Annotated in this window: 414 protein-coding genes, 5 tRNA genes, 1 pseudogene and 1 riboswitch (2 of these 421 running past the window's edge); of the genes and pseudogenes, 197 read left to right on the plus strand and 223 right to left on the minus strand. The window is 56.6% G+C overall.

Annotation, left to right across the window (positions count from 1 at the left end):
* Both ACVDG4_RS07165 and ACVDG4_RS07170 read right to left on the minus strand, forming a co-directional pair.
* A protein-coding gene (locus ACVDG4_RS07165; protein ID WP_447234516.1) for a DNA-packaging protein crosses the window boundary here: on the minus strand, nt 1–1,060 show its 5' portion. It extends 245 nt beyond the left edge of the window; only the first 1,060 of its 1,305 coding nucleotides appear in the window; the start codon lies at nt 1,058–1,060; the stop codon falls past the left edge of the window.
* Nucleotides 1,029–1,613 (minus strand): hypothetical protein, encoded by a 585-nt coding sequence (locus ACVDG4_RS07170; RefSeq protein WP_447234517.1) that lies wholly within the window; start codon nt 1,611–1,613, stop codon nt 1,029–1,031. Before ACVDG4_RS07170 ends, ACVDG4_RS07165 begins: the two co-directional genes overlap by 32 nt.
* Before the next feature lie 564 nt (nt 1,614–2,177).
* Here ACVDG4_RS07170 and ACVDG4_RS07175 point away from each other — a divergent pair.
* On the plus strand, nt 2,178–2,930 hold the full coding sequence (locus ACVDG4_RS07175) for an SDR family NAD(P)-dependent oxidoreductase (RefSeq protein ID WP_447234518.1): 753 nt from the start codon (nt 2,178–2,180) through the stop codon (nt 2,928–2,930).
* 9 nt (nt 2,931–2,939) lie between these two features.
* Here ACVDG4_RS07175 and ACVDG4_RS07180 read toward each other — a convergent pair whose 3' ends face one another.
* On the minus strand, nt 2,940–3,365 hold the full coding sequence (locus ACVDG4_RS07180; RefSeq protein WP_447234519.1) for a secondary thiamine-phosphate synthase enzyme YjbQ: 426 nt from the start codon (nt 3,363–3,365) through the stop codon (nt 2,940–2,942).
* A gap of 220 nt (nt 3,366–3,585) precedes the next feature.
* On the opposite strand from ACVDG4_RS07180, the gene ACVDG4_RS07185 reads away from it, so the two are divergent.
* A complete protein-coding gene (locus tag ACVDG4_RS07185; RefSeq protein WP_447234520.1) occupies nt 3,586–4,674 on the plus strand; it encodes a TolB-like translocation protein in 1,089 nt (362 codons plus the stop codon).
* 27 nt (nt 4,675–4,701) lie between these two features.
* On the opposite strand, the gene ACVDG4_RS07190 is transcribed toward ACVDG4_RS07185, so the two are convergent.
* Complete coding sequence (locus ACVDG4_RS07190) at nt 4,702–5,478, minus strand: substrate-binding periplasmic protein (RefSeq protein ID WP_447234521.1); 777 nt, start codon at nt 5,476–5,478, stop codon at nt 4,702–4,704.
* 211 nt (nt 5,479–5,689) lie between these two features.
* On the opposite strand from ACVDG4_RS07190, the gene ACVDG4_RS07195 reads away from it, so the two are divergent.
* Entirely contained in the window at nt 5,690–6,997 is a 1,308-nt protein-coding gene (locus tag ACVDG4_RS07195) for a glycosyltransferase (RefSeq protein ID WP_447234522.1), read from the plus strand.
* 17 nt (nt 6,998–7,014) lie between these two features.
* Here ACVDG4_RS07195 and ACVDG4_RS07200 read toward each other — a convergent pair whose 3' ends face one another.
* A complete protein-coding gene (locus ACVDG4_RS07200) occupies nt 7,015–7,827 on the minus strand; it encodes a substrate-binding periplasmic protein (protein WP_447234523.1) in 813 nt (270 codons plus the stop codon).
* A gap of 332 nt (nt 7,828–8,159) precedes the next feature.
* Between ACVDG4_RS07200 and ACVDG4_RS07205 the strand changes: the two genes are divergently transcribed.
* The gene (locus ACVDG4_RS07205; protein ID WP_447235092.1) at nt 8,160–9,761 is read left to right on the plus strand and encodes an FMN-binding glutamate synthase family protein; all 1,602 of its coding nucleotides are present in this window, start codon (nt 8,160–8,162) and stop codon (nt 9,759–9,761) included.
* A gap of 36 nt (nt 9,762–9,797) precedes the next feature.
* On the opposite strand, the gene ACVDG4_RS07210 is transcribed toward ACVDG4_RS07205, so the two are convergent.
* The 7 genes from ACVDG4_RS07210 to cyoA all read right to left on the minus strand — a co-directional run bounded on the left by ACVDG4_RS07210 (nt 9,798) and on the right by cyoA (nt 16,306).
* A complete protein-coding gene (locus ACVDG4_RS07210; RefSeq protein ID WP_447234524.1) occupies nt 9,798–10,610 on the minus strand; it encodes a substrate-binding periplasmic protein in 813 nt (270 codons plus the stop codon).
* Nucleotides 10,611–10,733: 123 nt separating this feature from the next.
* Complete coding sequence (locus tag ACVDG4_RS07215; RefSeq protein ID WP_447234525.1) at nt 10,734–11,375, minus strand: 2-hydroxychromene-2-carboxylate isomerase; 642 nt, start codon at nt 11,373–11,375, stop codon at nt 10,734–10,736.
* Between the two features lie 69 nt (nt 11,376–11,444).
* Complete coding sequence (locus ACVDG4_RS07220; protein WP_428526990.1) at nt 11,445–12,290, minus strand: helix-turn-helix domain-containing protein; 846 nt, start codon at nt 12,288–12,290, stop codon at nt 11,445–11,447.
* Nucleotides 12,291–12,390: 100 nt separating this feature from the next.
* On the minus strand, nt 12,391–12,705 hold the full coding sequence (gene cyoD / locus ACVDG4_RS07225; RefSeq protein WP_008189660.1) for a cytochrome o ubiquinol oxidase subunit IV: 315 nt from the start codon (nt 12,703–12,705) through the stop codon (nt 12,391–12,393).
* 9 nt (nt 12,706–12,714) lie between these two features.
* Nucleotides 12,715–13,329 (minus strand): cytochrome o ubiquinol oxidase subunit III, encoded by a 615-nt coding sequence (gene cyoC, locus ACVDG4_RS07230; RefSeq protein WP_447234526.1) that lies wholly within the window; start codon nt 13,327–13,329, stop codon nt 12,715–12,717.
* The gene (locus ACVDG4_RS07235) at nt 13,326–15,368 is read right to left on the minus strand and encodes a cbb3-type cytochrome c oxidase subunit I (RefSeq protein WP_447234527.1); all 2,043 of its coding nucleotides are present in this window, start codon (nt 15,366–15,368) and stop codon (nt 13,326–13,328) included. The genes cyoC and ACVDG4_RS07235 overlap by 4 nt, the downstream gene beginning before the upstream one ends.
* Nucleotides 15,368–16,306: a ubiquinol oxidase subunit II gene (gene cyoA / locus ACVDG4_RS07240; RefSeq protein WP_447234528.1), complete on the minus strand. Its 939-nt coding sequence runs from the start codon at nt 16,304–16,306 to the stop codon at nt 15,368–15,370. Before cyoA ends, ACVDG4_RS07235 begins: the two co-directional genes overlap by 1 nt.
* A gap of 328 nt (nt 16,307–16,634) precedes the next feature.
* Here cyoA and ACVDG4_RS07245 point away from each other — a divergent pair, with 328 nt between their 5' ends.
* Nucleotides 16,635–18,701 carry a putative bifunctional diguanylate cyclase/phosphodiesterase gene (locus ACVDG4_RS07245; protein WP_447234529.1) on the plus strand — a complete coding sequence of 689 codons (2,067 nt, stop codon included), beginning with the start codon at nt 16,635–16,637 and terminating at the stop codon, nt 18,699–18,701.
* A 13-nt stretch (nt 18,702–18,714) separates the two neighbouring features.
* On the opposite strand, the gene ACVDG4_RS07250 is transcribed toward ACVDG4_RS07245, so the two are convergent.
* Nucleotides 18,715–19,341 (minus strand): helix-turn-helix transcriptional regulator, encoded by a 627-nt coding sequence (locus ACVDG4_RS07250; RefSeq protein WP_447234530.1) that lies wholly within the window; start codon nt 19,339–19,341, stop codon nt 18,715–18,717.
* Nucleotides 19,342–19,448: 107 nt separating this feature from the next.
* On the opposite strand from ACVDG4_RS07250, the gene ACVDG4_RS07255 reads away from it, so the two are divergent.
* A complete protein-coding gene (locus ACVDG4_RS07255) occupies nt 19,449–19,766 on the plus strand; it encodes a DUF2293 domain-containing protein (RefSeq protein ID WP_133951052.1) in 318 nt (105 codons plus the stop codon).
* Nucleotides 19,767–19,769: 3 nt separating this feature from the next.
* Here the strand turns inward: ACVDG4_RS07255 and ACVDG4_RS07260 are convergent, their stop codons facing one another.
* Nucleotides 19,770–20,012, minus strand: a complete 243-nt coding sequence (locus tag ACVDG4_RS07260) for a hypothetical protein (RefSeq protein ID WP_447234531.1) — start codon at nt 20,010–20,012, stop codon at nt 19,770–19,772.
* A gap of 304 nt (nt 20,013–20,316) precedes the next feature.
* Between ACVDG4_RS07260 and ACVDG4_RS07265 the strand changes: the two genes are divergently transcribed.
* Both ACVDG4_RS07265 and ACVDG4_RS07270 read left to right on the plus strand, forming a co-directional pair.
* Nucleotides 20,317–21,567 carry an alpha/beta hydrolase family protein gene (locus ACVDG4_RS07265; RefSeq protein WP_447234532.1) on the plus strand — a complete coding sequence of 417 codons (1,251 nt, stop codon included), beginning with the start codon at nt 20,317–20,319 and terminating at the stop codon, nt 21,565–21,567.
* 227 nt (nt 21,568–21,794) lie between these two features.
* Nucleotides 21,795–22,484, plus strand: coding sequence for a substrate-binding periplasmic protein (locus ACVDG4_RS07270; RefSeq protein ID WP_447234533.1), 690 nt, complete (start codon nt 21,795–21,797; stop codon nt 22,482–22,484).
* Nucleotides 22,485–22,490: 6 nt separating this feature from the next.
* Here ACVDG4_RS07270 and ACVDG4_RS07275 read toward each other — a convergent pair whose 3' ends face one another.
* The gene (locus ACVDG4_RS07275; RefSeq protein WP_447235093.1) at nt 22,491–22,865 is read right to left on the minus strand and encodes a RidA family protein; all 375 of its coding nucleotides are present in this window, start codon (nt 22,863–22,865) and stop codon (nt 22,491–22,493) included.
* A 77-nt stretch (nt 22,866–22,942) separates the two neighbouring features.
* Nucleotides 22,943–23,560, minus strand: a complete 618-nt coding sequence (locus ACVDG4_RS07280; RefSeq protein ID WP_409690452.1) for an MOSC domain-containing protein — start codon at nt 23,558–23,560, stop codon at nt 22,943–22,945.
* Between the two features lie 205 nt (nt 23,561–23,765).
* Here ACVDG4_RS07280 and ACVDG4_RS07285 point away from each other — a divergent pair, with 205 nt between their 5' ends.
* From ACVDG4_RS07285 to ACVDG4_RS07295, 3 genes are all read left to right on the plus strand, one after another.
* On the plus strand, nt 23,766–24,566 hold the full coding sequence (locus ACVDG4_RS07285) for a substrate-binding periplasmic protein (RefSeq protein ID WP_447234534.1): 801 nt from the start codon (nt 23,766–23,768) through the stop codon (nt 24,564–24,566).
* A 224-nt stretch (nt 24,567–24,790) separates the two neighbouring features.
* Nucleotides 24,791–25,585 (plus strand): substrate-binding periplasmic protein, encoded by a 795-nt coding sequence (locus ACVDG4_RS07290; protein ID WP_447234535.1) that lies wholly within the window; start codon nt 24,791–24,793, stop codon nt 25,583–25,585.
* A 230-nt stretch (nt 25,586–25,815) separates the two neighbouring features.
* Nucleotides 25,816–26,526 (plus strand): type IV pili methyl-accepting chemotaxis transducer N-terminal domain-containing protein, encoded by a 711-nt coding sequence (locus ACVDG4_RS07295; protein WP_447234536.1) that lies wholly within the window; start codon nt 25,816–25,818, stop codon nt 26,524–26,526.
* 29 nt (nt 26,527–26,555) lie between these two features.
* Here the strand turns inward: ACVDG4_RS07295 and ACVDG4_RS07300 are convergent, their stop codons facing one another.
* The 5 genes from ACVDG4_RS07300 to ACVDG4_RS07320 form a co-directional block, all read right to left on the minus strand.
* Nucleotides 26,556–27,278 carry an alpha/beta hydrolase family protein gene (locus tag ACVDG4_RS07300; RefSeq protein WP_447234537.1) on the minus strand — a complete coding sequence of 241 codons (723 nt, stop codon included), beginning with the start codon at nt 27,276–27,278 and terminating at the stop codon, nt 26,556–26,558.
* A gap of 81 nt (nt 27,279–27,359) precedes the next feature.
* Nucleotides 27,360–27,752, minus strand: coding sequence for a hypothetical protein (locus ACVDG4_RS07305; protein WP_447234538.1), 393 nt, complete (start codon nt 27,750–27,752; stop codon nt 27,360–27,362).
* Between the two features lie 152 nt (nt 27,753–27,904).
* The gene (locus ACVDG4_RS07310) at nt 27,905–28,732 is read right to left on the minus strand and encodes a hypothetical protein (RefSeq protein WP_447234539.1); all 828 of its coding nucleotides are present in this window, start codon (nt 28,730–28,732) and stop codon (nt 27,905–27,907) included.
* A 224-nt stretch (nt 28,733–28,956) separates the two neighbouring features.
* Nucleotides 28,957–29,172 (minus strand): hypothetical protein, encoded by a 216-nt coding sequence (locus tag ACVDG4_RS07315; protein ID WP_447234540.1) that lies wholly within the window; start codon nt 29,170–29,172, stop codon nt 28,957–28,959.
* 3 nt (nt 29,173–29,175) lie between these two features.
* Entirely contained in the window at nt 29,176–29,733 is a 558-nt protein-coding gene (locus tag ACVDG4_RS07320; RefSeq protein ID WP_447234541.1) for a DUF6338 family protein, read from the minus strand.
* A gap of 223 nt (nt 29,734–29,956) precedes the next feature.
* Here ACVDG4_RS07320 and ACVDG4_RS07325 point away from each other — a divergent pair, with 223 nt between their 5' ends.
* A complete protein-coding gene (locus tag ACVDG4_RS07325; protein ID WP_447234542.1) occupies nt 29,957–30,523 on the plus strand; it encodes a hypothetical protein in 567 nt (188 codons plus the stop codon).
* A gap of 88 nt (nt 30,524–30,611) precedes the next feature.
* Here ACVDG4_RS07325 and ettA read toward each other — a convergent pair whose 3' ends face one another.
* From ettA to ACVDG4_RS07340, 3 genes are all read right to left on the minus strand, one after another.
* Nucleotides 30,612–32,261 (minus strand): energy-dependent translational throttle protein EttA, encoded by a 1,650-nt coding sequence (gene ettA, locus ACVDG4_RS07330; RefSeq protein WP_428527034.1) that lies wholly within the window; start codon nt 32,259–32,261, stop codon nt 30,612–30,614.
* Between the two features lie 484 nt (nt 32,262–32,745).
* Nucleotides 32,746–33,459, minus strand: a complete 714-nt coding sequence (locus ACVDG4_RS07335; RefSeq protein ID WP_447234543.1) for a hypothetical protein — start codon at nt 33,457–33,459, stop codon at nt 32,746–32,748.
* A gap of 312 nt (nt 33,460–33,771) precedes the next feature.
* Entirely contained in the window at nt 33,772–34,962 is a 1,191-nt protein-coding gene (locus ACVDG4_RS07340) for a sirohydrochlorin chelatase (RefSeq protein ID WP_447234544.1), read from the minus strand.
* 225 nt (nt 34,963–35,187) lie between these two features.
* Between ACVDG4_RS07340 and ACVDG4_RS07345 the strand changes: the two genes are divergently transcribed.
* Nucleotides 35,188–36,144: a 2-hydroxyacid dehydrogenase gene (locus ACVDG4_RS07345; protein ID WP_447234545.1), complete on the plus strand. Its 957-nt coding sequence runs from the start codon at nt 35,188–35,190 to the stop codon at nt 36,142–36,144.
* 7 nt (nt 36,145–36,151) lie between these two features.
* On the opposite strand, the gene ACVDG4_RS07350 is transcribed toward ACVDG4_RS07345, so the two are convergent.
* Nucleotides 36,152–36,460: an EthD family reductase gene (locus ACVDG4_RS07350; protein WP_447234546.1), complete on the minus strand. Its 309-nt coding sequence runs from the start codon at nt 36,458–36,460 to the stop codon at nt 36,152–36,154.
* Between the two features lie 370 nt (nt 36,461–36,830).
* Between ACVDG4_RS07350 and ACVDG4_RS07355 the strand changes: the two genes are divergently transcribed.
* Nucleotides 36,831–39,899, plus strand: a complete 3,069-nt coding sequence (locus ACVDG4_RS07355; RefSeq protein ID WP_447234547.1) for an EAL domain-containing protein — start codon at nt 36,831–36,833, stop codon at nt 39,897–39,899.
* A 6-nt stretch (nt 39,900–39,905) separates the two neighbouring features.
* Here ACVDG4_RS07355 and mnmC2 read toward each other — a convergent pair whose 3' ends face one another.
* Nucleotides 39,906–40,670, minus strand: a complete 765-nt coding sequence (mnmC2, locus tag ACVDG4_RS07360) for a tRNA (5-methylaminomethyl-2-thiouridine)(34)-methyltransferase MnmC2 (protein WP_447234548.1) — start codon at nt 40,668–40,670, stop codon at nt 39,906–39,908.
* 74 nt (nt 40,671–40,744) lie between these two features.
* Here mnmC2 and ACVDG4_RS07365 point away from each other — a divergent pair, with 74 nt between their 5' ends.
* Nucleotides 40,745–41,911 carry an NAD(P)/FAD-dependent oxidoreductase gene (locus tag ACVDG4_RS07365; protein WP_447234549.1) on the plus strand — a complete coding sequence of 389 codons (1,167 nt, stop codon included), beginning with the start codon at nt 40,745–40,747 and terminating at the stop codon, nt 41,909–41,911.
* Nucleotides 41,912–42,435: 524 nt separating this feature from the next.
* A complete protein-coding gene (locus ACVDG4_RS07370) occupies nt 42,436–42,912 on the plus strand; it encodes a YbaK/EbsC family protein (RefSeq protein ID WP_447234550.1) in 477 nt (158 codons plus the stop codon).
* A 219-nt stretch (nt 42,913–43,131) separates the two neighbouring features.
* Here the strand turns inward: ACVDG4_RS07370 and cysN are convergent, their stop codons facing one another.
* Entirely contained in the window at nt 43,132–45,066 is a 1,935-nt protein-coding gene (gene cysN / locus ACVDG4_RS07375; protein ID WP_447234551.1) for a sulfate adenylyltransferase subunit CysN, read from the minus strand.
* On the minus strand, nt 45,066–45,986 hold the full coding sequence (gene cysD, locus ACVDG4_RS07380; RefSeq protein WP_209177807.1) for a sulfate adenylyltransferase subunit CysD: 921 nt from the start codon (nt 45,984–45,986) through the stop codon (nt 45,066–45,068). Before cysD ends, cysN begins: the two co-directional genes overlap by 1 nt.
* 381 nt (nt 45,987–46,367) lie before the next feature.
* Here cysD and ACVDG4_RS07385 point away from each other — a divergent pair, with 381 nt between their 5' ends.
* Nucleotides 46,368–46,919, plus strand: coding sequence for a PilZ domain-containing protein (locus ACVDG4_RS07385; RefSeq protein WP_286182942.1), 552 nt, complete (start codon nt 46,368–46,370; stop codon nt 46,917–46,919).
* A 39-nt stretch (nt 46,920–46,958) separates the two neighbouring features.
* Here the strand turns inward: ACVDG4_RS07385 and ACVDG4_RS07390 are convergent, their stop codons facing one another.
* On the minus strand, nt 46,959–48,314 hold the full coding sequence (locus tag ACVDG4_RS07390; protein WP_447234552.1) for a PP2C family protein-serine/threonine phosphatase: 1,356 nt from the start codon (nt 48,312–48,314) through the stop codon (nt 46,959–46,961).
* Nucleotides 48,315–48,437: 123 nt separating this feature from the next.
* Nucleotides 48,438–48,923, minus strand: coding sequence for a GNAT family N-acetyltransferase (locus ACVDG4_RS07395; protein ID WP_447234553.1), 486 nt, complete (start codon nt 48,921–48,923; stop codon nt 48,438–48,440).
* Nucleotides 48,924–49,142: 219 nt separating this feature from the next.
* Here ACVDG4_RS07395 and ACVDG4_RS07400 point away from each other — a divergent pair, with 219 nt between their 5' ends.
* Nucleotides 49,143–49,265 (plus strand): hypothetical protein, encoded by a 123-nt coding sequence (locus ACVDG4_RS07400; RefSeq protein ID WP_447234554.1) that lies wholly within the window; start codon nt 49,143–49,145, stop codon nt 49,263–49,265.
* Here ACVDG4_RS07400 and ACVDG4_RS07405 read toward each other — a convergent pair whose 3' ends face one another.
* The 3 genes from ACVDG4_RS07405 to ACVDG4_RS07415 form a co-directional block, all read right to left on the minus strand.
* A complete protein-coding gene (locus ACVDG4_RS07405) occupies nt 49,266–50,306 on the minus strand; it encodes a pentapeptide repeat-containing protein (protein WP_447234555.1) in 1,041 nt (346 codons plus the stop codon).
* A gap of 309 nt (nt 50,307–50,615) precedes the next feature.
* Nucleotides 50,616–51,419 carry an SDR family NAD(P)-dependent oxidoreductase gene (locus ACVDG4_RS07410; protein ID WP_447234556.1) on the minus strand — a complete coding sequence of 268 codons (804 nt, stop codon included), beginning with the start codon at nt 51,417–51,419 and terminating at the stop codon, nt 50,616–50,618.
* The gene (locus ACVDG4_RS07415) at nt 51,412–52,947 is read right to left on the minus strand and encodes a class I adenylate-forming enzyme family protein (protein ID WP_447234557.1); all 1,536 of its coding nucleotides are present in this window, start codon (nt 52,945–52,947) and stop codon (nt 51,412–51,414) included. Before ACVDG4_RS07415 ends, ACVDG4_RS07410 begins: the two co-directional genes overlap by 8 nt.
* Before the next feature lie 83 nt (nt 52,948–53,030).
* Between ACVDG4_RS07415 and ACVDG4_RS07420 the strand changes: the two genes are divergently transcribed.
* Both ACVDG4_RS07420 and ACVDG4_RS07425 read left to right on the plus strand, forming a co-directional pair.
* On the plus strand, nt 53,031–53,576 hold the full coding sequence (locus ACVDG4_RS07420; RefSeq protein WP_447234558.1) for a LuxR C-terminal-related transcriptional regulator: 546 nt from the start codon (nt 53,031–53,033) through the stop codon (nt 53,574–53,576).
* A gap of 353 nt (nt 53,577–53,929) precedes the next feature.
* On the plus strand, nt 53,930–56,176 hold the full coding sequence (locus ACVDG4_RS07425) for an EAL domain-containing protein (RefSeq protein WP_447234559.1): 2,247 nt from the start codon (nt 53,930–53,932) through the stop codon (nt 56,174–56,176).
* A 180-nt stretch (nt 56,177–56,356) separates the two neighbouring features.
* On the opposite strand, the gene ACVDG4_RS07430 is transcribed toward ACVDG4_RS07425, so the two are convergent.
* Nucleotides 56,357–56,431, minus strand: a tRNA-Gln gene (locus tag ACVDG4_RS07430).
* A 337-nt stretch (nt 56,432–56,768) separates the two neighbouring features.
* Here ACVDG4_RS07430 and ACVDG4_RS07435 point away from each other — a divergent pair.
* Nucleotides 56,769–56,845, plus strand: a tRNA-Pro gene (locus ACVDG4_RS07435).
* A gap of 101 nt (nt 56,846–56,946) precedes the next feature.
* Here ACVDG4_RS07435 and ACVDG4_RS07440 read toward each other — a convergent pair.
* Complete coding sequence (locus tag ACVDG4_RS07440) at nt 56,947–58,017, minus strand: CNNM domain-containing protein (RefSeq protein ID WP_447234560.1); 1,071 nt, start codon at nt 58,015–58,017, stop codon at nt 56,947–56,949.
* Between the two features lie 166 nt (nt 58,018–58,183).
* Nucleotides 58,184–58,846, minus strand: a complete 663-nt coding sequence (locus ACVDG4_RS07445) for a TetR/AcrR family transcriptional regulator (RefSeq protein WP_447234561.1) — start codon at nt 58,844–58,846, stop codon at nt 58,184–58,186.
* A 75-nt stretch (nt 58,847–58,921) separates the two neighbouring features.
* Between ACVDG4_RS07445 and ACVDG4_RS07450 the strand changes: the two genes are divergently transcribed.
* From ACVDG4_RS07450 to ACVDG4_RS07470, 5 genes are all read left to right on the plus strand, one after another.
* Nucleotides 58,922–60,268: a flavin-containing monooxygenase gene (locus ACVDG4_RS07450; protein WP_447234562.1), complete on the plus strand. Its 1,347-nt coding sequence runs from the start codon at nt 58,922–58,924 to the stop codon at nt 60,266–60,268.
* Nucleotides 60,265–61,167: a bile acid:sodium symporter family protein gene (locus ACVDG4_RS07455; RefSeq protein WP_447234563.1), complete on the plus strand. Its 903-nt coding sequence runs from the start codon at nt 60,265–60,267 to the stop codon at nt 61,165–61,167. The genes ACVDG4_RS07450 and ACVDG4_RS07455 overlap by 4 nt, the downstream gene beginning before the upstream one ends.
* Nucleotides 61,164–62,093 carry an SDR family oxidoreductase gene (locus tag ACVDG4_RS07460; protein ID WP_447234564.1) on the plus strand — a complete coding sequence of 310 codons (930 nt, stop codon included), beginning with the start codon at nt 61,164–61,166 and terminating at the stop codon, nt 62,091–62,093. The genes ACVDG4_RS07455 and ACVDG4_RS07460 overlap by 4 nt, the downstream gene beginning before the upstream one ends.
* Entirely contained in the window at nt 62,090–62,890 is an 801-nt protein-coding gene (locus ACVDG4_RS07465; protein ID WP_447234565.1) for an SDR family NAD(P)-dependent oxidoreductase, read from the plus strand. Before ACVDG4_RS07460 ends, ACVDG4_RS07465 begins: the two co-directional genes overlap by 4 nt.
* A gap of 108 nt (nt 62,891–62,998) precedes the next feature.
* Nucleotides 62,999–64,195 carry an OmpP1/FadL family transporter gene (locus tag ACVDG4_RS07470; protein ID WP_447234566.1) on the plus strand — a complete coding sequence of 399 codons (1,197 nt, stop codon included), beginning with the start codon at nt 62,999–63,001 and terminating at the stop codon, nt 64,193–64,195.
* Between the two features lie 460 nt (nt 64,196–64,655).
* Here ACVDG4_RS07470 and ACVDG4_RS07475 read toward each other — a convergent pair whose 3' ends face one another.
* A complete protein-coding gene (locus ACVDG4_RS07475) occupies nt 64,656–64,979 on the minus strand; it encodes a helix-turn-helix domain-containing protein (protein WP_133952884.1) in 324 nt (107 codons plus the stop codon).
* 123 nt (nt 64,980–65,102) lie between these two features.
* On the opposite strand from ACVDG4_RS07475, the gene ACVDG4_RS07480 reads away from it, so the two are divergent.
* Nucleotides 65,103–66,542 (plus strand): helix-turn-helix domain-containing protein, encoded by a 1,440-nt coding sequence (locus tag ACVDG4_RS07480; RefSeq protein WP_447234567.1) that lies wholly within the window; start codon nt 65,103–65,105, stop codon nt 66,540–66,542.
* Nucleotides 66,543–66,672: 130 nt separating this feature from the next.
* On the opposite strand, the gene ACVDG4_RS07485 is transcribed toward ACVDG4_RS07480, so the two are convergent.
* The 6 genes from ACVDG4_RS07485 to hmgA all read right to left on the minus strand — a co-directional run bounded on the left by ACVDG4_RS07485 (nt 66,673) and on the right by hmgA (nt 73,090).
* Nucleotides 66,673–66,876 carry a DUF2783 domain-containing protein gene (locus ACVDG4_RS07485; protein ID WP_447234568.1) on the minus strand — a complete coding sequence of 68 codons (204 nt, stop codon included), beginning with the start codon at nt 66,874–66,876 and terminating at the stop codon, nt 66,673–66,675.
* Nucleotides 66,876–68,492 carry an FAD-dependent oxidoreductase gene (locus ACVDG4_RS07490; RefSeq protein WP_447234569.1) on the minus strand — a complete coding sequence of 539 codons (1,617 nt, stop codon included), beginning with the start codon at nt 68,490–68,492 and terminating at the stop codon, nt 66,876–66,878. Before ACVDG4_RS07490 ends, ACVDG4_RS07485 begins: the two co-directional genes overlap by 1 nt.
* Nucleotides 68,493–68,667: 175 nt before the next feature.
* Entirely contained in the window at nt 68,668–69,627 is a 960-nt protein-coding gene (locus ACVDG4_RS07495; protein WP_447234570.1) for an MBL fold metallo-hydrolase, read from the minus strand.
* A 69-nt stretch (nt 69,628–69,696) separates the two neighbouring features.
* The gene (locus ACVDG4_RS07500) at nt 69,697–70,707 is read right to left on the minus strand and encodes a fumarylacetoacetate hydrolase family protein (protein ID WP_447234571.1); all 1,011 of its coding nucleotides are present in this window, start codon (nt 70,705–70,707) and stop codon (nt 69,697–69,699) included.
* An 18-nt stretch (nt 70,708–70,725) separates the two neighbouring features.
* A complete protein-coding gene (locus ACVDG4_RS07505; RefSeq protein ID WP_447235094.1) occupies nt 70,726–71,577 on the minus strand; it encodes an MBL fold metallo-hydrolase in 852 nt (283 codons plus the stop codon).
* Between the two features lie 136 nt (nt 71,578–71,713).
* Nucleotides 71,714–73,090, minus strand: a complete 1,377-nt coding sequence (gene hmgA, locus ACVDG4_RS07510; protein WP_447235095.1) for a homogentisate 1,2-dioxygenase — start codon at nt 73,088–73,090, stop codon at nt 71,714–71,716.
* 242 nt (nt 73,091–73,332) lie between these two features.
* Here hmgA and ACVDG4_RS07515 point away from each other — a divergent pair, with 242 nt between their 5' ends.
* Together ACVDG4_RS07515 and ACVDG4_RS07520 are read left to right on the plus strand one after the other, a co-directional pair.
* Nucleotides 73,333–73,674 carry a hypothetical protein gene (locus ACVDG4_RS07515; protein ID WP_447234572.1) on the plus strand — a complete coding sequence of 114 codons (342 nt, stop codon included), beginning with the start codon at nt 73,333–73,335 and terminating at the stop codon, nt 73,672–73,674.
* A gap of 169 nt (nt 73,675–73,843) precedes the next feature.
* Complete coding sequence (locus tag ACVDG4_RS07520) at nt 73,844–74,038, plus strand: hypothetical protein (RefSeq protein WP_133952892.1); 195 nt, start codon at nt 73,844–73,846, stop codon at nt 74,036–74,038.
* Between the two features lie 51 nt (nt 74,039–74,089).
* On the opposite strand, the gene ACVDG4_RS07525 is transcribed toward ACVDG4_RS07520, so the two are convergent.
* Nucleotides 74,090–74,560 carry a DM13 domain-containing protein gene (locus ACVDG4_RS07525; protein ID WP_447234573.1) on the minus strand — a complete coding sequence of 157 codons (471 nt, stop codon included), beginning with the start codon at nt 74,558–74,560 and terminating at the stop codon, nt 74,090–74,092.
* Nucleotides 74,561–74,658: 98 nt separating this feature from the next.
* The gene (locus ACVDG4_RS07530) at nt 74,659–76,131 is read right to left on the minus strand and encodes a helicase HerA domain-containing protein (RefSeq protein ID WP_447235096.1); all 1,473 of its coding nucleotides are present in this window, start codon (nt 76,129–76,131) and stop codon (nt 74,659–74,661) included.
* Nucleotides 76,132–76,566: 435 nt separating this feature from the next.
* On the opposite strand from ACVDG4_RS07530, the gene ACVDG4_RS07535 reads away from it, so the two are divergent.
* The 3 genes from ACVDG4_RS07535 (at nt 76,567) to ACVDG4_RS07545 (ending at nt 79,084) form a co-directional block, all read left to right on the plus strand.
* Nucleotides 76,567–77,415 carry a substrate-binding periplasmic protein gene (locus ACVDG4_RS07535; protein ID WP_447234574.1) on the plus strand — a complete coding sequence of 283 codons (849 nt, stop codon included), beginning with the start codon at nt 76,567–76,569 and terminating at the stop codon, nt 77,413–77,415.
* 156 nt (nt 77,416–77,571) lie between these two features.
* Nucleotides 77,572–78,357 carry a substrate-binding periplasmic protein gene (locus ACVDG4_RS07540; RefSeq protein WP_447234575.1) on the plus strand — a complete coding sequence of 262 codons (786 nt, stop codon included), beginning with the start codon at nt 77,572–77,574 and terminating at the stop codon, nt 78,355–78,357.
* A 67-nt stretch (nt 78,358–78,424) separates the two neighbouring features.
* Complete coding sequence (locus tag ACVDG4_RS07545) at nt 78,425–79,084, plus strand: cupin domain-containing protein (RefSeq protein ID WP_209173155.1); 660 nt, start codon at nt 78,425–78,427, stop codon at nt 79,082–79,084.
* Here ACVDG4_RS07545 and ACVDG4_RS07550 read toward each other — a convergent pair.
* Complete coding sequence (locus ACVDG4_RS07550; RefSeq protein ID WP_447234576.1) at nt 79,081–79,683, minus strand: nitroreductase family protein; 603 nt, start codon at nt 79,681–79,683, stop codon at nt 79,081–79,083. The two genes, ACVDG4_RS07545 and ACVDG4_RS07550, sit on opposite strands and share 4 nt — an antisense overlap.
* A 214-nt stretch (nt 79,684–79,897) precedes the next feature.
* Here ACVDG4_RS07550 and ACVDG4_RS07555 point away from each other — a divergent pair, with 214 nt between their 5' ends.
* Together ACVDG4_RS07555 and trhA are read left to right on the plus strand one after the other, a co-directional pair.
* Nucleotides 79,898–81,259, plus strand: a complete 1,362-nt coding sequence (locus tag ACVDG4_RS07555) for a DHA2 family efflux MFS transporter permease subunit (protein WP_447234577.1) — start codon at nt 79,898–79,900, stop codon at nt 81,257–81,259.
* A 93-nt stretch (nt 81,260–81,352) separates the two neighbouring features.
* A complete protein-coding gene (trhA, locus tag ACVDG4_RS07560) occupies nt 81,353–82,021 on the plus strand; it encodes a PAQR family membrane homeostasis protein TrhA (RefSeq protein WP_447234578.1) in 669 nt (222 codons plus the stop codon).
* A 29-nt stretch (nt 82,022–82,050) separates the two neighbouring features.
* Here trhA and ACVDG4_RS07565 read toward each other — a convergent pair whose 3' ends face one another.
* On the minus strand, nt 82,051–82,791 hold the full coding sequence (locus ACVDG4_RS07565) for a L,D-transpeptidase (protein WP_447234579.1): 741 nt from the start codon (nt 82,789–82,791) through the stop codon (nt 82,051–82,053).
* A 173-nt stretch (nt 82,792–82,964) separates the two neighbouring features.
* Here ACVDG4_RS07565 and ACVDG4_RS07570 point away from each other — a divergent pair, with 173 nt between their 5' ends.
* Complete coding sequence (locus ACVDG4_RS07570) at nt 82,965–84,017, plus strand: dipeptidase (RefSeq protein ID WP_447234580.1); 1,053 nt, start codon at nt 82,965–82,967, stop codon at nt 84,015–84,017.
* A gap of 363 nt (nt 84,018–84,380) precedes the next feature.
* Nucleotides 84,381–85,094 (plus strand): GntR family transcriptional regulator, encoded by a 714-nt coding sequence (locus ACVDG4_RS07575; protein WP_420338305.1) that lies wholly within the window; start codon nt 84,381–84,383, stop codon nt 85,092–85,094.
* Between the two features lie 79 nt (nt 85,095–85,173).
* On the opposite strand, the gene ACVDG4_RS07580 is transcribed toward ACVDG4_RS07575, so the two are convergent.
* The 6 genes from ACVDG4_RS07580 to ACVDG4_RS07605 form a co-directional block, all read right to left on the minus strand.
* On the minus strand, nt 85,174–86,796 hold the full coding sequence (locus tag ACVDG4_RS07580) for an ABC transporter ATP-binding protein (RefSeq protein ID WP_447234581.1): 1,623 nt from the start codon (nt 86,794–86,796) through the stop codon (nt 85,174–85,176).
* An 11-nt stretch (nt 86,797–86,807) separates the two neighbouring features.
* Nucleotides 86,808–87,935 (minus strand): ABC transporter permease subunit, encoded by a 1,128-nt coding sequence (locus ACVDG4_RS07585; protein WP_447234582.1) that lies wholly within the window; start codon nt 87,933–87,935, stop codon nt 86,808–86,810.
* An 11-nt stretch (nt 87,936–87,946) separates the two neighbouring features.
* Entirely contained in the window at nt 87,947–88,870 is a 924-nt protein-coding gene (gene oppB / locus ACVDG4_RS07590; protein WP_447234583.1) for an oligopeptide ABC transporter permease OppB, read from the minus strand.
* 370 nt (nt 88,871–89,240) lie between these two features.
* Nucleotides 89,241–90,827, minus strand: a complete 1,587-nt coding sequence (locus ACVDG4_RS07595) for a peptide ABC transporter substrate-binding protein (protein WP_409690243.1) — start codon at nt 90,825–90,827, stop codon at nt 89,241–89,243.
* 386 nt (nt 90,828–91,213) lie between these two features.
* Entirely contained in the window at nt 91,214–91,987 is a 774-nt protein-coding gene (locus tag ACVDG4_RS07600) for a substrate-binding periplasmic protein (RefSeq protein WP_209173143.1), read from the minus strand.
* A gap of 284 nt (nt 91,988–92,271) precedes the next feature.
* Nucleotides 92,272–92,745, minus strand: a complete 474-nt coding sequence (locus tag ACVDG4_RS07605; protein ID WP_209173142.1) for a BA14K family protein — start codon at nt 92,743–92,745, stop codon at nt 92,272–92,274.
* A 247-nt stretch (nt 92,746–92,992) separates the two neighbouring features.
* On the opposite strand from ACVDG4_RS07605, the gene ACVDG4_RS07610 reads away from it, so the two are divergent.
* Nucleotides 92,993–94,804 (plus strand): ABC-F family ATP-binding cassette domain-containing protein, encoded by a 1,812-nt coding sequence (locus tag ACVDG4_RS07610; protein WP_447234584.1) that lies wholly within the window; start codon nt 92,993–92,995, stop codon nt 94,802–94,804.
* A gap of 392 nt (nt 94,805–95,196) precedes the next feature.
* Here ACVDG4_RS07610 and ACVDG4_RS07615 read toward each other — a convergent pair whose 3' ends face one another.
* From ACVDG4_RS07615 to ACVDG4_RS07625, 3 genes are all read right to left on the minus strand, one after another.
* Nucleotides 95,197–95,961, minus strand: a complete 765-nt coding sequence (locus ACVDG4_RS07615; RefSeq protein ID WP_133952908.1) for an ABC transporter permease — start codon at nt 95,959–95,961, stop codon at nt 95,197–95,199.
* Nucleotides 95,958–96,749, minus strand: a complete 792-nt coding sequence (locus ACVDG4_RS07620; protein WP_447234585.1) for an ABC transporter ATP-binding protein — start codon at nt 96,747–96,749, stop codon at nt 95,958–95,960. Before ACVDG4_RS07620 ends, ACVDG4_RS07615 begins: the two co-directional genes overlap by 4 nt.
* 73 nt (nt 96,750–96,822) lie before the next feature.
* Complete coding sequence (locus ACVDG4_RS07625; protein WP_166672866.1) at nt 96,823–97,833, minus strand: ABC transporter substrate-binding protein; 1,011 nt, start codon at nt 97,831–97,833, stop codon at nt 96,823–96,825.
* A gap of 355 nt (nt 97,834–98,188) precedes the next feature.
* Between ACVDG4_RS07625 and ACVDG4_RS07630 the strand changes: the two genes are divergently transcribed.
* The 4 genes from ACVDG4_RS07630 to ACVDG4_RS07645 are packed head-to-tail and all read left to right on the plus strand — an operon-like array spanning nt 98,189 to nt 101,913.
* Complete coding sequence (locus ACVDG4_RS07630; RefSeq protein ID WP_447234586.1) at nt 98,189–99,538, plus strand: DUF2157 domain-containing protein; 1,350 nt, start codon at nt 98,189–98,191, stop codon at nt 99,536–99,538.
* Nucleotides 99,535–100,113, plus strand: coding sequence for a GDYXXLXY domain-containing protein (locus ACVDG4_RS07635; RefSeq protein WP_447234587.1), 579 nt, complete (start codon nt 99,535–99,537; stop codon nt 100,111–100,113). The genes ACVDG4_RS07630 and ACVDG4_RS07635 overlap by 4 nt, the downstream gene beginning before the upstream one ends.
* Before the next feature lie 56 nt (nt 100,114–100,169).
* Complete coding sequence (locus ACVDG4_RS07640; protein ID WP_447234588.1) at nt 100,170–101,213, plus strand: class I SAM-dependent methyltransferase; 1,044 nt, start codon at nt 100,170–100,172, stop codon at nt 101,211–101,213.
* Nucleotide 101,214: 1 nt separating this feature from the next.
* Nucleotides 101,215–101,913 (plus strand): pseudouridine synthase, encoded by a 699-nt coding sequence (locus ACVDG4_RS07645; RefSeq protein WP_447234589.1) that lies wholly within the window; start codon nt 101,215–101,217, stop codon nt 101,911–101,913.
* A gap of 82 nt (nt 101,914–101,995) precedes the next feature.
* Here ACVDG4_RS07645 and ACVDG4_RS07650 read toward each other — a convergent pair whose 3' ends face one another.
* Together ACVDG4_RS07650 and ACVDG4_RS07655 are read right to left on the minus strand one after the other, a co-directional pair.
* Nucleotides 101,996–103,105, minus strand: coding sequence for a TauD/TfdA family dioxygenase (locus tag ACVDG4_RS07650; protein ID WP_447234590.1), 1,110 nt, complete (start codon nt 103,103–103,105; stop codon nt 101,996–101,998).
* Nucleotides 103,106–103,369: 264 nt separating this feature from the next.
* Nucleotides 103,370–103,933, minus strand: coding sequence for an HdeD family acid-resistance protein (locus ACVDG4_RS07655; RefSeq protein ID WP_447234591.1), 564 nt, complete (start codon nt 103,931–103,933; stop codon nt 103,370–103,372).
* Nucleotides 103,934–104,070: 137 nt separating this feature from the next.
* Between ACVDG4_RS07655 and ACVDG4_RS07660 the strand changes: the two genes are divergently transcribed.
* The 5 genes from ACVDG4_RS07660 (at nt 104,071) to ACVDG4_RS07680 (ending at nt 107,830) form a co-directional block, all read left to right on the plus strand.
* Complete coding sequence (locus tag ACVDG4_RS07660) at nt 104,071–104,490, plus strand: MarR family winged helix-turn-helix transcriptional regulator (RefSeq protein ID WP_008196952.1); 420 nt, start codon at nt 104,071–104,073, stop codon at nt 104,488–104,490.
* Nucleotides 104,491–104,579: 89 nt separating this feature from the next.
* Complete coding sequence (gene fabF / locus ACVDG4_RS07665; protein ID WP_447234592.1) at nt 104,580–105,842, plus strand: beta-ketoacyl-ACP synthase II; 1,263 nt, start codon at nt 104,580–104,582, stop codon at nt 105,840–105,842.
* Between the two features lie 137 nt (nt 105,843–105,979).
* A complete protein-coding gene (locus ACVDG4_RS07670; protein WP_447234593.1) occupies nt 105,980–106,555 on the plus strand; it encodes a rhodanese-like domain-containing protein in 576 nt (191 codons plus the stop codon).
* Between the two features lie 136 nt (nt 106,556–106,691).
* Nucleotides 106,692–107,243 (plus strand): type II toxin-antitoxin system RelB family anti-toxin, encoded by a 552-nt coding sequence (relB, locus tag ACVDG4_RS07675; RefSeq protein ID WP_447234594.1) that lies wholly within the window; start codon nt 106,692–106,694, stop codon nt 107,241–107,243.
* A 32-nt stretch (nt 107,244–107,275) separates the two neighbouring features.
* Complete coding sequence (locus ACVDG4_RS07680; RefSeq protein ID WP_447234595.1) at nt 107,276–107,830, plus strand: GNAT family N-acetyltransferase; 555 nt, start codon at nt 107,276–107,278, stop codon at nt 107,828–107,830.
* 53 nt (nt 107,831–107,883) lie between these two features.
* Here the strand turns inward: ACVDG4_RS07680 and ACVDG4_RS07685 are convergent, their stop codons facing one another.
* The 3 genes from ACVDG4_RS07685 to katG all read right to left on the minus strand — a co-directional run bounded on the left by ACVDG4_RS07685 (nt 107,884) and on the right by katG (nt 113,667).
* The gene (locus tag ACVDG4_RS07685) at nt 107,884–110,481 is read right to left on the minus strand and encodes a DUF3141 domain-containing protein (protein ID WP_447234596.1); all 2,598 of its coding nucleotides are present in this window, start codon (nt 110,479–110,481) and stop codon (nt 107,884–107,886) included.
* Between the two features lie 9 nt (nt 110,482–110,490).
* Nucleotides 110,491–111,255: an enoyl-ACP reductase FabI gene (gene fabI, locus ACVDG4_RS07690; RefSeq protein WP_447234597.1), complete on the minus strand. Its 765-nt coding sequence runs from the start codon at nt 111,253–111,255 to the stop codon at nt 110,491–110,493.
* 240 nt (nt 111,256–111,495) lie between these two features.
* Nucleotides 111,496–113,667 carry a catalase/peroxidase HPI gene (gene katG, locus ACVDG4_RS07695; RefSeq protein ID WP_447234598.1) on the minus strand — a complete coding sequence of 724 codons (2,172 nt, stop codon included), beginning with the start codon at nt 113,665–113,667 and terminating at the stop codon, nt 111,496–111,498.
* Between the two features lie 193 nt (nt 113,668–113,860).
* On the opposite strand from katG, the gene ACVDG4_RS07700 reads away from it, so the two are divergent.
* Nucleotides 113,861–114,757, plus strand: coding sequence for a hydrogen peroxide-inducible genes activator (locus ACVDG4_RS07700; RefSeq protein ID WP_447234599.1), 897 nt, complete (start codon nt 113,861–113,863; stop codon nt 114,755–114,757).
* Here ACVDG4_RS07700 and ACVDG4_RS07705 read toward each other — a convergent pair.
* From ACVDG4_RS07705 to ACVDG4_RS07720, 4 genes are all read right to left on the minus strand, one after another.
* Nucleotides 114,742–116,019 carry a serine hydrolase domain-containing protein gene (locus ACVDG4_RS07705; protein WP_447234600.1) on the minus strand — a complete coding sequence of 426 codons (1,278 nt, stop codon included), beginning with the start codon at nt 116,017–116,019 and terminating at the stop codon, nt 114,742–114,744. The genes ACVDG4_RS07700 and ACVDG4_RS07705 overlap by 16 nt on opposite strands.
* Before the next feature lie 126 nt (nt 116,020–116,145).
* Nucleotides 116,146–116,817 carry a class I SAM-dependent methyltransferase gene (locus ACVDG4_RS07710; RefSeq protein WP_447234601.1) on the minus strand — a complete coding sequence of 224 codons (672 nt, stop codon included), beginning with the start codon at nt 116,815–116,817 and terminating at the stop codon, nt 116,146–116,148.
* A gap of 66 nt (nt 116,818–116,883) precedes the next feature.
* Nucleotides 116,884–117,609 carry a class I SAM-dependent methyltransferase gene (locus ACVDG4_RS07715; protein WP_447234602.1) on the minus strand — a complete coding sequence of 242 codons (726 nt, stop codon included), beginning with the start codon at nt 117,607–117,609 and terminating at the stop codon, nt 116,884–116,886.
* A complete protein-coding gene (locus ACVDG4_RS07720; RefSeq protein ID WP_166672869.1) occupies nt 117,606–117,752 on the minus strand; it encodes a hypothetical protein in 147 nt (48 codons plus the stop codon). Before ACVDG4_RS07720 ends, ACVDG4_RS07715 begins: the two co-directional genes overlap by 4 nt.
* A gap of 85 nt (nt 117,753–117,837) precedes the next feature.
* On the opposite strand from ACVDG4_RS07720, the gene ACVDG4_RS07725 reads away from it, so the two are divergent.
* Together ACVDG4_RS07725 and ACVDG4_RS07730 are read left to right on the plus strand one after the other, a co-directional pair.
* Complete coding sequence (locus ACVDG4_RS07725; protein ID WP_447234603.1) at nt 117,838–118,752, plus strand: LysR family transcriptional regulator; 915 nt, start codon at nt 117,838–117,840, stop codon at nt 118,750–118,752.
* Between the two features lie 121 nt (nt 118,753–118,873).
* Entirely contained in the window at nt 118,874–121,627 is a 2,754-nt protein-coding gene (locus tag ACVDG4_RS07730) for a putative bifunctional diguanylate cyclase/phosphodiesterase (protein ID WP_447234604.1), read from the plus strand.
* Nucleotides 121,628–121,644: 17 nt separating this feature from the next.
* Here ACVDG4_RS07730 and ACVDG4_RS07735 read toward each other — a convergent pair whose 3' ends face one another.
* On the minus strand, nt 121,645–122,553 hold the full coding sequence (locus tag ACVDG4_RS07735) for an alpha/beta hydrolase (RefSeq protein ID WP_447234605.1): 909 nt from the start codon (nt 122,551–122,553) through the stop codon (nt 121,645–121,647).
* A 381-nt stretch (nt 122,554–122,934) separates the two neighbouring features.
* On the opposite strand from ACVDG4_RS07735, the gene ACVDG4_RS07740 reads away from it, so the two are divergent.
* The 4 genes from ACVDG4_RS07740 to ACVDG4_RS07755 all read left to right on the plus strand — a co-directional run bounded on the left by ACVDG4_RS07740 (nt 122,935) and on the right by ACVDG4_RS07755 (nt 126,819).
* Nucleotides 122,935–123,639 carry an AAA family ATPase gene (locus ACVDG4_RS07740; RefSeq protein ID WP_133952930.1) on the plus strand — a complete coding sequence of 235 codons (705 nt, stop codon included), beginning with the start codon at nt 122,935–122,937 and terminating at the stop codon, nt 123,637–123,639.
* Nucleotides 123,640–123,785: 146 nt separating this feature from the next.
* Nucleotides 123,786–124,742: an HlyD family secretion protein gene (locus tag ACVDG4_RS07745; RefSeq protein ID WP_447234606.1), complete on the plus strand. Its 957-nt coding sequence runs from the start codon at nt 123,786–123,788 to the stop codon at nt 124,740–124,742.
* Between the two features lie 8 nt (nt 124,743–124,750).
* A complete protein-coding gene (locus ACVDG4_RS07750; RefSeq protein WP_447234607.1) occupies nt 124,751–125,677 on the plus strand; it encodes an ABC transporter ATP-binding protein in 927 nt (308 codons plus the stop codon).
* Nucleotides 125,674–126,819, plus strand: coding sequence for an ABC transporter permease (locus ACVDG4_RS07755; protein ID WP_447234608.1), 1,146 nt, complete (start codon nt 125,674–125,676; stop codon nt 126,817–126,819). The genes ACVDG4_RS07750 and ACVDG4_RS07755 overlap by 4 nt, the downstream gene beginning before the upstream one ends.
* Nucleotides 126,820–126,827: 8 nt before the next feature.
* On the opposite strand, the gene ACVDG4_RS07760 is transcribed toward ACVDG4_RS07755, so the two are convergent.
* Together ACVDG4_RS07760 and ACVDG4_RS07765 are read right to left on the minus strand one after the other, a co-directional pair.
* Nucleotides 126,828–127,691 carry a c-type cytochrome gene (locus ACVDG4_RS07760; RefSeq protein WP_447234609.1) on the minus strand — a complete coding sequence of 288 codons (864 nt, stop codon included), beginning with the start codon at nt 127,689–127,691 and terminating at the stop codon, nt 126,828–126,830.
* 113 nt (nt 127,692–127,804) lie between these two features.
* On the minus strand, nt 127,805–128,389 hold the full coding sequence (locus tag ACVDG4_RS07765) for a TetR/AcrR family transcriptional regulator (RefSeq protein WP_409690170.1): 585 nt from the start codon (nt 128,387–128,389) through the stop codon (nt 127,805–127,807).
* Between the two features lie 98 nt (nt 128,390–128,487).
* On the opposite strand from ACVDG4_RS07765, the gene ACVDG4_RS07770 reads away from it, so the two are divergent.
* Both ACVDG4_RS07770 and ACVDG4_RS07775 read left to right on the plus strand, forming a co-directional pair.
* Nucleotides 128,488–129,636 carry an aromatic ring-hydroxylating oxygenase subunit alpha gene (locus tag ACVDG4_RS07770; protein WP_447234610.1) on the plus strand — a complete coding sequence of 383 codons (1,149 nt, stop codon included), beginning with the start codon at nt 128,488–128,490 and terminating at the stop codon, nt 129,634–129,636.
* A gap of 251 nt (nt 129,637–129,887) precedes the next feature.
* Nucleotides 129,888–131,516: a di-heme oxidoredictase family protein gene (locus ACVDG4_RS07775; protein ID WP_447234611.1), complete on the plus strand. Its 1,629-nt coding sequence runs from the start codon at nt 129,888–129,890 to the stop codon at nt 131,514–131,516.
* Between the two features lie 147 nt (nt 131,517–131,663).
* Here the strand turns inward: ACVDG4_RS07775 and ACVDG4_RS07780 are convergent, their stop codons facing one another.
* Nucleotides 131,664–132,788 carry an oxidoreductase gene (locus ACVDG4_RS07780; protein WP_447234612.1) on the minus strand — a complete coding sequence of 375 codons (1,125 nt, stop codon included), beginning with the start codon at nt 132,786–132,788 and terminating at the stop codon, nt 131,664–131,666.
* Nucleotides 132,789–132,900: 112 nt separating this feature from the next.
* Here ACVDG4_RS07780 and ACVDG4_RS07785 point away from each other — a divergent pair, with 112 nt between their 5' ends.
* On the plus strand, nt 132,901–133,242 hold the full coding sequence (locus ACVDG4_RS07785) for a winged helix-turn-helix transcriptional regulator (protein WP_133952939.1): 342 nt from the start codon (nt 132,901–132,903) through the stop codon (nt 133,240–133,242).
* Between the two features lie 15 nt (nt 133,243–133,257).
* On the opposite strand, the gene ACVDG4_RS07790 is transcribed toward ACVDG4_RS07785, so the two are convergent.
* Nucleotides 133,258–133,812 (minus strand): DUF2585 family protein, encoded by a 555-nt coding sequence (locus ACVDG4_RS07790; protein WP_447234613.1) that lies wholly within the window; start codon nt 133,810–133,812, stop codon nt 133,258–133,260.
* 428 nt (nt 133,813–134,240) lie between these two features.
* Between ACVDG4_RS07790 and ACVDG4_RS07795 the strand changes: the two genes are divergently transcribed.
* Together ACVDG4_RS07795 and ACVDG4_RS07800 are read left to right on the plus strand one after the other, a co-directional pair.
* Nucleotides 134,241–135,839, plus strand: a complete 1,599-nt coding sequence (locus tag ACVDG4_RS07795) for a peptide chain release factor 3 (RefSeq protein WP_306146395.1) — start codon at nt 134,241–134,243, stop codon at nt 135,837–135,839.
* Nucleotides 135,840–135,860: 21 nt separating this feature from the next.
* On the plus strand, nt 135,861–136,322 hold the full coding sequence (locus tag ACVDG4_RS07800) for a GNAT family N-acetyltransferase (protein WP_447234614.1): 462 nt from the start codon (nt 135,861–135,863) through the stop codon (nt 136,320–136,322).
* A gap of 27 nt (nt 136,323–136,349) precedes the next feature.
* On the opposite strand, the gene ACVDG4_RS07805 is transcribed toward ACVDG4_RS07800, so the two are convergent.
* Nucleotides 136,350–136,916, minus strand: a complete 567-nt coding sequence (locus tag ACVDG4_RS07805) for a hypothetical protein (RefSeq protein WP_447234615.1) — start codon at nt 136,914–136,916, stop codon at nt 136,350–136,352.
* 339 nt (nt 136,917–137,255) lie between these two features.
* Here ACVDG4_RS07805 and ACVDG4_RS07810 point away from each other — a divergent pair, with 339 nt between their 5' ends.
* Nucleotides 137,256–138,752, plus strand: a complete 1,497-nt coding sequence (locus ACVDG4_RS07810; protein WP_447234616.1) for a sensor domain-containing diguanylate cyclase — start codon at nt 137,256–137,258, stop codon at nt 138,750–138,752.
* Between the two features lie 4 nt (nt 138,753–138,756).
* Here ACVDG4_RS07810 and ACVDG4_RS07815 read toward each other — a convergent pair whose 3' ends face one another.
* Nucleotides 138,757–139,671: a DMT family transporter gene (locus ACVDG4_RS07815; protein WP_447234617.1), complete on the minus strand. Its 915-nt coding sequence runs from the start codon at nt 139,669–139,671 to the stop codon at nt 138,757–138,759.
* A gap of 66 nt (nt 139,672–139,737) precedes the next feature.
* Here ACVDG4_RS07815 and ACVDG4_RS07820 point away from each other — a divergent pair, with 66 nt between their 5' ends.
* A complete protein-coding gene (locus tag ACVDG4_RS07820; protein WP_447234618.1) occupies nt 139,738–140,094 on the plus strand; it encodes a winged helix-turn-helix transcriptional regulator in 357 nt (118 codons plus the stop codon).
* A gap of 8 nt (nt 140,095–140,102) precedes the next feature.
* Here ACVDG4_RS07820 and ACVDG4_RS07825 read toward each other — a convergent pair whose 3' ends face one another.
* Both ACVDG4_RS07825 and ACVDG4_RS07830 read right to left on the minus strand, forming a co-directional pair.
* Nucleotides 140,103–140,504 carry a DUF4149 domain-containing protein gene (locus tag ACVDG4_RS07825; protein ID WP_447234619.1) on the minus strand — a complete coding sequence of 134 codons (402 nt, stop codon included), beginning with the start codon at nt 140,502–140,504 and terminating at the stop codon, nt 140,103–140,105.
* Complete coding sequence (locus tag ACVDG4_RS07830) at nt 140,501–141,262, minus strand: methyltransferase family protein (protein ID WP_447234620.1); 762 nt, start codon at nt 141,260–141,262, stop codon at nt 140,501–140,503. The genes ACVDG4_RS07825 and ACVDG4_RS07830 overlap by 4 nt, the downstream gene beginning before the upstream one ends.
* 227 nt (nt 141,263–141,489) lie before the next feature.
* On the opposite strand from ACVDG4_RS07830, the gene ACVDG4_RS07835 reads away from it, so the two are divergent.
* On the plus strand, nt 141,490–141,729 hold the full coding sequence (locus ACVDG4_RS07835) for a CDGSH iron-sulfur domain-containing protein (protein WP_008191849.1): 240 nt from the start codon (nt 141,490–141,492) through the stop codon (nt 141,727–141,729).
* A gap of 56 nt (nt 141,730–141,785) precedes the next feature.
* On the opposite strand, the gene minE is transcribed toward ACVDG4_RS07835, so the two are convergent.
* From minE to minC, 3 genes are read right to left on the minus strand one after another with little or no spacing between them, the layout of a single operon-like run.
* Nucleotides 141,786–142,052: a cell division topological specificity factor MinE gene (minE, locus tag ACVDG4_RS07840; protein ID WP_008195613.1), complete on the minus strand. Its 267-nt coding sequence runs from the start codon at nt 142,050–142,052 to the stop codon at nt 141,786–141,788.
* Nucleotides 142,049–142,870, minus strand: a complete 822-nt coding sequence (gene minD, locus ACVDG4_RS07845) for a septum site-determining protein MinD (RefSeq protein WP_008195504.1) — start codon at nt 142,868–142,870, stop codon at nt 142,049–142,051. Before minD ends, minE begins: the two co-directional genes overlap by 4 nt.
* A gap of 54 nt (nt 142,871–142,924) precedes the next feature.
* Nucleotides 142,925–143,740 carry a septum site-determining protein MinC gene (gene minC, locus ACVDG4_RS07850; protein ID WP_447234621.1) on the minus strand — a complete coding sequence of 272 codons (816 nt, stop codon included), beginning with the start codon at nt 143,738–143,740 and terminating at the stop codon, nt 142,925–142,927.
* Nucleotides 143,741–144,083: 343 nt separating this feature from the next.
* Here minC and ACVDG4_RS07855 point away from each other — a divergent pair, with 343 nt between their 5' ends.
* Both ACVDG4_RS07855 and ACVDG4_RS07860 read left to right on the plus strand, forming a co-directional pair.
* Nucleotides 144,084–144,416 carry a hypothetical protein gene (locus tag ACVDG4_RS07855; protein WP_447234622.1) on the plus strand — a complete coding sequence of 111 codons (333 nt, stop codon included), beginning with the start codon at nt 144,084–144,086 and terminating at the stop codon, nt 144,414–144,416.
* A 202-nt stretch (nt 144,417–144,618) separates the two neighbouring features.
* Nucleotides 144,619–145,581: a DMT family transporter gene (locus ACVDG4_RS07860; protein ID WP_447234623.1), complete on the plus strand. Its 963-nt coding sequence runs from the start codon at nt 144,619–144,621 to the stop codon at nt 145,579–145,581.
* Nucleotides 145,582–146,098: 517 nt separating this feature from the next.
* Here the strand turns inward: ACVDG4_RS07860 and ACVDG4_RS07865 are convergent.
* From ACVDG4_RS07865 to ACVDG4_RS07875, 3 genes are all read right to left on the minus strand, one after another.
* Nucleotides 146,099–146,767 carry a hypothetical protein gene (locus ACVDG4_RS07865; protein ID WP_447234624.1) on the minus strand — a complete coding sequence of 223 codons (669 nt, stop codon included), beginning with the start codon at nt 146,765–146,767 and terminating at the stop codon, nt 146,099–146,101.
* Nucleotides 146,768–146,771: 4 nt separating this feature from the next.
* Complete coding sequence (locus ACVDG4_RS07870) at nt 146,772–148,049, minus strand: amidase family protein (RefSeq protein WP_447234625.1); 1,278 nt, start codon at nt 148,047–148,049, stop codon at nt 146,772–146,774.
* Between the two features lie 73 nt (nt 148,050–148,122).
* Nucleotides 148,123–148,719, minus strand: coding sequence for a TetR/AcrR family transcriptional regulator (locus tag ACVDG4_RS07875; RefSeq protein WP_447234626.1), 597 nt, complete (start codon nt 148,717–148,719; stop codon nt 148,123–148,125).
* A gap of 89 nt (nt 148,720–148,808) precedes the next feature.
* Here ACVDG4_RS07875 and ACVDG4_RS07880 point away from each other — a divergent pair, with 89 nt between their 5' ends.
* Together ACVDG4_RS07880 and ACVDG4_RS07885 are read left to right on the plus strand one after the other, a co-directional pair.
* On the plus strand, nt 148,809–149,915 hold the full coding sequence (locus tag ACVDG4_RS07880) for an NmrA family NAD(P)-binding protein (protein WP_447234627.1): 1,107 nt from the start codon (nt 148,809–148,811) through the stop codon (nt 149,913–149,915).
* Between the two features lie 30 nt (nt 149,916–149,945).
* Nucleotides 149,946–150,524, plus strand: coding sequence for a carbonic anhydrase (locus ACVDG4_RS07885; protein WP_447234628.1), 579 nt, complete (start codon nt 149,946–149,948; stop codon nt 150,522–150,524).
* Nucleotides 150,525–150,618: 94 nt separating this feature from the next.
* Here ACVDG4_RS07885 and ACVDG4_RS07890 read toward each other — a convergent pair whose 3' ends face one another.
* Both ACVDG4_RS07890 and ACVDG4_RS07895 read right to left on the minus strand, forming a co-directional pair.
* Nucleotides 150,619–151,026 carry a DUF4332 domain-containing protein gene (locus ACVDG4_RS07890; protein WP_209173100.1) on the minus strand — a complete coding sequence of 136 codons (408 nt, stop codon included), beginning with the start codon at nt 151,024–151,026 and terminating at the stop codon, nt 150,619–150,621.
* 44 nt (nt 151,027–151,070) lie between these two features.
* Nucleotides 151,071–151,520 (minus strand): DUF2780 domain-containing protein, encoded by a 450-nt coding sequence (locus ACVDG4_RS07895; RefSeq protein WP_447235097.1) that lies wholly within the window; start codon nt 151,518–151,520, stop codon nt 151,071–151,073.
* A 104-nt stretch (nt 151,521–151,624) separates the two neighbouring features.
* Between ACVDG4_RS07895 and ACVDG4_RS07900 the strand changes: the two genes are divergently transcribed.
* From ACVDG4_RS07900 to ACVDG4_RS07930, 7 genes are all read left to right on the plus strand, one after another.
* On the plus strand, nt 151,625–153,184 hold the full coding sequence (locus ACVDG4_RS07900; protein ID WP_447234629.1) for a helicase HerA-like domain-containing protein: 1,560 nt from the start codon (nt 151,625–151,627) through the stop codon (nt 153,182–153,184).
* 19 nt (nt 153,185–153,203) lie between these two features.
* Nucleotides 153,204–154,154 (plus strand): cation transporter, encoded by a 951-nt coding sequence (locus ACVDG4_RS07905; RefSeq protein ID WP_209173098.1) that lies wholly within the window; start codon nt 153,204–153,206, stop codon nt 154,152–154,154.
* 105 nt (nt 154,155–154,259) lie between these two features.
* Nucleotides 154,260–155,648 carry a dipeptidase gene (locus tag ACVDG4_RS07910; protein WP_447234630.1) on the plus strand — a complete coding sequence of 463 codons (1,389 nt, stop codon included), beginning with the start codon at nt 154,260–154,262 and terminating at the stop codon, nt 155,646–155,648.
* A gap of 60 nt (nt 155,649–155,708) precedes the next feature.
* Nucleotides 155,709–156,290: an LOG family protein gene (locus ACVDG4_RS07915; RefSeq protein WP_447234631.1), complete on the plus strand. Its 582-nt coding sequence runs from the start codon at nt 155,709–155,711 to the stop codon at nt 156,288–156,290.
* Nucleotides 156,291–156,446: 156 nt separating this feature from the next.
* Nucleotides 156,447–157,034 carry a DUF1131 family protein gene (locus tag ACVDG4_RS07920; protein ID WP_306150368.1) on the plus strand — a complete coding sequence of 196 codons (588 nt, stop codon included), beginning with the start codon at nt 156,447–156,449 and terminating at the stop codon, nt 157,032–157,034.
* A gap of 113 nt (nt 157,035–157,147) precedes the next feature.
* On the plus strand, nt 157,148–158,143 hold the full coding sequence (meaB, locus tag ACVDG4_RS07925) for a methylmalonyl Co-A mutase-associated GTPase MeaB (RefSeq protein ID WP_447234632.1): 996 nt from the start codon (nt 157,148–157,150) through the stop codon (nt 158,141–158,143).
* Nucleotides 158,144–158,151: 8 nt separating this feature from the next.
* Nucleotides 158,152–158,760, plus strand: a complete 609-nt coding sequence (locus ACVDG4_RS07930; protein ID WP_447234633.1) for a pyroglutamyl-peptidase I — start codon at nt 158,152–158,154, stop codon at nt 158,758–158,760.
* Here the strand turns inward: ACVDG4_RS07930 and ACVDG4_RS07935 are convergent.
* Nucleotides 158,723–159,346, minus strand: a complete 624-nt coding sequence (locus ACVDG4_RS07935; RefSeq protein WP_447234634.1) for a TetR/AcrR family transcriptional regulator — start codon at nt 159,344–159,346, stop codon at nt 158,723–158,725. The two genes, ACVDG4_RS07930 and ACVDG4_RS07935, sit on opposite strands and share 38 nt — an antisense overlap.
* A gap of 288 nt (nt 159,347–159,634) precedes the next feature.
* Between ACVDG4_RS07935 and ACVDG4_RS07940 the strand changes: the two genes are divergently transcribed.
* Nucleotides 159,635–160,108 carry a YHS domain-containing (seleno)protein gene (locus ACVDG4_RS07940; protein ID WP_133952966.1) on the plus strand — a complete coding sequence of 158 codons (474 nt, stop codon included), beginning with the start codon at nt 159,635–159,637 and terminating at the stop codon, nt 160,106–160,108.
* 90 nt (nt 160,109–160,198) lie between these two features.
* On the opposite strand, the gene ACVDG4_RS07945 is transcribed toward ACVDG4_RS07940, so the two are convergent.
* Nucleotides 160,199–160,486 (minus strand): hypothetical protein, encoded by a 288-nt coding sequence (locus ACVDG4_RS07945; RefSeq protein ID WP_133952967.1) that lies wholly within the window; start codon nt 160,484–160,486, stop codon nt 160,199–160,201.
* A gap of 175 nt (nt 160,487–160,661) precedes the next feature.
* On the opposite strand from ACVDG4_RS07945, the gene ACVDG4_RS07950 reads away from it, so the two are divergent.
* The gene (locus ACVDG4_RS07950; protein ID WP_447235098.1) at nt 160,662–162,014 is read left to right on the plus strand and encodes a TIGR03808 family TAT-translocated repetitive protein; all 1,353 of its coding nucleotides are present in this window, start codon (nt 160,662–160,664) and stop codon (nt 162,012–162,014) included.
* A gap of 21 nt (nt 162,015–162,035) precedes the next feature.
* Here ACVDG4_RS07950 and ACVDG4_RS07955 read toward each other — a convergent pair whose 3' ends face one another.
* Both ACVDG4_RS07955 and ACVDG4_RS07960 read right to left on the minus strand, forming a co-directional pair.
* Nucleotides 162,036–163,568 carry a sensor domain-containing diguanylate cyclase gene (locus ACVDG4_RS07955; protein WP_447234635.1) on the minus strand — a complete coding sequence of 511 codons (1,533 nt, stop codon included), beginning with the start codon at nt 163,566–163,568 and terminating at the stop codon, nt 162,036–162,038.
* Nucleotides 163,569–163,792: 224 nt separating this feature from the next.
* Nucleotides 163,793–164,599, minus strand: coding sequence for a dimethylarginine dimethylaminohydrolase family protein (locus ACVDG4_RS07960; protein ID WP_447234636.1), 807 nt, complete (start codon nt 164,597–164,599; stop codon nt 163,793–163,795).
* 12 nt (nt 164,600–164,611) lie between these two features.
* Here ACVDG4_RS07960 and ACVDG4_RS07965 point away from each other — a divergent pair, with 12 nt between their 5' ends.
* Complete coding sequence (locus ACVDG4_RS07965; RefSeq protein ID WP_447234637.1) at nt 164,612–165,061, plus strand: GNAT family N-acetyltransferase; 450 nt, start codon at nt 164,612–164,614, stop codon at nt 165,059–165,061.
* 17 nt (nt 165,062–165,078) lie between these two features.
* Here ACVDG4_RS07965 and ACVDG4_RS07970 read toward each other — a convergent pair whose 3' ends face one another.
* On the minus strand, nt 165,079–166,113 hold the full coding sequence (locus tag ACVDG4_RS07970) for an asparaginase (RefSeq protein ID WP_447234638.1): 1,035 nt from the start codon (nt 166,111–166,113) through the stop codon (nt 165,079–165,081).
* 38 nt (nt 166,114–166,151) lie between these two features.
* Complete coding sequence (locus ACVDG4_RS07975; RefSeq protein ID WP_447234639.1) at nt 166,152–167,330, minus strand: aminotransferase; 1,179 nt, start codon at nt 167,328–167,330, stop codon at nt 166,152–166,154.
* Between the two features lie 200 nt (nt 167,331–167,530).
* Between ACVDG4_RS07975 and ACVDG4_RS07980 the strand changes: the two genes are divergently transcribed.
* Nucleotides 167,531–169,003: an alpha/beta hydrolase gene (locus ACVDG4_RS07980; protein WP_447234640.1), complete on the plus strand. Its 1,473-nt coding sequence runs from the start codon at nt 167,531–167,533 to the stop codon at nt 169,001–169,003.
* Between the two features lie 12 nt (nt 169,004–169,015).
* Here the strand turns inward: ACVDG4_RS07980 and ACVDG4_RS07985 are convergent, their stop codons facing one another.
* Complete coding sequence (locus ACVDG4_RS07985; protein WP_447234641.1) at nt 169,016–169,735, minus strand: transporter substrate-binding domain-containing protein; 720 nt, start codon at nt 169,733–169,735, stop codon at nt 169,016–169,018.
* A 236-nt stretch (nt 169,736–169,971) separates the two neighbouring features.
* On the opposite strand from ACVDG4_RS07985, the gene ACVDG4_RS07990 reads away from it, so the two are divergent.
* Together ACVDG4_RS07990 and ACVDG4_RS07995 are read left to right on the plus strand one after the other, a co-directional pair.
* Nucleotides 169,972–171,759 (plus strand): SPFH domain-containing protein, encoded by a 1,788-nt coding sequence (locus tag ACVDG4_RS07990; RefSeq protein ID WP_447234642.1) that lies wholly within the window; start codon nt 169,972–169,974, stop codon nt 171,757–171,759.
* A gap of 239 nt (nt 171,760–171,998) precedes the next feature.
* On the plus strand, nt 171,999–173,291 hold the full coding sequence (locus ACVDG4_RS07995) for an adenylate/guanylate cyclase domain-containing protein (RefSeq protein WP_447234643.1): 1,293 nt from the start codon (nt 171,999–172,001) through the stop codon (nt 173,289–173,291).
* A gap of 25 nt (nt 173,292–173,316) precedes the next feature.
* Here the strand turns inward: ACVDG4_RS07995 and ACVDG4_RS08000 are convergent, their stop codons facing one another.
* The gene (locus tag ACVDG4_RS08000; RefSeq protein WP_447234644.1) at nt 173,317–173,976 is read right to left on the minus strand and encodes a substrate-binding periplasmic protein; all 660 of its coding nucleotides are present in this window, start codon (nt 173,974–173,976) and stop codon (nt 173,317–173,319) included.
* Nucleotides 173,977–174,346: 370 nt separating this feature from the next.
* Between ACVDG4_RS08000 and ACVDG4_RS08005 the strand changes: the two genes are divergently transcribed.
* The 5 genes from ACVDG4_RS08005 to ACVDG4_RS08025 all read left to right on the plus strand — a co-directional run bounded on the left by ACVDG4_RS08005 (nt 174,347) and on the right by ACVDG4_RS08025 (nt 181,210).
* The gene (locus ACVDG4_RS08005; protein WP_447234645.1) at nt 174,347–175,945 is read left to right on the plus strand and encodes a SulP family inorganic anion transporter; all 1,599 of its coding nucleotides are present in this window, start codon (nt 174,347–174,349) and stop codon (nt 175,943–175,945) included.
* 138 nt (nt 175,946–176,083) lie between these two features.
* Nucleotides 176,084–177,898: an adenylate/guanylate cyclase domain-containing protein gene (locus ACVDG4_RS08010; protein WP_447234646.1), complete on the plus strand. Its 1,815-nt coding sequence runs from the start codon at nt 176,084–176,086 to the stop codon at nt 177,896–177,898.
* Nucleotides 177,899–177,928: 30 nt separating this feature from the next.
* Nucleotides 177,929–178,693 (plus strand): Stf0 family sulfotransferase, encoded by a 765-nt coding sequence (locus ACVDG4_RS08015; protein WP_447234647.1) that lies wholly within the window; start codon nt 177,929–177,931, stop codon nt 178,691–178,693.
* Between the two features lie 179 nt (nt 178,694–178,872).
* Nucleotides 178,873–180,273 carry a selenium-binding protein SBP56-related protein gene (locus ACVDG4_RS08020; protein ID WP_447234648.1) on the plus strand — a complete coding sequence of 467 codons (1,401 nt, stop codon included), beginning with the start codon at nt 178,873–178,875 and terminating at the stop codon, nt 180,271–180,273.
* Nucleotides 180,274–180,547: 274 nt separating this feature from the next.
* Complete coding sequence (locus ACVDG4_RS08025) at nt 180,548–181,210, plus strand: hypothetical protein (protein ID WP_447234649.1); 663 nt, start codon at nt 180,548–180,550, stop codon at nt 181,208–181,210.
* 36 nt (nt 181,211–181,246) lie between these two features.
* Here the strand turns inward: ACVDG4_RS08025 and ACVDG4_RS08030 are convergent, their stop codons facing one another.
* From ACVDG4_RS08030 to ACVDG4_RS08050, 5 genes are all read right to left on the minus strand, one after another.
* Nucleotides 181,247–182,632, minus strand: a complete 1,386-nt coding sequence (locus tag ACVDG4_RS08030; RefSeq protein WP_447235099.1) for a homospermidine synthase — start codon at nt 182,630–182,632, stop codon at nt 181,247–181,249.
* Between the two features lie 821 nt (nt 182,633–183,453).
* The gene (locus ACVDG4_RS08035) at nt 183,454–184,005 is read right to left on the minus strand and encodes a GNAT family N-acetyltransferase (RefSeq protein ID WP_447234650.1); all 552 of its coding nucleotides are present in this window, start codon (nt 184,003–184,005) and stop codon (nt 183,454–183,456) included.
* Nucleotides 184,006–184,014: 9 nt separating this feature from the next.
* Nucleotides 184,015–185,145: a type III PLP-dependent enzyme gene (locus tag ACVDG4_RS08040; RefSeq protein ID WP_447234651.1), complete on the minus strand. Its 1,131-nt coding sequence runs from the start codon at nt 185,143–185,145 to the stop codon at nt 184,015–184,017.
* A gap of 510 nt (nt 185,146–185,655) precedes the next feature.
* The gene (locus ACVDG4_RS08045; RefSeq protein ID WP_447234652.1) at nt 185,656–186,552 is read right to left on the minus strand and encodes a GGDEF domain-containing protein; all 897 of its coding nucleotides are present in this window, start codon (nt 186,550–186,552) and stop codon (nt 185,656–185,658) included.
* Complete coding sequence (locus tag ACVDG4_RS08050; RefSeq protein WP_447234653.1) at nt 186,536–187,348, minus strand: alpha/beta fold hydrolase; 813 nt, start codon at nt 187,346–187,348, stop codon at nt 186,536–186,538. The genes ACVDG4_RS08045 and ACVDG4_RS08050 overlap by 17 nt, the downstream gene beginning before the upstream one ends.
* 325 nt (nt 187,349–187,673) lie before the next feature.
* Between ACVDG4_RS08050 and ACVDG4_RS08055 the strand changes: the two genes are divergently transcribed.
* Complete coding sequence (locus tag ACVDG4_RS08055; protein WP_447234654.1) at nt 187,674–188,282, plus strand: YceI family protein; 609 nt, start codon at nt 187,674–187,676, stop codon at nt 188,280–188,282.
* A gap of 112 nt (nt 188,283–188,394) precedes the next feature.
* On the opposite strand, the gene ACVDG4_RS08060 is transcribed toward ACVDG4_RS08055, so the two are convergent.
* Together ACVDG4_RS08060 and ACVDG4_RS08065 are read right to left on the minus strand one after the other, a co-directional pair.
* Nucleotides 188,395–189,396, minus strand: a complete 1,002-nt coding sequence (locus ACVDG4_RS08060; RefSeq protein WP_447234655.1) for a hypothetical protein — start codon at nt 189,394–189,396, stop codon at nt 188,395–188,397.
* 190 nt (nt 189,397–189,586) lie between these two features.
* Nucleotides 189,587–190,549 carry an EF-hand domain-containing protein gene (locus tag ACVDG4_RS08065; protein WP_447234656.1) on the minus strand — a complete coding sequence of 321 codons (963 nt, stop codon included), beginning with the start codon at nt 190,547–190,549 and terminating at the stop codon, nt 189,587–189,589.
* A gap of 236 nt (nt 190,550–190,785) precedes the next feature.
* Here ACVDG4_RS08065 and ACVDG4_RS08070 point away from each other — a divergent pair, with 236 nt between their 5' ends.
* The 6 genes from ACVDG4_RS08070 to ACVDG4_RS08095 all read left to right on the plus strand — a co-directional run bounded on the left by ACVDG4_RS08070 (nt 190,786) and on the right by ACVDG4_RS08095 (nt 196,426).
* Nucleotides 190,786–191,514 carry a response regulator gene (locus tag ACVDG4_RS08070; RefSeq protein ID WP_447234657.1) on the plus strand — a complete coding sequence of 243 codons (729 nt, stop codon included), beginning with the start codon at nt 190,786–190,788 and terminating at the stop codon, nt 191,512–191,514.
* Nucleotides 191,511–192,950 (plus strand): ATP-binding protein, encoded by a 1,440-nt coding sequence (locus ACVDG4_RS08075; RefSeq protein ID WP_447234658.1) that lies wholly within the window; start codon nt 191,511–191,513, stop codon nt 192,948–192,950. Before ACVDG4_RS08070 ends, ACVDG4_RS08075 begins: the two co-directional genes overlap by 4 nt.
* A gap of 152 nt (nt 192,951–193,102) precedes the next feature.
* Nucleotides 193,103–194,125 carry an ABC transporter substrate-binding protein gene (locus tag ACVDG4_RS08080; protein WP_209173071.1) on the plus strand — a complete coding sequence of 341 codons (1,023 nt, stop codon included), beginning with the start codon at nt 193,103–193,105 and terminating at the stop codon, nt 194,123–194,125.
* 50 nt (nt 194,126–194,175) lie between these two features.
* Complete coding sequence (locus ACVDG4_RS08085; protein WP_447234659.1) at nt 194,176–194,943, plus strand: ABC transporter ATP-binding protein; 768 nt, start codon at nt 194,176–194,178, stop codon at nt 194,941–194,943.
* On the plus strand, nt 194,936–195,757 hold the full coding sequence (locus tag ACVDG4_RS08090; RefSeq protein ID WP_447234660.1) for an ABC transporter permease: 822 nt from the start codon (nt 194,936–194,938) through the stop codon (nt 195,755–195,757). Before ACVDG4_RS08085 ends, ACVDG4_RS08090 begins: the two co-directional genes overlap by 8 nt.
* 102 nt (nt 195,758–195,859) lie before the next feature.
* Nucleotides 195,860–196,426 carry a DedA family protein gene (locus tag ACVDG4_RS08095; protein WP_447234661.1) on the plus strand — a complete coding sequence of 189 codons (567 nt, stop codon included), beginning with the start codon at nt 195,860–195,862 and terminating at the stop codon, nt 196,424–196,426.
* A gap of 171 nt (nt 196,427–196,597) precedes the next feature.
* Here ACVDG4_RS08095 and ACVDG4_RS08100 read toward each other — a convergent pair whose 3' ends face one another.
* From ACVDG4_RS08100 to ACVDG4_RS08120, 5 genes are read right to left on the minus strand one after another with little or no spacing between them, the layout of a single operon-like run.
* Nucleotides 196,598–197,110, minus strand: coding sequence for a GNAT family N-acetyltransferase (locus ACVDG4_RS08100; protein ID WP_447234662.1), 513 nt, complete (start codon nt 197,108–197,110; stop codon nt 196,598–196,600).
* A 9-nt stretch (nt 197,111–197,119) separates the two neighbouring features.
* A complete protein-coding gene (locus tag ACVDG4_RS08105) occupies nt 197,120–197,542 on the minus strand; it encodes a (R)-mandelonitrile lyase (RefSeq protein WP_133952994.1) in 423 nt (140 codons plus the stop codon).
* A complete protein-coding gene (locus ACVDG4_RS08110; RefSeq protein WP_447234663.1) occupies nt 197,539–198,459 on the minus strand; it encodes a DMT family transporter in 921 nt (306 codons plus the stop codon). The genes ACVDG4_RS08105 and ACVDG4_RS08110 overlap by 4 nt, the downstream gene beginning before the upstream one ends.
* Nucleotides 198,456–198,812, minus strand: coding sequence for an antibiotic biosynthesis monooxygenase family protein (locus ACVDG4_RS08115; protein WP_447234664.1), 357 nt, complete (start codon nt 198,810–198,812; stop codon nt 198,456–198,458). The genes ACVDG4_RS08110 and ACVDG4_RS08115 overlap by 4 nt, the downstream gene beginning before the upstream one ends.
* Nucleotides 198,809–199,153, minus strand: a complete 345-nt coding sequence (locus tag ACVDG4_RS08120; protein ID WP_447234665.1) for an NIPSNAP family protein — start codon at nt 199,151–199,153, stop codon at nt 198,809–198,811. Before ACVDG4_RS08120 ends, ACVDG4_RS08115 begins: the two co-directional genes overlap by 4 nt.
* A 144-nt stretch (nt 199,154–199,297) precedes the next feature.
* Here ACVDG4_RS08120 and ACVDG4_RS08125 point away from each other — a divergent pair, with 144 nt between their 5' ends.
* On the plus strand, nt 199,298–199,984 hold the full coding sequence (locus tag ACVDG4_RS08125) for an ArsR/SmtB family transcription factor (RefSeq protein WP_447234666.1): 687 nt from the start codon (nt 199,298–199,300) through the stop codon (nt 199,982–199,984).
* A gap of 151 nt (nt 199,985–200,135) precedes the next feature.
* Here the strand turns inward: ACVDG4_RS08125 and ACVDG4_RS08130 are convergent, their stop codons facing one another.
* From ACVDG4_RS08130 to ACVDG4_RS08150, 5 genes are all read right to left on the minus strand, one after another.
* Nucleotides 200,136–200,267 (minus strand): hypothetical protein, encoded by a 132-nt coding sequence (locus tag ACVDG4_RS08130; protein WP_286182913.1) that lies wholly within the window; start codon nt 200,265–200,267, stop codon nt 200,136–200,138.
* A gap of 246 nt (nt 200,268–200,513) precedes the next feature.
* Nucleotides 200,514–204,242, minus strand: a complete 3,729-nt coding sequence (gene metH / locus ACVDG4_RS08135) for a methionine synthase (RefSeq protein ID WP_447234667.1) — start codon at nt 204,240–204,242, stop codon at nt 200,514–200,516.
* Nucleotides 204,243–204,473: 231 nt separating this feature from the next.
* Nucleotides 204,474–205,385 carry a methylenetetrahydrofolate reductase [NAD(P)H] gene (gene metF, locus ACVDG4_RS08140; protein ID WP_209173062.1) on the minus strand — a complete coding sequence of 304 codons (912 nt, stop codon included), beginning with the start codon at nt 205,383–205,385 and terminating at the stop codon, nt 204,474–204,476.
* Between the two features lies 1 nt (nt 205,386).
* Nucleotides 205,387–206,397, minus strand: coding sequence for an ArsR/SmtB family transcription factor (locus tag ACVDG4_RS08145; RefSeq protein WP_447234668.1), 1,011 nt, complete (start codon nt 206,395–206,397; stop codon nt 205,387–205,389).
* Between the two features lie 132 nt (nt 206,398–206,529).
* Complete coding sequence (locus ACVDG4_RS08150; protein WP_447234669.1) at nt 206,530–207,411, minus strand: LysR substrate-binding domain-containing protein; 882 nt, start codon at nt 207,409–207,411, stop codon at nt 206,530–206,532.
* Between the two features lie 768 nt (nt 207,412–208,179).
* Between ACVDG4_RS08150 and ACVDG4_RS08155 the strand changes: the two genes are divergently transcribed.
* Nucleotides 208,180–210,288: a PQQ-dependent dehydrogenase, methanol/ethanol family gene (locus tag ACVDG4_RS08155; RefSeq protein WP_447234670.1), complete on the plus strand. Its 2,109-nt coding sequence runs from the start codon at nt 208,180–208,182 to the stop codon at nt 210,286–210,288.
* A 94-nt stretch (nt 210,289–210,382) separates the two neighbouring features.
* On the opposite strand, the gene ACVDG4_RS08160 is transcribed toward ACVDG4_RS08155, so the two are convergent.
* The 3 genes from ACVDG4_RS08160 to ACVDG4_RS08170 form a co-directional block, all read right to left on the minus strand.
* On the minus strand, nt 210,383–212,737 hold the full coding sequence (locus tag ACVDG4_RS08160) for a mechanosensitive ion channel domain-containing protein (protein WP_447234671.1): 2,355 nt from the start codon (nt 212,735–212,737) through the stop codon (nt 210,383–210,385).
* A 197-nt stretch (nt 212,738–212,934) separates the two neighbouring features.
* Nucleotides 212,935–214,020: a DUF2336 domain-containing protein gene (locus ACVDG4_RS08165; protein WP_447234672.1), complete on the minus strand. Its 1,086-nt coding sequence runs from the start codon at nt 214,018–214,020 to the stop codon at nt 212,935–212,937.
* Between the two features lie 511 nt (nt 214,021–214,531).
* The gene (locus tag ACVDG4_RS08170; protein WP_447234673.1) at nt 214,532–218,053 is read right to left on the minus strand and encodes an indolepyruvate ferredoxin oxidoreductase family protein; all 3,522 of its coding nucleotides are present in this window, start codon (nt 218,051–218,053) and stop codon (nt 214,532–214,534) included.
* A gap of 145 nt (nt 218,054–218,198) precedes the next feature.
* Between ACVDG4_RS08170 and ACVDG4_RS08175 the strand changes: the two genes are divergently transcribed.
* On the plus strand, nt 218,199–218,678 hold the full coding sequence (locus tag ACVDG4_RS08175) for an Lrp/AsnC family transcriptional regulator (protein ID WP_008196258.1): 480 nt from the start codon (nt 218,199–218,201) through the stop codon (nt 218,676–218,678).
* A 151-nt stretch (nt 218,679–218,829) separates the two neighbouring features.
* Entirely contained in the window at nt 218,830–219,555 is a 726-nt protein-coding gene (locus tag ACVDG4_RS08180; RefSeq protein ID WP_447234674.1) for a substrate-binding periplasmic protein, read from the plus strand.
* Between the two features lie 5 nt (nt 219,556–219,560).
* On the opposite strand, the gene ACVDG4_RS08185 is transcribed toward ACVDG4_RS08180, so the two are convergent.
* The 3 genes from ACVDG4_RS08185 to ACVDG4_RS08195 all read right to left on the minus strand — a co-directional run bounded on the left by ACVDG4_RS08185 (nt 219,561) and on the right by ACVDG4_RS08195 (nt 222,027).
* A complete protein-coding gene (locus tag ACVDG4_RS08185) occupies nt 219,561–220,079 on the minus strand; it encodes a helix-turn-helix transcriptional regulator (RefSeq protein WP_447234675.1) in 519 nt (172 codons plus the stop codon).
* Between the two features lie 186 nt (nt 220,080–220,265).
* Nucleotides 220,266–220,484 carry a PepSY domain-containing protein gene (locus tag ACVDG4_RS08190; protein WP_447234676.1) on the minus strand — a complete coding sequence of 73 codons (219 nt, stop codon included), beginning with the start codon at nt 220,482–220,484 and terminating at the stop codon, nt 220,266–220,268.
* A gap of 277 nt (nt 220,485–220,761) precedes the next feature.
* Nucleotides 220,762–222,027 carry an NAD(P)/FAD-dependent oxidoreductase gene (locus ACVDG4_RS08195; protein WP_447234677.1) on the minus strand — a complete coding sequence of 422 codons (1,266 nt, stop codon included), beginning with the start codon at nt 222,025–222,027 and terminating at the stop codon, nt 220,762–220,764.
* A 109-nt stretch (nt 222,028–222,136) separates the two neighbouring features.
* Between ACVDG4_RS08195 and ACVDG4_RS08200 the strand changes: the two genes are divergently transcribed.
* The 4 genes from ACVDG4_RS08200 (at nt 222,137) to ACVDG4_RS08215 (ending at nt 226,398) form a co-directional block, all read left to right on the plus strand.
* Nucleotides 222,137–223,111 (plus strand): bile acid:sodium symporter family protein, encoded by a 975-nt coding sequence (locus tag ACVDG4_RS08200; protein WP_447234678.1) that lies wholly within the window; start codon nt 222,137–222,139, stop codon nt 223,109–223,111.
* Between the two features lie 52 nt (nt 223,112–223,163).
* Nucleotides 223,164–223,901, plus strand: a complete 738-nt coding sequence (locus ACVDG4_RS08205) for a DUF2259 domain-containing protein (RefSeq protein ID WP_447234679.1) — start codon at nt 223,164–223,166, stop codon at nt 223,899–223,901.
* 113 nt (nt 223,902–224,014) lie between these two features.
* Nucleotides 224,015–224,686, plus strand: a complete 672-nt coding sequence (gene rpe, locus ACVDG4_RS08210; protein ID WP_447234680.1) for a ribulose-phosphate 3-epimerase — start codon at nt 224,015–224,017, stop codon at nt 224,684–224,686.
* A gap of 92 nt (nt 224,687–224,778) precedes the next feature.
* Nucleotides 224,779–226,398 carry an APC family permease gene (locus ACVDG4_RS08215; RefSeq protein WP_447235100.1) on the plus strand — a complete coding sequence of 540 codons (1,620 nt, stop codon included), beginning with the start codon at nt 224,779–224,781 and terminating at the stop codon, nt 226,396–226,398.
* Between the two features lie 20 nt (nt 226,399–226,418).
* Here the strand turns inward: ACVDG4_RS08215 and ACVDG4_RS08220 are convergent, their stop codons facing one another.
* Nucleotides 226,419–228,044, minus strand: coding sequence for a L,D-transpeptidase scaffold domain-containing protein (locus ACVDG4_RS08220; protein WP_447234681.1), 1,626 nt, complete (start codon nt 228,042–228,044; stop codon nt 226,419–226,421).
* Nucleotides 228,045–228,133: 89 nt separating this feature from the next.
* Nucleotides 228,134–228,616: an NUDIX hydrolase gene (locus ACVDG4_RS08225; RefSeq protein ID WP_447234682.1), complete on the minus strand. Its 483-nt coding sequence runs from the start codon at nt 228,614–228,616 to the stop codon at nt 228,134–228,136.
* A 153-nt stretch (nt 228,617–228,769) separates the two neighbouring features.
* Here ACVDG4_RS08225 and purB point away from each other — a divergent pair, with 153 nt between their 5' ends.
* Nucleotides 228,770–230,098, plus strand: coding sequence for an adenylosuccinate lyase (purB, locus tag ACVDG4_RS08230; protein WP_447234683.1), 1,329 nt, complete (start codon nt 228,770–228,772; stop codon nt 230,096–230,098).
* Nucleotides 230,099–230,235: 137 nt separating this feature from the next.
* The gene (locus ACVDG4_RS08235; RefSeq protein ID WP_447234684.1) at nt 230,236–230,985 is read left to right on the plus strand and encodes a metallophosphoesterase family protein; all 750 of its coding nucleotides are present in this window, start codon (nt 230,236–230,238) and stop codon (nt 230,983–230,985) included.
* A 42-nt stretch (nt 230,986–231,027) separates the two neighbouring features.
* Here the strand turns inward: ACVDG4_RS08235 and ACVDG4_RS08240 are convergent, their stop codons facing one another.
* The 3 genes from ACVDG4_RS08240 to cysQ form a co-directional block, all read right to left on the minus strand.
* Nucleotides 231,028–231,324: an Imm53 family immunity protein gene (locus tag ACVDG4_RS08240; RefSeq protein WP_447234685.1), complete on the minus strand. Its 297-nt coding sequence runs from the start codon at nt 231,322–231,324 to the stop codon at nt 231,028–231,030.
* A gap of 94 nt (nt 231,325–231,418) precedes the next feature.
* Nucleotides 231,419–232,450, minus strand: a complete 1,032-nt coding sequence (gene galE, locus ACVDG4_RS08245; RefSeq protein WP_447234686.1) for a UDP-glucose 4-epimerase GalE — start codon at nt 232,448–232,450, stop codon at nt 231,419–231,421.
* Between the two features lie 95 nt (nt 232,451–232,545).
* Nucleotides 232,546–233,391: a 3'(2'),5'-bisphosphate nucleotidase CysQ gene (gene cysQ, locus ACVDG4_RS08250; protein WP_447234687.1), complete on the minus strand. Its 846-nt coding sequence runs from the start codon at nt 233,389–233,391 to the stop codon at nt 232,546–232,548.
* 351 nt (nt 233,392–233,742) lie between these two features.
* Between cysQ and hypA the strand changes: the two genes are divergently transcribed.
* The 6 genes from hypA to hypF are packed head-to-tail and all read left to right on the plus strand — an operon-like array spanning nt 233,743 to nt 239,708.
* Nucleotides 233,743–234,084, plus strand: a complete 342-nt coding sequence (gene hypA / locus ACVDG4_RS08255) for a hydrogenase maturation nickel metallochaperone HypA (protein WP_447234688.1) — start codon at nt 233,743–233,745, stop codon at nt 234,082–234,084.
* The gene (hypB, locus tag ACVDG4_RS08260) at nt 234,084–234,926 is read left to right on the plus strand and encodes a hydrogenase nickel incorporation protein HypB (RefSeq protein ID WP_447234689.1); all 843 of its coding nucleotides are present in this window, start codon (nt 234,084–234,086) and stop codon (nt 234,924–234,926) included. Before hypA ends, hypB begins: the two co-directional genes overlap by 1 nt.
* Nucleotides 234,927–234,935: 9 nt before the next feature.
* Entirely contained in the window at nt 234,936–235,190 is a 255-nt protein-coding gene (locus ACVDG4_RS08265) for a HypC/HybG/HupF family hydrogenase formation chaperone (protein ID WP_447234690.1), read from the plus strand.
* The gene (hypD, locus tag ACVDG4_RS08270) at nt 235,187–236,341 is read left to right on the plus strand and encodes a hydrogenase formation protein HypD (protein WP_447234691.1); all 1,155 of its coding nucleotides are present in this window, start codon (nt 235,187–235,189) and stop codon (nt 236,339–236,341) included. The genes ACVDG4_RS08265 and hypD overlap by 4 nt, the downstream gene beginning before the upstream one ends.
* A complete protein-coding gene (hypE, locus tag ACVDG4_RS08275; protein ID WP_447234692.1) occupies nt 236,338–237,375 on the plus strand; it encodes a hydrogenase expression/formation protein HypE in 1,038 nt (345 codons plus the stop codon). Before hypD ends, hypE begins: the two co-directional genes overlap by 4 nt.
* 11 nt (nt 237,376–237,386) lie before the next feature.
* Nucleotides 237,387–239,708, plus strand: coding sequence for a carbamoyltransferase HypF (gene hypF, locus ACVDG4_RS08280; RefSeq protein WP_447234693.1), 2,322 nt, complete (start codon nt 237,387–237,389; stop codon nt 239,706–239,708).
* Between the two features lie 22 nt (nt 239,709–239,730).
* Here hypF and ACVDG4_RS08285 read toward each other — a convergent pair whose 3' ends face one another.
* The 3 genes from ACVDG4_RS08285 to ACVDG4_RS08295 all read right to left on the minus strand — a co-directional run bounded on the left by ACVDG4_RS08285 (nt 239,731) and on the right by ACVDG4_RS08295 (nt 241,768).
* Nucleotides 239,731–240,615, minus strand: coding sequence for a homocysteine S-methyltransferase family protein (locus tag ACVDG4_RS08285; RefSeq protein WP_447234694.1), 885 nt, complete (start codon nt 240,613–240,615; stop codon nt 239,731–239,733).
* A gap of 325 nt (nt 240,616–240,940) precedes the next feature.
* Nucleotides 240,941–241,432 carry a phage holin family protein gene (locus ACVDG4_RS08290; protein ID WP_447234695.1) on the minus strand — a complete coding sequence of 164 codons (492 nt, stop codon included), beginning with the start codon at nt 241,430–241,432 and terminating at the stop codon, nt 240,941–240,943.
* 9 nt (nt 241,433–241,441) lie between these two features.
* Nucleotides 241,442–241,768, minus strand: a complete 327-nt coding sequence (locus ACVDG4_RS08295; protein WP_306150303.1) for a hypothetical protein — start codon at nt 241,766–241,768, stop codon at nt 241,442–241,444.
* Between the two features lie 144 nt (nt 241,769–241,912).
* On the opposite strand from ACVDG4_RS08295, the gene ACVDG4_RS08300 reads away from it, so the two are divergent.
* The 7 genes from ACVDG4_RS08300 to ACVDG4_RS08330 are packed head-to-tail and all read left to right on the plus strand — an operon-like array spanning nt 241,913 to nt 249,471.
* Entirely contained in the window at nt 241,913–243,115 is a 1,203-nt protein-coding gene (locus ACVDG4_RS08300; protein WP_447234696.1) for an AI-2E family transporter, read from the plus strand.
* 37 nt (nt 243,116–243,152) lie between these two features.
* On the plus strand, nt 243,153–244,166 hold the full coding sequence (locus ACVDG4_RS08305; protein ID WP_447234697.1) for an AAA family ATPase: 1,014 nt from the start codon (nt 243,153–243,155) through the stop codon (nt 244,164–244,166).
* A gap of 23 nt (nt 244,167–244,189) precedes the next feature.
* A complete protein-coding gene (locus ACVDG4_RS08310; protein WP_447234698.1) occupies nt 244,190–245,194 on the plus strand; it encodes a DUF58 domain-containing protein in 1,005 nt (334 codons plus the stop codon).
* On the plus strand, nt 245,191–245,661 hold the full coding sequence (locus ACVDG4_RS08315) for a DUF4381 domain-containing protein (RefSeq protein WP_447234699.1): 471 nt from the start codon (nt 245,191–245,193) through the stop codon (nt 245,659–245,661). Before ACVDG4_RS08310 ends, ACVDG4_RS08315 begins: the two co-directional genes overlap by 4 nt.
* Nucleotides 245,658–246,641, plus strand: coding sequence for a VWA domain-containing protein (locus ACVDG4_RS08320; protein WP_447234700.1), 984 nt, complete (start codon nt 245,658–245,660; stop codon nt 246,639–246,641). Before ACVDG4_RS08315 ends, ACVDG4_RS08320 begins: the two co-directional genes overlap by 4 nt.
* The gene (locus ACVDG4_RS08325) at nt 246,638–248,179 is read left to right on the plus strand and encodes a VWA domain-containing protein (protein WP_447234701.1); all 1,542 of its coding nucleotides are present in this window, start codon (nt 246,638–246,640) and stop codon (nt 248,177–248,179) included. The genes ACVDG4_RS08320 and ACVDG4_RS08325 overlap by 4 nt, the downstream gene beginning before the upstream one ends.
* Nucleotides 248,176–249,471, plus strand: coding sequence for a BatD family protein (locus tag ACVDG4_RS08330; protein ID WP_447234702.1), 1,296 nt, complete (start codon nt 248,176–248,178; stop codon nt 249,469–249,471). The genes ACVDG4_RS08325 and ACVDG4_RS08330 overlap by 4 nt, the downstream gene beginning before the upstream one ends.
* Nucleotides 249,472–249,852: 381 nt before the next feature.
* Here ACVDG4_RS08330 and ACVDG4_RS08335 read toward each other — a convergent pair.
* From ACVDG4_RS08335 to ACVDG4_RS08385, 11 genes are all read right to left on the minus strand, one after another.
* Nucleotides 249,853–249,928 (minus strand) — tRNA-Phe (locus ACVDG4_RS08335).
* Between the two features lie 301 nt (nt 249,929–250,229).
* On the minus strand, nt 250,230–253,409 hold the full coding sequence (locus ACVDG4_RS08340; RefSeq protein ID WP_447234703.1) for a FecR domain-containing protein: 3,180 nt from the start codon (nt 253,407–253,409) through the stop codon (nt 250,230–250,232).
* A gap of 15 nt (nt 253,410–253,424) precedes the next feature.
* Nucleotides 253,425–254,792: a tetratricopeptide repeat protein gene (locus ACVDG4_RS08345; RefSeq protein ID WP_447234704.1), complete on the minus strand. Its 1,368-nt coding sequence runs from the start codon at nt 254,790–254,792 to the stop codon at nt 253,425–253,427.
* Nucleotides 254,793–254,990: 198 nt separating this feature from the next.
* A complete protein-coding gene (locus tag ACVDG4_RS08350; protein ID WP_447234705.1) occupies nt 254,991–256,598 on the minus strand; it encodes a bifunctional metallophosphatase/5'-nucleotidase in 1,608 nt (535 codons plus the stop codon).
* Nucleotides 256,599–256,876: 278 nt separating this feature from the next.
* A complete protein-coding gene (yacG, locus tag ACVDG4_RS08355; RefSeq protein ID WP_447234706.1) occupies nt 256,877–257,131 on the minus strand; it encodes a DNA gyrase inhibitor YacG in 255 nt (84 codons plus the stop codon).
* A complete protein-coding gene (locus ACVDG4_RS08360) occupies nt 257,131–257,757 on the minus strand; it encodes a Maf-like protein (protein ID WP_447234707.1) in 627 nt (208 codons plus the stop codon). Before ACVDG4_RS08360 ends, yacG begins: the two co-directional genes overlap by 1 nt.
* Nucleotides 257,758–257,798: 41 nt before the next feature.
* Complete coding sequence (gene infA / locus ACVDG4_RS08365; RefSeq protein WP_006939340.1) at nt 257,799–258,017, minus strand: translation initiation factor IF-1; 219 nt, start codon at nt 258,015–258,017, stop codon at nt 257,799–257,801.
* Nucleotides 258,018–258,134: 117 nt separating this feature from the next.
* Nucleotides 258,135–258,587, minus strand: a complete 453-nt coding sequence (locus tag ACVDG4_RS08370; protein ID WP_447234708.1) for an arsenate reductase ArsC — start codon at nt 258,585–258,587, stop codon at nt 258,135–258,137.
* A gap of 5 nt (nt 258,588–258,592) precedes the next feature.
* Nucleotides 258,593–259,096, minus strand: coding sequence for a UPF0262 family protein (locus ACVDG4_RS08375; RefSeq protein WP_133953037.1), 504 nt, complete (start codon nt 259,094–259,096; stop codon nt 258,593–258,595).
* 30 nt (nt 259,097–259,126) lie between these two features.
* Complete coding sequence (gene hisD, locus ACVDG4_RS08380; protein ID WP_447234709.1) at nt 259,127–260,422, minus strand: histidinol dehydrogenase; 1,296 nt, start codon at nt 260,420–260,422, stop codon at nt 259,127–259,129.
* 50 nt (nt 260,423–260,472) lie between these two features.
* Nucleotides 260,473–260,913, minus strand: a complete 441-nt coding sequence (locus ACVDG4_RS08385; RefSeq protein WP_447234710.1) for a DUF2948 family protein — start codon at nt 260,911–260,913, stop codon at nt 260,473–260,475.
* Nucleotides 260,914–261,173: 260 nt separating this feature from the next.
* Here ACVDG4_RS08385 and ACVDG4_RS08390 point away from each other — a divergent pair, with 260 nt between their 5' ends.
* Entirely contained in the window at nt 261,174–261,653 is a 480-nt protein-coding gene (locus ACVDG4_RS08390; RefSeq protein ID WP_447234711.1) for a DUF3124 domain-containing protein, read from the plus strand.
* A gap of 12 nt (nt 261,654–261,665) precedes the next feature.
* Here the strand turns inward: ACVDG4_RS08390 and murA are convergent, their stop codons facing one another.
* Nucleotides 261,666–262,955: a UDP-N-acetylglucosamine 1-carboxyvinyltransferase gene (gene murA / locus ACVDG4_RS08395; protein ID WP_447234712.1), complete on the minus strand. Its 1,290-nt coding sequence runs from the start codon at nt 262,953–262,955 to the stop codon at nt 261,666–261,668.
* A gap of 150 nt (nt 262,956–263,105) precedes the next feature.
* Nucleotides 263,106–263,285 carry a hypothetical protein gene (locus ACVDG4_RS08400; RefSeq protein WP_447234713.1) on the minus strand — a complete coding sequence of 60 codons (180 nt, stop codon included), beginning with the start codon at nt 263,283–263,285 and terminating at the stop codon, nt 263,106–263,108.
* Nucleotides 263,286–263,679: 394 nt separating this feature from the next.
* Here ACVDG4_RS08400 and ACVDG4_RS08405 point away from each other — a divergent pair.
* Nucleotides 263,680–263,754 (plus strand) — tRNA-Thr (locus tag ACVDG4_RS08405).
* A gap of 490 nt (nt 263,755–264,244) precedes the next feature.
* On the opposite strand, the pseudogene ACVDG4_RS08410 reads toward ACVDG4_RS08405, so the two are convergent.
* From ACVDG4_RS08410 to ACVDG4_RS08420, 3 genes and pseudogenes are all read right to left on the minus strand, one after another.
* Nucleotides 264,245–265,273, minus strand: a pseudogene (locus ACVDG4_RS08410) (recombinase family protein); the annotation flags it as partial.
* Nucleotides 265,274–265,277: 4 nt separating this feature from the next.
* A complete protein-coding gene (locus tag ACVDG4_RS08415) occupies nt 265,278–265,634 on the minus strand; it encodes a hypothetical protein (RefSeq protein ID WP_447234714.1) in 357 nt (118 codons plus the stop codon).
* 137 nt (nt 265,635–265,771) lie between these two features.
* A complete protein-coding gene (locus ACVDG4_RS08420; RefSeq protein ID WP_447234715.1) occupies nt 265,772–266,275 on the minus strand; it encodes a hypothetical protein in 504 nt (167 codons plus the stop codon).
* Between the two features lie 62 nt (nt 266,276–266,337).
* Between ACVDG4_RS08420 and ACVDG4_RS08425 the strand changes: the two genes are divergently transcribed.
* Nucleotides 266,338–266,592, plus strand: coding sequence for a hypothetical protein (locus tag ACVDG4_RS08425; protein WP_447234716.1), 255 nt, complete (start codon nt 266,338–266,340; stop codon nt 266,590–266,592).
* Between the two features lie 8 nt (nt 266,593–266,600).
* Here ACVDG4_RS08425 and ACVDG4_RS08430 read toward each other — a convergent pair whose 3' ends face one another.
* The 6 genes from ACVDG4_RS08430 to ACVDG4_RS08455 are packed head-to-tail and all read right to left on the minus strand — an operon-like array spanning nt 266,601 to nt 270,695.
* Nucleotides 266,601–266,861, minus strand: coding sequence for a hypothetical protein (locus ACVDG4_RS08430; protein WP_447234717.1), 261 nt, complete (start codon nt 266,859–266,861; stop codon nt 266,601–266,603).
* Entirely contained in the window at nt 266,858–268,225 is a 1,368-nt protein-coding gene (locus ACVDG4_RS08435) for a type IV secretory system conjugative DNA transfer family protein (protein WP_447234718.1), read from the minus strand. The genes ACVDG4_RS08430 and ACVDG4_RS08435 overlap by 4 nt, the downstream gene beginning before the upstream one ends.
* Entirely contained in the window at nt 268,225–268,527 is a 303-nt protein-coding gene (locus tag ACVDG4_RS08440) for a hypothetical protein (RefSeq protein WP_447234719.1), read from the minus strand. The genes ACVDG4_RS08435 and ACVDG4_RS08440 overlap by 1 nt, the downstream gene beginning before the upstream one ends.
* Nucleotides 268,517–268,891: a hypothetical protein gene (locus ACVDG4_RS08445; protein ID WP_447234720.1), complete on the minus strand. Its 375-nt coding sequence runs from the start codon at nt 268,889–268,891 to the stop codon at nt 268,517–268,519. Before ACVDG4_RS08445 ends, ACVDG4_RS08440 begins: the two co-directional genes overlap by 11 nt.
* Nucleotides 268,892–268,895: 4 nt before the next feature.
* A complete protein-coding gene (locus tag ACVDG4_RS08450) occupies nt 268,896–269,423 on the minus strand; it encodes a hypothetical protein (protein WP_447234721.1) in 528 nt (175 codons plus the stop codon).
* Between the two features lie 15 nt (nt 269,424–269,438).
* Complete coding sequence (locus ACVDG4_RS08455; protein ID WP_447234722.1) at nt 269,439–270,695, minus strand: hypothetical protein; 1,257 nt, start codon at nt 270,693–270,695, stop codon at nt 269,439–269,441.
* Nucleotides 270,696–270,791: 96 nt separating this feature from the next.
* Between ACVDG4_RS08455 and ACVDG4_RS08460 the strand changes: the two genes are divergently transcribed.
* From ACVDG4_RS08460 to ACVDG4_RS08475, 4 genes are all read left to right on the plus strand, one after another.
* Complete coding sequence (locus ACVDG4_RS08460; RefSeq protein WP_447234723.1) at nt 270,792–271,679, plus strand: hypothetical protein; 888 nt, start codon at nt 270,792–270,794, stop codon at nt 271,677–271,679.
* Between the two features lie 2 nt (nt 271,680–271,681).
* Nucleotides 271,682–272,080 (plus strand): ankyrin repeat domain-containing protein, encoded by a 399-nt coding sequence (locus tag ACVDG4_RS08465; protein WP_447234724.1) that lies wholly within the window; start codon nt 271,682–271,684, stop codon nt 272,078–272,080.
* A 178-nt stretch (nt 272,081–272,258) separates the two neighbouring features.
* Nucleotides 272,259–272,663: a lipoprotein gene (locus ACVDG4_RS08470; protein ID WP_447234725.1), complete on the plus strand. Its 405-nt coding sequence runs from the start codon at nt 272,259–272,261 to the stop codon at nt 272,661–272,663.
* A gap of 16 nt (nt 272,664–272,679) precedes the next feature.
* On the plus strand, nt 272,680–277,878 hold the full coding sequence (locus ACVDG4_RS08475; protein ID WP_447234726.1) for a type I secretion C-terminal target domain-containing protein: 5,199 nt from the start codon (nt 272,680–272,682) through the stop codon (nt 277,876–277,878).
* Between the two features lie 84 nt (nt 277,879–277,962).
* Here the strand turns inward: ACVDG4_RS08475 and ACVDG4_RS08480 are convergent, their stop codons facing one another.
* From ACVDG4_RS08480 to ACVDG4_RS08495, 4 genes are read right to left on the minus strand one after another with little or no spacing between them, the layout of a single operon-like run.
* Nucleotides 277,963–278,451 carry a type II CBASS E2 protein gene (locus ACVDG4_RS08480; RefSeq protein ID WP_447234727.1) on the minus strand — a complete coding sequence of 163 codons (489 nt, stop codon included), beginning with the start codon at nt 278,449–278,451 and terminating at the stop codon, nt 277,963–277,965.
* Nucleotides 278,432–279,634 carry a nucleotidyltransferase domain-containing protein gene (locus ACVDG4_RS08485; protein ID WP_447234728.1) on the minus strand — a complete coding sequence of 401 codons (1,203 nt, stop codon included), beginning with the start codon at nt 279,632–279,634 and terminating at the stop codon, nt 278,432–278,434. The genes ACVDG4_RS08480 and ACVDG4_RS08485 overlap by 20 nt, the downstream gene beginning before the upstream one ends.
* Nucleotides 279,631–280,617, minus strand: coding sequence for a CBASS cGAMP-activated phospholipase (locus tag ACVDG4_RS08490; protein WP_447234729.1), 987 nt, complete (start codon nt 280,615–280,617; stop codon nt 279,631–279,633). The genes ACVDG4_RS08485 and ACVDG4_RS08490 overlap by 4 nt, the downstream gene beginning before the upstream one ends.
* 12 nt (nt 280,618–280,629) lie before the next feature.
* Nucleotides 280,630–280,863: a DUF2188 domain-containing protein gene (locus ACVDG4_RS08495; RefSeq protein ID WP_447234730.1), complete on the minus strand. Its 234-nt coding sequence runs from the start codon at nt 280,861–280,863 to the stop codon at nt 280,630–280,632.
* A gap of 136 nt (nt 280,864–280,999) precedes the next feature.
* On the opposite strand from ACVDG4_RS08495, the gene ACVDG4_RS08500 reads away from it, so the two are divergent.
* The 3 genes from ACVDG4_RS08500 to ACVDG4_RS08510 all read left to right on the plus strand — a co-directional run bounded on the left by ACVDG4_RS08500 (nt 281,000) and on the right by ACVDG4_RS08510 (nt 282,984).
* Nucleotides 281,000–281,323 (plus strand): helix-turn-helix domain-containing protein, encoded by a 324-nt coding sequence (locus ACVDG4_RS08500; RefSeq protein WP_447234731.1) that lies wholly within the window; start codon nt 281,000–281,002, stop codon nt 281,321–281,323.
* Nucleotides 281,320–282,231 (plus strand): ImmA/IrrE family metallo-endopeptidase, encoded by a 912-nt coding sequence (locus ACVDG4_RS08505; protein WP_447234732.1) that lies wholly within the window; start codon nt 281,320–281,322, stop codon nt 282,229–282,231. The genes ACVDG4_RS08500 and ACVDG4_RS08505 overlap by 4 nt, the downstream gene beginning before the upstream one ends.
* Before the next feature lie 234 nt (nt 282,232–282,465).
* Nucleotides 282,466–282,984 (plus strand): antirestriction protein ArdA, encoded by a 519-nt coding sequence (locus ACVDG4_RS08510; protein ID WP_447234733.1) that lies wholly within the window; start codon nt 282,466–282,468, stop codon nt 282,982–282,984.
* 74 nt (nt 282,985–283,058) lie between these two features.
* Here the strand turns inward: ACVDG4_RS08510 and ACVDG4_RS08515 are convergent, their stop codons facing one another.
* The 3 genes from ACVDG4_RS08515 to ACVDG4_RS08525 form a co-directional block, all read right to left on the minus strand.
* Complete coding sequence (locus ACVDG4_RS08515) at nt 283,059–283,547, minus strand: hypothetical protein (protein WP_447234734.1); 489 nt, start codon at nt 283,545–283,547, stop codon at nt 283,059–283,061.
* A 108-nt stretch (nt 283,548–283,655) separates the two neighbouring features.
* Nucleotides 283,656–286,043: an AAA family ATPase gene (locus ACVDG4_RS08520; protein WP_447234735.1), complete on the minus strand. Its 2,388-nt coding sequence runs from the start codon at nt 286,041–286,043 to the stop codon at nt 283,656–283,658.
* A complete protein-coding gene (locus tag ACVDG4_RS08525; RefSeq protein ID WP_447234736.1) occupies nt 286,040–286,489 on the minus strand; it encodes a plasmid mobilization protein in 450 nt (149 codons plus the stop codon). Before ACVDG4_RS08525 ends, ACVDG4_RS08520 begins: the two co-directional genes overlap by 4 nt.
* A 378-nt stretch (nt 286,490–286,867) precedes the next feature.
* On the opposite strand from ACVDG4_RS08525, the gene ACVDG4_RS08530 reads away from it, so the two are divergent.
* Both ACVDG4_RS08530 and ACVDG4_RS08535 read left to right on the plus strand, forming a co-directional pair.
* A complete protein-coding gene (locus ACVDG4_RS08530) occupies nt 286,868–287,842 on the plus strand; it encodes a hypothetical protein (RefSeq protein ID WP_447234737.1) in 975 nt (324 codons plus the stop codon).
* 355 nt (nt 287,843–288,197) lie between these two features.
* Nucleotides 288,198–289,370, plus strand: a complete 1,173-nt coding sequence (locus ACVDG4_RS08535) for a trypsin-like peptidase domain-containing protein (protein ID WP_447234738.1) — start codon at nt 288,198–288,200, stop codon at nt 289,368–289,370.
* A gap of 60 nt (nt 289,371–289,430) precedes the next feature.
* Here ACVDG4_RS08535 and ACVDG4_RS08540 read toward each other — a convergent pair whose 3' ends face one another.
* On the minus strand, nt 289,431–289,979 hold the full coding sequence (locus ACVDG4_RS08540) for a helix-turn-helix domain-containing protein (protein WP_447234739.1): 549 nt from the start codon (nt 289,977–289,979) through the stop codon (nt 289,431–289,433).
* Between the two features lie 132 nt (nt 289,980–290,111).
* Here ACVDG4_RS08540 and ACVDG4_RS08545 point away from each other — a divergent pair, with 132 nt between their 5' ends.
* Entirely contained in the window at nt 290,112–290,855 is a 744-nt protein-coding gene (locus ACVDG4_RS08545; protein ID WP_447235101.1) for an AzlC family ABC transporter permease, read from the plus strand.
* Nucleotides 290,848–291,144 carry a branched-chain amino acid transport AzlD family protein gene (locus tag ACVDG4_RS08550; protein ID WP_447234740.1) on the plus strand — a complete coding sequence of 99 codons (297 nt, stop codon included), beginning with the start codon at nt 290,848–290,850 and terminating at the stop codon, nt 291,142–291,144. The genes ACVDG4_RS08545 and ACVDG4_RS08550 overlap by 8 nt, the downstream gene beginning before the upstream one ends.
* Nucleotides 291,145–291,215: 71 nt before the next feature.
* Here ACVDG4_RS08550 and ACVDG4_RS08555 read toward each other — a convergent pair whose 3' ends face one another.
* The 4 genes from ACVDG4_RS08555 to ACVDG4_RS08570 all read right to left on the minus strand — a co-directional run bounded on the left by ACVDG4_RS08555 (nt 291,216) and on the right by ACVDG4_RS08570 (nt 297,882).
* On the minus strand, nt 291,216–292,325 hold the full coding sequence (locus ACVDG4_RS08555; protein ID WP_209173705.1) for an acyl-CoA dehydrogenase family protein: 1,110 nt from the start codon (nt 292,323–292,325) through the stop codon (nt 291,216–291,218).
* Nucleotides 292,326–292,442: 117 nt separating this feature from the next.
* Nucleotides 292,443–293,471, minus strand: coding sequence for an AraC family transcriptional regulator (locus ACVDG4_RS08560; RefSeq protein WP_447234741.1), 1,029 nt, complete (start codon nt 293,469–293,471; stop codon nt 292,443–292,445).
* Between the two features lie 117 nt (nt 293,472–293,588).
* On the minus strand, nt 293,589–294,497 hold the full coding sequence (locus ACVDG4_RS08565; protein ID WP_447234742.1) for a response regulator: 909 nt from the start codon (nt 294,495–294,497) through the stop codon (nt 293,589–293,591).
* Entirely contained in the window at nt 294,490–297,882 is a 3,393-nt protein-coding gene (locus ACVDG4_RS08570; RefSeq protein ID WP_447234743.1) for a hybrid sensor histidine kinase/response regulator, read from the minus strand. Before ACVDG4_RS08570 ends, ACVDG4_RS08565 begins: the two co-directional genes overlap by 8 nt.
* Nucleotides 297,883–298,272: 390 nt before the next feature.
* Between ACVDG4_RS08570 and urtA the strand changes: the two genes are divergently transcribed.
* The 7 genes from urtA (at nt 298,273) to ACVDG4_RS08605 (ending at nt 306,673) form a co-directional block, all read left to right on the plus strand.
* Nucleotides 298,273–299,556 (plus strand): urea ABC transporter substrate-binding protein, encoded by a 1,284-nt coding sequence (gene urtA / locus ACVDG4_RS08575; protein WP_209002270.1) that lies wholly within the window; start codon nt 298,273–298,275, stop codon nt 299,554–299,556.
* Between the two features lie 175 nt (nt 299,557–299,731).
* Nucleotides 299,732–301,351: an urea ABC transporter permease subunit UrtB gene (urtB, locus tag ACVDG4_RS08580; RefSeq protein WP_447234744.1), complete on the plus strand. Its 1,620-nt coding sequence runs from the start codon at nt 299,732–299,734 to the stop codon at nt 301,349–301,351.
* Complete coding sequence (urtC, locus tag ACVDG4_RS08585; protein WP_409689870.1) at nt 301,348–302,580, plus strand: urea ABC transporter permease subunit UrtC; 1,233 nt, start codon at nt 301,348–301,350, stop codon at nt 302,578–302,580. The genes urtB and urtC overlap by 4 nt, the downstream gene beginning before the upstream one ends.
* 3 nt (nt 302,581–302,583) lie before the next feature.
* Entirely contained in the window at nt 302,584–303,330 is a 747-nt protein-coding gene (gene urtD, locus ACVDG4_RS08590; RefSeq protein ID WP_447234745.1) for an urea ABC transporter ATP-binding protein UrtD, read from the plus strand.
* Nucleotides 303,331–303,333: 3 nt separating this feature from the next.
* Nucleotides 303,334–304,029, plus strand: coding sequence for an urea ABC transporter ATP-binding subunit UrtE (urtE, locus tag ACVDG4_RS08595; protein ID WP_409689863.1), 696 nt, complete (start codon nt 303,334–303,336; stop codon nt 304,027–304,029).
* Nucleotides 304,030–304,271: 242 nt separating this feature from the next.
* The gene (locus tag ACVDG4_RS08600; RefSeq protein WP_447234746.1) at nt 304,272–305,579 is read left to right on the plus strand and encodes a UDP-glucose dehydrogenase family protein; all 1,308 of its coding nucleotides are present in this window, start codon (nt 304,272–304,274) and stop codon (nt 305,577–305,579) included.
* A gap of 272 nt (nt 305,580–305,851) precedes the next feature.
* The gene (locus ACVDG4_RS08605) at nt 305,852–306,673 is read left to right on the plus strand and encodes a sugar transferase (RefSeq protein WP_447234747.1); all 822 of its coding nucleotides are present in this window, start codon (nt 305,852–305,854) and stop codon (nt 306,671–306,673) included.
* A gap of 33 nt (nt 306,674–306,706) precedes the next feature.
* Here ACVDG4_RS08605 and aroQ read toward each other — a convergent pair whose 3' ends face one another.
* A complete protein-coding gene (aroQ, locus tag ACVDG4_RS08610; RefSeq protein ID WP_133947841.1) occupies nt 306,707–307,150 on the minus strand; it encodes a type II 3-dehydroquinate dehydratase in 444 nt (147 codons plus the stop codon).
* 180 nt (nt 307,151–307,330) lie between these two features.
* Between aroQ and ACVDG4_RS08615 the strand changes: the two genes are divergently transcribed.
* Complete coding sequence (locus ACVDG4_RS08615) at nt 307,331–307,567, plus strand: hypothetical protein (protein WP_447234748.1); 237 nt, start codon at nt 307,331–307,333, stop codon at nt 307,565–307,567.
* A 16-nt stretch (nt 307,568–307,583) separates the two neighbouring features.
* Here ACVDG4_RS08615 and ACVDG4_RS08620 read toward each other — a convergent pair whose 3' ends face one another.
* The 10 genes from ACVDG4_RS08620 to ACVDG4_RS08665 all read right to left on the minus strand — a co-directional run bounded on the left by ACVDG4_RS08620 (nt 307,584) and on the right by ACVDG4_RS08665 (nt 318,179).
* A complete protein-coding gene (locus ACVDG4_RS08620) occupies nt 307,584–308,120 on the minus strand; it encodes a response regulator (RefSeq protein ID WP_133947843.1) in 537 nt (178 codons plus the stop codon).
* 494 nt (nt 308,121–308,614) lie between these two features.
* Nucleotides 308,615–308,779, minus strand: a complete 165-nt coding sequence (ccoS, locus tag ACVDG4_RS08625; RefSeq protein ID WP_409689852.1) for a cbb3-type cytochrome oxidase assembly protein CcoS — start codon at nt 308,777–308,779, stop codon at nt 308,615–308,617.
* A 1-nt stretch (nt 308,780) separates the two neighbouring features.
* On the minus strand, nt 308,781–311,033 hold the full coding sequence (locus tag ACVDG4_RS08630; protein ID WP_447234749.1) for a heavy metal translocating P-type ATPase: 2,253 nt from the start codon (nt 311,031–311,033) through the stop codon (nt 308,781–308,783).
* Nucleotides 311,034–311,043: 10 nt separating this feature from the next.
* Nucleotides 311,044–311,556 (minus strand): FixH family protein, encoded by a 513-nt coding sequence (locus ACVDG4_RS08635; RefSeq protein ID WP_306149403.1) that lies wholly within the window; start codon nt 311,554–311,556, stop codon nt 311,044–311,046.
* Nucleotides 311,557–311,695: 139 nt separating this feature from the next.
* The gene (gene ccoG / locus ACVDG4_RS08640) at nt 311,696–313,159 is read right to left on the minus strand and encodes a cytochrome c oxidase accessory protein CcoG (protein ID WP_209002271.1); all 1,464 of its coding nucleotides are present in this window, start codon (nt 313,157–313,159) and stop codon (nt 311,696–311,698) included.
* A gap of 264 nt (nt 313,160–313,423) precedes the next feature.
* Nucleotides 313,424–314,302, minus strand: a complete 879-nt coding sequence (ccoP, locus tag ACVDG4_RS08645; protein ID WP_447234750.1) for a cytochrome-c oxidase, cbb3-type subunit III — start codon at nt 314,300–314,302, stop codon at nt 313,424–313,426.
* Between the two features lie 3 nt (nt 314,303–314,305).
* Nucleotides 314,306–314,461: a cbb3-type cytochrome c oxidase subunit 3 gene (locus tag ACVDG4_RS08650; protein WP_447234751.1), complete on the minus strand. Its 156-nt coding sequence runs from the start codon at nt 314,459–314,461 to the stop codon at nt 314,306–314,308.
* A gap of 5 nt (nt 314,462–314,466) precedes the next feature.
* Entirely contained in the window at nt 314,467–315,201 is a 735-nt protein-coding gene (gene ccoO, locus ACVDG4_RS08655; RefSeq protein WP_133947855.1) for a cytochrome-c oxidase, cbb3-type subunit II, read from the minus strand.
* Between the two features lie 14 nt (nt 315,202–315,215).
* Nucleotides 315,216–316,871, minus strand: a complete 1,656-nt coding sequence (gene ccoN / locus ACVDG4_RS08660) for a cytochrome-c oxidase, cbb3-type subunit I (protein WP_306149404.1) — start codon at nt 316,869–316,871, stop codon at nt 315,216–315,218.
* Between the two features lie 204 nt (nt 316,872–317,075).
* Nucleotides 317,076–318,179, minus strand: coding sequence for an AbrB family protein (locus tag ACVDG4_RS08665; protein ID WP_306149405.1), 1,104 nt, complete (start codon nt 318,177–318,179; stop codon nt 317,076–317,078).
* Nucleotides 318,180–318,390: 211 nt separating this feature from the next.
* On the opposite strand from ACVDG4_RS08665, the gene hemN reads away from it, so the two are divergent.
* Nucleotides 318,391–319,815 carry an oxygen-independent coproporphyrinogen III oxidase gene (gene hemN, locus ACVDG4_RS08670; RefSeq protein ID WP_447234752.1) on the plus strand — a complete coding sequence of 475 codons (1,425 nt, stop codon included), beginning with the start codon at nt 318,391–318,393 and terminating at the stop codon, nt 319,813–319,815.
* Between the two features lie 58 nt (nt 319,816–319,873).
* Here hemN and ACVDG4_RS08675 read toward each other — a convergent pair whose 3' ends face one another.
* From ACVDG4_RS08675 to ACVDG4_RS08700, 6 genes are all read right to left on the minus strand, one after another.
* Nucleotides 319,874–320,962 carry a MerR family transcriptional regulator gene (locus ACVDG4_RS08675; RefSeq protein ID WP_447234753.1) on the minus strand — a complete coding sequence of 363 codons (1,089 nt, stop codon included), beginning with the start codon at nt 320,960–320,962 and terminating at the stop codon, nt 319,874–319,876.
* A 135-nt stretch (nt 320,963–321,097) separates the two neighbouring features.
* Nucleotides 321,098–321,811, minus strand: a complete 714-nt coding sequence (locus tag ACVDG4_RS08680) for a Crp/Fnr family transcriptional regulator (RefSeq protein WP_209002273.1) — start codon at nt 321,809–321,811, stop codon at nt 321,098–321,100.
* 222 nt (nt 321,812–322,033) lie between these two features.
* Complete coding sequence (locus ACVDG4_RS08685) at nt 322,034–322,375, minus strand: response regulator (RefSeq protein WP_447234754.1); 342 nt, start codon at nt 322,373–322,375, stop codon at nt 322,034–322,036.
* 133 nt (nt 322,376–322,508) lie between these two features.
* Nucleotides 322,509–323,120, minus strand: coding sequence for a response regulator transcription factor (locus ACVDG4_RS08690; RefSeq protein WP_133947866.1), 612 nt, complete (start codon nt 323,118–323,120; stop codon nt 322,509–322,511).
* Nucleotides 323,121–323,158: 38 nt separating this feature from the next.
* Complete coding sequence (locus ACVDG4_RS08695) at nt 323,159–324,313, minus strand: two-component system sensor histidine kinase NtrB (RefSeq protein ID WP_447234755.1); 1,155 nt, start codon at nt 324,311–324,313, stop codon at nt 323,159–323,161.
* Between the two features lie 74 nt (nt 324,314–324,387).
* Nucleotides 324,388–325,560 (minus strand): pyridoxal phosphate-dependent aminotransferase, encoded by a 1,173-nt coding sequence (locus tag ACVDG4_RS08700; RefSeq protein WP_306149410.1) that lies wholly within the window; start codon nt 325,558–325,560, stop codon nt 324,388–324,390.
* Nucleotides 325,561–325,839: 279 nt separating this feature from the next.
* Between ACVDG4_RS08700 and ACVDG4_RS08705 the strand changes: the two genes are divergently transcribed.
* On the plus strand, nt 325,840–329,367 hold the full coding sequence (locus ACVDG4_RS08705; protein ID WP_447234756.1) for a PAS domain-containing hybrid sensor histidine kinase/response regulator: 3,528 nt from the start codon (nt 325,840–325,842) through the stop codon (nt 329,365–329,367).
* A 71-nt stretch (nt 329,368–329,438) separates the two neighbouring features.
* On the opposite strand, the gene ACVDG4_RS08710 is transcribed toward ACVDG4_RS08705, so the two are convergent.
* Nucleotides 329,439–331,934 carry a putative bifunctional diguanylate cyclase/phosphodiesterase gene (locus ACVDG4_RS08710; RefSeq protein ID WP_447234757.1) on the minus strand — a complete coding sequence of 832 codons (2,496 nt, stop codon included), beginning with the start codon at nt 331,932–331,934 and terminating at the stop codon, nt 329,439–329,441.
* Nucleotides 331,935–332,150: 216 nt separating this feature from the next.
* Nucleotides 332,151–332,831 (minus strand): response regulator, encoded by a 681-nt coding sequence (locus tag ACVDG4_RS08715; protein ID WP_133947876.1) that lies wholly within the window; start codon nt 332,829–332,831, stop codon nt 332,151–332,153.
* Nucleotides 332,832–333,297: 466 nt separating this feature from the next.
* Between ACVDG4_RS08715 and ACVDG4_RS08720 the strand changes: the two genes are divergently transcribed.
* Nucleotides 333,298–334,167, plus strand: a complete 870-nt coding sequence (locus ACVDG4_RS08720) for an acyl-CoA thioesterase (protein ID WP_447234758.1) — start codon at nt 333,298–333,300, stop codon at nt 334,165–334,167.
* Between the two features lie 37 nt (nt 334,168–334,204).
* On the opposite strand, the gene ACVDG4_RS08725 is transcribed toward ACVDG4_RS08720, so the two are convergent.
* The 3 genes from ACVDG4_RS08725 to ACVDG4_RS08735 form a co-directional block, all read right to left on the minus strand.
* The gene (locus tag ACVDG4_RS08725) at nt 334,205–334,744 is read right to left on the minus strand and encodes a hypothetical protein (RefSeq protein WP_447234759.1); all 540 of its coding nucleotides are present in this window, start codon (nt 334,742–334,744) and stop codon (nt 334,205–334,207) included.
* Between the two features lie 120 nt (nt 334,745–334,864).
* The gene (locus ACVDG4_RS08730) at nt 334,865–336,529 is read right to left on the minus strand and encodes a cisplatin damage response ATP-dependent DNA ligase (protein ID WP_447234760.1); all 1,665 of its coding nucleotides are present in this window, start codon (nt 336,527–336,529) and stop codon (nt 334,865–334,867) included.
* Between the two features lie 85 nt (nt 336,530–336,614).
* Nucleotides 336,615–338,936, minus strand: coding sequence for a methyl-accepting chemotaxis protein (locus ACVDG4_RS08735; RefSeq protein WP_447234761.1), 2,322 nt, complete (start codon nt 338,934–338,936; stop codon nt 336,615–336,617).
* A 308-nt stretch (nt 338,937–339,244) separates the two neighbouring features.
* Here ACVDG4_RS08735 and ACVDG4_RS08740 point away from each other — a divergent pair, with 308 nt between their 5' ends.
* Nucleotides 339,245–341,362, plus strand: a complete 2,118-nt coding sequence (locus ACVDG4_RS08740; RefSeq protein WP_447234762.1) for a DEAD/DEAH box helicase — start codon at nt 339,245–339,247, stop codon at nt 341,360–341,362.
* Nucleotides 341,363–341,420: 58 nt separating this feature from the next.
* Here the strand turns inward: ACVDG4_RS08740 and ACVDG4_RS08745 are convergent, their stop codons facing one another.
* Nucleotides 341,421–342,266, minus strand: coding sequence for a MipA/OmpV family protein (locus tag ACVDG4_RS08745; protein ID WP_447234763.1), 846 nt, complete (start codon nt 342,264–342,266; stop codon nt 341,421–341,423).
* A 265-nt stretch (nt 342,267–342,531) separates the two neighbouring features.
* Here ACVDG4_RS08745 and ACVDG4_RS08750 point away from each other — a divergent pair, with 265 nt between their 5' ends.
* Complete coding sequence (locus tag ACVDG4_RS08750; protein WP_447234764.1) at nt 342,532–343,182, plus strand: TetR/AcrR family transcriptional regulator; 651 nt, start codon at nt 342,532–342,534, stop codon at nt 343,180–343,182.
* An 80-nt stretch (nt 343,183–343,262) separates the two neighbouring features.
* Here the strand turns inward: ACVDG4_RS08750 and ACVDG4_RS08755 are convergent, their stop codons facing one another.
* The 6 genes from ACVDG4_RS08755 to ACVDG4_RS08780 form a co-directional block, all read right to left on the minus strand.
* A complete protein-coding gene (locus ACVDG4_RS08755) occupies nt 343,263–343,802 on the minus strand; it encodes a tail fiber domain-containing protein (protein WP_447234765.1) in 540 nt (179 codons plus the stop codon).
* Between the two features lie 120 nt (nt 343,803–343,922).
* Nucleotides 343,923–346,040 (minus strand): peptidase domain-containing ABC transporter, encoded by a 2,118-nt coding sequence (locus tag ACVDG4_RS08760; RefSeq protein WP_447234766.1) that lies wholly within the window; start codon nt 346,038–346,040, stop codon nt 343,923–343,925.
* On the minus strand, nt 346,040–347,278 hold the full coding sequence (locus ACVDG4_RS08765; protein WP_447234767.1) for an HlyD family secretion protein: 1,239 nt from the start codon (nt 347,276–347,278) through the stop codon (nt 346,040–346,042). The genes ACVDG4_RS08760 and ACVDG4_RS08765 overlap by 1 nt, the downstream gene beginning before the upstream one ends.
* Nucleotides 347,279–347,487: 209 nt before the next feature.
* On the minus strand, nt 347,488–347,883 hold the full coding sequence (locus tag ACVDG4_RS08770; RefSeq protein WP_447234768.1) for a VOC family protein: 396 nt from the start codon (nt 347,881–347,883) through the stop codon (nt 347,488–347,490).
* Nucleotides 347,884–348,041: 158 nt separating this feature from the next.
* The gene (locus ACVDG4_RS08775) at nt 348,042–348,479 is read right to left on the minus strand and encodes a DUF6841 family protein (protein WP_209002274.1); all 438 of its coding nucleotides are present in this window, start codon (nt 348,477–348,479) and stop codon (nt 348,042–348,044) included.
* Between the two features lie 31 nt (nt 348,480–348,510).
* Nucleotides 348,511–349,545 (minus strand): ligase-associated DNA damage response exonuclease, encoded by a 1,035-nt coding sequence (locus ACVDG4_RS08780; RefSeq protein WP_447234769.1) that lies wholly within the window; start codon nt 349,543–349,545, stop codon nt 348,511–348,513.
* Nucleotides 349,546–349,622: 77 nt separating this feature from the next.
* Between ACVDG4_RS08780 and ACVDG4_RS08785 the strand changes: the two genes are divergently transcribed.
* Nucleotides 349,623–352,124, plus strand: a complete 2,502-nt coding sequence (locus ACVDG4_RS08785; protein WP_447234770.1) for a ligase-associated DNA damage response DEXH box helicase — start codon at nt 349,623–349,625, stop codon at nt 352,122–352,124.
* On the plus strand, nt 352,121–352,858 hold the full coding sequence (gene pdeM, locus ACVDG4_RS08790; RefSeq protein WP_447234771.1) for a ligase-associated DNA damage response endonuclease PdeM: 738 nt from the start codon (nt 352,121–352,123) through the stop codon (nt 352,856–352,858). The genes ACVDG4_RS08785 and pdeM overlap by 4 nt, the downstream gene beginning before the upstream one ends.
* Here pdeM and ACVDG4_RS08795 read toward each other — a convergent pair.
* Nucleotides 352,855–353,955: an AI-2E family transporter gene (locus ACVDG4_RS08795; protein ID WP_447234772.1), complete on the minus strand. Its 1,101-nt coding sequence runs from the start codon at nt 353,953–353,955 to the stop codon at nt 352,855–352,857. The genes pdeM and ACVDG4_RS08795 overlap by 4 nt on opposite strands.
* Nucleotides 353,956–354,013: 58 nt before the next feature.
* On the opposite strand from ACVDG4_RS08795, the gene ACVDG4_RS08800 reads away from it, so the two are divergent.
* A complete protein-coding gene (locus ACVDG4_RS08800) occupies nt 354,014–354,604 on the plus strand; it encodes a histidine phosphatase family protein (protein ID WP_447234773.1) in 591 nt (196 codons plus the stop codon).
* Nucleotides 354,605–354,625: 21 nt separating this feature from the next.
* Here the strand turns inward: ACVDG4_RS08800 and ACVDG4_RS08805 are convergent, their stop codons facing one another.
* From ACVDG4_RS08805 to ACVDG4_RS08815, 3 genes are all read right to left on the minus strand, one after another.
* A complete protein-coding gene (locus ACVDG4_RS08805; RefSeq protein ID WP_447234774.1) occupies nt 354,626–355,405 on the minus strand; it encodes a TIGR02186 family protein in 780 nt (259 codons plus the stop codon).
* Nucleotides 355,402–356,331, minus strand: a complete 930-nt coding sequence (locus ACVDG4_RS08810; RefSeq protein WP_447234775.1) for a sulfite exporter TauE/SafE family protein — start codon at nt 356,329–356,331, stop codon at nt 355,402–355,404. The genes ACVDG4_RS08805 and ACVDG4_RS08810 overlap by 4 nt, the downstream gene beginning before the upstream one ends.
* 232 nt (nt 356,332–356,563) lie before the next feature.
* Nucleotides 356,564–360,469: a peptidoglycan-binding protein gene (locus ACVDG4_RS08815; RefSeq protein WP_447234776.1), complete on the minus strand. Its 3,906-nt coding sequence runs from the start codon at nt 360,467–360,469 to the stop codon at nt 356,564–356,566.
* 571 nt (nt 360,470–361,040) lie between these two features.
* Between ACVDG4_RS08815 and ACVDG4_RS08820 the strand changes: the two genes are divergently transcribed.
* From ACVDG4_RS08820 to ACVDG4_RS08835, 4 genes are all read left to right on the plus strand, one after another.
* Nucleotides 361,041–361,505: a MerR family transcriptional regulator gene (locus tag ACVDG4_RS08820; protein WP_008192637.1), complete on the plus strand. Its 465-nt coding sequence runs from the start codon at nt 361,041–361,043 to the stop codon at nt 361,503–361,505.
* Nucleotides 361,506–361,847: 342 nt separating this feature from the next.
* On the plus strand, nt 361,848–363,644 hold the full coding sequence (locus ACVDG4_RS08825) for an acyl-CoA dehydrogenase C-terminal domain-containing protein (protein ID WP_447234777.1): 1,797 nt from the start codon (nt 361,848–361,850) through the stop codon (nt 363,642–363,644).
* 105 nt (nt 363,645–363,749) lie between these two features.
* Nucleotides 363,750–364,388: a glutathione S-transferase family protein gene (locus ACVDG4_RS08830; RefSeq protein ID WP_447234778.1), complete on the plus strand. Its 639-nt coding sequence runs from the start codon at nt 363,750–363,752 to the stop codon at nt 364,386–364,388.
* A 27-nt stretch (nt 364,389–364,415) separates the two neighbouring features.
* A complete protein-coding gene (locus ACVDG4_RS08835) occupies nt 364,416–365,624 on the plus strand; it encodes an acetyl-CoA C-acetyltransferase (protein ID WP_209172948.1) in 1,209 nt (402 codons plus the stop codon).
* A 100-nt stretch (nt 365,625–365,724) separates the two neighbouring features.
* Here the strand turns inward: ACVDG4_RS08835 and ACVDG4_RS08840 are convergent, their stop codons facing one another.
* Nucleotides 365,725–366,480: an EAL domain-containing protein gene (locus ACVDG4_RS08840; protein ID WP_447234779.1), complete on the minus strand. Its 756-nt coding sequence runs from the start codon at nt 366,478–366,480 to the stop codon at nt 365,725–365,727.
* A 161-nt stretch (nt 366,481–366,641) separates the two neighbouring features.
* Here ACVDG4_RS08840 and ACVDG4_RS08845 point away from each other — a divergent pair, with 161 nt between their 5' ends.
* The 4 genes from ACVDG4_RS08845 to ACVDG4_RS08860 all read left to right on the plus strand — a co-directional run bounded on the left by ACVDG4_RS08845 (nt 366,642) and on the right by ACVDG4_RS08860 (nt 372,214).
* A complete protein-coding gene (locus ACVDG4_RS08845) occupies nt 366,642–368,852 on the plus strand; it encodes a 3-hydroxyacyl-CoA dehydrogenase NAD-binding domain-containing protein (protein ID WP_447234780.1) in 2,211 nt (736 codons plus the stop codon).
* A gap of 164 nt (nt 368,853–369,016) precedes the next feature.
* Entirely contained in the window at nt 369,017–370,117 is a 1,101-nt protein-coding gene (locus ACVDG4_RS08850; protein WP_409689754.1) for an AraC family transcriptional regulator, read from the plus strand.
* A 683-nt stretch (nt 370,118–370,800) separates the two neighbouring features.
* Complete coding sequence (locus ACVDG4_RS08855) at nt 370,801–371,076, plus strand: DUF6460 domain-containing protein (protein WP_209172945.1); 276 nt, start codon at nt 370,801–370,803, stop codon at nt 371,074–371,076.
* 88 nt (nt 371,077–371,164) lie between these two features.
* The gene (locus tag ACVDG4_RS08860) at nt 371,165–372,214 is read left to right on the plus strand and encodes a coiled-coil domain-containing protein (RefSeq protein ID WP_447234781.1); all 1,050 of its coding nucleotides are present in this window, start codon (nt 371,165–371,167) and stop codon (nt 372,212–372,214) included.
* A 2-nt stretch (nt 372,215–372,216) separates the two neighbouring features.
* Here ACVDG4_RS08860 and ACVDG4_RS08865 read toward each other — a convergent pair whose 3' ends face one another.
* Complete coding sequence (locus ACVDG4_RS08865; RefSeq protein ID WP_447235102.1) at nt 372,217–373,158, minus strand: histone deacetylase family protein; 942 nt, start codon at nt 373,156–373,158, stop codon at nt 372,217–372,219.
* Nucleotides 373,159–373,277: 119 nt separating this feature from the next.
* Here ACVDG4_RS08865 and ACVDG4_RS08870 point away from each other — a divergent pair, with 119 nt between their 5' ends.
* Nucleotides 373,278–374,627, plus strand: a complete 1,350-nt coding sequence (locus ACVDG4_RS08870) for an MATE family efflux transporter (RefSeq protein ID WP_447234782.1) — start codon at nt 373,278–373,280, stop codon at nt 374,625–374,627.
* Nucleotides 374,628–374,639: 12 nt separating this feature from the next.
* Here the strand turns inward: ACVDG4_RS08870 and ACVDG4_RS08875 are convergent, their stop codons facing one another.
* Together ACVDG4_RS08875 and ACVDG4_RS08880 are read right to left on the minus strand one after the other, a co-directional pair.
* Nucleotides 374,640–375,734: a quinone-dependent dihydroorotate dehydrogenase gene (locus ACVDG4_RS08875; RefSeq protein ID WP_447234783.1), complete on the minus strand. Its 1,095-nt coding sequence runs from the start codon at nt 375,732–375,734 to the stop codon at nt 374,640–374,642.
* Complete coding sequence (locus ACVDG4_RS08880; RefSeq protein ID WP_447234784.1) at nt 375,731–376,075, minus strand: DUF952 domain-containing protein; 345 nt, start codon at nt 376,073–376,075, stop codon at nt 375,731–375,733. Before ACVDG4_RS08880 ends, ACVDG4_RS08875 begins: the two co-directional genes overlap by 4 nt.
* 219 nt (nt 376,076–376,294) lie before the next feature.
* Here ACVDG4_RS08880 and ACVDG4_RS08885 point away from each other — a divergent pair, with 219 nt between their 5' ends.
* The 3 genes from ACVDG4_RS08885 to ACVDG4_RS08895 all read left to right on the plus strand — a co-directional run bounded on the left by ACVDG4_RS08885 (nt 376,295) and on the right by ACVDG4_RS08895 (nt 378,501).
* Nucleotides 376,295–376,933 (plus strand): S24 family peptidase, encoded by a 639-nt coding sequence (locus tag ACVDG4_RS08885; RefSeq protein WP_447234785.1) that lies wholly within the window; start codon nt 376,295–376,297, stop codon nt 376,931–376,933.
* A gap of 18 nt (nt 376,934–376,951) precedes the next feature.
* Nucleotides 376,952–377,836 (plus strand): thermonuclease family protein, encoded by an 885-nt coding sequence (locus ACVDG4_RS08890; RefSeq protein ID WP_447234786.1) that lies wholly within the window; start codon nt 376,952–376,954, stop codon nt 377,834–377,836.
* A 161-nt stretch (nt 377,837–377,997) separates the two neighbouring features.
* Nucleotides 377,998–378,501, plus strand: coding sequence for an aggregation factor core (locus ACVDG4_RS08895; protein WP_447234787.1), 504 nt, complete (start codon nt 377,998–378,000; stop codon nt 378,499–378,501).
* A 60-nt stretch (nt 378,502–378,561) separates the two neighbouring features.
* Here ACVDG4_RS08895 and ACVDG4_RS08900 read toward each other — a convergent pair whose 3' ends face one another.
* Nucleotides 378,562–380,220 carry a lysine--tRNA ligase gene (locus tag ACVDG4_RS08900; RefSeq protein ID WP_409689730.1) on the minus strand — a complete coding sequence of 553 codons (1,659 nt, stop codon included), beginning with the start codon at nt 380,218–380,220 and terminating at the stop codon, nt 378,562–378,564.
* Between the two features lie 256 nt (nt 380,221–380,476).
* On the opposite strand from ACVDG4_RS08900, the gene ACVDG4_RS08905 reads away from it, so the two are divergent.
* From ACVDG4_RS08905 to ACVDG4_RS08915, 3 genes are all read left to right on the plus strand, one after another.
* Nucleotides 380,477–380,848, plus strand: a complete 372-nt coding sequence (locus ACVDG4_RS08905) for a tellurite resistance TerB family protein (RefSeq protein ID WP_209177786.1) — start codon at nt 380,477–380,479, stop codon at nt 380,846–380,848.
* A gap of 26 nt (nt 380,849–380,874) precedes the next feature.
* Entirely contained in the window at nt 380,875–381,945 is a 1,071-nt protein-coding gene (locus tag ACVDG4_RS08910; RefSeq protein WP_447235103.1) for an alpha/beta hydrolase family protein, read from the plus strand.
* Between the two features lie 152 nt (nt 381,946–382,097).
* Complete coding sequence (locus tag ACVDG4_RS08915) at nt 382,098–382,508, plus strand: hypothetical protein (RefSeq protein WP_306149447.1); 411 nt, start codon at nt 382,098–382,100, stop codon at nt 382,506–382,508.
* A 17-nt stretch (nt 382,509–382,525) separates the two neighbouring features.
* Here ACVDG4_RS08915 and apaG read toward each other — a convergent pair whose 3' ends face one another.
* Entirely contained in the window at nt 382,526–382,945 is a 420-nt protein-coding gene (apaG, locus tag ACVDG4_RS08920; RefSeq protein WP_209172933.1) for a Co2+/Mg2+ efflux facilitator ApaG/CorD, read from the minus strand.
* Between the two features lie 128 nt (nt 382,946–383,073).
* Between apaG and ACVDG4_RS08925 the strand changes: the two genes are divergently transcribed.
* The gene (locus ACVDG4_RS08925; protein WP_306149448.1) at nt 383,074–383,685 is read left to right on the plus strand and encodes a CDP-alcohol phosphatidyltransferase family protein; all 612 of its coding nucleotides are present in this window, start codon (nt 383,074–383,076) and stop codon (nt 383,683–383,685) included.
* 31 nt (nt 383,686–383,716) lie between these two features.
* Here the strand turns inward: ACVDG4_RS08925 and ACVDG4_RS08930 are convergent, their stop codons facing one another.
* Nucleotides 383,717–384,574, minus strand: a complete 858-nt coding sequence (locus ACVDG4_RS08930) for a LysR family transcriptional regulator (RefSeq protein ID WP_447234788.1) — start codon at nt 384,572–384,574, stop codon at nt 383,717–383,719.
* A gap of 113 nt (nt 384,575–384,687) precedes the next feature.
* Here ACVDG4_RS08930 and ACVDG4_RS08935 point away from each other — a divergent pair, with 113 nt between their 5' ends.
* Nucleotides 384,688–385,299 carry a LysE family translocator gene (locus ACVDG4_RS08935; protein ID WP_447234789.1) on the plus strand — a complete coding sequence of 204 codons (612 nt, stop codon included), beginning with the start codon at nt 384,688–384,690 and terminating at the stop codon, nt 385,297–385,299.
* Between the two features lie 9 nt (nt 385,300–385,308).
* Here ACVDG4_RS08935 and ACVDG4_RS08940 read toward each other — a convergent pair whose 3' ends face one another.
* Nucleotides 385,309–385,626 carry an ArsR/SmtB family transcription factor gene (locus tag ACVDG4_RS08940; protein ID WP_447234790.1) on the minus strand — a complete coding sequence of 106 codons (318 nt, stop codon included), beginning with the start codon at nt 385,624–385,626 and terminating at the stop codon, nt 385,309–385,311.
* A gap of 91 nt (nt 385,627–385,717) precedes the next feature.
* Between ACVDG4_RS08940 and ACVDG4_RS08945 the strand changes: the two genes are divergently transcribed.
* Complete coding sequence (locus tag ACVDG4_RS08945; protein WP_447234791.1) at nt 385,718–386,071, plus strand: putative quinol monooxygenase; 354 nt, start codon at nt 385,718–385,720, stop codon at nt 386,069–386,071.
* A 54-nt stretch (nt 386,072–386,125) separates the two neighbouring features.
* On the opposite strand, the gene ACVDG4_RS08950 is transcribed toward ACVDG4_RS08945, so the two are convergent.
* Both ACVDG4_RS08950 and ACVDG4_RS08955 read right to left on the minus strand, forming a co-directional pair.
* On the minus strand, nt 386,126–386,734 hold the full coding sequence (locus ACVDG4_RS08950) for a DUF3885 domain-containing protein (protein WP_447234792.1): 609 nt from the start codon (nt 386,732–386,734) through the stop codon (nt 386,126–386,128).
* Between the two features lie 45 nt (nt 386,735–386,779).
* Nucleotides 386,780–387,979 (minus strand): O-succinylhomoserine sulfhydrylase, encoded by a 1,200-nt coding sequence (locus ACVDG4_RS08955; RefSeq protein WP_447234793.1) that lies wholly within the window; start codon nt 387,977–387,979, stop codon nt 386,780–386,782.
* 43 nt (nt 387,980–388,022) lie between these two features.
* Nucleotides 388,023–388,102: riboswitch (SAM riboswitch) on the minus strand.
* A 128-nt stretch (nt 388,103–388,230) separates the two neighbouring features.
* Here ACVDG4_RS08955 and ACVDG4_RS08960 point away from each other — a divergent pair.
* The 3 genes from ACVDG4_RS08960 to ACVDG4_RS08970 all read left to right on the plus strand — a co-directional run bounded on the left by ACVDG4_RS08960 (nt 388,231) and on the right by ACVDG4_RS08970 (nt 391,353).
* Complete coding sequence (locus tag ACVDG4_RS08960) at nt 388,231–389,367, plus strand: 2'-deoxycytidine 5'-triphosphate deaminase (protein WP_447234794.1); 1,137 nt, start codon at nt 388,231–388,233, stop codon at nt 389,365–389,367.
* 7 nt (nt 389,368–389,374) lie between these two features.
* Complete coding sequence (locus ACVDG4_RS08965; protein ID WP_447234795.1) at nt 389,375–389,941, plus strand: IMPACT family protein; 567 nt, start codon at nt 389,375–389,377, stop codon at nt 389,939–389,941.
* 137 nt (nt 389,942–390,078) lie between these two features.
* Nucleotides 390,079–391,353: a glycoside hydrolase family 3 N-terminal domain-containing protein gene (locus ACVDG4_RS08970; protein ID WP_447234796.1), complete on the plus strand. Its 1,275-nt coding sequence runs from the start codon at nt 390,079–390,081 to the stop codon at nt 391,351–391,353.
* Here ACVDG4_RS08970 and ACVDG4_RS08975 read toward each other — a convergent pair.
* Nucleotides 391,319–392,113, minus strand: a complete 795-nt coding sequence (locus ACVDG4_RS08975) for an ion transporter (protein WP_447234797.1) — start codon at nt 392,111–392,113, stop codon at nt 391,319–391,321. The genes ACVDG4_RS08970 and ACVDG4_RS08975 overlap by 35 nt on opposite strands.
* Before the next feature lie 151 nt (nt 392,114–392,264).
* Between ACVDG4_RS08975 and ACVDG4_RS08980 the strand changes: the two genes are divergently transcribed.
* Together ACVDG4_RS08980 and ACVDG4_RS08985 are read left to right on the plus strand one after the other, a co-directional pair.
* A tRNA-Gly gene (locus tag ACVDG4_RS08980) sits at nt 392,265–392,338 on the plus strand.
* A gap of 234 nt (nt 392,339–392,572) precedes the next feature.
* On the plus strand, nt 392,573–394,180 hold the full coding sequence (locus ACVDG4_RS08985) for a BCCT family transporter (RefSeq protein ID WP_447234798.1): 1,608 nt from the start codon (nt 392,573–392,575) through the stop codon (nt 394,178–394,180).
* A gap of 81 nt (nt 394,181–394,261) precedes the next feature.
* On the opposite strand, the gene ACVDG4_RS08990 is transcribed toward ACVDG4_RS08985, so the two are convergent.
* Entirely contained in the window at nt 394,262–394,675 is a 414-nt protein-coding gene (locus ACVDG4_RS08990; RefSeq protein WP_209177070.1) for a universal stress protein, read from the minus strand.
* 1,174 nt (nt 394,676–395,849) lie between these two features.
* On the opposite strand from ACVDG4_RS08990, the gene bchI reads away from it, so the two are divergent.
* Genes bchI through ACVDG4_RS09010 form a run of 4 tightly spaced genes read left to right on the plus strand, consistent with a single transcriptional unit; the run spans nt 395,850 to nt 400,976 of the window.
* Nucleotides 395,850–396,905 (plus strand): magnesium chelatase ATPase subunit I, encoded by a 1,056-nt coding sequence (gene bchI, locus ACVDG4_RS08995; RefSeq protein ID WP_447234799.1) that lies wholly within the window; start codon nt 395,850–395,852, stop codon nt 396,903–396,905.
* The gene (locus ACVDG4_RS09000) at nt 396,898–398,772 is read left to right on the plus strand and encodes a VWA domain-containing protein (protein ID WP_447234800.1); all 1,875 of its coding nucleotides are present in this window, start codon (nt 396,898–396,900) and stop codon (nt 398,770–398,772) included. The genes bchI and ACVDG4_RS09000 overlap by 8 nt, the downstream gene beginning before the upstream one ends.
* Entirely contained in the window at nt 398,772–399,692 is a 921-nt protein-coding gene (gene bchO, locus ACVDG4_RS09005; protein ID WP_447234801.1) for an alpha/beta fold hydrolase BchO, read from the plus strand. Before ACVDG4_RS09000 ends, bchO begins: the two co-directional genes overlap by 1 nt.
* A gap of 33 nt (nt 399,693–399,725) precedes the next feature.
* On the plus strand, nt 399,726–400,976 hold the full coding sequence (locus ACVDG4_RS09010) for an ATP-grasp domain-containing protein (protein ID WP_447234802.1): 1,251 nt from the start codon (nt 399,726–399,728) through the stop codon (nt 400,974–400,976).
* Here the strand turns inward: ACVDG4_RS09010 and ACVDG4_RS09015 are convergent.
* Complete coding sequence (locus ACVDG4_RS09015; protein WP_447234803.1) at nt 400,957–402,339, minus strand: cytochrome P450; 1,383 nt, start codon at nt 402,337–402,339, stop codon at nt 400,957–400,959. The two genes, ACVDG4_RS09010 and ACVDG4_RS09015, sit on opposite strands and share 20 nt — an antisense overlap.
* Before the next feature lie 52 nt (nt 402,340–402,391).
* On the opposite strand from ACVDG4_RS09015, the gene ACVDG4_RS09020 reads away from it, so the two are divergent.
* The 3 genes from ACVDG4_RS09020 (at nt 402,392) to ACVDG4_RS09030 (ending at nt 406,090) form a co-directional block, all read left to right on the plus strand.
* Complete coding sequence (locus tag ACVDG4_RS09020; protein ID WP_447234804.1) at nt 402,392–403,171, plus strand: hypothetical protein; 780 nt, start codon at nt 402,392–402,394, stop codon at nt 403,169–403,171.
* Nucleotides 403,172–403,343: 172 nt separating this feature from the next.
* Nucleotides 403,344–404,909 (plus strand): phytoene desaturase family protein, encoded by a 1,566-nt coding sequence (gene crtI / locus ACVDG4_RS09025; RefSeq protein WP_306149464.1) that lies wholly within the window; start codon nt 403,344–403,346, stop codon nt 404,907–404,909.
* Complete coding sequence (locus ACVDG4_RS09030) at nt 404,906–406,090, plus strand: phytoene/squalene synthase family protein (RefSeq protein WP_447234805.1); 1,185 nt, start codon at nt 404,906–404,908, stop codon at nt 406,088–406,090. Before crtI ends, ACVDG4_RS09030 begins: the two co-directional genes overlap by 4 nt.
* A 15-nt stretch (nt 406,091–406,105) precedes the next feature.
* Here ACVDG4_RS09030 and ACVDG4_RS09035 read toward each other — a convergent pair whose 3' ends face one another.
* Nucleotides 406,106–407,002, minus strand: a complete 897-nt coding sequence (locus ACVDG4_RS09035) for a carotenoid 1,2-hydratase family protein (RefSeq protein ID WP_522731723.1) — start codon at nt 407,000–407,002, stop codon at nt 406,106–406,108.
* Nucleotides 406,960–408,555, minus strand: a complete 1,596-nt coding sequence (gene crtD, locus ACVDG4_RS09040; RefSeq protein WP_447234807.1) for a 1-hydroxycarotenoid 3,4-desaturase CrtD — start codon at nt 408,553–408,555, stop codon at nt 406,960–406,962. The genes ACVDG4_RS09035 and crtD overlap by 43 nt, the downstream gene beginning before the upstream one ends.
* Before the next feature lie 102 nt (nt 408,556–408,657).
* Here crtD and ACVDG4_RS09045 point away from each other — a divergent pair, with 102 nt between their 5' ends.
* From ACVDG4_RS09045 to pufC, 12 genes are all read left to right on the plus strand, one after another.
* Entirely contained in the window at nt 408,658–409,527 is an 870-nt protein-coding gene (locus ACVDG4_RS09045) for a polyprenyl synthetase family protein (protein WP_133947977.1), read from the plus strand.
* A 71-nt stretch (nt 409,528–409,598) separates the two neighbouring features.
* Complete coding sequence (locus ACVDG4_RS09050) at nt 409,599–410,720, plus strand: methyltransferase (protein ID WP_447234808.1); 1,122 nt, start codon at nt 409,599–409,601, stop codon at nt 410,718–410,720.
* A gap of 134 nt (nt 410,721–410,854) precedes the next feature.
* Nucleotides 410,855–411,796 (plus strand): chlorophyll synthesis pathway protein BchC, encoded by a 942-nt coding sequence (bchC, locus tag ACVDG4_RS09055; RefSeq protein ID WP_447234809.1) that lies wholly within the window; start codon nt 410,855–410,857, stop codon nt 411,794–411,796.
* Nucleotides 411,793–412,800 carry a chlorophyllide a reductase iron protein subunit X gene (locus tag ACVDG4_RS09060; RefSeq protein WP_208326692.1) on the plus strand — a complete coding sequence of 336 codons (1,008 nt, stop codon included), beginning with the start codon at nt 411,793–411,795 and terminating at the stop codon, nt 412,798–412,800. Before bchC ends, ACVDG4_RS09060 begins: the two co-directional genes overlap by 4 nt.
* Before the next feature lie 84 nt (nt 412,801–412,884).
* A complete protein-coding gene (gene bchY / locus ACVDG4_RS09065; RefSeq protein ID WP_409692072.1) occupies nt 412,885–414,393 on the plus strand; it encodes a chlorophyllide a reductase subunit Y in 1,509 nt (502 codons plus the stop codon).
* Nucleotides 414,387–415,832 carry a chlorophyllide a reductase subunit Z gene (bchZ, locus tag ACVDG4_RS09070; protein ID WP_447234810.1) on the plus strand — a complete coding sequence of 482 codons (1,446 nt, stop codon included), beginning with the start codon at nt 414,387–414,389 and terminating at the stop codon, nt 415,830–415,832. The genes bchY and bchZ overlap by 7 nt, the downstream gene beginning before the upstream one ends.
* 46 nt (nt 415,833–415,878) lie before the next feature.
* The gene (locus ACVDG4_RS09075; protein WP_209172908.1) at nt 415,879–416,112 is read left to right on the plus strand and encodes a hypothetical protein; all 234 of its coding nucleotides are present in this window, start codon (nt 415,879–415,881) and stop codon (nt 416,110–416,112) included.
* A gap of 131 nt (nt 416,113–416,243) precedes the next feature.
* Nucleotides 416,244–416,390: a light-harvesting protein gene (locus ACVDG4_RS09080; RefSeq protein ID WP_008196822.1), complete on the plus strand. Its 147-nt coding sequence runs from the start codon at nt 416,244–416,246 to the stop codon at nt 416,388–416,390.
* 30 nt (nt 416,391–416,420) lie between these two features.
* Nucleotides 416,421–416,621, plus strand: coding sequence for a light-harvesting antenna LH1, alpha subunit (gene pufA, locus ACVDG4_RS09085; protein WP_133947988.1), 201 nt, complete (start codon nt 416,421–416,423; stop codon nt 416,619–416,621).
* A gap of 147 nt (nt 416,622–416,768) precedes the next feature.
* On the plus strand, nt 416,769–417,614 hold the full coding sequence (pufL, locus tag ACVDG4_RS09090; protein WP_447234811.1) for a photosynthetic reaction center subunit L: 846 nt from the start codon (nt 416,769–416,771) through the stop codon (nt 417,612–417,614).
* A 10-nt stretch (nt 417,615–417,624) separates the two neighbouring features.
* Nucleotides 417,625–418,587, plus strand: a complete 963-nt coding sequence (gene pufM / locus ACVDG4_RS09095; RefSeq protein WP_209172906.1) for a photosynthetic reaction center subunit M — start codon at nt 417,625–417,627, stop codon at nt 418,585–418,587.
* Between the two features lie 11 nt (nt 418,588–418,598).
* The gene (gene pufC, locus ACVDG4_RS09100; RefSeq protein WP_447234812.1) at nt 418,599–419,741 is read left to right on the plus strand and encodes a photosynthetic reaction center cytochrome PufC; all 1,143 of its coding nucleotides are present in this window, start codon (nt 418,599–418,601) and stop codon (nt 419,739–419,741) included.
* A gap of 405 nt (nt 419,742–420,146) precedes the next feature.
* On the opposite strand, the gene idi is transcribed toward pufC, so the two are convergent.
* From idi to bchF, 15 genes are all read right to left on the minus strand, one after another.
* Nucleotides 420,147–420,680, minus strand: coding sequence for an isopentenyl-diphosphate delta-isomerase (gene idi, locus ACVDG4_RS09105; protein ID WP_447234813.1), 534 nt, complete (start codon nt 420,678–420,680; stop codon nt 420,147–420,149).
* Nucleotides 420,681–420,741: 61 nt separating this feature from the next.
* Complete coding sequence (gene hemA / locus ACVDG4_RS09110) at nt 420,742–421,959, minus strand: 5-aminolevulinate synthase (RefSeq protein WP_447234814.1); 1,218 nt, start codon at nt 421,957–421,959, stop codon at nt 420,742–420,744.
* A 29-nt stretch (nt 421,960–421,988) separates the two neighbouring features.
* Nucleotides 421,989–422,840, minus strand: coding sequence for a putative photosynthetic complex assembly protein PuhE (gene puhE, locus ACVDG4_RS09115; protein ID WP_447234815.1), 852 nt, complete (start codon nt 422,838–422,840; stop codon nt 421,989–421,991).
* Nucleotides 422,841–422,850: 10 nt separating this feature from the next.
* Nucleotides 422,851–423,960: a magnesium-protoporphyrin IX monomethyl ester (oxidative) cyclase gene (gene acsF / locus ACVDG4_RS09120; RefSeq protein WP_409689633.1), complete on the minus strand. Its 1,110-nt coding sequence runs from the start codon at nt 423,958–423,960 to the stop codon at nt 422,851–422,853.
* Nucleotides 423,957–424,262 carry an O2-dependent cyclase accessory protein gene (locus ACVDG4_RS09125; protein ID WP_409689629.1) on the minus strand — a complete coding sequence of 102 codons (306 nt, stop codon included), beginning with the start codon at nt 424,260–424,262 and terminating at the stop codon, nt 423,957–423,959. Before ACVDG4_RS09125 ends, acsF begins: the two co-directional genes overlap by 4 nt.
* A complete protein-coding gene (gene puhC, locus ACVDG4_RS09130; protein WP_409689626.1) occupies nt 424,259–424,753 on the minus strand; it encodes a photosynthetic complex assembly protein PuhC in 495 nt (164 codons plus the stop codon). Before puhC ends, ACVDG4_RS09125 begins: the two co-directional genes overlap by 4 nt.
* Nucleotides 424,754–424,762: 9 nt before the next feature.
* On the minus strand, nt 424,763–425,440 hold the full coding sequence (gene puhB, locus ACVDG4_RS09135) for a photosynthetic complex putative assembly protein PuhB (protein ID WP_447234816.1): 678 nt from the start codon (nt 425,438–425,440) through the stop codon (nt 424,763–424,765).
* Nucleotides 425,437–426,216, minus strand: a complete 780-nt coding sequence (gene puhA / locus ACVDG4_RS09140) for a photosynthetic reaction center subunit H (RefSeq protein ID WP_447234817.1) — start codon at nt 426,214–426,216, stop codon at nt 425,437–425,439. Before puhA ends, puhB begins: the two co-directional genes overlap by 4 nt.
* A 34-nt stretch (nt 426,217–426,250) precedes the next feature.
* A complete protein-coding gene (locus tag ACVDG4_RS09145) occupies nt 426,251–427,687 on the minus strand; it encodes a BCD family MFS transporter (protein ID WP_409692069.1) in 1,437 nt (478 codons plus the stop codon).
* Nucleotides 427,687–428,406 carry a magnesium protoporphyrin IX methyltransferase gene (bchM, locus tag ACVDG4_RS09150; RefSeq protein WP_447234818.1) on the minus strand — a complete coding sequence of 240 codons (720 nt, stop codon included), beginning with the start codon at nt 428,404–428,406 and terminating at the stop codon, nt 427,687–427,689. Before bchM ends, ACVDG4_RS09145 begins: the two co-directional genes overlap by 1 nt.
* Nucleotides 428,407–428,423: 17 nt before the next feature.
* Nucleotides 428,424–429,353: a ferredoxin:protochlorophyllide reductase (ATP-dependent) iron-sulfur ATP-binding protein gene (gene bchL, locus ACVDG4_RS09155; protein WP_447234819.1), complete on the minus strand. Its 930-nt coding sequence runs from the start codon at nt 429,351–429,353 to the stop codon at nt 428,424–428,426.
* On the minus strand, nt 429,350–433,120 hold the full coding sequence (locus tag ACVDG4_RS09160; protein WP_447234820.1) for a magnesium chelatase subunit H: 3,771 nt from the start codon (nt 433,118–433,120) through the stop codon (nt 429,350–429,352). Before ACVDG4_RS09160 ends, bchL begins: the two co-directional genes overlap by 4 nt.
* Entirely contained in the window at nt 433,095–434,657 is a 1,563-nt protein-coding gene (bchB, locus tag ACVDG4_RS09165; RefSeq protein ID WP_409689609.1) for a ferredoxin:protochlorophyllide reductase (ATP-dependent) subunit B, read from the minus strand. The genes ACVDG4_RS09160 and bchB overlap by 26 nt, the downstream gene beginning before the upstream one ends.
* Nucleotides 434,648–435,952 carry a ferredoxin:protochlorophyllide reductase (ATP-dependent) subunit N gene (locus tag ACVDG4_RS09170; RefSeq protein ID WP_447234821.1) on the minus strand — a complete coding sequence of 435 codons (1,305 nt, stop codon included), beginning with the start codon at nt 435,950–435,952 and terminating at the stop codon, nt 434,648–434,650. The genes bchB and ACVDG4_RS09170 overlap by 10 nt, the downstream gene beginning before the upstream one ends.
* Entirely contained in the window at nt 435,949–436,506 is a 558-nt protein-coding gene (gene bchF / locus ACVDG4_RS09175) for a 2-vinyl bacteriochlorophyllide hydratase (RefSeq protein ID WP_209177044.1), read from the minus strand. Before bchF ends, ACVDG4_RS09170 begins: the two co-directional genes overlap by 4 nt.
* Nucleotides 436,507–436,724: 218 nt before the next feature.
* Here bchF and ACVDG4_RS09180 point away from each other — a divergent pair, with 218 nt between their 5' ends.
* From ACVDG4_RS09180 to ACVDG4_RS09205, 6 genes are all read left to right on the plus strand, one after another.
* Nucleotides 436,725–437,705: a cobalamin-binding protein gene (locus ACVDG4_RS09180; RefSeq protein ID WP_447234822.1), complete on the plus strand. Its 981-nt coding sequence runs from the start codon at nt 436,725–436,727 to the stop codon at nt 437,703–437,705.
* The gene (gene ppsR / locus ACVDG4_RS09185; protein ID WP_447234823.1) at nt 437,702–439,138 is read left to right on the plus strand and encodes a transcriptional regulator PpsR; all 1,437 of its coding nucleotides are present in this window, start codon (nt 437,702–437,704) and stop codon (nt 439,136–439,138) included. The genes ACVDG4_RS09180 and ppsR overlap by 4 nt, the downstream gene beginning before the upstream one ends.
* Nucleotides 439,139–439,233: 95 nt before the next feature.
* Nucleotides 439,234–440,154: a chlorophyll synthase ChlG gene (gene chlG / locus ACVDG4_RS09190; RefSeq protein ID WP_447234824.1), complete on the plus strand. Its 921-nt coding sequence runs from the start codon at nt 439,234–439,236 to the stop codon at nt 440,152–440,154.
* A 22-nt stretch (nt 440,155–440,176) separates the two neighbouring features.
* Nucleotides 440,177–441,547 carry a BCD family MFS transporter gene (locus ACVDG4_RS09195; RefSeq protein ID WP_447234825.1) on the plus strand — a complete coding sequence of 457 codons (1,371 nt, stop codon included), beginning with the start codon at nt 440,177–440,179 and terminating at the stop codon, nt 441,545–441,547.
* Between the two features lie 29 nt (nt 441,548–441,576).
* On the plus strand, nt 441,577–442,782 hold the full coding sequence (locus ACVDG4_RS09200; RefSeq protein WP_447234826.1) for a geranylgeranyl diphosphate reductase: 1,206 nt from the start codon (nt 441,577–441,579) through the stop codon (nt 442,780–442,782).
* Complete coding sequence (locus tag ACVDG4_RS09205; RefSeq protein WP_447234827.1) at nt 442,779–443,048, plus strand: hypothetical protein; 270 nt, start codon at nt 442,779–442,781, stop codon at nt 443,046–443,048. Before ACVDG4_RS09200 ends, ACVDG4_RS09205 begins: the two co-directional genes overlap by 4 nt.
* Here the strand turns inward: ACVDG4_RS09205 and ACVDG4_RS09210 are convergent.
* Nucleotides 443,045–443,491 (minus strand): TspO/MBR family protein, encoded by a 447-nt coding sequence (locus tag ACVDG4_RS09210; RefSeq protein ID WP_447234828.1) that lies wholly within the window; start codon nt 443,489–443,491, stop codon nt 443,045–443,047. The two genes, ACVDG4_RS09205 and ACVDG4_RS09210, sit on opposite strands and share 4 nt — an antisense overlap.
* Nucleotides 443,492–443,836: 345 nt before the next feature.
* Here ACVDG4_RS09210 and ACVDG4_RS09215 point away from each other — a divergent pair, with 345 nt between their 5' ends.
* From ACVDG4_RS09215 to ACVDG4_RS09225, 3 genes are all read left to right on the plus strand, one after another.
* Nucleotides 443,837–445,726, plus strand: a complete 1,890-nt coding sequence (locus tag ACVDG4_RS09215; RefSeq protein ID WP_447234829.1) for a 1-deoxy-D-xylulose-5-phosphate synthase — start codon at nt 443,837–443,839, stop codon at nt 445,724–445,726.
* 122 nt (nt 445,727–445,848) lie between these two features.
* Nucleotides 445,849–446,778 carry a cobalamin B12-binding domain-containing protein gene (locus ACVDG4_RS09220; RefSeq protein ID WP_447234830.1) on the plus strand — a complete coding sequence of 310 codons (930 nt, stop codon included), beginning with the start codon at nt 445,849–445,851 and terminating at the stop codon, nt 446,776–446,778.
* A gap of 199 nt (nt 446,779–446,977) precedes the next feature.
* Nucleotides 446,978–447,364 carry a hypothetical protein gene (locus ACVDG4_RS09225; protein ID WP_409689579.1) on the plus strand — a complete coding sequence of 129 codons (387 nt, stop codon included), beginning with the start codon at nt 446,978–446,980 and terminating at the stop codon, nt 447,362–447,364.
* A gap of 82 nt (nt 447,365–447,446) precedes the next feature.
* On the opposite strand, the gene ACVDG4_RS09230 is transcribed toward ACVDG4_RS09225, so the two are convergent.
* Entirely contained in the window at nt 447,447–450,239 is a 2,793-nt protein-coding gene (locus ACVDG4_RS09230; protein ID WP_447234831.1) for a bifunctional aconitate hydratase 2/2-methylisocitrate dehydratase, read from the minus strand.
* A gap of 625 nt (nt 450,240–450,864) precedes the next feature.
* Between ACVDG4_RS09230 and ACVDG4_RS09235 the strand changes: the two genes are divergently transcribed.
* Nucleotides 450,865–452,934, plus strand: coding sequence for a peroxidase family protein (locus ACVDG4_RS09235; RefSeq protein ID WP_447234832.1), 2,070 nt, complete (start codon nt 450,865–450,867; stop codon nt 452,932–452,934).
* Nucleotides 452,935–453,096: 162 nt separating this feature from the next.
* Here ACVDG4_RS09235 and ACVDG4_RS09240 read toward each other — a convergent pair whose 3' ends face one another.
* From ACVDG4_RS09240 to ACVDG4_RS09250, 3 genes are all read right to left on the minus strand, one after another.
* A complete protein-coding gene (locus tag ACVDG4_RS09240) occupies nt 453,097–453,978 on the minus strand; it encodes a bile acid:sodium symporter family protein (RefSeq protein WP_447234833.1) in 882 nt (293 codons plus the stop codon).
* 6 nt (nt 453,979–453,984) lie between these two features.
* Nucleotides 453,985–455,700: an AMP-binding protein gene (locus ACVDG4_RS09245; RefSeq protein WP_447234834.1), complete on the minus strand. Its 1,716-nt coding sequence runs from the start codon at nt 455,698–455,700 to the stop codon at nt 453,985–453,987.
* A gap of 290 nt (nt 455,701–455,990) precedes the next feature.
* Nucleotides 455,991–457,250 carry a urate hydroxylase PuuD gene (locus tag ACVDG4_RS09250; protein ID WP_209172881.1) on the minus strand — a complete coding sequence of 420 codons (1,260 nt, stop codon included), beginning with the start codon at nt 457,248–457,250 and terminating at the stop codon, nt 455,991–455,993.
* 103 nt (nt 457,251–457,353) lie between these two features.
* Between ACVDG4_RS09250 and ACVDG4_RS09255 the strand changes: the two genes are divergently transcribed.
* Both ACVDG4_RS09255 and puuE read left to right on the plus strand, forming a co-directional pair.
* On the plus strand, nt 457,354–458,271 hold the full coding sequence (locus ACVDG4_RS09255; RefSeq protein WP_306149500.1) for a LysR family transcriptional regulator: 918 nt from the start codon (nt 457,354–457,356) through the stop codon (nt 458,269–458,271).
* An 88-nt stretch (nt 458,272–458,359) separates the two neighbouring features.
* Nucleotides 458,360–459,403: the 5' portion of an allantoinase PuuE gene (gene puuE / locus ACVDG4_RS09260; protein WP_447234835.1), read on the plus strand. Its footprint extends 372 nt past the window's final position; only the first 1,044 of its 1,416 coding nucleotides appear in the window; its start codon is at nt 458,360–458,362; the stop codon falls past the right edge of the window.

Raw genomic sequence — 459,403 nt, forward strand, 5'->3', positions numbered from 1 at the left:
CCGATGGATCCGCGCTCGCAATCACTTGCGCGACCATGTCGCCGCCCTGATTGACCTCGGCGATCAGGCAATCGGCCTTCAATCCGTGCCAAAGGCCAATGGCGGCTTCTGCCCAGTCGGCGGGTTTGGCCGGACAGCGGCTGCGGTCGGCCAGAACATAGGCTTTGCCGTCACTGCCGAGCCCCGCGGCGACAATGCCGCAAGCGTCCGACTTGGCTGTTGCCGTCACCGGCGGGTCGATCGCAATGACAATGCGCGTCAGATCCTCCGGTGCTGCTGCGGCCCTTGCGGCCTCCAGTCCATCCCGCGACCAGAGTGCGTCCGGCCGGTCCTCGATCAGCTCGCCATCCAACTCCTGCCGGCCAAGGCGCGTGCCGCCATATCTGCCAACCACGGCCTCCAAAAATCCGGGCGCCAGAAACAGTGCATTGGCCTTGGTCGGGGCATGGGTGATGGCGGTGCCCGCCTGTTTCATCAGGCGTTTCAGGAGCGGCACCGGCCGCGGCGTTGTCGTGATCAACTGGCGGGGTTTGCGGCCCAGCCTCAGCCCGAACTGCAACATGTCGAAGGTCTCCTCGGCATAGGTCCATTTGGCAAGTTCATCGCACCAGGCGATGTCGAATTGCGGCCCCCTCAAGGCTTCCGGGTCTTCGGCGGAAAAAGCCTGCGCCACCGCGCCGTTCGGCCATTCCAGCCTGCGGCGGCTCGGGGTCCATTGCGGCCGCTCCGCACCGGGGTGCACGGCCAGAAGTCCGGAGACCCCTTCCACCATCACCTCACGGACATCCGCATAGGTTTCGCCAACCAGCGCGATCCGCCCGGCAAAGCCCGGTTCGCACCAGCCGTGCCCGAGCGCCCGCGCCCGGATCCATTCGGCCCCGGCCCGTGTCTTTCCGGCCCCGCGCCCGCCCATCAACAGCCAGACCGCCCAGTCCGGTTCCGGCGGCAGCTGGTGGGAATGCGCAAAGACCGGCCAGTCGAAGGTCAGGAATTTCAGATCCTCCGGGCTCAAGGCGGCAAGGACCGCCTCAATCCGCCCCAGCCTCGCACAATCGCTCAAGACGGCGCGCAAGTGCCGCGCGCAACTCCTCCCGGTCGTCAAGGTTGTCGCCCTCCCCGTCCGGTTTCACATCCGTTTTCAGGTCCATCAGGGCGGTCAAGGTCTTGGCAAGGCTCGCCAGTGTCTTGACCGTCTTGTCAATTTCCTGGATCCCGCCAGTTGGCGGCCCCGCGCCAGCCTCGTCAAACAGGTCCGCGAGCCGCGCTTCCAGCTGGTCCATCTGCCCGGCAAACGCCCGGTAGAGCCGCGCAGCCATGTCCTGCGGGCTTTCCGGCGTTTTCTGCAGCCCCACATCTCCGTCCGCCACCGCCCCGTTCCCATCGCCCTCCCGGACGGAAGAGCGTGGAGATCCGGGATCGGGGCCCGCAAGCGTTTCCATCCCCTCAGGACCTGCGGGCCGCCCCCCTGCTTCGGAGACTGCCGAGACGGTGCACACCGGCTGCATCGACTGCCTCTTGCGTTTCCGGTTCAAAACCTTTTCGCGCTTCAGCGTGTCGGCGAGGCCTTGCCCCGAGAACCGCGCCTTCACCTTCGATCCCCCACGCTCGCTCACTCCGGGTCCCTCCAGGCACAAAAATACCGGCGGCTGCCGGTTGATAGAGACACAGATCGGTTTGCTGTCTGGGCACCTGTCTCGCTGCGATCACTATCGCCGCCCCGGACTTGATCCGGGGCCTGCCGTCAATGCTCCGGTCCCGGCACAGGTCCCGGCTCGGGGGCCGGGACGGCAGCGAGCAGGACCTCTGTCAAAAAACTTATCCACGCCCAACAAGCCCGTGAGATATTGAGGCCCATACGACTGAAACCGGCCTTGCGGCAGCGGGACCTGGAAAATCATCCATCCTCTGACCCTCTCCGCTCGTTTGGCCCCGTCAACCCATTCGGCCGATGCGCCCAACAAAAAAGGCCTCCACGCAATCGCCGGAAGCCTCAATCGATCCGCAACTTTGGGATCATGACAAAACCATGCCACATCACCGTTACGGTGTCAAGGAATATTTTCCTATTTTTCTCTCAGCTTTCAAACATCTGGATTGGCGATCTCCCGATTGCCCGGGTCGCCCCTGCCTGCTAGCGTCCCATGAGACACACTCTCACCCGAATTCAGAGCCCAAAAATGACCGAAAAGATTGCCCTTGTGACCGGCGCGGCGCGCGGGATTGGTTTGGCGACCACGAAGCTCCTGATCGAAAAGGGCTGGAAGGTGGCGATGGTCGACCGCGACGGGACGGAGCTGAAAACGGCGTTCGCCGGGATCAACGCGGGCTCGGCCTTCATCTATGATGTTTCTATCCCCGATGACGTCGATGAGATGATGACCAAGATCATCGAACATTTCGGGCGGCTGGATGCGGTGGTCAACAATGCGGGTGTCGCCAATTTCGGGCCGATCGAAGAGGCGGATTTGAGCCTGTGGCGCACGGTGATGGCGACCAATTTGGACGGGGTCTTCATGGTCTCGCAGGCCGCCGTTCCGCACCTGAAAAAAACGCGCGGGGCGATCGTCAACATCGGCTCGATTTCTGGCCTCCGCGCCTCCACCTTGCGGGTGGCCTATGGGACGTCGAAGGCGGCGGTCATTCATCTGACCAAGCAGCAGGCGGCCGAGCTCGGCGAATACGGCATCCGCGCCAATTGCGTCTGCCCAGGCCCGGTCCGCACCAAGCTCGCCATGGCCGTGCACACCCAGGAGATCATCGACGCCTATCACGATGCGATCCCGCTCAACCGGTACGGCTCAGAGGCCGAAATCGCGTCCGTCATCGCCTTTTTGTGCTCTGACGAGGCGAGCTATGTCACCGGACAGGTGATTGCCTCCGACGGCGGGTTTGACAGCACCGGCGTCGGCCTGCCCGCGCTTCGGACATAGGGCATCCGGTTACCGGTCACTCAGAAAATGCGCCGCCACTTGGCGTTGGTGCGGCCGGTCGCGGTGTTCAAAGAGATATATCCCCTGCCAGGTGCCAAGCAGCATTTCGCCGCCCGAGACCGGGATCGACAGGCTGACGGGCAAAACGGCGGCCTTGATATGCGCCGGCATGTCGTCCGGGCCCTCCAGCGTGTGCGTGAGGTAGCGCATCGCAGGATCGCTCGCCGGCGGGACAAGACGGCTGAAATAGGCTTTCAGATCCACCTGCACATCCGGATCAGCGTTCTCCTGAATGAGGAGCGAGCAGGACGTATGCCGAACGAACAGGGTCAGCAATCCGTCGCCTGCGCCGTCCTCCATAAGCCAGCTGCTGACGGACCGGGTGAACTCATAAAGCCCCTGGCCGGAGGTTTTCAGGGAGAACAGGGTCTGCATTGAGAAAGTCCCGCCGATGGCCGCAAATGGATTTGCTGCATTTCTGACATGAATTTCAGAAGCGGACAATTTGCGCCGGTACCACTAAATAGACACAGCGTAACCTTTACATCCAAGGCGTCACTCCGTCACCCGCCTGAACGCTGACTTGACACAATACTCGCGTTGATTTCAATTCATAGCGCAATCAACTAATACAAGAATATATTTCGGATCAAAAATGAACCCAAAACCTATACTCCTCATAGTCTGGACTTCACTTATTTCTTTGGGATTATTTTATTATTATTTTATCAGAGAAAAAACAAATCCAATCAATCTCAATGCTTATACTACACAGTTGGATGTTTATTCCAAATATCATGCCTTTGCGCATCAATTTGGAATTTATGATTACGGTATCGTTCTGTTCGATACAAGCGCTGGGTCTATCAGCATTTTCCGTGCTGAAGGCAAAGTTGCTCAGGCGCCTCACTTCTCAAGAGATGGACAGTTTCTCTACTACGCCGAGACACCCCTTAGCTACCGGATTGAACGACTCAGCGAGCTCAAACAAGAGCAGATGACCTCAACGCTGAAAAAATGCTCCGTTCATAACGGTCAATGTGAATCACTCCTTAGATTTACCGGTGAAATATCAAGCATTGCCGAGCTTTCCGATGGTCCAATCCTGTTCGCTGGAGGAGAGCCGGAGGTGCGGGCGGATCCCTTTTCCCCGGATGCAACCTTTCTAGGCTTCCGCAGGTATGACTTTTATCTGGCCGCAGATCCAACAAACATCGAAAGGCTCAGCAGTTTTGAAGCCCACACGCTTGTTTCCGCAAGTGCTGCCGGCAACACACTCGTGTTCGAGGTTTTCCTAAACAGAGATTTTGAGAAGAAATATGGGAGGCATGACAGCGAGATTTACCATGCGGAACTGATGAATGACAAAACCAGGCCTCAACTTGTCTTTTACCCGCAAGAGCCGTTCTTAACCTACGGCGACAGAATTGACTCGAAGCCGGATATGGCTCCGGATGGCAAACACCTCGTTTTCAAATCAGCGCGTTCGGTAAAAGGTGGATACATTTACGATTTTGTAGTGGCTGAGTTGCCGGGCAAAGCCGTTACGAATGTGATTGTGACTTCACAGAAAGCGAATGCAAATGCTGTCTCGCGGGCTGTCTTTAGCGACAATCAAACGCTGAACTACATGTCACATGGCAAACAATCCTACCAGTTCTGGAGCAGAAAAATTGATAGTGAAACCACTGATCTGGTTGCAGAATTGAGTTTTGGAGACCTGAAGCAAGCTTTCGAGGAATAAGCCTGTCATAATTGGCAAAAAAATCGGCTACCGATACTTATCGTGGATGGCGTCATAGGTGCCATCTGCGCGCATTTCTGCCAAGGCGTTATTGAAGGGGCCGATCAGGTCCTCAACGCTCTCATAACTCTTTGAAAAACAAAAGTGGAAATCCCGGGTGGTCAGCGCGATGAATTCAAACTGACCGCTCATCTCCTCGCGGCGGATGATGTACTCCGTCGGTTCCCGCGCGCCCATCAGATAATCAAACCGACCGGCCGCCAGCATCTTGAGGCCAAGCTCGGTTGTTTGCGCTTCGATCGGGTTGGCCCCCAGGTTCTGCAAAACCGCCAGGCTTTCATATCCCGCCATGGACGCCACCGGCTGACCAACCACATCCTCAACGGTCTGAATGTCCGGCCCCTCATGCGCTTTTCGGACGAAAAAACCGTTGGTGAAGACACTGATCGGGTCCGAGAAAAGAATGAACCGCTCCCGGTCAGGATGATGGGCGCAAGTCAGTATACCGGCCGCCCGGCCCGTCTCCGCTTCGTTCAACGCCCGCTTCCAGGGCAGGAACAGGATGTTGGCTTCATAGCCCATGCGGCGAAAGGCTTCGGTGGCGACTTCATAGTCGAACCCGCGCAGACCGTCCTGCTCAACAGCCATTTCGTAGGGCGGATAATCTTCGGTGACAATGTCGATGCGCGGCGTTGCCAGTGCCGGGCCGGACACCGCAAAAGCAAGACCGCTCACGACCGCAACGGCAGTCACTGCGCGCCGGGCCAAGCGCAGCGCTGTCATCGAACTCAGTTCCAGGGCCATGCATTGCCTTTTCTGCTTGTCCTTCAGAGAATCCCTAAATCCCCTGCCCTTAACAAAACCGGAAATTCATTCCTCAACATGTCATTGATTTGATAATGCCCCAACGGTAGCTGACACTTTCCAGATATTTTGAAGATTTTACACCTCTTCCTGATTGCAGAGTGGCCAAAAAACATCCAAAAGAGGCACCTTCCTATTGGGAATTTCACCAATGAACGCTTCAAAGCCGAAAATCCTGATTGCCACGCTCGGAACTCGCGGCGACGTTCAGCCCTATGTGGCGCTTGCCGGTGAACTGGTGCGTCTCGGTGCCGAGGTCGTCGTAGCGACGGGGCGCGGCTTTGACACGATGATCGGCAAGGTGGGGGCGCAACCGCGCGCGGTTCCGATCGATTTTGAAGCCCTTTTGGGTGACCCGGTGACGCGCGAGGCGATGTTCACCTTCCGCGGCAAGATCAAGGTTGCCCGCACCACCATGGAAGATCAGAAGAAGGTCGTCCGGTGTTTGTGGAGAATCGGTCTGGAAGAAAAGCCGGATCTGATCCTCTTCAATCTCAAGGCCACGGTGATGACGCTGGTGGCCCGGCGGCTGAATGTCCCGGCTTTGCCGACCGCGCTTCAACCGGTCGTGACGCCCACAGGCGATTTTCCGGTCTCCCTGTTTGGATTGCCCGCACTCGGCAAACTGGGAAACCGTCTCAGTTATCTGGCTGCCCGCAAACTCATGGCCCTGGGTCTGTCTCCCATGTTGAAACCGCTGCGCGCCGAAGCAACCGCGGAATTCGAATACCCGGGCGAAATGATCGACGGGCATATGCCGGATGGCTCCAAAGCGCTGTGCCTGCAAGGGTTTTCATCTGCGCTGGTGCCGAGACCGAAAGACTGGCCGGAAACGTCCTGGCTGAGCGGCTACTGGTTCATGCGGCCCGCAAACACCTACATGCCCGACCGCGAGCTGATGCAGTTTTTGGAGGACGGCCCGGCGCCGGTCTATATCGGCTTTGGCTCCATGCCGAGCCAGAACCCGGAAGATCTGACCCGGCTGATCATGCGCTCACTCACCCAGACCGGACTGAGGGCCATTTTGGCGCGCGGCTGGGGCGGCCTCACCGGGCACACCCTGCCGGAGGTCTTGAAGGACAAGGTGTTTTTGATCGACAAGGCCCCGCACAGCTGGCTGTTTCCAAAATGCAGCAGCATCATCCACCATGGCGGTGCCGGAACAACCCATGAAGCCTTGCGCTGGGGCAAGCCCTCCCTTGTCTGCCCGGTCTTTGCCGATCAGCCTTTCTGGGGGCAACGCGTTCATGCAGCTGGCGCTGGTCCGGCCCCGATCAGCCAAAAGAAACTCACGACAGATTTGCTGGTGAAGGCGCTCTATGCGCTGGATGCTCCGGCCTATGCGATGGGTGCCAAGACCGCCGCCGGCATCATGGCGCTCGAGCCCGGCGCAGAGGGCGCGGCTGAGGAAATCATGTCCCGTGTTCCAGCTGTTCGTGCACGAGCAAAAAGCGCCTGACTTCGTCTGATCTCTGCTTAAAGCCCGCCGGGAGGGTCGTAATTCAAAGTGTGCGGCTCAACATGCGTGCGCCGGATATGCTCATAGTTTTCCCGATATTCAGGGGATTTCCGAACCCGTTTGATCTCATCATAAAGGGCTGAAACGACCTCAGGGTTGTTCTTGGCAAAACCATGTGAAAACAACAGGTAGTAATGCTTTTCTTCCAAGGGCGGCCCGACTTTTCGAACCCGTCCGTTCAGCTCCGGCGTTTGTTCGATCAAGTGATCGGCATGTGCGGTTAGCGCCGCGACACCATCCAGACGGTCGCGCAAAAGGAGCTGGAACAGTTGACCGAGCCGGTCGGCCATGAAAACCCCGACGCCCTGATTTTGGAGCATTGTCACAATCGAATAGCCATAGATGGCACCAATATCGCCGGACAGATTGTCAAACTCTGATCCAGTCCAGCGAACATCCGATTCTGTTGGAACGTAAAGCGAGTAACTGTCAGCGTGCAGAGCTTTTGAGGTATCCGGACGGTTGTCCACCATCGGATAGACCCCAAGGTCCATCCGGCTCACCTCGAAGCTGGCCGAAAAACAACCGTCGATGGCGTTCGAACCGGCCTCGTTGAGGCAGCGCCTCCAAGGCACTGGCCGGAGATCAACTGCATATCCCAGATTTCGGGCCGCCGTCTCTATGAGGAAAATGTCGGCCCCGGTCCCATCCGGCAGTTGCCAGGGAAAGTACTCTACGTTTTCCAGGCCCAGAACAAGTGTTTGCGCCGAAGCTTGCCACGCACTGACGGTCAACATGGCTGCGGTTATCGCGCCCAACACTCGTTTCATGTCACCTCATCGCAAACGTTGCCCGAACCGGTATTCGGAGTGCCGGACCGCCAATGAATGGGTCAGCGCTTCCGGGCTCAAATCTGTCCCGTGATTATTCGGGACACGGCCGAGGGCCTGCAATCGACATATTTCTCAATGGCATTAAATACATAAGCCTCGGCGCGCCGCACGTGTTCTGAATCGTGCGGCCAAGCTCATCAAAGATGAGATGCCCCCTTTCCTTTTGACAAGGAGACTGACTAGACTGCCCCTCAGGATTGCCAGAGGGAGAATGTCTCTTGTTTCCAGCCCGCTATACGGTGTTTGCGCTTTGTAGTGCCGCCGCAGTTATGACCTTCATCCTCAGCTTCGCAGTCGACCCTCATATCCTTTTGGTTTTTGCGGTTTTTGCCTTCTTGACTATTGTCGGCATACTGGACGTCACCCAGACGAAACATGCGATTTTGAGGAACTATCCGGTCGCCGGCCATTTCCGTTTCATGTTCGAAGCCATCCGCCCTGAGCTCCGGCAGTACTTCTTTGAAAGCAATCAGGATGGTCGGCCGTTCTCCCGCGAGCGCCGCACCATGGTCTATGACCGGGCAAAGGACATCGAAGGCGTGCTCCCCTTCGGCACCGAGCTTGACGTCTATGACATCAACTACGGCTGGGTGAACCATTCGGTCTGTCCGCATTCTCATGGGAAGGTCGAAGAACTGCGCGTCGAGATCGGCGGTCCTGAGTGCAAACAGCCTTACTCCGCGTCGATTTTCAACATCTCCGCCATGAGCTTTGGGTCACTTTCCGGCAACGCCATCCTGGCGTTGAACAAAGGTGCCAAGGCGGGCGGCTTCTACCATGACACCGGCGAGGGCAGCGTTTCCCGCTACCACCGCGAAGGCGGTGGCGATCTGGTTTGGGAGCTGGGCAGCGGCTATTTTGGTTGCCGCGCCGAAGATGGCGGCTTTGATCCGGAAAAGTTCAAGAAACAGGCGGCCGACCCACAGATCAAGATGATCGAAGTCAAGATGAGTCAGGGCGCAAAACCCGGCCACGGTGGCGTTCTGCCCGGCGCCAAGGTGACCGAGGAAATCGCGGAAGCTCGCGGCATTCCGGTCGGCAAGGAATGCATTTCACCAGCGAGCCATTCTGCGTTTTCAACGCCGATGGAATTGCTGGACTTCATCAAGACCCTGCGCGAGCTTTCAGGCGGCAAACCTGTCGGCTTCAAACTATGCATCGGCCACCGGTGGGAATTCATGGCGGTCGTCAAGGCAATGCTCAAGTCCGGGATCAAACCGGATTTCATCGTTGTGGACGGTGCGGAAGGTGGCACGGGGGCAGCCCCCGTCGAGTTCGCCAACAGGCTCGGCACGCCGCTGCGCCAAGGGTTGGCGTTCGTTCACAACAGCCTTGTCGGTGCAGGATTGCGGGATGACATCCGCATTGGTGCGAGTGGCAAACTGATCAGCGCTTTTGACATCGCCGGAACCATGGCACTTGGTGCGGACTGGGTGAACTCGGCCCGCGGCTTCATGTTCGCGGTTGGCTGCATCCAATCTCAAAGCTGCCATACCAACAAATGTCCGACAGGCGTCGCAACCCAGGACCCGAAACGCCAGCAAGCATTGGATGTTCCGGACAAGGCCACCCGCGTTGCGAACTTTCACCGCAATACCATCAAGTCGCTCGTTGAGTTCACAGCTGCAGCCGGGCTGTCTCATCCGCGGGATTTCAAGCCGGAGCATTTCTATCTTCGAGCTGGTTTGCGGGAAATCCTGCCGGCAAGCGCTGCGCTGACTTGGCTGAAACCGGGCGCTTTGCTCGACCCAACCCATGATATTGCGGGGTATTCCACCTATTGGGCGATGGCCGATGCCGGCAGTTTCGAGCCTGCCAAATCCCTTGAAGTTGCCAAGGCGCAGTATCACCATCACCTCGGTCATCACTAAAGAAAAGTGGGACCGACACATGGCTTGCCGGATGTTTTAGTCGATATCGACGACTTTCTTTCGCAGCTCGTAATTCCGGCTTCGGAGAATCCATCGGCCGATGTTTTCAGAGATGATCCGGTCCGCTGTCCCGTCGGCCAGCAGTTCGCCATACCGCTCGCTCACCTTGTCCTTCAGATTCCGGCAAGGAGAACTTAGCGTGAAACCACTGTGCACAAAGCCATTCATCACGTTCCAGTCCAGCGGCACAATGTCCTCGCCGCCCTGGATGGCGCCAAATTGCGCCTGGCCGACGTAGCGGCCATGGATAATGTAATCGATCCGACCGACCAGCAGCTGGTTCACGTTATCCTGGAAAGAGAAATTGTCGGACAACTCCAGAACATTGGCGACATAGGAATCGAAAGGCTCTCCATAGCGGTCTCCGGCGTTTTTCGCGCCATACCTGCCCTTCAGATCCTCCCATACCGTGAGTGGGAAGCTCCGGTCGCGCAACGTGAACACAGTAAACGGGTTCTCGAACGCGGGGGTGTCGGTAAAGTCCAAAAACGTTGATCGCTCATCCGTTTTTTTCAGCGACATCAAGAAGTCGATGTCGCCGTTTTCAGCTGTTTTCAAAACGCGTTTCCAGGGCCCGGTGAAGACCGCATCAAACGACACACCGAGTTCCTGAAAGATCATTTTGTTGAGGTCAACGCTTGCCCCAACGATCCGCCCGCCCTCCCGCCAATGATAAGGCGGATAATCGGGGTGTGCGGACGCGGTTATGCGCGTGCAGTTTGGATCTGATGCCAATGCACTGGAGATGCTTGCGAAGAATAAAACCAGCCCAAGGCGGACCGATACCATGACAGTCTCCGACGTGAGGGACGCCTGTACAAACGCACAACAGACGACCTGAAACAATTCACGTAACGGCAAAACACTTAACACGGCGCAAATTTACGAAAGAGTTTTCGTCTGACCAGCGCCCTACCCATCAACAGGCGGATTGACCCAGTCCGATGGCGCGAAGGGTTTTTCAAGAGCACGCTCCACCAGTGAGAGATGATCCTGACCGTAAAATGGATCGCCATCTACGATGTATGTTGGGGACCCAAAAACCTGCTTTTCCTTGGCCCACTCCGAATTTTCCATGAGCTTGTTCTGAACGCTCGGGTTTGCAGCTTCTTCCAGCAATTCCTTGGCGGCGAACCCCAGTTTCACCGCCACAGCCTCAAGAGCGGTAGGGTCTGAAAGGTCCAAATCCTCATTCCAATGCGCCTCCAAAAGTCCGTGAGCCATCCGGTCGGTGTCTGGGCCCGTTTCGCCCAGCGCGATGATCATGCCCGAGGCCAGGCTGTAGTCTGCATCGTGAAAAGTCGGGCGCTTGCGGATAATCGGCACGGACCGGTACTCGGCCCAACGTTCGATTTCGCGACCGAAGAAATAGTCGACATGCGCCTGTGTCCGCTGGCGGAAGGCCGGGCTTCTTTGAGCCTCGACGACAGGCGACAAAAGCACCGGCCGATGGACCAAAACCGCGTTGTGATCAGCGCAAATCCGCATGATCTCCGAGGAGCCGAGATACGCAAATGCGGAATGCGCGGAATAGACATATTCGATGGTTGCCATGCCGTAGGGTCTTTCTTTCGCGAAAGGCGGTTCAAAATCTGGATTTACTTTTGGTGCCTAAAATCCGGTTCAAATCCCGAGAGACAGTTTCGTTGCAAAGTCACTGGCCTCGTGGGAGCGCACGAGAGCGTGGCGGACCAGATCATCGAAATGCCGGGAAAACAGCTGCACGTGACGTGTGTTGGAAAAGGTGAGATAGCGCTGCCCCAAATACAGCGCAGCCCATTTTTGGCCAAACACCGTAAACGGGGCGGAAAACCGGTCGCTGGCACCAAAAAGATGCAACCTGAGAGAGGGGTAATATCTGTCCAGGGTTTCGCCCATGACCTGCAGCTGCTCCCGGCGCACAGCATCCGGCAAATCCGACCACATGCCCTCGCCCCGGGCAAATGCCTCCAAGGCCTCTTTCGAAACACAGATTTCCATGTCTGATTCTGCGCGGTTCAACAACGCCTGCTGATCGCGTGTACCGGTGATGGCCTGTCCGGGTGTCCGAAAGGTTTCGCCAGCATATTCGTGAGCTAAAACGGCTTCTGTCTTCAAGACATCCGGAAGGTTCGCCGGAACATGACGGATCTTGGCGCCAACCGCGTCCCGGTACCAGGCGAGCAAATGCACATCGACCGGGTGACGTTCGGTTTCGGCCACTTGAACGGCTTGATCGAGGATTTCCGCGGCTGCGCCCTTGTGCGCCGACAAGCCCAGAAGCCAATCGGCGGACACACTTAGGGCGGATGCGATAGCCGCAAGCGCCTGACCGTTGGGCAGGCGTGGGCTCTCTTCGGACAAAAGCTGGGAAACCGTGGACCGGTCGAGCTCAGCCGCCCGCGCGAGGTCTGAGCGGTTGAGTTCCCGCTCTCTGAGCGCCGCGCTCAAACGCTCGCGAAACAGTTCGGCCCGGTCTCTTTTATCCATGTGGTGTGGGTACCACAGCTGTTGAGGCAAAACCACATCGGTTGCAAAAAACCAACAAAATGTCGTCCCAACTCAGGCGTCAAACACGTAATTCAGACCGTCACATCATCCGGTGATGCAGGTCGAACATGATCCAGAGACTGCCACCGACCATGATGCAAATCAGAACGGCTGCGAAGGCCAAAAAGAAGAGGTTCTCACCCGGGGTCGACTTGAAATTGAGGTGCAGGAAAAACACCAGGTGCACCAGCACCTGGATGACAGCGGCCGCTGCAATCACACCGTAGACCGCCGGTCCGGTGAGCGCGCCCGTCCAGACCAGACCGAAAGGGATCGCAGTCAGCACAATCGCGAGTGCAAAGCCTGTCAGGTAGGTGCCAAGGCTGCGATGTTCTGTGTGGTCCGTGTGGTCCATGTCAGCCTCCTACATCACACCGGGCAAATAGACGACCGAGAAGATCCCGATCCAGACGATATCAAGAAAATGCCAGAACAGCCCCAACCGGTTAAGCCGGGAGCGGACCGGCAACGTCAGTCCCTTGGTCATAACCTGTCCGATCATCACAAGGATGCCGATCGATCCCATGGCAACATGCGCGCCGTGCATCCCGACGAGCGTGAAAAATGCCGAGAGGAACCCGCTGACATCCGGTCCCGCTCCTTGCAGGATCATGCCGCGGAATTCCAGAAACTCCATGGCGAGGAAGCCCAGACCAAGCCCAAGTGTAATCAGAAGCCAGAGAATGACGGCCCGCCCATGCCCCTTGTCCATGGCCAGACTGGCAATGCCGAAGGTCAGGCTGGAGACCAAGAGCAACGCGGTCTCGATGGCCGTGTGGCTGAGGTCGAAGACCTGTTGCGAGGTCGGGCCGGCCGCCGAGTTGCCGGACAAGACCACATAGGTCGCAAACAGCAGCGCGAAAATGACGGCATCGCCCATCAGGAACAGCCAGAAGCCGAACTCCCGTCCGCGAAGCGAATGATGCTCTTCTTCCTCCAAGAGGTCAGCGTCGTTTCGGATGGTCAGCATCTCGCTCATGACGCTCTCCCCGAAAGCGCCATTCCGGACGCAGCCCCGCGTGGTTCAAAGTCGCGCATGTCATGCATGTCAGCCGGAGTGATCCCGGAGAGCCAGGCGGTCTCAATTGCCTCAACCTCGGCCGCTGACATCACATACTCGCTGGTGTCGTCGCAGGCCCGGATCCCGATGCACACCAGACACAAGACCAGCATCAGCGCCGCCAGCCACCAGATGTACCAGACAGCAGCAAATCCCATTACGAAGGAGAGCCCGCCCAAAATAACGCCGAGGCCTGTGCTTTTCGGCATGACAATAGGCTCGTAGCGCTCCGGCCTCTGATAGGCGGTGCCGCGCATCTTCATTTCATGGAATGCATCGATATCGGTGACCGTTGGAACGACCGCGAAATTGTAAGGCGCGGCCGGAGACGACGTCGCCCATTCCAAGGTCCGGCCGTTCCACGGATCCCCGGTGATGTCGCGGGACGATCCCCATTGGCGCGCGGAAACATAGAGCTGGATGCCGATACAGATGATGCCGCAAAGCACGAAGACCGCGCCCAGTGCGGCAACCACGAGGAAGGGTTGCCAGGTTGGATCCGCGTAATGCTCCATCCGCCGGGACATGCCCATGAACCCAAGGGCATAAAGCGGCATGAAGGCGAGATAAAACCCGATAAACCAGAACCAGAAGGACCGGATGCCCCACTTGGCGTCCAGCTTGAAGCCGAAGGCCTTCGGGAACCAGTAGTTCAGCCCAGCGAAATAGCCGAACAGAGCGCCGGGAATGAGCATGTTATGAAAATGCGCCACCAGGAACGTGGAATTGTGCATCAGGTAATCGGCGGGCGGCAATGCCAGCAACACGCCTGTCACACCGCCGATGACGAAGGTCACCATGAAACCGATGGTGAACACCATTGCGGGATGGAATTCGATCCGCCCCCGGTACATCGTGAACATCCAGTCGAAGATCTTCACGCCTGTGGGCACGGCAATGATCATTGTGGCTATACCGAAGATGGCATTCACATTGGCCGACGCCCCCATCGTGAAGAAGTGGTGCAGCCAGACCGTGAAGGAGAGCAAGGCGATACAGGCAGTCGCATAGACCAGCGATGTGTAGCCGAAGAGCCTTTTTCTGGAGAAGGTCGCCACCACTTCGGAGAAAATTCCAAAGGCCGGCAGGATCAGGATGTAGACTTCCGGGTGCCCCCAGATCCAAAGTAGGTTGGCGAACATCATCATGTTGCCGCCATCGCCGTTGGTGAAGAAATGAAAGCCCAGTGTGCGGTCCAGCCAGAGCTGCAGGGCAACCACGGTCAGGGCCGGGAAAGCAAACACAATCAGGATCGAGATGCAAAGTGCCGTCCAGGTGAACATGGGCATGCGCATATAGGTCATGCCAGGACAGCGGTTCTTTACGATTGTGACGATGAAGTTGATCCCGGACATGGTGGTGCCGGCACCACTTAAAGTCAGCGCCCAGATCCAATAGTCGACGCCAACACCGGGACTGTATTCAATGCCGGAATACGGTGGATACCCCGTCCAGCCAGCCTGGGAAAATTTGCCCACCACAAGGGAGATCAGGACCAACGCCGCTCCAGCCGCTGTTAGCCAGAGACTGACAGAATTCAGGAAGGGAAAGGACACATCCCGGGCGCCAATCTGCTGCGGAACGATCAGATTGATCAAACCGGTCAGAAACGGCATTGCCACGAAGAAGATCATGATGGTGCCGTGCGAGGAGAAGATCTGCTCAAAATGCTCGGGCGGCAGATAGCCTTCGTTGTTGAGCGAGATCGCCTGCTGGGCGCGCATCATCAGCGCATCGACAAAACCGCGCACCAGCATGATCAATGCGAGCACGACGTACATGATGCCGATCTTCTTGTGATCGACACTTGTCAGCCAGTCGGTCCACAGAACCTTCCAGGCGCGCAGGTACGTGATCAGCAGAAAGGCTGCGATCCCGCCGCCAACGGTCACGGCCGCCCCGCCCATGGCCACCCAGCTGTAAAAGGGCAGCGCGTCAATCGTCAAACGTCCCAGCATCAGGCAGCCCCCCGGCAAATCAGTTCCGCAGCTTCGCTTTCCAGCGGGCCGACAATCGGCGCGTATTTGCGCAGGATCAGGCCAAATAGGTTCGGCTCAACACTTGAATAATAGGCAACCGGGTTTGCAACGCTCTGTTTGGCGACTTCCAAATAGGTCTTGGCATCCAGGGCATCCGGCGAACCGGTCACCTTGTCTTTCCAGGCCGTGAAGTCCGCCTCTGTCAGGGCATGCGCCAGAAAGTGCTGGTCTGAGAAACCGTCGCCGGAATACATCGTGTTGCGGCCCTTGAATGTGCCCGGACCATCGGCAAGCAGGTTCATTTCCGTCCGCATGCCCGCCATTGCATAGATCTGACCGCCGAGCGCCGGGATCATCAGCGAGTTCATCACGGTGTCGGAGGTGATTTTGATGGACAGGGGCCGATCGGCCGGAAAGGCCAGCTCATTGACACTGGCAACACCCAACTCCGGATAGACAAAGAGCCATTTCCAATCGAGAGCGATTGCCTGAACTTCAAAGGGCGGCTTGTCCGAAGCAAGCTCCTTGTAAGGATCAAGCTTGTGCGTGTCGCGCCAGACCAGTGTGCCCAGAACAATGATGATGGCGGCCGGAACAAGCCAGACAACGGCCTCGATTTTCCAAGATCCCTCCCACTCCGGCGTATAGGTCGCGGTGCTGTGATGCCGCGACCGGTAGCGGTAGACAAACAAGAGCGTGAGGAGGATGGCCGGGATGGCAACGATCATCATCAGCCAAAAGGCCGTGAATAAAAGATCTCGCTGCGCAAGAGCGATCGGTCCTTGCGGGTAAAGGATCGGGGCCTCAGAGAGCGCACAACCGGAAACAAGGAAAGCAATGGCGGTCGCGGCTGCCAAATGCCGGGCCCAATGCAGAGGCGTTCCAGATCCACTCACACCAACATCCCCCGCAGGCATTGCCGGGTCCTTGGGCGGGTTGATGAATGAATGCCGCACCAACGACTTAAGGCAAAGCGATTTGATTTAAAAAGACTATGCCGCAGATTTTTTCTGCGCAAGGCGTTGACGCAAGCGAAGGTTCCTTTTCGGTATTTGGGAAACACCATGCCGACAAGGTCAACAAAATCTTAAGAACCTGACAAACTCAAATCTGTGTCATTATAAGTACTTTTTACAGTTTTTCTTCCCAAACGAACCTTTGACGTTGAACTTCCAGTTTCATCAAGCATAATCGAATCAATACCGTTACGTTATATCAATCATTTCTGAATAACGGTGGTCCTCTGTGTTTTTACTAAGAGACCGTTTTGAGCTGTTTTTCAGGCACAAGGATTTCGATGCATTGCGGGCGATAGCGAAAAAACTTCAAGACTTTGCCCGTTGGATGATCATTGATCCCAGGGACACCGAACTTGCGCAGGCCCAGTGCCGGGAACTGAACTCCCAAATCCCGCTTCTCTATCTTTTGCTCATGGTCAACGCGATCGCCGTTGCGTACACGCACCGCGACGTTGCACCTGGTTATATGACCATCGGTGTCCTTGCGCCGATGCTGATCTTCACGACGATCCGGCTGGTTTCCTGGGTCCGGTCCCGCGGTCTTGAGCTCGGGCCGCAACAGGCGGTGCGCAAGTTGCGTCAAACCGTCCTTCTCGGCAGTTTGGTCGCCGTCGTCTACATCACCTGGTCGTTGAGCCTTGAAAGCTATGGCACTGCGATCGAGCAGGGTCACGTAGCCCTTTTCATCGCGATCACTGTGATCGGCTGCATTTTCTGTCTGATGCATTTGCCGCAAGCGGCCATCATGGTGATGCTCATCGTGACGGCGCCTTATCTGGTCTATTACCTGAGCAAAGGCCAAGATGTTTATTCGGCGATTGCCATGAACATTTTTCTGGTGTGCCTGGTTATTCTAAAGGTGCTGCTTAACGGTTACGAGGCCTTTTCAAACCTGATCAAGTCCCGCTCCGAACTGGCGGCCAAACATCAGGAAACGGAACGTCTCAATGCGGAGAACGAGCGGCTCTCGCAGACCGACTTCCTGACCAACTTGCCCAACCGCCGGTATTTCTTCAACCGGCTCGACCGCCAGATCGAGAGCGTTGCTGGAACCGATGCCGTCTTTGCCGTCGGCGTGATTGACCTGGATCAATTCAAGCCGGTCAACGACACTTACGGACACCAGGTCGGCGACCAGCTGCTCATGGCTGTCGGCGACCGCATGGAAGCGCTTGGGGTACAGGATCTGGAGATCAGCCGGCTGGGCGGGGATGAATTCGGTCTTCTATATCTCGGACCGCCGGAAACCGCCGCAGATGTTGCAAAAGCGCTCTGTGAGAGCCTGCAACAGCCGTTCAAGATTGGCGAGATTTCCGTTGCAATTGGCGCCTCTTGCGGCATCGCGTTTTATCCGGATGCTGGCACAACGACCCATATGCTGTTCGACCGCTCCGACTACGCACTTTACAATTCCAAAACAACGGCCCGCGGTTCGGTCACCGTCTATTCTGCTGATCACGAAGCCCGCATCCGGTCGGAACGGGCCATCGAAAGTGCCCTGCAATGTGCCGATATTGCAGCCGAGTTTGAGGTCCACTTCCAGCCCTTCGTCGCGCTTTCGAAACAGACCATCATCGGCTTTGAGGCCCTGGCACGCTGGAACAGCCCCGAACTTGGCCGCATTCCGCCGGACGTCTTCATTCAGGTGGCCGAGCGAACCGGTCAGATCCAAAGGCTGACCATACAGCTGTTTTGCATGGCGATCAGGCAGATCGAAGCGCTGCCTGATTCGCTGCGAATGTCCTTCAACCTGTCAGCGCATGACATCACGTCCCATGAAACGGTATCTAAATTGCTGGATATCATCGCGGAGCGCAAAGTCGACCCGACACGGATCACGTTCGAGATCACCGAGACATCGGTCATTGGAAGTTACGAGGCGGCGGAAGCGTGTTTGAAGCGTTTGCGGGATGCCGGGTGCCGGTTGGCTTTGGACGACTTCGGCACTGGATATTCAAGCCTTGGATATCTGCACCGCCTGCCGATCGATTGTGTCAAGATCGATCGGAGCTTCGTCGCGTGTCTTGATGATCCAATGACAGGCGGTGTCGTGGCATCCATCCTGAACCTCTGCCGGTCCATGCAGATCACCTGCGTTGCCGAGGGTGTTGAGGATGCGGGACAGGCCGAAGCGCTTCAACAGCTACAGTGCCGGTTCGCTCAAGGCTATCATTTCTGCCCGCCGAAGCCCTTTGCCGACATCAAGCAAAGCATTGACGAGACTGGCACAATCGCCGGCCTTCCAATAATCAGCGCCGAACACAACGACCTGCTGCGCTCCAGCGCAAATTAGCCTTGGCAAAACCTCAGGACGCAGCCGCAATCCGGTAGACGCAGCGGCGATCGCCGGAGAGAAGATGTTCTTGGCGCTCAACCAGTACGCTCTCTCCAAGGAGCGATTGGAACAGGTTGAGCTCCGAACGGCAGAATTCCTGGCAGGCTGTGGCCGCTGCACAGATCGAGCAATGGTTCTCAATCAACAGAAACGCATCGCCATCCCGCTGCACCTCGGCCATGTAGCCTTCCTTGCTCCGCAAATCGGCAAGTGCGGCAACTTTTCCCCGAAGCTCCTGTTCCTGGCCGAGAACCTCGGAATAGAGTTTGCGGCTTTGATCTTCGCGGTGTGCGATGAGCTTTTCTAGACCATCCGGGCCATATATGTCGGTCACCCCGGACAGAAGCCCCGAAACTAGGGCTGCGTGATTGTCGGGGAACTGGCCGTGGCCTTTTGCGCTCAAGGACCAAACCCGTTTCGGGCGGCCGACCGAGCCTTTCAGGTCCTCAAATTCAACAAACTCCGCCTCCAGCAAGCCGTCTAGATGCTGGCGGACTGCAACGGATGTGACGTTGAGTTCCTCGGCTAGCTCTGCTGCCGTTTGGGGTCCGGCAGCTTTCAATGCATTCAGCAGTCTTATGCGGGTGCGGTCTGACATGATGGCATGAATATAGTCAGCACTCAGATAAAGAAAAGGATCTCTTATCTAACTTTCAGACCGGACCGCACGTTTTCGTATTTGGCCAAACGTGCTACCGGACATGCATGGTGGCCGGGACAAAACGACAGAAAGACATGCGCAAGGCACTGCGCTTATTGCTGCCACGTGTGCCGATGGCGGATGCGGAAGCGATTCTAGAGGGCGCCCTTGCCGGTCACTTGCGTCACCTGCCGCCGTCCATTGCCGTGTGGCAAGCGGCCACCAGCCGCATTCGGCATGAGCACACGGACTATGATGCCCTGCTCGATGACGGATATGACCGGGACTCCGCCCGGTTTTTCGTACTGGATGCCATGAACGACATGCTTGAGACTTGGGGGAGTCAGAAGCGGGTCTCTGCGGAAGCGGACGACGAGGCGTAGCTCCTACCGGCAAACGTCGAGGATCCAGAGGAACGCCATTGGAACCATCGCCAGTGCCGGGAGAATGATCGCGGGATAGCCGAACAGAAAGATAGATACGGCCCAAACCATCGCCAGGTTTCCGATGAACCAGTATTTGGCATCGTCCTCACCATACATCGCGTCCTTCACAAACCAGTTCAGCACCGGAATGATCAGCAGCAGGCGGATGATGAGCAGTTCTTGTTCGGCAGTTTTTGCAGACACGCGATCAGGCCCTTCCCTGGCTTTATGTACGTGGTTTTACGTAAGCTCGGCAGGCCGATCTCGCACTGTGACAAAACGCCCGTTCGCTGCGGCATTCTGGCAGGTTCGACGTTGCTCTTTGCCTTGAACCCTTGTCGCCTGCGAACTATCAGCACGCTGATAACCCTTGCCATTCATAGGTTGGGCTTTAAGTTGCAGATTGTAAGTTATTACGATGCTTCGGAGACCCAACACCGTGCCCCGATTGTCCCCAAAATCCCTTTTGGTTGCCGCCACTTTCACAAGTCTTGTTTCGGCTGAAGCCATGTCTGAAAACAGAATCGACCTTATCCGCCCTGATGCGCCGGAGCTTGCAGCTCACGGCGCGTATGAGGTTGGGCGGATGACGCTGCAACTCACCAATCCCGACCAGTATGACATCGTCCGGATTGCGGCAGATGAAACGCCGGAGCGGTATGACCGCCCTTTGACGGTGGAGGTCTTTTATCCGGCTGAAGCGCATGATGCCCCCGAACCAATGCGGGTCATCTTGCGGGACGGACAGCGCGAGGCCGACATTCACGGGCTCTCCAAACCGGATGCTACACCTGCCAAAACCTCTGCCCCCTACCCGCTTGTACTGATTTCACACGGCTATCCGGGCAACCGGTTCCTGATGAGCCATATGGCGGAAAATCTGGCCACCAAGGGGTATGTCGCGGTCTCCATCGACCACACCGACAGCCTTTATCATGACAAGGCAGCCTTCGGATCCACGCTGGTGAACCGGCCGCTTGATCAGATGTTCGTGCTGAATGAGATGGACCGGCTTGCCAAGGACAATAACTCGCCACTGGCAGGTCTGATCGATACCAACCGCACCGGTCTCATCGGTTACTCCATGGGCGGCTATGGCGCGATCATCTCTGCCGGCGGCGGTGTAACCGATAAATCCATCGGTTATGAGTGGGGCGCGCCGGACGGGCTTTTGGGCATGCACAAGGCTGGCAACGCGGAGCACGAAGCGCTGATCGATCCGCGTCTCAAGGCGATTGTCGCCATCGGTCCATGGGGGAGAAACCGGGATTTTTGGGACGCTGAGGGCCTTTCCGGTGTGCGCGTCCCCGCGCTTTATGTGGCCGGCAGCGTCGACGATGTTTCCCAGTATGAAACCGGCATCCGCAAGATCTGGGAGGAAAGCAGTGGAACCGACCGGCATCTTCTGACCTTCATCAGCGCCAATCATAATGCGGCAGCTCCCATGCCCGCGCCGATGGAATCCTATCCCTTCAGCGACGAACTCGGCTGGGCGCCGTTTGAACACTATGCAGATGCGGTTTGGGACACGGTGCGGATGAACAACATCATGCAGCACTTCGCGACGGCCTTCATGGATCTCCACCTGAAGAACGACACGGACAAGGCCGCCTATCTGGACCTGATCGAGACGGCGGAAGATGGCGTTTTTGCCCGCAATGACGATGGCACAGACAAACCGGAGCACACCTATTGGCAGGGCTTCCCGGACAGGTCCGCAAAGGGCCTGATGTTCGAAACCCGCTCAAAAGGTGAATAACATCGGCATTTCGCAGGCGGCGCGCGGAACAGGCCGCCGCTTGTTAACCTGACATGCAAGAGCCCCTTTTACTCTGACGTTCAATCAGGATAAAAATCCCTTGGTTTTTGAAGATTCGAACGTTGGGGAACTTTGTGTTCCGATCTTACCGGACTCGAGCTAGGATCTGCTGGACTTGCCTTTCGGCCTTTGTGCTTTCACTCACCAGCGCGGTGGCTTTCTGTGTTATGCCGCGACCATTGGCAGCCGAAACCGGACCGGTCATTTTAACGACGCACGACCTTCCGCCTTACGGATCAGTTCAGCCCGATGGGAGCTTTGACGGGATTGCGGTTCGTGTCGTTTCCTGCACACTCGATGCAATTGATCGCGCGTTTGAAATCCATGTGCTGCCTTGGAAACGCGCGCAGCTGGAGGTTCAAAACGGGTATGCGGACGGCTTTTTTGCTGCGTCCCAAAATGCTCGGCGCGATGCCTATGCAACGGCCAGCGCGATCATCGCCCGGCAGACATGGACTTGGTATCTCCTCAAAGATCAAATCCTCAGTCCGAAAGATCCAGCCAATCGCTTGTCCATGCTGACGTCGAGCTTTCTCGGCGCGAACATGCAAACGTGGCTCCGCCGGAACGGGTATCGCACAACGGATTTTCCGCCCAGAAACACGAATGCCCTTCTGGAAATGTTGCTGGCCGGCCGTGTGGACGCTGTGCTCGCCAACAACCTGGTTATGGAGAGCATTTTGGACACCCGTGGAGTTTTGAGCGAAATCCGCTCAGAGATTCAGCAGGACAAACCGCTTTCGGTCTATTTTTCGAATGACTTTCTTCAACTCAACCCGGGTTTCCTGACCAAGTTCGATGCGGCGGTGCCGGACTGCCGCGATGCTGAAGCGGCCTCCGGCGACATCAACTCCTGACAAGACTCACGGACGACGCACGACCAGGTCGATCTCCACCAACGCGCCGACAGCAAGCGCGGTCACACCGATGCAGGTCCGTCCCGGCAGCTTCCCCTCCTCGAAGTAGGAGCGGTAGGTTTCGTTCATCTGTGCATAATCGCGTTCGAATTCGGTCAGATAGACCCGGGCGAAGGTCACATTTTCCAATCCAAGTCCGAGCCCCTCCAACACGATCTTCAGATTGTCCATCACGCGCGCGGTCTGCGCTTTAATGCCAGCCGGCAAGGGCGCATCCGGGGCATCTGGATCGGTTGGCATCTGACCAGTCACAAAGACCCAGCCGTCGGCTTCCACGGCATGCGAGAACGGCGCAACAGGGCGCGGGCCTTGGTCGATCATGTGATGAATTGGCAGCACGGCTTATCTTCCCTGATTGGTGGCTGGAGTGAGAAGACAAGCGGATTGCCGACCGAGACTCAAGCCTTTGGATAAATCCACTGCTCCGGAATGTGCGCGGTTACTGTCGCTCCCGCAGCAATCGTACCCGGCTTTTCTACAAAACCGACCAAGCCACGCAGCCTTCGGGCCTTTTGCGGGAACAGAAGATCAAGACCGCTGCGCTCAGGGAACTGGCGATCGATTGCCGATCCGGCAAAGCGGCACGGGGCGTTGTCACCATCGATCCGGATCACCACACCGCCCTCAAATTCGAGACGTGTGCGCGGCGGGATCAGCGAGAGATTGGGAATGCCGGAGAGCGTGATGTTGCCGCCAATCCATTCGGACTTGAGTTCGGGAATTTCCATGCGCTCAGCGATGATTGCCAGTTCTTCCAAAGACAGGATGGAGATCTGCCGTTCGTTGCACATTTCGGTTCCGCGCGGGTACCATGGCTCGCGCCCCCCGGACTTGCGGGTAAACCCGGCATGACGATCCCCCGGCACCCCTTCGAATGTGAGGGCCAGACGCTCGACCGGTTCGGTCTGAAAGTCTTCCGTCACCGGGGTACCGAAAACGCCTTCCACGTGCCCGGCAATCTTGAACTTGCGGGTAACGTCCAGTGTATCGGCAAGGCAGGTATCTCGGTCGGCCATGGTGTCAGTCCTTCGATCATGTGTTGCCAGCTACGTACTGGAATGGAACGTTGACCGCCAGCAAAAGCCTGTGATGAGTTCATGCAAATGATTGATGGAAGCCGGCGGTCAGCCTTGCGCAGGGACAATTTTTTGATCTACTTGCGAAAGTAACGAACAAATAAGACCGCCGTGGTTTTCTGGGACGAACAGAAAGGAACAGCTGTTGTTGCTCGTCTTGCAGTGCCGCCGATCCGGCAGATATCTCTTCCGCAATCTCATTGCTGGGTTGGGCTTCTTGTTGGCCGCTTTTCCGCCGGCAGTCGCCGCCGATCAGGTGCTTTTTTTGCAGGACAATGCCTACGCGCCTTATATGACCGTCGAAAACGGTATGCCGGCGGGGCTCTATGCCGAGATCCTTTTCGAAGCGCAACGCCGGATGGACGCGAGCAACCTCTCGGTTCAGGCAGTCCCCTGGACGCGCGCGACGGTTCTGGTGGAAAACGGGTATGCGCAAGGTCTTGTCGGCAGCTATTACAAGCCGACGGACAGACCGTGGATCCGTCATTGGTCCGTGCCCATCTTTTTCGAAGAAGTCAGCATCTTTTGCCGTTCTGGGATCGCGCAGCCCGGCTGGATCTATCCGGACGATTATAAAGGCCTCCTATTCGGCAATGTCGCCGGCTACAAGGCGCCCGGAGACCGGTTCTTTGAGCTCGTCGAGCAGGGCGTAATCAAGCTGGAAGAAGCCCAAACGACAGAGCAGAACCTAGACAAACTCGCCCTCGGGCGGATTGATTGCTACGTTGTTGAGCGCATCGCAACGGAAGTCCTGATCCGGGAAAAGAACATCAAAAATGTTCAGATTGCGGGGACGGCTTCCTTGGAAGCTGCCTATATCGGGTATTCCGACAAGTGGACCGGGCCGAACGCAGATGCCTTTATCAAGGCCATGGATGATACGCTGACGGGTATGAAGGCTGACGGTACGATTGAGCGGATCATTGCGAAATTCATTGGAAGTTGAAACCACCGGCCTCACCGCAATGTCATCACATCTAGACGGTCGCGTTTATGGAGAATTGACACTTTCGATGTTTCGTAATTTCTTGAAATAAAAACTATCGCTACGTAATCACACTGATCGACATACGAGACAGGCTCGGCGATTTTGCAACGTCAAAACAACAAAAAGCCAGTGAGAACCTCCAGAATGACACCTGCGTACGCACCACAGGTCATTCAAGTCCTATGAAAACCGTACGACAAAGCCTTCTGACCATTTGTATCGCTGTCGCGACGATGTGCGCAGGCACAGTGAATGCTGATGCAGATGAAGACGTGCGGCTCGTCACGCTCGTTCAAGACGCGGACTATGCCCCCTTCATGACGGCCGAAGAGGCCGGGCCCGCCGGGATCTATGCGGAAATTATCAAAGAGGCAGACAAACGGCTGCCGGGTTACACGATCGAGCTTACATCTGCGCCTTGGACACGGGCCAAGTTCCTCGTGCAAAGCGGCAAGGTGAACGGCCTGGTCGGCACCTATCGCAAGCCAATCCGCAGGCCGTGGATCCGCCATTTTTCAACGCCCATGGCGACAGAAACGATTTATGTTTATTGCCGGGAAGGCGTTGCCCAGGACCACTGGGAATACCCCAAGGACTACGCCGGGCTGCTGTTTAGCAACAATGCCGGTTTCTCAACTCCGGGCACGGAGTTTTTTGAGATGGTATTGAAAGGTAAAATCCAGCTCATTGAAGAACAGACGACTGATGCCAATTTGCGTCTTTTGCAATTAGGCCGCGCCGATTGTTATGTGCAACAACAAGAGGCAGTCGAAATCTCCATCCAGTCCAACAACTTCGACAAGATCAAACCGATCCGGGAAGTCCACACGGAAACCGCCCATATCGGCTACAGCCAGCATTGGAGCGCGGAGGACGGCGATACCTTCATTGCCGACATGGACAATGTCCTGAAACAAATGACCGCCGATGGCACGATCCGGAAGATCATCATGAACTGGACTGACGGCACAATATAGCGCCGCCGTACTTTTCCCGATCTCGCTCGACCGCCAGTTTCTTCAGAAAACCGGACTGCCGCAGAAACCTTGTCCTTATAAACTTGAATATAAGTGGTTTTGACAACGCCATTGGATTGATACCCTTGGCTGATAGTCAACATTTATGCAACCTGCACAAGATTTCCTCTTCGCGCTGCACAAGTCAGGACGGTACGCTTTGTCAACGTATACAAAGCTGAGCATTCTTCATGGCACAGGCGGATTTCAACGAGAACACCTTCGCACGACTGATCAACATAGCTGGACGCCAACGGATGTTGTCACAGCGGGTTGGTTTCCTGTCTGTCGTTTTGAACGCACGGTCCACGGATGGCCCATCGGACAAGCTCACCACCTCTGATCATCACCTGGATATGCTGAAGGCCGCCGCCGATGACTTTGAAACCGGTTTCAAGATCCTGTGCGAGGGCGACAAAGACCTCGGTTTGCCCCATTGGGACTGCGCGGAGGTTGCCGCGATACTGAATGGCCGTGACGGAATTGAAGGGCACGCGGTCATCAACCGGTTTGTCAGTGAGACCCGGCACACCATAGCCACTTTGGCAGCTGGCAAAACACGGCGGCAGAAGGAGCTTGAAGACTTTTCCACTTTTGTCCTGACCGACACCCTCGCGGTCTTGCAAAAGATCGTCGGGGCGCTCGAAGCGGATTTCCAGGCAGCCACAGCCACACGCGATGAACAACGTACACTTGAGATTGACCGGGTCCGCACTGCGGTTGAGGACATCCAACGCGCCTCAAAGATATCCCGCATGATCGCGCTGAACGCAAAGATTTCAGCCACGAGGGCCGGATCTCATGGCTCAGAATTCCGGGCATTGACGGACGAAATCAAGAAGATCTCGGACGACATCACACAAAGCTCGGAAGACATCATCCGGTTTCTCAACATCGCCTGACAGCAATCGCGAACAAAACGGTTGCTTCGTCAATTGAGCGGTGAGGTTTCGGCAATCGGCGCGCCAAGTGCCTCCGCCATCTTTGCGATTGCGGCCATTTGCGGAGCGTCCTTGGTCAAGAAATCAGAACTGCTGTAGCCCCACCAATCCCAGCATCCCTTTGGGTTGCCGCCCGCAAGACCGTACCCGTTGAAAAAATTGCCCGGAATGACCTCTGCCTGCGGATAAAGCACAACAATGCGGTTACTTTCCGCCCATCGGTTGAACTGTGTGAGCCGGGCGTATTTCTCACCGATCTGGCCTCTGGTCTGCTCACAGCCATGCAGCGCGATATGCAGCCGGCAGCTTTCTCCCTCAGAACAGGCCGTTGGAATATAGGCAAATCCGATGTCCCCCATTCCGGTCGCGCCGTTTGTGTAAAGCGTTTGATCAAATGTCTTGAAATTGGCGTCGACGGGCGCGGTTGCCGGGGCGAGCGGGCCGTATAGCCAGTTGAGAATATCCCGTGCCTGCTCGATCTTCTCTGTTGCTCCCTGGGGCGCGTCGCAACTGTTTAGATAGTCGGGCGCGGTCGTGGAACAGGCCACCACACCACAGGTCAGGTCCGCCTTTGCGGCGTCAGGGTCGGCCGGACAGGTGTTTTCGGCATCGGCAGCTGTCAGAAAGCCATGCCCTGCATTGATGTCATCGACGTAGCGAATGCTTTCTGTCGGCACATTGAGATCCGCGTAGACCTGTCTCAAGGCATCCATCGTCGGGCCATGTACCGTGTCGTCAGCGTCGCCGTGAAACAGATAAATGCGGTCATCGGCAATTCCGGCAATCGGATCAATTTACCCGGAATTGTCGCGCATCACCTGCAGAGCTTCGGTCGGGTCGGGTGCTGACGGGGCATTGTCCATGCAAACGCCAACCGCCTTCAACGCGCGATAATAGACAAACGCATTCCACCAGGACTGGACAACAGCGCAGCCATAAGGTCCGCCCGCGACAACGCCTGCACCGGAGATGTTGCTGGAAAAGGCCGTTTGCAGCTGCACACTCATGAACGCGCCACTGGACAGCCCTGAAACTGTCGTCTCCTGCACAGCCAGGGTCAGTTTGGGAAGTGGGTCTGCAGTTGCCGCCGAACTCATGAACGGCGTTACAAACGCCGCCGACCCGAGGGCGAGAACGATCGGCAAAGACAGTGCAGGGAATTTGGACCGGCAGACGGACTTCCGCATTGTATCCTCCTGACATGCTCAATCAGGAATTGAACGCTAGCAGGAAGGGCGCCCTCACGCAACGGCAGCGCACAATATATTTGTGCAGCGCATAAGATGATCGCCCCACGGCATCTGCCGCGGGGCGATCTGCTCCAACTGTTTTGTTTCAACTACTGGATCGGAACCGCGCACACCATTTGCGTGTGCTGCGAGTTGATCCAGCAGTTCGGCGGCAACGCGCCTGTCGGGATCGGGTAATAGTAGTAGGTCGGCTGCTTGTTGGCATTCGCGATCGCTGCCCCTGTTGCAACACCCGCTGCATAAGCTGCGCCCGGATGATAGTACGGGCCGTAAGGCGGATAATACGGATGGTAGGGGTGAACCGGGTGGTGCCAGGCCCGGCAGCGCGGATCTTGCGGTGCGTGATAGCAATAAGGGCCATAGGGCTCAAAACCAACGCCGCCCGGCGCAGCGCCAGGGGCCGCTGCGGTTGCGCCATGGTGATGCGGCCGAGGTCCGTGGTCGATAAAGAGCGCCACACCGGTCGCACTTTCCGGCAAATCACCGCGCAGGACCTTTACGTCATAGACAACGCTCGAGCCTTCGGTCTTCGCCGATGTCAGTTCAACAAGCGCCGGTGCCGTGCTGGTCTCACTCAAAACGCTGACCACAGCATTCGGTGGCACGTCGGCAAACGTGTTGCCCGCGTTCCAGTATTCGGAAAAATCTGCGTTGCTGACCTGGCCGCCAAGACGATACGGGCGCTCGGAAAAGAACAGGACACCTGTGTTCGCATCGTTCAGGGTTAGCGTCGACCCGTCAAAGGTCATGGCGCCGGCCTGCTGGACATAGTCATAAGCTGGCGGCGGCGCCGGATCGCCTTGAACCGGCACTGCGGTCTGGGGCTGTGTTTGGGCCAAATTCTGGGATTGGGCAAAAGCCACACCGCAAATGAGACTTCCCGCCACCATGGCAGATACGGGTAAAGCAAATTTCATGAAACCCTCCTATCGAAACACCTTTGGTTCCTGCCAGCAGAGTGGCAAATGTCCTTTGGCGTACATGTGATGGAGAACACTCTTTGCGCAAATTGCACCGAAAAGACGGCGCTGCGATGAAGATTTCGTAAGGTCGGCCAAATGCACCACACAGCAGGAGACACAGGAGAGCGTGCTCCCTATTCACGTCTTGGCAGGTCCTCAGCAGAGAGAATTCTCACGCCTTATTCGGTCGATGTTCCGGATGGCGGCGTATAGGGCGTCCCGCCGCCAGGTACCTTTCTGGGTCCCTTTGGCGCATCTCCCTGACTGACACTCAAGGGCGCCACATCGTCATGCGACGGCCCATGCCCGCCACCGAGCCCAGGTAAAACACCACCCGGAAATGGCGCGTTCACGACCCTCTTTTGATCATCCTTCGGTTTCTTGCGATCCACCATGGCTTAGTCCTCCTCCAACTCGATCGCGACGACATTCGACATGTCCGGCAACAGAACTTCACCAGCCGGAACTTGCTGAACTTGCGTGCCGGCTGAGGGGACGAAGGTCTTGCTTTCGCCCACCGGCACAAACCAGACGGCTTGCTTCAAATAGAGCTGCTGTGTCTCCCCGCCCTGGTCATCGGCGTAATAATGCGGCCAGCCGGAGAGCGCCGTGCCGTCCTTGAAGCGCACCACAACCCAAATACCTCGCCTTTCGTGAAACACCTCATTCCAAGGCTGCCGGCTGCTGATCCGCTTTGAGAATTTCAAGGTTTTGAGGATGCGGTGGCTGAAGGAGTAGTTTTTCAAGAACCCGAACAGAATGCCGTAAGCAGCTGCAACGACCAGGGGCGTTGCCGAGATGTCGCCGAGATAGGCCGTAATCTTCTGCTGTGCGCCCGGTTTGGTTTCAGAGGCAAGATCGGGAAAGAAGCTCTGGCCGAACAACCCGATGGATGTGATCTGCGTTGCCAGCAAAAAGAAGATCACCCAGGACACCGACGGCAATGTGTCCTTCACCTTGAAATCCGACACCTAATTGTAGACGAAAAAGCCCAGAATGCCCGGAAGGATCAGGAGCAGAACGGAAAACGTCTCGAAACTGTCAATCATGCCAACCGCGCAACCCAGGGGATATATGAAATGACATTAACAATTTTAAGGATTTTTGGACACTGTAAATCGACGCTTCGCTTTTGAGTTTTGCGGATTAGACTTGTGCAGCCTCAATCGGAGAGACACCATGGCCAAGCTATCAGCGATCATCCTTTCGACGTTTCTCCTCACCTTCGGGGCTTCTGCAGACGAGCCAAAAGTGAGCGTTGCGAGCGTCCTGTCCGCGGTCAGCGGGTATCAAGACAGCAACTACTACAAGGCTGTGCTGGTGACGGGAGAAGAAGATGCAGATCTGTATCTCTTCAGCCGGGATGGCTGGGATCTTACTCTTGAAGCGTATGCCCCCGGGATTGCAGTGACCGGTATTGGGGGCACTGACGCGTCCTTATCCACGGCGGAAAATGGAGCGCTCCGACTCCAATCCGAAAACATTGCCATAGGCCGCCACCGGTGGCAGCAGAGGCTCACCATTGTTCACCGCGACGGCCGGTTTGTGGTCGGTGGCTACACCTACTCCTTCTATGACACGCTGGCTGTTGACGCGAATGGCGATGTCTTGACCGGAGAGTGCGACGTCAATCTTCTCACCGGCAAGGGTTTCAAGGACGGCAAGCCGTTCCGCACCAGTTTCAGGTCAGTCCCCGTCGACAATTGGCGCGCAGACATGGGGCCACCGGAATGTGAATGGGAGTAAAAAAACCCTTGATCCAGCAACAAAGAAGGCGGAGCAAAGCCCCGCCTTCTTCAACAAGCTCTACAAGCTTTAAAATTACCGCGCCTACTTAACGCGTCAGAGGCTTATACTTGATGCGGCGCGGGTCGGCGGCGTGGGCACCGAGGCGGCGGACCTTGTCCTTCTCGTAGTCTTCGAAGTTGCCTTCGAACCACTCCACATGGCTGTCGCCTTCAAAGGCGAGCATGTGCGTTGCCAGACGGTCAAGGAACATACGATCGTGCGAGATCACGACGGCGCAGCCGGCGTAGTTTTCCAGCGCGTCTTCCAGAGCTGCCAGCGTCTCGGTGTCGAGATCGTTGGTCGGCTCATCGAGCAGGAGAACGTTGGCGCCCTGTTTCAGGACCTTGGCAAGGTGCACGCGGTTGCGCTGACCACCGGAGAGATCGCCGACCTTCGCCTGCTGAGCCGGGCCCTTGAAGTTGAAGGACGAGCAGTAAGCGCGCGAGTTGATCTCCTTGCCGTCGAGATAAATGATCTCGTTGCCGTCGGAAATCTCTTCCCAAACCGTCTTGTTCGGGTCCAGCTTGTCGCGGGACTGATCGACATAGCCGAGATGCACACTCTCACCGACGGTGATTTTGCCGTTGTCCGGGGTTTCCTGACCGGTCAGCATCTTGAAAAGGGTCGACTTGCCGGCACCGTTCGGACCGATCACGCCCACAATGCCGCCGCGCGGCAGCTTGAAGGACAGATCGTCGATCAGAAGGCGGTCTTCAAAACCCTTGGAGACGCCGTCCAGCTCGATGACGTTGGCGCCAAGGCGCTCGCCGACCGGAATGAGGATCTGCTCGATGGTCGGCAAACGCTCTTCCTGCATCGCGACCAGGTCTTCATAGGCCTTGATACGGGCTTTTGATTTGGTCTGGCGGCCTTTCGGGGACATGCCCATCCACTCGCGCTCGCGGTCGATCGCCTTGGAGCGGGCCATGTTTTCACGCCCCTCCTGCTGCATGCGCTTGGCCTTCTTCTCCAGATAAACGGAGTAGTTGCCCTCGTACGGGATGCCCTGACCGCGGTCGAGCTCCAGGATCCAGCCGGTGACGTTGTCGAGGAAGTAGCGGTCGTGGGTGATGATCAGGACGGAACCTTTGAACTCGCGCAAGTGCCGCTCCAGCCAGTGAACGGTTTCCGCGTCCAAGTGGTTGGTTGGCTCGTCGAGCAGCAGAAGATCAGGCTCGGACAAGAGCAGCTTGCAGAGCGCCACCCGGCGGCGCTCACCACCGGAGAGATTTTCAACGGAAGCGTCGGACGGCGGGCAGCGCAGCGCTTCCATCGCCATTTCCACCTGGCTTTCCAGGTTCCACAGGTCCTGCGCGTCGATCTCGTCCTGAAGAGCTGCGCCCTCGTCGGCGGTCTCCTCGGAGTAATTCATCATCAGCTCGTTGTAGCGGTCGAGCTTGGCCTGCTTGTGGGCAACGCCTTCCATGACGTTTTCCAGAACCGTCTTGGTCTCGTCGAGCTTCGGCTCCTGCGGCAGGTAACCGACCTTGGCGCCTTCCGCGGCCCAAGCCTCACCGGAGTATTCGGTATCGAGCCCGGCCATGATCTTCAAAAGCGTCGACTTACCGGCCCCGTTGGGCCCTAAGATACCGATCTTGGCGTCCGGGTAGAACGACAGGTGGATGTTGTCGAGGACTTTCTTGTCGTTGTAGGCCTTGGACAGGCCATGCATGTGATAGATGAACTGGCGCGCCATGGGGCTCGTCGTCTCCGCAGGTTGGAATGTCGGGATTCTTTTATAAAATCTGGCGCCCTTTTACGCGAAAGGGCTTTCAGGGGCAATGGGGGAGATGCTGGCAATGTGATGCCCGTCGTCGCGCAGTTTTCCGCTTGCAACTTCGGCACCCCATCATTGCCAGGCTTGAAACGCCTGCGCCATTCTCGGTCGGACGGCAATCCATGCCGTGACCTTGCCCCAAAGCACGGCTGATCGAGTGGAAGCAGAACAGTATGCCACGGATCGGATCCGATGCAGGCTCCTCAAGTCCTAGATGTTGCCAGCACGGAGGGGAGGTGACAAATGATCCACTTTTTTGTGCCTTCCCGGACGAAGCGGAGCCCATGTCTGGATTACATTCGCCCTGAGAGAGTTCGCACAAGACGCAGAGTGGCTGCAGCCGATCGCCATGCGATTACGTCCCGCCTCAAGTGCGGTTGGCTGAAGAACTCGCTAAACAGCGTCAGTTCTGCGCTATTCTTTCGACTTCGATCAACTTAAGCCAGGCGCGGGTTTTGACGTCCCAGTCATAAAGTTCGAAATCGTGGCACTTTGGAGGATTGGAGAAGTAATCGAGCGGCACTGTGCCCATGGAAACATCGCAGGCCTCGAATTGCTGACGTGGGACTATATTGGCGTATTTCGCCAACCCCACTGCCTGCCAAGTTCCGCCGTCCTCCGTCAGCACCTTATTGACCATACATACCTTTTGCCCGAGACGGATCTTCTCAGCCATCTTGCAGTCGCATGTTGACGGAAGCCCGGCATCCGTTGGCGGCCTTAGTTTCCGGACGCTGCCCTTAAATGCGATTCCGTAAACCTCGTCCCCACTCTCGCCGCCCCTGTACAGATCAGAGAGCGTCTCGACCTGCCCCGCCACACTCGCAATGAGCTGATCGAAGGGCGGCAGAATATTCCCCAGACTGTTGAAATAAACCCGGGCTTCCGCCGCCGGGTCCACCAAACGGTCTGCGTCTTCAAGATTGCACAGTACTTCAGGCGCATCATTGTCATGCGATATGGAGAGAATATCGCCAGGCTTTATCGCATCGAGATGAATAGGCCGCGTCAACTGATTGTAGGCAACGATGTCACCACGGGAAACGTTTGTTGCCGTGTGATAGAAAATGCCCCCAACCACAAGGAATACAAGTCCCAACAACCATTTTGCCCGCACAGAAACCCCTCCTAATGAGAGCAACAGCTGTTTCCACACTTGTAATGCGTGGACGGACAACTGTGGGAATGGGCGTTTCCGATTCCTGCGAAAATCAGAAGCATAAACGCGAGAGTAAATCGAACTATCATCACACCCCTCAACACAACCATAAGAGCAACACCTTAGATGTATCATCTATGAGTTTAGCAAATTTGGTTTTGCTTGTTAAGGTAATCTGCTTTCGCAGGAGATCACGATTTTTATTCTCAACAGGATCCAGAACCACGATAAATGTGGTTCTGGATCCGTGGTCTTTTCATTGTTCTGAGATCAGCGCTTCGGGGCGCAGGCGGGGAGTTTTTCGGGGACGGTCGGCGCGATGCCAAGTCCCTTGCGCAACTCGCGCTCCTCGTCGATCACCTCTTGCGGGAACTGGCCCATGAAGCAGCAGCAGACGCCCTGATCGATCATGGTGCGGGGGCCGTTCGGGTGGGCAATGTGCTTGTAGACGCCGTGGCTGTGGCCATGGCCGTGATCATGTCCATGCCCATGATGATGATGATGATGGCCATGGCCGTGACTGTGATCATGGTGGTGGTGGTGCCCGTGATCATGGCTATGGCCGTGATCGTGATCGCTGGCACCGGCCTCGTCATCCATAGGATCACGGTATTCGGCGTGGTGGTGATGGACCTCGACCTCTCCGCGCGCAAGACGCTCCTTGAAGGACGCCATGAGGTCGGTGGTTTCAACGAGGGAGCCTTCGGCAGCTTCGGTGATCCGCTCTACAAAGGTGTCGATCACATGGGCCTGATCTGCAAGGTAATGCGCCTTATAGAAGGTGACGTCCGGCTCGGTTTCCGCGACCTTGTCCACATAGTTGTAGATCCGGTCGATCAGGCGGCCTGAGAACAGGAAATACGGCGCAACCACGATCTTCTTGTAGCCGAGCTTCAGGGCCATCTCGAGCCCGCGGCCGACCGACGGGAAGGTGACGCCGGAATAGACGGTCTCCGACCAGCCGAAGCCGAGGTTTTCAGTGACGATCCGGGTCAGACGGGCCGCTTCCGCATTGGCCAGCGTATCGGAGGTGCCGCGGCCGACGACCACCAGCATGGTGTCGTAGAGATCGCCATCATGGACATGGGTCAGGCCCAGCGCTTCAAGGATCCGCGCTTCGAAGGCCGCGATCATCTGCGGGTGCAGGCCGAGCTCGCGGCCATAGCTGACGGTGAGGCCCGGGTTCTTTTCCTGATAGGTGGTAAGCACCGACGGGATGTCGTTCTTGGCGTGGGTCGCGGCAAACAGCATGCCCGGCACGGCCAGAATATGCGTCACGCCCTGATCCCGCAGGGAATCAAGGCCCATATGAATGTTCGGCGCGGAGTATTCCAGAAAGCCGTATTCCACCGGCATATTCGGATAGCGGTCCCGCAAGCCCTTGGCGAGGAGTGCGAATTCTTCTTCGGCAATTTTGGCGCGGCTGCCGTGCCCGCAAATCATGATGCCCGTCTTTGACATATGCGGCCTCTCCTTATTGCGCTGTAGATAGCGCCTAAACCCGGCCGGGTGAATGCAGAAAATGGTTTGGCGGCAATTTGCCCAAAGCTGTGTCGAAATGCCGAAGTTTTCCGGTCAAAAAACGAAAGCCAAGGGGCGGCGTCCGGCCTGAACCGGGCTCGACGGCGGAGAAGAATTCTTCTAACAAAGACCGCTTAATGCCCCTGCCCCAGTCCGGATTCCATCATGACCAAGCCCGACATCCTGATGCCTTACCGCCTGCTGCCGATCGCAGAAGAAGAGCTTCAAAAGCGCTTTACCGTGCACAAGCTCCATGAAGCGGAGGACCGGGAGAAGGTTCTAGCCGAGGTCGGTTCGAAAGTGCGCGGGGTTGCGCTCGGTTTCGGGCCGTTCAATCAGGCGCTTCTGGATCAGCTGCCGAACCTTGAAATCGTTGCGGGCTTTGGCGTTGGCTATGATCACATCGATGTGCCCGCCTGCCTTGCGGCCAAGGTTATGGTCACACACACGCCGGATGTCTTGAACGAAGAAGTGGCGGATACCGCCATCGGCCTGATGATCATGGCAATCCGCGAACTCGGTCAGGCCGAACAGTGGGTGCGCGACGGACATTGGGCGGCAAAAAAGCCGTATCCGACCACCGCAGCGACCTTGCGCGGCCGCACGCTCGGCATCTTCGGGCTCGGCCGGATCGGCAAGGCGATCGCCAAACGGGCCGAAGCCTTCGGTCTGGACGTCCATTATCACGGCCGCACAAAACAGGACGGCGTCACTTATCCGTACCACGCCACTTTGACGGGCCTTGCAGAGGCCTGCGACACGCTGATGGTGGTCGCCCCGGGTGGCCCGTCGACCCATCACGCGGTCAATGCCGAAGTGCTGAACGCCCTTGGTTCGGATGGGGTCGTGATCAATGTCGGCCGCGGGTCGGTGATTGACGAGGCGGCCCTGATAAAGGCGCTGAAAGACAGCACGATTTACGGCGCCGGGCTTGATGTGTTTGAAGACGAGCCGAACGTGCCGGAAGCCTTGCTGGCGCTGCCGAAAGTCACCGTGTTGCCGCATGTGGGCTCGGCCAGTCAGGCCACCCGCAATGCAATGGCGATGCTGGTGGCCGACAATATCAAGAGCTGGTTCGAAACCGGTGCGGCAATCACACCGGTTCCGGAAATGGGCAAATAGTCGGCAATCAGCCGATCACTTCACCGATCAGCAATTGCGGCCGGGTGTTCGTGTAGTTCGGGATGTCCGCCGTCACCGGCCCTGCCGCTGCGAGGGCGGCCTCCAGTTGACCTTTGGTCTCAAACACCATGGTCGCGATCGCATAGAACTCTGGCGGCGCATCCGGTCCGCCTGCCATGCCTTTTGTCGCCTGAACCTGGCTGGCATGCGGCCCCATATGCTCGGCCACAAGCGCCATATGCTTTTCTGCGTAATACGCAAAATCAAAGGTCGTGTCCGGACGGATCGGATAAAGAACCTGAAGTGAAAACGCCATAAACATCTCCCTGGCTGCTGTGCCGTTCAGACCTATCATTGGCAGTGACACCTGCCAAACTCGGGAGTGTTCAGAAAGGCAACGAACAATCCGCGAGCAAGCCTACCGGCCGCATCGGCAGCGGACAATCCCAAATACTGACAAAAATACGGATCAAGCAAAGCAATTCAACAAAGTATTTCGATCGTATTTCTACATATATGTGAGTATTTTATCCGAATATTCACTTGTTCAAATATAGCCTTTGCAGAAGTCGGAACATGGACCACTCGTTTGCTTCAAACATGCTGACCCATGTGACAGAACGCCCGCTATATCTTTCTAGCGGCGGCCTTCGGGCGACGGGTGCAACGGTGGGGCAATCGAACATATGAGAGTGCTGTTCCTTCTTTTGGCTTTTGCCGGCGCTCTGGTGTTTTCAACCGTTACGGAAGCCGCGCCTCCGGGTAAAGGCCATCTCGGCGCGCAGACAACCAGCACCGAAATTATTGCAGCCGTCCCGGCCAACTGGCCGCCGCAATACAGTCTGGACGAGGATGGCAATCCAACCGGATTTGCAATCGACGTTTTGAACCATCTTGCCAAAGAGCTAAATCTGACAGTTCGATACAAGGTTGCTCCAAACTTCGTCGAAGCCATCCAACTGCTCGAAGCGGGCGAAGCCGATCTCATCCCGAACAGTGGCATTGTGTCCGAGCGCAAGTCCAACAACCTGTTCACCCCTCCCGTCGAAACCTTCCGGATCGTGGCCTTTATCCGCGAGGGGGATGTTGTTCCAACCCTGATCAGTGCATTGCACCAGAAGAAGGTTGGCGTGGTGGAGCGGAATGTTGGATTGTTTCTTCTGCGCGACCGCAGGGACGTAGAGCTTGAGATCTACCCGACCGGTGAGAAAGCTCTCCTGGGCCTGCTCTCCGGCGCTGTGGATGCCGTTGTCTACCCTGACACAGTGTTTCAAGCCCTTGCGCGGAACATCGGCGTCGAAGACCAAATCCGCATCACCGGGACGGCGTTGAAAGAGATTCCACGCGGGCTGCGCTTTCGAAACGACCGCTCTGATCTGCATGTCTTGTTCAGTGCTGCAGTCGCATCCTTTGTGAATTCGCCTGACTACAAAAAAATCTACAAAAGATGGTACGGCGCGCCTGATCCCTTTTGGACAACGAAGCGGGTATTCGGCGGAATGCTGGCCATTCTGGTCATATTGACCGTTGCTTTCCTTGTGTGGCGCTATTTCACCTTGAGCAGTTTCAACAACCAGCTTCGCCTTTCAAAACTCCAGCTCATCAATCTGAACGAAACTCTTGAAACCAGGGTCCGCAACCGGACGCGCGAACTGTCAGAAGAAGTCGAAGAGCGCAAACGCAGCCAACGGGACCTAGAGACGTTCTTCAACCAGTCACAGTCCCTCAATCTGATTGTGGATTTCAAAGGTAGAATACTGCGCCTCAATGATTCCTGGGAAGACTTTCTGGGTTACGAGCTAAAGGAATTTGCTGAACGCTCCTTTATCGAATTTGTGCATCCCGAGGACCGGGCAATGACCGAAGCCGCGTTTTCAGCACTTCTGGTGGGAGACGGCATTGACGGGTTTGAAAACAGATATGTCTGTGTGGGCGGTGGCGCGAAACACTTGCGTTGGTCCGCGCGGTCAGATGTCGACCGGCAGCTGATCTATGCCGTTGCGCAGAACATCACCGAGCAAAAGAAGGCCGAGAATGCCCTGAAGCTGGCGGCGAACGTCTTCACGCACTCAGATGAAGGCATCATCATCACCGACATCAATGGCGCGATTGTCGACGTCAACGAGGCCTTTACTGACATTACCGGCTATGAACGGGACGAAATCCTGGGCAACAACCCGAGCATTCTCAGTTCTGGCAAGCATGACGCGGACTTCTATCAGACGATGTGGTCCAAGCTCCGGAAAGACGGCGTTTGGCAGGGCGAGATCTGGAACAAACGGAAAGACGGCGACGTCTTTGCAGAACGCCTGACCATCAGCGCAATCGAAGATGAAAGCGGCAAGACCACCAATTACATCGGCCTGTTCGTCGACATTACAAAAATGAAGGCCCACGAACGCCAGTTGGAACACCTGGCGCGCTATGACCGCTTGACCGGCCTCCCAAACCGTGTCCTTCTGGCAGACAATATGCAACAGGCCATGGCGCGCGCGCGCCGGCATGGGCATACCCTTGCCATCGCCTTTATTGATCTCGACGGCTTCAAGGCCGTCAACGACACTTATGGCCACGCTGCCGGCGACGAGTTGCTGGTCTCGGTCGCCCACCGTCTCACCAAAGTGTTGCGGACGGAGGATACGCTGGCGCGCATTGGGGGCGATGAATTTGTTGCCATCATCACCGATCTGCCGGATGAGAAGAGCTGCGTCAGCACGCTGAACCGGATCCTTGATGCTGCGTCCAAGGAGTTCAAGCTCGGCGCGGCAACAGCATCCGTTTCCGCCAGCATCGGCGTCACCTTCTACCCGCAAACGGAAGAGATTGACGGCGACCAGCTGGAGCGGCAAGCCGATCAGGCAATGTATGAAGCGAAAATCTCCGGCAGGAACCAGTATAAGTTCTTCGATCCGGAACAGGACCGCAGGCTCACCGAGTATTATGCTCAGGTGGCGGATGCCAAAAAGGCCCTTAAAACCGATGCTTTCCGCCTGCACTATCAACCAAAAATCCGGCTCGCCACGAAGGAAGTCATTGGCTACGAAGCGCTGATACGCTGGCAACATCCCGAAAAGGGTCTTTTGATGCCAGGCGCGTTCCTGCCGCCAATCGAACGGCACCCTGATGTGGCCATCGAGCTTGGCAACTGGGTGTTGGACAATGCCCTTGAACAGATTGAGCGGTGGAATGAAGTCGGTCTCGACACGACCGTCAGTGTCAATGTGAGCGCCCTCCAGCTCACCTCGAGCGATTTCGAAGAAACACTGAACAAACATCTTCAGAAGCATCCGGCTGCCGAACCGTGTCAGCTCGAAATCGAACTTTTGGAAACTGATGCCCTCAGTGACATTGAGCGTGTTTCAAAGATCATCCGAAATTGCCGCCTCTCGTCAGTCCGCTTTGCGCTGGACGACTTTGGGACCGGCTACTCTTCACTCGCTTACCTGAAACAGTTGCCTATTGATACCTTGAAGATCGATCAGGGCTTTGTGCATGACAGCCTGAACAATGCCCAGGATCAGGAATTGCTCAAACTCATTATTTCCCTGGGCCGGGTGTACAACATCGACGTTTTGGCAGAGGGCGTCGAGACGCCTGCACATGCAGAATTGTTGCACAGCTATGGCTGCCGGTATGCACAAGGGTATGCTTTTGCCCGTCCAATGCCCGCAGACGACGTTTTGGATTGGCACAGCAATTGGATCGAGCACCGATTGACCCAGTCAGCCATGCCGCGGGCGCTCACCGGCAGTTAATCGGATTCAGGTGCGCAACGCCGCCTTTTTGCCGATCACCATTTCGCGCTTACCGGCGTAACCTTTGACCTTTTCAATCTCGAAACCCGCTGCTTGCAGGTTCCGGCGCACCCATCCCGCAGACGTGTAGGTCGCGAGCGTCCCATCTTGGGCGGTGAGGTTTGCCGCAGCCTCAAGAAGCGTTTTGTCCCAGAGCTCCGGGTTTTTAGCCGGACTGAACCCATCCAAAAACCAGGCATCGATTTGCAAGGCATCGAAGCCAGCTTGTTTGACCGCTTGGGGCACGTTTTGAAGCTCCGCGATCAACACGCGGGCATCCCCCACGCCAAGCACCAACCTCGCTCGCCCCAGCTGCAGGATGTTCCAGCCCGGCTGCGGAGACCAAATCGCTGTCAGTTTTTCTGCCCAATCGGTCAACTCGGGAAATGCGGCCAGCGCCCTGCGGAGTTGTTCGCTGGTCATGGGATGAAGTTCAAACGAGATGAACGTCAGTTCCGGCGGATTTGCAACCCTTTCCAGCGCTTGAACCGCCGCAAGGAAGTTGAGACCGGTGCCAAAACCGAACTCGGCAATGGTGAAGCTCTCGCGCCCCTCAAAACGTTCAGGCAGGCCGTTGCCGGACAAGAAAACATGCCGGGTCTCGTCAAGCCCGCCAGCTTTTGAGAAATAGGTATCCCCAAACCCCTCGGCGCGCGGCACATCCCCGTCCAGCCACTCTAGATCCGGCGGGCCAAACGCCGCAGCGATTTTTCTTTGCTCTTCGTCCGTCACGCCACTAAACCAAGCCTCTAATTCTCAGCTCCTCATACGGGAGCCCAGAGAGCCGATCAAGCGCGGGGACCAACGTGGCAAGCACTTCTGAGCGATATGACCTGGCAATTGCCGGTGCCGGTATTTTCGGCCTGTCGATAGCCTATGCAGGGCTCAGGGCTGGCTTGAAGGTTGCTGTCGTGGAAGCCCGCCATGTTGGCGCGGGGGCCAGCGGCGGATTGCTTGGCGCATTGATGCCGCACATGCCAGCCCGCTGGAACCCGAAGAAAGAGTTCCAGTTTCAGGCGCTCTCAAGCCTTTCCGGCCATATCGCAGAACTGGAACAGCTCTCTGGCGTCACCTGCGGCTACAAGCGCCTGGGCCGGATCCTGCCGCTGACAACACAGGACAAACTGGACCACCATCTGGAGCGTGCCGAGGAGAGCAAGCAGCGCTGGCATCCGGAGGAAACCGGTTTTTCCTATGTTGTTGAACCGCAGGGCAGCCGTTCGGATTGGCTGAGCGCGGACGCCGCCCCTTACGGCATTGTCTTTGAAACGCTGGCAGCCCGGGTTGCTCCACGGCTTTACTTACAAGCATTGGCAAGTCTCGTGTCAAAACAGGGCCTCTTATTGCAAGAAACAGGGGTCTCCGGGTTCGATGAGGCAAAGGATACGGTCCAATTGAGCGATGGGCAGACGATCAATGCTAGGAATTTCATCATTGCGGGAGGGCATGGTGCTTTTGATCTCATCGAAACCCTCACAGGTGAGGCAATCGGCCGGGGGGAAAAGGGACAGGCCCTCTTGATGGACGGTCGCGGTCTTGAAAACCGGCCGGCGATCTATTGCGACGGGCTCTATGTGGTTCCGCATGACGATGGCACCGTCGCAATTGGCAGCACGTCAGACCGGACTACGCAGGATACCGAGGTCGACCCGGACCGCTCGGCAGATCTGATCCGGCGAGCCACTGCCTTCTGTCCGTCTTTAAACGGGCGTGAGGTGCTGACCGAATGGGCCGGCATCCGGCCACGATGCAACAAGCGCGACCCGTTGGTCGGCGCCCTGCCCGGCCGGGCGCGGACCTTTGCGGCCACAGGTGGCTTCAAGATTTCCTATGGAATAGCGCACTTGATCGCCGAAGCGCTGATCACCGAGATCACCAGGGGCACGCCGCGCATCTCCCTGCCGGAGACGTTCTGCCCGGATCATCATTTTGGGTTGAACCGGCTCGATGCGGACCTGACTGTCCGCCGATAAAAAAGCTCGGAAAATCGGGATTACACTGGCGACACGCCACACAGCAGACCGTTGTCTGTCCAAAAATATTTAGCGATGCCGCCGTCCAGCGCTGCGGTTAGAAAAAAATCGAGGCTGCACCGTAAAGAACGGCACCAGAGAGGGCGATCGAGCCCCAAAAGAGACCGTTCTTGACAATAAGAAAGCCTACGCCATCCGGCGCGCTGGCTGAATTAGGCCCGCGTGCGGCGCCAGGACCTTGTCGGCGGCTACGCTCTTCAGTTGCAGCAGGCATGGCTTTTGCCATTTGCTTATCCTATTTGTTCAGAGTCATCCGGCACTTAATAGCCACGGGATAACAACCACCAGTCACGATAACCTTCTTCCCACAGGACGCTGTCCAAATTATGGAAACATAGTGAACGTTTTGTTTACAATCTCCACAAGATTGGAAGCTTTACACACAGACAATGTAGGACAGATGTCAACATTGGAAAGTTTTGATCTTCGTTTGTATTTTCGCATCTTCTTGAGAAAGGCTTCGCATGTCACTTGAATCTGTCCGTGCCCATTTGGCTGAGGCCGCCACGGATCTTGAGGTTTTGGTCACGGAGGACAGCAGTGCGACAGTTGATCTGGCGGCAGCTGCGCATGGCGTAGAGCCGGGTCAGATCGCAAAAACGCTCTCGTTCAGGGTCAAGGATGAGGTGTTCTTGCTGGTTGCCCGCGGCGATGCGCGGCTGGACAACAAAAAGGCCAAGGCGGCCTTCGGCGGCAAAGCGAAGATGCTGAGCGCCGAGGAAGTGGTCGAGATCACAAGCCATCCAGTCGGCGGCGTCTGCCCGTTCGGCCTGCCCTCACCGCTGAAGGTTTACTGCGATGTCTCGCTGAAAGCGTTTGACGTTGTCATTCCAGCCGCAGGCGCGACCAATGCAGCTGTCCGCATTGCGCCAGACCGGATGGCCGAGATCACGAGCGCCGAGTGGGTGGACGTGTGTCAGCCACCCGTGGCCATCGGCTAATTTCAATTAAGATGCTGGTCCCGGCTTGATGGTCGTCGGCAGTTTTTAAATGAATTGAAGGTCCCGGCTCGGTGGCCGGGACAGCGGAGTTTTTTTTGTGGGGAGGCCGGTCCCGGATCAAGTCCGGGACGGCATTAAATAAAGCGCTGTATTTCTCCGCGCCGCCCCGGACGTGATCCGGGGCCTATGGTGATTGACAGAGCGGTGAGTAACGCCGCTCTAAATCCCGTCACCATCCATCCCAAGAACACTCAGGAACCCGCGCGCCCTCAAATACGCAACGATCTCATCCGCCACCTCTTCCGCCGGGCGTCCGACGTTGTGGATGCGGATTTCCGGGTTCTCCGGGGCTTCATAGGGGCTGTCGATGCCGGTGAAGTTCTTGATCTCTCCCGCTTCCGCCTTGGCATAAAGCCCCTTCGGATCGCGTTTTTTGCACTCCTCGATCGGCGTGTCGACAAACACCTCGATGAACTCGCCCTCGCCCATCAGATCTCGTGCCATCCGCCGCTCGGAACGGAACGGCGATATGAAGGAGACCAGCGTGATCAGCCCGGCGTCGGCCATGAGCTTGGCAACCTCGCCCACCCGGCGGATGTTCTCCACCCGGTCGGCATCGGTAAAGCCGAGATCCCGGTTGAGCCCGTGGCGCACGTTGTCGCCGTCAAGCGTGTAGGTGTGCCGGCCTTCCGCATGCAGGCGCTTTTCAACCAGCGAGGCAATGGTCGACTTGCCGGAGCCCGAGAGCCCAGTGAACCACAACACCGCCGGCTGCTGACCCAACGTGCTGGCCCGCGCCTTGCGGTCGACGTCGAGCGCCTGCCAGTGGATGTTGGTTGCCCGGCGCAGCGCGAACCACACCATGCCCGCTCCAACCGTCTGGTTGGTCATCCGGTCGATCAGGATGAACGACCCCGTGGTCCGGTTGGCCTCGTACGGGTCAAAGGCAACGTCAGAGGAAAGGCTTAAGTTGCAGAAAGCGATCTCATTCAGATCCAGCGTCTTGCCGGCCACATGCTCGAACGTGTTGACGTTGATCTTGTGCTTGATCTCCGTAACCGTCGCATTGACCGTCTTCGCGCCGATCTTCAGGAGATACGAGCGGCCTGGCAGAAGCGCGTCTTCCGACATCCAGATTAGGTGCGCGGCCATTTGATCCGCTACATCCGGACGGGCCGACGGTGTTGCCAAAAGATCGCCGCGCGAGATGTCGATCTCGTCCTGAAGGGTCAGTGTGACGGCTTCGCCCGCGCGGGCCTCATCCACCTCGCCGGTCGGCGCGATGATCTGCTTGATGGTGCTGGTTTTGGCAGGGCCTGCCACAACGATCTCGTCCCCGACGGCCACCCGGCCGCTGGCGATCGTTCCCGAATAGCCGCGGAAGTCGAGGTTCGGCCGGTTGACCCATTGCACGGGGAAGCGGAACGGGGCTTCCAGCTCATGCTCGCCCACCTCGATCGTCTCCAGATGCTCCAGGAGCGTTGGACCGGTGAACCAGTCCATGTTCCCGCCCTTGGCCGTAACATTGTCGCCAAAGCGGGCGGACATCGGGATCGCCACCAGGCTTTCAAAGTCAAAGCCGCTGGCGAAGGTTTCAAAGTCCTTCCGGATTTCGTCAAAACGCTCTTGCGAATAGCCCACCAAGTCGATCTTGTTGACCGCCAGCACCACGTGGCGGATGCCGAGCAGCGAGGCAATGAAGGCATGGCGGCGGGTCTGAACCTGCAGGCCATGGCGGGCGTCGACCAGCAGCACAGCCAGATCGGCGGTCGAGGCGCCGGTCGCCATATTGCGGGTGTATTGCTCGTGACCCGGTGTGTCGGCGACGATGAACTTGCGCTTGTCGGTGGCAAAGAAGCGGTAGGCCACATCAATCGTGATGCCCTGCTCGCGTTCTGCTTCCAGTCCGTCGACCAGAAGCGCCAGATCAATGTCCTCGCCGACCGTGCCGTGTTTCTTCGAATCCCGCTCAAGAGCTGCCAGCTGATCCTCGAAGATCAGCTTGGTGTCATAGAGCAGACGGCCAATCAGGGTCGACTTGCCGTCATCCACAGAGCCGCAGGTCAGGAACCGCAGCTGGTCCTTTTGCTCCTGGGCAGCCACATAGGCGGCAACAGCTTCGGAACTGGTCAGGGTGTCTTCAAGAACGCTCATCAGAAATACCCCTCACGCTTTTTCTTTTCCATCGAGGCGCTTTCGTCCTTGTCGATCAGGCGGCCCTGGCGCTCGGACGTGCGGGCAATCAGCATTTCCTTGACGATGTCGGGCAAGGTCGTAGCATCCGATTCAATGGCGCCCGTCAGCGGGTAACAGCCGAGGGTGCGGAAGCGGATCATCTTTTCCTGAACAACCTCGCCGGGCTGCAAGGTCATCCGCTCATCGTCGACCATGATCAGCATGCCGTCGCGTTCAACGACGGGGCGCTTGGCGGCCAGGTAGAGCGGCACCATCGGGATGTTTTCCGTCAGGATGTACTGCCAGATGTCGAGCTCGGTCCAGTTGGAGAGTGGAAACGCCCGAATGCTCTCGCCCTTGGCAACCCGGGCATTGTACAAGTTCCAGAGCTCGGGTCGCTGGTTCTTCGGATCCCAGCCGTGGGAGGAATTGCGGAAGGAGAACACCCGTTCCTTGGCACGGGACTTTTCCTCATCGCGCCGCGCACCGCCAAAGGCTGCGTCGAACCCATATTTGTCGAGCGCCTGTTTGAGCGCCTCGGTCTTCATGATGTGCGTGTGTACCGAAGAGCCGTGATCGAACGGGTTGATGCCCTTCTCCACGCCTTCCTGGTTCGTGTGCACCAGAAGCTCCAGACCCAGCTGCTTGGCCGTCTCGTCCCGGAAAGTGATCATGTCGCGGAACTTCCAGGTGGTGTCCACGTGAAGCAGCGGAAACGGCGGTTTCGACGGATAAAACGCCTTCATCGCCAGGTGCAGCATCACGCCACTGTCCTTGCCGATGGAATAGAGCATCACCGGGTTGGAAAACTCCGCCGCAACCTCCCGGATGATGTGGATGCTCTCAGCCTCCAACCGCCGCAAATTGCTCAGGCGTTCTGGCGTCAGATCTGCCGACATTATGTTCATAACCGTTGTTTTCCCAAAAACCGGTTTACCGTGACTCTGTCTGATGGCTCAGTCCAGACGATTTTCCGGAAATGCCATTAAACTGGCCGACACACGAAATGGAGTGGATCAATCCTCCATTTCGGACGTGCTCAACCTTGCAAGCCGCGCCGGACAACTCATTGAAACTTTTCAATTCATGCCCGTTTGTGATGCGTTAGAGATAGAGAACGGGCGGTAATCAATTCAAGGAATGGCATTCCACGATTCCGGCCAATAATAAAATCTGTCTCTTTTTTCAGCGGTGGGGCTCCAGGGGATTTCCGCGGCTTCAGTGCAATCCTCTTGGCAGCATTCGGCTGATTCACCGATTGGAAAGCATTCATTAATAGTATGATCGGCGATGTGCATGTGATCCTTGAAGTACCGGTTCAAACAGTCATGTCCGAAGACAAACAGGAACAGGCGCCAGTGAGCGGCCAGGAAACCCGGACGGCAGACGACCGCCCGCGGCGGACGCGTGTCTTGAAAAAAGGCAAGATCATTTTCCAAGGCGGCCTGAGATCCTTCCCCTGCATCGTGCGCAATCTCTCCGATGGCGGGGCGATGTTGCAGTTCGAGACCGCCTTTATGGCGCCGCCACAATTCGAGCTGCAGATTGACCTGGAGAACTTCGAGGTCACTTGCGAAAAGCGCTGGGAAGACGGACTTAAGATGGGTGTTCAGTTCATCAGCGAAAAACGCATCGTCGGCGCACAGCGGGCCCAATCTCTCAAAACGTCAGAAGAAGCGCTAAAGTCCGAAATTGATCTCCTGCACGACAGCCCGGACAATTTCTTCACCCGTCAGCATATGATGGATGATGCCAAACGCGCCCAGCAGCAGCCCGTCCGGCGCGCGCGTCCGGCTGGCTCCGGCAAACCGGCCTTCGGCAAGCGGCGCTGACCGGAGCGCAAGCAGTCGCACGCGCTCCCCACTTAACGATCACCCAGATTCAGATCCTTGAAAGATCATCGCGAGACAGGTGATGTCGTCCGACTGCGCTGCTTCCGCGGCAAAACCTGAGACTTCGGCATTCAACATCTCGATCCACTCGGTTGCGTTGGCACTCTTGGAGGTTTCGAGAAAGCGTTTCAGCCGGTCATGGCCATATAGATTTCCGTTCGGATCTAGGGCTTCGGTCACTCCATCGGTCACGAGCAGTACACCGTCTCCGGGCGCGATCTGGCGCGTTCGGGTTGGATAGTCCGTGTTTTCAAAAACACCCGCAATCGGTCCGAGGCTTTCGACCCGCTCACAGTTCCCGCAATAGCCGAGCCAATAAACGTCTTCGTGTCCGGCACTGGAATAGGACAACATGCCGGTTTCCAGATCAAGGCATCCGTAAAACAGCGTCACGAACATGCATTCCGGATTGTCGTCGGCAAGCACATCGTTCAAGCGGCTGATCACGGTGCCTGGTGGATGCCCTTCCCGGGCAAGCGTTTTCAGGATCATCCGCGAGACGCTCATGAACATGGCAGCCGGCATGCCCTTCCCGCAGACATCGCCAATGGCAAAGCCAAGCTTGCCGTCTCCGACCATGAAGTAGTCATAAAAATCCCCGCCAACGTCTTTTGCCGGGATCATGGATGCGGCGATGTCGAATGTTTCTCCAAATGCGCCCGGGTCGATGCCAGACGGCAGAAAGGAGCCCTGCACCTTGGCCGCCATGCGCATTTCTTCGCGTTGCGCGCTTTTTTCCCGGATCTCGCCCGCCATCTTGTCGAAGACATGGGCGAACTGCCCGAACCGGCCAGCCTCCGCCTTCAAGGTTTCCAGCATGCCGGGTTGAAACGCGTCGTTGCTGAGCGCTTCTGCGGCCTGGGTCAAGGTCGCTATCGCACCGTTCATCCCCTGAAGGCGGCTTCCAAGAGCGCCGATGATGGTCAAGATGGCGTCCGGATGATCAATCAGCAGCCCCCGGACGACGTCCCTGTCCAATCTCAAAAGCTGCGCCGCACTGCGTGTACGGACAGTCGCGGTCCGGGGTTTGCGGGCGAAGACGGAAATCTCACCAACCATGTCCGGTGCATTCAGCACCGCCAGGGTGACGTCGCCATGCGGCGTGTCGACATCCACCGACAATTCACCGGACACCAGAAGATAGGCAAAAGACCCGGGGTCGCCCTGGCGAAACAGAACCGTCCCGGCGGCGGCTTCTTCAATCGGACAGGCAGCTGCAATGTTACGCAGGTGCTGCTGCTCCATGGAGGCAAAAATGTCGTGCGTCTTTAAAAGCGCGACCAACGTTTCAAGGTCAGCACTTGCGCTTGAGAACCGTTCGCCGGACGGATCCATAGATGCCTTTCAGGTTGTTGCTTAAGCCCACGTTGCTTTTGAGTTGAACCATTCTGAAGGCAAGAGCACAAGGGGCAACTCACATCCCGCCCGGCATCCGGAAACAGGCCACCAGCGCAAAAGTCAGGCGCTTAAGTCTGTCGCCAATTGGTATTTGCCGAAGATCTCGCCGCCATAGTCGACATCGCCGATGAAACGTGCCCCCATTCGCTTGAGAGCCCCAAGTTTCTTTCGGGACGGCGGCAAAAGAAAGGTCACGAACGGGATCCGGTCATCGGCCCGGGCGAAGGCAAGTGCCTTTCGGGTAATGGCGATCCCGAGGCCGAAGCAGTCGGGCTTCAGAACAAGACCGAAGTCCCATTCGTCTCCCTCTTTCTGAAAGCCGCCCCAGCCGGCATACCGGCCATGATTGAGAAATGCCCAATGCCCCAGGCCATCGCGCTGCCAGCAGGCTTCTTTGGCTGCGATGAACTGAGCAGCCGTTTCGTCATCCCAAGCCTTTGTCAGAAGCGGCATATGCGCTGCAAGACGCGGGTCGTTCATATGCGCGGTCAACTCCACAAGGGAAATTGATGTCAGGCGCACAAAGCTGATGTTGGCGGGAGACATGGTAACCCGGGATCCATAAGTCTGTTGGTCGTTCGTGGGGGATAGATCGAGATAACCTCATGCCAGGTCAAGGCCGGCGGGCTCCAAAGCGATCAACTGTGCGTGTGCCTGCTGTGTGCGTTTTTCGCGTAAGCTCGAAGGACCAGGAACTTCTGCGCCGAACGCCGCTTTGATTTCTCCTGCAAGTGCGGCGATCCGGATGTCTTGGAGCAGGTGGTGATGAGCTTTCCGGAGGTGTCACCAGAGCTGGCCGGGTCTTGGATCATCACGCACGCTGTCCACGCGTTCGACGCCGACGCGGAGGCTTACAACACCAGCGGGACTGCGGAAATGAAGGGGTGATTAGCCGCGTGCTACGCAATAGGTGTTTGCCCAAAAATGATCTCGGCCTTCAACCTGATCTTGTTGCTCTTCATCTAGCTCGATGAAACGTGGCTCTTGGCCTTCGCTATACCAACAATTGCCCTGGGCAATTTCCATTTGACTGAGGTTTGCGGCGCGAATAGTTGCACCCGAAAAATCGCAACCAAGGAAGTGGCATTTTCTTAGATATCCGTCGACTTCAACGATATTACAGTTTCGGAGATAACAATCGTAATACCGGTGCAGAATTCTAAGTTTGTCTTCGGTCCGCTCACTTCCCAGACCCGTTCCTATTAGGCACTTTTCAAAGCCCAGATTGAGGTCTATTTCATCGTACTCTTTCATGTGCGCGACGACACTACGCCAGTAGATCTTGCAATTTTTGATAAACGAAGGCGGGAAGCCCGGCGGTATCGAGAGATAGTGGTCTTCAAATATCTTTCCCTCGGAATCGGAAAAATCGAACTCTTGGCCAGCCGTACCTGAGCGTCCAAGCAGGGCCGCTGCGGTGATAATTCGATCTGCGACCCGCCTGAGGCGGCTGTCTGTCCTTACCAAAAGCACGTAATGGCTTAACAGGATGTCCAACGCGGGAACCGCGTATTTTGAGTTTTCAGCCATGATCACGGTTTCGATCATTGCCAAACCAACATCTCTGCGCCCGGCCTTGTCATCGGCTAGATACTCAGACGCTTTGTCTAAGAGCAAACCTAGTTCGACTTGGTCTTGGCTATCATTCTGCCGTTTCTGTTCGGCCGCTTGTCGATTGATAATAGCACCACGCCAGATAACGGTCATAAACGTCACGGCCGCACCCGCCCCCACAAACAGCGGGCCGAAGGTGCGGATAAGCTCGGCCGCTTTGGATGTATCTTCATTCGTTAAGTACACCCATAGGGTTAGGCCTATGGTCCCCAGTCCGGCAAAAACCGCGACCGCGATTAGCCAAGGCCAAATCGCCTCTGGTTTCAGCTCCGGTGTATCCGGTACCGCCCCGCTTTTGTCACCGTCATTGACCATCTCACAACTACCCATACTGCACACTGCTAACGAACGGACAGACCGAAATCCAAACGGCAGCTTTCAGAGCCATCAAGACACCCGCCCGGCAGCAATCGACAACCGCCGCGCCCGGTGCATTGTGCCCTAAACGCAACGCTTGAGTGTTATGGATGAGTCGCCATAAGGTTGTCACCTATGAAAGAAACCCGTTGAGGTCAGTGCCGCAAGCGGCCGTTCAAGGCACTGCCGCAGACTCTCAACAGCACAAACAACTTCAACAGCGCAGGACCAAATCGCAAAAGATTTGAGACTGCCTGAGGTCCCCGTCTATTGCGCCGTCCAGCCGCCGTCGACCGGGATGGTCGTGCCGGTGACATTGTGGGCAACCGGATGACACAGCCACAGCGCCAAGGCACCGATTTCCGATGGATCGGAGGTGCGCCGGGTCGGTTGTTTTTCGGCCAGAAGATCGGCAATCCCCAGATCCCGGTCGCCGCCATGAAGGGCGGCGCGGGCGGCAACCTGCGGCTCGATGATCGCCGTTTCGGTCCAGCCTGGCGCGATGCAGTTGACGGTGACACCGCCTTTAGCCTTGGTGCCGGCGGCGGCATATTCCAGCGCGGCGACCTTGCTCATGCCGACCAGGCCGAACTTCGAGGCGACATAGGGCGCCTTGTTCACCGATGCGACGAGGCCATGGACCGAGGCAATGTTGATCACCCGGCCATACCCCTTCTCAGCCATGACGGGCAGCGCCTTTCGCATCGTGTGAAAGGCGCCGGACAAATTGACGTCAATGATGGCTTCCCAGGTCGCCGCATCGAGCTCGGCGTAGCTGGCGGTTTTCTGAATACCGGCATTGTTCACCAGAATGTCCGCACCACCCCAGTCAGACACATCCTGCATCATCGCTTCGATGGCCGCCACATCCCGCATGTTGGCATCAAAAAAACGGGCCTCCGGTGCACCGGCCGCCTCAACAGCAGCCACAGCCTCCGCGGCCTGCTCCGCTGTCGCAAGACCATGAACGCCCACCCGGGCGCCGGCGCCTGCAAGACTCTTTGCGATCGCCAAACCGATGCCTTGAACAGACCCGGTCACCAGGGCGGTTTTTCCGGTCAAATCACTCACCTTCGTTTCCTCCATCCATCAGCTGTTGTCTCAATTCGGTCTTCAGGACCTTACCGTAATTGTTCTTCGGCAACGCCTCGACGAAGTGGTAGGTCTTCGGCCGTTTGAACCGGGCGATCTGCTCCAGGCACAAGGCATCAAGCTCTGCTGCTTCCACGTTGTGCCCGTTGAGACGCACCACAAAGGCAACAACGATCTCGCCCCATTCCGGATCGTCCCGGCCAATTACGGAGACCTCATGGACCGCCGGATGGCTGAGCAGCACTTCCTCTACTTCTCTCGGGTAGATGTTTGTTCCGCCGGAAATGATCACATCCTTTGAGCGGTCCTGAAGCGTCAGATAGCCGTCCGGATCGAGCCGCCCCATGTCTCCGGTCCACAGCCAGCCGTTTCGAAGGGTGTCTTCAGTCGCGGCCTGGTTCTGCCAATAGCCTTTCATCACCGTTGCTCCGCGCACGACAATCTCCCCCACCTCGCCGGCGGCAAGATCTTCGCCGCTTTCATCAACAACCCGCACCCGTACCGAAGATTGCGCCGTCCCCACGGAATTCAGCCGGTCCCGCCATCTTGGATGGCTGCGATCGGACACATCGGCCCTGGAGAGCGCAGTGATCCCCATCGGGCATTCCCCCTGGCCGTAGATCTGAACGAACCGGGTTCCCATCACCTCCACCGCCTCCAGAATATCGGCCTCATACATCGGCCCTCCGGCGTAAACGATGGTGCGCAGCCCCATGCCGTTGAGCCCCTGGGCCTTGGCGGCGTCCACCATCCGGCGCACCATGGTGGGCGCTGCGAACATGCTGACACATTTTAAGCTCGGCGCGATCCGGAGAACCTCTTCGGCATCAAACCCGCCGCTTTCGGGTACGACGTGCCGCGCGCCGCGCAAGACATGCATGAAGTTGTAAAGCCCGGCGCCATGGCTCATGGGAGCAGCATAAAGAATGGCCCCGCCCGACTTGACCTCGTCCACATCGACAAAGAAGTTGTACGTCATCGAGGCGATGTTGCCGCAGGTGATCATGACACCCTTGGGCCGTCCTGTGGTGCCGGAGGTGTAGAACAGCCAGGCGAGATCGTTCTCATCCAGAGGCACGGGCTCTGAGAGCGGGGCTTCTGATCGCATGGCGACAAAGGCCTCGCTGCCGGTTATGACAATCTGTGCATCGCCAGACAAAAGACCAGACAGGGCGTTTGCGGATTTTCCATCGCAAAAAACCAGTTTTGCGCCTGCATCCTCGACCATCCAGGCCGCTTCCCGTCCGTGCAGCTTGGCGTTGATCGGCACAGCAGCCGCGCCGGCCCACCAAATGCCATACAGCGCTTCAAGATAGGCTGTGCTGTTTGCCATGAAGACCGCCACCCTGTCGCCTTTGGCAACGCCGCGGCCTTGAAGCGCGTGTGCAATCGCCCCGGATGTCTCCGAAAATGCCGCATAATCGGCCACCTGGCGCAAACCAGTGAAGAGGGCCGGTGCGCCGGGTGATTTTGCCGCTGTGCGTTTCAGCCATTCTGCCGGGTTCATGCCCTTGCCTCCCTTTTCTCCCTTCCGGATACTATTTGCGCGCTTTATCTGGATATTCCGGCAAAACACGTAATGGAGATCGAATGGAGGAGCTGGCTGCCCTTGCCTTTGAGCATGCGCCGATTGGACTGGTTTACTCAGAAGACCGGACCATCCGGAAATGCAATCCGCGGTTTGCGGCGATGTTTGAATATGACACCGCCGCGCTGACTGGTGTCTCCCTGTCGGTGCTTTATCCCTCTTCGGAAGAGTTCTTGCGCATCGGCAAGATCGGGGTCAGCAAGATGCTGGGCAGCGGCACCTATCAGGACGAGCGGATCATGCGCCGGAAATCCGGTGCTCTGTTCTGGTGCCGGGTACGCGGGCAGTCGCTGGACCCTGATTACCCCTTTGCCAAGGCCATTTGGAGTTTTGCCGATATTTCAGAAGACCGGCCACTCGCCGACATGAGCGTGCGCGAGCGTCAGGTGGCGACCATGCTGGCCGAGGGCCTGACGTCCAAGGAGATCGCCCGCGCGCTCGACATCTCCCACCGCACGGTAGAGGTCCACAGGGCCCGCTTGATGAAAAAGTTCAACGCCCGCAACAGCCTGGAGCTGATCGCCCACATCGCCGGTGTGCCGGTGTAGGACGCCGCATGTGAAACGTCGGCTGCACGGCCTGTTAAGTTCATTCCACCAAAACAGATGCCGCTCCACACTGGAGCCGTTCAACACCGCGTTCTGTTCAGGTGTGGTTTAGTCATCGCACTGCGGAACGATCGCTTGCACACCCTTCCAGATTTTCCGCTTCAGGCGAAAGCAAGTAATGAACAAACCAATGCATGCATTAATCTCATGCCATACAAGTCGATTGCAATTTTCAATTTAAAGTATCTAAACTCACCACTCTTCAATCAAAAATCACATCAGAATTAATAAGTCTAATTTAATAAACTTCTGTCATTTCTTGCAGTAGAGGGGCACGTTCATCGAGGGAAGCTATGGGGAAATATGCCAGCGACACACCGGATGTGTTGAATAGGCTCTGCGCAGCACCTCTTTTATTCAGCAAGAAACTCTCAAACAATTCTGCATTCTCTGCATTGCAACGCAGCCTTTGCATTACCTTGCCCGCTATATTGCTCGGCGCCTTCGCCCTTTTGATAAAATACCCGCCTTTTGTTCAAACAGGCACCGGTCACAACTTTCATTTCGGACAAGATGTAGAGGTTGTGCTGGATGCGGTGATTAACTCGACCTTCGGCATCGCGTCACTCATCGTGATCGTGAGCTACGCCTACATTTACACAAACAGCGTGAACAGCCAGAAGCGCCGCCCTGTTGCGCACCCGCTTCTCACAATTCTGGTTGCACTCACCAGCTTTTTCATCTTGATCGCACAGGCAGACAGCTCTCAACTCCTGGCCTCTCTCTCCATAAGCCAGGGATTGCCCACGGCCCTGTTCGTTGCTGTTGCAAGCACAAGCCTGTTTCTCTTTATGTGCCGAAAGAACCTCTTCCGTTTCCAGACCCGCGCGCTCAGCAATGAGGCAATGCTTGGCGATATCTATGGCGTCCTGCCCGCCGCGCTTACAACGCTGATTGTGTTCGCGGGCCTGAAAGGCGTTCTGCTTACCATCGGGTCTGAGCATGTGACCGCCGAGCTTCAGGCACAACTGAACGGCATGGTCGGGAACATCGACAATTCGCTTTGGGGCGGCCTGAAATATGTTCTGTTGTCACAGGTGCTCTGGCTGTTCGGCGTACACGGCCGGAACATGCTCAACGGTGTTTCGGATTTGCAGCTAATCCCGGCTGCCGACGAAAACATTGCACATGTCGCCGCGGGCTTGCCGCCTACGAACATCATCACATCTCAGGTGTTCGACCTCGTCCACGTCGGCGGCTCCGGCGCAACGCTTGGCATGATCATCGCCATGCTGGTTTTCAGCAAATTGACCGTGGTAAAGCGCTTTGCCCTGCTGGCGTTGATACCGGCATTGTTCAACGTGAACGAGCCGATCATTTACGGCATCCCGATCGTCCTCAATCCGTTGTATGCGCTGCCCTTTCTGCTGGCACCACTTGTAAACACCGGCGTTCTTTATGGTGCGATGCTCCTGGAGTGGATGCCCTTTACGAGCTACGGCGTCGCCTGGACGACGCCGCCGATACTCAACGCATATGCCGTCACAGGCTCTTTCTCCGGGGCCGGAGTTCAAGCCGTCTGCCTCGTGCTGTCGGTCCTCATCTACGCCCCGTTTGTCCGCCTGACCGACACCGTCAGCACGCTGACAATACGAGAGTCTTTAACTGACCTGCTGCGGTTTTCAACCGGAACCGAAACGCCAAGCACTCCGACAAAGTTGTTGCAACGGAACGGTGTTGTCGGCCGGGTGGCCCGCGCCCTTGCCATTGATTTGGAAGCCGTTCTGGATAAAAGGCAGGGTCTTCACCTGGAGTATCAGCCACAGATCAACGCCTGCGATGGCAGCGTGTGCGGTGTTGAAGCTCTGCTGCGCTGGAAACATCCGATATACGGCTACATCGCTCCACCGGTGATTATCCAACTGGCGGAAGATATGGAGATCATGCCGCAGCTTGGCGAGCACATACTCGATCTGGCGTGCCGCACCCGGGCCGAATGGACCGGTTTTGTGGCGGCCGACTTCAAGATGTCTGTCAATGTAACGCCGTCCCAGGTTCTTCAGCACGATTTTGCAGATGTGGTGAAACAGACACTCGCGCGCTATGCACTAGACCCTTCAACCGTCGAACTCGAGATTACCGAGAGCACGGTCCTCTTGCCGGATGACAAAGTCTTTGAGGCGATCGAAAACCTCAGGGCTGTAGGTCTCCGGTTTGCACTCGACGATTTTGGAATGGGACACACCTCTCTCAGGTACATGCAGGCTTTTCCGATAGATACGGTGAAAATCGACCGGTCTTTGACCCGGTCATGCCATGGCGAGATCAATGGGCACATTTTGAAGTCAATTTTTGACCTCAGCGCGTCTTTGGGCTTTGCGACCGTCGTTGAAGGCATTGAAACAGAAGAGGAAAAGGCCTGGTTCTCGCAATCTGGTTGCACCAGCTTCCAAGGTTACCTGTTCAGCCGCCCCTTGGCGGCAGATGACTTCGTGGCCTTTTACATCGAGAACACCCAGCTGCATGCGCCGTTGACCGCCGCTTTGGACGCAATGAAGAAGACCAAGGCACCCGCCAGCCGCACACGATCGGTCGCATAAGCGAGCTGGAATACGGGCAGAGTTGGGCTCCACGGGGCATCATTCCCGCAACTGCGGAACGTCCACTTCTCGCATGCGAATGCCAAGCCGGGTTATTGCACACCACATGCCATTGCAACTGTGCTGACGAGATCTTCAGTCGCTCAGAACCAAACGTATTCAGTTTTTCGGAAGGAAGAGTGGCTGGGGTGGAAGGATTCGAACCTTCGCATGCCGGTACCAAAAACCGGTGCCTTACCGCTTGGCTACACCCCAATGCCGTGGGAAGGGTGTATACCCATCTCGCCGGACAAGCGCAAGCCTCCCAAGTGCGTTTCTTTTGATTGGTAAGGATAGTTTTCCCCAACTCGGTAAAACAGTCGTCAAACACCTTTGATTTCTGCCTCGGTCGGCCCTTCCAGGCCCTGCCCCAGCACCGGTGATTTTCTCAGAACCTCCGCGAACCGGCTGGAATTGTTCACAGTTTTAAAAAAGTGGGCCGGTCACAGGCAAAGTCCTTGCGAGGACGGAGAAGCTTTGCTAAATGACCGTCCACGCAGCGCGGGCTTGCCCCGCTGTTCCCGATGGATTTAAATGAAATCCAAATTCTAGTCGGAGTGTAGCGCAGCCTGGTAGCGCACCTCGTTCGGGACGAGGGGGTCGGAGGTTCGAATCCTCTCACTCCGACCATTTTTCTTTCCTCCAGTGTTTATTGGATCGCAGCCGCTTTTCAGTTTGGCGGACGGCAGAAATGCCGGATCTCACGGCCTCAGTCTCCCTCACTGCTTCTATCAGGCTTTCGTTTGGTCATCCTGGACTTCCGCATTCTTGATGCCGTGTGCGGGTTGCTGGCCGCTGCGTTGCAGGGCAAGTTTTTGAAGGTCCTCGACTTCATCGTGCTCGTCCACGATTTCAGCGCCCAGAAGGGTTTCCAGCACATCCTCCATCGTGATCAAGCCGGCCGTGCCGCCATACTCGTCCTGAACCAGCGCAATGTGCGCGTCATTTCCCATCAGCTTTTCGAGCAGGGAATCGAGATCTTCGTTTTCGGAAATCCGAAGAATATCCCGGCGGAGTGTCGAGACACTGGCGTCGTTGTGCCCGTTCACGGCGGTGAGAAGAAGATCCCGCGTCAGCAGGAAGCCGGACACGTCATCGATTGAGCCCCCGGTCACAAGCATACGGGAAAACGGATAGCTCTCCCGCGATTTGACCACCTCTCCGACGCTCATCGCTTCTGCGACATGCTCAATGACCGTTCGGGGCGTCATCACCTCCCGCGCAGAGATTTCCGGAAGCCGAAACAGGTTCGTGACCACACGGGTTTCGTCTTCCTCCACGATCCCCAAACGGTTGCCGACGGTTGCCAAAGCCGAGATCTCCTCCCGGGATACCTCATGCTTGGGATCACCTTTGGTGAGAAACTTTGTAATCCCCTGGCTCATCCAGACCAGCGGCAATTGGGCAGCGATTAGCCACGGCAGCACCCGAACCGCAAAGGGGACCAGTGCCCGCCAATACGTCGCACCCAAGGTCTTTGGAATGATTTCCGACAGAACCAGGATGGCAAGCGTCAGCACGGCTGAAAACACACCAACCCCGGCATCATCAAAGACAAGGGCGGCTTGAGCCCCGGCACCCGTTGCCCCGACGGTGTGCGCAATCGTGTTGAGAGACAGAATGGCGGCAAGCGGCCGTTCAATGTCCGACCGGAGTTTTCTCAGGCTTTCGGCCAGCTTGGGCCGATTCTCGTTCGCAGATTCCACAAAGGACGGCGTGATCGACAACAAAACGGCTTCCAGGATTGAGCAGAGAAACGACACTCCGATGGCAAGCACCACGAATAGGATCAATAGGGTCAAATTCTTCTCCGCCGCACGTCCGATCTAAAGGGAAACAAGTGATAGAGTGCCCGCCGCTCGCGCATAGGTCCATCACTATTACGCTTCACGCGATTCCTGATTGTCCAATTTTTTCGTTAGCTGCTTTTGCAGCAAGGAATGACCTCATCTGCCGGTATTCTCACGCTTAACACAGCCTCAGAAACCCGGCTTCGCTGTAGTCGAGCAAGGTTTCGATAAGATCCGCTTGCCCCTGTTCGCGGGCCACAGCGCCGATGCGCCAGCTGCTGGCCGTGAGCGCCAGCATGCCGGACACAGTGAAGACGAAGGCCGCACTGAGCGCTGTCCGGGAAGCGCCCGGCAGCAGGTCAGCGATCTCATCCACAAAGACGGCTGCGGTCGGATCAAAACACTCCGCAGCAATCTCCCGCCAGCGTTCATCGGCCGACACCAGCGCGATCAGCCGGCCATAGGCGGGCCACGGCGCGTCTTCTGACAAGGTCATCTCAAGAAACGGCTGAACGAAACTGGCCAGGATCTCGCGCAAGGTCAGCTTGTTGCGCCCGTCCCGTTCGGCCGCGGCCTTCTTGTCCTCCAGCGCCCTGAGGCGAAGTTCGGCGAGCGGCTTTGCCCGGCGGGCAACCACCATATGAAACAGCTCTTCCTTCGGACCGCCGTGATGATGCACCAGCGCCACTTGGGCACCCGCTTGCTTGGCAATGTCGCGAATCGACGTGCCGTCAAAACCGCGTTTGGAAAACAGATCTTCTGCCGCATCCAGGATCCGGGCCTTTGTTTCTAAAGACTTTTTACTGGGTGCCCGCTTCCGGGGCGCAGACACGTCTGTCATTTTTTACAGGAGCCTCTTGCTTATTTTGAACATTCGTTCAATATAACGATACCACTGTCGTGGTTGGGAGGAAACATGCCACAAGTAGCAGGTGCGGCGCCATGCGCCAGCACACAGGAAAGCTATGCCCTGATCGGCGCGGGCCCTATGGGCCTTGCCATGGCCAAGGTCTTGCGCGAACAGGGAATTCCCTTTCATGGGTTTGAGCTGCATTCAGATGTCGGCGGTGTCTGGGACATGACTGGGCCGCGCTCGACCATGTATGAAAGCGCGCACCTGATTTCGTCCAAGACCATGACGGAATTTGCCGATTTCCCGATGCCGCCCGAGACGCCGGACTATCCCTCTCACCGCGACATGCGGCAGTATTTCCAAGCCTTTGCCCGCCACTTCGATCTCTACAGGTGCTACCGCTTCCAAACCGAAGTTGTGAAAGCCGAGCCGATAGGGCCGTCGGGCAAGGGCTGGCGTATTGCCTGGCGGGGTCCGGGCGGCGAACAAGAGGAAGCCGTCTTCAAGGGCCTTCTGATTGCGAACGGCACACTCTCGACCCCCAACATGCCGAAATTCCAGGGCGACTTTTCCGGCGAGCTCATTCACGCGGCGAAATACAAGTCCGCCACCCAGTTCGATGGCAAGCGGGTGCTGATCGTCGGTGCCGGGAACTCCGGCTGCGACATCGCCGTCGATGCTATCCATCATGCAAAAAGCACGGACCTCTCCATGCGCCGGGGCTATTACTTCGTGCCGAAATACGTCTTCGGCAAACCGGCCGACACGCTTGGGCGAACAACCAGCCTGCCGATGTGGCTCCGCCGCAAGATCGACGGTGTGGTGCTCAACTGGTTTGCCGGAAACCCGCAGCGTTACGGGTTCCCGAAGCCGGACTACAAACTTTATGAAAGCCACCCAGTGGTGAATTCGCTGATCCTGTTCCATGCCGGTCATGGCGACTTGAAAATCCGTCCCGATATCGACCGGCTGGACGGCAACACGGTTCATTTTGCCGACGGCAGCGCCGCGGACTACGACATGATCGTCACCGCAACCGGGTATGTGCTCGATTACCCTTTCATTTCGAAAGACTTGCTCAACTGGACGGGGGCCGCGCCGAGCCTTTACCTCAACTGTATGCACCCGCAGCGCGATGATCTGTTCGTGCTCGGCATGGTCGAGGCGACGGGCCTTGGCTGGCAGGGGCGGCATGAACAGGCCGAACTGGTGGCGCGCTACATCACCGGGCTTCAGACAGGGAACCGGGAAGCGGACAGCATCAAACGCTACAAGGCCAACGGCTTTCAGCGGGAAACCGGCGGGGTCAATTACCTGAAGCTCGCCCGGATGGCCTATTACGTCGACAAGAAAACTTACCGAACCTCTGTCACGAAGAGGATCGCGGCCCTGAAAGAGGCTGCCCGATGACCAACATCGACGCAGCTGTTCTGAACTTTTCCCCGGACAGCATGCTGATCCTGAATGGCGTGCTGGCGATCGTGATGTTTGCGGTCGCCCTCGACATCACGCCCAACGATTTCCGGGCGCTTTTCCGCACCCCAAAGCCGTTCGTAACCGGGATCCTGTCGCAGTTCGTCGTTCTTCCCGCCCTCACCTTTCTTCTGGTGCTGGCTGTTCGCCCTCAAGGATCTGTTGCGCTTGGACTGATTCTGGTGGCGGCGTGCCCGGGTGGCAACATCTCCAATTACATCACGCACAGGGCGGGCGGCAACGCGGCGCTCGCGGTGTCGCTGACCGCCTTTACCACCATTGGGACGGTGCTCTTCACACCGCTCAACATCGCCTTCTGGGGCAGTTTGTACGGTCCAAGCCGCGCCTTCATGACCTCCGTTGCGATCGACCCCTTACAGGTGGCCGCGACCGTCAGCCTGATGCTGGTTTTGCCGCTGGCGCTCGGCATGCTGGTCAACCGCAATCTACCGCAGCTCGCCTGGCATTTGCGCAAACCCTTGCAGATGCTTTCCATGACGATTTTCATCTCGTTCATCTGTATTGCGCTTTATGGAAATTGGGAATTCCTGGGCGCATTCGGGCCGGATATCGTCCCGCTGGTCATAGCTCACAATGGCATTGCCCTTCTTGGAGGGTACATGGTTGCCACCATTGCCGGGCTATCCCCCTATGACCGGCGGGCGATATCCATCGAAACCGGCATTCAAAACTCCGGCCTCGGCCTGATCCTGATTTTTGGTTTTTTCCACGGTCTCGGCGGCATGGCGGTTGTTGCTGCCTTCTGGGGCATCTGGCATGCGGTCTCAGGGCTGGCGCTCGCCAAGTGGTTTTCCCGCACGGTGGCCGCAAGATGAGCCGGATCCTGATCACAGGCGCTGCGGGCATGATCGGTCAAAGGCTGGTCGAAATGCTCGTGCGCAGCGGACACGACGTGATTGCGACGGACATCGGGCCACGGCCGTCGCTGCCGACTGGAGCCATCTGGCGCAAAATGGATGTGCGCGGCCGCGACCCGTTAGAGGTCATCACAGAAGACAGACCCGGCGCCGTCATTCACCTTGCATCGGTTCTTGAGCCGAAGGACCGGCAATTGGCCTATGAGGTGGATGTCATTGGCACACGCAATGTGGTCGATGCCTGCATTGCGGCGAAGGTCAGGCGGCTGGTCGTCACGTCCTCCGGCGCGGCCTATGGCTATCATGCGGACAATCCGGACTGGCTGAGAGAAACGGATCCGCTGCGCGGCAATCCGGAATTTGCCTATTCCGACCACAAGCGCCAGGCCGAGGAGGTGCTGGCCGAGGCCCGCAGACAGGCGCCGCAGCTGGAACAGGTGATTTTGAGGGTCTGCACGGTTCTTGGAGCCGGTGTTGAAAACCAGATCACCTCGCTGTTCCGCAAACCGCGGCTGATGGGCCTTTGCGGCAGTGACAGTCCGTTTGTTTTCATCTGGGCCGAGGATCTTGCGCGCATCCTGGAACGGGCGGCAACCAACGGTCCGCCGGGCATCTACAACGTGGCGGGCGATGGAGCCCTCTCCATGACCGATCTGGCAGCCCGCCTGAAAAAACCGCTGATCCGGATTCCCGCATCCCTGGTCAAATCCGCACTGGCAATAGCGCAGCCATTAGGTCTCTCTCGCTTCGGTGCGGAACAGGTCCGGTTTCTGCAATTCCGCCCAGTTCTCGACAACACCGCGCTGAAAACCGAATTCGGTTACACGCCGCAAATGACCAGCGCCGAGGTGTTTGATCTTTGGAGCCGGGAGGCCGGGTTATGAAGCCGACGGCGGTCATATCGGGAGGTGCCGGGGGACTGGGCCAAGCTTTCGGGGCCATTTTACGCGAACATGGCTGGTTCACGGTCATGCTCAACCTGCCCGGACCGGATCTGGACGCATTGTCCTCTGTTCCGGACACGCGCCCACTGTCCTGTGACATCACCGATGCTGATCAGCTGGCTGAAGCCGCCCGGCAAATCCGGTCCGAACGCCCGTCCATCGATCTGGTCGTTTACAACGCCGGGGTTACCCATATCGGCCCTTTCACCACACAGGCCCTTGAGGATCACCGCAGGGTTTTCGAGGTGAACTATTTCGGGGCCGTGGCCATGGCCAAGGAGTTCGGCCCGGATTTGCGCCGCTCTACCGGAACGCATTTGGCGATTTCATCTGTCGCCGGGTTTTGCCCGCTGGCGCTGCGCACAGCCTATGCCGGCAGCAAGCACGCGCTGGAGGGCTTCTTCAAATCGCTGCGCTCTGAGGAAGCAGTGCATGGGGTTGCGTGCCTGATCGCCGCGCCAAGTTTCATTGCCACCAACACCGGTGCGCGCAGCGAACCCCAAGGTGGCCTCGCGCGCCCGGGTTCAGCGTCGGATCAGGTCGATGCGCTCGCGCCGGAGGACGCAGCGCGCATTCTTTACCGCGGACTTGTGCGGCGGAAAACCTTCATTCCGATCGGCCGTGTGGCGCGCCTGTCACACCTGATCAACCGTCTGTCGCCGCAGCTTTACCGCCACCTGATGGAACGCACGATCCTGCCGCCTGCGGCAAAAGCTGAGGGAGGCGCGCCACACTGAACGGTTTGTGACCGCAGCAAAACCACCGCCGCAGATGCGCGGCGCATAAGGCAGCGCCCGCAAACAACAGCCAAACCGGGCGTGTGCATCACTCGTGGAGGGGAAATAATGGGCACTTTCAAAGTATGGACCGCCAATCTCATGATTGGCGGAACGGTTCTCTGTTGTCTTTCGCCAGCATATGCCGGCGGCTGGGACACGCTTGGTGTTGGCTCAAACGAGCTGTTGTTTGACAACAGCCGGTTTGCATTCGAAGCCACCACCAAGGCGGTCGACCGCAACGTCGACTATGAAGTGACCAACGCAGAAGTGGCAGGCCGCCCGGTGGTCGGTGGACCGGTTAAAAGCCGCGCGACCCCGAACATCTGGAACTACCAGTTTGCCGCAAAATTCCGGCTGACCGATCAACTTGACTGCATGGCGCGGACCAATGACCCGTACCAGATTGAGGAAGACCTTAATCAGGAATGGCAGGGCCGGTTCTCGCTGACCAGGACCTCGGCCTCCGGCAAGGCATTTAATGGAACCTGTGCCTATAAGTTTCAGGTTCGCGATGGACATTATGTCCGGGCGATTGCCGGGGCAAACCTGCTTTATCTGAGATACCGGACCGACAATCTGTCCTATGGTGCCTTTATCCCCCCCTCCACCTATGTCGATTTTCCGACACGGCTGGATGTCCGCTCGGACGATCCCGGCGTCGGCTGGCGGGTCGGAGCCTCTTACGAGATCCCGCAGTATGCTGTCCGGGCGAGCCTGATCTACGATTCGGCCATTGATGTAGACCTTGCCGGCGGAACAGAGGTCACCGGGGTAACCAGCTTCGACAGCTTTGCCTCCGTGACCATGCCGCAATCCCTGGAGTTCAATCTGCAAACCGGGATCGCGCCGGACTGGCTGGCAACCTTCGGCGTGAAGTGGGTGGACTGGTCCAAACTGCAGGATCTGACGGTTCAGAACCCGGCTGGCACCACGGTGGTCAACCGTTTCCTTGGGTATGACGATGGCTGGACGGTACGTGCCGGGCTCGCCCACAAGGTCAATGATTGGTTGAAGGTGGGATCAACGGTCCAGTGGGACCGGGGCATCGGGCAATCCTATTCCGACACCTATTCCTTTGGGGTCGGAACGGCCATTCAGCTCGACAAACATGCTGAACTCACCATCGGCACGGCTGCGACCTACAAGACCTCCGGCACCGGCGATCTCACAAACCTCGCGTCCACCTCCGGCGCGACCACGCAATACAAGTATGGGGATTCCTGGAACTACACGCTCCAGACAAAGCTCAAATTCTCGTTCTAGACACGTGCATTTACCTCAACGGTCCTCCCCGCTTTGTGCGGGGATCCAGCTTGATAACAAGCCTCACTCCACTCGATAGTCATCCTCGGCTTTGTGCCGAGGATCCATATGTCTCAAATCGTGATGGATGTTCGGAACAAGTCCGAACATGACGCCAGAGGGATAACTGGACTTTGTCAAAAGCCTGGGGATTTAGTTTTTAACCGGCACTTTCCGGACAAGTCGCCAAAAACCCGGCGCGCCTAAGTGTCGTGCCGGCCTCGAGCCGGGATCCACTCTCATAACAACTGGCCGCAGCCGTTGCGTGTTTTGTTCAAAAGCTCTGAGAACGAGAGGACCCCGGATCGCAGCAGTGCTGCGTCCGGGACGGCAATACGGAGTGAACCGGTCTATAGCCGCACGTCGGGGAATGCGTAGATCCCGGATTTTCGCTATGCGTCGTCCGGGAGAGCGCCTCTTCTTAAGCGCAGAGGCCCATTTCGGCGGCTTGCTGCGGGCGATGCAGCGCCGCGTTGGCGGCGACCATGGCAACCGCATGGACCCGGTTCTTGGCGCCCAGACGCTTGATGGCAAAGCGGATATGCGCCTTGACCGTCGCAGTGGTGACACCCAGCTCATAAGCGATCTGCTTGTTCACCTTGCCCTCACAGAGCTTCATCATGATTTCCAGCTGACGGGGTGTGACGCCGTCCAGGATATTTTCTGTCGGCTCGAGAGTACTCGGGAGCGGCCGTGCGCGGCGCAACAGGTCCCGGGTCGAATGGAGCGCAAAATGGGCTGTCATGTCTGGGTCCACTTCTTCTCTGGCTAAGAGGTTGGACGCAGTTTTGTGCAGGACAAGCGAATTGTAAAATGTTAACTTGAGTATTGCTAATAGCTAAATATTTGCAATTTGAGGAAGCGTGTTTTGCAGAAGAACCTCTACTCCGGCCACACCCTGCGCCAGGTCCGTGCGGACACCGGCCTATCGCAAGTGGAGTTCGCAAAAAAGCTCGGCCTTTCAACGCCCTACATAAACCAGATTGAAAACAACAACCGGCCTGTCACGGCCTCTGTGCTTCTGGCCATCTACCGGGTGTTCGGCACCGACCTTTCAGCGTTTGAGGAAAACGACCTCGACCGGATGACGCAGGACCTGGAAGAAATTTTTGCAGACACCCGGTTTCACGGCACGCGCATCAGCAAACAGGACCTTCATGAATTGGCGACCCGGGCCCCGGAAGCCGCCCGCGCCATCATGGATATGTACGGCACCATGCGCGCCTATCATGAAAAAGACGCTGGCGAAGATGATCTTCTCCAGATGAATGCGTCGGACGATGGAACCGGCAGCATCAGCAAATCAGCCTACGAGGAGGTCCGCGACTACTTCCACTATCAGGACAATTATGTCGATGCGATCGACCGGGCGGCAGAACAGCTCGCAATCAAGATCAATCTTCTTGCGGACACGCCGAAGCTCACCGCCCTCACCGACTGGCTCTATGACACCTACAGCATCACCGTGGAACAGCATGGTGCAGAGGATGCTGCACTCATCCGGCACAAAGAGTTTGAGCGGCGGATTTCCATCCACCGGTCCGTGCCGGACAGCTCAAAATCCTTTCTGCTCGGCTCGGTCATCGCGGAGCTCTATGCCAAGGACATCTTAACGTCAGAAGTGGCGGACGCCCGTTTCCGAACCCAATCAGCGGAAAGCATCGCTCGGCTGGCCCTTCGAAATTTTTTCGCCGGATCGCTGCTCTTACCCTACGAGGCCTTTCTGGAGGCCGCCGCTGCAAGCCGTCACGACATCCAGCGCTTGTCGCATCAGATGGACGCCAGCATCGAGCAGATCTGTCACCGGCTTTCAACCCTGCAACGGGCGGGTTCCAAGGGCATTCCGTTTTACTTCGTCAAGATCGACCGGGCCGGCAATGTCGTCAAACGCCACAGCGCAACCCGGTTCCAATTCGCGCGCTTTGGCGGGTCCTGCCCCCGCTGGAATGTGCATCAGGCATTTGAGCAAACGACCGACAAATTCATCTCGCAAATCGCCCAAATGCCGGATGGCGTGAAATACATGTGTGTCGCGACCAGCGTCACGAAACACACCACGGACTACAAGACCCAGGCCCGGCGCTATGCGCTCGGTTTCGGCTGCGAAGCCCAATATGCCGACGCAATTGTTTATGCGGACGGGCTGGCGCTTGACGATCGCGCGGAGCCGGAGCCCCTCGGCGTCAACTGCCGGATCTGCCCGCGCGATAATTGCGATCAACGCGCCTTCCCCGCGATCAACACGACCCCGTTTATCGACAGCCGCGAACGCGGCATTGTGCCTTACCGCGCGAAAGCAACGCGGTAAAACTTCTTTTCGAAATGAGTATCTCGAAGCCATACACACAGTGCCGTCCCGGACCCGATCCGGGACCGTAACGGCAAAGACCCCGGTTCAGGGCCGGGGCAGCGGAAGTGTTATACGGCTATCCATCCAGTTATTCCGGATGTTTCGTTCTGGCTGCGGCCTCAAGCAGGGTTTTCAGCTCGTCCGGATCGCCGATGCGGTTGGCCATCAACAGGATGAGCCGGGCATTGAATGCATCGCTTTCGGCTTTTGAGAGCCCTTCATGGGCCTCCAATAGGTCCGCGTAAAAGTCGTCCGGGTGGCGCAATTGCGCCTTGGTGATATGCGCTGTCATCAGGCCGCCTCCCCTTTTCCGATCGCCCGGTTCAAGGCTGTTTCAATCTGTGCCCAGTCAAGTGTTGTCCAACGCGCAGCCACATGCTGGTCCGGCCGCATCAGATAAACAGCGGCGCCGGCATCGCCCAGATACCGAGACCGAAGCTCTGCACTGATGTTGCCGTCCGGAACAAAAATGCCCTCAACGGAAAGCCCGGCAATGTCGGAGCGTTCCGGGATCTTCAGGCCCAGCGCGAGTAACTTGAACCCATCGCCCAGCCGGTCCGACAGCCACTCCTCGCCAATCGGTGCATCTGCCGCAGGACTGCCGGGCCTTGTGCGGGCCGGCAAGCCGTCGACATCGTGGCTGTTCAATGGTGACGTTTCATAGACGCACGGCACTGACAGGCGTCCGGAATTCACCAGAGGGCGGGCGAATTCATAACTCTCGGACAGATCCAGGACCGCATCGCGGAAGATCCGGCTCATTTCCGATTTCGGCGTGATGAAGTCGGTTGAACGGGAACTCTGCAGGATGTTTTCATCCGCGGCCCATTCGCGCTCCAGCCCATAGCTGTCCAAAAGGCTTTCCGGCGCCTGTCCTTCCAGAACGAGTTTCAGCTTCCATCCAAGATTGTCGGTGTCTTGAAAGCCGGAGTTTGCGCCGCGCGCACCGAACGGTGACACCTGGTGCGCGGCGTCCCCGGCAAAGATCACCCGGCCATGGCGGAATTTTTCCATACGGCGGCACTGGAAGGTGTAGATAGAGACCCATTCCAGATCGAACTCCACGTCCTCGCCAAGCATCTGCTTGAGACGCGGGATGACGTTTTCCGGCTTCTTTTCTTCTTCCTTGTCGATGTCCCAGCCGAGCTGCAAGTCGATCCGCCAGACGCCGTCCGGCTGTTTGTGCAGAAGAGCGGACTGGTCCTTGTTGAACGGCGGATCGAACCAGAACCAGCGTTCCGTTGGGAAGTCCGCCTTCATGATCACGTCGGCAATCAGGAAGTTGTCCTCAAACACCCGGCCGACAAAGTCCAGATCCAGCATCCGGCGGGACGGAGAACCGGCGCCATCACAGGCGATCAACCAATCCGCCTCGATCCGGTAGGCACCATCCTGGGTGTCGATGATCAGCGAGGCGTGATCGTCCATCTGATCGATGGAGGCGACCTTGTTGCCGCCGCGAATGTCGACCGGCTTGCCTTCCTGCTGAAGGGCGCGCAGACGCTCCACCAAATAGAGTTCGCAGTAGTATTGCTGAAGATTGATGAAGGCCGGGCGTTTGTGCCCTTCCTCTGGCAACAGGTCGAAATTGTAGACCTGACGGTCACCAAAAAAGACCCGACCATGGCTCCAGACCACACCCTTGTCGACCATCTGATCGCCGCAACCGTAGCGGTCCAGGATCTCAAGGGATCGTTTCGAAAAACAAATCGCGCGAGAGCCGACGCTGACCTTGTCATTGTCGTCGAGGATCACAACAGGAATGTCCTGCTGGGCCAGATCAATGGCCATCGCAAGGCCGACCGGCCCGGCGCCAATGATCACCACCGGATGGCGCACTGGCGCGGACGTTTCCTGATCGGGCGACCACTTGTAGGGATACAGCGGCACTTCGAACAATTTGGTCACAGGTTCTCCTCCCTGCTGCGATTTCTAGTTTTCGTGGCCTTATAGAGCCATGTCTGGCCAAGGAATGGTTACAGAAACTCAGTTCTCGAAAAGGCCTCCCCAGCCTTGAGCCGGGGTTTTGATGGGTCCGGTCCCGGCTCAAGGCCGGGACAGCAATAATGACAGGCTGCGTCAGTTATCCCTGCAGGTCCGCCCACATCTTTGCGTCGCGTTCTGCGGTCCAGATGCGCGGCGTGTCGATGCCCAGCGCCTCGTCGTAGGCACGCGCCACGTTGAACGGCAGGCAGTGCTCGTAGATCGCATAGTCCTTAAACTTCGGATCGCATTCGGCGCGGCAGGCGTCCCACGCCTCTTTCAAGGTACCGCCGCCCTGCGCAACCCGGGCGACCGGCTTGTAAGTGGAGGTTACAAAGTCGGCGGTGTTCGTCAGCGCTTTGCCGACCATTTCCTTGCCGACCAATGCATCGCCGCGGCCCGGCGCAATCGCTTCAACGTCATAAGCGCGGATCGCTTCCAGTGTTTTCGGCCAGTCGTTGAAATGACCGTCTCCGCAATAGCACGCCGAATGATATTCAACGATATCGCCGGTGAACATGACGTTTTCATCCGGCACATGAATGACGATGTCGCCGGCCGTATGCGCCCGGCCCAGGAAGCTGAGATCCACCCGGCGCTTGCCCAGATAAACGGTCATGCGGTCGTTGAAAGTGGTCGTCGGCCACGTAAGCGGCGGAATGTCGGCGACATTTTCATAACCCATGAACAGGCGCGGAAAGCGCATGAATTCCGATTCCCGGTCTTCCGCGCCACGCTCCACAACCATGGACCGCGCCTTCTGACTCATGATGATATTCGGCGCCTGATAGGCCGCCGCTCCGAGAACCCGAACAGCATGATAGTGGGTCAGAACCAGATGGCTGATCGGCTTATCGGTGACGGACCGGACCTTTTCTATGACCTTGTTGGCGAGTGCCGGTGTTGCCTGCGCCTCGATGATCATGACACTGTCATCGCCAAAGATCACGCCGGTGTTCGGGTCACCCTCGGCGGTAAAGGCCCAAAGATCCTTGCCAATCTCTTCAAACGTGATCTTCTTTTCTTCCATGTCGCCGACAGAGGCGAATTGCTTGCTCATGCTGTTTTCCCGTCGCTGCGGTTTGTTTGTCCGTCATTGCCGGAGGTGACCCGGCTGCTTGGTGGCGCGCTAGTCAGCCTGTTCCACTGTCTGTTCAATAGCGCCGAAAATGGTGTGCCCGTTCCCGTCCAGCATCTCGATGCGGATGGTGTCACCGAACTTGAGGAACGGTGTTTTCGCCTCGCCATCTTCGATGGTCTCGATCATGCGCAGTTCCGCGATGCAGGAGTAACCTGCCCCACCATCGGAGAGTGATTTACCCGGACCACCGTTCAGTTTGTTGGAGACCGTGCCGGACCCAATGATCGTGCCCGCGCTGAGCGCCCGTGTCTTGGCCGCATGGGCGATCAACTGGCCGAAATCAAAGGTCATGTCGATGCCGCCTTCCGCCCGGCCAAAGGGCTGACCGTTGAGGTCGACATGCAGCGGCAGATGCAGCTTGCCGTCTTTCCAGGCCTCGCCCAATTCATCCGGCGTCACAGCAACAGGCGAAAAGGCCGAGGACGGTTTTGACTGGAAGAAGCCAAAGCCTTTGCCCAGTTCGCCCGGGATCAGCCCCCGCAAAGAGACATCGTTGACGAGCAGCACCAGCTTGACATGGGACAGGGCCCCTTCAGCACTCACGCCCATGGGCACATCGCCGGTGATGACCGCGATCTCACCTTCCATGTCGATGCCATAAGCTTCGTCGCGCATTTTGATCGGATCGCGAGGCGCGATAAACGTATCGGAGCCGCCTTGATACATCAGCGGGTCGGTCCAAAAGCTCTCCGGCATTTGGGCGCCGCGAGCTTTGCGCACCAGCTCGACGTGGTTCACATAAGCGGATCCGTCGGCCCACTGATAGGCGCGCGGCAACGGCGACAAGGCATCGTGCTCGTGAAAGCGCAAGGTTGGCACGGCGTCATGGGAGAGGCTTTCGGCAAGCACCTGCAACTTCGGCGCAACATGATCCCAATTGTCGAGGGCGGCCTGCAGGGTCGGTGCAATGTGACTGGCATCCGTGCAATAGGTCAGCCGCTCGTTGACCACCACCAGTTTTCCGTCCCGGCTGCCATCTTTCAAACTTGCCAGTTTCATAGATCCGTCTCCCCAAGCCTATTTTGTTATGACCAATCCATCATGACCGACAATTGTCTGCCCGGAAAAGGTTTCTGTTGCCTCCAACCACTCCTGCTCTTCGAAACCGGGCAAATCCGCCGGGATCAAATGGTTGAGGAGAAGGGTCTTGGCCTGGGCCATTTCAGCAATCTTGGCAGCATCCGGCGCCATCGTGTGGCTCGCCCACAAGTGCTCGCGAAGCCGGTCGCCATTGCCTGTGATCTCGACGATTTTGTCGACCCCGCGCTGAAGCATGGCCTCGTGCACCAGAACATCGCAGTCCTTGGCAAAGACGGCGAGCGGCGGGAAGAAAGCCGTGTCAGCGGAGAAGACCACCGACCAATCCTCCGTATCGAACCGCAGGGCAAAACAATCGACCACCGGCGGGTGATCAACCCGCAGCGCTTTTAGCGCCAAACCGCTGTCGTCAAGCGGCACCTCGCCTTCGGCCAGCAGGTGGATTTCGATGAGGTCTCGCAGATCCGGGCGGCCTTCATCATCAATCCGCAGATCGATGTCATAGCGCATGGAGGCCAGGAAACCGTCCCAATACTCCATCAGGTCGGCCGGTCCGAACACCTTGACCTTATGCGCCAGCCCGCTGGTCCAGGCCGTATGCAACAAGGGCCCGAGCTCCAGAACATGATCGGAGTGCATGTGGGTAATAACGATGAGATCCAGTTCCTTCAAGGAAACGCCAGAGTTGACCAAGCCCCGGGTCACCCCGAGACCGCAGTCAATAACACAGCGACGTCCGCCGATCTCGATCAGCGAACTCGTCGGCGACGGCCCGCCCGGCCGGATCGCAGGCCCGCCCTTTGAGCCCAAAATGACGAGACGGTCATCCATATCCGCTTTGCCCTGCACCCACACACTCCTTGCCAGCATCCACAACTGCGCTTTTGTCAAAAAAGGCTGTCCCGGACTTGATCCAGGACCAACCCTGAAGGCCCCGGATCAAGTCCGGGGCAGCAAACAGTGTCGGTTACTTCTTATCCCAGGTGCCTTCCGGCGTGCCGTCGAATTTTTTCTCAAGGCTGTCCCAGCAGTCGATGTAGTTGTCCTGCAACGGCGCGTTCTTGGCGGCATATTCGGTCAGGTGTTGCGGGAAGCGGGTCTCGAACATGAAGGACATTGTGTTGTCGAGCTTTTCGGCCTTCAGGTCCGCATTGGATGCCCCTTCAAAGGCATCATTGTCCGGTCCATGCGGCAGCATCATGTTGTGAAGGCTCATGCCACCCGGCACGAAGCCCTGTGGTTTGGCATCGTACTGACCGTAGATGTTGCCCATCAGCTCGGACATGATGTTCTTGTGATACCAGGGCGGGCGGAAGGTGTTTTCGGCCACCATCCAGCGTTCCCGGAACAAAACGAAATCGATGTTGGCCGTTCCCGGCACCCCGGACGGCGCGGTCAAAACGGTGAAGATCGACGGGTCCGGATGGTCAAACAGGATCGCCCCGACCGGGCAATAGGTCCTGAGGTCGTATTTCACCGGTGCGTAATTGCCGTGCCAGGCAACCACATCGAGTGGCGAATGACCAATCTTGGTCTCGTGGAACTGGCCGCACCATTTCACCGTGACCTTGCTCGGCACTTCCTTGTCTTCATACCAGGCGACCGGCGTCTTGAAGTCCCGGCGGTTGGCCATGCAGTTCGCGCCGATCGGGCCACGGCCCGGCAGCTCAAATTTCTGGCCATAGTTCTCGCAGACGAAGCCGCGTGCAGGACCTTCCACCACCTCGACCCGATAGACCAAACCGCGCGGCAGAATGGCGATTTCCTTCGGCTCCAGCTCGATAATGCCGAGCTCGGTATAGAAGCGGAGAATGCCCTCCTGCGGCACGACCAAAAGCTCGCTGTCGGCGGAGAAGAAGTACTCATCTTCCATCGACTGGGTGGCTAGGTAGATATGCGTTGCCATGCCGACCTGGGTGTTCACATCCCCGGCCGTCGTCATCGTGCGCATGCCGGTCAGCCAGTTGAGGCCCTCATCGGCGTGCGGAACCGGATCCCAGCGGTATTGGCCGAGAGAAATGACATCTTCGCAGACGTTCGGCGCGCTCTTCCAATAGGGAAGGTCGATTTTCTGAAACCGGCTGGTGTGCTTGACCGACGGACGGATGCGGTAACACCAGGTCCGCTCGTTTTGATGGCTCGGCGCGGTGAAGGCGGTGCCGGACAACTGCTCGCCATAAAGCCCATAGGCGCATTTCTGCGGGCTGTTCATGCCTTGCGGCAGCGCGCCCGGCAGGACTTCGGTCTCAAAATCATTGCCGAAACCCGGCATATACTGCAGCTCGTTGGACAGCGGCTTGCCGCCGTCGCCGGCAACTTGCTTGTGATCGACCTTGTTCATAATCGCATCCTCCCGGGATCATGCCCTGTCAAATTAGTTACACTTGTAACTATCTACGCAAGTTCGGTCAAGAGACTTCCGAACTGGCCGCGAAAAATTCGCCGGTCCACATGGCCGTGGTGCCTAGTCTGAGGCATGCTGAACCGCCCCCCTGCCCCAGCATTCCATGACCGCGAATTTGAATGTCTTGCATCTGCCGAGGCGTTGATTTAAATTAGAACAAAATAGGAACATTGGGGATTCTGATGCCATTTCAGGACACGTATTTTGAGCCGAAATCGTCTGCGCCACCTTTGGCGGCAGATGGGTATGAGCCACAGGATGAGGCGGAGACAGCGCCCCCAAAAACACCTCCACAGCTCGCCAAACCGACAGCCGGCGAACTGGAAACCATGATGCTGTTTCTGCGGCGCGCCCGCGACCGGGCAGTCGTGATCCGAGAAAATGCGCCGGCTGGAAGCTATCTTGAGAGCGTTCTGCACCGGACGATCCTCGGCATTGATCAAGAGCTGGCCCAACTCAACTACCTGCTCGCCAAAAGCGATGTGCCGAAGTCGTCGCCGACCCGTATGCGCCCGGCGATCTGACAGAAGCAATCTATTCGAACCATTGCGTGTGACGTGCCTGCTTTTGACCGGGCAATTTTATTGCCAGCCGCTTGCAAACAAACACAGAGTTAGCTTTGAAAATCTGATATCACTTCAAGGCATTGATGACGTGGGCAAGATCGCTCACGCAAAATTTTGGAGCATACGCATGAAGTTTCAGAATTCGGTGATGCCCCTGATCATGCTGACCGCCTTGTTCGGCATGATCGTCATGATGTTTGACGTACCGGTGGGCATCTCTCCCAAACGATTTGGAGCGTTTGTGTTTGGGGCCATTCTGGTGATCGTTGTATTGAACCTTGCCTATGTCTTGTTTGAAAACGCGCGCAAAGACAAAGATTGATCAGAAGATTGCCGAGTGGAGTTCACTCGATACAGAGACGCGCGTTTTTGCTCACCGGTATTTCGCGGCGGTGATGAACTCGCTGAATGCCTCGCACCACACAAGGACGGTGGTGTAATCCTCAATGTTCACCCCATCCGGAACATCGGCAATGAAACCGTCGAAGGTGTTGATGTCGGCGACTTGAACAGCGCTTTCCCGAACAGCTTCAAACCCCGCTTCGTCTTCGACGAACTCCTTGACCAAGTAAAGCTTGTAGTCCGGGCCGGGTGAGAGCGCACCGGTATGCACAATCTTGTCCTGAGACAGGCTGATAGAGCCTTCCCCCCAATGCAGGAAATCGCTTCCCTTGAGATCGCGGGTGAGCGCGGCTTCATACTCTGCGGACTGGCTGGCTTCTGCAAGCAGCGCCGCATCGGGTCCTTTGGGTGCTGTCAGAATGGGCAGGAAATAGACCCCGAGTGCAAACCCCACGGCCAGCATTCCGCCATGGGAAACCAGCAGCGCAAGCCAACGTATCATGGTTCATCTCCTAAAGACTTTTCGCTCCGGTTCCGAAGAGATAGGCAGCAAATGCACGCCTGCAATCAAGTCCGCTTAACAGTTTTGTGGCCGGCCCGTCAGGCGGCGGCTTCGTCGCCCGGCTCTGTCCGCCAGCCAAGATCCGTCAGCGTCACAATCCGGTTGCCGCGCAGATCGGTCGCACAGATCAAAAACCCACGCTCCTCCATGTGGGACAAGAGCCAGCGGGCCCGGCCCGGGGACCGGGTACCATAAGCCGTTGCAATCTCGATATTGCCCGGGCACGGCGCCTTGGCAAGAGCCGCTTTCGCCAACAACAGATAGACCCCGCGCATGTCTTCCGGCAGTTCGGCTGCGATGAGTTCGGCCTGCTGCCAGGCACTGTCATCCACCTCGCCCTTTTCGACACCGGCGCGGGCGACCGACAGTTTTTCCCGGAAGGTCTGCAGATCGGGCGTCCCGCCGGTGAGTTTGGCGATCCGGCAGCGGACCTGAAAGTCCTGGTAGAGCGAGGCGATGGGTTGAAACGCTGCCTCATCCTCATCGAGAATTTCGGAGATGATCTGATCGATCTTCTCCTCGCGCTCACCGTGTTCAAACAAATTGTCGGCTTGCGGGATTTCCGCTTCTGCCGCATCCCCGGCACTGGTCAATTGGTTCAGAACATCATCTGTCGAGGCGACCGGCTCGGCGATCCTCGGCCGGACCGGGATCTCGTCGGGAGAGCGGGTAAAAATCAGATCTTTGGCTTCTTCCTTCGGCTGCTCAGGCAAGGGCATCAGCTTCGGTCCGCCGCCGCGACCAGCCGTTTCAACCGGGCCGATCTTGACCGGGATCGGACGACGGGAAACCGCCGGGCCGAGCGCGATGAAATGGCCCCGGTCCAGATTGCGGAAGCTTTCCGCCTGCCGCCGCTCCATGCCGAGCAAGTCCGCCGCGCGGGCCATATCGATATCGAGGAATGTCCGGCCCATCAGGAAGTTGGACGCTTCTGCGGCGACGTTCTTGGCAAGCTTTGCAAGACGCTGGGTGGCGATGATCCCGGCTAGCCCGCGTTTGCGGCCCCGGCACATCAGATCCGTCATTGCGCCGAGCGATCTGCGGCGGGCTTCTTCGGTGACTTCGCCGGCGGCGGCCGGTGCAAAGAGCTGCGCTTCGTCCACCACCACGAGCATTGGATACCAAAGGTCTCGGTCCGCATCAAAAAGACCATCCAGGAAGGTGGCTGCTGCTTTCATCTGACGGTCCGCATCCAGCCCCTCCAGATTAAGCACAACGGATACGCGGTGCTGACGCACGCGCCCGGCAATCATTTTGAGGTTTTTCTCAGTGCCCACCGCATCGACAACAACATGACCGTATTTGTCGGCGAGGGTCACGAAGTCCCCTTCCGGGTCGATGATGGCCTGCTGCACCCATTGGGCGGACTGCTCCAGAATCCGGCGCAAGAGGTGCGATTTGCCCGATCCGGAGTTGCCCTGAACGAGCAAACGGGTTGCCAGAAGCTCTTCCAAATCGAGCCCGGCACGTTTGCCTCCAGCCATGTCACCAATGTCGATTTGAACGGTCATGCACAACCGGGCGCAAACCTGCGCCACCACCCTTTCTCTGCTGTCTATAAGACGCGAGTGAAAACGATTCCTCGGATCATGAAAAGCGGCTGTTGCGATTAGCAGAGGTTATCCCTGAAATCCACCCTGGGCCACGGATTTCAGGCACAAATGCCGACCGCCGGGAACCGATTTGGACAAGACCGAGAAAACAGCAAACTCACACAACGTTTTACCAAGTCGCGGGAATTAAGTTTTTTCTCATGCAGCTATCAGCTAACATCCAATAAAAGAGGTGCAGAATACAAAATACACAATCAGAAATAACATATCTTCTTAGATAACTACTTTATCGAACTTAAAGACGCCAGGATTCAGCCGAGATAATTTTGAAGTAAGATACGCCATTTGATCCCCGACATTTGGTCGGCAGAGCACACGAGGAACAGCAAGGAAATGGTTGTCTTGTCTTCAAGAAGACTGTTCACCACCCTCTTCCGGCTTGCCATCGGCGGTCTTGCTGTGCTTTGGACAATCCTCCCGCCTGCGAACGTTCGCGCGGAAGACTGTCCGAAAACCTTTCGCGTTGGCGCTTCCGATGATTACGAACCATTCAGCTATATCGGTGCTGACGGCAAGCTGACGGGCCTCGATCTCCGGTTCGTTGAGCAGATCCTTGGTGAGGCGGGGTGCGATCCTCAGTTTCTTGTGATGCCCTTTCCCCGGGCTGTGGTGGAACTGGCCGCCGGGCGGCTCGACATGATGATGTTCGCCTCGGTCACAGCAGAGCGGCAGAACTTTGCTCATTTTTCAGCGCCCTACCGGAACGAGACTGCGGGATTGATCGTCCGGGCTGGCGATCAGGGTGGATATCCCATCACCGAAGTTGGGGATCTTCTAAAACTCAATCTCCTGCTCGCCCATGATGTCGGAACCTATCGCGGCGACGCATTTGAAGCCTTCTTGAAGACCCCAGAGGCCAAGAAAAACATAATTCAAGTCAGCAGCTCCCGCCAAAGTCTGAACATGCTGCTGAAAGGGCGCTTCAACGCCATCGTTGAAGCGCCTGCTGCCGTGTTTGCACTTGCAGAAACACTCGGGGTGCGGGACCAGATCGCAGAACACCCCTTCTTGCTTTGGAGCGAACCGGTCCATTTCATGTTCAGCCGGAAGACCGTTTCTCCAGAGTTCGTTGCCCAAATCGATGCCGTGTTGGCCGAAGCGGTGCAGACACCCGAATATACATCACAGTTCGGGTCCATGAGTGTCGGCAGCCCTGCACATGCGGGTTCCGAGACAAATTGAGGATACTCAAAGGGAGCGTCAATGCCGCCAGCGCCATACCTTCAGACCTTCAGGACCCGCTTTCGTTTCCAATTTGCGGGCATACACCTAAGTAGCCTCAAAATATGTGGCAGGTGCTTTTGCGCACTGCTTCTGTGTCTCGTCTCTTGGGCTCCTATGGCTCCAAGTGCTGCCGCTGCAACACAGAACGCCTTATGTTCAGAGCCGCTGCGTGTGCGGGTATCGGGCGACTACTTCCCCTTCAGCCACCGAGCACCCGGCGGCAAGCTAATCGGCACAGATGTCGAGCTGGTTCGAACCGTCTTTGACCTCATCGATTGCCCGATTGAACTGGAAATCATGCCATTCAAGCGCGCAATCGTGGAATTGTCGCAAGGCAACATCGATATGGTCCCCTTTGCCTCCATCACGGAGCACCGGTCGAAGTTCGCCCACTATTCCGCCCCTTACCGGAACGAACTCGCCCGGCTGATCTTTCGAAAGGGCGAAGCCGAAAACCATCCCATCTCAGACATCAACCACATCATCGACCATCAGCTGGTCGTCGGGCACGAGCGCTCGTCCTATCGCGGAAGGCTTTTTAACAGTTTCATGAGAAGCGACGCCGGGCAGCATCATGTCTTCCACACGACGACCACCACCGAAGGTATCCGGATGCTGGAAACCGGCCGGATTGATGCCCTGGTCGAAATGCCCAGCGCCGTGATGGGCGTTGCAAACCGGATGGGCCTGGAGGGGGCCTTTGAAGTGCACCCTTTTCCCGTTTGGGAGGAGCCTGTACATTTCATGTTCAGCCAACAGACTGTGCCAACCCAGCTTGTCGATGCTGTGAGTGCAGCCATTAGGGAGGTCAGACGGACGGAAGACTACAAGGTGGCGTTCGGGCACCTGGCTCTCCCCGTTCCAGACACCGGCGATCCGTCAGCCCCCCTCATGGATTGAGGCTCTTCCCTTTGCCCGGTGAAGCACCACATCAATACGGAAGTTATTATGAGCAGGAGCTGACTGGATGAAGATCCACGCCGATTTGTCGAAACGGGCCCAGGTTGATAGCGCGACCCTCGATTGGATCGCCTCCCCCATGGCGGGTGTGGAGCGGCGTATGCTGGAACGCGACGGCGAAGAGGTCGCCCGCGCAACCAGCTTGGTTCGCTATGCGCCAGGCTCCTCATTCTCAGCCCATTCCCATGATCTCGGCGAAGAGTTTCTGGTGCTCGACGGCGTCTTTACCGATGAGACCGGAGACTTTCCGAAAGGCATGTATGTCCGCAACCCGCCAGGCTCACGGCACATACCATCCAGCGAACCTGGAGCAGTCATTCTGGTGAAGCTGCGGCAAATGCAGACAGACGACGACACGTTTGTCCGGGTCGATACGCTGGATCCGGCCGGGTGGCAGGCGGGCCGAACGGGCGAACATATTCTTCCCCTCTTTGTGCGCCCCGATGAAGAGGTGGTCATGCTCCACTGGGAGAGCGGCGCGGCTTTTGGCGAGCAATCCTTCCCCGGCGGCGCGGAGTATTTTGTCGTCGAAGGGGCCTTTGAAGACGAAAACGGCCGGTATGACCAAGGCACCTGGCTGCGTTTACCAGCCGGCAGCAGTCAGACGATCAAGACAGAAAACGGCGCCCGGGTCTGGCGGAAAACCGGGCACCTTACTGCTGACTAAGCGGCTGCCTCCAAAGACAGCTCAAAGCGGCCGTGAAAGGCAATCTCGCTCAAGGGGCGCCGGCCGCTTGGGCGTTCTTGCTGCTGAAGCTCTGGCGTCAACTGCTCTGCATCTCCGCGGCGGCCTATGGCAAAGGCGACATGGACCTTCAACCGTTCCGGCAAGCCCAGAACCTCGTGGGCCTGATCCCTGCGCAAGCCTGCCATGGCGTGCGTATGGTAGCCGAGCAGCGTAGCTTGCAGCGCAGCCTGGGCCCAGGCACCACCGGCATCAAACGCGTGAAAAATTGCCGGAACCGGTCCGTCTTCGCTGACGCCATCGACCAGAGAATCTGAAATCACAAAGACCAGCGCTGAGGCGCCGATAGCCCAGCTCCCGTTGAAGTCGTCCAGCAAGGCGTAAAGCCGTTCAAATTCAGCATCTCCGCGCAGGGCGTAGACGAACCGCCAGGGCTGCGTGTTGAAGGCTGACGGCGCCCATCGTGCGGCCTCCAGGATGGTTTTCAGATCCGCTTCGGGCATCGGAGCCCCATCAAACGCGCGCGGGGACCAACGCTTCAAAAAAAGATCATCAACCGGATGGTCTGCAACACGGGTCATTTCAAAACTCCTTAAACCCAAGAACTGTGGCGATGCACATCAGATAGGCGATATTTATCTTTATATCAAGATACTTTTTTATAAGATATTTGAATTCGAGACTTCATATGTCTGCCGTTGGCTAGAGACAAGGCTCCCCATCCGAAAACTCCTGTACGACACGCAATGCCCGCACTAGGCTGAGGCCAACGGACATTTCATCAGATGAGCGCACATGACAGGACTTTCAGAGCACAACCGCCGGCGCGGCCTGGTCTTTGCCATGGGTGGTCTTGGCGGGCTCGTGATGCTGGACGAGACGGTTCTGGGCGTTTCCCTGCCCGCAATCCAATCTGAACTCGGATTATCGGCAACAACCGCACACTGGATCCTGAATGCTTACATGCTGGCATTCACCTGCTTCGCTGCGATCGGCGGCAAGGCGATTGACCTGTTCGGCCTCCGTCCGGCACTGATTGCCAGCTGCTCGCTTTTCGCCGCCGCCTGTCTGATAGCCGGGTTCGCGGACAATGCGGCACTCTTGATCACGATGCGTGTGGTTCAAGGACTGTGCGCCGCGATCATGTTTCCAATCACTTTCGCTGCTGCAACTCTGACCTTCGAATCCGACGAGCGTGGCCGCGCGCTCGGTGTTCTCGGCGCGACCGCAACCCTATTCCTGGCGGCGGGACCGTTGATTGGCGGTGTTCTGACCGACCTGCTTTCCTGGCGATGGGTGTTTTGGATCAACATTCCGGTCGTTGGGACGGCGGGAATTCTCGCCTGTATTCTTTGGCGCGCGCCGGATGCCAAAAGCGCCCGGCCGGACATCGACCGCATTGGCCTCATTTTACTACTCGTTGGCCTGACGGCCTTGATTTTCGGATTGATGGAAGGACCGGATGCTGGCTGGGGGACACGGCTGATCTATCTGAGCCTCGCCGCCGGCATCGTTGGGTTGAGCGCCTTTGTGATCTGGGAAGTCCGCCAGACGGCCCCGCTTATTGACGTGCGCTTGTTTCAGTCCCCAGCGTTTACAGCAGGCGTTCTTGTTTTTCTGCTGACCCAGATGAGCAAGATCGTTGTCGCTGTGCTCGTGCCGCAATATCTCCAGCTCGATCTCTCTTATTCGGCTCTTTGGGCCGGTGCAGCGACCGTCATCGCCGTCTTGCCAATCCCGTTCCTGTCGGCGCCGGCCGGAACGATCGCCGACAAATCCGGGTCCCGCCGTCCCGTTCTTGGCGGGCTGATCGTTTTGATCGCAGCCAATTTGTGCATCGGAACTGCGATGCTCCTGGACAATTACCTTGTCCTGGCGCCTGCACTCCTGATTTGGGGCATCGCCCTTCCCTTCGCCATGATCCCGGCAGGCAGGATCACGGCGAACGCGGTACCGTCTGAAAAGCAAGGCGAAGTGAGCGGCTTGCTGATCACTTTCCGGCTGATCGGTGCCACGCTTGGCGTCACGCTCGGCAGCGTATTCCTGGCGATCGATGCAGGTTTCCCAGCTGTGTTTTGGACGGTTGCGGCCATTTTTGTGGGCTGCACAGCGTTTTGCTGGTTTGCCATCCGCCCGGAACAGCAGGCTACATCATGACGGCGTCCTAACCGGATATTGACACTTTGACCCCACGATCGGTGATACCGTTCGGGGAGGCAATCTGAAACGCTTGCCGCAACGGAGCAAAACATGGCGCAAAACCGCCCCCAGCCCAGACACCAGACGCTTGGCGAGTTGATCGCCGACGGAACGATCCATGTGATTGGAATTGGTCTGGGTGTTGCCGCATCAATCATCCTGACACTGACGCTCTGGAACAGCGGTGATCTCGCCCGCCAGGTCAGTGTGCTGATCTATGCCGCGTGCCTGATGGCCATGCTGATCTGTTCAGCGCTCTACAACATGTTTGTAAAAGACCATAAGGCCGGAGTGCTGCGCCGGCTGGACCATGCAGCGATCTTTTTGATGATTGCGGGCACTTATACCCCGCTCGCGGCCATGATCATCGGCGGCTGGACCGGGGGTGTTCTGCTGGCCGTTGTCTGGAGCGGCGCCCTGACCGGAGCGATTGTGAAACTTCTAAACCTGCAGGGCATGGACCGCTTGACCGTTCCGATCTGCCTGGGCCTTGGCTGGGTGGTGGTTTTCGTTGTCAAACCACTTATGGAGAACGCGTCGGCCTTTGGTTTCTGGATGATTGTGGCGGGCGGTTTGCTCTACACGATCGGAACCGTCTTCTACGCCTGGAAGAATTTGCTGTTCCAGAACGCGATCTGGCATGCATTCGTGCTCGCCGCAGCCGTTTGCCACTTCGCGGCGGTCCTGCATGATGTCGCGCTGGCAGCTCCGATGCCTTAACCGGCACCGGAACTTCTGAACTTAACCGCTTAAGTGGAGATATCCTCGTCCTTAGTCAGGACAACGACCTTGGTACGGAGCGGCACCCGGTCAAACAGGTCGATCACGTCCTGCTGCCACATGCGGATACAGCCGGACGAAACGCTCTTGCCGATGGAAGAGGGCTTGTTGGTGCCGTGGATCCGGTACAGCGTGTCCACACTGCCTTGCCAAAGATCCATGGCGCGCGCGCCAAGCGGATTGCGCAGCCCCGGGGGAAAGCCCTTCTCCCAATACCGCTCAAGCGACGGCTTGCGAGCAATCATTTCCCGTGGAGGGCGCCAGATGGGATGTGGGCGCTTGACCCGGACCAAGGCTTCACCGGACCAGGCAAACCCTGCCCGCCCGACACCGATGCCATAGCGCAGCGCCTTGCCGCCCGGAAGCACCCAGTAGAGAAAGTTGTTATAGGGGTCGACGATGATCGTGCCGGGCTTTTCGCGGGTCTTGTACTCAACGACCTGACGCAGATATTTCTCGTCAAACGCCTTGTAGTTGATCGCAGGCCAGGTGAAATCACCATCCGGCAACGCCGCGTAGGCCGATGCATAATCGAACTCTTCGTCCGGCAACGGTGGCTGATCGGGCAAGCCGACGACCTGTTCATAGGTCTGGCATCCGGCGAGTGTTCCCGCCGCCAAAACCAGCCCGCCCGCCATCAGGCTTCTCCGGCTGAGACCTTTGCTTAGCGCAAGGGGGGCTTCGGTGCTTTCAAATGTCCGGCGCGTCATGAGACCTCCAAAATCCGGTCTCTTCATAAGTCGAGCATCGCAAGGAGTGCAAGTCACATTGCCTTCAGGCGCTTACATTTCCAAAATTTGCGGATAAAGTGAACTCCTCTTGAAAGCAGCCCGCCTGCCCCACCATTTTGTAGTTCCCAATAAAAACAACGGCACCCATCCATATGACTTCGCATATCCCGGCTTTTGACGGACACAATGACACGCTTTTGAAGCTGGAGATCGACGCGATCCGCGGAAAGACGCGCGATTTCTTCGAGCGGTCCGACCGTGGCCACATTGACTTGCCGCGTGCCAAGGAAGGCGGTTTTGCGGGCGGCCTGTTTGCCATGTTTGTTCCATCCAACCCGGAACAGGACTTCTCCAAGCCCTTTTCGCCGAGCGACAAACGGAACTTTCTTCCTGTTGAGCAGAAGTTGGCCCTCAGCTTTACCAAAAGGATGCTTGAACGAGCCGAACGGCTGGAAGCGGATTCGGACGGAGCCGTTGCCATTTGCATGTCGCCGGATGCGATTGAAAGCGCCATGGGAAAGGACCAGCTGGCTATCAGCCTTCATATTGAAGGCGCGGAGGCCATCGACACAAATTTCTATGAGCTTGAGGCTTTCTACAAGCGCGGGCTCCGCTCACTTGGCCTTGTCTGGAGCCGGGAAAACGCCTTCGGCTATGGCGTACCGATGGCGCACCCCCACAACCCGGATATCGGGCCGGGCCTGACCGGCTCCGGCCGCGATCTGGTGCGCGCCTGCAACCAGATGGGTATTCTGGTGGATGTGTCGCATCTGAATGAGAAGGGCTTTTGGGATGTCGCACGCATTACAGACAAGCCGATCATCGCCAGTCACTCGAATGTCCACGCCATCTGTGCCAACAGCCGGAACCTTACGGACAAGCAGCTGGACGCCATCAAGGAAAGTGGCGGTCTCGTCGGCATCAACTTTTTCGTCGGATTTCTACGTCCTGACGGCAACTTCAACCAGGACACGCCACTTGATGTTGTGGCCGATCATGCCGCCTATCTCGTGGACCGGCTCGGCGAAGACGGCGTTGCCTTGGGGTCGGATTTTGACGGCTGCGCCCCGCCGAGAGACCTCAGCGACGTCACCGGACTGCCGCGTCTGGCCGAAGTCTTGGATGCACGCGGGTTTTCCAAACAGACCCTAGAGAAAGTGTTTTTCCGGAATTGGATCAACGCTTTGAAAACAACAGCGAAATAGGCAAATCTGACCATATTATTCAACATTCTCGCGAACTTGTGACCACTGATCGCGAATTAGCGATTGTTTTTCGAGGCACTCCATTCGAGGATGCATACATTGCAAATTTTGCAGATGTTGCTTGAAACGTGCATCGGTTTGCCGAACCGCCGACCATAATAAAAACACCAAACGGCTGATCCGGGTCCGGAAACCTAAAAACCCAATTAATCAAGGACATCTGCGTGCGAACTGGCACGCCCCATCGGCCGCTGTCTCCAGACCTGCGGCACAATTCGGGAAGAAGCTTTAGGGCCGGACAGGACGTTCGGCGCCTGAAACTGCTGTGACGGTTTGCCATTCATGTCGGTAATGGGGGCTGACTTGGTATTCGATGTTGGGGCAACAGATCCGCAGGCTGCGGGCTTTCAAGGCGAGCGCCGCAGACGCAAGGCTGACGCTGTCTATGACAATATGAAGCGTCAGATCCTTTTAGGGGAGCTGAATCCGGCCAGCCCAATCACAGAGCAATCACTCGCGCAGTCCTATAATTGCTCCCAAAGTACGATCCGCGAAGCTCTGTTGACCCTTCAGGAAGACGGGTTGGTAATCCGGCGCGGGTATCAGGGCACGTTTGTTACCCAAACCACCAACAAGGAAGCGATCATCCTTTTCCGGCTGCGCCTCAACATCGAAACCGCCGCCGTTGACCGGATTACGCCAGATATTACAGACGATCAGCTGGACACACTTCGTCAGTTGGCAGCCCGCTATGACGATATCCGGGCCAAACGCGACAAGATCGGCATCTCCGAGGCAGATATCGCCTTCCATATGACCATGCTGCGTTTTGCCGACATGCCGGTGCTCGAGCCAGTCCTCCTGCGCACGTTGCTTCACCTGCACCGGTTTATCATTACCCGGCACACGAACAATCTGATCTGGATCGACAAGATCAAAGCCTCCCATCACGAACTGATCGAGGCGATTGCCACCAAAGATCCTGATCAAGCTCGAAAAATGGCGATCCAGCATGCGACGACAAACACGATTGAAGTCACCGACGAGGTGCGGACGGAAGTCTTCGCAAAGATCTGAGCGGGACAGGATCTGCAAATAGACCGACAACCTCCGGCCACCATAGTGGTGACCAGTTATATGCGTTGCCAACGGCTGACTAAGCTGTCTCCATCATCTGCTGCTGGGTCAACATCGCGGCGCCAATCAGCTCTTTGGTATAAGCGTTCTGTGGTGCCTGGAAGATGTCGTCAACACTTCCCGCCTCGACCACCTTGCCCCGCTGCATCACCATAACGGTGTCCGACAGAGCCCGCACAACGGCAAGGTCGTGACTGATAAAGAGATAGGTCAAGTCGTATGCCTTCTGCAGGCCGCGCAATAGCTCCACCACCTGTTTTTGAATGGTTCGGTCGAGCGCGGATGTCGGCTCGTCCAGAACGACAAACTGCGGTTTGAGAACCATTGTCCGCGCAATTGCAATGCGCTGACGCTGACCGCCGGAAAACTCGTGCGGATAGCGGTTGCGCATCACTGGATCGAGCGACACTTCCTCGAGCGCCTGGCAGGCTCTTTGATCCCTGTCCCGCGCACTTAAGGACGGCTCATGCACCAAAAGGCCTTCGGAGATGATCTGCCCGACGGTCATGCGCGGGCTCAAGGACCCAAAGGGATCCTGAAAGATCAGCTGCATGTCCTTGCGCAAGGCACGCATGGCCGCTCGGTCTTTGCCTGAGACCACCTCCCCTTGAAAGACAACCCGCCCACCGGCCGGCAGCAATTTCAAAACAGCGCGGCCGAGTGTGGATTTGCCGGATCCGCTCTCGCCAACGATGCCCAGCGTCTGGCCCCGGCGCAGCGAGAAGCTGATATTGTCAACAGCCCTCAGGATATGGGCCGGACCAAAAAGCCCTGCCTCCAGAACAAACTCCACACCCACTTTTTGCGCTTCCAGAAGCACCGGCGTGTTGTCGGGCACAGGAGGCTTATGACCCGTCGGTTCGGCGTCGAGCAGCATCCTGGTGTAGGGGTGTTCCGGCTGAGTGAAGATGCGAGCTGTCTCGCCGCTTTCCACCACCTCGCCGGTCTTCATTACATAGACCCGGTCGGCAATCCGACGAACAATGCCGAGATCATGGGTGATGAAAATTACGGCCATGCCCAGACGTTTTTGCAGATCCGCCAGAAGATCCAAGATCTGCGCCTGGGTGGTCACATCGAGTGCCGTTGTCGGCTCATCTGCGATCAGGACATCGGGATCATTGGCAAGCGCCATGGCGATCATCACCCGCTGGCGCTGGCCTCCGGACATCTCGTATGGATACGCCTTGATCTTGCGTTCTGGCTCAGGGATGTTGACGAGCTTCAACAGCTCCAGAGCTTTTGCCTTCGCCTGTTTCCAGCTGAGCCCCCCGTGCACGACCATCGGCTCGGCGAGCTGGCGCCCGATTGTGTAGAGCGGATCAAGCGAGGTCATCGGCTCCTGAAAGATCATGGTAATCTTCTTGCCGCGCACCTTGTTTAACTGGTGCGCCGGCAATCCCAGGATGTTGCTATCCTCATACAGGACTTCGCCTTGCGTCCGGCCATTGGAGGCAAGAAGCCCCATCGCAGCCATCAGTGTCTGACTTTTTCCCGAGCCGCTCTCGCCGACGATGGCCACGGTTTCTCCGGGTTTCACATTGATATCGACGCCGCGCACGGCATTGACCGGACCGGTAGCGGTCTCAAAGTCGACTTTCAGGTCCTTGATCGCCAGGACCGGGCGTTTTGGGTCTTGCATGGGCCTCGCTCCTATCGGTCCTTGGGATCCAACGCATCGCGCAGTCCGTCGCCGATAAAGTTCAGCGCGAACAGTGTCGATGTCAGGAAGATGGATGGGAAGATCAGCATCCAGGCCGACCCTTGCAGATTGCGGGCGCCTTCGGAAATCAGAACGCCCCAACTCGTCATCGGCTCCTGGATGCCAAGACCGAGGAACGACAGGAAGCTCTCAAGAAGTATTACCTTCGGCACGAGCAGGGTCATGTAGACAACCACCGGGCCGAGGGTATTCGGGATGATGTGCCGGCGAACGATGCCGCCGTCACCAACGCCCATGGCCTCGGCTGCCTGCACGTATTCCTGCCGCTTGATGGTCAACGTCTGACCGCGCACGATCCTGGCCATATCCAGCCATTCGACCGCCCCAACGGCGATAAACATCAAAATGAAATTCCGGCCGAAGAACACCACCAGCATGATCACGAAGAAGATGAAGGGGAGAGAATACAGAATGTCGACCGCCCGCATCATCAGCTGGTCGGCCCGTCCGCCAAGATATCCGGACGTCGCCCCGTAAAGAACACCGATGGTAATGGCAACGACGGTCGCGAGCAGACCGATGGTCAAGGAAACACGGCCGGCAATGAACGTCCGGGTCATCAGGTCCCGGCCATTCGCATCGGTGCCAAAGTAGAAATGCAGGTAGTTGATGTCCGCTGTCAGCGTCGCGCGCTTGTTATCGTCTGCAAGGTCGCTCAAGGCGGCGTTTTTGAACAAGTCGCTTCGATCGATGTACCGCGTTGATCGTGGATCGATGGCCCGGCGGGAGGTCACTTGCGCCACCACCTGATCGCCAACCCGCTCATAACTTTCAAGACTCAAACGCGCTCGTTTCACAAGGGCTTCAAACGCTGGCTCAACCTGATCCGGTTTCGGGTAGGCGCCCAGGCTTGCCGGCACCTTCACATAGTCCCTGTAAACCGTGTCATAGTCATGCGGCGACAGGATCGGGCCAAAGGCCGACAACAGCGCAATGGTGGCCAGCACAATCATGCTGGCAACAGCCGCCTTGTTCGCCAGAAGCCGGTCGCGGGCATCATCCCAGAGCGAGCGCCCGCGTTGCGGAACGTCGACGGTATCGGGTGTCGTGACAGACATGTGTGATATCCTCAGTCGTAGCGCACGCGCGGATCAAGCAGCGCATAAAGCAGATCCACGACCAGGTTGAAGATGATGACGAAACACGCCACGACGACCACGGTGCCCATAACCAGCGTGTAGTCGCGGTTCAGCGCGCCTTGCACGAAATAGCGCCCAATGCCGGGAATACCGAAGATGGTCTCCACCACCACGGATCCGGTCAACAGGGCAGCCGCGGCCGGCCCCATGTAAGACACCACCGGCAGGATCGCGCCGCGCAAGGTGTGGACCACTATCACCAGATAGTTTGTCAAACCATAGGCCCGAGCAGTTCGAACGTGGTTGGAGCGCAACGCCTCGATCATGGATCCGCGGGTCAATCGGGCAATCACCGCAATCTGCGGCAGTGCCAGTGTCACCACGGGCAGGATCTTGTTGACGAAGGCCCCATCACCCCAGCCCCCAACAGGCAGCCAGCCGAGCCAGACACCGAGCAAGAGCGTCAGAACGGGAGCCACGACAAAGTTTGGTATGGTCACACCCAGGGTCGCAGCGGCCATCACAGAGTAATCCGCCGGACCATTTTGCCGGAGCGCAGCTACAACACCCATGAGACCACCGACAACCAGCGCCAGGGCAAGGGCGCTCATACCGAGTTGGATCGAGATCGGCAAACTGGCAGCAAAGAGTTCATTGATGGTGAAGTCGCGAAAGTAAAAGCTCGGCCCAAAATCGAGCTGCGAAATAGATTTCAGATAGAGCAGATACTGTGTCCAGAGCGGCTCGTCCAAGTGATAAATCTTGTTCAGATTTTCCATCACTTTGGCTTCAAGCGGGCGTTCGAGATCGAACGGCCCGCCCGGCGCGATCCGGATCAAAAAGAAGGAGATTGTTACAATCAGAAAAATCGTCGGGATTGCGCCCAGCAATCGACCGAACACGTAGCGGGTCATCAGCTTGCCCTTCTCATTCCACGATGATCTTGGGGTCAGGACTCATTAAATTGATTGAATTGGCACGGCAAACGGCGATGAGCTGCAAGGAAAAGCGCAATATGCGGGCTTCGTGCCCGGCTGAGCGGTTTGACGGAGCGGATCGAAGCCGTTTTGCATTCCGGAAGTATAGAGTGACTTTGCCCGGCAACGTCGTTGCAATCCTTTGAAAACCGGACGGTTTCCTGCAGCACTGCGCCTCGTATCGGAACAAATTCTTCCCTACCAATTCATCCAAATTAATGGGTCCTGGCCCTAAGCCAATCAGGCTGCCATCTTGCAAAACCGGCAGCAGCGGAAGATCCGCCGCTGCCAATTTCGAATGTTACCGTTATTGGGCAATACTCATCCAGCGTGTCGGATGGATATTTTGAAGATTATCTTCAAATCCACTGACCGTGTCGGAGACGAGATTCATGGAGCCGTAGTACATCAACGGGATGAACGGCAGGTCACGCATGAACAAAGCTTCGGCCTGCTGCAGGAGCTGCGCGCGCTTTTCCAGATCAACGGTCTTTGCGGCCTCATCCATCAGCGCGTCATATTCCGGATTGTTGTACCGCGCGTAGTTGAAACCCGTGTTGTCGCTTTCCACCATAAACAGGAAGTTCTGAGGATCGGAGTAATCGCCGATCCAGCCGGCACGTGCGACATCGAAGTCACCCCGGTCCCTCAAATGCGCATAGTGGGTGGCGACATCCGTGTTGAGCATGGACACTTCAACACCCAAAGGCTTCCACATATCGGCGATCGCAACGGCCGTGTTCTTGTGGTTTTCGGAGGTGTTGTAGCGGATCTCCAACTGCAGTGGATTGTCTGGAGAGTAACCAGCGCCAGCAAGCAGCTCGATCGCCTTGTCTTCACGGTCAATCAAGGACATGTCCTTGTAGTCCGCATAAGCCGGTTCACCGTAGTTGCCGATGCCAGGCGGAACGAAGGAATAGGCAGGGACCATAACGCTGCCCCAGATTTCCTCGGCAAGGAACTCCCGGTCGATCGCCATGGACAGAGCCCGTCGCACATCCGGGTTGGACAGCGCTTCGTCTTCATGGTTGAGGGCGTAATAGTAGTTGCCTAGATACGGCGCGACGCGGAACTGCGGTCCGAGCTCTTCCTTCATAAAGGCGACCTGCTCGGTCGGCGCATCGTTGTTGGTATGCAGCTCGCCCGCCTGGAACCGGCGCAGGGCCGCACCCCGGTCTTCGGTCGGATAGAAAATCACCGTATCGATCTGAACATTATCCGCATCGTGGAAGTGCGGGTTCTTGTTGGCCTTCAGCTGGGCGTTCGGTGTGAACTCGACCAGCGTGAAAGGCCCGTTCGAAACGATGTTTTCCGGCTTCACGAAGTCCGTGCCATGAGCCTCAACGGTGGCCGGGTGTACAGGCAATCCTGTCTGGTGACCCAGCAAGTCAATGAAATACGGGGTGGGCGCTTCCAAAGCGATTTCGAGCGTGCGGTCATCAATCGCCTTAACGGCCAGTTCTTCCACCGCCAAATCGCCGGTGTTGACAGCTTCGGCGTTCTTGATCGGGTACAGGATGTTTGCATATTTTGCGCCTGTTTCCGGATTCATGATCCGGCGCAGCGAATAAACGAAATCGCCAGCAACCACCGGGTCGCCATTCGACCACTTGGCATCTTCGCGGAGCGTGAAGGTGTAAACAGTGCCGTCTTCCGACGCCGTCCAGCTTTCGGCAACACCCGGGATGATTTCCCCTTTTGCGTTGTAAGCGACGAGGCCTTCATAAAGATCGCGCAGAATGTGCGCCTCATAGACGGTGGACGTCTTGTGCTGGTCCAGTGTTTCCGGATCACCCGTGTTTCCACGGTGATAAACCACTTCGGCCATGGCCGTAAGCGATGTTGCCGCCATCAGCGCGGCGGCGAGCGCGGTGACGCGTAAGGACTTGATCATATCGTTCTCCCCTCTGGATTTTTGTCAATTTAAGAAACGATGGCGATATACATTCCACGCCCATAACGTGCATTCAAGCGCTGCCTGAATATGTTTCCACCAAGAATCCAAAAAGGCAATATTCTTCCTACAAACAGATCTGAACGGGAAAATATTTCCGATCTTGTCGAATGCAGCCAAAGAAGTCACGCTCGGCAACCGATGCTTAATTACAATCTAAAGTTGTTTTTGCGGTACTGCGGCGCTGCTTGGAGAAGTAATGCTACACCTTCTTGGCGTCACAAACAAAACCGGCCGGCCCAAACAGAACGCCCGAACGTGTGCGTACACTGTTCGAAACGTCCGGTCCGGAGCCGGCCGGGCTTGGTCAGCAAGTCTTCTGAGTATCAGTAACCGAGATACGAAGAACCGAGGCTGTCGCGGTACTTGTCGACCCATTTAGTGTTGATTGCCTTCACGGTGCCGTCAGCTTCAATTTCCTTGAAACACCGGTCAAAGTCGGCCGCAACCTTCGCATCCCGGAACGCCATGGTGTACGGGCTGGAGTCAAACACGGCCTTGAAGGAAACAGACTGATTGGGATCGAACCGCAGATCGCTTTGGCCGCGAAGCTGCTGATTGTACTCCGCAAACAGCATGCCGTCGCCGATGATTGCGTCGACACGCCCGCCGAACAGCGACCGGCTCTGAGTAATCTGATCGGTCACTTCCCTGTAGTCCGCAAACGATCCGGTGTGGTCGGCAAGGCCCGGAATAATGCTTTCAGCGCCTTTGAAGCCGATAACCTTCTTGCCGGAAAGATCCGGCAAACCGTCGTAGCTGGCACCACTGTCCGTAAGAAACGAGACACCGTTCTGATAGTGGATATACACGCCGGTCGCCGTGCCATCGATCGGCATGCCCATCGGAACAGTCGCGACAGCATCGCCCTGCCCGTTCTTGAAGCTTTCCCAGTGACGTGTGAACGGCTGAATGTTGAATTTGACCGTGTGACCGCATTTCTCAAGGGCCGCAGTAATCAGCTCCGCCTCGCGGCCGCCGCCACCGTCAAGAAACATGGGTGGCAAGTTGCCCGCCATTACGGTGATCTCGTCCGCCCATGACGTTGCCGGCTGCAGAGTCATTGTCAGGAGGACAGAAAAGAGGGCTGTTTTTTTCATCGATTTTCCCAGTGTCTGGAGGCCAATTAGGACACCATCCAAATCGATAGCTATGAAAAACAGCTTAATCTGGCTCGCTGTATTTATCGCACTGTAATTACTACTAAGTAATTCAAATTTAATTCGAATTTTCGAAAACTTTACCTGTTGATTGACGCAGGGACTGCCTCTTGGGCACGAAGACTTTACCTCCAAAGACACTCTGCAAATTACGGCAAGGAAAACCGACGCGCAGTCAGCGCGCCGGTGCGATCAGTTTGGATCCAAACACAAACAAACGGGGCTCACCGGCAGAATCGATGTTTCCCGCTGTAAGCCAGATACGTGCCGGTATTTGGGTTAAAGGACTTAAACTTACGGGCACAATACGCGTAGTACTCCGGTGTAAACGGCGCGAGCCCGGTCTTGGTGTACGGCACCCGCTGAGGGGCGCCCGGGTAGACCACGACCGGCGGCGGTGCAATGTAGAGGGGCGGATTGATCCGAACTCGTGACCGGTAGCGATAAGGGCGCTTGTAGTACGGACGATAGTAAGGCCGGTGCGGTCTATAGTAACCGCCGCCATAATACCCGCGGCCGCCGTAGTAGCCGCGACCGCCGTAATAGGCGCCGCCACGATACCCGCCAGTCCCAAAGGAAAAGCCAATGCCTCCGCTGCCGATGTAGATGGAATCTGCTTTCGCAGTTTCCGTTCCGCTTACCAGCACTCCGGCTACAATCACTGCAAGGCCGAACACTGAAGCGGCTGCAAGTCTCATTGCTGCACGCGTCCGTCGGCGCATCAGATCAGTTATTTCATTCAAGCTGCGACCAGTCACCGTTGACGCCTCCACGTTTGCCCGGTTGCTTTGCCCCTGCCTTCAGTGATCACTATACATGCTTTCATGGCCAAAATCGTCCGCCTGACGATCAATTCTTTAAAAGCCGTTTCCGGCTGAGCTTGCAAGCCGCTCCCGGCGCCCGTAAAACCCGGCGCCAGACCCTCAATTCCCAGACCGGACACACATGGCCCCTCCTCCGCTTTTGACCCTTCGCGACGTTCATCTGACCTTCGGCGGCACTCCGCTTCTGACCGGCGCGGAACTCTCCGTGGCAGAAGGGGAACGGCTGTGCCTGGTCGGGCGCAATGGCTCGGGCAAATCGACCCTGTTGAAGATCGCCGCCGGCATGGTGGAAATGGATACCGGCGAACGGTTTTTTCAGCCGGGCCGCACGATCCGCTACCTGCCGCAAGAACCGGACCTTTCGACCTATGCCTCCACGCTGGACTACGTGAACGAAGGACTAACGGATGGCGATGATCCCTACCGCGGTGCTTATCTGCTAGAGGTTCTGGGGCTTACCGGACAGGAAGATCCGAAAGCGCTCTCCGGCGGCGAAGCCCGCAGAGCGGCCCTTGCCCGCACGCTGGCGCCTGAACCGGATATTCTCCTCCTCGATGAGCCGACCAACCACCTTGACCTTCCCGCCATCGAGTGGCTGGAAGAAGAGCTGAGAAGCCTGAAATCCGCCATTGTCCTGATCTCCCACGATCGCCGTTTCCTGGAAAACCTGTCGCGGGCAACGGTCTGGATCGACCGGGGCATCTCGCGCCGCCTCGACAAGGGCTTTGCGCATTTTGAAGCCTGGCGCGATGAGGTCTTTGAACAGGAAGAGGTCGACCAGCAGAAGCTCGCGCAGAAGATCAAGCGCGAAGAGCACTGGATGACCTATGGGGTCACCGCGCGGCGCAAGCGGAACATGCGCCGGGTGCGCGAGCTGGCCGATCTGCGCAAGCAAAAACGGGAGCACCGCGGCCCACAGGGCACCGCCAAACTCTCTGCCGCCGAAGGCGAAACCTCCGGCAAACTGGTGATCGAGGCCAAGGGCATCTCCAAAACCTATGGCGACCGGTCCATCGTCAAGGACTTCTCGTCCCGCATCCAGCGCGGCGACCGCATCGGCCTTGTCGGCCCGAATGGCGCCGGCAAAACAACGCTCCTGAAGATGCTGACCGGCGAGCTCACCCCAGACACCGGCTCGGTGCGCCTTGGCACCAATCTTGAGATGGTAACACTCGACCAGAAGCGGGAAAACCTCAACCCGCAGGACAGCCTGTCCTCCGTCCTGACCGGCGGGCGCGGCGACACGGTCATCATCGGGGATGAGACCAAACACGTGATGTCCTACATGAAGGACTTCCTGTTTTCGCTCGAACAGGCCCGCACGCCCGTCGGCGTGCTGTCAGGTGGCGAGCGCGCGCGCGCCCTGCTTGCGCGGGCGCTGGCATCGACATCCAACATGATGGTGCTCGACGAGCCCACCAACGATCTTGATCTGGAAACGCTCGATCTTCTGCAAGAGCTGCTCGCCGACTACAAGGGAACGGCACTGATCGTCAGCCACGACCGTGATTTCCTCGACCGGGTAGCGACATCGGTCATTGTCTCTGAGGGCAACGGGGTATGGCGGGAGTATGCGGGCGGCTACACCGACATGCTCGCTCAACGCGGCGCAGGCGTCAGCGCACGTAAAGTGGAAAAGTCAGCGCCGTCCAGGAAGGAAAAGGCCCAAGGGTCAGCACCTTCAGAGGAAAAGCCGAAGAAGAAGTCGAAACTCAGCTTCACCCAGCAGCACCTGCTTAAGTCTTTGCCGGAAGACATAGAGAAAATTGAAGCGCAGCTTGAAAAACTTCAAAGCGACATGAACGACCCGGAGCTTTACGCGAAGAACCCGGACAAATTTGCCAAGTTATCCGCACAAATCACTGATCTTTCGACCAAAAAAGATGAAATGGAAGAACAGTGGCTCGAGCTGGAAATGCTCAACGAGGGCTAAGTGGTGGTGTGTGGCGCGGAGAACAGCCGTCACTGTCCCGGCCCTGAGCCGGGACCTACGCTCCCACCAGCAGCCTGAAGCTTTCACGCGAAACGCAGAGCTCTGCAAATGCGTGGATCCCGGATCTCCGCTTTGCTGCGTCCGGGAAAGCGCGCCCCTCGTCCCAGCGTCATCCCCGCCCCCGAGCGGGGATCCATGCCGTAGCCTATCCACTCGATGAGACGCGATTTGGGCACGGTCACGGGATGGATTAGCCGAGTGTGGAACGTCGCGAGCTCAGCCGACCTTGCGCCCATGAAAAAGGGGCGTCCGGGCCTCTCGGACGCCCCTTCAGAGCCCCCCTGGATTATGGTTCGGTTTGGCTCTGATCTCGGTATTTCAAACTGGCCGGCTTAAGACCGGTTGCCGCGATGTGCCCATCCCGTCATTCGCATTTCCAGCCATGCCATTAGTGCGTACATAATAATACCCAGAACAGCGAGAGCGACAAGCCCTGCCCATACGAGCGGTACGTTAAACTGGGACTGGGCCAGCTGCATCATGTAGCCAAGACCTGAGTTGGCCGCGATGGATTCAGAAATCACCGATCCGACGAAGGCCAACGTGATCGCCACTTTCATAGAGCCGAACAGGTAAGGCATCGCCCGCGGAATACCAACCTTCAGCATGATGTCATGTTTCTTGGCCCCCAACGCCCGCAACACGTCCTCCATCTCCGGCTCAATGGTTGCCAGACCGGTGGCCACATTCACAACGATCGGGAAGAAGGCGATCAGAAACGCGGTCAGAACAGCGGGAATGGTGCCGATGCCGAACCAGATGACGAGGATCGGAACAACGGCGACCTTCGGGATGGAGTTGAAACCGATCATGATCGGGTAAAGACCCGCATAAATCGACCGGCTCCAACCGATCGCAAGGCCGAGCGCCATGCCGCCCACAACGGCCATGATGAAGCCGACAACGGTCGTATAGAGCGTCTGAACCGAGTTCTTCCAGATCGGCGACCAGTACTTCACGGTTGCCACCCAGATATCTGAGGGCGCCGGCAGGATGATCACGGGGATATCGAGAACCTGAACGGACCCTTCCCAGAGAACAAACAGACCGATGGCCCAAAGCCAGGGCGCAGCGGTAATCCAACGAGAGTCAGTCATGCAGCGGCCCTCGCATCGGCGATCAGATCGCGCAGTTCGTGAACAATATCGTTGAAAGCGCTCTCATAGGTCAGCTCAATTGGACGCGGACGGTCAAAGGGCACTTCCCGCTCACGGATGATCGTGCCCGGGCGGGCGCTCATGACAAAGACCTTGTCTGCAAGGAACACCGCCTCGCGGAGGTCGTGAGTGACAAGAATGGTCGTGAAACCTTTCTCCGCGTGCAGATCGCGCATGACCTGCCAAAGCTCTTCACGCGTAAAGGCGTCGAGCGCGCCAAAGGGCTCGTCCAGCATCAATAGGGCCGGGTCATGAATTAGTGCCCGGCACAAATTGGCGCGTTGCTGCATGCCGCCAGACAATTGCCAGGGATACTTGTCGCCAAAGCCTGACAGGCCGACCAAATCCAACAGAGCTTCCGCCTTGGCCGTGTAGGCCTGCTTTTCAGAGCGGAATTTGGATCTGTGCGGCTGCACGATCTCAAGGGGCAGCATGACGTTTGCAAGTGTGGAGCGCCAAGGAAGCATGGACGGGTTCTGAAAAGCCATGCCGGCAACGGACACCGGACCGTCCACTTCGTGCCCGGCAACTTCGATCGTGCCCTTCTGCGGCGCGATCAGGCCGGTGGCCAGTTTCATCAAGGTCGACTTCCCGCACCCGGATGGGCCGACAACGGCAGCGAATTCGCCTTTTTTGACACTCATCGTGAGCCCATCAAGGGCGAGCGTCCCATCCGCTGCGCCGCCATAGGTCAGGCGGACATCTCTTAAATCTACAAATCCGGTCACTGAATGATCCGCTAGAAAAGGAAGGAGACCGCAGCCGGGTCGGCTGCGGCCATAGCATTGTAGAGCGGCAAACTTACTTCAGCATGCGCTCTTCTTTGGGCGGCAGATAGCTGGCATCGAAGACGCGCTCCGGTGCCGGAGGCGTGGCGCTAACACCCATGGAGCCCTGGAGGTATTCCATGGATTTCGTCAGCTTATCCATATCGACACCGCCAAAGCCGTTTTCCTTGACGGCCGGTGTTGCGATGGAACCTTCCACAGCCATGGTCAGACGCTCGATCTCAACGGCTTCATCGAGAATTTCGTTGCGCTTCATGACGTAAGGGATCGCAGCGGCCGGATCGGCAATTGCGTCCAGATAGCCTTTGGTCAGGGCTTTCAGAAAGCCTTTCACGGCCTCCGGGTTTTCTTCGGCAAAGTCCGTATTGGTGATCACCACGTTGCCATAAAGACCCAGACCATTCTCACCCATCAGGATCAGGGAGATATCGTCTTCCGGAACCCCTTGGGCTTTCAGGTTGATGACTGAGGAGAAGGAGAACCCGAAGATCGCATCGACCTGGCCTTGTGCCAGCATCGGCTCGCGCACCGGGAAACCGACGCTTTCAATTGTGATGCCGGAGGTGTCGATGCCTGTGACATCAACAAAGGCCGGCCATTGGCCGAAGGCCGCATCCGGCGGCGGAGCGCCAAGGGTTTTGCCTTCCAGGGACTTCGGATCTTCCGTGACACCCTGGCTTTTGCGGCCAATCACAGCGAAAGGCGGCGTTTCATAAGCCATCATGACGGCTTTCACCTTAAGATCCGGCTGATCGTCCAGCACCTTGATCAGGGCGTTGATGTCGCCAAAGCCCATATCGTACGTGCCGGTCGCAACACGCGGGATCGACTCGCGCGAGCCCGCTCCGGTGTCGATCGTCACGTTCAGATCTTCGTCGGCGAAGTACCCTTTGTCGAGCGCGATGAAGAACGGCGCTGCCGGTCCTTCGAATTTCCAATCAAGCGTGAACTTGATATCCGTCGCTGCAAGAGCCGTGGAAGATGTTAGGGCCAGAGCGAGGGCCACCCCTGTGAGAAGACGCATATTTTTCCCCTGCATTTGAAGAAGGTTTCGATGACGTTGAAATCAATATGCTCAAAAATCAAGCAGTACTTTCGACTGCTCATCATCTACGCAGGGCGTGCCCAATAGTTTTGCTGCGGGTTTCCAGGACAACAAGTGACTGAGTTTGCTGGCTTTCCGTTGGCTGCCAGCCTTCATTTGGCCTCAAGATAAGCCAAAACAGATCATAGGGAGCGTCGTCAGGTGCTCAGAATATCCGCGCGATAATTAGACCAAGCGGTCAGGACACGCGGATATCCGGGTGCATGACGCAAGGCTGGCAGGAGCGGGCCAGCTGAGATAAAGACAAGTGACACGGCAATTTTGCGGAGTGGCAATGTTCGATTGGGCCTACAAGAAACGGCTGCGGGACGATCTGGAGACATGGGTCGGCAAAGGCTGGCTGACCCCGGAAGGCGCAGCAGCCATTCTGGACGACCAGGATCAAGACGACGGCCGCTCAAGACTGCCGATGGCCCTTGCCGGTATTGGTGTCGTCTGCGTAGCGTTGGCGTTGTTTGCCTTTATTGCCGCGAATTGGGGTGCAATCCCGAAGGCTGTCAAGCTGGCCGGCATTGCCGCCTTGATCCTTGGCGCGCACCTTCTGGCAGCCCTCGCCTCCCGGGCCGGCAAGAAAGGTCTTTCGGATTTGGCGACGGGTTTTGCCACCTTGGTGTTTGTCGGCGGGATGGCGCTGGTCGGACAGATTTTCCATATGCCCGCCGATTGGTCCGGGGGCGCGTTCCTGGTTTGCATGGGCGCCCTTGCAGCGGCCTGGCTGTCGGGATCCGTCACCTCTCTGACGGTGGCCGCAATTGCCGCTGTTACCTGGCAATCATCGAGGGTGTTTACAGAGCACGCAGGCGGGGCGGACGTCGTGATCAGCATCGTGTTTCTAGCCGCGATTTTCCTGCATCCCTTCTTCCACCCCGCCCGGCTCAGCCGGTTTGCAGCGATTGCTGTCTTGCTCGTTACTTACGGACGCTGGTTTGGAGAAGTGGCCGACCGGATGCCGGGTGGAGATGATGCTGTTGGCGCCATGATCCTTGCAGGGTTTGGCGGCCTGTTCGCGACCATGATCCAACTTGGCCCGATTGGCGATCTTTATGTGAAATGGTCGAGCTACAAACCGGTCAAGACGCATGCGCACTGGCTTATGCTGCGCGCCCTTCAGGACATCGGCTTCATGATGCTGTGCGCACTTGTGTTCGTCAGCCTGATTGCAGTTCAGGAGTTTGATGACGGTGTTCCGCTGATGCGGGTCTTCTCGCTGCCGGTCGCACTGCCCCTGCTGTCAGCGGTTGCGCTGTGTGTCATTGGCCTTGTGATGTCGTTCAAGACGGAAAAGGCCCTTGCCCTTTTCGCCGCCGTCGGGCTGGGCTTGCTGACCTGTCTGGCGCCCTTGGTTGTCGAAAACGTATTGTTGGTGTCGGCCCTCGCCCTCGCCTCATTGATCGGTCTTTGCACCCTTGGGACCTGGTTCAACAACCGCTTCTGGATGCTCTGTGCCTATCTTGCGTTGACTGGCGTCGGACTTTGGCTGCTTCAGGTCACCATCGGATCTCTTTTGGGGCAATCGGTCTTTTTCCTGATTGCCGGCCTTGTGCTTCTTGGCATGGCACTCTGGCTGGCCCGTTTGTTCAAACGCAAGTCCGGACCGGCAAACAAAGCGGAGGCTTCGTCATGACCACCGAAGCACTCGAGCAACAGCCAACCACCCGCTCACGGAAACTGTCTCCTTTCTTGAAGTGGGGCTTGATTGCACTTGTGCAGCTGACCCTCATTGCTCTCCCTCTGATCGACCGTCTCGATGTTCAGATGAGCGGCAAGGAGGTGACCCTGGCTCTGGTCCCGGTTGATCCGCGAGACCTTCTGCGCGGCGATTATGTGATCATCAACTTGGCCATCGCCCGTGTGTCCGTTGATTTGCCCGGCGCAAACGAGGTCAAGGACGGAGATCGGGTCTATGTCCGTCTGGAGCCCGGAACCGACGGCCTTATGCGCGCTACCGCTGTTGGCAAGGAAGCTGATCCTTCCGGTACTGCCGCCATGGCCGGGACCGTCCGGTCCGTCGGCGGCAGCGACATTCGCATCGACTACGGCATAGATGCGTTCTTCTTGCCCGAAGGCGACGGCCTCATCATCGAGGACCTGGATACGGAGCGGGTCAATCTGGTGGTGGCCGTGACTGAAGATGGACGATCCCTGCCGCTGCGCCTTTTGGTCGACGGAAAACCTTTTAAAAACGATGCAGCCTTTTGACGGAGCCGCCACCTGGGAGTATGAGCGCGCTATGATATTCTTCGCAAAGGCCGCTTATGTCCGATCCTGCTCTTGAAACACTGGTGCTGCCAATCTCATCCAAAGATGTGGAATTGCCGGACCGCGCGCGGATCCTTGTGCTCCGCGCCCGTGCAGGACGCCCGCTGAAAGATCTGGAGCCACATGAGGTCATGTGTGAGCAAAGCTTCGCACCGGATCGCGATGCCCTTCAAAAAGCCGGGTTCAAGGTGGAGCCGGAAACGAATGAAGATGGCTTTGATGCCGTCCTCGTTCTGCCCGGCCGTCAGAGGCAGGAAGCAAGGGCCCTGCTCGCCCGGGCGGCCACCAAGACGAAGCCCGGTGGCACCGTCATCGCTTGCGCGCCCAATACGGAAGGCGCGAAAACGCTGGAGCAGGACTTTTCGGCACTTTTCGGCAGTGCTGACAAGCTCTCGAAGAACAAGTGCCGTGTTGTCTGGGCCCCTGTTGATGCGAACAGCTTCGACACTGCGCTGATGACAGATTGGTCGGGTCTGGATGCCCCGCGGCCTGTTCTCGATGGTACTTACATCAGCCGGCCGGGCGTTTTTGCCTGGGACCGCATCGATCCGGCGTCCAGGCTTTTGGCCGAGAACCTCCCCGACAGTTTGAGCGGTCGCGGCGCAGATCTCGGCGCGGGCTTTGGTTACCTTTCCCGACAGGTTCTGGAAAAGGCACCAAAGGTCGCCGTCCTCGATCTTTATGAGGCGGAGAAACGCGCTTTGGATCTGGCGGAACAAAACCTTGCGTCATTCAAGGGCAAGAAGGCGATGACAGGCATCTGGTCCGATGTCACAAAAGGCATTGAGGGGCCGTACGATTTTCTGGTGTCCAATCCCCCTTTCCATCAGTCGGGCAAGGCTGACCGTGCGGATGTCGGTCAAGGCTTTATCCGGGCAGCTGCGCAGGGTCTGCGCTCCGGGGGAGCGTTTTATCTGGTGGCCAATCGGCACCTGCCCTACGAGCGCACGCTCGGCGACGTGTTCGACCGCGTCGAAATGCTCGCCGATGCCGGCGGCTACAAGGTGATCAAGGCCACCAAGGGCAAGGGAGGCAAGTAAGATGAGACTGGTCAAGCTCCTCGCCAACCTTGGCTACGGCAGCCGGAAGGAAATGCAGCAGGCGATCCGCCATGGCTGGGTGACCGACAGGAAGGGCAACCAGCTGAAGGCCGACGCGAAGACGGATCACGAAGACATTCTCTTCGATGATGAGCCGCTCGACCCGGCGCATGGCGTCGTCATTTTGATGAACAAACCGCTCGGCTACGTTTGCTCAACAAAGGACCAGGGACGTCTGGTCTATGATCTTTTGCCCGATCGGTTCCGGATGCGCAAACCCGTGCTCTCGACCATCGGCCGTCTGGACAAGGAAACATCCGGCGCCTTGCTGTTCACGGACGACGGCACATTTTTGCACCAGGTTATCTCGCCCAAATCGAATGTTCCAAAGGTCTATGAGGTCACGCTCGACCGGCCCATGAACGGCAGCGAAGCCGCATTGTTCGCCTCCGGCGAGATGATACTGGAGAACGAGCAGAAGCCTTTGAAACCGGCCGAGTTGGACGTGCTTGACGAGACACACGCGCGCCTCACCTTGCATGAAGGCCGCTATCATCAGGTCCGCCGCATGTTCGCTGCCACGGGCAATCATGTCACAGATCTTGCCCGCAGCCGGATTGGTGCCCTCACCCTTGAAGGTGTTGACGAAGGTCAGTGGAAAATCCTGTCCGAAGACGACAAGGCACTGATCTTTTCTTGAACCAACGGTGCGGCCCCGGACTTGATCCGGAGCCAGCTGTTCAGGTGGTCCCGGTGCTGCGGCCGGGACGGCAACTGTCGGCTTACCGGCTCAAGACCCGGATCCGGCTGTCGAATTCGCCCCGATCAACGTAGCAACCGCGCAGATGCCGGTAACCGGTATTGGGATCGAACGAAGCCCGGCCATGAAGCACCCGGCGATTGTCGAAGATCACCATTTCCCCGCCTTCAAGGCGCGTGGTGATGACATAGTCGCTTGAACGGGTCATCTGCATGATCTTCCGGTATGCCCGGTAGTAGGCTTCCATTGTGTCAGCCGGCAGATCGAAAACTCCCGCCAAATGGGCATTGAAATGAAGCTCCTGCAAATTGCCAAAGGCATCCAGATCGATCACCGTCTGATGGCGGCGAATGTCATAGCTGTCATCATGAAACCGGAACGGAACAGGCGTTTTTGACAAGAGTTCAAAGGCCTCCGGATCGTTCTGGCGCAGATCTTCGGCAATGGCGAAGCCGTCGCAGAAGGTGGACCCGCCGCCTTCCGCGTCGTTGGCAAGGCAATGCAGGAACTGAAAGCCTGGTGGCAACTCCTGATTTGCCAGATCGGTATGCAGCGGCAAAGCGTGTGAGGTGTAGGCAAGATTGTTCGGGTTCGGCATGGACCGGACTTCAAACGTCACGCCGAAATTGGTTTCCCTGAGAAAGCCAATCCGCTTGGCTGCAGCCATACCAGCTTCCCGGTCATCCGCCATACCATCAACGATGGCAAGACCAGTCTTCTTCGTCTCGATCAAGAACCCCAGCAGGGCCTTATCATCGTTCATCAGATCAGCGGCACTGATCCTTGGCAGGCTGGCCGGTTGGAAATCGCCGCGCCACAAGGTCGGCGGAATGTTCGCCGGGTCATTCAGGCCAACTCCGGGCCGGTGAGCCTTAAGCCAATTAGCGTCAAACCGGCTCTGGTGCTTTTCCCCGTCCCATTTAATCCGGATGGCTTCGCCATCGAGTTCAGCGGAGAGAATTCCAAGCGTTTCCGGAATACTGGTGAGATCGAATTCCCGCTCGTGAGTTTGCGGGTGAAAGCCGCTCGGGCAATTGTCCCGGAGCCAGAGAAAGGGGAAGTCGGCGCTGGTGCCGTCCGCCCAGGCAACATTGAGAACGCGGTCGCTGCCGCGTAAGGTGATCGATGTCATGAGTGTTGTCCACTGACGTTGTATAGAAATCAGAGCTGCGGCATCGGCCGCACAAACGTCATTGGCTGGCGGGGGGCGGCCACCACCAGTGCGCTTTGTTATGAGGCTGTCCGGGCATCCGCCCAACAACTGCAATCATCGTTCAAAGCCGTCTTGCAGGCTTGGCCTGCGATTTCAATCCGCTTCAAGCTACATCAAAGCACTCGCCCGGCAAGACATATTTTGCCGGGCGAAGCTGTTAACCTGTGATATCCGCAAGTTGCTTCAGGATTTGGAGGCCCGCGCCGCCAAAGCAATAGCGATGTAACTCCAGCCATTGATCAACACGGAGATACCTGCGATCAGCCCAAGCGCCCAAGCGGCCGAGCCCGGCAGGTCCATCCAGATCATGACTCCAGCCGCCAGTGACACAACACCGGCAATCAACACCCACACCCAGCCATCATGCGGCTTGAGCTTGAAAGCCATGACAATCTGGCTGATGCCCTGGGCTGCAAAAATCGCTGCAATGACAAGTGTCAGCGCAAGTGTCCCGGCGAGCGGGTTCACATAGATGACAACGCCGCCGATTACCGCAATGACGCCTGTGATCATGTTCCAGATGAATGCGGCCGTGCCCTGAGTCTTGAAGACTTGATAGATCTGGACGAGGCCGCCGACAAACAGGACAGCTGCAATCAGGATCGTGACCGCAATCGAAGTTGCCAGCGGAGCGGCGATCAGGATCATGCCTCCGAGAACGAGCGCGATCCCCAACGCCAGAAACCAGCCCCAGTTTTCCTGGATCTTGGTTTTCATGTCTTCAAGTGACTGAACTGCATCGCTCATCGGAACCTCCTTAAAAATAACATCGCTGATGACGATAACCATTTGCACCAATTTCGCAAACCGCTGATGACGTCGGGCGTCGAAATCACGAAACTTGAGCGCTTGACAAAAACTGTGCAATTGCACATTAAAGACAAATGTCCGACGATGACTTTTCCTTGTGCGTGTTGACCAACGCCCGCAAAGCTGCGCGCGCGGTCAGCCGCTATTATGATCAGATGGCCCGGAAGGCGGGATTCACATCGGGTCAGTTTTCCGTTCTGGTAACAGTTCGGGAGCACGACGGCGCGACCACAGCAGAGCTGGCCGAACGCCTTTCCATGGAACGCACCACTTTGGTCCGGAACGTGGCACTCTTGGAAAAAAAGGGATTTCTGATCTCCCGGCCTGCCGCCGATGCCAGGGGCAAGGCCTTCAGCATCACAGAGCAAGGCAACTTGTTGATTGAAAATGCCCTCCCGCTTTGGCGCGATGCCCAGGAGCATGTCAAGGATCTGCTCGGAGAAGAAGACTTTTTGACTTCCGTCCGGCTGATGAAACGCCTGTCACAACTCTAACCGAAACAACTGCCAATATCCTCGGGATTTGGTTCAAGTCGATTTCAAAAGTGTAATTACACAAAACTATGGAACTACAGGAGAGCGCAATGAGACGAGTGGTCGTAACGGGATTGGGTGTCGTGTCCCCTATTGGAACCGGTGTCGATGGATTCTGGTCGCGCATAATCGAAGGCGCTAATGGTATCCGGCGGATCACGAAATTCGATGCCAGTGATCTCGCCTGTCAGATCGCCGGGGAAGTTCCTTCAATTGATGAAGACGAATTCGGTTTTGATGTTGATGCGGCACTGGACGCCCGCGAACAACGGCGTACGGACCGCTTCATTCACTTTGCCCTTGCGGCGACCGGAGAAGCTCTTGCGCAAGCCGGCTGGGCACCGGAAACCGACCTGCAAAAGACACGGACGGGCATCATCATCGGAACAGGTGTTGGTGGATTTCCGGCCATGACCGGCGGAACGCGCCTTGTAGATGAAAAAGGCCCACGCCGCGCCTCACCTTTCCTCGTCCCCTCGTTTCTGGCGAACCTGGCGGCCGGCCAGGTGTCGATACGCCATGGCTTGAAAGGACCGATCGGTGCGCCGGTAACCGCATGCGCTGCCAGCCTTCAGGCTCTTGGGGATGCAGCGCGCATCATCCGGGCCGGCGAGGCAGATGTGATGATCGCAGGCGGCACGGAAGCCTGTATTGATCGCGTGTCCTATGCCGGTTTTTGCGCAGCCAAGGCGATGTCCTCCAAGCGCAACGACGATCCCGAACACGCGTCCCGGCCGTTCGATCAGGATCGGGATGGTTTCATCATGGGGGAAGGCGCCGGTATTCTGGTGCTGGAGGACTATGAGCACGCCAAAGCCCGCGGCGCCAACATCCTTGTGGAGCTGGCGGGCTATGGAACCGCAGCAGACGCCTATCACGTTACGGCCTCCCCACCGGATGGAGAAGGCGGCTTGCGCGCCATGGAGCAAGCTCTTGCCGCAGCCAATCTGACCTCCTCGGACATTGGGTATGTCAATGCCCACTCCACATCGACACCGGTTGGTGATGCCGCAGAAGTCGCCTCGCTGAACACCGTGTTTGAAGGCCGCGGCAAGGATCTTGCCGTATCGTCCTCCAAATCGATGTTCGGCCATCTCTTGGGCGCAGCAGGTGCGGTAGAGGCCATTGCTTGCGTGAAGGCGCTGACAACCGGTCAGCTGCCTCCGTCCCGCAACCTGGTCGATCCGGATGACGCAATGACCAAGTTTGAACTGGTGCCGGACAAGGCCATCAGCCGCCAGGTCGACCACGTCCTGACCAACGGTTTCGGCTTCGGCGGAGTGAACGCCAGCGCAGTCTTCTCGCGCATCTGAGACCCGACTTGAGACAAGGCCAAGCCGGGCACCAAAAGGTGCCCGGTTTTTCTTTGGTGCTTGCGTCTATGCTAAAAATATTCAAAAATATGCATATGTTAAAGTATGTCCGTTCGATACGGAAACGGGAGGATTTTATGCGCAAGAGTTTTCTATCTGTGTCAGCTGCGTTTTTGATGCTGGCACTGACCGGAAACGGCACAGCATTCGCGGAAGGCGATCTGAAGATTTCCGGCGACGATACAGTCGTCACGATCCAAACCGAAGAGGGCGCGGTCGATATTACCCGCTCCAAAACGGAAGCGGCCCTTATTGGCGGCGTCCTGCAGCCGATGGTTCCGCTTCCGGGCGTGACACCAGTCGGCGAGCTTGAAGTCATCGAAGCCTTGAAGTCCGGGACCGCAAAGGTCGTTGATATGCGGACAATGGAGTGGCGCACGCAAGCAACGATCCCGGGCAGCATTCATATCCCTTACACGGAAGTCGCCATGCGTCTTGATGAACTCGGCTGCGAGGGCGAACAAGGCGCTTGGGAGTGCGCTGCGGCAGAAAACGTCATCGCCTTCTGCAATGGCCCGGCCTGTCCACAAAGCCCCGTGGCGATCAAGGCCATGGCCCGAGAGGGATATCCAGTCGCAAAGATCTTTTACTACCGCGGCGGGATGCAGGACTGGATGGTTCTTGGTCTGACAACAGCCGAAGACATGTTCTAAGCCAAAGACTGCACCTGCCTCAATCAACTGTGAAATCGACATGCAGCCAATGCGCCACTCCAGCGCATTGGCTTTTTTTGGTGGCGCGCCCAGTATTTCTCATATATGGGAATATTCTCATTATTGAGGAAACGGTATGAACGATCAGGATCTCGCACAACGCCTAGTTGGCCTGCGCAAGGCGAAGGGATTGTCGCTGGACGAGTTGGCAGAAAAATCCGGCATCAGCCGAGCAACCCTTTCCCGTATTGAGCGGAGCGACACCAGTCCGACCGCAGCTGCACTTGGGCGCTTGGCGACCGCGTTTGGCGTATCTGTTGCTGATCTTTTTGGCTTCGGTGCAGCGGCACATGATGCAAAGCTTGCACACACCGACCAACCAGTCTGGAGAGATCCGGAAACCGGGTTTCAGCGGCGCAGTGTGTCTCCAGCGATCTCCGGCTTCCGGGGCAGCGTCATTGAAGGCACGCTTCCAGCCGGCGCCATCATTTCCTATGCGGCCCCGCCCCTTTCCGATCTTGAGCATCACCTTGTTCTTCTGTCCGGTGCGCTCACTGTTACCCTTGGGGACACACGGCATGACCTCGCCCCGGGTGACTGTCTCCGTTTCCGGCTGAACACCCCCAATGCCTATCACGCGACCGGCTCCGAGCCGGCACGTTATCTCCTGACGGTGATTACCCCATGACAGAAGACACGCCCAAAAGATCAGAACAAACCATGCCGCAGTTTATACCGGACGCGCCCCTTCATTTGCTCACAGCAGAAGATGCGAATGCGGTTCTCTCAGACCTTGGCGCACTTCTGAAAAACTGTGTCGAAGATGGCGCCGGGATCGGCTTCATCCTTCCATTAAGCTCAGAGAAAGCCGATCAGTTTTGGCGTTCTCGCCTTGATGATATGGCACGTGGCGCGGCATACATGATCATTGCGCGCGAAGAAAACAACATTGCCGGTGTGGTGATGCTGTGCCTTGCTCCGCAGGACAACGGCCCGCATCGGGCGGAAGTGGCAAAACTCATGGTCCATCCGGACCATCGGCGGAAAGGCATTGCCCGGAACCTCATGGCAGCGATTGATAATCTGGCGCTCTCGCTGGGGCGCTGGCTGCTCGTGCTTGATACGGTCACGGGCGACCGGGCAGAACATCTTTACCCGACCTGCGGCTATCAGAAAGTCGGCATCATACCGGACTACGCCTATGGCAGCCACGGCGACCTTGATGCCACGACCGTGTTCTACAAGGATTTGAGGAGCAGCCGAGAGATCGGGTAAGAAACCGATCCCTCAACATGCTTTTGAAGCACTGGTGCGAGAAGAAGGCCAGACTATTCAGCTGGTTCCTCTTTTTTACCGGCGGTCCTGCGCGGCTTCCGGGGAGCAGGTTTACGTGCAGCGGCGGGTTTCGCCGGAGCCTTTCTCGCAGCCCGTTTGGGCGCGGAGGCCTTTTGCGGCGCAGGGCTCGCGGACGCTGCCTTCTCCGTCACTTTCGGTGTGTCGCCGTCTGCATCCGGCGCACCTGCTTCACTGGAGACCAGCGGATCGGACGTGATGTCTTCGGAGACGGGCGGCAGACCCAGCACACTTTGGAAAGTCTGAACCATTTCCAGGGTGTGCGGCGTCATCTCGTCGATGGCGCCCGGGATGTAACGCACGACCTTGGAGGCCATTTCGCGGTCTTCCTTGGTCTTCAGCAGTTTCGGCAGGCTTTCGATCGCCTGCTCGCGGGCAAATTCCACAATCAGCGTTTGTTCCTGCAGCATGAAGCTGCGCGCATCCGGTGACAGCCACTTGAACGGCTCGTCCTGGGTCAAAACCCGTGCGGAGCGTTCGAGCCGGTCGCGGCGGACATTGCCGCGGCTGTCGGCCAGAAGGATCAGCATCCGGATCACCGCCTCGCAGAAACCGCCTTCCTCGATGTGCATGAGCGCGGCTTGCACCGGCGGCAGGCTGCGCAAGTCTTCCTTGCGTTTTAACGTGCGGCCCGGCTGATGCGTCCGGCCGAACCAGCGCATGTAGGGCGAGCCCCACACCGTGTAAAAGAGATTTTCATACCAGGTGTCCCTGAGATCCCGGAAGAGATCCAGAGACTGTTCGATCATGGCAGCACTGACCCGCTCCATTTCAGAGAACGGATTGTTTGCGTCCGCAGGCGTCCGATCCTCTTTGACCCGTTCCGCCATGCCTGGCAAACCGCCAAACATTGGATTGAGGCTCGACATCATCGCGCGCTGAACCCGCAAAGGATGGGTTTTGCGGCGCAATTCGGCACTTTGCTCGGTCACTCCTGCCTGGACGAATGGGCGCACTGCCACATCATAGAATTCAGCCTGCTGTTCAGAGGCTCTGGCCACTGCTGCAAACGGAATTTCGTCGTCGCGGCCATCGTCTATCTTCATCAGGTCTTCCATCTTGCGTTCGTGGAAGGACACTGTGAATTCGCGCTCCATGAGGCCACCCTCATAGTCGTCGATCTTCATTTCATAAAGACCCGGTGCGAGCGCTTCGATGGTCTTGAGTGTCGAGGTGACCTCGGTGTGCTCCTTTTTCGCGATCTTTGAGGACACAAAGATGCCAAGGTGACCCACCTGGTCATGCACCATGTAAATGATGCGCTGGCCCCGGATCGCGATCTCGCGCTCGTCCGAGTAGGTGTCGATGATCCAGTTCAAAGCCTGTTGCGGCGGGGTGATGTTGTCGCCAAAGCTTGCAAAGGCGATGATCGGCGCGCGGATCTGCTTGATGTCAATGTTGCGGCCCGGTTCCAGCTGGGCCTCGTTTTTGGACAGTCTGTTGCCAACAAAGAGCTGTTCGACGATCCACTTCATTTCCGCTTCATTGAGGAGGAAATAGCCTCCCCACCAGCGCTCGAATTCCAGGAACCTATGCGGCTCGGTGTCGACCTTGGAATAAAGGTCGTAATACTTGCCGAAGTAGTTTCGCGCCGGGTTCAGCATCTCGAAATTCTGGACGATGTCGGCGCCGTCGAAGACGCCGTGCCCCAGATCTGAGTAGAACATGGCATTGTAGGTGCCACCCAGAATGCCGCCATTGTAACGCATCGGGTTTTCTCCGACCCGCCCGGCCCAGGTTGAAACCGGCGCTCCGTTCAAGACGATCGGCCCTGTCAAATCCGGATTGGTCGCGGCAAGCAGCAAGGTGGCCCAGCCACCCTGGCAGTTGCCGGTGATGATCGGGTTCGGCGCGTCCGGGTGCTCTTCCATGATGCGGCGGACGAAGGCCGCTTCGGCATGGGTCACATCGGCCAGCGTCTGGCCCTTTTCCGGCATGCGTTTGAAGGCAATGAAATAGACCGGATGGCCGTCACGCAGGGCAACACCAACCTGACTGTCCGGCTTGAAACCGCCAATGCCAGCCCCGTGACCGGCCCGCGGATCAATGATCACATAAGGCCGCTTCCAGGGTTTCATTTCGCGGTGTTCGCCATCTTCAGGCGCTTTTATCCGGAGGAGCTGATAACAGCACGGCCGCGGCAGATCTGCGCCATCCATGACCACGTCATAATCGTAGATCAGGACTGGCGGGCATCCCGCTTCTTCGTGCTCCAGAAAGATGTCACCGCGCTGGCGCAACACGTCCATGGTCAGCACGGCACGCTGTGCCGCATCCTTCCAATAGGACTGCCAGGCATCGAACAGCGTTCCGTCCCGCTGGGCATCGGTAAGATCTTCAACCGCCTTACCCATATCGGCGAGGCCCAGCTGCCAGCGGCCCTTATGATCCGCAGTGATCTTCTCAAAATGTTTGGAAAGGCCGCGCCCCATCAGCTCGGCAAGATTGGAGAGCTCGGTTCCTTGAGCCTGCAGTGCCGTAAACCGCTCGGAAGGTCCCCAGGCCGTGGCGTCGTTCAAGGAGTTCAGGAACTCGTTCTGGCCTTTTTCAAACGCGTCAAAAATGTCCTTCATGAGAACCTCCTATCCGATAATGCTGTAACCGCCGTCGATGGGATGAACACCGCCGGTTACATTAAACGCTTCGCGGCTCGCAAGGAACGCGGCATAAGCCCCGGTATCCTCGATGGTCGCAAGATGGTGGGTCGGCGCACGCTTGGCAGCGTCGTCCAAGAGTTCGTCAAACTCGGCAATTCCGGACGCTGCCCGTGTTTTCAATGGTCCAGGCGAAAGCGCGTGCACGGAGATACCTTTGGGTCCGAGTTCCGATGCCGCATACCTGACTGCGGCTTCCAGCGCGGCCTTGACCGGTCCCATAACGCCGTAGTTGTCGACGACTTTCTGAGCCCCCATGAAAGAGACCGTCATGCACGTCCCGCCATGAGGCATCAAAGGTTCTGCCCGGCGGATCAAGCGCAGGAACGAGTGAACGGAGATATCCATCGCCAGCCCAAACCCGTCCGCAGAGCAGTCAATCACCCGGCCATGCAAATCTTCCTTTTTTGAAAAGGCAATGGAATGCAGGATCGTATCGAGCTGGCCCCACTTTTTAGAAATCTCATCGAACAGGGCGTCCTGCTGGTCTTCGCTGCGCACATCCAGCTGCATGATGATGTCAGCGCCCAGCTCTTCAGCCAGCGGGCGGACAAACGGCTCCGCCTTTTCATTCAAATAGGTGATAGCCAAATCCGCACCCTGTGCCTTGAAGGCCTTGGCGCAGCCGTATGCAATGGATTGATCATTCGCTACCCCGACGACGAGGGCTTTTTGACCAGTTAAATCGAACATGAATGCACGGCTCCTGAAAAAGGGCCTGCCCCGGACTTTTACCGGACAGACACGGCAGATCACGCGTCGCAATGCGTAACCTACACCACTTTATCGCAGTGCAACATAGAGGGTGTGACGAAACTATGAAATTCGCCTTGGATCAGGGTTAGTGCGGATGGGGGTGAATTGCCCATCAAAAAACGGAACGCCCCGGACTGGGTCCGGGGCGCTCACACTCGTTTCAGTCAGACGGTTGGCTTAAGACAGCTCAAACCGGTCCGCGTTTATGACCTTGTTCCAGGCTTCCACGAAGTCGAAGACGAACTTCTCGTGGCTGTCGTCCTGGGCGTAGACTTCAGCGTAGGCCCGCAGGATGGAGTTGGAGCCGAAGACCAGATCCACACGGGATGCGGTCCACTTGGTGGTTCCGGTCTTGCGGTCGCGGATGTCGTACTGGCCATCACCTGTATGGATCCAGCTGTTGCCCATGTCGGTCAGGTTGACGAAGAAGTCTGTCGTCAGAGCGCCTTCCCGGTCGGTGAAGACGCCATGCTTGGCTCCACCATAGTTGGTGCCGAGCGCACGCATGCCACCGACCAGAACCGTCATTTCCGGTCCAGTTAGACCCAGCAGCTGGGCGCGGTCAAGCAAGAGCTCTTCAGTTGCAACCGCATAGTTCTCTTTGACCCAGTTGCGGAACCCATCATGGATCGGCTCGAGCGGTTCAAAGGAATCCGCATCGGTCATCTCGTCGATGGCATCGCCGCGGCCCGGCTCGAACGGCACTTCGATGTCGAACCCGGCAGCTTTGGCAGCCTTCTCGATACCGACGTTGCCGCCCAGAACGATGGTGTCTGCAACAGAGGCACCAAACTTCTCGGCCAGCGGTTCCAGAACACCCAGAACCTTTGCAAGGCGGGCAGGCTCGTTGCCTTCCCAATCCTTTTGCGGAGCAAGACGGATGCGCGCGCCGTTGGCCCCGCCGCGCAGGTCCGACTGACGGAACGTGCGGGCGCTGTCCCATGCCGTTGAAACCAGTTCGGAAACGCTCAGTTCCGTTGCGGCAATCGCAGCTTTCAAACCGCCGATGTCGTAGTTGAACGGACCGAACGGAACCGGGTCCTGCCAGATCAGCTCTTCTTCCGGTGCATCCGGGCCGATGTAGCGGACATTCGGGCCCATGTCGCGGTGGGTCAGCTTGAACCAGGCGCGTGCGAAGGTTTGCTTGAAGTAGTCCGGATCGGCCATGAACTTTTCACAGATGGCGCGGTAGGCTGGGTCCATCTTCATGGCCATGTCGGCATCGGTCATCATCGGCATGCGGCGCACGGACGGATCCGACGCGTCGACCGGCATGTGCTCTTCCTTGATATCGACCGGCTGCCATTGGTTGGCGCCTGCCGGGCTCTTGGTGAGTTCCCACTCGTAGCCGAAGAGAAGCTCGAAATAGCCCATGTCGAAGACGGTCGGGTTAGTAGTCCAAGCGCCTTCGATACCAGACGTGACAGCGTTCGAAGCGACGCCTTTCATGTTCGGGTTCATCCAGCCGAAGCCCTGATCAGCGACATCTCCGCCTTCCGGCTCCGGACCAAGCGCTTCAGCGTCGCCGTTGCCGTGCGCCTTACCGACAGTGTGGCCACCGGCGGTCAGGGCTGCGGTTTCTTCGTCGTTCATGGCCATCCGGCCAAAGGTCTCGCGGACCTGCGCTGCGGTTTTCAGCGGGTCCGGCTGGCCATTGACACCTTCCGGGTTGACGTAGATGAGGCCCATGTGGACCGCGGCCAGCGGGTTTTCCAGCGTGGACGGATCATCCAGGTTGTCGTAGCGCTCTTCGCTTGGTGCGAGCCACTCTTTTTCGGCACCCCAGTAAACGTCCTTTTCCGGATGCCAGATGTCTTCCCGGCCGAAGGAGAACCCATAGGTTTTCAGGCCCATGGATTCATACGCAACGGTCCCGGCGAAGAGGATCAGGTCCGCCCAGGAAATCTTGTTGCCGTATTTTTTCTTCAGCGGCCAAAGAAGACGGCGCGCCTTGTCGAGGTTGCCGTTGTCCGGCCAGGAGTTCAAAGGCGCAAAGCGGATGTTGCCGCCAGCACCACCACCGCGGCCATCAGCAATCCGGTAGGACCCGGCAGAGTGCCACGCAAGGCGGATCATCAGACCGCCGTAATGGCCAAAGTCAGCCGGCCACCAGTCCTGACTGTCGACCAAGAGCGCCTTCATGTCTTCTTTCAGCGCGCCGAAGTCGAGGCTCTTCAACTCTTCCTGATAGTCATAGTCTTCGCCCAGTGGGTTGGACTTGGTATCGTGCTGATGAAGGATGTCCAGGTTAAGGGTCTTCGGCCACCAATCCGTGACGGTCTTGCCGGTCTCGGTCAAGCTGCCGTGCATGACCGGGCAACCGCCGCCATTGTCCACTTTTGCGTCCATGAGTATCTCCCTGTGGCATCTGCCATCAAAATATCTGCATGACCTAAATTGGCGGTCACGCATCGAAATTCCAGTTGTCTGAGTACAAGGTCGACCAATTATTTTTGGGATCCATGTCAGAACGGTTCTAAACTAGCAAGGCAGCTCAATCAGGAGAAGTTGTATTTTCTAATAATGATGATAAGTTTTTCTGATGATAAACATCACCCTCAAACAGCTCCGCTATTTTGAAGCCCTCGCCCGCCACGGCCACTTCGGCCGGGCGGCAGAAGACTGCGCCATTTCCCAGCCAGCGCTGTCCATGCAGATCAAGGAATTGGAGGAGGTTTTGGGCGCGCCGTTGTTTGAACGTTCGGCCCGCCAGGTGTCTCTCACCGGATTTGGTGAGGAGGCGGTGGAACGGGCAAGAGCGATCCTGCGCTCAGCGGACGAGCTCGGAGATCTTGCGCGAGCTTCGAAGGAAACGTTGGAAGGCCGGCTGCGGATTGGCGTCATTCCAACAGTCGCGCCGTATTTGTTGCCACAGGTCGTCAGCCGCCTGACAGCGCGCTATCCGGGTCTGGATATCCATGTGCGTGAGACCGTGACACCTAAGCTTGTTCAGGAACTGAATGACGGCCGGCTTGATACAGCGATCCTGGCCTTGCCCGTCTCCGAAACAGGGCTTGCAGAAACGCCGCTATTTGAAGAGAATTTCGTGCTTGTCCGGCCAGGCAGTGAGGCCAATCTTCCGGTGCCTTGCGCGGACAGCCTCAAGGAGATGCGGCTTTTGCTGTTAGAAGAAGGCCACTGTTTTCGCGACCAGGCCCTCTCCTTTTGCGACATTCAGGCTGGGCGTCCGCGGGAGGTGCTCGACGCCAGCTCTTTGTCGACACTGGTTCAGATGGTCAATGCCGGGATGGGCGTTACCTTCATTCCGGAAATGGCAGTTCCGGTCGAAACGCGGTCGGCCGACGTCGCGGTCAGCCGTTTTGAGCCGCCGGAGCCAGCCCGCACCCTCGGCATGGTTTGGCGCAAATCCAGCCCGCTCGCAAGCCAACTGACGGAGATTGCCGATCTGGTGCGGGAGGCAGCTCAATCAAGTCGTTGAACGGCTTCCAAAATGGCTGGTACGATTTGATCAAACAACAGCGTATTCATCCGCCAAGTTTCGGTTTGGGGATACCCGCCATTCATTGCGATAACAGCGTCATTTTGCCGATCCATGACAAGAACCTGGCCATGGATGCCTACAAAAACCATGATCTTGTAGCCTTTAATGTTTAGAACACGGATCTGATCTTTGTACCAACCATTAGGGGCCAACGCAGCTTCCTTCCCGGTTTTCCAAGCGGCTCGGGCTCTGTCGTTGCCATTCCAGATCGCTTCAATGAAAGGCTCCGGGACAACTTGCTCACCAAGATGATTGCGTCCGCCATTGAGAAACAACCGGCCGAAGTGCGCCAGATCCCGCGTCCTTAAATTAAGACCGCCGGATGCGACGGGATAACCGGCTGGATCTGCCATCCAGAAGGCTGGGCCTTCGGCACCCAATCGAGACCAGATTTTTTCCTGAAAATAGTCCGCAAGGCCTATTCCGGTCACGGCATTCGTAATCAACCCGAGCATTTCGGTATTCGGATCCTGATACTGATAATGCGTTCCAGGTTCGAATTTTCGCGCGCTGATGGTCTTCAGGTAGGTATCTATGCCAAAGAGACCACTGTCGTTCGGCCCATTCCATTCCTGGGATTGGGTCAGTCCTGGGTCCCAGGACATGAACGGCGGCGTGGGTATATCCAGGCCAGAGTTCATATCTGCTACGTTCTGAACCGACACACCTTCGAACGCCGTTCCAATGAAATCCGGCAAATAAGCTTCGACCGGCCGTGACATGTCGAGTAATCCTTCAGACACCGCGATCCCCGCAAGGCTCGCCGTGAACGACTTAGTCACCGACATGTCAAGATGTGTCGAAGCTGCTGTCATGCCATTCCAAAAATGCTGATGCAAAAGGCGATTGCCTTGCAAAACAACCATGGAATGATTCAACAACCTGTCCCGCAACAGGGTGTCGAGGCTGTGCTCCCCGTCGGCATCCCGAGCTACCAGTCCATCAAGCTTGAGCGCGCCTCGAGCATCGACCCACACTTCTGGGGCAACCGCATCACCGGGCTCAATCACATAGTGGCGGGTAAATTTATAAGCCTCTGGAAATGTGACAGCCGCAAACTCACCGCTATCCCAGTTCTCTTGAGAGATGCCAAATCGCCCGGCCTGCTCCAAAAACGTCTGATCCGGCGGCATCAGATCATCTGCCAGCGCAGGCAGTCCGATTGAGACAACGGCCAAAACAACGATTACACTGCGCATATTTCTCACTCCCCCGCGAAAGCGTCCATAGGAAACCACTGAACGGGTCCCTTAACAATCGCGAAGTCGGGATTGCCGAATGCTACAGCATACCCTCGGACGCAGAAACGCAATATTCCAGCAACATCAAACCTTCCGGGCGACCACAAAGTGGCTGCGCGGTGCCGGGTAGAGACCGGTTTCGATGATCTCAAACCCGGCCTTCGTCATCATGTCGTTGACCATGTCCGTTGAGAGCATTGAGACATACGGTGCCTTGCCGAAAAGCTGCATCACCTTGATCATCGGGACAAACAGCCAGGCTTTTGATTTCAGACAAACCGTCTTAGAGATGAAAAGCCCACCGGGTTTCAAAAGCCCGTTGACGCGATCAAGAAGCGCCTCAGGTCCTTCCACCAGATGAAGGAAGTTGAACGCCAAGACAGCATCAAAACCCTCATCGCCGGCAGCGGTGGTCAAGCGTGGGTCGAACCCGTCCGCAGCGAGGAACGACAAGCCTTCGGGCGCATTTCCCTCAGATTTCGCCGCTGCCAGTTTTTCCTCCGCGATTTCCATCATACCGGGCGCAAAATCGGTCGACAGATAGCTTTTTACGCTGCCAGCCAGAAGCAGAGCCGTGGAACCCGTGCCAGCGCCAAGTTCAAGCACCTTGTCGTTTGGGCCAAGGTGCTCTGTCACCCGTTGCAACGTTTTCTGATAGGCCGCTTCATCTGCGATCTTGCTCTTGGCGTACTTGCGGGCAACTTTGTCCCAGAAGGTGCTGGAGGGCGTCATGTCGTTGGTCCATGTGGTTGTCATGGTCAGTCTATCCAGTTCATTGGGTCAGGAAAACAGAGAGAGCCGACGGGCAACTCACCTGCTCCGTCAATTGATGATCTTTCGGGCGAGAAAGGCTGTGCTCCAGGACTGCATCCAGCGTCCCTGGCCGGTTTCCGGAACCTCAAGCACTTCCAAGCCGCTTTCCTTTAGCCATCCGGCGATTTTGTCCTGGCTCAACCGATGCGTCCGCCATTTCAGTTGAATGTACGCACCGATCCAGGATTTACGCGTGGCAACCAGCAACAGGTGTCCGCCCGGCTTCAAAACCCGGTGGATCTCTTGCAAGGCCGCCTTTGGGTCCGGCAGGTGTTCAATCACATGTGCGCACATGACCAAATCGAACCTGTTGCCGGGGTGTGGCATGTCGCGAATATCTGAGACCGAAGCGTCAACGCTCACGCCGTTATGTCGAAGATTGCCGCAGGCTTCGGACAACATGCAGGGCGAGATATCAACAGCCGACAAGGCATAGGGTTGGCGGACTTCCGCGGCGAAGGCCAAGGACAGTGTGCCTGTTCCGATCCCGCAATCCAGGACGTCCAATTGCTGCCCGGCCCCGTCAGAAAGCGCTGGAAGAACCGCACGCACAAGCCGTCTGTAGCCTCCGGGAAACCCGAGCCGTGCAATCTTTTCTTCCCAAAGCCCTGCTTCGGCATCATACGCGGCGCTGAGTTCAGAGGTGGCAAAGCCGCGCCGGTTGACCGAGACCTGCCAGGATCCGAACCAGCGTTCGAACACCGGGATCTTCACATCGTTGAAATCAAGACTCATTTTGTTTTTCCATTGCCACCGCGCAGGCCGACATGCCGCAAGATCGCTCGGCCGATGTCTCGGCCGCCGGTCGGTGATGCGAAAAATTCCAGTATCGAGAGGACCACAGTCAGAAGCGGTCCGGTCAGCCAATAAAGTTTCATGGCCCCGTCTCCTTTGCAGCTTCTCTACACCCAAGATAAATGAATACAAATTGCCTAAATCCGGGGAGTTGATATACATATTTGTATGAATTGGCAGAGCATCACTTTCGATTGGAACCAGGCCCGCGCTTTTTTGGTAACGGCAGAGGAAGGCTCTCTGTCTGCGGCGGCCCGCGCTCTCAACCTGACCCAGCCAACCCTCAGCCGGCAGGTGGCCGCGCTCGAGGAGACCTTAGGCGTCACGCTGTTTGAGCGGGTCTCCAAATCGCTCGTTCTCACCGAAGCCGGTGTTGAACTTGCTGAACATGTCCGGGCTATGGGCGAGGCAGCAAGCCGGGTCTCTCTCTCAGCATCCGGACAATCCCAGCAAATCGAGGGGATGGTGACGATCTCAACGACGGACGTTCTTGGGATCTACCTGTTGCCGGAAATCCTGAGAGATCTGAGGACAAAAGCGCCCGGGATCGAGATTCGTATCCGATGCACCAATTCCTTGAGCGATCTGCGCCGGCGCGAAGCGGACATTGCCATACGCCACGTCGAACCGGACCATCCGGATCTATACGCCCGCAAGCTCTACGATGCCTCCGCCAAGGTTTATGGTGCAAGATCGTACCTTAGCCGGTTTGGCAACGACCAGTCGATGAAAGATGCCGGTGCTCACGACTTCATCGGCTTTGACGACAATCCGCAACTGGTCGGCCATCTGCGGGCGATGGGCCTGCCGGTGACGGAAGCGAACATAAAACTGAGTTCCCCCAGCGGCGCCGTTGCCTGGGAATATGTCCGCCGCGGCCTTGGGCTCGGCATCATGGCCGACGAAATAGCCGCCTGCTGCCCGGAACTCGTTCCAGCGTTTGATGATTTGACGGAAGTCTACTTCCCGGTTTGGCTCGTCACGCACCGGGAACTGCATACCAGCCGGCGGATCCGGATCGTGTTTGACCACCTTGTTGAAAATCTGCGGCACAAACAGCTGCGACAACCGCATGAAAAGTAAACAGAGTTTATCGCGCGTCTGCGTGTTTTGAATCTTTCTCATCAATCGTTTTGAAAACAATCAGAATTATCCTCGGCAGCTCAATTTGCAACTTTTGATATTTGTGAAAAGCGACGAGGGAATGCAGAGCAGAAACAGGGACTTAAGGGCTGCTGCAATTTGCCTGTTTGCAATGCTCTTCGCTTTGACTGCGCCAGCAAAACCCGCGGTCTCCGCTGAAAGCCATCTGACACCGCCCCTGGAAGTCTATTACAATGCGCTGCCGCATGTTGTTCTCATCATTGAGCCGCAGACCGGCAGGATCGCATTTGCCAACAGTTTCGCGCATGACTTTTACGGATATGGCCCCGGCGCGCTCTCAGCCATGCGGATCCAGCAGATCAACCAGCTGACTGCGGAGCAGGTTGCAGAAGAGCGCCGGCTCGCAAAGGAAGAGCACCGAAACTATTTCATTTTCCGCCACAAACTGGCAGACGGCTCCATCCGGACCGTAGAGGTTCGCTCCTATCCGCTCGACTTTGGTGGGCAGGTCCTGCTGCACTCCAACATTCGCGATATTACCGGAGAGCGCAGCCGGCAGGACAAGCTTTGGCACTACCAGACCCGTCTCGAAGAAGAAGTCCGCGAGCAGCGCGAAAAACTTGCAGTCACTTATGAAGCCCAGACCCATTGGCTCTTCGGTTTCTTGATCGCAATTACGGTGGCGCTCGGCCTCGTCGGTTTCTACGCGGTCCGTTTGCACGAATCCCGCAGGAACCTGCGTAAAGCCAATCAGAACTTGATGCTTGCCGACATGGTCTTTCGCCATGCCAATGAGGGCATTCTGGTGACGGATGCAGATGGCATCGTCATCCAGGCCAACCCGGCTGTCGCGCGCATATCAGGCGAAAATATTGACGCCATCATTGGCCAAAATCCAATGAAGATAGCCTCGGATCAAGATCGCTCCGAGATCCTGCGGCAGATGTCACGGGCGCTCGCTGAGACCGGGGAATGGGCGGGAGAGCTCTGGAATGTCCGTCCCGACGGTGAGCGATACGCGCAGCGGGTTTCCGTTGCGGCGATCAAGGACGAAAACGGAACCCTTACGAATTACATCTCCATCTTTTCCGACATCACGGACCTTAAAAACCATCAGTATGAACTGGAGCGCATCGCGCATTATGATCCGCTGACGGAATTGCCTAACCGGGTTCTCTTGCGCGAACGCCTGAGTGAAGCGATTGAACGCGTCAAACGCGACAATTGCTGGGGCGCCGTCTTTTTCTTCGATCTTGATGGCTTCAAGGAAATCAACGACCGTTACGGCCATGAGCTCGGAGATGAGTTGCTGACCACGGTTTCCAGGCGGCTCCTCTCGCAATTCCGGTCAACCGATACTGTCGCACGGCTCGGCGGTGATGAGTTCATTGCCGTGGTGTCCGACTACGAAAGCCCGGACGCTTACAGAACCCTCGCCGAACGGGTGCTGGCGGAGACCAGCAAACCGATTGATCTCGGTGACAAATCGGTGGCCATTTCGACGAGCGTTGGCGTCGCAGCCTTTTCAGCAGACAGCGACACCACACCGGACCAGCTTTTGCGCCAAAGCGATTCAGCGATGTATCAGTCCAAGCTGGAAGGCAAGAACCGCTATACGCTGTTCAATCCGAAAACCGAGATTGAGATCACCGCCTTCAACAACAGGATCAACGCACTCTCCAATGCGATCGACAACAATGAGCTGGTGTTCCACTACCAGCCAAAAGTCGATGTGGTCAGCGGGCGAATCCACAGTGCCGAAGCCCTCGTCCGCTGGCAGCATCCGGAGGTGGGTATCCGGTATCCGGGCAGTTTCCTGGACGCCACGGAAAACATCGGCCTGTCCCTGAAACTGGACACATGGGCGCTGGAGACCGCCTTTGAGACCGCGTCTGCGTGGCGCAAGGCCGGGCTGGAAGTGCCGATCAGCGTCAATATCGACCCCCGGAACCTTACATCGAACTGGCTCTACGATACGCTGAAGGGGCTCCTGGCAAAATACGACTCGATCGCGCCATCTCTGCTCGATATCGAAGTTCTGGAAAACGCGACAGCCGTCGGAAACGCCTCGGTCGCCCTTGCGATCAAACAGTGCCAGGAACTTGGTGTCAGTTTCTCAATCGACGACTTCGGCACCGGGTATTCCACGCTCACGCACCTGCGCCACCTCCCGGCAGATCACGTGAAGATCGACCAGACCTTCGTGCGGGCTGCAATCGATACCCTCGATGACCTTGCGATTGTGGACGCGGTTCTCGGCCTTGCGGGCGCCCTCAACAGAGAGGTGATTGCCGAAGGCGTGGAAACAAAAGCGCACCAGAACCTGTTGATCAGTCTGGGCACAACTATCCTCCAAGGGTACTCCATTGCCCGTCCCCTGCCCTACGGCACCTTTCTCGACTGGACGGAGACTTTCGCACCGGATCCCGACTGGAGCCTGTTGCAGCACCTGTCCAAACGGCGCGTCAGACTGCTTTACCTTCAAGTCGAACTCCGGAACTGGATCAAGGTGCTGAGCGGTCAAAAAGACGCCAAGGAGCGGCCGAGCTGCACGCTCAACGTGGAAGACATGGCGGCGAACTATTGGCCCTGGCTCAACCGTGACGGCGCGAAACTGTTTGCTGGAAGCGATCACTACGCCTTGTTGCTCAGCCAGTGTGAGAACCTGATGAACCAGGCGAAATGGCATTGCGGAAGTAGCCTTGGCGCACAGAAGACGTGCTCCGCTGCAGCTGCCAACCAACTGTCGGCGCTCGCAAAAGACTGCGTGACTACGATCGACAACTTGTTGCTCGACCGGAAACTCGACCGCCCCGATACAGTCCCCTTCAAAGTGGAGGAGAAGCGGGCGTGACGCGGTTTGTGAAGCCCCTAGCCAAGCATCCAGTTCAGCACCAAGCGCCAATCGGTCATCCGGATCGGCGTCCCATGGGTGCCGGTGTCAAACAGCGTGAACTTGATCGGATAGTTTGGCGCCTTTGATTTGATCTGCTTGAAAAATTGCGCCTGGGCTTCCCAATTATAGACCCGGTCCAGCGTGCCTTGCCCCATATAGATCGGAATATTTCTAGACAGCACTCCCGCTGAAAAAATGTTCGGATCCTTTGGTGAGCCTAGCAGCATGATCCCGTTCACAAGGCGCGCATAGTTCCCGTTTTTCACAAGGTTCCAGCAGATGATGCCGCCCATCGATCCGCACGCCACAACAACCTTGGCGCCGGGAGAAAGCTGTTTTTGCTGCTGGATGAGAGCCGCGACATCCGCTGTGCCCCGTTTGTCAAAGTGAGTGACATCAACGGTGAGATATGCGCCGCCGTTGCGGACCATCAGGTTCTGGATCCGGTTGAAGTTGCCACCAAACGACACATCGTTCATGCCCTGAAAGCGGTTTCCGCCCTGACCATGAATATAGATGACGATCGTCTTGGCGCCGCCCTTCCACTTGCCCGTCCCCATGTAGGAGATGGTCCGGCCGTTTGCATTGAGTTCGCCGCTGCCGCGGCCGCGTTTCGGTTTGTAAGAAACGTAGTTGCCATACACCTGGCGCTCGGGGATCTGATCTCGGCTGTGCAGATCGCGTTGTTTGATGTACTCCACAACGATGAAATCACCGTCGTAAAGCGTTTCGGTGACCTTCTTGTAGCGGAACAGGCGGTCTTTGTACGGCTTCAAGGCTTCAGCATGTGCGTTGATCGACACGCTGCAAAAGACAGCCGCCAGTACCACCACCGGCAATTTGACGAACCGTACCTGAAGGGCTTTCAGAAAACTGTTCAGCATGCAGTGTCCTTCGCTGGGCCAAATTGGAAGCCGATACCGGTAAAACCTACGCAGGCACGCTCCGGCTTTCAATGGACCCAAGGTCAATTCAATCAGATCCGCTGCCATTAATCCGCAGTAATCCCCATCAATGCGCACTCGTGATCCTGCAGCAACGCACATAGTCATGAGACACGCGCGCGAAACCAGAGGCCCACACCCTCCGAAATTGTGCCTAGGAATTTCAGAGACTTATCCACAATCAGCCTCGGACGCTGAATAACCTCCTCGCATTTTGCGAATTTAAGGAATTGGTAACCATAAAATTTCAAGACTGGCAAAGCTTTAGGCAGGAAAAAGACCGCCATACCCATCCATGGCGGCATGTTCAGGAGAACTCTCATGCCAGTCATTTCCTTCGCGAATGCAAAGGGCGGCGCCGGCAAAACCACAGCCGCCTTGCTGTTGGCAACAGAAGTTGCCGCCCGCGGAAAGCGTGTCACGATCTTCGATGCAGATCCGCAGAAATGGATTTCGAAATGGCATGAACTGCCCCGGACCTGCAAAGGGATTTCCGTGGTCAGCCAGATTTCCCCTGCTTCCATCACGGAACAAATCACCCAAGCCTCTGAGACATCCGATTATGTGATCGTCGATCTTGAAGGCACGGAGAATCTGATCGTTGCAAACGCCCTTTCGGTGTCCGATCTGGTGGTGATCCCGATCCAGGGATCCTCCATGGATGCCCGGGGCGGTGCAAAAATTCTGACCCTGATCAAAAAGCTGGAGAAAATCGTCCGTCAGGACATCAAGCACTGCGTCGTGCTGACACGCTCCAACGCGGCCGTAACGACAAGGGCCATGAAGGCGGTGCAAGACTTTCTCTCAGCGCAAAACATCGATGTTCTGATGACCCCGATCGTCGAGCGCGCAGCCTTCCGCGATCTCTTCGAGTTTGGCGGCGGCCTTGCAAACCTTGATCCGAAGATGGTCTCGGGCGTTGAAAAGGCCCGGGAAAACGCCTCCCTTTACGCGGCAGAAGTTCTGGAGCGGGCAATCAGCGCTCCGAAGAAACGCTGGTACAACGTCTTCCGACGCGCCAGCTAGCTCCCTGATTGACAGCTGACTGAACGCCGGGCCTTTGCGCCCGGCTTTTTTTGATCCTGCTCATGGAGGTTGTTGGTCAGGCGGGATAAGCTTTCAGGAAAACAAGCTGACTTACAGGCATCGTCCTGATCCCGCTGGAGAATTTCATGCCCCTCTCCCCGACACGGCTTCTGATCGCCGGTGCGCTCGCCGTCTCACTGTCCGCCTGCAATCCCGATGACGGCAGCGTCGCCCTGGGCACTCTGGAGCGCGACCGTGTGGCACTGACAGCCACGGCTGCAGAGGTTCTGGTCGAGCTTCCCGTCCCGCAAGGCTCACCGGTCAGCAAAGGCACTGTGCTCGCCCGGCTGGATGCGACACAGCAACAAGCCGTCGTTAATCAGGCCGCCGCCGAAGTCGAAAAGTCGCGCGCTAATCTTGAAAAGCTTGAGAACGGCGCACGGCAGGAAGAGATCGCAAAGGCCGAAGCCGCTGTCGCCGGTGCCAAGGCGGAGCTGGTGGAGGCCGAAAATAACTTCGAACGCTACCAAGACCTCACAACACGCGGCACCACCAGCCAGGCCCAGCTCGACAGTGCACGGGCCAGCCGGGATGCGGCAGATGCGAGCCTGAACAGCGCCGAGCAGCAACTTCTTGAGCTGGTCACCGGGACCCGTCCGGAAGACCTGGAAATGGCCCGCGCGGAACTCGCCGCGGCCGAGGCCAGTCTTGCAACACAGCAAAAGATCTTGAGTGACCTGACGATTGTTGCTTCCCGGGACGGCGTTCTGGACAGCCTGCCCTGGAACCTTGGAGAACGGGTTACTGTCGGCAGCCCGGTCGCCGTGATGCTGGCGGGCGATGCCCCTTATGCCCGTGTCTATGTCCCCGAACCCCACCGGGTGAAGATCAACGAAGGCGACACGCTTTCCATTCGCGTTGATGGCCTCGACGATCCAATCGACGGCCAAGTGCGCTGGATCAGTTCAGAGCCGTCCTTCACACCCTACTATGCGCTCAACCAGTCGGACCGCGCGCGGCTCATGTATGTCGCTGAAATCCAGTTGCCCGACAGCGCCTCCAACCTGCCGAACGGTGTTCCGGCACAAGCCGTGCTGCCGTGACCGCGCCCATGTCCGACATTGTGATCCAAGCCGAAGGGCTGGTGAAAAGCTTCAAGGGCTTCCGGGCGGTCGACGGCCTCGATCTGACCATCGAGCGTGGCATGATCTACGGGTTTCTCGGCCCCAACGGATGCGGCAAGACAACCGCCATCCGCATGCTGACCGGCCTGCTGACACCGACAGAGGGAAGCGTCGAGGTTCTGGGCCTGTCCGTGCCCAAGGACGCAGAAGCGTTGAAATACAAGATCGGCTACATGACCCAGGCCTTCTCGCTTTATGGCGATCTGACTGTCTTGGAAAACCTCAATTTCATGGGAACCGTTTACGGCCTCGCCCGAGCCCAGCGCAAGGAACGCATCGCCGAGGTGATGAACCGCTATGAACTGACGCAACTTAGCGACCGGTTTGCGGGCAAGATGAGTGGGGGCCAGCGCCAGCGCCTTGCCCTCGCCGCGGCCGTGTTGCACGGTCCGCAATTGCTCTTTCTGGATGAGCCGACCTCGGCGGTGGACCCGGAATCCCGGCGGCATTTTTGGGAGCAGCTCTTCGACCTGGTCGATGAGGGCACGTCCATTGTTGTGACAACTCATTTCATGGATGAAGCCGAACGCTGCCACAAGATTGCGATCATGGAAGCCGGTCAAAAGCGTCTTGACGGCACCCCCAGTGCGCTGATGTCCGCCATGGGTGCCAATGTGGTGGAGATCGAAGCGCCGAACCTGCGCGACATCCGGCGGCATCTTCTGGGCACCGAAGGCATCGTGACAGCTGCGCAGCTTGGGGCGCGCTTGCGCGTGCTCGTCAAAGACAGCATCCCTGACCCAGAGGGCTTTTTGAAGTCCAACCCGCAAACAGCAAGCGCGACAATTGTCGAACAGGTCCGGCCCAATCTGGAAGACGTCTTTGTCACCGCAACTGGAGAGGGGCGCCAATGAGGTCGATATCGCGCATTCTCGCCGTCTTTTCCAAGGAACTGGCCCAACTCCGCCGTGACCGGATGACCTTTGGAATGGTCGTGATGATTCCGCTCATTCAGCTGATCCTGTTCGGCTACGCCATCAACACCAATGTCCGCGACATCCCGATCGCGGTGGTCGATCAAAGCCAGACCGGCATCAGCCGCATTCTCGTACAGATGGTCGAGGCAACCCGGGTCGTGATGGTGACCGAGCGGCTGACCACACCGGAGGAAGCCGAAGAAGCCATCCGCTCTGCCCGCGTCCGCGCCGCCTTCATTCTACCCGACGACCTTACTCAGAGACTGGCAAGGTCTCCAGCTGTGGGTCTTGGCACGCCACCCTCGACAGATCAGGAAACCAGTCGCCCGGTTGCCCAGTGGATTGTCGACGGCTCGGATACGATGATCGCGAGCTCGATCAAGAGCCTTCGAAACATGCCGCTTTCAGAGATCTACCGGCAGGCGCCCAACCGGTCGACACCGACCTTTGAAGTCACGCTCTTCTACAATCCCGAACAACGCACCGCGGTCAATATCGTGCCGGGCCTGGTTGGCACCATCCTGACGATGACGATGATCATGTTTACCTCTGCTGCGATTGTGCGCGAGCGGGAACGCGGCAACATGGAAATGCTGATCAACACACCGATCCGGCCGATCGAATTGATGGTCGGAAAGATCATCCCCTACATTTTCATTGGCCTTGTGCAAACGATCATCATTCTCAGTCTGGGGCACGTCCTGTTCAACGTGCCGCTGGATGGCAACATCATCGACCTCTTTGTCGGGACGCTTTTGTTCATTGGGGCAAGCTTGTCGCTCGGTCTGGTGTTTTCCACGATCGCCCAGACCCAGCTTCAAGCCATGCAGATGACCGTCTTCGTCCTCCTACCGTCCATCCTTCTGTCCGGATTCATGTTCCCTTACGAGGGCATGCCGGTTGCGGCGCAGTACATTGCCGAAGCGCTGCCTGCGACACATTTCATGCGCATGATCCGGGGCTTCGTGCTCCGGGACGCAACGCTGATGGATGTTCACCGCGACGTCATCTGGATGAGCGGTTTCTTTGTCTTAGGCATGGTCGCCGCTGCCGTCCGGTTCAAGAAACGTCTGGATTGATACCCTTACTACTGTCCGCTATCCGGCAAGGCGGGAAGCGAACGCAGGTAGAGCGTGATGGCCGCTGCGTCTTCGTCAGTCATTTTGGCAAGATACCCGTATGGCATCGGCGGCAGCATGCGCGCCCCATCCGGTCGAACGCCCTTTCGGATCATGCCATCAAGCTCAGCGTCACTGTATTGCGCCAGCCGTGTTGGCGTGATGTTCGGTGCAACAGAAACACCCCATGGACCATGAAACTCAAATCCACCTGCTCCAAGATGTGTGTCAAACATCGGCCCTTTAGGACCAAAGGTTGTGTGGCATTCGGTGCAATGGGCGATTGGACCGGCGAGATAGGCACCGTACTCAAGCGTAACACCATGCGGCACTTCTGCGACGCTGATGACCGGCGGTCCATAGGCCGGCGGAAGCGGAATATTGTAAACGCTTTGCCCGGGATCATGATCGACAGCTGGAACCTGGCGCAGATACATCACCATGCTCATCAGATCATCATCTGATATGCCTCTGTAAAGCCCGAATGGCATGGGCGGGCCAATGATGCTGCCATCAGGGCGAATGCCTTCCCGAATAGCGCGGCCCAGCTGTTCATCCGTCCAATCGGCCACACGGCTGCCCGGGGTAATATTCGATGCGATGGCAGTGAACATGTCGTTCTTCTCAACCATCATGCCGGCCAGTCCCATGTCCGCCACCGGCCCATCCGGACCTTGTGGTGTATGGCAATTGCCGCATCCGGCAGGCCCTTCCACTAGATATCGGCCGCGCTCCAGCGTGGGCTCAGCACCCGCGGTTCCCATACCGAGAAAGGCAACTGCGGCTACGAGACCGCATGAAAGTCGTACAAGTCTGCTTGTTGTCGTGCGCATACCAGAGCCTCCCAGCCAATGTGACGCTTGGGAATGCTACTCTCATGTCGCGCTGACGGATATGGTCAGGATTGACACTTCCGGAATGAAGTCTGTGACGCCAGCAGTCGACTTCACGCGCCCACGAAGGCTCGAATTGCTCCTGAGATCGTGTCGGCAAACCTTTCTTCGATCGCTTGGCGGTCTTCCTCGCCATACATACCGGTGAGCGCTGTTTGGGAGATCGTCAGATACTGGATTGCACCGATCAGCTGAAACAGTCCAGCCCGGATCTCGTTCAAGGGAGCGGTCTGCCACTTCGGGGTTTTGCGGGCAAGTTCCGTCAAGGCTTCGAGATAGGGCTTCATGGGCCAGAAGCGCGCGGTTTCCTCGGTGTCAAGGAGTGCCCGGACAACAAGACGTGCTTCTGCCTGCCGCTCCAATGAGTATTTTGCAAGACCTTCAAAGTACGCGACGAGGCCGGCTGCAGGATCCCCAGTCCCGGCCTTTGCCACCTCCGCGCAGAGCTTGTCCGAAAGCCTCTTGAGGACCGCGCCATAAAGCTTTTCCTTGGTGCCGAAGAAGTGCAGCAACGCCTGCTTGCTGACACCAGCCTCCTTGGCAAGTGCTGCAAGGCTGACGCCATGAAAGCCCGTCTCGGCAAATTGGCGCTCGGCAATTTCCAGATACCGGTCTACGGCCGGCGCTGCGTTTGTCATCTGCTTTGTCCTTTGCTGTCTCCTATAACGCCTGCTTGACAACTTACCAAGTGGTAAGTTAACTTACCAATCGGTAAGTCGTTGGAAGGAGATGCGCGATGGATCGGACAACAGAAATCAGACTGATCAAGGAAATCATCGGTTTGGCTGAACAAAAATCAGCCTATCTGGATGAAACCATCGCCCACTCGCCGATCTCACGATATGCCAGCCCGGAACGCTTTGAGCGGGAACGATCTGCCCTGTTCCGCCGGCATCCGATGATTGTCGCGCACTCCTCCGAGCTCGAAGGGCCGCAAGCCTTTTTGACCAAGGAGTTTCTCGATCTGCCGGTTTTGCTGGTCCGGGACGGTGACGGCAAGGTCAACGCCTTCTTGAACGTCTGCCGGCACCGCGGCGCAAAACTGGTTCGGGAGGAGAGCGGCTGCAAGCGCATCTTCACCTGCCTCTATCACGCCTGGAGCTGGAGCAATGACGGGGCCTTGCGCGGTGTGCCGCACGAGGAACAGGGCTTTCCGGATTTGCCGCGCGCAGAACGCGGCCTGAGGCGCCTGCCCGTTGCCGAAGCTCATGGGTTCATCTGGATTATCGCCAATCCGGATGCGGCGAATATGCCCGATATCGATGCCTGGCTGGGTGAAATTGCGACAGACTTCAAATGGCTGGGCATGGCAGATCACAAGGTCGCCGTTGCGGAAACGCTCGAAATCAAGGCGAATTGGAAAGTGCTGGTCGAAGGTGGCCTGGAAGCCTACCACTTTCGCGTGGCGCACAAGAATACGATCGGCCCCTATTTCACGGACAATCTCTTAACCTACCGCATGTTTGGTCGGCACATTAGATCGGTTCTGCCGCGCATCTCGATGCCGGACCTCACCCAAACACCGGAAGAAGACTGGGAAATCCGGCGCGATGCCAACCTGCTCTATACGCTTGTGACAAACTGCCAGCTGCTGGTTCAGCAGGACCACGTGATGTGGTTTCACTATGAGCCGGTTGCTACAGACCGTACCCGGGTGCGGATCGTAACGCTGGCACCGAAATCCTACACGGACACGGAAGAGATGCGCGAACGATGGGCAAAAAACCAGCTGATCACGACCACGGCCCTCAAGGAGGATTTCGAACTTGGTGAGGAAATCCAGTCCGGCTTTGCCTCAAAAGGCAATCCAAGCCATGTCTTCGGACGTTATGAGGGCGCGCTCAACCGGTTCAATCTCGTTGTCGAGGAAATATTGGCAAATTGAGCGTACAGCCACTTTGGCTGCCGCATTCCGTTGTCTGCCCTGCAGTCCGATGAAACACTCTTAGCTATCGATGCTCGACACTTCAAAACAAATCCAAAGAAGTTATACAACACACCACAAACTTTCTTATTCCCGTAAATAAAATTTAATGTTCTAGATCTCGAATAAATGTAATTGTGGCAGAAACTGCCAAACACGCCACAATTATCTGTGCCAGTCTCAAGACATTGTGATCCAGAGGGAGAAGATCAATGTCTGTGCGCAAGTCTTTGCGCCGAGCGGCTCCGCTCGGCCTTGCGGGTCTTTTGTGTATTACTGCCGCGTCTGCAGAAGAGCCGCCGAAAGTCAATCAGGAAGACTTGAATGCGTCTGCCCTCAAAGACCCGAAGGCCGCTTTCATAGAAGCGTTTGAGGCCGGTGATGAGCTGACCGAGGCGACATTTACGGCCGAACGCGGGGTCGGAGCCAAGGTCAGCCAGGACGGCAAGATGTTTACGCGCATGCCGCGGGCAGATCTGGAACTATTCGGCGAGTGGACCACACATCTGCCGGAGCGCGAAGCTGGCCCGGTCGCCCAATCCTGTATCTCCTGCCATTCGGCGCCTTATGCCAATGGGGCCGGTCCAAACCCGCTGAACGGGATTGTCGACCCGCTGCACACGGGCGACCCGTCCAAGTATCTGCACCGGAACACACCGCATCTCTTCGCGCTTGGCGCGGTGCAGCGGATTGCAGAAGAAATGACGGCGGAACTCCTTGCCCAGGAAGAGCTGCTTCAAAAGGAAGTCTGCACCTTGGGCGAAAATGCCTCGGTGAACCTGACAGCAAAGACCATCAGCTTCGGCACACTCTCTGCAACGCCTGAGAAAGATCCGCTCACCGGTATCTGTATTGCCGAATACGACCGGTCCGCCATTGAGGGCGTGGACGAAGACCTCGTGGTCCGCATGTTCGGCTGGAAGGGCTCGCACGCCAGCTTGAGGGCCTTCACCCGCCACGCCGCCCATAATGAGCTCGGCATGCAGGCAGACGAACTGGTGGGCAACCATGACGGCGACCATGATGGCGTGACCGGAGAGCTGTCCGTCGGCGATCTGACCGCCTTGTCCATCTATATGGCCGCCTTGGAGCGACCGACCTCGAAACTCGAACTGGCCAAACATGGCCTTATGGAGCTGACAGCCGGCGAGGTTCTGGAGATCGAGCGCGGCGAACGTCTGATGACCGAAGCCCAGTGCACCACTTGTCATGTGCCGACGCTCAAGATATCGACCCCGATCTTTTCCGAACCGAGTTTGCAGGCCGGTTTCCGGGAGGACATTTTCCCTTCCGGCCAGAAAGCGATCGACAGCGGTCTCGATGGTCACGCGCCAATCTGGTTCGACCTCACAGAAGACAGCCCCAACAACCATATCGTGACCGCCAAGGGCGAAACACTGAACCTTGGGGCCTTTCCGAAAGCAGGCGACGGCGGGGCACTTGTCTCCTGGTACTCAGACTTCAAACGGCACGAGATGGGCGAAGACCTCGCCGATCCGGTAGATGTGCACGGATTTGGTGCGTCCGTCTGGCCGACGGCCTCACTTGCCGGCGTCGGTTCGACCGGCCCCTGGCTGCACGATGGCAACGCGACGACCCTGGATGAAGCGATCCGGGCCCATGGCGGTGAAGCCGAAGCCAGCCGTCTTTCCTATGAGGCGCTTGGCGACACGGACCGCGCGGCCATCATCGCCTTTTTGGAAAACCTGATCATCATCGACCTCGACCCGGAGGAAGAGGACGAAGAAAATCACGCTGCGGCCTCACAAGGAGCGGCATCTGAGGACACCAGCACCAGGACTGCCCGCCTGGTCACCGTCCTTCCGCCCGTAAAACCCTGATGCCCCGAAACAGAAGGGTTTGCCACTTCTTGATGGCAGCGTGAAACTGCCGCGGTGGTCCAGCATCCACCCGCATCTGGACCACCGCGGCAAGTTATTTCCTATGCATTTTCAAAAAATTGGTTGAGCTTTCGAGATTGAAACCGATCACGTGGGTTCGAAGGCCGCCTGCTCTTCTTCCCATTGCTGCTGCGCCTCGATCGTCACACCGTACTTGAACATATCGAATGTAAACTCTTGCAATTCTCGACCTTCCGCGACCCGCTTGGGTAAGTCGGGGTTGAGCATCGCCGTTTTGCCGATAGAGACAAAATCAGCTTTGCCGGAAGCAATTAGCTCATTGGCGTCCGCAACGACATGAAGTCCACCATTGGCGATCACGGGCAGATCAGTCAGATCCCGAGCGTAGGCTGTCAGGTTTTCCCCGGCTTCTGTGTAGCTGTGCACGGCATAGCCTTCTTTTTCGCTCGCAAGGTGAGTGAAATCGGCGCCCGCGTCCGCAACCGCCTCAAATATGACCTTCGCGTCTGCCAATCCGTTTGGCCAGAAGTAGTCTTGGATGTTTGTCTTGGCCTGGGATAACCGAACCCCGACAATGAAGTCTGATTTTGTGGCGCCCTGTGCCTCCTGGATGATCTCCTGTGTCAGCCGAATCCTGTTTTCCAACGTGCCGCCATATTGATCCTGACGAAGGTTCGTTTCCGCTGTCAGGAATTGATCGAGCAGATACCCGTTTGCACAGTGGATCTCGACGCCATCGAAGCCTGCAGCCTCTGCCCGCAGGGCGGCCTGGCAAAAACCGCGCTTGATGATCTCGATCTGGGCGAGGCTCAGTTCGTCTGGCACGTCGTAGCCCCCCTGACGGTGACCATAGCCCTGCAGCATGGACCCGGCTGGCCGGACCGGAGACGGTGCGACTGGCTCCATGATATGTTGAGAGACGGCGCCAGCATGAATGAGCTGCAAGATGACCTTCCCACCCTCGGCCTTGATTGCCTGGACGACCCGTTGCCACCCCATCTCCTGAACATCGTTCACAAGCCCCGGCTGACCGGAATAACACTGCGCCCATTTTTCATCGGTGAAGGCCCCTTCCGTAATGATGAGGCCGTAACCACCCCGGGCAAAACCGGCATAGTATTCCGCCATGTTCTCCGTTGGCACACCGTCTGCGCCGGCGCTGGCACGTGACATTGGCGCCAGAACGTAACGATTGGAAAAAGTGCTTGTTTTAATTGTCTTTTCTTGAAGAACCGGAAAGGTATGTGTCATCTGTGGTGCCCTTTGTTGAGGAAGTGCACGACAGTTAAATTCCACATTATCTTTTGACAAGTACGCACTATTTTTGCTTATACATACAAAAAAGTAACTAATAGGCTTTCCGATGGCTCAGAACCAACAAATTGATCCGCTGTTTTGCCCGACTGAAACCGCCCTTGGATTGATTGGCGGAAAATGGAAAGGGATGATCTTGTGGTGTATTTGCCGCAAGACAATGCGGTTCAACGAGCTGCACCGCATAATCCCGGATATTTCTCAGCGCATGTTGACCAAGCAATTGAGAGAACTGGAAGATCACAAAATCATTGTGCGGAAAGTGTATCCACAAATCCCGCCAAAGGTGGAGTACAGTCTCAGTGCGCACGGAGAAGCCTTGAAACCAATTCTCGATCAACTCGAAGACTGGTCCCGCTCCTATCTGGAACAACGGCAGGCTGAGAGCTGACGCCCGAAAGCAAAATCAACCCGCTTGCCAAACCTTGATGGCATCTATCGGATAAATCAGCATCAGAACATTCAGTGTGAGATTGTCGCGGATCACCCAGAGCGCCAGAAGCTCAAAGACGATGCCGACCACGACCGTGACCCAGACCGGCATCCGCCAGGCGAAGAAGAACCCGGCGAGCATCCAGAGAATATCGAAAACGGAATTCAGAACGCTGTCGCCGGTATACCCGACGGCAATCGTTGCCTCCCGGTAGCGGTCGATGATCCAAGGGCTGTTTTCCGCCACTTCCCAGGCCGCCTCGATGAAGATCGCGCCAAGCGCGCGTTCTCCGACAGACCGCTGTTTGAAGACGAACCAAAGCAGCCAATAGAACAAAAATCCATGGATGATGTGGCTGAAGGTGTACCAATCGGCGATGTGCTGGGACGACCCGGCCACGTCGCTCGCCGGTGTCCAGAACCGCACGTATCCGCACTCACAGATCGGAATCCGGCCCATAATCAGTAAGATCACTGCTGTGGCTAAGATCATGAGAAGGCCGGTGAAGAGGCAAGCGCGGTTGGTCATTTTCTCTTTCTTTTTGTTTTAGTTCAGCCACAAAGCCGAGAAATGCAGGATTTGGGCAGCGAACCTTCCAATCAGTGGGTAGCAGCATTCAAACGATTGGTCATCCATTCAGTGCCTTGACGAGAAAACTCAATGCCTGCTTCAATCGACCATGCGCTCAGGTCCCGGATCAGGTCCGGGACGGCGCACTGGAGGCCAAATCGGCGGCCACTTTACTTGGCGCAGTCCCGGCCTTGCGCCGGGACCTGACCGGGAAAAATCACGCCTTGAAATCCCGCTGGAGTTTTGCCGCAAATCCCTCTAGAACCTTGCGCCAACGAAACATCAATCCGTCCGGCCTTTTGTGACGGCTTGCGCTCCCGGATCTCCGGTGTGATGCGCGGCCAAGTCGATGGTTTTGTCCGGCGGTTTGCTCAGGAGACACCTAGATGGCCACCAACGGCGCGGCGCCGCACCAGACCCGGCGCACCTTTGCGATCATTTCCCACCCGGATGCCGGTAAGACGACGCTCACCGAAAAGCTCCTCCTGTCGGGCGGTGCGATCCGGGCAGCCGGTCAGGTCCGCGCGCGCGGGGAACGCCGCCGCGCCCGCTCCGACTGGATGAAGATCGAACAGGAACGCGGCATTTCCGTCTCCTCATCCGTCATGACGTTCGAGCGCAAGGGTATCATCTACAACCTTCTCGACACGCCGGGCCACGAAGACTTTTCCGAAGACACCTACCGCACGCTGACCGCCGTGGATGCTGCCGTTATGGTCATCGATGCGGCCAAGGGCATCGAGACCCAGACCCGCAAGCTCTTCGAGGTTTGCAGGCTGCGCGACATCCCTATCATCACCTTTGTCAACAAGATCGACCGTGAAGGCCGGCATGCGCTGGAGATCCTCGACGAAGTGCAAGAAGCCCTCGCCCTCGATGTGTCTCCGCAGACCTGGCCCGTCGGCATGGGCTCCGACTTTTTCGGCGTTTACGACTGGCAGAAAAAGCAGTTCCACACATCCGGCGGCGATCGGGGCGGGCCTTATACGGAAACCAAGACCGTGTCCGGTCTGGACGATGACGCCCTCACCGGAACCGTCTTCGACCGGATCATGGACGAGCTCACCGAAAACGTGGAACTCGGCGCGGAAGGCTATGCGGAGTTCGACAAGGAAAGTTTCCTGGAAGGCCATTTGACCCCAGTGTTCTTCGGCTCGGCCTTGCGGGACTATGGCATCGAGGAAATCCTCGATTTCATCGCCGATTTCGCCCCGCCGCCGCACTCCCAGCCGGCGACTGGCGGACGGACCATCATGCCGAACGAGGACAAGGTCACCGGCTTTGTCTTCAAGGTTCAGGCGAACATGGATCCGAAACACCGCGACCGCATTGCGTTCGTGCGCCTGTGTTCGGGCACCTTCAAGCGCGGCATGAAGCTGAAGCACGTACGCGCGGGCAAGCAAATCGCTGTCTCCGCGCCGATCTTCTTCTTTGCCGAGGAACGCGAGATCGCTGACCTTGCCTACCCAGGCGACGTGATTGGCGTGCCGAACCACGGCCAGCTGCGCGTTGGCGACACCTTGACCGAAGGTGAAAACATCCACGTCACCGGCCTGCCAGCGTTTGCGCCGGAAATCCTGCGCCGCGTGCGCCTGTCCGACACCATGCGCGTCAAGCAAATGCGCCAGGGCCTGCAGGACCTCGCTGAAGAAGGCCTTGTTCAGATCTTCAAGCCGGACCTTGGCTCCAACTGGATCGTTGGCGTTGTCGGCGCGCTGCAGCTCGACGTGGTAGTCGATCGCCTGCGCGCAGAATACGGCACAGAAATTGGCTTTGAGGCCGTTCCCTACACGACCGCCCGCTGGATCGAGACCGACAGCCAGACCCTGCAGAAGATGATCGAAGGCCACCGCATGTCGATCGCCAACGACCGCGACGACAAGCCTGTCTTCCTGTTCAAGAACGCCTGGGAAGTGGGCCACATCACCGAAAAATTCTCCGATGTCACCTTCCGCGAAACCCGCGAGATCGTCTACGAGGGCTGAGAAACAAGGGCCTTGTATGACATGACCGTCACTTTTCGCCCTGTCGCGCCATCTGATTGCGATCTGATTTGCCGGCACCGGCACGACATGTTTCAGGCTGCTGGCGATCAAGAGGCGGCAAAAGCTGCCTTGAGCTTGGCCTATCGAGAGTGGCAGGAAAACGCACTCCAGTCCGGGGCTTATTTCGGCTTCATCGCAGAAGTGGGCGAGGTTGCTGTCGGCGGTGTTGGACTGATGGTCATCGACTGGCCTCCTCACCATCTCCACCCGGACGTCTTGCAACGCGGGTATGTGCTGAACGTTTTTGTCGAACCGGACCACCGGGGAAAGGGCGTCGCCAAACGCCTGATGGCCGCATCCGATGACGCCTTCAATGCGCGCGGTATCACCCATGCCGTTCTGACCGCGACCGATCAGGCGCGACCGCTCTACGAACGCGACGGGTGGCAGCAAACGGCCCAGATGGCCAAGGAAATTGGCTGACACAGCTCAGGCAAATTCAAACTTCGATCAGAAGACATCCGTTTGCGTGTCCATGAGGATGTAAAGACCGGCGACGATCATGACGAGCGGGGCAAGGCGTTCGAAAAATTTCTCTGTCGCCGGTGTCGGCTTTATGAGACGGCTCAAGAACGTCCCAAGCGCCAGAAGCGCTGCCACCGCGATCAGGGCGCCGGAGAGGACAAAACGGTCGAGCTCGGGTCTCGTATCTGCAAAAAACGTTGCCATCAAAACAAAGGTGTCGGTGCTGAGCGCCAGGAAAAGGGCAACCACCCCGATGATCGGTCCTGGGGCGGGCGGGTTCTTTTCTGTGACCGCAGGTTTCCGGCGGTTTTTCAAGACCTCACGAAACCCGAGTGCTACGGGGACAATTCCCAAAAGACCAAGATCGGCAGGTGCCAGAAGCGCGGCTCCGCCGCCCACCAGCACCGCCCCGCCGATAACGACGACCTGTGCCAACAAAAAACCTGTGATGGCCGCCGGTTTCCGCCCGGTGGCCGCAAGCGCCAAAAAGGCGAACAACCCGTCAATATTAGTGAGTATGTAAGTGGTTGCGACAGAGAGCGCAAAAAACATCCAGCAGATCCAAGGCCATGGCGTTTCAAGTACGACCATCAGTCATAAACAGGCCAAGGCAGCCTGTCCCGGAAAAACCGTCATGAGATGGATGCGGAGGCCTGGCGAAGGGGTGAATTTTGCACCTTCACACCTAAAAGGCGTGCCCCCTCGTCAAAATTAAGGAAGTCGAAATCTGCCTTTCTACGAATTTTTCACAAGGAGTGTTTTAGCAAATTTCCTTTTTATTTTCCAGAAACTCCGAAATCCCAAGTTTTACTAAAATACGAGCTCGTTTTTCGGCTAACTGCACTTATACTTGCGAGATAACGAAAAAACGGCTTGCGAGAAATTGGGATCGTGTTGTCCACGGAGATTGGGGCCAGTCAAAAAGGAACTTCCAGAGCGCCAACCGGGCATCAGCAAGCTGATGCACCGGCAGGAAAAGCGCGCCTGAAGCGGATCCACAAGCTGTCCCGCCCGTTCTGGGCGTCTTTCATCATTGGTGCCGTGAGCCTGCTTGTATTTGCAGCCTTCCTGGTCAACGCACTTGACCGGCAAGCGATCACGTCAAGTGAACGGGTCATGGGTTCGGTCCTTGGAGAGCGCCTGGATCGGCTTTCGGAACTGACACTGGAATACGCCTACTGGGATGAGTCGGTGAACCGGCTCGTGGACAGCTTCGATGAAAACTGGGTAGAGACCACCTTCGTCGATTACATGTACTCAGATCTTGGGATTATCGGTGTCCACGTTGTGGATGGTGAGAATGCGGACCGTTTGCACATTTACGAAGACGCTGTCACCGACGCCGGTTCCATGAAGCGTTACGGGCCAGATGCGGAAAAACTGATCAACCGCGCCCGTCGAACCCCGACCAATGAAACGCCGATACCAGCCACCGGTTTTTTGGGTGCAATCGATGATCTCTATCTCGCTTCCGCGGCGCGCATGACCACCTACGATGCTGAGACAGATACAAGCACTGATCATGTCATGATGTTCGTGCGCCCGCTGGATGACGAGGCGCTCGCGGATCTTGGCGAGAAATTCCAGCTGCCGGGTCTAAAGATTACGACACAAGACCCCTCGTATTTTCAGGCTCATTGGCCAATCCGAACCGAAGACGGCACAACGCTCGCCAGCTTTGTTTGGAACCCGGTTCTTCCAGGCCAGCGGCTGCTGCCCCCCTTGGCGCTCGGCCTGATCATCGTTTATGCTGGCATGATGATCGCGGCCCGGGCGTTTTTGAAGCAGGCGACCCATATGGTCAGTGCTCTGGACGCTGCCAAGAAACGAACCGAGCGGGCCAAGGAGTTGCTTGCGCATCAGGCGAACACGGATGCTCTTACAAACCTCGGCAACCGCTGGAGCTTTGAGCAAACCCTTGACGCACTCTCCGCCAAGGCCGACGGCACCAAGGAATTCGCTCTTGTCTGCTTCGACCTCGACCGGTTCAAGACAATCAATGACACCTTGGGGCACGAAACCGGCGATGAAGTTCTCAAATATGTCGGTGAGACTTTAAGCTCGCTCACCTACCCGCAGGACAAGGTATTTCGGCTCGGTGGGGATGAGTTTGTGATCGTCTTCGGCTTGACGGACCGTGAGCGTGTTCTGGCAGTCGCAAAGGAAGCGATCGCGATCCTGTCTCAACGGGTCACGCTCAACGGCCATTCCTGCCACTTTGGGGCCAGCGCTGGCATTGCCTATTCGACCGAACCGGTCAACTTGCTAAGGCGGGCGGATACGGCCCTTTACGCTTCCAAGAAAAAGGGGCGCGGCCAAGTGACGGTCTATATCCCGGATTCCACCGACACATCAGCTCAACGGTTACCCGCGACCGAAACACTATAGCCGTCTATTCAGCCGGCTCCGCGATTTGGCGTGCCGGCGCCGGTTCAGTCTTGTCCGGCCGCGTCACCAGATAAACACCCAAAACAATGAGGCCAAGAGCCGGCCAGGCGGTCCAGCCAGGCTGTTCGCCAAGCACAGCGATGCCCAGCAAGGTGCCGATTACAGGCACTGCATAATTCACTTGCTGCAGCCGGGCGGCCCCGATGCGCGGGATCAAGTAAAAATAGATCAAGGCCGCCAGCGCTGTCGGTCCTAACCCCAAATATAGGACCGCCGCGAGCGCCGGAACCGGTGCAGCGGACAGACCAAGGTCCGGCGCGAACAAAACCATGTATCCCCCCAGCGCCAATAGTCCAACGAAGACCGAAGCTGCAGCCATTTGCAAGGGGTCAGGAAAGGGAAATCTCCGTGAGAAAAGTGCCGTGAATGCATAGCAACAGGCCGCAATGACCAGGCAAAGCTCGGGCAGGAGACTGCCAATCCGGCCTGCACTTAAGTCCGGCGCCGCCAGCACGGCGACCCCGGCAAAACCGGCCAGCGCACCGAACACCTTCAGTCTCGTGAGGCTTTCCTCAAAATGGACCAGAGGCGCGACAACAAGAGTGATGATCGGGGCAATGCCCATGATCAGCGCGGCAAGCCCGGTGTTGACCTCCTGCTCTGCGTAACCGATCAGAAGAAACGGCAAGACATTGCCGCTGACGCCGACAATGGCCGCAATGATCCAGCCGCGAGCCCCGAGGTTAAACCCGCCTCCCGTCAGCAGCAGCACCCAGCCCAGAACAGGCGCAGCAATTGCCATCCGCGCAAACACCAACGTGGCCGGGTCAATGTCTTTGACGGCGACACCAATTGCCAGGAACGAACTGCCCCAAAGCGCGGCGAGCACCGACCACAATAGAAAGTCTCTTGCCTGCATGGGCCTATCCTCTAAATTGCTATGAAAGAAATAGCATGCTATTATTTTAATAGCAATGGAGGATATATGACCGACATTCCCGTCCCCGGAAAGGCCGTCCGCGGATCGCGCAGCGGCGCGCCGATCATGGCCCTGTTCGACTTACTGGGACGCCGCTGGGCAATGGGTGTGGTCTGGACCTTGAGCGAACAGGGCCCCTGCACCTTCCGTGCATTACAGGAGGCCTGCGAGAGCATTTCTCCGGCTGTTTTAAATGCCCGGCTGAAAGAGCTCCGGGCTGCAGGCTTCGTCACACAAGGGGACGGCGGCTATTGCGTGTCACCGCTTGGGCAGGAGGTCTATGAAGCGCTCCTGCCACTGTCCAAAGTGTCGAAGGTTTGGGCCGCGCGCATTGAGCAGAGCGGCGCCGGCGCGTCTGAGTAGTCCGCTACTCAGGCAACAGCAAGACGGATCAAGACGGCAGCGCTGGCAATGATATGCGCGAGCGTTATGATGACCGATGCGCCATGCAGAACCTTGAAACGCTTTGTTTCGCCCGCATCGGTCGCCGCGTTGATCATCGGCATCAGGACCTGTCTTGCAAAGATCGCGGATGCTGCAATCAGGACCATCACCACGCACGAGACCACATCAAGAAATCCGGTCCCAAGCGCCGCGGCCAAGGATGCCGCGATCACAAACAGATAGAAGTGCGGGAAAGCTTTCCGGATCAGGGGTCCTGCCGTTTCCGCCGGCAGTGCGGTAAAAACGAAGGCCGCAAAGCCAAAGGAATAGAGCGTCATGCCGCCGAACAACAGCGCAGTCACAAGAAGGGTCGCTGAGGTGACGATCATTTCTTAGGTCTCCGTGTGACACTGGGCAAAATGTAGGGAACGGTTGCCTGGTACTGCCGAAAACGATCCCCGAACTGAGAGGCGAAACGCCGTTCCTTCAGCATCGGTGCAAGCAGGCAGTAGGTTGTCAGAAAACTTGCAACAGCGAGCTGGTCGGGCGTCCAGACCGGCACCGTCCACGTTGTCAGGGCAAAGGACACATAAATGGGCTGGCGGATGATCTTGAAAAGACCCGTCTCCGGCATGTCCGGGAACATCGGGCGAATGTTTTGTGCCAGCGACATCCAGCCAAGCGCTCCTGATTGCACCTCAGCGCCTGCGTCGTAACTCGCTTTGATCAACAACAGCCATGAGAGCGTGTAAAGCCCGCACAAAATCCAAAAAACCGCTCCCTCCGCTTGCCACCAAATCACACCGCTTGGTGTCCAGAATGCGAACAGCAAAAGCAGCTGGAAGGAGGCGATGATGGCATAGGTCGTGGTCGCCAGTGTTTTGCCGTGTCCGGACGGTGCAAGAGCTGCCAGCCATTTCCTGCCACGAGCCGACAGGAGCACGGAGTGGGTCAGTGGGAACTGGAGCAAAAGGAACGCATTGGTGAAATACCGCCATGGATCCGGAAGCGTGCCAAGGCTGCGGCTCATCCCGAAAAACATTGCAGCGATCATGGCAAGAACTGCTGCCGCAAAGAGTGTGTGGCAGACAAGACCGTAGAGATAGGCGAGCGCAATCCGGCCGCGCCCGGGCGGGACGGACAGCATTCCCGCCACCAAGCGGAGCAGTCTTTTCAAAGGTCTCAGGTCAACCAGCGTCATCGCTGAAAGAACCTAGCGCCGTGCGTCCTTATCGCCAGTGGCACTTGACGGTTTGTCGCAGAGGTCTGAGAGATCCCCAAAAAGTTGGACCAGGGTCGGCCGAAAACCGCCGGAAACCTTGGCGACCCCGGTCATCTTCCTAGTTACACGATTGAGAGTTGAGGGAGAACTGAATGTCTGAACCAGTTGTTGCGCAAAAAGCGCCCTATGCGGTCGAAGTTGAAGCGGGCAAAAACTACTTCTGGTGTGCGTGCGGCAAGAGCGCGAACCAGCCGTTTTGCGACGGTAGCCACAAGGGTACCGATTTCGCGCCGGTCAAATACACGGCGGAAAAGGACGGCAAAGCGTTCTTCTGCGGCTGCAAGGCAAGCAGCAAATCCCCGCTTTGCGATGGGACGCACAGCAAGCTGTAAACACGAAACAGCCGGACCGGGGACCCCGATCCGGCTGTCTTCAGATTTTCGTTGTGTCAGGACGCCCGGGCTGCGGACGGCGGCAATTCGATATCGATGCCAAGCGTGGTGACATCGCCTTCCCGGTCCATTTCAAGCCGGACGGCATCGGGATCGATATCGATCCGCTTGGCCACGACCGCCAGAATGTCTTCGCGAAGACTGGAAATCAGCGCTGCATCATCGCTGTTGCCGGCGCGTTCATGCGCGAGAAGGATCTGCAGCCGGTTCTTGGCAACCGAAGCGCTTTGGCTTCTCTTGCCAAAAAGGCTCAGGATGTTCATGCCGCCCTCCCCTTGAAGATCTTGCCGAACAAGCCCTTCTTTTCTTCCGGGATGGTGACGGGAATGTTTTCCCCCAAAAGACGGCGCGTTGCTTCCATGTAGGCCCGGGCCGCGGGGGAACCTTCATCGGCCAGCGTGACCGGCAAACCGACGTTGGAGGCCTTCAGGACGTCCTTGCTTTCCGGGATCACGCCAATGAGCGGCACAGACAGGATGTCCACCACATCGTCGGTTGCCAGCATCTCGCCTGTTTTGGCGCGGGCGCTGTCGTACCGGGTGATCAGAAGGTGCTTGGGCATGCGCCCGCCCTGCTCCGCAACCTGCGTCTTGGCGTCCAGAAGCCCGATGATCCGGTCGCAGTCGCGCACGGAGGACACTTCCGGGTTTGAGACAATGATGGCTTCATCGGCATGGCGCATGGCCAGCGTCGCGCCGCGCTCAATGCCAGCCGGGCTGTCGCAGACGATCCAGTCGAAGTAATGGCGCAATTCGCTGATGACGCTGGCAACGCCCTCTTCGGTGAGCGCGTCCTTGTCGCGGGTCTGGGAGGCCGGCAGAAGGAAAAGGTTGTTCAACTTCTTGTCGCGCACCAAAGCCTGCTTGATGGTCGCCTCGCCGCGCACCACGTTGACCAAATCGAACACGACGCGCCGTTCCGCCCCCATGATCAGGTCCAGGTTGCGCAAGCCCACATCGAAGTCGATGGCACAGACTTGATAACCTTCCTTGGCCAGTGCCGAGGCGATTGCGGCGGATGTGGTTGTCTTACCAACCCCGCCCTTGCCTGACGTGACCACAACGACCGTTGCGTTGCTCATGGTGTTCGTCCCACTTGTTGACGGTGCAAAGGCTCTTCGCGGCCCCGACCGGAGTTAACTCAGTTGTTCAAAGACAAGGCTCTCGTCTTCAAAGCGGATCTGCGCCGGTGCGTTGCGCAGAGCCGCGTCGAAGTCATCGGCAACCTTGTAAAGTCCATTGATGGACACCAGTTCAGCGTCCAGTTTCGAGCAGAAGATCCGCGCTCCGTCCCGTCCGGAAACCCCGGCCAAAGCGCGTCCGCGCAGGGCGCCATAAACGTGGATTGATCCGCCCGCGATGATCTCGGCGCCGGAGCTGACCGAGCCGACAATCGTCACGTCGCCATCCGGATGCAGGATGCTCTGACCGGAGCGCACATGTTCGGTAATGACGATCGACGACCCATTGGCCTCTGGCGCCGCTCGAGGCTGCCGATCTGCTTTTTTCGCAATCGGCTTCTCAGCGGTCTTGATTGCCGGGTCCGGATCAGATGCATCTGTTTTCGCTGTCTTTTTGGGCGCATCGGTGTTGCCGATTGTCTTTTGGCCCGCAGCTTCTGTCGCCGCCTCGTTCCCGACAGCGGTTTCCGGGATTTCGACATCAGCCGTCAGACGTCCACCTCCGAAACTCGGCGGCATTCCCGGTTTGAGGCGCGTTCCGGAAATCCCGTCAATGCCGAAAACCCGGATGGACCGCTCGCTCAAGCCGTCCAGAACGGTCTCAAGGTCCTCGATCGGGATCTTTGTGCCGCGCACGTCCAGAACGATCGGCCGGTCGATGAAAAATCCCGGTGTGCGCGCGATGATCCGGTCAATCTCCTTGAACCAGTCCTGATAGGGCGGCTCGGGAGATAACACGATCGCAATGAAGGATTTTCCCTTGAATTTCATCAAAGAGGCCCGGCGTCTTTCTCAAACGGAGTGCTTAGTCGCATAAACCTATCATTAACCGAACCGGACAATTGGGCAGCGGACCGTTTTCCACGGATATCCAAATTCTCCCGAGATTTCAGATAATTGCCCAGTTTGCGGCGCGCTCCTGAGAGCTCTTCCACGGCAGACCTGACAAAATTGCCGATCCAATCGGCAGGAATCACCGCGAATACCGGGCGATTCTGTCAATTTGAGCCGACGCCGGTTAACCGAATTCCAGATGAAAGCTTCACTTTTGCCATATTGCAATGCAATATAAGCTATCTAACAACCGAGCGCGCTGACCGAACCTGGAACAAATATGAGTAATTTCAGCGATGTAATGGACTATCTAGGCCTGTCTCAGGATGAGGCTGCCCGCGTCCTCAATTCATCTGCAGACGAAATTGTTCGCTGGCGCAACACAAACGAAGCACCGCCACTGCACATCTGGCAGTCCCTGGTGCAGATGCTCGACGACGTGCGCCGCTCCGCCGAAGAGGCTGCAAAATCCGCCGATCTCGATCATCTGGAGGCGTCCGACCTCAACAAGGTCAGGCTGAACATGCCGAGCCAGATGTCCTCCGATCTAGCCGGCCCAAAGCGCGCCGCCACCGCCCTCGCCGTTGCCACCCTTGCCCGGGTTTTTGTCTGAGGCTGCAGAGCAGAGAATTAAACCGATTAGAAAAGTGTGCAAAGCGGCTTGATTCCGGACCGTTCCCGCCTTTGGCAGTGCCCGCTTTTCTGCTAACACTTGTGCCGGTGCGGCGCTCCATCAGACCGCAGGAAATCCCCTGACCTTGCCACTCGGCAGATGGCCAGACCCTCAAAAAACCGCTTCTTCAAGGCCGCTGCCCATGTCCGCATCGCTCAAAGGCTTTTTGTTCGCTCTCAGCGGCTTTGCGATCTTTTCCACCCATGACGCCTTGATCAAGGCGCTCGGCGGCACGTATCCGGCCTTCCAGATCATTTTCTTCTCGGTCCTGTTCGCCTTTGTGCCCGTCTCCCTGATCATTCTGGCGGACGGCAAGGCGGACAATTTCCGCCCCCGGCGACCCGGATTGGTGCTCTTGAGATCAAGCCTTGCGATCGTTGCAATGTCCGGCGGGTTTTATGCCTTTACCGTTCTGCCGCTTGCCGAGGTCTATGCCCTCCTTTTTGCAACGCCGCTGCTGGTCACCGCCTTGTCCGTGCCGCTCCTTGGCGAAACTGTGCGTTTTCAGCGCTGGATCGCGGTCATTATCGGGCTGATCGGCGTGGTGATCGTCCTACGCCCCGGTGTCAGCGCACTGTCCGCCGGCCACATCGCCGCGCTTTTGTCGGCCAGCGCGAACTCGGTCTCCTCGATCCTGGTGCGCAAAATCGGCGGGCAAGAACGCTCTGCGGTTCTGATCCTTTATCCGATGATCCTGATGTTGATCGTGATGTCCATCCTGATGCCAAGCTCCTACCAGCCGATGGCCGTGGGCGACCTGGGCTTGATGGCGGCAATCGGGTTTCTGTCGGTGATTGCCCAATCGGCCATCATCGGCGCCTACCGGGCCGCGCCCGCCGCCGTTGTTGCGCCGCTGCAATACAGCCAGATCCTGTGGGCCGCCCTGTTCGGCGCGCTGTTCTTTTCAGAAACACCGGATTTTTATGTGGCGCTCGGCTCGGCGATCATTGTCGCGTCCGGCCTGTTCGTGGTCTGGCGCGAGGCCCAGGAAAACGTCTCCGCCCGCCGCCCGGTCACCCGCAGCGCCAGCTTCCGCTTCAACACCGGCTACGCCTCCAGCGTCAACCGGGCGGAGGACAACGACGACGACGAAAAGCCGGATTAAGTGTGAAGAGATTTCGAGGCTGGGGCGTACAATCATCTCCCAAACCTCTCCACCGTCATTGCCGGACTTGATCCACTGCTGTCCGGGTCAGCTACACGAGTGTTCTTTTTAGCATGGTTTTCCGCCTGTTCCTTCTTCCCCCTTGAGGGGGAGATGTCGCCGTGAGGAGACAGAGGGGGGTATAAGCCTTTCAAATTTCAAAGTGTTTGCTGTTTAGCGCGGATCGTCACCCCCCTCTGTCCGCAATTGCGGACATCTCCCCCTCAAGGGGGGAGACGGCAGCAAGCGGCAGCCTTCGTTTCATATCCTGTGGGGGCTGAAAGTTCGGAAATCTCTCTTGAACACAACGAGATACAAAAGAACCCGAAACCCTAACCGGAGTGCCGTGGATAAAGTCCGGCAATGACGGATGGAGATTTTGGATGGCTGGGGCGCATCCAACGACCGCCATCTCCGGGATGGTATAACTGCGTCGCAGGGGGCGTCGGCCAAATTCGATGGGCCGCCCCCTGTCGGTCTAGTCGGGAACAATCCGCGCTCTTGCAAACCGGAAATCGATTTTCAGCTTGGCAGCCTCGATCGCATCATGAAGGGCACCGCTCATGAAAATCGCGGATTTGAGTTTTGGGTCGACCCACAGATCGGGCCCCTCCAAACCCGCCACGGAAACAGCAATATCATTATCTTTTGGTTCTAAAGGCCCTCGCCACAGCTCGTGACCCGTTTTCTTATTCCGAGCGAGAAATGTCACTCGTTGGCTTTCACTTGGCACAAAGCAGTATTTCTGGGAGCCGAAATTCAGGAAATAAAACGGTCCGGACAGTTGCGTGGTCTTGTCCATTTCGTAGATCGGAAACTCGACAAGCTCGCCATCGCCAAGATCAAAGTCCTTGAGCAGTTCTGCCAGTTTTCCTTTTACGGCGATAAATCCATCCACCCAAAACAAGTCTTTGACCCGAGACCATCTTTTTTGATCAAAAACATAGGCGGATTCTACGAATTCTTCCCGGCTTAGTTTCTCGCCTTGCGAAGCCCGATTCACATTTTTCATATGTTCTTCGGTCGGCGCTCCCATTTCAAACTGAGGCGGCGCCCAATCCTGCCCGTAGTGCTTCTCTCGGATCCCGAGCTTGTTTCCCAGTAAATAGTTGCTTCGTACACTGCTGACCCAGATTTCCTCTGCCACGGACCTAACCTCCCAGAACGGTCTCCACCGCCTTGGCGCAGGCGAGAAGCTTCTCGTCCTGACCGCCCGGTGCAACCAGCATGGCGCTCAAGGTCTGGCCGGCGTTTTGGTAAGGCAGCGCGATGCCGCAGCCATCGCAGACATTGGCGAGTGAGGGATTGCGCAGAGCCAGAAGATTGAGCCGGTTGAAGGCGCCATCGTCCGCCAGATCCGCAATCTTCGGCGGGAGAATCGGCGTTGTCGGAAGCAGGAGAATGCCGCTGTCGACCTCCTCGGCAAAGGCCTTTATCAAGGTGTGACGCCGGTTCAGCGTCTGCCGGTACTCAACGGCGGAAATCTCTTCCGCCCGGCCCATGCGCGCATGCACCCGCCGGTCGAACTGGTCCGGTGATGTCTGGAAATGATCCTCGTAATGGGCCCGCGATTCCACCGAGGTCATGTGCCACGGCGGCACCTCTGAATAGAGGTCGATGACGGCGAGATCCTTTTCCACGACCTCAAAACCGGCTGCGCGCAGTTTTTCGACCACGGCCTTGAAGCCGGCCGCCACCGGTGCTTCAATTTCATCAAATCCGAAGTTTTTCGGCACCACGAGGCGAGCCGCCTTGGGCTCTGCGGGGACGGTTTCCCGCCCTGCCATCACCTGCCAGGTGAGTTCACATTCCGCGACGGTTTTTGCCATCGGGCCAAAGCTGTCGAGACTGTCGGACAGCGGCTTGCCGCCCGCCATCGAGACAGTGCTTTGCGTCGGTTTGAAACCGGTAATGCCGTTGAACGCCGCCGGGATGCGCAAGGAGCCGCCGGTGTCGCTGCCAATCGCAATGTCGCACAGGCCCAGCGCCACGGCGACCGCCCCGCCGCTGGTCGATCCGCCCGGCGCACAGCCTGGATAAAGCGCGTTTTCCGGCGTGCCGTAGTGCGGATTGAGGCCGAGCCCGGAATAGGCAAATTCGGACATGTTGGTGAGGCCGGTGAACATCGCACCCGCCGCATCCAGCCGGGCAATCGCGGGCGCATCCTCCGGTGCCGGCGGATCGTTTTTCAGAACGGTCGTGGCCGACGTCGTCACTTCCCCGGCAACGTCAAACAGCGCCTTGACGCTGACCAGTGCTCCTTTGAGCGGACCGTCATTTTCAGCCGCTTTCGCCATCTGCTGGCGGGCCCGGGTCTCCAGGAGCTTGATGTAGACATGGGCCGCCGCCGGGTCGCTCTTTGCCTTCTCCAGGGCTGCCTCCAGCCGCTGACCCACCGTTGCTGCATCCCAGGAAACCGCTGCGTTCATTTTCGCCCAACCCTTGCCAAAAGTTCTTATTGTCTGAACCTGATAGCACGATTGGCCGTTCTGAACAGGGGCCTTAAGTGTTTGCGTCCGTCTCGACCGGCCACGCGTCCTCAAGCAGCGCAGCGGCGATCTTTGCGGCCTCCATCATCTTGGCCTTGTCGTCATCGCCGTCCGTCAAGCGGGCGAGAACCACGGAGCCAAGCAGGAGGGCAAGCACGGCCTTCCCCTTCGGACCCCGTTTCCCCTCGCCCAGATTGAGCAATTGGACCGTGCGGTGAACCGCATTTTGCGCCGCGTCCTGAGGGGCCCCGTCCATCCGGACGAGTTCCGTGCCCAAGGCTGCCAACGGACAGCCTTTGCCACGCCCCGACAAATGATCTTCCGAAAGATACCGTGCGATGTAGGCGTCCCGCGCCAACGTGCGCGCTTCCCCCTCCGGAGCCTCTTCGCCCTCCTTCAAGACGTCATCGACCGCACGATCCAGCGCAGCTGAGATCAAATCTTCCTTTGAGCCAAAGTGTCTGTAGAACCCGCCATGGGTCAGGCCGGCGGCCTTCATCACATCGGCAACACTGGTCATCTCGATCCCGTTCTCCCGAAACAACCGGGCGGCTGCATCGACTATCTTGTTGTGATTTCGTTGTTTTTCTTCGTTCGACACACGCGGCATCAAAAGCCTCCGAAAATCTTCTTGACACTAATGATGACGTATATCATCTAATTTATAGATGACAACTATCATCATTAAGGATATCTCCCATGAAGACCCTTCCCAAAATTCTTGTGACAAGTGCCGCCGGAAAAACCGGCCTGCATGTCACCCTGCAGCTCCGCCAGCAAGACTATCCGGTGCGCGCCTTCGTGCGCCGGCGGGACCATCGGTCAGAGACGCTGGAACGGGCCGGTGCGGAGGTGTTCGTCGGCAATCAATATTCGCTGACCGATATGCGCACCGCGATGACTGGTGTGAGCCGCGCCTATCAATGCGCTCCGACGGCACCAAATGGCCTACACTTCAATGCCGTTTTCACGGCAGCGGCCCATGAGGCCAAGCTGGAACATGTCGTCACCCTTAGCCAGTGGCTCTCAAGTGCGGACCACCCGTCGCTGTTTACGCGGGAAGTGTATCTTGGCGACGTCCTGATCAGGATGCGTCCGGAAATGTCGGTAACCACCGTCAATCCGGGCTGGTTTGCGGATAATTACCTGATGGTTCTCGACATGGCCGCGCATCTGGGCCTCTTCACCATGCCGCTCGGTGCAGGGGATCAGAAGAAAAATGCACCGCCGTCGAACGAAGACATTGCACGCGTCGTGGTGGCGTCCCTTACCGATCCCGCAAAACATGCCGGTCAAACTTACCGTCCGACAGGGCCCGAACTGCTTTCTCCCAATGACATTGCCGCCGCCATGAGCCGCGCGCTGCGCCGCCGGGTACGCTACATGGACATTTCCGAACGGATGATGGTGAAGGCGCTCAAGGCTCTGCCGCCCTCCAATTACTCCGTTGCCGCCGTGACGCAGCTTGCCCTTTATGCAGACGAATACCGGCGTGGCAGCTTTTCGGTGAACGCACCGACCGATCACGTTGCACGGATTGGGGGACAAGAACCGGAGAGCTTTGAAGCGATTGTGCGCAAACATGCAGCCGGCCAACCCGGACTGGTGAAAAGCCCCTTGCGAAGCCTCGGCGCCATGGCCCGCTTTGCCAAGATCCTGGCAACCCGGCCGTTTGACCTGAAGCGCGCCGAAGCGGAGCGGGATTACGTCCAGTTGTCCGCGCAGGTGTTCGCACAAGACGATGCTTCCTGGCAGGCAACACATCAACCTGCATCCATCACCCTCCCCGCGGCCCGCGTCGCCTAAACCACTTTGAACCGACAAGGATTATCCCCCATGACCCCGCAATCAGAGCTCCTTAACCGCAACAAGGCGTTTGCCTCCAGTTTCGACAAGGCGGATCTGCCCATATTGCCGACACTGCAAACCCTCATCATCGCTTGCCTTGATGCCCGCACCGATCCGGCCCATCTCTTCGGGCTAGAGCTTGGAGACGCCGTCGTGATCCGGAATACCGGCGGGCGGGTAACCCGTGCTGTGATCGAGGAAGTCGCGACCCTGGCGGCTCTTGTTCGTGCGGCGACAAATGGCCAGGAGCCGCGGTTCAACGTCATTCTAATGCAGCACACCCAGTGCGGCGCGCAAAGGCTGGCGCAGCCGGAAATGCAGGCGATGATGAAAGAAAAGATGGGCATCGACGTTTCGGAATATGCGATCCAAGATCAACGGTCCGACTTGATGGGCGATATCGACCGCCTCTGCGCGGCTGTACAGGTGCCCGGCGGGATCTCTGTCTCGGCGACCCTTTATGATGTCGCAACGGGGCTGGTGGAGGAAATCGCCCCCGCAAAACCGCTTGAAAACTGGCGCGCTGAACGTGTCCCGGCTTCCGCGCCGAAAAGCGCCACGCTTTGAACCTCGCCTGAAAAACCTATGACACGTTTCTGAAAAACAAACGGGCGCGCCAATTGCGCGCCCGCTGCAAAAACAGTTGGACTGACCGGAACGATCAGTAGGTCATCATCGGCGCAAGGTCCTTGGCCTGATCGACCCACTTTGTGACCTGGGTCTCGCTCGGCACCTGCCGCACGAGGCTCTTTTCGTCGTTCACTTCTTTCATTTTCGCGGCAAGGTTCGCCGCATTGCGGTGCTTGAGTTCCTTAACGGTGTCCACACCGGCCGCTTCCAAAAGTTCGGAATACTCTTCGCCGACGCCGCTGATGCGCATCAGATCGGCCATGTTGGCCCATTTGAGGATGCGCTTGCCGTCAATGCCGGTTTCCTCTTCCAGCGCCTTGCGGCCCTTCGGGTCCTTTGCCCGCTCAAGATACGCTTCCGTTGTCTTGATGCCGATTTCGCCGAGTTTGGCCGCATAAGTCGGGCCGATGCCCTCGATCTCATCGATGGAATAAGACATCCTCAATTCACTCCCGTTGCACCGGCGGCCGAACCCTGGGGCACTTAGACGATCTGGCTCAGTCCCGGAATTTTCGCAATTACCTCATCAACAACGTCATCCCCGGCTTTTTCTTTAGCATAAGAGACGAGTTCTTTGACAAGCCCTTGTATTTCACCCATGCCGAGCCCGGCTTTGTTGAGCTCGTTGAGCGCGGCCATCGCCCCCATTGTGCCACCCATCATGTTGCCAAGGCCGCCCAGAAGGCCCCCGCCACTGGCACCTGCCCGCGCGGCCAGAAGATCGGCAGCGCCCGGCAAAGCATCGAGCACCTGCTGCATTTTTTCTGCCGGTGCTTCCTTGTTCAAAAAGCCCAGGATAATCCCGAGACCATCCTCGGCCTGCTGCTGTTCGATGCCCGCTCTTGCCATGATGCGGCTGATCAGTTCTTGCATGTTGTCACGTCCTGAAGATTGCGCCGGAGGCCTCCGGCAAGTTTGGAGTTGCCTCCCTATACAGGCTCGATGACAGCTTCGTCGACGGCATTTGGTCTAACACGCGCAATTTTCAAAAGACTGGGCTAGGTTGTTTCCGTAAGGGACGGATTCGGGGGACGAATGTGAGTAAGGACAGTCAGATTTTTGTTGGGTTCAGCGGCAAGGATGAAACGCTTTCATTGAAACTGGCCAACCGCCACGGCCTGATCGCCGGGGCAACCGGAACCGGCAAAACCGTTTCGCTGCAGATCCTTGCAGAAGGATTTTCCAAAGCCGGAGTGCCGGTGTTCTGCTCCGATATCAAAGGGGATCTTTCGGGTCTCGCAGCAGCCGGCACCTCCAAGGACTTCCTGGAAAAACGCGCCAAAGAGGTCGGGATCGACAAGACTTACGACTATGAGGCCGTGCCGACGGCCTTTTGGGATCTGCTCGGCAAACAAGGCCATCCGATCCGCACGACCGTATCGGAAATCGGCCCCCTGCTCCTGGCCCGGCTTTTGGAGCTGAACGACACCCAGGAAGGCGTGCTCAATGTCCTGTTCGAGCTCGCCGATGACGAAGGCCTGCTGCTCCTCGATCTGAAGGATTTGAGGGCCATGCTGACCCATGTGGCCGAGCGGGCCTCCGAGCTGTCCACCGTCTACGGCAACGTCTCGAAATCCTCAATTGGTGCCATCCAGCGGCGACTGTTGGTTCTGGAGCGTCAGGGTGGCGAGCATTTCTTTGGTGAACCGGCGCTCGACATCCGCGACTTCATCCGCACGGCCCCGGACGGCCGCGGCATGGTGAATATCCTGGCTGCCGATAAGCTGATGACGGCGCCGCGTCTTTATGCGGTGTTCCTGCTATGGCTGCTCTCCGAACTCTTTGAAGAACTCCCTGAAGTTGGAGATCCGGACAAGCCGAAGCTCGTTTTCTTCTTCGACGAAGCGCATCTTCTGTTCAACGGTGCTCCCAAAGCGCTTCTAGAAAAAGTGGAACAGGTGGTGCGTCTGATCCGCTCCAAGGGGGTCGGTGTCTATTTCGTCACGCAAAACCCGCTGGACATCCCCGAGACTGTGCTGGCGCAGCTCGGCAACCGGATCCAGCATGCCCTGCGCGCGTTCACGCCGCGCGATCAAAAGGCAGTGCGGGCGGCTGCCGAAACCTTCCGGCCCAATCCGGATCTTGATACGGAGCGCGTCATTACCGAACTTGGCGTCGGTGAAGCACTGGTCTCGACACTCGAAGGCAAAGGCATTCCCTCCATCGTCCAGCGCACGCTGATCCGGCCGCCCTGTTCGCAACTGGGACCCATCACCCAGGCGGAACGGCGGACACTGATCCAGTCCAGTCCCGTCTTCGGGCTCTATGAGCGTCAAAGAGATCGGGTGTCTGCCTATGAAGTCCTGATGAACCGGGCCGAAGAGACTCAGCGGATGGAACAAAGGCAGGCGGAAAAGGACGATAAGTTCGCGGAAAAACACGGCGAACCGCGCCGCACGCGTTCGGGTTTTCAATTGCCGGATTTTGGACGTGACGACCGTCCGCGCAGGCAAAGCCGCCAGCGGCGGACGCAGCGGCGCAGCCAGCGAGACACGGCTTTCGAAGCCGGTTTGAAGTCAGCTGCCCGAAGCTTCGGTACATCGCTTGGACGTGCCCTCGTGCGCGGTCTGATGGGATCCTTGAAACGCGGCAATTGATAAGAACGGAGAAACGGCGATGGCATCCCCGGAACTGCTGATCGAGCAGCGTGCCTTGACCGTCGGGAAATGGTCGAACCTGTTCATGGCGTTTGCCGGCATTCTGGCATCCTGGCTGTCCCGCTCGGACGCCATGCTCGTGGATGGGCTTTATTCGGCCGTCAACTTCGTTTCGGCGATTGCTGCTGCACGGATTGGCGCGCGCGTCGGTCTTCCCGCCACCCGCAGCCGCCCGTGGGGGCATGACTTCGATGAGGTTCTTTATGTTACCTTCCGCAGCCTCATTCTGATTGGCATCCTGGTCTTTGCAGGTTTTGTCTCAGGAACCAAGATCTGGACGTTTTTCACTGGTGGCGACGTGCCGGAGTTGGTCTTCGGACCGATAGTCATCTACTCGGTGGTCATTGTGGCAATCTGTCTTGCCCTTGCCTTCAATTATCACCGCGCATACCGCAAGACCGGCCAGCGCAGCGCGGTGCTGAAAACCGAATCCCGGGCCGCCATGATTGACGGGGCCTTGAGCGTTGGCACTGGCGCTGCACTCCTGTCTCTGCCCTTCTTGCAAGACACGCCTCTTGGACCCTATGTGCCGATTGGCGACGCGGTGATTGTGGTGCTGCTGATCCTGGTGATCATTTGGCAGCCACTCTCTTCGTTCCGCTCCACCCTGGCCGACCTGTCCGGCACCAGCGCGCCACGAAAGACTTACTCGAAGGTATCCCGCGTTGCCCGCGATCTTGCAAAAGAACATGGATACAAGCTGCATCGGGTTGCGGTGCTGCAAGCCGGGCGCATGCATTATGCCGCCATCTACATTGATCCGCTGAAGCCCATCGAGGCCCATGACGTCGACCTTTTCAAGGACAAGGTATCAGGGCGGCTTGAAGATGTGGTCGGGCCAACCCGCGTGGAGGTGATGGTCACCGCCCGCAATGGTCTCAAGACTTCCCCAGCGGCGGCAAGCGCTTAAGGAAAACGCATTGCGCCCCGCCCGATCTTGTGGCCTTTTATGCCCTTCTCAAGGCCGCTTGTGAGCCGGCCTTTCACATCCTGTTTCATAATTTAAGGACATGTCATGAGTTCCATCGACAAGGTATTGGCGCGCATTGATGCCGACCTGGACAACAGTCTCGATCGCCTGTTTGAACTCCTCAAAATCAAGTCCATCTCCACCGACCCGGAATTCAAGGCCCCGTGCCGGGAAGCTGCCGAGTGGCTGGCGAAAGAATTGAACGGCATCGGGATTGAGGCCTCCGTGCGCGATACGGAAGGCCATCCGATGGTCGTCGGACATCGCAAATCCGGTAAGCCTGGTCCGCATGTTCTGTTTTACGGCCACTACGATGTCCAGCCGGTCGATCCGCTGAACCTTTGGAACCGGGATCCGTTCGACCCTGCGATCGAAACGAAGGAAGACGGGACCAAGATCATCGTTGCGCGCGGAGCTGCCGATGACAAGGGCCAGCTGATGACCTTCGTGGAAGCGGCCCGCGCCTTCATCGCTGAAACCGGAGATCTGCCGGTCGATGTCTCCATCCTGTTCGAGGGCGAGGAAGAATCCGGCTCCCCGTCCCTGCATCCGTTCCTGGAAGCCAACAAGGACGAACTTTCTTGTGACATGGCGCTGGTGTGTGACACGGGTCAATGGGACGCCGATACTCCGGCGATTTCCGTCATGCTGCGCGGCATGGTCGGCGACGAAATCATCGTCAGGGCTGCCAGCCGCGACCTGCACTCCGGGTCCTATGGCGGGTCGGCGCAGAACCCGAACCACATCGTTGCCAACATCATTGCAGGACTTCACGACGAGAACGGCAAGATCACGTTGCCGGGCTTTTATGAAGGCGTCATCGACATGCCGGAAGAGGTCACGGCGATGTGGGACAAGCTCGGCTTTGATGTCGAGGAGTTCCTCGGCGATGTCGGCCTAAAACACCCTCGCGGCGAAAACGACCGCACCCCGCTGGAGCACCTGTGGACCCGCCCGACCTGTGAGGTCAACGGCATGTGGGGTGGCTACCAGGGCGCTGGTACGAAGACCGTCATTCCGGCCGAAGCCCATGCCAAGTTCACATTCCGCCTGGTTGGCGATCAGGACCCGGAAAAGATCCAGGACGCGTTTCGTGCCTATGTTCGCTCCAAGATCCCGGCAGACTGTTCGGTCGAATTCATTTCCAAGGACGGCAGCCCGGCGCTCCGGCTCGATTTCGCGATGCCGGTTCTGGAAAAAGGCAAGAAGGCCTTGAAAGATGAGTGGGGCAAGGACGCAGCGCTCACTGGCATGGGCGGCTCCATTCCGATTGTTGGTGATTTCAAGCGGATGCTCGGCATGGATTCCTTGCTGATCGGCTTCGGCCTTGAGGACGACCAGATCCACTCGCCGAATGAGAAATACAACCTCAAGAGCTTCCACAAGGGCATCCGGTCCTGGGCAAGGGTTCTCGATGAGCTTGCGAAGGACTGAGATTGAGCTCAAGTCTCCGGCCGCTAAGTGGCGGCCGGATTTCCCAGTTCGGAGAAAACCATGAAATCGATTTGCGTGTTCTGCGGGTCAAGTTACGGCGCGCTGGAAGACTACAACGACGCGGCAAAAGCAACCGGCAGGGCCATTGCCGAAAAAGGCATGCGGCTGGTCTATGGCGGGGCGCGGGTTGGCTTGATGGGCAGCGTTGCCGATGCGGCTCTGGAAGCAGGCGGCGAGGTGATCGGCGTTCTTCCGCACTCGCTAAAGGAAAAGGAGATCGAGCACCAAGGTCTGACCGAACTGCACCTCGTCAAGTCCATGCACGAGCGCAAGGCCATGATGGCGGACCTGTCGGATGGCTTTATCGCCCTGCCCGGCGGCGTCGGCACGCTGGAGGAGATCTTTGAGGTCTGGACCTGGGGTCAGCTGGGCTACCATCAAAAGCCCTGCGGATTTCTCAACATCAATGGCTACTACGACCACCTGATTGCCTTCCTCGATCATCAGACACAGGAAGGCTTTACCAAGAAAGAAATGCGGAACATGGCGCAGATCGCGGGCGCGCCAGAAGACCTCATTGCGCTGTTTGAACGATATTCTCCGCCATCGACACCCAAATGGATCAAGAAGGACGAAACCTGAGATCACGAGGCCGTCTGCCGGTTCTGAAGATTGAGACAAAATGCCCTGTGAAGAGTGTTAAAACTGACGAGCGGATGGTTTCCTCTATCCCATTGGTGGTGCTAAAACCCGCGTCGTGAAATTGCCTGTTCCCATGGCCGATGGAGTATCTTGTTTATGCGTGCGCCGATTGTTGCGTTCCTTCTGATTTCCGCATTTCTGACCACTGCCTGTACGCCGTCTGCGGACCTTGCAGCCCCGGAAGCTGCGTTCCGGACTTCCAATGTAACCCTGTTGCAAATCACCGAAGACCGGGTTGGCGGCATCACCGCAGAAACGGCTTATGCACCAAAAGCGATTGAGGCCTCCCTTCCTGGCTTTACCACCGAGGGCATCCAGACCGCCGTTGAAAACAACACAGAATGGGCATTGGCCGCATTCAACACTGACGGTTTTCAAGTCTTGCAGGTTTTCAAGGGACAGAATGGCAAGGTGCGCACCGTTCATGGCGTTACCCACCATTTGCAGGGCCCTAATGGCGAGCGCATTGGAATGACCTTCGCGGAGATCGGCACCGCGCGCGCTGATTGCCGCATTGGGCGCAACTTGTGGCGGGGTATGGCAATCTGCGAGTCAACCGGCCATCCGAATGTCGAACTGGTCTACGCAATACCGGGATACACCGGTCCGTTCGACGTGCTGCCACCTGCACAGGAACTCTTTGACGCGCAGTTGCAACGCATCCTTTGGACACCAAAGACCTAGGTTCGGACTCTAAATGAACTGGTTTGAGGAACGCCGAAGCCTTTGCGGCGAGCATTCCTCGTCCAAACGTTGCTGGTGACCTTTGCTGATTCTTGGCGTAAAGCCATGGTCCTATGACTCATAGGACCTTACCCGATCCAAGGCACCTTGCCGGACAATTGATATCAGGCAATCGGGCTGCGCTTGCCCGCGCAATCACGCTTGTTGAATCCAAAAAACCGGAGCATCGCAAGATCGCTCGGGAACTGGTGCAGGAAGTCCTACCTCGGACTGGCAAGGCGCTTCGCGTCGGCATCACCGGCGTTCCAGGCGCCGGCAAATCGACCACGATCGACACCTTCGGGTCCAATCTCACGGCAGCTGGCCACAAGGTTGCGGTTCTGGCGGTCGACCCGTCGTCCACACGCACTGGGGGCTCTATTCTCGGCGACAAGACCCGCATGGCCCGGCTTGCCGTCGACCGGAATGCCTTTATCCGGCCGTCGCCGTCCGCTGGCACATTAGGCGGCGTTGCAGCCAAGACACGGGAAACGATGCTCCTGTGCGAAGCTGCCGGTTTCGATGTCATTCTCGTCGAAACCGTTGGTATTGGGCAGTCGGAGACAACGGTTGCCGATATGGTCGATTTCTTTCTTGTACTGATGTTGCCTGGAGCTGGCGACGAGCTCCAAGGTATCAAGAAGGGTGTCCTGGAAATCGCCGATATGATTGCCGTGAACAAGGCCGATGGCGATGGCGCCACCAGGGCAAGAGCAGCAGCCTCGGATTACCGCGCAGCGCTGCATATTCTGGCTCCGAAAACGCCAACCTGGAGCCCTCCCGTGATCACGATCTCCGGGCTTGCCAATGAGGGTCTGGACCATATGTGGGATCAGATCACGGTTTACCGCGAGCGCATGACCGCAAGCGGGGAATGGCAAAAACGCCGTGCAGACCAGCAAGTCTCGTGGATGTGGGATACACTGCAACAACGCCTGATGGAGTCTCTGAAAACAAATCAGAAGACAGCCAACCGGCTGAAGACCTTGGAAGCAGATGTGCGCGACGGCACAACGGCCGTGTCCGTTGCCGTTGACGAACTATCCACCCTCATGGGCTTAAACGATTGATTTGATTTATGAAGAATACTCAAAAAACGATACTTGTGACCGGTTTCACCCCCTTTCCAGGGGCCCCTGTCAATCCGACGCAGCTGCTCATGAAACGGCTACCAAAACGCCTCGGTGTGCATCAGCACGGCGTCGCCTATCACTTTGATGTCCTGCCGACGACATGGGAGGCCCGCTCAAGTGTTACGGATGCGCTGCGCCAGGAAGTCCAGCCAGATGCCATCGTGCATTTCGGCGTTGATGGCACCCGGAAGGATATCAACGTGGAGAACCGTGCGGTCAACAAAGCCATTCAAGTCCGGTTCGACAGCGCCGGCAAAGGCCCCGGAAATCCGGAGCTCGACCCGAAGGGCGAACGTGCGCGTACTGCAACTCTTCCCGCCGGACATTTGGCCACAGCGGCGCGGCAATCGGGAGCCTCAACCAAGGTATCTCAGAATGCGGGGACGTACCTTTGCAATGCCACGCTGTGGGATTCCATCGGGTCTGGCATACCGAGCATTTTCGTTCACGTTCCGCCGCTGCCGCGGACGAAATGGGATCCACGCCCGTCCCTTGCCTTGGTTGAGAACGCTGCGGTTAGTCTGCTGCAGGAGCTCGCTCGGCGGATGCGGTAAAACAGGCAATCAGGTTTTCGGCTTGCGTGACGCAATCCCGCGCCATTCGGCCAGCGAGACCGGCGCGTCCCAAAACACGCATTCCAAAGTAAAGCGCCAACAGGGCCCGCGCTGTTTCTCCGGCGCGGTGGCCCTCACGATCTGACGGGGTCAAATCATCTTCCAGGGCTTTTTGAAAGGCTGCCTCCAGCCTCATGGCCATAGCCTGCAACCTCTGTTCGATCTCCCCGCCTTGCGCTCCCTTGTCTGCCATGGCGTTACATAAAAAGCAGCCAAGCCGGTCGCCGTCTGTCTCGGCCATGTCCGCGATATTTGTCAGAAGGCTGAGGATGCGGTCCCGACCGGACCCGTTTTCGGGGTTACCCAAAAAAGCAACCGTCGAAGACACGACCTGTCGATCATAGCGGTCCAGCGTTGCCAGATAGACCGCGTGTTTGTCCTTGAACGCCTTATAGAACGATCCCCTTGTGATCTTCATGGTCTTCAGAAGACGGGTAAGAGACGCTTCCTCATAGCCAAGATCCCAGAACAGGCTCATGGCACTGTCCAGTGCTGCATCTGTCTCAAATTCCCTTGGTCTTGCCATCGGTTTGGTCAGCCTCCTTTAGCTGCCTTCCAAACATCGGCACCTTTCGGGCGGTTTGCAAGGATGATCGGGTACCGATCGCCAGGACACCATGGTATTTCAGGTGGGTGCTCTCAAGATCTCACAAACCGCTCACCGCTTCGTGCTTTGCAGATGATCACCCAAGTTCCCAATTTTAGTTCACCGGTGAGGGCAATTTTTTTTGATAAGTTTGGAACCATTTGGTTCCTTATTTTCGAAACGAACTCTCTTGCCGATTACCCTATCTTTCCTTGGAGTTTATAAAACATGTTTGCTAATCTGATCCGCGGCACCGTTGCTGCTGCTGTTGTTGCCGGCACTCTCGTATCCAGCGCCTTCGCTGCAGGTGTTGATGTCAACGCAACCGTCACCGGCCTGGCCCTGCGCGGCGTTGACCCGGTGTCCTATTTCACCAACGGCGCTCCGAAAGATGGCGATTTCTCCATCACGTCGGTCCACAACGGTGCGACCTACCGGTTTACCTCTGAAGAAAACAAAGACCTTTTTGAAAAGAACCCTGAGAAGTATCTGCCGCAATACGGCGGGTTCTGTGCCTTCGGCACCGCGATGGGCGTGAAGGTAGATGGCGATCCGGACCTCTGGAAAATCGTTGATGGCAAGCTTTACCTGAACCTGTCCGAAAGCATCCAGGAGCGTTGGAACAAGGACACGGCCGGCTTCATCGAAAAAGGCGACGACAAGTGGACTGAAATCGAAAACGTTGATCCGTCCGAGCTGTAATACCTAAAAGACAAGAACTTACGACAGGCGGAGATGGCCTCATCTCCGCCTTTCTCGTCCCTGCACTTCCCGGCCGGCGGATCAGCCCCTTCAGCTCAAGGCAGTTGTCCTACGGCTCAGTTCTCCCGCGTGCTCATGGAGAAAATGCCGAAGCGCCATGAACAATTCCTTCGCATGGGCCTTGTCCCCACGATCAAGGGCGTCACGAATGTCGTCCTCAATCATGCGCACAATCTTATCCGCGCCCTTTGGTTGATGCAGAAGATAAGCACCGAGTGCTGCCGCCGCGATTTCGCTGATATGCTCGTGTTCGGCAAGAGCAAGGATTTCAGCCTCGTCCAGATCGGACATGCCGATGCAGTCCTGAATGGTAATCATTATCGGATCCTCCACCCATAGCCGGCAAAGAATATCAAACCGCACAGAGTGCGTCAAAATCAGGAACATCACGCAATCGGCACACTGCTTGCTCTTTTGAACTCCAAAACAACTCGATTTTCCGTTTTGGAGCTGATCCGTGACAAAAGACGCCAGAATATGCCCTAAGCCTGTCCTGACCAGCCGGCGGGCGTTCCTTGCTGGGACAGTTTTGTGTCTTTCCGGCACAGCTGCCGGAGCTTCAATGGATGTTGCGGATCTGCGCGGCTCGATCGATTCCGCTGACCTTGGTCTGATACCCAACGCCACGAATGACCAGACCGCGCAGTTTCAAAATGCCGTCAACCGGGCAGTCGAACGCGGTCGGGCCCTGTTTCTGCCCGCAGGCACCTATCCAGTGGCAAACTTGCGTCTGCCGTCCGGTACACTGATTGTCGGTGTTCCGGGTCGGACGCGCCTTGTTTATCAGGGCGGCGGCGGCCAGCTCATCCGGGCAGAAGGGGTCAGCAACATCGGCCTTACCGGAATTACGTTTGATGGAGCGAACCGCTCCATCGGCGACTTCACGGACGGTCTCTTGCACTTCATTGGGGTCCGCAATCTGGCGATCGACGAATGTGAAGTCGCCGGGTCAACCAAATCCGGGCTCCTGCTCGACCGGTGCTCCGGCCGGATCGAGAATTCCCGGATATCTGGGGCTGCCGAAGCCGGTATCCGCTCCAATGAGGCTACCGGCCTCTCCATCATCGGCAATACCGTAACGGACTGCGCCAATGGCGGTATATGGATCCATCGCTGGCAGGACGGCGAAGACGGCACCATCGTCTCCGGCAACCGTGTTGAACGGATCAGCGCACGGTATGGCGGCACCGGTCAATTCGGCAATGGCATCAACGTGTTTCGGGCTGCCGGTGTTGTTGTCTCCAACAACAGGGTGGCCGACTGTGCCTTTTCCGCGATCCGCTCCAACGCCGGATCCAACATCCAGATCATCGGGAACTCCTGTTTGCGGTCTGGTGAGACCGCCATTTACAGCGAATTTGGTTTCCAGGGCGCGGTGATCGCCAACAACATCGCGGACGGCGGCACAATCGGCATCTCAATTGCTAATTTCGCTGACGACGGGAGGCTCGCTGTTTGCTCCGGAAACCTTATCCGGAACATCAAAGACACAGGCCCCTATCCGCCGGATGTCGCCGGGTTTGGGATCGGGATTGCAGCCGAAGCCGATACGACGATAACCGGCAACGTCATTGAGGGCGTTCCGAAATACGGCATGCTGCTCGGCTGGGGCCCGTATATGCGCAACATCATTGCATCACAGAACGTCTTGCGGGACTGCAACATCGGAATTGCAGTAAGCGTTGCCGACGGCGTCGGGCCTGCGGTCATTACGAACAACATCGTTCAGGGCGCCAAGCAAGGCTCCATCAATGGGTTCCGCTGGCTTGAGCGGGCGACGGGTGAACTCAACGGCACGTCCGAATTCTCCAATTTGACGGTGCACAGCAACCAGATCTGGAGTTGAGCGAGCGCATAGAGGCGAGTTTTACGCAGGGGTTGTAGAGCCTTCACCCGTGGTTTTATCCTCCAGTGACGGCTCATACACCACCACACAATTCCGTCCGTTTGCCTTTGCGCGGTACATAGCCAAATCGGCCCGGCGCAGAACCATCGATAGTGCCCGGTCTTTTTCCAAAACCGGACTGATCCCGAAACTTGCTGTGTAGTTGAGTTTGTGACTGGACACCGACCTTTCCAAAAAGGCTTGGCGCAGCTTTTCTGCAACATTCTGGCCGCCTGATACGGTGGTATTGGGCAAGAATACTGCAAACTCTTCCCCACCAATCCGACCGAACAGATCGTAGTTGCGAACGAAGCCCATCGTCACCGCAGCACAATCCTTCAGGATCCGATCTCCAATCTGGTGCCCATAGGTGTCGTTCACTTCCTTGAAGTGATCCAGATCGAACATGATCACGCAGGCATCCTCGCCGCCGCGAATGGCGCGGTTCAGTTCCTCGTTTCCACGTTTCAAGAAAACGCGCCGGTTCGGAGCACCCGTCAAAGCGTCCGTCGACGCCAGTTCTTCGGCTTTCCTCTTGGCCTCTTCAAGTTCGGCAGTCCGCTCGCGGACTTTCTGATCGAGCGTGTCTTTGACATGTTCCAGATGCCGGACCTGCTGGCGAACCTGTTCGCGCGTTGCATGAAGGGTCAGGACCAGGACGCCAATCACTCCCAGCAGAAGCTGCGTGTTGATCAGGGTGGTGTTCCTGTCGATGCCCTGCAAAGGCCCCTGGCCCAGCGCAGTCGGGACAATGATGCCTCCAATCAAGAACAACAACGCAAAAGAGATGTAGATCCGACTGAGGCGCAGGGAGGCCCACATGAGCAAGACCGGCAAGACCGCGAGTTCGAAACTTTGCATCAGTCCGCCGACATCGCTCCAAAACGCAATGTAAATGGCGGACAGGATCAAGAGGAAATTGGCGACTGTCTCGAAACCCGGCAAAACGCGTTCTGTCTTGTCGGACAGATAAACAGCAAGCGCAAACGGTGTGATTGCCAAGACACCGATCGCATCACCGGTAAACCAGGTCGCAAATGTATTACCGTAGTTTTGCGCATCGATGAGGCCCGCTGCCAACAGCCCCGACACGCCAATAAGGGCACTGACTGCCGCACCGCCTGCAACACCAATCACCAAAAAGGCGGACGCAGAAGAGACACTCTGGAACATTCGAAAGGGGCGGAAATAGCGATGCAGCACGATGCTGCATCCAACCGATGCCAACACATCGCCAATTCCATTTGAGATGCCAGCGAGGAGCACCTGTACAGCCGAACCAACCGATGAAAAATCAGCATACGCCCAGACGTTGCCCAGGAATGCACCTAAGATCACACCCGGCCAGATGTGCGGCCCGCGCAGAAGCGCCCAGGTGAGCATCAAACCGGATGGCATCCAGACCGGGGTGACGTTGCCTGGAGGAATAGCAAGCGTTTGCCCCAACCGCGCAGTCAGGACATAAAGCCCTGCCACCAAAGCTATTTCACTGATCCGAAACCAAAAGGTCGGCACGCATATGTCTCCCCGGGACACAGACCCCCACCGGTCCCCACCTGACGTAATCCCGAATACCTTTCAGTATTTTCGAATGCCAAAACCTTTCCATACGCAAAATCACGTATTTCACAGTCAATCGGAAATCCCGGGCCCCGATTGATCTAAACACCGGTTCGGCCAAAGCGGCAGACCCTGAGCGGCAGGATCTGCGCCTTGTTACATCTGACAGTAATCCAGCGTTAAGCTGCTTTGCTGGCGAATCGCAAGGACAGGCAGGACAAACCACCATCCACTTTACGCGCCTCGTGCGTGGGAAGAACAACCGTCTTGAAACCAGCGGCTTCGATGGCTGCAAGGGTTTTGGGGTAGCCTTCCGGCACCAAAACAACGTCGTTCACACGGATCACGTTGGCCGCATAGTCTTCCCCGTCCGGCACAACGACGACTTTCCGTTCGCCGAAGAACCCACTGTTCGCCATCACCTCAGTTGCCAGAATGACGCCCTCACCAAGGGTCGAGCAGGCAGTCTTGAAGTGGAGCACACCTTCCGGCGTTTCACAGACCTCCGCGTTGTAACCCCATTCTTTGAGGAGTTGTGCGAACGCGTCTGCACCTTCCCGGTTGGTGCGCGCTGAAAGCCCGATCAGGATCACATCGTCCAGCATCAGGATGTCGCCGCCATCAACGTAGCCGCTACCCGGCAATTCAACGACCTTGTCGAAACGTGCATCGAGCGCTGCCCGAATTTCCTTGCCTTCACCCTCACGGCTTGCCGTGCCCGGGCGCAATTGGATCGCACCTTCAGGAAGGCAGAAGGCGGGATCCTCAACAAAACAACTGTCCGGATAGGCTTCCAATTGAGGCAATACGTCGACGGTCAGCCCTGCGTCTTGCAATGCCTTGACGTAGAGCTCATGTTCTGCGCGAAACGCGTCACCGCTGGGATCACCTGTGTCCACAGCCCGCAACCCGTTCGCGACACTGTCTGCCGGCTTGCGGGTGATAGCATGAGTGAAACGATAGGACAGACCGGCGCGCGCCACCATTTTGGAACTCCAATGACAATAACAAACCAAGACCCAGCCATTCGCAGAGCAAATTTGCAAGATGTGAATGCGCTGAAACAGTGCATCGATCGCGCCTATGCACCGGTAAAGGCGAGGCTCAGCGACCTGCCCGATGTTTCCGCAGGGTTAGAATCCGAGATCACAGACAACGTGGTTTATGTGGCTGAAACCGTCGAAAACATCATCGGATGTGCGGTCTTGGCGGTTAATGGCGAGACGGCTCAGCTCGTCAACATCGCGGTCGATCCGGAATACGGTGGACGCGGTGCCGGACGAAAACTCATAGAGGTGATCGAAACCCACGCTCGGGACATGGGCGCAATAGAGATCCAGCTGGCAACGCATATCGGAATGCCGGAAAACGTTGCACTTTACGCGCATCTCGGCTGGTCAGAGACCGGACGCTCTGGCAACAAGGTCCGGATGAGCAAACCAGTCTAGGGCCGTGCACTGCCGCGTCAGTTGGCCGGCAAAGCCTCTTTGAGCATCTGAAGGAATTCGCTGCGCGGCCGGATAACACCTGCCTCCGCACCCCGGCGCGTCAGGACCGGCGGGTTGACCAGACGATCCAGGAGCTTTGCCTCGGCCTCATCAAGCTCCAGCATCACTTCGAGCACGGTTGCCATCATGACTTCGGCGGCCCGGGTCGCGCCGTCGTCGCACTTCAAGGCAACACCATATCCAAGCTCGGGGATCGAAGCGCAGAAAACGCCTTCCGCACCGGTCTTAACAAAGACACGTCCGCGGAAGCCTTCCATGACCTTGGTGCAGAAGCGATCCGCACCAGCGACCATGTAGGGCTCATTGATACAGGCGTCGAAAATGCGTTGCGCTGCGTCCTGGCGGAGCGGCTCCAGCCCCTCGCCTGTTCCAAAGGCCGCAAATGCGCGGGCAAAGCTGTTCAGCGGTGACGCGTAGGTCGGGATTGAGCATCCGTCGGTGCCGCAAACGTCTTCCGAAACGACGTCGCCGGTCATTTGCTCCATCACGTTCCTGATTTCGCGTTGCACCGGGTGGGACGGCTCAACGTACCCTTTCGTTTCAACGCCCATGACCTTGGCAAGGCCAAGAAAACCGGCGTGTTTTCCCGAGCAGTTGTTGTGCAGCCCGCAGGGTGTTTCATCGGCTAGAATGAGTTTTGCGGCGTCCTCCATCCGCTTTGGCCACTGGGGCCCACACTCCAAATCATCCTCGGTGAGACCCGCCTTCATCAGCATGACACGCGCAGAATTGGCGTGAACCTCCTCGCCATTATGCGAGGCGCAGGCAAGCGACAGTTCTGCGTCGCTGAAATCCAACGCCTCCGCGGCACCGGATTCCACAAGCGGGATGGCTTGCAGAGCCTTGATTGCAGAGCGCGGAAAGACGCGAGCTTCGAAATCACCAACACCGCACACCAATTTGCCATCGGCATCAACAACCGCGACGCTGCCGCGATGCAGGCTTTCAGTCAGCTGGCCGCGGGTCACGTCCACAAGGGCAGGATTGGTCATCAAGGTCTCGTTTCGCTCGGTCTGAATTGATTGAGATTTTATGCGGATTCGGCGCGCGCCGCAGTCAAAAAGCGCGATAGGCGTTCCAGGGCCTCGTCAATCACCACATCCTGTTTGCAAAAGCAAAAGCGGATGAAGCCGGTCGGTGCGTCCGAGCCATAAAACGCCGACACAGGAACTGCAGCAACACCCGCCTCTTTCACCAGGAGCTCACAGGCTTCGACATCATTGTCACCCAGCCCGGTCCCTGTGATCCCGCAGGTCAGGAAGTAGGTCGCCGCACAGGGCAGCACCTCGAATCCCAACGCGGAGAGGCCTTTTGCCATGCGGTCCCGCTTTGCGCTCAAATCATCTGCAAGACCCTGATAGTAGCTGTCATCCTTGCCGATTCCATAGGCCACGGCCTTTTGCAGGTTCGGCGGAGTGGTGAATGTGGTCCATTGGTGGGCCTTTGCGATCGGATCCAGCATAGACGCCGGGCCGGTGATGTAGCCGACTTTCCATCCTGTCAAAGAGAATGTCTTGCCCGCCGAGCCGATCCGGATCGTCCGCTCGCGCATGCCGTCAAACGTCATCAATGGCCGGTGCTTGTGGCCGTCAAACACCAGATGCTCGTAAACTTCATCGCAGATTGCATAGGCATCATGCTGTTTGCAGAGGTCTGCGATCAGACCAAGCTCGGCGTCTGAGAAAACCTTGGCGGTCGGGTTCATCGGGTTGTTGATCAAAACGGCTTTGGTCTTGTCCGAGAATGCAGCTTTCAGAGCGTCTTCATCCAGATGCCAGTGCGGAGGAGTCACACGGACGCGAACCGCGATGCCACCGGCGCGTTCCACCAGCGGAAGATAACAATCATAAAGTGGTTCGATCAAAACCACCTCGTCCCCCGGAGAGACAAGCGACATGATCGCATCCGACAGGGCCTCGGTTGCCCCTGATGTCACAAGCACTTCGGTCTGTGGATCGATCTCAAGGCCATAAAATCGGTTGTTGGCATCGGCGACCGCCTGCCGCAACTCCGGAAGTCCGAGCATGGGCGGATACTGGTTCGGCCCTTCCATCAAGGCTTTGGCGGCCGTCTCGCGAATGTCTTCCGGTCCATCGACATCCGGAAAGCCTTGACCGAGATTGACGGCCCCATGCGCCATCGCAAGGCGCGACATGGTTTCAAAAACAGTGGTCTGAATGCCGGTGAAAACCGGATTGGTCGACTTCATGATATCCCCAATGTTTGCTTCGGCTTGTTTAGTCTGAATTGGCCGGACCGTCGAGGCCTTCATGGGCAAACCGAACACCGCAGATATTTGACAGCCTTGAGCCGCCCCCTTCAGATGGTTCTGAACGGAATCGGGATGCGTCGGGCACAAAACGGTGGCCCAACAGCTCGGGTCGGTTGCGTCAGGTTGTTGAGGTAGAAATGTTGAAGGTTGTCCACCGCCCTCTAATACGCGCCCTCAAGTTTGCCGGGTTCACGGTTCTTGGCGGCATCGTCGCGATCATCGCCGTTGCGATCTTCTATTTGAACAGCCTGTCGGATCTGGAGCCCTGGCACACGGTCCACCTCGACGAGGATTATACGGCAGACGGGGCCGTTAGCTCCTTTACCGACTACCTCGCCATGGAAGACCGCCTGTTTGCCGAACTCCAGGACGAGTTGATCTCCAAACTCAGCTTCGGCCCCAAAGATGAAGTCAATCGTTTCCAGCCTGACAGTGTTTCAAATCCGCTGACCTGGCCGCGGAATTGGAACCGGTCGTTTCTATTTGAAACCGAAAGCCCCACTGCTTCCGTCCTCTTGCTCCACGGAATGTCGGATTCCCCCTACAGCCTGAGAGAGATGGGACAGTCCTTGCATGAAGCCGGAGCCAACGTGCTCGGACTGCGTCTGCCGGGACATGGCACGGCCCCGGCCGGTCTTCTGGAAACCAAAGCTGAGGACATGATTTCCGCGACCGCGCTCGCTGCCAAGCATTTGAAGGCGATGCAGCCGGACAAACCGCTTTTTGCCGTTGGCTACTCCAATGGCGGCGCCCTTTCGGTCGTGCACGCACTCCGGCAGTTGGAGGACCCGTCTCTTGCAAAGATCGACCGGATTATCCTCTTGTCCCCCGCAATCGGGGTTACACCGGCTGCGGCCTACGCGCCAATCGCCATTCAGCTCGGCCACATTCTGGGTGTCCAGCGTCTTGCCTGGAGTTCTCTCGGCCCCGAATACGATCCTTACAAATACACGTCCTTTGCAATCAATGCCGGCTATGTCACCCACCAGCTGACGATGGAAATCCGATCGCGCATGGACACGGCCACCGCGGATGGATCAGTTGCCGCCCTGCCACCAATCCTTGGCTTTTCGTCCGCAGTCGATGCGACGGTGATCACCCGGGATATGATTTCAAATCTCTATGCCAAGCTGCCTGAAAACGGATCGGAACTGTTTTTGTTCGACACAAATCAGATTCTCACAAAACGTCCGCTGCTCTCCGATGATGCGGCAGATTTTCTGGACCCGCTTGTGACTGACACAGCCCGCACCTACACCTTGCGCGTTATTACCAATGAAACGCCATCGGACCGAAAGACAGTCTTGAACACATTTGTCCCCGGCACCAATGACCCGTCTGTGCAACGCCTTGACCTCTCCTGGCCACGCGGTGTTTTCTCACTGGCGCACATCTCGCTCCCGTTCTCCGCGGAAGACCCGCTCTACGGCATAATCCCGCAGCCGGAAATCTCCAGGCTTCAGTTGGGCGCACTTGCGCTGCGCGGAGAACGCGGGATTTCGGAAATTCCGGCCGGTGACATGCTGCGTATGCGGTGGAACCCGTTTCATTCTATCATGTTGTCGGAAACACAGAGTTTCCTGGATCTCACTGTTCAACAGCGGGACTAGATGCGTTGGAACCTAGCGCTCCATTGAATGTGTCACCAGGGTTCTGCCCTCTTTCAATTCGGCTAGAATCCACTCGATCCGTGGAACCAGCGCGCGGTGACGCCGATTTAGGTAGTGATAGAATTCGACTGAACGAAGCTGCATTGATCCCTTGTAGATCCGCCCATTGCCGACGGTTTGCATGACGGTATCACCGGGATTCTCGGCAGCGATCACAATGTCCAGACGATCCAACTCCAGCATCTTGAACAGAATGTCCGGGCTTTCAACGGGCGTGACGTCCGGGAGTTTTGCGGTCATGCGCTGTGCGAACAATGCTCCATCGACATACCCGACCCGGAAGCGGCCCATCTCGTCCAGCGTTAGACCGGCCAATTGCGGATCATTTGTATAAGCATAGATGGGGAGGGAAATAACCGGGATCTCAACCCGGACAATCTCGGTAAAGTGGTGACCGACCTGCCGGGTTCTCAGCAATTCACCATCCGCTGCGCCGCTTTCAACTTCCTGAATAGATCGGTTAGGGGTGAGGTAAAGCACGGAAAACTCTACACCAATCGCCGCGTAGGCCTCACGGAGCAGCCTCAGCCCCTCCATATTGTGGCGCATCCCCTCAACGGCGGTGAACTTGAAATAGGTCTCCGACACAGCACGGTCTGGCAGCCCTATGGTCAGAGACAGGACAACACAGATGACCCATAGAAGTGTTTGCAAACAATCATTTCTTGTCACGCACAGCTCCTCTCAAAGAGCCCAAAGGCGAACATTTAATACTATATCGCTTAAATTGCAGTATATGGCCTTTTCTACCTTACGTAAATTTCCAATATCTCCCTGTTAGCCACCGGCAGGCTCGGCGCGCATTGCATTTTCATTTAACATTCCCTTCATGGGGTCCTCTTATGGTTTTCACCATTATGGGTCACAACCGGCAGTTTCCGCCGGGCTCTCATACCGGAGGATAGATTATGCTTGGCGTTATCATCGGCTTGGTCGCCATCGTGCTGGGAGCCAGCGCCTTGCTCACACGGGGAGGTCCGGCTGCCGGCAGTTCCCGTGTGTCAAAGATCCTTACAGGGAAGCCAGTCGGCGTTTTTCTCGTGCTAATCGGCGGCTTCATGTTGATGTCGACGTCTTTCGTCTTCGTCGATGCAAACAGCGTTGGCCACCTCAAGCGCATCTATGCATTTAAAGAGCTGCCCGAAGGCCGGATCATCGCGCTTGAAGGCGAAAAAGGCCCCCAAGCCCAAATTCTCGGCCCCGGGTTTCATTTCATTCCGCTGGTCAGGGTCCTTTACGATTTCGAGGAATGGGATGTCGTCTCCATTCCGGAAGGGTATTACGGTCAGCTGACGGCGCTTGACGGGGCGGCCATGCCCTCAGGCATGTTCATGGCGCCCGCAATCTCCGATTCAGAAGTCGGCGACATGCTCAAAGCCGAGAGTTTTCTGACAAAGGGGGGGCTTCGGGGCCCTCAGGAAACGGTTCTGAAGCCGGGCCAATACCGTTTGAACCGCTATCTCTTTGACCTACGGCTCGATGAAAACACGAATGCGACCATCATCCCGGCAGGGCATGTGGGTGTGGTCAAATCGAATGTCAGCCAACCCGGGATCAATTGTGTAGAGGAAGAAGTCTCGGCCTCAACAGCCTCGCGCGAAGCGTTGACCGTCCCGCTGGTTCCGCGCGGCTGCGTTGGCATCTGGAAAGAACCCCTGTTTCCGGGAGCCTATTATCTCAACCGTCAGGCCTATGAAGTCACGCTGGTCGATACGCGGGTTCAGACTTGGGAGTACAAGGGCGGATATACCAAACGCATCATCGACCTCTCCGTGGACCAGCAGGGTAACATTCAGCAGAACGAGCGCTCCGTTCAGGAGCGCATCCCGGATGATGCAGCTGACCGGGCCGTCTATGTCAAAGTCGAGGGCTGGGATATTCCACTGGAACTCCGCGCGCTCGTGCAGGTTGACCCGACAAACGCGCCGGTCGTGGTTGGCTCGGTCGGCGGTTTGGGCGAGATCGAGAACCGTATTTTGACGCCGGCAATCCGGTCGATCGTGCGCAATGTAGCGGGCGCCTCCATCCGGGTCCCGGACAAGAACGCTGATGGAACGCCCGTCGAACCAGCACAGTTCACGGTACGCCCGACACGGGTTCTGGATCTCATTGAAAACCGTGATGCGCTTGAGCAAACCATCGAGCAACAGATCAAGATCGAAGGCAACAAGGCCGGCGTGAACATTCGTGAAATCCGGCTCGGTGAACCGGCTATCCCGCCGGAACTTCTGGTGTCCCGTCTCCGGGTTCAATTGGCCGACCAGCTCTCGACCGCTTATGAACGCGAAACGGACGCGCAGCAAAAGAGGATCGAGACCGAACAAGCCCGCTCAACTGCTGACGAGCAACCCCGTTTGGTCGAAGCCCAGATCGCCGTGCAAGTCGCCAACCAGCGCGAACAGGAACGGGCGGCTCTGGGCCGGGCAGAACGGCAATATCTGGAGGAACTGGCCCGCGGTCAGCGCGCTCAAGTTGACGTTCTCGGCCAGGACCGGGTTGCGCTCTTGCAGGCACTGGAAAAGCTCCTGACATCGCTGGAACGCAAACCGGAGCTCGTCGGTCTCGTCGGCAAACTCGTGCCGAACACTGTTGTGGGTGGTGACGGTGCAGGCCTTGCTGGAGCAGCTGCTCTTCTGGGGGCTAGTATTGGTGGGCAATCCTCTGCTTCGGGAACACCGCGAACACCTTCGCAATAGCGCCCTTTGGATTGGTGGCCAGGCGAGGATTGTTTGACACGTCCAGGCCTTGGTCTCCTGAACCCATCGAGGAATGATGATCCTTGTTTGTTTCAAGACATCGACTTCGCCGCAACCGCCCCTATCATTGTCCAGTAGCATTCCTGTTGCCGCAATAGACTGGACCTTGTTTGGCAGAAACTGCGCCGCCTGACACACAAAGAGCCGCTTCCAGCAGGGCTCAAGCATCTGCCGAGGAGATGTCGCGCCTTAAGTTCGCTGAAAGGGCCGGCCTTAAGCTTGCTGTCCTGTGCCGGACCGCGGTCATTGGGGTCTGTGCCGTCTATTGGGTTGCAGCAACAGCCCTCATCGGGGCCACGGTCTCTCCCACGGCCATGGGTATTTTGGCGAGCCTCACGATCTATGGCGTGATCGCCTATTTTCTTATCGGAACGCGCCTGGACCGCTGGTGGCTGAAATATACAATTTACACTATCGACATCCTCGCCGTTTGCGCGGCCTTCGCGCTCCTCCCCTTGCGCCAGGGCCAGGACATTCCGCAAATTATCGCGTTTCGGGCCTATGGCATTCACTTCCTTTTTCCGCTGATCGCCTTAGCCTGTCTTTCGTTGTCCTGGCGTCTGGTGTTGTGGAGCGGTTTTGTCGCTTTGGCAGGCTGGTTCACGGCCTACTGGTGGGTCCTGCAGGATATGCCGCGCATCATCGAGTGGCGTGATTTTCCAGACAATCCGACCACTGCGGACTACGAAACCCTTTTCCTGTCGACCGAGTTTGCGGGCACCGGAAACCGGATCGGGGAAGCCGGCATGCTGTTTCTCGCCTCAGCCGTGCTGGCTCTTGCGGTCTACCGGGCGCGGCGCGTCTTTTTTGCACAGCTTAGAGCCGAGCAAGCGCGCGAGGAGGCGCAGGCAACAAGAGAGCGCGCAACCAGCGTTCTTGGAAAATACGTCCCGGAGGCCGTGGCGATGCGTCTGGTCAACGACACTCAGGCGATGGTCCCGCAAGAGGTGCACGGCGTGGTGTTGATCGCCGATATTGCCGGTTTTTCAGACTTCGCGTCCGGCAAACCTCCGACCGAAGTGATCGGACGTCTGAACGACTTCCTCGATCTGGCGGCAACCAGCGTTGCCACACATAACGGTGTGGTCATTCTCTTCACCGGCGATGGTTTGCTGGCAAGTTTCAACACCCCTATTCCGATAGAAACCCCGGAACGCGCCGCACTGGCCTGCGCCCGGGATCTGGTTGCCCATGCGCATTCTGAAGGGTTCCAATTGCGTGTTGGCCTTGCCAGTGGCCCGCTGGCGGCGGGCAGCGTAGGTTCCTCTGAGCGCCAAGCGTTCACTGTTTACGGGGAAACCGTCAACCGGGCGGCCCGGTTGGAAACATTGGGCAAGGACCTGAATGCTGCGATCATCGCCGACACTGGCGTTGCGCAAACGTCAGATGAAATAGAACTGACCCTCTCAGGTGAACACCAACTCAAGGGAATTCCCGGCAGTTGGCCAATCTGGACGTGGCGTCCGGACTGATCTGCCGGAGCACAGCAGGGCAAAACTAATCGGCGCTTGGGTTGCCTTGACCGGTGATCATGGCTTCCAGAGCGGTCTCCACGATTTTCTCCAACTCACCGCTACCGCGCATGTCTGCCAGAACAGCGGCCAGTTGCGGTGCCAGCGCCGCATGCTTTTCATTCAGATAGTGAAACATCGGTTCCACCTGAAACGGCCGCCCCAGGGGAACGACATCGGCCAGGCCAAGTTCGGCAATGGCCAGCGCACCGTCGATTTGATCACTGACGACCGCATCGAGGCGGCCAGCCGCGAGCAGACGAAACAGCTCGATCTCCGACTGTCCGGCCCACAAGTTCTCAAAACCTTGTGTGAACTGTTCCGCTTGAACAATACCTTCCAGATAGCCCACACGCAGCTTCGCAAGATTTCCAGTTACAATCTGATCTTTGTCGGCCCCGCGCACATAGACGACCCCCTTCAATTCCATGTTCGGGACCGGCACTTGCACCAAGGTGGGATAGTGCTCTTTGACTGCTCCAATACGGACAAGCTCGCCATCAACCTTGCCGCTTGAGGACACCACCAAAGACCTGTTTCCAGAAGTTGGATAGATCTCAATCGGAATGCCCAAGCGGTCATAGGCTTGTGTCATGATGATCTCGACAATCTCGGTCAACGGCGAATTTTCGATCGTCGAAATCACGAGCGTGTCCTGCTCTGCCTGAGAAGGAGAAGCCCAAACCAACACCACAAAGCAAAATGCATAGAAACGACACAACATGAACTGCGTATTCCGCCGCACCATTTTTCTTTTCGTACAATAGGATTAAAAATCACAAAAAAGATAATGATTTCAAAACCCAAGAACTTTCAGAAATACTTCCCGAAATTCTAAGCATTTCTGACAGGGAGTATTTGTTGAAACCGGCGGGTTCCCGCCGTTGCATGGCTGCCCGGCACAGCGCGCCTTGCTGCGGCGCAATATTTCCAGTAAAAGACAAGCAACTTGACTGAGGTCAGTCTGCCGTGGGGGGCCAAACCGCGGCCCAAGACCTGCCAAACACACGCTAGATATGTTGGAGCCCGCCTTGACCGGACGAGCCGAGGCCGTTGCGCCTGTTCAATCGACAAGACTCGATGCTGCGCGCATCAAGACCGAACTCCTTGCCGGCCTGACCGTTGCACTTGCATTGGTGCCGGAAGCCGTTGCTTTCGCTTTTGTGGCGGGCGTCAATCCACTGGTTGGCCTCTATGCCGCTTTTTTTGTCGGTCTGATCACAGCCTGCATCGGCGGCCGCCCGGGCATGATCTCCGGCGCAACCGGCGCGCTTGCCGTCGTGATGGTCTCGCTTGTTGCCCAACATGGAGTTGAATACCTCTTCGCCACCGTCGTGTTAATGGGGATCATTCAGATCGCCGTTGGCGTATTGCGCTGGGGCAAGTTCATCCGCATGGTGCCGCACCCGGTCATGCTCGGATTCGTCAACGGCCTTGCCATCGTGATTTTCCTTGCCCAGCTCGGCCAGTTCAAGGTTCCGGACGGTGCCGGCGGCCAGGAATGGATGACCGGCTCGCAGCTCTATCTGATGCTTGGCCTGATCGCGTTGACCATGGCTGTGATTTACCTGCTCCCCAGATTTACAAAGGCGTTTCCAGCACCACTTGCGGGCATTCTCGTTGTTTCCGGCCTGGTCCTGGGCCTTGGCCTGGACACCCGTTCAGTTGGCGATCTTGCGTCCATTGCCGGCGGCTTGCCGACGTTCCACATTCCGATGGTCCCGCTGAACCTTGAAACGCTACAGATCATTTTGCCCTATGCGATCATTCTCGCCGCGATTGGCCTGATTGAATCCCTTCTGACGCTGAACCTCGTTGCGGACATGACCAACACCAAGGGCGGTGCCTCTAAGGAATGTGTTGCTCAAGGGACGGCAAACATCGTCACCGGCTTCTTCGGCGGCATGGGTGGTTGTGCCATGATCGGCCAGTCGATGATCAACGTGAAATCCGGCGCCCGCACCCGGATTTCCGGTATCGCTGCGGCGCTGTTCCTCTTGTCCTTTATCGTGGTTGCCTCTTCCCTGATCGAGCAGATCCCGGTTGCCGCGCTGGTCGGCGTCATGTTCATGGTGGTCATCGGCACCTTCGCCTGGACCAGCTTGAAGATCATGCATAAGATCCCGCTGACCGACGCGTTGGTGATGATCATCGTCACGGGCGTAACTGTTTATGCCGACCTTGCCGTCGCGGTGGTTGTCGGCGTGATCATCTCAGCCCTCGCCTATGCCTGGAATGCAGCAAGCCGCATCAACGCGAAAATCGGCAAGAGCAAGGAAGGCTGGAAGGTCTACCGCCTTGAAGGCCCGCTGTTCTTTGGTTCCACGACCGGATTTGTAGACCTCTTCGATCCGCAGAACGATCCGGAAGATGTGGTTGTCGACTTCATGGACAGCCGCGTTGTCGACCATTCGGGCCTGGAAGCAATCGATGCGCTGGCTTCCAAATATCTGGCGGCTGGCAAGCGCCTGCACCTGCGTCACCTGTCGCCTGACTGTCAGAGGCTTTTGAACAAGGCTGGCAATCTGGTTGAGGTCTCCGTCCTGGAAGACCCGGACTACGAAATCGCTGTCGATTACGGCCACACGTTCGACACGCCTGAAAAAGCAAAATAAGAAACATTGCTTCGGGCTGGCGAGCGGTCCACCTGAATAGTTAGACAGAAACCCCGCACGGTCATTGACCTTGCGGGGTTTCTTGATTCTAACTCAGTGAGACAAGCAGCATGCAAACAAGAAAGACAAACCAGCACAGTGTCTCACGCCAAAAAGTTTCGCATAACACCGGCCCTGACGACTGTCTTGGGTCTGTTCGTTCTTTTGACAGCCGGCGCCGTCCTTATTGTCCAGGCCGTCATTTCCAGAGACGTCGTGCGGGAGTTGGGTGGAGAGCTCATCGACAATGGCATGGACGGTCTGGAAGCTGCGGTCGCCGAACAGCTTTATGCGATCCGAAAGACTGCACGGTACACAGCGCGCGCGCTCGACATGGGGACGCTCAGTTTTGATGACACCGACAAGGCCGAGCAGTACCTCTTCGGATCTCTGGCTCCGCTGGATTTTGTGTCATTCTCGCTGCTGATTGACGCCAATGGCGCGGGGCTTATGGTCGACCGCGGCCCCGGCGATGGCACGCTCTTGTCCGAGACGTTTTCGGTGAACTTGGACGAACCGCTTGTTGCCCCGATCTTCAACCGGGCGCGCTCAACCTACTCCTCGTTCTGGAGCAAACCGATCTTCCTTCCTGAACGCGACAACACGTACCTGCTATATGTCAAACCGCTTCACGAGGCGGATGAGTATCTCGGCAGTATCATCCTCGGAATGTCCCTTTACCGGATGTCGGACATCACCCGGTACCTCTCGGACGACGACGTTACCGTCTTCCTGATGGAAGTGGGCACCACCGAGATCATTGCCCACCCAGGTCTCAACCATCATTTTGCAGATCTCAGCCCCGACAACATTCTGGTGGATGTCAACGATGTGCCCGATCCCTTTCTCGCCGGTTTTTCTGAACTCAGGCAGATCGGCAACCGGACCTACGATCTGAACCCGCGCGACACGCTGTACTCCGGTTATGACGAGAACGGTGAAAAGCGGTTTCTCGTCCTAGAGGATGAAAATCGACGGTTCCGGGGGTTGCCCGTGCGCATCGGCGTTCATTTTCCGGCGGATTTTCTGGAGCATTCCATAAATCAGCTGTCGAGCGCTGCGCTCACCGGCCTTGGCCTGCTTGGGATTTCGCTGCTGGGGTCGGGTCTCCTTGCACGCCGGATCTCGGTGCCTGTCAAAAGGGCGTCCGTCGCGGCAAAGGATGTTGCGGACTTGAACCTTGGGAAGGTGGAGGACTTGCCGCCAAGCACAATCCGCGAACTCGACGATCTTTCAAAAGGCTTCAATTCCATGGTCGCGGGCCTCAAGGCCTTTAACCGGTACGTTCCAACGAGTCTGGTCAAACGCCTTCTGCAGGAAGGCCGGACCGAAACGCCTCCGGAAGAGCGCGAGGTTGCGGTGCTCTTCACCGATATCGCGGGCTATACATCGCTCTCTGAGGGACTATCAGCGAGCGAAACCGCCAAATTTATCAACCACCACCTGTCCTTGATCGGGGCAGAGATCAAGAAACAAAACGGCACGATCGACAAATACATCGGCGATGCGGTGATGGCCTTCTGGGGTGCGCCGGAAACGCTCGACAATCCGGCAGGAGCGGCTGCCACTGCGGCCGTCGGCATTGCCGCCGCGATCCGTCAGGACAACTTGGAACGCGTCGAGCGCGGCGAAAAACCCGTGCGCATTCGCATCGGACTTCATATCGGCCCATTGGTTGTCGGCGACATCGGCGCGCCGGAGCGGGTTAATTACACGGTGATCGGCGATACGGTAAACATCGCCGCCCGCCTTGAAAGCCTCGGCAAAGAAATCGATCCGAACGCGGATGTGATTATCACGGCGTCTGAAGAAGTTGCAGCTTCGCTTTCGGACAACCTTGACCTTGAACCTATTGGACCGCACAAGGTAAAAGGCCGGGACGAACCGGTGACCGTTCTGCGGATCCTCCCGTAAGCTCAACATAGATTTCTAAAGCTCGTTTTGATGTCAGAATTTCAGTCGTACGTTCTATGCACCTCTCCTCGAAGCGGAAGTACTCTGCTTTGTAAAATGCTCGCCGAGACCGGTGTTGCAGGCCACCCGAAGTCTTATTTTCACAAACCGAATCTTGGAGAATGGGCGTCTGATCTCGGCGTCTCCCGCCCAGCTGGAATGAGCGAGTTGGAGTACCTGAGGCTCTTGATTCATACCGCGATCGAACAAGGAGCCGCGAACAAAGGTCTGTTCGGACTGCGGCTCCAGCGGCACAGCTTCGACTTCTTCTTCCGCCAACTCCGCACTCTTTGCCAAGATGAACCAACGGACAAGGCCCGTTTTGAGGCCGTGTTTGGCCGCACACTGTTCGTTCACCTCACACGACCGGACAAGCTCTCCCAGGCGGTTTCTTTCGTCAAAGCACAACAAAGCGGCCTATGGCACAGGGCCGCCGACGGCTCGGAGCTAGAACGTCTCTCTCCTCCTGCAGATCCAGTCTATGATTTTGCGGCATTGAAAGACTGCCGCGATCAATTCATTCAATTCGATCGGGATTGGAACGACTGGTTTGCCGAGCAGGCTATTGAGCCGCTTCGCCTGTCCTACGACGATCTGTGTGCCGGCCCACAAACCGAACTCAAAAGGGTTTTGACCGCCCTGAACCTTCCGCCATCCGCGGCAGATCCTGTCCAGCCAGGTGTTGCCAAACTCGCAGACAGCATTAACGCGGACTGGATCAAGAGGTTTCAGGACCAGTCTGCTACAGGCTCCTAAAGCTGGGTCAGCCGGACCAGCTTAACAGCAGACCCAAGTAACCGAATGAAGACGCTGCGGAAGTCATTTTTCTTGACCGCTGCCGAACCCGCGCGTTTACTTCCAATTGCGCCTGTCACCTCAGGTTAAATCCGCTCGTTTTTGAGGCGGCCAGGCACAGGCGCTTAGGGAGGAAAAGCATGACAGTCAGACCTGATCCGACGTTTTATGCGTCGCCGAAAATCGCCATGGAAGCCCCTGCGGAAACGCTCGCTTTCACTTTGATGCTGAGCCCGGATTTTTCGCAGCCCGATGGTCTGGCAGTCGTTGATGTCGATCCGAAGTCAAAGACTTACGGACAAATTCTGCACTCCGTCATGATGCCCAACACGGGCGATGAATTTCACCATTTCGGTTGGAACGCCTGTTCCTCCGCCCTCTCCCCTTTGACAGGACATGCGTTCCTGGAGCGCCGATATCTGATTATTCCCGGCATCCGGTCGAGCCGGATTTACGTGATTGATGTCAAGGAGCCGCTCAAGGCCAAGATCCACAAGATCATCGAGCCGGAAGAAGTCTTTGAAAAGACAGGTTACTCCCGCCCACATACCATCCATTGCGGTCCGGAAGGTATATACGTCTCTACCCTTGGCGGCGGCGGTGAGGACGGAACGGATGGGCCTCCCGGCATTTTCATCATGGATTGCCAAACATTCGAAATCATCGGCCGGTATGAGATCGAACGCGGCATCCAGGATAAACACTATGATTTCTGGTGGAACCTGCCGCGCGACTACATGGTCTCATCCGAATGGGCCCTGCCGCCACAGTTCGAAAACGGCATTGTTCCGGAAGATCTTCTCAGCAACAAATACGGCCACAAGATTCACTTCTGGGATCTGCGCGGCCGGAAAAACATCCAGACGATTGATCTGGGTGAAAACCATCAAATGGCGCTGGAAATCCGCCCTGCGCATGATCCAGTCAAGCAGTATGGCTTTGTTGGTGTCGTCGTCGACACGACCAATCTGGAAGGTGCTATTTTCACCTGGTGGCGGAACGACGATGGGACGTTTGAAGCCAAGAAAACAATCACCATTGCGCCTCAACCGGCCGATGCCGAAGAACTGCCACCATTGCTGGCCGGGTTCGGCGCGGTTCCGGCCCTGGTGACCGATATCGATCTCAGCCTGGATGACAAGTACCTTTACGTCTCTTGCTGGGGCCAGGGCGAAATGCACCAGTATGACGTCTCCGACCCCATGAACCCGAAACTGGCCGGCAAGGTCGAGATTGGCGGGATCGTCAAGAAAACCAAACATCCCAGCGGCAAGGATTTCGGCTACGGCCCGCAGATGGTCGAGATCAGCCGCGACGGAAAGCGGGTCTTCTGGACCAATTCGCTCTACTCCACCTGGGATGACCAGTTCTATCCAGGCGAACGGGGTGCGGCGATGGTCGTTGCCCACGTTCAGGAAGGCGGCGGACTGGAGCTTGATCCTGACTTCTACGTCGAGTTCCCGAAAGGCTACCGCAGCCACCAGATCCGGCTTGAGGGCGGGGACTGCTCAACGGACAGCTTCTGCTATCCGTCTGTCTAGAGTGGGTCGCATTTAATCGGTTTCATTTGACCGAGACGATTTTTGTTTCTGGCGAGGCGTGGTCCGCGCGGTGGTGCGGGGTACCATAAGCGGACCACAACAAAGCCAGAGGCAAAAATTGTCCGGCCCGAAGGGTTAGCTTACTGAGCCCATCGGCCGCGTTGCGACGTTTGCCCGGCCAACCAGGCCGCGCTCCACGACGCGCCTTGCCGAATGAACTCAGTAAGCTCATCAAATGAACTCGATTAAACGCGACCCGCTCTGGAGACCGAACTTGTCAGACTTCATGACCTCGGCGGCAGGCCTTTGGCTCGTCGTTGTGGCTTCAGGCATTTATCACGGCATCAATCCCGGTATGGGCTGGCCCCTTGCCGTATCCGCAGCGCTGTTTGAAGGCCAGCGGACGGCCCTGCTCCGTGCGCTCGCAGCACTCGGCTTCGGCCACCTGCTCGCCATGCTCGGCATTCTTTTGCCCTTTGCGGCGATGTTTGTGCTGGTCGAGTATCAACGGGAAATCAGAATTGGCGCTTCGGGTCTCGTGATCGCGGCCGGGCTCTACCTCGTTATCAACCGGCGCCACCCCCGCTTCTTGTCCCGGGTCAAACCGTCCCGCCTTGCGCTCTGGTCGTTTCTGGTTGCCATGGCGCATGGGGCGGGACTGATGCTTGTCCCGATCTATCTGGGTCTGTGCGGGCCGGGCGGTCCGGGACCCGATTATGGTGCGCCTGTTCAGCTCATGAGTTTCAACATCGGCATTGCCCTTGGCGTCGCCGTTCTTCACACCGCAGCGATGATCCTCTCGGGCGGCGCTGTCGCTTACGCGGTCTACCGTATTCTGGGGCTGAAATTCGTCTCCCAGAGCTGGTTCAATCTGGATGTGGTCTGGGCCCTCAGCCTCATCCTGGTCGGCGGCATCGGATTGTGGGCGGCGCTTTGAAGGAGCACCGCCCGTCCGTTTTCATGAGCCTGTCTGTTACCGCACCAAAATGTTCTTGAATTGCCAGGGGTCACTGGTGTCGAGGTCTTCGGGGTAAAAGCCCGGACGGCCATCAAGCGGGGTCCAGTCGGTGTAGTAGCCTTTCACTGGCCCCAGATATGGCTTCTGGATTTCCAGGCAGCGCTTGTAATCCATCTCGTCTGTTTCAACGATCCCGGCTTCCGGGTTTTCCAGCGCCCAGACCATACCGGCGAGAACCGCTGATGTGACCTGCAGACCGGTCGCGTTCTGGTACGGCGCCAGCTTGCGGGTTTCTTCAACGGACAATTGGGAACCGTACCAATAGGCGTTCTTCTTGTGCCCATAGAGAAGGACACCCAACTCATCAATGCCGTCCTGGATTTCGCTTTCATCGAGGACGTGCAGTTTTTCCTGGATCTTGCCTGCCGATCCGAAGAGCTCATGCAACGACAGAACCGCAACATTTGCCGGATGATAGGCATAGTGACAGGTCGGGCGGTATTTCAGCTTCTTGCCGCCCTCCAGCGTGAAGTAGTCCGCGATCGAAATCGCCTCGTTGTGGGTTACAAGGAAGCCGTATTGCGGGCCAGGTGTCGGGCACCAGGTACGCACCCGGGTACTGGCTCCTGGCTGCTCCAGATAGATCGCAGCCCGGCAGCCCTTCTTGTGCTCCTTGGCGTTCTTTGGCTTCCAGGTTTCGTGTGTCCCCCAGCCGAGTTCTGCCGGCTGGAACCCTTCTGACAGGAAGCCCTCCACCGACCAGGTGTTCCAGAACTCGTCCATCGGCTTGGGCTCTTTTGCGCGCTGGGTATCGCGCTCGGCGATATGGATGCCCTTGACGCCGACCTTTTTCATCAACTTCGCCCAGTCCTTCTGGCTGGACGGTTCATCGAACTTGACACCGGTATCTGTCGCAATATCGATGAGCGCCTGCTTGACGAACCAGGACACCATGCCGGGGTTGGCACCGCAGCACGACACAGCCGTGGTTCCGCCAGGGTTCTTCTTCTTTTCCTTGCGGACCGTCTCACGAAGCGCGTAGTTCGTCCGGTCGGCGGCCTTCGCCGTGTCGTCGAAGTAAAAGCCGGGCCAGGGCTCGACGACTGTATCGATGTAGAGCACACCAAGGTTGCGGCATAACTTCATGAGGTCGAGGGAGGACGTGTCGACCGACAGGTTTACAACAAATCCCTGTCCCTCGCCTTCGGTCAGCAAAGGCGTCAGCACTTCCTCGTAATTTTCCGGGGTTAGCCCTACTTTCTGGAACTTGTAACCCTTGTCCGTCACCAGTTTGGCATCGGTATCGACCGGGTCAATTACGGTGAACCGGGACTTGTCGAATTTGAAGTGACGCTCGATCAACGGCAGTGTCCCCTTGCCGATCGACCCGAGACCGATCATCACAAGCGGACCCGTGATCGTGCCATGGACCGGCCACGACTTGCTCGCGGCTGCTTTCGCAGGCGCTTTGCGGGTCACAGGCTTTTTTGCAGGCGTTTTGCCATGTGTCGTTTTCGCGGCTGCCGTTTTCGCGGCTGAACTTTTGGCCGCTGTAGCGGTTTTGGCTGCAGCGGCTGGTTTGGTCGCCGCAGACTTATGAGCGGCCGGTTTTGTCGTCGCTGTCTTGGTCGCTTGGGGTTTCTTGGGAGCCGCCTTCGAAGCAGCCGGTTTGGCGGCTGCGGGTTTTGCAGCAGAAGCCTTTGCCGATGCAGCGGTTTTGGATGCTGCAGCTGGCTTCGCTGTCGCAGGCTTGGCAGCGGCTGACTTAGCAGGGGTTGACGTGGCTGCCGCCTTGGCGGCAGACGCCCTTGTCGCCGCTGTTTTAGTGGCAGCTGGTTTAGAGGCAGCTTTGGACGCCGCGGGTTTGCGTGCTGTAGAGGCAGCTGCCGGCTTCGCGGCGGCTGTTGTCTTACTCGCAGAAGCTTTGGTGCGGGACGTTCTCGAACCGGACGCACTCCCGGTGGTCGTTTTCGCTGCAGCCGGTTTGCGGCGGGTTGCCGGTTTCGCTGCTGCGGTTTTTGGTGCGTCGCCCTTCGGGTCGTCTGTCATATTCCAAAGCTCCATTCATTGTCCGGTCCGCTGCTGTGAATGCATGTTCGCGCCCGGTAATTCTTGTTTCCCCTCACACAAAAAGCGCACTGATTGCGCCCTATTGTAGGCATGACAATTTTTGCCCGGAAGCGCAAGACCTCCGGGCAAATTTTCAATTCAACTGAGTGTAGTTATGCGAGCTTGGAAAGCACAAGACCATCGCCGGCGTCGGAAAAGGACGAGATGGGATCGAGGACACCGGCTGCACACAGTGTTCCTTCCAATCCGGCCAAATGACCAGGTGCAATCTCAAGCCCAAGAAAGCGGCGATAGTCCACCGGTCCCGGCAGCGTTACATCCTCCAGCAGACCAGCGGCAAAGCCAAAGCGCTCGTAGTAGCGTAGATCCCCAACGAGCAGGACTGAACCATGACCATGAAGGGCCGCCTGGTTGAGCGCATGCCGCATCAACCGGTCGCCGACTTTCAGGCCGCGGCACTCAGGGTCCACTGCAAGGGGCCCAAGCAGAAGAGACTGGTGCGCCCAGCGGTCTGCCACGGCCCACAGGCGCACAGTGCCAACAACCTTCCCGCTAGCGTCAAGCGCTGTGAAGGCGAACACCGGAAGACGGCCTTCTCTCAGGCGTTCCGATGTCTTCAAATGGCGATCGAGGCCGAAACTCAGGTCGAGCAACGCCTCGCGGGCACAGACATGCGCCTGCACCTCGTCAACAATATCGATCATGGCTTTGCGTCAGATGACGTAGGAGGCCAGCGGCGCGAAGCCGTTGAACCCAACCGAGGAATAGGTCGTGGTGTAGGCACCACAGGCTTCGATCAGGACCTTGTCTCCAATCGACAGGCTCACCGGCAGTTCATAAGGCGTCTTTTCGTAAAGAACATCGACGCTGTCGCAGGTCGGACCGGCCAGCACACAAGGCGCCGTACGATCGCCGTCACGTGGGGTCTTGATCGGATACCGTATGGCTTCGTCCATTGTTTCGGCCAGACCGTGGAACTTGCCGATGTCCAGATAAACCCAGCGGACTTCATCCGTTTCGGATTTCCTGGAAATCAGAACGACTTCCGCTTCGATCAAACCAGCATTGCCGACCATCCCGCGGCCGGGCTCAATGATGGTCGACGGCAAACGGTTGCCGAAGTGCTTGGACAGAGCCTGGAAAATGGCTTCGCCGTACCGCGGCACACCCGGCACGTCTTTCAGATAACGGGTCGGGAAGCCCCCACCCATGTTGACCATTTTCAGTTCGATGCCGCGCAGCGCCATTTCCCGGAAGACACCTGCCGCCATGGCGAGAGCGAAATCCCAGGCTTGGAGGTTGGCTTGCTGGGAGCCGACGTGGAAGGAGACACCATAGGCTTCGAGACCGAGGCGGTGGGCGTGCTCAAGGACGTCGGGCGCCATTTGAGGGTCGCAGCCGAATTTGCGGGAGAGCGGCCACTCGGCACCAACGCCGTCACACAGGACACGGCAGAAGACGCGAGATCCAGGCGCGACCCGCGCGATTTTTTCGACTTCTTCGACGCAATCGACGGCGAAGAGACGGACACCGAATTCAAAGGCACGCGCAATGTCCCGCTCCTTCTTGATTGTGTTGCCATAGGAAATGCGGGACGCATCGGCACCGGTTGCCAGAACCATTTCGATTTCGCCGACAGAGGCGCAGTCGAAGGAAGAACCGAGGCTTTCCAGGAGGTTCAGGATTTCAGGCGCCGGGTTGGCTTTCACCGCATAATAAACGGACGTGTCCGGCAGGGACCGGGCAAAGGCTTCGAAATTGTCACGGACGATGTCAAGATCGACAACAACGCATGGACCATCCTCGTCGCGTCGGCGGAGGAATTCGCGGATACGTTCGCTCATGGGGATTACCCCTTTCCAATGTCTGGCTGCAGCCGCCTTTAAAAATCGCTGTTAGGCGCTGCAGTTTCACGTCGCAGGGTGCCAAAGATGCAAGCGCGCCACCCCCGGGATGGAACCGGAGGGCGTACAAGGAGCTTCAGCGACGGTTGGGCCATGCAGCACCGTGGTATGGATGCGCAAAGCTTTCCCGCGTCGGGAATGCCGTTGATTGGATCGGGAGAAACCGAACCGCACGTCGGGCAAGGATGTAACAAGTGCCTCTTCTGTTACCCCGGAGGTTGGAAACCCCGGCAGAGACCAAAAGGGCCCTCTTACGTCGTTGCTTTAAGCCGTCCGGATTGACTGCCCCGCCCCTTGGCGGTGTTTCTTGGCAGCTACCCCTTAAGAGATTTCATCGAAATCCCATGAACGACCACGGGCACGTGCGAATTTGGGCAGGGGGTGTATGACCCGATTTGCCCCCTTGCGCAACAGGAAATTTTTGCAGGGCTGATTTTTGGTGAATGCAATTCAGGCGTCAGCCAGCCGTGTACAGCCGCGCCCAGCATTTTTGGCCATGTACAGCGCCTCATCGGCTTTTCTGATCATATTTTCTGCATCGGTCGCAACCGGAGCTTTTTTCTCCGAAATTCCGATACTTACGGAAACCCTGAGCCCCCCGACCTCAATTCCAGATAATTTTTCATGGATCCGGTCGGCGCGTTTTGCTGCATCTGTTATCCCGGTGTCCGGCAATAAAACAATGAATTCCTCTCCGCCATACCGTGCCGCCACATCGCCGGTCCTGCACGACTTCTGCAAGAGTCCTCCGAACTCTCTCAGCACCATATCGCCCCGCTGATGCCCATACTCATCATTGATTGTCTTGAAATGATCAATATCGATAAGAAGCACCGAGACTGCACGATCAGCCCGGTTGGCCTGTGACAACAGCATGCCAAATTGTTCGGTCAACTCACGCCGGTTCAAAAGCCCGGTTAGCGCATCCCGTTTGGCGAGGTTGGCAAGAGATTCGGCCTGATCCTGCAGCTTTTCCCGTGTCTCTATCAGCTCATCATACAGTTTGGAGCGGTTCGTCGCATCGAAAAGCGCCCAATAATGATGCCCGGTTCCTGTCGTATCCTGTTTTACGGAAATCAGCACGGGCACACGCTCCTCATCGGCTGTTTGCACCATGACCTGGAGCTCTTGGCACACGCCTTCTTGCAACAACATTGGGTACAAATAACTGTCGAACAGGATCAGGCTCGATCTCGTGAATAGCGCGCTCAACCCTTCGGCTGAAATAACATCGGGGTCGTGGCCGTATTCATTCAAGACGAAGGAATTTGCGTAAAGAACCCGCCGGTCTTCATCCGTGACGAGCAGACCGCAATTGAACAGGTCAAGGTCAGGCGGCGGAAACAAAGGTGATTACCTCACGCACGACGTCCCTTGGGTGTGTCATGTGAAGACAATGCCCGTCCGCTTCGACGATGCGCAGGTCGGCGTCCAGCATATTTTGTTGGATGAACGCCCCGATCTCCGGCGCTGCGAGACTGTCCCGAGCGCTTTGTAAGACCAACGCGGGGGCCTTGGAACGCGACAAGTCTTGCCTGTTGTCGGCGAAGAAAGTCGCCATGGCAAAATTCTTGGCCAGAACTGGATCGGTTGAACAAAAACTGTCGTTCAACTCTTGAACAAGATCGTTCGGATTTGTTTGTCCCATGACCAGCGGCGCGAGGTATCCGGCCCATCCAATATAGTTCTTGTGCATGAGGCTGATCAATTCCTCCAAGTCAGCCCTTTCAAAACCGCCATGATAGCCGGGTGGGTCGTTCAAAAAGCACGGTGAAGGACAAACCATCACCAATTTTGAAATAAGCTCCGGTCGAGAAATGCTGGCCAAAAGCCCGATCATTGAACTCACCGAATGGCCGATAAGAACCGTGTCCTTTAGCCCAAGTGCGTCATGGATTTCGACGACGTCCTCCGCGTAACCGTCCAAAGACGCGTATCGGTCCCTGTCATAAAACGAAACGTCTGACTGACCGGACCCGCAATAATCGAACAGGACAACCCGGTGATCCTTTGCGAGATCACCTTCCACGAAACGCCACATGTTTTGATCACAACCAAAGCCATGCGCCAAGACAAGCGTGGTGTCACCACTGCCGGTCATGCGCACGTTGTTGCGTCGCATAATGTGGTCTTCAGTCAGCATGGGCACCTTTTGACTATCGTGGACTGTGTGTTCGTCATCTGACATCCTCACTGGACGCTGATTATTTGACTAGTCCTGAAATTAAGAAAGCACTACCGGGCTCCCCTAACACCGCGCTTTCCCGAGTGAGACAGCAGAGTTTTTCAACTCTTGCGACAAAAAGGTTCCAGAAGGTCTTTTCTCGACACAAATCGCAATGACCAAACAACCAATCACAAAGCGAGTGGTTGCTGCGGATCGTCTAAGCGTTATTTGAACTGACGAGCTCCCTAAACACGGAGTGTGTCCGGACTGTTTGCCGGAGATCGAGAAGAGAGGGTGAAAAATGGCATTAGCTGGTTACTTCAAGTCGACAGTCACAGGCGCCACGATTTCTGCAGGTCTTGTAATTTCTGCAGCAGCGCAAGCAGAGCCGCATCGCTATGAGCTCGATCCGGAACACACAACGATCGCGTTCATGGTGGACCATCTGGGATATGCGGACACGCTCGGTGTCTTTCTGGAATTTGAGGGCAGCTTCACCTATGACATGGACACCCAGAAACTGAGCGATCTGAAGGTCACGGTTCAAACGGCAAGCGTTGAGAGCTTCAACGAAGCCCGTGACAATCATGTGCTGAACAAGGATTTTCTGGACGTTGCCAACCATCCGGTGATGACCTTCACTGCTAACGGCGGCACACCGGCCGATGACACATCCGGCGTCGTGGAGGGTGAGTTGACCCTGCTTGGCAAAACCCAGCCTCTGAAGCTGGATGTCACCCTCAACAAGGCCGCCAAATATCCGTTTGGACATGGCCGTTTCACGCTTGGCATCAGCGCCCAAGGCGTGGTCAAGCGTAGCGCCTTCGGCATGACCTATGCCGTTGAAAACGGTTTCGTTGGAGATGACGTCCAGGTGATCATCGAAACGGAAGCCTGGCGAATCGACTAAGCTCCGGACTTGAAGCGTGTCGCGTTTCATTGAATTCAGGCTGCTTCAGGTTTCGCATACGCGGCAAAGCAGAGTGGCAGCGAAACCTGAAGCAGTTTAAACGCGATTTGCTCTAAATAGCTTTCTCCATCAATGGCTTGAGCGCCGGGTGAATATCCGGGCTCTCTTGCTGGATAAAGCGCAGCAAGGCCTTCTCGTTCTCGTGAAGAACACCGTCGCGGCCAATCCGGTCGACAAGCCACTGAGCCTCATCCTCGGTCACCACCTCATTCACAGCAATCCCGGCTGCCATAGCAGCTCCTTTTGCGGCAAACGGATCCGGCTGGTCAGAGTAGGCATCGCGGATCCCGCTGACACCGCCGCCGAACATGGATTTAAAAAACCCTGAAATGCCGCCATCAAAGCCACCGGGGCTGTTGATCCAATCTTCGCGCGCCAGCGCGACCTCTCGCGGCGGCGGCGCAAAACCGGACAGCGCCATCAGATAGTTGGCAACCGCCTTGGCAAACAGCTCTGACCAGGCCGGGGCGTTATCCGCTTCGCTGGTGGCATCATTCAGATCGAACAGGATTTCAGCTTCCGCCTTGGATATGGCGATGCCCCCACAGCCTGCTCCAGCATAAAGAACGCGCCGGAGGATCTCCACTTCCGCATCTAAGATCACGCCTGGGGTCAGGGTTGCACCAGAGCGGGTTGCGCCCTGTCCTGAAATGACGGAATCGGCCACAAACTTCAGAGCGGACTGTTCCAGGAACCGGGGGGCCTGGCGCGCCTTTTCCAGGACATGCAGCACTGCATCAAGCTCCGTGCGGCTGCAGACATGGCCATTCGCAGTGATCTCACCGATCAACCAGTGGGCATTTTCATCAGAAACGTACCCTTGAGGGTTTGCCTGATGGACGAGGATATCGCCGATCGCCTCAGGAAACAGCTCGAACCACGTTTCCGGCATCGCGATACCAGCATTGTTCAGCCGGAAGAGACCCGCGCCTTCTTCCAGCGTGACATGCATGTCGCCATAGATGTACCGGCGCAGCGTAATGACATCATCTTCTGAAAACTGACCGTCCGAAATCTTGACGTCCAGAAATTCACCCAAGCCCGGCTTTGCCATTGTGTCCCCCATCGATCTGGCACCGCACTATCTGCCAGCAACCTTGAAGATAGGGTTACGCAGGGTACAGCTTGTTGGCAAAAAAGGGAGCCGCGCGGGCGGCTCCCTCTCTGTATCCGGGTTCCAGGGACGGGGGGATTGGACCCGGTCAGCTTCCTTGAGGCGGGCGCAGGAAGCTGTTTCTTGAGGCTTAGCTCCGGTCGCGGTGCTTGCCGTGCTTACCCTTGTGACTGCGTTTGAAGTCGGACTTGGTAATCACACCATCGCCGTTCCGGTCCACCCGGCTCAGCATCTTCGACAAGGCCTGTTCCTGCTCTGCGGCCGTTATGCCCAGGCTGCCATCAGCATCTGCGCGCTGGAACATGTTGACGATGCGGGCATCATTCATGGCCAGCCACAGCGGCCCAAAGTCCTCCAGGGTGAAAGAGCCGCTGCCGTTGGTGTCGGCCAGCGCGAACAGTTCCGCACGTTTGGCGTCAAACTCCTCGCGGGTGACAGAGCCGGTGCCGTCTGTGTCAAAGACCGCCATGAACATGCCGGCCGGACCACCGCGGCCTCCATGCGCATGGCGCTTGCCATGCTCGCCTCGCTTGCCGGCCTCGGCCTTCTTGCCGCCGCCGTCATGACCTCGTTTGCCGCCGCGCACCTTCTCAACGACACCGTTGCCGTCCCGGTCCAGCCGGTTGAACATCCGGTTGGCCGCGCGATCCGCCTCGGCCTGGGTCACAATGCCGTCACCATCCCGGTCGAGACGCTGGAAGACGCGGACCATGCGGTCATTGGAGCGCTCCATGAAAGCAGCCTGGAACTCTTCCAGGCTGATCTCGCCGTCACCGTTGGTGTCTGCTGCCGTAAAATCGGCCGTGCGGACCTCCTCGATCTCAGCCTGGGTGATGGCGCCATCTTTATCGACGTCGAAGCGCTCGAAAATCCGGTTGGCCATACGGCGGCCGCCGCGCGGACCATGACCATACTCATATCCGCCGCGTTCACCCATATGCGCCAAGCTCTGCTCGGCTGTTGCCTGGTTGTTTTGCCCCCCGCCCGCGTTTGCCGTGCCGGACTGGGCGTAGGCGGGCAGGCCCGCGGTGAGTGCGGTGCCGGCAACACTTGCGGCCAGGGCAGCGATTGCAATCGTCTTGAACGGTTTCATTCCAACAACTCCTTGGTTCGTTGATGAGCTCAAGGTAGGAGGCAATTGTCGCAGGATTACCTGCCAAAACCCGGTCAAGTGTCGCAATCTGTCGCCGCAGTCGCCCTTGATACAGTTTGTTACAAACTCCGCTCGCACCGGGGCCGGGTTGTTATTACTTTTCCTTTAGATACAACGCAGTTCGCAAATGCTAGTGCTGAAACGGTACCTTGCACCGCGACCGAGTGGAGATAAAGGTGAGCGATCCGAGCCCACACATTCTTGTCGTCGATGACCACCGCGATATCCGCGAGACCCTCGCCCGGTATCTGGTGAAGAACGGTCTGCGCGCGACGGCTTGCGAAAATGCCGCCGCCGCCCGCAAGGCGCTGAAGGCTGCCTCCATAGATCTTGTGGTTCTCGACATCATGATGCCGGGCGAAGATGGGCTGTCGCTGTGCCGTCATCTTGTCGAAACGGGCTCCATGCCAGTGATCCTTTTAACCGCCATGGCCGATGATACGGACCGGGTGATCGGTCTGGAAATCGGCGCCGATGATTATGTCACCAAACCTTTCAATCCGCGCGAATTGCTTGCCCGCATCCGGGCTGTGCTGCGACGGACATCGCTGGTGCCGAAGGACCGCGACCCGATCGAACAGGACCGGATGCATTTCGACGGCTGGGCCCTCAATGTGACCCGCCGAGAATTGACGGATCCGGGCGGCATCGCTGTCGCGCTTTCCAGCGGTGAATTTCAACTGCTTTGCGCGTTTCTGAAACGGCCGAAAATGGTCTTGAACCGCGATCAGCTGATGGACCTTACCACAGGGCGCACGCCGGCCGTCTTCGATCGGTCCATCGACAATCAGGTCTCGCGCTTGCGCCGGAAAATTGAAGAGGATCCGAAAGATCCCAAGCTGATCAAAACCGTCTGGGGCGGCGGCTACATGTTTACGGCCGATGTGAAAGAACAGGTGGAATGAGCGCATCACCTCCCCGCTTCTCAGTATTCCGGCGTTTATGGCCGCGCAACCTGGCATCCCAGCTCATCCTGCTTCTGCTGGCAGCGATTGTGGTTGTTCAGGCGATCTCGATCTACATTTTCCACGACGAGCGCCGGATTGCCCTTGTCGCCCTTGCCCGTGACAGCATCCTGGCCCGTGCGGTCTCCATAGCGGAACTCCTGGAGGAAACGCCACCTTATCTGCACAGCAGGGTTCTGGAAGCCAGCAGCACCCGCTATGTCGCGTTCTGGACCGGCGAAGCGCCGCTTGCAAAGGAGCCGGGAAAAAGCCGGTTCGAACAGCGTGTGCAAAACTATGCGGCGCGGCAACTTGGGTCTGAGCGGACGATCCATATCAACCTTCATTCAGATGAGAAGCGCGGCCCGTCCTGGCGCAGCCGCGTTGACGGCGGCAAGGAAAGCTGGCGTGACGTGCCGAAGTCGGAGCGGCCGCGCCACCTGAAACGGGTCATGAACAAGCCGGAGGATCTGTCCCTTTCCATCCAGCTGAACGATGGCACTTGGCTGAACATGGCCACAAGCTACCGGCCGCCGCCCGGCGCCTTCATCCCGCTGGTGGTCCAGCTTTCACTTATGGGTTTGGCGATCATCGGCATCGTTGCCTTTGCCGTGCGCCGGGTCACCCGCCCCTTGCGCGGTCTTGCAGATGCCGCCGGCCGGCTCGGGCGCGGTGAAGATGTCGACAGTTTGCCGGAGACCGGTCCGAGCGAAGTCCGCGCCGTAACGTCCGCCTTTAACGAGATGCAGGAGCGCCTGACCCGGTTTGTGCGCGACCGAACCCGGATGCTGGCGGCAATCAGCCATGACTTGAGAACACCGATCACCTCATTGCGTCTTCGGGCGGAATTCATCGATGATGAGGAAAACCGGACAAAGATGATCGAGACCCTCGACGACATGGCAGCCATGGCCGAGGCAGCGCTCAGGTTCGCCAAAGACGATGCAAGTCAGGAGCCGGCCGAGCAGGCGGACCTGGGTGCTTTGCTGGAGAGCCTGGCGGACGACCAGCAAGACCTCGGCCATATTTGCGAAGTTGATGTGGAGGAACGGATTGTCCTGTCGTGCCGTCCTCTTTCCTTGAAGCGCGCCTTCCGCAATCTCATAGAAAACGGCATCCGCTACGGCGGTTCGGTCAAGATCACGGCAAAGGCGCTGGAGGCGGATGTGATCGTCGAGATCTTTGATCAAGGCCCCGGCATCCCGGAAGACCGTCTGGCAGATGTCTTTGAACCTTTTGTGCGCCTTGAAGAAAGCCGCAACGAAGAAACCGGTGGTATCGGTCTTGGCCTTGCGATCGCGCGATCAATCATCCACGCCCATGGCGGCACGATCACGCTTTCCAATGTGGCTGGCACTGGCTTGAGGGTAGAAGTCCGCCTCCCAAAAGGGAACTGATCTGCGTCTTTCACGGTCTGGCCGACGGCACGGCTGCGTGCTAAGCATTTTGTCCAACAATTGATAAAGCTGATGATTTTCCGGCCGGGCGTTTTTCAAAACGCCTCCTTTATGTCTTTATGGCCGGAGGTTAAAACCAAAGGGAGGACACCATGATCTCGATGAACCGCCGCAAGGCTCTAACGCTGCTTGGTGCTGCTGCAGCATCCACCACGCTGAGCGCCCCTGCAATTGCCAGCAACAAAAAGATCAAAGTTGGCGCGCTGCGCTTTACATCGCATTCGGGCAGCTTTGTTGCCTATGAGCGCGGCTATTTTGCAGATGCCGGTCTCGACGTTGAATTCAAATTCTTCCAGGCGGCCCAGCCGATGGCAGTCGCCATTGCTTCCGGCGACATCGACTATGCGGTGACAGCCGTTTCCGGCGGCCTGATATCGCTTGCGGACAAAGGCGCGATCAAGGTGATCGGCGGAGCCTTGTCTGAAAAGAAAGGTGTCGACGGGCAGAAGATCCTCGCCTCCGACGCAGCTTTCCAAGGCGGTCTGAAAACCCCAGCCGATCTCGGCGGCAAGACATTCGGCATCACGACGGCCGGCTCGTCCTTCCACTACATGGGCTCCACGATTGCTGCGAAAGAAGGCGTGGATCTCAAGTTCAAGCCATTGCAAAAAGTCGGTGCGATCATCGGCGCCCTGAAGTCCGGCCAGATCGATGCCTGGTCCATTGTTCCGCACATCGCCAAGCCGCTGTCCGGCTCTGGCGCGGTGCACATCATCGGCAATGTCGTAGACTATATCCCGGATTATCAGGTCACCACGGTCTTCACGTCGACCAAGAACGCGGAAGACGAGAAAGGCATGACCACGGACTTCCTGACTGCCTTCTCCAGAGGTGTTGCCGATTATGATGCTGATCTTGTTTCGAAGACCAACGGCGACGCCGGTGTGAACGAAATGGTCGATCTCATTCACAAGTATGTCTACACGGACCGTCCGCGGGAAAAGGCAGCCCCATCGATCATCAACGGAGCCATGTATCTCAACGAAGGCGCAGCCTTGAACGTCACATCGATCGAAAACCAGCTGGCCTGGTTCCAGTCCGAGGATCTTGTGTCCAAGGACGTGACGCTGGATACACTGGTCGATCCGTCCTATGTCGAGATCCTGAAATCCTGATCAAATGCATGAAGGCGGGCGCCAAGCGCCCGCACTTCCCGGAGTAACTCATGGACCTACGTCTTGAGGGCGTCGGGCACGCTTACGATACAGTCACCGTGCTCGAAGACATCACGCTCGACGTCCCCAGCGGCCATATCGTGTGCATTGTCGGCCCGTCAGGTTGCGGAAAATCCACGCTTTTGCGGTTCATCGGGGGCTTGGAAAAACCAACCAAGGGCCGCGTTGTTCAAGTCGGATCGCCGCCGCCGGGAAGTCTCAATCCGCTGACGTATGTGTTTCAGGATTTTGCGCTACTTCCCTGGCGAACCGTTGAGGGCAACATTTCGCTGGTTCTGGAAGACCATGGCATCAAAGGCGCGGAATCACGGGAGATCATTTCCGATGTCCTCGCGCGGACCAATCTCACCGGCTTCGAAAAGGCTCTGCCCAAGCAGCTCTCCGGCGGCATGAAACAACGTGTTGCAATTGCAAGAGCTTTGGCGGTCCGACCGGCGGTCATGCTGATGGACGAGCCCTTGTCTGCCCTCGACAGCCAGACCCGCGAACTGTTGATGGACGACCTGGTTGGCCTGTGGACACGAACGCCCTTTACCTCCGTCTATGTCACTCACAATCTGGCAGAGGCCGTACGTCTTGGGCATTCCATCGTGGTCCTGTCCCGCAGGCCTGGGAAAGTCCGCGAGATCGTCACACTCGACAAGCCTCTGGAAGATCGTCAACTGGGTGACACGGACCTGGAAAAAACGCAGAAACACCTGTGGTCTCTTCTCAGGGAAGAAGCCCGAACCGCCGATACGGAATTGATCGATGGCTGATGCCTCTTTGTCAGACAGCAACAAGGGCACAGCCCAGACCGTTCGGTTTCGCGGCGGCGGCTTTGCACCAAAACCGCGCCGTTGGACGGGCATCGCGGTTTTTGTTGTGCTCATTCTGGTTCTTGAATGGGGAACGCAGTCTGGCTGGATCTCAGCACTAACACTTCCGAAACCATCGGATGTGCTCAGCACTCTAGTAGAGCTTTATCAGTCAGGCCAGTTCACGGCACACATGTTGCCCTCCCTGACCCGGTTGGCCGTTGGCGGTTTCCTTGGAGCAGTTGCCGGGATAGGAACCGGCATTCTCATAGGATTGTTTAGCTATGTCCGCTCAGGGCTCGTACCTCTGATCGCGGCTCTGTTTCCTGTGCCGAAGATCGCCCTTTTGCCTTTGTTTGTCATCTGGTTCGGCATCGATGAGGGGTCAAAATACGCGCTGATCGCCTTTGGCACCTTCACGCCCACCGTCGTGGCGACCTATGGAGCCGTCGACAACGTTGATCGTACTCTGATCCGGATGGGGCAGAGCTTCGGCCTGTCCTGGCTTTCGATTGTCCGGAAAATCATTCTGCCAGGCGCCATGCCGGGTATCCTGTCCGGTCTCCGCATATCCCTGGCGATCGCCATCATCTTGCTGACGGCCGCAGAAATGCTGGGCGCGGAATACGGCATTGGCGCCTATGTGCTTCAGGCCGGATCGCTCTATGACCTCGACCGACTGTTTGCAGGCGTCGTGATCCTGTCCCTGCTCGGCGTAATCCTCAACATGGTCATCGGGTTCCTGGAACGCAGGCTTCTGGTCTGGCGGGTTTAGAGCTGTCGGCATTTCAGATCTGGTCGCGGCTAAACGACGACCTATTTTTGATGTCCTGCGATCACGAAACTTGCTCTGCAGGAGATCTCTCTGGAACCGCTCTTGGACCTCATCAGTTCTTACGGCCCTTTGGTTTATGTGCTGCTATTTGGCTATTGCGCGTTGAAGAGCGGCGCATTGCCCCTGTTCGCGGGGTTTGCTGCTCAAACGGGTGCTCTTGAGGTCGGTCCGGTCGTAGCAGCCACGTTTTTGGGCGGGTATCTCGGCGATGAGTTGCGGTTCGGTCTGGTCCGCCGTTACGGGCTACCGGACCTGTCGCACCGGCCCCGTCTTCAACGCGCATTTACAACGGCTACCTCGTTGGTCACGAGGTACGGATGGCTTTACGTCTTCATGTACCGGTATCCGAAAGGCATGCGCACCATCGGGGCCTTGCCCATGGGACTTGGTCCGATGCCCTGGCCAACTTTCACGCTGCTGAATGCTGCGTCGGCAGCCCTCTGGACAGGAGTATTGGTCGGTGCGGGTTATGTGTTTGGTGCGCAGGTTCAAACGGCAGTGGAAGACGGATGGGGACTGGTAAGTGTTGCGTTGCTTGCCGCAATGGCTCTGGTGATCGGTCTTGCCTGGTGGCGGCTGAGCCGGACGTCCCTCGCCTCTGCGAATTGACGGCTGCTAGGTTTCGCAGCATACCGGACCCCGTGAACGTTGCGATTCCAGACCCCTCCGGCTAGTGCCTCGTCGACCGGCGACCTGCGGATATGTCGCTCCTTTACCCGTTCGGGAAATTGCCAGAATAGTCCTCAGATTTCTTGAGAGGCGGCTTTTGGGTCGCCGAACTTAAGACTGCTTCAATTTGCGCGGATCGAGGACCATGAGAACTTCGTCAAAGAACTGCTCCCCAACCTTCAGGGCGCTGTTTTCAAGTCCATAGGGTTCAAACCCAAACCCCTGATACAGTCTGGCCGCCGGGATGTTATGAGTACCAACAGACAATTGGATTTGCTCAACTTCATCCTTCACCGCATCAATAAGCGTATTGACCAGTGCTTTTGCTAATCCAGACCCGCGGGCTTCCGGCTGCACATAAAGCCCCCAGAGAATGCCCTTGTGCCGGACTTTCGCCGCCCCACCAACGATAAAACCAACAATTCCAGTGATATGTTGTTCGTCAGCCCCTCCGCCGAGGATTAAGTTTGTCCTCAGTTGCTGCACGAATACGTCATCCGGCAGGGCTGCTTCTTCGTCATAACTGGTCCCGAACAAGTCGGGATGCCGCTGCAAGCTCTCTAGCCGAATTTGCCTGTAGGTTGCGACATCCGCTTCCGACAGTCTGCGTATGAAAACGTCCATGTAGTCTCCTTACCGCCGCGCTTCCAGATCTCCCCGGTAAGTAGCCTCATCGACAGGTTCCAACCACTCTGCGACGGACCCGTTCTCGGCTTCGTGGATCGCAAGATGCACCATGGAAACATGCCGGGCCGCGCCATGCCAGTGTTTGACACCTGGCGGGATCCAAATGACGTCGCCGGGCATGATCGACAGCTTTTCCTGCCCCCACAAATGCACGAAGCCGGCGCCACTCAGGATTTGTAGGGTCTGGCCGAGGGGATGTGTGTGCCAATGCGTACGAGCTCCTGGCTCAAAGGTAACCTTGACCGCTTGAACCCGTGCCGGAGCCGGCGCCTCGATCACCGGGTCTTGCCAAACGGTTCCTGTGAAATAGTCCGGGTTAGCCCGTTTTGTTGGCCTGGATCCCGCCTCATAAACCGTCAACACACTCATCCGGAGCTCTCCTGTGCCGTTTTACTCGATGCTTGCTTTTTGGAGCGTCGCCAGTTGATCAGAACTACACCGAATATGGCAAGGCAAATCCCAGCAAACGTTTCCAGATCCAGTGTCTCGTTCAAGAAGACGATACCCAGAAGAACACCAATTCCGGAGCGCAGATAGGCCTGACTGGACGTCCCCATGGGCCCGATCGTGTTGATCAGACGGAAATAAATGAGGAACGCAAACGCTGTGCAGAAAACGCTGAGAATTCCCGCGGCCCAAAGGCTTTGAGGCGAAATCTGCAAGGTCCAGGGATGATCGAACATCAGGCTGAGCGGCAGCAGCGTGAGGGTCGAGCAAATGAGCGTCCCGGCAGCCGTGACGAGCGGCGGCAGATGGGCAAACTGGCGTCCCCGGATCGCGGCAATCCCATAGAGTGCCGCGCCGGCGAGAACCGCGACTTGCGGCACAAAAGCACCGCCCAGACTCTCCAAAGCTCCGGTCCCGACAATCAGAACGATTCCCGCAATCCCGGCAAGGGCACCGAGAAGCTGCTGCCCCGCTGGCCTGTCACTGCCGGACATCAGGAAAAGGGAAAAGAAAAAGACAAACAAAGGAGAAGTGGAGTTCAGGACACTGGCGACTGCGCTGTCGACAGACTGCTGTCCCCAGGCCAGAAGCAGCCAGGGTCCTGTGCTGTTGACGATGGATTGGATAAAGAGTGCGCGCCAGGTGTGCGCCTCAGACGGCAATCGCAAACCGCGAAAACTTAAGATTGCGACCAATATCAGCGACGCCAATCCAACTCTGAAAGTGATCAACGTCAGTGGCGGAATGGTGTCGAGCGCAAGGCTGATCCACATGTAGGATGAGCCCCAAAGGAGCGCGAGCAGACCCAGTAGGCCGAACTCCAGTCTCAGCCCGGTCATCCCTCTTCGCGATCATGCAAGGCGCGGCTGTCCGACGGCGCTTCCGCCCGCTCGGTCATGCCGTAATCGCGCAGCACATGTGACACCCGGAGCCGGTAGTCCTTGAAATAGCTGTTCCGGCCGACTGATTGCGCCTTCCGGTGCTGGGTCAGCTGACGCCACTGATCGAGCGCCTCTTCGTCTCTGAAGAAGGACAGCGAGAGCAGCTTTTCCGGATTGGTCAGGCTTTGAAACCGCTCGACCGACAAGAAACCGTCGATTTCATCGACCAAGGGCCGCATCTCAGCAGCCATGTCGAGATAATCCTGTTTCTTGTCTTCATGCGGTATGACCTCGAAAATGACTGCGATCATTGGTGCTCTCCCTCAAACCCGATTAGTTTGCCTTGCGGTGTTGAGGCCAGTTTCAAGAACGTCCGGTCTTCTCTCAAGATGAATTTTTCGCGCATGGCAAAGGCGTAATTCTCTTGTCCAAGCGGATCGGCGGAAAGCCTGGCGCGATAGGCTTCATAGGCTGCCAAATTTTCAATGGAATAAACGCCATACGCCAGAGTGGTCGAGCCCTCATACGGAGAAAAATACCCGATGAGATCCGCACCACAGCGGGGAATCGCCTGTCCCCAGTTACGTGCATATTCTTCGAACTGAGCCTTTTTGGTGGGATCGATGTGATAGCGGATGAAGCAAGTGATCATGGCGGCGGTCCTCTTTCGTTGTGCCGACCGTGGATGTGCCACAGTTGCCGCTTCGAATGCTTCGACGCGGATCGAAACGTTGTGACTGGCGCTCCCTGCCGCCATATGCCAATCTGACGGCCACACTTTGATGGAGATCGAACCATGAAAGACGGACCGGACATTGCACGGATTGGCGCACTCATTGGCGATCCCGCCAGAGCCAACATTCTGTCAGCCCTGATGAGCGGCAAGGCGCTCACTGCAACAGAGTTGGCAGCCGAGGCAGGGATCACTGGCCAGACAGCCAGCTCCCACCTTAAAAAACTCATGGAAGGCGGGCTGCTCGCCCAGGCCAAACAGGGCAGGCACCGATATTTCACTCTGGCAGGCCCGGACGTTGGCACGACCCTTGAGGCCTTGATGGGGCTTGCGGCAAACAAGGGGCATTTGCGCACCCGCACCGGACCGCGTGATCCGGCCATGCGCACAGCCCGTGTGTGTTATGATCATCTTGCCGGCGATATGGCAGTCCGGATCTATGACAGTCTCGAAACGCGTGGCTTTTTGACCACATCCACTGATGCCGGCGGGATAGCCTTAACGGAGACCGGTGAGGCTTTTTTGGCGACGATCGGCGTTGACCTTGCACCTTTGAAGGCCGCTCGCAGACCATTGTGCCGCCCCTGTCTCGACTGGAGCGAACGGCGCAATCATCTGGCCGGTGCTGTGGGAGCTGCCCTTTTGTCCCGCTTTCAGCAAAACAAATGGCTCCGTCGCGAACCTGACAGCCGTGTGGTCCATATTTCTTCAAAGGGCGAGGCTGAACTCACGGCCTTGTTTCCAATTTAATTGGAGTCCGTTTCCATACCCGAGTTCTGGCTTGACCAGACCAAAACAAAACCCGGCCGAGGCCGGGTTTTCAGTGTTTCAAATTATCCGAAGTATTTTGTTTGTTTTTCCGCTTGGGCCGGATGCGGTACGGGGCCACCTAAGAGCTTTCTCAGCTCGCCTTGCGGCCCTGACGGGCTTCACGCAATGACCTGTAGAGCCGTGCGGGCAGCCACGGCAAACGGTCACGGTTGTAGTCCTGACGATGGTTGACCAGAAGTGTCTTAGCGACTTGCACAATCATTGTTATCTCCTTTCCCCGGAAACCGGGTGGGGTTCTTTTATTATGGAAACAAATTTAGCGCACCACGTGCACCTTTTCAAGGCGCACAATGTGCATTTTTTATGAAATTTCCTTTAACTTCCCGACGTAAAGCTGATGCAGCATGGCGAACGCAAATTGTTAGCCGACTTATCACTAACCATCGAAAAAAATCCCGCGGACAGGCCGCGGGATTTGCTCAAAGCATAACAGATTGAAAGAGGTGATCTATTCCGCGGCTTGTAGCTGCGCAGGATCATAATTGAGGATTGGAGCGAGCCAGCGCTCAGCATACTCGACATCCCAGCCTTTTCTCCTTGCGTAATCCACGACTTGATCCTTTTCGATCTTCCCGACACCGAAATAGTGGCTATCCGGATGCGCAAAATAGAGGCCGGAGACGGAGGATCCCGGCAACATGGCCCGGCTTTCGGTAAGTTGAATGCCCGTCAGCTTCTCCGCATCAAGCAAACGGAAGAGCGTGTCCTTCTCCGTGTGGTCCGGCTGTGCCGGATAGCCCGGTGCCGGACGGATGCCCTGATACTTCTCAGCAATCAGGTCTTCACTGGACAACGTTTCATCCGCTGCGTAGCCCCAAAGGTCCTTGCGCACGATTTGGTGCAGCTTCTCGGCAAAGGCCTCCGCCAGGCGATCGGCGAGCGCTTGGGACAGGATCTTGTTGTAATCATCGCCTTGCTTGGCGTAACGGCCAGCCAGCTCGTCTTCTCCGTGCCCAGCTGTGACGGCAAATCCGCCGATCCAGTCGTTGATGCCGCTGTCGAGTGGCGCCACGAAATCGCTCATGGCGACATTGGCCCGGCCACCGGACGTGCGGGCCATTTGCTGACGGAGTGTATGGAACGTCGCCGCGACTTCGCCGCGGTTTTCACCTGTGTAAACGAGAATGTCGTCGCCAACCGCATTTGCCGGCCACAGCTTCGCAACGCCACGCGCTGTCAGAAGTTTCTTTTCAACGATTTCGTCCAGCATCCGCCGGGCGTCATCAAAAAGCGCCGTTGCTGCAACACCATAGCGGTCATCGGTCAGAACCTGCGGGTAGCGGCCTTTGATTTCCCAAGTCGCAAAGAACGGTGTCCAGTCGATTACTGGCACCAGTTCTTCCAGCGGGAAGTCGTCAAACACCGTTGTTCCCAACTGGTTCGGTCTGACGGGCGCCTTACCTCCAAAATCAACCTTGAAAGCATTTGCTCGGGCATCCGACAACTGGATCCGGCGGGCGGCTCCCCGGCCAGCGGCATGCTTTTCGGCTATATCCGCATATTCCGTGCGAACCTCACCGTAATACGGCGCACGTCCTCCCTCACTCATCAGCTTGGAGGCAATACCAACCGCTCGGCCCGCATCGGTCACATAGATCGCCTGGCCCTTTGCGTAATTGGGATGGATCTTCACTGCCGTGTGGATTTTTGACGTGGTGGCTCCGCCGATCAGCAGCGGTATATCCAGACCTTCGCGCTCCATTTCAGCTGCAACGTGACACATTTCATCCAACGACGGCGTGATCAGGCCGCTGAGACCGATGATGTCGACCTTTTCCTGCTTGGCCGTCTCCAGGATCTTTGCAGCCGGGACCATGACCCCAAGGTCGATGACCTCGAAATTGTTGCACTGAAGAACCACGCCGACAATGTTCTTGCCGATGTCGTGGACATCACCCTTTACCGTTGCCATCAGGATCTTGCCCTGAGAGGAATGACCGGTGAGACCCTGCTCTTCCTTTTCCTTCTCCATGAAGGGCATCAGATAGGCGACAGCCTTTTTCATAACGCGGGCGGATTTAACAACTTGCGGCAGGAACATCTGACCGGATCCGAACAGATCACCAACCACGTTCATGCCGTCCATCAGCGGACCTTCGATCACATGCAGCGGACGGTCGAAGCTTTGACGGGCTTCCTCTGTGTCTTCCACCACATAGTCGTCAATGCCGTGAACCAGCGCGTGCTCGAGGCGTTTGGCGACACCCAAGGTCCGCCAAGTGAGATCGGCTTCCTTCTTTTTGCCACCCTCGCCTTTCCAGCGCTCGGCCGCGTCCAGCATCCGGTCGGTCGCGTCGGACCGCCGGTTCAGAACAACGTCTTCGCAGAGCTCGCGCAGTTCGGCATCGAGATCGTTATAGACCGCCAGCTGACCGGCGTTGACGATGCCCATGTCCATGCCGCGCTTGATGCAGTGATAAAGGAATACGGAGTGCATGGCCTCGCGCACGGCCTCGTTGCCGCGGAACGAGAATGACAGGTTGGAGACCCCGCCCGAAACGTGCGCATGCGGAAGATTCTCGCGAATCCAGCCGGTTGCCTCGATGAAGTCGACGCCGTAGTTGTCGTGTTCCTCGATCCCTGTCGCAACAGCGAAGATGTTCGGATCGAAGATGATGTCTTCCGGTGCAAAGCCTGCCTTTTCAATCAGAACCTTGTAAGAGCGCGCGCAGATCTCGGTCTTGCGTTTAAAAGTGTCCGCCTGGCCCTGTTCGTCAAAGGCCATGACGACAACAGCCGCGCCGTAGCGCCGGATCAGCTTGGCTTGCTCCAGGAACGCCTCTTCGCCCTCTTTCAGGGAGATCGAGTTGACCACGCCTTTGCCCTGGATGCATTTCAGTCCGGCTTCGATAACCGTCCACTTGGAGCTGTCGATCATCACCGGCACTTTGGCGATATCGGGTTCAGCTGCCACAAGATTGAGGAAGGTGACCATGGCTTCTTCGGAATCCAGAAGCCCCTCGTCCATGTTGATGTCGATGATCTGGGCGCCGTTCTCAACCTGTTGGCGGGCGACGTCAAGCGCGGTGGCGTAGTCGCCTTCCTTGATCAGTTTGCGGAACCGGGCTGAGCCGGTGACGTTCGTCCGCTCGCCGACGTTCACAAAATTGACTTCCGGCGTCAGCGTGAACGGCTCGAGACCCGACAACCGCATGAACCGGGCAACATCCGGGATCTGCCGCGGAGCCTTGTCCTTGACCGCCTCGGCAATCGCCTTGATGTGCGCAGGCGTGGTGCCGCAGCACCCACCGACCATGTTGACGAGACCGGCGGAGGCGAACTCCTCGATGAGGCCGGCCATATGCTCCGGGCTTTCATCATATTCGCCAAATTCGTTCGGCAGACCAGCGTTCGGATAGGCACAGACCAGCGTATCGGCGACGCGGCCAAGCTCATCGACATGTGCCCGCATCTCCTTTGCGCCGAGGGCACAGTTGAGGCCGATGGTCAGCGGATTGGTGTGGCGCACGGAGTTCCAGAACGCTTCCGGTGTCTGCCCGGAAAGTGTCCGGCCGGAGAGATCGGTGATCGTGCCGGAAATCATCACCGGCAATTCCCTGCCGATTTCCTCGAACACTTCTTCAATGGCAAACAGCGCGGCCTTGGCATTCAAGGTGTCGAAGATTGTCTCGACAAGAAGGATATCTGCACCACCTTCGATCAGACCGCGCACAGCCTCTGCATAAGCGATCCTGAGATCATCAAAGCTGACGGCCCGGTAACCGGGATTGTTCACATCCGGTGAGATCGATGCAGTCCGGTTGGTCGGACCAAGCGCCCCAGCAACATAGCGGGGCCGGGACGGATCTTGAGCTGTTACCTGATCGCAGGCTTCTCGCGCCAAACGGGCGCTTTCCAGGTTCAGCTCATAGGCCAGGTCCTCCATGCCGTAGTCGGCCTGGGCAATGGTGGTTGAGGAAAAGGTATTTGTCTCGACGATGTCCGCGCCCGCTTCCAGATAGTCGACATGGATCTGACGGATGGCGTCCGGCATTGTCAGGCTCAGGAGGTCATTGTTGCCCTTGACGTCCGACGGCCAGTCCTTGAAACGCTCACCGCGATAGGCTGCCTCGTCCAATTTGAGCAACTGGATTTCAGTCCCCATAGCTCCGTCCAGCACGAGGATGCGGGATTTTGCGATCTCCTGAAGGCGCGCGAAGGCGTCAGACTTGGTCACGGGGATTTCCTACCTCTTGGCCATGATTCCGGTTTGAGGCCGGGACGGCTGTATTTTTGACATTGCCGCACCGGACTTGCTCCGGGCCGCGTTATTCCAAACTCGTGAGGTCCCGGTTCAAGACCGGGACATCAGTTAAGCTCATGCCGCCCCGGACCTGATCCGGGGCCCTCATATCTCAAACTCATGCGGTTCCGGCTCATTGCCGGGATGGCAGCGAAAGGATTTATTTCAGGCTGCCACTTTCTCGGTGCCTTGCTGCCCCATACCGAGCATGTGGCAGATCGCGTATGTCAGATCGGCACGGTTCATCGTGTAGAAATGGAAGTCCGTCAGGCCGCGGTCGACCAGATCCATCACCTGCTCACAAGCGATGGCAACACCGACGAGCTTGCGGGTTTCCGGATCGTTTTGCAGACCGGCAAAGCGCCGCGCGACCCATTCGGGGATCGAGGTGCCGCATTTTGCGGAGAACACCATGGTCTGCTCAAAATTATGGATCGGGAGGATGCCGGGGATCACCGGGATATTGATGCCCGCCGCTGCAATACGGTCCAGGTAATCATCAAACAGATCGTTGTCGAAGAAGTACTGGGTGATGATCCGGTCCGCGCCCGCATCAACCTTGCGCTTCAGATTGTCGATCTCTTTCTGCCAGCTGCCACTCTCGGGGTGCTTTTCCGGGTAGCCGGATACCGAAACATCGAAGTTGGCGATCTTCTTGATGCCTTCAACCAGATCGGTCGCGTAGGCATATCCCTCAGGATGCGGCTCATAGACCGCGCCGATGCCCGCAAGCGGATCACCGCGAAGAGCCACAAGGTGGCGTACACCAAGATCCCAATAGTCTTTAACAATCGCATCGACTTCCGCTTTCGGAGAGCCGACACAAGTCAGGTGTGCCGCCGGAGCAAGATCGGTCTCGTTCAAGATGCGCTCGACGGTCTTGTGGGTCCGCTCGCGGGTCGATCCGCCTGCACCATAGGTGACCGACACAAAAGACGGGTTGAGCGGCGCAAGGCGCTGAACCGTTTCCCAAAGTGTCTCACCCATCTTCTCGGACTTCGGGGGGAAGAACTCGAAGGATGCGGTAATCGGTGTCTGGGTAGCACCTCGGGACAGTCGGGATGACAAAACGGTCATGTTAGGCAACCTCTCGGGAAGAATTCTGGGCAGGCACGTCGGTGATGATCCGCCGATCGCGGGCCAGCCAAAGGGTAACGGTCAGTTTGCTGTCGTCGGCCTCGCCGGGAACGAGGTCGGTTGTTTTTTCAAGATCGAGATCCAGCGCGTCCAGCCAGCGCTCCATCTGCTCGCTGGCAAAGCCGAGGCGGCGGTGGGCATGCTGGTCCCGCAGAAACTCAAGCTCATGCGGCGCAAAATCGACAATCAGCAAGCGCCCGCCGGGGCGCAGTGCCCGAGCAGCTTCTGCAAGCGCACGTGCCGGATCATCCAGGAAGTGCAGCACCTGGTGGATTGCGACCACGTCAAAGGATTTCGGCGGCACGTTCAGAGCGTAGACATCGCCATGGCGAACCTGGGCATTGTTCAGGCCTGCTTTTGACAAGTTCGCCCGCGCGACGGCCAGCATGTCATGGGAGGCGTCTACGCCAAGAGCGGAGACATACTGATCCGAAAAGACTTCCAGAAGACGGCCTGTGCCAGTTCCAAGATCAAGGAATGTCTGGAACGGTGCATCGCCAAGCGCATTGCGCATAGCCGCTTCAACGTCGGCCTCCAGCACATGCAAAGAGCGCTCCCGATCCCAAGTGAGCGCACGGGCGGCAAAGAAGGCAGCTGCCTCTTCCGCCTTGGCTTTGCGGATAGCCTGAAAACGCTCCTGATCGGCTGCCAGAACGGCGTCTTCATCAGAGATCCGGGCTACGACATCACGCGCCAATGCGCCCTCGGGGCCGTCCGACAGACGGTAGTAGACCCACGAGCCTTCCGGGAAGCGTTGGATGACGTCGGCTTCAGCAAGCAGTTTCAAATGACGGGAGATGCGCGGCTGACTCTGACCGAGGATCGCAGTGGCATCCTTCACGGTGAGTTCGTTTTGCGCCAGCAGAGCGATCAGACGGATCCGCGTTGCTTCCCCCACTGCCCGCAAGGCGGCCAGGGTCTCGTCTACAGATAGGGTGTTCCGCTCGGTCATTTACTCACCGTCAATGTCAATATAAAGATATCTTTATATCAAACACATTGACGATGCAAGCCCAGCGACCCAAATGCGTCACACTCTTGTCTCTGAGCGACAATATTCGCAAATCATCAGTTAACAGGGTTGCTATTGCGCAGCTGTTGCCGCCTCTTCACGCAGCCAGCCCAGAAAGGCGCGCGCCAAACGCTTCGGCCGTTTTCGTTGAGAAACAATCGCACCGAAACCATCCTTGATCAGCGTGAATCCAAAGGGGGCTACTAGGCGGCCATCCGCCAGCTCCTCCGCCACAATGCGCTTTTCCACCAGAGCTGCTCCCAAACCGGCCAAGGCGGCTTCAATCACCAAAAACGTATGCGGATAAGCCGCGGCTGTTTCCGAGACGACTTCAACTCCGGCCAGCGTCTGATAAGCCCCCCACACATCGCCGGGCAATTCCTGAACGCAGCGGTTTTTAACCGTCAGCACGTGCTCCTTTACGTCAACGCCGAGACCGGGCGCATGCACAATACCGAAAGCGACATCGCCCAAAATTTCAATGTCCGTTCGACCGCCGAATTGCCAGCGCAAACGGTCCCAAGTCAGGATCGCATCCATCTGCTCTTCCGGCAGCCAGTGTTTCCCGGTCATGCGGAAATTGACCTGTGCATCGGGATACCGCTGATAGAACCGTGGCAGGCGCGGCATTAGCCAGCGCATGGCAAAGGTGGCGCTGATTCCGATGTCGAGGGTCGGACTGTCAGCAAGCTGCGTGAGCCCCCGCCAAGCCGCTTCGATCTCCTGCAACGACCCACCGACTGTCTTTGCAAACTTTTCCCCTTCCGGGGTCAGGGCCACCCCCTGCCCGTCCTTCCGGAACAAGGCGACACCCGCCTGCTCTGCCAGATGAGCGAGCTGCTTGCTGATCGCGCCATGGGTCCGGCCAAGCTCATCTGCAGCGGCACTCATGGATCCGAGCCGCGCCGTCGCTTCCAAAGCTGGCAAGGCATTCAAGGGTGGCAGCCGTTTCATCTCAGTCTCTCACCTCGCGAAATATGTTCTTTTTTCTCACAATAGACTGACAACTTCTCCTTCGACCAGGCGATATTTTTTCGTGATAGTGAAATCATTCCGCTCTTATTCCGGACAAATACCGTGAAGACACAAAAGCTCATTTTCAAACCCGTCTCAACGCCGCAAACGGCGCGAGTTATTTCCTTCCCCAGTCAAAACCACTGCCTTAAGAGATTTTCTCACAAATACCGTTTGGCAAAGTGGTTGCATGACAAAACCACAAAAATAAAGCAGTTCCTGCAATTGGCCTCGGAGAGACAACACTTGCTCCGGGAGGAACCCGATAGTGTCTTGGCTGATCTTGGCCTCACCCGCACACAGCTGCGTTCACGCAAGTTTCTAAAGGCCGAGCTCACACGTGTAGATGATACACGGCCGAATGCTGACATTGTGCAATTTGAAATGCCTGCAAAGCGCCTTGGTTTCCGCCGAAACCGATCAAGTATTTAAGTCGGCCGAAAACGTCAGCAAATCCTTTTGATCGCTCGCCACACCCGCCACCACGCGCGATAAGTGCTTCTTGTACTTTAGCACGAGAACCGTGCATTCAGTTGCGCCCAATTTAATTCGCATTAGTATTATTCACTAACATCAAAACTGGGAGGCACAGTTCTATCCCGCTTGCCCATCACTGAGTTCAACCACCTGGAGGAGAGCCTGAGGTTGGACCGCGGGATGGGGCCCTGCGCGGGGCAAACAATAAATTCGTGAGGGAGGAAACAATTCATGAAACGCTTTATTGGCGGGGCACTGGCACTTCTTGTCAGCCCCCATCTGGCGGCGGCTGAGCCAATTTCGGCAGACGCCATTCGCGCGGCTACCGGCGGCATCAACACGGCCACGATCATCGAAAACGACGCGTCAGATCAAAACTGGCTCAATTACGGCCTGAATTACGCAGAAACCCGATACTCTCAACTCGACACAATAACGGCCGACAATGTCGGCGAGCTTGGGTTGGCCTGGTCCTACAATTTGGAATCCCGCCGTGGTGTTCAGGCGACACCGATCGTGGCTGATGGTGTCATGTATGTCACCGCATCCTGGTCCGTTGTTCATGCGCTGGACGCCATCACGGGAGAAAAGCTCTGGGTATATGATCCAGAGGTGCCCGGCGAATATGCCGCCAAGGGTTGCTGCGACGTCGTCAACCGGGGCGTTGCCATCTATGAAGGTAAGGTCTTCGTTGGATCCTATGACGGTTATCTACATGCCCTGGATGCTGCCACCGGCGAGCTACTCTGGAAGATCGACACCATTGAAAACCGGGATATGTCCTACACCGTGACCGGGGCGCCACGGGTCGTCAACGGCAAGGTCATCATCGGCAATGGTGGCGCCGAGTTTGGCGTGCGCGGCTACATTTCAGCCTATGATACAGAGACCGGGGACACCGTCTGGCGCTGGTATACGGTGCCTGGCGACCCGGCCAAGCCTTATGAAAATGACGCCATGAAAATGGCGGCGGAAACCTGGGATCCGTCAGCCAAATACTGGGAAGCAGGCGGCGGCGGCACGGTCTGGGACGCCATGGTCTATGATCCGGAGCTGAACCTTCTTTACATCGGAACCGGCAACGGCTCTCCCTGGAACCAGCATTTGCGCTCACCCGCCGGCGGCGACAACCTGTTTCTCGCCTCCATCGTCGCGCTCAATCCAGACACCGGTGACTATGTCTGGCACTACCAGAATACACCGGGGGATACTTGGGACTACACATCTACGCAGCACATCATTCTTGCCGATCTCGAGATCGACGGCGATAAGCGCCAAGTGCTGATGCAGGCCCCGAAGAACGGCTTCTTCTATGTGATTGACCGCACCAACGGCGAATTCATTTCAGCAGAACCATTCGTTGAGACGACTTGGGCCAAGGCCTATGACGCCGATGGCAGGCCTATCGAAAACCCGGATGCCCGCTCAAAAGACAAGCCGTTCGAACCGGTTCCATCCGCTTACGGTGCGCATAACTGGCATCCCATGAGCTTTAATCCGGATACCGGGCTTGTGTATATTCCGGCCCAAGGTGTGCCGCTGGTGCAGTCGACCGATCCGAGTTGGGAGCTCAATTCGCATAAGCCCATGTCGACCATGTCAGGAGTAGGCTGGAACCTTGGCTACCTCTTCAACGTGGTGGCGCCACAAGCAACGCCCTTCGGACACCTTCTGGCTTGGGACCCGGTGAACCAGCGGGAGGCCTGGCGCGCGGAATATGTCTCGCCCTGGAATGGCGGCACCCTAACCACGGCCGGAAATCTAGTGTTTCAGGGAACCGCTGACGGCCGGTTCATTGCCTACAATGCCACGAACGGAGAGACGCTCTGGCAGGTTCCCATGACATCCGGCGTCATTGCCGCCCCCATGACCTGGGAACACGAGGGCGAACAATACGTTACGATTGCAGCCGGCTGGGGCGGGGTTTATGGCCTCATGCAGCGGGCCACCGAAAAGGTCGGGCCGGGCCGGGTCTTTACTTTCCGGATTGGCGCCACCGAGGAGATTCCAACAGCGGAACTGTCGACACGCACCGAACTCGTCTCCGGCGTTCCTTATGACCCGGAACAGGTCACGGCAGGGCTGGCGACCTATGTCTCCAACTGTCTTTTTTGTCACGGTGTGCCGGGGGTCAACAATGGCGGTGCAGTACCAAACCTTGGCTACTCGGAACCGGAAGTCCTAACCAACGCGGACGCCTGGGTCCTGCAAGGTGCCGGACTGCACAACGGCATGCCGCGCTTTGATGCCCATTTGACCGATGGCGACGTTCAAAACGTGCTGGCGTTTATCCAGGGCACAGCCGACTCTCTAAGGGCGGCGGCAAGCAAGGCGCAGTAAGGTTTCGGTGCAATGGCCGAGAGGCCTTGCCAGAAATGAAAAAGGCTCTGCGGATATCTCCGCAGAGCCTTTTTCTATAAGAGCTTATCCACCGTCAGATCGGGTCATCCTGACCGCTGTCTCCATTGGCTTCTTCGTCGAGCATTCCCGACATGGCCGCGGCACCTGCAGCAGCCTTGGCCGCTTCCGGTGATATTTTGCCGTTGGCACCATCGTCCTCATCATCTCCGGCGCCGGCAACGCGGACCGTAACCTGGCGATGGGCAAACCTGATGCCGTTTTCTTCGAAGAGATCGCGCAGGCCTGCGTAGATCACCTTCCGCAACTCGAACTGCTTGCCGGGTTTTGCGGTGAACTTCACCCGGGCGATCATGGCTGAATCTTCCATGGACATGATGCCCTGGGATTTCAGCGGCGCGAGGAACATCGGTCCATAGTACTCATCCTCAAGAAGCCGTTGGCCAAACTTCTTGATGATCTTGCGCATCTTTTCGACATCCGTGTCATAGGTGACCCGGAAGGCGAGCTTCATGATCGCCCAGTCGCGCGAGAAGTTTTCCACCTGCTGGATTTCGCCAAACGGAATGGTGGTAAGCGCACCGCGATGGTGGCGCAGCTGCATCGAGCGGATCGAGATTTTCTCGACAGTCCCCTTGGCGCTGCCAATGTCGATGTACTCGCCTTTCCGGAAAGCATCATCGATCAGGTAGAACGCACCGGAAAAGATATCCCGAATGAGGGTCTGTGCGCCAAAACCGACCGCCAGACCGACAACACCGGCACCGGCGAAGAGCGGCGCGATATTGACACCCAGCTCAGCCAGAACAACCATAGCTGCAATCACCACGATGGTGATCAGCAAGAAGTTCCGGAAGATCGGCAGCAGGGTCGAAATCCGGCTTTCACCGGCCCCGCCAATTTCAGCTTCTTCGTCTTTCTCCGCTGGAGATTCCTTCGCGATCTGGCGGTCGATCAGGATCTTGACCGCCTCATACGCCATGTATCCAAGGAACATGACCAGCAGGACCTCAATGAAGGATCCAATGATCGACCCTTCCCCGGCCATGCCGACACCCCAAAGAGACGTCAAGAGGTCCAGTCCACCGAAGACCACTAGGATCGCAGCGCCGCGATCCAATAGTGCGCGGAACGGGGACCGATCGGCTTCGCGGTCAGCAGCTTCAGCATGTGCTTGGGCCAGCGTGCTTTCCGGGTCCTGCTCAGCACCCTCGCTCTCTTCCGCCCGCTGAATGTCTTCCGCAATCTTCGCTTCGGCTTTGGCGGTATCAAGACGCGGCAACAACACACGGTCGATCAGAAGGATAAGCAGCCCATAAGCAACGGCTGCCACCAGCAAAACCTGGATCGGAGCCCCCACAAGTCCTGTTGCGGACGGCAAGTCCAAAAGGATCCGAAGAGCAGAAATTCCCCAGGCAATCACGAAGTAGATAACGGCGATGAGATGCCAAACGGCGGCGAGCACCCGGCGCCACATCGGGGCTTGGTCACCTGCACCTCCGCGGATCAAGCGCGCTATCACCGCTCGATACGCCACGGCAATAACGCATAGGATAACCATTGACAGACCAGACGCTGCAATGAGCGCCAATTTGTGAATGTCTTGCGGCAGACCAAGACGCTCCATCCAGAGGCAGAACGCGATCGCACCTATTGATATGCCACTGCCGACCAGCAAGAAGCGGTAGAGACCCTTCGCTTCCCTGTTGCTCAGGGCGACCAATCGATGGCTTTCCGCATCCGGGGCCAGCAGGTTCATCCAAATGATCCGCAGCGCCATGAAGGCGGCGCTCATACTGAAGGCGACGAGTGCGGTTTCATTGGCAGCTTCCAGACCGGTGCCAATCAGGAGATAAACAACCGTCGCCACGGCAAAATAGAGGACAACCCCGGCGATCATCAAAATCGCCCGCAAATACAGATAGATGATCTTGTCGGAACGGGTGTAGACGTCGGGCTTGTACATTCCCGCGAACTGTCGACGCCCCCAGCGCGCCAGCAAGGTTGAGGCCGCAAGACCGAAGAGAACCGCGATCACGACATCGATCAGCGCGGATGATATCCAGCCCAGTCCTTGGTCTTCGCCTTGCGAGCGAAGCGTATTGACCATCGCAGCGCGAATATTCGGGATCTTCTGAACGATTGTTTTTAATGTGTCGCGGGCACGGACGGCTTCATCTGCAAACTCGTCCATAGACTCCATCATCGCGCCGCCGCCCTCTTCGGCGCTGACACCGCCTCCCTCAGAGGCAGGTTCTGTGTGTTTTGCGGTTGTCTCCGCAGCCTTTTCCTTTGAACCGCCACTAACCGCCGACAACAAGCTCGCAGGGCCTTGGGCGTGGGCATAATCCGGACCGGCGCTTAAACTCACAAACAGCATGCTCAGGACGACAATTGCGAGGACCGGAACGCGGCCAAAAAAAGCGCGCATTGCCGGAGGCAGCTCATGTTGCAGTAGTTGATGGACGGATCTGCGCATACCCCTTGGCCCCGCTCTTTGCAGAATCTATTTCGCCCTGTAAAGCACGGTTCCGCTGAGGAAAAAAGGCATCTCGCGCGTTAGTTCCGGACGAAAAAAGCCCGGCACAGAGGCCGGGCTTGATGTCTTACGCATTCTGCCTGGTCAGATCACTTCAGAACGTTGTAGCTCCAATGAGCGATCTTGCGCTTGGCTTCTGCAACAGTCATGCGCTCATAAAGGTTCATCGCGTTGCTGCGGGTCTCAGGCGTCAGGCGATGACGCCACGGGCCGATGCTCAACAATGCCCCGACCGTGATCGACGAAAAGCCGGAGGCTTTTGCGAGAATGACAAACGGCTCCGGGTCCGGCCGCACCATCCAGTGGCTGGCTTCCTCAACGCCGCACCGAACCAACCACGCGAAGGTGGCGACGGCTTCGGCGAACCTGTCTTCGGACGCGAACCGACGCAAAGCGGCTTCATTCACCATGCCCTTTTTCGCCAATAGAAGTATGCGGCTACGGGCTGTTTCAAAATCGTACCGGCCCAACCAGTACTGATTGGACATACGCCGCGCGGCAATATCGGCAGCCTCATTCAATTTCGCGGTTTCACCGGAACGGCCGGATGTCTGCAATTTCTTGCGGACTTCGTCGCTCGCGATGGAAATCAGGCTGGCAATCTGCGCTTCAGCGAGATCCGGCCGGTCACTCAAGCTGAGCTGAAGCGTTGCGTCGGCAGCGGAATCGGAGATGAGGATCTCGATGGCAGACCCTGACAGGCTTGCACCTTCGTTGCTGGCAATCTTCCGTTTGACCTTCAGATCACCACGCCGAACTAGGATCTCGCTGACGTCCGCGGAGAGCACTTCGCGTTGTGCAATTGCGTAGCGGTGATCGTTGCCTTGCTCTTCCGCAATTGACACCAGATCAGCATCGCGCAGGACGGTTGAGCGCACGAGGATCGGTTCGGACACCTCGATCACATCACTTGCAAGGCGCCGGATGGTCTCTTCCGGACCGCGGCGCAAGGTGCTCATCTGCTCGGCGACAAAACGGCGGACTTCAGATTCCACCATATCCACTAAGCGTAGCAGCACGGAGTCGTAAATATCGACCTGTTCGTCAGAGCATCTGTCAGATGTCAACGCAAAGAGCGTTGCCACGTGGCGGGCCAGTTCAGCCCGGCGGGCGCTTGCTGCTTCCCCGGTCAGCTCCGAGAAGTTCACCAGTTCTGTTTTCAACGCTTCACTCATTTTCATTACCAGATTGAATCTTACGCCGGTCTTCGGCTCTGGCCACAAAATGAATTGGAGATTTAAAGAAGACAGAAACAGGTATTTGGAGAATGTAATCGTGTTTTTATAAATTTTACGAAGAATTCTAACTAGATTTGCCAGTTACTCTACATTCCATTGTTTTTTATGAATTTATCGGATCCGGCATCCCGTTTCGACGCTCTTTGAAGGTCAAATAATCGAGTATTAATTTTTGTTAGCTGGGCGTATTTTTGTCTCGGCCAAGCCTCGTTTTCACGCCGAATGCCCCAATTCTTTAACCGGAGTATTAATTCGCGTTGCCCTGGTGGGCAGGTCCCAAAGCGGCGTTGCATACAATGAAAATCGCGTGCCCAAGCCGCTTCCGTAGCTTCGATAGATATGCCGTTTATTTCTTGCGTCAGACTGGCGCAGTGCACTGCCATGTCTTCAAACGAAAAACCGGCGCAGAAGCTGCGCCGGCCTGAATTTTCAATAAGAATACCGCGCGTTATTCGGCGGCTTGGAGGAAGTCGCCGCTTTGATGATCGCCATCATTGCCGCCGTCTTTGCGGGTATTGAGTTGTTCAAGGACAACACGGCGTTTGTCCGCGGCCTTTTCCAGGTTCGCTTCCTTGACCGGGCCAAACCCGCGGACCAGATCCGGCACCCGTGCCAGCTCTACGAGGAGACCGTAATTGCCGTTCGGCAAACGGGTGATGATCTCCGCAATGTCCTTTTCGTACTGACCTATTAGGGCCCGTTCCGCACGGCGCTCCGCGGTCCGGCCGAATGGGTCGTACCATTTGCCGCGCATGCCTTTGAACCCGGCAAGGAGTTTGAACGCGGTAAAGATCCACGGTCCGAATGCCATCTTCTCCGGGCGTCCGGTTTTCGGGTCTTTCCGGTGAGCCAGCATCGGCGGGGCCAGATAGACCTTTAGCTTCTTCGGATCTTCGAACCGCTGCGCGATCTTTTCCTTCAAAGCCGGATCGGAATAAAGGCGGCCGACTTCATACTCGTCTTTGTAAGCCATCACTTTATAGAGCAGATCAGCAACGGTTCTGGAGAGGCGCATTTGCCCCGGGCCATGAGCTTCGTCCGCTGCCTTCACTTTTTCAACGAGATCCCGGTAACGGGCCGCATAGGCTTCGTCCTGATACCGGACGAGCTCGTCGGCATTGAATGCAATTTTTTCATCCAATGTGAACGTGCGCGGCTTTTCGCTCGCTGGCAAAGCCTTCAACAACAGTTCAGCGTCGGTAGCCAGAACACGGCCGGCGCGGAATGCCTTGATGTTGCCGGCCACTGCCGCCCCGTTCAGCTGCAAGGCTGTTTCAATGGCATCGCCGGAAACCGGCAGGGCGCCCGATTGATAGGCCATGCCCACGAGCAGCATGTTGGCAAAGATCGCATCGCCGAGCAGCTTTTCAGCAATTCCGGCCGCATCCATCGCGAGATATGTTCCGGATGCCGCCTTCAAGGCCGCGTCCATCTTCTTCTCATCGAAAGACAGGGTTTGCTTCAGGACAAACTCTGCAGTCGGGGCAACCTTGGTGTTTGCCACTGTCACGGTCTGGCCACGGTGGGCGAGTGCCAGTTGTTCCGCATTCGTGGCAACGACCATGTCACTTGCGATCAAAAGATCGAGGCTTGCGGCCGGAACCCGGGGACCTTCAATGGCGCGGTCAATGGATGCGAAGCGAACATGCGAGGTCACCGGCCCGCCCTTTTGCGCCAGTCCCGTCATGTCCAGGGTCGAGGCTTGCTTGCCATCGATATGCGCCGCCATTGCTAGAACAGCACTGATTGTGGTGACGCCCATGCCGCCAATGCCGGCAACCAACGCGTTCTGCGTCCGATCCAGCGCTGGCAGAACCGGTTCCGGCAGCTGTTCGACCAGAGCATCGATATCCACGTCAGCCTTTTTCGGCTTTTTGAGCGCCGCACCGTCGATCTCGACGAACGACGGACAGAAACCCTTGATGCAGGAAAAGTCCTTGTTGCAGCTGGACTGGTTGATGACCCGCTTTTCGCCAAACGGCGTTGCCAGCGGTTCAACCGAAAGGCAGTTGGACTGGACCGAGCAGTCACCGCAGCCTTCGCAGACGCGATCGTTGATAAACAGGCGCTGATCCGGATCCGGGAACAGCCCGCGCTTCCGGCGGCGCCGTTTCTCGGCTGCACAGGTTTGGTCGTAAACGATTACGGAAACGCCGTTGAAGGTCTGCAGGTCCTTCTGCACATCCATCAACTCGTCGCGATGATAGACCTTGGTTCCGGCTGCAATTGGTGTCCACGATCCGTAGGCATCCGGATTTTCGGAGACCACCGCAATGCGTTCTACGCCTTCAGCTTCCAACTGACGGGTAATCTGCGGAACACTCAACTGTCCATCATGCTTCTGACCACCGGTCATGGCCACGGCATCGTTGTAAAGGATCTTGTAGGTGATCGGCACCTTGGCCGCGAGCGCCTGACGGATCGCAAGGATACCGGAGTGGAAATATGTGCCGTCGCCGACGTTTGCGAACACATGGCTGTCACCTGAGAACGGCTGCTGACCAACCCAAAGGACGCCCTCACCGCCCATCTGGATCTGGCCTTCCGTGGTCCGGCCTGCCATTTCGGTCATGGCATGACAGCCGATACCCGGCATGGACCGGGAGCCTTCCGGCGTCTTGGTCGAGGTGGAGTGCGGGCAGCCAGAACAGAAGTAAGGCACACGGGAGGCGCGTTCCGCATGGCCTTGCGCCCACATGGCCTGCTTGGTCATGCGCGCGGCAACGGCCTTCATTTCTTCGGTGACGGCATTGGCCGGCAACCACTTCATCAAACCTTCGATCAGCTCAGCAACGGAGATCTCCAGAACATCGGACAGGAACGGCGATCCGTCCGGGCGGCGTTTGCCCCAAATCTCGGGACGGCTCATGTCCGGCCAGTGATAGGAGATTTCCTTGATCTGCGGCTCCATGAAGGCCCGCTTGTGCTCCACGACCAGAAGTTTCTCCGCACCGCGGGCAAAGTCCCGCAGGCCGAGCGGTTCCATCGGCCAGGTCATAGCAACCTTGTAAATCCCCAAGCCCAGCGCTTTGGCCTTGTCTTCGGTCACACCCATGAGATCGAGCGCCTGAAGCAGGTCCCGATAGGCTTTGCCGGAAGAAACAATGCCGAGTTTCGGATTTTGCCGGGCACCGAAGGTCACACGATCCAGGCCGTTTGTGCGAACATAGGCTTGGGCTGCAGGGATCCGGAGCTCACGCACCAAGCGCTCTGTTTCCAACCGGTTGCCGAGCAGCAGATCGCGGTTTTGATGATAATCCTTGCGCGGATCACCCTCCAGAGGGCGAACCATCCGCAGACGGTTTGGCGATACATTGATGGTGGCGGACGCATCCATTGTGTCGGCCACACAGATCAACGCCGTCCACAAACTGGAAAAGCGGGACATCTCAAGCCCGTGCAGACCGTAGTCGAGAACGTCCTGAATATCCGCCGGGTTCAGAACCGGCATTTCGGCATGCTCGAAGAAGAATTCGCTCTGCGCAGGCAGGATGGAGGACTTGGCAAGGTGATCGTCACCGGCCAAAGCCAGAACACCGCCGTTGCGGTCCGTGCCAGATGCGTTCCCCTGACGTAGCGCGTCGCCAGCCCGGTCAACACCTGGGGCCTTGCCGTACCAGATGCCAAAGACGCCGTCATATTCTGTGGGCCGTCCGACACCGCCCTCACCGCGCAGTTTTTGGCTTCCCCAAACTGCGGTCGCCCCAAGTTCCTCGTTCACGCCAGGCTTGAAAACAACTTCAAGGCTCTTCAGGTGCCGGTGGGCGCGCTCCAACTCAGTGTCATATCCAGCCAGCGGCGACCCGCGGTATCCGGAAATGAAACCACCGGTTTTAAGACCTGCCTGCCGGTCCAGGCGCGCGCGGTCCAGAGCCAATCTGACCAGCGCCTGAATGCCTGTCAGATACACACGACCGTCCGTCGCGGTGTATTTGTCTTCAAGGCTGATATCGGACACAAGCACATCCATTCGGTATTCTCCTCCTACGCCCCCGGGGCGGCCCTCTGCGGCGAACTTCCATTTCCGATTAATATCGTCCTTTTCAGCAGCGATTTCTGTGCTATCGTCACTGCAATTCGTCACTAGGCAGCATAAAATTTCCGAAAATGACCCAATGACCGAAAAGAATCTTCTGGACCCGTCCGACATCCGTGTTTTGCGCGTTTTGCAAAGGGATGCCTCCCTTTCAATCGCAGAAGTCGCCAAAGAGGCCGGCATGAGCCAGACCCCTTGCTGGCGCCGCATCAAGCGGTTGAAGGAACAAGGCATCATCAAGCAAATTACCGCGATTATAGACCGCGAAGCTGTGGGCCTTGGCTTTGTCGCCTATTCCTTCGTCAAGCTTGCCGTTCCCAGTCGCGAAAACATGGAAACGTTCGACAAGCTCGTCCATCATTGGCCGGAAGTCGTTATTTGCGAACGTATCACAGGTGCTGTCGATTACCTCATCAAGGTGGTAACCGATGACATCAAGACTTATGACGACTTCCTGCGCCTGAAGCTTCTCGATAATACATTGGTATCTGACGTTCAGTCACGTATCGTTGTCAACACGGTAAAGGATACCGCCGCACTGCCTCTTCGCGAGAATTGAGACGCGCTGTACATTGCCTCCTCTCCAAAATTCACTGTTTGTTTGGCTATTGCATGGAACAGTGAATCCTCCCGTGTGTTTGTCAGGCAGTGACTTGGGAAGGTTTTTAGGCGTGCTTCGGAAAATCGGTCTGTTTTGCATATGCTGTCTTTTGGCTGCGACGTGGCAAACATCGGCGACAGCACGCCCTCTCATCATTGCCGCCAATCCTCAAGCCCCCTTCAAATACGAGGCGGACGGACAAGTCCGCGGCATCGACATCGAAGTCATGGATGAGGTCCTGCGCGAACTCGCGATAGACTATGAAGTGCTGCTTATTGAATCCGACCAGCGCCTGCAGGTCGAAGCCAAAGCTGGTCGGATCGATGTGCTGCTATTGTATTCGCAAAACGAAGACCGCCGCACCTTTCTGGACTATCCAAGCGAAAGCTACATCGATCTGGACTGGAATTTCTTCATCAGGGCGGAAGATCGCGGCAAGTTCACGTTTTCGAAGTTCGATGACCTGCGCTCAATGACGATCGGTGCAACGCATGGAATTTCCTACACCCCGGAATTCTGGGACGCGGGCCTCCAGCTGCAACTTGTCTCAGAGAATTCCCTGCAGATCGACAAGCTGCTCGCAGGCAGGATCGACGCGGTTCCGATGAACACCATCTCAACACTGCACCAGGCTCATATCGGCGGCTATCGCAACAAGATCGATTTTCTTCCAAAGCCAATGAAGTCGAAAGCCTATTACAACGTCTTCTCCAAAGCCTCCACGCACCCGGATATGGACAAGTTAAAGACCGACTACGACCGGATTATCCGCCGCATGAAAGACGACGGATCGATCGACCAAATCAAGGCGACCTATATCGGGCCTTCCAGCTAGAGATCTTATCGGCGAACATTTTCAGCCTCAACCACGCCACCCAGCAATTCATCGATGAATAGAGAAAGCAGCTGAGGGCGGCCCGAAACGCCCGCTTTGCGGTAGATCGCATTGCACTGGGCTTTGACCGTCCCCTCTGCCGTCTGACGAAAGGCGGCAATCTCCGCGATCGAAAAGCCTTTAAGAGCCAACAATGCGACATCGGCCTCCGATGGCGTGAGTTTCCAAAGTTCAAAATGCTCTTCAAGAAGGCTAGCAAAAGCGCCAGACGCAGCCTTGACCTGCTGTTCCATTCGCTTCTGCCGCTTGAGGCCTCTTCGGATTTCAAAACCGGATGCGATCAAGCCAACGACCAAGGCAGTAATTATCAGATACTCCAGACCATCACTTTCAAGTATCCCAATAGCCTGTTCTCCAAAGATGGCCCCGGCAACTTCCTCAGAAACAATGAAAAGCACGCAAATTGCCTGGAGGCCGAACAACGCCCAAGGAGAAACGGCTTTCCAATCGGCTTCCTTCAACATGGCAAAGTGAAATCCATATTCTCTTAGATGAAATGACGCTGTTGTTGACTAGCTTTGCCAACGCGGCCTGTCCAGCGTGGTTAGAAATTAGAAGGACAGCAGACAGAAATTGATAATAAAAGGGCCCGACCGGCAAGAGCGGGGGTTCTCCTAAGGCGTTTGCCAGCCGGGCCGACCAATGGAGCTTTAATCGTGATCTTTTTGGTCGCGATCACCGTCAGTATCTAGCTCCATTTCCAGAACCCGACCTGACAGTGCATCGATCACGATCTCCATCTCATGGCCATCTAGTATTACTTCGGCTTCAAGCTTCCCATGCTCGGGCTCGATCTCTGAAACGACGTAACCACGGGAAACCAGAACAGCACGAATTGCCTTTTCGTTGTTGCCAAGTGTCTCGCCCAACGTAACGGTCTTGAAAGCGGGATGATTGCCATAAATCCGGCGACTGCAACGGCTTTCATGAAAAATGTCATCCCAGACCCATTGGTTGGATACGCATCTACCTTGGAGGTCGCATCAACCTGACCTCTTAAGCACATCGATGGATCTAGGCGGCTACGGTAACGACAGCCATCAACCGAAAGCCTATAAACCGTCCGATAAACCATGGTTTACGAGTTCCACCGCCGTCTCAAGGAAACTCTTGGCAGCCGGCCATATTTTCACAGCGTGTGCAAACTCAGCTCAGAAACCGGTTAGGCGAGACGCCCGTTAAATCCGCAACAAGAGGTTTGTTGGCAATCATATCGGCCATGATCTGGCCGGAGACCGGTCCGAGCGTAAAACCATCATGGCCATGGGCGAAATTGAGCCACAACCCCTTTACTGACGGGGATGGTCCAATGACCGGAAGAGAATCCGGCACACAGGGCCGGCTTCCCACCCATGGTTCATCATGAAGCGCGCGTCCGAGAAAAAAGATCTCTTCTGCCCTGCGCCGGACCTGTTTGATGATCTGCAGGTTCGGCGGCGCGTCGCGTCCTGCCAGCTCCACACCCGTCGTCAGCCGGATGCCGAAGTCTGTGGGAGTTAATGCAAACCCGTTGTCGATGTCCACGACGGGGCGCGACAGGGACGCCCCGGAGAGCGGCCTATAATGCATGTGGTAGCCGCGCTTGACGGCCAGCGGATACTGCTCGCCGAGTTTCTTCAGGACATCCATCGACCAGGCGCCCAAGCAGACGACGGCATTGCGGGCGAACACGGGCCCACGTTCTCCCTCGAGGCCCCACCCGCCTCTCTGGCGGATCAGCTTTTTGGCGTCTGCGCGAAAATACTGGCCACCATTTTGGATGTATCCCCGCCAGAATGCATCGACGACAGCAGCCGGATTGGAGACCGACCAGCTTTCGGTCCAATGCACGGCCTTCATGCCTGAAAGCTTCAACCCAGGCTCCAGAACACTGGCTTCTGCGCCGTCCATTTCCTTGTAATCAACACCGTAGATCCGGGCGTAGTACCGGGACATATCATCTGCATCAAAACTGGCTGGCGTTCGGTACAGGTGCAGCCAGCCCCCCTTCCGGTAGAACCGGCCGGCATTTGATTGCTCCGCAAGATCTAGATGCGCTTTCACCGCCTGTTGGCGCAACGGCATGATGGCCCGGCAATATGCCTCTGCCGCCTCGCCGTAACTTGCCCGGACATACTGCCGGATCCACGGGAGCATCTTCACTAAGGTAAGCGGTCTGTACGAAAATGGTCCGCCAAGATTGAAGGATGACTTCAGGAACGCCGCCGGGTTTTTCGGTAGGCCTTGCGGGACGAACCCATTGTGCTGGACGACGCCTGCATTGCCTGCAGAAGCTTCGCCGCCCGGATGCTTCCGATCGATCAAAGCGACATCCAGGCCAAGGCGGCGCAAATGCGCTGCGGTCGAAACACCGACAATTCCGGCCCCCAGAACCATCACATCAAATGTCTGCATCTGTTTCGAAGTTGTCATGGCCCACAGTCCGACGGCAGGACGCCATCGTGATTGGCAAGTCCGGTCAAGTTCCCTTAAAAGAACCGCAAGTCCCTGCCCACACGCGATTTTCAGGAGTTGATTTTAAATGATTCGGATGCTCGCGGTAGCTGTGGCATGGATCGGTCAGCATGGAACGGCCGCTTTGGCTGTGAGTATCTTCATCGGCATGGCGCTACCAGCCCTATCGGAACATCTGCGACCCTATCTCGGTGTTTCGGTCTTCAGCCTGCTGGTGCTGGCTTTTTTGAGGGTCGATATAGAAGCCATCAAACTGCGCTTGAAACGACCGACCCTTCTCCTCACCGCACTCGTTTGGATGATGCTCGGTGTGCCGTTGATTGCTTTTGCGGCCGTTCAGTTGATTGGACCGGAAACGCTTGGACCTGAGCTTGTGCTGGCCTTGTTTATCTCCACGGCCGCCCCGCCGGTTATGGCCGCGCCGGCCTTTATCTATCTCCTGGGCCTGAATGGAACGCTCAGCCTTGCGCTTTCCGTTGCGGCCCTGATCATCACGCCGCTTTCGGCACCTTTCATCGGCGAGTTGATGTTGGGGGACGCCTTGCCGCTGAGTATCGGTGGCTTGGCTGCGCAACTGTCATTTCTGCTTGTTGGGTCATTTCTCACTGCAATGGTGATCCGCCGGATTGCCGGACAGAAACGAGTTGCAAACGGCGCAAACATGATCAGCGGCTTAAATGTTCTCTTGCTTTTGATCTTTGCGATTGCTGCGATGGATGGCGTTGCGGCGAGTTTCGCGGACAAACCGGGCTTTACCCTCGGCTTGACCGCGATCACTTTCTGCCTCGCCTTTGCACAGATCGGTGTGACCCTGCTCCTGTTTTCGCCCGCAAGCCGAGAAGATGCCTATGCCATCGCGCACACTTGCGGCACGCGCAACATGGGGCTGATGGTCGCCGCCTTTGGCGGAACACTGCCAGAGCTCACGTGGCTTTGGTTCGCAGTCGGACAATTCCCGATCTATATTTTGCCGATGGTCCTGAAACCGTTTGTCGGATGGTTTTGCGGACTAAAGCTCAAAACTGTGACGCCGCAGACCTGACAGACCTAAAACCCGGCGATACTCTCTTGAACAAATCACAGGGAGACCGGTCATGCGTTTCTGCAAACTGCTCGTTGCTTTTTTTGCGGTCATAACAGGCTCAATGTCGGCAGCCATTGCTGGCGATCAGGCCCGTTTGGACATTCTCGGCTACTCTGAAGATGGCCGTTACTTTGCCTTTGAGCAGTCCGGAATTCAGGACGGCTCCGGTTTTCCCTATTCAGAGATATTCGTGATCGATGTCCATGAAGACAAATGGGTGAGCCCGTCTCCGTTTCGTCGCCGCGATGAAATCGACGACAGCAACGGCTACAATCCTGTGGCGCTCCTGAAGGCTGCCCGGGCCGCCAACAGGGCCGCTGCAGACCCGCTTCTCAATTCCCTCGGTATTGACGGCCACGGACTGACAGTCGGCAGCAATCCGATCACGGAAATCTCCGCCAATCCTTTCAACATGAAGGTCAATCTGCGCCCAGTCGTCCCCCCAATCGATGAGCCGATGGAGATCCAGTTGATGGAATTTCCCCTGCCCGACGACACGTGTGCCAGCTATGGCGCGGCCACCAAGGGGTTCCAGCTCAACACGATCTATGGCGGAGAAGCGCGCGTCCGGCATCTGGATAAAAGTCTCCCAAAAAGCCGCGGGTGCCCGATCGGCTACCGGATAGACAAAGTCGTCAGCTATTTCCCGGAAGGTAAACCACCTGTCATCACCCTAATCGTTCACATGGCAACCCACGGCTTTGAAGGGCCTGACGGCCGGTTTCTCGCCATCTCCGGACGGCTGTGAACAGTTTAACCGATTAGGAGCGAGCTCTTTGACTTGCCGGTCTGCCGGACACGTGGTAGCGCGGCGCCAACAGTCTATGACCGGCGTTGCCGCCGCCCGCAGGAGATCCGTAAATGCCGCGCGAGATAATTATTGCACCGTCCGTCCTTGCCTCTGACTTTTCCAAGCTCGGCCAGGAAGTCCGCGAGGTTGTCGAGGCGGGAGCGGACTGGATCCACCTAGACGTGATGGACGGCCATTTCGTTCCGAACATCACTTTCGGCCCGGATGTCATCGCCAAGATGCGCCCGCACACAGACAAGGTGTTCGACACGCATTTGATGATAGAACCTTGCGATCCTTACCTGGAAGCCTTTGCTAAAGCCGGGTCAGACATCATCACCGTGCACGCCGAAGCAACGACGCATCTGGACCGGTCGCTGCAGGCCATTCGCGCCCTCGGCAAGAAGGCGGGCGTGTCGCTCAACCCGGCAACGCCGGAAAGCGTTCTAGAATACGTGCTCGACCGGCTCGACCTCATCCTTGTGATGACGGTGAACCCGGGCTTCGGTGGTCAGAAGTTCATTGAGGCCATGGTGGAAAAGACAGCCCGGATCAAACAAATGATCGGCGATAGACCAATCGATCTGGAGATCGATGGCGGCGTCACGCCCGAGACCGCTCCGCTGGTTGCAGCAGCAGGTGCCAACGTCCTCGTTGCCGGATCCGCCGTTTTCAAGGGCGGTACAGTCGACGCCTACATGTCCAACATCGATGCAATCCGGACTGCGGCTGCGAACGCCTAACAGAAGCAAAAACTCTTCGCCAAACACCTTTTGATCCGGCTGTCCCTTCGGCTAAGCTGAAGTGCAAAGTCTGGGGGTGTCGTTTGGCACATATGCAACGCAACATTGGGCTGCTCGGCCTCACGTTTGTCGCAATCAGCGGCATACTTGGGTCAGGCTGGCTGTTTGTTCCGATGATCGCCGCGCAATCTGCCGGTCCGGCCTCGCTTATTGCCTGGTTGATCGGCGGCGTTGCCATGCTGTTGATTGCGATCACATTTGCGGAAATCTCCACAATTCTGCCGGTCGCTGGCGGCATCGGGCGGGTTCCTCAGTTTTCTCATGGAACAGTCGTCTCGATGGCCATGGGATGGACCGCTTGGGTTGGCTACAACACGGCAGCTACTATCGAGGTCGAGGCCATCCTTCGGTATTCCAAGACCTTGGCCCCCTGGCTTTATTCCAATGAAAACCAGCTCAGTACCGGAGGGCTCGCAGTCGCCCTCGTGCTCCTGGCCGTTTTCACCGTGATCAACGCGTTTGGCGTCAAGCTCTTCGCTAGGATAAACACGGCATTGACCTGGCTGAAAATCCTCGTGCCGGTTCTCCTGGCGATCGTGATCATCAGTCTCAGCTTCAAACCGTCCAACTTCACCAATCATGGCGGCTTTGCACCGGAGGGTCTGAAGGGCATCCTCGCCGCCATCTCTTCCGGCGGTGTGATTTTCTCGCTCCTTGGCTTCCGGCATGTCATCGATCTGGCCGGTGAGGCAAAAAATCCGAAGGTTAATATCCCGCTCGCCCTGATCCTGAGCCTTTTGATCTGCCTGTTTGTCTATGGCGGACTACAGATTGCATTCCTTGGCGCATTGGATGCAGCCCAGCTACAAAACGGCTGGTCAGGACTGCATTTCGGCGGCGACCTCGGCCCCCTCGCGGCACTGGCCACAGCCGTTGGCGCACTTTGGGTCGTCAGCTTGCTGGACACCACAGCCAGGATTTCCAGTTTCGCCTCCGGCCTCGTTTCGGTGGGGTCCAACGCCCGGCTGGGGCTTGCTATGGCTCAAAACGGGCTGTTCCCGAAATTCATGGAAACGTTGTCGGACAAGGGCGTGCCGCTGTTTTCGCTGCTCGTCAATTTTGCGGTCGCAGCGCTCTTTTTCTTTGCGCTCCCCTTCGATGAAGTGCTTGCATTGAACACCTCAACCATCGTTCTGTCCTTCATTGTCGGACCGATCGCGGTGGTCGCCTTGAGAAAGCTGCTTCCTGATGCGCCCCGTGCCTTCACCTTGCCCGCCGCGCCAGTTCTTGGCTGTCTAGCTTTTGTCGTTGCAACCCTGATCATCTACTGGACCGGCTGGCATACCATGCTTCATTTGGGGCTCAGCCTTGCGGCAGGATTTGTGCTTCTGATGATCCGCGGATATCAAATCGGTTACGCCAACCTCGATTGGCGGGAGGCATCCTGGCTGGTGCCCTATCTCGCCGGGATTGTCGTATTTTCTTATCTAGGCTCCTTTGGGGGCGGATCTGGAATTTTGCCGCTCGGCCCGGACATTCTTCTGATCGCAGTGTTCGCAACGGTGATCTATATCGGAGCCATTCACCTGAGACTGCCGCAAGAAAAATTCGCCCGCTACATGGCGCAGGAGAAGATCGAAGAGTTGGCTGAATACGGCACCCTGGAAGACGACATCTATGAAGGGCCGTTTCGAAAGACCGGACGCGAATGAGTGTGTTTCGCGAGAGAAACCTATGGTTTTGGTCTACCGGACAAAGCGGCCGTGAGCCGTGCATCCTCTAGATAGGGGTCATGGCCGAAGCGGATTGCGCCTTGATGCTGCAGCCAGACGGACTGGTGCGTTGCAACGGCCATCAGGCCCGACCGGGCGGGAAAGGTAATCGTATCCCCCCGTGCGAGCCGGTTTTCAATTCCCTCGGCTGGAAACACCCTCGGCTCGATCACTTGTTCCAGCAACGCCAACCCATCGACAATTCCAAACGCATTGGCCGGAAGATAGGGGTTGCAGAACACACCGTCTTCCGGGGCAGAATCCAGATGGAACAACGCCAGTTTCTGTTCTTGCCGGAGCCGGAATGCGTAGCTTCCGAGAGGATTTTCGGCTGAAGCTGGCAGATAGAGATTGAACTCATCTTTGAAACGGTTGATGGCGCGCGGCGTTGCCTGTCCCCAAGGGAGCGAACTGAGCGGCACATCCGCCCCTCTCCGTCTCAAATAGTACCCAACACCCTCAACCTCCGCCGGATCGTCCTTCAACCGCGGCAGCAATTCATTACCAAGAAACTCCAGAGGAACCTGCCAGGTTGGATGAAAGGTCACAGCTTCAATGGCTGTCGCCGTATTCGCGTGGTTTCTGTCCGGGCAGTTGGCGAAAGCCTGACCTTCCATCACCACACGCCCCGACTCGGAGAATACAAACTGGTTCTCGCCCTTGTTGATGAACAGCTTGACCCGGGAATACTCTGGCGGGATCCAGCGAATGCGCTCCATGGCGTTGCTGACCTGTTCGATCCGGCGCTCAATGGGAATGTTCAGCGCGCGGACAAGCCGGGGTGTCACCTCGCTTGAAACAGGAAGAACGTATCTGTGTTTCGATTGGGCAACCGCAAATGCAAGCCTCTTGTCGAAAAGCTCTCCGCCTGCGCCTTCGCCGACAAGACCGTCTTCGAACATCCGGCGCCGCAGGTCGGGCACCTGATCACTCTGTGTGCCTGGCGACAGCTCTTCTTTAATATCCATGTATGTAAAACCGCCGCCATCCTTGACTGCATACAGGCGCGCAAGGTGTGTCTTCAGCAAGCGGTAGGTATCGTCCTGCGGTTCCCAAATCGACACGAAATCCGGCAGTTGGGGTGCGGCTGCGAGCCGCTTCAAGGCATCCGTGCCATTGATTGTGTGGACGGGCATGTAGGCGCCAGGATAGAGCACCCGAGGCGTTACCCTGCCTGCCCGGAGGTCATTGGCAAAGTCAAGAAAATGGCCTGTGAACAGGAGCTCAATCCATGCAATCTCTGAAGGGTTGAGGCCTTCGTCAACGGACTTGAGCTCGGCTTCCAGATAGGCACGCGGATAGTCTTCCGGGCGGAGACCGTGAAGATGCGCATTTCTCAGGAGGTCCAAAAAGGCCGGGGCCCTATCCGTTCCAAGCCATAAGAGAGACGCATCTTCAGACCCGTAATACGCGCTGATTTCCCGTCGGCGTTTTTCAACGATGAGAGCCAGGCGATCCGGCGTGTTCAAAAACCGCTGGACATCCTCCACCCCACCGTTTGCCAACGTTGGGCCGGAAATCACACTCATCCAAACAATGAAAACCGCCAAGAAACCGATTGGCAGACCTGCGCTCCGTGTAAGCACCAAAACCGGCCTCCCTTTCCGTCTCCGCGTACACCTTCCTCACAGTATTTCTGGCGGATACACAAAGAATCAAGCGATCGCGCGTCGTTTTAGCTGTATCGGCGGCTTACTGCCGAGCCGGCGACAGGTTGGGTGAGCCGCTCCATCAAGCCTTCCGGGTAGAGTTCGATCTGTTTGGCCTTCAATTCTGCAACCGACATCCACCGGGCAATACACTCGGTCTCATCATGCTCCAGAAACGGGATGGCATCTTGCCGGTAGAAGCGCCCATCTGAAAAATGCGCGTGGCACAAGAAAACGATCTCATGGCCGGTTTGGCCGTAGTGTTCGTAGATATTTTCAAGGACAAAGTGGTCAGTGCCCAGAGATATCCGCGCACCGAGTTCTTCCAAAAACTCCCGCTGCAACGTATCACGCCAAGCTTCGCCGAATTCAACAGTTCCGCCCAAGGGGCGCATGCCCTTTACATTGCCATGATCGTCATAGATCTCGGTCAGGAGCAGAGCGTCAACTTGCCAGATGAGCGCCAGGGCTTTGACGGTGATGAAATTGGCGGGTCGCCAGATGGTCATGAAGGCCTCCGACACCAGAAATGTGTGAGTTGCGCGATAATCAGTCATATTCCCCGGCCCTCTGCAAGCAAAAACGGCGGCTTTCCATTGAAGGGCCGGGCGCGCTCTGCTATCCCGCAGCCAACACTTCCCAAGACGAGGACTGAACCTGCGATGATCCCGCGCTATTCCCGCCAAGACATGGTCGATATCTGGTCTCCGGAGTCGAAATTCCGCATCTGGTTCGAGATCGAGGCGCATGCCTGCGATGCATTGGCGGAGCTCGGCGTGATCCCGGAAGACGCTGCCAAGACAATCTGGGAAAAAGGCGGAAGCGCCACCTTCGACATCGACCGCATCGACGAGATCGAGCGGGAGACAAAGCATGACGTCATCGCCTTCCTGACCCATCTTGCAGAGATCGTCGGACCGGATGCCCGCTTCGTGCACCAGGGCATGACCTCGTCGGATGTTCTGGACACCTGCTTCAACATCCAGCTGGTCAAGGCGACCGACCTTCTTCTGAAGGACATGGACGAGCTGCTCGCCGCCATCAAGCGCAGGGCATTTGAACACAAGGACACGGTCACCATCGGCCGGTCCCACGGCATCCATGCCGAACCGGTCACTTTCGGCCTGAAAATGGCTCAAGCTTATGCGGAGTTCGACCGCTGCAAGGCGCGGCTTCTGAATGCCCGCGAGGAAATCGCCACCGGTGCCATCTCCGGTGCTGTCGGCACCTTCGCCAACATCGACCCGCGCGTTGAAGAACATGTCGCCAAGGCGCTTGGCCTTAAGGCCGAGCCGGTGTCAACACAGGTGATCCCGCGCGACCGCCACGCGATGTATTTCGCGACCCTCGGCGTCATCGCCTCCTCGATCGAGCGTCTTGCGACCGAAATCCGCCACCTGCAGCGCACGGAAGTACTGGAAGCAGAAGAATTCTTCTCCAAGGGCCAGAAAGGCTCGTCGGCGATGCCGCACAAGCGCAACCCGGTCCTGACCGAAAACCTGACCGGCCTTGCCCGTCTGGTGCGTATGTCCACCGTGCCGGCCATGGAGAACGTGGCTCTCTGGCACGAACGCGACATCTCGCATTCGTCCGTTGAGCGCATGATCGGCCCGGACACGACCGTCACCCTCGACTTTGCCCTGGCGCGCCTTACCGGCGTCATCGACAAGCTGGTGGTCTATCCGGAGCGCATGATGGGCAACATGGACCGTCTCGGCGGTCTCGTCCATTCCCAGCGGATCCTGCTCGCCCTGACGCAAGCAGGCTCCTCCCGTGAAAACGCCTACCGCCTCGTTCAGCGCAACGCGATGAAGGTCTGGGACAGCTATCAGGTATCCGGCGACGCTAAAGTCGACTTCCTGACCGAGCTTCTCAATGACGAAGACGTCCGCAACTACCTGTCCGAAGAAGAAATCCGCGACCGCTTCGATCTTGGCTATCACACCAAGAACGTCGACGTGATTTTTGAGCGGGTGTTCGGGGAGAGCTGACCGCACGCCCCTGTGCTGCCCCTGCGTAGGCAGGGGCTCGGGACCTTCAAACGGCTGTCAGGGCTCCTGCATATCTTTCCGGGTTACTGGATCCCTGCCTCCGCAGGGATGGCAGAATGTAAATGAGGCAATCATTCATGAAAATTGCGGTTGTTTCGGACATTCACGGGAATGTACTGGCACTGGAAGCGGTGCTGGCGGATCTCACCGGCGAAGCTCCTGATGTCGTCGTCAATCTCGGCGATTGCGTCTCCGGTCCTCTGTGGCCGGAGGAGACGGCTGCGATCCTGCGGGACACCAAGTGGCCAACGGTGCGCGGCAATCATGATCGGATCGTCCTTGAAAATTCGATTGAAAAGATGGGCCCGACGGACGCCTTTACAGCCGAACGGCTGTCGCGGCAAAGCCGTGACTGGCTGAAGACGTCTGAACCGACCATCCGGTTGAGTGATGACGTTTTCCTTTGCCATGGCACTCCGGACAATGACGACCGGTATTTGACCGAAAAGGTGGAGGGCCCAAAAGGTCATCTGCCGAATGAAGAAACGTTGGTTGCCGAGCTCAAGGGCGAAACATCCCCGATCATCTGCTGCGGTCACACCCATATTCCGCGGCTCATTCATCTTCATATGACCGGGCAGACGATCCTCAACCCCGGCAGCGTCGGCTTGCCGTCTTATGAAGATGATCACCCGAACCGCCACACAATGGAAGTTGGCAGCCCGCACGCGCGGTATGCGCTGATGACCAAAGGTGCTTCAGGCTGGAGCTTTCAGGAAAAGATCCTGCCTTACGATTGGGAATCTGCAGCACTTGAAGCGGAAAAGAACAAACGGCCTGGCTGGGGGCGCTCATTGCGCCGCGGCTTTTACGGGCCTTTGTCGTGAATTTCGAGTGACATAGACTTGAAGTCTGGTCACCGAACAGAGTTATTTGTTGAAGATTTTCTCAAACAAAATGGATAGCGCGTGTGACAAGTTACCCACGCCACATATGACCCTCACTCTGTTTTCGATTTCGTCATAATAAAAGTTGACATAATCGAGTTCAGATTCTTGCTCATTAAAACTTGAGATTTCTCGATAAACCTCCCCGACCACCATGTCCAAGTCGACTTCGATTAGCCAACCTGGATTATCAAGAGTGGTTATGCTGATGCCGCCCTGATGGTCCCAGTCACCATTTAATTGGCTCGCGAACCACTCTTCCATTCTTTCGATTGACATCAGAACCTTTGTTAAAACTGTTCTAGCTATGATTGGACAGGTACTGACCTGAGTAGATTGGACATCTGCGGGTTCAATACCTCTTTAAAACACTTCAAACGTCAGTCTCGCCATAGCCCTTCGGGTTCTTGCAGGCCCAGTTCCAGGTGTCGGAGCACATGTCTTCCAGGCCGCGTTCAGCGGTCCAGTTGAGCTTGTCCGCCGCTTTGTTCGTGTCGGCGTACACCTCGGCGACGTCCCCGGGACGCCTCGGAGCGATTGTATAAGGGATCGCCTGGTTTGAAGCCCGTTCAAAGGCTTTCACCATCTCCAGAACGCTGTAGCCGGTTCCGGTCCCCAGATTGACGGTAAAGCTGTTGTCCGTGTCTGTGAGCGAAGACAGGGCCTCATAGGCGCGCAGGTGCCCTTCCACCAGATCGACCACGTGGATGTAATCGCGGACACCGGTGCCATCGCGAGTGTCATAGTCTTTGCCAAAGACCGAGAGTTTGTCGCGTCGACCGCTGGCGACTTGCGAGACAAACGGCATCAGGTTGTTCGGAATCCCTTGCGGGTCTTCCCCGATCAGGCCGCTTTTGTGGGCGCCGACCGGATTGAAATAGCGCAAGATGCCGAAGCGCCATCGCGGGTCACTCGCAGAGACATCGCCCAGAATTTCCTCAATCATCAGCTTTGTGCGGCCATAGGGGTTGGTGGCGCTCAGCGGATGATCTTCCGTCAAGGGCAGGAACTTCGGCTCGCCATAAACAGTGGCCGAAGAGGAGAATATGAGCTGGCGCACATTGCACGCCTCCATCGCGGCCAAGAGCTCGAGCGTTCCGGTGATGTTGTTGGCGTAATAGCTGAGCGGAACCTTTGTGGACTCACCGACAGCCTTTAATCCAGCAAAGTGAATGACACCTGAGCAGTTGTACTTCTTCAGCACCCTTTCAAGCGTGTCCCGGTCCCGGATGTCACCCTCTTCATGAGCAACTTCCTTGCCCGTGATCGCGGTGATCCGTTTGAGGCTTTCGGGGCTGGAGTTGGAAAAGTTGTCGAGCACGACGACATCGTGACCTGCTTCCAGAAAGGTCACGCAGCAGTGGGATCCGATGTAGCCTGCGCCACCGGTGATCAGGATCGTCATGTCACTGTTGCCTTTCCCGCGTGCCTAACGCCTATAATGCCAACGACATATTTGCCGATAACACCTTCACGTTTCCTTACGCGCCCAAACGCCCATCATGGCAAAAGCGCCAGATCGCTCACCGCGATGAAATGCGGATTGCGCAGATCGTCTTTAGTCGCGCCCTCGGCAAGCCTGTAAACGAAGTCCCCACCGGTTTCTGCAAGCACCACATGGCCGCCGGCAGCCCGGACCACCGCATCGCCGGCCGCAATGTCCCACTGCATGGTCGGTGCCATGCGCGGATAGAGATCCGCCCGCCCTGCAGCGACCCAGCACAGCTTCAGCGAGGAACCGACACAGACCTTCTCGGCAACATTCAGCTTTGCGATCAGCGCTTCGGTTTCTTCCGACAAATGCGAGCGGCTTGCCAAAACACTCAAGCCCGCTACCGGCGGCTTTCGAACAGAGATTTTCTCCTCATCAACGATTTCGCTGTCTGAAACCTGCCCTTGAAAGGCACCCAGCGCGTCGCCACCCGGCAAGGCTCCGCCCCAGTAGATCTCCTTCAGCGCGGGGGCGTAGACAACGCCAAAAATTGGCGTTCCCTCATCGATCAGCGCGATATTGACCGTGAACTCACCGTTGCGCTTTACGAATTCCTTGGTGCCATCCAGAGGATCAACAAGGAAATACCGAGCACCGCCCTCCGGCAGCTGCCCGGCTTCGACGGATTCTTCGGCCACCACAGGCACATCCGGAAAGTGTTTTGCGAGGCCATTTAGGATGACGTCTTCTGCCGCCTGATCGGCGACGGTGACCGGCGAGCCATCCCCCTTGACCGATGCGCTGAAGTCTTCGGCATAGACCTTCAGGATCTCAGCCCCGGCAGCCACTGCCAAGTTCAAGAGTGATTCCACCTGGCCATCTGCCGTCCCGGTCATTTGCTTGAGTTCGCTCATCGTTGCGCCGTGTTGAGTGAAAGATGGCGCTCTTGTGGAACAGCTTTGTCTCCGGCGCAAGACCACAGATCCTCGCGACACGTTCTACGAGATCCACACCTCGTTGCCCCCGCTAAGATCGTTCCGGACGCAGCAGAACGGAGAGCTGGGACGACAACAGGGACGTCGCTTGAAAGCGCAGCTGTCTCAGGGCGCCGTGGCGCCATGATGTGTGACTGTCGAGGTCACATTCGCGCCTGCTTATTTCAGCCATTTGATCCATGTCGTGGACCGCTTCCAAAGTGGGCTGGCAGACTGTCATAAATTGCAGTGCGGTTGGGATCAGCAATAGAGGGGCTTGAGGATCAATCGATGCACGAAATGTCATTGTGCGAAAACATACTCGGGATCTTGTTAGACGAAGCGGCCAGCCAGAACTTCTCTAAGGTTGACCGAGTTTGCCTGGAAGTCGGCCCCCTGTCGGGTGTGGAGCCAGAGGCCCTGCGGTTCGGCTTTGATGTCGTGACCCGCGGCAGCCTTGCGGACGGTGCGCAGCTGGACATCTTCGAGCCGCAAGCAACCGCCACTTGCGCTGCGTGCGGCACGACAGCTGTTATTCAAGACCGTTTCGATCCATGCCCTTCCTGCGGCTCGCATCTGCTCAAGATCAAGACCGGAGAAGAACTGCGGATCAAGGAACTGGAGGTCTCGTAATGTGTACGGTTTGCGGCTGCGGCAGCGGTGAAACCCGGATTGAGGACGGCACGAAACACGCACCTGGGCATGGGCATGAGGCTACGCCCGACCATAGCCATCACCATCACTATGGAACTGGCGATGCCGGAGCCTCGGTCCCCGGAATGAGCCAGTCGCGCCTGATCCAGCTGGAACAGGATATCCTGTCGAAGAACAACAGCTACGCGGATGCCAATCGCCGGTATTTTGCAGAGCACGGCATGTTCGCGCTGAACCTTGTCTCAAGCCCCGGCTCGGGCAAAACCTCGCTTCTGGTGGAGACCCTCAAAAAGCTTGGCAAGACACATGCCTGCTATGTGATCGAAGGCGACCAGCAAACCACAAATGATGCCGACCGGATCCGCGAGACCGGCGTCCCCGCCCTTCAGATCAACACCGGCAAGGGCTGTCACCTGGATGGTCACATGATCGGTCATGCGTTGGAACGGCTTGCCCCGAAAGACGGCGCTTACGTCTTCATTGAAAACGTCGGAAACCTTGTCTGCCCGGCGGCGTTCGATCTTGGCGAGGCACACAAGGTCGCGATCCTGTCGGTGACCGAGGGCGAGGACAAACCGCTGAAATATCCGGACATGTTTGCCGCAGCTGACGTCATGCTCTTGAACAAGACAGACCTCCTGCCCTACGTGGATTTCGATGTCGCAATCGCCACGGCAAACGCTCGGAAAATCAATCCGGAGATCAGGGTGCTCACTGTCTCCGCACGGTCCGGAGACGGTCTTGAGGACTGGGTCGACTGGATCGGCACCGCCCGGGCTGAGCTGTTCGCCGGATGCTCCGCAACAGATGCTGCGGAATAGGAGCCGCCAATGTGTCTCGCAATCCCTGCCAAGATCACGGAACTTGACGGCGACGACATGGCCGTCGTTGCGCTTGAAGGTATCAAGAAACGGATTTCGACCGCGCTGGTCGAGGATCTCGCCGTTGGCGACTACGTTCTGGTTCATGTCGGCTATGCGCTGCACAAGGTAAGCCCGGACGAAGCGGCCCGCACGCTTCAGCTGATGGCCGAGGCCGGTGTGCTTCAGGAAGAACTCGACGAGATGACAGGAGCGGACCGATGAAATATGTCTCAGAATTCCGCGACAAGGATCTCGCGAAATCCGTTTCCGCTGCCATCCAGCGCGAGGCTGATCCTGGCCGGACCTACAATTTCATGGAGTTTTGCGGCGGTCACACCCATGCAATCTTCCGCTATGGCGTTCAGGACCTGATGCCGGACAACGTGGCCTATGTGCATGGCCCCGGCTGCCCGGTCTGCGTGCTGCCCGTGCGCCGGCTGGACGATGCCGTGGAAATCGCGGAGCGGCACAATGCGATCCTTTGCACCTATGGCGACATGATGCGGGTGCCGGGCACGAAACAGCGCAGCCTGATCCGCGCCAAGGCAGACGGCGCGGACATTCGCATGGTCTATTCCACGCTGGATGCCCTGAAGATTGCCCGCGACAATCCGGACCGTGAAGTCGTCTTCTTTGCCATCGGCTTTGAAACCACGACACCGCCGACCGCCGTTGCGATCAAACAGGCCCAAAAGGAAGGCCTCACCAATTTCTCCGTCTTCTGCAATCACGTTCTGACGCCCCCCGCGATTGCCCATATCCTGCAGTCACCGGATGTTCAGGACCTTGGCACCGTGGAGATTGAAGGGTTCCTGGGCCCCTCCCATGTCAGCTCGGTGATCGGATCAAAGCCCTATGAGCCCGCCGCGGAGATTTTCGGCAAACCGGTGGTGATCGCGGGCTTCGAACCTCTGGACGTGATGCAATCGACCCTGATGCTGATCCGGCAGATCAACGAGGGCCGCTCCGAGGTCGAGAACGAATACACGCGCGTCGTGACCCGTGAGGGCAATCTCAAGGCTCAGGCACTGGTGGAAGAGGTGTTTGACATCCGCGATGCGTTCGAATGGCGCGGGCTCGGCACAGTTGCCAAGAGCGCCTTGAAGATCAGAGGGGTCTTTGCCGCCTTCGATGCCGAACGGCGGTTCGAGATCTCGCCCAAACAGTCGCGCGAAGTGAATTCCTGTGAGTGTCCCGCCATCTTGCGCGGCGTGAAAAAACCGACCGACTGCAAGCTCTTCGGCACGGTTTGCACGCCTGACACGCCGATGGGGTCCTGCATGGTGTCGTCGGAAGGCGCCTGCGCGGCCTATTGGACCTATGGACGCTTCCGCACCAAGGCGGCCCGGCCGCAAAAAGAGGCCGCGGCATGAATATTCAGGATCCGAAATTGTCCGCGCGCACCGGCAGCATCGACATGGCCCATGGCGGCGGCGGCCGCGCAACGGCTGAGCTGATCGCCAATCTCTTCCAACGCCATCTGACCAATCCGATCCTGGATCAGGGAAATGACGCGGCGCTGCTGCCACCGGCGGCCGGGCGGCTTGTCATCTCGACGGACGGTCATGTCATCTCGCCGATCTTCTTCCCCGGTGGCGACATCGGGTCTCTCGCCGTTCACGGCACCTTGAATGACGTCGCCATGGCGGGTGCCGAACCGCTTTATCTCACCGTCGGCTTTATCCTGGAAGAAGGCTTTCCGCTCGCCGATCTGGAAAAGATCGTCATTTCGATGGCGCGGGCCGCAGAGGCGGCAGGCGTTCCGATCGTTACCGGAGACACCAAGGTCGTCGAAAAGGGCAAGGGCGACGGTATCTTCATCACCACGACCGGTCTGGGGGTTGTGCCGGACGGCGTTCATGTCTCGGTCGAGCGCGCGATGCCCGGCCAGGCGATCCTCCTGTCCGGCTCCTTAGGTGATCACGGTGTTGCCATCCTTTCCAAGCGGGAGAACCTTGAATTCGAAACGGAAATCCGCTCCGACAGCGCCGCGCTGCACACACTTGTCGCCGGCATGATGTCAGCAGCACCCGGGATTGCGGTTCTGCGCGATCCGACCCGCGGCGGTCTGGCGGCAACCTTGAACGAGATCGCCCGCACCGCCAAGATCGGTATCCATCTGGAAGAAAACGCAATTCCGATAAAGGCGGATGTGAAAGCCGCGTGCGAACTGCTCGGGCTTGATCCGCTTTATGTCGCCAATGAGGGCAAGCTGGTGTGTTTGTGCGAGCCCGGCGATGCTGATGCGGTGCTAGCGGCCATGCGGGCCCATCCTCTTGGCCGGGATGCGGCCTTGATCGGAACAGTCACCGAGGACGAAGCCCATCTGGTGGAGATGGAAACGGAGATCGGCGGCGTGCGTGTGGTCGATTGGCTTGCGGGCGAACAGCTGCCCCGGATCTGCTGACAGGCCGGCTGATGACCGTGACCGCAACACATGTCCGGATCAAAGGTCTTGTGCAGGGAGTCGGCTTCCGGCCCTTCGTCTGGCATCTGGCACGGGAAGAAGGCCTGACCGGCCATGTTCTCAATGATGCCGACGGTGTGCTCGCGGAAATCTTTGGTGCAGCTGACCGGCAACAACGGTTTTTGGACCGGCTCCGATGCGAAGCGCCGCCGCTCTCTGAAATCCTAAGCGTGGAAACGGCGACACTTGCGAAGCCCTGTGGTCCGCCGCCGCAAGACTTTCAGATTGTCGAGAGCGTTGAAGGTCCTGCCACCACCGGTATTGTCCCGGATGCTGCAACTTGCCCCGCCTGCCTGGCCGACATCTTTGACCCGGCCAATCGGCGCCATGGCTATGCCTTTACCAATTGCGCCCATTGCGGGCCGCGTCTCTCCATCGTGACATCCATTCCTTATGACCGCGCCAGCACCTCTATGGCCGCGTTCAAAATGTGCCCGGAATGCCAGAGCGAATATGACGATCCGGCGGACCGGCGCTTCCATGCGCAGCCCAACGCCTGCCCGGCCTGCGGCCCGCAGCTCTGGGCAGAAGCAAAAGGAACGCGAATTGAAACGGCCGACCCGATCCACTGGGCAGCATCCCGGCTGGCGGCAGGTGAGATCATTGCCCTGAAGGGCCTTGGCGGGTTTCATCTGGCCGTTGATGCCACGAATGATGCGGCCGTTGCCCGGCTTCGGGAGAAGAAAAACCGGCCGGACAAGCCGCTTGCCGTGATGGTGCGCGATTTGAAGCAGGCACGGACGATCTGCCATGTCAGCGGTAGGGAAGCGGCTCTGTTGGAGGACCGCGCGGCTCCCATTGTCTTACTGAGGTTGCGACCACAGTCCGGAGAGACGCCTGCCCTTTCCGGACACGTTGCGCCAGGCCTTGATCAATGCGGCCTCATGCTGCCGGCAACGCCGCTGCATCATCTCCTGATGGCAGCGGTTCCGGGCCCGCTTGTCATGACCTCCGGCAACCGCTCGGAAGATCCGCAAGTCACGACCAACGAGGATGCGAGACGCAATCTTGGGCGGATTGCCGACGGGTTCCTGATGCATGACCGGGAGATCGTCAACCGGCTGGATGACAGTGTGGTGCGGGCAGATCGAGGCGGGCCGGTGATCCTGCGCCGAGCAAGAGGCCATGCCCCTGCGCCATTGGCGCTGAACAACGGTTTTCAAACATCCCCTTTGGTGCTTGCCATGGGCGGTGAACTCAAATCAACGTTCTGCCAGCTGAGGCAAGCAAGCGCCGTCGTATCCCAGCACACGGGTGATCTGGAGAGCAGACCGGTTCTGGAAGACTATCAAAGGACCCTCACGCTCTACCGGCAGCTTCACGATTTTGAACCGGACCGCATCGCTGTCGATCTCCATCCCGATTATGTTTCAACACAAGCCGGACGGCGGCTGGCGGCGGACCTGCACATTCCGCTGATCGAGGTCCAGCATCATCATGCGCACCTTGCCGCTTGCATGGCTGAACACGGCTTGCCCCCGGGCAGCGATCCGGTGCTCGGCATTGTTCTGGACGGCTCCGGTCTTGGCAGTGATGGCACGATCTGGGGGGGAGAATTTCTTGTCGGCAGTTATGAGGGCTTTGAGCGGGCCGGCCATTTTCCTCCCGTTGCCCTGCCGGGCGGGGCGGCCGCCGTGCGCGAGCCCTGGCGCAATCTGGTGGCCCATCTGCGGGCGGCTTTTGGAGCGGACTGGTTCCATTCGAGTGCCAACTCGTCCCTCCGGCCCATCTTCCCCGGCAAGACGATGGACGTGATCGAACACATGATCGACAGCGGCCTCAACACGCCAATGGCCTCTTCTGCCGGACGACTGTTCGACGCTGTTGCCGCAGCCCTTGGGATCTGCGCCACGCGCCAATCCTATGAAGGCCAGACCGGCGCGTTATTGGAGACTCTTGCCCGGCCTTATCTAAAAGGCGCTACCGCCTACCCGGTTGACATTTCAAGCGGCGCGCCGGGGATCTTGTCCTGGGAGGTGATGTGGGACGCTTTGTTGAGCGACCTTGGGCGCGGAACCGCTCCCGGTTTGATCGCAGCCCGGTTTCATCTGGGGCTCATCAAGGCAATTAGCACCCTTGCAACGCGTCTTGCCGGGGACCGGAATATCAGGACAATCGCGCTCTCTGGCGGCGTCATGCAAAATGCGATCCTTGCCGATGAGCTTTGCGAACAACTTAAGGCACACGGGTTCGACGTTCTGGCTCCCGGAAAACTGCCCGCCAACGATGGCGGGCTGTCGCTTGGTCAGGCGGCGATCGCGGCGGTGACATAATCTTAAGCCGCGCTACGCACAATCACGCCGCAGCGTTAAACCGGCGCGACAGTTCCGCTATGTGGGCAGGGCTGACCTCACAACACCCGCCGACGATCGTGGCTCCGAGATCAATCCAGTCTGCCACGTGACCCGCATAGACCTCAGGTGTCAGATCGGTGCGCGCGGCAAGCTTGGAAACGCTGCTGCCCTTCTTGAGAAATTCAGGTTTGATCGCCGTAAACCCGTTGGCATAGGCACCGGTCTTCAGGCCCGACTGTCCGAGAACGGCCATGCCCCTGGTCACCGCCTCCGGCACCGAACAATTGATCAAGACCGCCTCCGGTCCGAGTTTTTGGATAACTTCCACCACCTCGCCCAGAGGCTCGCCGGACCGAAGGGCAACGCCGTCCTGATCATCGACTGTAAAAGCGATCCAGACCGGTTTGTCGTGCCTGAGGGCAGCTGTCAGGGAGGCGCGCGCTTGTTCGATAGAGGCGATCGTCTCAATCAGGAAGACGTCGACGTAATCCTTCTGAACCCGGCAGATTTCGTCATAAAGATCGATCGATTGGTCTTCCGGAGGCGCCCCGTCATGGCTGTACGACCAGCCAAGGGGACCAAGACAACCGGCCACAAGACCGCTGCCATGCGCATCCCGCGACTGACAGGCAAGGTCGCAGGCAAGGTGATGAAGCCGCTCGAACTGATCATCCAGCCCATTGGGCCGCAGCCGGTCGCGGTGAAGCGTGTAACTGTTGACGGTCGCGACGTGTGCACCGGCAGCGAAGAAGTCGTCATGAATGGCGCGGACGAGATCTGGCCGCTCCATCATCAGCTCACAGGACCAAAGCCCGCTCGGCACCCGCCCGCTGCGGTGAACCAGTTCCTGCCCCATGCCGCCGTCCAGGATCGTGATGTTGCTCATTCTTGTCCGTTTCCAAAATGCCCTGGCCGAAAACCTGCGTTTTTCGGGTTTTGTTGTTCGTCGTTCGAATGCACGTGCGGCAAAATCGATTTGGGCGCAGTAACTCCCAGCCTAGCAACAGGCGAAGTGTTACGCAGTAAGACATGGATTGGATCGGTATTATCAGCTTCTACTGCTGAGAGGTCACCTCTGGCTCAAGGCACCCAACAAGCCAAATATTTAGAAGCGGTACCCGCTCCAAAGAGCAAGAGGGTTGGGGTTCGGATCACACGTTAACGACAAGAGCGCAATTGGTTTGCAAATCCACTTATCGACTCCTTCTTCCTCAATCCTTTTTGCTCGATAACGATTTGATCAAGAGTGTCAAAATCGGAGTCAGCAGAGCTGTGATTGCACCGTCCAGCGGATTCTTTGAAAATGAGACGAGGTTCGCTTTAAGGGCATAGAGTTCGCTCCGCAACTCCTCGAATTCGTCCTGAATATCTTCGGCCTTGGCCTCGAGCTCCTCTAGTCCGGAATCCCTTACTTCCCGCGCCAGGTCGAGCTCTGGGCCCGTGGTGAGCCGGGATCCCCAGACCATAAGAAGAGCTGCGATCAAGAAATCGGCTATCGCCACACCGAGAGCCGCATATACCGGTCCCCAAATCTCCGCCAGAGCGAAAAAACCTGCTACATTGAGCATTCCGAGACCAAAAACAAAGATCAGGCTGGCAAAGGCTGTCGCTCCAATCTTCTTGGCAGCCACACTGAGTTTGGCTTCGATGATGAGCAGTTCCGCGCGCCAGACGATGCGCATCGTCCTTACTATACTATCCATGGATACCTCCTAACGGCGAAGCAGCGCACCAACAACAATTCCTAAGGCGAAGGCGCCAAGAACCATCGTGACAGGTCGTTCTCGGATTTCGCTCTCAGCTTCATCCACCAGACCGGATAGTTTGTCTGCCAAGTCATCAAGATCGTTTTTGGCGACTGAATTCTCCCAGGCAGCAACCGCATCCGTCTGCGGGTTACCCGCATCCGGTACATCAGATTGCGTTTCCTGCTTCCCGTTGGCAGCCGATGTTCTATCCCGCCGGCGCCGGGACCGCCTTCCACCGGCATCAGACTTCAGCTTTAAGATCTCTTTTTGAAGATCACTCGAGGTACCCATGGAGCCAATTCCTTGAGAAAGGAAGTCAATGCTAGCTTGTTGCCCTGACATATTAAAGACTTAGCGGCAGAATATTTGTCTTGTCCGGGTGTCGTGTTCGGTCCTAACCTGAAACCGGGAAATCACGGGGGGAGATCGATCCGGATGGAAAGCACGACTTCAGCGGACGGCGCTCCAAGCGAGAAACACCGGTTTCAACTGTTTCTCATCGGTCTGACAGCTTTGGCCATAGGCGCCGCATTCCTGGGTCTTGTCTGGGACTACCTGGTCGCCCTTTTCATGGCCGCCATTTTCAGTGCCATGTCGGCGCCTCTTTACCGCTGGCTGTACAGGCACACTGGATCAAAAGCGGGCATTGCCGTCACCTTCACGCTTTTGATCCTCACCGTCGGCGTTTTGATCCCGCTGATTTCAATCTTTGTTCTGGGCGCGGATCAAGCGGCGAGCGTTGCAAAGAGCATCAGCGACTGGGTGGAAACGCTCGACCTGGATGCCATACAGAATCAGCTGCCAGCATGGATCCCATTTAAAGTCGACTTTGCCGAACTCAGCAGGACCGTTGCAACCAAAGTTGGCGAGGCGGCGGGCCAGATCGCAGACTTCTTTGTTGGCGCCCTCTCACAGGCCACCCGCGGGACGGTCGCGTTTTTTCTACATCTCTTCATTATGATCTACGCAATGGTGTTCTTTCTGCCGCAGAACGCCAACATGATCCATCAGCTTCTTGCCCATACCGGGCTCCCGAGCGATGTCCAGAAAACCTTGAGCGATCGTGTGATCTCTATCAGCCGCGCCACGATCAAGGGCACATTCCTGATCGGCGTTGCGCAAGGATTTCTGGGTGGGCTCGGTTTTTGGGCAGCCGGCCTTCCAGGCGCGGCGTTCTGGGGCTGCGTGATGGCCGTGCTGTCTGTCATACCCGGCATCGGCCCGACGCTTGTCCTCATTCCGGGTGTCATCGTGCTCGCGGTGAACGAGCAGTATGTCGCGGCGATAGGGCTCGCGGCCTGGACCAGCTTGGCTGTGACCACCGTGGACAATCTGCTGCGCCCGCTTCTGGTTGGTCGCGATACCAAGATGCCGGATTTACTGGTTCTGGTCAGCACCTTCGGCGGCCTTGCCAGTTTTGGCGCGGTCGGTCTTGTGATTGGGCCGGTGATCGCCGGCCTTTTCATCACCACCTGGAGCGTTCTGGAAGAGTATCTTCAGGCTGGTGGTTTTGCCGACAAGCCTGCGATTGCAGATCTTGCAGAGGCCCCGCCCGATCCGCCGGAAAAGAGCACCGTGCCGGCTGAAATCCGGGCACTGCGGGCAGAACTTGAAGAGCTCAAACGACAAAAAACCTGAAAACCATTTCTTGAAGTCAGCTGATTGGACCCCGTCAATGTCAAATGCGCTTTCCAGGATCAAGGACCTTAAGGCCCGCATGCAGCAATCCATCATCGGCCAAGAGGGTGTAATTGACCGGTTGATCATTGGACTGCTCGCCAACGGCAACCTGCTTGTTGAAGGCCTGCCGGGACTGGCAAAGACCCGTGCAATCAAGGCGATGGCGAAGAACCTGGAAGCCAATTTCAGCCGCATCCAATTTACGCCCGATCTCCTGCCCTCGGACGTCACCGGCACCGAGGTCTACCATCAGGCTGGCGGTGAAGGCACGTTTCGGTTCGAACAGGGTCCTGTCTTCGCCAACATCGTCCTGGCCGACGAGATCAACCGCGCCCCGGCCAAGGTGCAGGCAGCACTTCTGGAGGCCATGGAAGAGCGGCAGGTGACGGTTTCCGGGACGACCCACAAGATGGAACCGCTGTTCATGGTCATGGCGACGCAAAACCCGGTGGAACAAGAGGGCACCTATCCCCTCCCTGAAGCCCAGATGGACCGGTTTCTGATGCATGTCTTGATCGGCTATCCGCCGGTTGAAGACGAAGTCAAGGTGATCGAACTGGTCCGGGCCGAAGAGCAAAAGGCGCTGGCAGCATCCGCGAAAAACGCGAAAGATGCTCACGAATCCGCAAAAAGCGATGAAAATCCGGCGATACCTCAATCAGCCATCTTTGAAGCACGAGCCGAGATTGCCGGCATTCATGTCTCTGATGCGATTGCCAAATACATGGCTGATCTCGTCTATGCGACCCGAACACCAGAAGCCTATTCAGATGAACTCGGCCGCTGGATTGAAATTGGGGCGAGCCCAAGAGCGTCAATTGCCTTGGACAAATGCGGCCGGACGCATGCCTGGCTCAATGGGCGCGATTATGTCGACCCGCTTGATGTTCAGGCGATCGCACCGGATGTCTTCCGCCACCGTCTTACCCTGTCATTTGAGGCAGAAGGCGACGGCGTCACTCCAGACAACGTGGTCGATGAGATAATCAAGACCGTCGCTCTGACGTAAGGTGCTGAAAAAGGAGCCCGGAGATGCGCGACCACGCGGCCAGAACCCGGACAGGTTTGACAGCCAAGCCAACGAAACCGCCCGGCACGGTGGACCCGCGCATTCATGTCACTCTCCCGCAACTCCGCGCCCTTGAAAGCCAGGCACGCGGTTTGCGCTTTCTGCCGCGCCAACCGGCTGCGAGCGTCTTCAATGGCCGCCATGCCTCCCGCTTGCGCGGCCGGGGGCTCAACTTCGAAGAACTGCGTGATTATCTGCCCGGTGATGATCCACGCACGATTGACTGGAAGGTCACCGCGCGCACCGGCAAGCCACATGTCCGGGTCTACAGCGAAGAGCGGGACCGCCCGGCCCTGATCCTTGTCGATCAGCGCATGTCCATGTTCTTCGGAACGCAACATGCCATGAAGTCGGTCATCGCAGCGGAAACGGCAGCGCTGGCAGCGTTTCGTATTCTCGACCAGGGTGATCGGGTTGGCGGGATCGTATTCGGAGATGAGTTTGGTGCAGAGATCAAACCGAAAGCCAACCGTCCTACACGCGACCGGTTCTTGATGGCAATTGCACGGGCAAATCAGCTTTTGCGGGCGGACGCCCCTGCCATCGGCACACCAATGCCCCTGAAAACACCGCTGAGAACTGCCGCCCGGATCGCCCGCAGGAACCACCTTGTCATCGTGATTTCCGACTTCGATGGTGTGGACGAACAAACCGCGTCGCTGATCGGCCGGATCGCCAGCACCAATGACCTGATCTTGTGCCCGGTGACCGATCCAATCGCCGGAGAGATCCCGGCCGGTCTCAAACTGGTTGTTTCGGACGGGGAGCTCCAGGTCGAACTTGATACGGCCAGCGGAGAGATCCACAAACGCCTTTCCGATTTCTCCTCCGGCCGGCTTTCGGAAATCCTCAGCTGGCAAAAACGCTATGGTCTCCCGGTTCTGCCGTTGAGTGCTGGTGAAGACACGATCCCGCAGGTCCGACGGCTAACCGGGCTGACCTCTGAAGGCAGGCGGCCATTGCCATGACTGATGCGTGGGACGGCCTCAATCTTACCGAACTGATCGATCTGCTGGAGCCAGTGGCTGATCCCGCGCCCGTTTCCATGTTGCCACAAACGGCCGGATGGCTTTGGCTGGGCGCAATTCTGCTTGTGATCATTGGAGTTGGCTGCTGGAGGTTTCTGCTCTGGCGCCGGAAAACGACCTACCGTCGTGTGGCGCTGGCCGAACTCGCGTCCTGCCCAAACGATCCACAGCGGCTTGCCGAGCTGCTGCGCCGGACAGCCCTCTCAGCTTATGCGCGTCAGGACGTGGCCGCACTGCATGGCCCGGATTGGCTCACCTTTCTGGATCATGCGTATGGCGGAACTGACTTTTCGGACGGACCGGGAAAGGCCATCGCCGAAGCGCCTTACAAGAAAACCAGTAGTGGCGCCGATCTGAAGCCGTTGATCCGGACCTGGATCAAAAGACACAAAGGTGCGGCAGCATGATCGATTTTGCCCACCCCTATGCCTTTTTTCTGCTGCCACTGCCAATTGTTGTCTATCTCCTTGTGCCGCCCCACCAGGAACGCGTTTCAGCGTTGCGGTTTCCATTCTTCCGCCGGCTTGCGGCCGCGGCCGGCCAATCACCGAAAGCCGGTTCGGTGATTTTCAAACGCACGACATTGCAACACCTTGCCGCCATCGCAATTTGGGGCCTTTTGATCACAGCGCTCGCAGCGCCCGAACGTGTCGGCGAGCCGATCATTCAGGAAAAGGCGGCCCGTGATGTCATGCTCGCGATCGATATCTCCGGCTCAATGGATCAGGTCGACTTTATCTCGCAAGACGGCGAACGCATGCAGCGCCTGGATGCGGTCAAACGGGTTGTCGGTGACTTCATTTCAGAACGCGATGGCGACCGGGTCGCCCTGGTCGTCTTTGGCGCCAAGGCCTTCGTCCAGGCGCCCTTTACCGAAGACCTTGCCTCCGTCCGTGCGCTTCTTGAGCAAACCGAAGTTGGCATGGCAGGGCCGCATACCGTGCTCGGAGATGCAATCGGCCTGTCGATCAAGACCTTTCAGGCGAGCGAGATTGACGACAGGTTGTTGATTCTGCTGAGCGATGGGGCTGATACCGGCAGCCGCATGACCCCGGTCAATGCGGCCGCGATTGCAGCGCAGGAAGGCATAGAAATCATTTCGATCGGCGTCGGCGATCCGGCAGGAACCGGCGATCAGCGGCTGGACGAACGTACCTTGAAAAGTATCTCGGATGCGGCAGGCGGAACCTACTACTTTGCGGGAGATGAGAACGGCCTTGCTGAGATCTATGCCCGGATCGACGCTCAAAAGCCGCGGGAAGTGGAAACCCGCTCGTTCCGCCCGAGAGAACCGCTTGGGCATTTGCTTCTGATATCGGCTGCGCTACTCGGCATTGGCACGCTGGCACTCCTCCATACCCGTAAAACACGGCGGAGGGCGGCATGACCACCGATCACGTCGCCGACATCCTGGCCGCCTTTCATTTCATCCGCCCCTTGCGGCTGTTGTTGCTGGCCCCGATCGCCGCGCTCTGGTGGCTAGTGCGCCGCGCAACGGCGAAAGGGATCGACATTCCCGATGTCATCGCCCCTCATCTGGCCACCGCCCTCACCGTCGGCGATGAGGAACATCAACGCCTGCGCCCGATCGATGGTGTTGCCCTGCTGCTCGCTCTCCTGGTTTTGTCCGCGGCCGGGCCGACGTGGTCGCGGGTTGCAAACCCGCTTGTCGCGGATACTGCGCCGCTTGTTGTCGTCCTCAAGGTTTCCAAGTCAATGACGGCCACCGACATTCCGCCGAGCCGGCTGGAGCGCGCCAAACACAAAGTGCTGGACCTCCTTGAAGAGCGTGCAGGCGCCAAAACCGCGCTTGTCGCCTATGCGGGAACCGCGCATCAGGTTGTCCCACCGACGGAAGATCCGGATGTCATCAAGCCATTCCTGGAAGGTCTCAATCCGCGGGTTATGCCGCGGGACGGAGAATCCGCACGCGGTGCGCTCTCCTTAGCCGCCACAATCCTGGCCGCCCAGGAAGCGCCCGGGACGATCCTCTTCTTGCTCGACCGAGTTACCGATGCAGACCTGTCGGCCTTCAACACGCATGCCGCTGAAGGCGGCGCTCCGGTCCTATTCTGGCTTGCCAGCCGGGACCCTGGCGCGGCCGATAAACTGAACCAGATTGCCGGGACAGCTGTTGTCGAGTTGACGGCGGACCGCAGCGATGTCTCGACTGTCCAGCGCCGCATCACGGCGGCCTATCAGGCCGCGCTCTCACAGGATGAACGCCAGCAATGGCAGGACGAGGGGTGGATCTTTGCCCTGCCCGCAGCGGTCTTGTTGCTCTTTTGGTTCCGCCGGGGATCGACCATGCAATGGACGGTGGTTTTGGTTGCGGCCAGTTTTGCATTTTCCGGCGTAGAGGCCCGTGCTGAGGGCTGGAAAGACTGGTTTTTCACTCCCGATCAGCAGGGGCAGATGGCCTTTGAAAACAAGGACTATCAAACAGCAGCAGACCTTTTTGAAGATCCATTATGGAAGGCGACCGCGCTCTACCGGGCCGGCAAATATGAAGAAGCAGCAGAACTCTATGCCTGGCAGGACAGTGCGGATGCAGCGATAGGGGAAGGTCTCTCACTGATCAAATCCCGCTCTTACCGGCCTGCCATTGCTGCCTTTGAAAAAGCCGTGGAACGGGATCCGGACAACAAAGCAGCACAGCACAATCTGGAACTTGCGCGTTACATTCTCGACTACATTGAAACGACACGCGAACAATCAGATACCGGAGAAGATAACGGCATCGGCGCGGACGATGTTGTTTATGACAATGAGGCAGGGCGCGGCACAGACAGCCAGCAGCCACCGCAGAGCACATCAGAAACCGTTCCGGAAACCGCCGAACAATGGATGCGCACGGTGGACACCAGCACAGGCGACTTCCTAAGATCCCGGTTCGCACTTGAAGCTGCACGGGGTCAAAAATGATCCGCGCCATCTTCGCCCTTTGGCTTTTTCTGATTTCCGCTGCCGTTCAGGCTCAGGAAACGCCGCAGCCGATCGTCCGGACGACGCTTGAACAGGACACCGCAATCCCTGGCCAGCCGCTGATCTTCCGGATTACGATCCTGGTGCCGACCTGGATGCCGACGGCACCAGAGTTCCCGAGTTTCGAAGCGCAAAATGTCGTCGTGCGGCTACCATCGCGCGCGTCAAGTCCAACCAGCGAACGGGTCAATGGCGACACCTGGTCCGGGGTTTCACGCGCCTACCGTCTTTATCCTATGGTGCCCGGAACCTTCCAGGTCCCCGGCGGTCCAATCACAATCACCTATGCGGATCCGGATACCCGCCAGCCAATCAAAGCGGAGGTTGACGTCGCACCTTTTGCCATTGTTGGCGAGGCGCCAGATAGCGCCAGGGATCTGACGCCCTTTGTGGCCGCAATCGCCCTGACACTGACCCGGGAGGTCGACAGAACACCGGATGATCTGTCTGCCGGAGATGCACTGACCTTAACCACCACAATCAAGGTCACCGGGGTCGCTCCGATGTTTGTACCGCCGATTGGTGCTGGAGACCCGGTTGAGGGCCTCAGCTACTATCCCGCGTCCCCGGTCCTGAATGAGACCGAAAACCGGGGCCAGTTATCCGGCACCCGCACGGAAACAGTTACAATCGTCCCTGAAAACGCCGGCAACTATCGGATTCCTGAACAGAAACTCTCCTGGTACAACCTCACCAGCGAAAAGGTCGAAACGGTGAGCGTTCCAGCGATTGATCTGGCTGTGACTGGCCCGCCGGTGGCGGCAGAACCGCAATCAGAGGCATTGAACTGGCGATCCATGGCGTATTGGGGCGCTGCTGCGCTGCTACTGATAGGTCATTTCGTGTGGCTTTTGCGCAAGTTCGGCCCGAAAGCAGTGACCTTGTTCCATGGAGCAAAAGCAAAGTACGAAGCGACCGAATATTTTGCTTACCGGCACTTCAACAAGGCTATCGACGCCCAGGATTATTCGGCAGCTATCACAAGCGGACTATTGTGGCAGCAGCGGTTAAAGTCTTCGGAGATCCAACCTGACTGGGCACCCCTTGAGCATGGGTTTACAGCTTTGGGCAGTGCCCTTTATGGCAGTCAAAGCCAAGCCTCAAAAGCATCTGTCCACGATGCCTGGTCGCAGATCAAGACCTCTGCCGCCGGTGTCCATCATGAGGCGAAAACGCAGGTCCGGCGTAAATCCAAAACGCCCCTACCACCCCTTAATCCTGTAGGGCGTTAGCAGTTTGGCCGCTCTGTCCTAGGGCTCAAATCATTGCTGTCTTGCTCAAGAGCGACTTGCAATTGATGGATTGTTTTCCTTGTACGGTGATCTGCGATAGCCGGAGCTCATTCGTTGAATTTGTGTAAGCGGGTTGAAAGTATTCAGGAAAGCAGTCATCCGCGGCACGCAGCCGGAAGCGTTTTTTGGCGTATTGGTGTGGTCAGGGATTAAGCAAACGGAGGAGTGATGATACTCCAATTGCGCCCACATCGTCCCCAGCCATTAGCCGGTTACCACGGTTTTCGATTTTAAAAATCGGCGCCGCCGGGCATTAGTGTGAATCTCGAGAAGAGCACACGGAGGCGCGGTTTAAACTTGCGGGTTCTTTAGGGGAAGAAGTGGTGCCCAGAGGCGGAATCGAACCACCGACACGCGGATTTTCAATCCGCTGCTCTACCAACTGAGCTATCTGGGCGTGCTTTGATGTGGCGGGAGGCATGCCCCGTCCGCCGAAAGCCCGGTCCTTATAGAAGCTCGTTTGATCCTTGTCCAGCACCCCGGCAAAGTTTTTTCACAACTTGGGAAAATACCTGCCGGAAAACTGCGCGCCACGTCCCAAACCCAACGGAAATCCAAGACTTTCAGTCACTTAAGGATCGTTGCAGGCTTTGGGACACGGCGGCCCGCTTTTGTAATATGCTGCATGAGGGCTGACTATTTGCCATTGGGAGCAGCCCTTCGCCCGCAGGTGATAGAGACGCTTCTGTCTGCAGTGGTCAGTTCATCTCACCAGCAACGATGCCGCTCGCCGACCAAGTTCCGTCAACCGCATTGAAGTTGCCGATCACTCCCTCGTAGTTGGATGACGGGCCGCCGACGATAGAGGTGTTAATGGAACCTGATCCAACACTGCCAACCAAGTTTCCGGAAAACTGGTTTCCGATATCAACGGCGCGTTCGGTCAGATCCGCGCCAAATGTGCGGCCATCGAAATTGGCAATGTTGGCAGATCCGGTGCGGCGGGCGAAATCAACCGTCATCCGGAAGTCACCGGCCGCAAGATACTGCGCCCCATTGTTCACAACGCTGCCGGCAGCATGCCCAATGTAGCTTGCGCTGCCGCTGGTCGGCAGATCGGCGGCATTGGTCACGTCGCCGGCAACCCAGGTCCCGAGATGAAACGCATCTTTCCGGCCGTTGGCACCGTCCAACACGCCGCCCGTGTCGTCATAGGAGAGTTTTGTGCCCCAATAGCCCCACTCCAGAAAGGCACAGGTGCACTCTGTGGTTCCGGCCATGATCGCATCATCTGCAGTTCCGATCAGTGTGTTCGGCACGAAATAAGTGTTGGCATCCTGTGACGGATCCTGCTGCAGGATGTGCCCCGCATCACTGGCAAGGGCCGACGCGACATTGCTGACTGCCTGTTGCACACCTTCAAGTCCCTCATTCCGAGGCTCGGCTAGACCTGTGTAAGGTCCTGTGCCCCCTCCGCCCCCTGCGGGGTCCGGATCTGGATCCGGTGTCGGAACGACGGGCGTCACTGTATCGACTGTTAGATAAGTCTCTGAGGCATCGGACGCGTCCCGGGCAGCATAAAGGTCGTCGCCAATGAAGGTGGCGCGATCCGTGCCGGATCCGTCGCTGTTGGAGCCAAATCGCACGGTGTAAGCTGCAACATCCGGATCCAGGTCCTGACTGTCACGGACGGTCAAACTGCCGCCGAGCGAATACTCAGCACCATTGAATGTTACGGAAAGATCCGCAGCGCTCTCGCTGGCAAACACAACCGGACCAACGCCTTGTCCGGCGAGGTTGACGCTGCTCTCCAAAACGCCCGCGGCATAACCTGACAGTGTGCGGTCTGTTCGGGTTAGCGTGGCGGCGTCAACTGAACCATTGAGCCTTGCAACGTGAAGGCTTGATGAGGCGGTCGCCGGTGCTGCAAAGATGTCCGGCCGGCTGGCATAGCTGTCGTCATAGGCATCATCGATACCGCCGTCTGCCAGGGCGTTGCCGAAAACAAAGCTTTGAGCATTGCTGCCAAAGAAGTGTCCATCATCCGGCCCGGCGATTGTTCCGACCGGACCACTGTAAAGCCCGGCGCTCTGGCTGCTGGCAATCCGGTGGCCTCCGCGCCGATCTGTTTCCATCGAAAGGAGGCCACTGGCCTCATCCGAGGCAACCTCTCCAACCGCTAGTGAAACAAATGACCTTTGGTTTTCACCAGTCCCGTCAATGTGAAACGATCCGGCCAGATAATGAGCGCTCTCCAAGGTTACAGGGTCGCTTTCGATCATCAGTAACCCGGTCGAAGTGACATTTGACAGGAAGCTCTCACCGAGTTCCGCGGCGGCCAGCGGATTGACGAACAACGCTTCGGTGATGAGTGGCGTGAAGGTTCTGCCATCCCCCGCCGTGCCAAGCGAAAAGGCCAGGGTCGGGTCGGTTGCAAGATCATAAATCCGGATGGACTGTGTTCCGCTTGCATCGCCGAAGCTTGAAAAATCAGTGCCCACTCCATGAATGCCGACCACCATACTCTCAATGTCGAATTTGGTGGTTCCACCCGGCGTAACGTTAGGCAGGTGCGCAAAGGCGGCAAAGTCTTCGTGATAGTGTTGCACGCCCCACGCATAGGAGGTGACGTTGCCTTCAGTTTCCGGGTCGACTGTCGGTGCCACCGGTATGAAGTCGGTCTCACCCAGCTGAGCAACAACATCCTGATCCGTATAGGTCTGAGCGTAGTAATATTGCCCATCACCCTCGAAGGCGAACTGATAGATCTTGTTGCCTTCGATCTCCGCTTTATAGAGGGCTGTCGCAGTGCCGGTGGTGATTTCTCCTACCGTGAAAGTGACCGGCATGTCGGTACCGCTGCTGCCACCAATCAGTCCTTGCGCACCTGGCGCCAAGACGGTGCGAGTTGTGTCCCAGGATGGTGTGAATTCAACGCCGGCAGTCAGGATCCGCGCTACGTCCGTTGTTTCGACGGTCTCTCCACCGGTGTCTCCCGTTCCGCCGGTTGTGTCTCCACCATCGACAATATCTCCGCCCCCGGCCGGGTCGTTCCCACCGATAATTTCATCTGCAAGCTGATTGATTGTGCGTTGTTGTGTGTTCTTTTGAACCTGCAGCAAATTCGGTTCTGCCCGCGCCGGCGATCTCGGCTGCACACTTCTGGGCTTGGGCAAAGGCGCCGTGCGAATGTGGCCGAGACGTGAATTGACATTCGGAACACCAGATCGCGCGATTTGCCGAGCCGTCGGCGGCGTACGTGTCCCGCCGGATTGACCAGATCTTGCAGTCAGGCCGCTTTGCGCCGAAGCCAGATCGGAAGGCGTTGTCCGCCGCACACCACCACCCTGACCGCCGGTTCCAACCTGCAGGGAATAGCCTGCAGAATAAATGCGCCGGTTCGTTCCATCTGACCCGGTGAAGGTCAACTCATCGCCAAAGAGGAGCGAAAAGACCGGGTTGTCGCCGTTCAAGTTGAGATTGGCCATGCCGCCGCGAATGCCAATCGTGCCAACCGGGGTCCTAACCGATACGCCGCCCTTCTGTTTGCTGACCTTTCCGCCGACAAACCGGACGACCCCCTTGCCGAAGGACGCGACAAGCTTACCTGTTCCCGCATTTGGATCGTAAACAAACTCATCGATCACAAGATCGGAGTTTGCCCCGACTGTGAAGGTGGACCCATCATTCAACAGCACCTGAACGAGGCCAGAGCCGGACGTTTCTATACGCTCATTGTAGAGGACGTTGTCGCCAAGCAGCTTCACCTGGCGGACAGCACCGGGCGGCGTTCCGAATGCATCTGTATTGACTGCAGCCGCCGTTCCAACGGTCGTTGCTTGCACTGTTTCATTCAAGAACAACGACAAAAGCGCTGTCGCACCAACTGCAGCCCAACGCATATGCGCGGGAAGACTGAACTTTGATGTTGGCATCATGCGCTTCCCTCCCTGTCAGAATGCTTTTCGCAACGAAAACATTGCGGAGACGTTTGAGTAACTGCTGAGGTCATAGTTGGAGTTTTGCCTCCGGACCTCGCCGACGAGCCCCGCCGACACGTTGTATTTAAGCGGAACATTCAGCGCCGCGCGCAGCCATCCCTCATGGTCCCGCTGTTTGACGGCGGCATTCACCAACGGGTCCGGTTCGTCATAGGCGCGGTAAATATACCCTACTTCCAGATCAATCGACCATAGATGCGGCAGTTGTTTGACCGGGGATGCGAACTGGTAGGTTGCCCCCACCCCGCCTCCTGCTTCCCAGCTTTGTTGTGACTTGATGCGGGTTTCCTCAAAATCCGCGAGCGCAAGGACCCGCATCTGCAAGCCCTTGGTCAACTGGCGGGAAATCTTGGAGGCAAACTGCACGAAATATCCGTTACGGTCGGACACCGTCGGGTACTCGGACGTGTCGTTGAACCAGCGCTGGCGCCATTCCAGCTTCGCATTGATTTCCGTTTGAATGTCCGGCCGGGCGACCAGCCGGGTTCCAACGCCGAGCGCGCCATTGTAATTCGCATGGTTCAGCCGGACACCGGAAGCAACGCCGTAAATGCCAAGTTGCACATCATCAAAGTTGAAGCGCGCCATGTTGAAGGAGGGACCGAGAGTAATTTCTGCAAGACCAGTGTCGAGCCGCACCTGATCGGCAAATCGCGCGGCATAAAACACCACATCAGTTTCGATGAGGTCTCCTTGGGTTCCAAGATCATAGGACCCGTAGGCGCGACCAGCGACAAACGCATTGATATCAGCCTGACCCGTTGCGGTATCGTCGAGGATAAAGTCCCTGCCGTTCAAGGTGACGCGGCGCCCGCCAGGGGCGGCATTGGCATTAGACTGGTAGCGGGCACCAATGATGACGTCCGCGCGAAACTGTGTTGGCTGCTGTTTCGACGCGATTGCGGACAGATATGTTTCGACCCGCTGCCGGACTTCTTCCGGCACATTCGGGGTTTCCAGCGTCGACTGAAAATAGTAGCGCGCCGTTTCAAACGACCCCAGCCGGTAATAGAGGACACCCAGTTCCAGCTTCACGCGTGGCAGGTCCGGCGCAAATATGAGCATGCGTTCAAAGGTGGAGATCGCAGCCTCGTAGTCGCCGACCATTACCGAGACCGTGGCATATTCGAAGGCAATGTCGAGGTCCGCCGGGCGCTCAAGCATCTTTGCCAGAAGCACGGTTTGCCGCGCCAGCAATGCATCTGCAGACATTTCCGGCTGGCTGCTACCGTCCGCTTCCTGAGCCTCAGCAACGGCAGAGGAAAACAGAAGACCGGCCATTATCACCAGACAAAGTATCGTATCAGACGTCAAACGCATGCCTGGGAACCACGTTCTGGTTTTCCATCACCGATTTCAAATTCTTAACAGTACGTTACCACACGTATATGAGTCCGGACCACAAGTCCAATTAACCTGTTGAACGCAGCGGCACCTCACTCCCCAAATTTTACAACAAAAACGCCGGCCCTGAGTTTCCTCAGAACCGGCGCGAAAAGTGTCTCAGATCGTTTGACTTTACTTCACAGTGATGCGGTCATCCGTATAGGCGTTGTAGCTTTTCTGCTCTCCGAGGTAAGCGGCCACCACATCCGCAAGATCGGGACCGAAATCGTAAGCATTCATGCCGTTGGTTTCGAAAATCGCATACCCATCGCCGCCGCCGCGCATGTAGTTGTTCGACACGACGCCATAGACCTTTTCCGGATCAATCGACACAAAGGCACCATTTTCGAGCACCATGACGTCTGAGATACGCTTACCCGCCGGTTGCGATTTGTCGATCGTGTATTTCAGGCCTGCAACCTGGGCAAACCGGCCTGCGCCCTCTTCAATCTGACTGGCTCCGTTTTCAAGAGCCGACACCACGTCCGCACCTTTGAGTTGGAAGGTTGCCAGCGTGTTCTGGAACGGCAAAACCGTCAGGACCTCGCCCATGGTGACTTCACCGGCGTCAATCGATGCGCGCAAACCACCGCCATTCTGGATTGCGATTTGAACACCCTGATCCTTGACGCGGTCCAGCATAGCCTCGGTCACGAGAACGCCCATTTCGCAGACCTCAGCCCGGCAGACGCTGCGCTCACCACCGATCGCCGCGGTCGCTTCAGCCACAACTTCATTGCGGATTTCATCGAGCGGCTGCGCCAGCTCTTCTATGCGCGCAATAAACTCTGCATCGGGTTCCACAGACGCATCAAGGAGGATCGGCTCCCCTTCAGCCTTGATCACGTTGCCATCATCGTCCCAGGTCACAACAAGGTCGCCCAGGAATTTGCTATAGGCATAGGCCTGAACAATAGGCACATCCTGACCGTCCGGGTTCTTGACCATCACCGGATAAGGACCAGAAGCCCTGTCCTGCGTGTTGGACAGCAATGTGTGCGAGTGCCCACCGACAATAACGTCGATGCCTGGAACAGCTGCGGCGATTTTCGCATCCATCGACAAGCCTTCATGGGTCAGCGCGATGATCTTGTTGACCCCGGCAGCTTCCAGCTCTGCGACCTGGGCTTTCAGGGATTCAATTGAGTTTAGAAACTTAACGCCGGCGCCTGGCGAAGAGGTTTCTGCCGTATCTTCGGCAAGGCTCGAGACGAAGCCGATTTTCTCGCCGCCGCGCTCCAGTACCAAAGTGCCCGGAATACGCCCCTTGAGCAGCGGTTCGTTTTCAAGGTCAAGATTGCCGGAGATTACGGGGAACTCGACCTTGTCAAGGAATGCGGCAAGCGCCGACGGGCCATCATCAAATTCATGGTTGCCGACCGCCATAACATCATAGCCGATACCGTTCATGAAATCGGCCGCTGCTGCTCCTTTGTACGTCGTATAGAAGAGCGAGCCTTGGAACTGATCGCCTGCGTCAACAACGAAGAAGTTCTTGCCTTCGTCTGACAACGCATCGCGCCGCTCATCCACCTTGGACTTAATGCGGGCGACGCCCCCAAAGCACTTTCCCTCAGCTTCGGATTCAGCATCACAGGTGGAATCGTACTTGTTGATCGATTCAATGCGTGAATGAACATCATTGGTGTGAAGGATGGTCAGGGAATAATCGGCGAATGCCGCAGTCGACAATGCGGTCGTCAGCGACAGCACCGCGGCGCTCAGAAGATGGTTTTTCATTTGATACTCGCCCTTGGATAGATTGTTCTTGAGGTCAGGCTTTTTGCCGGACCTTCACCTGCCGTGCCTTCCCAGGATGAGCATTCGTACTTGCCCACTCAGCAATGAGCAGACGCCGGAGCGCTTTCCCGAGAGCCGGATCGCCGGTGTCTGGAAATCTTGGTGCAGTTTTATGACAGGAGCAATAGAGGACGTAACGGAATGTGAAAAAAATTTTGCCAGATAAATATTTTTGCAGATTAGGCCGCTGAGTATAGTGACCTCAGCGAAACTCAGCCTTAGCCCCGCTCCGGAAACTCCTCGTCGTCCAGATCATCGGTTTCCACGACCGGGATGGAATACCCTTCGGAGAACCACCGGTTCAGATCAATCCTGGCGCAGCGATCAGAGCAGAACGGGTAATCTTCCGGAGTGGATAGCTTTGAGCAGATCGGGCACGGACGCATCCGTCGCTGCGGTTTATTGCCGTTTTCTTCAGTCAATGTGGTCCCCTCCTGAAGCGCATCCATCGTCGACGAAACGTCGCCCAGCACTACGCTCCTGCAGTCATCCAGTTTGCATGGACAGGGTAGCCTGCTGCTTGCAAAAGATTCACGGTCTCCGCCAGCGGCAATCCAACAACCGCCGGGTAGGACCCGACAAGCTTGACCACGAAGCTGCCTGCAAGCCCCTGGATCGCGTACCCGCCTGCTTTGCCGCGCCATTCTCCTGAGGAAATGTAGTCATCCATGTCCTGGCGGGACAACCGTTTGAACCGGACACGCGTTTCGACAAGCTTCGTCCGTATTTTACCGTTCGGCTCTGCCACGGCCACGCCGGTAAAAACACGATGCCCCCTGCCGGACAGCAGAGACAGGCACATGACGGCCTGATCGGTGAGTTCCGCCTTGGGCAAGATCCGCCGTCCGACACCGACCACCGTATCTGCGGCAAGCACAACGCCGCCTTTCATGGCATCGGTGTTCTTGGCGACCTCAAGCACAGCTTCAGCTTTGGCCCGCGCAAGACGCAAGGCCAACGCCCGCGGCGTTTCGAACTTCTTCGGGGTCTCATCGATATCGGCGGGCAGCAGATGATCCGGTTCCAGCCCGACCTGCTGCAGCAGTGCAAGGCGGCGCGGCGAGGCCGACGCCAGGATCAACTGAGGGGCATTCGTCATCGATGCACGTGCTTTCCTGCCGGCGCAAGGCGACCTGCCGCTTACTTGAAGCGGTAGGTAATCCGACCCTTGGTCAAGTCATAGGGGGTCATTTCGACAAGAACCTTGTCGCCTGCCAGAACGCGGATACGGTTCTTACGCATACGTCCAGCCGTATGTGCGATGATCTCATGATCGTTTTCAAGTTTTACGCGGAACGTCGCGTTCGGCAACAGTTCTGTCACGACGCCCGGGAACTCCAGAGCTTCTTCTTTGGCCATTTGATATCCTGATTATGGCGGGCCTTGCCCGCAGGTGCCGCGGAACCTAGCCGATTAGGCTTAGAATGTGAACCATTCTTTCGCATCGGTCCCAAAGCGATGTTTTACACCGCTTTATCATCCGCTCGGCGGAGGTGTCCAGTTCAACCGTTTCTTGATCCGCATCATCAGCATGTCCCGCACTGCACGGTATTCATTGAGGATCTGCTCCCGCGAACCGGTTGCCAAAGTCGGATCCATGGTGGGCCAATATTCGACATCAACTGCATCGGTCCGGGTCAGATCGAGAGCCCAGTGGTGCGCCTCTGGAGCGAGCGTCACAATGAGATCAAAGCCACTGTCTTCGAGCTCGAGATAGCTCTTGGGGCGGTGTGCACTCATGTCGACGCCGATCTCCGCCATCACTGCATCCACAAAAGGATCGAGTTTACCGGCACGCACCCCGGCCGACTTTACATAGATCTGTCCAGGGAACAGCTTTTGTGTCAACGCTTCGGCCATGGGGGAGCGCACGGAATTCATTCCGCACGCAAACAATACCGCAGTCGGACGCAGGTCCGGCCCGGCCACAGACCTTAGCCCTTCCAGTGCAAGGCGTAGACGAGGGTGAACAACCGCCGGGCGGTTGCCATATCCACCTCGATTTTTCCCTGAAGACGCTCCATCAGGATCGTGGAGCCTTCATTGTGCACGCCTCGACGGCCCATATCGATAGCCTCGATCTGGCTGGGAGTCGCGTGGCGGATCGCCTCATAATAGCTCTCGCAGATGAGATCGTAGTCCTTGACGATCTTTCGCAAGGGGGTGAGTGAGAGAACGTGGGTGACCACCGGCTGGTCGTCTTCGGTCTGGATCTGGAAGACGAGCTTTTTCTCAATGACCGACAGGTTCAGAACGAATTTCGCAACTGGATGTCCGACCGGCTGAAAACAGTTTTCCTCGATCAAATCGTAGATAGCGACCGCGCGGTCATGCTCCACTTCCGGTGTGGAGCGGGCAATCGAGGCTTCGTCCAGCACCACGTCCACCAAACGGCCGCCCGCTGTTTCCGCAGAACTTTCCGATTGTGCATCGCTCATGCTGTCAAAGCCTTTCTCAGAACACCCTGCCTACATGTTCAGTCTGATGGAAACAGACCGCGCATGCGCCGACAAGCCCTCCGCTTCACCTAGAGCGATAGCGGCAGGACCAAGCGCACGCAAGTTTTCTGCGTTGCACTTGAGGATTGACGTGCGTTTGACGAACTCCAGCACCGACAAACCAGAGGAAAACCGGGCCGATCTTGCTGTTGGCAACACGTGATTGGACCCGCCTACATAATCACCGATCGCTTCCGGCGTATGATGGCCCATGAACACGGCGCCCGCATTACGGACCTTTTCCAAAAGCTGCTCCGGGTCTTCAACGGCAAGTTCCAGGTGCTCCGGCGCCAAGCGATTCGCGAGCGGCATCGCGTTGTCGAGTCTGTCGACCAGGATGATCGCGCCAAAATCCTGCCAGCTGGCACGGGCCACCTCTTCGCGCGGCAATGTCTTCAGCTGACGCTCAACCGCACCCGCAACCTGATCGGCAAGTTCTGCGTCGTCGGTGATCAAAATGGATTGGGCGACCGGATCATGCTCTGCCTGGGCCAGCAAATCGGCAGCAATCCAGTCCGGGTTGCTGTCCTTGTCGGCAATCACCAGAACTTCGGAGGGGCCGGCGATCATGTCGATGCCAACCGTGCCGAAAACACGGCGCTTGGCTGCGGCGACAAAGGCATTGCCTGGACCGACAATCTTGGCAACCGGCTGGATGGTCTCCGTGCCGAAGGCCAGGGCTGCCACGGCCTGCGCGCCGCCGATGCGGTAGATCTCGGAAACCCCAGCGATCTTGGCTGCTGCAAGAACAAGCGGGTTGAGCACATCATCCGGGCTCGGAACGACCATGACAATGCGCTCAACACCAGCCACCTTGGCCGGAACGACATTCATCAAGACCGAACTTGGGTAACTTGCCAATCCACCGGGCACATACACCCCAACTGCCTCGACCGCCGTCCAGCGGGAGCCAAGCTCAACCCCGATCGGATCGGTGTAGCGATCATCTGCCGGGAGCTGACGTTTGTGGTGCGAAAAAATCCTGTCATGCGCCAACTGCAGAGCGTCCAGCGTTTCTGCCGGCACGTCAGCAACCGCCGCGTCGATCTGCACTTGCGTGACCCTGAGGTCCGTCATTTTAGCGGCATTCAGGCGGTCGAATTTCGCGGTGTATTCCAGAACGGCCTGATCGCCGTGCTTTCGAACATCTTCAAGAATATCCCGGACGATCTGATCGACATCTTCCGACGCTTCCCGCTTGCCGGCCAAAAGTTCGGCGAAACGGGCTTCAAAATCAGCGCTGGTATTCGTGAGGCGTTGGACCACGCAACTCTCCATCTCGATTGGCGCTCAAAGCGCCAGCAAATCTTGTTTGTTCAGGTAAGGTCGTGCTGCGGCAGGTTTGGTGTCGACCAGGCAGCCCCCAGATCAGACAATTGGGCCTCGATGCACTCTACGTCCAGTTGGATGCTGGATCCTCCGGAAAAGGCGAGCTCAATCTGACCGGCCGGCGCGTCTTCTGCCTGCTTAAACGTAACCGCCAGCAATTCCAGTACAACGTCCTTGGCGTCCTGCTGAATTTTCTGGGATTTCATGCCTGTGACACGCGAGACCGCAAATGCAGACCGGCGGCGCTCATGTTCCTTGCTTCGCTTGTCGGCCTTCTTGTCCCAGACGAACCGGTTCATGACGAACACGGCCCTTTTTTCCTTTGGCAGATACCGGATATCCGCAATGGTGATCACGGCGTCCTGAACATGGGCGGAAAGAACCTGCAGGTCTTCCTCATCCAAAGCGGCAAGTTTCAATTGATCCATGGTGCTCAAACAAGTGTCCGTTTGTCGTGGTGTCGCGGCACTCATGTAGGGTTCTCCGCGCCAACTCCAAGGCTGATGACCTAGCTGGGATTTTTTAGAATGGCAACAAAGGAACAGTCGTTTCAGTCAGGGACAGACGGGAATTGGCCGTTGAAATGCTCGAACGAGCATTTCAGATGGAACCAGCGCACAAGATCAGCTCTTCTCATTCTTGACCATTCCTGCAAAAGTTTCCGAAGACAGATAGGAACAGTTGCACCATGCGCTTCAGCACAAGACTTTTTGCCCTCGCATTGATGCTAAACGCATCACCGGCGCCCACAGCTTTGGCCGATGATCTGACAAAAGCCTTTGCTGAGACGATTTATGTGCCGGCCTACTCCAGGATTTTTTCCTTTCCGGACCGGTCAGAGCTCCTGGCCGCAACACTGACCGTTCACAATGTCGATCCGCAGACCCCGCTAACCGTTACAAAAGTCGATTACCACGGTGAGGACGGCAAGCTGCTGAAAAGCATCCTGGATGCACCGCTGCGCTTGGAACCGCTGGGCTCTGCCAGTTTCCTCGTGCCCAGCAACGACACCACCGGCGGCGTCGGCGCGAATTTCCTCGTGGAATGGTCGGCAGACCAAGGCGCCTTAAGCCCCTTGACCGAAGCGGTCATGGTGACCGGACCCGGCACTCCCGGCCCATCTTTCACCTCCCGCGGGCGCGTCATCAGCCGCACAGCGGCTAAGTAGTGGTGAAACGAATTACCCGGAAATCCGCTGGATCTGGGCGCCGCAGCGGGTGAGCTTGTCTTCCAGGCGCTCAAAGCCGCGGTCGAGGTGATAGACCCGGCTGACGGTGGTTTCGCCTTCTGCCGCCAGTCCGGCAATCACAAGCGACACGGACGCGCGAAGGTCCGTTGCCATCACCGGCGCGCCGCGCAGGGTGGAGACGCCTTCAACTGTGGCCGTGCGGCCATCGATCGCGATCTGAGCGCCAAGACGAGCCAACTCCTGAACGTGCATGAAACGGTTTTCGAAAATCGTTTCGGTGATCCGGCTCTTGCCGCCGGCCTTGGTCATCAGCGCCATGAACTGCGCCTGCAAATCCGTCGGGAATCCCGGGAACGGCTCTGTGGTGACATCGGCCGGCTGAATGCCGTTGCCGTTGCGATAGACCTTCAGACCTTCACCAGTCGCGGTGATTTCAGCACCGGTCTGGCGAAGCGTATCCAAAGCACTTTCCAAAAGGTCGGTCCGCGCGCCCTGCAGCAGAACATCACCGCCCGTCATGGCAACAGCCATGGCATAAGTGCCGGTTTCGATCCGGTCCGGGACGACGGCATGGTGCGCGCCATGCAGGCGCGGGACGCCCTGAATGCGGATGGTCGAGGTCCCCTCGCCTTCGATCTTTGCGCCCATCGCCTTCAGGCAACGGGCCAAATCAACCACTTCCGGTTCGCGGGCGGCATTGACGATTTCGGTTTCACCTTTCGCCAAGGTCGCTGCCATCATGATGGTGTGGGTTGCGCCGACAGACACACGCGGGAATTCGACCCGGCCGCCGGTCAAACCGCCCGGTGCCTTCACAACGACATAACCGCCTTCGATTTCAATATCCGCACCGAGAGCCTCAAGGCCCTGGATAAAGAAGTCCACGGGACGGGTGCCGATCGCACAGCCGCCCGGCAGCGAGACGCGGGCTTCGTGCATCCGGGCAACCAACGGGCCAACCACCCAGAAGCTGGCGCGCATCTTGGACACAAGCTCATAGGGCGCCGTCGTGTCCACGATCTCACGGGCTGTCAGGTTCAGGGTCTGGCCAGCCAGATCGTCCTGACCGGTGCGCTTGCCGTTGACCGAATAATCAACGCCGTGATTGGAGAGGATCTGCATCAGCTGGGCAACGTCGCGCAAGCGCGGCACGTTCGACAGCGTCAGGGTTTCGTCGGTCAAAAGGGCCGCAATCATCAAAGGCAGGGCGGCGTTCTTGGCGCCAGAAATCGGAATGATGCCGTTCAGCTCCGCGCCGCCGGTGACTTTAATGCTGTCCATGTCTTTCCCCGAACCCAAGCCGCAAAGCCGCGGCGTTCCCAAGAATTCTTATCTAAGAGGTGCGATCTACACGCAACTTATGGCCCTTGCAAGGCAGGCCATTGGCGCAGTCTCGCCGATGGCGCAAGCTCTTGCTAAGGATCGGCAGGTTTAATCCGCCTTGGATTTGCGCGCAGCTGATTTCCGCCGCCGCAAGTTTGCGCGCAGGGCTTCGGCAAGCCGGTCCTCGCGGCTTTGAGGTAGCGTCTTTGCACCGCCTGGTTTTGAAGCTGCGCTGGCCCCGGTTTCCTGTTTCGCAACATCCTGGCTTGGCTTGTCTTTTTCACTCATGGCTTGGCTTGTGCATTAAAAGAGGATCGCAACCTATCAAGGGTCCGCACGCCAGGTCAAAGGCATTGGGATCAGCCGCCCTTCAAGGGCTTTATACAAAGGACATCTATCCTGACTTGTTCCCACAGGAAAGGAACTCTTGCCTGAAATATCCACAGCCCCGCAACCAAGGAAATCTGAACGGATCGGCGGCATTGCCGATGAAAACCAAACAGTGGATCCTCCGCTCTTCCAGATAGACTGAAAAAAATCGCAAACGGCGCTTGCGTCCCCGGACCGCTTATGGCAAAAGCCCCCTCATTCCGGGCGGCCACGCTGCTCGGGGCCAGCACTTACGTCCCAAAACACTTGTTTTGCCGACGCTGGGTTGACCAGAAACTGGTCCCCAAACGATGCTGCCGTAGCTCAGGGGTAGAGCACTCCCTTGGTAAGGGAGAGGTCGAGAGTTCAAATCTCTCCGGCAGCACCATCGTTTCTTTCCTCGCAGAAATATCACCTAAGACCTTGAATGGTAAGGACGTTTTTGGTGTTCCATACCCCTCATTTCGGGTGTAAGAAATTTTGTCTGCAAATCCCAGTCTAAGCACCAATCTTTTGAGCTTAAAATTGCCAGAAGCCCAGATATTATAAGGGTTTGCGAGAAACTTCATGGAGAGTTCCATGAATTGCTCGTAGGTGCCTTTTTTAGGCTCCCCATTTTGGAGTTTTTCAGCCAGAACCAGCTTGTTTTTCTCAAGCTGGGTAATCTTATCCTCGTACGCTCTGATCACCGTGGGGTTGGATGCCTCCATGATGCGTTCAAGCAAACTCTCTGTTTGCTTGTTGACGCTGTGAATTTCTTTTTTGAGGGCAAGCTTGTTCTCTTGAAGCTGTTCACTGCGCATATCCCATGCGTGCTTAAACATGGCGCGAGCAAGCACAATTAGATTCTTAGAAGGCTGGAGCGAGCGCACGACCTCCTCAAACTCCCCTTCGATTTTAGCGCGGGGGATCGACTTGCCGTAGCTACCACACTTCTTATTGTCGCAGCGATAGTACGGGTACTTTTTGTATTTGCCTTTTGACCAGACGGTTTTGAAGTTTTGTCCGCAGTTGCCGCAGGCCACAAACCCGCGCAGCGCAAAATCTTCACTGATGTCTTTGCGCGTGGGCGCGTAGCCACCTGTTTCTAAATTGTGCTGAATCTTTTGGAAGGTCTCAAACGAGATCAGCCCTTCATGCTTTCCCTTTCGAAGAGAGACATTCCATTCCTTGGCTTCGACATAGCCTGCATAGACAGCCTTATTTAAAAGCCGCGTGATGGTGTAAGGGCGCAGCTCACCATTAGGCAGGTCTTTAGGATATTCAGCGTGACGCTCTAAGAAGCGCTTTAATTCTGTCTGGGTGGCAAAGCGGCCAGAGGCAAAGCCTTCCAGTCCTTCTTGCAGGATGGAAGCTATGGGCTCATCACGCACCAGCACTTTGCCGCCTTGTGAGGATTTGACGTACTTGTATCCGACCGGAGCGCGGAACACCCAAAAACCCTGCTCAACACGCGCGGTCATTTTCTGCATAACCTGGCGGCGGTTTTGTGTGCGCTCTAACTCCCCTTGCGCGGCAAGCACGGTTTCAATGAATTTGCCTTCCGGCGTATTTTCAAAATTGAAGTTCAGGCATTCACGGCGGGCATTGCGCGCCATCATCTCTCGGCGCAATTTCAAATGAAACTCGGCATCACGGGCATAGCGTTTGAGATCATCAAAGATCACAACATAATCATGCTGCGGAAAGGCATCGAGATAGGCAAGAAGCGCGACCATGCCGGGGCGCTTCATAAAATCCCCGCCACCTGAAACATCATCAGGAAACACAGCTTCCACTTCATAGCCGCGCTCATTGGCAAACTCACGGCAGCGATATTCCTGAGAATGCAGCCCGCTCGTATCAGCGGTTTGCTTCTTGGAAGAGACACGGCAATAGATGACAGCCTTTTGTGTTTTCTCACTCATATAACTACCCCTCCACCTGGAGCGCTGAGGCGCTTTCAGGTTTGCCGCTTCTTACTGCGTCAAATTTGTTTTTGAATGATGGGTAAGAGTTTAACTGATCGCTGAGCAGATAGGCATTCAAATCAACTACAAACTCATCGGGCTCTGTGAGCTTTTGCAGGTCGTGAATTCCAAACCCAAGATCGACAAAGCTGGAGATGATACTCCAGAGGGTTTGCAGGAATTCCTCTTCCTGCGCTTTGCTTAAATTGGCTTCTTCTAGGTAGGGTCTGAACTGCTCTAAATCGCAAATCAATGTGCGCTTGGCAGGCAGCGCTGCACTAGTGGTTTGTGGTGGTTGTGTAGGGCCTTTCTGTTTCATCTCTATGCTCCGCTTTCTTTTGTTTTTTACCGCATATGTCCTCCTTCCCTTTAACTAGAACATAAGAGGAACATAGTAGGTAATTATTCCTATTTTTGCAAGGAATAACTCATTCAATCTTCAAGTGATTTTGGCGTTTAGACGAGATCCCGCGAGAGGGCTGGCTTTGGCGTAGATCGGCGGCGCTCCATACCGCTACGCCGATCTACCGCCTGCGCAAAATCCTGTTTCATTTTCTCGCGCATCAGCTCCCGCTTATCGATACGGGTTAGGAAGGCATCTTTGCTGTCACGCTCTTGTTCATTGAGGGCCTCAAGGTGGGCGCGATGTTGCTGACGGACGATTTTCTGTGCCTGCCCCTGAATGGCAGAGCGGCTAAATTTATCCTGTCCAAACCAGCGATGTTTGAAATCGCGTTTTTTCTCTCCCGCCTTATCGATCAGATATTTCTCAGTACGTCGAACGCGTTCACCATATTCATCGCGGTAGGCGTTCTTTTCTTGCTGGCGTTTTTTCTCAAACGTCTCAGTTATTTCCTGAAAGGCTTTCCACTCATTGCCGCGTAGGTGTTTCTTGGCGACATGGTTTAAAGCAGCGTTTTCAAACTCGTTTCTCAATGTCTTGGTGATACTGGAAGTCATGCTGATAGCCCTTTCCAGTTTGTTTTTTGCATCCCAAAAACTCGCCGTGATATTTTCAAGGCATGAAAGAATTCAAATACATAGATGATATTGTGAGTTGGCTTGAGCCAATGGATTACCGAGGTTATTGGGCGGCGATTGCACCCTTTAACATTGAGCCTCAACCCAGAGATCATTGCGATCAGCAAATCAGAGATGGTGAAGTGGATGAAGCCACCGTTCTTGATGTGCTTAAAACCCTCACCCGTATCGAGCTGACGCAAATCTATGATCTTGAATGGAAGCCCAGCACGCCCTGGGTTCGCCTTGTTGAATAACGAAAACATCAGCGCGCCTCCGTTTTCTTGAACAGACGCACGACCCAGCCGCAGCTTCCCTGATGTGCTCGCACAGTGAACGCGCCGTAAGGGCCGATAAAATGGCACTCGGTCTTATGGCGCTGATCAAAATAAACAGCGCTGTTCGGCCCCACCCACCGATAAGACCAGAGCATGTGCGGCAGACCGTAAAGGGCATAAATGCCCCAAACAGCGGCAGGGATAATCAGCCAAGTAAAATAGCTCAGGCGAATGAGACGTGGTTTCATGATACGCCTCCTGAAGCAGGCAATTTAAAACGCGGATCAGGCGCGAGCGTTCCACCTTCCAAAGGATTGGGTGCAAGCTCATGGCAAAATGGCGCTAGTTGGTTTTGCGCAACTTTTTGGCAGTGAATAAAGCAAACACCTTTCACCCAGATGATTTGCTCATCAGGCGGCAAACCCATCAGCATATCGGGCGACCAAAGACGCTCTTTTTGTACGGCATAATTGCCAGAGAACTCGACCTTATCCGATGCCGTACCAAGGCTAGAGGTTACACTGAGCGTTTCCCCAATAGCTTTCGAAACACGCTCAGCCTCATCATAGGAAGAAAACCCGAACCACTGACGAATGACGCAGTTTTCTAAAATGGTTTGGGCTTCAAGCTTCCCGTACTTGCGCTCAATTTCGGAATAAGACTGCGCAATGATCAAACAGTTTGCGCCGTAGCCGCGCATGGTGGTGAGCTGGGAGACAAGCGCGCGCAAGGGCGCATTTGTAAACTCATCCAATATGAAGGTAACAGGGCCGTGCGCGCCTGTTAGCACCACCTCCATGAAGCTTTGCAAATGCAGCGCATAGTGAATGCCCAGCCGCTCCATATGGCGTACAGGCCCAGACAGAAACACGATGTAGTTTTCACGGATGAGATCTTCATGGGTGAGATCAGCGTCAACGCCCGCTATGTGTAGATGCGAGCTGGAAGAATAAATCCGCATCGCTTTCAGAGCTGCGCTTCGATGCATCTGAAAATGCTCATGCTCATACATACCCAGCACATGAGCAGCTAAAGCGCCCAGATATTCATCCCCCTCATCGGCATGAAGGCTGGCTGCCTGCATGAGCATTTCTGTGTGCGCCAGCATCGACCACACCGCACCGGGTGTGCAGTAGCCGCGCTGTAGAAGTGCCGCGATAGCAAACTCAATTAGTGTTCTCGGCTCATCCCGAAAATACTGATTTTTTGCATCATCACGCGGCTCAGGAATGGCCGCCTGACAAGCCGTATCAATGGAGAAGATCAGCTCACCGGGCGCGCTTTCAAACGCTGAAACCAACGCGCCAAACGGATTGAGATTGCAGGCCAGATTTGGTTCAAGCCTATGAATCCCAAAATCATCAATGACAGCAACTTTACGCCCATGAAGCGCGCAAAGGCTGGCCGCTTGGGCAGCAATTTCGCCTTCCTTACTGTCAGTAACGATTATGGCGCGTTTTTTTTCAGCGATGAGTGATAACAGCCACGGCATCGCCCCGCAGATCGTTTTTCCTTCTCCCGATGCGCTCAGCAAAAGCGCATGGGAATGTTTGGGCGCAAATATCAACTTCCCATCATCACAGCCCAGAATGCGTTTGACGTTCTTAGCCATCAGCGCATCCCCGCATTCTTAAGCTTATCGCTTCCCGCCATTTGAGCAGAGCGTTGCGTGCGGCCTTGCGCCTTGTATTCAGCGACAACCTTGTCCCGGCGATAAGCCCCATACATCTCGCGCAAGGCGGCGGCGAAACTTAAAACTGCCGCCATCCACATGATGATAGAGAGAAAACCCCAGCCAAGATTGACGAAGCGATCCGGCCAGCTTATCCAGCCCAAAAATGCGCAAACGAGGCTATGGAGCTGGAGCATATTAATGCGCCAGATTTTACGAGCGCCTGTTTGTTCAGGAGGCATGATGACCTCCTGAATTTTTAAGCGCGCTCACAATCTCGCGGCGGATGGTTTGCAGCCTTTTATGATCACCCCAAATGGCAGAGGCTAATTCACTGCCGCGTAAATCGCGTGAGAGCAAAGTGAGCTGCCCGATCTTTAGCCCGCCCCAAACAAGTGCTGCGCTGATTGCGATCAGGGTGAGCACTTCGTGCCAATACAAAAGATCAATGAAGGCAACGCCGTACCCTGTCAGCGAACACGAAAACAACATGCCACTTGCCATGTAAGGACGGCGCACGCTTACCGTTGTTAAGTGGCTCAGGAGATAGCTATCGCGGTGGGTGACAACAGCCCCATCAATCACATCAACAGATCCAATGATCATGATCTCATCCTTTCCGCTGGCAGTGAGGGGAATGAAGCGCACGGGTAAGCTCTGAAGACAGGCGGGAGACTTCCGGCGGAGAGATGAGGCGCATGGAGCCTGCATAGCTGGCCCATGAGATTTTATTGCTGGCAACAAGGGTGGCTGCGCAGTCACAGCGCGAGGCACTTTGAGACGCCGCCTGCGATAAGCGTTGTTCTTCAGCCTCGCGGCGATAAGCCTCTTGCTGGCGCATTATCCCTGTAAAGGGTGCACCAAAATCTGGATTGCCATGCTGTTCACAAACCCTGCGCAGGTCTGGAGAAAACACCCCCAGCAAAGAGTTACAATCCAGACGCGGAACAACGCGGCTAGGGCTTTTACGCGCAGAGATTTCTGCGTTCAGATTTGCTCTACACATTTGGCTCCAGCCAATCCTTTTAATGGAACGATCAGCCACCAAGGGGCCTGTGATTATCAGCGAGACACCTGCATAGATCGCAATGCTCAAAACCAAAGCGCCGCTGATGGGAAGGTTTGAAAAATCATTCATTGGTGTGACCTCTCCTTACTCAGCCGCAGGGCGAATGCGCGGGCGACCACGCGGACGGCGGCCATTCAGTTTGGAAGGATCGACGACATTTCCCTCTAAGGCTTCATCAGCTTCTCGCAGATCAAGATTGCGGCCTTTTTCGTCATCCTCTTCTGTCAGCTTGGACGGAGTAATGCCGTCCAGGCGGCAATAGAGAGTGAAATAGGTGTAGAGCCAGATCGTGATTGGAAACACGAGTTCCAACACCGCAATAATCGCGGCAATTGGGAGGAAATGCCCGATGAAGCCAAAGGTTTGCGTTACGCCCGTTTTCGCAGGAAATACAGGTGCAATGAGATCCTTCGCTTCAAGGCTTTCGATCACTTCCGCCAGTGCATTACCATGGGCACGAAACACACCATTGAGGTTTTGCGTCGCCACCGGGCGGCCTGCAATCTCAACACCTTCTTGAAGCTCGTTTGCATATGCTTCCAACAAGGAAATAGGCAATGCTTCTTTAAGCATGTTCAGCGCCCGCCTGATTTTTCCGACGATTTGACGAAGAGATTTACGGCGCTGCTTTAGCGAAAGGTCTGAGTTTTCTAGCGTCGTGTCATACTCAGACATAAGCTTGGTAATTTGAGAACTTGCTAGGGTGCGCACAGCTTGCCCAGACTCAAATTCTGCGAGAATGCCCTCAGCGCGCGCTGTTTTATTCTCCAGCATTTTGGTGACCGTCCCACGGCCACCATTGCCTCTAAGCGAAATACAAGAATTAGCTAGTTCGCAGGCTGTCTTTTGCTGTAAATCGGATACGACAGCCTTGAGCGCCGGACCGGTGCGACCGGCTCTGCTCGCTAGCTCATCTTGTGCATCAATGAATTCCGAAAGCTCCGTACCGAACCGCGAAAGACGCAGTTCATCGACCTTAGAAATCGTCAGCCCTGAATAAGTCGAAGCAAAAAGGCCTGCCCCAACCGCTAGAATGGATAACGTGCTAACGGCCTTGGCACCTGGAAAATTAATCGCAGAAAGGGGCGCGCCTTTTTCAATTGCAAGCTTACCAACTGCATAAGCAACACAAGTCCCGCTCGCCGCTATCACTAGCGCCTTTACGGCATCAATAGCCGTTTCAACATCGACGAGATGATAGGTCGCAGCGCCAAGCATGGCACCTGACATCGCTGTGGTGACCAGCAACATTTGATTGGCAAAGGGTGACTTTGGTTTGTCTTCAAACCGGGTTAATTCCGGCATATCCTTGCCGGGTAGTTTATGAGTGTTTTCGGTCATCTAAAGCCCTCCAGCTAAATAGGAAGTGCTGCGAAATGCAGCCGCTTTAGTTGAGACCATTGCGCGTTCTAGGAGATGCAAAAGGATGCAAAAAGATTGAGCGTGACTATTGAACAAGCCAATCAGCCAAGATCATTCGCGAATTTTGAAAAAGATCAAGCTCTCAAAATACTAGTCGATTACTCCCTTGCTACCGGACGAAAATGGCAAGCTATCCGTTCTGAAATTCTTAGCGTCACAGAAACTGAAACCACAGATTACGCACCGTTACTCACCCGTCAGGATTTAGAGAGCTGGGCTGCGCGCAAAAGTTCGCTTGGTGATGCTAAGTTTAAGATTGTGTTTGAATTTCTTACTCATCCCGACACGCTTGCACGGGATGAATTTGCAAAGGCAAACAATCTAACAACGCTCGGTACAGTTGGACGGATCGGTTCAGCATTTGAAGAGTTCTTCTCACCATTCCATCAACTGCTAAAAACCGAAGCCTCTGAAACAGATCGATCAACGTTTTTTACTATGCTTAAACTCGTAGAGGGTTGTTGGTCTGGCAAGCGGCACGAGCAGCGTTGGCACCTTGTGACCACGCACTTTCCAAATTCTGGATTTTTTGTGTGCCATTATTTCCGCTACAATGAAGCCTCTTGGCAAGAGACAGGTGATTGGAATCTGGAACGCTATAGCGGAATTCTAACCATTGGAACTGAGCTACGCCTGTACGTAAAACAAGTGTTGAATGAAGATGTTCAAGATATGCGGATGGTTCTAGGCGGCAGTGATGAAGATGAGCAAGCGAAACGGATCTGGCTAGTATTCAGCTCACTGCTTGCCACGCGTTTCAATAACTTTTTATCCGAAGAAGATGAAGAAAAGCGGTTCTTAATAATGGCAAGAACACACCCTGAAACCGGGCGAATATCAATGGAGTTAAATGAAGATAAAATAACAAATGAATTTGTCGACAACTTCCGATGGAATGTTTAAAGATGAATGAAGATAATAAAAACAAAAACCAAGAAATGGATAATATTGAAGAATTACTTCAAGATGACAGCGCGGTAGATATTGTATTAGGAGCGCTTCAGAATGATATTGATCAAGCGAGGCAAGCGTTAGAAACCGACGCGAACGCTATTCATCAGACCGACCAACAGGGCCTTACAGCCCTGCATATTGCTGCCGCCAAAGGTAACCTAACAATGGTACAATTTCTGCTTGATCGGCCAGGTGTGAATTTAAGTCTTAAAGACAACTTTAATCGTGATCCGCTTGATGTAGCTATACTGTCTGGTAATCAGAAAGTAATTGATGCGCTATTTCGGCGTGTACAAGGCCTAGATTCCGATGGAAACAAACCATCAGGCCCAGCTGTTAAGCCAGTCTAATATCCCAAGATAATTTGAATTTCTTTGCTTATCCTCAATATCGAAGATAGCTCTCTTACGTGCATTTCAGCGCATTCTATAAATACAACACAAACAAATATTTTAAACAATCTATATTAATACTTATACACGTGCTTTTGTATGTAGGTATTTTCTTAATTTATTTATGAAGGCAGAAATGAAGCGAATATTACTAATTACACTTACAGCACTTGTGGTTACGGCCTGCAATCCATTCAAAGTAACGGATCCAAAGCATCCAGATTTTGATGTCAGCAAATTTAAATTTGAAGACTACAAAAATGCTGTTGAATTGCAAAAAGCAATAAACAAAATTTTCCCCAAGGGGGCCGTCAAAAATGATGTTGATGCTATTTTGGTAGAAAAATTAGGTAGCTCTACCTCTGCAAAAAATCCCGATGAGGGCTGGCAGTTATATTACTATACCAATTTTTGGAACTATATAGGGCGGTTTCTTTCTCCTGGATCAACAAACTTCGGATCCTTTAAAATTTATATTTATTACGATGAAGAAGATGCTGTCGAAAAAATTTGCGTAAATTCTGTAGATTGTAAAATCTAGTAAGTGAGAACACATTATGACGAAGATTTATATTGGAACATCTGCGAATTTGTATGGGACAGTTTATGATCATTTGTTTTTGGTGAAAGCGCCAAACGATGATTTGACCACACAAACCTATACTCACAAACTAATTGAGGCTGGCCCAAGTCTTATTCAAGTAGGGCCAATTGCTGTGACTGATAAGTTGGTAGTAGTTAACGATGCTTCTTATACCTTTGAAGGCAATGCACTAGATAAAAACGGCGATGGAGATTTAAACGACCCAGGCGACTTGCAACCCGCTGATAAAGGTTTGATCTCAGTAGATACCAGTAGTATCGATGAAGATGTTTTTTGGGACAATGCTGTTGAGTATGTAAGCAATCTTGGCCCCCAAGACAACACTATGAGTATTGATACCGGCTATTTGTATGGCGTTGGCCTGCATGGCCCAAATAGTAATTCAGTAATAATATCTGTCCTAGCAACTCAAGGCATCAATATCGCAGATAATTTGCCAACTGGTACATACGTCGGTGACACGAGTCTAGCTGGTTATCAACATCTACTGGATAGTAATCAAGATGTAATAATGACTGTTTTCTCTGGGCAGCCGGAAAGGCTGACTTTCCACGATAAATCTGGAAATGACTTTATCATCGTGCAGGATGGGGCTCTTCTAGATATTACAAAAGATGAAGACACATCTTCATGGAATAATATTGTTATGGATGGTCGATCTAATCTGAATGGCCTCTATCTAGCAAAAGCCGGGAACGATCTGGAAATTAGGGGAACACCTGTAAATATATTGAGTGATATTGTTGATATCGAAGATCATTTTGATCCCGCAGGCGGCTTTAACTCAAAATATTTATTTATTACTTCCGGCTCTGTAACACACTCAAATATTGATCTTGCAAACAATACTGTTTCAGGTGTGACAATACATCGCCAGATAGATACCAGACTGTTAGGCGATGTCGAGTGGGATGCAATAACTGGAAGCGTCGCTCTCTCAGATGTGTTTACGGTGAATGACGAAAACCCGAATGTAACCGGGAATAGTGGCGACGAATTCATAATCGGAAATAGCCAAAACAATATTTTGATTGGTGGAGACGGATCAGACCAGTTTTTTGGTGGGGCTGGTATCGACACCGTTGATTATAGCACCGACAGCTCCAGCATTACTGCCGATTTAACGGCGTTATCTGTTATCGATGGTTTTGGTAAAACTGACACGTTAGAAAACATCGAAAATATAATTGGCACGAACTTTGATGATGATTTTGTTATTAATAGCCTAGTGAATGAGGTTGATGGCGGAACAGGTCACGACATTGTTTCGATTAAAGATACGTTTTTTAATAGCCCTACTTATACTTCTGATACCTCAGCAATAAATATACTTTGGAAGGACGACGGATCGTTCTTGCTTGATACCGGAACTTCGCTCAAGAATGTTGAGGAGTTTAATACTTCCAACGGCGCGCAGCTGATCTTTTCTGCTGAAACAATGGGAAACAACTATAGTTCCATTATCCCCACTGGTATTCATAATAACGATCACATATTGGACTACTCCACTTACAATAGTGGAGGTATCACTATTGATATAGCAAATAAGACCGTGAGTAGTGGTGGTCTAACAGATCAATATAATAATCAATTTGGCATTGTTGTCGGAACAAATGCTGGCGATACAATCAGCCATAATTCTACAGTAGATTCCGGTGGGCTATGGGATTTCTATTCTGGAACAGGTGATGATGATATTTACAACTGGAACGGCGCTTATCACTATTCTGGTGGGAATGACAATTTCTATCAAAATGTAATGGGTATCCACCAAACACAAACAAATATTATTGTGCCTGAGACTATATCCTCTAACGATATTACAGTTTCTTTTTCTCAAAATCAGTTGCTTGTAAATTACACACCAACAACACAAGTTTACTCATATGATGTAGTTTATACGATTGGAAGTTTGGGTACGATTACATTCAATGACGTTGTTATCACTCACAATCACCAAGACGTCGGTGATGGCCTTAAATGGTACTACAATGTTGGAGATGGGAGTGCTTCTTTAAATAATCAATACCTTACAAATTTGCCTACATTTAATAAGGAAATTTTAGGGTCTACCGTAGGTGTCGTGGAATCTGTTTATGGTGGCCTCTTATCTGATTTGCCCTCACCTTCACTTGTGACGAGTAACAATTCTTATATTGCTAAGTCTTTTTATGGCTCTCAGGCAGATGAGGTTATCGATATTTCCTCTGCTGGTAATAATGACTTCGAAGATGGTCTATATCTTTATGGTGGTGACGATGACGTCACGGGCAGTGATTATGCGGAGAGTATTTACCTAGGAAATGGGAATGATACCTCCACTGGAGGCGCAGGCAATGATGCAATTTATGGCGGTTTCGGTGATGACAGTCTGCTTGATGGCGGTGAAGGCGACGATATCGTCTCTGGCGGCGCAGGTGATGATGTTCTCGTTTATAATCTAACGAATGGCGGAACAGATTATTACTATGGTGGTTCTGGAACAGACACACTGCGAATAGTTTCTGATCAATCTTTGGGTGCAAGCTCAATGACACGTGAAGAAAAGCGGACACTTGCCGAACAACTTGGAGAATTCACTCTATACACCCAAGAACTTTCAGATCCATCTGTTAGCGCGGGAAATGGCTATAAATTTGATTTCGGATTACACGCTTCTGACTTCGAAAATATTGAGTTTGTCGTAGATAATACTCCAGATAATACAGACAATTTTATTTTTGGCACACTATTGGGATCTGTCGTAGATCTAATCAACCTCGGTGCTGGGAATGACTTGGCTTTTGGCTATGGCGGTAATGATACCCTAAATGGTGAAGATGGAGATGACTTCCTCAACGGAGGTTTAGGTAGTGATATCCTCAATGGAGGCCTTGGCACTGATACCGCTGATTACTCTGACGAAAGCACCCAGCAAAAAATTGATCTTGTCGCGGGCACAGCAGAAAACAACTTAGGTGATGTAGATACTTTAACGAGTATCGAAAACATCATTGGGTCTGATCATGCTGATGAGATTTCAGGAGATGCCATTGCCAACGATCTACAGGGCGGTAAAGGCAATGATATCCTGTCTGGCGGCGCAGGAGTCGATGTAATCTCTGGGGGAGAAGGCAATGATATTATTCGTCATTATCTCGCCAGTAACTTGTCTAACGCAGATAACTACTATGCAGGAACAGGGCGTGACACTCTAGAAATACATTTCGATACCGAAGCACAATATCAATTGTTCGCAGCCGAGCTAGAGTCATATAAAACTTATCTCCGAGCAAATTCGGACATCACTACTGATAATTTATTGGTCACAACAAGTACTGGGATCGTTCTCTCCGATTTTGAGCGTGTAGATTCATTTGTTGGCGGTGTATTACACAAAGCAAACGAAGACATTGATGGCACGTCTTCTGCCGATACTATTTACGGCGTTCTAGATAGTACAAATGAGATTTTCAATGCGCTGGACGGGGACGACACTGTCTATGCCCGATCTGGACATGATACTCTAAATGGCGGTGACGGTTTTGACGTTCTGTATGGGATGGATGGTGATGACACCCTGAATGGAGATGCCGGAAACGACTTTCTTGCAGGTGGTGACGGAGACGACCACCTAAATGGCGGCATTGGCCATGATACCTTGGAGGGCGGACTTGGCGTTGATATTGCTTATGCGGGTGAAGGAAATGATCGTCTTGTCGGTGATGAAGGCGACGATACTTTATACGGCGAGACTGGCAGCGATAGGCTGATAGGCGGTGTTGGTAATGACACGCTTGACGGCGGCGATGGCCTAGATGTTGCCGATTATTCTGCAGCTGCGAATGCCGTGCATGTAAATCTTTACAATGGTGTGGCTTCTGATGATGGTGATGGCGGTTCAGATACCCTTATCAGCATTGAAGATGTTACTGGCTCAGCCGGAAACGACACATTGACTGGTGACACGGGGGACAATGTTCTTCGCGGTGAGGATGGAGATGATTTCATCTACGGCTATGACGGCAATGACACGCTTTATGGCGGAGCAGGTAATGATGAATTGCGCGGTCAAAATGGCACCGATACCTACTACGCGGGTGATGGTAATGATCTGATTTATAGCGACCAGGGTGATACCGCCTTTGGTGAAGCTGGGGATGATGTTTTTCGTGGTTATGGCGGCACTGGCCTGTTCGACGGCGGCGATGGCACAGACCGTGTTTGGTGGCGTGATTACATGCATGCTGGGAATGTTGGGCTTACCGTCGATCTTGCAGCAGGCACGGCCACTGATGGCGATAACAATGTTGCGACATTAGTAAGCATCGAAAACATTACAGGATCTTCTTACAACGACATCCTTCATGGTGATAACAACATCAACATCATTCGTGGCGGCGGAAACTATAACGGCCTAACGGACGGTGATGACACCATCTACGGCTATGGAGGCAACGACAAACTCTATGGCGATGCTGGTATAGACACGATCTATGGCGGCGACGGTGATGACACCATTTCAGGAAACGATGGTGACGATGTTCTTCATGGTGGCGATGGGGTTGATTACATCACTGGTGATGCAGGGGATGACACCATTTACGCAGGCGGTGGGAATGATGAAATCTACGCTGGTGCGGGTATAGACACGGTCTATGGTGGCGACGGTAATGACATCCTGCGCGGTGAAGAAGATGCCGACATCCTCTTTGGTGATGATGGTGCTGATTATCTGTACGGTTATGGAGACAATGACAACCTAACTGGCGGCGCGGGCATTGACCGTATGTATGGCGGTGACGGCGATGACACGCTTACATTTGATCAAGACAGTGACCGCATGTGGGGTGGCAACGGCGCTGATGATTTCATTGCCGAAGAGGGCTCACTTCTAAATCATGAGATGTCTTACATCTATGATTTCCTAGAAAGCGAAGACCAGGTTGATATTTCCGCTTTGCTAGTGGGATATAATTCCTCAATTCATAACCTTAGCGACTTTGTGAATGTTGCGCAGGGGTATAACACCACTATTCAAGTGGACCGTGATGGTACTGCTGGTACTCATGGTTGGGACAACGTTGTCAGACTGCAAGGCAACACAACGATTAGTACAGATGTAAGCCTGCTGGTTGACACAGTTAACAATGACGGTGTGCTGATTATTTAAATATCGGCGCACTGCAAGCTGTGTTTTGTATTACAAAACGATCTTGGCAAGGGGGCATAGCCCCCGTTGCATCCCTCGGTTCAGTTATCGAACGGATCTCCGTAGGTGCCTGTTTAGTGGAGAATCATCCTCATCACTAGGATGTACTCCACCGCCTTTCCATTCATCAGATACAAGCCACTCTTCAAAATAGTAGAGCCACGCAAATGTCCATGGAACGATTGTTTCATCAATACGCTTACTTGGATGCCACTGCCCACTACCAGGCAGATACAAACATAATCTCAATGGATCATTGTAAACATGAGGAATATTACGATCACCCGCTAACAACTGAATATCTGGGTCGATGACAAAAACCTCAGGAGTGCCATTCGGTTTGTATTTTAAACTCACAGAATACGCTCGTGACAATGGTGTGGGTTTAACAGTAATGTCCCAAACAAGTGCTGTATGTTTTAACTGACCATGGCCTACAACAATAGGATTTGCGCTCAGAAACATGTGTTGTTGAGCCAGACTTAAATCTTTTCTGCCAGGCTTCCCCTTCACATTAATCACCGAAAAAATCATTTTGGCGAACTGGAGTCGCAGCGCTTGCTATTTCGGTAGATAGCCCGATTGCTGGAACAACATACAGCCCACTACTTTTTCGTGCAGAAGATACTTTTTCGGTTCGAGCGGCTAAAACACGCCCAACAACCTCTTTGCCAAAGCTTTTTTGCATACCCGTAACGACGGTATCTAAGCCAATAACATCTCTCAATGCCTCAAAGTCATTTAATGCCTTTTCATGCCATTCAAAAAAGGCCTTTACCCGTTCTGGTTCGGTATTCCAACGTTCTGCAAAGTTTTCGCCATCTGTTGTTTCATTCCAAATCTCGTATACGACCTTTCCATTTTTATAAGATCGCCCGATGAAATGTGGCATCAGCCTTATTGTATCGATCAATACTTGAAGCTCATCATCAAACATAAAATTTTTGACACAATATTCATAGGATTGCATCGCGAGGGTAGTAATAACGACGGAAATTGGAGCTATTTCTGCCTGAACATCCAAAAAATGATGGTCCCGATGTCGCTTTAACAGTTGCACGGTTCTACGCAAAACATCTTTATGCTCTTTTCTTTCTGGAAAAGGCTGAACATTAGCCTCATCCATTCTTTGTTTTGCTACGAGCGATGCAAATAAGTGAGGTTGCAGCGCTGCTCGGCGCTCAAACAATTTTTTATATGCCTGAGGATTGGTTGGATGCCATGTTTTGAGCTTCCGGTCAGGAACCAATTCTCCACCGTTTTGACAAACTGGATTAGAAATAGTAGGCGAAATGTCTAAATGGAAATCACCTGCATAGTTCAACCTCCAACAACGCTTCTTCTCTTCCAAAATCTTTTTATAGTTGCCATTTTCTAATAACCGATCACCAATTGCTTTCTTTAGTTTTGCAGGTTCAATTTCTGTAGAGATACCTTTTGCTAACCCAATCAGATCAACATCAAATTCTGCTCGTCCTATTGGCTTTGTAGAAGTTCCAAGAGCACCGGAACCCTGTAAATACACCTGGATATTTTTGAGTAATGGATCATCCGATCCCGCAAGCCATTCGCCAACGGTTTCATAGCTTTTCTTCGCTCTTTCAAACTGTGTTTGCGTTAGCTCCAGATCTTGGCAAATTTCTTCAAGCATTCCAAAGACATTGGAACGTCGTGCCAAGGAGTTTTCGTCCAATTTTTGTCGACTGTGCTGGTTCATTGTTTTTTTCCGTTGAGTTTATGAACCGGTACAAACGGCTCGATGGGGTTGTTAAAAAATACTTTGCTCAACTCAGGCTTAGCGCTTCGTGCAGCAGATGAACCAAGTCCTTTTAAGCGACTAATCTTTGTGGTGTCGTCGAGTGAGAAAAAACCTTTTGGCACCGACGGCGAGTATCGATAAATAGATTTACCTGAATGCGGATGATCTGTGATCAGGCTTGCAGTTCCCAAAGCTCCACGGGACTGCCCGTCCATAAAGAGGTCAATAATTCCACGCCCTAAGCTTCCAATTCCTGGGTTTTCAGAAAGTAAGTACACCTCATCAACGCAACCAAGACTTAGAATTTTTAGTTCATCTGGCTTCCAGCCTAAGAGTGTAATTGCTTCTATTGAAGCAATCCCCACCGGGTTATTAGCCCAAACGCCCCCATCTAGAAGGCCGACATCATCAATTGATTTGTGTCTTTTGTAGTAAGTTGGAGCCGCTGCAGTCGCTAACGCAGCATCTAGAACCGGCCTCTTATAATCAGTTGATAATCTTGAGTGATGTGCCGTTTTGAAAATGTAAACACTCTTTGAATCTGCATCCCAGGCAGGTATTAAAAGCCGTGTTTTAGCCTCACCTATTAAACGATTGCCAAAAACAGCTAACAATTCTGTTTTAAGAACTTCTGCATCGTGTTTTGGTTTAAAAATGTGCTTTAAAAACTTATGAACACCTTTAGTCCTATCCAGCAACCAATTCCCGTTTGAAGCCTGCCCAAAAATATATGGCCCTCTTTCTTCATATAGCTTCAGTATTTTTTTTGCGGGTATTCCCATTGCTAATCCAAGGGCGATAATTCCCCCGGTCGAAGTACCAGAAATGAGATCGAAGTATTCAGCGATTGGCTTCTCTAAATCTTCTTCCAACGCAGCCAAAAAAGCTGCAGGCTGCGTTCCCTTTATCCCTCCACCATCAATTGTGAGTATTTTTTTCAATACCTCTCTCCTTTAGCCCTTTGGCGGATACGGATCTTTGCCATGACTATCGCTTGCGGCAATTTTTCCGTCTTTATTGTGTATGCGGAACTCCGTCCCCTGGTTTCGGCTGACAGATCGCCCACGATCAATTGCGTCCCGCTTTGTGTCGTGATGGCTAGTTGCACGGGCTGCGCCGCCGCGCTTGACATCCCAACCGCCTTTTGGGTTGGGAACTACATGATGAGTATCAGGGCCCTTTTTCATTGACACCTCCTATAGTTGTGATTCGCTTCGCAAAACAAAAAGTTCGCTACTCCGAACAATAAATAATGCCTTGAAAAACGGAAGTCAAGGAGTTATTGTTCGGAAAAGCGAACAATGGGGATTTTAAGGAATTCTGATGTCAACTGCCTTAGGCGATAAAATACAAAAACTGAGAAAACAGAACGAGTTAACGCTAGACAAACTTGCTGCAAAGTCTGGAGCGAGCAAGAGCTATGTTTGGGAACTAGAAAACAAGAACCCGCCACGCCCCTCAGCAGAAAAGCTCTCTAAGATTGCTGCAGCTCTAGGTGTCACACTTGAATATCTGCTCGACGACGAGGATCGCGTGACTGAATCCAATGCTGTCGATGAGATGTTTTTTCGAAAATACCAAAACATGAATGAGGAAACCAAAAACAAAGTTCGAAAAATGGTTGACCTCTGGGATGATGACGATTGAGCAAACGTATTTCTCCAACACGTTGGGCGATTGATATTTCCATTATCTTAAACGCAATCCCCAACTTCCAAAGATTTCCAATAAATGTTGCTGAAGTCGCAAAAGAGATTTCGCACAAAAAGTTTCCTAATGATCCCATTACCCTGATTAAGGGAAAAGATCTTCCGGGTTTTGAAGGTGCAATGAAGAAGGCACCAAAAGGAAAATCGGGCTGGGGTATTTTTTACAACAGCGGGATGCGTTCTAAAGGGCGTATAAACTTCACGCTCGCGCATGAATTCGGGCACTATCTTTTGCACCGCATTGAACACCCCAATGGCTTCATGTGCAGTATTGAAGACATGTCAAAGTGGGACTCTCAATATGCAAAACTGGAAGGAGAAGCGAATACCTTTGCGGCAAATCTGCTGATGCCACTCGATGATTTTCGTGACCAAGTGCACTTCAATCAAGCTCCGGAAATAGAAGCGCTGTCAGAGTGCGCGAAACGTTATGGAGTTTCGCTTATCGCCTGTATATTGAGATGGCTAAGCTACACAGCTCAACAAGCCGTTCTAGTAATTTCTCGTGACGAATTTATCCTTTGGGCAAGATCAAGTGAAGCTGCATTAAAGTCGGGTCTGTTTTTTAGAACTCAAGGACGCTCACCAATCCCAGTTCCCACCACTTCTCTTGCTAACAATCGGAATAACGTGGAGGGTCATACTGGAAGTATCATTCACGGTTCAAATTCTTGGTTTGGCAAACCATGTCGAGAACAGGCAATCTTTTCAGAACAGTATGATTTTACAATATCATTGTTATTTTTCGACAATGAAAGAGCTCTAGTCCGGCATGATGATGCCGAAACGGTAGAAGACACCTATGAGCGGTTTCAACGTCGAAATCCAAGTCAGAGTTGGAGTTAATTTTTGTTTCAATTTCAGGCCTGTTCTAAGCATCTACACTCAGTTTTTTAGGCCTGATTTAGTAAGGAAGCCAAGAGGCGTTGCCTCTTTCTCCCCACAAGGAAAATAGACGCTGACCGTGGCTCAGTACCTTGCGCCCGCACCACTCAGCATCGATTTCCCTTGCCCCCTCCCATCTCCATCCTCGGCCGGAAGCAGGGTTGCATGAGCAACCCATTACTAACGGAGAGAAACATGAAGGAGATAAACTCAGACATTCAAATCTATGTAGCCTGTTTGGCTTCATACAATAACGGCATCTTGCATGGCGGTTGGATTGATGCCTGTCAGGAGGCGGATGATATCCGCAGTGCGATCCTTGACATCTTGAAGACTTCACCCATTGAAGGGGCAGAAGAATACGCCATCCATGATCATGAAGGCTTTGAAGGTGTCTGGATACGTGAATATGAAGACATTGGCTATATCGCCAAACTTGCTGCCTTTCTTGAGGAACATGGAGAACTAGGCGGCAAACTTGTCGAGTATTTTGGAGATATTAAAACTGCCGAAGAGGCTTTGTCAGATCGCTATCACGGCGAATTTAAATCCTTGTCGGAATTTGCCGAAAACTTGACCGAAGAGACAACAGAAGTTCCCGACAGCCTGCGGTTTTATATCGATTATGAAGCCATGGGGCGAGATTTGGCAATCAGTGATGTGATTGTCATCGAAACGGGCTTTGAAGCTGTGCATATATTCTGGAGCTGCTAAGATTGCTCCATAATGTTTGTTCAAATAAAAGTATTGAAGTACGGGGCATTATTATAAAAACCTGTACTTAGTAATTATTCTGGCTTTCGAAATTTTCTTTTTGAACCAAACAAATTCATAATCAAACATAAAGAATCGTGAGTGAGGGTAAGAAGATTTAAAACAGGCGCTTTGTTGTCAAACTCACCACCATGCGCAATTCTGTTTCGTCTCTCATTCACTTTTTCGATTTTGTTTTTCCAAACAGATTTTAGAATTGCATATTCCTCATACTCTTTCATAATTGGGAGAAAAATGCCGTTGTATTTCCTAGTAATTCCATTTGCATCTTTTAGTAACTTGTCTACAAAATCGAGCGGAAGCCCTTTTTCTTCTACAAGCTCTTCTCGGATTGCAAAATTTACCATCAACTCAAGCGAAATTGCAGCTCTTAATACAGCGGCGGAATATTCTCCTCGCTCAAAGAGACCGAGTGTTTTGGTCCAGTTACGATACACTTTCTCATCGTCTTCAGCTTCGCTGTATGGTTTTTTAGATTTTCGAGTTAGTTTGTTCTTGCTCATTTCTGCTCTCAATATTGATATATTTATCAATAATACTGTAACTCAAGATTGCATCTTTTCACCGCTCTGCCAACGGCTACTTTTTAGTGCAGTTCGTCGATAGAGTTTTCAGACCCTTCTTAAATGTTGCATCGACTGGCTTGGCCTAATTTGTCTTTGCGATTTCGATGCACCCCGATCTCTTTCAAGGCGGCGCAGTGAAGCCTTGTCAGCATACAGCCTTGCTTCTTCGCGGTGACGAGACATTGCCACGTAAGATAGATGTGAATCCATTGTTTTAGAGCCCAGCACAAAGGTGCGATCTACCGTTGCCCCTTGGGATTTATGGATTGTGATGGCGTAGCCGTGGTCAATCTCGCTATAGATTGAGGGGTTAACGCACACACTGCGCTCTAGACCGTCCTCATCATCGAGGCGGATCGTAAGCTGCCCCTCATCAATGGCTTCCACAGTGCCAAGCATGCCGTTTTTCACGCCAAGCGTTCGATCATTCTTGGTGAACACAATGCGGTCTGTCACAGCAAAGGCGCGCGGGCCATGACTGGTATGGAGCAGCGCCTCATGGCTGAACTCACCAGCGGCTTTTTTCATGTGACGGATGGTCTGATTTATCGCGTGAACATCTTTGCGGCGATGCGCAAGCGCTAGCCTTGAAGCTTCATCCCCGTAGAGTTCCTGATCGGTCAAATACCCTTCTGCCAGTTTGGCGATGGCGTCATCAGACTCACGGGTTTGAATGATGCACCCATTTTCACGGTAGGCGGACAATGCTTCTTTGTTTTTGCCATCTGCAAATAGGCGTGTGGCCTGTCGCTGCCACTCAAACCTTTGGCGGCGCACTTCTGTCAGCTTGGCGGTATCAACGCTGCCAGCAATATCCTTAAACGGTGTGCCTGCCTGAATAGGCTGAAGCTGTTCAGGATCGCCAACCAGAACGATCTTTGCGCCAGAGCGCGCAGCTTCATGGACGAATTTTGCTAGTTGCTTCGTGCCAATCATCCCAGCCTCATCAATGACGAGGACAGTGTTCTTATCTAAACGCTCATACCCGCTTGCCCAGCTATGTTCTAGTGATGCCAGTGTGCGGCTCGCAATCCCTGATGAGCTTTGCAGCCCATCTGCGGCCTTACCAGAGAGCGCTGCGCCTATGACGCGGTAGCCTTGTTTCTCCCAGGCTGATTTAGCGCTTTTAAGCATCGTGCTTTTACCCGCACCAGCCAGACCAACAACGGAAGATAGCTGATTGCCACTCAGGGCGTGCTTGATCGCATCCTCTTGTTCGGCGCTTAAACTGGCTCCATAGGCTTCAGCCAGGTGAGCGTTTTCATCAGCGATAGCTTTTTGAATAATGACGCTATCAACATGATGACTGGAACGAGTTTCCAGCCCTCGAACACTGCGCATAAGATCGCGCTTACAGGCTTGGAATTCAGCGCTTGTATAGCGCGCCTCAGTTCCGTGCCCGGAGAGTTTGACCAGATCGGTACATTGAAGGGCACATTCTAACGCGCCATGCAGCTCCATCGGATTGTCGATGAAGTCCGCCAGCCCGCGTAAAACATCAGAGCGCGTAAATTCCTCTTTTTTGTCGGCAATGAAAGAGATAATATGCGCCGGTTCGCGTTTGACCTTTTCTTTGTTTGAAAGCCGCTCTTCATCAAGCGGAACAACCAAGGGCTGATCAGCAAAGGTGGAATGCTCAAAGGTATCTTTGAGCTGCACCCGCCGCGCTTCCTCAACGCTTGGAAGCCCTTGCAGATCACCAAGGCGATCCTGAACGGTCTTTGTTTTTTCACCGACCCAACGGGCAATGGAATAAACCTCACCATTGCCGTCAACGGCGACAAAGCCGCGTCTATCGCCTCGGGCAAGAGTAAAGCCATGCTCTTTCAAGGCGTTTGCAAAGGCAGCACGACTATCGGAAGCTTCCCAGCACTGGCGAAAGGTCTGTTTGATGACCTTGGGATCTTTATTGATCCGCTTGGCTTGCAGGGCTTCGATATTGGAATAGTTGAGAGGATCGCGCTGGGCAGCATCTCTAAAACCCTCAGGCATTTCCCAGCCATGTTCAATGTATAAATCGCGGGCCAGACTTGTCAGCTTGCGCTTGAAGTGCGGCAGATTGATTGCCTTCATTTGGGCGGCATCAATCCGCGACCACACGCAATGCGCATGGCGGCGACCTTTCTTCTCATGAAACACGATAGCGCGAGGCTGGCCTTCTAAGCCGAACTTCTCTTCAATACGGGTAATGGCCGTTTCAAAGACGCTATTAGGGACATTTTCTGTTTGCGGCGGGCTTAAACTGACAGAGAAGAAGAATTGGCGGCAGCGTGTGCCTTTAGAGATCGCTTCGGCTTCCTGCAAAGCGCCAAGAAGGTCAGTCGATAAAAATCCACTCACCTCATGCACCTCAACATGATCATTGTCATGCATGTTGAGAAGATGCTCTGCCAGCCGTATAGCGCCGCCGCGCTGCGCCCCTTCTAAAATCATGGGGCATCATCCCATTCATCCAGACGCTTCGTGCCAAGCGCCTTTAATAGCTCTGTGCGCAATACGCAGACATGCCCGTAAGCCTCATTGATTTTATCAATAACGTCCTGATCGACGGCCAACGTACCGCTATTGGCATGGAAGGCGAGCTGATTGAGATTGTTGGCGATGCGCGAGCTGCCCAGCATCCCCAGCACCTGAGCCAGTGCCTTCTGATCAGCGACAGGCTCAGGGCGGCGGCGTTTCTTACGCTTTGTCTCCTGATCATCAAACAGGCACTTGCGAATATAGGCACTCATGGACGAGCCCTTCGCCCATTCCTCAAGCAGGGCGCGCTCATTGTTGGATAAGCGCAGCGTCACCGGAGATGCCGCCGCTTTAGGCTGTTTCTCCGGCTGAGCCGCATGGTCAGAAAATTCTGATTTTAGGGAAGCTGGATGTTTCATCGAGACGGCCCCCGCATTTGAGGGGCGCGACGACGAACAGGCTTGCGAGATGGTGTTTCTAGGATCGCATCAACGTCGATGTTTTCTGCTTTGAGATGGCTTTCCCAATCCTCCAAATGGTCGAAGAGAGTGTTCCACTTCACACTCTCTGCCTGCACCATTTTCTAGCGATTTACATACCAACTCGCATCGTGATCAAAGCGGCTTTGCGAAAGTTCAACTGCGCACGATTACCTCTGCGAAAAAGTCTCCACGCAGGTCCAGAAACAGTCTTATCTGGACCTCATGGGCTTTGTGCGGTCATTGATGTAGGATCCTGACAGGGGCAGCATTACGCAACGCTCTCAAATACATGATCATTCGGAGGGCGCGCGCGAGATGAGTTTGTTGGAACCAAAAACTTCCGCCCTCTCCGCGACAGATCTTTCCGGGCTTTGGGCTTTCGGCTTGCTCAGCGCCCGCACGGGTGAACCGCTGATCTTCGAAGGTGGCGAACACCAACTTGATACCAGCCTCATCTCTTACGGATACAATCAGGTCACCGACAGCAGCGGCAATCTGAAGTCCGCTGCCGCAGCTCCCTTTTCGGGCGGCGAACGACTTGTGCTGACGGATACACCAATCACAGATCCTAACACCATTGAATACGCTCGCACCCTCGCGATCATGGCACCGATCCGTGACGCAATCCTCTATCAATACGATCAGACAACCCGGGCAGAATGGGAGTTCCTAACTGCCGTCTTGACCCTGAATGGTCTCAAAACCGTGGGCGCCACAACCTCCAGCACATCGCTGCTGGCAAGTGGCGAGGTGTTTGATTATGTCGCAACCGGCCCCACCGACGGCAACCCGGTGCTGCAATACCTTGAAGAGGCTGAACTTGAACTGAAATGCCTCGGCTTCACAGCGTTTAACTTCACCAATCCCGAAGGCACCAATCACTGCGAAGAGACAGGGCTGGTTGAGGGGGCAGGGATCAGGACATCCGCTGTTCTGGACGCCGGTGTTGATGAGGTGTTTTACCTTCAGGAAAACGGTGATGTGGCCGCCGCCCTGCTGGACGGATCAGCGCACTACAACACCTTTGGCTGGCGGGAGGGCCGTGACCCGAATGGCTGGTTCGATACGGACTGGTATTTGGCACAGAACACGGACGTCGCTGCGGCGGACATCAACCCGCTTACGCACTACCTTGATCACGGATGGCGCGAGGGAAGAAGCCCCTCAGAATACTTCAACGGGGATCGTTATTTGAACGCAAACCCGGATGTGGCCAATGCCGGGATCGATCCGCTCAGCCATATGTTGATGTTTGGTCTTGCAGAAGGCCGGGACTGGGGACTTCTCTAAGCGGTTGCTCCAACACTGTCACTTGAATGTGACGCCAGAACCATCAAAACCTCATACCGGACTTACCATCACCAGAAGAATGATAGCCTCCTAGGCTCAGCTGAACGCAGAGCGGCGCCAGCGAAACCGGTATGAACGGGTCGTATCCGGCTGTCGACTATGCCCTACGGCCGTTCTGACAGCGTCGCAGGCAGCAACACAGCATCCAAGCGGCCTAAATTTCACCTCAGATGAGATGGAAACTGCCTAATCAGTGCTCGAAGAACCGGGCAGTTGGCTCCCCGCTGGTCTGACACCGCCGGTTTTGAAAAGTCGAAGGTACTTATCGCCATATCAAGGAACGTTCGAGGCTAGGATGACCTACGAAGTTGATGACGACATATATCCGGCAACGACCGGCATCTACATCGAAGCGACCTGGTACGGATACGGAACGTATACCGGAAGCGGTGTTCTCGTTGGACGCAACGACATCCTGACGGCAGCCCACGTCGTCTATGACCCTATTTGGGGTATTGCCGATGATATTGTGCTTTACCCGTCATACGATCCCGACGACTTTTTCAACGACACTGTCGAATGGTCGACTGTTCACTATTTTCCAGATTTCGATCCAGACGCAGATGGACGCTTGTATTGGGGTGATTTCAATTCCGGCACTCTAGGGGAGACCGAACTTGATATCGCCCTATTCACTCTTAGCGAGGCAGCCGGAGACGTCTATGGCTGGATGGGAATGGACTACGGGTTCAACGGCGGGAACGTGGGTGTTCTGGGATACCCGGGCATCTATGGCCGGCAGCCCATGTATGACACCGGCTCCGTCAGCAACGCGCCTTTCAACGACTATGCGTTCCTCTATAATGGAGACCTTGAGGTCAACAGCGGCAATTCGGGCGGCCCAGTATTCTATGACTACGGTGATGGGCCCTATGTGGTCGGAATTGTCTCCACCGGCATTGCAGCTGTTGATATTGCCGGCCATGAGTATTGGTTGCGCGACTACATTCGCGACAACGATGTGGCACTGTCCGGCGGCAGGTTTGATCCCACATCAAGCGGCAGCACAGTAACGGTCGACTTGGTCGAAGACGGTGTTTACCGCTTTTACAACAGCTCGACCGGGACCCATTTTTACACCTCGGCTTATGCCGAGGCGACCTCGATCAACACGAGCTCATCCCAATACAGCTACGAAGGCGTCGCTTATAAGAGTGTCGACAGCACGGGTTCCAATGCGGTCGAGTTCTACCGGTTTTACAACACAGATACGGGCACGCACTTCTTCACAGCAAGCGCCGCGGAACGCGACTCAGTGATCTCAACTCTGCCTCAGTTCAACTATGAAGGCGTTGCCTATCACCTCCACAGTACTGCGGACGCCGACGACATTGCACTCTATCGTTTTTTCAATACGGAAACGGGAACGCATTTCTATACAGCTGTTCAGGCGGAACGGGACAACGTGATCAACACGCTCTCGCAATACACCTACGAGGGAATTGTCGGATACGTTGACATTGCCTAGCGCTCAACGCGGCATCAGACCACGAGACCAAGGCTGCCCTGTTCGAAAGAGCTACTGAGCCTAGACCGGGCTTTCCATCACCAGAAGAATGACAGCCTCTTTGGAGAGGACCTCATAACTGTGGGCGACGTCGCCGGAAAACCGGAAATAGTCCCCTTCTGAGAGGGTTTCCGGTTCGTCTGCGGGGCCGACGCGGATCTCGCCTTTTGCCACGAAAACATGTTCAATTGTGCCGGCTGGATGCGGCTCAGCTGCCCGCAACGCACCGCCGGAAAGGCTGGTCCGGTAAAGATCGCGGCGGCGGCCAGGCGGGCAATTTGCCAGCAGGACAGCGGTAAATCCGGCCGCTTCCGAGGCAACCGGATCCCCTTCCCCGGCCCGGATGAGTGTTTTATCCGTCGTCCCCGTCTCGAACAGGAAACTGAACGGGATATTGAGTGCACTTGCGATCGCCCAAAGTGTTTCAACACTCGGGTTGCCCTGACCCGCTTCCAACTGGGACAAGGTCGATTTAGCCAGGCCGGCCGCCTTTGCCAGCGCAGACAGGCTCATGTCTGCTTTCATTCTTTCCCGTTGAATGGCTTGTGCAATCAGGGTGATCGGCGTCATGTCACATGGTCTCTCATCATTCGTTCGTTTTATCACTCAATTGTTCGATTTGACAAACAGATCGATATCGTTCATTTATTCGAACAACGTTCTAATAATCGAACAGCCCTTCAGGCCGACACAATGAGCATCATGAGCCACGACAGCGGGCCACCGTGTTCCGCAGAAGATCCGACGAGCCCCCTCCGGTCCGATGTTTCGGACGGTATCCGGGATTCTCTCCCGATCCTCTTCGCTGTTGCACCATTTGCGGCCGTATTCGGCGCCATTGCACTGGAGAACGGGCTGACCTTTGGCGAGCTGTTGCTGACATCCATGTCGATCTATGCCGGGGCCAGTCAGTTCGTCATGCTGGACTTGCTTGGCCAGGGCGTTCCGGCCTGGTCCATCGTTCTGACGGTCTTTGCGGTGAACTTCCGGCATGTGCTTTATTCCGCCGCTGTCGGCCGCCACATGCACAAATTCTCAGCACTGCAGAAAGCGCTCGCCTTCTTTCTTCTGGTGGACCCTCAATATGCTGCTTCTGAGCGGCGCGCAGGCCGGGAAGGCCTTCGGCCGGCCTATTACTTTTCGTTCGCAGCGGCCATTTACGCTGTCTGGATCACATCCAACTGCGTCGGCGCTGCCTTCGGGTCGCTGATTGAAGATCCGGCCGCCTTCGGTCTTGATGTGATCCTTCCGGTCTATTTCGCTGGCCTTGTCGCCGGTTTTCACACCCGCCGCGGGTTCGGAGTGATCCTGCTTGTCAGTGCAGCCGCCTCAACCCTCGCCTTCCACACGATTGGCAGTCCCTGGCACATCACGATTGGCGGCCTTTGCGGCCTTGCCGCGGCCGCCCTGCTCAGCCGTCCCAAGGAAGAGGTGTCCCATGGATAACACCGTTCTGATCATCTGCCTGTGTGCCCTGGCCACCTACCTCACAAGAACCGGCGGACATCTGATCCTGTCGCGGTTCGGTGCGCTTCATCACCGCGCGGAAGCTGCGCTCGATACCGTCCCGGTGGCCGTCCTCACCGCGCTGGTAGCCCCCGCCGCGACGACGGAGGGGCCCGCGGAGGCCATCGCGATCATCCTGGCAGGCGTTCTGACATTGCGTTTTTCGCTGATCATCAGCGTTTCGGCGGGGATTTTCAGTGTCGTGGCCCTTCGCAGCCTTGGGCTCTAACACACTGAAAAACGGCCGGAGGAAAGATCCCTCAGGCCGCTAACTGTATTACTTGGTGCCGCTGCAGCCGATCAGATGTCTATGGACCGGGCGATCAGCTCTTTCATGATCTCATTGCTGCCGCCATAAATCATCTGCACCCGTGAATCGGCATAGATGCGGGCAATCGGATACTCCATCATATAGCCATAGCCGCCATGCAGCTGCAGGCATTCGTTGGCGATCTCGTTCTGAACTTGCGTGCCCCAGTATTTCGCCATGGATGCTGTTGCCGCATCCAGCGTGCCCTCGTCCATCCGCGCAATACAATCGCTTACGAAACTGCGCAGCACTTCCGCCTTGGTCTTGCACTCGGCCAGCTTGAACCGCGTATTCTGAAAGTCCATGACACGCTGACCAAAGGCCTTCCGGTCCTGAACGTAGCGAACCGTCTCATCGATCGCGAAGTCGATTACGCCCAGCGCCAGACATGCAATGATCAGCCGCTCCCAGGGCAGCTGCTTCATCAGCTGATAAAAGCCCTGCCCTTCTTCGCCGCCCAGAAGGTTCTCCGGGGGGACCCGCACGTCTTCGAAGAACAGCTCGGATGTGTCATTCGCCTTGCAGCCGAGTTTCTTGAGGTTCCGTCCCCGCGTGAACCCATCTGCGCCCTCAGTTTCTAGAACAAGGAGGGAGACGCCCTTCGACCCTTTCGTCTTGTCGGTCTTGGCAACAACAATGATCAGGTCTGCAGTCTGGCCATTGGTGATGAAAATCTTCGACCCGTTCAGCACGTACTCATTGCCGACAAGCTCGGCTGACGTCTTGACGCTCTGAAGATCGGACCCGGTGCCGGGTTCGGTCATGGCAATTGCACCGACATATTCGCCGGAGGCAAGCTTCGGCAGCCAGCGCTCTTTCTGGCTGTCCGTGCCATAAGCTGCAACATAGTGATTGACGATCGACTGGATGGAAAACCCCCAGCTGCTCTCGCCTTTGCGGCCCTGCAGGTAGGCCGTCACCGCATCAAAACTGATCGGGGCTCCGGCGCCGCCAAACTCTTCGGGAAGCGCAGCGCCCAGAATTCCGGCCTCCCCGGTCTTGGTCCAAAACTCGCGGTCAACGACACCCTGATCGTTCCACTTTTCGATATTCGGCACCATTTCATCATCCAGCAAACGCGACGCTGAATCGTAGAACATTCGGTGCTCTTCCTGAGGCCAGGATGCGGTGGCGGCAAAAACAGACACGATTACCTCCCAAGGGTCCAATTCTTACGTTTACGGAAAGGTGGCGCACTTGTTACTTTTTGTCAATTTCTATCTGAATGTGCGATGACCCGGCACAGGAACCTGAAGACGTCCGGATTGCCGGTACGTCCGCGGTGTCACGCCTGTCCACTCTTTGAAAGCACGAATGAAAGCGCTGGTCTCACTGAATCCGAGGCGCAGCGCGATGGCTTCGATACTCTCGTCTGTTTCCGCCAGCATCGCACGAGCATGGTCCCGCTTGACCTGAAGTCGGATATCTGGAAGTGAGACGCCTTCTTTTTTCAAACGGCGTCGCAGCGTATAGACCGGCATGTCAAGGAGGCTGGCAAGTTCATCCATGGACGGCAGCGGCCTGTTTTCAACGATCGCCGCTTCAATCAGCCCCGCCACCTCTTGTGACACATCCTGAAGCAAAGCCACGGGCATGAAGGCATCCATCGGGGTGCGCCGGGCCCAGGCAATGGCCGCCTCCGCACTCCGTTGCAAAGACCAGGACTGCACATCGATCGGCATAGAAAAGCCGCTGTTTTCAGAGGAAAACGAAGAACGTGCGCCGGGGAAGAGTTCGCCGCAACCCGACGCCCAGGCCGGCCGTGGATAGTCGAACCAGACCGACGCCAGCGGCACCCATTTACCGGCGAGCCACCCCGTCAGCCGGTGCATCAGCACCAAGATAGCCTCAATACCAAATTCCGACTTCGGAAAGGCTGGGGTCGTGCGCTCGAGCTGAAACAGGCACTCTGAACCGGCAGTGGAAAATGTCACAGTGAACGTGTTGTCCAGCATGTTCATGAATTCCGCCAGCCGCGAGAACGCGCCTCCGACCGTCCGTCCGCGCGAAGCATGCTCCGCCATAAGGGCCAGCGTCCCAATGCGCTGGGGCCGCTCCAGCTGCCCGGCGAACTCGTCGTTCATCTGAAGGGAGATTGCGCGGCTGAGGCGGATGAAATCCTGCGCTGTCGGCGCATCCGACAAACACTCAAGCTTGGCCGCGGTGAGTGCATCTGCCTTACTGTAACCAGCCTCGGCATAGCCTTGCAGAAGATTGCTCACCAGACCTGAATATGCAGTTGTCATAACCCGAAATTTGTAAGTTTATGTCAATTACGATTCCCTTGAGTGCCAGAAACAGGCGCAAAAGTCCATCCCGCTGCCCCAACTGGCAGATCAATCGTGGTTTTCGGATCTGGAAACTTAGAGCGCGAACATGACCTCTGCAGCCCGGACGGCGGCGGAGGCGCGGTTCTCGACCCCGAGCTTTACAAAAATCTGCTCAAGGTGCTTGTTCACTGTCCGTGGGCTCAGGTTCAGGATTTCGCCAATATCCTTGTTGGACTTGCCTTTGGCAATCCAGATCAGGACTTCTGCTTCGCGCTGGGTCAGCTGAAACTCGACCTGCAGCGCCCGTACTTGCCCTTCTTCGTCTTCCGCCGTCACGCGAAAGAGATTCTCATCCGGCCCAACGCGGCCGAGAGGATAGAGCTGGACGGCCAATTCTTCAGAGAGTCCCAACATAAAGCTGCCGCGCCGTGGCGTATCTGCACTGCTTTCAAGCCATTCGCCAAGTGCACGGCCCAGCTGAAAAAGCGTTGCATCTGCAGCGCCCGTCCGCGCCAAAAGGGTGTGGATCTGTGGCGTGGTCCAAAGAATCGCCCCTTCCGAGGAGACGGCGACAAGGTGGCGCCCAGCGGCGTCCATTGCAACATGTGCGCTTTGGACCGATCGGGCATTGCGCAAATGCACCTTGATCCGGGCCTTCAGCTCATCAACATCAATGGGCTTGGTGAGAAAGTCGACCCCGCCGCAATCCAATGCCTTTACGATGTGTTCCGTCTCCGAAAGCCCTGTCATGAAAATCACAGGAACATGCTGAAGGCCTTGGTTCTCCTTGAGCTTCCGGCAGGTTTCGAACCCGTCGAGCCCCGGCATCACTGCATCCATGAGGATTGTGTCCGGGGTTACCCTCTCGCAAATGGAGAGAGCTGCTTCACCACTGGTCGCAACCAGGACCGCAATGCCGGTCTTTTTCAGAGCTTCTGTTACAAAACCGAGGGAGTCCGGGCTGTCGTCAACCACAAGAACGGTGTCGCGGCGGTTATCCATCCTGCCTCTCCAATCCGTTCAACACATTCTTGTACCCTTCAAAATCGAACCGGCTCAGGTGCTCCTGCAGCGCTCGAACCAGCGGCTCGTTGACCGGGTCTTCGGTCAGCTCCGTCAACTTCGCCTCAATCCCCTCAACATAGCCAATTTCAGCGAGATTGATCAGATCGGCAACATGACGCACTCCCGGCGACGTCAATGCAGAGCTTTGAGAAAGTGCCAACTCTGATTCCACCTGCGCATGTTCGCTCCATTCGACACCCGTATGTTGTTGGATCAGATCGAGCAGCTGGTGAATATCAAACGGCTTGGCGAGCGACGCAGTGTGATTGGTTGGCCCTTCCGGTTTCAGCGCCTGATCACCGATATTGGCCGACAGCATAATGATCGGAGCCGTTTCCCCTTTCATCCGCAGATCCTTAACCAGCTCCCAGCCGTTTGTCCCGGGCATAAGGATGTCTACAAGATAGAGGTCCGGCTTGAGGGGCAAGACAACTTCAACACACTGGTTGGCACTCGCAGCCTCGAGAACAACGAAACCAAGTGGATCGAGGATATCGCGTACCAGTGCCCGGTGGTCCGGGTTGTCGTCGATCACCGCGATCGTCTGACGAGGACCCACATAACCACTGATCCGTTTTTCACGGCGAACCGCTGTCACAGGCTTGTCAACTGCAGCCAGCATGAGCCGGACTTCAAACCTGGAGCCGTCTCCCTCAGAACTGGAGAGCGCAACGGCGCCGCCAAGCGTTTCGGTCAGCAGCTTTGTAATCGTGAGCCCTAACCCCAAGCCTGGGATCCTGTCGGTCTCCTGAGTTGCACTGCGCGCGAAGGGTTCGAAGATTTTTGCCTGTTCATTGAGGGGGATGCCTGGGCCGCTGTCCTCGACCACAAAGCTCGCAACTTGCGACCTATAGGTCACGGCGAAGGAAACGTGCCCAGCGTTCGTAAACTTGATGGCGTTCGACAACAGGTTGACCAGGATTTGACGCAGACGCTTTTCGTCGGTGCGCACGATCACCGGCAGGTTGTCAGCCCGTTCGAAATGAAAGTCCAGTCCCTTTGCTTTCGCCTGCATTCGGAACATGTCAACGATTTGATCAAGGAACTCGTGGCAATTGATCTCATTCGAATAGACCTGCAATCGGCCGGCCTCAATCCGTGAAATATCCAACAATCCGTCGATCAAGCCGGAAAGGTGCTCGGCGCTTCGGCGAATGGTCGTCACAGCCGGTTTTCGGGCTGTCGGCAGCGCCTCATCCCGCTCCAAAACCTGGGCATAACCGAGGACTGCATTGAGAGGCGTCCGCAGTTCATGGCTGAGGCCGACCACATAGCGGCTTTTCGCAAGATTGGCAGCTTCCGCATCTTCCTTGGCCTTTTGAAGCGCGGCATCGGTGACATTGTGAGCGTCAATTTCCTTCTGCAAAAGAGCGTTCTGGCGGGCGGATTCTTCTTCAGCCACATGGCGGGTGTCATGCGCAAGCACCAGGAACCAGGACGCGATACCAGCCGCGATCGCGAAGACGAAGAAGATGAGGGCGACGATTTCGCCCAAAATCCCGGTTGGATCTCCAAGGCGGCTGACGGCTTGGGCATAGATGATCCAGAGCACAGCTCCAATTGCAGCGATACCGAAGACGGCCGTCAGCGCATACCGGCCAAGCCGTGTCTGAAACATCTCCATTACCGGCACTGGCAGCACTGCACCAGCCACCGACCCGAGCTGATAATTCAGGCGCGCCTTGGGTTTGCAGGAATCATGACATCTGGCATCCAGCGAGCAACACAGGGAGCAGATCGGTGCCTGATAGGCGGGACAGTACGCCATATCTTCCGGCTCAAAAGGATTCTCGCAAATGGAACAGGCTATGTGATCTCGCGCCTGCCAACTTTTGCGCGGCTTGCGCGCAAGGTAGTATTGGCCCTTGGTCGCCCAGGCGATGAGCGGTGCAGCCACGAACGCGATGGCCATGGCAAGGAAGGTCGAGAGCGCTGCGGCCACCTCACCGAAATAGCCGAACTGCGCGGCGAGTGCCAAGCCCGCAGCCAGCAGCATCGCGCCAGTGCCGACAGGGTTGATGTCATAAAGGTGCGCCCGCTTGAATTCGATCCCGGGCGGGGAAAGACCGAGCGGTTTGTTGATGAAGAGATCAGCCGAGATAGCTGAAAGCCAGGCCATGGCGATGATTGAGAAAACACCCAGCGTTTCCTCCAGCATCCGGTAGATGCCCAGCTCCATCAAAAGAAGCGCGATAACCACATTGAACACGAGCCAGACAACCCGGCCCGGATGCGAATGGGTTAGACGGGAGAAGAAGTTCGACCAGGCAAGCGAGCCCGCATAGGCATTCATCACGTTGATTTTGAGCTGCGCCACAACAACAAAGGCCGCCATCAGCAACAGCACAACTGTCTCGTTCGGTATCATGTATCCGAACGCCACGGTGTACATTCTTGATGGATCGTCCGCATGCTCGACCGGCACGCCGTGGGACAAGACAAGAACCGCGAGGAACGACCCCGCGATCATCTTCGGTGCACCGAGAATGACCCAACCGGGCCCGGCGAGGAATACTGCCAGCCTGTGACGCTTCCTACCGTGGTCAGTGGCCGGCAAAAACCGCAGAAAATCAACCTGCTCTCCGATCTGTGCCATTAAAGCAAGGATCACAGCGGATGCTGCGCCAAAGCTGATCAGACTGATGCTATCCCAACCGCTTTGTGCGGCTTTTGGCGCACCAGTTGCCGGGTCAATGCCGGAAAAACTCAGCCAGGTGCCGAGGGCCTGCCAGTCCGTAAACAGAATGAAGACGAAGGGTAGAATGTTCAGGATGATCCAGAAGGGCTGGGTCGCCAACTGAAACCGGCTGATCCAGGTGATGCCATGAGTGACCAGAGGAATAACCGCGACCGCGCTGATGATATAGCCGAGCCAAAGCGGTATCCCGAATGCAAACTCCAAAGCCCCAGACATGATCGAGGCTTCGATCGCGAAGAGAATAAAGGTGAAACTGGCGTAGATCAGCGATGTAATTGTTGATCCGATATAGCCAAACCCTGCCCCGCGAGTCAGAAGATCAATGTCCACGCCATATCGGACCGCATACCGGCTTATCGGCAGGCCGACGACCAGAAGGACCAGGCTTCCGACGAAAATAGCGAGAAAGGCATTTGCCGTTCCGTGGGAGAGCGTGATCGCTCCACCGATCGCTTCCAGAGCAAGGAAAGAGATGGCCCCAATGGCCGTTTGGGAGATGGCACGAGATGAGAATTTCCGTGCACCCTTGGCGGTGAACCGGAGCGCATAATCCTCAAGGGTCTGATTGTTGACCCATTTGTTATACTGGCGCCGGATCGGCACGATGCGTTGGCGCGCCGTCACTGAGCTGCCTCAATAATAGGCAGCCGCCCTTTCTGCAGGCAGATCCGAGCCTCCATTCCCCACTTGCGCTCCGCGTTTTTTCGTTTTGATGAAGCAGAGCAAGTTTTGCGCCAGCCCTTTGAGAGGAAGCAGCCACCACCAATCTGCAGATAGGGTGATGGAGGTTATTTTATCGGGTTACCTTCCCTGCCTGAGCGGTCAACGCGACAACTCGCCAGAATTTCACTTATAATTACAAAATCTTAGACGATAGCGACCGGCAACTTACGTCAATTGACGTATATCGCACCGCAACAAACCACCGCACGATCCTTCTCCGACAGCGGCACTCCTTCCAGCCGCCTCGCACCGGCATGGGGGCTGGTGACGTCACTCAAGAGGGGAAAGTCAATGACCAAGACATTCAAGCAACTGATGCTGGGCGGCCTGATGGCGTCCACCATGATCGGCGGTGCCGCAGCTGAGGAAACCATCAAGGTTGGTATTCTGCACTCGCTCTCCGGCACGATGGCGATTTCCGAAACCACGTTGAAAGACGCCATGCTGATGCTCATCGAAGAGCAGAACAAGAAGGGTGGCCTCCTCGGCAAGAAACTCGAAGCCGTTGTCGTCGATCCGGCTTCCGACTGGCCGCTGTTTGCCGAAAAGGCGCGTGAGCTCATCGAAGTGAACGGTGTTGATGCGGTCTTTGGCTGCTGGACGTCCGTCTCCCGCAAATCCGTTCTTCCGGTCTTTGAAGAGCTGAATTCTCTTCTGTTCTACCCGGTTCAATACGAAGGCGAAGAATCCCAGCGCAACGTCTTCTACACCGGTGCTGCGCCGAACCAGCAAGCCATTCCGGCTGTTGATTACCTGATGAACGAAGAAGGCGTCGAGCGCTGGGTTCTGGCAGGTACCGACTACGTCTATCCGCGTACGACCAACAAGATCCTTGAAGCATACCTCAAGTCCAAGGGTGTTGCCGAAGAAGACATCATGATCAACTACACGCCGTTCGGTCATTCCGATTGGCAGACGATCGTGTCGGACATCAAAGCCTTCGGGTCAGCTGGCAAAAAGACCGCCGTGGTCTCCACCATCAACGGTGATGCCAACGTTCCGTTCTACAAAGAACTCGGCAACGCCGGTATCAAAGCTGAAGACATCCCGGTTGTTGCCTTCTCCGTAGGTGAAGAAGAACTCGCCGGCCTCGACACCGCCCCGCTCGTCGGCCACTTGGCAGCCTGGAACTACTTCCAGTCCGCCGACACTGATGCAAACGCAGAGTTCATCGAAACCTGGCAAGCCTTTGTCGGTGACGAAGAGCGTGTGACCAACGACCCGATGGAAGCCCATTACATTGGCTTCAACATGTGGGTTGAGGCTGTCAACAAGGCCGGCACCACAGATCCGGACGCTGTCATTGACGCGATCGTTGGCGTGTCCGTTCCGAACCTGACCGGCGGCTACTCTGCCATGATGCCGAACCACCACATCACCAAGCCGGTGCTGATTGGTGAGATCCAGGACGACGGCCAATTTGAAACCGTTTGGGAAACCTCCGGCCTCGTTGTCGGCGATGCCTGGTCGGATTATCTGGAAGGCTCCAAGGACCTGATCGCGGATTGGCGCGCTCCGCTGTCCTGCGGCAACTTCAACACCGTAACCGGCAAATGCGGTGGATCCGGCTCCTAAGTTAAGAGCTGGAATATGCGGGACGGGCGTTGATGGGGGCCCGTCCCGTTTTCTTCCCAGTCGCCAAGAACAGGTGATCCCCTGTTGCCCCCTCTAAAGGAACTTCATCCTTCGAGACGCCGTGACAGCGGATCCGCAGGATGATTGGCGGATATCTTCCAACCGCGGTGGACCAATGTCCTTTTTGAAATCATTCCTCGTTCTCCTATGCCTTGCAGTGCTGTCAATCGGATCAGTTTCCGCACAAGACAGCAGCGAAGCGCTCCGGCCGCTGGTCAATGAACTTGCCGAAGGCAAATTCGACGAAACCCAGCGCCAGGTTGAAGCGCTCAAGGCAACTGGCGATCCAGCTGTTGCGCCAGCGCTTGAAGCGCTCAGCGCGGGCGATCTTTATTTCCGCAAATCTGACGGAATGGTCTTCATCGCTCAAAGGGAGGGGAAATCCTATAATCTCACCGACCCTCTCACAGGAGAGGCTGCAGGCACGGCGGGCCGCCGAGAAGTCAAAAAGATCAAGGTCAACAACCGGCTCCGCCGCGTCATACGAGCTGCACTTGGATCACTGACCCTGCAGGCACCCGATCCGGCTGTCCGCATGACAGCCGCCGAAGCGATTTTCAAAGCCCAGGATCCGGAGAAGATTGAAGCGCTGGATGAAGCGCTTGCCGCCGAAACCGACGACAACGTCCGCACAGTCATGGAGCAGGCGCGAGCGGCGGCCGTCCTGAATTCCGATCTGGATGAGAGTGAAAAGCTTGAGGCAGTTCAAACGTTGTCCGACATGGGCAACCGGGATGCGCTCTCCCTTCTGATTGCTACTCAATCCGCCTCCACGGGCGCGGTTCAAGAAGCTGCCGCAAACGCAGTTGCCAAGATCGAGAAGTCCATCGCCACTTGGGATGCTGCTCAGAACATCTGGTACGGCCTGTCGCTCGGCTCCGTTTTGCTGCTTGCCGCAATTGGCCTTGCCATCACCTTCGGCGTCATGGGGGTCATCAACATGGCCCACGGCGAAATGGTCATGATCGGTGCGTATGTCACCTTTGTGGTGCAGGAGCTGATCCGCACTTCCGCGCCGGGCCTTTTCGACTATTCTCTGTTCATTGCTCTTCCGCTTGCCTTCGCGACCTCTGGCCTTATCGGCATCGGGATTGAGCGCGGCGTCATCCGCTGGCTCTATGGCCGTCCGCTGGAAACACTTCTTGCTACCTGGGGCATCTCGCTCATTTTGCAGCAAGCCGTCCGGTCGATCTTTGGCCCGACAAACCGCGAAGTCGGCAACCCGGACTGGATGTCAGGCGCCTTCGAAATCGGCCAGATGACCGTTACCTACAATCGGATGTGGATCATCCTGTTTGCCTTGCTGGTCTTTGCCGGGCTGATCCTGGTCCTGAAGAAAACGCCGTTCGGTCTCTACACACGAGCCGTGACCCAAAACCGGCGTATGGCCGCGTCCATGGGGATCCGCACGCCCTGGATCGACGCTCTGACCTTTGGCCTCGGTTCAGGGATCGCGGGGATTGCCGGAGTTGCTCTCTCCCAGATCGACAACGTTTCCCCGAACCTCGGACAAGGCTACATCATCGACAGCTTCATGGTCGTGGTCTTTGGCGGGGTTGGCAACCTTTGGGGCACCCTGGTTGGCGCCATGACCCTTGGCGTGGTCAACAAGTTCCTTGAGCCTTATGCCGGGGCGGTTCTTGCCAAGATCCTGGTGCTCGTCTTCATCATCCTATTCATTCAAAAGCGTCCACGGGGTCTGTTTGCCCTCAAGGGCCGGGCAGTCGAAGCATGATGACGTCCTTTCTGTTCCGGGCCATGGACGCCCGTGCCGGTATCTTCCTGGCGCTGCTCACCGCTGTGATCCTGCTTGTCCCGGCCGGCAATCTCCTGGTCCCGGAAGATTCCCCGTTCCATGTTCCGACCTATGCGGTTGCGCTGATGGGCAAGTACCTGACCTATGCACTGCTTGCCCTGTCAGTCGATCTCGTCTGGGGCTTCTGCGGAATCTTGTCGCTCGGCCATGCCGCCTTTTTTGCGCTCGGCGGTTATGCCATGGGCATGTACCTGATGCGCCAGATCGGTAGCCGGGGCGTTTATGGCGACCCGATCCTTCCCGATTTCATGGTGTTTCTGAACTGGGATGCCCTGCCCTGGTTCTGGTACGGCTTTGACATGTTCTGGTTTGCAGCACTGATGGTGGTGTTGGTTCCAGGCGCTCTAGCCTTCGTGTTCGGCTGGTTCGCTTTCCGCTCGCGCGTTACGGGCGTTTACCTCTCCATCATCACGCAAGCCCTGACCTACGCGCTGTTGCTGGCCTTTTTCCGCAATGACATGGGGTTCGGTGGCAACAACGGCCTGACAGACTTCAAAGACATCCTGGGTTTCGACATCCAGGCGGACACGACACGGGCGGCGCTTTTCGCAGCCTCCGGGATTGCCCTCGGCCTTTGTTACATCATCTGCCGGGCGATCACGCGGTCGAAACTGGGCAAGGTGCTGGTCGCCGTGCGCGATGCGGAAAGCCGGACACGGTTCCTCGGCTACCGGGTCGAACACTACAAGCTCTTTGTCTGGACCATATCAGCGATGATGGCCGGGATTGCAGGTGCGCTTTATGTTCCTCAAGTTGGCATCATCAACCCGGGCGAGTTCGCGCCAGCCAACTCCATTGAAGTGGTGATCTGGGTCGCAGTTGGCGGGCGTGGGACACTGGTCGGCGCCGTCCTCGGAGCAGTTCTTGTGAACTTCGCCAAGACATGGTTCACCGCCGTCCTCCCGGACATCTGGCTGTTCGCTCTCGGCGGCCTGTTCGTGGTGGTTACCCTGTTCCTGCCCAAAGGCATTGTCGGGACAGTCTCACAAGGGTGGACGGCACTGAAGCAGCGCAAAGTGTCGGCAAGCGCGGAAAGCGGGTCTGGCACGCCGCCGACAGCACCGCCTCAAAGCCCGGCTGCGCCCGCCAATCTTGCCGGGCCAGGAAAGGGCAAACCCCTTGCATCAGAACCTCAGCCCGCGGAGTAACTCATGGCCAGATCAACAAGCCAGCTTTATCTGGACGGTGTCTCAGTCTCCTTCGACGGCTTCAAGGCGATCAACGACCTCTCGCTCACCATTGATCCGGGAGAAATGCGGGCGATCATCGGCCCAAATGGTGCCGGCAAAACCACGATGATGGATATCATTACCGGCAAAACCCGGCCTGATACGGGAGAGGTCTTCTTCAACGGTGTCATCGACCTGACTGGAGAAGACGAAGCCTCCATCGCCGAGCTTGGCATTGGCCGCAAGTTTCAAAAGCCGACCGTGTTCGAAAGCCATACGGTCTGGGACAATCTCGAACTTTCCCTGAAAGCGCCGCGCGGTCCGTTCGCAACCCTGTTTCACGTCATTACAAGCGCAGAAAAAAAGCGGATTGAAGAGCTTCTTGAGCTGATCCGCCTCGGCGAAAAACGCGATGAGCTGGCGGCAAATCTCTCCCACGGCCAGAAACAATGGCTGGAAATCGGGATGCTGCTGGCCCAGGATCCAAAGCTCTTGCTCGTGGATGAGCCTGCCGCCGGTATGACCGACGCGGAAACAGCAGAAACAGCCGAACTCTTGAAAGAGATTGCCAAAGACCATTCCGTCGTTGTCGTCGAACACGACATGGATTTCGTCCGCTCCCTTGGTGTGAAAGTCACGGTCCTGCACGAAGGATCTGTTCTGGCCGAGGGCTCTCTTGATCACGTCTCCGCCGACGAGCGGGTTGTTGAAGTCTATCTGGGGCGGTGAGACATGCTCAAAGTCGAAAACATTAATCTCCACTATGGCGCCGCCCAAGCACTTAAAGGTGTCTCTTTGAGTGCTGAAACGGGCAAAGTGACCTGTCTTATGGGCCGTAACGGTGTCGGCAAGACGTCGACGTTGCGCGCAGTCGCCGGCCAGCAACCCATCAGCTCCGGGCATATCTTCTGGAACGGTGAAGACATCTCCAACCTGCCGCCGCATGCGCGGGCCAAGAAGGGCATCGCCATTGTTCCACAAGGGCGCGAAGTGTTTCCCCTTTTGTCGGTCAAGGAGAACCTTGAAACCGGATATGCGCCGATCCCGCGCAAGGAACGGTTTATCCCGGATACGATCTTCGAGCTTTTTCCGGTGCTAAAGGACATGCTGCATCGCCGTGGCGGCGATCTATCCGGCGGGCAACAGCAACAGCTTGCGATCGCCAGAGCCTTGGTTACTCGCCCAAAACTGCTGGTTTTGGATGAACCGACCGAAGGAATTCAGCCTTCGATCATCAAGGACATTGGCCGGGCCATTTCCTGGTTGCGGGATCAGGGGACAATGGCGATTGTCCTGGTTGAACAATATTTCGAGTTCGCCCGGGATCTTGCAGATGATTACGCGGTTATGGACCGCGGCGAAGTGGTTTTATCCGGACGTGGCGACGACATGTCTGAGGCGGACGTCAGGCGTTATCTGACTGTCTGATGGTCAAAACTCGCCTGGAAAACCAAGGCAAGAAACATTGCCGTCATAATAGTGTGCCGAAAACTGCTGCATAAGGGCCGCAACTTGGCGCAATTGGTTCCCGTGCAGCCCTTCGTGGATTGACACCAGTCAGAAAGCCAGTACCAACGCGCTGAGTTTTCTTCTTCGGCTAAGGGTATTCCGTGCCCTAGCCGCGCCTTTGACGGGATCAACGATCCTGTCTGGAAAAACTGGGATAGACGATGCGCGTTGCGATGATTGGGACCGGGTATGTCGGTCTGGTATCTGGAACCTGTTTTGCCGACTTCGGCCACATTGTAACCTGCATTGACAAGGACGCTGCCAAGATCGATGCCCTGAACATGGGCGAGATCCCGATCTATGAGCCTGGCCTTCAGGAACTGGTTGCCAAGAACGTTTCCGAAGAGCGGCTTTTCTTTTCGACCGATGCAGAAGAAGCTGTCAAAGGCGCGGATGCTGTTTTCATCGCGGTTGGAACCCCGACCCGCCGGGGCGACGGACATGCGGACCTGACATATGTGTATGCAGCAGCCGAAGAGATCGCCACGCTCATTGACGGGTTCACGGTAGTAGTGACGAAGTCGACCGTTCCGGTCGGCACTGGGGACGAGGTGGAAGCGATCATCCGCAAGACCCGCCCGGATGCAGACTTTGCAGTCGTCTCAAACCCGGAATTCTTGCGGGAAGGCGCTGCGATCGAAGATTTCAAACGTCCGGACCGTGTTGTTGTCGGCACAGACAGCGGCAAGGCTGTGGATGTCATGCGGGAGCTCTACAGGCCGCTCTACCTCAATGAGACGCCGATCCTGGTCACCAAGCGCCGCACGTCCGAACTCATCAAATATGCTGCCAACGCCTTCCTTGCCGTGAAGATCACCTTCATCAATGAAATTGCGGACCTTTGCGAGAAAGTCGGCGGCAATGTTCAGGAAGTCTCCCGCGGCATTGGTCTGGACAACCGGATTGGCTCCAAGTTCTTGCACGCGGGGCCTGGCTACGGCGGCTCCTGCTTCCCGAAAGATACGCTTGCTCTATCCAAGATCGCAGCCGACGCTGAATCCGGGCTGAAAATCGTCGATTCGGTGATCGAGGTGAACGCTGCGCGGAAGAAGAAAATGGCAGACAAGGTCATTGACTTCATGGGCGGGGATGTCGACGGCAAAACAATCGCCCTTCTCGGCCTCGCCTTTAAACCGAACACCGATGACATGCGCGAAGCGCCCAGTATCGACATCGTTCAGAAACTGCAAGCAGCCGGTGCCAAGATTCGGGCCTTTGACCCGGCGAGCATGGAAGAGGCCGCCAAACTTATGCAGGACGTCATGTTCTGTGACGGTCCTTACCACGCGATCGAAGGTGCTGATGCAATCGTGATCGTGACCGAGTGGGACCAATTCCGGGCGCTGGATCTGGAGCGCGTGAAATCGCTGGTCAAAACCCCAAAGGTTGCAGACCTTCGGAACATCTACACACCTGCGTACATGGCAGAAGCTGGTTTCGACTATACGAGCGTTGGCCGCTCCTACTGACACATGGTTGTATTCAGGTTGCAAACCTGTGCGTTTGGGGTGTTTTTCGCCCGTTTTTCGGATTTGCCTTTTTCTCCTTCGCAAGGCTCTTGTAAGGAAAAGTCCGGACGCCATTTTCTCCGTCAGCGCAAATAAGTATTTTATCTCATGCACTTCGTGATCTGGATCACAGCGTTAACACTTTACTAATATTTAATTGGAACCTGAAAATGTTCTGATTTATGGTCCGCAAAGTTAGGTAGGACTAAGCGGACGACGGGTGTTTTTGGCGCATGGCAGATGAGACGCTGACAGACGAGAGGAAAGAAGCGCGAAAGCTTTATCGCTTTGGCTTTGCGACGCCGTCTTCCGGCTTGTTCAGAGGCACCAGCTCAGGCCGTATGCAAAAAATTCGCGGCGGGGCGGCACAACGGATATTGACGGTCCGCCAGATGCAGAAAGCTGCCTCGCCTTACGCAGAGGTAAAGCGCCCAGTCTACGAAGCGAAGCCTTTGCAGCGCGCATTGAAACGGGTCTTCGATGTCACGGGCGCGCTCGCCGGCCTCGTGTTTTTGTTCCCTCTCCTGGCAGGCATCGCCCTAACGATCAAACTGACCAGCCGCGGACCGGTGTTCTTCCGTCAGACCCGTCTTGGGATTAACGGACAACCGTTTTCCATTCTCAAGTACCGGACGATGTTCGTCGATCAATGTGACCATACGGGCTTGCAGCACACCATTGTGGGCGATCAGCGCGTTACATGGATTGGACGTTTCCTGCGCCAGAGCAGCTTTGACGAACTGCCTCAGCTTTGGAACGTGTTGCGCGGGCAAATGTCGCTTGTGGGCCCACGGCCTTATGTCCCCGGCATGCAGGCAGGCGGAGTTCCCTACGAGTGCCTCGACTATCGCTACTATGACCGGCTTCAGGTGCTGCCAGGCATCACTGGCCTTGCACAAGTCAACGGGTATCGCGGAGATGCGTCCGATGCGGACCTGGCGCGTATGCGGCTCGAGTATGATCTTGCATACATTGAGAATGTGAGCATGTGGCTTGACGTCAAAATCGTGGCTCGCACGGTCGCCCGCGAGTTCCTGAAAGGAAGCGGCGCCTAAACGGCCCAGAACTCACGATGCTTACTTGAGCTTCTAGCCACCGCGCACCAAGCTGGCGGCATGGGTAAGTGCAAGCTCATAGCCCTGAACACCACAGCCAGCGATGACTGCATCTGCGCGGCTTGAAACGTAGGAGTGATGGCGAAACTCTTCACGCTTGTGAATGTTGGAGATATGGACCTCGATAACCGGAAACTCACAAGCGTTCAGGGCATCAAGAATGGCGACAGACGTGTGCGAGTAAGCCGCGGGATTGATAACGATCGCGGCGGCTGTTTCCCGCGCTTCCTGAATCCAGTCGATGAGTTCATGTTCCGCGTTGCTTTGCCGGCAATCGGCGGTCATGCCCAAGCGCGCCGCGGTGGACCGGCACAACTCTTCAACATCGGCCAGGGTTTGCGCTCCGTAAATCTCTGGCTGCCGCTTGCCCAGAAGATTGAGGTTCGGGCCATTCAAAACGTAAACGACGGCAGCCATTGCGAGATCCTTTGTTGTCACCTGTAGACCTAAGGTGCGTTTTGTTTAGCAATAAGTGCGCATTGGTGTGAACAAAATATAATTGGTTTTTCAATTGCAGCTTATTTGCCGGACAGCTGTTGCCCTCCAGACAATTACCTATTATTAACCCTACATCATAACAAAGGTCATGATTCGTGATTGACTTGGGATGTCATGATAAAAATTCGTGAAAGACTAGACACACTAGAAGCTCTCAATGAAGCTGTCGAAGGGTATCAACATCTGCCCATAGATGTTCTTTCACAATTCCTGCTCGACAATTACACTGTTGATTTGGATCTACTGGCGCAGTTCTCTGACGCCAGCGCTTCACTGGGCCAGACAGATGGGTTAGGCGCAAAAAATACTGCGGATTCGAAACAGTCAGCCGCCTAGAGTCGTTTGAGCAGACCTAACCGATAGCCGTGACTGCGCCGTCGCCGCCGTTTCCTTGGTCGCCACCTGGCTGTTCCCCAGGACCACCTTGCCAGATCTTCTGACGATTGCGGATCTCGCGCGGGGCCGGACCAAAATAGGTCGCGGTCTTGATGAAGTCCCGTGGCTGAACGATCACACTCGACACCCGCTGATAGAGCGCCTTGGCGGAAATCGGTTTGGAGAGGAGCTCGTGAACACCAAGCCGCCGCGCTTCGACAATACGGCTGCGTTCCGTATGAGCGGTCACCATGATGATCGGGATGTAGGCAAAAGGATTGTTTGGGCTGCGGATCATCCGAACCATGTCCGCGCCATCAAGGATCGGCATGACCCAATCAAGGATCAAGATATCCGGGTTAGCACGGTCCATCGCCTCCAACCCGGATGCGCCATCTTCGGCTTCGACAATCCGCCGCGCTCCGAACCCCTGCAGCATCGTGCGCAGAATGGTCCGCATATACGCGCTGTCTTCCACCAGCAAAAACGTCAACGAGGCCAGATCCAGGCTCACCCAATCCTCCTAAGTTCATGTCTTCTCTGACATGAATTTCTGAACAATGCGTTAGTCGCGTTCCGGCATTGAACATGCTCTCAAGTTGTAAAGCTAAGCCATCTTATTGGAGAACTGGTTAATTCGTAATCCCTGCCATTACGTTTTAGTAATGTTGCGAAGAATTAAGACTTTTGCGGCCATCCGATTAACAGGACTTTCAAACTGCAGCACCATTCTCCAGATGACTGGCCCCAAAAATATGGGCTGTCTGCCCGCTGGAAATAGACAAACAGGATTATGGGTGATCGTTCGATATATGACAGAAGATGAAAACAATGCTCCGGACAGCGCACCTGGCTCCAAAGAGCATCATTTACAATCAAACGTGAGCGGGGCGTATCGCCCGAACATGCTTCTGCTTTCGGGGATAGGGCTGCTAATCGTTGCGACCGGCATGGTCCTATCGAACATCCTTTCCTGACATAGCCGGTACGGAAGCCCCACTGCACAGGTCAATGGGTGTTTTTGCGTTCGGGGAGATCATCGTCATCCAGAATGCGCCATTTGGCCCCTTCCAGATCATCATATTGCCCGGTCTTTAAGGACCAGAGAAAAGCTACGAGGCCCACGCCTCCGAGTACGAGGGCAATCGGGATTAGAAAAATCAAGACATCCATTTCACTCTCCCTTGGTGCTTGCTGCCGGGCCGAAGGCGGCCGTGGCCTCAACATCAGCTGCAACCCGGTTGCCCCATTTCAAACGCAGCGCATTGGCCGTAACCGCCAATGACGAAGCGGACATGGCGACGGCTGCCATCAAGGGTGTCACGTATCCGGCAACCGCGATTGGCACCGCGATGATATTATAAACGGTCGAAATCCAGAGATTTTGTTCAATTGCGCGCCGCGCCCGTATGGACAGCCGTAGTGCATCAAAAACTGGCTGAAGTTTTTTGCCGAGAAAGACGGCGTCAGCTGCCGCCTGGCTGAGATGAACTGCGGACACCGGGGACAAGGACACATGCGCTCCGGCGAGCGCTGGAGCATCGTTCAATCCGTCGCCGACCATCAGCACTTTCCGGCCATCGGCCTGCAGGGCTTCCAGACGGGCGATTTTCGCAGAAGGCGTCATCGCGGCTTGCCAATTCTCAATTCCAAGTGCTTCGGCACACTCTGCCACAGAAGGCTGCGTATCACCTGACACAATCTCAAGAGCATACCCCTGCGCTTTCAATTGATCGACGACATCTCGCGCATCGGAGCGGAGCTTCTGGCGAACCGCCAACAAACGCACGGGCTCTTCGCCATACTGAACAGCGAGCAGCGACGCCCCAGGCACTGCCAACAGACGTTCTTCAATTGCTTCTGTTGTTGCACCGCAGAACAATGGACTTCCGAGCCGCAGCCGCTGTCCGTCGACGTGTGCTTCCAGGCCTGCACCGGATACTTCCTGCACATCAGGAAGGGGAACAAGCGCGCCGGTGGCCTTCACCAGGGCCATGGACAGGGGATGGCGGCTTGCCAATGCCAACTGGCCAGCCAAAGCCAGCACGGGGTCTTGCCGGTCAATTTCTCCAACCAGTTCCGGTTCAGCCAGGGTCAGCGTTCCGGTTTTGTCGAACAGGATCGTGTCGATATCGGCCATACGTTCAATCGCATCGGCGGAGTTCAGCAAAACACCGGACTTGAACAATTGTCCTGAGGCAACGACCTGGACGGCAGGAACCGCCAATCCAAGCGCGCACGGGCAGGTAATAATCAGGACCGAGATGGCGATCACAAGTGCCGGCTGCCACTCCATGCCCGCCAAAAGCCAGCCCAGGAAGGTGAGGCCAGCGGCTCCATGAACGAGCGGCGCGTAAAGCTGGGCAGCGCGGTCGGCAATGCGGACATATTTCGATTTGGCTTGTGACGCCGTCTCAAGCAACCGGTTGACTTCATCGAGAAGCGTCGCGCCTGAGGTCGCTTCTACGCGGATCTGCAACGCCCCGGCCCCGTTGAGAGTGCCGGCATAAACCCGCTGGCCCGGCTTGACGGGGACAAGAACGCTCTCTCCTGTCACAAGGCTTTGGTCGATTTCGGAAATGCCGCTTGAGACCACGCCGTCCACCGGCACGCGCTCACCGCCTGCGACCAGTACAAGGTCTCCAGCCGCAATCTTGGACAAGGGAACTTCTCGAACCGACCCATCCGGGTTGATCCTCGCCGCCACCTCGGCTTTCAAAGCTGCAATATTTTCGGCAAACGAGCGCGTGCGCCCGCGCATGTTGTGGTCAAGATACCGCCCGACAAGCAGGAAAAAGAGCAGCATCACAGCCGATTCAAAATAGGCATGGTGATGATGCTGGATGGTTTGGACGACCGACAGCGCGACGGCCAAACCAACACCAATGACAATCGGCACGTCCATATTCAGACGGCCGGCGGACAAGGCACGGAACGCGCTTTTGACAAACGGCTGGCCGGAATAGGCAACGGTCGGCAAGGCGATCAGAGCAGAGAGCCAGTGAAAAAAGTCCCGGGTTTCCGGCGTGATATCGCTGGCGTTCCCGGACCAAACGGAAACGGACAACAGCATGATGTTCATGCCAGCAAACCCGGAGACTGCCAGGCAGCGCAGCAATTGCTTGCCGGTCTTGTCCTGCCGTTCTTTCTGGCTTGCCGGATCAAACGGGTGAGCCGCATACCCCAACCGTTCCAGTTCAGCGACGATTTCATCAGCTCCGGTCTGGTCTTCGACCCAGTCAACCGCCAGCCGCTGTGATGTCAGATTGACCCGGGCCTTGCGGATGCCCGGGAGCCGCTTAAGTCCGCGCTCGATTTCGCCCATACATGCCGCACAGGTGATGCCGTCAACGGCCAAGTCCATATGAACCGCGCCGTCATCTGCGGGAACTACAAATGCCTGCCAATCGCGCTGATGAACCGTCACTTCTGCCGCCTCATTCCTTGATGAATATGCGATTTTCGGACTTGAACTTGCGTTCGCCGTTCTCGGTTACTTCAAGATGCAGCGTCCAGTTTCCGGCCGGCAATGCGTCAACTTCAGAGATATACCGGCCGCCGCCGTCCGCTGTCAGGATCAAAGCGATGTCGGCATTGACCTGTGCCGGGTGCTTCAGGGTCGCCTCGACATTGATCCCGTAAAGCGGTGCATCTGCGGCATCCTTCGCAAGGACCAGGAGCTTGCCACTACCATCGGCCTGACGCGTCAACTCGCTGGAGATAGTCCAGTTCAGTTGCTCCTGTGCTTTCGCTGCTGCAATTTCCTTATTGTAGGCCTGACCGGCTTCATAAGAACTCTCTACGGCGACACCCGGAAAGGTCCCGAGCGCGTAGTAAAGAAAGATCCCGTTGGTCAGGAAGATCACACCGAAGAACCCGACCAGCCACAACAGGACCGTCTTGCCAGTGATTGCTTTTGGGTCTCTTCCGTTTGTCTCAGCCATCGCCATATCCGTCTCCTCGGCGTGGTCTTTTGCTGAAGGCCCCTCTTCAGCAAAAGAGCGTTTGTCTGATCATCACCCCGCCCCTTTCAGGAGCTCGCCAAAAGGGCGAGGTGTTTGGTTGTCTCTCAGCGTCCAGAGCTCCGGCTTAGTCCGGATCCGGCGCTTTGAATGTGTCCTTCGCGGTAATGACTTCCCCCATCACACTTTCGGTGATCCGGAACGTCACCGGAGTTGAGTGCGGCATCTTTTCCCAAGGTGGTGATGTCACAAGAACGCGGATTTCCCGTGTCGTGTCTGGTCCAACTTGGATGATCGGCCGACCAGCAAAGGTTTCAGTCACACCAACGGCTTCGACCTGTGTGTTCGGTGGCATGCCTTCCACGTGAAGCATGAAGTGCCGGTCATGGCGCCGCTTGTTGGACAGACGCACGGTGTAGCCGTTGCGGACCGAGCCGTCGGACTGTTCCACATAAACTGGGTTTCGGTCATGCAGAACGCTGATGTCGGCAAAGTCACGGGTCAAAAGCGCTGCCAGCATGATGATGCCGACTACAGCAATGACAGCCGCATAAATGACAGTCCGAACCCGGACGATCTCATAGACCGGTTCCTTGCCCTCGATCCGGCGTTCAATGTTTTCATCCGTATCATAGGCAATGAGGCCGGTGGGCTTACCAACCTTCGTCATGATGTTGTCGCAGGCATCAATGCACAGGCCGCATTGAATGCAATCGAGCTGGGGACCTTTGCGAATATCAACGCCGGTCGGACAAACCTGGAAGCACTGGTAACAGTCGATGCAGTCACCTGCCGGGAGGCCCTGCGCTTCGAGTTCCTTGTTATGCTTGAGTGACCCGCGCGGCTCGCCGCGATCCCAGCGATAGGTCACATTGAGCGCTTTTTCGTCGGTCAGGGCCGCCTGAATCCGCGGCCAAGGGCACATATAAATACACACCTGTTCGCGCATAAAACCGGCCAGCAGATATGTGGTCGCGGTCAAGATGCCGATCCACATATAGGCAACCATCGGAGCCTGGAACGTCAGCAGCTGCCAAACCAATGTCGGCGCGTCGTTGAAATAAAGCACCCAAGCGCCGCCCGTCCACCAGGCGATCATCAGCCAGAAGAAGTGTTTTGTTGCCCGTTTGCCAACCTTCGAGGCGGACCAAGGCTCCTTGTCGAGCGCAATCCGCTCGCGGCGGTCGCCCTCAACCTTGCGCTCTACCCAGAGGAACAGGTCAGTCCAAACAGTTTGCGGACACAGGTATCCGCACCAAATACGGCCAGCAACTGCGTTCATGAGAAAAAGGGTCACAGCTGCAATGATCAACAGGCCGGTCAGGTAATAGACTTCCTGCGGCCAGATTTCGATAAAGAAGAAGTAACCGCGCGCGTTGTCCATATCCACGAGCACAGCCTGGTTCGGTGCGTTCGGGCCGCGGTCGTATCTTATGAAGGGCAGGAAATAGTAGATGCCCAGGGTAATGAATAGCAGCGCCCATTTGATCCGCCGGAACAGACCATGGGTTGCCATGGGATATATTTTCTTGGCAGACGCAAACCACTCGTCGTCGTGGCCGCCCTCGTGCGTTTCGGTGTCGGTAGACATACCGTCCGTCCTCTTTGCCCGATCCTGCCCCAATAGGATCTTCAACCAAATGCCTGGAGCATCGTGCGTTCAAGTGAACGCACAAGGATGCTCTGTCACTTCAAAAACGATCAGCTTTGGCGTTACAACCGGGCCCGGTAGACCCACCGCTGATCTGGTGGAGTTCCACCATGCGCATAAGATAATCCGGCGCAAAGATATCCTCTTTGCGCCGGATCAAATCAAAGCCAAGTCTGGCGCTTTTGTCGCACCATTTTGAACAGTTTACTGACCGCCACCGAAGGCGTGGACATAAACTGTCAGCGACTTGATCGTTGCCGGATCAAGACGATCTTCCCAGGCTGGCATGACGCCATTGCGCGGGTTGGTGATCTGAGCCTTGATGGCGTCGAGCGACTTGCCATAGAGGTAGTTCGCCGACATCAGGCTTGGCGCGCCGACATCCTGAATACCTTCCAGACTGTCGCCATGACACGCAGCGCAGTTGTCTACGTAGAGGGTTTCACCAGCTGCGAGATCAACACCTTCATCGGTTTCCAACCCTGTGCGGGAGGCGACGTAGTTGGCGACCTGGCTGATTTCCTCTTTGCTCAAGAGTTCATCGCGACCATAAGCCGGCATCTCGCCAAAGCGTGCGTTGTCATTGTCGACACGAATGCCGTGAAGCAGCGTGGTGTGGATGTCATCCAACGTACCGCCCCAGATCCAGGTGTCGTCCTGAAGGTTCGGGTAGCCTTCAAATCCGGTTCCACCTGCCCCGTGACATGGTGCACAGTTGTCGCCGAATGCAGCCCGGCCATTGGCCATCGCAAATTGCAGGAGTTGCTGATCGTTGGAGATATCCGCCAACGGTGTCGCAACGATCTGATCAGCGAACTGGGAGCGACCGGCAACGCCTTCTTCAAGGGCTGCAAGGGCTTCAGCCCGCTGGCTGGATCCCAGAACACCGGTGGTGTAGCTGGAAATCAGCGGCCATGATGGGTAAAGCACCCAATAAATCACAGCCCAGACGATGGTGACGTAGAACAGGTACAGCCACCATTTCGGCAACGGATTGTTCAGTTCCTTCAGGCCATCCCACTCATGGCCCGTGGTTTCGACCCCGGATACCTGGTCGACTTCCTTTGGATGTGTATCAGACATGGATCACTCCTCCCGAAACGGGATCTGGGCGGCATCATCGAACTTTTCACGGTTCTTCGGCCACAAGGCGTAGGCCAGAACGATGCCAAACAGGATCATGAAGTAGATAAGGCCACCGGTTTGCGCGAAGGCCGCGAGCGCAGAGTATGTCTCGTTCATCGCACTTACCTCAGGTTGGCTTTGTTGTCGTAGATCGAGAAGTCGACCATGGTTCCGAGCACCTGAAGATAGGCGACGAGCGCATCCATCTCGGTGACCTTACGCGGGTTGCCGTCGAAGTCGCGAACCGCCGAATTCGGCCAACGCTCTTCAAAGTCATAAGCCCCGTCAGTGTCCGGAGACGCCTGACCGATGGCATCGGCGACAGCGAACTCGAGTTGTGCATCCGTGTAAGGAACACCCACCACCATATTGGCGCTGACGTGGCCCTGAATGTCACGGGTGAACAGCTCGGTCTCGGCTAGGAACGGATAGCCAGGCATGATCGAGGCCGGAACCAGCGAGCGCGGATCGATCAAGTGCTCAACGTGCCAGTCATCGGAGTACTTGCCGCCGACGCGGGCAAGGTCCGGACCGGTCCGTTTTGACCCCCACTGGAACGGGTGGTCGTACATCGACTCCGCTGCCAGTGAGAAGTGGCCGTAGCGCTCCAACTCATCGCGCATCGGACGGATCATCTGGGAGTGGCACGTATAGCACCCCTCCCGGATGTAGATCTCGCGGCCTGCGAGCTCCAGCGGGGTATAAGGCCGCATTCCTTCCGTCTTTTCGATCGTGCTTTTCAGATAGAAGAGCGGAGCGATCTCAACCAGGCCACCGACTGAGATGGCCACGAGAATACCGATCACAAGGATGATCGAGTTCTTCTCAAATATTTCGTGTTTTTTCCATGCAGACATTTTTGTCCCTCCCCTTATTCGGCCGCAGCCAGGGAGCCTGCCGGTAGAGCGTCGGCTTCTTCAGCCTCGCCGTGACGGACAGTCATCCAGAGATTGTAGGCCATGATCAGGGCGCCGACCACGAAGAGCGCACCGCCGAGAGCACGGATGATGTAGAAGGGATGCATCGCTTCAACGGTTTCCACGAAGGAGTACTCCAGGAAGCCGAGGCTGTCGTATGCGCGCCACATCAGGCCTTGCATGATGCCGGACACCCACATCGCGGTGATGTAGAGAACGATACCGAGCGTCGACAACCAGAAGTGCCAGTTCACCAGTTTCAGGGAATACAGGCCCTTCTTGTTCCACAGCCACGGAACGAGGCAGTAGATCGCGCCGAAGGAGATGTAGCCAACCCAACCAAGCGCACCGGAGTGAACGTGACCAATGGTCCAGTCGGTGTAGTGCGACAGGGAGTTGACGGCCCGCAGGGACATCAAAGGCCCTTCGAAGGTGGACATGCCGTAGAAGGCAACGGAAACCACCATCATGCGCAGGACCGGATCGGTCCGCAGCTTATCCCATGCACCCGACAGGGTCATCAGGCCGTTGATCATGCCACCCCAGGACGGCATCCACAGGATGATGGAGAAGGTCGCACCAAGTGTTGATGCCCATTGCGGCAGAGCCGTGTAGTGCAAGTGGTGCGGGCCAGCCCAGATGTAGATGAAGATCAGCGCCCAGAAGTGAACGATCGACAGGCGGTAGGAGTAGACCGGCCGTTCAGCCCGCTTCGGGATGAAGTAGTACATGATGGCGAGGAAGCCAGCTGTCAGGAAGAAGCCCACAGCGTTGTGGCCGTACCACCACTGAACCATCGCATCTTGGACACCGGCCCAGACGATCACGGACTGGGTCGAATAGATCGACACAGGAATGGTCAGGTTGTTGGTGATGTGCAGCACCGCGATGGTCACGATGAACGCAAGATAGAACCAGTTCGCGACATAGATGTGCGGCTCTTTCCGCTTCCACAGGGTTCCAAGGAAGAGGAGCAGGTAGAACACCCAAACGATGGTCAGCCAAAGGTCAGCGTACCATTCCGGCTCGGCATATTCCTTGCCCTGAGTGGCACCCAGCAAGTAACCGGTTCCGGCAATGACGATAAAGGCGTTGTAGCCCAGGATTACGAACCAGGGCAGGATCTTGCCTGGCATACGCGCGCGGCAGGTCCGCTGCACGACATACATCGATGTTGCCAGAAGAACGTTGCCGCCAAATGCAAAAATCACCGCGGAGGTGTGCAAGGGGCGCAGGCGGCCGAAGTTGGTCCAGGGCAGATCAAAGTTCAGCGCAGGCCAGGCCAGCTGAAGTGCGATCACAAGACCGACAGTGAAGCCGGCGATGCCCCAGAACATGGCCGCGATCGCGCCAAACTTGATGGGGCCAATGTTGTAGTTGGGTTTACCATCGAGTTCCTGCGGGATCGCTTGCCCGCCGTCATCGAAGTAATTCTTGAAGATGTAGAACACGCCGAGTGCGGCGAACAATGCGCCGACGCTTGCGTGAAATGCCATGACCTGATCAAAGGTCTTGCCCGCCACGATAAGGCAGGCAAATGCAAGTAGCACAAGGAAGATGGCGAAGCCGCCTTCCTCGAGCGAGACCAATCCGGTCTTTTGTTGTGCCATATTTAGCGCCCCAGTCTTTAAAATCGTTACAAGGTGCCAACGATGGCAAGACAGTGCGCACGGTTCCGGAATGGATGCGTTGATTCATGTCAAGAATCAGAAACCCACCCCCGGTGAAGCTTGGGACAGATTATCGCAGGTACGAGAAAGGTGGCTTTCAGGAGACGCCAGGCTCCCTCTTCAAGACATGACGGTCTTGAGAAATCAGGTCATTGGTTTGTCAGACGTTGGGATCGTGGAGACGTGTCCTGCGGTGCCGGATGACTGGGGTGCCCTGCCGATGGTGATCAATGTGATTGCGGGCAAAAGCAGGACCATTCCGGTGAAGCGAACAATCTGGTGAGCCGCAACGAACGCCGGATCAAGATCGAGCACAAACGCCATCAAGGTCATGACCTCAAGTCCGCCCGGCGCAAAAGCCAGAAGCGCCTGCCCAAAGGGGATGTCGATCATCCACGAGACAAATCCTGCCCCTGCAACGGAAACGGAAAAAGCCGCAGCAAATGCCGCAACCGAAGCGCTCAAGACGCTTACAAATTCGCGAAAGGTCATCTCATTAAACCGGCAACCAATCACAGCTCCCATTGCGACCATACAAGTGAGGACGATACTTTCCGGCAATACAAGATGAATGGCACCGGACGCGTTCAGAGCGGCACTTGTGAAAAAGGCACCTGTCATCCATCCACCTGGAAACCGCACTTTTACGGCAAGAAGACTGCCCAGAATGCAGAGCGGCACCCCGATGGCGTAATCCCACAGATCGGACGCATACCGGCTGACCGTGACACTGGCATCGGTGTCCGTTGTGGAAACGACTGCAAATGGCAGAAGCGCAATCAGGAAGAACAGCCGGACCGATTGCGTGGAGGCAATTCTGGGAAGATCTGCACGTCTTTCAGACGCAAGAGCGATAACATAAGCCAGAGTGCCAGGGATTGCGCCAAAAAATGCCGTCTCCTTTTGCCAATGGGCCGCATATCTCAAAACGCAGTATCCAGCGATGGTTACCCCAACGACAACGAGCAATAGCATCGCCATGGACAGCGGCCACTCGGATACCCGTTCGACAACTTCCGGCTGGACGCCGGCCCCCATGGAAATGCCAAGAAGAACAAACAAGCCGTCGCGGAATTTGTTCGGCATCACAGTCGGGACGCCCGCCAGGGTCGCAGCGGCAACGAGAATCATGGCCCCGGACAACCATGCCGCCGGTAAACCGGCAAGATGAAACACAGCCCCGCCCGCCACGGCAATCGCAAGCGTCGCCGGAAACTTCCAGAGTGTCTCAAACCGGAGTTCGTTCATATTCTACGTCACCTAGTTATCTTGGGGTGACACCTTATAGCCTCAACGCTCAGCTGAATCATGATTGATCACATTGATCAATATAATCATTTTTTTGATACATTCTGATCGTCAAAGACGATGTATCTTCAATCATAACGGAGCATTCGTCAGCCTAAAGCGTGACTTCTCTTCGATTGCGGCTGGAAATTACCAAAATGGTCCGAGCTGGTTGAGCGATATCAAGGCGGCACGCGGACCTGCGGCCAATAGTTGGTTCATGATGACGAAAACGCTCTCCTATGCCATGCGCAATGTACCGCGCTACACCAGCTATCCGACCGCCCCTCATTTCCATGACGGGGTATCGGCAGAAGTTTATGTTGATTGGCTGCAATCAATAGGTCCGCAGGACACGTTATCTCTCTATCTCCATGTCCCCTATTGCCGGGAGATCTGCCACTATTGTGGGTGCCATACCAAGGCAACGCGCAAGGATGCGCCGCTGAAGGCCTATGCCGACACAATGTGCAGGGAACTTGAGTTGACTTCGGCTCACCTGCAAAAGGCCGGCCCCGTCAAACACATTCATTGGGGCGGCGGTACGCCAAGCTTGCTACCGCGGCAGAGCCTAGTGGAACTCACCGGACTAATGCGGGTTCTGTTCGATTTCGACCCGGATCTGGAGCACGCGATCGAACTTGACCCGCGCCTTGTGACAAAGGAACTGGCGGACACGCTGGTTCAGGTCGGTATCAACCGGGCAAGCCTTGGAGTTCAGGACTTCGATCCGGACGTTCAAAAGGCAATTGGCCGTGTCCAGCCTTATGAAGTGGTTGAGCAGACGACCGGGTACTTACGCAAGGCCGGGCTTGATGCGCTGAATTTCGATTTGATGTACGGACTGCCGGGTCAATCGGAACAGTCCATTCTGGACACCGTTGAAAAGACCCTGTTTTTGAATCCTGGTCGGATTGCACTGTTCGGGTACGCACATGTTCCCTGGATGCGAAAGCATCAGCGGCTGATTGACGAGACCTCCCTGCCCTCTGCCGCAGAACGGTTGGCGATGGCGGACCTTGCGCGCAGCGAGTTGCTGAAGGCGGGGTATGTGGCGATCGGCCTTGATCACTTTGCGCGGCCCGACGACAGCATGGCCGTTGCGCTCAACGATGGTTCGCTCAAACGCAACTTCCAGGGTTACACGACCGACCAGGGAGAACAGCTGATCGGTTTTGGCGTTTCCTCAATTGGCAAGCTCAGCAAGGGATTCGTGCAAAACCTGCCGGATGTCGGCAATTGGCAACGCAGCATTGAAGCGGGCAAGCTGCCCGTTTCCAAGGGCCTGCCGTTGTCCGTTGATGATCGGCTTCGCGGCCGCATTATTGAAGAGCTGATGACCAACTACGCCTGCGACCTTGATGAGGTGTGTTCAGCTTATCATACCGGCATTCATCATCTGCAATCCTCGATGGACGCTCTCGATGAACTTGCCGCTGACGGTCTTGTGCAAATCAACCGCATGCAGAACAACAGCACCGTGGTTCGGGTGACAGATGAAGGCCGCCCTTACGTGCGTCTCGCCGCCGCGGCGTTTGATGCCTATTTGGCCGACAGCCAGGCGGCCGGCAAAGCCCGGCATTCTGCAGCGGTTTGAGGCGAACGACCGAGATCCCAAATATGCGGATCGGTGACTATTGTCACCGATCCGTTTTTTAGACGATGTCACAGGGCGCGGGCCGCATGAAGAGCCCGTTCAAGCGGCCATCCGCGGCTTTAGAGAGCCCCCATTCCAGCCGCCCATTTTCAAAGTCGACTGTATAAAGGTCATAGCCGCCGGCACCTACGCCCCGGAAGTCTAGGGTCTTGAGCGCTCCGAGTTGCTCCAGCTCCTGCCGGACCATATGATGTTGCTCACGGATGACGCTGGCCAGCATGGGCGTGTAATCATCATAATTGATCGCTCCGTCAGCACACTCGGCAATGATCGTCCGCAACTTTTCCGCGCTACCGGGATAGGGCTCATTGGCGTTGACCCGATCCTGCAGAGCGTCCTCAGCTTTTTGATAGGCTCCAGGTTCGCACCGGCTTGCCTTGAGTTCAAACCCTTCCTGATGAAGCGTCAAACTCTGGACAAGACCCGTCTCGTCCCGATCAAACGTCACCTGAGCAGGCGTGATCTTCAGGAAGAATTTGTCCGGCGCCTCGGCGAATAATTCGAACTCAGGCTGCCCCAAGAGCCCACCGAACAACTTCCCATTGTCCGCCCTTACTTTGCCAGTCAGCCCGTCTTCAAATCTGTAGTCGCCGACATAATCCTTCAAACTCCTTGGGTCGATTTCAACCTGGGTCCGCGGACGTGCCTGCTCATACCGGCGCCATGCGATATCGTCTGTTGCTTCATGCATATGGGTCTCCTTTGCGAGCGAAAGGAGATCCTCCATGGACAGGCCGTTCTTGGCTTTGAGCTGCAATTGCCCGATTAGCCGCAGGCTGGTTTCGATCTGCGCACTGCGGGTTCGCAGGGTTGTGGCCTGGATTTCCAGAAGCCGTTCCAAATTCGCCGGCTGGCCGGAGAGGAGCTCGCTGATCTTGGAAAGACTGAGACCCAACTGCTTGAGGATAATGACCTCATTCAATCGAACAATCTCGTTGGTGCCGTAAAGTCGCCAGTTCTTCTCCGTGCGCTTGGGCATTATCAGCCCCTGAGCTTCATAGACCCGGAGCGTCTTAACCGACAGCCCGGTCCTTGCAGCGCATTCGGCAGCTGTCAAAAGAACGTCGTTCTGGATTTTCTTGTCCATGAGAACCTCCTGAGCGTCGCTCTAAGGTATGACCATAGGTCCGGCTCAAGGGGCAAAATGCGCTTATTTCACCAATCATAAAAGAAAAAGCCGCAGACGAATCCGCGGCTGTTTAATTGGACTAGCGCACTGTGTTCAGTGCATGCCTGTCATTTGGCACAAGCCGCAGACCTTATTGAGGTGGATTTTGTCAGAGCGGTCCACACGGATGATCCCGCGGCGCTTCATATCCGAGACCACACGGCTGACGGTTTCAATGGTCAGTCCGAGATAATCTGCAATTTCCTGCCGAGTCATGTGAAGCTGGAGGTCGTAACCGTCCTCGCTCTCGTCTACCGGACCGGTGCAGCCGAGGCCGCCGCGGTTCGGCACCAGATGCATCAGAAAGCTAGCGACACGCTCAACTGCAGACTTCCGGCCAAGCAGGACCGCATGTTCATGAAGGACACGCATTTGCTTGGTCAGGCATTTGGTCAGATGCCGCTGCAAATCCGCCGATTTCTCAACGTGACGTAGATCGATCTCATTGACCTTCGCATCCGTCAGCGTTTCCGCGGTGCAATCGTTCTCTTCAGCTCCAGACAGTCCAAACAGATCGCCCGGGCGTAAAACTTCAACAACCTGACGGCGTCCGTCCGGCAGCAGTTTGTAAAGCATCACCGTACCGCTCGCCAACTCATAGAGCCGCTTCGCCGGATCCCCCTCGTAGTAGATCACAGCGTGGGTATCGTAGTGGGCCTGCTTGGCCCCAAAATGTTCAAAAGAAGTCTCTTTGGATGCACACATCTCGGCAACCGGACGACCGGTTCCAACCGCATGCCCGAAAGTATCTGCTTCATAGTAAGCCATTTAAATCCCTCCTGCGCACAGACCTGTGCGGCGTAGTCCGGTCATGGCAACTGTTGAATTGGCGACCGCTCTTATGAGAGGACCTTGGTTCGACTGTTGCTGCAAAACGTCCCGTCCGACGTTCGGCCAACCGCAGGAGAAACTGTATCTATCAGATGTTGCAGGAGAAATTAGGGTGTCTGCGTAAGAAGAACTACATATGAGATATTCGGACGCAGGAGATTATGCCACAGCCTCTGCCAAAGCTTCCATCGACAGCGGCTTTCTCAACAGAGGCATATTGGGCAAATCCCTGAGATGTCTGTTCAAGCCGGCGCGGGTCTTGCCGGAGATCGCGATGATGCGGGGAGCGCTCGCCCGGGAATTCAGTTGATGGGCAACATCCACACCGCTCATTCCCGGAAGTCCGAGGTCAAGCAAGACGATATCGTTGGCCGAAATGGTCGCTTCGGCCAGAAAAGTTTCACCGTCACTGTAAACGGTCGGAAGATAACCCAGCTCACCAAGCACTATATAAAGTGCGTCGGCAACCGCCCGATCGTCTTCGACAATGTGAACAATCACTCGGCAATGTCCTCACGGTTTGGTCGGAATTGCCAAACCTTCGGAGAAATTACGCTAAAAATCCCGTATCAGATGTACGCAGTACTACGTTTTCGCGTGATTACTTATTTGATGAGGCCTTCAAGCGCTTTTGTCATCCTGACGCACCGTGGCCGAGGACAATACGGACCAACTCGGCCGCATTGCGGGCCCCGAGCTTTTCCATGATTCGAGCGCGGTGAACTTCGACCGTGCGCGGGCTGATACCGAGTGTCCGGCCAGCTTCCTTGTTGGAGGCGCCATCGGTGATCTCTTTCAGCACTTCCAGCTCCCGGCGGGTCAGAAGGTCTACGCCCTCAAACTGCATTCCACCATCGGAAGATTGGCGCTGCTTCATGGCGTTGATGCCTTCGCGGACCCGCTCCAGAACCGACTCGGCTGAGAAAGGTTTTTCAATGAAGTCGTGCGCGCCGTTGCGAATCGCCTCCACCGCCAACGGAATGTCCCCCTGGCCGGAGATGATAAAGATCGGCGCGGGATAGTTTTCCGCGTTAAGCGCCTTTAGAACTTCGATACCGGACCGCCCCGGCATATGAACATCCAGCATGATACAGGCAGGAACGGCTTTGCTGGCCGACTGCACGAACGCGTCACCATCGGTAAAGGTTTCAACGATAAAGCCCTCCATATTGAACAAAACGGATAGGGCGTCACGCACAGCGGCATCATCGTCTACGATATAGATGGCATCAGCGTTCGCTTTCATCGATTTACTTCCTTGTCCTGAGCCGGGACCGTCCGCGTTCATTCCGTCCCGGTTTCTTCAATTGTGACGGGCAGCGTCAGAAGAAACGACGCTCCTGCACCCGGTGCTGATTGTTCGAGGCGCAAGTCACCGCCGTGATTTTGCGCGATTGATCTGGAAATTGCCAACCCCAAGCCGACGCCCTTGTGCTTTGCGCCGCTGAATGCCCTGAAAAGACTGTCTGCGACTTCGTCAGAAACACCCGGTCCGTTGTCTTGAACGCGAAACTCAAGCGAATCCTCACCAAGGCACACCGCCAAGGTCACTTTTCTTTCCGCCTGGCCGGCGACGGCTTCTCGTGCGTTGCGAAGAAGGTTGATCAGAATTTGCCGGATTTGCACCGGATCGGCCATCAAGGGGGGGAGGTTCTTATCAACTTTGGCGACCATTATGGACGGTTCGTCGATCGCCCCCAAATCTGCCATTTCCAGACAGGTGGCAACCAACTCATCGACGTCGACTTCTTTGCGCTCCGGATCCTTGCGCTCCACCAGTTGGCGCATGCGTTGAATAATTTCGCTGGCACGCTCAGCTTCCTTCACCGCCTTTGAGATGACGTCCAACATAACCGGTGTCAGACGTTCGTCGGCGGAGGCTTTGCGGGACACGGACTGCAGATACAGCAGAATGGCTGTGAGCGGCTGGTTTAATTCATGCGCAATGGCAGCACCCATCTCGTCGAGCGCACTTAACCGCGTCATGTGCAACAGTTGGGACTGCGCTTTGCTCAAACGCTCTTCGATCTGCTTGCGCGGCCTTAAGTCCCGCAAGATGCCGATGAACTGGCGGCCTTCAGACGTCGCCGCCTCGCCAACCGACAGTTCCAACGGGAAAACCGTCCCGTCCTTATGTTGGCCTTTGACCTCCCGGCCGATGCCAATGATCTTCTTGTGACCCGTATCCAGATAGTTTTGAACGTAAGAATCGTGATGGTGCGCATAGTCGGTCGGCATGATCCGATTGACATTCTCGCCAAGCAGATCTGTTGCTGAATACCCGAAGAGTTTCTCACAGGCCTTGTTGAATGCCAAGATTTGGCATTTCGCGTTGATGACGATGATGCCGTCAACAGCGGTGTTAAAGACACTGTCCAAACGGGCGTCAGAGATCGTCGCGGCAACTTCTCCGCTTTCAATCACACTGTCATCCGCCATGCCGCACCCCGATGGAACTCGCCCTTCCATCAAGACTTACGGATTTTCACGTACTCCAGCAACCCGTCTTTGTTCTAAATCTCTGGCAACCAAACGCTAATTCTTTGGATAGCTTCTTCCAAATGGGCGCGCTGGCGCGCAAAGCACAAGCGAATGTAGTTTTCTCCGCCGTTTCCGAACGCTGTTCCAGGTGCAAGACCCACACCGGTCTCGCGGACACAATCCATTGCAAACTTGCGGGTATCTTCAACACCGTCGATGGAAAAGAATAAATAAAACGCGCCTTGAGGGGCCGCGATCCGGACGCGGTTCAAAGCCCCAAGCCCCTGAACCACGCAGTCCCGCCCTTCTTTGGCAAGCGCAACTTGCTGCTCGAGAAACGTATGGCCGTCATTCAAAGCTGAGACAGCCGCACGTTGACTGAACATCGGGACGCCGGACGTTGAGTATTGAATGAGGTTCTCCAAGACTTGGCCCAGCGCCTCTGGTGCCGAAATCCAGCCAATACGCCATCCCGTCATTGCCCAGTTCTTGGACATGGAGTTCACATAGATGATCTGATCATCCTCTTCCGCAATGTCGTAAAAGGACGGGGCGCGGTTTGCCTCGCCATAATAGAACAGTGCGTAGATCTCATCCGCTATGATCCAAAGTCCGCGCTCACGGGCAAGACTAAGCACTTGTCTCAACACCTCTTCTGACGCGACCCACCCTGTTGGATTGCTGGGGGAATTAAGGAATATCGCAGCGGTCTTTGGCGTAATCGAAGCCTCCAGATCATCCACGTCCAATTCCCATCCTTCGAGCACTTCGCGCATTGGGACTGAGACCGGTTTTACGCCTCTGATCCCAAGAGCTGCCTCGATGTTTGGCCATGTTGGTGTTGGCACCAACACTTCTTCGCCGGAGGATGCAATAGCCTGGATGGCGAGTTGAATGGATTGCATGCCGGAACCGGTGACAAAAAACCTATCAGGTGCAAAGGCCTTGCCGAAAACTCTTTGATGATATCCGGCCAGCGCGGACCTCAGTTCCGGAATGCCGCGCTGGTAGGTGTAGAAGGTTTCACCGTTGTCGAGGGACTGCTTCGCAGCATCACAGATGAACTGGGGTGTCGGCAGATCCCCTTCCCCCGCCCACAAAGGAATTACGTCATCACGTCCTTGTCCGGCATTGAAGACTTCAACGATGCCGCTCTCCGGCGCCATGCGTGCCTCGTGGCTCAATGTATCAATCAGCGCAGCCAAATGTGTGGTCCTTAGTAGCCCTATCCGCCGTCAACATACCTGCAATTCTTCCGATGTTTTCATGAAACAATTTGAACTCTGCTTCACAGGTGCTGATCAATAGCGGGACTGCCTAGAGTGTTTCAGCGACAGATCTGTCTTCGCCGCATGGCGAATAGACATCTGCTGCAAGCTGTGATCGGATCGCGAAAGAGGCGGAATAAACACGGGGATGTGCTGAGATTCGGCATACTTTGAAACTGACCCCAAAAAACTGCCCGGGAGGATAACCGCAAGACGATGCTGCATGGCTGGCTCGTGATACTGGCGGCAGCGGTGTACATCCTGCTGCTGTTTGCCATAGCAAGTTATGGCGACCGGATGGCCCGGCGCTCCAAGCGTTTGCGCGGTGGCGGCCGGCCGATGATCTATGCCCTGTCCTTGTCGGTCTATTGTACGTCTTGGACCTTTTTCGGCTCGGTCGGCAACGCTAGCCGAAACGGCGCTGAGTTTCTGACCATCTATATCGGTCCCCTTTTGGTCTTTGCCCTTGGCTACCCGCTGCTGCGCCGGATTATCCATATCTCCAAAACGGAAAGCATTACCTCGATCGCCGATTTCATTGGTGCGCGGTATGGCAAGAGCCAGTCCGTCGCAGCGTTGGCGACCCTGATTGCCGTGATCGGCGTAATCCCCTACATCGCCTTGCAGCTGAAGGCCGTATCCCTGTCTATCACAACGATGGTCGGCCCGATATTTTCGCCGCCGGAGTTTCTCTATCCGGGCTTTGCCGATCTGACGCTCCTGGTTGCGTTGGGCATGGCGATCTTCAGCTCTGCGTTCGGGACCCGGCACATTGATGCGACCGAACACCAAGAAGGCCTGATGCTCGCGATTGCCGCAGAGGCGGTGGTCAAGCTGATCGCGTTTCTGGCAGTCGGTTTCTGGGTCACCTACGGGCTGTTCGGCGGCCCCTTTGACTTGATCCGTGCAATATCCGAGGCGCCTGAAGTTGCCGCGGTCTTCGATCAGCCAATCAAGATCAGCAACTGGGTTGTCATGTCGACCTTGTCGGCATTTGCGGTTCTTTTGCTGCCGCGCCAATTCCACGTGACCGTGACGGAGAACAACTCCGATGCGGAACTGAAACGCGCAACCTGGTTGTTTCCAGCCTATCTGATCCTGATCAATCTTTTCGTCATTCCGATCGCAGCGGCGGGGCTCCTTCGGTTCGGGCAGGACGTTAATCCGGACACCTATGTTCTGGCCCTGCCGATGGATGCAGGTCAGCACTGGCTGACGATCTTCGTCTTTCTCGGCGGTTTGTCTGCCGCAACAGCAATGGTGATTGTGGCTGCAGTCGCCCTTGCGATTATGATCTCAAATGACATCGTCATCCCGCTGATGCTGAGAGGACATCGCGAAGAGGACATCGTAAACACCGACGGTCGGGATCTGAGCCGGCGTCTGATCACCATTCGCCGCCTGGCCATCTTCGGTATCTTACTTCTCGCCTACGCCTATTATCGGGCCGCTGGTGATACGGCTGCCCTCGTTTCCATCGGTCTATTGTCGTTCGCTGCGATTGCCCAATTCGCACCAGCGTTCTTCGGCGGGCTTTACTGGCGGCGGGCAACAGCCACTGGCGCTATTGCTGGTCTGAGTGGCGGCCTGTTTCTCTGGGCCTACACGCTGTTATTGCCGACCTTTGCCCAATCCGGGTTGATCTCCGACACCATCATGAGCACGGGGCCATTTGGCATTGACCTGCTTAAGCCGGAATCCTTGTTCGGTATTGAGGCAGATCCATTTATTCACGGCACGCTCTGGAGCCTTGCGGCAAATGTTGTTCTGTTCATCGCCGGATCGCTGATCCGCAAGCCTCAGCCTTCAGAAACGCTGCAAGCAAACGTCTTTGTACCGTCAGAACTCCGCAATCCGACCAACTTCCTCTACTGGCGGACGTCAGTTACCGCAGGAGATCTCCAGGCCACCGTCGCCCGCTACCTCGGTGAAGAAAGAACAGAGCGCTCATTTCAGAGATTTGCACGTGAGCGCGGTATCTCGATCGAACCAAATACAATCGCAGATGCGAACCTTCTAAGGTTCTCCGAGCAACTGCTGGCAAGCGCAATTGGTGCCGCCTCTGCCCGTCTCGTCCTTACCTTGATGCTAAAAAGGCATGATCCATCGACAAAGGGCGCGGTGAAACTTCTGGACGATGCGTCCATGGCGATCCAGCACAATCGGGACCTTCTGCAGACAGCGCTCAATCAAGTGCGACAGGGCATTGGCGTGTTTGATCGGGACTTCCGGCTGATCTGCTGGAACCGTCAGTTCCGGGATCTTCTGGGCCTTCCGGCAGAATATGGACAGGTCGGCACGACCCTCGACGCAATTCTCCGATACAACGCGGAACGCGGTGAACATGGCTCCGGACCCGTTGAGGTCATTGTGCAGGACCGGATCGAGAAGCTGGTCATCATCCAGGAGACCTATCAGGAGCGCCTGTTTGAAAGCGGCACGGTTCTGGAAGTGCGGATCAGCCCGATGCCTGATGGCGGCATCGTGACGACCTACACCGACATTACGGAACGCGTGATGGCGGAAGAGGCTTTGGCAAAAGCCAATGAAACGCTTGAACGGCGGGTCCGAGAACGCACCGAGGAACTGACACACGTTAATGACCGTCTTGTGGAGGCAACGCGCGCCGCAGAAGAAGCAAACATCGGTAAAACCCGTTTCCTGGCCGCCGCCGGTCACGACATCATGCAGCCTCTGAATGCGGCACGGCTCTATTCCTCTGTTCTGGTCGACAAGCTCCAAGAGGGTGACAACGGAAAACTCGTCAAGAACGTGGAGTCGGCGCTGGAGTCGGTCGAGGACATTCTCGGGGCTGTCATGGATATCTCAAGGCTCGATACGGGAGCCTTGAAACCGGAGCCGACTGTCTTCCGGCTGGACGAGTTGATCCGCGGCCTGGAACTCGAATTCACACCGATCGCTGCCGAAAAGGGATTGGAGCTTCGGATCGTACACACCACCATGTCGATCCGGTCCGACCGACGCCTCTTGCGGCGGTTGCTGCAAAATCTCGTTTCCAATGCAATTAAATACACCGGAGAAGGCAAAGTGCTGGTCGGCTGCCGTGTCCGGGAGAACCGGGTGTTCGTGGAAGTGCATGATACGGGCCTCGGAATCGCTGAAACCAAGCAGAAAGCCATTTTCCAGGAGTTTCATCGCCTTGACGACGGCATGCGCGTTGCCAAGGGTTTGGGTCTTGGATTGTCAATCGTTGAGCGGATCAGCCACGTTCTCAATCACAAAGTGAACCTGCGCTCTACGCTTGGAAAAGGGTCTTGTTTTTCGGTCGAACTGCCGCGCAGCGCGCCCGTGCCTGATATAGAACCGGTGCCGCAACCGGCCGCAGTTGTAGGCCAGCTCGATGGGCTTTGCGTTGTTGCGATCGACAACGAACCCGACATCCTGTCCGGCATGCGCCATCTTCTGACAAATTGGAACTGCAATGTCATCACGGCTTGCGATGACACGCAGGCCGCCGCTTTCCTCAACCACGAAAACCTGACGCCGGACGTGATCTTGGCGGATTACCACCTGGACAACGGCACAGGGATTGAAGCGATCGTGAAGCTGCGCTGGAAATTCGGCAGCCACATACCGGCCATCCTGATCACGGCGGATCGAAGCCGCCCGGTGCGCACCGAAGCCGCCGACAAGGACATCGCGTTCTTTAACAAACCATTGAAGCCAGCTGCTCTCCGGGCTGCTCTTGGACGATGCCGGACAGATCAATCTGCAGCAGAATAACAGTCCCGAGGCGATAGGGCCCAGTTATTGACGGTGGCAAAAGATCGACTGTCGCGGAAAGCTAAGACCGATCAGTCGCGTACAGCTTCTACGGCACTGCGTTTGTCCGGAGCCGTGCTCGGCGCCCGTTCATCCCAATCCTCATTTCGGATCTCGCCGATCAGCATCGGATTGGGGTCCGGTCTGCCGAAATAGTAGCCCTGCAATGTGTCACACCCGAGCGTCCGCAACGCATCAACCTGAAACTGGCGCTCAACTCCTTCGGCAGTCACTTCCAGTCCAAGGTTGTGGGCAAGGGCTATGATGGCGGCAATGATGGCAAGTCCCTCGCTTTGCTCACCAATTTCATCAACGAACGACTTATCTATTTTAATCTTGTCGAAATTGTAATTGCGCAAGTAAAGCAGCGAGGAATAGCCAGTCCCAAAATCATCAAGCGCGATTTTGATCCCCATATCCCGAAGGCCGTCCAGTTTCTCGGAAGCAGATCCGATGTCTTTCAAGAAGACCGATTCCGTAATTTCAAGTACGAGCCGCTCGCCCGGGAAGCCAGTCTCCATCAGGACGTCGGAAACGGTTTCAACCAAATTTGGATCCATGAACTGAACCGCAGACAGGTTTACTGCGACCGTCTCAAGATCCGGCCATTGCGCGGCAACCTTGCAGGCCTTTTTCAACACCCACATCCCCATGGGCAATATGAGCCCGGCGTGCTCCGCAATCGGGATAAACACATCAGGAACAATTTCCCCACGGGTTGGATGCTGCCAACGCACCAGAACTTCACTTGAAACGACACGGCCGCTGCGGGCCTCAACAATCGGCTGAAACTCAATGGTCAAGCCGTCAGTTTCGAAAGCTTCGCGCAGATCGGCTTCAAGTTCGCGGCGCTCCCGAACCTCCCGCTCCATCTCCTCGGCAAAGGCAAGCGCCTGCCCACGCCCCCCCTCTTTGGCCTTGTAAAGCGCGATGTCAGCCTCGCGCATGAGATCATTCACGCTTGAGTTTGTCTGACGGAGCCGGGAAAAACCAACGGTCGCGCCGATCGCAAATTCACGCTTTCCGACTTTGAAGGGCTTGCGAGTAACTTTCACGAGTTCATTCGCGAAAACCTCAGCCGCCTGATCGCTGACGAATTCCCCGACAGCTGCAAATTCGTCGCCACCAAACCGGGCGAGTAAGGTGCGGCCTTCGCTGATTGAACGGAACCGTTCAGCGACCTGGATCAGGAGGTCATCCCCGGCTGCGTGCCCACTGGTATCGTTGACGACCTTGAAGTTATCGAGATCGATCAAAAACAGGGTCAGAGTGCTGGCGCGTTTTTCAAGTTGTGCCGCGAGCTTTAGGTCTGCCTGTTTCAAGAACCAGTTGCGGTTTCCAATGCCTGTCAGCGCATCTTGCTCGGCCAGCTGCGTGACCAAAGCGTTCGCGACCTTCATCTCGGTTATGTCCGACGCAACGCCCCGATAACCGGTGAAATAACCCCGCTCGTCGAAAGCCGGTGTTCCTGAAACCGCCCACCACCGCGCTTCGCCATCGACATCAACGCCGATCTCAAGGTCCCGGAACGCCGTGATTTCTGTGATTGCATCGTCCAGGACTTTGTACCCATCCAGCGCGTCCGGATGGGACAGCGAATAGGCCAGATCGGTCAATCGCATTGCTTGAAGTCTGTTTGGGTCTCGCCCGCTCACAGCTGCAAATCGAGAAGATACGTTTCGAAGATTTCCGCTTGTATCGGTCTCCCAGAACCAGTCGCTGTCCTTGTCTTCGATGTCGTTCATCATGAGCGCGATGAGATCACCCCGCTGGCGCAACTCTCCCTCCGAGAGGAAATGAGAGGTAAAGAGCCAACTGGTCGATGTGGAACTGCCGACAATGATGACGGCAAAGCTCGTTAGGAGAGTGATCAGGATCCAGGACAGATCGATGTTGACAACCGCAAGAGAGACAGCCGAAACACTGTACAAAACAAGCAACCATCGAAACGCGGCCTGCGGAACAGTTGCCAGCGCAAAAGCGCCGCCACAGGTCATTCCAATCGTCACAATGGATGCTATCCAGATGCCTTGAGCATCTCCGACAGCCAGTGCCGCAATAGGCACGACGGCCCAAAGCGCGCTCAAAATCGTGGCATGATGAATGGCGCGCGCGATGACTTTTGGGGAAGCCTGTTCGATTGGATATCTGCCGCTCTTGTGCCATCTCAGGCCCATTTGAGCCATCACAAGAACAATCAACAAAGCCCATCCAAGCACGTATGCTGGCGGCACAAGCGTCAACCCGACTGCAGTAAGAGCCGCCGCGTTAATCAGATTGCCCGCAATCATGACGGGGGTCAGACGCAAAACATGTGAAATCTGCGCGGCCCGAACCCTGCGCATGACATCTTCATCAGCCACCGGATAACCAAATGCCAGCAGGAACGGCTGCATCGAGTTTTTCAGGCTTTGCCGTGACTTGCCAGTGGCACTGTGGCGGGCAGACGCCCAGATCTGTCTTCCTGGATGGACAAACGCCAGGAATATGACCTGGAGCATCGTTTTCCAGTGCGCGGACAACCGCATGCTTACTCCAATACTACGCAACGAGATGCACGCGCCAATACCTTCGCGCACGAAGAGCCTAACTGGTCCCTCATGAAATTACGGTAAAGGAGAAGGATTCAAAAAATTATTGTCAGTATTCAACAAATAATGCCGCAACGGGAAGCTGCGGCATCGTTTCCATAAACTAAGGATTGGCGATCTTGGCAGGTGAATACCGAGCGCCGCCAGTACTCCCTAGGCGTCAGGCGTCTCAACGGTTTCGCCGTTCATTTGCCACTGACCAGCTTCGATTTTCGAGGCGGCAATGACGGCCTGGGTCCGGCTTTCGACGCCCAGCTTTTGAAGAATGGCAGAAACGTGCGCTTTCACCGTTGCCTCGGAGACAGAGAGCTCATAGGCGATCTGTTTGTTCAAGAGGCCTTCGGACAGCATCATGAGGACACGAACCTGCTGCGGTGTTAGCGTTGAAAGCCGCTGCACAAGGTCGCCACTGCCGTCATCGGCAGACAGATCCACATCCGGCGGCGTCCAGACATTGCCCAGCATGACTTCGGCAATGGCTTCCCGGATCACCTCGATGCCATGAGATTTCGGGATAAAGCCTGATGAGCCGAACTCCATGGCCTTCCGGATCGCCTGCGGGTCTTCGTTTGCCGACACGACAACGACCGGTACACCGGTGTGTTGCGCGCGCAAGTACATCAATCCTGAAAAGCCGCGCATGCCGGGCATCGTCAGATCCAGAAGGATCAGATCGACCTCGCCGTCTTTCTCCAAAAGCGAGGTTACATCTTCCAATGCCCCCGCCTCGACAATCGAGGCTTGCGGATATTGAGCTTCCAGCGTTTGACGCAAAGCTCCACGGAACAGCGGGTGATCATCCGCAATGACAAAGCGATACGATGGCGCCGACACGTTTTCCTCCCAGATCAGCCTTCTTTTTTCAGGCCGTTTATCGAACGGGTGTCTGCGCGCTCTCCTCCGAAAGCCGAGGCTTTACGCCGGGCTATCACACACTTACGCAGACGTGGTTCGTAATGTTTGAAAGTATGTGCCTAAGGGCGCGTTGGCAAGTCAAACGATTGGGCGGTGCTTCGTTCTCATCAAAGGTACAATAGGTCTCAAAAATAAGCATGAGACACAGCAAAGAGAATCTATTGCTTCACTATACTTACGCTGAATTGAAACTATTGCCACTGAACGCAGCTGACAGGTCCTCAAAAGCAGTTTTAATCTCGAACAATTACAACCCAGATGACGTTTATACCATCTGCGTTTTCCACAGATTAACAAAGCCACAAATAAGAACTTCAAAAAACAGATTAATTACAATAACTTCACGTCGCTGATTGTTCTATTCTCTAATCAAAGTTTCTTCAAAATGGCGCTTTCACCAACTCTCTATTCCTTCACCAACCGGTGGGAATGTGATGAAAATGATCACTTGAACGTCCAGTTCTATTTCAGCCGCTTTGATGAGGCAGATCAGCAATTCCGGCTGATATCCGGCCTCAGCGACAGCGTGGCCGGAACACGTCGTGTACGCCATGTGCGCTATCATAAGGAGTTGCGGACCGGGGATCTCATCACCGTGCACTCCGGGATCGCTTTCGATGGCCCGCATCTGCTGACCGTGGTGCACGAGATGCGAAATGCCGGGACTGGCGCGTTGAGCGCGACTGCGATCGACGGATACGAACCGAGCCCCAGCACGGTCAAATCACTCCGGCAGAGGTTTTCGAACTATCAAACACCTATGAATGCGGACGCGACACCGCGCGGTCTATCGGCCAGCCCAGCCAGCGCACGCCCGGCTTTGGACAAACTCCTGCAGGGCAACGGAGCGCTCTGCTTCCGTGGGACCGTAATGCCCAGACACGTCAATGCGGACGGAAAAGCAGATGATCAATTCGCTTTGTCTTGCTGCACGGACGGCGTTCCGCATGTATGGGAGCGCAGCCCGCTTACCCAAGCTTATCTGACCCAGCACAATCTTGGCCGGGTCGCCATCGAAATGAAGTTGATTTGGCATTCGCCATTGAAATCCGGCGACATGATTGTGGTTGCCTCCGGTTTTACCGGCAGCCAGAACAAGACCTTCGGAATGCGGCATCATGTTTTCGAAAGCCGTACCAACCGTTTGGCCGCAACGCTCGATGTGGTCGCGCTGACGATGGATCTCGATGCCCGGCGCGCGGTCGAATTGCCGGAAGAGGCAAGAACCGCCATTTCCAAGATGGTGCTTTCTTAGAATTCAATGATGCCTTTTGGCCACACGACGGTTCCGGTCAGTTTCCGGAGCCGTCGAGGTCTTTTTGAAGCTCGCGGACCATGCCGAAAAACCGGCGCATGGCTGTCTCGGTGAAATCGAGAACACGATCGAGTTCTTCTTCGTCCTCTGAAGTCAATCCAGAGGTTTGATCTCCGGGTTCAGCATCGGTAGCAGGACGATCCAGGGCGGAGCCTGGCGGCAATTGCGGCTGACCATTTGCATTGCCGCCTTCCAGTTCTTCCACGCGGGCGGTCAGTCTCTCAACTTCACCGGCCAGTGTATTGATTTCCGCCAGATAGGCCTCTTCAGCCAGGGGCACGGGATTGCATCGCCATGCCTCGTTTTTCTGTTTGCAGACAGAGACGGTCCCGTTCTGACGGTCCACCCTCAGAACGTCACCCTCTACGGCGACCAGAGAATATCTATCCGGCGCGCCATCGGTCACGGCTGTTGCGGCTTCTTCCGACACAGCCTCTTCAGCAACCGCCGCGCTGTTCCCCGAAACACTCAGACACACCAATAGACCAAATGCTGCTGAAATACCCTTGCAGATCATGACGCCGGTTCTCCTGGCTGCGTGAAGTCGGACACTCTGATGAACACGTTGGAATAACCGTTGCCACAAATCCATGGCCAAAGCACGGCCTCTTTCGGACTTGTCACCGCAGATTGCCGATTAGTTGGATGCCCCTCTTGCAGGATCCAACAGCTTCTCCAGCGTTTCCAATCGGTCCGCCTCTCCAGCAGGCTTGTCCCAGCGCAGCCGTGAAATGCGTGGAAAGCGCATGGCAACACCGGATTTGTGCCGGCTGGATCTGTTTAGCCCCTCAAAAGCCACCTCCAGAACAAGGCCGTGGTCTTTGCTGTAGGCAACCTCCCGGACAGGACCGAACCGGTTGGTCGTGTTTCCGCGGACAAACTTGTCGATCTGCTGCAACTCTTCGTCTGTAAAACCAAAATAGGCCTTGCCGACCGGCACCAGTTCATCGCCGGTCTCTGCTACCCGCCACAGCCCAAATGTGTAGTCGGAATAAAAGGACGAGCGCTTGCCGTGCCCCCGCTGGGCATACATCAACACGGCATCGATCAGATGCGGTTCCCGCTTCCATTTGTACCAGAGACCCTTCGGCCGCCCTCCGGTGTAGGCCGTGTCCCAGCGCTTCAGCATAAGACCCTCAACGGCAGCTGCATCTTCTTTGTCCAGCCGGCTTTCCGGTGTGTTTCGCGCCTCTGTTATGTCCTGCCAGCTGGTCACAGGTACAAGCGGTGACAGGTCGATCCGCGGATGACTGAAGTCAGCCACAAACCCTTCAAGGCGGCGGCGGCGCTCTTCAAAGGGAAGCGGTCTCAAATCCTCACCGTTGAGCGACAAAAGATCATACGCCCGAATGGCCGCCGGAAGCTCCTTCAAAAGCTTCGGACCGGCTGTTTTTCTGTTGAGGCGTTTTTGCAGGTCACCGAATGGACGGACCTTGCCACCCTCCATGACAAGCAACTCACCATCGATACAGCCATTGAAATTAAGTGCGTCGAGAACATCCGGGAATGCCCGCGAGATGTCTTCACCCGTGCGGCTGAAGAGACGACGGACCTTTTGTCCATCCCGCGTTTCTCCAGCCGCTGCTTGAATCCGAATGCCATCCCATTTCCATTCCACGGCAAACTCGGCTGCATCAAGCTGAGCAGGATCCCTGTCCGCATCAAGAGGGTGGGCCAGCATGACGGGCCGGAAGGGGGCCGGGTCCAGATTGTCCGGGCGTTCCCCTTTGCCCTCGGCCCAGGCAAACAGGCTTTCAAAGGGTGGCTTCAGCCCGAACCAAACCTCCTCAATGTCCGAAACACTAAGATCACCCAGTCGTGCCACAGCGGTTTTCGCAAGGCGCGCAGACACGCCGACACGAAGCCCGCCTGTAACCAGCTTCAGCAAAGCCCACCGACCGGTCTCATCCATTTGATCCAGCCAGCTCGCGATCAAACGCGGCGCATCCGTTTTGCCTGCGGTCTCAAGCGCATCGACAACGCCCGTCAGTTCGATGCGTTGACGCTCAGCGCTCGCGCCGTCGTCGGGAAGCGCAGGCCACATGAGTGCAATTGTCTCGGACAGATCGCCAACAAAATCATAGGACAAGGCAAACAGCGTTTCGTCCGAACGCTCCGCGATCAGCGCTTTCAAGACAGCTGGTTTTGCATGCTTGAATTTCAGGTCTCCGGTCAGCGCTGCCAGCGCATAGCCACGTTCCGGATCAGGTGTTTCCTGAAAATAGCGGACAATAAGCGCCTCTTTTGCAAGGCGCCTTGGTTCTAACGATAGTCGGTCAAGTAATTGGGAAAAAACATACATGAACACAAAAAACCGGGAAAGAGGGGCGAAGGCAACTCTATCCCGGTTAGATGCGGTTCAGACAATGAAGGTCAAGCCGATGGACCTAGGCGGCAATTTCCTCTGACCTTTCTGCGGTCAAGTACTGCAGTCCGACCGTGTCTTCGTGGACCCATTTCACAGCCATCGGATATTGGTGTCCTTTGGTGTCTTCATAGGTGACATGCATGCCTTCAACCGCACCGTGGAAGTTCATCACGCCAATACCGCCTTCCGAGCTGTTCATCAACCGAGTCCGGATATGCTCGCCACTTTCGGAAATCAGATGGATTTGCTGACCGCGCTCTTGCTTGCGGTTTGCGCGGCGGCGTTCTTCAACATCACGCGCCATCTCATTGAGGAAGCCTTCGATCCCTTGAGACATTTCATCAGCAACGTTTTTCACCGCCACAGCAATGTGATCCACGGTCTCGGCTTCACCTGCGGTTGCCTGGATGGCCTGATCCACGCTTTCCGCACTGTTGACCGCGTTTGCCGTCTCGCTGGCTGCCATGGTGATGCTTTGCGAGATTTCCTGTGTTGCAATGCTTTGCTCGCCAACCGCTGCGGTGATCGCACCAGCCACTTCACTGATCATCTCGATGGAACCGGAGATCTTGCGAATGGACTCAACCGCTTCGCTGGTCAGCCCTTGGACCGACGAAATCTGACTTGAGATTTCTTCAGTTGCCTTGGCGGTTTGGGTCGAGAGTTCCTTGACCTCGGCGGCAACAACTGCAAAGCCCTTGCCGGCATCTCCCGCCCGGGCGGCCTCAATGGTCGCGTTAAGCGCCAGGAGGTTTGTCTGTTCGGCAATGGCGCGGATCATCTCAACGACGGTGCCAATTTTTTCAACTGCTTCTGCGAGGCTGGAAACATTGCCGTCTGTTTGCTGGGCCACGCCAGTCGCATCTTCGATGACGTTGCTGGCCCGATCTGCCTGGCTGAGAATTTCCTGGATCGCTGCGGACATTTCCTCGGCCGCCGCCGCCACGGTTTGCACGTTGTCAGACGACGAGGAGGACGCATTTTTCGCCTCGGTTGCAGCGCTGGACGCCCCTTGCGAGATATCGCGGACGCGCGCAGCAATGTCGGTCATCTGACCGGTTTTTTCGTTCACGTCTCCAGTAACGCTGGTCATCAGATTGCGGAACTTCTCGATGAGACTTTCCATCTGATTCTGACGCATGCGCTCGCGGTCGCGCTCCTTGGCAGCTTCTGTTTCTAGAACACCGCGCACCCGCGCATTCTCCTGGAACACTTCACCAGCCTTGGCCAGTTCGCCAATCGCGTCCGTGCGGTCACTGAACGGCATCTTGAAGTCGATATCGCCATCAGCAATCCGGACCAGACTACTCGTGAGGCGGCCAAGCGTTTGGGTAACATTGCGCAGCTGCCACGCGACCAGGGCTAAGGTTACAAGAACGACCGCGATCGTTTCTGTAAGAACCAGCATCAGATGCCCGTTCGCAGCCTCGGAGATTTGTGCCGCGCGTGCCTCACCGGCTTTCAACATTTCAATTGAAGCTGCGCGGATCATGTTCAGGCGCTCGGTCGCTTTGCCGAACCAGACGGACCCTTCAATGCCCTGCCCATCTTTTGTTTCAGGTAATGTGCGCAGAACCTTGCGCCACTCCATTACCTGGTCCACGGCTGGGCCGGACACAGTTTGCTCAAACATCGCCAGTTGTTGCGGAGAAGCGATTTGCTGGAAATTCTTCAAGAAGGCTGTTTCAACCGACAGACGGTCGAAATACGCCAGGAACCGCGCTGAGGGGACTTCACCGTCTTTGCCAACGATTGCAAACAACTGCCCACCGATTGCCCGCTCCAGACCGCCGGCTTCAATCGCTTCGGTCAACAGAAGAAATGGCGTCATATGCTGGGCGTATTCGTTGTCCGAACTCGCCTGAACCGCGGAATTCACGATCGTGATCAGCTTGCGCACTTTGCCGGAGTAAAAAGCCAGATTGTCCGCACCTTTAACCGACTTCGCGTCGACACCCGCGCGGTGTTGGGTGATCTGGTCAAGCTCAGCGCTGGTCGTGCGAACGCGCTCCAGAAGCTTTTCGTTGCTGATATCAAAGTTGGCTACCGCGGCCTGCATTTCCGCCACTGCGGCGTCAGTTGCCTTGCGTTGATTGTCGAGCAGTTCGCGCGGCTTGGCGGCATAACCGGAAGCCATAAGCACCGCGGTTCGGCCACGTTCCTTCTGCAACTCGTGCAAAACCGCTTCTGAGCGTTCTGAAATCAGTGCGGTCGGAAGGATTTCTGATGCCTTCCGGCTTTCGATCATAGCCTCATTCAAGGCCAGCCCACTGGCAATCATAAACGCCACCAATGGAACAATGGCGAGAAGCGCAATTTGCGCGCGAATTGATTTGAACATCCCAAACCCCAGCGAAATTCTGTCACGCAAATTTAACGCAGAGGCAGGTTAAAAATTTACATATACCCAAAGATGTTATTCCCTACATCTTTATACTATCGGCATTAATTACATGGATGCGAAAGAAGCGATTTTTCAAATACGGCCAATACTGACAATATCGCTCAAAATATGAGCATTTCTTTCTGGTGGACGTCGCTGCGATAAGCCTGTATAAGCCGCGATCCACAAGGGCCTGCATGGTGATGGCCCGATCCGGTAGACTGCTGATTGGCACGCAGGTGATCCGGAGCAGTCGAAAGAATCCAATGACCGAATTGATGTCGCTCGCCCCGGCGCTGAAAGCCGCGCTGGCGAAACGTGGCTATGAAAGCCTCACTCCCGTTCAAGAAAGTGTTCTGACCGAAGCGCCAGCTGACGCCGACCTTCTTGTGTCCGCACAGACCGGCTCCGGCAAGACCGTTGCCTTTGGCCTCGCGCTCGCCTCAACCATTTTGGGCGAAGAAGAAACGCTTGGAAAACCTGGTGCCCCGATCGCCCTCGCCATCGCGCCGACCCGTGAACTGGCGCTGCAGGTCAAGGAAGAGCTGACCTGGCTTTATGGCGAAGCCGGCGCGGTGACCGCGTCTTGTGTGGGGGGCATGGACCCGCGCATGGAACGGCGCACATTGGAGCGTGGTGCCCACATTGTTGTCGGAACGCCCGGCCGCTTGCGCGACCACATTGAACGGGGCGCGCTGGACCTTTCCGAACTCCGTGCTGTTGTGCTCGATGAAGCCGACGAGATGCTCGACATGGGCTTCCGCGAGGATCTGGAATTCATTCTGGATGCCGCACCGGAAAGCCGACGCACGCTCATGTTCTCGGCAACGGTTCCGAAACCGATTGCCGAACTTGCAAAGCGCTTCCAAAAAGATGCAGTCCGCCTGTCGACAATCAATGCCCGCGAACAGCACGGTGACATCGATTATGTTGCCCATCCGGTCGCACCAAATGAGCGCGAAAACGCGATCATCAATGTGCTGCGGCTTCATGAAGCGGAAAAGGCGATCGTTTTCTGCGCCACCCGTGAGGGCGTCAGCCGTTTGACCGCGCGCCTTGCGAACAGGGGTTTTGCGATTGTGTCGCTCTCCGGCGAACTGAGCCAGGAGCAACGCACAGCCGCCTTGACTGCCATGAAGAACGGCACGGCCCGCGTATGTGTTGCGACCGACGTTGCCGCGCGCGGCATCGACTTGCCAAACCTTGATCTGGTGATCCACGCAGACCTGCCAACCGGAAAGGCAGCGCTTTTGCACCGGTCGGGCCGGACCGGGCGCGCCGGGCGCAAAGGCACCTGTGTGCTGATGGTTCCCTTCCCCCGCCGCCGCCAGGCCGAACGCACGATGCAATTTGCCGGTATCAAGGCGACCTGGACCGGCGCACCAACCGCGGACGAGATCTGGGCCAAGGACAAGGAACGCCTCCTGGCAGATCCTGTTTTGACCGCGGAGCTGGAAGACGAACAACGCGCCATCGCGATGGAACTTCTGGCGCTGCACAGCCCGGAACAACTCGCAGCGGCTTTCGTCAAGCTCCGCCAGTCGCGCCTGCCCGCGCCTGAAGATGTTTCGGAGTTGAACGAGACCGCTTTGCAGGGTCGCGATGCCGGGTCCCGTGGAGGCCGCAGCGCCGAAATCAAAAACAACTTCGAAGATGGTGTCTGGTTCTCGCTGTCGCTCGGCCACCGCCAGCGCGCCGAACCACGGTGGATCCTGCCGCTGATTTGCCGGGCTGGTCATGTGACCAAGAAGGAAGTCGGCGCGATCAAGATTTTCCAGAACGAGCTCTACTTCGAGATCTCCGGCAAGCACGGCGAACGCTTTAACAGCACCGTCAAGCGTGAAGGTACGGGCGAGGAAAACGTCACCATCAAGTTGCTGGACGCCCGCGGCGGCCAGATGCCGCAACCACCGAAGGAAGACAACTTCCGCGGTGGTGGCAATCGCGGACGCGGTGATCGGGATCGTGGCCCCAGGGATCGCGGCGACAGAGGTGACCGGGGAGACCGGGGCGATCGGGGCGGCTATCAAAACCGGCGCCCGCGCCGCGGCGATGCGCCCGACTACGAGGACATGGGCCGCGAAGACACGCTGAAGCCAAAGCGCGGTCCGAAGCGTGACTTCGACGCCCCGCGTGGCAAGAAACGCCGCCGCGACGATGACGAGGCTGCCCCTCATCATCCAGCCTACGAACCGCTGGACATGAAAGCCCTCGCCAATGACGGCGACGCACCACGCAAGGCTCGCAAACCGCGCGATGCTGATGGCGAAGCGCCGCGCAAGGGCAAGCCAAAGGCTGGTGCCAAACCATTTGGCGCAAAGAAAAAAGCTCCGAAGAAAAACAAGCCCTCCCGCGCCCAGCGCAAAGCGGACCGGACAAAGTAAGACCAAAGGCCCGCTGCATCAGCGGGCCTTTTCTTTTCTCTTACGATCAAACCAAAAATCAAAACCTGAACGACAGGCCGACGCCACCTCGGAACTGGTCTGCCGACCCTTCGTCCTTGACGATGGGACTGTCCGCAGCGTCCCCCAGAAGGCGCGTATAGGACGCCCGGCCGACCAGCCCCCAGCGCTCTGTGAGCTGATAGGTCATGGTCGCCTGGACACCAATGTCCTTGACCCCGCCTTCAGCGGTGTAGGCGGCCAGTCCAGAGCGGGCCGAACCCGTTTCTGACACTCCAAAATAGGTGTTCATGTAATCGTCCGTCGCAAAACCGACTTCGGTCTCAAGCCCAACCCGCAGCCGCTCTCGGGGCGCGACCCAATACCCGGCGCGGACCTTACCGATCATGCCTTCATGAACACCAGAAACATCTGCCATCAACTCGGCCGAGATTTCAAAAACATCCGATTGCGCCATCAAGGACTTGAATTGATAGGTGACAAATCCACCAGCTTCGAAGGCGCCGTCGATTGCCTCCAAACGGTCGATCACGTCATTCGCCACATCGTCCCGGCCCATCCGGTACTCAACGGCGGGACCGAACTGAAAAGCCGCGTGTGGCCGCAGGTTCAGCCGGGCTTCCGGCCCCTCAATTTCAAGACCCAGTCCAAAGGCGGTGATGTGGGCATAGGCCTGGGGGATCGGAAGATACTCGGCAGCGCCCTCAAATTCAGGTTCTGCGGCCACCCCAACCGCCAAAATACCATGAATGCCACTTTGAGCTTTCGCTCCCCCTTCATCTGAGCGTGCACGCGCTGTGTCATCTGCGTAAACAACTGCCGGCGCACAACTGACCATCGCCACAATCACAATCGCTCGCGGGGAGCGTCCAAAGCAAACTCGCACTATCACAACCTCCATTGAGCCGCCGTTCTGGATTGGCTGGCCCATGGAAGGTGACGCGTTGGAGCTTGTTGAAAAACTCGCGTTTTCGGATTGGTGATCAGTCAAATTGCCGCAGAAAAGCTCATTTATCTATCTGATTTTTATTACGTTTCTCATTCATATCTGAACTATAAACAGACATTGCATCAGACCAGCTCGCGTTTTGGTCACACTTTTGACCCAACCGCAGATCTTATTGGCAGCTGTTTTTCATTGGAGCATTTTTATGGACTTAGCCCCAACGCGTAGGCGGCGCCCCAAACAGCAACGCTCGCGGCTTATGGTCGACTTTATCCTGGAGGCTGCATCGCAAGTCTTCGATGAAGAGGGCTATAACGGCGCGACCACAAACATGATCGCCGAGCGCGCCGGGATCAGCATCGGGTCGCTTTACCAGTATTTTCCCAACAAGGGGGCGCTCATCCTAGAGCTGAGACTTGCGCATCGTGCACACGTTCTCAAAACCGTTGAAACGGCCATGGCAACATCGGATAACCTGTCCCTGCCAGACGCCATCCGGAAGATCGTTGATGCAAATTTCCAGGTGCACCTCAACGCTCCCCGGCTCAACGCGGCTTTTGAAGAACAGACACCGGCCCAAACGCTTTCAGAAGATCCCGACGGCTTTCATCAAAGGATTGATCTGGCTGCGACCAAGTTCCTGGAAATCCGAAAAAACGAAATCAGCGCGCCAGATTTGAAGACCGCCGGATTTGTGATCCGCAACCTCATTCCAGCTGTGCTGCACGCCGCAATCAAAGATGGTCAGGTCGTTCAGGATCCGGACCTTGTGAAGACCCATTTGGCCAACAGCATCATGGGCTGTTTACGCCCTGACGGGCCTGCTCCCCACGTCTTCACACCTCAAGAAGCTTGAAAAACACCGCAAACCCCGCCAAGTCCTTTTCGGGCTGCTCGGCGGGGCCGTCGGCGACTGTAATCGCTGCTTGCTGCGCGTTAGGCTGCGATCGCTGTCACCAACAGGGTATCGACGTTGCCGTCGAATTCGCTTTCCCGGACACAGTTCAATCCGAGTGATGAGTAATCAACGCCGTAAAAGCCCTTGTGCGGGCCTTCTTCGAACACGAACACTGCATGGCTGAGATCTTCGCGCGCCAGAAGATCCTGTGCCATCACGCCGACATAACGGGTGCCTGGCTCGTTCGTGTATTCCCAGGAATAGACATCTAACTCGAGATGATCGAGATGACCGACCAGTTGAACATCTGTCTTAATTCGGCGGTCGGAGCCGAAGCCGCCACCGTTGCTGTGCGCATGTTGCGTGCTGCCTGCAATCTGCTCAAGAGAGTCCCTGTTGTAGAGCCCGTTATTGTCCAATATCGCGATGATACCCGCCATGGACGATCCCACATTGATCCCTATTTTCAGGGCCACAAGACTGCTTATCCCGATGGACACACCAAGCAGAACGACACCGCCAGAAACCTGATCGCACTCTTCTACGGTAAGTTCTCTCATTGTTGATACTTCGGTCATTTGTTCACTCCAGGTGAAATATTGGCGCGCATGCAAGCGCTTACATTTTGCAATTTCTTATCTGATTGTCAATATCGGAGACGCCACTTTTAGCTGAATTCATTTATATTAATCGGAATTTTATTTCTGTTTTTCAGTTACAACTTCAATAATTGTTTCACTTGCAATCATTAATACACGATCCGCCATTTCGATTGTTTCGGGACGATGTGCGACAATGATCCGCGTCATGCCTAAATCTCTTATGGAGTTGTTGACTGCCCTTTCTGTTTCCACATCCAGATGGGCTGTCCCCTCGTCCATAAACAGAATTTTGGGCTCCTGATAGAGGGCCCTGGCGAGCATCAACCTTTGAAGCTGACCCGCTGAAAACACGGCGCCCATGTCTCCGATAAAGGTTTCGTAGCCCATGGGCAGCCGGGCTATGTCTTCATGGACGCAAGCCTTTGCCGCACAACTCAACACACGCTCAGTGTCAATATCGCTGCTAAAAAAGGCAATGTTTTCGGCCACAGTGCCCGAAAACAGCTGATCGTCTTGCATCACCGCAGCGATCTGGCTCCGGTAGTTGGAATTTCCGATCTGTTGAATTGTTTTTCCATCAACTTTGAAGTCACCGGACACCGGTTGAAACAGGCCCATAAGAATTTTCAAAAGCGTTGTCTTACCGCAACCGGATGGCCCAACCACGGCGACACTCTCGCCCGGCTCGATGACAAATGAAGCGTCCTGAAACAACAGAGGCGCGCTGTTGTCATAAGCAAACGACAAATTCGTCGCTTCGCATTTTCCATGTTTTATTCTGAACGTGCCGTGTCCGTTTTCTCCCCCTTCTTCAAGCGCGATATCCGCAAGGCGTTCAAGATGCAGATCGAGCATCCGAAAATCGATGATGAGTTCGACAAGCCTTGCCGTATTGTCCGCAAACTGACCGCGATAGGCCATGAAAGCGAAAATCATCCCAACCGTGATGGCCGCATCGATCGCCATCATCGCTGCAAGGTATATGATTATGACCTGCTCCAGGCCGCGGATCAAAACTGCCGATGAATTGAAAGCTATCGTCAGGAATTGAACGCGCACACTCTGATTGACCGCATCTGCGAGCAGATTATGCCAGCGTTGCTGTCGCTGATCTTCCTGAGAAAAAACCTTTATGCTGAGAATGCCGCGGACGGTTTCAATGAAATTCGTATGCTCTGCAGCTCTTGAAACAATTTCACGCTCCGATGCGGTCCGAAATGGCCGGAACATCGCGAGACGCAAGGCCACGTAGAGCGCAAGGGAAACCAGAGAGATGACCGCCAGCTTGGGGCTGTAGGCGAACATCAGGCCAAGGGTGACAAGCGCCATAAGTCCATCCACCACGCCCCCGACAACACCGTTGGTCAAAAACTGCCGAATTGGTTCGATCGAAGAAAACCGGGAGACAATATCTCCAATGTGCCTGCGCTCGAAAAAGGGCAAGGGAAGGCGTATTAGGTGTTGAAACAGATTGATGGAAATCTGGTACGCCAGCTTGCTGCCCGCATAGAGGATGACCAGATCACGCAGCACGCTTGCGACAACGTTGATCACAAGGAATAGCCCGAATCCCAAAGCCAGAGTGATCAACAAGTCCTTGTCGAGACTGGGCAGCACAGTGTCGATTGTAATTTGCATGTATTGCGGGGCGGCAATCGTATAGGCGAGCAATACAAGAGACAGAAGCAGAACTTGCGTCAGGGCACCGCCCAACCCCTGCATACTGCTCCACAGAGATGTAAATGCGAGTTTGTTTCTCTCATCTGCACGCTGAAACCCGGTAGCAGGCATCAGCTCCAAGACGATCCCGGTGAAATGATTGCCGAACTCTTCAAGGCCGAGTGTCAGGTCGCCGCGTGCCGGATCATGAATGACCGCCCGGTTTTTTGTAAGTTTTTTCAGGACTACGAAGTGGTTCAAATCCCAATGCAAAATCGCGGGCAAATGCACACGTTTAAGGTCCTGAACTTCCGCTTTCAGAGCTCGAGTTGCCAAGCCGATTTTGTTTGACATGTCGGCCAACGTCCGAAGCGTCATGCCTTGCGCTGTCGTCGGAAACCGGCGGCGAAGGGATGCAATATCTGTCTTGAAGCCGTAATAGCTCGCAACCATTGCAAGGCAGGCATTGCCGCATTCTGCCGCCTCGTTTTGCCGGATCAGCGGCAAGGAGCGCCCGCCAATAAACTGGAGATTTGATAGGGCCTCGCTTGCCATCAGCTTCTCCTCGCAACGGCTATCATTGGCTCAAGAAGCCATGAGAGGATCGAACGATCTTCAAGAATGATATTGGCGCTCAGAAGCATTCCCGGTTGGATGGCATAGGATCGGCCGTAAGCGGACACTTCACTTGAGGCGAGATCGACGTTCACCCGATAGACAGGCTCGCCCGTTTGAACGAGGACACTCGGATCGTTCTTTGACAGAACCGATTGAGTGACCAACCGGACCGTTCCCGCCTGCGCACCGAAGCGTTCAAAAGGGAATGAATCGAACTGGATCCGGACTGCCTGCCCTTCTTCGACAAACCCAATTGCTCGGCTCGGCACGTACAGTTCCACCTGCAAGACACTGTTTTCCGGCAGAATGGAAAATAGCGGATGCTCACTGCGAACCGCAGCGCCTCGGGAGGCTAAAACCGTCGTAACATATCCGCTGATCGGCGCGACAATCTTGAAAACCTTCTTCGATTTGAAGATGTCCTTTTCGGCGAGCAGTTTTTCCTTCTGCGCCTCAAGCCGTGCAATGTCGAGGGCATTTTGCGCGATTAATTCCGAACGCGCCCGTCCAAATTTCCGCAGTTCCGCTTCCAGATCATTTTGGTCACTCAACAGGCGCTGCAGGTCCTGTTTTCCGGACAATAGGCGGATGTTGCGAACATCCCGCGTCTCACCGCTGACATGCCCGCGCGCAGAGAGATCGGACGCGCGCTGGAAGGAGCCTGTGAGCTCAACAACCAAGGTCTCTTGAATGGCGATTTGATTTTTGATGTTTTCCAGCGCGATTTGTGCGTCGCTTGTCCGAACCCTCAGGTCTTCAAGTTTCACCTGATTCAGCTGGTTCATCTTTATGATCTCATCATCGAGATTGGAGATCTGCCGCTCATGAGCTGCAAGCCGGGCCGCCGTTTCGGAGCCATCATCTGTGGCAGCGTCCGCAACCACCAGCCGGCCCAGCTCCTGCCCCTCTCTGACATATTCGCCCTCGTGGGCAGCAAAATCGGTGATGTAGCCCGAGCTGGCGGGTCTGACATGGATCATACCGTTGGACGGAATAACTGCGCCGCGCACGGTCTCCAATCGGGCGAAGTTCCCAAAGCCAAGGAATAGGCCAACGACGACAAGGATTGCGAACAGGAAGACGGCAATGACCTTGAACGCGACTGGCGTGACGATCAGCACATCACCATACAGTCTTGTTCGCTTGGCTTCGATTGCCTGTTTGCGAAAGAGCATGTCCTCCCCGGAATGCCGGCTCCTGTTCTTTTGACCCAGCATATACCCAAAGATGTATTATGCAAGCGCTTACATTTACTATTTCCCGCTACTTTATCCGCAAGCCGAACTTATTCGCGCCCCGAGCTACTACCTATGATAGGTTTTAAAGGTTGTATTTGATGGGCCTTATTACGCAACAAAACCGCTGCAGGTTCCGACCCCAGGCCCTACTGAAACCGGCCGAAGCGCTGCAGGACTTCGATCTTGTAGCCGTCCGGGTCTTCCAGGAAGAAGAACCGCGCGAAGGGTTTGCCCTCAACAGCGAAATCCTTGACGTCCCCAACCGCCAATCCAAGCCCCGCAAGACGCTGATGTTCGGCGTCAATATCCTCGACCGAAAAGGCCAGATGACCGTACGCATCGCCATGATCATAAGGCTCTGTGCGGGATGCATTGGTGGTGAGTTCAAGCTCAAAACCTGTTTCCGCATTTGCAAGGTAAATCAGGGTAAACCCGTCGAACGGATAGCGCCCGGCAACCCTCAGTCCAAAGGCTCTTTCGTAGAAATCGACCGACCGGGTTTCATCGCTCACTCGGATCATCGAGTGGATCATCTTTGCCATATTAGTCTTTCATCTCAGCGTATATCAGATCGCCCAAAGCCTCCGGCCTTCGCGCCTCGGCTTCTTAGTCAATCATTCAGGTAATGGGGACTGTTTGGTCCCCGCTCAAGGCCGGGACCGCGAACCTGTATCCATCGACTGCGAAGTGGTGCGCGGGGTTATTCGTTGACGATCCCGGCAATCATCCAGTCCTGGCCGTCCTGGATCAGCTGGTAGTGGCACGTGAATTCAAAAACGGCCTCTCCGTCAGCGCTCTCCTGCGACCAGTCGAGGGTCACGAGCGCCGTCGGTCCGCTGACATGGCTGGACACAACCTGGAAATCGGAATGGCTGACGCCTTCCTTTTCAAGAGCTTTCAAGAGCGCTTCGATGTTCTCGATCAGCTCTTCGTCATCGTTGAAGACATGGCCCTTTTCATGCTGCCAGATAATGGCCGGCAGCGCGAAACAGTCGCAGATCCGCTCCATGTCATAATCGTTGAACCCGGCCTGATAGTCATCGAACAACTGCGCGATGGCCTCTTCGGCCTCACCATTGCCGTTTTGGCTCGTGCCGTCTTCGTCGCCGGTCTGATGGAAGTCGCTGTTGTCTGCCATGCCTGCCTCCTGCACTCCGGCTCTTGACGGCTTAGGAGGCACCCGCAACTGCCGCCAGTTGGGTATCGTCTGCCCCCTCGCCGTCATCATAGCCTATCATATTGAGAGGACGGGCCTTTCGTCCATTCAATTCGCACCAATGCACAAGAGCTTCTTCCGCTCCATGTGTCACCCAGATCCGCTCGGCCCCGGTTTCTAGGATGGTCCGGCAGAGATCGTCCCAGTCCGCATGGTCCGACAGGATCAGTGGCAGTTCCGCCCCTCGCTGGCGCGCTCTTGCCCGCACCCTCATCCAGCCTGACGCCATCGCGGCAACCGGATCGCCAAACCGCCGGGACCAGCGATCACTCAGCTGCCCAGGTGGACACATGACAATTTCGCCCTGCAGCTCCTTGCCGCGGCGTCCAACAAGTTCCAATGGCCCCAGATCCACACCCTGGGTCTGGTAGTAGGCGCAGAGTTTTTCAAGCGCGCCATGCAGATAGATGGTCTTTGAGTATCCAGCCGCTCGGAGTTCCGCGATCACCCGTTGCGCTTTTCCGAGAGCGTAAGCACCAACCAAATGGGTCTGACCCGAAAACAGCTCCAGAGACGTCAAAAGCTTGGCGACTTCCTGCTGCGCCGGTGGATGGCGGAAAACCGGCAGGCCAAATGTGGCTTCAGTTACAAATGTATCGCATGGCACCAGCTCGAACGGCGCACATGTCAGATCCGCCTGCCGTTTGTAATCGCCGGACACCACCGTGCGCTCCCCCTGTGCAGACAACAGCACCTGCGCTGATCCGAGCACGTGGCCTGCCGGGTGCAGTGAAACGTTGACGCCGCCAACTGTAAGTTGCTCGCCATATCCGATGGCCTGTGCCTGACCGCAAAAGTCGCTGCCATAGCGGATCGCCATGATGTCCAGGGTTTGCCCGGTTGCGAGAACGGCACCATGCCCGGCCCGTGCATGATCGGCATGACCATGCGTGATAATCGCCCTTTCGACCGGACGGACCGGATCGATATGGGCTTTGGCCAAAGAACAATAGAGGCCTTCGGGGGTGAGGGTCAGGAGCTCGCTCATGAACGGGACTATAGGCCGCGTATTTTGAAAGACCAGCGCCCTCGCAATTTCATGCGACACTCCCTAAAACGGTCGATATGGACGCAGCGCTTCTTCCTGACAGATTTCAGAACTGGTTTTCATCCCGCGGCTGGAGCCCGCGCGCACACCAATTGCAACTGGTCGAACATCTGCGCAGTGGACAAAGCACATTGCTGATTGCCCCGACAGGTGCGGGCAAGACGCTTGCCGGGTTTCTGCCAAGCCTTGTGGAACTGGACGACCGCGGCAAGCGCAAGCCTGGCCAGCCAGGTGGCATCCACACGCTCTACATCTCCCCGCTGAAAGCACTCGCCGTTGATATCGCCCGGAACCTAGAAACACCCGTTTCTGAAATGGGTCTGCCGTTTCGCATTGAGACCCGGACCGGCGACACACCGTCCCACAAGCGGCAACGGCAAAAGACAAACCCGCCAGATATCCTGCTAACCACCCCGGAGCAGATCGCGCTGCTCTTGTCAGACCCAGCTTCTGAAAAGCTGTTCTCGTCGCTGAGGACGGTCATCCTCGACGAACTCCACGCACTCGTGACGTCCAAGCGCGGCGATCTCTTGGCGCTTGGCCTAGCACGCCTGCGGCAACTGGCGCCTGAGATGCGGACGATTGGTCTTTCGGCGACCGTGGCAGAACCCGATGACCTGCGTGCTTATCTGGTCGGACAGCCGCTGGACGGCACCCGGGCCCTGTCCTCCTTGGTGGAGGTCAAGGGCGGCGCTGAGCCGGATATCTCCATTTTGGAATCGGAAGAACGCCTGCCGTGGTCGGGTCACTCATGCCGCTATGCCATGGGCGATATCTATCAGCTGATCAAACAGCACAGCGTCTCGTTGCTCTTCGTTAACACCCGCAGCCAGGCGGAAGCCGTCTTTCAAGAGCTTTGGCGGATAAACGAAGACACGCTGCCCATTGCCCTTCATCATGGATCCCTGAATGTCGGCCAGCGGCGCAAGGTTGAGGCGGCTATGGCCTCCGGCCAGCTCAGAGCGGTGGTGGCCACCTCCTCTCTCGACATGGGGATCGACTGGGGCGACATCGATCTGGTGATTAACATCGGCGCACCCAAAGGCGCCAGCCGCCTTGCCCAACGGATCGGCCGGGCCAATCACCGCATGGACGAGCCGTCCAAGGCGGTCCTGATCCCGGCTAACCGGTTCGAAGTTCTGGAGTGCCAGGCCGCACTCGCAGCTTCCAAAAAAGGCGATCAAGACACGCCGCCGCTCCGAAAAGGCGCGCTGGATGTGCTGGCCCAGCACCTACTTGGTTTGGCCTGCGCCGATCCCCTTGATCCGGCACAGGCGTTTGATGAAATCCGCTCGTCGGAAACCTACCGCTGGCTGGAGTGGGAAACCTATGAAAAGGTCCTCGATTTCGTTGCGACCGGCGGCTATGCGCTGAAATCTTATGAGCAGTACGCAAAGCTTCGGAAAGGCAAGGATGGTTTGTGGCGGATCGCCCACCCGAAGATTGCCCAGCAATACCGGTTGAATGTCGGCACGATCGTCGAAGCACCAATGCTGAAAGTGCGGCTCGTCAAATCAAAGGCGTCCGGGCGCCGGACACCAATTGGCCGCGGCGGACGGGTGCTTGGCGAGATCGAGGAGTATTTCATCGAGCAAATGGCCCCGGGCGATACCTTCATCTTCGGCGGGGAAGTCCTAAGGTTCGAAGGGCTTCGGGAGAATGAGGCTTATGTCTCCCGCGCGCAGACCGACAATCCGATGATCCCATCCTACATGGGCGGGAAGTTCCCGCTCTCCACCTATCTGGCGGAAAGCGTGCGTGCGATGCTTGCTGCTCCGGACACCTGGAAAGCCTTGCCCGGTCAAGTCCGTGACTGGCTGGAGATCCAACAGGACAAGTCCGTCCTACCAAGCCGCGATGGTCTTCTGGTGGAAACCTTCCCACGGTCCAACAAACATTACCTGATCTGTTATCCGTTCGAGGGACGGCTCGCGCATCAAACCCTCGGCATGCTGCTCACCAAACGGCTGGAGCGGATGGGCGCCCGACCAATGGGGTTTGTCGCCAACGACTATGCCCTGGCCATCTGGGGGCTTGGCGATCTGTCACTTCTGTTTTCCTCCGGAAAGATCCCGCTACAGGAGCTTTTTGATCAAGACATCCTCGGGGATGACCTTGATGCCTGGCTTGCCGAATCCAGCCTGATGAAGCGGACATTCCGCAATTGCGCCGTGATTGCCGGTCTGATTGAACGCCGCCATCCGGGTCAGGAGAAGTCCGGCCGGCAAGTAACCGTTTCGACGGATCTCATCTACGATGTTCTTCGAAGTCACGAACCGGATCACATTCTGTTGCAGGCAACCTGGAACGATGCTGCCGAAGGACTTTTGGATATCTCTAGATTGGGTGATCTTCTCGCCAGAATTCGTGGACGAATCACGCATACTGCTTTGGAGCACGTGTCTCCACTCGCCGTGCCGGTCCTTCTTGAAATCGGTAAGGAACCTGTCTATGGCGAGGCAATGGATTCCCTTTTGGAGGAGGCCGCGTCGGAACTGCTGCTGGAGGCCATGGAATGAGTGCACTCACGTCACACCTGCGCAAATATACTGCCGCGCCCGTGTGTCATGACATTCAGATCAATGGTCAACTGGTCGGCCTTCATGACAGCGGTGTTCTGTGGTGGCCGGACGAAGCAACGCTCATCGTTGCGGATCTTCACCTTGAAAAGGGCTCCAGTTTTGCCCGCCGCGGCATCATGCTGCCGCCCTACGACACAGCGACCACGCTTGAGAAGCTGGCCGCCGTCATGGATGCCTTCGACCCTGCGCGGGTCATTTGCCTCGGCGACAGTTTTCACGATGCGGACGGTTCTGACCGCCTGCCTGCACCCTACCGGGCAATGCTCACAACCTTGCAGCTGAACCGGGAATGGATCTGGGTGACCGGCAACCACGATCCGGTGGCGCCTGTGCGCTTATGCGGCGAGACTGTCGATGAAATTCAGATCGGCCCCCTCACCTTCCGACATGAGCCGGTTGAAAAGATTGGCGCCACGGCGGCGCTTGGCGAAGTATGCGGGCACCTTCATCCGGCTGCCCGCGTCCGCCGGTTCGGCCGTTCCATCCGCCGGGCGTGTTTCGTCACCGATGGCAGCCGCTTGGTTTTGCCGGCCTTTGGGGCTCTCACCGGTGGGCTCAACGTCACCCACGAGGCGTTCAGCACGATCTTCCAGCGCCGGAAATACTCCGTGTTCATGCTCGGGAACGACCGCCTGTTCCCCTTCACAGCCACGCGGCTTGTCGGGGATTAAGCCTCCTCCCCCGCTTTTACCCAGGCAATGACCAGCTCATAGAAAACCGAGAGGATCACCGGTCCGAGGAACAGGCCGATGAGGCCGTAGGCCAGTGTACCGCCGAGAACGCCGATCAGGATCACCAGCATCGGCACATCAAGGCCGCGGGACATCAGAATCGGGCGGAGCACATTGTCGACCAGCATGACTGGCACGATCAGGACAGTGAAGAGAAGCGCTGGCAACAACTCCCATGAACTCCAGGCCCAGATGATCGTCGGCAGGATCACCAGCGCAGGCCCGATTTGGATGATGCAAAGGATCAGCGCCGCAAAGGTGAGTAGTCCGGCCAAAGGCACCGCAAAGGCGATCAGGATAACGCCCGTCAGCAACCCCTGAATAACCGCGACGCCGATCACACCACGGGAAACATTGCGAATGGTGGCCCCTGCCAGATCGACGAATTCGCCACCGCGCGGCGCGATGATCCGGTCGGCGAACCGTTTGGCTCCGGAGGCCAGCGCCGGCCCCGGCACGAATAAGCATCCGGACAGGATGATCGACACAATGAAAAAGAGAACGCTGCCGCTCAAGGATGCCAGAACCGAGAGAATCTTTGTGCCGGCCGGCGCCACCATCGGGCCGATCTTTGTGAGGAACTGCTCCAGGCTCCGGCTCGCGAGCTGCCAGAATTCGGCAATCTTTTCTCCAACCATGGGCAGCTCTGCCAGTTTGGGCGGCAAAGGCGGGACTGCCATGGCACCTGACGTCACACCCTCGTAAAGCCTTTGAAGCGTTTCAACGAGACTGACCACCAGCACCGCCACCGGTCCGATGACAATGCCTAAGCCGATGAGCGTCAGTATGGTTGCCGACAGCACCTTCCGCCCGCCGAGCTTGCCCGTTAGCCAGACATAGGCGGGATAAAGCGCAACTGTCAGCACAACGGCCCAAAGCAGAAACGCAAAAAACGGCGCCACAAGCTGTAGGGAAAAGTAAGCAAACACGCCGAGAACACCCAGCCGGATGGCGATGTCAATCACCCGGGCATCAACGGTTGGTTCCGGCTTGGATTGAGAAGAACCGGTTGGTTCTGATTGAGACTGATCGGTCATGCTGCCCCTGCCGTAGTAAGTGGCGAATCTCATACGAACTCTCGCAACGGCAGCCTACATGACATTCAAACCAATTGGACCCCGTTTCTCGCTTCAACGTATTGCCCTGGCATTGGTTTTTGCTTGGGCAATGCTCCTGACAATGCCGCATGCGCGCGCAGATGACGCTGCGTGGCAGGCGCTGGAAAACGGCGGCATTGTTCTCTTCCGCCACGCATTGGCGCCCGGAACCGGAGATCCGGCCAACTTCACGCTTGGCGATTGCTCCACGCAGCGGAACCTGAACGACCAGGGCCGCGCAGACTCCCGTGCGATTGGGCAGGCATTTCAGGACAAGGGCATCAAGGTCGGACAAGTGTTGACGTCACAGTGGTGCCGGTGCGTCGAAACAGCGGAACTCGCATTTCCGGGGCAAGTCGAGGAAGAGCCGGTCTTCAACTCGTTTTTTCAGAACCGCTCCGCCGGGCCTGAGCAAACCCGAGCAGGTCAGCGCATACTGGAGCAATGGCCAGGTGATGGTGCCCTGGTCATCATCACACATCAGGTCAACATCACCGCGCTGACTGATATCTTTCCGCAGTCTGGCGAAGGCATTGTCGTTGAGATTAATGACGGCGAAATCGAAGTGATCGGGCGTTTGAGGATCTAAGAGAAAGCGGTATTGCTCCGATCAATCCTTGCGGAAGATCACGCCAGCGAGCCAACCGGTAAAAATCGCGAGAATGACCGCAAGCACTCCGTACACGAACGAATGTTCCCGCGCCAACTCGAAGGTGATCTGCTCAAAGCCGGTCTTTGCGACACGAAGGTGATCGTTCGTATTGGCGATCAGGTCACCTTCGTGAAATAGGAAACTTTTGACGACGTAGTCCCCAACTGGAATGTTGGCGGGCAACGGAATGTTGGTCCGGAACATCGTTTCGGTCAAAAACGTTATGGATGTCTCCCGCTCAGAATAGAGCCCCATATCCTGACGCAGGCGAACGAAGGCCCTGCGGAAATCATCTCGGTCGGAGAGAGATACATTTGACTCGCCCGACACGGCCAAATTGATATGGTTCAAGCCAATGGCGTGTTCGTCCAGCAGAGCTCTGCCTGCAATTTCAGAAATGTCCGCTGTACTTGCCACTGCATAAAACGACGGAACGTTGCTGAAGGTCTCCGCTTCCCGGTTGACCCAGACACCAAGCAAACGCCCCTTGCGGCGGGTCGTAATGTCCTGCGGAGGCCCTTCGACGACAATGACCAGATCGTAATCGAGATCTGTATCGGGGCGGTACTGGATCTCTTGGGCCTGTCCGAAAATGACGATCTCGGTGCCGGTGAAGTTGGACTGGATCGAAACCGTTTGTGACGACAACTCCGTCACCAGGCTCTCATCACTTTTGGCAAAGGTTTCGAGCGTGCCGAAGAACAGTGTCATCGCAGCGATGGCGGCCGCACGGATCATAGCCCGGCCCCCTTCTGGATTGCGATGGAGTAGAGGTCTTCGGGGATCAGCAGGAGATCGACCGCGAAACGCAGACCAACCCCCAAAACCAGCAACGCCAAGAGCAGGCGCAGCTGATCACCGCGCAAGTTCTGGCCCATACGGGCACCGAACTGCGCGCCGATCACACCACCGACCATGAGGGTCATCGCCAAAACGATGTCAACAGTCTTTGTTCCCATGGCATGGAAGATCGTCGCTGCCGCCATGGTGAAGAGGATCTGGAACAGGGATGTCCCGATCACGATGCTCGTTGGAACGCGCAGCAGATAAATCAGCGCCGGCACCATCATGAAGCCGCCGCCGATGCCAAGGACGGTGCCAAGAAAGCCGATGGCCGCGCCCAGTCCGACGACGGGTATCACGCTGACATACAGCTTGGATCTCCGGAACCGGACCTTTAACGGCAGCCCATGCACCCAATTGTGCTGACCGGGTTTTCGCGCCCGAGGTGGTTCCCCCGATCGGCGGCGCCGCATGGCCCGCACTGACTCCACCAGCATCAGTCCGCCGATTGTCCCCAAAAACGTCACATAAGACAGGGAGATCACAACATCGAGCTGGCCGATCGCCTGCAAAACATCGAACAGGATGACGCCCAGCAGTGACCCGGATATACCACCGGCAAGCAGCACGCTGGCCAGCTTCAGGTCAATTGCCTTGCGCCGCCAATAGGTGACAACTGCAGAGGCGGAGGACGCCACGACCTGTGTTGTGACCGTCGCGACGGAGACCGCTGGCGGGATCCCGGAAAAAATCAGAAGCGGGGTCAGAAGGAAACCGCCGCCGATACCAAACAATCCGGACAAGAACCCCACAGCCCCGCCCATGCCAAATATCACGAAGATATTGACCGGTATCTCGGCTATCGGAAGGTATAATTGCACAGGGCTTCGCCGGAAAACTGCAGACAAGACTGCCTAAACTTACATGTATAATGGTTAAAAACCTGTGGCAGTTGCTCTGTCAACTCAGCAATTTAATTCCGCACAACTGGACTTATCACTTACCCTGAGCGATTAGTGCCAGTTATCCGCAAGCCGCGAAACACAAAAGCCGGAAACGCTTTGCGTCTCCGGCTCATTGCGAACTTCATTCGGTTCAGTCCGAGGCGGTTTGTCAGATGGCCTGGCTTTTCAGCTCATCCATCAACCGGCTATCCACTTGACCCGTCTCCGGGAGGCCCAGGCTGCGCTGGAAAGCCCGGATCGCGCTGCGTGTGCGCGGGCCCATCTGGCCGTCCGGAGTACCGGTATCAAAACCCAGATAGTTGAGTTTGTCCTGCGCCTCGCGGATCATCGCCGAGTTGTCGACGGCGGTCACGGACGCATTGCTCGCCGGAAGGGCAGACCCTTCTGTCCAGCTTGGCTGGAGCGTCACCTTGTTTGCGGCAGGATCCGGTGTTTTCAGTTTAAAGCCTTCAACAGCCAGGCGGGCGCTCGCCAAGGTTTCCTGATCCATCATGTTGGCAACATCGTCGCGCCGCTTGGCAGCCTCCGGATCACCTTGGTCGGCAGCAATCGCAAACCACTTGTAGCTGGCGATCAGATCCTTATCGACGCCGATGCCACCGGCATAAAGGATACCGAGATTAAACAGGCTGTCTTTGACGCCATAGTTGGCAGCGTCTTCAAACCACTTGGCCGCCGATGCATAATCGGGCTGTCCGCCGCCGCCTTCAGCAAAAAGGACTGCAAGGTTGTGCATCGCCTTGGCATTGCCCGCTTCTGCTGACTGTGTGTACCAGGCCTTTGCCTTCGGCAGATCCTTTTGGACCCCGCGGCCCTTTTCGTAGAGGCTGGCAAGCCGGTATTGCGCCGGGGCAAGTCCTTTGTCGGCAGCCTTTTGATACCAGGCAGCCGCCTTTGCCAGATCGGCAGCAACACCATCGCCTTCAGTGTATTTGACACCGATCAGGAATTCTGCAGCCGCGTCCCCACTGGCAGCAGCGCTTCGCAGTGCCATGGGCCCGACGCCTTCCGGCGGCAGGCTAGCCAGCAATGCTGCGCCTGCTTCGCCAGCAGCCGGTTCCGCTTCTCCGGCCGCTGTGAACCCGGCCGCAACGCCGGCAGGTGCTGCACCGAAGCTGTTTTCAACGCCGCTTGGCGGTGCAAACGCCACACCAGGCTCGGCTTCCAGTGATTGGGACGCGGCCGCAGGTGTCGGCACCGGGTCTGCAGCTGCCACGGGCGGCTGGGTTGTTGCAGGCGGTGCCAGCGCAACAGAGCCTTCGATCGCGGGCATCGGATCGCTTGCGGCGATCGGCGGTGGACTGTCTGACACCCCTTGGCCTTCGGAAACCGTTTCAGGCTCAGAAGCAGCAACACTCGAAGCTGTTTCCTCAGCGGGATTTGCCGGTGCAGCCTCGCCGACAACGGCCTCGTCTTGAGGAACTGCAGCCACTTGCGGCGACGTATCAGACGGCGACAATGCGCCGCGTGTGACGTAGAAGCCGGCCATCAGCAGGACGACAGCTGCCGCTGTGTAAAGGATCGCGCGACGACGGCCACCGGAAGCCTGGGCAGGTTCGGGGGCAACCCGGTCACCTGCCAGTACAGTCGTCTGTTCTTCGCTCTGTTCGACTTCAGCCGGATTGATATCAGCCGTTTTCAGCTCAAGCGCTTCGTCAACGGTTTCTTCTTTCTCGGCCGGAGACCGCTTCAACACATTGCGAAGCCAGCCGACCCGCGCCTTGCCACGTTCTTCGTCTGCGCTTTCTGCCTCATCCTTGGCCGGTTTCTTCTTCTCAAGCTGAGCCGCTTCAGCAGATGCAGCCTGTGCGGCCCGGCGGGCAGCAGCAATAAAGTCTGCTTTGCGGTCCCTCGGGGGTTCCGGCGTGTCTTCAACGGGCAGCGGAGCCGGCTCAGCCTGAGCCTTGCTCTGAGTCATGTCCGGCTGGGCCTTCGCAAAGAGTGGCGGACGCTCGGCAACCTTAATCGGCGAGAACAAACCGCCCGCCGCTTCTGGTGCTGGATCGGACTTTTGCTTCGGTGCAGGCTCAACACGCTCCAGTGTATCCAAGCGCTCGGTGATGGACCCAAGGACGGATTTTACGCCGTCAAAGGTGTTGCGGGTCCGCTCTTCGCTGCCTTCGGCGGCATCCAAAAGACGCTTGAGGTCGTTCTGCAGCGACGAGATAGCCGCGTCATACTCGCTGTTTTTGGCTTTTGGTGCATTGGCGACAGCTTCCTGGGCAGCCTTGCGCGCAATGCCGGCAACATCAGAGCGTGTTTCGGCAAGCCCTGCCTCAATCCGTTCAAGAACAGAAGATATCTGATCCGAATTCTGAGCGTTCGACGATGATGTCTCAATCTGCTCGGCCAGAGCTGCGACCTTGGCGCCCAGAACTTCAAGCCCCTTGTCGTCGACCTTGCCGCCACTTGTGGTCACAAGCTGTGCGAGATCCGAGATCCGTTGCTCGAGCGCATCGGTCGACGCTGGTTGCGCGACCCGTTCGCGCATCGCCGTGATCTCCGAACGCAGCTTATCGAGATCCGACGTCGTAACTGTATCTTTCGGTTGATCGAGCCGGGTAGTCAGATCGTTCAAGCGATCCTGAATCTGCGCGAAAAACTCGGTGTCCGCGCCGGAAGCGCTTTGTGCCGCTGCCACAGGCGCAATGACCGGGCGGGCCGCCCTTTTTTCAATCACATCGATCTTTGTTGAAATCGCTTCAAGCCGTTTTCCCAAGGCGTCGAATGCACCCGGATCGCCCGACTGGATTGGTTTCGCCTGCTCCATCCGCTCAAGACGGTCAACGATGTCGTTGAGGCGATGATCCAGTTGCGCGAGATGCTCCTGATCTGCAGGTGCCGAACGGTCATCGGCCATCATGCCGACGATGTCTTCAAGCCGACCCTGAAGCCTTGTGATCGTTTCCGGCTCCGGCATCCGCTGTTCCATTGCGGACAGCCGATTGTCGAGGCCGCGCTGTTCTTTTGCCAGCGTTTCCAGATCATCCAGGCGGTTGGAGACGAACTTCATCCGGTCGTCGATGCTTTCAACCAGACCCTTCACATCGATCTGTTGCACAAACCCGCGCACTTCGCGCAGCTCGGCGCGCAAGGGTTCGATCTCAGCATGATCCTTGCGCTGAAGCAGCTCTTCCATACGTTCGGCAATTGAGACGACCCGGTCCTCCAGGACCATCATGTGCTCAGAACGAGGCAAAGCGGCAAAAGCGTCTTCGATCTCATTCAGCCGAACGGTGACGCTGCGCAGGACACGCGGGTCGACAGAGGCTCGGGACAATTCGTCAAGCCGCTGTAAAATGTGCGCGTAGCCGTGTTCGAGCGTCTGGAGGGCGCCTTCCACATTGGTCCGTCCGACAAGAGATTTCAGCTCGGCAACTTCCTTGCGGATCTCTTTTGCAAGCTGATCATTCTTTTTGTCATTGCGCAGCCGGTCCACCATGTCGGCCAAACGGCGCAACTCGGCATTCTGACGGCTAACGGTCTCATTGGTTCCGCGTGCAATTCCGCCGAGCGCGTCGCGCAATGACCCAAGCTCTTCGCGAACATGCGCCAGCGCTTGTTCTTGCGGTTTTCTCAGCGCATCAATGCGGCGTCCCAGATCCTTGTAGGCGTGCATGGACGCATTCCGGCTGGCGATCGAACTGCAGCGCGGTGCCCGCTGATAATAAGCATCATCTTCGTCGCCATAATCCGCATATGGATCATCGTTATAATAACCGTCATCATCCCCGTAAGGATCGGTCTCGTTTAGCGCGTCGATGGCATACCGGCCAGGGCGGTGGCTGCGGGACGGTGCGCGCTCATAGTCGTCTGCATAGTCTTCGTCACCGGCGAGTCCTTTGACCTGCCGGTCGAGACGGTCCAGCGCCCCCATAACATCATCAATGCCCGCTTCAGGCGCACGCTCCCGGCCCCGGCGTGGAGCTGAACGGGACGAACGCCCGCGCCCGCGTTGTGGCGCTTCCCGCTCGGCTTGTTCGGACAGAAGACGGTCCAGCTCATCTGCAACGGCGTCCAGATCTCCTTCCGGCCCGCGTTCACCAGAATACATGCGATCATATCCGCCGAGAGCAGTTGCTGTTCGGGTGAGTCTTTCAATTCGGGCGCGCGCGGGTTCGCGGTGAGGCAAATCGTTCCGATCTAGACTGTCATACACATCTCGGCCGCGGCGTCCTGCCTGGTGTTTGTTTCTAGCCGGCATATCCTGACCCTGGGCTGTTGGTCTTGAGACCACTTAAAGGAGCTGGCTTCAGAACAGTGTCCGACGAAGGCCGGAAAGCGGGCCAGCATTTTCCAAGACTTTGTCGACTTAGGGTAAACAGGCAGTTAACTCGCATTGCCAAATGCGATTCCGCGCTCTGAACGGCGGCCGATCATTCGGGATATGCACAAACAATATCGAATCGAGCGCTTTGCCGTCAGCAAATCTGACAGCACGTGGTGGCCCGGACTAGACGGTGACGCAAACGTAAGCTAAACAGTGCACAAGAATTCAAGAAGAACCCGCGCCGGAATACGCGCACGACAGTCCTTTATGCGAGTGAACTCGCGGTCTGCACTGGGTCTTTTCAAGTTGAAACGGCAGCCCGCTGGCAGCGGAGCAAATCAAGAGAACAAGCAAAATGAGCGAAGCGCTTTCGATTTTGAACAACAACGATGAGCTGGTCGATGTGGTTGCAGCCTCAGACGACGGCAGCAAGAAGACGCAATTCACGATCGGCGATCTGGCGAAGGAATTTGGCTGCACGCTGCGGACACTGCGCTTTTATGAAGACAAGGGCCTGATCAATCCGAAGCGCGATGGCATGAATCGGGTTTATAACCGCCGCGACCGGGCACGCCTGAAACTGGTTCTTATGGGCAAGCAGGTTGGCTTTTCACTCTCTGAAATTCGGGACATGCTGGACCTTTATGACCTGCGCGATGGACAGGTCACGCAGCTGCGGGTCGCACTCTCCCGCTTCAACGAGCAGATCGCGGTTCTTGAAAATCAGCGCAAGGACATCGAAACAGCCATTGAAGAGCTCTCACGTACCGTCGAGATCGTTTCTGGCATGCTGAAGCAAAAGGAAGCTGAAGAAGCCTGATTTGGCCAACCGTCTTTCCTACCGGCAGATAAAGCCCGGCATTCTCAATGGAATGCCGGGCTTTTTTCATGCAATTTAAGTATGCTCACACAATTTTTAATCGCATTAAGTGCATTTTCGACCTTCATTTAATTGGCTGAAAAACGTAGCGTCACGCACTGGTTCAGTGCGTGCACCACCACAAAAATCTCACTTTTGATGCCTTTCAGCGCGTTTTTTGAGCTATACTTCCGTAACGACACCCCTTGTCGCCCTAGAATTTCGCGCGTATATAGATGCCCAAGGTGACGTTTACGGAAACGTCATGCAAAAACATCTGACGGCAAATCTGGGAGGATTTCCATGCCGACATACTCCGCACCGGTTGATGATACCCTTTTCCTTTTGAAAGACGTGTTCGGATACGAGCGCTATTCCAACCTGCCGGGTTTTTCCGACGCTCCATTGGACCTGGTAGAAGCCATCCTGAAGGAAGGCGCCAAGTTTACTGAGGAAGTCCTCCAGCCAATCAACCAGTCTGGCGATCAGGAAGGTTGCACCCGGAACGACGACGGCACGGTCTCCGTTCCGAAAGGCTTCAAGGAAGCTTATGACGCTTTTTGCGAAGGCGGTTGGGGCACCCTCTCCGCTGATGCGGATTACGGCGGACAAGGATTGCCGCACACGCTGGCAACGATCTTCAACGAGTTCGCCTCCTCCGCCAACATGGCCTTTTCTATGTATCCGGGCCTGACCGCAGGTGCGATTGCTGCGCTGACCATCCATGGAACGGATGAGCAGAAGCAGACTTATCTGCCGAACATGATCGCCGGCAAATGGACCGGCACGATGAACCTTACCGAGCCTCATTGCGGCACGGATCTCGGCCTCATCCGCACCAAAGCCGTCCCGCAATCCGACGGTTCCTACAAGATTTCCGGCACCAAGATCTTCATCTCGGCCGGTGAACACGAAATGTCGGACAACATCATTCACCTGGTTCTGGCCCGCATCGAAGGTGCCCCGGAAGGCAACAAAGGCATTTCGCTGTTTGTCGTTCCGCGGAACGAAATTGCCGAGGATGGCTCAAGCGGTGCGCGCAACGGCGTGTCTTGCGGCTCCATCGAACACAAGATGGGAATCCACGGCAACGCGACCTGCGTCATGAACTATGACGATGCGACCGGCTGGCTCATTGGCGAAGAAAACAAGGGCCTGCGCGCCATGTTCGTCATGATGAACGAAGCCCGCCTCGGTGTGGCCGTTCAAGGTCTGTCGCAGTCGGAAGTTGCCTACCAGAACGCCGTGACATACGCGAAAGACCGCATTCAGGGCCGCGCACTCACAGGGCCGAAAAGCCCGGACAAGGCCGCCGATCCGATCATTGTTCATCCGGACGTCCGCCGCACCTTGATGTCCATACGGGCTTTCAACGAAGCAGCCCGCGCATTGGTCATCTGGACCGCGTTGCACGGCGACGTGTCCCATCGTTCTGAAGACGACAAGGACAAGCAGTTCTCCGACGACATGATGGGCCTCATGACACCGGTTCTCAAAGGTGTTCTGACCGACATCGGCTTCGAAAACGCAGTCAATGCCCAGCAGATGTATGGCGGTCACGGCTACATCGGCGAGTGGGGTATGGAGCAGTTCGTCCGCGACGCTCGTATCGCCATGATCTATGAGGGCGCGAACGGCATCCAGGCGCTGGATCTCGTGGGCCGCAAGCTTCCGGCGAATGGCGGCCGCGCGGTCATGAGCTTCTTCAATGAAGTCAACACGTTCTTGAAAGAAAACAAGGACAACGAAGACCTGGCCGCATTTACCGGCCCGCTGAAGAAAGGCGTCGATGATCTGCAAGCGGCTACCATGTGGTTCATGAACAACGCCATGAAGAACCCGGACAATGCCGGGGCCGGCTCGACCGACTACATGCACCTCTTCGGCCTCGTTGCACTCGGCTACATGTGGGCAAAGATCGCCAAGACGGCAAAAGAAACGTTGAAGAACGGTGCCAACGGCAAGGAGCAGTGGCTCTCCGACAAGTTGGCTTTCGGCACCTTCTACATGGAACGGACCATGCCTGAGACCGCGGCGCGCCTTGCCCGGATTTCAACAGGTTCAGACACCATGATGTCGGTCAGCGCCGAAGCATTTTAAGCCGAACGGCCCGGTGATCGCCGGGCCGATCATTCACCCGCGCAAAATCTGTTTGGGGCGGTATAGTCCCGCCATAAGCATATTTGTCAGGGAGATAACATCGTTATGGCTGAATTCGTTCTTCATTGCATGGCCCAGTCCGGGCATTCCTACAAAGTCGCGCTCATGCTGGAGCTGTGCGGTGCCGACTGGGAAGCGTCCTGGGTCGATTTCTTCAACGGCGAAACGCGCAGCGAAGAGTTCCGCTCGTCACTGAATGAAATGGGCGAAGTCCCTGTACTTGTTCATGGCGATGAGACACTGACCCAGTCTGCAGTCATCATGGACTATCTCGTTGAGAAGTTCGGCAAATTCGGCTGGGAGACTGACGAAGAACGCCGCGAAATCCTGCGCTGGACCATTTTCGATAATCAGAAAGTGTCCGGTATGATCGGCCCGCTGCGGTTCATGCGCACGCTGATCAAGACCGGTGAAACCGACGTGGTGAAGTTTCTGGATGGGCGGGCCAAAAGCGCGCTGGCCATTCTGGACAAGCACTTGGCGAAAAACGATTTCGCTATCGGCTCCAAACTGACGACAGCCGATTTTTCCCTCTGCAGCTATCTGTTTTACGAGGGCGAACTCGGCATTGACCTCAACGAATACCAAAACGTGACCGCCTGGCTGGACCGCATAAAGTCCCAACCCGGCTGGAAACATCCTTATGACCTCATGCCTGGCCACCCTTTGCCAAGTGCCGCGTGAGGCCCGCCTGATCTAGAGGAGGATTTGATGCCTGAAGCCTATATTTACGACCACGTGCGCACCCCGCGCGGCCGTGGCAAAAAGGACGGTGCCCTGCATGAAGTGCCAGCCGTCCGCCTGGCGGCCACCGCGCTGGAAGCGATCCGCGACCGCAACGGTATCGACACGAAAAAGGTCGATGACGTGGTTCTCGGCTGCGTCGATCCTGTTGGTGAAGCCGGCGGTGACATCGCCCGTGCGGCTGTGTTCGCAGCGGATTATGACACATCGGTTCCGGGCATGCAGATCAACCGGTTCTGTGCTTCAGGCCTTGATGCCGTCAACATGGCCTCCGCTCAGGTCATGTCCGGCCAGCACAAGCTCGTCATCGCCGGTGGTGTTGAAAGCATGAGCCGTGTCGGCCTTGGCGCATCAGGTGGTGCCTGGCCAATCGAGCCGCAGGTTGCCATTCCCTCCTACTTCATGCCACAGGGCGTTTCCGCTGACCTGATCGCAACCAAATACGGCTTTAGCCGTGATGATTGCGATGCCTATGCCGTGGAAAGCCAGAAGCGTGCGGGCAAGTCCTGGGAAGACGGCAAGTTCGACAAGTCAGTCGTTCCGGTCAAGGACATCAACGGCATCACAATCCTGGCCAAGGACGAGCACATGCGTCCGGAGACGGACATGCAGTCCCTCGCCTCGCTCAATCCGTCGTTTGAAATGATGGGTGCCATGGGCGGTTTCAATGCGGTTGGCATTCAGGCCCATCCGGAAGTGGAAAACGTCAAACACGTTCACCATGCCGGCAACTCCTCCGGGATCGTTGACGGCGCTGCGGCGGTCCTCATCGGCTCTTCGACAGCCGGCCGCTCCATCGGCATGAAGCCACGTGCGCGCATCAAAGCCTTCGCAAACATCGGCTCCGAACCAGCGCTGATGCTGACCGGCCCGGTGGACGTGACCGAGAAGCTTTTGAAGAACGCCAAGATGGAGATGAAGGACATTGATCTCATCGAGATCAACGAAGCCTTTGCGTCCGTCGTGCTGCGCTACCAACAAGCGTTCGATCTTGACCCGGAAACGGTCAACGTCAACGGTGGTGCCATCGCACTTGGCCACCCGCTTGGCGCGACCGGTGCGATGATCCTCGGAACCGTTCTTGACGAACTGGAGCGCCGCGACCTCAACACCGCGCTGGTCACGCTTTGCATCGGTGCCGGTATGGGCACCGCAACCATCATCGAGCGGGTCTGATAAAATGGTCGCCCGGCTCCATCCAGTGCGTGGCAGTTCATCCCGCCGTCTATCCGACGGTGGATGCCGCAATGGATCTGGGCGACATGACCGTTATGACTTATTGGGCCGCGACCAGCGTTTCGCTGAACGTCACCTTGGGCATCGTCTCAAGCTCAGGCCGGGCGAAAAGGTAACCTTGCAGAAGGTTGATGCCGAAGTCTTTCAAGACATGCAATTCACCCTCGGTTTCAATGCCTTCCGCGAGCATGGAAATTCCCAGGTCATGGCAGATGGAGGCAACGCCCCGTACAATGGCGCGCTTGGTAAAATCGCTGTCGATGTCTCGGACAAGACCCATATCAATCTTGACAATGTCGGGAGTGAAAGACGCCAAAAGGTTCAGTCCGGCGTAGCCAGCGCCGAAATCGTCGATCGCCGTCAAGAAACCCTGCCGCTGATATTCGGCGATGATGCCCTGCAAGTGAGCCGGGTCAGTGACGCGTTCGCTTTCGGTGAATTCGAAATTTATCCGGCGCAAGTCGAAACCGGTTTGGGCGGCGGCCACAAGAGTTGTTCTGATGCAGGCACGCGGCTCATACACCGCGTTCGGCATGAAGTTGATCGACAAGATGCAGTCAGAGGGCATAAGGCGTGCGGCCAACTCGATGGCTTTAACCCGGCATCGCTGATCGAAACTGTACTTTGTCTGGTCAGTCACCCGGGAAAGAACAGTGGGAGCTGGTTCGCCGGACATCCCACGGACCAAAGCTTCATAGCCCCAGATTTTTTGGGCATTGATGTCCACGATCGGTTGAAAGGCCATCGTGAAGTCAAAGTCGATTTCGTTCCCGCCCCTGCATCCGTCGCAAGACATGGCGTCCCCTTCCCGGCCGTACCGCAAATGTCTGGATCGAACACTAACGGGCGTGGACTTCCAAATCCTTACCCTGGGTACAAAAGCTTGAACATTCGCTCTTCTCATTGGGAAAGAGCGCACAAAAACGAAACAACCTTCCACTGATTAGGGAGAAACAGATGGATTATAAGAACTTCACGATAGAAACCGACGAAGACGGTATTGCCCTGATCACGTGGGACATGCCGGAGAAATCGATGAACGTCATCGACCTCAGCGTCATGGAAGAACTCGATGCAGTCGTTGATCAGGTTGTTGGCGATGAGGCCATAAAGGGCGCTGTCATCACATCCGGAAAGAACGCCTTTTCCGGTGGTGCAGATCTGACCATGCTGGAAGGCCTTTTGAAAGACTTCCACGTGCAGCGCGCGAAAGATCCCGAAGCAGCCGCCAAGGCGCTGTTTGAAGGTTCCCGCAAACTCACTCTCGTTTACCGGAAGCTGGAAACCTGCGGCAAGCCGTTTGTGGCAGCTGTGAACAGCACTTCCATGGGCGGTGGCACAGAGTTGGCGCTCGCTTGTCATGCGCGGGTTGTCGACGAAGACCTGAAAATGGGTCTGCCGGAAGTGAAGGTTGGCCTGTTCCCGGGTGCTGGTGGCACTCAGCGCGTCATGCGCATGGCCGATGGCCAGCAGGGCATGCAGTTCCTCTTGCAGGGCAAGACGCTGCGTGCACCTCAGGCAAAGCAGCTGAAGCTGGTCGATGAAGTGACACCGTCCAAGAAGCTGGTTGCCGCAGCCAAGAAAATGCTGAAAGCCGGTGTTGATCCGGTCAAGCCGTGGGACAAGAAAGGCTTCAAGCTGCCGAACGGCAAGGTTTATTCCCCGGCGGGCTTCCAGTTCTGGCCGGCTGCAAACGCGATCTACCGCCGCGAAACCTTCGACAACTACCCGGGCGCCCGTTATCTGCTGCATGCGGTCGTGGAAGGCCTGCAGCTGCCGATGGATCTCGCCCTTCAGGTTGAAAGCCGCTACTTCGCGAAGGTCCTCCAGACCCCGGAAGCGGCCAACATGATCCGCTCCCTGTTCGTCTCCATGCAGGAGCTGAACAAAGGCGCACGCCGCCCCATCGACCAACGCCCCAATAACATCAAAAAAGTTGGCATCCTCGGCGCGGGCTTTATGGGAGCGGGCATTGCCTATGTCACTGCGCAAGCAGGTATCAATGTGGTTCTGATTGACCGCGACCAGGAAGCTGCCGACAAAGGCAAGGCCCACACCGAAGACTTGCTGACCAAGGCGGTCAAGCGCGGCCGGTCCACGGAAGACAAAAAGGCCAAGATCCTGTCCCGCATTCTGGCGACCGCGGACTACGAGGAACTCGCAGATTGTGATCTCGTGATTGAGGCCGTCTTTGAAGATCGCGAGATCAAGAAGACAGTGACCGAAAAAGCCGAAGCGGTGATGAAGTCACGGGCAATCTATGCGTCCAACACCTCGACACTGCCGATCACGTCTTTGGCGCAAGCCTCCAAGCGTCCTAAAAACTTTATCGGTATCCACTTCTTCTCGCCTGTCGACAAGATGATGCTTGTCGAAGTGATCATGGGCAAACGGACGTCCGACCGGGCTCTTGCCATGGCACTCGACTACATCAAGGCCATCAAGAAGACCCCAATCGTCGTCAACGACAGCCGCGGTTTCTACACGTCGCGCGTTGTCATGACCTATATCCGCGAAGGCCTGATGATGCTGGCGGACGGCATTCCGGCGCCAATGATCGAAAACGCGGGCAAGATGGCCGGCATGCCGGTCGGTCCGCTGTCTCTCGGCGACGAAGTGGCACTGGACCTTGCCTGGAAGATTGTCTCGGCAACCCGCAAGGATCTCGGCGTCAAATACGTTGAAGGCCCGCTCGACAACATCCTGGAAGAGATGGTCGTCAAACGGGAACGCTTTGGCCGCAAGAACGGCAAGGGCTTTTACGACTACAACGGCAAGGACAAGAGCCTGTGGCCGGGTATTCCGGACGTCGTTGGCCAACCGAAATCGGCCGACAGCTTCAACATCGAAGAACTCAAGCAGCGTCTGCTTGTCATGCAGGCCCTGGAAACGGCCCGGATCTTTGAGGAAAACTGCCTCACCGACGTGCGCGAGGCCGATGTCGGCTCGATCCTCGGCTTTGGGTTTGCCCCTTACACTGGCGGCACACTCAGCTACATCGACATGATGGGTACGACCGCGTTTGTCGAACTGTGCAAGAAGTTCACGCGCAAGTGGGGGCCACGCTTCAAGCCAAACAAGCTGCTGCGTGAAATGGCCAAAAACAACGAAACCTTCTATGGCCGGTTCCCGCCCAAAGGCGAAGTCGCCGTCAAAGACGCTGCCTGATAAAAACAGCACTCATGCACCTTTCAACGCCGCTTTTTCTGGAAAGCGGCGTTTTCTTTTCCGATCACATTCGTGTTTGCAAAATACGACGCGACTTGATCCCACATGCCGCCTCATGCAAAGTGGACGTAAGAAAAAGACCTTAAGGTTTGCTTGGAGGGGAAATGCCGCTTGACGGAGAGTGGGCGCGCGCGGATGTGCTGCGTGTCTTGCGGGACGTCTGTCCAAACGACAGGTTGGACTGGGCTCATATCGCCAAAGTGTATAACTTTGACCTTCAGGCTCTGGATGATCCGCAGGGTATCGTTCCCATAACGGCTTGGCATGGCACCTTTGAATATGTCGCGAATTCTCTGAACGATGACGCGATCATGTTCGACATGTTCAACAAGCTGGATGTCGGCAGCTTTTCCATATTCGACTACGTTTTTGCCTGTGCGCCGTCTTTGCGTGATGCGTGTCAGGCCTGGGTCCGGTTCATCCAGATCCGAACGAACGCCTACCGGATCAAGTTCGAAGAAACAGAGACCGGGGCCTTTATCGAATGGCCCAGCCTCGAGGGACGCGGAGAGTGGCGGCAGAACATGTTTGCCCGGATAGGCTGGGCAGCCCGGCAGCTGGAACATGCGCTCGATATGAACGTCCCGCCAATACTCATTGAAATCGCAACCTACCCGCCAGAAAAGACATCCGCCTTTCAAAAGAAGTATCAGGGCCGCATCCAGTTTCGTGCGCCGACGAACCGGATCAGCTTACCAAAGGCGTTGCTCAACAGGCCTTTGCGGCGTCAGGATCCGCATCTTTATCAGATCATTTTGAAATCAGCGCTTCAGGAACTGGATGAATTCGGGCAGATGGTCTCTCCGATCTCACGCCTGGCAAACGAGATCGCTGCCAGCCTGTCTGAAGGTGGGGCTGCGTTGCCAAAAATCGCGGCAAAAATCGGTATGTCGCAACGGGCAATCCAGCGCCTTCTTGCAAAGGAAGGCACGACATACAGGCAATTGAACGAAGAGATCCGAAAATCCGCAGCAGAGCGGTATTTGCGCTCCACTGACCTTCCAATGAAGGAGATCGCTTTTCTCTTGGGCTTTTCTGAACTCAGTACTTTTTCACGAGCCGTTAAATTATGGTTTGGCGAGTCCCCAAGAAAGGTTCGGGAAAAACTCGCTGCCTGCCGGACAAGGAGTACGGAGGAAGACGACGAACTGGAAACAGCGCTTTCATCCGTTGCTTCTCCGGATCCCCTTGTGAAACCGAACTGATTAACCTGAATAATGCGCGCGCATCGGGCGCAGATCGGTACTTCTTGCGCAACCCATTGGTTATGCGCCTGCCATATTGGCGCCATGGAGCAACTACGCCACATTAATGTCAGTTGATGCGGACTGTCGGATCCTTGAGTAGCGCACAGGTCAGTTGTTGCGCGGTGCCTCAGGAAAGACTTCGTCATTTTGGAGAATAAAGCGCGGCAGCAGATCGGGCTCCTGCTTACCGCGCCAAAACTTTCCCTTACCTGGAAACGCCTAATGGAGCTTCCGGCACTGGTGCGGACCGACGCCAATCGTCTCCGATCGGAGTGCATCGCCAATCCCCAGCTACGCCTGATTGCCTGTTGGGCTCCGCAGTCCTGTTAAAACACAGCTGCGATTATTGTCTTTCACAAACCGGCGTGGAAGCTGACCGCGTACGAGTGTGGGTGGGTTGTACACGCCCAAGTAAGTCTTCCAAGGTCATTGTTAGAGCAAAATACGTCTTTTGTCATTAGCTTGTTACGTACACATTTTTGCGATTTACGACACCACATATAGTTAACAGCAATCTGTTTTCGTTTGCAGTTCCGAGTTTTTCGATCGCATGTTTCGTTCCAGCGAAAATGTTTACATTGAAAGACCTGATTTTGGTGCTTACGTCTATTGCGAGCAAAACTGCGTTTTTGGAGAATCTGATGTCCGACAATAACTTGAACCGTTTCATGGGAGGCTCCCCTGGGCAAGTTTTGTTGCGTCTGGTTTTCCTATCCTTTGTTGTCGGGATTATTCTCGCTGCGCTTAATCTGAACCCAATCGATCTTGTTCATATGGCCATCGAGTTTGTCGAGCGCCTGTGGAACATGGGCTTTCATGCGCTTGGACGTCTTGGCGGCTATCTTGCGGCGGGCGCCGTTGTCGTCATCCCGATATGGCTCCTGCTACGGCTGCTTGCAGTCGGGAAAAACAGATAGGCCCGGCGACACACTTTATGCGGGAAATTTAATTAATCGTTAACCATCCTGAGGAGACACTCTCACCTGTTTCATTCTGGATTGGTTTATGTCTTTTTTCTCGATCGTTTCGAACGCCAGCCAGCAGCAGTTTTCTTTGCGGCCTCAGACCAATGGCTCAGGCCTGCAGACGTCTGTCCGGTCAGCCGAAACGCTTTTGGACCAAATCGGCAACACGGCCTCGCCACTGACTGAAGAAGAACAAAAGGCAGCGCAGGGTCTCCTTCAGGATTTCAAGGACGCTGTTGAAACCAACATCAGCATGTCCCGGGCCCTACAAGACAACAAGGATGCGCTCCGAGAAGAACGTCTGGCCCGCATCGAAGCGCGGATTGAGCAACTGAAAGAGCTGCTTCGATTTGCAACACCGGAACAGGCCAAACGACTGCTCAAAGAGCTCAAGCAGATTTCGAAGGAATTCAGCAGTGCCGCTAACGGGCTCAAAAAGGCCGCCGGAGAATTGGGAGGCGGCTCAGGCAGTTCCCTGAGCGCGACGGCCAACGCTGTCAGCTCCGTGATTTCCAGTACACTCGGCAGCGCATCACAGCCTCCCACAGTGTCTAATCTGGGTGCCGTCGGTTCGAGCGCTGCCCAGGTCGCAACCGCAAAGCACCTCTCAGAACCCGCCGTCTCCAATCCGGATACTGGCACGCCATCTGAGTACACTGGGATAAAGGACGGGACCGCCACTGGGCGCGGATCCAAAACCCGGGTAGAACAGACCGAAGCGTTGAAAGCCGGCGTCTTCGCCTATGCTGAACAGCAGGCCAAATCGGAAACTGCCCACAAGGACAGCCGCATCGCCGGAATGCGCGATGAACAAGATCGGTTGCGCAAGGTGGGCGATGATATCGAAATGCTGGCCAAATGGCTGGAAGCGCTTGCTGAAAAAGATGACGAAACCAAAGACGACCTCGAAGACATCCGGGATGAATTGAAAGCTGGCCGGGATGACCTGAATGATCCCGAGCTCGTAGAAACATTAAGATCCAAGGCCACTGAATTCGGAACGAGCGCAAGCCAGTTTCAAGAAACAGCTGTCACCGGGTCCAGTATCGGCGTCACAACGCCCGAGGTCCAAACAGATATTGTGGTCTGAGATCATCCCAAAACACTAGTTCTTTCGGACCGCCTTTCGGATTCCCAAACCGATAGCGCCGTTCTGTGTAAAGTCACATGACGATCGGCCAGTTCCTCAATGTCGGTTGAGTATCCACCGCCAAGAACACCGGCCAGTGGAATACCAAGGCTGCGGACAGTTTCAATGACATAGCGGTCGCGCGCTTTCAGGCCATCTCGAGACAGGGCCAGGCGGCCCAGCCTGTCTTCAAAATATGGATCAACACCCGCGTTATAGAAGACAAGATCCCAAGCCTCTTGGCGCAGCAGATCAGGCAGAACTTCTTGGAGAGCCGTCAGGTAGGCGGCATCTTCCATTGCATCCGGTAGGGCAAGGTCCAGATGCGACGGCACCTTTCGAACCGGATAGTTTTTGGCCGAATGCATTGAAAACGTGAAGATATCCGGATCACCTGAAAAGATATCGGCGGTCCCGTCACCCTGATGCACGTCGAGATCAATCACCATTGCCTTTCGGATTGCACCATCAGCCTGCAGGACTTTCAAGGCAACTGCGACGTCATTGAAGACACAAAAACCGGCACCATGTGCGCGCCGGGCATGGTGGCTGCCGCCCGCCGTGTTGCAGGCAAGGCCGTGCTCCAGGGCGAGATACCCGGTTAGAACCGAGCCTCCGGTTGCACACCGAGCACGCAACGCGATGTCAGCGCGCATGGGAAAGCCGATTTCCCGTGCGATCTTTTCCGGTACTTCCGCATTGAAAACCTGGTCGACATAGACTGGATCATGTGCAAGCGCGACCCACTCGAACGGCGCAGGACGAGGACGGTAAAAGTCGCCACTTCCAAGCAAACCTTCCGCACGAATAAGTTCGGCGACAGCGCGGAACTTGTCCATCGGAAACCGGTGGTTTGCAGGAAGGTCGGCACAATAGGCAGGGTGATGCACGATCGGAAGTGTCATTTGCTCAAATATAGACAAAACCGCTTGTCCGAAAAGCCACATGACCGCCATGCGCGTGCGTGCCCTTGACGCGCCCCCACTCCAAGGCGATGACTGCAGCTTGAATCGAAAGTGTTTGCATGTCCTCCCCAGCTTCCACCGAAAACGTCGTCCCAGCGGCTGACCTGACCGTGACCCATCGCGGTGTCCTGGCCATCGCGGTGCCGATGACGCTTGCCTATCTGTCGACGCCGCTTCTTGGTGTTGTCGATATGGCTGTAATCGGCCGGCTCGGAGACGCTGCCCTGATTGGCGGCATCGCGCTCGGCGGCATCATCTTCGATCTGGTTTTCACCACCTTCAACTTTTTGCGCTCTGGTACCACTGGCCTGACGGCCCAGGCGCTTGGCGCACGCGACGAGGCCGAAATCCGGGCAACTCTCCTGCGGGCTTTGGTGATTGCCGGGATCGGCGGTGCGTTGGTGATCATATGCCAGATACCGCTGTTGATGGCGGGGCAATGGTTTCTTGGCGGCAGCGAGGACGTTCAGGCGGCGACGACACGCTACTTCGACATTCGCATTTACAGCGCGCCGTTCCTTCTTGCCAACTATGCGATCCTGGGCTGGTTCATCGGCCTTGGACGCGCTGGCACCGGGCTGATGGTGCAGCTGTTTTTGAACTGCCTCAACATTGCACTCAGCATCTGGTTCGTCATGGGGCTGGGTTGGAGTGTCGAAGGCGCCGCGCTCGCAACGGTTCTCAGCGAAGTCGCGACCACTGTTTTCGGCCTGACCATAATCCTGGCGCGCCCTCGTCCCGGTGATTGGCCTAGTTTCCAGGTGATTTTCGACAAACGTCTCTTGTTGCGGATGATGGCACTGAACCGGGACATCATGATCCGGTCCTTTGCGCTGCTTTATGCATTCGCCTTCTTCATGGCCCGCTCTGCCGATCAAGGGGACGCCGTGCTTGCCGCCAATGCCGTCCTGCAAAAATTCACCATGATCGCGGCCTATTTCCTGGACGGCCTGGCGACAGCTGCAGAACAGCTCGCTGGATGGGCCGTTGGCGCTCGGAAACGCAAGGCCTTTGACCGGGCACTGAAACTGACGGCGTTGTGGAGCTTTGCCATGGCAGCGCTTCTGTCCGTGTTTTTTGCCCTCTTCGGCCACATGATCATTGATCTTCTCACCACCAATGAAGATGTCCGGGCACTGTCCAGGACTTACCTGATCTGGGTGGTGATCGCGCCGCTTCTCGGGGTTCTCGCTTATCAGATGGACGGCGTTTACATCGGCGCAACCTGGTCCGGAACCATGCGCAACATGATGCTGGTGTCGCTCGCCGTCTATATCGCCGCCTATTATGCGTTGTTTCCGCTGATGGGAAACCATGGTCTCTGGCTAGCGATCTCGCTGTTTCTCGGACTGCGCGGCCTGACACTTTTGGCGGTTTGCCAGCGCCGCGCTGCTGAAACCTTCGGGTAGCGGTTATTGCGTTTACGGCTCTTTGGATGCCCAGGCATCAACGCTGGCATCGCGGGCGGCCCGCAACGACGGCAATCCCTTTTCGTCAAGCTTGGCAGCGAGGCCTGTGAGGATTTCGTCGATCAGCGACGGCCCCTTGAAAACAAGAGCAGAATAGAGCTGGAGCAGATCGGCTCCGGCCTGGATCTTCTCCCAGGCGGTTTCTGCGCTGTCGATACCGCCAACACCGATAATCGGGAGATCCGGTCCCGCCATCTTGCGTGCCTTTGCCAGCATAATGGTTGATCTTTGGAATAACGGACGGCCGGAAAGGCCCCCGGTCTCCTGGAAAGGCCCCTCGCCGCTCAAGCCTTCTCGCGAGATCGTGGTGTTGGAAACAATCAGACCATCAACCTTTTTGTCCAAGACTTCTTCGACGATGTCCTGAAGGTCGCCCTCGACAACGTCCGGCGCAATCTTCAAGAGAACCGGCACCTGCCGGCCGATTTTCGCTGTTGCGTCATCGCGCGCAGCCATGACGCGGGTCAGCAAGTCTGCAAGCGCCGATCGTGCCTGCAAATCCCGCAAACCCGGCGTATTCGGCGAAGAAATGTTCACCGTGAAGTATGAGGCAAATTCCGCGAATTCGTGGATACCGGCAACGTAATCCGCGTTCCGGTCTTCGGAATCCTTGTTTGCGCCGACATTGATGCCGACCACGCCAGGAGTTCCGTTCCGAGCCTTTAGACGATCCCGCAGAGCAGCGTGCCCATCGTTGTTGAAGCCATACCGGTTGATGACCCCATGATCGTTCGGCAAACGGAACACACGTGGTTTTGGGTTGCCGGGTTGAGCGCGCGGCGTTACCGAACCTGCTTCCGTGTACCCAAACCCGAGCTTCAGCAGTGCATCCGGCACTTCGCCGTTCTTGTCAAAGCCGGCTGCCATGCCAAGAGGGTTCGGGAAAGTCAGATCCCAAAGGTTGACTGCGAGCCGGGTATCCACCGGGCTTGTCCTCGAAGGCACCAAACCGGATTTCAGGCCTAAAATTGTCACGCGGTGGGCTGCTTCTGCGTCCAGCAACTGAAGGCCCTTTTGGATTGCCGTTTCAAACACGTTCCCGCTCATACCGCCAGCTCCGGAAACAGGTGCGCCCCATCATCACCGAGGGGAAGATCCCTTACCCAAACCGCCGAAGCTGGATCGAGGTCGGAGTAGAGGTGCGGAAACAAGGCCCCGCCTCGCGACGGCTCCCATTTCAGGGTGCTGCCAAAGCTTGTGTCGTCGAACGCGACGATGAGCAAATCGTTCTGGCCGGCGAAATGCTTGGCAGCAGTTTCCCGGACCTGCTCAGCGCTGGAGAAATGAATGAAACCATCAGCCAGATCCACAGGAGCTCCTTTAAACACGCCAGATTGTTCGGCTGCCTGCCACATGGTTTTGGGCACAATTTTGAAGATCGCTGTCATGCGCTGGTTTCGCTCCATACGGGGTTGGGTCCATCGGAGTAATAAAAGTCCGTTGTCCGGGATAATTTCGGCGGACACTACTCATGCACGTCGGGACAGACAAGCGGTGCACTCCTGTCTGTGCTGCCATTCTTGCTTTTTGACAGAAAAAACTGCACTCACCATACTCGGAAAAAAGGTATTTATTCCTGTTTGATTGGTGGTGGGAGACGGGCCCCGATGCTGTCGCACGAAAAAGTATGGGCTGCCATTGATGCATTGGCCTCTTACAACGAGATGACGCCGTCAGGCCTGGCGAAGAGAGCCGGACTGGACCCGACCACCTTTAACCGCTCGAAACGCTTTGCCGGTGATGGGCGTCCACGATGGCCATCGACCGAATCTCTTGCAAAGATCCTTGAGGCCACAGGCGAAAGTCTGAAAAGCTTTGCCGGTCGGGTGGAAGCCCCAGAACAAAGGCTGTCCACGACCCTTTCTGCGCTGCCGGTTGCTGGCTTTTCCAACGTGCATGAGGAAAACGCGTTCGACAGCACGGGCCGCCCGACGGGAGAACACTGGGAAACAATTGTTTTTCCGACAGACCACACTCAGAATATTTTTGCCCTAGAAGTGTCTGGTGACGCCTTGCTACCGCTTTATCGTGAAGGTGACCTGATTGTTGTCGCGCCGTCCGCTGCGGTCCGGCGCGGTGACCGGATTGTGTTGAAACCTTCAGAAGGCGGTCTTGCCGTCTACACGCTTTTGAAACGGACGCCGAAAACCTTGCAAGTCCAGACAATCGGGGACAATCCGGAGAAGGCGGCGCTTCTCCACTCGGCAATTGAGTGGACAGCCCGTATCATCTGGGCGAGCCAATAACAGGGTTGAGATCCGGATATGAAAATCCGCTCACTGGTCGTCCCACTTGCAGTCGTCGGTGCTTTCGCCGGCGCGGTTGCGTGGCTCATAATCGCAGAACCGCCAGCTATACCTGAGCCGGAGACCATCTCTTCTCAAACTGAACCGGTTGTGGCGGCCAAACCTGATAATGATGCAGCTCCGGTTGCCCCAAGTGCGCCACCGCAGGATGAGCAAGCTACCGCGTCCCCGCCAGATGCCCTTCGGGATGTTTCACCGGACGGTGTGTCGGCACCTCAGGTCACCGGCAAACTTACCCGTGTCGGGCCGTCGGAACGGCTGCTCGAACTCCTGAACCCGCCGGTCGAACCAGTCCCGGATGGTCCGCTGGAACTGGTCCGCGTTGAAGTCCCGGATGCAGGACATTTGAAGTCCGGGCGCCTGACAGTGCGCCTTGCCCATATTGAATCGCTGGATCTGGAAGCCACCTGCAAGACAGACCTGGGTGCCTCCTGGCCTTGCGGCATGCGGGCCAGAACCTTTCTGCGAGGTCTCATCCGGCGCTTGAAAGTCAGCTGTGTCAAACAAGAAGACCTGGCCCCTCAGGAAATCTCGGCAGTCTGCACCCGAGGTGCAATCGATCTGAGTTCGCAATTGGTCCGCTTTGGCTGGGCAACGCCGCTGGAAACTGCCCCGGATGAATTCAAGGAACTCGCAGAAGCGGCCAAAGCCAAGGAGATCGGCCAGTGGCAGACCGAGTGGTTGACAGATCTTCCGCAAGCAGATTGGGCTGAACCCAGCGCCCTCAACGAAATCGATCTGGAGCAACTCGCGCCAGACGTTGTTGATTGGAGCCTGCGGACACTCACAGACGGCACGACAACGAACTCTGGCACGGAACAGGGTCTCGATCAGGTCGAATGATGCTTTGGACATGCCCACCATTTCCCAATATGGGAAACCACCAATCCAGACAGCAATCGTGTTTGAACGTGTCGTTGGGCTGATAGACTGGCGATAATGAAGCGAAATCAAACCGCTTTGATAATGGAGCCGTATATGGGTCACCAGATAAGGAGACCAGCATGCGGATGATTGCGATTTGTGGGATGGCGTTGGCGCTGTCGAGCCCGGCTCTAGCGGACCTCGATGTCCGGTTCGATGAGGGGGCGCCAAAAGACCGGTTCACAATTTCTGCGGCTGGCGGCTGCGACCTTGGCCCGATGACCGTGACGATCGACCTTCAGCCCTCCCCGTTCGGTCTCATCTTTGACACGACGTCAAGCGGCGCCGGTGTTCAGGTATTTCAGCCGTTCGAAATCACGGATGGCCGAGAGCAACTGACTGCAATTCCGTCCGTAAAAGACGGCGACAACAGCATCCAACTGACTGTCAAAAGCCTTGGAAAATCACAGAAAATCTCCTTCACGATCGACGTCGACGACACCGTGCAAAACCGCGAGATCACGGTATCAGATGCTGAAATCACCGGCGCAAAGGTCGTTGCGCTCCGGGACGGCCAACGGTCAGAGGCTGTTTTCGGGCCGAATGCAATGGCGAGCGTCAAAATGAACGCCTGTGTGTCTTGAAAACAAAAAAGCCGATGACCGGCACACGGTCATCGGCTTTGTCTTCATAAGTCTGGCGCTCTAGTCCGCGATCGTTCCGGCGAGCGCCTTTGAAATCATGTCGCGGGTTTCGGAAATCCCGTAGAGCGCGACAAAAGATCCAAAACGCGGGCCTTTTTCCTGTCCCAACAGAAGCTGATAAAGCGCTGAGAACCAGGCAACGGACACGCCCGGTCCACCATCAGGTCCTTTTTTGTTGTGATCCTGGTAGCGCTCGATCGCCCTTGCTACATCCAGAACCGCGTCCTGGATCGTTGCACCGTCGGCATCAGCCGGTAGAGCTGCAAGTTTCGCATCCAGTTGCTCAAGTGCCTGACGCTCAGTTTCATCCGGTGTCTTGAAGGACTTGTTCGGTTTCACAAAATCGTCGAAGTAACGAATTGCGTAGCCGACCAGCGCGTCAAGCTCCGGATGTGTCTCAGCTGTTACGCCTGGCGCATAGCGGGAAATGAAGGCCCAAAGCACATCCTTGCTGTCTGCATTGGATGCGGATACCAGGTTGAGCAACATGGCAAACGGCACCGGCATGTCGATCTTAGGGATGTCGCCGGAGTGAATGTGCCATGCCGGGTTTTGCAGTTTCTGCTCAACCGGCATCTGTTCGTATTTCTGCGCGAACGTATAGTATTCGTCGACTGCCTTCGGGATCACATCGAAATACATCCGCTTCGCTGTCCGCGGTTTCTGGAACATGTAAAGCGCAAGGCTTTCCGTAGGCGCGTAGGTAAGCCATTCGTCGATGGACAAACCATTGCCTTTCGACTTGGAGATCTTCTCGCCCTTATCGTCCAAAAACAGCTCATAGACGTAATGCTCCGGCGGCGTTCCGCCGAGGACCTTACAGATCTTGTCGTAGACCGCCATGTTCGGACCGTGGTCCTTGCCGAACATTTCGAAATCGACGTCAAGCGCTGCCCAGCGCGCACCAAAGTCCGGCTTCCACTGAAGCTTCACGTTGCCGCCAGTGACCGGCACGGTCACGTCCTGGCCGTCTTCATCCTCAAAAGTGATGGTGCCGTCCTTGGCATTGACCTCTTTCATCGGGACATAAAGAACCCGGCCAGAGGTCGGCGAGATGGGAAGGAACGGCGAGTAGGTCGCCCGGCGCTCTTCGCCAAGCGTTGGCAACATCACATCCATCAGCTTTTGATAGCGTTCGGCAGCCCGCAGAAGAATGTCGTCGAACTTGCCCGACTTGTAGTAGTCGGTCGCACTCGCGAACTCATAATCAAAGCCGAAGGTGTCTAGGAACCGCCGCAGCATGGCATTGTTGTGATGGCCAAAGCTCTCATAGTCGCCGCCGAACGGGTTCGGCACGACAGTGAGCGGCATCTGCAAATACGGCTCCAGCGCGGCTCGGTCCGGCACGTTTTCCGGGATTTTCCGCATGCCGTCCATGTCGTCGGAGAAGCAGATCAACCGGGTTGGGATCTTGTCTTCGGTCAACAGACGGAACGCGGTGCGCACCATCGTCGTGCGGGCAACTTCACCGAAAGTACCGATATGCGGCAGCCCGGATGGGCCGTAACCTGTTTCGAACAGAACCGGTTTTTGCGGATCCCGCTTCTCGATCCGTTTGACCAGTTTTCGCGCTTCTTCGAACGGCCACGCTTTGGACTTGGTGGCCGCCTCGACAAACTCTTGCGAAAGGTCAAGCGGAGGCAGGGATTGATCGGTCATGTTCTTAAGGTCGTTTCAGTTGTTCTTGAGGGAAAAGCTGGCGAAACGGGTCATTCCCCGGGGTTGGCCAGCTTGATGCGGCGCGACACTAGAAAACAGCGGGGCCGCCGTCAATCAATTGTCAAAGGGAACATGCTTGAAGCAGCGGGTTTGAGCAGTTACATCGGGGCAACAGAAATGCCCATTGGTGGCCAAGGAGAATTGAAAAGTGTCAGGACAAGACCCGATCAGCATCGAGGAAGCTCTCATCTACGTGATGGTGATTGTCGCCGCCTCGGACAATTCCATGACCGACAATGAACTGGCAACGATCGGCGACATGATCAAGACACTGCCCGTCTTCAAGGATTACAACCCGAACAATGTCATTCCGGCAGCGCAGCGCTGCGGCGACATTCTGCAGGATGAAAATGGCCTGTCGCTGGTTCTTGAACTGGTCGGCGACATTCTGCCGTCAAAACTCTATGACACCGCCTATGCGCTGGCCGTTGAAGTCGCCGCAGCCGATCTGCACGTCGAAAAGGAAGAATTGCGGATCCTCCAGTTGCTGCGCGATCGTTTCAGCCTGGACAAACTGACCGTCGCAGCAATTGAGCGCGGTGCCATCGCCCGCCACCGCACGGCCTGATCAGAGGTCGTTGATCCTTGCGTCCCATGCTTCGGCGCTGGATTTACTGGCTGACCGGATCCGTGTTTGGCGCGGTTATGCTGGTCGTCGGCCTGCAGGTATTATCGGGTCTCGATGATTTTGACCTTTCGGCTTACGAGGCTAGGTCGGTTTCGTTTCGCCATCAGGACACACAAATCTCCGGGACCCTGCACCTGCCCGGCGTGCAGGGCGCTCCCGTCATACTGCTGGTCCATGGCGACGGACCGCAGGACCGGTACTCGGGCGGCGGATACCTGCCGCTCATAAAGGTCTTTCTTGAGAGTGGCATTGCCGTTTACTCCTGGGACAAGCCAGGCGTTGGCGACAGTCAAGGCAATTGGCTGAACCATTCCATGAGTGACAGGGCTGACCTTGCGAAAGCGGCCCTTCTTCAATTGAAAACACTTCCCGACCTGTCACTGTCTTCATTTGGCTTTCTGGGGTTCTCTCAGGCCGGATGGGTGCTGCCTCACCTCGCTCAGGAAAGCGAGCCAACTGATTTTCTGGTGCTCGTTGGAGGTGCCGTCGATTGGCAACGCCAGGGGCAATATTACACACGGCAAAGACTGGCTGCCGACGGCGCTTCTGCAGAGGCAATCAAAAGCGAACTGGATCGCCAAGCCTCTCAGAACGAACAGTATCTGGGCCCAGAGGCGGCTTACGCCGATTACGTTGCCGCTCAAGACACAACCACTCCGATGCCCGAGGATCGGTTTCACTTCGTTAAAAAGAACTGGCGTTTAAACTCCACAGAAACGCTGAAGACCGCCGAAAAGCCAATGTTCATCATTCATGGCAGCGACGACCTGAACGTTGATCCCGACTATAATTCTCAGACCTACCGGCAAATTCTGGAAGACCAGCACCCATCCAACCGGTTTGAAATCATCGACGGCGCCAGTCATGGCTTGTTACGTTCTGATTTGTTCAATTACCAGCGCCCCGACCAAATGCCTTTTTGGGTCGAGTGGGCCTTTTTGGCTTTGGGGCGTGAGGCCTTTACACCGGGAGCACTCGACCTTATCGCCAACTGGGTCCATGACCAGTCGCATTCCGCAAGCGTGACGGCGCGCTAGTTTGGGTCAAGGTTCAGGGTGCATTAAACAAACTCCGCCTGGCGACCCAAATCGTTCCAAATTGAATTAATAGCTTTACCCGCCCCTAACCGGGAGACCGCTAAGACCCGATCAGAGCCGAAAAGGCCAAGGGGCATCATGCGGAGATGGGGATGAACAAGCCTTCACAAGGCTATCAGGCGACTGTGCGCTATCCGTTAAGGCGCCATCAGCAGCAAGTCGCCCTTAGGCACCCCGCTCAAGCCCACCGCCCCAATCGGCAGGTTTCCCGCATCAAAGCTCAGAAGAAAGCCCACTGGGGTGTGCGGATGCTGATCGCCTTTGTTGGCTGGATCGTTGGCGTCACCGCCGTGTCGCTGGTGATGTTCGCCGAGTATCATTATCCGCTGGCCAAAAACCGGGACCCAGATCTTTTTGCGCTCGTCCTTGGCACCGGTTTTGCCGGACATGCGATCTATGCTGTCATGGCGATCCTGGCCGTTGCCCTGCTCACCGCGTTCAACCGACGGAAATGGATCTTGTGGGTCCTGATTGGTTTTGCGGGCGGCCTCTACAGTGTCTGAAAGCGCCGGAGCCCAACCTAGTTGAGGCTACGGATCGTATCGGGAAGGTCCAGCGAGAAGGCTGGCACTTCAACCTGGAAGGTCGTGCCGTCTGGACGCTCCATTTCGTATGATCCGGCCATGATCCCGGAATCGGTCGCAAGCGGGCAATAAGAGGAATACTCGTAGGTCTCGCCCGGCTCGATCACAGGCTGCTCACCAACCACACCTTCACCGCGCACCTCTTCCAGCCGGCCGAGCGCGTCCGTGATCATCCAATACCGGCTCTTGAGCTGTACAGGCTTGTCACCACCGTTGTGGATCTCAACAAGATAGGCCCAGATAAACTCCTGGTCTTCCGGTTTCGACTCATCGTCCAGATAATAGGGCTCTACGGAGACTTCGATATTGTCGGTTATGGCGCGGTAACTGCCAGACACGATTGTTCCTTTTATCATTCCGGCCGCGTGGCCGAGTTGCATGTGGCTTATAGGGCGATTGACGCAACCGTGAAAGAGTGTGGCTTGTGAAATCGGACCGGATTTCGCATTAACGCCCAAACAATCCTTCGTAAAGCCGCTTCTACATGTTTGATGCCCGCCTTCGACCAATGATCGATCCTCCCCTAAATGCAATCGGGGTACGGCTGGCCAACGCCGGCATCAGCGCCAACATGGTGACAGTGTCCGGTTTTTGCTTGGGGTTATTGGCTGCCGTCTCAATCGCTTTTGGATATTTCCTGGCAGGGTTTGTTCTAATCGCCCTCAACCGGCTGTTTGACGGATTGGATGGGGCGGTTGCGCGCGCCAGCCAGAAAACGGATCTTGGCGGCTATCTGGACATCACGCTCGACTTCTTTTTCTACGGTGCAATTCCACTCGCCTTTGCAATTCAGGCTCCAGAGACCAATGCGCTGCCTGCAGCGGCTCTGCTTGCAAGTTTTTATGCCAACGGCTCGGCGTTCCTTGCCTTTGCCATCATGGCGGAAAAACGCAAACTTTCGACCAACCACCAAGGGGCCAAGTCGCTCTACTACATTGGCGGCTTGGCGGAAGGCACCGAGACGATCGGCCTCTTCTTGCTGATGGCGCTCCTGCCAGCCTGGTTCCCTGTCCTTGCCTGGGCGTTTGCCGGCGTTTGCCTTGTGTCAGCCAGTGCTCGCGTCCTGATCGGTCTCCGCGCCTTGAAGGATCGCTGATTACCCTACCATACCACTCAGGTCCGGCCATTTAGGTCCAGGTGCTCTCGCAGAATTGCCAGAATGTTTGCGCAGCGCGTGACCGCGGAGCCTTGTCGATCCGGGCCAAGATAATCGACCTTGGCGCAGTTGGGGTGAGCGGCAAGACCTTCACGCCAACCGGCTCAGACGGTAGAGCCAGTTTTGCAATGATCGACACCCCAAGGCCGGCCTTGACCAGTGCCAGGATCGAATTCACCTGCAATATGGTGTGCGCCACATTCGGCGTCTGTCCGGCTGCTGCGAACCATTTCTCAACCAATGGCGCGCTCCCGCCTTTGGTCAGGATAAAGGGATCTTGGCAAAGGTCCTCCGCCCGCACCGTTGACCGTACCGCCAACGGATGATCGTCCCGAACCAGGGCGACCAGCTCGTCCGACACGAGCGGGAGAATGTCCAGATCCTCTTTATGCGGATCCGCCAAGATCGCCGCATCCACGCCGCCGTTGCGCAAAACCGTTTCAAGGTCTGCGTCCGGGAATTCCAGGATCTCAACGTCAATACCAGGAAATTTCCGGCCAAACGCGCCAAGTAGCCTTGGAAGAATATGAAAGGAGGCGGATGATCCAAAGGACCCGAGGCGGACGGTCCCGATCTTGTCCCGCCAGACATCCTGCAAATGACGGAGCGCTTTGTCTTGCAGAAGATCGGCCTGACGGGCAAATGCCGCCAAGGCTTGCCCTTCTTCGGTCAACCCGAGTGGCCGGGCCCCGCGAATGAGCAAATCCAGTCCAAACCGTTTTTCCAGCTGGGCAATGCCCTTGCTGACAGCCGGTTGAGATATGCCAAGGGCCCGAGCGGCTTCGGAAACACTTCCCGTTTCCTCGATGATCCGAAGAGCCCGGACCATTGCGAGAGGAAGATCCTGAGAATCTGACGACAAAATATAACCTCAAGTTATTTTCTTATGCCAAGATATATCTCTATTCGACCTTCCAGCACAATTACCGTCTGGACAACATCATGCCCCTAGAAACCTGGCTCGCCTTCGTCGCCGCCTCTCTCATCCTGACCATGACCCCGGGTCCCAGTATCCTATTGGGTATGGTTCATGCCTTGCAGTTCGGGACGAAACGCACGCTCTATACTGCCCTCGGAGACATCTCCGCCAACATGATCCAGATGCTGCTGGTCGCAGCAGGCCTGGGCATAATCATCGCAAATTCAGCAGTCGCGTTTCAGGCCATAAAATGGGCAGGCGTCGGTGTGCTGATCTTTATGGCCGTCAAAATGTGGCGGTCAGCACCAACTCTACCTGACGCTGCAACACCAGATCGGTCGTCCCACCCGGCGCGGCTTTATGCGAGCGGCTTTGCGGTTGCGTTTGGCAACCCGAAGGCACTGGTCTTTTTCACCGCCTTCTTTCCGCAATTCATAGATCCGACGGCGCCGGTCCTGCCCCAGTTGTCGGTCATGTGCCCAACCATGGCCGCACTCGATTTTGCGTTTGTGATGCTTTATGCGGCAGGTGCCAAACAGTGCCTCGGTTTCCTGAGACAACATCCAAGACTTCTGAACCGGACGGCGGGCGGCACCTTGCTGACGGCGGCCGGACTTCTGGCATCGACGCGTTAGAACAGGATGTCAGGGGCTGATCTCTTCAGCAATCAGCGGCAACAATCCGGGAAAACGAGTATCGATCTCCTCCCTGCGCAATGCGGCGGCTCTGGAATTGCCCCGATCGACTTGCCGGATCAAGCCCGCTTCTCGCAATACCCGGAAATGGTGAGTCACTGTGGCCTTGCTGACCGGAAGCTGGAAGGAGGCACAGGTCCGCTCCGTGCCCGTGTCCGCCTGGGCCAATTCCCGGATCACGCGGCGCCGATGTGGATCTGCCAAGGCGGTGAGGACCTTTCCCAAGTCCAGGTCGACCGGCTCCAGATTGTCGTTCTTCTCTCCCATCTCATCCCTCATGCACCACTCGATAGGTAAGGCTTGCATCTTACCTTTTATTCACCTAGGTACGACATCCATCATACCTAAGGAGATCTCCATGTCCAATCCTGACTTCGCGCTTCCGGACCCCGACACCGACGAAACCGGTCCTTATGCGCTGGTCGGTCAAGCCCGCGCACGCCCTGGTTCTGCTGAAAAACTGGAACAGGCACTTGTTGCGCTCATCGCCCCGACACGGGAAGAGACAGGCGCTCTTCAATATCACGTGCATCGCGACCGGGCCGACCCGGATCTCTTCGTCTTCTACGAAGCCTGGGTGTCTCTGGCAGACCTAAAGGAACACCTCCAGATGCCGTACATTCAACAATTCCTTGCAGGCCATCAGGAGCTTGTTGACGGAGAGATGCAAGTCACCTGTCTTAAAATGGCCAGTCCTTATCCGGGAGCCTGATCAATCGTTGAACTGGCGGACTATATCGCCGCCAGTGCCCAGGAAGAAATGACATTAAGAGGCAAACTTGCGGTCAATACGTTCAATGTCATGACTGAGTAACCAATGACGAAACTCATCATATGGTTTCAGAAGAGGTGAGCGTTGGACTGAAACCAAATCTAGGCCCCTGTCATCATAGGCGTGCAAGATCACTGCCTTCTTAAAATCCAAAATGTACGTTCGTGTGTTCGAAGCAGCTGGTCTTACTTGCATCTCTGCAGCAATATCCAACCAAAGAAGCTCAGCGATTTCCCAGCTGCTGCCCACTCGATGGAAGTACCAATACTCATCAGCAGAACCAGATACACCATCCCATTTAATGGCGTAGTTGTGTTTTCTGAAATCTGAATAAACAGACTTCAGCCCCTTGAATTTTGAATAGATTTTTCCGTCGATTCCGTAGCCTACAATAAGAGCATAAACACTATCTGTGTTGTCGAAGACGGCTTCTGCAATCTTTGTAGATCTCTGATGCGCTTGCACAAATCGCCTTATTGGCTGCTGCATACCCAGAGTTCCGCCAAGCTCAAATCGAAGTCCATATTCGAACTGATAGAAAAGGCCGTCGGGTAAGCGTTCCACTCCAAAAACCTTGCGGAAACGTTCAAATATGTCCTGCATGGGGTTTTCTTTCAGCGTGTTCAATCACTTTCGCAGTTCATTAGACTATATCGCCGCCAGTGCCTTTTCGACGTCCTCAAGAAGATCCTGCGGGTCTTCCAGACCAACAGAAAGGCGCAGGATGCCGTCGGTAATGCCGAGCTCGGTGCGGGCTTCCTCACCGATCGACTGGTGGGTGGTCGTTGCCGGGTGGGTGATCAGGCTTTTGGCATCACCGAGATTGTTGGAGATCCGGATCAGGTCCAGCGCATTCACAAACCGGAATGCAGCCTCCTTGCCGCCCTCGATTTCAAGCGCCACCATCGTCGAACCACCGCGCATCTGACGCTTGGCGATCTCGGCTTGCGGGTGATCATCGCGGCCCGGGTAGATCAAGCGTTTCACCTTGGACTGACCTGCCAGGAAGTCCGCAATCTGACCAGCGCTGCTCGTTTGCCGCGCCACGCGCAGCGGCAATGTCTCAAGCCCCTTCAAGAGCACCCAGGCACTGAACGGGCTCATGTGCGGGCCGGTATGTTTGACAAACGGCATAACCTCTTCGGTGATCCACTCTTCATCGGACAAAACAACACCGCCGAGACAGCGCCCCTGCCCGTCAATATGTTTGGTGGCGGAATAGATGACCACATCCGCGCCCAGGCTCAGAGGAGACTGGTACATCGGCGTCGCAAACACATTGTCAACGATCAGGCGCGCGCCAACCGACTTTGCAATTTCCGCGACCGCGGCAATATCGATGACTTCCAGGGTCGGATTGGTTGGGCTTTCCAGAAATAGCGCCTTGGTGTTCGGCTTGACGGCCGCTTTCCACTGCTCGATGTCCGTCCCATCGATGAGCGTGCTCTCAACACCAAAACGCGGCAGCAGGGTCTCACAGATGTAGCGGCACGAGCCGAAAAGGGCTTTCGCCGCAACCACATGATCCCCCGCCTTGACCGACGCCATCAGGGCAAGATTGACCGCGGCCATGCCGCTGGCGGTTGCCCGCGCAGCTTCCGCGCCTTCCAGCATCTTGATACGGTCTTCGAACATCGCAACGGTTGGGTTGGCATACCTCGAATAGACAAACCCCGGATCTTCACCATTGAACCGTGCTTCGGCCGCTTCCGCACTGTCGTACACAAAACCCTGTGTCAGGAACATCGCCTCGGACGTCTCGCCGAAAGGTGAGCGGGTGGTGCCGCCATGAACGAGTGCGGTCGCAGGGCGCCAGTTGGTTCCGGCGGTGTTGTTCTTGTCAGTCATGTCGATGTTCGCTCCAAACGAAAAAACCCCAGCCTCAAGACCGGGGTTTGCACCTCCGGCCTTTTTAGCGACTTGTTTAACGTGGCTGCAAGCCGGCCGGCCCAAATCACCACGAGTTGGAATTCACTTAAGCGAAAACGGGCTTCCGGTCAATCTCGGCACACCGAAAACCCGGCTACGGTACAGAAAGAGTGTTGGCGGGGCTTGCCGCATCCGTTAAGGACGGTAGGCAAAGACTTCAGGATGAATTGATGAACGTATCAGCGGACCCAACCACACCAGGCAGCGGATTGATCGGAGCGAGCGGAATTTTGCCCGAACGCGTCATTCAGGCCATGTTCGCAGCGCAGGAGATTTCCGCCGCACAGCCGCCGGTCGAAGGTCAGGTCCAGCCGGCCAGTCTCGACCTGCGCCTTGGATCCGTTGCCTACCGGGTGCGTGCCAGCTTCCTGCCGGGCCCTGACATCAAGGTTGCGAACAGGCTGGAGCAGTTGAAACTTCACACCGTCGATCTTCGGGATGGCGCGGTTCTGGAGACGGGATGCGTCTATATCGTCCCCTTGCAAGAAAGTCTGGCACTGCGGCCCGACATCTCCGCGACCGCCAACCCGAAAAGTTCCACCGGGCGGCTGGATGTTTTCACCCGCGTAATCACCGACAACGGCCAGGCTTTTGATACCATTCCGGCAGGCTACACTGGCCCGCTTTATGCGGAAATTTCGCCGCTCACGTTCCCGATCCTGGTGCGTTCCGGCTCCCGCCTCAGCCAGATCCGGTTCCGGCGGGGACAGTCGCTGATCCCGGACGCTGATCTTGAAGGCATCCACAAATCAGAAACCCTGATGAGCGGCGGCAATGAGCGGATCGGCGGCGGTGTCCAGCTTTCCATTGATCTGGAAGGCGAAGGCCCGGGCAGCCTGATTGGTTACCGCGCCAAGCATCATTCCGGGCTGATTGACGTTGATCTGGTCGGCGCTCAAGACCCGCTTGATTTCTGGGAACCGATCTACCGCCGTCAGAATGCTGAACTGATCCTTGATCCGGACGCTTTCTACATACTTGTCAGCCAGGAAGCCGTTCACGTCCCGCCAGACTATGCCGCCGAGATGGTGCCGTTCGATCCACTGGTCGGGGAGTTCCGGGTGCATTATGCCGGTTTCTTCGATCCCGGCTTCGGCCATGCCGGTGCCGGCGGTGTAGGCTCTCGTGCGGTTCTGGAAGTCCGCTCCCATGACGTGCCCTTTATCGTGGAACACGGGCAGACCATCGGCCGCCTTGTCTATGAACACATGGCCGAACGGCCCGCGACACTTTATGGCGAGGGCATCGGCTCCAACTATCAGGGCCAGGCCTTGAAGCTCTCCAAGCATTTCAAGGCCTCAACCTGAACACTGAATGTCCTTGAAAACCATCACTCGCGAATACGAAGGCTTTCTGGAAGACCGGAAGTCCCGGTTCCTGGCCTTTTTGGTGCCCATTGAGCAGTTCGACACCTGTCTGGAAGAACTGCGCAAGGAGCACCGCAAAGCCAATCATATCGTGACCGCGCACCGGCGGCTTCTGGATGATGACCGGATCGAGGAAAGCGGCAAGGACGATGGCGAACCGGCCGGCACGTCCGGAATGCCGACCTTGCGCGTCCTGCAGGGCGCAGACCTGATCAATTGTGCAGTGTTGATCGTACGGTATTTCGGCGGAACAAAGCTGGGCGGCGGAGGCCTTGCCCGCGCCTATTCAGGCGCTGCCCAAGACGCGATTGCAAATGCCGATTTGGTGCCGTTTCAAAAACTCTCCCGCAAGAGGGTCAGCGCAGACTTTGCATCGAGTTCCGAGTTGGAACGGAAAATCACTGGCCTCGGTCTGGACGTGGTCTCGCGCGACTACACCGAAACAGGTGTCGTTCTGATAGTGGAAGGGTCGGAGGATCTCCTGGATGCCCTTGACGGCAGCGCGGACGGTTAAGTCTCCAGGCCCAAGCCGCAGTCCGCTGCCACGATCATTATCGTCCGACCATCGATAAGATCGCTTTCTCACGCCCACCGCGCTACCTTGACAAGAACAGAGGATCGGCATCCGTTTTCTGGAGTGGAGTAAAAGGCTTGTTTTCAGTTACGAAACGATCTCTGGCCTTGACCGCCATGCTGCTGTTCTTCCCTTTTCTCCTTGCGGCGCTGTGGATTACCCTCTTTCAAGCCGGACCTAATCGGCTCATTTCCGGCGGGCCTAAAGCCAGCACATTGGAGCGGAAAATCGGTCAACTGATCATGGTTGGGTTTAACGGCACCAGCCCGTTGGATCCGGGTGTCATGGCTGTCAGCGGCCAACTTGAAAGTGGCCGCATCGGCGGCGTTATGCTGCTTGGCCGCAACATTCAAACACCCGACCAGCTGACCACCTTAACTCGCCACCTTGCCGATCAAGGTTCCGTGTCTTCGGTGTTGATCGCCGTTGATCAAGAAGGCGGCCTGGTTCAGCGCCTGGCCCCTCTTGGCGATCCTATGACCTGGAGCGCAGCGAAGAATATTCCGGCCGCCACAGACAACTGTGCACCTCGCAAGGTCCGCGCTTATTATGCCCGCCGGGCCGCCCAACTTGGCGCCTACAACATCAACGTCAACTTCGGTCCCGTCGTTGATGTGGACATCAACCCGGACAATCCTATTATTGGCAAGAGAAAGCGGAGTTTTTCCGCTGACCCGGCCACCGTTACCAATTGTGCTGCGGGGTTTATTGCCGCCCATCAGGCCGCTGGAATAGCAACAGCGCTGAAGCACTTTCCAGGTCACGGATCTTCAACGACGGACAGCCACACCAGTTTGCCGGTGATCAGCCAGTCCTGGCACGAGCATGAACTGGAGCCTTATCGCGCACTCAAGCGGCAGGACCGGGTGGACATGGTGATGATGGGCCATCTGGTTCACCCGCGCTTTTCCGACACGCCAGAAACTCCAGCCTCTCTTTCGAAAAAGGGGATTGCGGAGGCCAGAACCCTGGCCGGCAAAGATGCTGTCATCATCACGGACGATCTGGAGATGGATGCAGTCTCTGATCGGTTTTCGATCGAAGACGCAGCGGTGCAAGCGATCGCCGCCGGGAATGATATTGTGCTCTTTTCCAGTTTTGACCGGACCGACCCTCAGCTCGGTGACCGGCTCAACGCCGCCATTGTGGCCGCCGTTGCGGATGGCAGGATCAGTGAAGCCCGGGTTGATCAGGCTGCCGCGCGGGTTGCCGCCTTAAAACACCGCCTCCGCCGGTTTCGGGTGGGCGTTTTGCCGGATCCGCAGTCTGCAAGACTGGGCCCTGGACCGAAGAACCCCCCCTCCTACGCCGCAGCAACTACGATTTTGCCGTCTGCTCCCGCAGCTCCTTGAGTTCGGCCCGCAAGGCTTTCACTTCTTCCAAAATTAGCCCCGTTTCATCATGAATCGCTTGGCGGTTGGCATCGGCTTCCGCTTCATGCTCCTCCTGCATGGCGGAGACGATGATACCGATGAAGAGGTTCAGAACCGTGAAAGCCGTGCACAGGATGAACGGCACGAAGAAGATCCAGGAGAGCGGATAGACTTCCATGACCGGCCGGACGATCCCCATGGACCAGCTTTCCAGCGTCATGATCTGGAAAAGCGTATAGAGCGATGCCCCAAGATCACCGAACCATCCGGGAAACGATGCGCCGAAGAGTTTGGTCGCCATTACTCCGAACACATAGAAAACCAGTGCCATCAGAACAACGATGGACCCCATGCCCGGCAAGGCGGCAATCAACCCGCCAATCACCCGCCGCAGAGACGGAACAACGGAAATCAGGCGCAGAACACGCAGGATGCGGAGCGAGCGCAGGACGGAGAGCGTGCCGCTGGAGGGCAGCAATGCGATTGCAACGATGAAAAAATCGAAAAGGCTCCAGGGATCTTTGAAAAAGCGCAAGCCATGCGCAAACAGACGCAATGCGATTTCGATCACGAATATGCCGAGGATCGTCTGATCGATCGCAATCAAAATCGTGCCGAACCGGTCCATGACCAGTGGGCTGGTTTCCAGTCCGAGCGTGATCGCGTTCACGACGATGATCGCAATGATCCAGTATTCCCACGTGCGTGAGGTAACCAGGGCTTTGATTTTTTCCCGCATAATCTGTTCCGGAGCCTTAAATATTCCAACGGCGCTGCGCCGCGCGGAACATGGAGGTTCGGGCCGGTCTTGGCAAGATGGCAGCGTGCGGGATAACACAATTCCACCGCTTGACAGTTCGCCGGACTGGGCGCACTAAAGATGGGCTCAAGCGGGTGTAGCTCAATGGTAGAGCAGAAGCTTCCCAAGCTTAAGACGAGGGTTCGATTCCCTTCACCCGCTCCAGCGATCTCAAAGCTTTGACGCCCCTCACCCAGCACGTACCTGCCCGCAACATGACCTAATGTCGTGATAGTAGTGTTGTATTTTTATTCTGAGCGCGGCGGGCCTTTGAATATTTATTACTGATCGCATGCCTCTTTTTGAAGCTAATTATGATCACTTTTCTGCCGCAGCGTTAGACAGAACCTGTCTGCCGTGCCAGTCTACTCCGATAGTATAAGCCAGGAGGGGGAGACAATGACGGACACAAGTCACAAAAAGATGCTCGATCCAGACCCAAGGGTTTGGGATTTCGAGACGGAATACGAACTGGGACAAGACAATATCCGTCCGCTTGGGCTGGACATCCACAATCCGGTTTTCATCGTCTCAGGCATTCTGATCCTGGGCTTCGTTATTGCAGCGCTTGCCAATCAGGAGGCTGCCGCAGCTTTCTTTGGTTGGCTACGCCCCTGGCTGACGAGCACGTTCGACTGGTTCCTGGTGCTGTCGGTCAACGCGATCACCCTTTTCTGCCTGGCGCTGATCGTACTGCCGGTTGGCAAGGTCAGGATTGGCGGCAAGGACGCCAAACCCGACTATTCCTATGCGGGCTGGATCGCCATGATGTTTGCAGCAGGCATCGGTATTGGTCTGCTTTTCTTCGGGGTACTAGAGCCTGTCTATTACAACTATTCCGAAAACGGCGGCGCGCGGCCGCTCGGTATCGACATCACCCAGCCCGGCAACGAATACATCGGCATCGTCGGCACAATTCACCATTGGGGGCTCGAAGGTTGGGCTGTCTACGCGGCCGTCGGCCTGTCGCTGGCTATCTTCGCCTATAACCTCAACCTGCCACTAACCTTGCGGTCGGCGTTTTTTCCGCTGCTCGGAGAGAAAGTATGGGGTTTCTGGGGTCATGTCATCGACACGCTCGCGGTATTCGCGACGCTGTTTGGCCTGACCACCTCGCTTGGATTAGGCGCACAACAAGTTGCAGCCGGTTTGAACGAGGTCTTCGGCATTGCACCGTCACCCATGCTCACCGTTCTTATCATCGTCGGCATCACACTGATCGCCCTCGGGTCCGTGCTGCTCGGCATGGATGCGGGCGTGAAGCGGCTGTCTGAAATCAACATGATCATGGCCGTCGGCCTGTTTCTCTTTGTCGTCATCGTGACCGGGATCGGCGCCGCCTTCTCAAGGTACTTCAGCGTGATGGTCGACTACGTGACCCTTCTTCCCGCGCTCTCCAATCCGTTTGGCCGTGAAGACACCAGTTACTTCCATGGCTGGACAACCTTTTACTGGGCCTGGTGGATTGCCTGGTCGCCCTTCGTCGGCATGTTCATTGCGCGTATTTCCCGCGGCCGGACGGTAAGGGAGTTTGTCCTGTGCGCCCTGATTGCCCCGACTGCAGTCTGTGCACTGTGGATGTCCACATTCGGCGGCGCTGCGATCGACATGCTGAATGCAGGCGGCGCAGAAGGTGTGCGGGCCACGGTCATCGATAGCTACGCACCGGAAGGCGCGCTCTTCGGCTTCTTAAAGGAGCTGCCGCTTTACAGCATCGTGGCACCGATCTCGCTCGTTCTCATCGTGATCTTCTTCGTCACTTCGTCGGACTCCGGTTCCCTGGTGATCGACACGATCACAGCCGGCGGCAAGCTGGATGCACCCGTTGTTCAGCGCGTTTGGTGGTGCACACTCGAAGGTCTGGTGGCCATAGCCCTGCTACTAGGCGGTGGGCTGAACGCACTTCAGGGGGCGGCGGTCTCCATGGGAATTCCTTTCACCATGGTCGTCCTGGTCATGTGCTATTGCCTATGGCTGGCGCTGCGGTCCGAGCACCGCAAGCTTTAGGCCCCGGTTTGAACGCCCCCGTTCCGCGCGGGGGCGTTCACCACCCTATCAGACGCCGTCCTTGAACCTTCGGTTCGCGCGTTAACCCCGGACAACATAGACCGAGCATTTTGCATGTGCGACGACGTGGCTGGCGGTGGTGCCAAGCAGGTAATCCTGAACACGTGGATTGGCTGACTCCATCACGATAAGATCCACGTTCCGCTCATCTGCGAGCTTCACGATCTGCCGGTGTACCGCGCCGAGACGGACAACTGTCTCCAGTTCGATCCCCTCTGCAGGATGCTGCTCAACGAAACTCTTCAGCTGCTTTTCCCAGTAGGAAGCGGAATCCCGAATGTTGAGGTTCCGTTCCATTTCAGGAGCGATGGTCGCCACCAGAAGCTTTGCCTGCCTGCGCCGTGCCATGGCCATGGCTTCTTCATACGCGGTGACGTTCAACTGCACATGGCGCAGATTGACCGGGCAGAGGATCAATGAAGTATCGCTGGGCATAACATCCCTTTCCATCCAGGACGGCGGATAACGGTCAATTGTTTGACCCGAGTCATCTTAATCCAATCGAATTGCGACCAACAATAGCTCCCTTATGGCCGCAAGTCGCCGCCAGCACAGAGACGTGGTGCCATTGCCTCCCTTTTGGTGTCCGGTTTTCTTGGTTAGACACGGCGGCGCTTGTTTCTTGGACACAAAGACACCGGCATTCTACGTACAGCGCCAAAAAAACCGCGCCGCCTGAACTCATATTTTTGAAAGAGGAAACAGTGCTCAAAGACGAAAGCTGCATAACTTGCGCCTACGAGCTGGGATTGTCAGGTCGATGCGATTTTCATTATAAGTATTTTAGGTGCCAGCAATTTTCTACGCCAATTAAACACTATCAGTTTGAGATGCTTGTGCCACATGCCAACGAAAAGCCAAGCCTGTTCATCAGTTTGAAATATGAATATTGTCAGAGTTTATTCCTATAGATTTAGCGACCCGAGCATCGCCGTAACAGTTTTCTGCTTTTTCTTGATGGCCCTATCGATCGTTTTATCTGTCGCTATTTTTGCTACTTTCGCGGCATTTCCACTTATAGAATTTTCAGAATACTTGACTACTCCTCTGATAAGCATCGGAAAGTCTTTGATAGTAGATAATTCAAGTATTTGGTTCTATAATTTTGCCGCTGCCGTCCATTTTAAGAACGCGATCATCATTGCAGTCGGCTTGATTGCTGTAATATCTATTTATTCCCAGTATCAAATCGAAATCAAAACACGAAAAAAGACTGCTTATTTGTTGATATACATCCTATTGTATTTCCTTTGCATCTACATATCAGTGTTTACATTAACAGATGAAGCGCGCGTAGGGCGCGCGCTTACAAGTGTTTATGCCGGCAATTATTTCAGAGGCGTATTCATGTATACGTTCGCAAGTGCATGGCTGAATATTCTTTTTGTTGCCGCGATCTCCACATGCATTTCCGTAGAGAAGAAGCGTGCGTGACTTGTCGCGCCTGATACGGCGCTTTGCGAAAACAAATAGTACCGCGATAGTTTCTTTCTGAAGAGTAGCGACCTGCGCGCACCTCACACCACAGCCAACAAAAAAACGCTCCGCCCCTTCTCTCCACCAACAAAATGTGTCAACTTATATTGACACTCATATATGGTGGATTCCAATGTCAGCACTCTTTCCCTTCTCAGCCATTGTCGCCCAAGAGGACATGAAAAAGGCCCTGCTGATGGCCGCCGTAGAGCCGCTCTTGGGCGGCGTCCTGATTTTTGGTGATCGCGGCACCGGCAAATCGACAGCCGTCCGCGCACTCGCTGAGCTGTTGCCCAAAATTGACACCCGCGCGGGCTGCCGGTTCAATTGCTCACCGGACCATCCGCAGGCCGCCTGCCCGGTTTGCACCCCTGCAGATGGCAAGAAGCCGCCCAAAAAAGTGCAGATCCGCACCCCCATGATCGATCTACCGCTTGGCGCAACGGAAGACCGGATTTGCGGCGCTTTGGATCTGGAAAAGGCGCTGGTTGCGGGCGAAAAGGATTTTGAGCCAGGGCTTTTGGCAGCGGCCAACCAGGGCTTTCTCTACATCGATGAAGTCAATCTTCTCGAAGATCATCTGGTAGATCTTCTTCTTGATGCTGCAGCCTCCGGCGTCAATGTGGTCGAGCGGGAAGGCCTCAGCATTCGCCACGCTGCCCGCTTCGCGCTGGTCGGAAGCGGCAATCCGGAAGAAGGCGATCTGCGCCCGCAGCTGCTCGACCGGTTCGGTCTCAGTGTCGAGATCCGCACAATCAACGATCTCCAGCAACGCATTGAGGTGATCCGCCGGCGTGACGCTTTTGAAGCCGACCCGGATGCATTTGTGGCGAAGTGGTCCCGCAAGGATGCTGCCATCCGGAATAAAGTGGTCAAGGCCCGCAAGATCCTGCGGCAGGTCGATATTCCGGATGATGTCCTCTCAAGGATGTCTCAACTTTGCATGAGCCTTGGCATTGACGGGATGCGCGGCGAGCTGACCCTCATGCGGGCCTGCCGGGCAAGCGCAGCCCTCGCCGGACGTTTGGCGGTAACCTGGGCGGATGTTTCTGACATTTCGCCAATGGTTTTGTGTCACCGGTTGCGGCGGGATCCGCTGGATGATGCCGGAAGCGCTCCGCGGATTGAACGCGCCGTCGCTGCCGTGAGCGCCGAGGCCGCCGCCGCAACAGAGGCAGCGCATGGATGATGTCCGGTCCATGCAGGCTTTTGATGCCGCAAGACCAGAACTTGCCCCGAATACGTGGCAGGATGCCCTTCTTGCAGCACAAGCGCTGAAAGCAGGCGGTGCCAGACTGGGCGGACTTTGGCTGAAGGCCCGCGCAGGCGGTGTGCGTGATGCATATCTCGATCATCTTGCCGCGCTGCTGGGCCAGGACAAACCCTGGGTCCGCGTTCCCTCATCCGTTTCCTTGCAGGGCCTGACCGGCAGTGTCGACATTCCGGCAACCGCCCTCGCTGGGCGTGTCATCACCCAGCCCGGGCTTCTCGCAAAGGCTGATCAGGGTGTCCTTCTCATCCCGATGGCGGAACGTGTGGAAGCCCCTGTTGCGGCGCTGATCGGCGAGACAATGGATCGCCGCGCCTGCCCAAGGGCCGGCCGCCCAGCCGACAGTGCTGCCGAGGACACCGCCGACTTTCTGGTGATCGCGGTTGATGAAGGGGCAGACCCCGAAGAACATCTCCCCAAGGCGCTAGGAGACCGACTCGGGCTCATGATTGACCTGAATGCGATTCCTTGGAGCGAGGTCGCATCACATTCGCCCGACGCGGAGCGTACCTCCACCGTCACTGCTGCCGACGTGATCATCAGTGACGAACTGATCGGCCTTCTGTCCCGTCTGGCGTCTGCCGCGGGCGTTTCTTCGCTGCGCACTTTGAAACACCTCTCAAGGCTCTGCCAAACGCTTGCAGCGCTGGAGGAGCGAAGCACTGTTTCAGAAGCAGATGCCCTCACCGCGGTCCGCTTGTGCCTTGGGCTGTCCCTCGCCGCGCAACCAAACGATCCGGTCGAAGAAAACCAAGCACAGCCTGAGGACAATGACCAATCTGACCAACAGGATGCAGGGCCCAAACTGGACGGGGAAAACCTGGATCAGGACACGCCTGCAACTGCTGAGCAGGACCTTTCCGCGCTTTCAGAGCTTTTGGCGGCTGTCGAAGCCGGCACAATCGACGGTCTTCCCGAGTTTCTGGCCGACACAACCAAATCCTCGCCCCGGGCCCGGTCCGGACAGTCCGGTGCGGTTCGCAAAGACGCCCGTCGCGGCCGGCCGGTTTCAACCTCTCGCATGCCGCCCCGTCCGGATGCCCGTCCCAACATTCTTGCGACCTTGCGTGCAGCCGCTCCCTGGCAACTCATCCGGAACCGCAACCGGGACATTCTGGCAACCAAACTGGAACGAACGATCGCCGCTCCACCGCGCCGCAAACCGCGCACGTTGATCACGCGCGACGATTACCGCTATCAGCGCCTGCGTCACGAGACGCCATCGACTGCGATATTCGTCGTTGATGCCTCCGGCTCAACAGCTTTGGAGCGTCTTGGCGAAACCAAGGGCGCCATCGAGCAGTTGCTTTCCAGGTGTTATGTGCGCCGGGATGAAGTGGCAATGATCGCTTTTCGCGGCACCCAAGCAGAAACCCTTTTGTCACCGACCCGGTCGCTGGTCATGGCAAAGCGAAAACTTGCCGGGCTTCCAGGCGGAGGTCCGACACCACTGGCGGCCGGTCTGGAACGGGGCATGGAGCTCGCGCTCAATGTCCGGCGTCAAGGTAGCACACCGGTACTGGTCCTCATGACGGACGGACGGGGCAACATTGCGCTGGATGGCACGCCAAACCGAACCCGGGCAGCTGAACAAGTGCACGGTCTTGCAGAACAGTGCCGTGCGCATGAGATCCGGGCAATTTGTATCGACATCGCCCGCCGTCCTCGGGAATCCGTTTCCACTCTGGCCAGCACCATGGGCGCAGATCTGCATATTTTGCGGCATGCCGATTCCCGTGCCATGTCCGATCTCGTCAACGCTTCGCTTGAGGAGGCGCACAGCTGATGGCGGATCGTGATTGGCTCAACTGGGACCGGGACGGGCAAGACTGGCCTTACAGAGAGGCCAGCCAGTTTGTAGAGGCGAGCGGTTACCGGTGGCATGTCCAGTTGTTAGGTCAAGATGCGGCACCGGCGTTTCTTTTGATCCATGGGACCGGGGCAGCCTCTTTCTCCTGGCGCAATCTAATCCCCTTTCTAGAAAACGACTATCGGCTGATCGTCCTGGATTTGCCTTGCCATGGCTTCACCCGGCCGACGGAAAGCCCGGACCTCTCTCTTGAAGGCATGACGACTGCCATTCGTGGATTGTTGCACCATCTAGACTTGAAACCGCAATTATTCTTAGGGCATTCGGCCGGGTCGGTTATCGGGATATCGCTGGTCAACGCAACGCGTCATGCGAAACACACGCAGGACCCAACGCCGCAAATTTTCAGCGTCAACGGGGCCTTGAAGCCGATACGCGGCAACCGGATCCTGTCGCCAATGGCCAAGGCGTTGTTCGCAAATCCCTTATCGGCGTCCATGTTTTCTTTGCTCGCAAAGGCGACGCCTCTTGGCAACAACCTCTTGAGCGCAACCGGATCCCGGATCGATCCGCTAGGTGATGCGATTTACCAAGGCCTCCTTGGATCTTCCGGCCATGTTCGCGGGGCTCTTGGGATGATGGCTTCCTGGGATCTGTCGCACCTGAACGCCATGCTTCAGCGATTGAGCGCACCGCTTCATCTTTATGCGGCTGAAGACGACCCGATGGTGCCGCCGTCCAGCTCAAGAAAAGCCGCAGCGCTTGCACCGAACGGACATCTGCAGCTCGCGCCGATCGGTGGCCATCTTGTGCACGAGAGCCATCCGGAAGGCGTCGCAAGCTGGATGACTGAGGCCCTGCAGGCCGCCAAGACCAACGGCGCTGATGCTGCATGAGCAAGGATCAATAGACAACCAGGGAATGGAGAGGTGGCAACGGAGACGACCCCAAAAACCGTGTTGCACACACTTGGACGGCTTCCCAAGTCGCTGGAACTCGCCCGGGCCCTGAAAGGTGCGGGCTGCCGGGTTTTGGTGGCCGATCCATTTGCGTGGCACTTGAGCCGGCCATCGAATGTGGTCGACAAGTGTTATCAAACACCACCGCCAGCGACGCAGCAATCCGAGTATCTCGATGCCCTGCTTACCATCATAAAGGCAGAAAACGTCGATCTGGTCGTTCCCGTTTCCGAAGAAGCCCTTCATGTCAGCCTGCTGGCGCCGCGGCTGCCGGAAAGAACCCGGCTCTTCACCAATCCGCATGGCGTGCTGTGGGACCTCAACGACAAATACCTCTTCAATCGCTTGGCGCAATCCGCAGGCTTGCCCGCCCCCGAGACCCATCTTGCCACCGATCCTGAGGCTGCCGGACTGGTGCGGACCACGCCGTGTGTGTTCAAACCTCGCATCGGATGCTCCGGGCAGAAGATGCAAATGCTGACACAGGACACTGTTCCGGAGGGACTTTTGAGCGATCCTGATGCCATCGTTCAAAAGCGTATTTTTGGCCGCGAACTCAGCACCTTGACCCTGTGCCAGGACGGCAAGATCCTCGCGCATGTGACCTATGAAGGCCTTGTCTTCTCAGGCACGGTTGCGGTTTGTTTTCAACGTGTCGAAGATGCGCCGCAAGTGGCGCAATGGGTCGCCGATTTCGTTGCCGCAAACCGCTACTCTTACTTTTTGGCGTTCGACTTTATTGTCGACCAGGATGGAACGCCCTGGCCACTGGAATGTAATCCACGGCTGACAAGCGGTATTCATTTCATGGAGCATGAGGATCTGGCAGCTGCGGTGTGCGATCCAGACAATGCGCCGCCAGTCCGTTTGAAGCCGAAGAAGCGTTTTCAGGAAGGCCACACAACCCTGTTGCAAGTCTACGGCAGTGTTCTGAAGCCAAAACAGATGGCACGCCGTGCCGGTGCCATGGTCACATCGCGGGATGTGCTGTGGTCGGGCTCCGATCCCTTACCGTTTCCGATGATGACGTTCTCGTCCTGGCCCGTGCTGAAACAGGTTCTGTTTGGCGGGAAGACCTTTGGTGAAGCTGCAACGCTCGACATTGCCTGGCCCGCCGGGATGGCCAAAGCCGACGCGGTGGGAGAAGCCAGCGCTCCCCAGTCAGCCAGCACGCAACAGACGGTCAGCACCGCCGATCCGGTCAACGCCCATGAGACTTGAGCCGCACATAGATTTGCTCCGCAGGGCGCGTCGTGAGGCGCGCGACCGGGCGCACAGCTTCTGCGTTTTCGGGCAAAAAATCGAACTCACGTGTCAGGCGGGCAAGAATGAGCGCGCTTTCGACGGCCGCAAAACCGGCCCCAACACAGGTGTGCGGCCCGGCTCCAAAGGGAATGTAGGCCCCTTGCACGACCTCTTGCTCCCTCGGCGGCAGGAAGCGATCCGGGTCGAAACGGTCCGGATCAGGCCAGTAATCTCCATGACGTTGCAAGGTCCAGGGCGAGATCATCAAAAGCGCGCCCTTGCGCACTTTGTACTTGCCGATACGGGTGCCTTGCATCGCGACCCGCGGCAAAAACGTGATCGGCGGGTAAAGCCGCAAGGTTTCGCGAAAGACGGCACGCGTATAGCCCAGCGCACGGGTCGCCTCAAAGGTGAGAGCATCACCGTCCGTGGTCTCGTCGACTTCGGCCCGCAGCCGGCACAGGACATCCGGACACATCGCCAAGAGATAAAACGCCCAGGTCAGGGCACTCGCTGTCGTTTCATGACCTGCAAGAAAAAAGACCCCCAGCTGATCGATGAGTTCATCGCGCGTGAACGGCTCGCCCGTTTCGCTATCGCGCGCAGCAATGACTGCGCTGGCGATATCATCATATTTCCCGGCATCCGGGCCCATGTGCGTATCGATCAAGCTCCCAAGGTGGTGTCGGATCCGCTTGCAAGCCGCCAGAACCTCATCGCTTTGCGGAACATCGGCCCAGGCCGGATCGGTGATCAATCGCCAGATTTTCACCTGTGCCACACCGCGTTCAAATACGGCGAAGTCGTCAAAGACGTCCCGCGAAATTCCGGTGTCGAGCGAAGTGGAAAACACCGTTCGGCAAATGATATCGGCTGTGAGCTCGCTCATGATCCTGTCAAGGGACAGAACCTCATCGCGGGCTGCGCTCTCCTTCAAACGTGCGACATAGTCATCGACCGCCCCGACCATTGCGCCAAAGGCATGGGTCAGACGCATTTTGGAAAACGCCGGATCGATCATGGCCCGTTGGCGGCGCCATTTCGCTCCATCGGAGACGAAGATCGAATCGCCGATAAGCGGCTCCAGTGCACCGACCATCAAATCGCTTTTCGGAAAGATTCCCTCCGGGTCGAGCAGGATCTGCCGGACAAGCTCCGGGTCGTTGAAGAGTTTGATGGACCGGCGCGAGTAGCCCAGTTCTCCAGCAGCCATGGAAAACGCTGCCCCCGGCAACAGGCTGAGAAGATCTCCATCGCCGTGCCAAACGGTGCGCAGCAGAGCCAAAACTGGCGGCAGCCGCGACGGGCGCGGCGGAATGTATGTCTCAACAGCTGCCATCAATATGTCCCTTCTTCCGCATTTCGTATGCCTCGATCAAAGAGCCAAGCCCATGACCGAACATGATCTTTTTGTCGTATTGATCGCCATACACATCACAACCGGTGCGCCGGGACTGATCGGTTTCTGGATCCCGGTCTTGGCCCAAAAGGGCGGCGAGCGTCACAAGTGGTGGGGCAAGATCTTCTCGGTCCTGATGCTGATCACAGGCACGGTGGCCATGATGATGGCAACCTTGACCCTCCTTTACCCCATGCCGACGCATCCGCATCTCGTTGATCACCCGGAGTTCTACGATCCAGTTCTGGTGCAGGGCATATTTGGCTGGATGATGTTTTATCTCGGGCTCTTGACCGTAAATCTCACCTGGTACGGCTGGCGCTGCGCGGTTAACAAGCGGGATCAGCGGAAGAACCAGACTGCGCTCAACTGGGGTCTTCAGGCGGCCCTGCTTGCTGCATCCGCCAATTGCGCCATTCAAGGGGTCTTGATTTCCCAGCCGATGATGATCGGGATTTCCATGGTCGGATTTGCGACCGTCGCGACGAATGTCTGGTTTCTTGTGAAGTCCGACCCGTCTCCGATCGAGTGGCTGCTGGAACATATCAAGGCAATCGTCGGCACCGGCATTTCGGTCTACACCGCGTTTTTCGCTTTCGGCGCCGTCCGGCTGATGCCGGAACTGGCCCTGGCACCCGGGCTCTGGGCCATTCCACTCGTTACGGGTCTCGCTCTCATCTTCTACCATCGGCACAAAGTTACCCAGCGCTTCACTCAACGAACAGCCAGACCGCGTCAAAGACGGTCCATGGACCTCGATGCAGCGGAATAATCCGCCAGGGCCCTTCTCTCTTGCGGAGAAAAGTGTAAACTAAATTTGACACATGTGAAGGTCTAGCCTTCATATCAGCTGTGGCCAAGACACACGCTCACCACCCGGAGATCCGGAGGGAGAGCCAAAGCGGACCCTCAGGTGAGAGGGTTGCAGGAACGGGAGTTCTGGCGTGAATGTTGTCCAGGGATTTGGGTTTCCAAAGCCGCAACCAATCGGGTCTACACGGCCGCATGCGGCCGTTATTGGCGCAGGAATAGGCGGTTTGGCGGCTGGTGCTCTGCTTGGCGCGAAAGGGTACAGGGTTACAATCTTCGATCCGCTCGATAAACCAGGCGGACGGGCTTATGCCTTTGAGCAGGACGGTTTTACTCTTGATGCTGGCCCAACCATCATCACCGCTCCATGGCTGTTCGAGCAGCTCTGGGAAGCCTGCGGCGGGAAGCTGTCAGACGATGTTGACATCCGCCCGAACATTCCCTTCTACAAGATCCGGTTCACGGACGGCACATTCTTCACATACTCGGCCGACAAAGACGCTATGGAAGCGGAAATCGCCAAGATTGAGCCGGATGACGTCAAGGGCTACCGCTCTTTCATGGCGGAAAGCAAAGAGATTTACGAATACGCTTTCCTAGAACTCGCCGACAAGCCGTTTCACAGCCTGCCCTTTACACTGAGCACATTTGCAAAGTTAATCCGGCTTGGCGGCTATCGGTCCGTCTACAATGTGGTGTCCAAGCACTTCAAAAATGATCGTCTGCGGTCTGTGTTTTCCTTCCATCCGCTGCTTATCGGCGGGAACCCGTTCACCACGACTTCCTTCTATTGTCTCATTGCTCACCTGGAGAGCAAACATGGGGTGCATTACGCTATGGGCGGCACAAATGCACTGGCACGCGGGATCGCAAATCTCGTCACCAGGAACGGAGGACAGATCCGGTATGGGGAGACGGTCGATACGATCCTGACATCCGGACGGCACGCGACAGGGGTGCGCCTGTCCTCCGGAGAGACCGTTCCGGCAGACATTGTTGTCTCCAATTCCGACCCGGCAACGACCTATTCAAGGCTTTTGAAAGACCTGCCGCGCCGGCGTTGGTCCGACGGGAAGCTGGGCCGGCAGGACTACTCAATGGGTTTGTTCGTCTGGTATTTCGGGACCGATCGCCGGTATGACGATGTCGGGCACCACACCATGCTGTTCGGCCCCCGCTACAAAGGGCTGCTCAAGGACATATTTATGAACAAGGTGCTTGCAGAGGATTTCAGCCTTTACCTGCACCGCCCTTCTGCAAACGATCCATCCGTCGCGCCGGACGGCTGCGATGCCTATTATGTGTTGAGCCCTGTTCCAAACTTGAAAGGCGATGCGGATTGGGAAACTGTCGCTGAGCAGTACCGGGCCAAGATTGCCGCAGAACTTGAGGCAACGCTGCTTCCGGATCTTTCCAAGCACATCGTGAGCTCCCGTATCTCGACGCCGCTTGATTTCCGGGACAGGCTTTTGTCCTGGCAAGGCGCTGCCTTCTCGCTTCAGCCGAACCTTTTCCAAAGTGCCTGGTTCCGGCCGCACAACAAAAGCGAGGAGCTGGACAACCTCTTCCTGTGCGGTGCCGGAACACATCCTGGCGCCGGTCTTCCAGGTGTTGTTTGTTCTGCCAAGATCGTTGCTGAGCTTGCCCCGGATCCGTCAAACCTAACGGCGGCGCATGCCGGGACGGAGGCATCTGTATGAGCGACATTACACCCGACAATCTGGAGAGTTTCGTGCCGTTCGCGACCAGCACCAGCAGACAAAGGGCCAGAGCAGCACAGGCATCCGTTTCTGCAAGTCATCAGGCGGATCTGAGGGAGTGCGCCGCAGCGATCCGAAAAGGATCAAAATCGTTTCACCTCGCCTCCCTGATTTTGCCGGCGGAAACCCGAAAGGCAGCCTTGTCGCTCTATGCCTTTTGCCGGCACTCCGATGATCTGATCGATGATCCACGTGCTGATCGAACAGCCCTTGATCAGCTGAAAGACCGCCTTGATCTTGTCTATCGCGGAACGCCCGCGCCCTACGCTTGTGACCGTGCGTTTGCCAGAACTGTTCAGGGATATGGAATACCGAAATGCGTTCCGGATGCCTTGCTGGACGGGTTTGCGATGGACCTTGGTGACCGGCACTACAAAACCATCGCGGAAGTCAAGGATTACGCCACCTGTGTTGCTGCAACGGTCGGCCTGATGATGTCGCTTGTCATGCGGACAGGCGACAAGGACGCCCTTGCAAGGGCCGCCGATCTCGGGATTGCAATGCAATTGACGAACATTGCCCGAGATGTCGGAGAAGACGCCCGGAACGGACGCTTGTATCTCCCGGAAGACTGGATGCGCGACGCTGACCTTGATCCGGAGGCTTTTCTCGCCTCTCCGAAGTTTTCGCCGGAGCTCCGCCAAGTCATTGTGCGGCTGTTGGCAGAAGCTGCCCATCACTATGAACTGGGCCATGCCGGGATTAGCGCACTGCCGGAAAACTGCCGCCATGCGATCCGGACGGCGGCTCTGGTTTATCAGGAAATCGGGACTGAAATCGCAGTCAACAATTATGACAGCGTCACACGCCGCGCTCACACCCGGAAGATCAAAAAGCTCAGTCTTCTGCTAAAGGCCCGGCTGACCCAATTGGAACAGTCCAATACGGCACATTTCGATATGCAATGTCCGGCTGATCCGTCTGCCGCGCACCTGGTTTCTGCTTGTGCAAACTCGTTCGAAACACATGCCAGACTGCAGAAAGCTGCACACGCAAGTGATGCTGATGACAGCAACATGGAGTGGGTCCTCGGTGTGATGATCAAGCTGCAAGCAGAAAGCCGTGCACACCACAGATCCCAGAAGCTCGCCATGCAAAGACGGCCTCAGAACCGTTTCTAGCGGGGCACTGCGGCTCTATCGACTGGTTCTGCGGGGCATCCGGAATGGCAGCATCATCCTGACAACGGGATTTGCCAATCGATTGCAGTCAAGGGTCTCATGCACCATCGCAAGCTGGTCGCCGTTGACCATCGTCTCGACAAGGGAACGGCGGTAAAAGGGAGCGTCCTCCAGCTTCATGGACAAGCGCGGTGCGTCACCGGGATCGCACGCAATTCCGCCCTTCACGCCCCAGGAACCAACAGGCAGCATTTGGCGGTCTGGCGGCGCAAAATGACGTTCTCCCGCCTCTTTGGAAAACACAAGACCAAGGGTTCGGCGGGTTCCGCTTCTCAAAACCGCATCATACAAGATTGTCGTCGCCTGATCGCCTGACGGCCCGCGAGCCCAGTCCCAGTGCTCGAAATCCTTTTCCAGAACACGGTCGCCAAAATTGAAATCGTGGTAGGCCTCTCCCTGCCAGCCGCCATCGGGCAAATGATTGCTTTCAACAGTCACACGCGCCCGCGGGAACACCGGCCACCAGATGTGATGGCCCTCCGGATCCAGATCAAAAACGCGGTCGTTCTGGATTTGCGGCTCGAGGCGGATCCGGCCGGACATACGCGATGGCATGAGCCGATGCCCTGGCCACGGCAGGGCAGTTTCGTCGAACACGATCTCAAGCCCGCCGTCGACGTAAACAATCGAACTGCCGCCGATTTGCATGCTGTTTTGTGTCCGGACGAGGTCGCTCTCCCCCCGCTCCGTCATGGACCAGCTGTTCCGGTCCTTGCCGTAGAGCGCAACATTCAGGGCCACGTGATTTTGTGGTTTTCCCCGGCCGGACCAATGGTAATAGGGCGAGAAGACGGACCCGATAAACGCAATTACCGTGAGGGCGTAGTGCCCGCAGTCGCTGGTCGCGTCGATATACCACCAGCAATAGCCGCCAGGTGGGACCGGCCGGTCGAAGGATGGTCTGTGAGAAGAGTTTCCGCCGCGATCTTCCCCGACAGAAGCGCCATTGGCACGCCCGGGCCCGGATGCACACTGCCGCCTGCGAGATAAAGTCCCTTCAGAGGGCTCCGCGCGCCCTGCCGTTGAAACGATGCCATCCAACCGTGGGATGGCTGGCCGTAAAGGCCGCCCCCCGTTGCTGGAAACAGCTGCTCGAACGTGTCCGGCGCCGTGACCACTTGAGCCGTCCGGTCCCGCCGAAGCACCAATCCATTCGCCGCCATACGGCGGTCCATCGCTGTCAGACATTGGTTCAACTCTTGTTCGGTGTAGTCATGCCGGTCGCCATCTGGCGGCAGGTTCGTCAGACAATAAATCCGTTCAATCGGATCCGAGGTTGCGTTCCCTTTGCGGTGCCCGTCGGCAGTCCTGTCCTGGGCACACACGTAGACTGTCGGGTCCTTGGGCGCTTCGCCGCGGTCAAACACGGCCTCAAATTCGGCCTTGTAGTTTTCGGAAAAGAAGACGGTGTGATGGGCCAATGGCACGCCGTCGGGCTCCGCAAGTCCACACACGACAAGTGCAGATTGGGATCGCGCGGTCTTCTCCCCTGCCCGCTTTTTCGCGTTGCTGCGGCCCAAAAGTCTGGGCAACGCTGCGGCGTCTCCGTTGAAGACAACCTGACCGGCCGGGATAAACTCGCCGCTCTCCAGCTTAACGCCTGAGACGGACCGCCCATCTGGATTGGAGACAATTTCGGCGACCTTCGCGCCGTACCGAAACTCGGCGCCGAGGCCCACTGCAAGATCAGCGAACTTGCGAGCAACTGCGTGCATGCCGCCTTGCGGGATCCATACGCCTTCCTGTTCCACATGCGCAACGAGCATCAACGTTGCCGGCGCCAGATAGGGCGAAGATCCGCAGTAGGTTGCATACCGTCCGAACAGCTGCCGCAGCCGCTCGTCGGAAAAATAGTCCCCGAGAACAGACCAGAGGGATGAAAAGGGTTTCAACGCAAAAAGCGCACCGGGTTTTGAAAGGCCTACCCGCCGGGACAAGGTGATTGGATTGGGACGAGTCGCATCGATAAAGGTGTCTTTCAGAAGTTCAAAGACCCGGCGGCTGTCCCGCGCGAAGGCCTGATATCCGTCGGCGTCGCGCTGTCCCGCAAAATCCCCGATGGCTCGGACGCTGTCTGCAACATCGGCATGAAGGTCGAGGCAAGCGCCGCCGTCCCAGTAATGCCGGGCAATCACACCCGCCGTTTCCATTGGGATTTCCCGGTCCAGCGTTGTCCCACAAGCCTCAAGCAAACTGTCAAAAGCCCATTTCATCGTCAGAACAGTCGGACCGGCATCGAAGGTCCGGCCACCTGCAGCAACGTGGCGCATTTTACCGCCCGGCGCGGCGGCCGCTTCCACAACAGTGACCTGACGGCCTGCAGCGGATAAGCGCAGCGCAGCAGCCAAACCGCCCATGCCGGCGCCAACAACGACCACTCTCTGCTCGGTTATGGCTGAGGCCATTCGTGTTCCTTCAAGTTGACATTCGCCCTTAATGTGTCACTCTTAGTTGACACTATACCGTCAATTTTTGTGGACATCCACGTTAAATAGAGGAATGGCTCCATGGACCTGTCGGACCGCATCGAAACAGGGATGCAAACTGCCATCCGCTACGCCACTGCGAATGGATGCCCGCAAAAGCTTGGGAACGCCCTCAAATATGCTGTCTTTCCGGGCGGTGCCCGCATTAGGCCCCGGCTCTGCCTCGCCGTCTCCCTTGCGTGCGGCGACAAGGACCCACGCGTTGCCAATGCCTGCGCAACAGCAATTGAACTCTTGCACTGCGCGTCTCTGGTTCACGACGATCTTCCCTGTTTCGACAATGCGGCAACCCGGCGTGGCAAGCCCTCCGTCCACAAGGAATATGGCGAAGAAATTGCCCTTCTGGTCGGCGACGGTCTGATCGTGACAGCCTTTGAAACTCTGGCCCGAGAGACCCTTCACGCGCCCGAACTAACAGCACGGCTTGTCGCCACGATTGCCAATGCAGTCGGCTCTCCTTACGGGATCGTTGCCGGTCAGGCCTGGGAGAGCGAAGAGAAAATCAACATCACCGCCTATCACCGCGCGAAAACAGCCTCGCTGTTTACCGGTGCCGTATCGGCCGGCGCCCTGTCCTCAAGCGGCAATCCGCTCGACTGGTATGCGCTGGCAGATGCCCTTGGTGCGGCTTATCAGGTGGCTGACGATCTTTATGACGCGATGGACGACACGGACAGCATGGGCAAACCTGCAGGCCAGGACGCCGAAAACGGGCGCCCAAACCTGGTGGCCGAGCTCGGCGTTCAAGGCGCTTTGAAAAAACTACAGGAACTGGTCGAAACAGCAGCCGATAGCATTCCGGACTGCGAGGGCGCTGATCTGCTCAGCGCCATGATCCACAAGGAAGCGAAACGTCTCATGCCGGCCAAACTGGCCGCCAGCGCCGCCTGACAATGTCAGACTGGACAGAGACGGCGCCCGGCGCCAACGCGCCACAACAGGGAAGACCATCCAGTCGGTCGATGGCCAGTTTGAATGCACTTCGTGTGCGCTATCGCCTGTGGCGCAACCGGTTGATCGGATCGGCAACGTTCCGCAGCAAAATCGCGCGGTTTCCAGGGACGCGATGGATCGCGCAGAAGAAATCGAATGATCTTTTCAAACTGATCAACGGTTTTGTTTTCAGTCAGGTTTTGAGTTCCTGCGTGTCGCTTGGCGTGCTTGCACGGCTCACAGACACGGTTGCAAGCACAGAAGTCCTTGCAAAAGACTGCGGACTTGAGCAAGGCCGGATGCAATTGCTGCTGGAGCAGGCAGAACGTCTGCAGCTCGTCAAAAACGTTGAAGGAAACTCTTGGGTTCTGGACGATGGCGGCGCCGTGGTAGCAGCCGACCCTGGACTGCAGGCTATGATCCGGCATCACGCCCTGTTCTACCGGGACCTTGCAGATCCGTCCGCTCTTCTAAAGGCACCTTCTCAAGATACAGAACTCAAGAAATACTGGGCCTATGCGCACGCGCAGGACCCTGCGGGTATCGGCACGGACATAACCCAGCCCTATTCTGAACTGATGCGCAGCAGCCAGGAGATGCTCGCCGACTGCATCCTAGCAGCTCATGATTTTTCTCAGTACAACGCTGTTCTGGATGTTGGCGGCGGCGAAGGCGCATTCCTGGCAGCAATTGGCAAGGTCTGTCCGGATACACGCCTACACCTCTTTGATCTGCCGTCGGTCACGGACCTTGCGAAAATGCATCTTGCAAGAGAAAACCTTGCCGACCGGACCGAGGTTCACGGCGGTGATTTTGCAAGGGACCCAATCCCGGACAATGCCGAGTGCGTCAGCCTGGTCAGGATCCTTTGTGACCACGATGATGGGCGTGTGAAACAGATTTTGGCGAATCTGCATCGTTCCTTGAAGCCCGGCACAGAAGTCATGATCGCCGAGGCAATGGCGGGAAACAGCGAAGGCGCTGAGCTCGCAGCTGTCTACTTCAGTCTTTATTTCCTTGCTATGGGATCCGGCCGCTGCCGAAGCGATGCCGCCATAAAAGAACTTCTTATGGGCGCAGGTTTCAAAAATCCACGCACCAAACCAACGCCCAATCCTTTGCTGGCAACGCTCGTTTTTGCAGAACGATAACGGAGCAGGCCTGCTTAGTCAGGCCGTCCTGAACACTCTCCTTGTCAGCAAATGTGTAAATTTTAATTGACACTCAAATGCGTCAATTTACAATGACACTCACACGCCGCCAAACCCACGAGAGGGAGGCACTCATGGAAACCACGGCAATCGTCTTTGAGGATCCCGGTAAGCTCCAGGTCAAACGACTTGGGCTCACGGAACCAAGCGACTTTGATGTGGTTGTCGAAACCATGGTGAGCGGCGTTTCCACCGGCACGGAGAAAATGCTGTTCGACGGCACCATGCCGGCATTCCCGGGAATGAGATATCCCTTAGTCCCAGGCTACGAGTCCGTTGCCAGAGTTGTCGGCGCAGGCCCCTTGTCTGGCCGCAAAGTCGGCGAAACAGTCTTCATACCAGGCGCATCCTGCTTTGAAGGTGCTGCCGGGTTGTTCGGCGCGACCGCCAACCGGCTGGTCCTTCCAGGTGTCCGCACCATCCAGATCTCGGAAGACTTTTCCGAAGACGCCGTATTGCTCGCCCTTGCCGCCACCGCCCATCACGCTTTGATTCGGGCGGAAAGTCCCGTGGACCTGATCATCGGCCATGGCGTTCTTGGCCGGCTCATGGCACGGCTAGCCTGTACACTTGGCCAAGAGCCGCCGATTGTCACGGAAACGTGCCCGGACCGAATGCACGGTGCCGATGACTATGACGTTCTTGCCCCCAACGATTCACGGGCGTCGAAACCGTTTGACACAATCATCGACGCCAGCGGCAATCAGGACGCGCTCGATCCGGCCATCAGCCGGCTAACAAAGGGCGGCACGCTGGTACTTGCTGGCTTTTACGGTGAACGGGTGAGTTTTGCATTCCCCGCCGCCTTTATGCGGGAAATCTCGGTCCTGCTGTCCGCTGAATTCAAACCAGATGACCTTCAGGCGGTTGTTGATCTTGTGGATTCCGGCCGGTTGTCTCTGGGCGGGCTCGTGACACATCACGCGGCCCCGTCCGACGCGGCAAAGGCATATCGGACCGCCTTCGATGATCCGGCCTGCCTGAAAATGGTTATCGACTGGAGGAAAGCTGCATGATCCTGGAAAACCCAACAGGCCGGCATTACCAAATGCAGGACTTCCTCAGGGACGAGGCAGCCATTGAACCTGATGCACCGGCCACAGGGCCTGTCACCAAGGAAACGCAGATCATTGCCATCTATGGCAAGGGTGGCATTGGCAAGAGCTTCACGCTCGCCAACCTCTCCTACATGCTGGCACAGCTAGGCAAAAAAGTGCTTCTGATCGGCTGTGATCCCAAGAGCGACACCACCTCTTTATTGTTCGGCGGACGCGCCTGTCCAACGATTATTCAAACTGCCTCTGCGGCTAAGGAAGCCGGCAGCGAAGTGACCGTCTCCGATGTCTGCTTCAAACGTGATGGTGTTTTTGCCATGGAGCTCGGCGGGCCGGAAGTTGGCCGGGGCTGCGGTGGTCGGGGCATCATCCACGGTTTTGAAACACTAGAAAAACTCGGGTTTCACGACTGGGATTTTGACTACGTTCTTCTTGATTTCCTTGGAGATGTGGTGTGCGGCGGTTTCGGACTGCCGATCGCGCGTGACATGTGCCAGAAGGTGGTGGTGGTCGGATCCAACGACCTGCAATCCCTCTATGTGGCAAACAACGTTTGTTCCGCCGTCCAGTACTTCCGCAAACTCGGCGGTAACGTCGGCGTTGCTGGACTTGTCGTGAACAAGGATGACGGAACCGGCGAAGCACAGGCATTTGCAGAATCCGTCGGCATTCCAGTTCTGGCCTCAATACCGCAAGACGAAGACATCCGGCGGAAAAGCGCGAACTACCAGATCATCGGCAAGCCGGGCGGTGTTTGGGCGCCGCTCTTTGAAGCCCTGTCGATCAATCTCGCCGAAGCGCCACCGGTCCTTCCCAAACCTCTCGACCAGGATGGGCTGCTCGGCCTGTTCGACGCCAGCGAGACCGGTGCGGACTTTGTTTTGACACCGGCGACCCCGGAAGACATGTGCGCCGCAGGTGCGCTTAACAAACCATCTCTGGAAGTGATTTACGACACCGTTTGAGGACCGATCCGCGACATGGACACCTACTCCAAATCTCATGATCCCGACCCAGTTGGAAGCGCCACAGTTTCCGACCGGCCGGTGATGGATTTGGCGGATGACCAACCCGCCACCGGCGGCGGCTGCCATGGCGGACAAGAGCGTTCAAAAGCTGCGGCCAGAAACGCTGGAAACGACGCCTTGATGGACCGGCTGGAGGCTGACTATCCGAAAGGGCCTCACGACCAGCCGCAGTCCATGTGTCCAGCCTTTGGTTCACTGCGCGTCGGCCTGCGCATGCGCCGGACAGCAACCATTTTGTCCGGGTCCGCGTGCTGTGTTTACGGGCTGACATTCACTTCACATTTTTATGGCGCAAAACGCTCGGTCGGCTATGTGCCATTCAATTCCGAGACTTTGGTCACCGGCAAACTCTTTGAAGACATCGTTGAAGCGGTCCATGCCATGGCGGACCCGGCAAAATACGATGCCATCGTGGTCACAAACCTCTGTGTCCCGACCGCCTCCGGTGTGCCGCTGCAAATGCTGCCGAAGGAAATCAACGGTGTCCGGATCGTCGGCATCGATGTTCCAGGGTTCGGCGTTCCGACCCATGCAGAAGCCAAAGACGTTCTTTCAGGTGCAATGCTCGCCTATGCCCGCCAGGAAGCGCTGGAGGGGCCGGTTTTGGCACCCCGCGACGGCGTCAAGGACAAGCCGACTGTGACCCTCGTTGGGGAAATGTTCCCGGCCGATCCGGTTGTCATCGGCAACATTTTGGAACCAATGGGCTTGGCAGCCGGGCCGACCGTGCCTGTGCGCGAATGGCGTGAGCTCTATGCAGCGCTTGATTGTGCCGCCGTTGCAGCCATTCACCCCTTCTATACCTCCGCGTTCCGGGAGTTTCAGGCGGCGGGCCGCGCTATTGTCGGCTCTGCACCTGTTGGACTTGAAGGCACAGATGCTTGGCTCACAGCCATCGGCGAGAGCTGCGGTGTGGCTGCTGCCAAGACAGATACCAGCCGGAACGCGATGCGCGGTGCCATTACGGCCATGTTGAGCGAGAACCGGATCGACGGCCGGATTACCCTGTCCGGATATGAGGGCTCTGAACTTCTGGTCGGCCGGTTGCTGGTCGAACTGGGAGCTGACCTTCGGTATGTCGGGACGGCCTGTCCAAAAACGCCCTACAGTGCAGCGGATGCCGAATGGCTTGAGTCCAAAGGTGTCACGGTCCAGTTCCGCGCTTCTTTGGAGCAGGACCTCGCCGCGTTTGAAGAATTTGATCCTGATCTGGCGATCGGTACGACCCCTGTCGTCCAGAAAGCCAAAGAGCGGGCAACACCCGCGCTTTATTTCACAAATCTGATTTCCGCCCGCCCGTTGATGGGGCCCGCTGGAACGGCTTCGCTCCCAAGCGTGATTTCAACGGCCATCGCCAACAAGGACCGCTTCCTGAAAATGCAGGACTTCTTTGACGGCGTCGGTCAGGGGGATACCGCCGGGATCTGGCAGGACACACCGAAGGAACACAGCGGTTACCGCGCGAAATATGCCAAATCTGTCGCGAAATCCCGCAATGCGGTCGACAACGGGGAGAGCGTTGGATGCTGATCCTCGATCACGATAGAGCCGGCGGCTACTGGGGCAGCGTCTATGCCTTCACGGCCATCAAGGGTTTGCAGGTGATCATCGACGGACCTGTCGGCTGCGAGAACCTGCCGGTGACCTCCGTTCTTCACTATACGGATGCCCTGCCCCCGCACGAGCTGCCCATCGTGGTAAGCGGCCTTGCGGAAGAAGAACTCGGCCAACATGGCACGGAAGGTGCCATGAAACGTGCCCGCGAGGCTCTTGATCCGGACCTTCCGGCTGTTGTTGTGACGGGCTCCATTGCGGAAATGATCGGCGGCGGTGTCACGCCGGAAGGCTCCAACATCAAACGCTTTTTGCCGCGCACAATCGATGAGGATCAATGGCAAAGTGCCGACAGGGCGCTAAAATGGCTCTGGACGGAATTTGGGCCAAAACGGGTTCCAAAGCCCCGGAAGCGCAAAGATGGCGCCAAGCCCCGGGTGAACATCATCGGCCCGATTTACGGCACCTACAACATGCCGTCGGACCTGCATGAAATCCGCCGTCTTGTGGAAGGTCTTGGAGCGGAGATCAACATGATCTTCCCGCTCAGCAGTCATGTGGAAGACATCCGCAAGCTCGCCGATGCGGACGCGAACATTTGCCTTTACCGCGAGTTCGGCCGGTTGTTGTGTGAAACCCTCGAGCGGCCCTATCTCCAAGCCCCGATCGGCATACACTCCACCACCGCTTTCCTGCGTAAACTGGGCGAAATCCTGGACCTCGATCCGGAGCCGTTCATTGAGCGGGAAAAACATACGACGCTGAAACCGCTTTGGGATCTGTGGCGCTCCGTGACGCAGGACTTCTTCGCCACAGCCAATTTCGCAGTGGTTGCCAATGAGACCTACGTCCGCGGGATCCAGAACTTCCTTGAAGAGGAAATGGGCCTTCCCTGTGCCTTCGCCGTTGCGCGAAAAGCCGGGTCGAAGACCGACAATGCCGAAGTCGCGGAACTGACGGCCAGCACCCCACCCATGGTGATGTTCGGCTCTTTCAATGAACGCATGTACATGGCGGAAGCCGGAGCGCGTGGAAAATTCATCCAGCTTTCCTATCCGGGCGCCATTGTTCGCCGTCATACCGGCACACCCGTCATGGGATACTCCGGAGCTTGCTGGTTGATCCAGGAGGTCTGCAACGCGCTTTTCGACATGCTGTTCGAGATCCTGCCCAAGGCCAGTGAGCTTGATGCCATCGAAGCGACGGCGGCCAAGGCTCATTCTCAAATGCCCTGGCATCCAGATGCTCAAGCCGCGCTTGAACGCCGCGTCAATCAAGAGCCCGTTCTGGTTCGCATTTCCGCAGCCAAACGTTTGCGTGAGGCCGCCGAACAGCGCGCCCGGCAGACTGGAGCTTCGGAAGTTACCCTTGATGACCTGGAGCAGGTCTCCGGCAAGGAGGGCGTGCCTGCATGACCCTTTTCTTTTTCAACACCCCACTGGCCACCCGGGAGGAAGACAGATGATTTCCACCACCCATAGCGAAGCGGTCTGCAGCCGCCGCCATCAGGAACGCGAATCCCAGCGCCTCTTGATGAAGCGTCTGTTTCTCGTGGTGTTTCCATTCTGCCTCATGTCCACCGTCCTCGGCCGCCTCGGCCGCGTCTTGGGCGCCCATGAAGGCACGACACAATCTGCATACGCCGAAGCCAAGGCCTCGGCATACGCCGCATTGGGATACGCGTTTCACGCATGATCCCAACGCCTTTTGCTGCTGCTTTGGCATCGGCAATTGCTCAGTGAGCCCTTCCAACCGGCTTGACTGGGACCCCGCCGCGAGGGTTCTGCGCGGTAACCGCCGAAAGGCAAGTAGTGGAGGTCATGCGAATGGCTTCGGACAAGGAGACCCTTACAGGTCTTAGCCGTGAGGAAGCACAGGAGTTTCACCGGCTCTTTGTGAAGTTTGCGATCGCAATGTCGCTTGCACCCTTCCTCGCCCACATTTCGATGTGGCTCTACAAACCGTGGCTCTGACGAGCTCACACCAGACAAGGATCTGAAGACATGTGGAAAATGTGGCTTTTGTTCGATCCGCGCCGGGTGCTCGTTCTTCTGACGGTCTTCCTGTTCAGCCTTGCAGTTTTGATTCATTTCATTCTGCTCAGCACCGAAAGGTACAACTGGCTGGAACAGCAAGCATCGTTAAGCGACGGCAACGCGCATATCGAAATGCTCCTACCGGAGGGTTCGTCAGCTTTGGTCTGACGAACGCATACGGTTCAACATCATCGGTGGCGGAGGCTGCGTATTGGCCGGCGCCTGGACGACGGTCAGCACTCTCCGCCACCAAGCCTTGCTTTCAATGATTAGCCGCAGCACGCGCATTGGCAAAACGCGGCTAAGGAGGACTCTATGGCTTTGCTCAGCTTCGAAAGGAAGTACCGCGTACGCGGGGGCACACTGATCGGCGGTGACTTGTTCGATTTCTGGGTGGGCCCATTTTATGTCGGTTTCTTTGGCATTACCGGCGCGTTTTTCATGTTCGTTGGAACGGCACTTGTCGTTTACGGCGCTGCAATCGGCCCAACCTGGAACATCTGGCAGATCTCGATCGCCCCGCCTGACATCTCCTACGGGCTTGCCTTGGCGCCGCTAAAAGAAGGCGGCCTCTGGCAGATCATTACCATTTGCGCATTGGGGTCTTTCGGATCCTGGGCTTTGCGCGAAGTCGAGATTTGCCGCAAGCTCGGCATGGGCTATCACGTGCCGTTCGCTTTCTCCTTCGCGATCTTTGCCTACGCCACTCTGGTCGTCTTCCGGCCACTGCTGCTGGGCGCTTGGGGACATGGATTTCCATACGGGATTTTCAGTCACCTGGACTGGGTCTCCAACGTCGGCTACCAATATCTCCACTTCCATTACAACCCCGCACACATGATCGCCGTGACGTTTTTCTTCACGACGACACTCGCTCTGTCCTTGCACGGTGGCCTGATTTTGTCGGCGGCCAATCCGGGCGAGTCCATGGAAGGCGGCGGCAAGCAGGCGGAAGTGAAAACGCCGGAATATGAAGACACCTTTTTCCGCGACATCATCGGCTACTCCATCGGGACTCTCGGCATTCACCGCCTGGGATTGATCCTTGCGCTGAACGCCGGTTTTTGGAGCGCCGTCTGCATCGTCATCAGCGGGCCGTTCTGGAACCAGGGCTGGCCGCAATGGTGGAACTGGTGGCTGAACCTGCCGATCTGGAGCTGAGGACACGACAATGACCCAATATCAAAACATCCTCACCATCATTCAGGTCAGCGGCCCGGCCGAAGAGGGCATGCCGCTTCCCAAAGGCGACAGCGACCGCGTTGGCACGCCAATCATGTCGCGCCTTGCCGGTTGGTTGGGGAACGCGCAAATCGGGCCAATTTACCTGGGCTTTCTCGGGTCTTTGTCCCTTGTGTTCGGCTTGATCGCATTCGAGATCATCGGTTTGAACATGCTGGCCTCTGTGGGTTGGGATCCGATCCAGTTCGTCCGGCAACTGTTCTGGCTCGGCCTGGAACCGCCGCCAGCGGAATACGGCCTGACAATGGCACCTCTCAACGAAGGTGGCTGGTGGCAAATTGCGGGCTTCTTTCTGACAGCTTCCATCTTGTTGTGGTGGGTGCGCGTCTACCGGCGGGCACGCCAGTTGGAGCTCGGCACCCATATTGCCTGGGCATTTGCCTCAGCAATCTGGTTGTTCCTGGTGCTTGGCTTTATCCGTCCGATCCTGATGGGCGATTTTTCCGAAGCCGTCCCTTTCGGGATCTTCCCGCACCTTGACTGGACCGCAGCCTTCTCCATCCGCTACGGCAACCTTTACTACAACCCGTTCCACTGTCTTTCGATCGTCTTCCTCTATGGCTCGGTTCTGCTGTTTGCCATGCATGGCGCGACAATTCTTGCTGTCGGCAAGTATGGCGGCGAGCGGGAGCTTGAGCAGATCACCGACCGCGGGACCGCGTCCGAACGTGCAGCGCTCTTCTGGCGCTGGACCATGGGCTTCAACGCCACAATGGAATCGGTTCACCGTTGGGCGTGGTGGTTCGCCATTTTGACCCCTCTGACCGGAGGGATCGGCATCCTTCTCACAGGCACTGTCGTCGACAATTGGTACCTGTGGGGCATCGAGCACGGGATCGTGTCTCCGACACCGGACGTCTGGCCGGGTGTTGTTGATCCGGCGGCGCAATAAGGAGAAGGAAAATGCAACTTTGGATACCTTTTGCAGCTGCCGCCGGAACACTTCTCGGTATTGCGAGCTTCGTTGGTGCCGATTGGGATGCTCCACCTGTCGAGACAACCCAGATGGGATATCGCGGCACAGGCATGAATGTCATTAAGGACGCTGACAAGGTGGAGGCCCTGAAAGCCCTGAATGCGGTTCCAGAACCGCTCTGGGAAGCGGACCCGGAAGGTGACCGCGCTGGTGAGATCTATGAAAACGTTCAGGTCTTGGGTGATTTGTCCGATGACCAGTTCAACCTCTTCATGGCGGCCATCACGGAATGGATCGCACCGGAAGAAGGCTGCGGCTATTGCCACAATCTGGAAAACCTTGCCTCTGACGAGGTCTACACCAAGGTCGTTTCCCGGCGCATGATCCAGATGAACCAGACCATCAACGTGGACTGGGAACCGCATGTCGGTGATGTGGGGGTCACCTGTTACACCTGCCACCGCGGCCAGGCTGTTCCCGCCTACTACTGGTATGATGATCAGGAGCCCAAACCGGCCAGTGCGTCCGGCCGGGGCGGACAGAACGTTGTCGGTCAGTTTGTCGGCAACACATCCATGCCGCAAAATGCCTTGGCAGAGTATCTGCTGGGCGACAAGGAAATCCGCGTACACTCCCTGACCGCTTTGCCTGACCCTGCAAATCCAAACCCTGCGGGAACGAAGGAAACGGAAAACACCTGGGCCTTGATGATGCACATGTCAGAGGGTCTTGGCGTCAACTGCGTGACTTGCCACAATTCCCGGGCCTTTAACGACTGGGATCAGAGCCCGCCGCAACGGGTTACCGCCTGGCACGGCATTCAAATGACACGGGCCCTCAACAACGACTACATGGTCGGATTGACCCCGGTCTTCCCGGACAACCGCAAGGGACCGGAAGGCGATGTCTTCAAGATCGGTTGCTCGACCTGTCACCAAGGCGTTCAAAAACCGCTCTACGGCGTTTCTATGCTTCAAAACTACGTAGACGCCCTGGATAAGAAAGGACCGACAGCGGTACCTGACTATTCGAAATACGTCCCCGGCGAGACCCAGACCATGGCGCCGGACGGACCGACCAACTCCTCCGCCCTCCCGGCGAAAACGACGGTTGCCGCCACTCAGCAATGAGCGCGGCATCCGCCGAGGACACTTTGGGAGCTCTCGGGCTCCCATTTTTTTTGCTCTTTTGCTCGGAAATGCAGCTCTGAGTGACGATTTTAGAGTTCGGTGATTGGAGCAAGTCGCGTTGAGCAAGTCACTTGGTTCTCGCCGCCTGAAATCGAAATTTTCAACGCAAAATCCGAGAACCATCGAGTTCGATAAAACGCGACAAGCACTTAGACAGCTTACTTCGAAACCCGCAACATAGTGACAGAGGCCGACACGCCGTTTGGTTCACTTGTAAAATGTAGAAACCGGTCAGAGGCAAAAGTCGGCTGCCGGCAACGGCCGGGAACTCCGCGGCCAACTAGCGCGGTTCATGCAGCCATTGAATTGCGTGATGGAGGTAGAGGAGTTCGATTTGCGGGAAGTTCAAGCTGCTGCTTGGAACTTCAGCCCCGGAAAGCGCCCTAGATAAATTCGGAACCAGGGCGTGAAGGCACTCGGATTTTCCAGGACTTCGCGATGAAGGTCCGCCGCGGTAACCCACCGCACGTCTTCCACCTCGTCCGGATTGGGCACCACGATGAGCTTATTGCGATCCACTTGCGCACTAAAAAGCGTGACGCGCTCGTGCTCTTTCAGGCCCTCACCGACGCTGGCTTCATATTCAACCGTTTGATGCCGCGTCAGTGGGAGCGTGAAGCCGAGCTCATCCATCAACCTGCGCTCTGCGCAGGTTTCAATGCTCTCATCCCAATGGGGATGACTGCAACATGTGTTCGCCCATTGGCCGCCACAATGATACTTCCCGGCAGCGCGCTTCTGGATGAGCAGATGATCGCCGTCGAAAACAAAGACGGACACGGCCAGATGCAACACGCCATCAATATGGGCTTGCAGTTTCTCGACCGGATAAAACGATCCGTCCGGTGCGACAGCAGGAATTATCAAGGGCTTGTTCATTGGTGTACGGGCTCTCTGCCCCTTCTTAGATCCAGTCAGGGTCTTCTTGCTTTCGCCTTGATCAGGCCACCGCTCTTGCCAAAGCACACTGTGACCACAAGGAGCACAGAGCCTCTGACAGATGCCGGATATCAGCTTCGGTATGGAGTGGCGTCGGTGTGATCCGCAGCCGCTCCGTTCCAACCGGCACGGTCGGATAATTGATCGGTTGCACATATATGCCGAAATCGGTCAGGAGAACATCGGAAATCCATTTGCACTTCGACGCATTTCCAACCATGACGGGCACGATGTGGCTTGGGTTCTCCATATGCGGAATGCCTCTGGCATTGAGTGCTGCCCGCACTTTCGCAACATTGGCCTTGTGTGCATCCCGCTCGGCCGAGCTCTCTTTCAAGTACTGGATCGAAGCTGTTGCGCCAGCGGCCAGCGCCGGCGGCAAGGCTGTCGTGAAGATGAAACCCGATGCAAATGAACGGACGAAGTCCACAAGCACTTCCGGACCGGTGATGTAGCCCCCCATGACGCCAAACGCCTTGCCAAGGGTTCCTTCAATTACAGTCAGCCGGTCCATAAGACCTTCCCGTTCGGCCACACCGCCGCCACGCGGTCCATACATTCCAACGGCATGAACTTCATCGAGATAGGTGATTGCTCCAAACCGGTCAGCGACATCACAGATCGCCTCGATCGGCGCAATATCGCCATCCATGGAGTAGACGCTCTCAAAAGCAACCAGCTTCGGCGCGTTCGGGTCATCGGCCGCCATCAGTTCGGCCAGGTGCTCCGGATCGTTGTGCCGGAAGAGCCGTTTTGTGCATCTGGAATGGCGAATCCCCTCGATCATGGACGCGTGATTGAGGGCATCGGAGTAGACGATTATTCCAGGGATCTTCGACAAGAGCGTGCCGAGCGCTGCCCAGTTGGACACATAACCAGATGTAAAAATTAGTGCCGCTTCCTTGTCATGCAGATCAGCGAGCTCACGCTCCAGTAGCACATGATAATGGTTGGTGCCGGAAATGTTGCGGGTACCACCCGCACCTGCCCCGCACTTTTGAATGATCTCAGTCATCCGGTTAGTCACAACAGGGTTTTGCCCCATGCCCAGATAGTCGTTGGAGCACCAGACCGTTACTTCACTTGTCTCACCGGCATCGTCATAAAACGTTGCCTTGGGGAAGGCGTTGCAATGGCGCTCCAGCTCGGCAAAGACCCGATAATTGCCAGCCTCGTGCAAGTCGGAGAGAGCGGTCTCCATAGTTTTCAAGATGTCCATCGCTTCGTCCTCTCCTCAAGGTATTCCAATTATCGCGTTTCCAAGCCGCGTTTCGTGCCGACGCCGGCAGGTGCAAACTCATGTCCTGGTGGGTTTGAGCGGGGGTCGCGCGCCCCTTTGGGAACCGCCCAGCGCCAAAGTGCCATGTCCGAGACCGGCAGAACGAGAATTAGGTGTTCGATGATTGCCAGTGCCATAAACGCGGCGAGCAAAATGTGACCAACGACGGAGTACGCGCTGTGCGCATTCATCGCTCCAGCCACCAGGACCGCAAACAACCCAACCGCGATAGCTAAAAGAAGCGGGAAAAAGGGGGTTGTCCGTCCAGTATTAAAGTAGGTCTTCAGGTGAACGATCCCCGGGGGCATCAGGCCGCTGATTGCATGGCGCGCGCCCAGGAAAATCAGCAGCTTCGCCGAAATCCGCATCCCCCATAAGAGCCCAAAAGTGGCAAGGCCGAAGGTGTTGGGGGCGCCCGCCAGGACGAACCAGAGAAACACGGCCGTTACAAGCAGCGCGATCTCGTGATCACACACGGCTTTCCAGGCAGCGACAAACCGGGCAGCGCCTTTCGCATCGGGCGGGCACTCCTGTTTGCTCCGGCCGGTCACCATCCCGGTCAAAAACGTGGTTTCATGCCAGGCCCAGACCAGCAGTGCGCCAAAGAACCCGGCGTAGGATCCAAGCGGGGTCTGCATCTCGCTGCCCTTTAGGAGCAACAGAAAACCGGCAACACCGACCAGTGTCACCAGCGGCAAAAGCTGCCGGGGACCGAGCTTCTTCCGGATTGACCAATGGACCATCAACAAGACAAGCCCGGTCGACAGCCACCAAACGCCAGTGGCAATCAGAACAGCTATGACCGGGTTTGCGAGCCACATGAGCGTTGGCCTACCAGACCGGCTGCAGGCGCGAGGTCTCCGGCAAAGTATTTTTCTTTGTCGGGATCATGTACATCCGCACGAAGTTCAGCCCTGCAGCTGCCCCCCACCACGCTCTTCCCAGCTGGCCAAAGAGGCCGCCCTTTTCGGTTGCAGCCTGCATCTTGCGGCTAATCCGCTCCATGCGCCGGAAACCTTCCAAAAGCTTGGGATTATCGAGATCAAGTTCGAGCGGGAAACACTGACGGGAAATTTCAGACGTCAAGCGGAACACCCGCATGTCGTAGTCTTCTATGTTGATCCCAAGTGCCTTGTGAAACGCAGGACGCATGTGATCGCGCACATACATCGTGGCAAAGACGGCCAGCAAAAAGAACTTGATCCAGAGCTTGTTACGCCCTTCAAGCAAACGCTTGTCCGACCGGATGATCAAAGAGAACGCTTCGCCATGCGAAAACTCGTCGTTGCACCATTCCTTGAACCACTTGAAGATCGGATGGAACCGATGTTCTGGATGCTTCTCCAGATGGCGATAGATTGTGATGTAGCGGGCGTAGCCGATCTTCTCTGACAGGTAAGTCGCGTAGTAGATAAATTTGGGCTTGAAGTAGGTGTATTTCTTCGCCTTGGCGAGGAACCCCATGTTCACACCGATGCCGAAGTCCTTAAGCGCATCATTGATGAAACCGGCATGCCGTGATTCATCCCGGCTCATGAAGCCGAAGAGCTCGCAGATTTCCTGGTTCTTGCCGCGGCGTTTCATCTCCTTGTAGAGCACGCAGCCGGAGAACTCGGAGGTCAGGGACGACACGAGGAAGTCGATCAGCTCTTCGCGCAGATCATCTGGCAGCGCATCGAGATCAATATCCTCCCACGCTTCGCTGCGCTTGAAGTGACCCCGGTTGGGATCGGAGCGCATTTGCGAAATCAAGGCGTCCCATTCTTCCCGGACGGGCTCGACGTTGATCTTGTCCATTTCGTCGAAGTCGGTGGTGTAGAACCGCGGTGTCAACATCGTGGAGACCAAGGCACTCTTGGTCGTATCGTTGACGGCGGCCCGGCGCTTTTCAAGGGTCGGTTCATTGGAGGCCAAATCGGCTGGCGATACGGTCTTGTTCATGACAACGCCCTTTCCGTGAAGCTGAATTCACACAGTTCCATCATTTCGAAATCGCCAGTGGCGCGGGTCCAGGCGCGTTCCAGCGGCCCCGCCCGGCGGATGGTCGCCTCGCGCCGAAACCTCTGACTTTCCCCGTAAGGGATCGACACGGGAGCACCATGGACGAAGACTTCATCGCCCGGATGCACCACCACGCCATTGTCAAAGCGCAGATGGGCACCGAGTTGATCAAAGGTGTTGTTGATCTCCACCGTGCAGCTGACGGTTTCCTTCCGGCTCATGAGATTGAAAATCGCGTTCATTGGCGCGCTCCTTCCCGGGTTTCAAGCAGGGCTGCAAAGGCCGCTGCATTATCTTTTCCAAAGGCTTCCAAATAGATGCGTTCGCCGAGTGCGGTGTCAGACAGACTGACTGCGCCGGTCTCCCATTGAATGAGCCTGTAAGGTGCTGCGGCCGGAACTTTCGCCACCATCCGCATGCGTTCGAAAGCCCGCAGCGAGCCGCGAACGAAGCCTCCGGTATCCTTCTCAAAGGCTGAAATCACAACGCCGCTTCGCGCGTCCGTGACAGTGACGATATCCGCCGCATCCCGTGTGATAAGAATGTCCCGGATCGCGACCGGTGCACCGGTTTGATGCTTGATGACGCCAATGCCGGTTGTCTGGCCAAAAACGACCGCCGCAACGGCAAAAGTCAGAAGCAATGCCGTCCCGATCAGGATCCTGCGCGGAAATTGTTTGGCGCGCCGGCCCTTGCGGTCCGAGAAATATCCGAGATGGGAAACCGAAGGCATCGCTGGCTCCTACTCCGCAGCTTCTACAGATGCAGGAACTGCACCCTGCGGTGAGGTGTCATTGTGAGCCAGACGCGAGTGACCAGAAGTCACAGCCGCATTCTGGCTGATCGCAAGGGCAAGGATATCGGCCACTTTCTTGGCGTCGGCCAGGCAGATCAGGCTCGGCTCGACATTGGCAAACCGCCACCCACGAACATGCGGCCATTGCACCAACCAGGAAATCTGGTGTCCCGGCAAAACCTGGATAGCAACATGCCCGGCACCACCTGGAAGTTCGGCAATAGAGATTGCTGCCAGCTGTTTGAAAGGCAGATTGAGGGTCATGGAAAACGCGACACCAAAGCGGATGACAACACGCTGCGTTGTGATCGTATAAAGCGTCGTCTTATGGACAGCCCAGGCAAACAACTCCAGCATGCCGATCAAGATCGCGGCCAAGGCGGTCAATACGGCGACTGAGAAGACGATGCCAGCCAATGGGCGGCCATCATAAAGACCGCCAATCACTGCCCATGCCGCCAAGATCAAAAAGTAGCCGGTAATCCAGCGGTTCTTGAGGAGATGGCGGGCCAGAAGGCGGGTTGAAGGCCGCCCCTGCCACAGCATTTTTTCGCCGTCCGGTAAATATTCAGGCAATCCGGGAACCGGTTCCATCTCATGTTCCCGAGCGACAAACTGTTTCACAGCAAGGCCTCCCGACGATCTTTCGAGGCATAGAGGAGACCGGCGCCGAAGTAGGCCGCAATCTTGTCCTCTTCTAGCAAGGTGACCGTGCCCGGTTTCGCATGTGCCGGGACATCAGCAAATTGCTCGGATGTGATTGCGTGGACATAAAGATAAGGCTTGTTTCCACGTCCCCGCTTGATGACGACAAAGTTGTTCGGCAGAAGCACCGGTTTCTCAGCGCCCTCAATCTCAACTTCGTAGTAGCGGATCAGAAATTCTGCTCGATCGACCCAGACGTCCTTGACGGTTCCTGCAGAACTGCTGTCACAGCCCACAACCGAAAGACCAATAGGATCAAGCTCACCGTCGGCGATCGCAAATCCTTCCGCCTCACGCATCGGGACAATCCGGGCATCGCCATGAGCGGTCAGATCGGGCGTATCAGCGCGCTCGGCCCATGAGCCCGGCCCAACGCCCGCGAGAAGAGGGTTGCCTTCCGGCTCCATCGGATACCCAGGTGCAGGAGAAACCCGTTTGGCATTCAAGGGGCGGTCGTCGCGCTTTAGATCGGGAACCTGAACGGTCCCATGACCGTGTGGCAGGACGAATGTCTTCTTGTCCGGGACAAACAGCCAAGGGTCCTTGTTGAACCTGCCTGTGACATCATCTTCAAGCGGATAGCCTTCGCGCCGGTCTTCCTGACGGATGTACCAGATCAACCCGGCGAAAAAGACCCAAAAGACATAGAGCACCACCTGGGCGACATCTATGCTGCCGACGATAGAACCGGTCATGGTCATTCCTCCTAAAACTGGTGCCGATCCGGGATCACCCGGGTATTTCGGCAAGGCCAAAGCGCATGTCGTCTCCGCGCTCTTGCCGGTATTGGTGCCCTGCCAGGGGACCAAGAACGGCGAGACAGATGAAAAGAAGCGCGATTTCAATGTGATAGACAGCCAGATACCCGGCGGCCTCGTTGTTCATTGCAGTTCCGAGCAGCCCATCCAACGCAAGGATGTTGACGCCGTTCTTGATCAGACCGCCGAGCAAAAGGCTGACGCCGATGGCGGTCGCCTGGACCGCTCCCCAGGCGCCAACCAGAATGCCGCTGTCAGCGCGTTTCGAAATACTCATGGCTGCCAGCATTGTGCAGACTGCAAAGAGACCACCGCCGAGCCCGACACCGGCCGCGCCGGCGTAGAACAGCATGTCGGTCTCGAGCGGCGATGCAAAAACGACCGCGGAGAAGGCTGCAATACCAATCAAGAGGCCGCGGGCGGCGACCCTGTACATGTGGGCGCCGCGATTAAGGCTGTGTGCTGCCCAGGCAAAACCCGCCATCGTGCCTGCAGCCCAAAGCGCCGTCAGCAGCGTGGTTTGCCCGACCGTCATGCCAAGGATTTCGCCACCATAAGGCTCCAGCAGGATGTCCTGCATGGAAAACGCAGCAGACCCGATCGCGACAGCAATCAACAGGCGAACGGTGCCCGGCTCGCGCCGATAGTCGGCCAAAGCCTCAAAGAACCCGGCAACTTTCCTATCGTGGGACGTTCGGGCCGGGTTGCGGGCTTCCTGCTTCCAGGCGGAAATCACGTTGAGCGCCAAGGTCAAAAGTGCTGTGCTCTGGATCACCTGGATGAGCCGCTTCGGCGTAAAATCTGCGAGGAAGATGCTGTAAAAAATCGATGCAGCGATCATTCCCGCCAGAAGCATCACATAGAGCAACGCGACAACACGGGGCCGCTTGTCTTGGGGAACCAGATCAGTTGCGAGTGCAAGACCTGCGGTTTGCGACATGTGCAGCCCGAAGCCGGCAAAGAGAAAGGCAAGACCTGCGAGCACAGTTCCGGCCCACGCCGGTCCAACGCTCTGCGATTCAAGCAGCAAGAGCGCGAAGGGCATGAAGGCCAGCCCGCCGAACTGCAAGATCGTTCCGAACCAGAGATAGGGAACACGCCGCCAGCCGAGCACCGACTTGTAGGTATCTGAACGATAACCGAAGAAAAGCCTCAACGGCGCTGCCAGAACCGGGATTGCCACCACAGCAGACACCAATGCAACGGATACCCCGAGCTCGACGATCAGAACCCGGTTAAGCGTTCCGGTTAAGAGAACAAGCACACAGCCCGCAGACACCTGGAACAGTGCGAGGCGAAGAAGACGTGACAGCGGCACGTCTTTTGTTGCCGCGTCCGCAAACGGCATGAAGTGGACCCCGGCGGTCTGCCAGAACCCGATCATCCTGTCTGATGCGGACTTGAACATCATGGCCGAATCACCTCCATGGCCTGGGAGGTGTAAAAGCCGACAGAAATCCGGTGCGTTCGACCGCTCGTCCAACCGGCCATATGCGGTTGATGCACGAGCTGGTCAACCAGACGTTCCGGGTTGGCCGGATAGATGGCCGGGGCCCGATCCGCCCGCGGGAATGCCTTGCCGATCATCAGCATGGCTTTCAGGAGGTGCGAGCTCGGAGCAAGCGTGAACAAAAGGCTTTTGCTGGTGCGCTCAGCGAACTTTTCCAGAACCTTCTTGGCGTCCTCGGGGGCGTAGTGAATAAGGACGTCCATCGCAACGACCGCATCGAACTGTCCCAAATGCGGATCCAGCATATCCCCGCTTTTGAACGTTACAGTTCCATGCGGGTGACCGTTAAGGCGGCTCATTTGCTCGGCGGCACGCTGGCGGGCAAAGGAAACCATCTGCGCCGATAGATCGATGCCAACGACGTCAGCCCCACGCGCAACCAGTTCCATGGACAACACGCCAGAACCGCAGCCGGCGTCGAGTATGCGCCAACCGGTGAGATCCTGCGGAAGCCAGCTTGCCAAGGTTGATCGCATGTCTTCACGGCCCTGACGCACAGTTGCCCGGATCCCGCTTACCGGCTGATCGCCGGTCAGCTTTTTCCAGGCATCAAGCGCCGTGCGATCGAAGTAATGTTCGATTTCGCCGATCCGCTGTGTGTAGCTGGCCCGTGTCATATCCGGTTCAAACCTTCTTATTCAAAGCCGAGAAATTCAAAGATTTCCCGGTCTTTCATGGGTTCAGCCTGAAGGGCCTCTGTCCCCGCCCAAAGTTGCTCTGCGAGCTGGAGGTACTCGTTCTGGATGGCTGCGATTTCAGGACTGTCGCCCATTTCAAAGAGCGTGCTTTTTTTGAGGCGGCTCAGGCGCACATGATCGGAATCCGGTACGTGGGCGAGACGCTTCAGACCAACGCTCTCATTGTACCGGTCGATCTGGTCTGTTTCGCGGGACCGGTTGGCGATGACACCGCCGAGGCGCACCTCGTAGTTTTTCGCCTTTGCCTTGATTGCGGCCACGATCCGGTTCATCGCGAAGATGGAATCAAAGTCGTTGGCCGCGACAACAACCGCCCTTTCGGCGTGTTGAAGCGGAGAGGCAAAACCGCCGCAAACAACGTCCCCAAGGACATCGAAGATCACCACATCGGTATCATCCAGAAGATGATGTTCCTTTAAGAGCTTGACGGTTTGACCGACCACATACCCGCCGCAGCCTGTGCCAGCTGGCGGCCCGCCGGCCTCAATGCACTGAACCCCATTGAATCCCTCGACCATATAGTCTTCCGGACGCAGTTCCTCGGTGTGGAAATCAACCTGCTCCAGGATGTCGATCACGGTCGGGATCAGGCTTTTTGTCAGCGTAAAGGTGCTGTCGTGTTTCGGATCGCAGCCGATCTGCAAAACCCGCTTGCCGATCTTGGAGAAAGCCACAGACAGGTTGGACGAGGTGGTCGACTTGCCAATGCCGCCCTTGCCGTAAATCGCAAAAACTTTGGCGCCGTCGATTTCCATCGTCGGATCAAGATGAACCTGGACGCTGCCGTCGCCATCCGCGCGCTCCCGGAGCTTCTGAGCGGTTTTCGCCTCTTGTGCGGCTGTCTTCGGATGGGTGTAGATGTTCATTCGGCTGCCTCCGTTGCCAGGCCTTCCAGCCGGTCTTCCAGTTCTTCACCCGCCCGGCGCAGAGCCTCGAGCGTTTCTTCGTCCGGTTGCCAGTAGTTGCGTTCGTGCGCTTCCATGAGCCTTGCCGCGACCCGTGCCGCAGAGGCCGGATTGAGATCGGCGAGCCGCCGGCGCATCGCCTCGTCAAGCACGTAGGTTTCCGTGATTTTCTGATAGACCCAGGGCTCAACGCCGCCGGTTGTTGCCGACCAGCCAAAGGTGTTTGTGACATTGGCTTCGATGTGCCGCACACCCTCATAGCCGTGCTGGAGCATACCCTCATACCATTTCGGATTGAGGGTCCGGGTCCGGGTTTCCAACGCGACCTGCTCGTCGATGGAGCGAACCTTGCCTTCACCTTGGGTCTGATCGGAAATGTAAACGGGGAGTTTCGCGCCGCCCTTGGCCTTTGAGACGGCTTTTGAAAGCCCGCCAAGCGTGTCGAAATAATGCTCAATCGTGGTGACGCCGATTTCGACCGATTCCAGGTTTTGATAGGCCATGTCGACATCTGCCAAAACAGAATCGAGAAGTTCGGTCTGGCGGCTGGTCTTGCCCTTGCGGCTTATCGCAAAGCTTTTCCGGTTCGTGTAGGTTTCTGCGATTTCCTCGTCATCGGTCCAGGCCGATGAGGCAATCAACATATTGACGTTGGACCCGTAGGTGCCGTCCGCATTGGAAAAGACGCGATAGGCCGCCTCTTCCAGATCGCAGCCATTGGCCTTGCAATAGGCAAGTGCATGTTTACGTATGAAATTCTGCTCAACGGGCTCATCCGCCGTGGCCGCCAGATAACTTGCTTCAGCTAGCATGCTCGCCTGGATCGGCAAAAGATCGCGGAAAATGCCGGACAGGGTCATCACGGCATCGATGCGTGGCCGGTTTAGCTCTTCAAGCGGGATCAGTTCAGCGCCGCAGACGCGGTTGTAGAAATCTAGCCGCGGCCGCGCGCCCATGAGCGCCATGGCCTGCGCCAGCGGTGCACCACCGGTTTTCAGATTGTCTGTGCCCCACAAAACGATCGCAACGGTCTCTGGCAGTTTGCCATCGGTCTCCAAATACCGTTCCAGAATGAGGGCCGCCTGGCGGGCGCCATCTTCAAGCGCGAACTTGCTTGGAATACCAAACGGGTCAAAGCCGTGAATGTTGCGGCCGGTTGGCAGGAGATCCGGCGTGCGTAACAAATCGCCAGATGGGGCTGGCGGTAGGAAGCGCGCATCAAGTGCCTGTACCAGGCCGTCAAGTTCCCGATTGTCTGATAAGTCCTGATCGATCTGGACGAGTTTTTGGACAACAGACTTTGCCTCTTCGTCGAGGGTGTCCGATGCCGCAGCCAGGGCATCGCGATCTCGATTGGCAATGACCTGACACAGCTCCGGGTCGGCGATAAAGCCTGCCCCTGTCTCGACACTCAGAGCCATCTTCGCGAGCATTTCGGCGCGCTCGGTCGTATCCATACCGCGTCCCGCAATGTGCAGGCCGTGGGGGATCAGCGCGTATTCGGTTTCGGTGATGGCCGCGACCAGATGCTGAATAAATTGGTCTTCGGATAGCTCCGCCGTTTTGCCCGTGAGATCGAGTTCGTCGGCTTGAACGCGGATCACGTCCAGAAGACGTTCGCGCTCGCCTCTGGCTTCAGGCGCCATGGACCGGTACTGATCAAGGCTGGTTTTTAGGCTGTTCAGGCCCTTGTAGAGACCGGCTTCCGTGATTGATGGGGTGAGGTAGGACACAAGCGTTGCGGCAGACCGGCGTTTGGCGATCGAACCTTCGGACGGATTGTTGGCCGCGTAGAAATAGAAGTTGGGCAAAGCGCCCAGCAACCGATCCGGCCAGCAGGAGCCGGACAGTCCGGTATGTTTGCCCGGCATGAACTCCAACGCACCATGCGTTCCAAAATGCAGAACAGCATCGGCAGCAAACGTTTCGCGGAGATACGTGTAGTACGCGGCAAAGGCATGGTTCGGAGCAAACCCGCCTTCAAACAAGAGCCGCATCGGATCGCCCTCGTAGCCGAAGGACGGCTGGAGAGCGATCAGCAGATTGCCGAACTGACGTCCGAGAATGTGGATCCCACGGCCGTTGCTCAAAATGCGCCCTGGTGCCGGTCCCCACTGATTTTCGATCTCGCTCAGAAACTTTTCCTGACGGACATGATCATCTGCAGAAACAGTCACATGGACGTTGGCCTCGGTGCCATAGCGGTCCGAGTTGCCCTTGAGGATCATGTTCTGAAGCGTCTCAACATCGGCAGGCACATCGACATCATAGCCTTCCGCTTTCAAGCGCTTCATCGTCTCCAGGAGGCTTTCAAAAACGGACAGGAAAGCCGCGGTTCCGATGTTGCCGCCGTTGGGCGGGTAATTGAACAAGGTGGCTGCGATCTTGCGGTCTGACCGTGGGGTCTGGCGCAGCTTGGTCATTGCCGCGATCCGGTCGGCAAGCAGACCGACACGTTCATCATCCGGCCGCATGCAAGACCGGCCAGACGGGCATGTTCCAAGCTGCCGGGCGCAAATGCAGCTCTTGCCATTGGCGTCCGATCCGCTGCGGCCACCGATCACCATGGATCCGACGGCACCATCCAGCTCGGGGATCGCAACCATCAAGGTGGTTTCAATCGGCGTAAGCCCTTGCGTTGAGGCCTGCCATCCCTCGCGGCTCTGGAATTCGGTCACGCAGGCTGACAGATAAGGAACGTCAAGCTTTTGAAGGGTTTCCGCGGCCGCAGCTGCATCGCTGTAGGCCGGGCCACCGACAAGCGAGAAGCCGGTCAGCGAACACAGTGCGTCGACCGTTGGCTTGCCATTGGCATCCGTCATGTAGGTTTCGATCGCGGACCGCATATCGAGACCGGAACAGAACACCGGAACGACATTCAGCCCGCGCGCCTCCAGCGCCGAGATGACCACGTCATAATGGCCGGTGTCACCGGACAGAATGTAAGTTCGCAGAAGCAGGAGCCCGACCGTACCATTCGCCGCTTTGACGGTCGCGAGATCGCTCTTTTGGGTCGTAATCCGCGGTTCGGTGCGCGGGTGATAGAGCCCCATATCTGGGTAGTCACTCGGTGGCTTTGCCGCGACCGCCGAACGCAACGATTTCCGTTCGCCGGCGGCATATTTACCGACCAGCAGGCGGACCATGTTGGCGATGTTCTCGTCCGACGCCGCGATCCGGTACTGCAGGGTCAGGAAATAGTTGCGGACATCCTGGGCGGTGCCCGGGATGTATTTCAAAAACTTGGGCAACCGGCGGAGCATCGCCATCTGGCGCTCGCCGGCCGTTTTGCCGCTCTCCTTGCCACTGTTGGAGCTGCTGCCGCGCAGTTTCTTCAAAAGCGCAAGCGGCCCTTTTTGCTCACCGCTCATGCGGAAGCGGCCCATGGCCGTATACTTCATGATCGTGCCGGCGGACATGCAGCAGACCATGGCGTCACACTCAAGGTGCCGTTCTTCCAGAACGTCCGCGATCGCCTTCACGTGTTCTTCGACGAAGATCATCGAAACAACGATGATGTCGCCTGCCCGGATGGCGTCACGGCAGCGGGCCAGCTTGTCCGGATTGTCCGCCCAGTCGGTTGCCGCATGCACCGTGAAGGTCAGACCCGGCATCTCTGTTTGCAAAGCCCTGCGCGCATCATCGACGGCAGCTGCGACATGATTGTCGAGCGTAACAAAGACCACCCGGATCGGGAGGTCGTTATCGGGCGAAGTGCGCTTTCGCATCGTATAACGTCTCCACGGTTATCGGGTGAATGCCATTGTCAGCGGCAAAGCTCTCGGTGTTGCGCCGCGCCTTGCCGCGCACAAAAAACGGGACTTTCTTGAGTTCCTTTTCAGCTTCGTCAGTCCAGAGCGTTGCGCTCGCTGGCAAGGTGATCTGGTCTTCCGCTGAAGTACCTGCCGGTGCTGTCTGCTGGTTTGAGGCTGCCGCCGGACTGTGGGCATGCAGATGCGAGGCAGTCGCCCCGTCATTGAATTCAAAGTCGTCGCGGAACATGGACAGCAAATGCTCTTCCAGCCCCATCATCAGCGGATGAACCCAGCTGTCGAAGATGACATTGGCACCCTCAAAGCCCATCTGCGGCGAATACCGCGCCGGGAAATCCTGGACATGGACCGGCGATGAAATGACAGCACAGGGAACACGCAGCCGCTTGGCAATGTGGCGTTCCATCTGGGTGCCGAGCACCAACTCCGGGCGTGCTTCTATGATGGCATCTTCAACGACCAAATGATCATCGGTGATCAGCGGCTCAACGCCGTACTCCTTGGCTGCAGCCCGCACATCGCGCGCAAACTCGCGCATGTAGGTTCCAAGACCGCAGACTTCGAAGCCAAGTTCGTTCGCGGCAATTCGGGCTGCGGCAATTGCATGCGTCGCATCGCCGAAGATGAACACCCGTTTGCCGGTCAGGTAGGTGCTATCGATAGACCGGGAGTACCAAGTGAGACGGTCCTTGTTTTCTGACGATGACAGGACCGGTTCAAGACCGGCTAAAGCCCGTGCCTCGGTGACAAATCTGCGAGTTTCGGACACGCCGATCGGCACCGTAGACATGTACGGCATGCCGTAAGCCTTTTTTAGCCAGCGGGCTGCGGTATCGGCGATTTCCGGGTAAAGCACGATGTTGAAGGCAGCCTCTGGCAGTCTGGCCAGATCTTCCGGACTTGCACCGAGCGGGGCGACCACCCTGACATCTAGATCGTTTTCTTCCAGCAACGCTTTGATCTCACGGACATCGTCCCGGTTCCGGAAACCGAGGGATGTCGGGCCCAAAATGTTGCAGGTGTTGGCTGGAATGGTCTCAGGCCGCTGCCGATTGGACGCGCACGCCCGCACCAGCTGATAAAACGTTTCCGCTGCGCCCCAGGTTTCTTTCTTCTGGTAGGATGGCAGTTCAAGCGGCACGACGGGAATGTCGAGATCAAGTGTTTTGGCAAGGCCGCCCGGATCATCCTGAAGGAGTTCCGCGGTACAAGATGCCCCAACCAGCAAGGCACGCGGCTTGAACCGATCGACCGCATCGTGACAGGCCGTCTTGAAAATGTCGGCGGTTGACGCGCCGAGATCGCGCGCCTGAAACGTTGTGTAGGTTACAGGTGGCCGGCTGTCCCGCCGCTCAATCATCGTGAACAAGAGATCGGCATAGGTATCGCCCTGAGGCGCGTGCAGAACGTAATGCACATCCTTCATCGAGGCGGCGACCCGCATGGCGCCCACATGAGGCGGTCCTTCGTAGGTCCACATGCTCAGCTGCATGGCGCGCCCTCCTCAAATCCGAGACCGGATTTCAAAACGGACTGGCGCCGCAGCGGACGCACGAAGAGTTCTGCAAGATCGCCTGCCTGCTCGTAGCCCTGGATCGGTGTGAAGGCGAATTCGATCGACCACTTGGTCAGACGGCCTTCCGCTTCAAATGGATTGGCAAGACCCATACCGCAGACAATCAGATCGGGATCCGCCTCACGGGCGCGATCAATCTGAAGATCAACATCCTGACCTTCCGAGATCGCGCTGCCCGGCGGAAGCAGTGCAAGTTCGCCTGCTGCATGCTCCCGGTGAAGGTAGGGGCTTCCGACCTCGATGATTTCCGCTCCCGTTTCGCTGTGGAGGAAACGTGCCAGCGAAGGCTCGAGCTGAGAATCTGGGAAGAAGAACATCCTGCGTCCTTCAAGCCAAGGCAAATAGGATTGGAGCGCGGCTTTGGCGCGTTTGCGCGGCGCGGCTGTCGCTGCTTCGAACCGGTCCTCCGGTACACCGAAAGTGTCGGCGATCGCCTTAAACCAGGCCGTTGTCCCCTCTTCACCGAGCGGGAAGATGGAATTAATGCGTTCAGCGCCGCGCGATTCCAGAGCTGCGGCTGTCGCCCCCAGATAGGGCTGAGCCAGAATGAACCGGGTTCCCGGGTCGATTGACGGCATCGCCGCGCTCGAACGGCCGGGCAGGAACTGAACACCCTCAATACCAAGGTCGTGAAAAAGGCGCGCGAACTGATCCTCAACAACATCGGGAAGACACCCGGCGACAATCAGTTTGGTTTCGTTTTGCGGACTTGAGGCTGGCGCTTCGTTCACAAGCGCGGTGAGGAAATTGTCCTCGCCTTGGGTGAAAGTCGTCTCGATGCCACTGCCCGAATAACAGAGCACACGGTGTTTGGGCGCGTGAACCCGGTTCAACCGCTCAGCAGCCTTGGACAAATCGAACTTGATGACTTCAGACGGGCAGGACCCGACCAGGACCAGCATTTTGATGTCCGGACGGCGCGCGAGCAGCTTGTCGACCACGCCATCAAGCTCGTCATGCATGTCCGCCATGCCGGCAAGATCCCGCTCTTCCATGATCGCGGTCGCAAAGCGCGGCTCTGAGAAGATCATGACCCCAGCCGCCGATTGCATCAGATGTGCACAAGTGCGGGATCCGACGATCAGAAAGAAAGCATCCTGGACCTTCCGGTGCAGCCAGATGATGGAGGTCAGGCCGCAAAAAACTTCGTGCTGGCCCCGCTCCCGGATTGTCGGCCCTGTCCCGCATCCAGCAGAAAACGTCTGGTTCATTGAGAACCTCCCGCGATCTGCAAGTCGCTAACGCCGGCGGACCGGACGCCACTTTCAAGACCAGTCTTGCGGGCTGTCTGATCCAGCCGGGCGAGCCGCAGTTTCCAGACGAATTGTCCCGCATTGACCACATATGTTGCATAGGCTGCCAAGGCCAAAGCCATCAGCTGATTGGCAGTCAGAGCCTCGGTGAACAGAGCTGCGAGATAGGCCGTGTGCAAGGCCAGAACCAACATGGAAAAGACGTCTTCCCAGAAGAACGGCCGGGCGAACAAGTAACACCCGAACACCTCTTTCTCCCAGATCGATCCAGTGATCATGATCGCGTAGAGCGTAAGCGTCTTGATCACGACGGAGAGCTCGGCTGCGCCCTGCATCTCGCCTGAGATCAAAAAAACAACGATAAGAGCAAGGCTGATCAGAAAGACGACAAACTGAACGGGTGCCAGAACGCCTTGGACCAGTGTCCAAACGGTTTCATCACGGCGGCGTCTTTCTTCCTCGGTGTAAAGAAAACCGGGTTTTATCGAATTCCTGTTTCCACTCACGGACATTCAACCCTCCCCCCGAACCCGACATTGGGTTCAGCAGATGAGTGAGGGTAACGCCGCAACTGCAAAAGTGTCAACTTTGATTGACGTATATTTTTGTTTACATCACGTCACGTGAGAGTCATGCTAAGCAGGCTCAAGGTGCAAATAAAAGCAACAATTGCGCACGCCGGAGCATGACCCCTTTCCGTAAGGCCAGGGAGGCCGACCGCGAAGTGAGGATGAACGGCACAACAGAATTGCCCGTTGAAACCGCGGACGCCCGCCGGACAGAGCCTGCCGACGGCAATATTTTTGTTTCTGATCAGGCAAATATGGTAAAGAAATCCCGGCTTAACAGCGGCGAACAAGCAACGCTCCGCAACCTCATCCAAGGACCAGTAGCAGCAATGGCCGCAGAGCAATTATCTGGCCTGCTGGATGCAGGTCTTGAAACCGACATCCGCTACAAATCTGTTATCGCAGAAATGTACGAACGTATCCTGGCACCTGATGCCCGCATACAGGATCATCTTGCCTTTCTGGACGAGGAAGTCCGCTCCAGGTTCAGATCAAATGGCAACCCGGCAGCACTTCCACCCACCGCAATGAAAGTCATGCTTTTAGAAGCGGTTGCGCGCGAACTGGGCAAGAACTGGAGCTGCGACGCAGCCAGCTTCATCGATGTCACGATCGCTTCAGCCCGGCTGCAAGCCATTGCTCAAGCCCTCACCACGGAAGCTGCGCGGGAGCGCTCTGGATCGAAGGCCCCGTTCGCCGTCATCTTTCTGCCCGTTGATGAACAACACAGCCTGATGTCCTACCTCACTGGCGCCCTTTTTCAGGCACTTGGATGGCAGCAACAGGTTGTTCCGCACGAATCACTGAGTGAATTCGAGTTCGCCAAAGTGGTGACTCAAGCTGATGTTGTCTGCATTGCGTGGAGCACCACATACCTGAAAAGCAACGCAATCCGACTGATTAACGACATCAAATTGTATTCCAGCCACAAAACACTACCCATAATTGCAGGCGGTGCTGCTACCCTTGACTTTATCGACCCCCTTGTGGAAATGGGCGTCGATTGTATTTGCGATAGCGCGCTTTCAGCGGTAAAAATCGCTGAGAGTTTCTACAATTTGGAAAAAATCAATCACTTTGCCGCGCAGGAAGGCCGCGATGCAAAAAGAAGAAAAAGCAGCATCGATCGGCATTCCCAATGACCTCTCCCTCGACACATGGCGCGCTGCAAGATATCGGGGTTGGGACTGATTTGCTTGATTTGCTGGGCGCAGACGCCTTAACAGCCTTGATCGGATTGGGTGCCGATATCGTTGCATTGGTGGACGACAAAGGTGTCGTAAATCGCCTCCATTACCGCAACTCCGATCTGGATCCGTATGGTTTGTCGGCCATCGTCGGCAAGCCCCTGCGCGACTGCGTAACCGTGGAATCTGTTCCGAAAATTGACGCCCTCCTTGCCCCGGCGAAAAAACGGCCAGCCCGTGGCTATCAGGTCAACCACAGCGCCAGCGGCCTTCCCGACCTTCCGGTCGCCTACACGGCCAGCAGGACTGACGACTTTCCATTCACCATTGTTGTCGGACACGAAATGCGGCAGCAGATGCTGGACCAGCAGCGTTTGGTGGAAGCGCAGATCGCAATGGAGGCCGATTACCGCGAACTCCGGCAGGCCGAAGCGCGGTACCGGACAGTCTTCAAGATGTCCGAAACAGCCCATGTCGTACTGGACGGTGAAAAAAGAACAATTCTGGAAGCGAATACGGCAGCTGTATCTCTCTTGACCGGCGCTTCCGGCAATCTAACCGGAAAGGCGATGCGGGACCTCTTTAAGAAAGAGGACCGGGAACGTCTTGCAGATGCGATTGGTGAAGCCCGCCATAGCGGTGAACCAGTCCAGCTTGCCAACCTTCACAGCAGCGCAGGAAGTACCTTCGACGCAAAACTGCGCGCCTACCGGGAACACGGCACCACAAACCTGGTCATTACCCTGGAGAATTCCCAGGAAACGGACAGGGGTGATGCTAAACGCTCCAGCGATCATCTCAATGGCGCCCGCGTTGATCTGGAACTTCTGCCCGAAGCCGCGTTGACGATTGATGGCGAAGGCACGGTTTTGTCGGCAAATACTCTGTTTCTGGACCGTGTTCATGCACCGACCCTCAATCAAGTGGTCGGACGAAATGTGTCAAACTGGCTCGGCAAATCCACCGTCGAATTAAGTGTTCTCTTCACCCGCGTCCGGGACGAAAAGACCCTCAGCGGGTTCTCTTCTGTTCTGACCGATACGCTCGGGGAGGGTCAGGATGTCAGTCTCTCCGCCCATTACAACAAAGAGACCGACACCACACAGCTTCTGGTTATTCCTCAAGCGGCCAGCGCCGGTAAAATGACCTTGCCGCCGCCTGCGACACCAGATCAGGCCGAAGGATTTGCGAGCCTCGTTGGCAAAGTGCCCTTGAAGGAGCTGATCCGGGAGTCACTGGACGTTGTTGAGCGGATCTGCATTGAAGCCGCCCTTGACCAGACCAACAACAACCGCGCCAGCGCGGCCGAGATCCTGGGCCTCTCACGTCAAAGCCTCTACATCAAACTGCGCCGGCACGGGCTCGAAAACTACCGTCCCGGCAGTTGAAGTTTTCGAGCACCCGTCAACTCTCATTTACAGTCACATATTATAGCCGCGCAATGTGTCAGTTTTAATTGACACTTTTTAGGGCGACGCCTAGCATGTTTGGTATGGAACTCACCCGCCAAACACCACAGGCCAACTGGCCCATGCCCGGCGCGATCGTCGCTTTGCTCAAGCCGATCACCTGGTTTCCGCCGATGTGGGCCTATGCGTGCGGTGCGATCTCCACAGGTCACGGGATGGATGGGCGTTTGGGGTTCATCGTGCTCGGCGTCCTCTTGGCCGGCCCGCTTTTGTGCGGCACCAGCCAGGCGGTGAACGACTGGTTCGACAGACATGTTGATGCGATCAACGAACCGGACAGGGTGATCCCGTCCGGCCGGATGCCAGGACACTGGGGTCTTTATATCTCTATCATCATGTCGGCGCTCTCGCTGGCTGTCGCCGGACTGATGGGTTCCTTCATCTTTGCAGCAGCGCTTCTCGGTCTTGCCTTTGCCTGGGCCTACAGCGCGCCGCCCTTCCGCTTCAAGCAAAACGGCTGGCTGGGCAATGGCGTTGTCGGCTTCAGTTACGAAACCCTGCCTTGGCTGACAGCAGCGACCGCCATGACCGGCCTTGTGCCGGAAACACCAATCTGGATCGTGGCCTTGCTCTATGGCCTTGGTGCCCATGGCATTCTAACGCTGAACGATTTCAAGGCGATTGCAGGCGACAAGGAAATGGGCATCCGGACCCTTCCCGTTCTGCATGGGGAACGATCCGCAGCCCTCATCGCCTGCGCCGTCATGACCGTGGCTCAGGCGGGCGTTGTCCTGACACTCTGGATGCTCGGACTGCCGGTCTATGCCTTGGGAATCCTTATTGTTCTGCTGCTGCAGATGGTGTGCATGGTTCGCTTTGCCCGCAATCCCGTGCGATTTGCAGTTTGGTACTCGGCCATCGGTGTCGGGCTCTACGTCACAGGAATGATGATCACAGCATTTGGACTGCGCACTTTGGTGCCAGCCATCTCTTAGGCTTATTAAAAGGGAGATCCCCATGTTCGGTCGGGGAGACGCCAATCAGCAAAACTCCACAGCGGTCAAAGGGCTGAGCTGGATCTCGATTTTGCGTCTTGGGCTTGTACAGGCGTCACTGGGCGCCATTGTGGTTCTCACCAACTCTACGCTGAACAGGGTCATGATCGTCGAGTTGGCCCTGGCAGCCGTTATTCCTGGCTTGCTTGTCGGGCTCCACTACGGCGTGCAGATCTCCAGACCCTTGTGGGGGCACCGGTCGGATATTGGAAACTCGCGAACCCATTGGATCCTGGGCGGTTTGGCGCTTCTCGCCGTAAGTGGGACAGCAGCCGCGGCAACCACATTTCTTTTCGAGATCAGCTTTGCAGCCGGCTTGGCAGCGGCGCTTCTCGCCTACGCGCTTATCGGGGTCGGCATCGGGGCAAGCGGCACATCCCTACTCACGTTGATTGCGACCAAAACGGCACCGGAACGCCGGGCATCGGCAGCCACGATCACCTGGATGCTGATGATTGCCGGCATCGTGGTGACTTCAATTGTCACCGGGATCAACCTTGAACCTTATTCGCATCTCCGACTTGTTACAGTCACCGCCCTCACCGGTGTTGCGGTTCTGGTTCTGTCGGCCATCGCAGTTGCCGGAATTGAACGCAAACCGACCATGGTGGGCGAGACTGGCCGCGAGAAACCGGGCAGTTTCCGCGAAAGTGTGCGCGAAGTCTGGAGCGATCCGGAAGCGCGCCTTTTGACCGTGTTCATCTTCCTGTCGATGCTGGCCTATTCCACACAAGACCTGATCCTGGAACCGTTTGCCGGCTTGTTGTTCGGCATGTCTCCGGGCGAGACAACAAAGCTGTCTGGAACGCAACACGGCGGTATCTTTGCGGGCATGGCACTTGTCGGGATCGCCGGATGGCTGTTTTCAAAACGCAAGCCCGGCCTGATGAAGATGTTCATTGTCACCGGCTGTGTCGGTTCGGGCGTGGCGCTCGCCTGTCTTGCGGTCTCGGCATCATTTGCACCGGCCTGGCCGCTTGAGGTCAACATCTTCGTACTCGGTTTCATGAATGGCGCGTTCGCCGTTGCGGCCATTGGCACCATGATGATTCTCGCGGGCGCCGGAAAAAAAGCCAACGAAGGCATGCGGATGGGCGTTTGGGGCGCAGCTCAGGCCATCTCCTTCGGCCTTGGAGGACTGGCCGGCACGATCGCCTTGACCCTCGGGCGATGGGCGACGGCCCAGGACAGCACCGCTTTTGCAATCGTCTTTTCAATGGAAGCCGTCTTGTTCCTCATGTCTGCGGCCATCGCGTTGCGGATCGGCGGCGGTCAAGTTGCCAAACCTCGTTTGCCCGTACACCGGGAACCATCAGCGGTGCCCGCCGAATAGGCGCAAAACCTCACACCAGGGAGCCTGCAATGAAATCGAATTTTGATGTTGCTGTCATTGGAGGTGGTCCTTGTGGTGCGATCGCTGCGGAGCGCTTGGCGCGATCCGGTCATTCTGTTGTTCTGGTCGACCCGGACAACAAGATCAAACCCTGTGGGGGGGCAATCCCGTCCCGCGCCCTGAAAGACTTTGAGATCTCTGAAGACCTGCTGGTGGCCCGGGCCAATGCGGCACGTGTCATTGCCCCGTCGGGGAATGCGGTGGAAATGCGCATTGGCGATATTGGATTTGTGGGCATGGTCGACCGGGAAACCTTTGATCCATATCTGCGCGGCCGGGCTGAACAGGCGGGTGCCCGATTTGTCAGAGGCAAGCTGGCTGGCATGGACACAGCGTCGAACGGAAGCCTGGACCTGAAAGTAGACGGGACCGATCCAGAGCATCCTGGAACAACGGAACACCTCAATGCGCGCATGGTAATTGGTGCAGATGGCGCCAATTCCGCTGTCAGGCGGTTGATGTTCCCAGCGAAAAAGAAGCCGCCGTACGTTTTTGCCTATCACGAGATCGTGGAAAGCCCGGAAGCTCCGGACCCAGACGCCTTTCAGCGCGACCGCTGCGATGTTGTTTATGATGGCCGGATTTCTCCGGACTTCTATGGCTGGGTCTTCCCGCATGGGGGACAAACGTCCGTCGGCTGCGGCTCCGCGGTCAAGGGGCATAATCTCAGGGATGCCACGTCGGACTTGCGCGACCGTGCAGGGTTGACCGGACAACGGACGATCCGGCGCGAAGGGGCTCCGCTGCCCCTCAAACCAATGCGGCGGTGGGACAACGGACAGAATGTCCTTCTTGCCGGCGATGCCGCTGGCACCGTTGCCCCATCATCCGGCGAAGGCATCTACTACGCAATGCTGTGCGGCAACCTGAGTGCCGATGCCGTTGCTGAGTGCCTTGCGACCGGCCAAGCATCCGCTTTGCGCCAAGCCCGGCGCCGGTTCATGGCGGAACATGGCCGTATCTTTTTCATTCTTGGCATCATGCAGGCGGTCTGGTACCGCAGTGACGGTTTGCGGGAGCGGTTTGTGACGATGTGCGCCGACCCGGACGTCCAGCGCCTGACCTGGGAATCTTATCTGAACAAGCGTCTGGTCCGCCGCGATCCGCTCGGCCATATCCGGGTCTTCTTCAAGGATCTGGCACAACTTGCAGGTCTGCCGGCCAGCCAGAAATGAACCTGCTTTTGACCTGGCTACAGTCCGGATGGTTGCCGTTCGGCGCGGTTCTGTTTCTTTGGATAGAGTTCGCGGTTCTTTGCAGGTTTTCGAACGCACCTGGCGAGCGATTCAAGTTGTTGCTCGGCAATGTCCTTGCCGGAAGCTGCCTGATGGCCGCGCTCGGATTTGCCCTGCGCGGCGATGCCCTGTTTCTTGTGCTGTCATTTCTAAGCCTCGCACTGATCGCCCACATATGGGACCTGATCACGCGATTGCGTGTTTAGACTTCCGGGTTCAGTTGCTGGACGGCTCGATTGAGCAATCCGGCAGTTGTCACCCAGGCAAGATAAGGCACGAAAAGCAGCGCTGCGATCGGTGAAACAGGCCACGCAGTGACAATAAACCCTGCAATTGCCAACCAGAGAAGACCGACATCAACAAGCGCCAGATCCATGCGCCGCAGTCCGAAGAACAACCAGGACCAAGCCGCATTGAGCACGATCTGCAAGGCCCAGAATGCGATCGGCAACGACCAACCAACCTTGGACCAGACACTCCAGCCAGCATAGGCGATCATGATGTAAAGAAGTGTCCAGACCACCGGGAAAGCCCAGTTTGGCGGTGTCCAGCTCGGCTTTCGCAGCTCCTCGTACCACGGCCCTGGTTTGAACACGGCACCACTGGCCGCAGCCAGAAAAACGACACCAATAAAAACTGCGATGGCCATCAAAGGCTCCGTTCCGGGGGATTAGACCCTGCAATAGATAGAAACGCGGGTTCCGCAATGACGAACTGCGGAGCATTTGCGAACAGTCACACTGGATTAAAGGGCACCTGGCAGGAAAACAAGCCCACCACCGCTTTGCTCATGAGAGCCCAAAAACGTGCCGCGCCCCGCATTAACTGTCAACTTTGACGACATATTTTCGAACCTCACGTGTAAAAAAAAGTTTACACATCAACCAAGATCCCCGAGAATACCCTAACGACATCAGTGTCTACTGGTCGTACGTGAAGCTGGTCACAGCTTGGCAACACCAGAAAGACGGAACCATGCGGTGGAGGAAACGCAATGAGCTCCAACAGGACATCCGCAACCCCATTGCTGGATACCATCCACACGCCAGGAGACCTGAAAAGCCTCAGTGACGGTGAACTCGCCCAACTTGCTGATGAACTTCGGACAGATGTTATTGATATCGTGTCAGAAACCGGCGGCCATCTGGGATCTGGTCTTGGCGTTGTCGAACTCACAGTCGCCATCCACGCAGTGTTCGACACGCCGGACGACACCCTGATTTGGGACGTAAGCCACCAGTGCTACCCGCACAAAGTCCTGACCGGCCGGCGTGATAGAATGCGGACCTTGCGCAAAAAGGACGGCCTCTCCGGCTTCACGAAACGCAGCGAAAGTCCGTACGATCCATTCGGGGCTGCCCACTCCTCCACATCGATCTCTGCCGGGCTTGGATTTGCCGTTGCTCGGGATCTTGAAGGCAAGGACGGTCATGTCGTCTGTGTCATTGGCGACGGCGCAATGACAGCCGGGATGGCCTATGAGGGGTTCAACAACGCCGGCCACCTCAACAGCCGCATGATCGTCATCCTGAACGACAACAACATGTCGATTTCCCCGCCGACAGGCGCATTATCGGATCATCTCAACACCCTCGCCCAATCCGATACAGTCCAGCGGGAACGCAGCTTCTTTGAGAACATGGGATTTGCCTATCATGGCCCCGTCGACGGGCATGATGTTCCGACTCTCTTGGAGACATTGCGCCAGTTGAAAGAAGACGGCACCGGCCCTGTTGTCTTGCATGCCATCACACGCAAGGGGGCCGGCTATGTGCACGCAGAAGCGGCAAGCGACAAATATCACGGTGTTTCGAAGTTCGACGTTCCGTCTGGAAAACAGTCAAAGTCCGTTCCAAAGGCGCCGAGCTACACCAAGGTCTTTGCCAACGCTTTGATTGAGGAAGCCCGGCAGGATGACCGGGTTATCGCCATCACTGCCGCCATGGCGGAGGGAACTGGTGTTGACCTGTTTGGAAAACAATTTCCGGATCGCAGTTTCGATGTCGGGATCGCAGAGCAACATGCAGTGACCTTTGCCGGAGGGCTTGCCGCCAGCGGTATGCGGCCGTTCTGCGCGATCTATTCCACCTTCCTGCAGCGCGGCTATGATCAGGTCGTCCATGACATCGCCCTGCAAAACCTTCCCGTTCGTTTTGCCATTGATCGTGCAGGTCTTGTCGGCGCCGACGGCGCCACCCACGCCGGAGCCTTTGATATCGGTTTCCTGGCAAATTTGCCGAATTTCACGGTGATGGCCGCCGCTGACGAAGCGGAACTGGTCAACATGGTCAAGACAGCGACCGAACACGACCTTGGCCCCATTGCTTTCCGGTACCCGCGCGGTGAAGGAACGGGCGCACAACTTCCCGTTCAACCGGTTGCCCTGCCGATCGGAAAAGGCCGGATCGTCGACATCGGGCACACAGCCGCGCTGTTGTCTTTCGGCGGACGGCTGGAACAATGCCTCGAAGCCCGAGCGCTTTTGTCCGCACTCGGCATATCCGTCACGGTCGCCGATGCCCGCTTTGCCAAACCACTCGATACGGAGTTGATTGAGGACCTTGTTGAAACCCATGAGCTGCTGGTGACAGTCGAAGAAGGCGCGACCGGCGGCTTTGGGGCCCTCGTTTTGCATCACCTTGCAGACCAAGGCCTACTGGATGGACGCTGCGGCGTACGCACGATGACACTGCCCGATACGTTCATTTCGCAAGCATCGCCTTGGGAAATGTATAATGAAGCCGGGCTGAATGCCCGCCAGATCGCCGATCTCGTGCGTGTGACCCTGTCACGCATGGGTCACGGGTCACGGGCAACACTCGGAGGCGGGACCACCCGAATACAAGATCGCCCCATGTGGACGCACCATGCGGAGGACCGTTGAAGACCGGCACTTATTATTGCAGAGACGAATAGATGATCTCAATTGGCGGGGGAAAGGTTGTATAGTACGATCTTTTGCTTGGAGGAGCTTGACCGCCTAGGCCGAGACATCGGGAGGGGGAATTGGCCTATAAAGACGACAGCGAGCGACAGACGGAAAAAAACAAGACCCCGTCGGACCTTGCTGGCAATGGCCAGACGTTGAAGGCAGACGATGCTGCCAATTTGTCTCTGCAGGACCTCACCGTTCTGGAGACGACTGTGCGTGGGCAAGTGTCCGGTTTGGTCGGAGCGCTTCATCCAAAGGCTGCAAAACTAATTGTGAACGGGAACCCGGTTTCGGGTCTCGATCTTCGTTTGCATCCCGAACTGGATGAGCGGGCACGGCAAATGCCGTCCATGGATGTTGCTATTTCCTACCGCGTGCCGTTCCTGAAATCACTGATCGACCCGGACCCTCGCCACCACCGGGATCTGATCGAGGAACTTGTCCAGACCAATATCCCGCTTCAGACACTGGCCATACACTTGCTTTGCCCGATCGCAACCGAGCTTGGCAACTACTGGTGCACCGATGATGCCGATTTCATGCAGGTTGCCGTGGCTTCAACACGGTTGAGCAACATCGTCAATCATCTGACCCATGCCGGGCCTCAGCCATCCGTACCAACGTCGGCCAAACGGATCTTGCTGGCGCGGTCGCACGGGACCAAACATACGCTCGGCGTGAACCTGGTGAGAATGTGTTTCCGGGACCTTGGATGGATCGTCGATGGCGGCGCCGATATGGAAATCGGTGACACCATGTATATGCGCTTGTCTGCCAGGCCGTATGACATGCTTGGTTTGTCGGTCGGACGTCTCGAAGAGGCCAATGACTGCATGGAAGCCATTCAACGGTGCCGGTCGGAAGCCGCGACCGGCAATACCAAGATCGTCATTGGCGGTGCTGCTGTCCTGACGCATCCAGACAGCTTCCAGAACATGGGAGCTGATTTCGTCGCTCTCTCGGCTTTGGAAGCCATCACTTTGGCCGAACAAGCCGTTGGATGATCTCGTCCTGAATTGAAAAAAGCCATTGCTTCACCCAACGGCAGCTTTGCCACCTAAAGGCCTGCTTGGCGACTCAAACGTTGCCAGGTAACCAAAACGTCCCAAACCAAAACTCTCAGCGCCTCTAAAATGTCCCTTTTGTTCTCAAAAGGGAGAGGCTCTGCCGTCCAACAGGTTTTACACGCTGCAGGCATGACAGATGTCGGACACCCAAGAAAAAGAACAGAAAAGAGGCCCATCGGTGACACCCGGTTTCACAGACGGCAAAGGCCCAGCAACAAAAATCATCAAAATGTGCCTCGGCCTCGAACCGCATGGCGAGCAGGAGGTCATTGAACTCGGCCATGCGCTTTACCGGCAGTGGGAGCAGTTTTATCGGCCTACCAGCGGGTCTGTTGCGAAAACCCCGGACGAGATCCGGCAAATTACAAACCGCATGCGCGATTTCCTAACGAGTCTCAGAGTTCTTCAGTCACATGGCGCACTCCCGCACCCCGAGGACCCCGATCCTGGCACCCCCTACCCCGCTTTGAGCCTGGGCCTGATTAATCAGTGGTGGCATGGCATCGGCGACTGGAAGGCATAAAAAGGGGCGGCAGAGATCTCTGCCGCCCTTTTCGTATTTGATTTGTCAGCCGGCAAACCGGCTGCCTGAGTGTCTCTCTCGCTTAAAAGTGGACCGACTTTGAATCCAGCGGCTTCTGCAGCGGCGGAGCGAACTTGGTCAGGTTGATGCCTTCAACCGCTTCCTTGTACTCGTCCATGGTCGGTGTCCGGCCTAGGATCGCAGACAGCACCACGACCGGTGTCGAGGCGAGCAGGGATTCGCCCTTCTTGGTCTCGGAGTCCGCAACCACACGGCCCTGGAACAGGCGGGTCGATGTGGCAAGAACGGTATCGCCCTTGGCAGCCTTTTCCTGGTTGCCCATGCAGAGGTTACAGCCGGGACGCTCAAGGTACAGGATGTTCTCGTACTCGGTCCGGGCTGCAGTCTTCGGCGCGTTGTCATTGAACTCAAAGCCGGAGTACTTCTGCAGAACGTCCCAGTCACCCTCTTCCTTCAACTCATCGATGATGTTGTAGGTCGGAGCAGCCACAACAAGCGGTGCCTTGAAGTCGACCTTGCCTTGCGACTTTTCCAGGTTCTTGAGCATCTGAGCAACGATCTTGATGTCGCCCTTGTGCACCATGCAGGACCCGACGAAGCCGAGGTCGACTTTCTTTTCGCCGTGGTAGAAGGACACAGGACGGATCGTGTCGTGCGTGTACCGCTTGGAAACATCGGCGTTGTTGACGTCCGGGTCCGCGATCATCGGCTCATCGATCTCATCCAGATCGACAACGACTTCAGCGAAATACTTCGCATCGGCATCCGGGGTCAGCGCCGGTTTTTCGCCAGACTTGATTTCGCCAATGCGCTTGTCTGCCTTGTCGATCAGGCCCTGCAGAACCTTGGCATCGTTGTCCATGCCCTTGTCGATCATGGTCTGGATGCGGCCCTTGGCAAGCTCAAGAGATCCGATCAGGGTTTCATCGTTGGAGATACAGATGGAGGCCTTGGCCTTCATTTCCGCAGTCCAGTCGGTGAAAGTGAACGCCTGGTCTGCCAGCAACGTACCGATATGCACTTCGATGATGCGGCCCTGGAAGACGTTGTCGCCATGCTGCTTCAGCATCTGGGCCTGGGTTGCGTGCACGACATCGCGGAAGTCCATGTGATCCTTCATGGAACCCTTGAACGTGACCTTCACGCTTTCCGGGATCGGCATGGACGCCTCACCGGTCGCGAGCGCCAGCGCCACGGTTCCGGAGTCCGCGCCAAAGGCAACGCCCTTGGACATGCGGGTGTGGCTGTCACCGCCGATGATGATGTCCCAGTCATCAACCGTGATGTCATTCAGCACCTTGTGAATGACGTCCGTCATCGGGTGGTAGACGTTCTTCGGATCACGGCCGGTGATCAGACCAAACTTGTGCATGAATGACATCAGGCGCGGCGTGTTGGCCTGAGCCTTCAGATCCCAAACAGATGCTGTGTGACAGCCGGACTGATACGCACCGTCGACGAGCGGAGAAATCACCGTTGCGGCCATGGCTTCCAGTTCCTGGGAAGTCATCAGACCGGTGGTGTCCTGCGAGCCGACAATGTTGACCCGAACGCGGACGTCTGAGCCGGCATGAAGAACCTTGCCAGGTGTGGAGCCGACTGCGTTCTTGTTGAAGATCTTTTCAACGGCAGTCAGGCCCTGGCCTTCGTGAGACACTTCCTTGGACGGTGCAAAGACCGGCGGTGTTTCGATGCCAAGCGTTTCCGCGGCCAATGTCTGCAGCTTCTTGCCGAAGACGATGGCGTACGACCCACCGGCCTTCATGAACTCCATCTTTTGCGGCGTGAAAGAAGAAGACATGTCGACCAGCTCTTCATCGCCAGCCTCATTGAATAGTTTTTGCTTCTTCGTGTTGATGGTCAGGACCGTGCCGGTTTCGACAGAATACTTCTGCTCCAGCACCGGGTTGCCATCGTTGTTCAGGATCGGATTGCCGTCCGGGCCGAGTTTCTTGACCCAGTTTTTCAGATCGACACCGATGCCGCCGGTCACGCCGACTGTTGTCAGGAAGATCGGAGAAATACCGTTGGTGCCGGCAACAATCGGAGCAAAGTTGACAAACGGCACATATGGGCTTGCCTGTTTGCCGGTCCAAAGGGCCACGTTGTTGACACCGGACATGCGGGACGAGCCGACACCCATGGTGCCCTTTTCGGCAATCAGCATCACGCGCTTGCCCGGATGCTGCAGCTTCAGCGCTTCGATTTCTTTCTGCGCTTTCTCTGAAATCATGCACTTGCCGTGCAGTTCACGGTCGGCACGCGAGTGCGCCTGATTGCCCGGCGAAAGCAAATCGGTTGAGATATCACCTTCGGCGGCGATGTAGGTCACAACCTTGATCTCTTCGTCCAGGTCAGGAAGCGTCGTGAAGAAATCGGCGCGTGCGTAGCTTTCCAGGATTTCCTTGGCGATTTCGTTGCCGGCCTCATAGGCTTCTTTCAGGCGATCGGTATCTGCATCATACAGGAACACCTGGGTCTTCAGGACTTCGGCAGCGTCCTTCGCGATTGCCTCATCGTTGCCAAGGGCGAGATCCAAAAGGACCTCCACGGACGGGCCGCCTTTCATGTGGGACAACAGCTCGAAGGCAAAGGCAGGTGTGATTTCCGGAACGTTGACCCCGCCCAGAATGATTTCCTTAAGGAACTTTGCCTTGACGCCAGCAGCGCTCGTCGTTCCGGGCAAGGTGTTGTAGATGAAGAATTTGAGCGAGTCGTCGCGGTGTTCGTTGCCAGCGTCCTTGATCTGCGTGATCAGCTCGGCAACCAGAGCTCCGTCTTCGATTGGCTTGGGATGCAAGCCCTGCTCTTTGCGCGTTTCGATCTCGGCGAGATATTCAGTGTAGAGACTCATAAGGACCCCGGCGTCTTGAAGTTGGATATCGCTTAGTCGCCGGGTCGCACATTTGCTGGCTCGCCGGGTAAGCTCGCTGCGCACTACATAATTCAGTATACAATGGTATGCAATATTGTTCGCTGAATTAATTGCGGTTCGATTGCTTCTTAACCGCACACCACTGAGCAAGTCTTAATGGGCACTCGAATTCATGCGCCTATCACGACCGCCTGTCGCGTGATGCTCTGGGATGCGGCGCCCAATTCCCGCAGTCCTCAAAGCCTTTCTAACTTAGCATTTTTTCATGGCCAACGGAATGAATCCTGTTCCGAAGGGTTGTTCCAGTAGGGCGTGCATAAATCTGGGTGTGGTGGACTCCAGACTGGGGGACGAGCGGTATGTTGCTCCGTACCGGAGGTCATTGCCTTGCGATTTTTATTGCAAGGCCGCAACACAAACCAACGACACCAGCCAGCTCGCAGCCCGGCGCTGCGATTGCCGTTCATTCGTGCGATCCACGTCCGCTCACCTCACCATTCCAAAGCAACAGCAGTTCCTCGCATTCGACCAAACGCCGCGTGCACTGGCGTTTTGACGATACCGCACGTTCCGTCCCATCCAACAATAAAATCAGGAGCCTGAGATGCCTCGGTCCAATCAAGATCAACGTCGCGATCAGCAAAACCCGGATCAGCCACAAAACCAGCAAAACGCGCCAAACGCTTTGGCGCAGATTCAGGCAAACCTTGTCGCGGCTCTTGAAACCCGGTCCATTGACGGATCCTCAAGTCATGAGACCAACATCGACTGGGGATCTGTCGGCCAGCAAATGCTGCGCTTAACAGATGCGAACTACACAGACGGCATCGGCTCCGTCGCAACTGACCTTCCGAACGCGCGCGCGATCAGCAACGCCGTTGCGCAGCAAACTGAAGATATGCCCAATTCGTTTGGCCTAAGTGACATGTTCTGGGTCTGGGGCCAATTCATCGATCATGACATCACACTGACCGGCAGCGAGGGATTTGAATTCGCGCCGATTGTTGTCCCTGCTGGCGACAGCGACTTTGACCCAACCGGAACGGGTGAAGCGGTCATACCGTTTACACGCGCGGGATTTGTTGATGGAACCGGAGCCACGTCTGACCGGCAATACAGCAATGAAATCACCGCTTTTATCGATGCCTCCATGGTTTACGGATCAGATGCCGAAACTGCCGCCTCGCTGCGCGGCGACGGTGGAACGTTGCTCCTGACGGACAACAACCTCCTCATCGAAACGGAAACAGGTGGCGTGTTGGCCGGCGAAGTGCGCGCAGCGGAAAATGTCGCTCTGACATCCATGCACACCCTGTTTGCCCGCGAGCATAACCTCTGGGTGGACCGGCTGGCCCGCCAGGACCCAAGCATGAGCTCGGATGAACTCTATGACGCAGCCCGGATCATCATTGAAGCTGAAATCCAGGCAATCACCTATAATGAGTTTCTGCCACTCCTCTTGGGAGAGGATGCCATCACGGATTACGCCGGGTACAATCCAGACGTAAATCCTGGCATTTCGGTCGAATTTGCAACTGCCGCTTTCCGCTTTGGCCACAGTCTCTTGTCATCCAGCATTCAAAGGTTGGACCGGGATGGCGACACCATCGCTGCCGGAAATCTCTCTTTGAGTGAAGCGTTTTTCAACCCGTCAGAGATTGCAGAGAATGGGGGCATCGACCCCCTTCTGCGCGGACTTGCAGACGGCATGGCGCAAGAGTTGGACACACACATCGTAGAGGATGTGCGCTCCTTCCTGTTTGGCGCTCCAGGGTCTGGCGGGCTTGATCTCGCCGCCTTGAACATCGAGCGCGGCCGGGATCTTGGGGTCGCCAGCTACAACGACCTTCGCGAGTCCCTCGGCTTGCAACGCGCAGCTGACTTCTCGGATATAACGTCGGATGCCACATTGGCCGCAAAACTGGCCGGCGTTTACGGATCCGTCGATCAGGTCGATGCCTGGATCGGCGGACTTGCCGAAGACCCCTCGGGCAGCGGCTTCGTCGGAGAATTGTTCGCGACGATCCTCCTTGATCAGTTTTTGCGGTTGCGCGACGGGGATCCCTTCTGGAGCCAGGGCCTGGATCTACCTCAGGCTCAGATTGACGCTCTGTGGTCTACCACGCTGGCCGACGTGATCGAGCGCAACACGGACATCCGGTCCATTCAGGACAACGTGATGCTGGCTTACGACCGCCTCGGCGGGACCAATAGGGATGATGCTTTGGTCGGTTCGGAAGAGCGAGACCTGATCTTGGGCAATCGCGGCAATGACGTTCTGGACGGCGCCGGCGGAGACGATCAGTTGGAGGGACAGGACGGAAACGATGTCCTGTTCGGCCAGGCCGGAAACGACCTACTTTATGGCGGCGATGGCAATGACGTGCTGGTCGGCGGCACGGGCAACGACACCCTCAATGGCGGGCGCGGCAGCGACGCCTATGTCTTTGACGGAGCCTTCGGATCGGACACAGTAACTGATTTCAGCACCAGTAACCGCAACGGTGACGTCCTTCAAATCGGGGTCGCAGGTTTCTCATCATCTACCGAAATCCTGGCCGTCGCCGCGGACACCGATGCCGGGGTCGTTTTCCGTTTCTCAGACAGCCTGTCGATCACCCTGCTTGGCGTTTCCGTTTCGCAGTTGGACGCATCGGATATTCAAATCATCTGATTACAAAGGACTGAGGAACAACTTGCTGCGATCTGATCGGCGCAGAGACCCGACAGCCGTTAAAGCAAATCGCGTTTAAGCGGACTCAGGTTTCGCTGCCTCTCGGTAGCGCCTCGAACGCGAAACCTGAAAAATTCTGAATTCGATTAAACGCGACACGCTCTAAAGCAGGCTGTCGGGGATCTTCTGTTCTGCGGCCGTGTTCGCCCGCCGGAAGATGAGTGTCACCAAGGTCGACGTGATCACGATGAACAGGGAATAGAGCGCCGCCACGGCCATGATCCCCTGCTGCTCGTCGCTTGGGAAGGTCAGGGCGATGATGGCGACAGCCAGCGGTCCATTCTGAATGCCGGTCTCCAAGGCGATTGTCCGAACATTGCGTGGATGGAGCTTCAAGGACCGGGCGAAGAGATAGCCGACCAATATCCCGAAGACACCGAGCGTGATCGCTGCGAAATAGGTCGCCGGTGTGGTTGTCAGAAGGAATTGCCAGTTCCGCGGGATCCAGGAGATCGCGATGAAGGCGATAAAGAACAAGGCCAAAGCCGATCCGAAGAACTCCGTCACCGCTCCGATATTTGCACTGATTTTGCGCAAACCCATGCCGATCGCGACAGGGACCAACAGGATCACAAGGGTTGCGATGATGTTTTCCCGCGGGATTTCGAGATCCAGCGCCGTGGCGTAGATCACAAGGACAATCGGGATGAGGATGACGCCGAACACGGTCGAAGTCACCGTCATGAGTACGGACAGCGCCAGATTGCCTTTGGAGAAATAGGCAAAAATGTTCGATGTCGTGCCCCCCGGCATGCAGGACATGATCAACAGCCCGATAGCAATCGGCTCGGGCAATGCCAAAGCCAGTGTCATCAGGAAGCCGATGAACGGCATAAAGCCATATTGTGAGACAACGCCAACGGCGAGACCATAGGGCCGGCGCAGTGCCAGATAGAAGTCGCGCGGGGTCAGGGACGCGCCCATTCCCAGCATGATGACAAAGATCATGGCCGCCAGAAGCGCCTGTTCAAATGCTCCGACCATGTAGTGTTACTCCGCCGCCTGCAGCTCTTCTGCGCGCAGGTCTTTTCTGAGGATCTTGCCAACGTTTGATTTGGGCAGGTCGTCCCGGATCTCAACCCGTTTGGGCACCTTGTACGCTGTCAGGTGCTCCTTGCAATGAGCCCGGATCACCTCTTTGGTCAGGCTCTTGTCGTTCAGAACAACATAGGCCTTCACCGCTTCTCCAGTGGTGTCATCCGGAACGCCAATTACGGCGGCTTCGAAGATGCCCGGATGCAAGGCAAGGCAGTCTTCGACCTCGTTCGGATACACATTGAAGCCCGACACGACAATCATGTCCTTCTTCCGATCAACGATGTAGAAGTACCCATCCGGCTCCATCACGCCGATATCACCTGTCAGAAACCAACCATCCCGCATGACGATCGCGGTCTCTTCTGGCTTGTTCCAATATCCAGCCATAACCTGTGGGCCTTTGGCGGCGATTTCCCCGCGCTCGCCCTGCGGCACCGGGTTTCCGTCATCGTCCACACAGCGCAACAAGGTGGACGGCAGCGGTATCCCGATCGAACCGTCCCGCGTCTTGCCGATTGGGTTGAAACTGAGAACAGGTGAGGTTTCGGTCAGCCCGTAGCCCTGCAGCACCGGCCGGCCCGTCACCTCCTCCCATCTGCGCGCGACATCTGCCTGTAAGGCCATGCCGCCGGCAGAGGAAAACTTCAGATATTTTGGCGGGCTGTCGAGAAACCACGTCTCGTTGCACAGACCGTTGAACAAGGTGTTCACCCCGCTCATCCAGGTGATCTTGTAATTCTCAAACGCGCGTTTGAGATTTGTCAGCGGCCGGGGATTCGGGATCAGAATGTTCCGCGATCCGATCCAATAAAAGGCAAGCAAATTCAGCGTGAACGCGAAGATATGGTAAAGCGGAAGGGCTGTCAGAGCGACCTCCTCGCCTCGTTGCACCGCCGGACACATCTCCAGCGATTGCTCCATGTTCATTAGCAGGTTCTTGTGGGTGAGCATCGCGCCCTTCGCAACACCCGTCGTCCCGCCGGTGTATTGCAAGCAGGCCACATCGTCGGGCTCGACGGACTGGTGATAGGCATCAACTTCGACATGGTCGCGGGTTTTGTGGTCCCGCCCCGCTGCGAGCGCTTCCGGAAAACGGATATGCGGGATTTCGATTGGTTTGACCGACCGGTCCCAGTATTTTTGCACCAACCCGATGATGCCGCGCGGCAATGACGGCAAAAACTCCGCAACCCGCGTGACGATAATGTTGGGGATCGGATGTCCCTTTGTTGCAGCCGGGATCTTGTCGGCAAACATATCGACAATCACCAGCGCATGCGGTTCCGCATCCTGGAACTGCCGCGCCATCTCTTCAGCCGTGTAAAGCGGGTTGACGTTTACCAGAACACAGCCGGCCTTGAAGACCCCAAAGGCAGCGATTGGAAACGACAGGCCATTTGGCATTTGCAACGCTACGCGGTCGCCCTGTGCAAGTCCTGCCACCTCCCGAAGATAGACCGCAAAGGCGTCTGACATTTCATCGACCTGCTCGAAGGTCAAAGTGCCGTTCATGCCATTGTGCATGCAGGTCGTGAAGGCCGGGGCAGACTTGAAAGTGTCTGCTGCAGACCGGATCAAGTCACTGATCGTGCGGTAGGATGCGGTCTCTATATCGGACCGCACATCGGGTCCATAAAACGCGGTCCACGGACGATCGCTTGATGTCATTACTTCCCCCCCGGCATCAACGCCTGTTCCTCAAACAACCCTCAGTTGCCTCCTCAAGCAGTGAAGATTGCACCTCAACCATAGATGCGGGATGGCCTTAGTAAAACCCCGTGACGCAAGGGCATAGGCAAAGTTTTTTATTGGGAGAATTGACGAATGACACAAGTCTTTAATTGACAGAGCCGAACAGAGAACAATGCCGCCTCCCGAATTAAAGCATTGGGAGGCGGGCAGGTGCTGTTTAACAAGCGCGATATTTCAAGCGTGAAAGAAATTGACCGACCGGTCCGTCAGCGCGCGCCGATCCAGAATGGCTGATCCTTGGTGGCGTTCCGGTACCAAGCCACAATCGCGCGCCGTTCGCTCTCTTCCATATGAGACACATTGGCCGGCGGCATGGCGTTGGTCACACCAGCCTGGAGATAAACCTGCTTGGCCGAGCGCACAACATCTGCTTCCGTCTCCAGAAGCACATCTTTCGGCGCCCAGTGGATCCCCTCGTAGAAGGGCTCCCGTGCATGGCACATGGCGCAGCGCCCGGGCACGATCGCCATCACCTCTTCAAACCCTTCGGCATTGGCAAAGACCTGCTCGGTCTTTGTCAGCGGACGCGCTTCGGACGCTTCGTAGGTGTCGTGCTGAAGCGGAGCCATCGACAGCCAGATAACACCGAGGAACAGAAGCGCGGTTACCAGCCATGTCCAGGTCGGATTGCCGGTTCCGGCATGGTTGGAGTTGAAGTAGTGCCGGATGGTGACGCCCATCAGGAAGACAAGCGCAGCGATTACCCAGTTGTACTCCGAAGCAAACGCCAACGGGTAGTGATTGGACAGCATCAGGAAGATGACTGGCAGGGTCAGGTAATTGTTGTGCGTGGACCGCAGCTTGGCGATCTTGCCGTATTTCGGATCAGGTGTCCGGCCCGCTTTCAGGTCCGCAACGACGATTTTCTGGTTCGGAATGATGATGAAGAAGACATTCGCCGACATGATGGTCGCCGTAAAGGCGCCCAAATGCAGCATGGTGGCCCGGCCGGTGAAGACCAGATTGTAGCCATATCCCATCACGACCAGCAGCGCGAACAGGAGAACCATCAACAGGGTCGGGTTGTCGCCAAGCTTCGACTTGCAGAGGAAGTCATAGACAAGCCAGCCGATCGACAGGGATGCTGCAGAGATCAAGATGCCCTGCCAAAGCGCAAGGTCCGCTTTTGCCGGATCGATCAGATAAAGTTCGCCGCCGACCCAGTAGACCATCATCAAGAGGGCCGCGCCGGACAACCAGGTCGCATAACTCTCCCATTTGAACCAGATCAGATGTTCCGGCATGTTCGCGGGTGCGACCAGGTATTTCTGGATATGGTAGAAGCCGCCGCCGTGGACCTGCCATTCTTCACCATGCGCGCCGACAGGCAAATGCGGCACTTTTCTAAGGCCCAGATCAAGCGCAATGAAGTAAAACGACGAGCCGATCCAGGCGATCGCGGTGATGACATGAAGCCACCTGACGGCAAACATCAGCCAGTCCCAAATGATGGCGATATCCAGCATTCCAATCCCTCCAAAAACTTTGCCATCAACCTAGTCGATCATCCAATTTTCTGGTATCCCGACATAATCCAAGCAGTTTCAAAAAATCCGGAACAATCGCCACATGGCTTACCTGGAGAATATCCGCACCTTTTTACGTGTCTATGAGCTCGGTAACATGTCCGCGGCCGCAAGGGACCTTAGAATTTCGTCTGCGGTCGCGTCGTCCCGGATTTCTCAACTGGAAGAACACCTGAATGTCCGGCTGTTTCAGCGCACGACCCGTGCGCTGAGCCCGACCGAACAGGGCAATATCTTTTACCGCGGCGCAACAAAAATAATGGAAGCGGTGGAAGAAGCGGAAGCGGAAATCACCAACATGACCCGCTCACCGCGCGGCACACTGTTCGTGGCCGCTCCCATCAGCATGGGGCAAAGCCTAATTGCCCCAGCCATTCCGACCTTCAAGGCAGACCATCCGCTGATCGATATCCGGCTGCGTTTGTCTGACCGGAAGGTGGACCTGACAGGCGAAGGCCTCGATGCCGCATTCTTTTTGGGGGTTCCGGAAGATTCGAACCTGAAAATCCGCAAGATCGCCGATTGCCAGAGGATCCTCTGCGCTTCGCCGGACTACATCGCCAAAACGGGTCAACCGGCATCGAGCGCCGATTTATCGACAGGCAAATTCGACTGCCTGAACATGCGCTATCCCGGCGCGCCAGAATTTCAGTGGCCCCTTGAAACACCCGAGGGTGTGAAACGTATTCCGGTCAAAGGTCCTTTTGAGTCCGACCACGGCGATGTGCTCACCGCTTGGGCTCTGGAAGGTCACGGAATTGTTCTGAAACCGGTGTTTGAAGTGGCGGAACACTTGAAGTCCGGGCGCTTGGTTCAGGTTTTGGAGAACGAACCACCGATCCCCGTTCAAATGGCATGCCTTTACACCCACCGCCGCCGTCAGGATCCTAAAGTCCGCCTCTTTATTGATTTCATGGTTGCACACATTCAGGACGAACTGGCCAAAACGCCTTCAGTCTGAAACTGGAACTGTGAAGCACTTTCAAGAATTATCGAAAACCGAATACCCGCGTGCTGTTTTATAAGACCGGAAAGCTTGGAGGTCTGTCTTGAATCGCTATCCCCGCAATCTTCGTGGTTATGGTCCCACGCCGCCGAACGCAAACTGGCCGAACGGTGCCAAGGTCGCTGTGCAATTCGTCCTGAACTATGAGGAAGGCGGCGAGAACTGCGTCCTTCACGGCGATCCCGCGTCTGAAGCGTTCTTGTCAGATATTCCAGGTGCGGCCCAGTGGCCGGGTCAACGCCACTGGAACATGGAATCCATGTATGAGTACGGCGCGCGTGCCGGTTTCTGGAGGATCCACCGGCTCTTCACCGGCGCAGACATTCCACTGACGATCTATGGTGTTGCAACAGCGCTCGCCCGAAATCCGGAACAGGTCGCGGCCATGAAGAGCGCTGGCTGGGAAATTGCCAGCCATGGTCTGAAATGGATCGAACACAAGGACATGGATCCTGAGACCGAACGCGCGGCCATTGCGGAAGCGACCCGTCTCCACACGGAAGTCACAGGTGAGCGTCCGCACGGCTGGTACACCGGGCGCTGCTCGGAAAGCACGGTCCGGCTGGTCGCGGAAGAAGGTGGCTTTGACTACATATCCGACACCTATGACGATGATCTGCCCTATTGGCTTGAGATCGGCGGCAAGCAACAGCTTATCATTCCTTACACGCTGGAAGCCAACGACATGCGCTTTTCCGTATCGCCGGGATGGAGCAGCGGCGAGGATTTCTTCGAGTACCTGAAAAACGCATTCGATGTTCTCTATGCCGAAGGTGAAGCGGGCGCACCGAAGATGATGTCTATAGGCCTTCACTGTCGCTTGATCGGCCGGCCGGGCAAGATCGCGGCCTTGAAGAAGTTTATCGATTACATCCAGAGCCACACCGACGTTTGGTGTCCGCGCCGTATCGAGATTGCTGAGCATTGGGCCAAACACCATCCGCCGCAAGCCTTTGAGCGGCCGAGCCAGATGGATCGCGGCACGTTCGTTGCCAGATTTGGCGGCATCTTTGAGCACTCACCCTGGATTGCAGAACGTGCGTTTGATTTGGAACTCGGCCCGGCGCATGACTGTGCGGCCGGGGTG

The sequence above is a fragment of the Roseibium sp. MB-4 genome (genome assembly GCF_053005265.1).

Excerpts from the sequence above, each read along its gene's own strand:
- ACVDG4_RS07595 (WP_409690243.1), bottom strand. The coding sequence starts at position 90,827 with ATGATCAAGTCCTTACGCGTCACCGCGCTCGCCGCCGCGCTGATGGCG.
- ACVDG4_RS08500 (WP_447234731.1), top strand. The coding sequence starts at position 281,000 with ATGTCAACTGCCTTAGGCGATAAAATACAAAAACTGAGAAAACAGAAC.
- ACVDG4_RS09045 (WP_133947977.1), top strand. The coding sequence starts at position 408,658 with ATGGACCTGTCGGACCGCATCGAAACAGGGATGCAAACTGCCATCCGC.
- ACVDG4_RS07780 (WP_447234612.1), bottom strand. The coding sequence starts at position 132,788 with ATGACACATACCTTTCCGGTTCTTCAAGAAAAGACAATTAAAACAAGC.
- ACVDG4_RS07340 (WP_447234544.1), bottom strand. The coding sequence starts at position 34,962 with ATGTCAAAGACGGGCATCATGATTTGCGGGCACGGCAGCCGCGCCAAA.
- ACVDG4_RS07630 (WP_447234586.1), top strand. The coding sequence starts at position 98,189 with ATGTTCGATTGGGCCTACAAGAAACGGCTGCGGGACGATCTGGAGACA.
- ACVDG4_RS08155 (WP_447234670.1), top strand. The coding sequence starts at position 208,180 with ATGAAACGCTTTATTGGCGGGGCACTGGCACTTCTTGTCAGCCCCCAT.
- pufL (WP_447234811.1), top strand. The coding sequence starts at position 416,769 with ATGGCTTTGCTCAGCTTCGAAAGGAAGTACCGCGTACGCGGGGGCACA.
- ACVDG4_RS08730 (WP_447234760.1), bottom strand. The coding sequence starts at position 336,529 with ATGTATGTTTTTTCCCAATTACTTGACCGACTATCGTTAGAACCAAGG.
- ACVDG4_RS08870 (WP_447234782.1), top strand. The coding sequence starts at position 373,278 with ATGTCCTCCCCAGCTTCCACCGAAAACGTCGTCCCAGCGGCTGACCTG.
- ACVDG4_RS08785 (WP_447234770.1), top strand. The coding sequence starts at position 349,623 with ATGGACGCAGCGCTTCTTCCTGACAGATTTCAGAACTGGTTTTCATCC.
- ACVDG4_RS07500 (WP_447234571.1), bottom strand. The coding sequence starts at position 70,707 with ATGAAACTGGCAAGTTTGAAAGATGGCAGCCGGGACGGAAAACTGGTG.
- ACVDG4_RS07505 (WP_447235094.1), bottom strand. The coding sequence starts at position 71,577 with ATGGATGACCGTCTCGTCATTTTGGGCTCAAAGGGCGGGCCTGCGATC.
- ACVDG4_RS08695 (WP_447234755.1), bottom strand. The coding sequence starts at position 324,313 with ATGGCGGATGACAGTGTGATTGAAAGCGGAGAAGTTGCCGCGACGATC.
- ACVDG4_RS08165 (WP_447234672.1), bottom strand. The coding sequence starts at position 214,020 with ATGAGTGAAGCGTTGAAAACAGAACTGGTGAACTTCTCGGAGCTGACC.
- bchI (WP_447234799.1), top strand. The coding sequence starts at position 395,850 with ATGTCAGCACTCTTTCCCTTCTCAGCCATTGTCGCCCAAGAGGACATG.
- metF (WP_209173062.1), bottom strand. The coding sequence starts at position 205,385 with ATGACCGTTTTGTCATCCCGACTGTCCCGAGGTGCTACCCAGACACCG.
- cysN (WP_447234551.1), bottom strand. The coding sequence starts at position 45,066 with ATGAGCGTTCTTGAAGACACCCTGACCAGTTCCGAAGCTGTTGCCGCC.
- ACVDG4_RS07975 (WP_447234639.1), bottom strand. The coding sequence starts at position 167,330 with ATGAAGTCGACCAATCCGGTTTTCACCGGCATTCAGACCACTGTTTTT.
- ACVDG4_RS07470 (WP_447234566.1), top strand. The coding sequence starts at position 62,999 with ATGGGCACTTTCAAAGTATGGACCGCCAATCTCATGATTGGCGGAACG.
- urtC (WP_409689870.1), top strand. The coding sequence starts at position 301,348 with ATGATGACGTCCTTTCTGTTCCGGGCCATGGACGCCCGTGCCGGTATC.
- ACVDG4_RS08930 (WP_447234788.1), bottom strand. The coding sequence starts at position 384,574 with ATGGTCCGGGCTCTTCGGATCATCGAGGAAACGGGAAGTGTTTCCGAA.
- ACVDG4_RS08780 (WP_447234769.1), bottom strand. The coding sequence starts at position 349,545 with ATGAGCGAGCTCCTGACCCTCACCCCCGAAGGCCTCTATTGTTCTTTG.
- ACVDG4_RS08115 (WP_447234664.1), bottom strand. The coding sequence starts at position 198,812 with ATGATCGCAGTCATTTTCGAGGTCATACCGCATGAAGACAAGAAACAG.
- hemA (WP_447234814.1), bottom strand. The coding sequence starts at position 421,959 with ATGGACATCTTGAAAACTATGGAGACCGCTCTCTCCGACTTGCACGAG.
- ACVDG4_RS07420 (WP_447234558.1), top strand. The coding sequence starts at position 53,031 with ATGGAGGAGCTGGCTGCCCTTGCCTTTGAGCATGCGCCGATTGGACTG.
- ACVDG4_RS08950 (WP_447234792.1), bottom strand. The coding sequence starts at position 386,734 with ATGCAGGACATATTTGAACGTTTCCGCAAGGTTTTTGGAGTGGAACGC.
- ACVDG4_RS09160 (WP_447234820.1), bottom strand. The coding sequence starts at position 433,120 with ATGCGAAAGCGCACTTCGCCCGATAACGACCTCCCGATCCGGGTGGTC.
- ACVDG4_RS09180 (WP_447234822.1), top strand. The coding sequence starts at position 436,725 with ATGAACGGCACAACAGAATTGCCCGTTGAAACCGCGGACGCCCGCCGG.
- ACVDG4_RS08535 (WP_447234738.1), top strand. The coding sequence starts at position 288,198 with ATGACCTACGAAGTTGATGACGACATATATCCGGCAACGACCGGCATC.
- ACVDG4_RS08855 (WP_209172945.1), top strand. The coding sequence starts at position 370,801 with ATGTCCGACAATAACTTGAACCGTTTCATGGGAGGCTCCCCTGGGCAA.
- ACVDG4_RS08905 (WP_209177786.1), top strand. The coding sequence starts at position 380,477 with ATGGTGATTGTCGCCGCCTCGGACAATTCCATGACCGACAATGAACTG.
- ACVDG4_RS08495 (WP_447234730.1), bottom strand. The coding sequence starts at position 280,863 with ATGAAAAAGGGCCCTGATACTCATCATGTAGTTCCCAACCCAAAAGGC.
- ACVDG4_RS07580 (WP_447234581.1), bottom strand. The coding sequence starts at position 86,796 with ATGCAAGACCCAAAACGCCCGGTCCTGGCGATCAAGGACCTGAAAGTC.
- ACVDG4_RS07350 (WP_447234546.1), bottom strand. The coding sequence starts at position 36,460 with ATGGCGTTTTCACTTCAGGTTCTTTATCCGATCCGTCCGGACACGACC.
- ACVDG4_RS08710 (WP_447234757.1), bottom strand. The coding sequence starts at position 331,934 with ATGCGGTTGTCCGCGCACTGGAAAACGATGCTCCAGGTCATATTCCTG.
- ACVDG4_RS07250 (WP_447234530.1), bottom strand. The coding sequence starts at position 19,341 with ATGTCAGACCGCACCCGCATAAGACTGCTGAATGCATTGAAAGCTGCC.
- ACVDG4_RS07265 (WP_447234532.1), top strand. The coding sequence starts at position 20,317 with ATGTCTGAAAACAGAATCGACCTTATCCGCCCTGATGCGCCGGAGCTT.
- ACVDG4_RS09125 (WP_409689629.1), bottom strand. The coding sequence starts at position 424,262 with ATGAACGCGATTTTCAATCTCATGAGCCGGAAGGAAACCGTCAGCTGC.
- ACVDG4_RS08840 (WP_447234779.1), bottom strand. The coding sequence starts at position 366,480 with ATGTCTTGCGACGGATGCAGGGGCGGGAACGAAATCGACTTTGACTTC.
- ACVDG4_RS08910 (WP_447235103.1), top strand. The coding sequence starts at position 380,875 with ATGCTTCGGCGCTGGATTTACTGGCTGACCGGATCCGTGTTTGGCGCG.
- ACVDG4_RS07645 (WP_447234589.1), top strand. The coding sequence starts at position 101,215 with ATGAGACTGGTCAAGCTCCTCGCCAACCTTGGCTACGGCAGCCGGAAG.
- trhA (WP_447234578.1), top strand. The coding sequence starts at position 81,353 with ATGGCGCAAAACCGCCCCCAGCCCAGACACCAGACGCTTGGCGAGTTG.
- ACVDG4_RS08900 (WP_409689730.1), bottom strand. The coding sequence starts at position 380,220 with ATGACCGATCAATCCCTGCCTCCGCTTGACCTTTCGCAAGAGTTTGTC.
- ACVDG4_RS08835 (WP_209172948.1), top strand. The coding sequence starts at position 364,416 with ATGCCTGAAGCCTATATTTACGACCACGTGCGCACCCCGCGCGGCCGT.
- purB (WP_447234683.1), top strand. The coding sequence starts at position 228,770 with ATGATCCCGCGCTATTCCCGCCAAGACATGGTCGATATCTGGTCTCCG.
- ACVDG4_RS08525 (WP_447234736.1), bottom strand. The coding sequence starts at position 286,489 with ATGAAACATCCAGCTTCCCTAAAATCAGAATTTTCTGACCATGCGGCT.
- ACVDG4_RS07235 (WP_447234527.1), bottom strand. The coding sequence starts at position 15,368 with ATGCTGGGACGTTTGACGATTGACGCGCTGCCCTTTTACAGCTGGGTG.
- bchL (WP_447234819.1), bottom strand. The coding sequence starts at position 429,353 with ATGAACATCTACACCCATCCGAAGACAGCCGCACAAGAGGCGAAAACC.
- minE (WP_008195613.1), bottom strand. The coding sequence starts at position 142,052 with ATGAACATCCTGAGCCTTTTTGGCAAGAGAAGCCAAAGCGCTTCGGTT.
- ACVDG4_RS08680 (WP_209002273.1), bottom strand. The coding sequence starts at position 321,811 with ATGGCTTACTATGAAGCAGATACTTTCGGGCATGCGGTTGGAACCGGT.
- ACVDG4_RS08825 (WP_447234777.1), top strand. The coding sequence starts at position 361,848 with ATGCCGACATACTCCGCACCGGTTGATGATACCCTTTTCCTTTTGAAA.
- ACVDG4_RS08200 (WP_447234678.1), top strand. The coding sequence starts at position 222,137 with ATGATTCGGATGCTCGCGGTAGCTGTGGCATGGATCGGTCAGCATGGA.
- ACVDG4_RS08880 (WP_447234784.1), bottom strand. The coding sequence starts at position 376,075 with ATGACAGCGATCTTCAAAATTGTGCCCAAAACCATGTGGCAGGCAGCC.
- ACVDG4_RS08120 (WP_447234665.1), bottom strand. The coding sequence starts at position 199,153 with ATGATCACTTGCTTCATCCGCTATCACATCGATCCCACCAAAAAGGCT.
- ACVDG4_RS08480 (WP_447234727.1), bottom strand. The coding sequence starts at position 278,451 with ATGATTTTTTCGGTGATTAATGTGAAGGGGAAGCCTGGCAGAAAAGAT.
- ACVDG4_RS08195 (WP_447234677.1), bottom strand. The coding sequence starts at position 222,027 with ATGACAACTTCGAAACAGATGCAGACATTTGATGTGATGGTTCTGGGG.
- ACVDG4_RS08885 (WP_447234785.1), top strand. The coding sequence starts at position 376,295 with ATGCTGTCGCACGAAAAAGTATGGGCTGCCATTGATGCATTGGCCTCT.
- ACVDG4_RS07180 (WP_447234519.1), bottom strand. The coding sequence starts at position 3,365 with ATGCAGACCCTGTTCTCCCTGAAAACCTCCGGCCAGGGGCTTTATGAG.
- ACVDG4_RS07685 (WP_447234596.1), bottom strand. The coding sequence starts at position 110,481 with ATGAAGGACATTTTTGACGCGTTTGAAAAAGGCCAGAACGAGTTCCTG.
- ACVDG4_RS08850 (WP_409689754.1), top strand. The coding sequence starts at position 369,017 with ATGCCGCTTGACGGAGAGTGGGCGCGCGCGGATGTGCTGCGTGTCTTG.
- ACVDG4_RS08330 (WP_447234702.1), top strand. The coding sequence starts at position 248,176 with ATGATCCGCGCCATCTTCGCCCTTTGGCTTTTTCTGATTTCCGCTGCC.
- ACVDG4_RS08105 (WP_133952994.1), bottom strand. The coding sequence starts at position 197,542 with ATGAGTGTGTTGACGGTTTATGAGGCGGGATCCAGGCCAACAAAACGG.
- ACVDG4_RS07625 (WP_166672866.1), bottom strand. The coding sequence starts at position 97,833 with ATGCGTCTTCTCACAGGGGTGGCCCTCGCTCTGGCCCTAACATCTTCC.
- ACVDG4_RS08975 (WP_447234797.1), bottom strand. The coding sequence starts at position 392,113 with ATGCGGGAAAAAATCAAAGCCCTGGTTACCTCACGCACGTGGGAATAC.
- ACVDG4_RS07200 (WP_447234523.1), bottom strand. The coding sequence starts at position 7,827 with ATGAAACGAGTGTTGGGCGCGATAACCGCAGCCATGTTGACCGTCAGT.
- ACVDG4_RS07735 (WP_447234605.1), bottom strand. The coding sequence starts at position 122,553 with ATGCTGAACAGTTTTCTGAAAGCCCTTCAGGTACGGTTCGTCAAATTG.
- ACVDG4_RS07965 (WP_447234637.1), top strand. The coding sequence starts at position 164,612 with ATGACAATAACAAACCAAGACCCAGCCATTCGCAGAGCAAATTTGCAA.
- infA (WP_006939340.1), bottom strand. The coding sequence starts at position 258,017 with ATGGCCAAAGAAGAAGCTCTGGAGTTCCCGGGCGTCGTGACAGAACTG.
- ACVDG4_RS07455 (WP_447234563.1), top strand. The coding sequence starts at position 60,265 with ATGACCAACATCGACGCAGCTGTTCTGAACTTTTCCCCGGACAGCATG.
- puhC (WP_409689626.1), bottom strand. The coding sequence starts at position 424,753 with ATGCCTTCGGTTTCCCATCTCGGATATTTCTCGGACCGCAAGGGCCGG.
- ACVDG4_RS07345 (WP_447234545.1), top strand. The coding sequence starts at position 35,188 with ATGACCAAGCCCGACATCCTGATGCCTTACCGCCTGCTGCCGATCGCA.
- ACVDG4_RS08865 (WP_447235102.1), bottom strand. The coding sequence starts at position 373,158 with ATGACACTTCCGATCGTGCATCACCCTGCCTATTGTGCCGACCTTCCT.
- ACVDG4_RS07940 (WP_133952966.1), top strand. The coding sequence starts at position 159,635 with ATGTTTGCTAATCTGATCCGCGGCACCGTTGCTGCTGCTGTTGTTGCC.
- cysD (WP_209177807.1), bottom strand. The coding sequence starts at position 45,986 with ATGTCGGCAGATCTGACGCCAGAACGCCTGAGCAATTTGCGGCGGTTG.
- ACVDG4_RS07400 (WP_447234554.1), top strand. The coding sequence starts at position 49,143 with ATGAGCTTTCCGGAGGTGTCACCAGAGCTGGCCGGGTCTTGGATCATC.
- fabF (WP_447234592.1), top strand. The coding sequence starts at position 104,580 with ATGAGACGAGTGGTCGTAACGGGATTGGGTGTCGTGTCCCCTATTGGA.
- hypD (WP_447234691.1), top strand. The coding sequence starts at position 235,187 with ATGAAATATGTCTCAGAATTCCGCGACAAGGATCTCGCGAAATCCGTT.
- ACVDG4_RS07525 (WP_447234573.1), bottom strand. The coding sequence starts at position 74,560 with ATGATACGTTGGCTTGCGCTGCTGGTTTCCCATGGCGGAATGCTGGCC.
- pufM (WP_209172906.1), top strand. The coding sequence starts at position 417,625 with ATGACCCAATATCAAAACATCCTCACCATCATTCAGGTCAGCGGCCCG.
- ACVDG4_RS07550 (WP_447234576.1), bottom strand. The coding sequence starts at position 79,683 with ATGACCCGTGTTGCAGACCATCCGGTTGATGATCTTTTTTTGAAGCGT.
- ACVDG4_RS08515 (WP_447234734.1), bottom strand. The coding sequence starts at position 283,547 with ATGAGCAAGAACAAACTAACTCGAAAATCTAAAAAACCATACAGCGAA.
- ACVDG4_RS07640 (WP_447234588.1), top strand. The coding sequence starts at position 100,170 with ATGTCCGATCCTGCTCTTGAAACACTGGTGCTGCCAATCTCATCCAAA.
- ACVDG4_RS07945 (WP_133952967.1), bottom strand. The coding sequence starts at position 160,486 with ATGATTACCATTCAGGACTGCATCGGCATGTCCGATCTGGACGAGGCT.
- ACVDG4_RS08445 (WP_447234720.1), bottom strand. The coding sequence starts at position 268,891 with ATGATCATTGGATCTGTTGATGTGATTGATGGGGCTGTTGTCACCCAC.
- ACVDG4_RS07915 (WP_447234631.1), top strand. The coding sequence starts at position 155,709 with ATGAAATCGATTTGCGTGTTCTGCGGGTCAAGTTACGGCGCGCTGGAA.
- ACVDG4_RS08550 (WP_447234740.1), top strand. The coding sequence starts at position 290,848 with ATGGATAACACCGTTCTGATCATCTGCCTGTGTGCCCTGGCCACCTAC.
- ACVDG4_RS08325 (WP_447234701.1), top strand. The coding sequence starts at position 246,638 with ATGACCACCGATCACGTCGCCGACATCCTGGCCGCCTTTCATTTCATC.
- ACVDG4_RS09075 (WP_209172908.1), top strand. The coding sequence starts at position 415,879 with ATGATTTCCACCACCCATAGCGAAGCGGTCTGCAGCCGCCGCCATCAG.
- ccoG (WP_209002271.1), bottom strand. The coding sequence starts at position 313,159 with ATGTCTACCGACACCGAAACGCACGAGGGCGGCCACGACGACGAGTGG.
- murA (WP_447234712.1), bottom strand. The coding sequence starts at position 262,955 with ATGGACAGCATTAAAGTCACCGGCGGCGCGGAGCTGAACGGCATCATT.
- ACVDG4_RS09030 (WP_447234805.1), top strand. The coding sequence starts at position 404,906 with ATGAGCGACATTACACCCGACAATCTGGAGAGTTTCGTGCCGTTCGCG.
- ACVDG4_RS08205 (WP_447234679.1), top strand. The coding sequence starts at position 223,164 with ATGCGTTTCTGCAAACTGCTCGTTGCTTTTTTTGCGGTCATAACAGGC.
- ACVDG4_RS09000 (WP_447234800.1), top strand. The coding sequence starts at position 396,898 with ATGGATGATGTCCGGTCCATGCAGGCTTTTGATGCCGCAAGACCAGAA.
- ettA (WP_428527034.1), bottom strand. The coding sequence starts at position 32,261 with ATGGCGCGCCAGTTCATCTATCACATGCATGGCCTGTCCAAGGCCTAC.
- ACVDG4_RS08110 (WP_447234663.1), bottom strand. The coding sequence starts at position 198,459 with ATGACCGGGCTGAGACTGGAGTTCGGCCTACTGGGTCTGCTCGCGCTC.
- ACVDG4_RS08735 (WP_447234761.1), bottom strand. The coding sequence starts at position 338,936 with ATGTTCAAATCAATTCGCGCGCAAATTGCGCTTCTCGCCATTGTTCCA.
- ACVDG4_RS09195 (WP_447234825.1), top strand. The coding sequence starts at position 440,177 with ATGTTCGGTCGGGGAGACGCCAATCAGCAAAACTCCACAGCGGTCAAA.
- ACVDG4_RS08455 (WP_447234722.1), bottom strand. The coding sequence starts at position 270,695 with ATGACCGAAAACACTCATAAACTACCCGGCAAGGATATGCCGGAATTA.
- ACVDG4_RS08485 (WP_447234728.1), bottom strand. The coding sequence starts at position 279,634 with ATGAACCAGCACAGTCGACAAAAATTGGACGAAAACTCCTTGGCACGA.
- ACVDG4_RS08350 (WP_447234705.1), bottom strand. The coding sequence starts at position 256,598 with ATGAAAAACCATCTTCTGAGCGCCGCGGTGCTGTCGCTGACGACCGCA.
- ACVDG4_RS07545 (WP_209173155.1), top strand. The coding sequence starts at position 78,425 with ATGAAGATCCACGCCGATTTGTCGAAACGGGCCCAGGTTGATAGCGCG.
- ACVDG4_RS08545 (WP_447235101.1), top strand. The coding sequence starts at position 290,112 with ATGAGCCACGACAGCGGGCCACCGTGTTCCGCAGAAGATCCGACGAGC.
- ACVDG4_RS08860 (WP_447234781.1), top strand. The coding sequence starts at position 371,165 with ATGTCTTTTTTCTCGATCGTTTCGAACGCCAGCCAGCAGCAGTTTTCT.
- ACVDG4_RS07870 (WP_447234625.1), bottom strand. The coding sequence starts at position 148,049 with ATGAACGCAGCGGTTTCCTGGGATGCAGCAACGGTGGGTCAGCGGCTG.
- ACVDG4_RS07540 (WP_447234575.1), top strand. The coding sequence starts at position 77,572 with ATGGCTCCAAGTGCTGCCGCTGCAACACAGAACGCCTTATGTTCAGAG.
- ACVDG4_RS08285 (WP_447234694.1), bottom strand. The coding sequence starts at position 240,615 with ATGAGCAACATCACGATCCTGGACGGCGGCATGGGGCAGGAACTGGTT.
- ACVDG4_RS08560 (WP_447234741.1), bottom strand. The coding sequence starts at position 293,471 with ATGACAACTGCATATTCAGGTCTGGTGAGCAATCTTCTGCAAGGCTAT.
- ACVDG4_RS08315 (WP_447234699.1), top strand. The coding sequence starts at position 245,191 with ATGACTGATGCGTGGGACGGCCTCAATCTTACCGAACTGATCGATCTG.
- ACVDG4_RS08805 (WP_447234774.1), bottom strand. The coding sequence starts at position 355,405 with ATGATCCGTGCGGCCGCCATCGCTGCGATGACACTGTTCTTCGGCACG.
- galE (WP_447234686.1), bottom strand. The coding sequence starts at position 232,450 with ATGACGATCCTGATCACCGGTGGCGCAGGCTACATCGGATCCCACTGC.
- ACVDG4_RS08320 (WP_447234700.1), top strand. The coding sequence starts at position 245,658 with ATGATCGATTTTGCCCACCCCTATGCCTTTTTTCTGCTGCCACTGCCA.
- ACVDG4_RS08075 (WP_447234658.1), top strand. The coding sequence starts at position 191,511 with ATGAGCGCATCACCTCCCCGCTTCTCAGTATTCCGGCGTTTATGGCCG.
- ACVDG4_RS07680 (WP_447234595.1), top strand. The coding sequence starts at position 107,276 with ATGCCGCAGTTTATACCGGACGCGCCCCTTCATTTGCTCACAGCAGAA.
- ACVDG4_RS07445 (WP_447234561.1), bottom strand. The coding sequence starts at position 58,846 with ATGACAGACGTGTCTGCGCCCCGGAAGCGGGCACCCAGTAAAAAGTCT.
- hypA (WP_447234688.1), top strand. The coding sequence starts at position 233,743 with ATGCACGAAATGTCATTGTGCGAAAACATACTCGGGATCTTGTTAGAC.
- ACVDG4_RS08055 (WP_447234654.1), top strand. The coding sequence starts at position 187,674 with ATGGCATTAGCTGGTTACTTCAAGTCGACAGTCACAGGCGCCACGATT.
- ACVDG4_RS08830 (WP_447234778.1), top strand. The coding sequence starts at position 363,750 with ATGGCTGAATTCGTTCTTCATTGCATGGCCCAGTCCGGGCATTCCTAC.
- urtA (WP_209002270.1), top strand. The coding sequence starts at position 298,273 with ATGACCAAGACATTCAAGCAACTGATGCTGGGCGGCCTGATGGCGTCC.
- ACVDG4_RS08125 (WP_447234666.1), top strand. The coding sequence starts at position 199,298 with ATGAAAGACGGACCGGACATTGCACGGATTGGCGCACTCATTGGCGAT.
- ACVDG4_RS08820 (WP_008192637.1), top strand. The coding sequence starts at position 361,041 with ATGAGCGAAGCGCTTTCGATTTTGAACAACAACGATGAGCTGGTCGAT.
- ACVDG4_RS07650 (WP_447234590.1), bottom strand. The coding sequence starts at position 103,105 with ATGACATCGATCACCTTACGCGGCAGCGACCGCGTTCTCAATGTTGCC.
- ACVDG4_RS07830 (WP_447234620.1), bottom strand. The coding sequence starts at position 141,262 with ATGCTGTCCGTCCCGCCCGGGCGCGGCCGGATTGCGCTCGCCTATCTC.
- ACVDG4_RS08430 (WP_447234717.1), bottom strand. The coding sequence starts at position 266,861 with ATGAAACCACGTCTCATTCGCCTGAGCTATTTTACTTGGCTGATTATC.
- ACVDG4_RS07555 (WP_447234577.1), top strand. The coding sequence starts at position 79,898 with ATGACAGGACTTTCAGAGCACAACCGCCGGCGCGGCCTGGTCTTTGCC.
- ACVDG4_RS08170 (WP_447234673.1), bottom strand. The coding sequence starts at position 218,053 with ATGGATGTGCTTGTGTCCGATATCAGCCTTGAAGACAAATACACCGCG.
- ACVDG4_RS07315 (WP_447234540.1), bottom strand. The coding sequence starts at position 29,172 with ATGGTGGATCGCAAGAAACCGAAGGATGATCAAAAGAGGGTCGTGAAC.
- ACVDG4_RS07705 (WP_447234600.1), bottom strand. The coding sequence starts at position 116,019 with ATGCGCAGTGTAATCGTTGTTTTGGCCGTTGTCTCAATCGGACTGCCT.
- ACVDG4_RS08420 (WP_447234715.1), bottom strand. The coding sequence starts at position 266,275 with ATGACTTCCAGTATCACCAAGACATTGAGAAACGAGTTTGAAAACGCT.
- ACVDG4_RS07205 (WP_447235092.1), top strand. The coding sequence starts at position 8,160 with ATGACCTTCATCCTCAGCTTCGCAGTCGACCCTCATATCCTTTTGGTT.
- ACVDG4_RS07390 (WP_447234552.1), bottom strand. The coding sequence starts at position 48,314 with ATGGATCCGTCCGGCGAACGGTTCTCAAGCGCAAGTGCTGACCTTGAA.
- ACVDG4_RS08425 (WP_447234716.1), top strand. The coding sequence starts at position 266,338 with ATGAAAGAATTCAAATACATAGATGATATTGTGAGTTGGCTTGAGCCA.
- ACVDG4_RS07415 (WP_447234557.1), bottom strand. The coding sequence starts at position 52,947 with ATGAACCCGGCAGAATGGCTGAAACGCACAGCGGCAAAATCACCCGGC.
- katG (WP_447234598.1), bottom strand. The coding sequence starts at position 113,667 with ATGGACGCAAAAGTGGACAATGGCGGCGGTTGCCCGGTCATGCACGGC.
- ACVDG4_RS08065 (WP_447234656.1), bottom strand. The coding sequence starts at position 190,549 with ATGAAACCGTTCAAGACGATTGCAATCGCTGCCCTGGCCGCAAGTGTT.
- ACVDG4_RS08565 (WP_447234742.1), bottom strand. The coding sequence starts at position 294,497 with ATGGATAACCGCCGCGACACCGTTCTTGTGGTTGACGACAGCCCGGAC.
- ACVDG4_RS07185 (WP_447234520.1), top strand. The coding sequence starts at position 3,586 with ATGAACCCAAAACCTATACTCCTCATAGTCTGGACTTCACTTATTTCT.
- ACVDG4_RS08470 (WP_447234725.1), top strand. The coding sequence starts at position 272,259 with ATGAAGCGAATATTACTAATTACACTTACAGCACTTGTGGTTACGGCC.
- ACVDG4_RS07655 (WP_447234591.1), bottom strand. The coding sequence starts at position 103,933 with ATGAGCGATGCAGTTCAGTCACTTGAAGACATGAAAACCAAGATCCAG.
- ACVDG4_RS07750 (WP_447234607.1), top strand. The coding sequence starts at position 124,751 with ATGTCCGACATTGTGATCCAAGCCGAAGGGCTGGTGAAAAGCTTCAAG.
- ACVDG4_RS07175 (WP_447234518.1), top strand. The coding sequence starts at position 2,178 with ATGACCGAAAAGATTGCCCTTGTGACCGGCGCGGCGCGCGGGATTGGT.
- ACVDG4_RS07745 (WP_447234606.1), top strand. The coding sequence starts at position 123,786 with ATGCCCCTCTCCCCGACACGGCTTCTGATCGCCGGTGCGCTCGCCGTC.
- ACVDG4_RS07635 (WP_447234587.1), top strand. The coding sequence starts at position 99,535 with ATGACCACCGAAGCACTCGAGCAACAGCCAACCACCCGCTCACGGAAA.
- bchB (WP_409689609.1), bottom strand. The coding sequence starts at position 434,657 with ATGCAGCTGAGCATGTGGACCTACGAAGGACCGCCTCATGTGGGCGCC.
- ACVDG4_RS08175 (WP_008196258.1), top strand. The coding sequence starts at position 218,199 with ATGACCGAAAAGAATCTTCTGGACCCGTCCGACATCCGTGTTTTGCGC.
- ACVDG4_RS08540 (WP_447234739.1), bottom strand. The coding sequence starts at position 289,979 with ATGACGCCGATCACCCTGATTGCACAAGCCATTCAACGGGAAAGAATG.
- ACVDG4_RS09240 (WP_447234833.1), bottom strand. The coding sequence starts at position 453,978 with ATGGTCGGAGCATTTGAACAGGCGCTTCTGGCGGCCATGATCTTTGTC.
- ACVDG4_RS09020 (WP_447234804.1), top strand. The coding sequence starts at position 402,392 with ATGACCGAACATGATCTTTTTGTCGTATTGATCGCCATACACATCACA.
- ACVDG4_RS07210 (WP_447234524.1), bottom strand. The coding sequence starts at position 10,610 with ATGGTATCGGTCCGCCTTGGGCTGGTTTTATTCTTCGCAAGCATCTCC.
- ACVDG4_RS07355 (WP_447234547.1), top strand. The coding sequence starts at position 36,831 with ATGAGAGTGCTGTTCCTTCTTTTGGCTTTTGCCGGCGCTCTGGTGTTT.
- ACVDG4_RS08080 (WP_209173071.1), top strand. The coding sequence starts at position 193,103 with ATGATCTCGATGAACCGCCGCAAGGCTCTAACGCTGCTTGGTGCTGCT.
- ACVDG4_RS07565 (WP_447234579.1), bottom strand. The coding sequence starts at position 82,791 with ATGACGCGCCGGACATTTGAAAGCACCGAAGCCCCCCTTGCGCTAAGC.
- ACVDG4_RS08765 (WP_447234767.1), bottom strand. The coding sequence starts at position 347,278 with ATGCTCTTTCGCAAACAGGCAATCGAAGCCAAGCGAACAAGACTGTAT.
- ACVDG4_RS07910 (WP_447234630.1), top strand. The coding sequence starts at position 154,260 with ATGAGTTCCATCGACAAGGTATTGGCGCGCATTGATGCCGACCTGGAC.
- ACVDG4_RS08240 (WP_447234685.1), bottom strand. The coding sequence starts at position 231,324 with ATGTCAATCGAAAGAATGGAAGAGTGGTTCGCGAGCCAATTAAATGGT.
- ACVDG4_RS07485 (WP_447234568.1), bottom strand. The coding sequence starts at position 66,876 with ATGACAGCGCATATCACCAAGGCGCAATTGCGCCACCCGGACGACTTT.
- ACVDG4_RS07770 (WP_447234610.1), top strand. The coding sequence starts at position 128,488 with ATGGATCGGACAACAGAAATCAGACTGATCAAGGAAATCATCGGTTTG.
- ACVDG4_RS07405 (WP_447234555.1), bottom strand. The coding sequence starts at position 50,306 with ATGGTCAATGACGGTGACAAAAGCGGGGCGGTACCGGATACACCGGAG.
- ACVDG4_RS08020 (WP_447234648.1), top strand. The coding sequence starts at position 178,873 with ATGACAGTCAGACCTGATCCGACGTTTTATGCGTCGCCGAAAATCGCC.
- ACVDG4_RS09225 (WP_409689579.1), top strand. The coding sequence starts at position 446,978 with ATGTCGGACACCCAAGAAAAAGAACAGAAAAGAGGCCCATCGGTGACA.
- ACVDG4_RS08760 (WP_447234766.1), bottom strand. The coding sequence starts at position 346,040 with ATGGCAAGCGAGGCCCTATCAAATCTCCAGTTTATTGGCGGGCGCTCC.
- ACVDG4_RS07605 (WP_209173142.1), bottom strand. The coding sequence starts at position 92,745 with ATGAGACTTGCAGCCGCTTCAGTGTTCGGCCTTGCAGTGATTGTAGCC.
- apaG (WP_209172933.1), bottom strand. The coding sequence starts at position 382,945 with ATGATAAAAGGAACAATCGTGTCTGGCAGTTACCGCGCCATAACCGAC.
- minC (WP_447234621.1), bottom strand. The coding sequence starts at position 143,740 with ATGAAATTCAAGGGAAAATCCTTCATTGCGATCGTGTTATCTCCCGAG.
- ACVDG4_RS07800 (WP_447234614.1), top strand. The coding sequence starts at position 135,861 with ATGACCGTCACTTTTCGCCCTGTCGCGCCATCTGATTGCGATCTGATT.
- cyoA (WP_447234528.1), bottom strand. The coding sequence starts at position 16,306 with ATGCCTGCGGGGGATGTTGGTGTGAGTGGATCTGGAACGCCTCTGCAT.
- ACVDG4_RS08605 (WP_447234747.1), top strand. The coding sequence starts at position 305,852 with ATGGCAGATGAGACGCTGACAGACGAGAGGAAAGAAGCGCGAAAGCTT.
- ACVDG4_RS08005 (WP_447234645.1), top strand. The coding sequence starts at position 174,347 with ATGTTGGAGCCCGCCTTGACCGGACGAGCCGAGGCCGTTGCGCCTGTT.
- ACVDG4_RS07660 (WP_008196952.1), top strand. The coding sequence starts at position 104,071 with ATGTCCGACGATGACTTTTCCTTGTGCGTGTTGACCAACGCCCGCAAA.
- ACVDG4_RS07570 (WP_447234580.1), top strand. The coding sequence starts at position 82,965 with ATGACTTCGCATATCCCGGCTTTTGACGGACACAATGACACGCTTTTG.
- ACVDG4_RS07515 (WP_447234572.1), top strand. The coding sequence starts at position 73,333 with ATGCCATTTCAGGACACGTATTTTGAGCCGAAATCGTCTGCGCCACCT.
- ACVDG4_RS07475 (WP_133952884.1), bottom strand. The coding sequence starts at position 64,979 with ATGACAGCCCATTTTGCGCTCCATTCGACCCGGGACCTGTTGCGCCGC.
- ACVDG4_RS08530 (WP_447234737.1), top strand. The coding sequence starts at position 286,868 with ATGAGTTTGTTGGAACCAAAAACTTCCGCCCTCTCCGCGACAGATCTT.
- ACVDG4_RS07760 (WP_447234609.1), bottom strand. The coding sequence starts at position 127,691 with ATGCGCACGACAACAAGCAGACTTGTACGACTTTCATGCGGTCTCGTA.
- bchY (WP_409692072.1), top strand. The coding sequence starts at position 412,885 with ATGGATTTGGCGGATGACCAACCCGCCACCGGCGGCGGCTGCCATGGC.
- ACVDG4_RS07190 (WP_447234521.1), bottom strand. The coding sequence starts at position 5,478 with ATGGCCCTGGAACTGAGTTCGATGACAGCGCTGCGCTTGGCCCGGCGC.
- ACVDG4_RS08750 (WP_447234764.1), top strand. The coding sequence starts at position 342,532 with ATGGACTTAGCCCCAACGCGTAGGCGGCGCCCCAAACAGCAACGCTCG.
- ACVDG4_RS08215 (WP_447235100.1), top strand. The coding sequence starts at position 224,779 with ATGCAACGCAACATTGGGCTGCTCGGCCTCACGTTTGTCGCAATCAGC.
- ACVDG4_RS08925 (WP_306149448.1), top strand. The coding sequence starts at position 383,074 with ATGTTTGATGCCCGCCTTCGACCAATGATCGATCCTCCCCTAAATGCA.
- ACVDG4_RS08945 (WP_447234791.1), top strand. The coding sequence starts at position 385,718 with ATGTCCAATCCTGACTTCGCGCTTCCGGACCCCGACACCGACGAAACC.
- cyoD (WP_008189660.1), bottom strand. The coding sequence starts at position 12,705 with ATGGACCACACGGACCACACAGAACATCGCAGCCTTGGCACCTACCTG.
- ACVDG4_RS07970 (WP_447234638.1), bottom strand. The coding sequence starts at position 166,113 with ATGACCAATCCTGCCCTTGTGGACGTGACCCGCGGCCAGCTGACTGAA.
- ACVDG4_RS08815 (WP_447234776.1), bottom strand. The coding sequence starts at position 360,469 with ATGTATTCTGGTGAACGCGGGCCGGAAGGAGATCTGGACGCCGTTGCA.
- ACVDG4_RS08800 (WP_447234773.1), top strand. The coding sequence starts at position 354,014 with ATGACATTCAAACCAATTGGACCCCGTTTCTCGCTTCAACGTATTGCC.
- ACVDG4_RS07370 (WP_447234550.1), top strand. The coding sequence starts at position 42,436 with ATGTCACTTGAATCTGTCCGTGCCCATTTGGCTGAGGCCGCCACGGAT.
- ACVDG4_RS07725 (WP_447234603.1), top strand. The coding sequence starts at position 117,838 with ATGAATTGGCAGAGCATCACTTTCGATTGGAACCAGGCCCGCGCTTTT.
- ACVDG4_RS08160 (WP_447234671.1), bottom strand. The coding sequence starts at position 212,737 with ATGCGCGCTTTTTTTGGCCGCGTTCCGGTCCTCGCAATTGTCGTCCTG.
- ACVDG4_RS08510 (WP_447234733.1), top strand. The coding sequence starts at position 282,466 with ATGAAGGAGATAAACTCAGACATTCAAATCTATGTAGCCTGTTTGGCT.
- ACVDG4_RS08300 (WP_447234696.1), top strand. The coding sequence starts at position 241,913 with ATGGAAAGCACGACTTCAGCGGACGGCGCTCCAAGCGAGAAACACCGG.
- ACVDG4_RS08895 (WP_447234787.1), top strand. The coding sequence starts at position 377,998 with ATGCGGATGATTGCGATTTGTGGGATGGCGTTGGCGCTGTCGAGCCCG.
- ACVDG4_RS07270 (WP_447234533.1), top strand. The coding sequence starts at position 21,795 with ATGCCGCGACCATTGGCAGCCGAAACCGGACCGGTCATTTTAACGACG.
- ACVDG4_RS08435 (WP_447234718.1), bottom strand. The coding sequence starts at position 268,225 with ATGGCTAAGAACGTCAAACGCATTCTGGGCTGTGATGATGGGAAGTTG.
- meaB (WP_447234632.1), top strand. The coding sequence starts at position 157,148 with ATGACTCATAGGACCTTACCCGATCCAAGGCACCTTGCCGGACAATTG.
- bchF (WP_209177044.1), bottom strand. The coding sequence starts at position 436,506 with ATGTCCGTGAGTGGAAACAGGAATTCGATAAAACCCGGTTTTCTTTAC.
- ACVDG4_RS08345 (WP_447234704.1), bottom strand. The coding sequence starts at position 254,792 with ATGCGTTTGACGTCTGATACGATACTTTGTCTGGTGATAATGGCCGGT.
- ACVDG4_RS08305 (WP_447234697.1), top strand. The coding sequence starts at position 243,153 with ATGTCAAATGCGCTTTCCAGGATCAAGGACCTTAAGGCCCGCATGCAG.
- ACVDG4_RS07600 (WP_209173143.1), bottom strand. The coding sequence starts at position 91,987 with ATGAAAAAAACAGCCCTCTTTTCTGTCCTCCTGACAATGACTCTGCAG.
- cysQ (WP_447234687.1), bottom strand. The coding sequence starts at position 233,391 with ATGAGCGAACTCAAGCAAATGACCGGGACGGCAGATGGCCAGGTGGAA.
- ACVDG4_RS07520 (WP_133952892.1), top strand. The coding sequence starts at position 73,844 with ATGAAGTTTCAGAATTCGGTGATGCCCCTGATCATGCTGACCGCCTTG.
- ACVDG4_RS07700 (WP_447234599.1), top strand. The coding sequence starts at position 113,861 with ATGATAAACATCACCCTCAAACAGCTCCGCTATTTTGAAGCCCTCGCC.
- fabI (WP_447234597.1), bottom strand. The coding sequence starts at position 111,255 with ATGTTCGATTTAACTGGTCAAAAAGCCCTCGTCGTCGGGGTAGCGAAT.
- ACVDG4_RS08770 (WP_447234768.1), bottom strand. The coding sequence starts at position 347,883 with ATGGCAAAGATGATCCACTCGATGATCCGAGTGAGCGATGAAACCCGG.
- ACVDG4_RS07825 (WP_447234619.1), bottom strand. The coding sequence starts at position 140,504 with ATGATCGTCACCTCAGCGACCCTTCTTGTGACTGCGCTGTTGTTCGGC.
- ACVDG4_RS09170 (WP_447234821.1), bottom strand. The coding sequence starts at position 435,952 with ATGAACCAGACGTTTTCTGCTGGATGCGGGACAGGGCCGACAATCCGG.
- ACVDG4_RS08940 (WP_447234790.1), bottom strand. The coding sequence starts at position 385,626 with ATGGGAGAGAAGAACGACAATCTGGAGCCGGTCGACCTGGACTTGGGA.
- ACVDG4_RS08520 (WP_447234735.1), bottom strand. The coding sequence starts at position 286,043 with ATGATTTTAGAAGGGGCGCAGCGCGGCGGCGCTATACGGCTGGCAGAG.
- ppsR (WP_447234823.1), top strand. The coding sequence starts at position 437,702 with ATGACCTCTCCCTCGACACATGGCGCGCTGCAAGATATCGGGGTTGGG.
- rpe (WP_447234680.1), top strand. The coding sequence starts at position 224,015 with ATGCCGCGCGAGATAATTATTGCACCGTCCGTCCTTGCCTCTGACTTT.
- ACVDG4_RS09015 (WP_447234803.1), bottom strand. The coding sequence starts at position 402,339 with ATGGCAGCTGTTGAGACATACATTCCGCCGCGCCCGTCGCGGCTGCCG.
- ACVDG4_RS07795 (WP_306146395.1), top strand. The coding sequence starts at position 134,241 with ATGGCCACCAACGGCGCGGCGCCGCACCAGACCCGGCGCACCTTTGCG.
- ACVDG4_RS08705 (WP_447234756.1), top strand. The coding sequence starts at position 325,840 with ATGCTGCATGGCTGGCTCGTGATACTGGCGGCAGCGGTGTACATCCTG.
- relB (WP_447234594.1), top strand. The coding sequence starts at position 106,692 with ATGAACGATCAGGATCTCGCACAACGCCTAGTTGGCCTGCGCAAGGCG.
- cyoC (WP_447234526.1), bottom strand. The coding sequence starts at position 13,329 with ATGAGCGAGATGCTGACCATCCGAAACGACGCTGACCTCTTGGAGGAA.
- ACVDG4_RS08775 (WP_209002274.1), bottom strand. The coding sequence starts at position 348,479 with ATGGCAGACAACAGCGACTTCCATCAGACCGGCGACGAAGACGGCACG.
- ACVDG4_RS09210 (WP_447234828.1), bottom strand. The coding sequence starts at position 443,491 with ATGGCCATCGCAGTTTTTATTGGTGTCGTTTTTCTGGCTGCGGCCAGT.
- ACVDG4_RS08375 (WP_133953037.1), bottom strand. The coding sequence starts at position 259,096 with ATGAGCGATGCACAATCGGAAAGTTCTGCGGAAACAGCGGGCGGCCGT.
- ACVDG4_RS07395 (WP_447234553.1), bottom strand. The coding sequence starts at position 48,923 with ATGTCTCCCGCCAACATCAGCTTTGTGCGCCTGACATCAATTTCCCTT.
- minD (WP_008195504.1), bottom strand. The coding sequence starts at position 142,870 with ATGAGCAACGCAACGGTCGTTGTGGTCACGTCAGGCAAGGGCGGGGTT.
- bchO (WP_447234801.1), top strand. The coding sequence starts at position 398,772 with ATGGCGGATCGTGATTGGCTCAACTGGGACCGGGACGGGCAAGACTGG.
- ACVDG4_RS08015 (WP_447234647.1), top strand. The coding sequence starts at position 177,929 with ATGTCAGAATTTCAGTCGTACGTTCTATGCACCTCTCCTCGAAGCGGA.
- ACVDG4_RS07195 (WP_447234522.1), top strand. The coding sequence starts at position 5,690 with ATGAACGCTTCAAAGCCGAAAATCCTGATTGCCACGCTCGGAACTCGC.
- ccoP (WP_447234750.1), bottom strand. The coding sequence starts at position 314,302 with ATGTCTGATACACATCCAAAGGAAGTCGACCAGGTATCCGGGGTCGAA.
- ACVDG4_RS07775 (WP_447234611.1), top strand. The coding sequence starts at position 129,888 with ATGTCTGTGCGCAAGTCTTTGCGCCGAGCGGCTCCGCTCGGCCTTGCG.
- hypF (WP_447234693.1), top strand. The coding sequence starts at position 237,387 with ATGACCGTGACCGCAACACATGTCCGGATCAAAGGTCTTGTGCAGGGA.
- pufC (WP_447234812.1), top strand. The coding sequence starts at position 418,599 with ATGCAACTTTGGATACCTTTTGCAGCTGCCGCCGGAACACTTCTCGGT.
- ACVDG4_RS07295 (WP_447234536.1), top strand. The coding sequence starts at position 25,816 with ATGGCACAGGCGGATTTCAACGAGAACACCTTCGCACGACTGATCAAC.
- puhE (WP_447234815.1), bottom strand. The coding sequence starts at position 422,840 with ATGTGGCTCGCAAACCCGGTCATAGCTGTTCTGATTGCCACTGGCGTT.
- ACVDG4_RS08450 (WP_447234721.1), bottom strand. The coding sequence starts at position 269,423 with ATGAATGATTTTTCAAACCTTCCCATCAGCGGCGCTTTGGTTTTGAGC.
- ACVDG4_RS08265 (WP_447234690.1), top strand. The coding sequence starts at position 234,936 with ATGTGTCTCGCAATCCCTGCCAAGATCACGGAACTTGACGGCGACGAC.
- ACVDG4_RS07860 (WP_447234623.1), top strand. The coding sequence starts at position 144,619 with ATGTCCGCATCGCTCAAAGGCTTTTTGTTCGCTCTCAGCGGCTTTGCG.
- ACVDG4_RS08050 (WP_447234653.1), bottom strand. The coding sequence starts at position 187,348 with ATGCTGACTGAAGACCACATTATGCGACGCAACAACGTGCGCATGACC.
- ACVDG4_RS08725 (WP_447234759.1), bottom strand. The coding sequence starts at position 334,744 with ATGATCTGCAAGGGTATTTCAGCAGCATTTGGTCTATTGGTGTGTCTG.
- ACVDG4_RS07905 (WP_209173098.1), top strand. The coding sequence starts at position 153,204 with ATGGCATCCCCGGAACTGCTGATCGAGCAGCGTGCCTTGACCGTCGGG.
- ACVDG4_RS08415 (WP_447234714.1), bottom strand. The coding sequence starts at position 265,634 with ATGAAACAGAAAGGCCCTACACAACCACCACAAACCACTAGTGCAGCG.
- ACVDG4_RS07220 (WP_428526990.1), bottom strand. The coding sequence starts at position 12,290 with ATGGATAAAAGAGACCGGGCCGAACTGTTTCGCGAGCGTTTGAGCGCG.
- urtB (WP_447234744.1), top strand. The coding sequence starts at position 299,732 with ATGTCCTTTTTGAAATCATTCCTCGTTCTCCTATGCCTTGCAGTGCTG.
- ACVDG4_RS07930 (WP_447234633.1), top strand. The coding sequence starts at position 158,152 with ATGAAGAATACTCAAAAAACGATACTTGTGACCGGTTTCACCCCCTTT.
- ACVDG4_RS08295 (WP_306150303.1), bottom strand. The coding sequence starts at position 241,768 with ATGGGTACCTCGAGTGATCTTCAAAAAGAGATCTTAAAGCTGAAGTCT.
- ACVDG4_RS07290 (WP_447234535.1), top strand. The coding sequence starts at position 24,791 with ATGAAAACCGTACGACAAAGCCTTCTGACCATTTGTATCGCTGTCGCG.
- crtD (WP_447234807.1), bottom strand. The coding sequence starts at position 408,555 with ATGGCCTCAGCCATAACCGAGCAGAGAGTGGTCGTTGTTGGCGCCGGC.
- ACVDG4_RS07980 (WP_447234640.1), top strand. The coding sequence starts at position 167,531 with ATGTTGAAGGTTGTCCACCGCCCTCTAATACGCGCCCTCAAGTTTGCC.
- ACVDG4_RS08340 (WP_447234703.1), bottom strand. The coding sequence starts at position 253,409 with ATGATGCCAACATCAAAGTTCAGTCTTCCCGCGCATATGCGTTGGGCT.
- ACVDG4_RS09250 (WP_209172881.1), bottom strand. The coding sequence starts at position 457,250 with ATGCTGGATATCGCCATCATTTGGGACTGGCTGATGTTTGCCGTCAGG.
- ACVDG4_RS07280 (WP_409690452.1), bottom strand. The coding sequence starts at position 23,560 with ATGGCCGACCGAGATACCTGCCTTGCCGATACACTGGACGTTACCCGC.
- ACVDG4_RS07585 (WP_447234582.1), bottom strand. The coding sequence starts at position 87,935 with ATGTCTGTCACGACACCCGATACCGTCGACGTTCCGCAACGCGGGCGC.
- ACVDG4_RS08085 (WP_447234659.1), top strand. The coding sequence starts at position 194,176 with ATGGACCTACGTCTTGAGGGCGTCGGGCACGCTTACGATACAGTCACC.
- ACVDG4_RS08390 (WP_447234711.1), top strand. The coding sequence starts at position 261,174 with ATGCGCTTCAGCACAAGACTTTTTGCCCTCGCATTGATGCTAAACGCA.
- ACVDG4_RS07495 (WP_447234570.1), bottom strand. The coding sequence starts at position 69,627 with ATGAGCAAGCAATTCGCCTCTGTCGGCGACATGGAAGAAAAGAAGATC.
- ACVDG4_RS08985 (WP_447234798.1), top strand. The coding sequence starts at position 392,573 with ATGACGGACACAAGTCACAAAAAGATGCTCGATCCAGACCCAAGGGTT.
- ACVDG4_RS09145 (WP_409692069.1), bottom strand. The coding sequence starts at position 427,687 with ATGTTCAAGTCCGCATCAGACAGGATGATCGGGTTCTGGCAGACCGCC.
- ACVDG4_RS07300 (WP_447234537.1), bottom strand. The coding sequence starts at position 27,278 with ATGGATGCCTTGAGACAGGTCTACGCGGATCTCAATGTGCCGACAGAA.
- bchZ (WP_447234810.1), top strand. The coding sequence starts at position 414,387 with ATGCTGATCCTCGATCACGATAGAGCCGGCGGCTACTGGGGCAGCGTC.
- ACVDG4_RS07880 (WP_447234627.1), top strand. The coding sequence starts at position 148,809 with ATGAAGACCCTTCCCAAAATTCTTGTGACAAGTGCCGCCGGAAAAACC.
- ACVDG4_RS07990 (WP_447234642.1), top strand. The coding sequence starts at position 169,972 with ATGCTTGGCGTTATCATCGGCTTGGTCGCCATCGTGCTGGGAGCCAGC.
- ACVDG4_RS07450 (WP_447234562.1), top strand. The coding sequence starts at position 58,922 with ATGCCACAAGTAGCAGGTGCGGCGCCATGCGCCAGCACACAGGAAAGC.
- ACVDG4_RS09200 (WP_447234826.1), top strand. The coding sequence starts at position 441,577 with ATGAAATCGAATTTTGATGTTGCTGTCATTGGAGGTGGTCCTTGTGGT.
- ACVDG4_RS07310 (WP_447234539.1), bottom strand. The coding sequence starts at position 28,732 with ATGAAATTTGCTTTACCCGTATCTGCCATGGTGGCGGGAAGTCTCATT.
- ACVDG4_RS08675 (WP_447234753.1), bottom strand. The coding sequence starts at position 320,962 with ATGGACAAGAAAATCCAGAACGACGTTCTTTTGACAGCTGCCGAATGC.
- ACVDG4_RS08600 (WP_447234746.1), top strand. The coding sequence starts at position 304,272 with ATGCGCGTTGCGATGATTGGGACCGGGTATGTCGGTCTGGTATCTGGA.
- ACVDG4_RS08755 (WP_447234765.1), bottom strand. The coding sequence starts at position 343,802 with ATGACCGAAGTATCAACAATGAGAGAACTTACCGTAGAAGAGTGCGAT.
- ACVDG4_RS07740 (WP_133952930.1), top strand. The coding sequence starts at position 122,935 with ATGCCAGTCATTTCCTTCGCGAATGCAAAGGGCGGCGCCGGCAAAACC.
- bchM (WP_447234818.1), bottom strand. The coding sequence starts at position 428,406 with ATGACACGGGCCAGCTACACACAGCGGATCGGCGAAATCGAACATTAC.
- ACVDG4_RS08060 (WP_447234655.1), bottom strand. The coding sequence starts at position 189,396 with ATGGCAAAGCCGGGCTTGGGTGAATTTCTGGACGTCAAGATTTCGGAC.
- urtE (WP_409689863.1), top strand. The coding sequence starts at position 303,334 with ATGCTCAAAGTCGAAAACATTAATCTCCACTATGGCGCCGCCCAAGCA.
- ACVDG4_RS07385 (WP_286182942.1), top strand. The coding sequence starts at position 46,368 with ATGATCGGCGATGTGCATGTGATCCTTGAAGTACCGGTTCAAACAGTC.
- ACVDG4_RS08795 (WP_447234772.1), bottom strand. The coding sequence starts at position 353,955 with ATGACCGATCAGTCTCAATCAGAACCAACCGGTTCTTCTCAATCCAAG.
- ACVDG4_RS07325 (WP_447234542.1), top strand. The coding sequence starts at position 29,957 with ATGGCCAAGCTATCAGCGATCATCCTTTCGACGTTTCTCCTCACCTTC.
- ccoN (WP_306149404.1), bottom strand. The coding sequence starts at position 316,871 with ATGGCACAACAAAAGACCGGATTGGTCTCGCTCGAGGAAGGCGGCTTC.
- ACVDG4_RS07790 (WP_447234613.1), bottom strand. The coding sequence starts at position 133,812 with ATGACCAACCGCGCTTGCCTCTTCACCGGCCTTCTCATGATCTTAGCC.
- ACVDG4_RS09235 (WP_447234832.1), top strand. The coding sequence starts at position 450,865 with ATGCCTCGGTCCAATCAAGATCAACGTCGCGATCAGCAAAACCCGGAT.
- ACVDG4_RS08650 (WP_447234751.1), bottom strand. The coding sequence starts at position 314,461 with ATGAACGAGACATACTCTGCGCTCGCGGCCTTCGCGCAAACCGGTGGC.
- ACVDG4_RS07720 (WP_166672869.1), bottom strand. The coding sequence starts at position 117,752 with ATGAAACTTTATTGGCTGACCGGACCGCTTCTGACTGTGGTCCTCTCG.
- ACVDG4_RS08310 (WP_447234698.1), top strand. The coding sequence starts at position 244,190 with ATGCGCGACCACGCGGCCAGAACCCGGACAGGTTTGACAGCCAAGCCA.
- ACVDG4_RS07935 (WP_447234634.1), bottom strand. The coding sequence starts at position 159,346 with ATGGCAAGACCAAGGGAATTTGAGACAGATGCAGCACTGGACAGTGCC.
- ACVDG4_RS07820 (WP_447234618.1), top strand. The coding sequence starts at position 139,738 with ATGACCGACATTCCCGTCCCCGGAAAGGCCGTCCGCGGATCGCGCAGC.
- ACVDG4_RS09060 (WP_208326692.1), top strand. The coding sequence starts at position 411,793 with ATGATCCTGGAAAACCCAACAGGCCGGCATTACCAAATGCAGGACTTC.
- ACVDG4_RS08290 (WP_447234695.1), bottom strand. The coding sequence starts at position 241,432 with ATGGATAGTATAGTAAGGACGATGCGCATCGTCTGGCGCGCGGAACTG.
- urtD (WP_447234745.1), top strand. The coding sequence starts at position 302,584 with ATGGCCAGATCAACAAGCCAGCTTTATCTGGACGGTGTCTCAGTCTCC.
- ACVDG4_RS08845 (WP_447234780.1), top strand. The coding sequence starts at position 366,642 with ATGGATTATAAGAACTTCACGATAGAAACCGACGAAGACGGTATTGCC.
- ACVDG4_RS07715 (WP_447234602.1), bottom strand. The coding sequence starts at position 117,609 with ATGAGTCTTGATTTCAACGATGTGAAGATCCCGGTGTTCGAACGCTGG.
- ACVDG4_RS08960 (WP_447234794.1), top strand. The coding sequence starts at position 388,231 with ATGAACGTATCAGCGGACCCAACCACACCAGGCAGCGGATTGATCGGA.
- ACVDG4_RS09255 (WP_306149500.1), top strand. The coding sequence starts at position 457,354 with ATGGCTTACCTGGAGAATATCCGCACCTTTTTACGTGTCTATGAGCTC.
- aroQ (WP_133947841.1), bottom strand. The coding sequence starts at position 307,150 with ATGGCTGCCGTCGTTTACGTTTTGAATGGCCCGAACCTCAATCTTCTG.
- ACVDG4_RS07215 (WP_447234525.1), bottom strand. The coding sequence starts at position 11,375 with ATGGCAACCATCGAATATGTCTATTCCGCGCATTCCGCATTTGCGTAT.
- ACVDG4_RS07785 (WP_133952939.1), top strand. The coding sequence starts at position 132,901 with ATGGCTCAGAACCAACAAATTGATCCGCTGTTTTGCCCGACTGAAACC.
- ACVDG4_RS08690 (WP_133947866.1), bottom strand. The coding sequence starts at position 323,120 with ATGAAAGCGAACGCTGATGCCATCTATATCGTAGACGATGATGCCGCT.
- hypE (WP_447234692.1), top strand. The coding sequence starts at position 236,338 with ATGAATATTCAGGATCCGAAATTGTCCGCGCGCACCGGCAGCATCGAC.
- ccoO (WP_133947855.1), bottom strand. The coding sequence starts at position 315,201 with ATGTCTGCATGGAAAAAACACGAAATATTTGAGAAGAACTCGATCATC.
- ACVDG4_RS08150 (WP_447234669.1), bottom strand. The coding sequence starts at position 207,411 with ATGAAACGGCTGCCACCCTTGAATGCCTTGCCAGCTTTGGAAGCGACG.
- ACVDG4_RS07615 (WP_133952908.1), bottom strand. The coding sequence starts at position 95,961 with ATGACTGACTCTCGTTGGATTACCGCTGCGCCCTGGCTTTGGGCCATC.
- ACVDG4_RS08440 (WP_447234719.1), bottom strand. The coding sequence starts at position 268,527 with ATGCCTCCTGAACAAACAGGCGCTCGTAAAATCTGGCGCATTAATATG.
- ACVDG4_RS07875 (WP_447234626.1), bottom strand. The coding sequence starts at position 148,719 with ATGCCGCGTGTGTCGAACGAAGAAAAACAACGAAATCACAACAAGATA.
- ACVDG4_RS08400 (WP_447234713.1), bottom strand. The coding sequence starts at position 263,285 with ATGAGTGAAAAAGACAAGCCAAGCCAGGATGTTGCGAAACAGGAAACC.
- ACVDG4_RS07920 (WP_306150368.1), top strand. The coding sequence starts at position 156,447 with ATGCGTGCGCCGATTGTTGCGTTCCTTCTGATTTCCGCATTTCTGACC.
- ACVDG4_RS08235 (WP_447234684.1), top strand. The coding sequence starts at position 230,236 with ATGAAAATTGCGGTTGTTTCGGACATTCACGGGAATGTACTGGCACTG.
- ACVDG4_RS07610 (WP_447234584.1), top strand. The coding sequence starts at position 92,993 with ATGGCCCCTCCTCCGCTTTTGACCCTTCGCGACGTTCATCTGACCTTC.
- oppB (WP_447234583.1), bottom strand. The coding sequence starts at position 88,870 with ATGACCCGCTACGTGTTCGGTCGATTGCTGGGCGCAATCCCGACGATT.
- ACVDG4_RS07890 (WP_209173100.1), bottom strand. The coding sequence starts at position 151,026 with ATGTCTTATTCCATCGATGAGATCGAGGGCATCGGCCCGACTTATGCG.
- ACVDG4_RS07670 (WP_447234593.1), top strand. The coding sequence starts at position 105,980 with ATGCGCAAGAGTTTTCTATCTGTGTCAGCTGCGTTTTTGATGCTGGCA.
- ACVDG4_RS08965 (WP_447234795.1), top strand. The coding sequence starts at position 389,375 with ATGTCCTTGAAAACCATCACTCGCGAATACGAAGGCTTTCTGGAAGAC.
- ACVDG4_RS07885 (WP_447234628.1), top strand. The coding sequence starts at position 149,946 with ATGACCCCGCAATCAGAGCTCCTTAACCGCAACAAGGCGTTTGCCTCC.
- ACVDG4_RS07995 (WP_447234643.1), top strand. The coding sequence starts at position 171,999 with ATGTCGCGCCTTAAGTTCGCTGAAAGGGCCGGCCTTAAGCTTGCTGTC.
- bchC (WP_447234809.1), top strand. The coding sequence starts at position 410,855 with ATGGAAACCACGGCAATCGTCTTTGAGGATCCCGGTAAGCTCCAGGTC.
- ACVDG4_RS08465 (WP_447234724.1), top strand. The coding sequence starts at position 271,682 with ATGAATGAAGATAATAAAAACAAAAACCAAGAAATGGATAATATTGAA.
- ACVDG4_RS08035 (WP_447234650.1), bottom strand. The coding sequence starts at position 184,005 with ATGATCGATATTGTTGACGAGGTGCAGGCGCATGTCTGTGCCCGCGAG.
- ACVDG4_RS07805 (WP_447234615.1), bottom strand. The coding sequence starts at position 136,916 with ATGTTTTTTGCGCTCTCTGTCGCAACCACTTACATACTCACTAATATT.
- ACVDG4_RS07275 (WP_447235093.1), bottom strand. The coding sequence starts at position 22,865 with ATGATCGACCAAGGCCCGCGCCCTGTTGCGCCGTTCTCGCATGCCGTG.
- ACVDG4_RS08030 (WP_447235099.1), bottom strand. The coding sequence starts at position 182,632 with ATGATCGGTCTCGGGTCGATCGGCAAGGGGACACTGCCGTTGATCGAG.
- ACVDG4_RS08935 (WP_447234789.1), top strand. The coding sequence starts at position 384,688 with ATGCCCCTAGAAACCTGGCTCGCCTTCGTCGCCGCCTCTCTCATCCTG.
- ACVDG4_RS07535 (WP_447234574.1), top strand. The coding sequence starts at position 76,567 with ATGGTTGTCTTGTCTTCAAGAAGACTGTTCACCACCCTCTTCCGGCTT.
- ACVDG4_RS08990 (WP_209177070.1), bottom strand. The coding sequence starts at position 394,675 with ATGCCCAGCGATACTTCATTGATCCTCTGCCCGGTCAATCTGCGCCAT.
- ACVDG4_RS09205 (WP_447234827.1), top strand. The coding sequence starts at position 442,779 with ATGAACCTGCTTTTGACCTGGCTACAGTCCGGATGGTTGCCGTTCGGC.
- ACVDG4_RS09245 (WP_447234834.1), bottom strand. The coding sequence starts at position 455,700 with ATGACATCAAGCGATCGTCCGTGGACCGCGTTTTATGGACCCGATGTG.
- ACVDG4_RS07835 (WP_008191849.1), top strand. The coding sequence starts at position 141,490 with ATGTCTGAACCAGTTGTTGCGCAAAAAGCGCCCTATGCGGTCGAAGTT.
- ACVDG4_RS08955 (WP_447234793.1), bottom strand. The coding sequence starts at position 387,979 with ATGACTGACAAGAACAACACCGCCGGAACCAACTGGCGCCCTGCGACC.
- ACVDG4_RS07465 (WP_447234565.1), top strand. The coding sequence starts at position 62,090 with ATGAAGCCGACGGCGGTCATATCGGGAGGTGCCGGGGGACTGGGCCAA.
- pdeM (WP_447234771.1), top strand. The coding sequence starts at position 352,121 with ATGAGTGCACTCACGTCACACCTGCGCAAATATACTGCCGCGCCCGTG.
- ACVDG4_RS08130 (WP_286182913.1), bottom strand. The coding sequence starts at position 200,267 with ATGATTGTGCAAGTCGCTAAGACACTTCTGGTCAACCATCGTCAGGAC.
- ACVDG4_RS07530 (WP_447235096.1), bottom strand. The coding sequence starts at position 76,131 with ATGACCGTTCAAATCGACATTGGTGACATGGCTGGAGGCAAACGTGCC.
- ACVDG4_RS08555 (WP_209173705.1), bottom strand. The coding sequence starts at position 292,325 with ATGTTCTACGATTCAGCGTCGCGTTTGCTGGATGATGAAATGGTGCCG.
- ACVDG4_RS07305 (WP_447234538.1), bottom strand. The coding sequence starts at position 27,752 with ATGCGGAAGTCCGTCTGCCGGTCCAAATTCCCTGCACTGTCTTTGCCG.
- ACVDG4_RS07755 (WP_447234608.1), top strand. The coding sequence starts at position 125,674 with ATGAGGTCGATATCGCGCATTCTCGCCGTCTTTTCCAAGGAACTGGCC.
- pufA (WP_133947988.1), top strand. The coding sequence starts at position 416,421 with ATGTGGAAAATGTGGCTTTTGTTCGATCCGCGCCGGGTGCTCGTTCTT.
- ACVDG4_RS07855 (WP_447234622.1), top strand. The coding sequence starts at position 144,084 with ATGAGTAATTTCAGCGATGTAATGGACTATCTAGGCCTGTCTCAGGAT.
- ACVDG4_RS08360 (WP_447234707.1), bottom strand. The coding sequence starts at position 257,757 with ATGACGAATGCCCCTCAGTTGATCCTGGCGTCGGCCTCGCCGCGCCGC.
- ACVDG4_RS08385 (WP_447234710.1), bottom strand. The coding sequence starts at position 260,913 with ATGGATCAATTGAAACTTGCCGCTTTGGATGAGGAAGACCTGCAGGTT.
- idi (WP_447234813.1), bottom strand. The coding sequence starts at position 420,680 with ATGAACAAGCCCTTGATAATTCCTGCTGTCGCACCGGACGGATCGTTT.
- ACVDG4_RS08090 (WP_447234660.1), top strand. The coding sequence starts at position 194,936 with ATGGCTGATGCCTCTTTGTCAGACAGCAACAAGGGCACAGCCCAGACC.
- ACVDG4_RS08635 (WP_306149403.1), bottom strand. The coding sequence starts at position 311,556 with ATGGCGATGGCTGAGACAAACGGAAGAGACCCAAAAGCAATCACTGGC.
- ACVDG4_RS08100 (WP_447234662.1), bottom strand. The coding sequence starts at position 197,110 with ATGGACGTTTTCATACGCAGACTGTCGGAAGCGGATGTCGCAACCTAC.
- ACVDG4_RS07710 (WP_447234601.1), bottom strand. The coding sequence starts at position 116,817 with ATGACAACCACATGGACCAACGACATGACGCCCTCCAGCACCTTCTGG.
- ACVDG4_RS08890 (WP_447234786.1), top strand. The coding sequence starts at position 376,952 with ATGAAAATCCGCTCACTGGTCGTCCCACTTGCAGTCGTCGGTGCTTTC.
- ACVDG4_RS07765 (WP_409690170.1), bottom strand. The coding sequence starts at position 128,389 with ATGACAAACGCAGCGCCGGCCGTAGACCGGTATCTGGAAATTGCCGAG.
- ACVDG4_RS09230 (WP_447234831.1), bottom strand. The coding sequence starts at position 450,239 with ATGAGTCTCTACACTGAATATCTCGCCGAGATCGAAACGCGCAAAGAG.
- chlG (WP_447234824.1), top strand. The coding sequence starts at position 439,234 with ATGTTTGGTATGGAACTCACCCGCCAAACACCACAGGCCAACTGGCCC.
- ACVDG4_RS07255 (WP_133951052.1), top strand. The coding sequence starts at position 19,449 with ATGGTGGCCGGGACAAAACGACAGAAAGACATGCGCAAGGCACTGCGC.
- ACVDG4_RS08665 (WP_306149405.1), bottom strand. The coding sequence starts at position 318,179 with ATGAACGAACTCCGGTTTGAGACACTCTGGAAGTTTCCGGCGACGCTT.
- ACVDG4_RS07960 (WP_447234636.1), bottom strand. The coding sequence starts at position 164,599 with ATGGTGGCGCGCGCCGGTCTGTCCTATCGTTTCACTCATGCTATCACC.
- ACVDG4_RS08475 (WP_447234726.1), top strand. The coding sequence starts at position 272,680 with ATGACGAAGATTTATATTGGAACATCTGCGAATTTGTATGGGACAGTT.
- hypB (WP_447234689.1), top strand. The coding sequence starts at position 234,084 with ATGTGTACGGTTTGCGGCTGCGGCAGCGGTGAAACCCGGATTGAGGAC.
- ACVDG4_RS08740 (WP_447234762.1), top strand. The coding sequence starts at position 339,245 with ATGACCGAATTGATGTCGCTCGCCCCGGCGCTGAAAGCCGCGCTGGCG.
- ACVDG4_RS08040 (WP_447234651.1), bottom strand. The coding sequence starts at position 185,145 with ATGAGCGAACGTATCCGCGAATTCCTCCGCCGACGCGACGAGGATGGT.
- ccoS (WP_409689852.1), bottom strand. The coding sequence starts at position 308,779 with ATGGATGTCTTGATTTTTCTAATCCCGATTGCCCTCGTACTCGGAGGC.
- ACVDG4_RS08875 (WP_447234783.1), bottom strand. The coding sequence starts at position 375,734 with ATGAGCGGGAACGTGTTTGAAACGGCAATCCAAAAGGGCCTTCAGTTG.
- ACVDG4_RS08145 (WP_447234668.1), bottom strand. The coding sequence starts at position 206,397 with ATGACCGAGCGGAACACCCTATCTGTAGACGAGACCCTGGCCGCCTTG.
- ACVDG4_RS09050 (WP_447234808.1), top strand. The coding sequence starts at position 409,599 with ATGGCCAGTTTGAATGCACTTCGTGTGCGCTATCGCCTGTGGCGCAAC.
- ACVDG4_RS07730 (WP_447234604.1), top strand. The coding sequence starts at position 118,874 with ATGCAGAGCAGAAACAGGGACTTAAGGGCTGCTGCAATTTGCCTGTTT.
- ACVDG4_RS08225 (WP_447234682.1), bottom strand. The coding sequence starts at position 228,616 with ATGACCATCTGGCGACCCGCCAATTTCATCACCGTCAAAGCCCTGGCG.
- ACVDG4_RS08915 (WP_306149447.1), top strand. The coding sequence starts at position 382,098 with ATGAACAAGCCTTCACAAGGCTATCAGGCGACTGTGCGCTATCCGTTA.
- ACVDG4_RS08720 (WP_447234758.1), top strand. The coding sequence starts at position 333,298 with ATGGCGCTTTCACCAACTCTCTATTCCTTCACCAACCGGTGGGAATGT.
- acsF (WP_409689633.1), bottom strand. The coding sequence starts at position 423,960 with ATGAACAAGACCGTATCGCCAGCCGATTTGGCCTCCAATGAACCGACC.
- puhA (WP_447234817.1), bottom strand. The coding sequence starts at position 426,216 with ATGACCGGTTCTATCGTCGGCAGCATAGATGTCGCCCAGGTGGTGCTC.
- ACVDG4_RS09080 (WP_008196822.1), top strand. The coding sequence starts at position 416,244 with ATGGCTTCGGACAAGGAGACCCTTACAGGTCTTAGCCGTGAGGAAGCA.
- ACVDG4_RS07460 (WP_447234564.1), top strand. The coding sequence starts at position 61,164 with ATGAGCCGGATCCTGATCACAGGCGCTGCGGGCATGATCGGTCAAAGG.
- ACVDG4_RS08185 (WP_447234675.1), bottom strand. The coding sequence starts at position 220,079 with ATGTTGAAGGAAGCCGATTGGAAAGCCGTTTCTCCTTGGGCGTTGTTC.
- ACVDG4_RS07425 (WP_447234559.1), top strand. The coding sequence starts at position 53,930 with ATGGGGAAATATGCCAGCGACACACCGGATGTGTTGAATAGGCTCTGC.
- ACVDG4_RS07815 (WP_447234617.1), bottom strand. The coding sequence starts at position 139,671 with ATGCAGGCAAGAGACTTTCTATTGTGGTCGGTGCTCGCCGCGCTTTGG.
- ACVDG4_RS09215 (WP_447234829.1), top strand. The coding sequence starts at position 443,837 with ATGAGCTCCAACAGGACATCCGCAACCCCATTGCTGGATACCATCCAC.